This is a genomic window from Caballeronia sp. LZ033 (assembly GCF_031451265.1).
Taxonomy (GTDB): domain Bacteria; phylum Pseudomonadota; class Gammaproteobacteria; order Burkholderiales; family Burkholderiaceae; genus Caballeronia.
Window position 1 is genome coordinate 360,479 of the sequence record NZ_JARUXQ010000003.1, and the last position, 351,822, is coordinate 712,300.

Consider the following 351,822-nt stretch of genomic DNA (forward strand, 5'->3'; position numbering starts at 1 on the left):
TCACCGGCGTGATGATCGAGAGCCATCTGGAAGAGGGCCGTCAGGACCTGAAGCCGGGCGTGCCGCTCAGGCATGGCGTATCGATCACCGATGCCTGCCTCGGCTGGACGCAAAGCGAGCCGGTGCTGGAACTGCTCGCGGAGGCCGTGCGGAAGCGGCGGGCGCGCTGATGCCCGCAGGCCGGGCGATATTCCGCTAGCACCCGAGGGGAGGCGGAAGGCGGCACGATTGCCTTGCAATCACCCGCCTTCATCCGGACACCTCCCCATGCTCGTTTCCAGCGCCACCTCGGGCAGCGCCGCCTTCACGACAGAAGGTGACGATTCGTCGAACGCCGAATCGGCGGATCTCGCGCAACCGGCCGAAGGCGCTTCATCGACTTCTTCCGGTGAGGTTGACCTCCCTCGTTCGGAGATGTCGACCCAGTCGCAGATCGCTCCCGACGAATCCGCCCCGACGCGCGTCAAACGGGACGACTCCAGCGAAGACTCCGACGACGAACCGCTTGCCGCCGCCGATGCCTATGCCGACCATGTCGTGAAGCTTGGTCAGGAGCAACCACTGAGCGCGACGGAGCTGAACGAAGCGCGCTGGAGCGCGGTGCGTTCCGTGCAGGCCAGTCACAGCATGCTGGCCGATTCGCAGACCGCAGACGCCATCGGCAACACGATACTGGATGCGCTGAACCGGTCGCCGACCTTCCAGTCCATGGTGAGCTACGGTCAGCGTCATGGCGGCGAGCGGCTAGGCGACCTCGACTACCGCAACGAGTACGACTACCGTTTCGGGTTCCACGGCGAGGAACGCGCGATTCACACCATGACGGCTGATTACCTGCGAAGACAATCTTCCACGGACATGCCGCTGGAAGTCGACGTCAGCGCCCATTCACGGGACGAGTATCAGCCGCCGTGGGTCAATGTCGGCGTGGTGCCGAATGCAGGTTCTCCGCTCATGGATACCTGGCGCCTGGGGTTGATACACGAACTCGCGCATCAGTTAACCGACTCGGAAGATCCTTCGAGGGACTCGTCGGAAGACCGCATGGGTCCGACCGAGATCCTCGCCTACCGGGTGGCGGACGAGCTGGGCTGGCACCCGCCGCGGTTCGAAAGCTATGGCTCGGAGGATCGAACAAGTTGCTTCGAGCATCTCGAACGCGCCGCTCTGATCGACGCGGCAGAGCGCAACGCGCCTCACGCCCGGGCCTTCTTCGAACGGCTTGAGGTACTCAGCGAACGCAGCCATGCCAGCCCCGACTTCCATGAACTCGAAGAGCCGGCGGCAGGGGCCGCCGCGTCCGATCACACGTATTTCCAGCCGGAGCCTGCCGGCACGTCCGCGAGCAATTTGAGCGCCGTCGGGATGATTCCCGAAGCGGCGGCGCCGCACAACGTGACCCAGCCGTTGCCCGAGCAGCCGCCGAGCGAGGACCTCACCCACGTGCAGTTCTATCAGGGCGAGCCGTTTCTGTTCCGCTTCGCGCAGAGCACGCCGCTGGGCCCGCCAACAGGCTTCGCGAGCGCATGGGCAGCATCGAGCGCCAGTTGGGACACGCAGGGCCGCTTCTTTCGCTATGGCAAGCCGGTGGATGGCAATCCGCACGTGCGCCAGTTCGATTTCGACGACGGCAGCAAGGTCGTCATTTCCGCGCATCAGCCTCAACTGGCCAATAGCGACGGCACCAACTTCGAGAAGGGCGCGATAGGCGTGGGTGCGGCGGTCCTGGGCGCGGTGGCCGGCGGCGTGGCGGGCGGGCCGGCGGGGGCAGTGGCGGGTGGGTCGATCGGCGCGGCCGTGGGCGCCGCGGCGGCGGCCAAGGTTCCGTATGACCGGATCTGGCAGCCGTATGACATCAACTACTACTACAAGGGCGCCGCGAGTCCTTTCTACAGCCAGTACATGTACCCGTGGGACAGCAACCCGGATCGCGTCAAGCTGCTAACGCAGTTGGCCGACCCGAACCTTTACCCCGACTACGCCGACAGCGACCCCGACGATCAGTGGCGTTTCTGGCGGTGGCGCTCGGGTGATACGCCGCAGAGAACCTGACAGGGCGATGGCCGGAATGGGCCGAGCGTGTTTATCGAGAATGTCGAGCAGGAGTGAGTTCATGATCGTTTCCGGAGCCAGTACCAGTGCCACGTCCAGCAATGCCGCTCCTACTGCAGATGACGACCAACCGGCGTCTCCCGCTCCGGCGAACCCGCAGCCTGCCGACAACGTCGAATCGTCGGAATCGTCAGAATCGTCGCAGCGATCCCAGCCATCCCCGCCCGGCGATTCACTCGCTTCCGCCGGAGACGGCGAAGCGCCGAAGCCCCCCGGCCAGAAGGATTCCTCTTCGTCATGGGTGCCGACCCAAGCCCAACTGCCCTCCGCCGACGTGGACCTGGCGCGCGTGAAGCGCGAGGACCCCGATCCACCGGCGGCCTCGTCCGACGCCTACGCCGATTACGTGGTCGAAAAAGGCCATGCAAGCCCGTTGAGCGATGCTGAACTCAATGATGCGCGGTGGGGCGCGATACGCGCAGTGCAGAACAGCCACAGCAGGCTGATCGATACGCAGACGGCCGACATGATCGGCAACACCATGCTGGACGCTCTGGACCGGTCGGAGACATTCCGCGACATGGTGAGTTTCGGTCTGCATCAGGGCGGCGAGCGGATCGGGGACATCGGATTCCGGAACCGCTATTACCACACGCCGCAGTTCCGGGGCGATTTCCGCAACATCCGCGAGATGACGTCGATGTATCTACGGCTCAACCCCGCGACAAACATGCCGCTCTCGCTCTACACCAGTGCCCAGCCCAGAACGCCCGAGCAGCCGCCGTACGTGAACATCAGCGCCGCGCCGAATGAGAATTCGACGTACCTGGATGCGTGGCGCGTCGGCCTGGTCCATGAGATCGCCCATCTGACGACGAACTCGCGCGACCCTGACCCGGATGCGCCGCAGACGAGCCTGGGCCCGACCGAGCTGCTCGCGCAGCGGGTGGCAAGGGAGATGGGCTGGCAGACGACGAACTTCACCAGCTATGGTGACAACGCGCGCAGCTACTATCACCAGCAGGTCCAGCGCGCCGCGCTGATCGATGCCGCCGAACGCAATGGGGCGCATGCGCGGGCTTTTTTCGAACGCCTCGATGTGCTCGCCGGGAATCAGGATGCGAGTCCCGACTTTCACGAACTGGGCCAGCCGTGGCCAGGGACCGCCGTCCCGGACCACACGTACTTTCAGCCGGAGCCTGCCGGCGGATCGGCGGGCAATGCGAGTTCCGCCGGGATGATTCCCGACGCCGCGGCGCCGCACAATGTGACTCAGCCGTTACCGGAGCACCGGCCGAACGAGGACCTTTCGCGCGTGGAGTTCAGTCATGGCGAGCCGTTTCTCTTCCGCTTCGCCGATAGCGCGCCGCTGGGCCCGCCCACGGGCTATCGAAACGCATGGGCGGCATCGAGCGCCAGTTGGGACACGCAGGGCCGCTTCTTTCGCTATGGCAAGCCGGTGGACGGCAATCCGCACACACGGCAATTCGATTTTGACGACGGCAGCAAGGTCGTTATCTGGGCGTACGAGCCTCAACTGGCCGCCAGCGACGCCACCAACTTCACGAAGGGTGCGATAGGCGTTGGCGCGACGGTCGTGGGCGCCGTGGCCGGCGGATTGTCGGCCGGGCCGGTGGGGATAGGGACGGGTGGATCGATCGGCGCGGCCGTGGGCGCCGCGGCGGCGGCCAAGGTTCCTGACGACCGGATCTGGCAGCCCTACTGGATGAATTACTACTATCCGGGCGCGACCAGCCCTTTCTACCGCTCGTACATGTACGCCTGGGACAATGACTCAAAACGCGTGAACCTGCTGGCGAGGCAGGCCAACGCGAACCTTTATCCTGACTATGCGGACAGTGCTCCCGACAATAACTGGAGCTTTTGGCGATGGCGTTCGGGCAGTACGCCGCTGCGTACCTGACTTCGCTATCTCACCGCCGCCGCATTGAGCGCATTGAGCAATGCCAGCGGATCGAACGGCTTGCGCAGATGGATGGCGCCGGGCAGGGCGCGCCGTTCTTCGTCGCTGAGCGCGAGGTCGAAGCCGGTCACGAACACCACGCCGAGCGCCGGCATCTCGCGCGACGCCGCAATGGCCAGCGCCACGCCCGATTCTCCCGCGAGATCGACATCCGTCAACAGCACTTCGAAGCGCTGCGCGCGCAGCAGCGTCATCGCTTCGTCGACGCTGCCCGCTTCCATCAGGTCGAGACCAAGCGTGCGCAGCAACTCCGCGCTGCTGACGCGCACCAGTTCGTTGTCTTCGACGTACAGCACGCGCATGTGCGCGAGCGCGTCGTCGGTCGGGGCGTCCGGGACGTTTGGTACGGCGTGTCCGGCTGTCTCCGCGTGCTGTGTCTGCTCCGGCCGCTGCCCGAGCACATGGCGAACCTTGCGCGCCAACGCCTCGTGCGTATAGGGCTTGCTCAGCAGATCGATGCCTTCGTCGAGACGTCCGGCGTGCACGATGGCATTGTCCGTATAGCCCGACGTGAACAGCACCACGATCCCCGGCACACGCTCGCGCGCCTTGCGGGCCAGCTCGGTGCTGCGCAAGGGGCCGGGCATGACGACATCGGTGAACAGCAGATCCACCGGCACGCCGCTCTCGACGATCGCCAGCGCACTTTGCGCATCCTTCGCGCGCAGCACGCGATAGCCGAGGTCCGCGAGCAACTCGACGACCGTCGCGCGCACTTCCTCGTCGTCCTCGACGACGAGGATCGTCTCGCTGCCGCCCTTTGCCGGGCCGGCGTCGATGGCAGTTTCGAGATCCTCTTCCTCGCGTGCGCGCGGCAGGTAGATGCGCACCGTCGTGCCGTGTCCTTCCTCGCTGTACACCTTCACGTGGCCGCCCGACTGCTTGACGAAGCCATACACCATCGAGAGGCCGAGCCCCGTGCCCTGGCCTTCGCGCTTGGTCGTGAAGAACGGCTCGAACGCGCGCTCCTGCACTTCCGGCGACATGCCCGCGCCCGTATCCGTCACGGCGACCATCACGTACTGGCCTGGCGCGACATCGGCGTTGCGCAGCGCATAGGCTTCGTCGAGCGACGCGTTGCCCGCCTCGATCGTCAGCCTGCCGTGCGCGTTCATCGCGTCGCGTGCGTTGATCGCCAGATTGAGCAGGGCGTTCTCCACCTGGAACGGATCGACGAGCGTGTTCCACAAGCCGCCCGACACGATGGTCTCGATCTCGATGCCGTCGCCCAGCGCGCGGCGGAACATGTCGTCGAGGCCGCGCACGAAGCGTCCGAGGTTCACGACCTTCGGCGCGAGCGGCTGGCGTCGGCCGAAGGCGAGCAGTTGCGACGCCAGGTTCGCGCCGCGCGCGACGCCCGCCAGCGCGTTGCGCACGCGCTGCTCGGCCTTCTCGCGCCCGGCCACATCCTTGGTCAGCAATTGCAGATTGCCGCCGATCACCTGCAGCAAATTGTTGAAGTCATGCGCGACGCCGCCCGTCAGCTTGCCGATGGCCTCCATCTTCTGCGCCATCCGCAGCGCCTCTTCGGCGTGGCGCAGCGCGTCGGCGGTTTCGCGGTCGGCGGTGACGTCGCGTCCCACGCCATGAATGCGCCGCGTGCGCGGGTCCAGCGCGACGTTCCAGGCAATCCAGCGCCAGCCGCCGTCGTGACGCATCAGGCGGCATTCGTAACGCACGGACAGGCCCATCGAGCGCAGGCGCTCGAGTTGTACGGCGGCGGCGGCGGCATCGTCGGGATGGACGAGATCCATCACCGTGTGCGAATGCAAACGCTGCGAGTCGAAGCCGAGCAGATGCGTCCACGACGGACTCACGCGCAGCAACGCGCCTTCAAAGCTCGCGACATAGAACAGGTCTTCGCTCAGTTCCCAGAGGCGGTCGCGGTCGGCCACGGCATCGGCCACGCGGCGTTCGAGCGTTTCATTGAGATCGCGCAGCGCATCCTGCGCCTTGGTGCGTTCGCTGATCTCGTCCTGCGCGGCCTGAAAGAGGCGCGCATTGTCGATGGCGATGGCCGCCTGCGACGCGATGCCCGCCAGGATCCGCTCCGCGCGCTCGCCGAACACGCCTGCTTCCGGATGCCCGAAGAACAGGCCGCCGAGCACTTCGCCCGTGCGCGAGAGCACTGGCGCGGCCAGATAGCTGCATACGGCGAGATGACCTTTCGGCATGCCGTGATGCGGCGCGTTGTGGCCATAACGCGGGTCTTTCGTGATGTCGTCCGAACGGACGATGCCTTCGCCCCCGAAGGTCGGCCCGAAGACGGCGGTGTTGCGCGGCATCGGGAAGCGGTCGAAGCTGTCCTTCGGCACGCCCGACAGCGTGTAGAGCGTATAGCGCCCGCCCTGTTCATCGATCACGTTGTAGAAGAACGCGCCGAACGCGGCGCCGGTCAGTTCCGTCGCGGCATCGACGACGACCTGCACCGCGCGGCTCAGTTCGAGTTCGCCCGCCACCGTGTTGCCGACGCGGTTCAGGATCTCCAGCGTGCGCGATTCGTCGCGCAGCTTCTGCTCGGTCTCGTGGCGCAGCCGCGCCAGCCGCAGATTGCTCGCGACGCGCGCCAGCAGCTCGCGCGCGGAGAACGGCTTGGTCAGGTAATCGTCGGCGCCGGCTTCGAGACCGCTCACGCGCGCTTCCTCGCCGGCGCGCGCCGACAGCAGCACGACCGGTATCTCGCGCAAGCGCGCGTCCGCCCGCACGGCGCGCAGCAGGCCGAAGCCGTCGAGGCCCGGCATCATCACATCGGAGACGATGACCTCCGGCGGCGCGGCGCGGGCCATCGCGAGCGCCGCCTCGCCGTCCTGCGCGACGCTCACCTCGTGACCCGCCGCGCTCAGCATGCGGCGCATGTAGTCGCGCAGGTCGGCGTTGTCGTCGACGACCAGCACGCGGCCCGGCTCCGCGTCGGCCGGCGTCGGCTCGACGGCGCCTTCCGCGCCCAGCGGCGCGTCTTCCTCGCGCGGCACGGTGTCCGCGTCCGCGCGCTCTTCGGCGTCCGGCATCCAGCGCAGCGCGGCATCCACGTAGGAGCGCGCGCGGGCGCTGGCCTCGGCGGGCGGAGTGACGGGCCGGTCGGACTCATCGGAGTCGGCGTGAATGGCGGGCAGCCGCACCGTGAAGCGCGCGCCGTCGCCCAGCGTGCTCGCGGCCTCGATGGTGCCGCCGTGCAGCTTGACCAGCTCCTGCACCATCGCCAGGCCAATGCCGCTGCCTTCCACCGAGCGTCCCGTCGCGCCCGCGACGCGATGGAAGCGCTCGAACACGCGTCCGAGTTCGTGCTGCGGAATGCCGATGCCGGTGTCGCTCACCGTCATCTCGATGCCATGCTGCGCATGATCGCGCAGCGCGATGCGGATGACGCCGTCAAACGTGAACTTGAGCGCGTTCGACAGCAGGTTCATCACGATCTTTTCCCACATGTCGCGGTCGATGTTCGCGAGCAGCGGCGCGGCCGGCACGTCGATCTCGAGGCGCAGTCCTGCGGTTTCGATCGCCGAGCGGAACAGCGACGCCAGTTCCGCCGTGAAGCGGGCGAGGTCGGTGGGCTGACGGTGCATCTCGATGCGCCCGGCCTCGATGCGCGAGAAGTCGAGCAGGGCGTTGACGAGCTTCAGCAGCCGCAGGCCATTGCGATACATGATCTCGACGAGCCGCCGGTCCTCCACGCCGATGCGCGCCGGGCTCGCGAGCAGCTCTTCGAGCGGACCGAGCATCAGCGTGAGGGGCGTCCTGAACTCGTGGCTGATGTTCGAGAAGAAAGTTGTCTTGGCGCGGTCGATTTCCGCGAGCGCTTCGGCGCGGCGGCGTTCTTCGTCATAGGCGTGCGCATAGCCGATGGCCGCGCCGATCTGCCCGCCCACCAGGTTCAGGAACGCGCGATAGCCTTCGTCGAAGAGTCGGTAGGGATTCAGCGCGACGATCAGCACGCCCGCCCGGCCCGTCTCGCCCGAAGGCGCGATGGGCACGAGCACGGCGCGGTCCGGCGCGACGTGCCACGCGCCTGTCGGCAGTGCCGTGCCGAAACGCTGCCGCAAGTCAGTGACCACGCACGGCTGGTTGTCGCGCAGCACGCTCGCAAGCGGCCAGGCTTCCGCGCGGGCCGCCGGATGATCGGCGTCGATGCCGCACGCGCCGACCCGCTCGGCGGTCTCGCTGCCTGGTTCGGCCGCGAACAGCAGCGCGAAGGGCATGTCGCGGGATGCGCCTTGCAGCGCGGCGACCGACAGGCTGCACGCGTCGCGCCAGGTGCGGGCGTCGGCGGCGGAGGCGGCGAGTTGGCGCAACACGTGGAGCTGGCGCTCGCCGAGCACGCGCTGGGTGTCGTCGCTGTTCGCGCAGATGATGCCGCCGGTGCCCCCGCGGTCGTCGGGGATCGGGCTGTAGGAGAAGGTGTAGTAGGTTTCCTCCGGGAAGCCGTTGCGCTCCATGATGAGCAGCTTCTGTTCGACGAAGGTGCCTTCGACGCCCGAGCGCGCCGTATCCAGCAGCGGGCCGATGTCGCTCCAGACCTCGCGCCATACCACCGAGGTCGGCTGGCCGAGCGCATGCGGATGCTTGCCGCCGATGATCGACTTGTAGGCGTCGTTGTAGAAGAACAGCAGGTCCGGGCTCCAGCCCACCCAGATGGGCTGGCGCGACGTCAGCATGATGCGGATGGCGGTCTTGAGGCTCTGCGGCCAGTGCTCCGGCGAACCAAGGGCGGTCTGCGTCCAATCCGCCTGACGGATGAGGGCGCCCATTTCGCCGCCTCCCTGGAGGAAGCTCGGGTCGAGCCCGTCGCTCCTCGAATCCGCGATCAGATTGTCAGCTTTCATCGACGGTTGGTCTCCTCGCCCTGTCTCGATGTGGCGACGTGAAAGGTTCAGCGCCAGAACGCTCGTGCCGCCGCGTGTGAGCACGTCCGGATTTTCGCATGGAACGGGTTTTCAATTCAGGCGCGCGCACGCGTCAGGCCCGTCCGTCAAGGCGCTCAGGGTGCTTGCTTAGGGCACTCAGGGCGCGGCGACCGGATCGAGACCGGTGGCGCGCACCGTATCCTGCACCTGCGGCGAGGCGAGGTAACGCAACAGCGCGCGTGCTTCGTCGGGATGCTTTGCGCCCACCGGAATGCCGGCGGCGAAGCGCGTGACGGACTGCACCTCCTCGGGAATCCGGCCGACGAACTGCGCGCCCTGCACCGGCAGCAGTTCGCTCACCTGCTGCAGGCCGATCTCGTACTCGCCGTTCGCGACGACCGAGGCCACCGGGATTTTCGGCACCATCCTGGCCTTGGCCTTGACCTGATCTTCGATGCCAAGTTTCCCGAACATCTGGTTCTGGATGTAGACACCGCTTGCGCTGTCCGAATAGGCGATGGACTTCGCGTGCAGCAGCGTCTGTCTGAAAGCCTCCACGCTGCCGATGTCGGGCTTCGGCGCGCCCGCGCGCACCGAGACGCCGATACGGGAATCAGCCAGCTCGACACGCGAATCCGGGATGACCTTGCCTTGCTTGATGAGATCGTCGAGCGCGTAGCCGACCATGATCACCACGTCGGCCTGCTCGCCTCGCGCCAGACGGTTCGGGATGGCTTCGGGCGCCTTGCCCATCGACGGGCCGAGCGCGGTATCGAGGGTATTGCCGGTGGACGCCGCGAACTTCGGGCCGAGGATCTTGTAGGCGGCGGTGAAGCCGCCGGAACTCATCACGTGCAGTTCAGCCGCTTGGACAGCCGTTGCGGCCGTGGCGACGAACGTGCAGACAGCGGTGCAGACAGCAATCTTCCTGAAAAGCATTTTCATGGGCGTCGAACGTAGGGAAGGGGAAGCAGCCGCATTTGAACCCAAAGCGGCGCATCGGCGCAAGCGCCAGCGTGCACCGGCATCGGAACGCAATTTGCAGGACTCGTTCTTGCTGAAGGTGTGGTGCAGCAAAAAGCGATCAACAGACCAGCCGAATTCCCGTCGAACATGTCAAGACCGATGCCCAGGACTCAACCCTTATCAGAAGCAGGCGCGCACGAAGGCTTCGACATCTATGCGTCGTATGTCGTGAATGCGACGGGCATGCATATCGGCACGCTGAAAGTCGTGAGAAAGCGCGACAAGCGAGTGCTTTATCCCTTCGATGGTTGCGAGACCATCGGCCCGTTCGAATCGAGCGAGGATGCGCGGCACGCGGCGGAAGCGCTGGGCGTGCGCATCGTCGAGGCGGATATCGCGAATCCCGAACCCTGAAGGCACTGCACATTGACCTGCGACATCCATCGCCAAGCCGCCGACGCAGTAAGAAGCGCCGCGTCATGCGTGGCCGGGCGGCAAGTTTAGCGCGTGTGATGGGGAAAACCCCGGCGCGGCGATCGTCCTAGGACATGCGGCCTCTGCCGCATGCGTCTGTATCTTGAAGTTCAAGGCGGTGCAGGGCGCGCGAATCCGCGTGCGGCACCGGGCTACTGACGCATCGGGAGGACGACCATGAGCGAACAGCACCTCACTAAGCGGCAAGGCCATCGGGCGCAGCAGTTTCACGCGCCATCGCGCGGACCGATCCGGCGCGCGATGGCAGCCTCGGCCATCGGCAATGCAACCGAATGGTTCGACTACGGCATCTATAGCTACGGCCTCACCTATATCTCGGCGGCGCTGTTCCCCGGCAGCACGGCACAGGCCACGCTGTTCGCGCTCGCTGCTTTCGCGATCTCGTTCCTCGTGCGCCCGCTCGGCGGACTGTTCTGGGGGCCGCTCGGCGACCGGCTCGGCCGCAAGCATGTGCTGGCGCTGACCATCCTCATCATGTCGATGGCCACGCTGCTCGTCGGCCTGTTGCCTTCCTATGCGAGCGTGGGTTTGTGGGCGCCGGCGGCGCTGGTCGTGCTGCGCATGATCCAAGGGTTCTCGACCGGCGGCGAATATGGCGGCGCGGCCACTTTCATGGCCGAGTACGCGCCGGATCATCGGCGCGGCTTCTGCGGCAGCTTCCTCGAATTCGGCACGCTCGCGGGCTTCTCGCTCGGCGCATTGCTGATGCTCGGCTGCTCGGTGCTGCTCGGCAATGACGCGATGCACGCATGGGGCTGGCGTCTGCCGTTCCTGGTCGCGGCGCCGCTCGGGCTGATCGGGCTGTATCTGCGTTCGAAGATGGAAGACACGCCGGTATTCCGCGAATGCGCCGAAGCGGCGGAGCGCGAGACGCATGCGGGCTTGCCGTTGCGCGAGCTGTTCGCGCAGTACTGGCGGCCGCTGCTGCAACTGGGCGGTCTCGTGGTGGCGCTGAACGTCGTCAACTACGTGCTGCTCGCCTACATGCCGACGTTCATGAAGAAGGAACTCGGCATGAGCGACAACCTTTCGTTGCTGCTGCCCCTGCTCGGCATGCTGTCGATGATGGTGCTGCTGCCGTTTGCCGGGTTGTTGTCGGACCGGATCGGACGCAAGAAGGTGTGGTGGCTGTCGCTGGTGGGCATCTTCGTCGCCGCCGTGCCGATGTTCTCGCTGATGTCGCATGGCATCGCGGGCGCGCTGATCGGACTGGCGGTGCTGGGGCTGCTCTATGTGCCGCAATTGGCGAGCATCTCGGCGATGTTCCCCGCCATGTTCCCGACGCAGGCGCGCTATGCGGGCATGGCGATCGCCTATAACGTGTCGACCTCGCTCTTCGGCGGCACGGCGCCGATGGTCACCGACTGGCTCATCGGCCGCACCGGCAGCACGCTGGTCCCGGCGTATTACATGATGGGCGCGTGTGCGGTCGGCGCGGTGGCGTTGCTGTTCGTGACGGAGACGGTGGGATGCTCGTTGCGCGGCCGGGAGATCCCGGGGCAGGGCGAGGGGCGGCAAGAGGAGTCGATTGAAGGGTTGGGAGAGCACAGGCACGCGTGACAGGTGTGTCTGAGCTGTTGCTTCGATTGCGCGAAACGGCTCCGACGTTAGTCAACCCGTCAGAAGCCCAGAAATTCCGCGATTCTCCGCATCTGACGGCCCGTCAGTTCCGGACCCTTGCCGGTGAGATAGGTGCCCCCTTCAGACCTGTGTCCAGATCGACTTCCCAGTTGCCCTTCTCATTGATGTGCATCTTGGGTGCATTGGGCGAGCCTTCACGCCGCTTAATCTGCCAGCGATGAGCGGTGTCGTTCCAGTCCACCGGGTAGGTCTTGCCGTCCTGCTGGATTAATGCTGGCCGCCTTCGTCGCGATACAGGCCGCGGTCGTCCGGATCAGGGGTGAGCTTGCCGGAGGGTGAACGTGAATAGTCCTCGGGCACCAGTGGGATGCCTGCCGTCAAGCCTGGGCCAAGTCCACCTTTTGGCTTGGGCGCGCGCTTCGACCAAGATTTCGACAAACCCGCTAGAAGCCCGCGAATTCCGCGATCCTCTGCATCTGTCTTGCCGTCAGTTCGGGACCATTGCCGGTGAGAAAGGTGAGAATCATCTCCGGCGTGATGTCTGAATAACCTCGGGCAGTCAATTCTGCTTGCAGACTTTGTGGTGCGGGGCTGTTCCCGTCGAGCCAGGCATCGATTGAGTCGGCCTCTGCTTTACTCAGTTTTGTATGGTCTTCGGAGAATTGCTGGAGCTGCTTGCTTCCCCAGGAAGGCTCAGGTTCTGGGGGAGCAACATGTTCTGGTTGCGTGGCGCCGGCGGTTCCCGTCTGAGTCTGCCCGGTATCGCCCGGACCGGCGTCCGTGCGCTGCCGCTTCGCCGGCGGTTCGCCCGCATCTCGCACGTTGCCGGACTCATATCGTCCGGCCCCGGCTCGCATGTGTTCGATCACATCTTCCGGCACGCCGGTTTGCTCGCTGATCAGCCAGTTCGGCTCGCCTCGATCAAGGCTACGCAAGATGTCGGCGCGTTGCATTCCGGTGACGGGATAAGTGAGCTGATCGGTCGTGCCTCCCGGCTGAATTCTCCACGGTCTGTCCTGCGTTATTTTGTAAGTCGGAAGGTGTTCTTTTCTCGCATATCGCAACCCCGCGCGAAGAGCCGCGATCTCTTCACCGTCAGTAAATTTGTCGGCGACCTCCTGCAGCGGTCTGCCTTGCGTAAGCTCAGCGTATATGGCGGCGCCGCGCGCCATATAGATCTTCTCTATCTCTCCTGGGATTCGCTGAGGTATTACCTCTCCGCTGTCGCTCATATAGTGTTCCACCCAAGCCTCGGCTGTGCCTTCGCCAAGGCCGAGTCTGCGCTCGATCTCAGGAAAGGCGTAGCCGCGCTCGTAGAGTTCAAAAGCGTGTCGGTATTGATCCATGCGGCCCGCATTTGCCCCCTGCGCCTCCTGTACTGTGGAAGCAGTTGACGGGTGTTGCGCGGTCCTGCTGGTTCCCGGTTGGGGTTTGTGCGCGGTCCCGCTGGTTCCCGGTTGGGGTTCCGGTGCGGTGCCGCTGGTTTCGGGATGGGGCTGCTGGGTGCCGCCGGGTTCGACACCCGAGTGCAACTGCTGCGCCGGCGCTCCGGCCGGACCGGGCGCATTACCGGTCTGAATCCATTCGTGTGCCTGAGGAAAGTATTGCCCGTTCCTGGCCTTGATCTGCTCGACCCAGCCTGGCGGCAAGCCGGTATCCTTGCTGATTTCCTCCGTTGATTTGCCTTGCTTGATTCCCTCGTTGACTTTGGCGCTTTGCTCATCGGTCATGGGAATACGAATCTGATTTGGCGCGCGTTCCGGTTGGCTTTGCACAGGCCTGTCTTGCGCAATTCGCCAAGGCCTTTCTCGTGGAATTACATCGGTCGGAAAGTGACAGGTTTCCGCGTACCACATTGCGTTGCGATAAGCCGCCAGCGCGTCACCGTGGGTGAATTTGTTTGCGACTTCCGTCAGCGATCTGCCTCGATAGAAGTCTCTGTACATTAGCGAGGAGTGGTTTCTATAAAACGGGTCTTCCATTCCTCCAATTCGTACAGGCCCTAGATCACCGCTTTTGAGCGCATATCTTTCAATGTACCGCTTGACTGTTGCGCGGCTGACGTGGAGTGCGTCCGCGATTTCGGTCAGGTTTTGCCCGCGCTCGTAGAGATCGAAAGCCTGTTTGTAGAACGCAAGAATCCCGCTCCGAGGCACGCCGCCCTGCAATCCCGTATCGAGATTGACTTCCCAGTTGCCCTTCTCGTTGAGACGCACGTTGGGGGAATTGGGTGAGCCTTCACGGGGCTCCATTTGCCAGCTATGAGTGTTTTCGTTCCACTTCACCGGATACGTCTTGCCGTCCTGCTGAATGTAGTTCTGGCCGCCTTCGTCGCGATACAGGCCGCGGTAGTTCGGATCGGGCGTGAGCTTGCCGGAGGGTGGTCGCGCGTATTCTTGGGGCACCAGCGGGATGCCCGAGGTCGAACCGGATGTGGCGGCCGTGCTGCCCGGTACCGGCGTGGTGATTTCGGGTTTCGGGGCATTGGCGGATTCGTCTTTTGCATTGCCTTCACCGGGCTTGACCTCTTCTTTGAGCTTCGGCTCTTCACCGGGCTTGACCCCCTCAGCGGGCTTGACCGTTTCGGAAGGCTTGAACTCGGAGCCAGCCTTGCTTTCGCTGGATCCGCCGAATTTCGGGAGCTTTGCCTCGCCCAGCATGCTCCCGACCAACGCCGAAGCGAAGTCGATGCCCTGTCTGGCCCATTCGGGAAGCGATTGGGCCGGCACGATGTAGTCGACGAGCAGATTCACGCCCGGGATGAGGCCCACGAAGAAGCGGCCGAGGCCATCGTCGAGCTGCTGCCGCCAGAGCGGCAGCGGCGGGGTGTGCGCATCGAGATACGAGGTTTCAATGGGCCCGTGCTGGGATGCAGCGTGATACATATTCATGGCATCGAGAACGCTGCGGTTCTCCAGTTGATAGCGATACAGCAGATCGCCACCGAAGTTGCCCATGCGCAGGTTATCGATGTTGGTCTGCGTGGGATCGGGCGGCAGCGGCGGGAGCACGGGTGTGCGGTGGAAGGGGTCGCTTTGCAGGGCTGAGATCGCCCATTCGGCTTTTTTGGTCGCATCGGCGGACCACTCGCGCAGGGGCTTGAAGTCGTCGGGCGATTTGCTCAGGCGGTACTGGAATTCCTGCGCGTTGCGTTCGGAGTTCAGGCCATGGTTCATGAACCAGTTCAGACGCTCGAATGAACTCGTGTTGTCGAGGCCGCTCTCGGCGCTGGCGACCCACATCCCCTTGGCCTCAGCCAAGGCCTGATTGATTTCCTTATCGGCCTGTTTCCACTGCTCCTGCACGCGTGAGCGCTCCTGGTCGACGAAGGTGGCAATCTGCGCCTGCATGACATGGCGCAGGTCAGCGGCCTGTTCGAAGATGCGCGCTCGCTCTTCCGCGGTGGCGGCCTGGTTGAACTGCTGCCCCATCCGGGCGAGCAGATCGACTTGCTGCATGCCGGCGGCGCCGAGATAGACGGAGCCGAAGGGCTTGTTGAAGGCCATCTGCACGCGAGCGTTCGGATCAGCCATGGCTTGCAGATAGGCTCGGCTGATCGGATCGATGACGTCGGTGCGCACCGCATGAGCGATCTTCTCGCGCTGCTCCTGGGTAATGGCGGCGTTGTAGTAGGTGGTGCCCGCGGCGAGCGCGCCGCGATAGAAGTCGTGTTGCGGTGAGGGCAAGGCTTCCACCTCTTGATTGGCCTGAATGGCCTGCTGCTCGAAGCCGATGGCCCCGGAATCCGCGCTGCGCAGCGAGTCGCGCTGAAGTCCGGCCAGGCTGTTGGCGTTTGCGGCGTCGTCAGGGATGGAGGGGTTCTTGTCGAGACGCGAGAGCAATTGCGTCGCTTCGGTGTTCGAGAGCGTGACAGGCTTGACCGCGTTGGCGGCAGCGGCCGCCGCCGCCAGCGCGGGATCAGGCGCTGGCGGCTTGGGTCCGCCTACCGTCCCCACTGTGCTCACGGGGGATGACGATGCGGAGGCGGCGCCCTGTGTGGTTCCGTCGGAAGACGATTTCGACCTTTCGTTGGCGATGTCCGACGTGATGTTGACGGCCGACTGCATCAAGCTCGTGTCAGGGGCCAGGATCGGAAGTAGCGGCGCGGTTGGCAGGGGCTGAGTGTGGGCATCGAGATATTGCCCCTTCTCATGCGCGGGGCTCGAGGCGGCGCGAACCATTTCCTCCGCATCGAGGATGCGGCGATCTTCCTGTTGATAGCGGTACAGCATATCGGCACCGAAGTTGCCCATGCGCGAGTGCTCGGTGGTGGTTTGCGTGGGGTCGGGGGGCAGCGGCGGAAGCACGGGCGCGCGGCGGAACAAATCGCCATGCAACGCTGAAGTCGCCCAGGTGGCTTTCTCGATTGCTTCGGCGGACCAGTCGTGCAACTGCTTGAAGTCGTCGGGCGTCTGGCCCAGACGGTACTGGAACTCCTGCACGTTGCGCTCGGAGGTCAGGCCGTTGGCCATGAACAAATGCAGGCGCTCGAAGGCGCTTGTGTCCCTGTAACCGCTCCCGGCGCTGCCGAACTGCATCCCGGCGACGTAGGCCAAGGCCTTGTCGATTTCCTGATCGGCCTGTTGCCACTGACTCTCCAGCTGTGAGTGTTGCTGATTGATGAAGGAAGCAATCTGCGACTGCATGGTATGGCGCAGGCCAGCGGCTTGTCCGAAGATGCGCGCGCGTTCTTGCGATGTGGCGGCCTGATTGAACTGCCTTCTCATTTGGGCGAGCTGATCGTTTTGCAACTGGCCGGGGGTGCCGAGATAGTTCAAGCCGAAGGGATCGCTGAAAGTCTGCTGCACGCGGGCCATCGGGTCGGCCATGGCCTGCTGATAAGCGTCGTGGAGCGGCTCGAAGACTGTGGTGCGCACGGATTCCGCAATGCTCGCGCGCTCGGCTGAAGTGGCGGCGGCGTTGTAGCGAGAGGCGCCCTGGGCGAGGGCATCGCCATAGTGCGCGCGCTGATCGGAGGACAAGGATCCAAGCTGCTGGTTCGCAAGGGTGGCCTGCTGTTCGAAGCCGATCGCCGCGGGGTCCGCGCCGCGCAGTGCATCGCGCTGATAGGCGGCGAGGAGTCTGGCGTTCTGGGCGTCGTTGGGGCCGGAGGTGTCCTTGTCGAGAGGAAGGAGCAATTGCGTCGCTTCGACGTTGGTGAGTTTCGACGGGGCGGAGGTTGGTGCGTTCGTTGCCGTGTTCGTTGATGGGTTCGCAGGCTGAACGGGCGATGACGTGGACTGATTGGCGGGAGTGATCGTTGTGGTCACTTTGTTCGTCGGTTCTTTCTCCGTTATCGTGAGCTCCCCTGCGGACGCAGTGGTCTGCGTGGAGGATGCGCCATTCGAGCCGTTGCCAGTTGACGGAGCAGGCGATGCCGTCGGTTGACTGGAGGTCGTCGAGTTCGCTGCCGTGCTCGCAGACGGGGTCTGCGTGGAGGTTGCGTTACCGGTCCCGTTTCCAGATGATGGAGCAGACGATTGCGGCGGTGGGTTGGAGGTTGCCGTGTTCGTGTTCTTATCCGTGGTTGTCGTGTTCGCAGACCGCGTCTGCGACGATCCGGACTGCCCTCCGGACGTATCAGTCAGCGTGGAAGCAGCATTACCGGTTTCGTTGCCAGGTGATGGAGACGGTGTGTTGGAGGTCGTGTTCGTGCCGGCCGTGTCAGCAGGCGGAATCTGCGACAACGTGGATTGTCCTTGAGACGGATCCTTCTGCGTGGAGGAAGGGTTCTCGGCGTCGTTGCCATCGGTCTGCGGGGACTGCGTGTTATCAGTGTCGTTGCCGGTCGAAGAGGGGGGCGGGTCGCTTGTCGAGTTGTTGTTGGTGGACGTGGTGTCGTCGTTGCCGTCATACTGCTGGGTGGAACTGGACGATGATGAACTGACGTTCGATACAGCCATTTCTGTGCTCCTGACAAGAACATGAACGTCGCCCGATAAGCGCCATTTTCTTGGAGCGTTGGGGCAATGCGAGTCAATAGTGTCCCTGTCAGTCGCCTTACGCGGGTGATGCAGCAATATCTTGCAAACGCCGCCGTTCAATCTTGCCCGCGTGCTTTCATCCGGACTTCCCGCAAGCGCACACGAGCATCGTCCCTGGCGTGCATCTCGCGCCGCAATGCCGCGCGGATCGCGTGCGCTTCACGGAGGGCGGCGGCCAGACCTTCCCTCGCCGTATCCGCTTCGCGCGCCAGCACGGCCTCCCGCTGCCGATGCCGCTCACGCGCATGACGCCACATCTCCGGACCATGCGGTCCGCTCGCGCGCCAGTCCTGAAGTCCCGCCAGCTGAGCGGCGTGCAGTTCGCATTGCCCGATGGCGTGACCAAGCGCCGTCTGTGCGCTCTGCACGTCGCGTTGCGCCCGCGCAAGCTCGCCCAGCCGGCGCTGCACGCGCACGTCGCGGACCCGGCTCAGCACCGTCCAGAGCCGCAGGTGGCGCGACGCAGCAGACGAAGCGCTCATTCCCGTCAACCTTGACCTGCGCACAGCGCACGCAGTGCCGCGAGCGTGTCATCGAACGGGACGTGAGCGTTCGGGGGCTGCCGCAGGAACGTGTTGATGGCCGGATGACGTGCGATGGCAAGATCGCCGGCCGGATCGCTGCCGGCCTTGTATTCGCCGATTTGCAGCAGCAGTTCGAGATCCTGATAACGCGCGAGCCATTCGCGCACGCGCTGGGCATCGGCCTGATGCCAGTCACGCGTGACGCGCGGCATGAGACGGCTCTTGCTCCGCAGGATATCGATGGCCGGATAATGCCCGGCCGCGCCCAGCCGCGCGGCAAGCTGGATATGTCCGTCCAGCAGCGAGCGCGCTTCCTCGACGATCGGATCCGTCGCGTCCTCGTCCTCGGCCAGCACGGTGAAGAACGCGGTCACGCTGCCGCTCGCCGTGAGCCCGCTCATCTCGATGATGCGCGGCAGTTCGGCAAACACGCGCGGCGGGTAGCCGCGGCGCACCGGCGGCTCGCCCACCGCGAGTCCCACTTCGCGCAGTGCCCGCGCATAACGGGTCAGCGAATCGAACAGCAGCACCACACGCTGGCCCCGCGCGCGCAAACCGCTCGCGATTTCACAGGCGAGCTGCGACGCGCGGATACGTTCGGCAGCGGGACGATCGGACGTCGACGCCACCACGACAGACCGTTCGCGCGCGCTGCCCAGATGATCGTGCACGAACTCGGCCACCTCGCGGCCGCGTTCGCCGATCAGCGCGACCACGACGGCATCGGCGCGCGCCCCGCTCGCGATCATGCCCATCAGCGTGCTCTTGCCGCCGCCCGCCGTCGCGAAGATGCCGACGCGCTGTCCGACGCCACAGGTCAGCAGGCCGTCGATGGCGCGCACGCCGGTCACGAACGGCTCCGCGATCAGCGGGCGTTCGAGCGGATTGATGGTCGCCAGCGCTTCGTTGCGCCCGCCTGGGCGCGGGGCGACGGGCGGCATGCCGTCGAGCGGCTGGCCGAGGCCGTCGATCACGCGGCCGAGCACGCCGCGGACATCCAGCCGGTGCCACTCGAGCCCGCAGCCTTCGACGCGCGTGATGTCCGACAGCCCGTTGAGCCCGGCATAGGGCATCACCAGCGCTCCGTCCGGCGTGAAGCCGACGACTTCGCCGCTGTGCTGTTCGAACGTATCCGGCCGCACGAGGCGGACTTTTTCGCCGATGCGCAACGAAGCGCCCACCACCCGCACGACCACCCCGCGCGCTTCCACCACGCGGCCGGACAGGGTCGGAGAATCGAGCAGCGAAGGCAGCGCTTGTGCCTGGTTTGCGATGTCCCCGGCCATCACGACCTCGAGAAAGTGAAGATGTTGCGGACCTGGTAGACATCGCGCGGAATCTCTTCGATCGCGACCACCTCCATGCGGATGCCGAGCGTCTGGAACACGCGGGCCATATGCGGGCGTAAGGTCGCCGACGTGACCAGCAAATGCACCGTGCGCGCCTGCATGCCGAGCACGCGCCGCACGGTATCGAGTTGCGTGAAGTCGAGCGGACAGTACGGCTCGCCGTCCCGAGCGCGCTGGATGCTGGCTTCGAGTTCGGCTTCCCACTCAGGCTCCAGCACGCCGCCCTGGATCTCCCAGGTTTCGAGGTTCGCGTGCCCGCGCACAATCTGCGGCCCGAGTTCGATACGAACCTCCCGCACCATGCGGTCGAGTGTGTGCTCATGCGTGGGCGCGCGCAGGATCGCTTCGAGGATGCCGCGCAGATTGCGGATCGACACGTGCTGCTGCAGCAGTTGCCGGAGCACGGCGGCGAGCTGCACCGTCGTCACGCGTTGCTCGATCTGCGCCACCAGCTCGCGGAACTCGCCGCCGATGCGATCGAGCAGGAAGCGCGCTTCCTGCGTGCCCATCAGGCGCGGCGCGCAGCGCTCGAATACTTCGACCAGATGCCCGCTGAGCGCGGCCTCTGGCGTGTGCGTCGTGAACACGGCAGGATCGAGCCGGCTCGCCGCGGCGGTGGGCACCCAGACGGCTTTCTCCGCATCCAGCCGATAGCCCGCGACGCCCTCCATCGTGACGTCGGCGGCGCGGCCGCTCACCAGCAGATGATCGGGCAACAGCGTGCCGCTCGCGAAGGCGACGTCGTCCACGTCGACGAGATAGCGGTCGGGTACGAGCCGCGCATCGAGCACGCAGGACAGGCCCGGAAACGGCAAGCCGAGCCGCGCGTTCAGGTCATGACGCAGCCCCGCGAGCACGCGGTTGAGCGCCTCCGGATGCAGCGCTTCGAAGGCGCGCGCGCCCACCCGCAGGCGCAGCGCGGCGCTTGTGCCGGTCTCGGCGTCGTCGAGCAGATTCGGCACGCGCCGGCTGCCGTCGCGTGCGAGTGCGGGCATCGGCGCGAGGGCGTTGGCGTGCCCCTGTCGCGACTTGCGCGTCAGCAGCCAGCCAAGACCGCCGAACAGCGCGGCAAGCAGCGCGAACTGGAGATGCGGAAAGCCGGGAATCAGCGCGAGCGCCAGGCAGCACGCGCCGGCCATCAGCAGCGCATGCGGCTGGAGCGTCAACTGGCGATACAGATCCGCGCCGAGATTGGTCGCGCCGCTCGCGGGCGACACACGCGTCACCAGCAGGCCCGCCGACACCGACACGATCAGCGAAGGAATCTGAGAAACCAGGCCGTCACCGATGGTGAGGATCGTATAGACCTGCAAGGCCTCGCTGAACGGCAGGTTGCGCTGAAGCATGCCGACCGCGAGCCCGCCGACGATGTTCACCAGCGCCACCACGAAGCTCGCGATGGCATCGCCCTTGACGAACTTCATGGCGCCGTCCAGCGAGCCATAGAAGTAGGTCTCGCGCTCGAGTCCGGCGCGCAGTTGCGCGGCCTGCTCGGCGGTGATCTGGTTGCTGCGCAGGTCGGCGTCGATGCTCATCTGGCGGCCGGGAATGCCGTCCAGCGTGAAGCGGGCGGCCACTTCGGCGATGCGGTCGCCGCCCTTCACCACGACGATGAACTGAATGGCGCACAGCACGACGAACACCACCACGCCGACGGCCACGTTATTCCCCGCGACGAGTTCGCCGAACGCGGAGATGACGTTGCCGGCGTGCGCATGGACCAGGATCATCTTGGTCGAGGCGATGGCGAGCGCGAGCCGCAACAGCGTGGTCATCAGCAGCAGCGCGGGGAAGCCCGGCAGGTCCGCCGCGCGCGACACGTAGATGCTGGAGAACAGCATCACGAAGCTGGCGCAGAAGCTCACGCCGATGAACAGATCGAGCAGGAACGGCGGCACCGGCAGGATCAGCAGGGCGATCACGCAGATGAAGCCGGCGGCCAGCGCCACGTGGGCATAGCGCGCGAGCAGGCCGGGCAGCGCGTGCAGACGGAAGGATGTGGAAGCAGACATGTTATTGGTTCAGTTCTCGGTGAAAGGCGCGGCGGCGGTCCTTGAAGTGGCGGTCGCCGTTGTCGTCGCGTTGTTCGCGCTTGATCTCGTCCTTGTCCATGCGCAGACGGCGGATGTGCAGCACGCGCTGCAAGGCGTAGTCGGCGGCGGCGGGCGCAATTTGCAGCAACGCCGTGAGCAGCAGCAGGCGGCCGTACTCGCCCGCTGCCAGACTCATCTGCGCGCGGGGTGCGAGCGCATGCGACGCGGTGAGCATCGCCATCCAGCCGGACAGGGCCTGCCATGCCAGAAAGCCGAGCAGCACGAGCTGCACGAGCATGATTCCGATGTCGACCAACAGCCTCAGGCCGAACAGATTCTTGAATCCCTCGATCGGATTGAGGCGCTTGAAATCCGGCGAAACGCGCTTGAACGCAATCAGGCCGCGGGTTTGCGCCAGCTCGGGGATGATGACGGTCATCAGCCCCATGCCCGCCATCGCGAGCGCGGCCTGGCCCGCTTCGATGAGCGCGCCGAGCACCTCGTGGACGGTCGAATCGAACGGGCGGCTCAGGTCGATGGCGGTCACGGTCACGATCATGTTGACGAACGCCACGAACACGTTGGGCGCCTGCACCGCCAGCAACAGCCACCACAGCAGACCGCTGGCGGTCGTGGTCAGCTGCACGCTCTTGGGGATGTCGCCGTCCTTGCGCGCGCGGTGCAGGCGCCGGGGACTGGGCTTGACGGTTTTTTCGCTCATTGCGCGTTACCTCAGCACCAGGGAATGCGCGAACAGGTCGGCAAGACGGCTCAGCACAGCCGGGACGCATGACGCCGCGGCGAACGAGAGCACCATCGCCTTGATCGAGCGCGCGGTGGAGAAGGGGTTGAGGCGCTTCGCGTGACGCGCGGCCAGTCCCAACGACAGGTCCGCCAGCATCATCAGCCCGAGCAGCGGCGCCGCCAGTTGCAGGCCCTGCACGAACAGCGCGGGCAGCCGGGCAAGGGCGAGGCTTTGGTAAAGGCGCGCGACGCCATCGCCATAAGGGCCCCCAGGCGGCCAGAGCGACCAGGCATCGGCGAAGAAGCCGCACAGCATCACGAGGCCCGTGCCCGTGAAGAACGTCAGCGCGGCGAACTGCGTGAAAAGCGTCTCGAAGAGCGCGCTTTCCTGCTGGAAGTTGGGGTCGTACACGGCGGCCACCGTGTAGCCGCCTTGCTGGTCGAGGATGCCGCCCGCCGCGCCCGCCACGAAGAAGACCACGCTCATGGAGAGTCCCTGTGCGAGACCAATGAGCGCTTCCATCATGCTCGCGCCGAGCAGGTCGGCAGGCAGGCCCGCGTGCGCGGGCAGCATCGCGAACATCAGCACGAGCGGCACCCGCAGCGTGACGCCGAGGCCGCCGTCGTTGCCGAACGGAACCATGCTCAGCGCCACGGCAGGCCGGATCATGCAGAACGCGAAGCCCATGAATTGATCGAGTGTGTTCATGTTCAGCGCGTGCGCCCGGCGGCGATCATGGAGAAGACATGTCCGAGCAGCCGCGCGATCTCGTGATGCGCCCACGGCGCCGCGACGATCAGCACGAGCCCGACGCAGATGATCTTCGCGCCGTAAGGCAAGCTCTGATCCTGGATCTGCGTGACCGACTGCACGAGACCGAGCAGCAGGCCCACGGCCGTGGCGACGGCGAGCATCGGCAGGGAGAGCCAGAACACGAGCAGCAGGGCGTCGCCGGAAAGCGAGGCAAGGGATGGAAGAGGGTTCACTTGGCGTAGCTGAGAATGAGTGCATGCATGAGCTTCGGCACGCCGGATGCGGCCACCAGCACGAAGAGCTTGAGCGGGATCGAGACGGTGCTTGGCGAGAGCATCATCATCCCCATGGCGGTCAGCACGTTCGCCACGATCAGGTCGATCACCAGGAACGCGACATACAGCAGGAAGCCCGCTTCGAAGCCGCTGGAGATCTCGCTGATCAGGAACGCGGGGACGAGCAGCGAGAAGTCGGTCTCGTTGGCATCGCGCGACGGGTCGATGCGCTTCGCCGCATTGACCAGGAACGCGCGCTCGTCCGGCCGCGAATGCGCCAGCATGAAGTCGCCGAGCGGACCGCGCACCGCATCGACGAATTGCGGCAGCGGCGGCAGCCCCTGCGCCTGCGAACTCGAACCGCGGTCGTTCACGCCGAGCGCCGCGCCGATCTGATGCATGGTCGGCGCCATCACGGTCAGCGTGGCGGCCAGCGCGAGCCCGGAGATGGCGAGGTTGCCCGGCGCCTGCTGCACGCCGAGCGCCGAGCGCAGCAGCGTCAGGACGATGCTGAACTTGGTGAACGACGTCGTCATCACCACGACGAGCGGCGCCACGCTCATCAGGAAGAAGATGCCGATCAGCTGCAACTGTCCCGTCTGGCCGTCGATCATGATGTCGCGTCACCGTTCGAGGTCTGGAGCATGCTCGTGATGCGCACGGCGAGGACGTCGTCGATATCCACCAGTTCGGCATGTGCGAACGGCAGACCCTGGCACAGCAGCGTCACGGCGCGTTCGCGCACGGAAATCTGCAGCGACACGAGCGAGCCGCTGCGCAAGCGGCTCAGTTCCTCGAGCGAGATGCGCAACGAGCCGATCATCGCGTCGAAGGTGAAGGTGAGGGCGTCGATCGGGATGAACTCGCTCGTGAGCTCTGTCACGGGTTCGCGATCGTTTTCAAGCGGGCGGTCCAGCACGATTTGATCTCCAACAGTTTTAAGGCCGATGCGTTGCGTGCCGCTGCGTAGCGGCACGCGGAGGTAATAAAAGGTCTTGTCGATCACGAGGGCGTCGCCGGTGCGGATGCGGCGCATGCGCGCCACCGAGAGCGTCGGACCCGCGAGGCACACCGGCAGCGGCACGACGATGCGCCGCGCCAGCGCGCGCAGATCGGCCGGCGGATGGGAGCGGCGCCGCAGCCAGCGGTCGATCTCCTCGCACTGGAACGAGACGCTCGCCATGCGCCCGCTCTGCACGTGCGTCACGGCCAGGCCATAGGCGCCGGGATCGGGCAGTGCATCGAAGGAGACGCGGGTCACTTCGAGCGCGAAGCCGAACAGGCCTTCGAGCGCGCAGAACCAGTCCTCGCAGGCGTCCAGGATCAGCTTGCAGGCATGCGCGCCGCTCGCCTCCAGACTGCGGCGCGCGAGTTCGGGCAGCAGCGCCTGGGCATCGAGATCCAGTTGCAGCAGTTGCCCGGAGGCGTGGCCATGCAGGCGCACCGGATAGCGCGAGCGGCGCGGCTCGAACGCGATGGTGAAGCGTCGATGCCCGACGCTGACCGGCAGCGGCGCCCCGAACAGCAATGCGGCGACGTTGTGACGTTCCGCGTGATCACGGCTGAGTTTTTCGAGACCCTTGAACGGATTCATGTCGACGGTCCTCCGTGCGACAAGGCGTCGAGCGTCTTGCGCAGGTCGTCGCCGATGTCGTCGAACTGGGCCACGATGCGTTCGTCGAGCCGGGTGTATTCGTCCAGCACCGCGCCGATCGCCTGGCGCATGCCGCGTTCTAGCGCTTCGAGCTGCCGGTGCAATCCGCCGTCGACGACGCCGCCCTCGGTTTCCACCACGCACGAACGCGGCGGCAGGTCGGCATCGGCGAGCACGTTCACGAAGGCCAGCCCGAGTTCCTTTTCCAGCAGATCGACGGCATGCCTTGCTTCGGCAAAATCGCAGACGGCCACGCGCACCGACAGCAGGCGCTGTTCGGGCGCAGCCAGCAGGCTGCTGCGCAACTGGTTAGGCAGCGTCGCGCCCGAGGGCAGTTCGCCGACGAGATCGGTGACAGCCTGCATCACGAGCTGCAACAACCGGTCTTGCAGGCGTCCGAGCGCATACGCGGTTGCGGCGGCCGGCACGACGAGGCCGCGCAGCGCCGCGGCCTGACCGGCGCGCAGGCCGCGAACGAAGGCACGGCGGCGGGTACGGCGGGCGCGTTCGGCGAGACGCCTGGTTTCCTGCAGCACGTACTGGTGAATCTCCCGGCGCAGCGCACCGAGTTCCTGCAAGCGCACGAGGTCATCGCCGGATACGTAGCCGTCGGACTCGACGCGCCAGCCGGCGCTACGCCAGATCAGCATGGCTGCCTCCCCGCCTTCAGCACCTGGAGCGCATCGCCCATCAGTTCGAGCGCGGCTTGCTGCGACACGCGCGGGAGGCGCCATTGCGCGGCCGCCTCGGCGTGCGCAAGCGGCATGCGCAAGCGCGTCCAGGCCCGCTGCGCATCGCCGTGCGTCGCGCGCAGCGCGAGGGCCAGACCAGCGATGCTCAGACTGCGCCGCGCAAACCAGTCGACCGGGGCATCGAGCGGCAAGTCGCGATGCTCGCCGCGTGGATGACATTGCAGCAGCGCAAGCGGCGGCAGGCCCGTCGCGATCTGGAAGCGCGCGTGCGCTTCCGCGCTCACCACGAGGCGCAGCGAACGTGCGCACGCGAGCGCCGCGCACAGACGCATGAGGCGTGCGCAGGAGGTGCGGTCGAGCGGCCCGACGAACCACGGCAGTTGCGTGACGCCGGCGCGGGCCAGCATCGGGAAGCGGGTGAACAGATGCGCGGTGGCGCGGGCCCGCGCCCGTTCACCGCGCGCGGGCCGTTGCTGCGGCAGCCAGCTGTGATGCGCCCAGCCGGAGATATCGAGGAGGGGGCGGGAGGTCATCGACGGTCTCGTGTCGTGGAGGAAGCCGAATTGGCGTCGTTGGCGGCCGAGGTGGGTTCCTTCTTCGCGCGCTCGCTGTGGCGGCCGCGACGCCGGAAGAACGTGATGCCCGGAACGCGCAGCCTCGGAAATGCGCGGATGCCCTTGTCCCAGATCCACGCCGCGACGATCAGCACCAGGGCCATGACGCTCAGCGTGATGAGCACCCGCGTGGTGGAACCGTGCGTAGCGCGCCCGGCTGTGCACGTGCCGGTCTGCGCGCAGATTTCCGCGGGCGTGGCGACCGGCATGACCGGCACCATCGTCACGTAGACGCGATCCGGCGTGAGTCCGGTCACCGCGCCCGCGACCAGCGCGCGGATCTTGTTGCGCATGGCTTCAAGATTGGCGTCGCTGCGATAACGCAGCATCACCGAGGCGCTCGGCAGCGGCGCGGGTCCGAGCAGCGCATCGCGCGGCGGATCGACGACATGCACGCGGGCCACCAAGACGCCGTCCATCTTCTCCAGCGTCTCGGCGAGTTCCTGCGTGAGGCCGTACACGTAGCGAACCTGGTCTTCTTCGGGGCTGGAGATCAGCCCCTGACGGCTGAAGAGTTCACCGAGATTCGCGTGAGTTCCGCGCGGTAACGCGTAGGCGCCGACGAGCTCGGTCGCGTAGACGACTTCGTCTTCCTCGACCGAGATGCTCCAGGTCTTGTCGTTGTTGCGCAGCTTCGAACTGTCGATGCCGTGACGGCTCAGCACCGCGACGATCCGGTTCGCCTGGTCTTCGTCAAGACCTTCGAACAGCGAGGTCTTGCACGCGACGAGCAGCACGAGCGGCAAGAGAATGATGGCGCGGCGAATCATGTTCTTTGCGTGAGGGATTGGATCGCGCTGCCGGCGCTCTGTGCCATATGGGAGAGCGTGTTCAGCGTGACCGAGTAGTTGGTGACGGCGGATTGCAGCATCAGCATTTCGCTGGTGGTAGGGGCCTTCCGGCGTGCGGGATCCAACAGGCCGATGATGGCCGCCGAGTCGTTTTGCACGAGTTGCTGGGCTCGCTCCGCGATGCGGGTCAGCCCGTCGCTGTCGCCGACGATGCCGGCGCGGGCCGGTTCCGGAGTGGGCGGCGGCGGGACGACCGGCGGGTCGGGCTGATACAGCGTCATGTCGGCATTGGTTGAGAGCATGGACGTATCGTGAGTAGATTGAGGGTGCGCTGCTGGTGGCCCCCGCGCGGCGGTGGCTGCGAGCCGCGGCGCGGGGGAGCTTCGTGGCGATGCCGGCGTGGGGTCTTACTTCGTGTTCTGCGCCACCGCCTTGTGCGTGTCGCCCACGCCGGACATCATCGATGTGCCTTGCTGGAGCATGGTCGTGTATTCGCTGACGGCCTTTTGCATCTGCAGCATGGTGGCGCTGCCTACGCCGCCGCCTTGGGCGCCGCCCCCACCACCCGTTTGATCCGTGCCCGCACCGGCTCCATCCTGCTGCGTCTGTTGCTCGTTGATCGCGTTGATCTCCTGGGTCTTCTTTCGAAGCGCCTTCGTAATGGCGGCCGCCAGGTCTCCCAGGGAAAGCGTGCCGTCGGCGGCAATCATGCTGGGACCGCTACGGGGGTAATAGCCCGAGTACTGCGGGACATATGCGAAATCTGAAAAATCGGACATTTATAAAATTCCTTTCGAAAGAACTGGCGTGCTCGACGGAAGCAAACTCGCTCCCGACGCCTCGCACGGCACGCCGACGCGCGAAGCCGTAATGCTCGGAGGGTCAAGTGCCGCAAGGGTTGCCGCGCACCGTCAACAAGGCTTTCCGGAGGCGGTGCGCTGCGCGGTCAGGTCGTAGACGCTGCCGTCCTCGCGCACGACGCTCGCCCCGCATTCACGGATGCGTTCGATCCTGCCCATCGCGATGCGACCGCCGGCGAAGTAGCGCGTACCACCGGCATCCGCGAGCCACGCCGAATGGGGCGACGTGACGAGATTGAGGCCAAAGCTTTCGAGCGGAATGCGCACGGGACCGCTCGCGTTTTCGTGACCGGCGAAGGTCAGCGCCCGCAGGCCTTCGATCTGCGACTGCGCCGTACGGGCGACCAGCGCGTAGTCCCAGGAATCGGCCTTGAGGTGCGCGCCCGCTCCCGGCAAGGTCACGATGAACGCGCCGGGCTTCTCCACCCGCGCTTGCGCGCCGCGGTAGTACTGGTCGAGCAGATCGCTCAGCTGCTCCGCGATGTTCTGCATCACGAACACACGCACGCTCACTGACTGGTCGGCGGCGCGTGCGGCCAGCGACAGCGCCGCGAGATCCGCAGGCGTCTGGACGTAGCCTTCATAGATGCGCATGCCCGAGGTCTTGTCGGTTTCCACACGCACCTGACTGAATGCGGGCCGCTCGAGCAGCGGCGCCCGCGGAGGCACGGCGTTGCTTGCGAAAGGATTCAGGCTGAGCCAGGCAGCGAGCGCGAGCGGAGTCGCCGCCAACCCGAACCACACGAGGCGCGGAATGCGCGCGCAACGCATGCGCAGCCACGCAAGCGGTGCATGCCTCAGCAGCCAGTCGGCTTCGGCCTGTTTCGTACTCTGCTCGTCCGGATACTCGCCGCGACTGAACAGCAACGAGGTACCGCCCAGGCAAAACGTGGCGCCGTGATCCAGCAGCGTGCGCGACCCCGACTTGAGCGGGCGGGCGAATACCGTGACGCCGTCGGCCAGCGCGGACAGCACGAGTTGCGGTCCGTGCAGTTGCGCGCGCGCATGGCGCGGGGCGATGCCGTCGTCGGCGAGAATCAGATCGGCGTCGTTGTCCTTGCCGATCTCGAGGTCCTGATCCACCTTGAGCGGAAGGCTCGCGCCCGCGTGCAGTCCGCTCGTAACGAAGATGCGTGGCAAGCCGTTCATCGTGCGTCCTTGGCGGTGACAGCGCGGTCCGCGCCGGTGATGGTTGTGGCTGCGGGAAGCAGGGGCATCGCGGCTGGCGTTGCAGAGGCCATCGGGGCGTCCGCCGCGACAGGCCGGTCCGTCACGCGCTTCAACTGCGGCGTGATGAGGATGAGGCGCTCGGTACGGCCGCTCGACGTCGTTTCATTGCTGAACAGCTGGCCGATGAACGGAATGTCGCCGAGCAAGGGCACCTTCGAGCCGCCGGACTGGCTGTGCTCGTACTCGTATCCGCCTATCAAAAGGCTTTCACCATCCGGCACCACGGCCTGCGTGATGATGGAGTTGCTGCGGACGCGCGGAATGCCGTCGACGGCTTCGTCGTTGTCGAAGGTGCCGTCTTCGATCTGGACGCTCAGCAGGATGCGGCCGTTTTCGGCGCCGCTTTGTTCGACGGTCGGTGTCACCTTGAGCACCAGTCCGGTATCGACGTTGAAAAGATTGGCATCCTGATTACCCGCGACGCGCACATACATCGAATTGCGCGACGATAAGGTGGCTTCGATGTTGTTCAACGTCAGCACGCGCGGACGCGAGAGGATGCGCGCCTGCCCGTGCTGTTCGAGGGCGTGGATCTGCTGATAGAGGTAATGCGCCGAGTTGCCGAGCAGCGTGGTGAGCGTCAGGCCGCCGTCGACGGTGGCGGTGACGCCGGGCTGCACGGTTCGCGGTCCGACCGCTTCAGTGCCGAACCAGGGCGCGGCCCGTCCGCCCGTGCCGCCGCCCGCGCCCCAGCGCACGCCGAGTTCGCGCGCGGCGTCGCTCGAGACATCCATCACTACGGCGGAGATTTCCACGAGATCCTGCGGCCGGTCGAGCAAGGCGATGGCACGTTGATAGGCCGGCATCATTTCGGGGATGTCATACACCACGACAGCATTCGTGCGCGCATCCGCGACGATGTTGCGCTGCGCCGGGCTGACCGCTGTCTGCGGCAACTCATCCGGGCCGTCGCTGGTGGATGCGCTCTGTGATGTTTCATTGAGACCCGGCAGGCTCGGCAGCGGCGGGACGCCGCGCGAGCCGCCTTTGCTTCGCGCTGGATTGCGCTGGGCCGCCACGGGCAACGAACCCGCGTTCTCCATCAAGCGGCGCAGCAGGGTGGCCACGCCCGGGATGGTCTGCTTCTGACTGCCGGATTGATACGTGATGTCCTGTGCCTGTGCATAGCGCAGCGGGAATACACGGATCTGGGTCTTTTCATAGACCTGTTGCGGCGTGGTCTGCTCGCGCGCCTGGGCGATGGCGTCGGACACTGCCTCCACGAATCGCGAAGGTCCGACTACTTTCACGCTGTCCTTCGAATAGCGCAGCGGCAAATGCGGATCATCCAGCTCAAGACTGCGCAGACGGGCGGCGACTTCATCGCGGCTCAACGGCCCGAACGGCACGGTGCGGCTGCGGACATCGTCCGCGGTGGAGACGTGAATGGTCTGGCCGTCGAAATACCAGATCAATCCCCAGGCTTCGGTGAGCGCGCGAAACACGGCGGCCGGCGGCTGATTGAATTCGCCATTGACGCTGCCGTTGACGCCGCGCGCGATATCGATACGCAAGCCACTCGCGGAAGCCACATCTTTCAGCACGTCCGAAAGACGTGAGTTTCGGGCGACGTAATGCATCGAAGCGCCCTGCCATGCCGGCTCCGCCGAATGGGCCAAATGGCATTGCCACGCCAGAAGCAGCCATGCCGCACTGTGCGCGGCACGGCGCGTTCTGTTTCTGCCAATCAAAGGATGTTTTTGCATTCTGCGCCAGTTCATGATCTTTAAGATTTTTATGCGTCGAATGCTTAGGTCTCTTATGGCTCGAACCTTAACTCACTTTATTTCGTGAAGATCTGATTCGAATACCTGCGATCCCTGCGTCCTGCATGCGCCGCGTCTTAGTGATCGAACTGTATCGCGCCTCTAATTTTCAATGGTCGTATTGGCGTATTACATGTGGCAGTCCAGAAGATTCAGAATGATCGTGCGGGTGCGTACAAGAGTATGCGCCGGAGGCAAAGCTTATTAGACGGTGTATCCGCATGAAAAATCAATGGAATAAGAATCAGGATATTTCAGGTAGGTGTTTTCCCGGTGTTTCAATTGTTATGCCGGAGCCTGGCAAGTTATGTGAACGTCATCGGGCTCTGGAATCGTGAAAAGGCAAGCTTGCGAAATCAGTTCGACCTGGATCGTGCCGCGACAGCGCTCGATGAGAATCAATGGCTTTGCGACCTGCGTCCGGCTTGAAGAAGTCTACTGGCGAATCATCGAGACGCTTGCGGAACGCGAGTCGGTCACGGTGGGAAAACTGGTGTCGAAGTGGGCGCTGGAGATGGACCTGAGCGTTCACGAAGTAAAGAACTTCACGGGCTATCTGAGGGTGGTGTGCGTGGTCGAGATGATCAAGAGAATCCAGCCGTCTTCACCGGGTGAGCCCGATGATTTTCTAAAGATTCTGGGAGCCGGCACGGGCTTGTGAAGTTGTGCGCGGCCGATGCTGCGCAAAAGGAGAGATGAACGACAGGGATATCGGAATGGGAAAGCCGAAGTGCGGTGTTCCAAGGCAGCGCACGAGTAGGCATGTGTCATTAACTCAATAGGAGCTTTCTTTATGTCAGTGAGAAACGTAAGTTCGCCGGGAATGGGCATGATGCCTCTGGTCGCGGACGACGGCGGCGGTATGGCCGGTCTTTCGGGCGCGCGATCCCGCATCGATCCGGATGTGATGCAGCAAATCCAGCAAACCGTGAAGGATTCGGTGGACGGCTACCTCGGTGGGCAAGGCGGGCCTTCTTCGATTCCAACGCAGCTCGCGGCGGGTGGCAGTGCCGGCGCGGGGTCAGGCAGCCTTCCGCCGGAAGTGGAGGACAGTATCAGTCAGGCCGTGAAGGAAGCGGTCCAGGACGTGCTGCAGGGCGGTGGCGGAGCGACGCAGCAGATGCCGCCGACGACGGGACAGGCTTCTCAAGGAATGGGCGGCGGGGGTGGAGGTGGAACTCCGATGCCTGCGCCAATGCCAGTCGATGGTCCTTCGGCAGGCGAGGGCGGTGCTTTGCCTCCGGGACAGCCGACAATGGGACCGGCTCCTCAAGGGATGGACGGCGCGGGCGGGTCGGCTGGTCCGATGACGGCACGGCAGGCTGCGATGACTGGCAATCCCGCACCGCAACCCACCATGAAGGCCGCACCGCAGCCTGCGCCACAGCCGGCGCCGCAAGCCGCTCCGGTTGCAACGGGTCAAGGCGGCAAGCAGGCAGCGAACGGCCCAGCTGGCCTTGCAGACGCAATTGGCTCGCAGGTGAAAAAGGTTATCGACTCGCTGATGAACGGAGGTAATGCGGGCACGGCAGCCAGGACTGGTGTCGGCAACCCGGGCGGTGCAATGCCTAAGGCTGCCGCTGGCGGAGGTGGTGGCGGTACGGGCGGCGCGGCGCCGAAGGCCGCCGGAGGCGGAGGTGCAGGCGGCGGTACAGGTGGTGGAGGCGGTGGCCTGGGCGCAATCGGAAATGCTTTGGGAGGCATGATGCCGAAGATGGGCGGTGGAGGGGGCGGAGGCAGTGGCTCGACGGGTGGCACGCACGCGAACCCGGCCGGTCAGCAATCCCCGAGCGGCACGCCGGAACGTGGCCAGACGGAGGACAATCCGCAGGTCAACACTCCCTCTGATTCCCAGGACCCGGGCGAAGGAACCGGGATCGGCGGGGGTGATGCCGGCGGTGGCGGTGATGCAGGCGGCGGTGCCGTTGATGGCGGTGCTGATGCAGGCGGCGGCGACGGAGGCGGCGGCGACTGATCTCGCCGATTGTTGAGACGCCGCGACACGATCCGGCGTCGAAGCGCACTGCAAGTCTCTTGCAGTGCGCTTTTCATTTTCAGGCTCGCAAGCTGAGTGGCAGACTGCGCGGCGGAATCGCACAGGAAGTGCTGGCTGATGCATGGTGGGGATTGGGCCGCGCGCCGTCGGGCCGCACGAAGCGGCCGTCGGGCTATGAATGATGAAAAAGGAGACGACGGCGTCGGGCGCCGTCGTCTCCGTGCGGGTCAGTTCAGAAGGATCGAATGGACACTCAGGCGCTGAAGTCGGACGCCCTGGCCATCTGATGGCTCTGTTCGTTGACCCAGCCCGTACCCGAGCCGGTTGCCATCAGGCGCGGGCCGTCCTGCGGCAGGTTCTGCAGCTCAGCGAAACCGTTGCTCTTTTGCACGCTGAGGCCAGCGGGGTTCTTTTCGCTCAAGCCCGTGACGCTGTACGCCTGATTGCCTCGCGTGATGGTCAGGCCGTCGGCATACGAAACGCCGCCGTCGCTCGGCTGCGTGTGCACGCCGATCGTGGTGTTATCCGGCAGATCGAAGGTCATGGAACCATTGAACATGCCGCTCGTCTGGCTGTCCGAACCCGAATTGAAATCAATGTGCGGATCTCCCCACAGCCTCGTGGCGATGTTGTTGGCCTTGTCGGTGAGCAACATCGACGAATTCGACTTGTCCAGGTCGATCTTGAACTGTCCGAGATCGATCGACCCCTTGTTGTCGCTCACGCCCGTATCGGACCAGCCGCATTGCGCCGGCGGTGCGGGCGGCATCGGCGGCGTCGGCGGGCATTGATAGCTGTTCATGGACGTGCTGCGCTGAAAGTCGGAATAGCTGAAATTGCCGCCTCCGTACGATCCTTGCGGAGCCTGGCTCGAGAACATCGAATTGAACGACTGGTACGAAGACATGCTGCCCATCGGAGAATTCAGCGAATAGTAATTCTGCGAAGCCATCGATTGATAGTAACTGGATGGATCGCTATAGGTCTGTTGCGAGAAATTGTTATAGCTCGACGTCTGATAGCCGCCGCCGCCGCAGAAGGGGGGCACGGGTGCTGGCATCGGCATCGGCATCGGCGCGGGCTGGCACGCGGGCGGCGTGGCAGGCCCGTTGCAGAAGCCGCCGCCGAACCGGCCTGGAATCCGCGGCGGCAGCGGCGGAAACGAAGTTTGCATGTTGACTGCCGAATTTGCCGAAAGTGAGAAAGTCATAAGAACGTCCTGATTGAGCGAAGGTTATGGTGATCTTTCCATGCAGTCGAACAAGCGCGACACGGAGTCGCGTCGTGTTCAAAGCTGCGAACAAAGTTTATGTTTCGATAACCCGACGCGGGTGCTACATAGTTATCGCAATAACATCGGCATAACAATGCGCATTGAATCTCGCTCCGGATTTTGGTCATGACCGGATACCACCTTTGCAAAGCCGGCGTGACTATCCTCTGAAATCACTGATATCAGGCGAGCGGCGCACAGTGCGCTCCTCGCGATCGAGAAGTTATCCAGTGAGGAATGGAAAGTGACAATCAGCGTCGAAGTAAGGGAGCCGTGCCCGGTGCAGGCGGATGACAACAAGCTGGCTCGCATGGAAGGTTCGGGCGCGGCAACGATGCGCCATGCGCTGACGGGCACGGTCAGGGCATTGACGCTGATCGGCCTCGCGGGTGCGAGTTCGCTAGCCGTCGCGCAGGGCGATGTGACGGACGCGTTCTCGAGCGCGAGTGTACAAAGCGTACATGCGCCCGAGACCGTGAAGACGGTACCCGCGCAACAAGTCGAGCCCGCTCGATCGCGCCGCAAGGGACGCGTCAGCATGCGCTTTGCGAGCGATGCAACTCCTTCCGTTGCGGCGAAAGCGACGACTGTCAAAGCCGCGAAGCCTTCAAAGCGGTCCACGCCGGGCAAGCGCGCCGCGTGGCGCAAGCAGAGACTCAAGCCGCTTCCGGGCGCGGTGCGATCCTATGCGACAGAGCCGGGACAGCGAAGCAGCAAGCGTGCTCCGGCGCATCCGGCCAGCGCCATCCGCCCGCAGCCTCGGACCGAAGCAGCGCGGCCGATGGCCATCGAGAAAGTGTTTCGCGCGGTCTCGCTTGCGGAGATCCAGGAAAATGACGAGAGCGTGCTCGCCGCTGCGCCGGTCGCCGCCACGGACACGGCGGCGCCGGCGGACGCTTCGGGAACGGATGGGCATGGGCAGGCCGCCTCCCTTAACGGCATCACGGCGCACGCGCTGGTTTCACAGGCGGCCCAGGCCACAGCCGCGAATAGTCTCGCCATCGGTAACGACTCACTGGCAAGCGGCGCGCGTTCGAGCGCGGTCGGCAACGGCGCCGTGGCAAGCGCGGCCAATTCAGTGGCGCTGGGCGCGGACTCGCTTGCGGACCGCGAGAACACGGTGTCGGTCGGCAGCGCGAGACACGAGCGGCAGATCACCAACGTCGCGCCGGGAACAGCAGCCACGGACGCCGTCAATCTCGGGCAAATGAACAATGCGATAGGCGGCGTGAACAGCCGCATCGACGATGTGGACCGGGTTGCGCGGCGCGGCATCGCGTCGGCGGCGGCGCTCAATATCGTGACGCCGTATCTGCCGGGACGCACCACGGTCAACGCGGGTCTGGCGAGTTATCGCGGGCAGTCGGCGCTTGGCATCGGCTTGTCGCGCTGGAACCAGAAGGGGACGGTCAACTACAACCTGGGCGTGTCCACGGCCGGCGGCAACAGCACGATTGTGCGCGTGGGCATCGGCATCGTCCTGCGAGCGTGAGCGCCACTGGATTCATCGCGCGACGGGCGTCTCCGTCGCGACGCCGCGCTTCAGCACCCGCGCCTGCAACACGATGACGAGCAACAGGAACATGCCGCGAATCACCGACTGCCAGTACGCGGACAACGAAATATAGCCCAGCCCGTTCTCGAAGTTGAGCAGGTTGAACACGAGCCCGAGCAGCGCCACGCCGGCGATGGTCATCGCGATGGAACCCTCGCCGCCGGTCAGCCGGGTGCCGCCGAGCACCACGGCAGAGATGGCGAACAGTTCCCAGCCGACGCCTTCGTTCGGCTGGCCCGCACCGAATTGCGCGGCGAGGATCGCGCCCGCGATGCCCGCGAGCAGACCGCTGACGGCATACACGAAGACAAGCGTGCGATCCACGTTCAGCCCCATCAGACGCGACGCTTCCTCGCTTCCGCCGATAGCCAGCGCATGCCGTCCAAAGCGCGAACTGCGCAGCGCCAGCCAGCCGATCACCGCGACCACCGCGCAGACGATGCCTGGAATCGGCAGCCCGAGAAAATCTCCCTGGCCGAAGGCGGCGAAATTGGTATCGGACGAAATGGCGACCGCGTCGTTATGACCGAGCAGCAGCGCGAGTCCGTGCGCACCGAGGCTAGTCGCCAGCGTGACGATGAACGGCAGGATGCGCATGTGCGTGATGACGAGTCCGTTCAGCACGCCGACCGCGAGGCCCGCGAGCGAACCGGCAAGCACGCCGGCCACGACGCCATGTCCGCTGGCCAGCGCCGCCACGACGCTCGCCAGCGCGGCCACTGCGCCGACCGAGAGATCGATGCCGCCCGTGATGATGACGAAGGCCATGCCGATGGAGATCAGCAGGAACATCGAGTTGTAGCGCCAGAACGACGTGATGTTGTAGGCGTCGGCGAAATGCTCGTAGCGCGTGACGCCGAGCACGAGCAGCGCGGCGAGCGCGATCAGGATGGGCAAGTTCTTTTTCATGAGCGGCTCAGCCTCGCTTGCGTTGCACGTACACGGCGGCGATGATGATCGCGGCCTTCAGCACGAGCGCGGCGGCGTCCGGAATGCCGTGCGCGAGCAGCGTGTAGCGCAGCAGCTGGATGATCAGCGCGCCGATCAGCGTGCCGGTGATATAGGCCTTGCCGCCCGTGAGCGCGGTGCCGCCCACGGCGACGGCCGCAATGGCATCGAGTTCCACGCCCAGGCCCACGACGTTCGCATCCGACGACGAATTCACCGAGATCGAAATCAGCCCGGCGAGCCCCGCAAGCGCCGCGCACGCGGTATAGGCGAGCATCTTCACGCGGGTGGTCGGAATGCCCGAGAGATAGGCGGCGGCTTCGTTGCCGCCCGTCACGAGCAGGTACTTGCCGAACAGGGTCTTGCGCACGATCCACGTGAACACAGCGACGAGCACGAGCATCAGCAGGATCTGGAACGGCACGCCCGCGACCTTGCCGAGCGCGATCCACTGGAACGCGGGATTGTTGAAGGCTTGCAGGCTGCCGTCGGTGACTACTTGCGCAATGCCGCGTCCCGCGATGAACAGCACGAGCGTCGCGACGATGGGCTGCACGTTCAAGCGCGTGACGAGAAGGCCGTTGAAGACGCCGCACACGGCGGCGGCGAGCACCGGCAGCGTGAACGCGAGCACGATGCCGAGCGGGCCTGCGATGTTCGTGAAGAGCATCGGCGCGAGCGCGCCGGCAATCGCCATCGAGGCGCCCACGGAGAGGTCGATGCCGCCCGTCGCCACGACCAGCGTCATGCCGATGCCGACGATCACGATCGTCACCACCTGCGTGAGATTCACGTTGAAGGTCTGCAGCGACACGAAATGCTGCGTGAAGATCAGGTTGAAGACGATCATCGCGAGCAGCACGGCAATCTCGCGCTGGATCGCGATGCCACGTCGTTTCTTCGCCGGCGCGGCGGACGCGAGGGCGCCGGCCGGTTGGGTCTTGTCGATCATCATTCGCTTCCTCGCGCAGTCGTTTCCACGGCTTCGGCCAGCGTCGATTGTTCGCCCGCGCCGTAGGCGATGGCGTCCATGATCGCGGCCTCGTTCATCTGCGCGCCGTCCAGTTGCGCGACGGTCTCGCCGTCGCGGATCACCACGGCGCGGTCGGCGACCGCGGTCAGCTCTTCGAGTTCGGATGCCGACAGCAGCACGGCGAGCCCCGAATCGCGCAGCTCGCGCACGATCTTCGCGACATCCGCCTTCGCGCCGACATCGATGCCGCGCGTCGGTTCGTCGAGCAGCAGGAGGCGCGGCTGCGTGGCAAGCCAGCGCGCCAGCAACACCTTTTGCTGGTTGCCGCCGGACAATTCGCGGATGGGCTGGTCGGGTGAACGCAGCTTGATGCCGAGCGACTCGATGAAGCCATCGACGATCTCGCGCTGCCTTGCGACATCGACGACGCCGCGTTTCGTCAACGCGGGCAGGCAGACGAGCGTGAGGTTGTCGCGCACGGAGAGCTCCGGCACGATGCCTTCGGCCTTGCGGTCTTCCGTCAGATAAGCGACGCCGCGCGCGATCGCATCCTTCGGCGACTTGAACGCAGCGCTCTCGCCGTTCACGGCCAGCGTGCCCTTCGCGGGGCGGTCCGCGCCGAACAGCAGGCGCATGGTCTCGGTGCGGCCCGAGCCGAGCAGACCCGCGAGGCCCACTGCTTCGCCCGCGTGGACGTCGAGCGATACGTCGGTCACTTTCGCGCCTGCCGCCAGGCCTTGCGCGGCGAGCGCCACCGGGCCGCGCTTCGCGAGATTCGCTTCCTTCACCGCGCTGTCTTCGTGCACGACGGCGGCGAGCGTGCGGCCGAGCATCGTCGTGACGAGCTTGAGCTTGTCCATCTCCTGCATCGTGCTTTCGGCGACGGTCTGGCCATCGCGCATCACCGTGACGCGGTCGCATAGCGCGTACAGTTCATCGAGCCGGTGCGAGACGAAGATCACTGCGCGGCCGTCGTCGCGCAAACGGCGCACCACGCTGAACAGCAATTCGACTTCACGCTCGTCGAGCGAGGACGTGGATTCGTCCATGATGACCATCTTCGCGTCCGACGACACCGCGCGCGCCAGCGCCACCATCTGCTGGATCGCGGTGGAGTAGTCGAGCACGGGCTTCTTGACGTCGATATGCAAGCCGAACGATTCGAGCAGTTCCGACGCACGCCGCTGCACGCTCTTCCAGTCGATCAGGCCAAAGCGGCGCGGTTCGCGGCCGAGAAAGATGTTCTCGGCAACGGAGCGGAACGGCACCAGGTTGATCTCCTGATAGATCGTGCTGATGCCTGCCTCGCGCGCTTCCTTCGGCGTGCGGAAATCGACTTCGCGGCCGTCGAAGCGCACCGTGCCCGCGCTCTTGCGATAGGCGCCGGTCAGGATCTTGATGAGGGTCGATTTGCCCGCGCCGTTCTGGCCGATCAGCGCATGCACTTCGCCCGCGGCGACGGTGAGGCGCGCGTGCTTAAGCGCGGCGACGCCGCCGAAGGCGATGTCGATGTCCTGCATGTCGAGAAGGGGAGTCTGAGCCATGCCGTGAGTCCGTCGAAATGAAAAAGCGAGCGCCCGCTTTCAGGCGCCCGCAAGACACACACACTTCGCTTCAGTACCCGTACTGCATGCTCGCGTCGACGTTGCTCTTGTCGTAGAAGCGGTCGGACACCTTCACCCACGGCGGAATCGATTCGCCCTTCGCATACTTCTGCGCGACGTCGCAGGCCAGCGGGCCGAAGAACGGACTCGACTGCACGCTCGCGCCGAGTTCGCCGGCCTTGATGGCTTCGAGACCGCCCTTGGTGCCGTCGATGGTCACGATCTGGATGTCCTTGCCAGGCTGCTTGCCGGCCGCCTTGATCGCGGCGATGGCGCCGAGCGCCATTTCGTCGTTGTGCGCGTAGACGGCGGTCACGTCCGGATGTGCCTGGAGCAGCGTCTCCATGACCTGACGGCCCTTGTCGCGTGCGAAGTCGCCGCTCTGCGATGCCACGATCTTCATGCCCGGGTTCTTCGCGATGACATCGTCGAAACCCTTCTTGCGGTCGTTCGCGGCGGATGCGCCCGTCGAGCCTTCCAGTTCGATGATGGTCGCCTTGCCGTTGGTGGCCTTCACGAGCCAGTCGGCGGCGCGGTGACCCTGATCGATGAAGTCGGAGCCGATGAAGGTGATGTAGTCCTTGCCCGCCTTCGCCATCGACTGGTCGATGTTGCGATCCACAAGGATCACCGGAATGCCCGCCTTCTTGGCCTGCATGACCACCGGCACGAGCGGCTTCTCTTCACGCGGCGGAAACACCAGCAGATCCACGTGCTGCGCGATCATGCTCTGGATGTCCGACACCTGCTTCGCCGCCGAACTGTTGGCATCGGTCATGACCATCTGCCAGCCGCACTTCGCCGCGATGTCCTTGAAGCTCTTGGTTTCGGCCAGGCGCCACGGGTTGTTGCTCTCCGTCTGCGCGAAACCCACCTTCAACGGTTTCTTGTTCGGGATTTTCGGCAGGCCGTCGTCGGCGGCATGCGCCGCGCCGATACCGGCGGCGAACGTCAGGGTGGCGAGTACGGCAGCGAGCGGGCGCAGGCCCAAGCGTGATTTCTTCTCTAGCGACAGCATGTCTTCCTCCATAGGATGGTTTGCCTTTTTCTAGTGATGCCGATGCTTGTGTTGCCCGGTCTGCGTGCTGCGAGAGTGTTCTGCGTTCCTGCTGCGCGGTGGCGGTTTATTAACCGTCAATCGCTAATATTATTAATGGCGAGCTGCTTTGTTTCGCTGATGACCCTGACCGAGCCGCGCTCGATCAGCGGTCCGTCGATCTTCACGGTACGGCGCCGCACCGGCGCGCCCGCGGTGCGGTTCTCTTCCTCCTGCAACAGCGTGTCCACCGCCCAGCGGCCCAGTTCATAGTTGGGCAGCACCACCGTCGACAACGGCGGATGCGTATGCCGCGCGATTTCCTGATCGTCGTAGCCGAGGACGGAGACGTCGTCGGGCACGCGCAGGCCGAGTTGCTTGAGCGCCTCGATGGCGCCGAGCGCCATCAGGTCGTTCGCGCAGAAGATGGCGGTGGGCGGGTTCGGCTCACGCATCAGCGCAAGCGTCTGTTCGAAGCCGGTGTGCGGGCTCCAGTCGCCTTCGCGCACGAGTTCCGGCGCGAACGGCAGGTCCGCCGTGGCAAGCGCCGTGCGATAGCCCTTCAACCGGTCGCGCGCGGCGTCCTGCCAGGGCTCGCCGTTGATATAGCCGATGCGCCGGTGGCCCGCGCTCAACAGGTGATCGGTGGCGCTGTGGCCGCCCGCGACTTCGGCGGGCACCACCGAGGACACGTTCGTCTCGTTCGCATAGCAGTTGAGCAGCACCGTGGGCACGCGGGCGAGCGCGGCCGGCAGCGTCACGCGGCGCGTATAGACGGTGGCGTAGATGACGCCGAGCACGTCCGGATTGCCCAGCGTTGCATCGAGCACGCGCGCTTCAATTTCTGCATTGCCGTGTGTCGAATAGACCGCGAGCATGCGGCCATGGGCGAAGGCTGCGTCGCGCGCGCCGTCGATGCTCACGACCGGATGCGGACTCGTCGAGATTTCATCGGCGAGATAGACGATCAGGTTGCGTTCGCTTGCGTTGCCGAGCGGCTCGGCCGGCTCGCGCTGCGTCATGCGATAGCCGAGATCCTGGGCCGCGCGCAACACCTTGTCGCGCGTCGCGTCCGAGAACTTCGCGCCGCTCGCGTTGTTCAGCACGAGCGAAACCGTGGACTGCGAGACTCCGGTGAGTTTCGCGATGTCGGTCATCGTCGGGCGGCGTTGCGTCGTCTTTTTCATCGTGCAGGCCGCGTCGGGCGGCTGGATCCTTTTCTGTTGTTCGACAGGCCAGGCAGGGCGAAACTTGTCACTAATATTAGTGATGAATACTGCGGAAAGCACGTATTTCTTGGACATAGTGGCTCAGGGTTTTCACCGGTTATTACTAATAATATTGACGAATCGATTACGCGCGTGCGATTCTGCTTTGACCAACGCTCAAGGAGACGGCGCATGGGCAAGTACGACGAAGGCACGCGAGACACACTCGCCGCATCGTTCGAGCGGGACGGTTTCGTCGTGCTGCGCAATCACTTCTCGCGCGCGACGATCGAGGCTTGGCGCGACGCCTTCGCGCCGCTGCTGCAACCGCATGTGGAGCAGGCGCTCGAGGCCTCGACCAGCGGCAATCGCGGACCGGGCCGCTATTACGTGACGCTGCCGTTCGAAGGCGGCTTCGCGGACCCGGCCATCTTTTGCGACGAAGACATCGTGGGCATCGTCGAAAGAGTCGCCGGGCCGGATCCGGTGATGTGCCAGCTCGCCACGGACACGCCGGTGCTTGGCTCGGTGCATCAGGAGTGGCATCGCGACACGCCGCCGCTCTTCGACGACGCGCCCGAGACGCCTTCCTTCCAGCTCGCGGTGAACTTCCCGCTCGTCGATGTCGACGACAGCAACGGTCCGCTGGAAACCACGCGCGGCACGCATCGGCTGTCTCGCGACGAGGCGCTCGCCGGTCTGGAAGCGGGGCGGTTCCCGGCGGAGCGCGTGCCGATGCAAGTCGGCGACGTGATGATTCGCGACGTGCGCGGCTTGCATCGCGGTACGCCGAACCTGACCGGTGAGCCGCGCCCGATGGTCGTGATTGGCTACAGCCGGGCGTGGTATTTCCGGCCTGAAGTGCATATCGACGTGCCGCGCGACGTGTTTGCCGCGTTGCCCGCGCGCGCACGGCGTCTGCTGCGTTTCAATCCGCAAGTGGATGAGACTGCGCGGACCTTCGATGAAAACTACCGGCAGTTCGCATATTGAGCACGCCTGCTTCCGCACGTCTCGTCGAGTTGCGCCACGAGGGGCGGCGCGTGCTGTTGGCGCCGGACATTGGCGGCGCAATTGCCGCTTTCGACGAATTCCGCGATGGTCGGACGGTTCATTGGCTGCGTCCTGCTACGTCGGAGGCGCTGGCTGCGCGCGATCCGCTGGGCATGGCGAGTTTTCCGCTTCTGCCGTACTGCAATCGGATTCGCGATGCGCGGTTCGTTTTTCAAGGTGCGGTTGTGGATCTGTCCGGCGATGGGAACGCGTTTCCGCACGCATTGCACGGTAATGCCTGGCGCTTGCCTTGGCGGGTGGACGATTTTTCGGATAGGCGGGCGCGGCTGGCCTTGCGGCATGAGCCTTCTCCGGAAGCAGCGCACCACTGGCCATTTGCCTATGAAGCAGCGCAGGACTTCACACTCGACGCCGATAGCCTGAGCGTAACGCTGTCCATGCGCAATCTGGCCGATCGGCCTATGCCGTTTGGCATGGGGCATCATCCGTACTATCCAAGAAGCGTTAATACGCGCATTCATGCGCGCGTCAGGGCGATGTGGCACAGCACTTCTGATCTGCTGCCCACGCATGCCGGCGCGCATCCCAGCGTGGACGCAATGGCGTCGCAAGAAGGCATGTCCGCCGATGCCTTCGATCTCGACAATAACTATGCTTGCTGGTCGCGCACTGCGATTGTGGAGTGGCCCGATGAGCGTCGGTCTGTCACGCTTTCTGCCGATCCTCGCTTCGCGCATATGGTCGTGTATGCGCCTGCCGCGTATCCGGATTTGCTTTGCGTCGAGCCCGTGAGCAATGTGGCCGATTGGGTCAATCTCTTTTCTGTCGAGCACGCGTTGAAGGGTGGGGCGGTGTTGATGCCCGGGGAGTCTGCCTGCGCTTCGTTCAGGTGGATGACTCGGTTTGATTGAGTCCCTTCCCCGGGTGGGCTCTTGACCCTCGCCTGTGCTTTCATAAACTTCCCGGTTTCGCGTCGGTCTATTGGCACTGCCCCTCCCCGGGGCGGGGGTAACTTTCTTTGCGTGCTGCAAAGAAAGTCACCAAAGAAAGCAGCTTTCCTACCGCCCAGCGTCACCCCACGGCGCAGCACAGAACCACGTTTCTGGCCCGGCAATAGCGAGTGCCCTCATAATCCCCACCCGGCTTGGATCGCAGACCCACTGAGACAAACTGCCGTTTAGCAAACTGGTGCAGCCATTGATAGCGCCGGCTCAGCGCTACGCGCTGCCGCAGGGCATGCAAGGGAAACCGTCGAAGGGTCATGCAGTGCTTGGTGAGGGATGCGGCGGTGACGCCCGGTCTCCCTGGGCCGGCAGTAGCGAGTGCCCTCAAGGCCCCCCGGCTTGGATCGCGGACCCACTGAGACAAACTGCCATCTAGCAAACTGGTGCAGCCATTGAAAGCGCCGGCCCAGCGCTACGCGCTGCCGCATGCAAAGGAAACCGTCGAAGAGTCTATGCAGTGCTTCGTGAGGGATGCGGCGGTGACGCCCGGTCTACCTGGCCCGGCAGTAGCGAGTGCCCTCAAGGCCCCCCGCTTGGATCGTGGACCCACTGAGACAAACTGCCGTCTAGCAAACCGGTGCAGCCATTGAAAGCGCCGGCTCAGCGCTACGCGCCGCCGAATGGGATGCAAGGGAAACCGCGAGGGTTGGATGCGTTTGGGGCTTGGCGATACTGCCGGGCCGTTTCGGCAGTATCGCGCTGCTTTTTTTAATTGGATTTCGCTGCGCCGCCGCTCGACGTGCCCGAATCCATGCCGCTCTTCTTGTTCTTCTGCATCTTGCTCGAGCCATGTTGCGAACCCATCGTGTTCGCACCCGATGCGCCAGACGTCGTGCCCGTCACCCCCTCGCTGTTCGGCGTGCTCATGCCCGTGCCGCCCTGGCCAGCGCCGTTACCGCCCGCCGTGCCGCCCCCAGCGCCGCCTCCGGCTCCGCCGCCCGCGCCCTGCGCGAATGCCGCGCCCGACAAAGCCAGCAACATCGTGGAAACCAGCAAGCCCTTCTTCGCGCTCTTCATGATGTGTCCTCCCATTTATGGATGATTGCGCATAGGCCGTCAGGCTCGACGCCGCAGCTATGCGCCTTACATCGCGCAAGGCTCGTGCCTCGCAAACAGGAAAGACCCAACGCGTCAGGCCAGCGCCTCGTCACACCATTCAATCGCCCAAGCCCGAGCGCAGTGCAGCGCATCCGATTCGTTCGCAAATGTGTCCAGATCGCCTGAGTCGAAGATCTCCAGTTGCGCCGCCGGTTCGCCATGAGCACGGGTGATCCGTGCGTGAGCGTAAAAGCCGCCGTCCTCGTCGTGACGGGCCGTGCAGTCAATGTGGAAAGTCTTGTAGTCGAAGCGCATCACAATCTCCAGTTTCCGTTTGGGCAGGGCGAGGTTGCAGAGGCGTCTCAAAGCCTTCGCGAACCCATCGCAAACCATCGCAAACCCTCCGCAAGAGTCAAACCCATGCCATCGCGCGTTGCATCTGAGCGTTCTCGAAGGCGGGCGCGAAGGCCTCCAGATCGGCGGCGCGCATGCCGATTTCCGCCGATTGCGCCACGCGCCGCCAATCGGCAAGCGCGCTGGTGACTTGTCGAAGAATGCGCTTTGCGCTGCTGTCGGACAGTCTGAAATAAAGAGCTTCCCGCATGACGGCGTCGATGGAATCGACCGGGCCGTCCGTTTCATTGATCCATAGCTTCAGCTCGGGATCCTTGTCCGGAAAAGGGTTCAGGTCGAAGGCCGGCGCGAGTTGCCATTGGCCGTGCTCGACATGCAGGAAGCCATGGTTCTGAAGGTGATCGTCGACGTTGGTGATGAGCAGTTTGAAGACGAGCCGCCGCCACAGTTCTTCCAGGTCGCGTCGCGGATCGACGCACCGTGCGACGATCACGTCCGCAATCTCGGTGTAGGCATGATCGTCGGTGCGCGACGCCTGGAGCATCGACGCCGCCGACAAATAAGGAATGCGTCCGCCCGACGCCGCGCGGTCGAAACGCCGCACAAGGGCCACCGGGACGTCTTCCGACACGACAATGCGCGCGTGGGCCGCCCTGATGCCCGCCGCGTCGGCCAGTCTCAAGGCGAGCACTTCGCCACGCGTGACACAGCGCTCGTCCTGAACGCTGGGAAACTTGCCGATGGCAAGATGGCCGTCCTGGTCGAGCAACGTGCACTTGGGACGCATGCCACCGAGCGACGTGCCCCGGCCCCGAAGGTATTGCAGGTCCGCCTCGGTTTCCTGATTCAGCTCGACCGCACGGGAGGCGCCGATGAGTTGAGCCAGTTCGATCAAAGGCGGCGTGCCCCGGCCGCGCGGCGCATGGGGCCGCAGGAAACGGCCATTCGCGTCCGTCAGCCTGAGCGCACCAACGCGGCTCTGGTCGTCAACGCCGAGCAAGTAATCCAGCTCGGTGAGCGCCGCGCTGGACGGCGGTTCTCCGTTCAACCGCGCGGCGCGCCGCTGCTTCGCATGATCCCGTGCAATGACCCGGCACCCCCAGCCATCCGGCTCAGTATCGGCGAACGCGAAATGGAAGATCGAATCTTCACGGCTCGGCGCCCTGCGAAATTGATGGCCCTCGACCAGCGGCAAATCGGGCGAGATCTCAAAACGGTTGTCAGCCGAGAACCAGGCGTGATCATAGGCAAAGGTCGTGCTTTGACGGGCGCCGTCCTTATTGAAGGTCAGCGCACCCACCGGAATGGCACTGTCTCCCACCACGACGCGCACACTCTGGCGCACGGCAGCACCTCTCATAGCGCCCCCGATTCAGGGGTGATGCGCTTCTTTCGAATGCGCTGCGGTAACTCCTGGTTCATCAGCGTGAGGCCTATCTCGTCGGAGGCCGTGTCCAGCAGGCCATCTATCTTGTCCAGTTCGCCCAGAATCATGAATGCTCGCGCGATCAGTCCGATAGGAATGCGCGCGTCGCCATGCTCCAGGCGTCGCAAGGTGGCGACCGATGTCTGTATGCGTTCGGCCATCGACGCTTGCGTAAGACGTCGGCGCCGGCGCGCCAGCGCGAGATCGGCGCCCAGCTTTCTCAAAGCACGGGCAACGGGCGGAGGGGGCAACCCATTTTTGGCTGAACCGCTCACATGTGAGCGATTATCGTGCTTAGGCATGCACCAGTGAGCGGTTAGATGAAGGTGGAATCTTTTTAAGCATTATCGACAGGGAAGCTTCTGGAAGTCAATAAATTCGGATCAAACGCTCATGCATGAGCGATAAATCGGCTTTGACGCTCGCATATGAGCGCTTAAATAGCATTGAATAAATTTTGAAACGCCGGGCCCGCAACCTGCGGAAGTGTTGCGACAACTCCCCAGTCAACCTCCTTCTCAACCCTCACCCGACATGAGATACTGTATATAAACACAGTATCGCCCTTAAGATGGAACTCTCCGAAAAGCTCGAAATACTCGCCGACGCCGCCAAGTACGACGCGTCGTGTGCGAGCGGCGGGGCGCCCAAGCGTGAATCGCGCGGCATCGACGGCCTCGGCGCCAGCACCGGCTCCGGCATCTGCCACAGCTTCACGCCGGACGGGCGCTGTGTCTCGCTGCTCAAGATTCTGCTGACCAACTTCTGTCTGTACGACTGCCAGTATTGCGTCAACCGCCGTTCTAGCAACGTGCCGCGAGCGCGCTTCACGCCCGACGAAGTCGTGAACCTCACGCTGGACTTCTACCGCCGCAATTACATCGACGGGCTGTTTCTCAGTTCCGGCGTGATCCGCTCGTCGAACTACACAATGGACCAGCTCGTGCAGGTCGCGAAATCGCTGCGCGAGAAACATCACTTTCGCGGCTATATCCATCTGAAGACCATCCCCGACGCCGATCCGGAACTCATCGCGCTGGCCGGCCGCTATGCCGACCGGCTGAGCGTGAACATCGAGTTGCCGACGGAAATCAGCCTTGAACGCCTCGCGCCCGAAAAAAGCGGCCGCACCATCAAGCTCGCCATGGGCAACATTCGCGTCGCTCGCGAGGAGTCGGAAGCGGAGCCGCGCGCGCCGCGTTTTGCGCCGGCGGGGCAGAGCACGCAAATGATCGTCGGCGCCGATGAAACCGATGACCGCACCATCCTCGGCACCGCCGAAACGCTCTATGGTTCCTATCAGCTGAAGCGCGTGTACTACTCCGCGTTCAGCCCGATTCCCGACAGTCCGTCGGGCGTGCCGTCGAAGGCGCCGCCGCTGCTGCGCGAACACCGCCTCTATCAAGCGGATTTCCTGATGCGCGGCTATGGCTTCAACGCGGCCGAACTGCTCGGCGATGCCGGCAACCTGCCGCTCGACGTCGATCCGAAACTTGCCTGGGCGCTCGCCCATCGCGAACGCTTTCCGGTCGATCTGAACGCTGCGCCGGCGCGGATGATCGCGCGTGTGCCGGGCATCGGCATGCGCAATGCGAAGCGCATCGTCGAATTGCGGCGCGCGCGGCGAGTGCGCTACGACGACCTCGTCCGGCTGCGCTGCGCGATGGACAAGGTGAAGCCGTTCGTCGTGACGGCCGACTACAAGCCGCCGCTGGCGGACACGCCGTCGGAGAACTTGCGGCGAGCGCTTGCGACCGGACCGGTACAGCTCTTATTGATCTGATGCTGATCTGATGCGCATCATCTCCATCGACGACGATTTCGATGCCTGGCGCACCGCCGCGCTCGATGCGCTCGCGCAGGGCCTCGCGCCCGAGTCGATCGACTGGCGCACGGCGCAGGCCGAACCGGCGCTGTTCAACGAAGCCGCTCCTCAACAGGATGCACCGGATGCGCCACGGATCCGCGTGTCGCGGGAGTTGTCGGCGCTGCTGAAGGACGCCGCGCATTTCCGCGACGAGCGTCGCTGGAGCTTCCTCTACCGGGTATTGTGGCGCTGGGCGCAGGGCGACCGCTCTGCGGCCTCCGCCGCCGATGAAGACGGCGCGCGCCTCTACAAGATGGCCAAGGCGGTGCGGCGCGCCCAGCACGACATGATCGCGTACGTGCGGTTCCGCCAGCGCGATGCGGCGCTCGGCGCGCCCGAATACGTCGCGTGGTACGAGCCGGATCACGACGTCCTCGCCTGGGGCGCCGAGCATTTCGCGGCGCGCATGGGCCGCTCGACCTGGCTGATTGCAACGCCGGACGGCGCCGCGATGTTCGACGGCGCGCGCCTGCAACTCGAACGCCGCCGTGCGCTGGCGTCGGAACATGCGGTCGACACGCCCGACGCCGCCGAAGGCCTCTGGATGACCTATTACCGCAGCATCTTCAACCCCGCGCGGCTGAACGAGTCGGCGCTCGAACAGCATATGCCGGTGCGCTTCTGGAAAGGGCTGCCGGAGGGCGCGCTGATCCCGCAGATGGTCAGCGCAGCACGTGGCGGCGCGCGCCGCGTTGCGCAGGCGTCGAGCGTGGGCGCGCTCGGCGGCAAGGCCGTGCAGGTCGACGCCCACGAAGCCCAGCCCGAACGCGACGCGCCCACGTCGCTCGATAGCTGCCGCCGCTGCGATCTCTGGCGGCACGCGACGCAGGCGGTGCCGGGCGCGGGACCGTCGGGCGCGCGCATCATGCTGCTCGGCGAACAGCCCGGCGATCAGGAAGACCTGAAAGGCGAGCCGTTCGTCGGCCCGGCCGGACAGTTGCTCGACGAAGCCATGCGGCGCGCCGGCGTTCCGCGCGAGCAGGTGTATCTGACCAACGCGGTGAAACACTTCAAATGGGAGCCGCGCGGCAAGCGGCGTCTGCACAAGACGCCCGCGCAGCAGGAAGTCGACGCGTGTTCTTACTGGCTCGAACAGGAACTGCACGACGTGGGCGCGCCGGTCATCGTCGCGCTCGGTGCGACGGCGCTGGCGGCGCTGTTCGGCCGCCGCGCGACGCTCTCGGCGCATATCGGCCGCGTGGTGACGTACAAGGATCGACAGGTCGTCGCGACCTATCACCCGTCCTACGCGCTGCGCCAGAATGACGAGGCCGCGCGCGAGCGCACTGTCGCGGCCATCGTCGAAGCACTCGAAGAGGCGCGCCGCCTCAGCGGCGGCTAGCCGTCAGAACGCCGCGCGGATCACGCCGCCATCGGCACGCAAGGCTGCGCCGTTGGTTGCCGCCGAAAGTTCGGAACACACATAGGCCACCATGTTGGCGATCTCCTCGGGCGTGATGAAACGCTTGAGGATCGAAGTTGGCCGGGCTTCCTCGAAGAACTGCGTTTCGAACTCGTGGAAGCTCTTCCCGCCCGACAGCTTCTCGACGAATTCCGTCACGCCTTCCGAACTCGTCGGACCCGGCAGCACCGAATTGACCGTGACGCCGGTGCCCGCGCAGGTTTCCGCCAGCCCGCGCGCCAGCGCGATCTGCGCGGTCTTGGTCACGCCGTAATGAATCATCTCGACGGGAATCTGCACGCCGCTCTCGCTGCTGATGAACACCACGCGGCCCCAGTTCTTCTCCTTCATCTTCGGAAGATAGGCGCGTGACAGGCGCACGCCGGACATCACGTTGGCGTTGAGAAAGCGCAGCCATTCGTCGTCGCTGATGTCCTCGAAGGGCTTCGGATCGAAGATGCCCATGTTGTTCACGAGAATGTCGACATGCGGAAAGCGCGCAACCAGCGTATCGACCTGGGCGGCGTCGGAGACATCGCCGGCGAAGCCTTCGGCCTGTGCATCCGGAACCTGCTCGCGCAGTTTGGTGAGCGCGGCATCGACGGAAGCTTGCGAGCGGCCGTTCACGATCACGCGGGCGCCCTCGCGCGCGAGCGCCACCGCGATGGCGTGCCCGATGCCTTTTGTCGATCCGGACACGAGCGCGAGCTTGTTGGCGATCTTGAGATCCATCTTTCTCTCCTTGAACAGGTGTGACGGAATGCATCGCGCGGCGCGCGATGCGAAGTGATGACGTGACCGGCAGTAAACCAGAAGCCCGCCGAATCTGCATGAGCCCTGTCCCGCGCTGCATCTTTTGACTGGCCTGAAAGCCTTGCTGCGCGGGCCTTCGCGGCGGATGAAACCGCACGACATAAATGCTCGATGGCGGCATGAAAAGGCATCGTCCATAGTTGCGCCTGCGTGACCGGAACACCCTGCGGGACGTAGAACAGCAACGGAACCCACGCCGTATCACGCACAGATGACATCACGGATCAGGACAGCAGCAAGACCGCCGCATCCTCGTCGCGCGATACGAACCGTCAACGAATCCACACTTCCGGAGCCACATCATGTTCAACCCGATCAACGCCTTCTTCAGCAAAACCCTCGCCGCACTGGTCGTCGGTACGGCGCTGCTGGCAGGCTGTGCCGACAACCCCGCGCAGGCCGCGGACGCGTCCGGCGCATACGCTCAGACGACGAGCGCGTCCGTGCAGACGCTGCGTCCCGATACCCTCTACGTCTACCCGTTCGCCAGCGATGCCAGCGACGTCAAGCTCGACAATCACGGCATGCTGTCGAAGCTCGGCGCGGCGATGTCCGGCGATTCACAGGCCGACAAGCAAGCGCAGGACGCCGTCGCTGCCCGCGAGGAAGTGGCGAACGAGATCGTCGCGAAGCTCCAGTCGATGGGCCTGCGCGCCATTCGCGCCGACGTCCCGCCGCCCGACGGCCAGAACGTGCTGATGATCGAAGGCAGTTTCAATACGATCGATGCGGGCAATCGCCGCCGCCGCATGGTGATCGGCCTGGGGGCGGGCGAGAGCCGCGTCGGCGCGACGGTGCAACTGGTGCTCAAGCCGGCCTACGGCGTACCGCAAGTGCTGGAACAGTTCGACGCCAATGCCGACAGCGGCCACGCGCCGGGCATGGCGGAAATGGCCGGCGTCGGCGCGGCGGCGGGGCACGTGGCCAGTTCGCTGGCCGTGTCGGGCGGCTTGCACGCGGTCTCGGAGAAGAAGCATGCGGACGTCTCGTCTGACGAAAAACGTCTCGCGGACGCCATCGCGAAGCAGATCCAGAAACTCGGCCAGTCGCAGGGCTGGATGTCCGCGAAGAGCTGAGCAGGTAAAGACACCCGCACGCGGCCCGAAAACTGCTTCCATCGACATTCCGGACGCATGTTCGTTTCGCGAGGCCCGCGTATGCCGACGCTTGCCGTGATTGTTCTGACTGTCGTAGTGACGCTGATCGTCGTGCTCCTCATCGCCAATCTTTCGAGCGGCGAGAAGAAGATCGAACACAAGATAGAGCGCGAGTACGCCAGCGACGACCCGCAGTTCCTCCGCTCGATGGGCCTGCTGCTCGGGCCGCCCGTCATTGGCGGCAACCGCTTCGAGGTGCTCCTGAACGGCGACCAGATCTTCCCGAAGATGCTGGACGCCATCCGCGCCGCCCGCGACACGATTACCTTCGAGACCTTCATCTACTGGTCAGGCGGAATCGGCGAGGAGTTCGCCCAGACGCTCTCGGAGAAGGCGCGATCGGGCGTCTCGGTACATGTGCTGCTCGACTGGGTAGGTTCGTCGAAGATGGACAAGCGCTATCTGCACATGCTGCGCGACGCCGGCGCCGAGGTCATCCAGTATCACAAGCCGCATTGGACCGGCCTCGGCCGCATGAACGACCGTACGCATCGCAAGCTGCTGGTGATCGACGGACGCATCGGTTTCACCGGCGGCGTGGGCATCGCCGACGAGTGGACCGGACACGCGCAGGACGAAAAGCACTGGCGCGACACGCACTTCTGGGTCGAGGGTCCGGCGGTCGGCCAGATGCAGGCAGTCTTCATGGACAACTGGATCAAGGCGACCGGCAATGTCCTGCACGGTCCGCGCTATTTTCCGGAGATCGACGCGGCAGGCGACGGCCTCGCGCACATGTTCAGCAGCTCGCCCTCGGGCGGCAGCGACGACATGCAGCTCATGTATCTGATGGCGATCACCGCCGCGACGCACTCCATCCATCTGTCCAGCGCGTATTTCGTGCCGGACAAGCTGACGATCAACGCCATCGTCGAGGCGGCGAAGCGCGGCGTGCGGGTGCGCATCATCACGCCGGGCAAGCGCATCGACACGCATACGGTGCGGGAAGCGTCGCGCGCCTGCTGGGGCGACCTGCTGGCGGCGGGCGTTGAGATGTTCGAATATCAGCCTACGATGTTCCATTGCAAGCTGATCGTGGTCGACGAGTATCTGGTGTCGGTCGGCTCGACCAACTTCGACAGCCGCTCCTTCAAGCTGAACGACGAGGCCAACCTCAACATTTACGACCGCGATTTCGCGCGCCGCCAGACCGCGATTTTCGACGACGACGTGACGCACGCGAAACGCATTACGCTGGACGACTGGCGGCGCCGCCCGCTGACCGAAAAGCTGCTCGAGCGCGTCGTCGCGCTGCTCGATCCGCAGCTCTAACGTTTGCGTGAAGTGCTTTGCGAAAAATTCCGTTGGCGACCCTAAAGGTCGGATTCCGGAAGCCGATAAGACGCTCACTCAAACGAGTCTTCGGTCCATTGGCGAACATGCACGGCACCTACAATCTCTGGCTGGTCGCGGCATCGCTGGTGGTCGCGACGCTTGCTTCATTTACCGCACTCGACATTTCGGCACGCATCGCCAACCTCGCGCAGTCGCGCGGGCGGCAAATCTGGCTGGCCGGCGGCGCCGCTTCCATGGGCATCGGCATCTGGTCGATGCATTTCATCGGCGTGCTGGCCTTCCAGCTGCCAATTCCACTCGGCTATGACCTCAAGATCACCGCCGGATCGCTCGGCATCGCGGTGCTGGTGTCGTTCTTCGCGCTGCATGTGATCACGGGCAAGCGCCTCACGGCCCGACGGCTCGTCGCGAGCAGCCTGCTGATGGGCGCCGGCATCGCCGCCATGCACTACACCGGCGACGCCGCCATGCGCATGCAGCCGGCCATCACCTACGATCCGGTGCTGTATGCGGCGTCGATCGTCATCGCCGTGGTGGCGTCGGGCGCGGCGCTGTGGATCGCGCACACGCTCTCGGCCGCGAACCTGCGCAACATGATGGCGAAGCGCGTCGCGTCGGCGGTCGTGATGGGCATCGCCATCTGCGGCATGCACTACACCGGCAACGCGGCGGCGGAATTCGTGCCGGGCTCCATCTGCGGCGCGGCCAACGATGTCGATGCGCACTGGCTCGCCACCACCGTCGCGCTGTTCACGTTTGCGATCCTCATCATCACGCTGGTGCTGTCGCGCTTCGACGCGCGCACCGCCTTGCTGGCCGGCTCGGTGTCGCGGCTGAACGGCCAGATCGTCCGCATGGCCACCTTCGACACGCTCACGGATCTGCCCAACCGCCGCACGATGAACGAGCGCATCGAACGGGCGATCCGCCATGCGACGCAGCAACGCAGCCGCTTCGCGATCCTCTTCATGGACCTCGACGGCTTCAAGACCATCAACGATTCGCTCGGCCATACGATTGGCGACGAAGTGCTGAAGGCGTTCGCGCGCCGTTTGCAGGAATGCGTGCGCGGCGGCGATACGGTTGCGCGTCTGGGCGGCGACGAGTTCGTCGTGATGCTGGAAAACCTGAACGCGCCCACCGACGCCGAGAAAATGTCCGAGCGCATCCTGGACACGATGAAACAGGGGCTGATGGTGTCGAGCCATCCGTTGCAGGTGATGCCAAGCATCGGCATCGCGCTGTATCCGCAGGACGGCGACAGCGTGGAGGCGCTGCTCAAACACGCCGACATCGCGATGTACGAGGCGAAGCGCGGCGGACGCAGCACCTATCGCTTCTTCGAGGCGAGCATGAACGAGGCGGCCGTGCGCACGCTGCAGATCCAGCAGGCGCTGCACGAGGCGTTGAGCGGCGGGCATTTCTACCTGCTGTTCCAGCCGAAATTCCACGGCAAGAGCGGCGACCTGGCGGGCGCGGAGGCGTTGATCCGCCTCGACCATCCGCAGATCGGCACACTGACGCCGCTCGAATTCATTCCGATCGCCGAGCGCTCGGGGCAGATCGTGCAGATCGGTTACTGGGTGGTGCGCGAGACCTGCCGGCACTTGTCGCGCTGGCGCGCGGAGGGCCGCCCGCCGGTCAAGGTGGCGATCAACCTGTCGCCGCGGCAGATGCACGAGGCGGATCTCGTCGAAAACGTCATGCGGATCGTGCGCGAAGAGGGCGTGCCGAGCGAACAGATCATGTTCGAGATCACCGAAACGGTGGCGATGCAGGACGCGCCGCGGACCATCGAGATGATCCGCGCGTTCCAGGAGAACGGCATCGAGATCGCCATCGATGATTTCGGCACCGGTTATTCGAGTCTTGCCTATCTGCAACGCTTCCGCGCCAAGCAGTTGAAGATCGACCGCTTCTTCACCAACGGGCTCGACGAGAACGGCCAGGAAGGCCGCGCGATCGTCTCGGCGATCATCGCGCTCGCGCATTCGCTGGACATGGACGTGGTGGCGGAGGGCGTCGAGACGGGTTCGCAACTGAACCGGCTGCAGGACATGGCGTGCGACGAAATGCAGGGCTTTCTGCTCGCCATGCCCCTGTCGGCCGAGGCGTTCGGCGGGATGCTCGAAAAACGCACGGTCAGCGTCTGAGGCGCCGGTGACGGTGGCTGCGCTCAGTCCATCGCCGCGTGCGCGATGTTGTCGTCGGCCGTGCCGTTTTTGGCGGGCCGGATCAGCAACAAGAGCGGTACGACCAGCAGCGTCGCGACGAACATCAGCTTGAAGTCGTTGATATAGGCGATCATCGTCGCCTGCTGGGTAATGGTCTGGTTGAGCATCGCCATGTCCTGCATCGAGCCGTTCAGGATGGACTGCATCGCCGGATCGAACGGCGTGACATGCGCAGCCAGGTCCGCGTGCGCGATCTGCGTGTTGCGCGTCATCAGCGTCTGCACGATCGAAATACCGATACTGCTGCCGATATTGCGCGCCAGGCTGTAAGTGGCGGTGCCGTCGGCGCGCAGTTCCGGCGCCAGTGTCGAGAAGGTCAGCGCCGACAGCGGCACGAACACCAGCCCCAGCCCGAAGCCCTGGATCACACCGGGCCACACGATATCCGACGCCGACAGCACGATCGTGTAGTGCATCATCTGCCACAGCGCATACGCCGACACCAGGAAGCCCGAAAGCAGCAGCACGCGTGCATCGACGTGTTTGAGCAGCCGGCCCGCCATCAGCATCGCCAGCATGGTGCCCGCGCCGCTCGGCGCCGTGACGAGGCCCGTGGTCGCGACCGGATAGTTCATCAGGTTTTGCAGCATCGGCGGCAGCAGCGCGCGGGTCGCGTACATCACCGCGCCGATCACGAAAATGAACAGCGTGCCGGTCGCGAAATTGCCATCCTTCAACAGCTTGTACTTGAAGAAGGAGCGCGGGCCGGCCGTCGCCGTGTGCGCAATGAAGAACACGAAGCTCAACGCGGCGAGAATGGCCTCGATGCGGATTTCCATCGAGCCGAACCAGTCGAGTTGCTCGCCGCGGTCCAGCATCGCCTGGAAAGCGCCGATCGCAAGGCCCAGGGTCGCGAAGCCGAAGGCGTCGAACTTCACCGCGCGGCGCGCAACCTGGGCCGGCAGGAACGTCGTCACACCGAACAGCGCGAACGCGCCGATCGGTACGTTGATGAAGAACACCCAGCGCCAGTTGTAGCTGTCGGTGAGCCAGCCGCCGAGCGTCGGGCCGAGAATCGGGCCGACCATCACGCCCATGCCCCACACGGCCATGGCCTGGCCTTGTTTCTCGCGCGGATTGATGTCGAGCAGGATGGATTGCGACAGCGGCACCAGCGACGCCCCGAACACGCCCTGCAACAGCCGCGACGCGACGATCTGCGCCAGCGTTTCCGACAGCCCGCACAAGGCCGACGCCACCGTGAAGCCGGCAATGGAGATGCACAGCAGCTTCTTCACGCTGAGCTGGTCGGAGAGCCAGCCCGTCAGCGGCGTGGCGATGGCGGCCGCGACAATATACGAGGTCAACACCCACGTAATCTCGTCCTGCGACGCCGACAGCGCGCCCTGCATGTGCGGCAGCGCCACGTTGGCGATGGTGCTGTCGAGCGTCTGGATCAGCGTGGCGAGCATGATCGAGACGGTCAGCATGCCGCGGTTGAGAGGCGCCGCGGCGCTTGCTGTTGATGCTTCGGAGGACATGGAGGCGGCCGCGCGTGACGGCAGAGTGTAGATTGTAATCAGGGTGATGATAAGCACGCTTATTATAAGACGACGGCTGCCGCGCGCCAGTGCGGACATAAACGGTGGATGCGCGGGAGGCCGTCTGTTCCCTATAATCGCGCGATGGAAACCCAACTCGACAAACGCTTCGGCTTCCTGGTCGCGGACGTGGACCGCCTGTGCGGCAACCGTTTCGACGAACTCGCGAAGTCGTCGCTCAATCTCACGCGCGCGCAATGCCGCGTGCTCGCCTATCTCTCGCATTACGGCGAGGTCAATCAGGCGCGTCTGGCCGGCTTGCTCGAAGTCGCGCCGATTTCCGCCGGAAGGCTGCTCGATCGCATGGAAGAGGGCGGCTGGATCGAACGGCTGCTCAATCCCGACGATCGCCGTGAACGTCAGGTGCGCATGACCGCGAAGGCGGAGAAAGCGCTCGACAGCGCGCGGCGCGTCGGCGACGAAATCACCGCCGAGGCGCTCGCAGGATTCACCCGCAAGGAAAGCGAGCAGCTTGTCATGTTGCTCCAGCGCGTGCGCGGGAATCTGAGCCGGATCGTCGATCGCTGAAGCGGCGCGAGGGGTGGCGGGGATGTGGCCCGTCTATTGCTGTTGCGATGCCAGCAAGTCCACCCGTCGCCATCCCTTCCGGAGAAGACCGATCATGAACAAACGCACCGCACCGTTGGCTGTCATCGCTTTGTCCGTCGCCGCGCTCCTGACCTTGCCCGCCGCGCCCGCGCTGGCGCAGGATTCCGCGGCTTCCACGCCGAAGCAGGTCAGGAAAGCGGAGCGCAAGCAGGCGCGCGCGAAGAAGAACGCCGAGCTGAAGCAGCTGGAGCAGAACGGCTACAACCCGTCCGGCGAGCAGACCAACTATCCGCAGAACCTGCAGAACGCGCAGGCGAAGATCAACGCGAAGAAGGCCGGCCAGCCCGCACCGGCTTCGGCGCCGTAATTTCAGTGCTGCACGCGCGGGCTCGCCCCGCGCGTCAATCCAGTTGATACGACAAGGTTGCATTCACGCGCGGGCTGCGTGACGTGTTCTCGACGGGCGCATCGCCGACCGCCTTCGCCACCGACAAATCGATGCTGTAGTGCTTCGCATCGGACACGCGAAAGCCGATTCCCACCGAAGACAATCTGCGCGGATTCGCCGTGCCGCCATGCAGGTAGACGCGCGCGGCATCGAACGCCACGTACGGCGTGAAGCTCTTCAAGTACGTCATGCCGACCTCCAGCGGCCGGTTCACTTCGAACGACGCTCCCCAGCCCGAATCCCCCGACACCTCTCCCGGCTGATAGCCCAGCGCGAAACGCTGCGCGCCGAATGACACCTGTTCCGAAGTCGGCAGGGAATCGGGCGAGTATTGTCCGGTCGCGGACAGCACCGTGCCGATCTTCCACGGCCATTCGTTGCTTTGCGAGACGCTGGCGCCGGTGCGCACGAAGGTCAGCGAGACCGGATTGACGGGCGCGTAGCCGGCGATGTTCGTGTCCGCGCTCTTCGATGCCCCGAGCACGTCGAAGGCCTTCGCGACATTGAAGCTCCCGCGGCGCACAACGCCTTCGCTGATGCCGGTGTAATCGAGCTGCAACTGCGCGACCCGGACCTGCGAGCGATTGGCCAGATACGGATTGCCGGGCACGATCGTGTTCTTGAGGCGGTCCTCGTCATGCGAGGCGTACACCGTCGCCGTGCCGATCAGACTGCGCGCGTTGCTCAGCATGAACGGATAGACGCCGGAGAACGCGAGCTTGTCGTTGACCACCGTGCGTTCGATATAGGACGGCAAGCCAGGGTTGTCGACCGGATGGCCGTGATAGTGCGAGGCATCGATCTTGGCGGTGAAGCCGTCGGTGCCCACCGGCAGCGTGCCGTTCAGCGCGTAATAGGTCTGGTCGTCGCGGCCTTTCGGCAGCAGCGCGGACGCCGTCAGCGATTCGCCGAGCCCGAGCATGCCGTTCTCGGTCGCGCTCAGGATGCCCTGCACGCCCGGATGATTGAAGTCGATGCCCGTGCTGACGTTGAACGGCTTGCGTTCGACGTCGAGTTCGAGCGCCGTCGCGCCGTCGGTGGTTTGCGGCGGCGCGACGTTCACCTTCGCCTTCACGCCCGGAATCATCCCGAGCACGTTGACGTAACGTTCGAACTTCGCCTGCGTGAGCGGCCGGTCCGCCTCCAGGCGTTCGGCCACGGCGCGGATGCGCTTCCCGGCGGCGCCCGGATTGCCCTTCACGATGACCTTCGCGATATAGCCCTCGACCACCGTCATGCGCACGACGCCGTCCTGGAACGCCTGCGCCGGGATGAACGCGAAGGAGAGCGCGTAGCCGTGTTCCTTGTACATCGCGGTGATGCCGTTGGCGGCCTCGATCAGCTGGCCGACGGTCACGTCCTTGCCGACGAACGGCGTGAAGCGCGCGGCGATCGGTTCGAAGGGCAGCGACTTGACGCCTTCGATCTCGACCCTGGACGGCGTGAGGTGATGGGCGAGGAGCGCTTCGAGCGCGGGCGCAGGCGGCGCGACATTCACCGCGACGGGCGCCTTGGGCGGCGTGTTGACTTGCGGCAGGGCATCGAGCGGATTGCCGCCGACGCTGGCTCGGGGTGCGGGCGCGGTCTGCGCCTGCGCGGGGTGTGCCATGGGCGCCGTCAGTGCGGCGAGCATGAGCGCCCGTGTCCAGTCACGGATCTTCATTGTGTTGCCCTCGGTTGGTTGCGAGAACGTCGTGCGTTCGGATGACGCCGCGTTCTTCGTCGTGTGTCGTTATGGGTGCTGCGTGTCTTGCGTGTCTTGCGTGTCTTGCAATTTCACGCAGAGAGCAGGGAAGCGCAGGTTTCGTGGACCGCGCTCCCCTGCCGCGCGCCGGTTTAGCGCCGCGTGCCTCCCAACACGCCGCCTACCACGGCGCCCACCGTGCCCAAAAGGCCGCCGTTGTTGGCGGTGCCGCTGCTGGTGTTGCCGGTGGTGGTCGCGATTCCTGCGCCCGCGCCTGCGCCCGCGGAGGTAGAGGTTTGCGTGCTCGCGACGGTCACGCCGACGGCTGCACCGGTGATCGTCGTCACCGAGCCGAGCACGCCTGCATTGCCGGGCGATCCGGCGGTGCTGGCCGGTGCGCCGGTCAATGCGCCGACCAGTCCGGTGACGGGTGCGAGCAGACCTGCGCTGCCGGCGCCGCTGCCGGTCGATCCCGCGCCGGTTCCCGTGGCGCCCGCCAGCGCGCCGGTGACGCCGCCGACCAGACCCGTGACCGGTGCGAGCACGCCGCCTGCGCCTGCGCCGCTGCCCGTGCCACCGGCCGCGCCCGTCAGGCCGCCGACCAGACCCGTGACCGGTGCGAGCACACCGCCCGCGCCCGAGCCCGTTCCGCCCGCCGCGCCCGTTAAACCGCCGACCAGGCCAGTGACCGGTGCAAGCACGCCGCCCGCGCCCGTACCGGTGCCCCCTGCTGCGCCCGTCAGGCCGCCGAGCAGACCGGTGACCGGCGCGAGCGGATTGGCCGTCGAGCCGCCGTTGACGAGGCCGCCCACCGACGACACCGTTTGTCCCGTCGCCGAAACCAGGTTGCCGACGCCGGCCGTGACCGGATTCGCGCCGGTGCCCGTGACGCTCTTGCCGGCGTTGTCGAGCGTGCCGCCGAGGGTCGTCAGGAGATTGTTGACGGGCGCGCCGAGGCCGGTCACCGAGCCGACCGTCTGCGTCGTCGTGCCGACGACCGAGGTGATCGGCGTGATGGCCTGGCTGACCGTCTGCGTGAGTTGCGTGACCGGCGCGCTGGTGAGCGTGGTATCGAGCACGCCGCCGGTCTGATGGACCGCGTTGCCGACGATGCCGACGATGCTGCCCACCGGCGTCGTCACCGGGGCGAGCGGGGAGAGCGCGCCGGTGCCGAGACTCGACACCAGCGTGCCCGCGCTCGACACCGCGTCGCCCGTCTTCTGGACGACCCCGCCCACGCTGGCGACGGTGGTGCCCACAGGATTGGTGCTGGTGCCGATGGTGCCGAGGCCGGCCGACACGCCGTCGCCCAGCGTGGAGACAGCGCCGCCCACGTTCGATACGACGTCGCCCGCGGCTTTCGTGGTGCCCGGGCTGACGCCCGGCGCGGTCGTCGAGCCGATTGCCGTCCCGATGCCCGTGACCGTGTCGCCTGCCGCGGACACCACGTTGCCTGTTTTATCGACGACAGCCGCGACCGGCTGGACCGGCGTACTGCCCGTGCCGCCGCCGGTGCCGCCACCGGTTCCACCGCCGCCCGTGCCGCCGCCGCTCCCCCCACCGCTTCCACCGCCGCCATTGCCGCCATTGCTGCCGGTGGTGGTCCCCGAACCTCCGCCCGAGCCCGTTCCGGACCCGCCGCCCGAACCGCTGCCGGTTCCACCCGCACCGCCGCCGGTGCCCCCGGCATCGCCCGTGGAGATGCTTCCCGCGCCGCCCGGCGCCTTGCTCACGGACCCCGATCCGCCGCAAGCCGCGAGCGACAGCACGCCCGCAACCGCTGCCGCGATGATGGTGATCCGCAGGGTTTCGCGTCCGATGTGTCTCGTATTCATGTTGGCCCTCGATATGTTGTTTGAACGAACCGCGGGCGAATAACTGCATTAGGTGTGCCATCGCACGGACAGCGCGATCCCGATTCGACGTCGGGCTTACGCAGCGCCAATCGCTTCAAGCACTTGTGGGGGTTGTCGAGAATGATTCTCGTGTGATGACGCGTTGCACCATTTGAAGTGTTTCGGGGAAACGTAACGTTACGAGAAACGGCTCGCGTAACGGATTGGAGGGTTACACGAGACAAACCTGTCAACCCGCACTCGTCATATATCAAACACTCAATCCATGCAGCCGGAATTTAATTCCTTTTTGGACACCAGCAATCGTCGCGCTTACTTAATGGAAGTTCGAAAGGCATGCTATCAAGCGAAGCCAAGCAAAAATTGAACAAAGTTGGGTCAGACGATTATTGATTTTGGGATGGCCATGCGTTATAAATCCTCTCAGCGACACGTCACACGAAATGCTCGCCGCGAGGCGCCAGACGTGTAGACGAGAGCGCAATACAAAACAGAGTTGGATCGCCTTTCGGGGGCTGACACTTAGGGTGCAGCAGAACCGGATGGTAGATGCGGCCAGAGAGAAGCAAACCCATCCGAGGGCCATTAATAATGAAAGCAACCTTCCTGCAGTTTCTTCGCGACAGTCGGGGAATTACCGCCATTGAATACGGACTGATTGCCGGCGTGCTTGCGCTGGGCATCATGGCGGCGGTCGGTGATGTCGCGGACCAGTTGAAAAGTACCTTCCAGGCAATCAAGACAGAACTGTCGAAAACCGGAACCTGAGAGAAACCGGCTTTTCGCCGTTATACGGCAAGACTGCATGTGCGTTTAATGTTCTTCTCGCGCTGGCTCACGCCAGCGCGAGGATGTTTATCGCCTTGCGGTTTTGGAATATAAAAACATCCGGATTAATCCGGATGACGGTATTCGTTTGCCGGCGGATTTGTTTTCGACATGTTCTCGATCGGATCAGCATTATTCACGGGGTGGGCGTGCGCCGTTGCCATGTGCGACTGGCGACGCCGTTCCATCCCCAATGCGCTCGTTCTGGCGGGCGCCGCGTGCGCGCTGGCGCTTGCGGCGGCCCGCCTGTCGCCGTTCGAAACGCCGCCCGGCGCCGGGCTGATCGGACTCGGCGCAGGCTTCGCCGCGCTGCTGCCGTTCTGGCTGCTCGGCATGATGGGCGCCGCCGACGTCAAGACGTTCGCGGTGCTCGGCGCCTGGTGCGGGCCGCGCGCGCTGCTCGGCGTCTGGGTGGCGGCCAGCCTGTGCGCCGCGCTGCATGCGCTGCTGCTGTTCGCGCGCCGCCGCACTACGGTTGCGCTGGACGAGTTGTCCACCGGCATGACGCTCGCCGAACGGCGGCGCAACAGCACGCCGTACGGCGCGCTGCTCGCGGTGGCCGCGCTCTGTCATCTCGCGCTGCATGCCGCCGGAGTGCCCTCATGACGCCCGCACGTCAAACCGGCAGATCCAGCCGCCGCGCCGAACGCGGCAACATGGCAATCGAATTCGCGATCGTGTTCCCGCTGTTCTTCGTGGTGTTCTACGCAATCGTCACCTACAGCCTGATCTTCGTCGCGCAGCAGTCGCTGACGCTCGCGGCCGAGGAGGGCGCACGCGCCGCACTGCGTTTCCAGGATGGCGCGGCAACCGTCGATGACTCCCTCGCGCTGCGCAGCACCGCTGCCTGCACGGCCGCGAAGGGCCTGACGAACTGGCTCGCCGGACTGGCCGACTGCACCGCGACGCCGGCCCCGTGCACCTATGACACCTCGATGCGCTGCATCCAGGTGACGCTCGACTATCAATACGCGCAGCGTCCGCTGGTGCCGACGCTGCCGCTCTTCGGCCTTGCGCTGCCCGACTCGCTCGTGGCGCGCGCGATGGTTCAACTCGATCCGGACAACGTGCTATGAGCACGCGCCTGCTGGTCCACTCGCCCTGACACCATGGCCAATCTCACTCGCACGCTTGCCATCCTGCTGTTTTCGGTCGCGGTCATTCTCGGCATCTTCGCCGTGATGCTCGCGCGCCATCCGGCGCCTTCCCCCGAGCGTGACCGGACGCCGGCGCAGCCCGCCGCGCTCGCCACGCCGCAACGGCTCGCGCCGGTCGTGATCGCCACGCGCGATCTGGCCGCGGGCAAGCCGCTCGACGCCGACGCCCTGACCGTGCGCATGCAGGCCGAACCCGCGCCGGGCACTTTCGGCGATGCGTCCGTGATCGTCGGCCGCGTGCCGCTCGTCGCCGTGCCGAAGGGCGCGCCGCTCACCGCCGAAACGCTGTCGAGCGGCCTCGCGGACGTCGTCGCGCCCGGCGAGCGCGCGGTGGCCGTGCGCATCGACGAGACCAATGCGGTCGGCAATTTCGTGCGGCCGGGCGATTACGTCGACGTCTTCTTCACGCTGAAACGCGAAGGCGCATCGGGTGATGTGGAGATCGGCTCGACGCAGGCGCGCCTGCTCCTGTCGAAGGTGCGCGTGCTGGGCGTGGGCGACGCGTCGATCGGCCGCGCGGGCGGCAAGGAAGCGAAGGATTCCGCGCTGCGTGCAGGCAGTCCGCGCACCGCGGTGCTCTCGGTCCGCACCGCCGACGTCGATGCGCTGACGCTCGCGGAAAACGCCGGCCGTCTGGTGCTCGCGCTGCGCAATTCCGCCGATCCCGAAGCGCCGCCGCCGCACGCGTTCGCACCGCTGTTCGCCGCCGCGAAGCCCGACGACGGCGCCGCGCGCGCCGCCGCCGGCCTCTCGCTCGGCACGCTGGCGGGCGCACGCACCGCGAGTCGCGCGGTGGAACCGGCACGTGTCGCACGCGCGCCGCGCGCGGCGACGGGCGATGGCATCGAAGTGATACGCGGCGGCCGGGCGGAGCAGGTCGCGTACTGACAGTCAGGGCAAGAACGGAACGCGGACAGCGCGGCGAATCACGATGACCAGAAACCAGCAAGACGAAGGCATGAAGAAATCGACGGGATGGAAACGGGCGGCGCTCCTCGGCTGGGTGGTCGTGGTATGCGGCGGCACCGTGCAGACGGCGGCGGGGGAAACAGCGGCTACGACGGCGTCGCCCTCGCGCGGCCAGGTCATTGCGCTGTCGACGGGCGCGCAGATGTCGCTTGCGCCCGGCAAGACGGTGACGCGGGTGGCGATCGGCGATCCGGCCGTCGCCGACGTGAACGTGCTGAAGGGCGGCGGCGTGCTGCTCGTCGGCAAGGCGGCGGGCTCGACCAGCCTGATGCTGTGGCAGCGCGGCAGCGGGACGCCGCTCTCCTATACGGTCGACGTGGCCTCCGGCGCAGGCGCCGCGCTCGCCGAAAGCGACGCGCCGCAAGTCCGCGTGCTCGGCAAGACGGCGGTGCTGACCGGCAGCACGCCGAGCGTCGGCAAGCATCAGCGCGCGGCGGCGGCGGCGCGCGCGTCGGTGGGCAAGGACGGCGCGGTCGTCGATGCCTCGACCATCGCGACCCGCAGCGTCGTGCAGGTGGACGTCAAGGTGGTCGAGTTCAGCAAGTCGGTGCTCAAGGAAGCCGGCTTCAACCTGTTCTCGCAGAATCACGCGGGTTTCGCGTTCGGCACCTTCGCGCCGAGCGCGCTCAGCAACGTGTCGGGCGGCGCGACCAGTCCGCTCGCCGTCACGGCCACCTCGCCGATCGGTTCCGCATTCAACCTGCTGCTCAATTCGACCTCGCGCGGATTGTTCGCCAACCTAAGCTTGCTGGAAGGCAACAATCTGGCGCGCGTGCTGGCGCAGCCGACGCTGGTGGCGCTCTCGGGACAAAGCGCGAGCTTCCTCGCGGGCGGCGAGATTCCGGTGCCGGTGCCGCAGTCGCTCGGCACGACGACGATTGTCTACAAGCCATACGGCATCGGCCTTTCGCTGACGCCGACCGTGCTCGGCCCGGAGCGCATCGCGCTGAAGGTGGCGCCCGAGGCGAGCCAGCTCGACTTCGCGCATGCGATCACCATCGACGGCGTCTCGGTGCCCGCGCTCACCACGCGCCGCGCGGAAACGGCGGTCGAACTCGGCGACGGCGAGAGCTTCGTGATCGGCGGGCTGGTGGATCGCGAGACGGCCTCGAACGTCAACAAGGTGCCGCTGCTCGGCGACCTGCCGATCATCGGCGCGTTCTTCAAGACCTTGCAGTACTCGCAGCAGGACCGCGAACTGGTGATCATCGTGACGCCGCATCTGGTCGCGCCGATCGCCCGCAACGCTCCGTTGCCCGCGACGCCCGGCGAACAGTCCGAGCGCCGCGACGGGCCGGTATGGCGCTCGTTCATCGGCGGCGCATTGTCTGCCGAAGCCGCGCCGGGATTCTCGCGATGACGCCCGTCGAAGCTTCCGCGCTGCCGGCGCGCTTCCTGTGCGCGAGCCCCGACAGCGCGCGGCTCGACTGGCTGCAACGCGCGCTGGCGGGCGCGGGCCCGGTGGAAGCCGCGCCGTGGGACGTGGCCGGACTGACTGGGCGCATCGGCGAGCGGGCGCCGGGCGTCGTCTTCATCGACTTCGGCGCGAGCGGCGACGCCACGCAAGCGAGCCTGCTGGCGCACGCGGCGCGCGACATGTATCCGGCCGTGCCGATCGTCGCGCTGGGCACGCTGGCGACGCCGGCCCCGGCGCTCGCGGCGCTGCGGGCGGGCGTGCGCGATTTCGCCGACGTGAGCGGCGCGCCCGCCGACGTCCTCGCGATCGCGCGGCGTCTGCTGGCCGAACGGCCGGCTCCGCGCAACGAGCCGGTCAGCCGCCAGGGCAAGCTCACGGTGCTGCTCGGCGCGCGCATCGGCGTGGGCGTGAGCACGCTCGCGGCGAACCTGGCGGTGAGCCTGCAAAAACGCGCGGCGGCGGCGCAGCGCACCACGGCGCTGCTCGACCTCGGCCTGCCCGCGGCGGACAGCGCCTTGCTGCTCGACACCCGCAGCGAACTGCATTTCGTCGATGCCGTGCGCAACCTGCGCCGCTTCGACGAGACCTTCGTGAACACCGCCTTCGCGCGTCATCCGAGCGGGCTGGCGCTGACCGCGCTGCCTGCCGATCTCGGCGAGATGCGCGCGATTTCCTTCGCCTCCGCGACAAGCACGCTGAACCGCCTGCGCGCGTATTTCGATCAGCAGATCGTCGATCTGGGCGGCTTCTCGAACCTCGAATTCGTCGGGCAGGCCGTGCGTGCCGCCGACGAAGTCTGGCTCGTGTGCGATCCGAATGTCGCCTCGGCGGTTTCGGCGGTCGCCTTGCTCGACGCCTTGCGCGCGGGCGATGAAAGCGAGCCGGACGAAGCCAAACCACTCGGCCTCGTCGTCAACAAGTTCGACGCCGCGCTCAACTTCGGCGCCGACCAGCTGGCCGAGCGTCTCGACCTGCCGCTCGTCGCGGTGCTCCCGGAGCGGGCCCAGGCGCTCGGACGCGCGGTGAACCAGGGCCGGCTGCTGGCCGAGTGCGCCGAACGCGATCTGTATGTCCGCGCGCTCGCGCCGCTGGTGGCGCGCCTGCACGGTGAAGCACCGGGCGAGGCGGCCGCGCGCGACGCACAGTCGGCAGGCGGCCGTGCGTCCCTCCGCTCGGCGCTGGGCGCCGGGCAATTCCTTCCCAACTTTCTCAGACGGTCATAACGATGGTTCAGGACTTCAGCAAGGACATCGCGTTCGCGAACGATCTGGCCGAAGACGCCGTCGCGTTCGCCCAGTCGCAGCAGTTCCAGGACGTGGCCACGGCCGCGCACGAACATCTGCTGTCGCGCATCGAGGAACTCGGCGCGGAATTCGGCCGCTGGTCGCGCCAGGCGATCCAGCAGTTCGTCGATCTGGAGATGGACAGCTTCGTGCGCCTGCGCCGCATTCCGCTCAATGAGAGCGAAGTGCGGCTGGTGGCGGCGGCGCTGACCAAGGAACTCGCGGGTTTCGGCCCGATCGAGGACCTGCTCGCCGATGCCGCCGTGGAGGACATCCTCATCAACGGCTATAGCGACGTGTATGTGTCGCGGCACGGTATCCTCGAAAAGATTCCGGTGCGCTTCGCCGACAACGCGCACCTGCTGCGCATCGTACGGCGCATTCTCGCGCCGATCGGCCGGCGTCTCGACGAATCGAATCCGATGGTCGATGCGCGCCTGCCCGACGGCGGCCGCGTCAACGTGGTGATCGAGCCGCTGTCGATCGACGGGCCGGTCGTGTCGATCCGCAAGTTCCGCCGCGATCCGCTGCGTCCGGATGACCTGCTCGCGAACGGCACCTTCAATCAGGACATCGCGACGCTGTTGCAGGCGGCGGTCGAGGCGCGCTGCAACGTGCTGGTCTCGGGCGGCACGAGCTCGGGCAAGACCTCGCTGCTCAACGCGCTGGCCTTCTTCATCCCGAAGCACGAACGCGTGGTGACGATCGAGGACACGGCGGAGCTGTCGCTCAACCATCCGCACGTGGTGCGGCTCGAAAGCCGGCCGGGCGGCTTCGACGGCGCGGGTGTCGTGTCGATCCGGGACCTGTTGCGCAATACGCTGCGGATGCGTCCGGACCGCATCATCGTGGGCGAAGTGCGCGGCGGCGAAGTGCTCGAAATGCTCCAGGCGATGAATACCGGCCACGACGGCTCGATGGGCACGGTCCACGCCAGTTCGCCGCGCGAGTGTCTGTACCGGCTGGAAATGCTGGCGGGCTTCGCGGGCTTCCAGGGCACCGAGGCGAGCCTGCGGCGGCAGATTGCCAACGCCATTGATTTCATCGTGCAGATCGGGCGGCTCTCGAACGGCCGGCGCCGGATCCTCTCGGTTACCGAAGTCACCGGCCTTTCGGACAACATCATCGCGATGCAGGAGTTGTATCGCTATGAGCCGTCCGTCGACATGAACGGAGACGAACAGGACCGCTGGAACTGGCTCGGCATTCATCCGAGTTCGCCGAAGCTCGCGAAATTCCGTCAGGCGCAAGGTGTGGCGATGTCGGAAGGCTTCGGGCAGACGGGACGCTTCGGCGGCGGTTTCGGCGGGGGCTTCAGTGGCTAGGGGCGTCGCGCTCGTCGCGATGCTGGCGCTGCTGTGCGCGGCGGCGGCGCTCATGCTGTGGCGGCGCAGCGCCCTGCGGCGTGAACGGGCGCTGGCGGAACGCTTCGTCGAGCGGCAGGTGCAGACCGCAAGCGCGGCGCACGCCGCCGCTCCGCACGCGTCGCACGCGGCACAACCGCCCCGGCCCGCGCCGGGCGCGCCTGCCGCCGAGATGCAGACGGGCGTCCGGGCGCGCATCGCGCAGGTTCGCGCGTTCGTCGGCAGTCTGCTGAACCGCGCGGGCATCGAACGGCCGGGCGCGCTCGTCGCGATCACGCTCGCCGTTGCCGGCTGCGGCGCGCTGTGGGCCGGCGTGCGCGCGGGAGCGGCGATCGGCGCGGGCGTCGCGGCGTTCGTGCTGGTCGCCGTCTACGCGTGGCTGACGTGGCGCGCGCAGAAACGCTACCAGCGCATCGTGCGGCAACTGCCGCCGTTCCTCGACGGCATCGTGCGGATGATCGTCATCGGCCACAGCGTGCCGGCGGCGTTCCAGAGCGCGCTCGGCAGCGCCGAAGCGCCGCTCTCCGAATGCCTGAACCGCGCGCTGCCGATGCTGCGCACCGGCATGGAAATCGATCACGCGCTCGGCGCGGTGGCGCGCATCTACCGCGTGCGCGAACTGGAACTGGTGGGCTCGGTGCTGCGCGTGTCGGTGAAATACGGCGGCCGCTCCGACGTGATGCTCGACCGCATGGCCGCCCTGATGCGCGACCTGGAGCAGGCCGATCGCGAACTCATCGCGCTGTCGACCGAAACGCGGTTGTCGTCGTGGGTGCTCGGACTGCTGCCCATCCTGCTCGGCACGATGGTGATCCTGACCAATCCCGCGTACTTCGACGCCATGTGGACCGACACGCTCGGCAAGCGCCTCGTCTACATGGCGGTGGCGTTGCAGGCGCTCGGCGCGTGGATGCTGTACCGGCTGGCGAGGGTACGGACATGACGATCACGCCTGCCTTGCTCGGCGCGCTCGCGCTCGCCGCCGCCGCGCTGGCCGTGAGCCTGTGCGGCGTGCTGGCGTTCGGCCGCCATCTGCGCATGCAGCGTTCGGCGCGCACGCTCGATCACGCGTTGCAGGATCGTGCGGCGGCGTCGCTGTCGGCCGCCGCTGCTGCTGCGCCGGCCACGCGCCTCACGCCGCCGCCGGCGCGCGGCCTGTTCGCGGCGCTGGGACGCGCGAGCGTTGCGTGGCTCGACACGCCGTTCGGGCGCATCGCGGTGGCGCCGGAAGACCGGCGTTTGCTGGAACGCTGCGGCTATCTCGATGTCCGTGCGCGCGCCCGCTTTCTCGCGGCGCGCATTGTGGGCGCGCTCGGCGCGCCGCTCGCCGTCTTCGCCGTCGCGCATGGCGGCTTGAGCAGCGCGCGCTTCATGCTGCTGATGTTCATGGCGCTTTCGGCGGGTTTCATGGCGCCGAAGTGGTTCGTGCGGCGGCGCGCGCAGGCGCGTCAGCGCGCGGTGGAAAACGAGCTGCCGATGTTCGTCGACCTGTTGCGGCTGCTGCAGGGCGTCGGGCTGTCGCTCGATCAGAGCCTGCAGGTGATGATCCACGACTTCGGCAACGTGCTGCCCGTGCTCGCGCGCGAACTGGCGCTGGCGCAGGCGCAGTTCGTGACCGGCCGCACCCGCGAGCAATCGATGAAACGTCTCGCCACGAGCTACGAAAACGACGACCTCGCCGCCATCGTGCGGCTCATCATCCAGGTCGAGCAGCACGGCGGCGCGGTGCAGGATCCGCTCAAGCAGTTCGGCGACCGGCTGCGCGAGGCGCGCCGCGCGGCGCTGCGGGCGCGCATTGGCAAAGTCACCGTGAAGATGACCGGCGTGATGGTGCTCACGCTGCTGCCCGCGCTGCTGATCATCACGGCCGGGCCGGGTTTCATCGCGGTGGTGCACGCGCTGGCAGGACTTCATCGATAACGGAATGCTCATGACTCTCTCCACGACCCTCTTGCGCCCGCTGCTCGCGGCGCTGCTCTGCGCGACGCTCGGCGCGTGCGCGACCAAGCAGGAGAACGGCTACGGCCTGGGCATCCAGGCGGAACGCCAGGCCGCGCTCGATCAGGCGCAGCAGAAGGACGCGCCGCCTGATACGCCCGGCATGTACCTCGCGCTGATCGACCGGATGCAGGCGCAGGGCTTGTGGTACGCGTCGCTGGCGCACATCGATGCCTACGAGCAGGAATACGGCGAAGCGCCCGACACGATTCTGTTGCGCGCCGATGCGCTGCGTCAGACCGGCCAGCCCGAGGCCAGCGCGGCGGCCTACGCGCGTCTCGCCGATACCCCGCTCGCCGCGCGCGGCCTGCGCGGCCTGGGATTGCTGGCGGGTGCGAAGGGCGATTTCACGCACGCCGCCGAACGTTTCGAGGCGGCTTCGAAACGCGCGCCGACCGATGCCACGATGCTCTCTGACCTCGGTTATGCGCGCTTGCGGATGGGCGATGTCGAAGGCGCGCGCGTGCCGCTGATGAAGGCCGCTGAGCTCGCGCCGGGCAACCCGAAGATCCTGAGCAACGTCGCGCTGTATCTGCTTGCCAGCGGCCAAGCCGCGAATGCGCAAGGACTGATGGACCAGCAGAAGTTCACGGCGGATGTGCAGCAGGCGATCCGCGGCGATGCGAAGCGGGTTGCGGATGCGGCGCGGCCGCGCGTCGCGGCGCGCTGATGTCGCACGAACGAAGTTACCGAACCACGAGGCAACGATGAAACGACTCCCCCTGACGATGCTGGCCGCCGTGCTGGGCGCGGCGCCCGCCGCCGCCTTCGCGCAGGTCGCGAACCCGCCGGCGGCGAGCGAGATCGGCCACGCCACGCAGGCCTGGCTCTCGCTCCAGGCCAGCAATGCCGCTGCCGCGCCCGCGCAGCCGATGCTGGGCGCCGAGGCCAGCGCGGCCTACGACCGCTATTTGAGATCGTTCGAGACGGCGATTCCGGCGCGCTTCGGTTCGTCGCTCGAAGACGCCGGGCGGCCCGCGCTCGACGTCAACTATCACAACGCCAACTGATGCAGTTCCGCAGCCCACGTCATGAAAGCGCACCGCACCTTCCGACCGCACCTTGAGCGCCAGCGCGGCGCGGCGGCGACGCTCGCGGCGATCTGGCTCATCGTGGCGGTCGCGGCGCTGGGCGCGCTCGACATCGGCAATCTGTTTTTCGCACGGCGCGCGTTGCAGAGCGTCGTCGATCTCGCCGCCAGCGCGGGCACGCAGTCGCTGTCGAGTTCGTGCGCGCGCGCGACCTCCGCGGCGACCGGCAGCGCGCTCGTCAACGGCTTCGACGCCAACGCCGCCGGCAACAGCCTGAGCGTCACGTGCGGGCGCTGGGACACGCAGGCGAACGCCGCGCCCGACCATTTCTCGACCAGCGGCATGCCCGTCAACGCCGTCAAGGTGAGCGCGGCGCACATGGTGCCGTACTTCTTCGTCGGACCGTCGAGGCAGGTGACGGCGACGGCCATCGCCCGGGCCACGGACATCGGCTCGTTCTCGATCGGCACGACGCTCGTCAGTCTTGGCGCGGGCCAGCTGAATAGCCTGCTGAACGCGCTGCTCGGCACCAGTCTCAATCTGAACCTGGTGTCGTACCAAGGACTCGCGAACGCCCAGGTGCGCGTGGGCGATCTCGTCACGGCGGCGGGCGTCGGCACCGTGGATCAACTGCTCGGCCTGCAACTCAGCGCGGGCGATATCGCGAAACTCATGCTGAAGGCGCTGCAAACCACGTCCGTCGTGAACGCGAATCTCTCGACGGCGATCGGCGCGATGGGCGCCATCGTCAACGCGAACATTCCGGGCAACCAGACCATCGCGCTCGGCAGCAAGAACGGCTCGCCCGGGCTGCTGTCGATTGCGCTGGCGAACACGCAAAGCGCGCTCGACGCCACCATCAATCCGCTCGAAGCGCTGCTCGTCTCCGCCGAGATCGCGCAGGCGGGCAAGGCAGCCGTCATTCTGAAGCCGAGCATCGACCTGGGGCTGCTCGGTTCAGTGACGCTTTCGGTGCAGATCATCGAGCCGCCGGCGCTGGCCATCGGCGAGGCGGGGCAGGACGGCAACGGCAACTGGCGCACGCAGGCCAGCACGGCGCAAGTGCGGGCGGTCCTCGACGTGAGCCTCGTGAAGCTGCCGAACATCCCGCTCATCCCGTTGCTGAGCGGCCAGATGATTCATCTGCCGCTGTATGTGGATGCGGCGTCCGGCACCGCGTGGCTCGCCTCGACGCAATGCGCCGGTCCGCCGCTGACCCGGCGCTCGGTGATCGGCGTGCAGGGCGGCATCGCCAATGTGTGCGTCGGCGACCTGACGGCCAATGCGGCGTTCGGTGCCTGTTCCGTGCCCGCGACGATTCTCAACGTGCCCGGCGTGGCCAGCGTGAGCCTCGCCGCTGCCCTGCCCGCGACGATGCCCGCGTCGGCGGCGCCGAACATCACGTTCGACGGCGTGAGCGGCAACGCCGACGACTACCAGACCGTGCCGTCCGCGCCGGGCGCATCGCTTGCGAATGCGTTGAGCGGGCTGAACAAGAGCCTCTCGGGCACGCTGAAGATTTCTTCGCCCATCCTGCCGACCGTGCTGACCGATCTGTTGAGCGGCATCGTCACGGGCTTGCTGGGCGGCGTCGTCGCCACGCTGCCGCAACTGCTCACAGGCCTCGACACCGTGCTGCTGCCGGTGCTCCAGGCGCTCGGCGTGCAAGTGGGCGCGAGCACGATCCACGACCTGTCGCTGACCTGCGGCGAGTCGCAACTGGCCTATTGATTGATTGATCGACATGAGACAGAACACCAGAATCGACGGCCTCGACATTCACGTATGGGAGGGCAAGGCCGACATCGTCGAGCGCGTGGTGCGCGCGATGTCCGGCCAGGACGTCGACGTGCTGCGCGCCGACGGCACCGCCATCAGCGCGCCCCGCGACGCCGAGCGTCCCGCTCTCGCGATCATCAGCGTAAGCGTGATCGACCACGGCGCGTTCGTGCTGCGCGACTGGGAGGCGCGGCATACGATGCCGGTCGTGTGGGTCGGCGCGGCGCCGCGCGAGCGCGATCCGTCGGTGTTCCCCGCCGACTATTCGCACATCCTGCCGCTCGACTTCACCGGCGCGGAACTGCGCGCAATGGTCTGCAAGCTCGCGCGGCAACTGCGTGCGCATGGCGAGGATACGCAGGCGTCGGAGGATCTGATCGCGCATGCGGACTGCATGAAGGCGCTGCTGCATGAAGTCGATACCTTCGCCGATTGCGACACCAGCGTGCTGGTGCATGGCGAGACCGGCGTCGGCAAGGAACGCATCGCGCAGTTGCTGCACGAGAAGCACTCGCGCTACGGCGAAGGGCCGTTCGTGCCGGTGAATTGCGGCGCGATTCCGGACGGGCTGTTCGAGTCGCTGTTCTTCGGTCATGCGAAGGGTTCCTTCACGGGCGCGGTGATGGCGCACAAGGGCTATTTCGAACAGGCCAACGGCGGCACGCTGTTCCTCGACGAAATCGGCGATCTGCCGCTTTATCAGCAGGTCAAACTGTTGCGCGTGCTGGAAGACCAGGCGGTCACGCGACTCGGCTCGGCGACGCCGTTGCGCCTCGAATTCAGGCTGATTGCAGCGAGCAACAAGTGCCTGCCGCAGCTCGTGAAGGACGGTGTCTTTCGCGCCGACCTGTATTACCGGCTGGCGGTGATCGAGCTCAAGATTCCGTCGCTGGAGGAACGCGGCGCGCCCGACAAGATCGCGCTGTTCAAGGCGTTCGTCAGCGAAGTGATCGGCAAGGACAAGCTCGATACCTTGCCGGACCTGCCTTACTGGCTCGCGGACGCGGTCGCCGACATCTACTTCCCCGGCAACGTGCGCGAACTGCGCAACCTGGCGGAACGGGTCGGTGTCACCGTGCGACAGCTCGGCGGCTGGGACGAGTCGCGCGTGAAACGCCTGCTGGTGCTGGCGCGCAACCAGCAGCAACCGTCGGCGGGAGAAGGCGCAACCGACCTGCTCGTTGATCGCAGCAAGTGGGACATGAACGAGCGCAACCGGGTGATCGCCGCGCTCGATGCGAACGGCTGGCGCCGGCAGGATACCGCGCAGCATCTCGGCATCAGCCGCAAGGTGTTGTGGGAGAAGATGCGCAAGTTCCAGATCTTCGACGAGGAACCTGAAACCCGGCCGATGTAGCGCCGCGTCGCCGCATTCAAATTGCGGCGCACCAAAAAAAACGCCGGCGCACGCATGCGCCGGCGAAGTTCTGGCTTTACGAGGGCTGCCAGAAGCTCTTGGGAAACCGGTTCTAATTGCTGTACCTCGTTTTCATGCCGCGTTTGCAATGCGCATGGCGTGGCCAGCTTCGCGTCGTTTCGCGGGCGCTTTCGCCGTGCGCACGCCGGGCACCTGGTCGATGCCGAACGCCGGGCGCGCCAGGAAGAAGCCTTGCGCAAGCACATGCGGCCATTGCGCCAGCCACTGCGCCTGCGCGGCGGTCTCAACGCCTTCGACGACGATCGACACCTTGAGCCGCGTCAGCAGCGCGAGCACTGCCGAGAACACCGTGCAGGCATTCGGGCAGCTCGGCGCTTCGGCGAGCAGTTCCTTCGCGATCTTCACCGTGCCGAATTCGATCGGGCCGAGCGCCGCGAGACAGGCATAACCGGTGCCGAAATCGTCCATCGAAATATTGACGCCCTTGTTGCGGAAGCGGCGCACGAGCTTCTTCATGCCCGGAAAACGCGCGAGATCCTCGCTTTCCGACAGCTCCAGTTCGAGGCACTCCGGCGCGACGCCATGCGCGCGGCAGATGCTGTCCATGCGCTCGGCAAAACCGGGCAACGCCGCGATGGACGGCGGCACGTTCACTGCCACCGGATAGTGCGCGCCGCCGGCGGCGCGCCACGCGGCCATGTCGGCGGCCACGCGGTCCATCACGAACCAGGTGAGTTCGAGCATCACATCGGCGTCCTTGAACGCCGCGCAAAATGCGCCTGGCAGCTGCAGTCCGAACTCCGGATGACGCCAGCGAATCAGCGCTTCCATCTGAGCGAGTTCGCCGCTGTCCACCCGATAGATTCCCTGATAGGCGATGCAGAACTCACCAGCCCGCAGGCCCTGGAGTACGCGATGCCTCAATGCATGATCTGAGTCCGGCGCGGCGATCGCTGCGGGCGAGCCGTCTGTCGTTCTTTTCATGCTGATTCCATCCCTCCCCGTTGGTCACGCAAGGAATTGCAGGAGTCGTGCCAGACGTGCGGGCCAGAGGTGATGTCTCGCGAATTCTCCGCGTGTTACGGCTGGATAACGTTTGCGGCGGTGTTTCGTCCTACGGAAGGCCCGGTGGAGTATGAAACGGATGCTTCAGTTACGTAACGTCCCGCCCGTGTTACGCCGCTCGGGGCGGAAAACCTCGCTGGCCGGGACTTCGCGCTTTTGCCGGACCTTTTGCAAGTTGTACGAGCCATGCGTTGAACTTTTGTAATCCGGACGCGTGGCAGAGTTCAATACGTGATGGTCGCGATGATCGTATCGGTATAAGTGCCCGCGCTCGGCGTGGTTTGCGGCGGCACTCGGCCGTAGACGGTAATGGACTGATTCGAGCCCGTGCCGGTGCCGCTCGCGATGCTCGTGCCGTTCGTGCCGTCGCCCCAGGGGAACGTGAGCGCGGCATTGGTGTAGAGCTGGTAGCGGACCTGCTCGCTTCCTCCGCCTTTCGTCATGCGCCGGTCCGCGACGCTCGCGCCGCTGCCGCTGCCCGCCGAGAGTGTGATCGAGTAAGGGTCCTGGTTGGTGCACGTGACGCTCAGCGTGCCGCTCGCGGTGAGCGCGCCGTTCAGCACGCCCGCCGCGCCGAAATTGATGTTGGTCGCGGAAAGGGAGCAGTCGTTGATGACCGTCGCCGATACGGCGAACGAAAGCGGCGTGGAGTTCGCGGTGACCGTCGAGCAGCTGGGCGGCACCAGGACATACGCCTGATAGTTCATTTCCGCCTGTGCCGTGCCGCTGAACAGCGACAGATAGCTTCCTGCAACTACCGTGTTCTGTCCCGCGCCAACCCGGCCATAGATGGTGATGCTCCGGCTCACCGAGGACTGGCCGATCGGAAAGGTCAGGTCCACGGCGACCGGGTCGAAGGACGACCCGCGTGATCCCCAGACCGTGGTCAGCGCGGCATCGGTAAGAAGCTGGTACGTCAGCGTATTCGCGCCGCTGGTGAGCACGCGAGGCAAGATGGTCGAGCCGCCGCTGCCCGTGCCGAAACCGATGCACACGCGCACCGGCGGATTCAGCGCCGCCGGCGTGCAGGTCAGATTTACCGTGCCCGTCGCCCGCACGTCCGTCGAGGTGGCCGGCGTGACCGTGCCGAAGTTCACACCCGACACCGTCGCGCTGCACACCTGCGCCTGCGCCGTGGCGCTCAGCAGCAGGAACGCGAAGAACAGCACGATGCGCTTCATGGCGCCGCCGTTCCGCAGGTGAACGGGCCGAGCGTCGGCAGAGCGTGGGCTTGCGCCTCGTAGGGCACCTGTAGTTCGCAGTGCTTGCCCGCCGGCGCCGCGTCGATCGTATTCGTTTGCGCGAGGTCGTCCACGAAGGCGAGGCCGTCGTAACCCACGATGTACTGCTTGCCGGTCTCGCGATGCGTGATCTGCGTTCCCACGGGCAAGGGCTGGCCGTTCGCACTCAGAAGGAGCAGCTGCGCGCCATGGAAGCCTTGCAGCGGGAAACGCGCGAGCACGCCCGCGCGCGCCTGCGGGGCGAGATTCAGCTGCGTGGTGGCGACGGCGGTATCGGCGGGAAGGCCGAGCGGATCAATGGCGAGATGGTTCGCCTGGTAGGAAACCAGGTCCGGCACCAGCAGATGCCCCGCCGAATTGGTCCTGCCGATTTCGCGATTTTCATGCAGCACGGGCACGCCCGCCACGCCGTCCGTCGAGACGAGCGCGAAGGCGTCGTCGATACGGCGGCCCGCGAGCACGTCGCCGGCCATCAGGACGATGGAGCCGGATGCGTCCAGTTCGCCATAAGTGCGTGAATCGACATTCGCGACGGACGCCAGCACATCGCCGTATCGGCCGCGATAGGTGCCCTGCGCGAGCGACTGCTGGATGCCGTTCTGGCGCGCGGTCTGGACCTGCCAGCCGAAGCCGCCGCCATAGTCGGCCGTCTTCGACACCGCCGCGCCGAAGATCGGCTTGCCGTGATCCGTGCCGGCATTGACGCTGCCGTTCAGCGCGCCGCCGAGCACGAAACTCAGCGCCACGAAGACGCCGGTCGTGCGGGTGTCGCCGAAGTCGTGATAGACGCTCGCGGACAGCGACGCGCCGCGCGGCAGACTGGTCGTATAAGCCAGCGAGCCGATGCGCGAATCGCCGTAATACGGATCGTCCAGGCCGACGAAGCTCGCGCTCGCCGTGCTCGACGAACCGAGCGCGCGCAGCGGTGCGGCGAGCGTCGCGCGATAGGTCGCGCGCGGCACGGGCGTGCCTTCGGCGGCGGCCAGGTCGCTGTAGTGCGGCGTGGCCCGCTGCGCCTGCAAGTCGATGGAAATGGCCGGCGTGCGCCATTGCCAGCCCGCCGCGATCTGGAAGCCGCTGCCGCCGGTCGGGGCTTGCTGCGGAATTGCCGTGGCTTGCGGGGCAATCGACGAGAAGCCGTTGTAGTAGCCGGCCGGATAGACATAGCGCGGCGCCGGATTCTCGCCGCCGTTGCCCGCGCTGCCCGCCACCGCCACATTCAACACGCCCCACTGGCCGATGCCGAACAGCATGCCGACGCCCGCGTTATAGACGCCGCGCGTGATTTCGCTGTGCGCTTCGAGCGTGAATTCGTCGGTGATGCCGCGCCGCAGCGACGCCGACAGCGACGGCTCGCCGGCGTAGTCGAATGACTCGAGCGAATAGGCGCGCCGCACGAAGCCCGCTTCCACCGAAAAATCCGTGAGGCCGCGCGCGAGCAGGCGGGCGTCGATGTAGAGCGGCACCGTGGTCATCACGCTGCGCCCGAGCGTATCGCGGCTCACGATGACGGCTTCGCCCGCGCCGTTGATCGCGGGCACCGCATTGATGACGAACGGTCCCGAAGGCGCATTGCCGCTGAACTGGCGCACGTTGTTCACATACAGGTCGACCGCGCTCGGCACGGCCGCCGAGCCGGCCAGCGCGGGCACCGGATAGGTGATCAGGTCCGGCCGCAGCGAGAAGTCGCGCGACACCTGCGCGCCGCCCATGCGCACCGGCCGCGTCCACGTGAGCGAAGACGAGATGGTGTCGCCGAGACGCGTGGTCACGAGCGTGTCGGTATTCGAATGGGTCCACGAGGTATCGAGCCGCACGTAGCGATGCCGGTCCTCATACCAGTACGCAGTGCCCGTGTTGTCGAACACGCCGCCCGGATAGAAGAAGCGCTGCTCGCTGAAGAGGCCGTATTGCGTCGGCGAGTTGGTCTGCACCGTCGCGTCGTAGTTGATGACGAGGCCGGTGCCGGTGGCGGCCGTCGGCGGGCGCGCGGGCGTGTTGGCGAGCGCGGCCGGCAGACGGCGGGAATCGTTGGTTTCCAGGTTGATGCGCTGCCGCTCCGGCTGGTACGTGTAGCGCAGGCCGGGGACGAAGCCGAGTCCGACGCGGCCCTGGGCGTCGGGACGCAGGTCGTCGGTGCGCAAGCCGAGGTCGCGTAGCTCGTTGATCGTCGTGTAGATCATCGTGTCGGTGATGAAGAACTGCGCGATCTTCTGCGTCGACACGCCGTTGATGGCCACTTCGAGATACAGCTCGCCCGTGGCGCCGCCGCCCGCAACGGGGAAGCCGCCGCGCAAGGCGGCAAGCGTCGCGGGCAGGTCGCCGGCGGCGAGCGTCGCCGGCACGTCATCGGCGCGCGCCGGCACGCAGGTCGAAGTGAATACGCAGACCGGCAGCACCCAGCGCATGCGCCTGAAGGCATGCCTGCGAGTGTGGCACGAGTGCCGGTGGGGCGAGCGCATCCACGGGTCACTGATCAGGTTGCGGTCCGACGACGCTCACGGGCATCGTCACCGGTTCGCCGTTCACGAGCGCCTTGAGCGTCGCCGAGGTCACGCCCGAAGGTGCGCCCTGCACCGGCCAGCGGCGCGCCGCGTGCGGCAGGGCGTATCCAAGGAGGCCGGGGGACACCTGGGTCGAATGGCCATTGGGCCAGTCGAGGTGGACGCGGCTCAGTTGCGCATGGAGATCCGTGTGGTTCGCCGCGCGCAGCATCAGGGTGTCGTGGCCGTCCGGCGCTTCAGTGCGTTCGAGCGACAGCGCAAGTGCAGGCACCTGGTCCTCCTTGGCGCCGACGAACACCGGCACCGAATAACGCAACTGCATGCGTACGCCGGTCGAGGAGGCGGCCTGGCCGTTCGGCAATTCGTCGATCAGCAGCCGATAGGCTTCCTCGCGGACCAGCGGGGTCGTGCTGACGCGCAAGATGCGAACGGTCTGATCGCCACCCGGCGCGACATTGACGATAGGCGGACTCGCGACGATGGCAGAAGTGCGGTCCAGATGATCTGCATCGATCGTTTGCGTCCATGCGAACACACGCACCTGCGCGTAGAGCGGCACGGTGCCGTCGTTATGCAGCGTGAGGGCGGCGGCGGGTTTCTCGGCGGACAGGTCCAGCCGGATCGGCGAAACCTGAAGCGCGGCGCCCCACGCGCTGCCCAGCTGCGAGAGCGTGAGCAGCGCGAACGAGTACAGCAGCCCCCGCCTCACCCGGCGGAGGACTCGACCTGCCTTCGGATCACGCATACCTAAAACGTGATGGTCGCGGTGACCGTCGACGTATAGGTACCCGCTGCCGGAGTGGTCTGCGGCGCGACGCGGCCGTACACCGTCAGCGTCTGTGCCGCACCGTTGCCGGTGCCCGCCACCGTGTCCGTGGCGACCGTTTGCCCCCAGATCAGCGTGCGGGCGGCGTCGCGATAGAGCTGATAGGCGACGGTCGGAACCGGTGTGCCCGTTCCGCCCAGCAAGCGGGCGGGGATGGTTGAGCCGGCGACCGAGCCTGCGTCGAGCCCGACGTTATAGGCCGCGCCGTTCGAACACGTGACCGACAACGTGGTGGTCTGGTCAATGTTCGCGGCAATGACGCCCGAAGTACCGAAGTTCAGCGGATTCGCTGTGATGTTGCAGTCGTTCTGCAATGTCAGGGAGACCACGAAAGTGGTGGTCTTGGTAGCGGCTCGCGCTCCGAAGGGAATAAGGGGCCCCGTGGCTAACGCGAGTGAAATGAATGAAACCGCAATCGAGTGGCGACGCATTCTTCACCTCAGAATATTTTTTTATTGATATGTCCGTGTTCGACAACGTTTGCGCCGTTAGCGCAAAAGCGGTCTACACCTCGGTGGACGTTTCCATTCTTGTTCAATCTTCACACCGAAGACGTAACCGTTTGTAACGAAAGCAACAGATTAACGGAATGCTGCAACGCACTCTTTTAAAAGGCGATTTCTACAACGGCTCTGTTTCGTGTTTGTGTTTTGTCAGCTTCGGCGACCTGGAAATCGGCGAAGTATTGTCCGGTAAGGACGCGATATTGCCCCGCTGCCGAGCAGGCGACGGCGGGCCGACGGGCGTCGGTATCGAGGGTGCAGACTTCGTAGATGGTCAGCGAAACAGCGAGCTCGGCGCTGGTCGCGGCGAGCGTGGAGGGCGCCGCTCCGAACACGAGCAACAGGGTGAGCACCGCGGCCGACGCCGCGAGCGAGCGAATTCGAGATGCCATGGAGTTCACGAGACACGAGGTGAAGTCGGCCGCGAAGCAGGACGGCCGAGTGCGCCAGTCGGCGCGTGTTCTCGTTTACGGCAAATCCTCCATTAACTTGACGAAACGCAGCCGTTTCGGCGTGTCAGGCCGTGGCCGTCTGCGCCACCGGCCGCATGCGTTCGAGCGCGCTGCCGTCTTCGCGGAACAGATGCACGTGGCGAATGCTGAAGCCCGCGTTGAGACGCTGGCCTTCCACGGCGCTCGACTCGCCCGAGCCTTTCACCTGGATCACGAGACCGTTGGCCAGACGCAGATGCAGCAGCGTCTCGCCGCCGAGATGCTCGATCACCATGACCTCGCCGGTCAGGCCGCTGTCGATGTCGCCGCCGCATGACTCGATGAAATGTTCCGGCCGGATGCCGAGCGTCAGCGTCTCGCCTGCCTCGAGCGCGCCGGCGGCAAAGGGCAGCGTGAGCGCCTCGCCGCCCGGCAGCTCGATGGTGACGCCCAGATGGTCCGCGCGCATGACGCGCACGTCCATGAAGTTCATTTTCGGAGAGCCGATGAAGCCGGCGACGAAGCGGTTATGCGGCGTGCGATACAACTCGAGCGGCGAACCGATCTGCTCCACGCGTCCGTGATTCAGCACGACGATGCGATCCGCCATGGTCATGGCTTCGGTCTGATCGTGCGTGACGTAGATCATCGTTGCGTTCAGTTGCTTGTGCAACTTGATGAGCTCGAGGCGCATCTGCACGCGCAGCGCGGCATCAAGATTCGAGAGCGGTTCGTCGAACAGGAAGACCTTCGGCTCGCGCACGATGGAACGCCCGATCGCCACGCGCTGGCGCTGTCCACCGGACAGCGCGCGCGGCCGCCGTTCGAGCAGCTGGCCGATCTGCAGGATTTCCGCCGCGCGCTGCACGCGTTCCTTGATCTGCGCTTCGGGCAGCTTCAGCATGCGCAGCCCGAATGCGATGTTCTCGTACACCGACATGTGCGGATAGAGCGCATACGACTGGAACACCATGGCGACGCCGCGCTGCGACGGTTCGAGTTCGGTGACGTCTTCGCCGCCTATCAGGACTTGCCCGGAGTCGCAGCGTTCGAGACCGGCGATGGTGCGCAGCAAGGTGGACTTGCCGCAACCCGAAGGGCCGACGAAGACCATGAACTCCCGGTCCGTGACTTCGATCTCCACGCCCTTCAGCACGTCCACGCCGCCGAAGGTCTTGCGGATCTGCTGCAAATGAACTGCGCTCATGCGTTGTCTCCAGTGTGCTGCTGCGGCAGCGCAGCATCGGATGCATCGGCGATTTTTGTTCTTGACAACCTGTTCGGGCCAAAATATACAATTGTAAAACCGAAATTACAAGTGAAACGGAGCGTATGATCCGAAGCCGAACGAGGCTTCGTGACAGGCTCGTTGCACGCTCGTTGCACGTCTGGGAGCGCAGCAAAGAAGCACGAACGAACTGAACCCGACCGCATACCCGCTCGATAAAAACCAAGGAGACAGGCATGAAGAAGCGCTTCATCCCGGCCACGCAATTCGGCCCGATCAAACACATCGCGGCAGTGGCGCTACTGGCGGCAAGCGCTGCGTTCGCGGCATCGAATGCGCAAGCCTGGACCTTGAAGGAAGCCGCCCAGCCCTACTCGGGCACCACCATCAAGGCCATCTTCCTGGACCGTCCCGGCTACAAGGCCGCGCAACAGCTCATTCCGCAGTTCGAGAAAGAGACGGGCATCAAGGTGCGCTGGGAAGTCATTCCCTACGAGAACACGCGCGAGAAGGAAGTGTTGAACTTCGTCGGCGGCGGAGATCAGGACATCGTGCTGGTGGACGTGGTGTGGATCGGCGAATTCGCGAGCAACAAGTGGCTCGTGCCCATCAAGAAGTTCACCGACGACCCCAAGCTCGCGGATCCGAACCTGAACCTGAAGGGCTTCTTTCCCATCCTGCTCGATTCGTTCGGGTCGTGGGACAAGGTCACCTACGGCCTGCCGTTCGATAACTACTCGGGCCTGATGTTCTACAACAAGTGCATGTTGAAGGACGCGGGTTTCGACGCACCGCCCAAGACCTGGGACGAACTCCTCAACGTCTATGCGCCGAAGCTCACGAAGGGCGACAAGTTCGCCTTCGCGCTGCAATCGAGGCGTGGCGAAACGCAGTCGGCGGACAGCTTCATGCGCGTGCTGTGGCCCAACGGCGGCTCGCTGCTCGATGCGAAATTCAAGTCGAACCTGATGTCGCCGCAATCGCAGGCGGGCCTCGAATACCGGCAGAAGCTGATGAAATACATGCCGCCGGGCATCGTCGACTTCGATCACGCGGAAGCGGTGAACGCGCTTGCGCAAGGGCAGGTCGCGATGATCACCGAATGGTCCGCGTTCTATCCCACGCTGACCGATCCGAGCAAGTCGAAGCTCGGCAACTGTCTCGCCATTACCACCGAGCCGAAGGGCCCGGCGGGTCTGAAGCCCGCGCTCGGCGGCTTCTCGCTCGCGGTGAACGCGAAGTCGAACGCGAAGAAGCAGGCGGCGTCCTGGCTCTTCATCCAGTGGATCACGTCGGAAGCCATGGCGAAGCCGTATCTCGATGCGGGCGGCGTGCCGGCGCGCATGGCGGTGTACGAGGACAAGGCCGTGCAGGACAAGTATCCGTTCGTCAAGCCGATGGTCGAATCGTGGCAGGGCGGCGTGCCGGATTACCGGCCGCGTTTCCCGGAATGGCCGGCGGTGTCGGAAGTCATCGGCGAATGGGGCAGCAAGATGATGCTGGGCCAGGTGACGGTAAAGGAGGGCGCGCAAACCATCGGTCAGAAGACCGAGGACATCCTCAAGAAAGCGGGCTATTACGACGGCAAGAAGCCTTTGCTGAAGTAACCCGTTCACAGGAACCGGAGGCGATCGAATGGCATCACCCGCACTGCACGCGAGAGGACCGCGCAAGCCCGCGCGCTATTTCGGCATCCTGCCGCGTTCGCCCGCCTTCTGGTTCCTGATTCCCGCCATCGCCGCGCTGGCGATCATTGGCATCTATCCGTTGCTGCTCGCGCTGTACAACTCGTTTCATCAGTACAAGCTCGCGGATCTGGGCTCGGGCACGCCCTTCATCGGGGTCGACAACTACATCGCCACGCTCACCGATCCGTCCTTCTGGGGCGCGCTCGGGCGCACCGCGCTGTTCCTGTGCGTGACCTTGCCGATCGAAGTCGCGCTCGGGCTGTTCGCGGCGCTCATGCTGCATCGGACCGAACTGCCGTGGATGCGCGCGGCGGCCCGCGTGAGCCTCGTAATTCCGATGGCAACCACCTACGCGGTGGTCGGGCTCATCGGGCGGCTGATCTTCAATCGCCAGTTCGGCGTGGCGAACTACCTGACGGGTCTGATCGGCATTCCGCCGCAGGACTGGCTCGCCGACCCGACGCTTGCCTTCGTCTCCGTGATGATCATGGATATCTGGCAATGGACGCCGTTCTGCGCGCTGATCCTGCTCGCGGGACTCTCCATGGTGCCGAAGGAAGCGGAAGAGGCGGCGCGTCTCGAGACGCCGAAGTGGAGCATGATCCTGTGGCACTTGCAGCGGCCTTATCTGCTGCCGGGTCTCACGGCCATCCTGATCCTGCGCTCCGCCGACATGTTGAAGATGTTCGACGCCGTCTTCACGATGACGCGCGGCGGACCCGGCGCCGCGACGGAGTTCATCAGCGTGTACATCCAGCGCGTGGGCTTCCGGCTGTTCGACCAGGGCATGGCGTCCGCGCAGGCCATCATCCTGCTGGTCCTGACCATCGTGCTGTCGCGTCTTTACATTCGTTTCGTGTATCGGGAGGCTGCGTGAGTTCATCTGTCCCGCAGGCGTCGAATGGCGCCCTGTCGTCACGCGCGAAACGCGCCCGCGCCGCGCGCAGGCGCGTCACCGTATGGCATTTCCTGGGCCTTCTGGTGGTGTTCCTGTCGTCGGTCTTTCCGTTCTACTGGATGGTCACGACGAGCCTGAAAAGCCAGGCCGATGCGCTCGCCTACCCGCCGAAGTGGCTCTTCTCGCCCACCTTGCATCACTACTCGGCGGCGCTGTTCGAACATGATGTCGCGGGCAGCCTGCTGAACTCGCTGATCATCGCGAGCAGCACCACCGTGCTCGCGATCCTGCTCGGCGCCCCCGCTGCCTACGCGCTGGCACGCTATGAATTTCGCGGCAAGGAGGACCTGTGGTTCTGGTTCATCTCGAACCGCATGGTGAGCCCCGTGGTGCTGGCCGTGCCGTTCTTCCTGATTGCGACGAAGCTCGAACTGGTGGATACCCATATCGTGCTGATCCTGCTTTACCTGACGTTCTCGTTGCCGATCGTCGTCTGGATCTGCACCGATCAGTTCCGCAACATCCCCATCGAACTCGACGAAGCCGCGCGTCTCGACGGCGCTTCACCCTGGCGCGTGTTCTGGCGCATCAACCTGCCGCTCGCGATGCCGGGCATCGTCGTCTCGGCAATCTTCGCGTTCATCTTCTCGTGGAACGACCTGCTGTATGCGCTCGTGCTGACACGCAGCGACGCCATTACGTCGCCGGTGGCGGCAACGAGCTACATGAGCGGCTATGAATTGCCGTGGGGCGAGATCATGGCGACCGGCACGCTGATCGTCCTGCCGATGGTGGTGTTCGCGCTGGCCGTGTCCGGCCGGCTGGTGCAAGGGCTCACGATGGGCGCGGTCAAATAGAATCACGGCGACCATCATTGAACACTGGAGCAACATGAGCAAGAGCGCACCGACCATCGCCGTGGCGGAAACCGACGAGGCCATCGATTCTGAAGAGGAATTGCAGGCGCGCGTCGCGTGGCATTACTACGTCGGCAACCTGACGCAGCAGGAGATCGCGCAGCGCATCGGCAGCAACCGCGTGCGCGTGAACCGGCTGCTGGCCGCGAGCCGCGAATCGGGTCTCGTGCAGATCACGATCAACAGCAAGATCGCGCCGTGTGTCGCGCTGGAAGAGGCGCTCGCCAAGCGCTTCGGACTGGAGTGCGCGGTCGTCGTGCCGACCGGCGCCGACACCGAAGCCAACAATGCGGCGCTCGGCATCGGCGCGGCGAACTATTTCTCCCGGCAGATCAGCGCGGGACAGACCATCGGGCTCGGCTGGGGCCGCACCATTCGCGCGGTGCTGCGCGCCATGCCGCAGCGCTCCTATGGCGCCATTTCGGCGGTGTCGCTGCAAGGCGGGCTGTCGCATTGCCCGAGCATCAATACCTTCGACATCGTCTCCGACTTCGCCAACATCTGCCGCGCGGACAGCTATCTGTTTGCCGCGCCAATCTATGTGAGCAGCCAGAAGGCACGCGACGTGATCCTGCAGGAAGAGACCGTGCGCGAAACCTATGAACTCGCGCGCAATGCCAGCCTCGCGTTGCTCACCGCAGGCGACTTGACCGAGTCGCTGGTCGTGACCTACGGCATCGACAACCCCGAGCAGCTGCGCACGCTGCAGAAGGCTGGTGCGGTCGGCGACATGCTCGGGCACTTCATGGATGAAGACGGCGAGCTGATCGATCATCCGCTGAACCGGCGCACCGTTGCCATCACGCTGGAAGACCTGCGCAAGATCCGCCGCGTGGTGCTCGTGAGCGGCGGCAAGAAGAAGTTTCATGTGACGCGCGCGGCGTTGCGCGGACGCTATCCGTCCGTGCTCGTGACCGATGAAGAAACCGCGCAGCGCCTGTGCGAGACACCTTGATACCTGACCCATGAGCTCGACCATCGACAGGAATCGCGAGTTTGCCGGCAAGACCGTGCTCGTCACGGGCGCGGGCAAGGGCATTGGTCATGCGACCGTGCATCTGCTGACGGAGCGCGGCGCGCGCGTGATCGCGCTGAGCCGCAGCCCCGCCGATCTCGATGCGCTGCGCAACGAGACCGGCTGCGAAACCATCGCCGTGGATCTCGCCGATGCCAACGCCACGCGCGAGGCCGCACGCAGCGCGCAGCCCGTGGACCTGCTGGTCAACAACGCGGGTCTCGCGGTGCTGCAGCCGTTCCTCGAAACGAGCGTCGAAGCCTTCGACCTGACGATGAACGTCAACCTGCGGGCCGCAATGATCGTCGCGCAGGAATGCGCGAAAAACATGATCGAGCGCGGCGTCGGCGGGTCGATCGTCAACGTGTCGAGTCTCTCGGCGAACGTGGGCTTTGCGTTGCATGCCGCGTATTGCGCATCGAAGGGCGGCATGGACGCGCTGACCCGCGTGATGGCCACCGAGCTCGGACCGCACGGCATTCGCGTGAACGCGGTGCTTCCCACGGTCACGATGACGCCGATGGGCGAACGCGCCTGGAGCGATCCCGCCAAGTCCGGCCCGATGCTGGCGCGCATCCCGATGAATCGCTTCGTGCAGCCGCTCGAAGTGGCGCGCACGATCGCTTATCTGCTCGGTGAGGATTCGAGCATGGTGAGCGGCGTGAGCCTGCTTGTCGATGGCGGATTCCAGGCCTGCTGATCCCGCTTGTTCAACATCAAAGGAAAGATGATGGAAGCACTGGTTCTCGAGGAAGCAAGGCGCATCAGTCTGCGCCCGTTCAGCCTGCCGCAAGTGGTGGGACCGCGCGATGTGCGCATCAAGATTCACACCGTGGGCATCTGCGGCAGCGACATTCATTACTACCAGCATGGGCGCATCGGGCCGTTCGTCGTCAATGAACCGATGGTGCTCGGGCACGAGGCTTCAGGGACCATCGTCGAAGTGGGCGAGGAGGTCACGCACCTGAAGACGGGCGACCGGGTGTGCATGGAGCCGGGCGTGCCCGACATGGAATCGCGCGCCTCGCGCGAGGGGCTGTATAACCTCGACCCGAAGGTGCGCTTCTGGGCCACGCCGCCGGTGCATGGCTGTCTCGCGCCCTATGTCGTGCATTCGGCGGCCTTCACCTACAAGCTGCCGGACAACGTGAGCTTCGCGGAGGGCGCGATCGTCGAACCGCTCTCTATCGGACTGCAAGCCGCGAAGAAGGCCGCGATCAAGCCGGGCGACGTCGCCGTGGTGCTCGGCGCGGGCACGATCGGCATGATGTGCGCGCTGGCCGCGCTCGCGGGCGGGTGCAGCCGCGCGATCGTCTGCGATCTGGTGCAGGAGAAGCTGGATCTGATCGGCGGCGTGCAGGGCGTGACGCCGGTGAATATTCGCGAACGCCGTGCGCTCGACGTGGTCAAGGAACTGACCGATGGCTGGGGCGCTGACATCGTGTTCGAGGCGAGCGGCAACGAGAAGGCCTTCGACGGCATCGTGGACCTGCTGTGTCCGGGCGGCTGTCTCGTGCTGGTCGGCATGCCGCAGCATGCCATTCCGCTCGATGTGGTCGCGGTGCAGATCAAGGAAGCGCGGATCGAATCGGTGTTCCGCTACGCCAATATCTTCCCGCGCGCCATTCAGTTGATTGCCTCCGGCAAGCTCGATGTCAAGCCGTTCATCTCGCGCACGTTCCTGTTTGCGGAAGGCATCAAGGCATTCGAGGAAGCGGCGAGCGGCGTGCCCACTGACGTGAAGGTGCAGATCGTTCTGGAAGAGTGATTCGCGGAGCGCCCGGGTCAGAACAGCGCCTCGGCGACGTGCCACAGCACGCCGGAAGGATCGAACACGAAGCCGACCTTCATTCCCCAGCTCTGCACCGCGGGCGGACGCGCGGGATTGACTGGAAAGCTTCCGCTCAGCGCGGCAGGGTTCGTGTCGCGCCACCAGGCATCGAGATCGCGCACGAGCATCTGCAACATGAAGTTCTCGGCCAGTTCCTTCACGTAGAAGTTCTGCAGGATGAAGCTGAAGCCTTCGGACTTCAGCATCGCGATGTTCTCGTCCTGATGCGTGATGCGAAAGCCGAGTGCTTCATAGAAGCGCTTGGACAACTCGAAGTCTTTAGCGGGAACGAAAGGGCGCAGCGAAAGAAGTTGGCTCATTCGGAAGGTCGGCGAAGTCAAAACGGCAGTGTACCGCGCGCGTCACTCGGTACTATGATGTAACGGTCACCGTGGATCATCGCCGAGGCCGAATGTGAAACGCAAGGATCTGCTCTACATGCTTGTTCTGTCGATTCTTCTGTTTTTTGCGCCGGCCTTCTGCATAGCCTTCATTGCATGCGGATTCGCCGACTTCCAGCGCAGCCGGCAATTCAATCTCGCGAGCTGGCGTCGCTACTTTCTCGGCAATGGCCTGCTCACGTGGGTGCTGTCGCCCTTCAATCTTTTGGTGGATCTGATGTGCACGCGCAATCGCGGCATCTATGTGCTTGCGGATTTGCCCGAAGGGCATCAGGAAGAAATTCGTCACGTCATTGGCGCGTTCCGGAAAAACCTGCCTTATGTTCAGGCGCATCTTGCCGCGCAGATGCCCGACAAGCGCCGGGGCATGTGCTTCGCGCGTTGGTATGGCGTGCCGGTGGAAAGCTCGATCGACTTGCCTGAATTCAGCCGCAGCTTCAAGTATGTGCAGACCATCGGCATATCTGTGTTCAATGAGCGGCAAAGCACCTCGGTCCATTACGGGCCTTTGCGGCTCACGTTACGTTGCCTGTATAACCTGAATCCGGTGCAGGACGAGAACGTTTATATCAATGTGGCGGGGCATCGGCATTACTGGCATGACGAGCCGCTCTTCATCTTCGACGATACCCTCGTGCATCAATCCATCAACGATTCGGACCGCCTGCGCTATTGCATCTTTCTCGACGTGCTGCGGCCCACGCACTTCGGCCGGGTGCTGCATGCGCTCGTGATGGGCGTGCGTTTGAGCGTGATGTCGGTGCGACGCGTGTTCTATGCCAACTGGGAGATGATTCGCTGATTGAGTCACGACAGCGATACGCCGAGCAGCTTGCCCAGTCCATAGGTGCCGCCCGCCGCCACGAGTCCGATCAGCACTTGCCTTGCCGCTGAAAAAAGCGCGCTGCGTCCGTTGAACAGTGAAGTAAAGACGCCGATGCCCGCCAGACCCAGCGCGCTCAATGCCATGCATTGCGCAATGCCGTTCGTGCCGCTCGACCAGAGAAAGGGCACCGCAGGAAACATCGCGCCGATGGCGAACAACGCAAACGACGCCAGCGCGGCCGTCCACGGATTGCCGCCGAGTTCGCGTGGATCGAGACCCAGCTCTTCGCGTGTGAGGGTATCGAGCGCCTTGTCCTTGTCGAGCATGATCTGCGCGGCGATACGGCGCGCTTCCGCTGGTTCAACGCCCTTAGCCTGATAGATGAGCGCGAGTTCGTGGCGCTCGGCGTCGGGCATGTGATCGAGTTCGTCTTTCTCTTTCGCGATCTGCGTGCGCGCCAGTTCCCGTGCGTTGGTGACGGACAGCCATTCGCCGAGCGCCATCGACGTCGCGCCGGCGATCAGGCCGGCGAACGCGGTGAGCAGGACGGCCCGGCTTCCGGCGCCGGCGCCCGCGACGCCCATGATGAGACAGAAGTTCGATACGAGGCCGTCGTTCGCGCCGAGCACGGCAGCGCGCAGGTTGTTGCCGGAGGCCACGCCGCGATGCCATGTTTCGGCTGCAGCAATCGCGCTGCCCTTGTCGAGTCCCTTGTTGCGGCTCACCACGTCCTGCACGATGTCCGCGTGATGGCGTTCTTCCATCGACATCTGCGCGGCATCGGGTTGTCCGGCGTACTTGTCGCGATCGGCCATCTCGTTCGCCGCGACTGAGCGGAGCACGAAGTCAGGTCCGAACACGCTGGCCAGCGTGCGCATGATGCGCGTTTTCAGGCTCAGGCGATGCTCACGAATGGGCACGCCATTCGCCTTGAGCTTCGCCGCCCAGATACTGGCGTGACGGCGCTCGGCGTCGGCCAGTTCGGCATAGACGCGCCGTTTGTCTTCTTGCGGTTCGGCTCGCGCCAGGGTGTCGTAGAGCGCGGCGCTGTCGAGTTCATCGGCGAGATTGGCCGTGAAGCGCCTGAGTTCAGCATGCGAAGCCATGAAATCACCTTGGATGTTTCGTCTTGTACCTCTCAGGGTAATGACGAAGCCGTTCGAGGTTGCCAATAGCCCCATAAGCCACGCTAAGTGCGAATGTCTTCGCGTCTCATCAAGCTGCTCAGGAACTCAGTTGAGCATCCACGTCCACCACGATCTTTCCCTGCGCTGCACCGCTCAGAAAGGCTTCATACGCGGCTTCCGCGCCATGCAGATCGAAGCGGCGCGGGTCCACGCGCGGCGCGAGCCTGCCCGCTTCAGCGAGTCGCGCGGCTACACGCAGCATCTCACCGTGATGAGCGCGATGTTCTCCGGTCAATAGCGGATACAACGTGAACACGCCCGAATAGCTTGCTTCACGGAAGGACAGCGGAGCCAGCGCATGATTGCCCCATCCGAGTGCGCTGACGACATGGCCGAAGTGCCGGACCGCTGCGAAGGATGCGTCGAGCGAGGCGCCGCCGGCCGTGTCCACCACGATGTCGAAACCGGCGCCTTGGGTATGTTCGGCGACGTAGTGTTCGGCGCTCACAGTCTTGTAATCGATCGGTGTGGCGCCCAGGCTTTCGATAAAGGCGTGATCCTTCCGGCTGGCGGTGGCAAACACCTGTGCGCCCAGAGCCCGGGCAAGTTGCACGGCGACGTGTCCCACGCCGCCGGCACCGCCCTGGACCAGCACGGTCTGTCCGGCCTGCACGCGCGCACGGTCCACGATGCCCGCATGAGCGGTGATGAAGGCGAGCGGCAGGGCGGCCGCATCGTGCAAGGAGAGATTCGCGGGCTTGTGGGCGAGCAGCGCGGCATCGACCGAGGCGTATTGCGCGAGCGAACCCTGTATGCCGCCGACGCCGCCGGTCATGCCATACACGGCATCGCCGGGTTTGAAGGCATCGACGCCGGGTCCGACTGCTTCGACGATGCCCGCGATGTCGATGCCCAGCACGAGCGGCAGCGGATGCCGTGCATGCTCTGCGGCGCCTGCACGAATCTTGGTATCTAGCGGATTGAGGCCGCTTGCGGCAATGCGCACAAGTACTTGCCCGGGGCCGGGTTCGGGACGAAGCATGTCGACGAGTTCGAGCGGGCCGTTGTGCCGGTTCAGAACAAGTGCGTGCATGGTGGGCATCGCGAGCTCCTTGAGAGGTTGAACGCTGGTTTTGTTGCGCTCATACTCAGTCATGCAGGCAAGCATGTAAATCCACAGATTCGCACGGCGATCATACAAAAATGAATGGACCCGATCTCGACTGGAGCGACGTGCGTGTGTTCCTCGCCATCGCGCGAAGCGGCACGCTCGGCGCCGCGGCGCGCGCGACAGGCCAGACGCAGCCCACCATGGGCCGCCGCCTGCGCGCGCTGGAGGAAACGCTGGGTCATGTGCTGTTCCAGCGCACGAGCGACGGCTTCGTGCTGACCGATGAAGGCGCGGCGGTCTTGTCGCATGCCGAGCGCATGGAAGAAGAGGCGCTAAGCTTCACGCGCGCGCTGGCCGGACAGGAAGCGTCGCTTACCGGCTTGCTGCGCATCTCGTCGTCGGACTGGTTCGGGGTTCATGTGCTGACGCCGGTATTCGCGCGCTTTCTCGCCAAGCATCCGGATGTGCAGATCGAGCTCGTGACGGATGCGCGCCGCTATAACCTTGCGCGTCGCGAGGCGGACCTCGTGTTCCGCATCACGCCCTTCGATGAGCCTGATGTGGTGCAGCGCAAGCTCATGCATATCGATTACGCACTGTACGGACGCCGCGATCTCGCACAACCTTCCCTGGGCGATGGAACAGGGCAGACACTCATCAGCATGGACAGCGCCTTCGATCATTTGCCGGACGTGCTGTGGGTCAAGCGCGCGCTGCCTAACGCGAGGATCGTCTTCGGCAGCAACAATCGCGATGCCCAGGCGCGGATGTGCGCGTCCGGTGCAGGGTTCGCGGTGCTTCCCTGTCCGCTCGGCGATGCCGATGTCCGCCTGAAACGCTGCGACCTTGGCGAAACACCGCCGGGCCGCGACGTATGGATGGGTTATCACCGCGACCTCAAGCGAGTCGCGCGATTGCGCGCGCTGCTTGAGGAAACGCTGTCTGCTCTAAGCAAAGCTTAGTCATCGCATGTTATCGGCGCGGACTAATTTGCATTGCAACTAACCCTCTTTTTTGCTTGAAACCTTTGAGTTTGTTCAAAGCCAACGCTTACACAAGCCTCAAAGGAATATCGAAGAGAATAGGGCTGCGGAGATTAAGGCAAGTCGATAATGGTCGGGAGCGATTGCGCGTGCCGCCTGTCGAGCTTGTTTTAAAAAGCGAGGCTACAATCCGCTAGCTCTTTCCGCTCGATTTCACGCCGGCTGTCTCCCCGCAGCCGGCCATTTGCGCTATCCGCCATTTCTACTCTTAAGCCGGAGCCGCTCATGACCACACTTGATATCAACGGCCAGACTCATACGGTCGATGCCCCGCCCGACATGCCCGTGTTATGGGTCTTGCGCGATCTCGTCGGACTCACCGGCACCAAGTTCGGCTGCGGCATTGCGCAATGCGGCGCCTGCACGGTTCATCTCGACGGCGTCGCCGTCCGTTCCTGCGTGTTGCCGGTGGCGGCAGTCGGCGAGCGCAAGATCACGACGATCGAAGCAGTCGGCGACACGCCCGCAGGCAAGAAAGTGCAGGCGGCCTGGCGCAAGCTCGATGTCGTGCAATGCGGCTACTGTCAGTCCGGGCAGGTGATGTCCGCCACGGCCCTGCTCGCGACCGTACCCGATCCTGGCGACTCCGACATCGATGCCGCCATGGCCGGCAACATCTGCCGCTGCGGCACTTATCACCGCATTCGCGCCGCCATCAAACAGGCAGCGAAGGAGGCGTGAAATGTCGCAAGGACTGATCGAGGCGGGCCGACATGCGGCTCGTACCGGCTTCTCGCGCCGCGCATTCCTCAAGTGGGGCGTGACGGCGAGCGTGGCCGCGGGCGGCGGACTGCTGGTCGGCTTCAGCCTGCCCGCCGCGAGCCAGGATCAAGGCAAGGGCAAGTCGGTGATCGGCGGCGATGGCGTCGAGACGCCGCAGGACGGCGTGTTCGCGCCGAATGCCTTCGTGCAGATCGACAAGAGCGGCAAGGTCGTGCTCATCATGCCGAAGGTCGAGATGGGCCAGGGCGTCTATACGTCGCTGCCGATGCTGATCGCAGAGGAACTCGAGGTGCCGCTCGATCAGGTCACGATCGATCACGCGCCGCCGAATGAAAAGCTCTTTACCGACCCGCTGCTGGGCGGTCAGCTGACGGGCGGCTCCACGTCCATACGCTATGCGTGGGAGCCTATGCGCAAAGCCGGCGCGGCCGCGCGCATGATGCTCGTCGCGGCAGCCGCGCAGCAGTGGCAATGCGATGCGGCGTCGTGTCAGGCGCAGAGCGGCAAGGTGGTCGATGCATCGGGCGAGCGCAGCGCAAGCTATGGCGATCTCGCCGAAGCTGCCGCGAAGATGCCCGTGCCCACGGACATCAAGCTCAAGGATCCGAAGGACTTCAAGATCATCGGCACGCCGGTGAAGCGGCTCGACTCGCCCGAGAAAGTCGACGGCACCGCGATGTTCGGTCTCGACGTGCGCTTGCCTGACATGGTGTATGCCGCCATCGTCAACTGCCCGGTCTTCGGCGGCACGGTCGTGTCGTTCGACGACAGCGCCGCGAAGAAAGTGCCGGGCGTGCGCCAGGTCGTCAAGTTCGACAACGGCGTCGCGGTCGTCGGCGATCACACGTGGGCCGCGAAGCGCGGTGCGGCTGCGCTGAAGGTCGAATGGAACGAAGGCGCGGGCGCGAAGCTGTCCACGCGACAACTCGTCGACGACATGGCGCAGGCCTCGCAGCGCAGCGGCGCCGTCGCGCGCAAGGAGGGCGATGCCGGCAATGCATTGTCGGGTGCGAAGACGCGCGTGGATGCCGTGTACGTCCAGCCCTTGCTTGCGCATGCAACCATGGAGCCGATCAACTGCACCGTGCATGTGCGCCCGGACGGCTGCGACATCTGGCTCGGGACGCAGGTGCCCACGCGGGTTCGCGATGCCGGCATGCAGGCCACGGGCTTGCCCGCCGACAAGATCGTCGTGCACAACCATCTGCTCGGCGGCGGCTTCGGCAGACGGCTCGAATTCGACATGGCGACGCAGGCGCTCAAGATCGGCAAGGCGCTGGGCGTGCCCGTCAAGGTGACGTGGTCGCGCGAGGAAGACATCCAGCACGACATGTACCGTCCGTGCTATTACGACCAGCTTTCGGCGGGACTCGATGCCAACGGCAAGCCGGTTGCGTGGACGCATCGCATCGTCGGGTCGTCGGTGCTGGCGCGCTTCGCGCCGCCTGCCGTGAAGAATGGCGTGGATCCGGACGCCGTGGAAGTCGCGGCCGATCTCCCCTACGACCTGCCCAATCAACTGATCGATTACGTGCGGCTCGAACCGCATGATGTCCCCACTGCCTTCTGGCGCGGCGTGGGACCGACGCGCGGCACCTTCGTCGTGGAGAGTTTCATCGACGAACTCGCGGCGCAGGCCAAGGCCGATCCGGTCCAGTACCGGCGCGACCTGCTGGGCAAGTCGCCGCGCGCGCGCAACGTGCTCGATGTCGCGACGCAGGCGGCCGGCTGGGGCCAACATGCGCTGCCGCAAGGTCAGGGACGCGGCGTCTCGGTGATGCACGCCTTCGGCAGCTTCTTTTCGATCGTCGCCGATGTGAGCGTCGACAAGGAAGGCGAGGTCAAGGTAGAGCGCATCGTGTGCGCCGTGGATTGCGGCATGGCCGTGAACCCGAACACGATCGAAGCGCAAGTGCAGGGCGGCATCATCTTCGGCATCACGGCGGCGCTCTATAGCGAGATCACGATCAAGGACGGCCGCGTCGAGCAAAGCAATTTCACCGACTATCGCATCCTGCGCATTCATGAAACGCCGCCGGTGGAAGTGCATATCGTCAAGAGCACCGAAGCGCCTGGCGGTATCGGCGAACCCGGGACGGCCGCGCTCGCGCCGGCCATCACCAACGCGATCTACGCGGCAACCGGGAAGCGGCTGAGGCAGCTACCGGTCGGCAGCCAGTTGCGCAGCGCCTGAGGGAGCCCGTCCATGAAGAACGCATTCAAGCCTCTGTTCGCGGCGCTGTATGCGGCAGGCATGGCCTTCTGCCTGTCGCCCTCCGCTGCCACTGCCGCCGATACGGCGAACGACGCGCTCGTCGCACGCGGCGCCTATCTCGCGAAAGCCGGCGACTGTGTCGCGTGTCACTCGATTCCAGGCGGCAAGCCGCTCACGGGCGGCCTGAAGATGATGACGCCCGTCGGCGCCATCTATTCGACCAACATCACGCCGGACCCTGAAACCGGGATCGGCCGTTACACGGAAGAAGACTTTGCGCGCGCCTTGCGCAAGGGCGTGGCGAAGGATGGTCATAACCTCTATCCCGCGATGCCTTATCCGTCGTACGCGAAGATCAACGACGACGACATGCACGCGCTCTATGCGTACTTCATGCATGGCGTCACGCCGGTGAAGCAGGCGAATCGCGAAGCGGACATCAAGTGGCCCATGAACATGCGCTGGCCGCTCAAGTTATGGAATATGGTATTCCTTGAGAACGGCGTGTATCAGAACAAGCAGGGCAAGGATGTCGCGTGGAATCGCGGCGCTTACCTGATTCAGGGGCTGGGACATTGCGGCTCGTGTCATACGCCGCGCGGTATCGCGTTCCAGGAAAAAGCCCTCGATGAAAGCGGCAGCGCGTTCCTGACCGGCAGTCCGCTCGATAACTGGTTCGCCTCGAACCTGACCGGCGAGCACAACACGGGCATCGGCCGCTGGTCGGAACAGGATGTCGCCACGTTTCTGAAAACGGGCGCCAACGCGCATGCCTCGGCATTCGGCTCGATGACGAGCGTCATCAACAACAGTACGCAACATATGGACGATGCCGACATCACCGCCATGGCGCAGTATCTGAAATCCCTGCCGGCAGCAGGCGGCACGGGCGCGCCGGCGTATTCGTATGATCCCAGGGCGACGCGCGTTTCGCTCACGCGGCCGGCCGCTTCGGACGCGGGGGCGCGTGTTTATACGGCGTACTGCATGCATTGCCACGGCGTGGACGGACGTGGTTTCGCACCAATGCTGGCGCCGCTCGCGGGCAATCCGAATGTGCTGGAAAAGGATGCGTCGTCGCTGATCAACGTCACGCTCAACGGCACGGAAGATATCGTCCTTCAGGGCGTCCCCGCGCCTTATCCGATGCCGCGCTATGCACCGGTCCTGAATGACCGGCAGATCGCCGACGTGCTGACCTTCATTCGCGGCGCGTGGAACAACAATACGCCGGCGGTCGCGCCGGACGACGTGGCAAAGATGCGCAAGGCAACCCAGGCGGCGCGCTAGACGGATGCATGGCGTGCGCTTGAGCGGTTTGCCTCACGAAGCAAAGTCGATGACGTCGAGGTGAATGGCACTGGCCGGATGAGCAAGAAACTTCCGGTGTACCCGCGCGCTGATGCGTTCATAGCCATCGCTCAAGGCTTTCAGCAGACGCTCGTCGCTAGCGCCGGCGGGCGCCCAGAAACATTGCTCCAGCGCCTTGCGGGTGATGTTGCACTGAATGGCCTGCTCGCGGGAAAACGCAACGAAACTGACGGACGCACGGTCCGCAGAGATGCTTGCATGGATCGGGAGCTTGCTTGTCATGATCCGACAGGAGTGTCCAGGGCGCCGGTTTTATTGTGTCAGAAATCGACGCATGCGCGCACTCCGGATCGAAAGCGAAACCTGTCTGGATCGCCGGATGTTCCTTACTTCATTCAAGTGAAGAATTCCGCCTTGAGCCTGCCTGGCGGCGAACGTCCGTTCGTTCAAACGAAGTTTGCTTGAGATGGCCTGGCTTGCAAAAGCCTGAGCGCGTCGCACTTGAGTAAGCGATGGCGTTCGCGAACATGTATTTCAGGAAAAATGGAAACAAAACACGGTCCATGTGTACTACTCTAGGAACGATAATCCTAAGCGGCAGTGTCGCCCGGTTCATTGGGCGAATTCACTAGCGCGACAATCCGGCTCGGCAAGCGGAACGTGTCTCGCATTCCCGTCATCACATCGGCAACGTTCACCCGGTCGCTGTTGCGGTGCGCGTCGTCGCGAACAGGAGCGGAACATGAAGAGTCCATCGATGATGGATCCCTGGAGCCGTACCCTGGCCATGCTCGACAAATCGGGCCGGCTGTCCGAGGCAGCCGACAATCCCGCGTCCCTGACGCGAACTCTGGTGCGCAAGGTGCCGGTCAGAGGCAGCTTTGCGCCGGACAACGAGACTGGCCGCGTGAACATTCGCGTGCTCGAACGCCTGAGCGCTTCGACTCTTGCGCTGTCCTGGCACGATCCCACCTCCTTCAACTATTCCGAGCAGGTCTGGTCGCTCTGCACGGCGCGCAAGCGCGGCACGTGCGCATTGAGCGGACAGGCGATCCGGCGCGGTCAGCCGGTGTACCGGCCAAGACGGGTCGGCAGGTCGATACCCCTCAACAGCGGCGCGATGATCCTCGCCCGGGCAGTCATGGTCACGCCGCTGGAGCCGGAAGAAGAGGCGCTCGCCGTCGGATGACGAAAGTCATCTCAGGACAGGCGCGCGTCCCAACTATAGAGAAGACGTTGCACCAGGATTGCGCGTCCTGTTCATTCGTCTGATCGGCAGCTCGACATCGGGCGCTTGATAAAGACCGGATGAAGTAAGAACAGGCTGGTCTAGTGCCTCGTCAGAGCGCGATAAAGGTAATCTTTTGAGCATGAGCGCATCGCCGCGGCGTGCGCCGGATAAGATTTCCTGCAGCACAACTTCGCAGGATTGCAAGGTTATGCCGAAGTTATGGCGCAGCCTCAGACAAGCCATGGACTGTCGCTGCTTGACCGGGCCACGTGGCCGCTTCAAGTGTCGCTCTAGGTGTCGTTCCAAGGCCGCTTCATGTTTCAGGAGGAACAATGGCTACTCTGGCGCAGCTGGAAAACCAGATTCAGGAATTGCAGCGTCGCGCGGATGCCTTGCGCGAGGAAAAGTCACTGGAGGCTATCGCCAGTATCCGCGCGCTCATGCAAGAGTACGGGTTGACCATGTCGGATCTGGTCAAGGCAGGGTTGGGAAAGATGCGCGGCCGTCCTGCCGGCTCGCGGAATACATCAGCCAGGACCGGCAGAGGTCAGGGAACGAAGCTGCCGCCGAAGTATCGCGATCCTGAATCGGGCGCTACCTGGAGCGGTCATGCGCGAGCGCCCGCGTGGATCAAGAATGCGCCGGACCGCAGTGTCTATCTGATCGACGCGGCGGCGGACAAGCCTGCCTCGAGCAGAGCCGCATCGGCTTCGCGCGCCGCGGGTGCGAAGCGTGCGCGCAAGAGCGGCGCGAAGAAGGCCCCGAAGCTGTCGGACCGTGCCGAGCCCGGTACCAGTCAAAGAGCCGCGCAGCGCGCCGTGGCTTGACCCGGTCAAGTCAGCTGGTCAAGCAACGGGCTCCGTTGTGTGGCGTAGTTGCTTGCACGTTCATACGCAAGCCCAAGCCGAAGTACGTCGAGATCCTGCTGCACCGGTCCCATGATCTGCAAGCCCGCCGGTAAGCCGTCCGCATTGAAGCCGGCAGGCGCACTGAGTGCGGGAAGCGAAGCCATCGTGGCGGGGACCACCGTCTCCATCCAGCGGTGATACGAGTCCATATTGCGCCCGGCAATGGCATGAGGCCAGTCGAGTGAGGCATCGAACGGAAAGACCTGGGCCGAAGGCATCACCAGGAAGTCGAAGCGTTCGAATAGCGTATTGATCGCCTGATACCATGCGGACCGCTCGCGCACGGCGCGCGAAATGTCTTCGCTTGTCAGCTTCAGGCCGCGTTCTATCTCCCATACCGCCTCGGGCTTGAGCAGCGCTCGTTTAGCGGTGTCGCGCCAGAGCGGGCCGTTCGTTCCTGAAAACGTCAAGCTGCGCAGATCGATCCAGGCGCGCCACAGGCGTTCCGGATCGAACTCCACGCGCGCGGCTTCCACCACGCAGCCGATGGTGTCGAAATGGCGCAAGGCCGCTTCGCAGGTGGCCATCAAGCCCGGCTCGGTCGGCAAGTGTCCGTTCAGGTCGCCAAGCCAGCCGATGCGCTTGCCCCGCATGTCGCACTCCAGCGCGTGTGCGAAGTCGGCGGGTTGTTCGCTTCTGCGTGAAAGCGGCGCGCGGGCGTCGAAGCCGGCTTGCACGGACAACAGCAGGCCAAGGTCCGGTATCGAACGCGCCATCGGGCCCGCCACGCTGAATTGCTGGAAGAACACGTCGTCGCTTGGCGCATAGGGCACGCATCCGGGCGTCGTGCGAAAGCCGAATACATTGTTGAACGCGGCCGGCGTGCGCAGCGAGCCCATCATGTCCGATCCATCCGCGCAGGGCAGCATGCGCAACGCCACGGCAACAGCCGCGCCGCCGCTGCTGCCGCCGGCGGAGCGCGTCGGGTCGAATGCATTGCGCGTGGTGCCATACACCGGGTTATAGGTGTGGCCGCCCAGGCCGAATTCCGGCGAATTCGTTCGGCCCACGAAGAGCGCGCCGCCTTCGCGCATGCGCTCGAAAATCACCGCATCGGTCTGGCTGACTTCACCGGCGTAGATAGGCGAGCCCTTGCTCGTGACCATGCCCGCAACCGGCAGGATATCTTTCGGCGCTTGCGGAAAGCCGTGCAGCGGCCCGAGGCTGTTGCCCACGGCCAGTTGCGTGTCACGCTCGCCGGCTTGCCTGAGCAAGGCGTCCCTGTCCTGCAATGCCACGATGGCATTGACCACCGGATTGAACCTGTCGATTTGCGCGAGATGAGCCTGCATGACCTCGACGCATGAAACCGCGCGTGAATGAATCGCGCGCGACAGCGCAACGGCGCCGAGGGACACGATATCGTCGCTCGGCGGAAGATCGGGAGTGGCGTCGGATGCGGTCATGGTCTCGTTGAAGATAAGCCGTGGGTTCAGTGATGAAACTGCGGAAGCACGCTGGCCGCGAGTTCCTCGATGATGTCGCGCGCAGGCCGCCGCTCTGACGTCACGTTGAGCGTGACATGATGCGTGCCGTTGTCGCGCATCCGTTGCAGGATGTCGATCAGCGCGCGATGCCCGGTGCGATAGCCCAGCGCAAGCTCGTGCGCCGGTTCGGCGGGATCGTCGGCGAGTTCGAGGCGCATCGCCACACCGAAGGCGCGAAACGCACCGCCCGCCGCGCGCTCCACGGCCGCGCGCCACATGCTGTAGCGGCCGCGCTGTGCTTGCGGTTCGCGGTGATAGGTCATCCAGCCGATCGAATGGCGCGCGATCCAGTCCACGCTCTGGCCGCCCGACCCCACGGCAAGCAACGGAATGGGCGCGGCCTGGCGCGGCAGCAAATAGAACTCGGGCGCGGCATCGCTTGCGTGATCGGGGATGACGGTCGAAGGCGTGGCAACGGCCGCGGCAAGCGTGTCCCAATGCCGTCGATACAACTCGCGCCGTTCCTCCGGATCGCGGCCGAATGCGGCATATTCCGGCGGCCGGTCGCCTGAGCCCACGCCAAGCACGAAGCGTCCGCGCGACAGATCATTCACCGAGAACGCCGCCTTGGCGACATGCAGCGGATGCCGCAGCGTCAGCACGATCGCGCCGCTGATCAGCGCTGCGCGCTGTGTATTCGATGCGAGCGCACCCAACAGCACCCATGGGTCGAGGTGTCCGACGGGGTCCGGATAATCGGCGCTGTTGAGCGGCACGTCGCGCACCCAGAGCGCGCGAAAGCCCAACTGGTCCGCCAGCCGCGCGAGTTCGATCTGCTCGTTGAAGTCGACCACGCTCTGGTGGTCGCCGGTGATCGGCAAGGTCAAGCCGATGGAAAGCGCATTAGGGGCGAACACCTGGTTCGCGATGGAGGACATGACACGCAGGGCATCGGAATGGAGTCGACGTCGATGGTATCACCGCGACTCGTATCGGCGCGTGGATGAAAAAGAGCCCGGCGCCTGTGCGGGGCCGGGCTCCTTCATGCCGCTGATGTGGAATCAGGCGGCGGCGACTGCGGTGCGTCGCGTGACCAGCGACACCGCGAAGGTCACGATCACATTCACGACCAGCGCGATGATGCCGATGTACAGCGGCCAGCTGGCGTCGCCGGCATGCAGCACATAGACCGGCTTGAGTCCTTGCGAGATGGCGAGTCCGGTGCCGAGCACGATGCCGCAGAGCCACCCGAGGAACAGCCCCGGCGTCGTCAGGCGGCGCGTGAAGAGCGTGAACACGATGGCCGGGAAGATCTGCAGGATCCACACGCCACCGAGCAATTGCAGGTCGATGGCATATTGCGTCGGCAGGAACACGATGAACAGCAACGCGCCGAACTTCACGACCAGCGACACGACCTTGGCCGTCGATGCTTCCGAAGCCGGCGTCATGTCGGGCGAGACGAGCGGACGCCAGAGATTGCGCGTGAAGAGATTCGCGGCGCCGATGGACATGATGGCGGCGGGCACGAGCGCGCTGATCGCGATGGCGGCCGCCGCGAAGCCGACGAACCACGACGGAAACAGCGTGCCGAACAGCGCCGGCACCACGTCTGAAGCGGACTTCACGTGGATGCCTGCGGCAATCGCCATATAGCCGAGCAGGGCGATCAGGCCGAGCAGCAGCGTGTAGGCGGGCAGGAAGATCGCGTTCTTGCGCACGGTTGCGGCGGACGACGACGACAGCACCGCGGTCATCGTATGCGGATACATGAACGCGGCAAGCGCCGAACCCAGCGCGAGCGATGCATAGGCGGTGAACTGGCCGGGCTTGAGAATGATGCCGGTCGGACCGCCCTTCGCCTTGAAGTATTGATCGGCGGCGTCGAAGACGTGGCCATAGCCGCCCAGCTTGGCCGGAATCAGCCACACGGCGGCGATCACCACGATATAGATCATGATGTCCTTCACGAAGGCGATCATGGCCGGCGCGCGCAGGCCACTCGTGTAGGTATAGAGCGCGAGGATCACGAACGCGACGATGAGCGGCAGTTCACCCGTCACGCCGAGCCCCTTGATGACGACCTGCATGCCCACCAGTTGCAGCGCGATGTAAGGCATCGTGGCCACGATGCCGGTTATTGCCACGGCTGCTGGAAACCATTTGCCGCCATATTCGCCCTGTACGTAATCGGCGCCGGTGATGTGGTTTTTCGCATGCGCGATTTTCCATAGCTTCGGCATGACGGCGAAGACGAACGGATACACGATGATCGTATAGGGCAGCGCGAAGAAGCCGTACGCGCCTACGGAATAGACGAGCGCGGGCACGGCAATGACGGTGTAGGCCGTATAGAAATCGCCGCCGACCAGGAACCACGAGATCACCACGCCGAACTGACGGCCGCCGAGGCCCCATTCGTGCAACTGGGTGAGATCGCCGCGTTTCCAGCGCGCGGCAAAGAAGCCGACGATGGTCACGAGCGCAAAGAACGCGATGAAGATGCCCATCGCGAGCGGATCGACTGGAGTGAGATCGTTCATTTGAGGCCCCTGTACACGACGTAAAGCAGGAGCGACGTGAGCGGCACCCACAAGAACTGATACCAGTAGAAGAATGGGAATCCGCCGATTGAAGGACGGGTGTCGTTATAGAACGGCAGCCACAGCAAGGCTACGTACGGAATGAGTAGCGCAATCCACAGCCAGGGGCTGCGTGGCGCATCGTTATCGGGTTCCAAGACCTTTCTCCTCGTGAATCTGCGCTGACAAGAACGTGCCGCCGCGTCCGCGCCATTCGATTCGCCGATCGAAGCGAGGACCGCGCCGCCAACGGGTGCGCATTATCCGGGATATTCCGGAATATTGCCGGGAGCTTCAGAGAAGAGATGAACGGAAAAAGCTGTATTACTGATAGCTTTCGGTCGTGATTGACAACCGCAAAGATTACAAAACAATTTCATCGCTAACCGATGCGCGCTTGCCGACTAGCATCGCGCGCTTGCCGCCAAAGCCGCGCACCTTGCGATATTCGAAACCGTTCTGAAGCAGCGCGCGCTTGACCTGGCCCGCGCTCGTATAAGTGGCGAAGCTGGCGTCGTCGCTTGCGATGGCGGCTAGCGAGGCGAACAGTGCAGGCGTCCACATGTCCGGATTTCTGGCAGGCGCAAAGCCGTCGAGATAGATCGCGTCCGCTGTCGTGCCGTCCTGCTTCAGGCGCGGCATGACATCGATCACATCGCCGAAAGCGAGCGTGAGCGTCACTGCGCGTTGTTCCAGTTCAATCCGGTGACTGCCCGTCACGAGCACCGGCCACGCGGCCGCGAGCGTGTCGGCCAAGGGCATGACGGAGGCATCGTCGATGATTGCCGCATGCGCGCGGCGCAGGTCGGCGGCACTGAACGGATGCTTCTCCACCGAAATGAAGTGAAGAGACGCGGGACGTTGAGGATCGGTGCGCCACGCGGCCCAGGTCGCAAGAAAGTTGATGCCCATGCCGAAGCCCGTCTCCAGCACGTCGAAGCGCGGCTTGCCGCGCCATCGTTCGGGCAGGCCATTGCCGTTCAGGAACACATGGCGCGCTTGCGACAACGCCCCGGCGGCGCTGTGATAGATGTCGTCATGACGGGGCGACCAGGGCGTGCCGTCGTCGCGAAACACGAGCGGTGCCGGGACAAGCGGTTCGTGCATGAGCGCAACCCGATGGATCAGGCATCCGGCGACGGTTGATCGAGTGCAATGCCCAGTTCGCCGGCCATGCGCACGACCATTGCACGCAATTGCACGACTTCGTGAGCCAGCCGCTTCTGTTCCGACTTGAGCGCTTCGAATTCCGAAGCCGAAAAGCCTTCGCCGCCTTGCGCCTCGCGCGCAAAAGGCTCGCTTGCGCTCACGCCGATTTCGCCGCACAGCAAGTGCATCCAGCGGCTTTCGCGCTCACCGGGCACGCGCGGCAACCTGACGACACGGGGCGGTTCGTTGCCGGCCAGTTCATCGAGAAAGCTTTCCACCGACGATATGTCCGCAAACGCGTGCAGTCTGGCGCTATTCGCGCGCAGTTCGGCGGCCGTTTGCGGTCCGCGTAGAAAGAGCGTGGCGAGCAGCGCGACCGACTGGCTCGGCACGCCAAGCACGCGGTTGACGTTGTGTTCGAAGCGCGGCACACGGCTGCTGCTGCCCTCGATCACGAGGCTCAGCCGCTTGAGACCGTCGATGGTCGTCAGCACTTCGTCTTCGCTGACGTTCATCACGGGAGAACGCGCAGTCTTCTGGTTGCAACCGGAGGTCAGGGAATTCAGCGACAGCGGATACGTGTCTGGCACCGTATGCTGTTTCTCGACGAGCACGCCAAGCACGCGCGCTTCGAGCAGGGTGAGTTCGCGCAACGCGGGACGGGGAGCGGCTTCGGATGGAGTGTTCATGGCGTCGTTCGGCTTGCTGGAAGACGCCTATCATACCGGTGGGGCGCGCACTGTCTTGCGGCATGGACCCGGACGGCGCGTCGTTCTGGTGCATGAGTTGGCATCGAGTTTATCGGCTTGCGAGTTTTTACGAGGATCCAAACCGTTTTATCGATTGGCATTGAAGTTGCTTTTTTGTATTCGGCACTGGGCTGCCCACGCAAACGATGCGCGGTACGATCGACCTTGCTGAGTCGACTTACCTGCACGCATCTCGCTTCGAGGTCGCCTAACGGCGTGACCGGTATGACCGGCGCGCCGCGTCTTTCAGGCTCTTCAGGCATTGCGGGAGTGCAACCAGAAATACGAACGCCGGGGCACCGCCACCCCGGCTTGCACTTCATATGGAAGACCGGTTATGACGCAAGCATTCTTCAACGAGATGTTCGAGCGCAACGATCTCGAAGCGCGGGGCATGCCGGCAGCGGCGTTTCGCGCGGCGGGCGATCCCCGCACGCATTACCGCGACTTCATGAACTGGCTGACCGTGCAAAGCGAGCAGCAGATCGACATCAAGCGTGCGGAAGCCGATCTCAACTTCAGGCGCGTCGGCATCACCTTCGCGGTGTATGGCACCAGCGACGTGCCGGGCATCATTCCCGAGCGCACGATTCCCTTCGACGTCATCCCGCGCATCTTCCCCGCCGATGAATGGCGCGCGCTCGAACGCGGCCTGCGGCAACGCGTGAATACGCTCAATCGCTTCATTCACGACATCTATCACGAGCAGGACATCATCCGCGCGGGCATCATTCCCGAGGCGCAGATTCTCGGCAACGCGCAGTATCGGCCGCAGATGCGCGGCGTGAACGTGGCGCGCGACATCTATGCGCATATCGCCGGCATCGATATCGTGCGCGCGGGACAGGGCGAGTTCTACGTGCTGGAGGATAACCTGCGCGTGCCGTCGGGCGTGTCGTACATGCTCGAGAACCGCAAGATGATGATGCGGCTTTTTCCGGATCTCTTCGCGCGCAATCGCGTGGCGCCGGTCGCGCATTATCCGGATCTCCTGCTCGATACCTTGCGCGCCGCCGCGCCCGCCGCCGCCGGGAATCCGACCATCGTCGTGATGACGCCCGGCATGTACAACTCGGCGTATTTCGAGCATGCGTTCCTGGCCCAGCAGATGGGCGTGGAGCTGGTCGAGGGACAGGATCTGTTCGTCGATGACCATCAGGTCTTCATGCGCACCACGCAGGGACCGCAGCGGGTCGATGTCATCTATCGTCGCGTGGACGACGACTTTCTCGATCCGCTCGTCTTCCGTCAGGATTCGGCGCTCGGGGTGCCGGGTCTGATCGACGCATACCGGATGGGCAATGTATCGCTATGCAATGCAGTGGGCACCGGCATTGCCGATGACAAGTCCATTTATCCGTACGTACCGGACATGGTGCGTTTCTATCTGGGTGAAGAACCCATACTGAACAACGTGCCGACCTGGATGTGCCGCAAGCCCGACGATCTCAAGTATGTGCTCGATCATCTGCCCGAACTCGTCGTGAAGGAAACCCACGGCGCGGGCGGCTATGGGATGCTGGTGGGACCCGCGTCCACTACGGCGCAGATCGCGGAATTTCGCGCGGTGCTGGAGGCGCATCCGGAGAAGTACATTGCGCAGCCGACGCTGGCGCTGTCCACCTGCCCGACCTACGTGGACGCGGGCATTGCGCCGCGTCATATCGACCTGCGTCCGTTCGTGCTCTCGGGTACCGACGTGCGCATGGTGCCGGGCGGACTGACGCGAGTGGCGTTGCGTGAAGGATCGCTGGTGGTCAATTCGTCCCAAGGCGGCGGAACCAAGGACACGTGGGTACTGGAGCGCTAGAACATTCACTGACGAAAGCTTGAGCATGGCACGCCATGCGGTATTGAAGACAACGACAAACCACCGGGAACACCCATGCTGAGCCGTACCGCGGATCATCTCTTCTGGATGGCGCGCTATACCGAACGCGCCGAAAACACTGCCCGGATGCTCGACGCGAACTATCAGCTTTCGCTCCTGCCGCAGTCCGACGAATACGCGGAACTGGGCTGGCGCGCGATGTTGTCGATATCGGAGTTGAGCGGGATCTATTCAGCGGCGCACCATGGCATGAAGAGCCGTGACGTAATTGATTTCATGGCGGCCGACCTCTCCAATCCTTCGTCGATCATCAGTTGCCTGCGGGCCGCGCGCGAGAATGCGCGCGCCGTGCGCAGTTCCACCAACAGCGAATTGTGGGAGTCGCTCAATACGACCTGGCTCGACGGTCAGCGCATGCTCGCCGATGGCATTCTCGAACGCGAGCCTTATACCTTCTTCGAATGGGTGAAGTTCCGCTCGCATCTGTCGCGCGGCGTGCAGCTGGGCACGCTGGTGAAGGACGATGCTTTTTATTTCATGCGTCTCGGGACTTTCATCGAACGCGCGGACAATACGGCGCGGATTCTCGATGTGAAGTTCGAGATGATGGAGCAACGCGACGATACCGCCGCGCAGCCGTTCGACTATCACCACTGGGTGGCGGTGCTGGGTTCGGTGTCGGGCTTCGAGGTGTATCGGCGGGTGTATCGCGATGTCATCACGCCGGAGCGCGTTGCCGGACTGCTGATCCTGTATGGCGACTGGCCGCGTTCGCTTGCCGCGAGCATCGCCGAAGTGGAGCAGCTGATCGCGCAGGTCACGAAGGGCCGCGACACGGATGCCGGGCGACTGGCGGCGGAGTTGAGCGCGGAACTGAGGAACGGGCGGATCGGCGACATCCTGCAAGCCGGATTGCATGCCTACCTCGTCAGTTTCCTTGCGCGCGTGAATGACCTGGCGGGCCGGGTGAGCCGCGAATTCCTGTTGCCGATTGCGCCTGAGCCTGAGACTGAGCCTGAGCAGACCCAGTCCCAGTCCCAGTCCCAGTCCCAGACGCTGTCGCTGTCGCAAACCCAGACGCAATCGCAGAGCAAGGGCTGAACGCGTGCCTTGGGCTTCAGCGTTTGGCCGCCGCCGCGACGACGCGATGCACGAAGCGCAGCTTGTCGAGGACCGGAGGCGCAAGCGTGAACGGATAACCGTCCGGCATGCCGAGACTGCGATTCAGGCTATTGAGCACATAGGTCAGCGGATACCAGCGCTTCATCAGGTTATCGAAGCTGGCGTCCTCGACAGGCGTCTGGTCGGTGAGCGTCGGCTCGTCCGGCGTGTCCGGCACGAGCACGAGGCCGCAGGACACCGCCGTGTCGAGCGTGTCGACGATATGCAGGTAGTGCGCCCAGGTTTCCGCCCAGTCTTCCCAGGGATGCATCGTCGCGTAAGCGCTGATGAAGTTGTCCTCCCACTGCGCGGGCGGTCCTTCGTGATAGTGGCGGTCGAGTGCGGCGGCGTAGTCGGCCTGTTCATCGCCGAAGGCCGTACGGAACGGGTTGATGCGCCCGGTATCGGCGATCAGCCGGTCGAAGAAATAGTGTCCGGACTCGTGCCGGAAATGCCCGAGCAGCGTGCGATACGGCTCGTGCAGCGAAGCGCGCGTTTTCTCGCGATGCGCGTCGTCGGCTTCGGCGACGTTGAGCGTGATGATGCCGTTGTTGTGCCCGGTCATCACGCCGTGGCCTTGCGAATCAGCTTCGAGGAACTGGAATTCGAGGCCGCGCTCGGGGTCGGTCTGGCGCGAGACAACTTCGAGGCCGAGTTCGGCGAAGGTATAGAGCAGCCGGCGCTTGGCCGCTTCGATGCGATACCAGAAGACGCGGTTATCTGGATTCGACAGATTGGGAATCACGCTGGTGAGCTGGCAGGAGCAGCACAAGGCATCCGCGGGCGTGTCCTCATCGGTGGCAGGAACGACCCAGTTGCAGACGTTCTCGACGGCGTAGTTGTGGCACGGCCGATAAAGCTGATCATTCGCGAGCGGATGCAGACTGCGCCAGCGGCCGTCTTCGGTTTCGTCGAATGCGCTGATCTGATTGATCTCGGGAATGTAACCGAGTCGCGCGCCACACTTTTCGCAATGCGTGTTTTCGAAAAAAACAAGCTGATTGCAACGGTTGCAGTGGAAGGTTTTCATCGTGTGGCCGGTATGAGTAAAGCCGCGCGGGATGGAGATTGCGGGCGCTGGCGGCGGAGCTTTGCGCAAGCTTCGTGCCGCGCGGGCGAGAAGGCTTCCACGACTAGCACGAGCGCGCGGGCCGTCTTTTTCGGTGCGCGGCGTCATTCGATTTGAACAAAGGAGTGCGGTGTGTCCATTCGTGTCGCGTTGAACCATGTCACGCATTATCGTTACGACCGGCTCGTCGGTCTCTCGCCACAAGTCGTGCGTCTGCGGCCGGCTCCGCATTGCCGTACGCCGGTCGTGTCGTATTCGATGCGCGTTGAACCCGAAGAACATTTCATCAACTGGCAGCAGGACGCGTTCGCCAATTACCAGGCGCGGCTCGTGTTTCCCGAGAAAACGCGCGAGTTCAAGGTGACGGTCGATCTCGTCGCCGAGATGGCCGTCTACAATCCGTTCGACTTTTTTCTGGAACCGGCTGCGGAAAAATTTCCGTTCGCTTATGCGCCGGAATTGCTGCACGACCTCGCGCCGTACATGGTCAAGCGCGAGCCGACGCCGCGATTTGCGACTTTCGTCGAAAGTATCGATCGCACGCCGCAGCCGACCGTGGATTTCCTCGTTGCGCTGAACCAGCGGCTGGCGAATGAAATCCGCTATCTGATCCGCATGGAGCCCGGCGTGCAGACGCCGGAGGAAACGCTCGAAACGGCGGCGGGATCGTGTCGCGATTCCGGCTGGCTGCTGGTCGAGGCGCTGCGGCATCTCGGGCTGGCTGCGCGTTTCGTATCGGGCTACCTGCTGCAACTGGCGCCGGACACGAAATCGCTCGATGGTCCGAGCGGCACCGAAGTCGACTTCACCGATCTCCATGCCTGGTGCGAGGTGTACTTGCCGGGCGCGGGCTGGATCGGCTTCGATCCGACCTCGGGCCTGCTGGCGGGAGAGGGCCACATTCCCGTCGCCTGCACGCCCGAGCCCGACAGCGCCGCGCCCGTCTCCGGCGCGGTGGACAAGAGCGAAGTGGCGTTCGATCACACGATGTCCATCGCACGCGTGCTGGAAACGCCGCGCGTGACCAAGCCGTACAGCGAGGAAGACTGGCAGGCCGTGCTGCGCATGGGCGAGCAGGTGGACGTCAAGCTGGACGAAGGCGATGTGCGCCTGACGATGGGCGGCGAGCCGACCTATGTGTCGGTGCGCGACCGCGATGCACCGGAATGGAACACCGATGCGCTGGGTCCGACGAAGCGCGCCTACGCGGTGTCGCTGATGGACAAGTTGCGCGCGCAGTACGGTGCTCGCGGCTTTTTGCATATCGGGCAAGGCAAGTGGTACCCGGGCGAACAGCTTCCGCGCTGGGCGCTTTCCCTGTTCTGGCGCGCGGACGGCGAGCCCTGCTGGCACGATCCAGCGTTGTTCGCGGACGAGCGTCAGCCGGCGTCTTTTACCTCCGACGATGCCGGGCGTTTTATCCGGCATCTTGCATGCAAGCTTTCGCTGGATGCGAAATACGTTCAGCCCGCCTACGAGGACACGTGGTACTACCTGTGGCGCGAGCGCCGGCTGCCGGTGAACGTCGATCCGTTCGACTCGCGTCTCGATGACGAACTCGAACGCGCGCGCCTGCGCCGGGTCTTCGACGCCGGTCTGCCTTCCGTGACCGGCTATGTGCTGCCCATTTCCCGCGACGAAGGCCCCGCGTTGCAGCCCGGCGTGTGGACGAGCGGTCCGTGGTTTTTCCGCGATGAGCGCATGTATCTGATCCCCGGCGATTCGCCGATGGGCTACCGCTTGCCGCTGGAGTCGCTGCCCTGGGTTTCGCAGGCCGACTATCCGTGGCAGCACCAGCACGACCCTTTCGCTCCGCCCGTGCCGCTGCGTACGGCAACGGAATTACGCATGCAATATGCCGATCTGGATGTTGCATCAGGCATGCAAAATACCGGCTCGGCGGACGCGGTCGCTCGGGGCGAAAGCGGTGCTTCGACCAGCGGCGCGAGTGCAGGCCTTCCCCGGCGCGGTCAATCCGCCGCCGACACCCTCCGCACGGCGCTCTGCGTGGAAGCACGCGATCCGGCGCGCGCCGCCGGACCCAAAGCGGAAGCCGAGGCGTTCGAGAAACTCGGCAACGGCAACAAGCTGATCCACGTGTTCATGCCGCCGCTGACCGCGCTCGATGACTACCTGGACCTGCTGGCCGCCGTCGAATCGACCGCCGCCGATCTCGCCATGCCGGTGATCGTCGAGGGCTATCCGCCGCCGCGTGATCCGCGTCTGAAGATGCTGCAGGTCACGCCGGACCCGGGCGTGATCGAAGTGAACATTCATCCGGCGGCAAACTGGACAGAACTCGTCGAGCACACCGAGTTCCTGTACGCGGCTGCCCACGAGACCTACCTGAGCCCGGAGAAGTTCATGCTCGACGGCCGCCACACCGGCACTGGCGGCGGCAATCACTTCGTGCTCGGCGGGGCCACGCCCGGGGACAGCCCGTTCCTGCGGCGTCCTGATGTGCTCGCCAGCCTCATCGCGTACTGGCTCAATCATCCTTCGCTGTCGATGCTGTTCTCGGGTCTCTTCATCGGGCCGACCAGCCAGGCGCCGCGCGTGGACCAGGCGCGCAACGACCAGGTCTTCGAACTCGAGCTGGCGTTCGCCGAATTGCAGCATCAGTTGGACCGGCTCGGCGGGCGCGACAGTGCGGCGGTGCCGCCGTGGCTCATCGACCGCATCCTGCGCAATATCCTGATCGACGTGACGGGCAACACGCATCGCGCGGAATTCTGCATCGACAAGCTGTATTCGCCGGAGGGCGCCACCGGCAGGCTCGGGCTGCTCGAACTGCGCGGCTTTGAAATGCCGCCGCATGCGCGCATGAGTCTGGTGCAGCAACTATTGCTGCTCGCGCTGGTGGCGCGCTTCTGGGACACGCCCTACACGACGCGCCTGACGCGCTGGGGCACCGAGCTGCATGACCGCTTCATGCTCAGTACCTTCGTGCAAATGGATTTCGATGACGTACTCGCCGAGTTGCGCGAGGCCGGCTTCGCCTTCGAGCGCAGCTGGTTCGAACCGCATTTTGAATTCCGTTTCCCGCTGGTGGGTTCATACGACACCAACGGCATCGCGCTGACCATCCGCAACGCGCTCGAACCGTGGCACGTGATGGGCGAAGAGGGTTCCGCCGGCGGCACGGTGCGTTACGTGGATTCGTCCGTCGAGCGGCTGGAGGTGCGCGCGCTGGGGTTGAACGGCAACCGGCACGTCGTGACCGTGAACGGCGCAACGCTGCCGTTGCAGCCGACCGGACGCGTCGGCGATTACGTCGCGGGCGTGCGGTTTCGGGCGTGGTCGCAGGCGGCGTCGCTGCATCCGACCATCGGCGTGCATGCGCCGCTCACCTTCGATATCGTCGACACCTGGACGGGGCGCGCCATCGGCGGGTGCCAGTACCATGTCGCGCATCCCGGCGGACGCAACTACCAGACTTTCCCGGTCAACGCCTATGAAGCAGAAAGCCGCCGCCGCGCCCGCTTCTTCGCGACCGGACACACGCCCGGCACGATGTCCGTCGAAGCGCGCGAACGCAGCCTTGAATTTCCGTTCACGCTCGACCTGCGTTATCGTTGAAATGCATTCATCATTCAAAAGATAAGCGGGAAGACTTTGGCCTATCAATCGACCTTGCCCTTCGACATCGCCGCCGCCCGCGCCGATGCGCTCGCGCTGCTGCGCACGTTGCCGGGGCGGCCGGGGCACTGGGACGAGTTGCGCGCTGCCTCGGGCGCCTTGCGCGAGCCGTGGCGGCAGTTCTTCGATCTGCTGGGCGAGCAGGGCATTGCGCGCCTCGACGACGGCGTCGCCGCGGTGGCCCAGCAAGTGCGCGACAACGACATCACCTACAACGTCTATGCCGACAACGGCAAGCCGCGTGCGTGGTCGCTCGACCTGTTGCCGCTCATCATCGACGAGGCGGAGTGGGCGGGCATCGAGCGAGGCGTCGCGCAGCGCGCGCGGCTGATGGAAGCCATCGTCGCCGATGTCTATGGCCCGCAGACCTTGCTGCAGCGCGGTCTGCTGCCCGCTGCGCTCGTGTTCGGAAATCCGGGCTATCTGCGTTCGGTGAAGGGCTTCGTGCCGCCGCTCGGGCGCTTCCTGCAGATCGTCGCGGTCGATCTCGCGCGTGCGCCCTCGGGCGAGTGGACCGTGATCGCGCATCGCACCGAGGTGCCGTCGGGTCTGGGCTACGTGCTGGAGAACCGGCTGATCGTCGCGAGCCTGTTCGCCGATCCGTTCCGCGCGATGCGCGTGAGCCGGCTCGCGGCGTCCTATGCGCAGCTGATTGCGACCATCGCGCAGGCCGCGCGCGCCACGATGCGCGACGACGAAGGCGGCCGCAGCAGCGCGGACGACGTGCCGCACATCGCGTTGCTGAGTCCCGGCCCGTTCAGCGAAACCTATTTCGAACATGTGTTCCTGGCGCGCTATTTCGGCGTGACGCTCGTGGAAGGCAAGGACCTCACGGTGCGTAATGACAAGCTCTATCTGAAGACGCTGGCCGGCCTGTCGCGCGTGCATGCCGTACTGCGCCGTCTCGACGACGCCTTCTGCGACCCGGTCGAACTGCGCGCCGATTCGAGCATCGGCGTGCCCGGTCTGCTGCAGGTCATGCGCGCGGGCAACGTGATGGTGTCGAACGTGCCGGGCGCGGGCTTCACGGAATCGCCCGCATTGAACGCGTTCCTCCCGGGCATCGCGCGGGCCCTGCTCGGCGAGACGCTCGAACTGCCCACCGTGCCGACCTGGTGGTGCGGCGAGGAAGCGGCCCGTCGCGAGGCCTTCGAACGATTCGACAGCGCACTCATCGCCCCGACCTGGCCGGGTGCGCAGGCGGACCGAGCGCCGGGCATCGATGCGGGCGTGCAGGTGCTGGCGGACTGGCGCGAGCGCATCGAGCGCGCGCCGGATGTCTTCACCATTCAGGCGCATCAGCCGTTCTCGTGTGCGCCGCGCTTTCACGATGGCGCGCTGGGTTCGCGCCCCTGCGTGCTGCGCGCCTATGCGGTCGCCAATCCCGAGGGCGGCTGGAGCGTCGTGCCGGGCGGCTTCACGCGGCTGGCGGCCGACCATCGCGCGACGGTGTCGATGCAGTTCGGCGGCAGCAGCGTCGATACCTGGGTGATGTCGAGCCAGGCGGGCGGTTCGGTATCGCTGCGTCCCACGCCGATCCGGCCCGGCGATCTTCGCAAACATCGGACCGTGTCGAGCCGGGCGGCCGAGAATCTTTTCTGGGCCGGCCGTTACGGCGAACGTGCCGAAAACAATGTGCGCCTGTGCCGTCTGCTGCTCGGCATGCTCGAAGGAAGCGATGCCGAGGAACTGTTTCCGACGCTGGCCGAACTGGCCGCGCAAAGCGGCCTGATCCCGTCGGGCGATACGCTCGCGCGCGCCACGCCACAAGCATTCGAACGCGTGTTGATCGCGGGCTTGCCGGAGACGCGCATCGGCACCAGCATCGGCAGCAATCTCGCGGATCAGGCGCGCGTGGGCGGCGAGATTCGCGACCGGCTCTCGACCGATCACTGGCGCGTCATTCTCGCGTCGCGCAACGACTTTCGTGATGCGCTCGTGCGCCTCGATCTCGACGAGTCTCGCCCCGAAGGCATCCCGCGTCTCGGCCGCAGCTACGATCGCGTGTTGCTGATGAACGCGCTCGAACATCTCGCGACCCAGCTCTGCGCGATCAGCGGCGCACAGGGCGACCGCATGACGCGCGACGAAGCATGGCGCCTGCTGTTCATCGGCCGGCATATTGAACGCGTTTCGACGATGGCGACCATCCTGCGCGTGGTCGCCGAATGCGGCACGCTGGCTTCGCCCGCAGGCTTCGACCTGCTTCTGCAATTGTTCGACAGCACGCTGACCTATCGCTCGCTATATCCGGGAAGACTCGAAGTGCCGGCGTTGATCGATCTCATCGTCGTCGATCAGACGAACCCGCGCGGGCTATACGGCGTCCATGCGCGCTTGCGCGTGAAGCTCGAGGAAATCGCGGCGGCGGCAGGCGGCGCACGGCGCTTGCAAGCCACGCGCTTCGCCGATCTGCTCGCGCCTGCCGACGCCTTGCCGCCGCTCGCCACGCTGTGCGAAACGCGCGGAGCCGGCCGCCATGATGCGCTGGTTGGGTTGTGCGACAGGCTGGTTGCATCGATGAACGCCGCGTCCAACGAAGTGAGCGCGCGCTATTTCAGCCACGCGAACACGCCGGCCGCGCAGGTGTCGTCATGAACATCGGCATGCACGATACCGTGCTCGCGGTGACGCACCGCACGACCTATCGCTACTCGACGCCGGTGGAGATCGCGCAGCACCTGGCGACCATCCGGCCGTTGCACTGTCCGTGGCAACAGGTAATTTCGCATACAGAACGCATTGAACCAGTGCCATCGTATGTGCATAGCCGCGTCGATTCATTCGGCAACGACGTGCTGTACTTCTCGCTGGACGCGCCGCACGAGCGTCTTTCGATGACGAGCGAAACCACCGTGCGCCTGACGCCGCGCTGGACCGCACTGGATGCGGAGGCGACGCCGCCTTGGGAAACCGTCGCGGAACGGCTGCGCTATCACGCAGGCGAGGCGTTCCTCGCGCAGGGCGAGTTCTGTTATGCGTCACCCAATATCCCGCTGGCGCACGCGTTTCGCGAGTATGCGCAGGCGAGCTTTCCTGCGGGCAGGCCGCTCGTCGCGGGCGCAATCGATCTGATGCACCGCATCCACGCGGATTTTGAATACAAGCCTTCTTCCACGTCGGTCGATACGCCAGCTTCGCGCGCATTCGAATTGCGGCATGGCGTATGTCAGGACTTCTCGCAGGTGATGATCGGCTGCTTGCGCGCGCTGGGCTTGCCCGCGCGCTATGTGAGCGGCTACCTGCGCAACGATCCGCCGCCGGGACAGCCGCGCCTCATCGGCGCGGATGCCTCGCATGCGTGGGTGTCGGTGCATTGTCCGCAGAGCGGCTGGATCGACCTCGATCCGACCAATGACGTGCTGGCCGATCTGGATCATGTGACGCTCGCCACGGGCCGCGACTACAGCGACGTGTCGCTGTTGCGCGGCATGATACTGGGCGGTGGCGCGCATCACATGGATGTCGCGGTGAACGTGCTGGCCTTGTAACGGCCTCTTGCGTTACTCGCCTTCAGGAAAGTCCGCGCCCACGGAAACCGCTTCCCAGCTGTCGAAGTCCTTGCGCAAGGCGTCGATCTTCACGCGCGCATTCGTCACCGCGGCCTTGCCGAGCAGCAGGCGCAGTGGCGGGTCCTTGCTTTCCACGGCCTGGATGATCGCTTCGGCGGCGCGCACCGGGTCGCCCGGCTGCTTGCCGCTGTAGCCACGCATCGTATCGGTGCGCGCCTGCGCGGTGCCGGCGTAATCGGCGATCGTGCGCGGCGCCTCGTTCGCCGAGCGTCCCGCCCAATCCGTGCGGAACGGACCCGGCTCGACGATCAGCACCTTGATGCCGAGCGGCGCCAGCTCATGCGACATCGATTCCGACATGCCTTCCACCGCGAACTTCGTCGCGTGATAGAAGCTCACGCCGGGGAACGCGATGATGCCGCCAATCGACGAGACATTCACGATGGTGCCGTGCTTCTGCTTGCGCATCTGCGGCAACACCGCGCGCGTCATGTCGACCAGGCCCCAGACGTTGATGTCCACCATCTTGCGCACTTCGTTCAGGTCGCTCTCTTCGAACGAACCGAAGTAACCGATGCCCGCGTTGTTCACGAGCACGTCGATGCGCCCGAACTTGTCCGTCGCCGCCGTTACCGCGGCCTGCACCTGCTCGGGCACGGTGACGTCGAGTTGGAGCACGAGCGCGAGGTCGCCGTATTGTTTGGTGAATGCTTCGAGCGTCTTCGGATTGCGCGCGGTAACGACAGTCGGATAGCCGAGCGCGAGGGTCTTTGCGGCAAGATCGCGGCCGAAGCCGGTCGAGCAGCCGGTAATGAACCAGATGGGTTGAGCAGCGGGTGTCGTCATGGGAAGCCTCTTCAGTTCAGTCAAGGGAATGAAAGCGTTCGGCGGGATGATGCGACGCAGGGCATGTTAGCAGGGGCTGCGTATTCCAGCGCAAATGGTCCGGATGGTTCACGTGACTCTGAAACATGCCGGGCAGCGCAATTCGCTGCATTGTTATAAGGTGCGAAGTTTCGCAGCATGCGCAAGAGCATGCGCGCTCGCAGTTCCTTTCGCTTCGCAAGGAGATTTGCACGATGGATTACGTGAAACTGGGTACGACCGGCCTCGACGTCTCGCGGCTCTGTCTCGGCTGCATGACCTATGGCGTGCCGGAACGCGGCACGCATCCGTGGTCGCTCGACGAGGAGAAGAGCCGTCCGCTCATCAAGGAAGCGCTGGACGCAGGCATCAACTTCTTCGACACCGCCAATGTCTATTCCGACGGTACATCTGAGGAAATCGTGGGACGCGCACTGCGCGACTTCACGAAGCGGGACGACATCGTGATTGCGTCGAAGGTGTTCAACCGCATGCGGCCCGGCCCGAATGGCGCGGGCTTGTCGCGCAAGGCCATTTTCAACGAGATCGACAACAGTCTGCGGCGCCTGGGTACCGATTATCTCGACCTGTATCAGATCCATCGCTGGGACTATGCGACGCCGATCGAGGAAACCCTTGAAGCGCTGCACGATGTCGTGAAGGCGGGCAAGGTGCGCTATATCGGCGCGTCGTCGATGTATGCGTGGCAGTTCAGCAAGGCGCTCCATACCTCACGCGCGAACGGCTGGACCGAGTTCAGGACCATGCAGAATCACCTGAACCTGCTCTATCGCGAGGAAGAGCGCGAGATGCTTCCGCTGTGCAAGGACCAGGGCATCGGCGTCCTGCCGTGGAGCCCGCTCGCACGCGGCCGTCTCACGCGTGACTGGGACACGACCAGCGCGCGTCAGGAAACAGACACCTTCGGCAGCACGCTGTACAAGACCGACGAAGCCGATCGCGCCGTAGTCGAAGCCGTGGCGGCGCTGGCTCAGAAGCGCGGCGTGCCGCGCGCGCAGGTGGCGCTGGCATGGGTCGCGCAGAAGGCGCCGGTGAGCGCGCCGATCATCGGCGCCTCGAAGCCCGGTCATATCGGCGATGCGGTCGCGGCCTTGTCGCTGAATCTCACAGCGGAAGAGATCGCTGCGCTGGAAGCGCCGTATGTGCCGCACGCAGTGTCGGGATTCAAATGATCCATGCGCGTTGAAACGAGACCGCGCGGCTCATAGCTGCGATTCGATCGGCAGCAGCCCGAGCATCCAGATACCCGCGCGTTTCAGCTTGGACACATCGGGCTCCGTTTCAAGCACGGTTGTCGTGCCGTCGGCGGCGGTGTCGATCCATACCATGCGCTGATGGCCGGCGCCGTCGTCGCGCAGTTCGACGCGCCAGGCCAGGCGGTCGATCTGCTTGCCGATGCCGTCCGCCACTTCCGTAGCGGCCTGCGCACTCTCGCAATACACGCCGATTTCCGTGTTCAGCTGCACGGAGCGCGGATCGAGATTCATCGAGCCGATGAAGATGCGCGTCCGGTCGAACACATAGGTCTTCGCGTGGAGTGAAGCCTTGGACGAACCTAATGTGCTCTGCTTTTGCATTTTGTCTTCATTATTCGATGTGACGGGCTTGAGTTCATAAAGCGTCACGCCGGCTTCGAGCATGTCGCGGCGATAGCGCTGATAGCCCGCATGCACCGCCGCCACATCCGTGGCCGCGAGCGAATTGGTGAGCACAGTGACGTGCACGCCGCGCGCGGTCATCGAACGCAGCCATTGCACGCCTTCGCTGCGCGGCACGAAATACGGCGACACGATCAGCACGTCCTTGCCAGGCTCGAAGTCCAGCGCCTTGAATTGCGACATCAGATGCCCTTCGCTGTCGCCGGGCGCGCGGGTGATCTTCGCGGGATCGTCATAGAGCAGCGTGGCCTTGCCCCAAGAGAAGGCTTCATCGTGTGCCTGAAGCACGTCGGCCATGCGCTGCCGGACTTGCGCGACATAAGGCGAATGACGTTCCGCCAGCAGATAGGCATCCAGTTTGTCGCGATAGCTTCGCAGCGCGTCGGGATCGGCGGGACGGCCCACGAGATGTTCGATCGGATAGGCCGCCGCCGAATTCCAGTAGAGATCGAATGCCTTCGACACGTCACGCACCACGGGTCCATGCACCAGCACATCGAGATCGCCGAACGACACCGTGCTGGATGCGCCGAAGTATTCATCGCCGATGTTGCGGCCGCCGAGAATGGCCGCCTGGTTGTCGGCGACGAGCGCCTTGTTGTGCATGCGGCGATTCACGCGGAAGAATTCCATCGCCGAGCCGAGCTTCTTGAAGGTGCGGTTCGCCACCGGATTGAAGAGCCGCACCTGGATGTTCGGATGCGACGCGAGCGCGAGCAGGAAGCGGTCGTCGGCATTGGTGCCGAGGTCGTCGAGCAGGAGACGCACGCGCACGCCGCGATCCGCTGCCCGCATGATCGATGCCGCCATTTCGCGGCCGGTCAGGTCGTCGTGCCAGATGTAGTACTGCAGGTCGAGCGAACGTTCGGCGCGCTCGCTCAGGATCACACGGGCAATAAGCGCGTCCATGCCGTTGGGAAGCAGATGGAAGGCGTTGTCGCCCGGATGCGCTTGTTCGCTCGTCGAGAACGCCCGGCCCAGGGACGTGCCGGCGGTGTCGGTGAAGGCTTGCGTCTGCATGCGTCCCGCCTGCGGCGGCAGGCTGGCGCAAGCGCCCAGCAGCAGCGCCAGCGCGGCCAGCCATGCGCGCAGGCTCATCGCGGGCTCTCCGTCGCGCGATCGTGCAGCGGCGCTGTACCGGCACGCCGCCGGCTTTCGCTGAGACGCGCGCGCACGAAGCCGATGTGTTCGCGCAGTACGTAGAGTGCATCGACATGGGCGAGCGGCATCTTGAGCGTGTTGAGCGACTCCTCGATGTAGTCGAGTTCGACGAGCAGCGTACGCCTTTCGTTTTCGTCGACGAGCTTCATCGCGCCGCGTTCCACCGCGATCAGCGCGCCGTAATAACGATAGATGCGCGAACGCACGCGCCAGCGATAGAGCCAGGGCACGATGCGCAGCGCCGGAAGGATCAGCACCGCGACCGGCAGCAGCAGCACGAGCGCGCGGTCCGCGACGTTCGCAAGCCAGAACGGCAGCGTGCGATACAGGAAGCTCTTGCCCGAGCGGTAGTAGCGGCTGGCATCCTCGCTGATCGGAAACTCGTGCGCGACGGCGCGTGGAAACTGCCCGGCGGGTTGCAGCAAGCTTGCCGTGCCGTGGACCTCCTGCGCGGCTTCGATGAGCAGATCGGACAGCGCGGGATGCAGGCTCGGCCGCGCGACCAGTTCGAGCATCGGGCTCACCAGATGCACGGTCTCGGGCGGAATGAGGCGGCCCAGGTCGAGTATGCCGGGCGGCAGTTCGATGTCGTCCAGATACGGGAAGAGGCGCGTATAGGCGCGCGCTTCCGTGAAGTTCATCACGGAGACGCCGGGCACGCGCAACAGACGCAGCATGAGGTCGCGCGTGGCGGAGTCGCCGGAGAGCAGCACGGCGTCCGCTTCGTTGCTGACCAGTTGCGTGGCGGCCTCCAGGCCGTCGGTCGGGAGCAACTGCGTGCCGGCGCCCGGATAGATGCCGTTTGCTGCGAGCAGCTTGAGCGACAGCGTGCGCGTGCCGCTGCCTTCACGGCCGATGGCAATCCGCTTGCCCTCCAGTTGCGACAGCAGGCTTAGCCCCTTGCCGCGATAGAACACCACCAGCGGCACATACGACACGCTGCCGAGCGAGACCAGCTTCGACGCCTGTTCCTTCGTCGCGATGCCGCCTTGCACGAGCGCGAGATCGACATGCTGTTGCGGATCGAGCAGGCGGTCGAGGTTCTGCACGGAGCCGTCCGAAGGCAGTACGTTCAGCGTGATGCCGTTGCGCGCGAGGATGCCCGCGTATTGCTTCGAGATGACGTAGAACGAGCTGTCGGGCTGGCCCGCGCTCATCGTGATGGTGCGGGGCGGCGCGGGATCGACGAGCCAGTAGACCAGCGCGGAGATGATTGCAATGACCAGCACGACGGGGCCCGCGGTCCAGATGACGTCGTGCAGGACCCCTTTCACGTGATCGTCGGGCAGATGAGGGCGCTTCATGCGATGTCTCGTCATGAGCGCGTGCTCGTGGTTGCCTGGGCGTCGGGGAAGACATCGGGCATGGCGTGCCTCTGCCGGAAGCGGCGTTGATCCGCAGTGTAACGCCTCGTGCCGGCAAAGCGACAGGGCCGGCGCAAGGGCGTTCGAACCATGGGTTCGCGGCTGCCGGTCATGCCCAGTGCGCAGGCACCCACACCGCGCCGGCATAGTGGCCCGGAATCCAGATGGCACGGCGCGGCGCGACATAGATGACCTTGACCGGCGGCGGGGGCGGGGCTACAACCACCGTCTTGACCGGCGGCGGCGTCGTCACGACGACTGCGGGGGGCGGCGGGGGAGGCGTCGTCACGACCACGGTCGCCGGCGGCGGAGGCGGCGGCACGATCAAGGGCGCGGCAACCACGGCAGCCGACCCCGTGACGACAGCCGCGCTCGTCGTGGTGACCGTGCCGCCGCCCGATACCGTCGTGACATGCGCGCCGTTCGTAGCGGTCGCGCTGCCCGACGTGACCGCGACGCCCGGCGCCACGCTCGTCGCGCTGCCCGCATGCGTGACGGTGCCGCCGCTGGCCGTATCGACCGTTCCGGAGCGGTTGCAGGTATAGCCCGCGCATTGGGTCGATGCCGTATGTGTCGACGTGTTGCCGTTCGGACCCGTCACCGAGCCCGACGAGTTGTATTGGCCCGGCGCGGTGCGCGTGACGGTATCGGTGCCGGTCGCGGTCTTGCCGTTCGGGCCGGTCGCGCTGCCGGTGTGCGTGCAGCTGCCGCCGGCGCAGCTCGTGTCGCCGGCATGCTGGACGGAGCGGCCGTTCGGGCCGTATGCAGTGCCCGTGTTGCTGAACTGTCCCGGCGCGGTGCGTGTCACCGTGCCTGAGTTGGTGGCCGTGCGGCCCCAGGGATTTTCGACGCCGCCCGCATGCGAGCAGCCGCCGCCGCCGCAGGAACCGACATGCGCGCCCTGATACTCGCCGCGCCCGGTATAGGCGGTGCCGCCGCGTGCCCAGCCCGCGAAAGCGGAGCCGCTGCACAGCGCGAGCGCTGCGGCGGTGGCGGCAACGAGCAGGGTATGCATGCCGCGCTTCTGAAGACTTCTGTTTGATGCGAAAGTCGAACGGGTATTCACGGGATGTTCCTCTCGGTTGCCTGAGCCACGTTGTGCTTCGTGTGGCGACGGAACGGACTATAGAGGCAGCCTCGTCGAAAGTCCCGCGATGACTTGTTTCACGCGATGTCATCGGTCGCAGCGGCCCGCCGCAAGGCGTCCCGACATGATTTCGCGGCTTGCGTCACACTAGCGGCTGCCGCGGATCCGCGCATTCGTCACAACAAAATCGAAGGCTTCATCATGTCCAGTTCTTCACGCATCAAGGTCGCGGTGCTCGACGATTATCAGAACCTCGCCCGGTCGATGGCCGGCTGGTCCGCGCTCGAACCGCGCGCCGACATCACCGTCTTCAACGATCACATTGCCGAACGCGAGGCGCTGCTCGAACGACTGCAACCGTTCGATGTGATCTGCGCCATGCGCGAACGCACGCCGTTCCCGCGCGACATCATCGAGCATCTGCCTAACCTCAAGCTGATCGCATCCACCGGCTCGGCCAACGCATCGATCGATCTGGAAGCCGCGGCGAAACGCGGCGTTGAAGTGCGGCATACGGGCTATTCGTCCACGCCGACGATCGAGTTCACCTGGGCCCTGATCCTCGCCATGGTGCGCGACATTTCCGGCGAGAACCGCTCGCTGAAAGAGGGCGGGTGGCAGATCGGTCTCGGCACCGAGCTTGCCGGCAAGACGCTCGGGCTGCTCGGGCTAGGACGTGTAGGGTCCGCGGTCGGCGTGATCGGCCGCGCGTTTCGCATGAACGTGATCGCGTGGAGCCAGAATCTCACCGCCGAACGCGCGGCGGAGAAGGGTATCGAACGCGTCGACAAGGACACGCTCTTCAAGACCTCGGACGTGCTCTCGGTTCATGTGCGCCTGAGCGAACGGACGCACCATCTCGTCGGCGCGGCGGAGCTCGGTCAGATGAAGCCGACCAGCCGGATCGTCAATACATCGCGTGGGCCGATCATCGACAATGCGGCGCTGATCGATGCGCTGAAGTCGAAGCGTCTGGCGGGCGCGGCCATCGACGTGTACGACCAGGAGCCGCTCGCCGCAGACGATCCGCTGCGCTCGCTGCCCAACCTGCTCGCGACGCCGCATATCGGTTATGTGTCGGAGGAGCTGTATCGCACGTTCTATGGCGATACGGTGCGCAATATCGTCGAATGGCTCGATGCCCGCAAGGACTGAATGCCACGCCTATTGGCCCTGTGAAGGCGGTTGCGGATTGTTCGCGGGATTCGTGTCGTACTTGCGGATCTCCGTGATCGCCTCGCTTGCTAGCGCGTGGAGATCCGCTTCCAGTGCATTGGCCAGGGCCTGCTCATAGACCTCGTCGCCGTTCACGTAGAAGGTGAACGCTTCGAGGTACTTCGCCTTCTTCGCGGGATTTTCGATGGTGTCGCGCGTCCATCGATACAACGGATAGCCTTCGACGCCATCCCGCTCCGCCTGCGCCACATAGTCCGCGAAGGCGTCGTACTGGCAGATCAACGTCGCATGATGTTTCGCGAGCAGGGCGCCGAGCGGCGCAAGCTTGCCGTCGAAGCGATCCTGACGCGCCATCGCGGCGCATTCAGGCGTGAGCCTGATACGAACCTGAAACAGCAAGCTTGAGTTCATGACGTCCTTTCAGTATTGAAAGCAATGGAAGCGCTCGCGTGCGCGCGCTGCAACTCTTGCACTACACTCCCGAAGCATCGCGAAGCACGCCAGCCCACGCCAGCCATCACCGTCTCTTCATTGCAGTTCTTCATTGCAGGCGACGAACAGGAGGAGGGTAACAATGAGTCTTCGGCATTCGATGTACTGCCCATGTTGCGATACTCATCCGGCTGGCGCAAGCCGCCGCCGTTTTCTTGCGCTGGCGGGTCAGGGCGCCGCGGCGCTCGCGCTGTTCCCCCATCTCGCGTACGCCGATAACGACGTGCCGTCGATTCCCTACGACTCCGTGCCCGATCCCGTGCGCTTGCCGCGCGACATGTACTTCGGCGAATGCTCGGGCGTCGCGGTCAATTCGGCGGGTCATGTGTTCGTGCTGTCGCGCGGCAACAGCACCGGGCCGGCCTACGGCGCGGCCGCTGCGCAATTGCTGGAGTTCGACCGCAATGGACGCTTCGTGCGCGAGATCGGTCATCGTCTCTATGCGTGGTCGTTCGCGCACACCGTGAAGGTGGACCGGCAGGACAACGTCTGGGTCACGGACAAGGGCTCGGACATGATCATCAAGTTCACGCCGGAAGGGCGTGTGGCGATGGTCTTCGGCCGCAAGCAGGAAGCCGCGGACGAAGAGACCGCGCCGCTCAAGCATCCGAACCCGCCCTTGCCTTCGGAGCCGGGACGCTTCCGCCAGGTCACGGACGTCGCATGGGATACCTCGGGCAACACCTACATCAGCGACGGCTACATCAATTCGCGCGTGGCGAAAGTGGATCGCGACGGCAACTGGCTCAAGTCATGGGGCGACCGCGGCACGGGACCGGGGCAGTTTCATACGCCGCACAGCATTGCCGTCGATGCGAACAACATGGTCTATGTCGCGGACCGCAGCAATCGCCGCATCCAGGTCTTCGACGGCGAAGGCAACTTCCAGCGGCAGTTCACCATCGACGTGCCGGTGCCGCCGGATGCGCGTCCGGCCATCGGCAACATGCCCGATGAGGCGGCGCTTGCAGCAGGCACCTTCGCGCCGGGATCGCCTTGGGCCATCTGCATCTCGCCGGGTCCGAATCAGGTGCTCTATTCCGCCGATGCGTTCCCCGGCCGCATCTACAAGCTGTCGCTCGACGGCAAGCTGCTCGGCGTGCTCGGCCGCTCCGGCAAGCAGCTCAAGCAGTTCGGCTGGATTCACGAGATGGCATGTCCCGCCGAGAACACGTTGTTCGTTGCCGAGTTGCTCAACTGGCGCGTGCAGAAGCTGGTGCTGCATGCGTGATCATGGACCGCTGCGTCGCCTGGAGCCCATCGACATGATGGGCCTGGGCTGTGCGTCGCGCCGTTCTTCGCGCCATGCCCGCAGCGTGTCGAGGGCCACCGAGTTGCGCACGTAGCGATGCCAGACGAAGGCGAGATCGAAGATCAGGATGGCGAGCCACCACGCATAGAGGAAGAACAGGCCGCCGAGCACGACGGGCCACAGTGGCTTGCCCGCCAGATCGCCCCATAGCCTCACGCCGACGATGAGCACCATCATCAGCGTGCCCAGCGCGACGAGCATGCGCCGTCCCCAATGCGGTTTGCGCGGCGCTATCCAGCCGCTGAGCGCGCAGACCAGTCCGGCCAGCACGAAGACCGCTTTGCCGACGAGTGGATCCGCGACATCGCGATGCAGGATGTCAGCGAACGGGCTTGCAAGGAACGCGGCGACGCCGCTCACCAGCACGAACCAGAAGAGGAGCGCGCCGGCCGCGAATGCGGCGAGGGCGACGATGCGCCATCGCAGCCATGCGCCCGTGCGATGCGTGCCGCGTGCCTTCACGAGCCGTGGGATGCGCGCGGCGATCGTGGTGCCCATCAGCAGGCAGGCGAGGGCGAATACCGAGCGTGTGAGATAAATGAACTCGGGCGCCGTGCTGGCGGAACCCGCGCCCGAATCCGATGAGGCCGTGACGGCCTTGTAGATGAAGAACACCGCCAGAAGATGCAGGGCGAAGCTGAGCAGATAGGGAATCGCCGTGCTGACGAAGCCGCGTGCGCGCCTGTCTCCCGGAGGAGTTGCTGTCTTCTCGCCGAGCACGACGTTGTCGATGAAGTGGCCGAAGACTTCGGAGTCGGTCCAGTAATCGGTATGCGCCTTGCCGGGCAGCCAATAGCGCGAGAAGCCGATGTCGTCGGCGTGTTCGTCGAACTCGAATGCGCGGCAGCCGCGGTGATCCAGGAACGCGCGCGCCGTGTCGAGCGCGAAGCCGACGGGATCTCCGTAATCGTAATAGTTGCGCCACTTGATCGGCGCCGGCAGCGTGAGCGCTCCGCCCGGACGGTCGACCTGCGTGACCGTATCGCCCTGCACTTCGCTTCTCAGCTGCATGCCTTCCCATAGCTTGGGCCAGAGCAGGATGTGCTTGTCGATGGGCGAACCGATGGTCATGAAGCCGCGCAGGCTCTGCACCCAGTCGGTGCTGATGACCTGCTTGCCGTCCTTCGGGTCCGCCACGGTGGGCATGGACAGCGCCTGCAGGATGCCGAGAAAGCTGATGACGGTGCCTTCGCTGTGCGCGACGACATAGACCTCGGGCGCGCATTGGCAACGCTCGGTGGCGAGCGCAACGAGTCGTTCCATCACGCGATGAAAACGGAAGACGATGGTGTCGCGATGCTGCTTGAAATCCGCGACGAGCTGCACGTCGCCGACGTAGTCGCGCAGCATCGGCGCGAGATCGAACTTGAAGATGCCTGCTTTCTCCGCGACGGCAAGCAGGCTCTGCATGACTGCGACGGTCTCGACGATTTCTTCCACCACGCCCGCGGCCAGCGAGAAGTCGGCAGGCTCGAGCTTGCGTTCTTCGACGTTGAGCATGTAGGCCGCCTGCGCGCGGCTGACGATGGAAAGGCCCCAGGCCTTGCTCTCCTCGAGCGTGTCGTCCTGCTTGACCACTTCGCGCGGGATGTCGGCCCAATAGACCTCGGCGAAGCCCAGCGCCGAGTAGAAGTCGCGCTGCGCCGGCGTGTAGGGGCTGGTCGCCGGAAGATCGAGCTGGCGCACGTCCACTTCGCCGACTCCGGCGATATCGAAGTAGCCGAGGGGCATGACGGGCAGCGGCGGATCGTAGCGCGCACCGAACTGGCTGGCGACCGAGCGCACCGTGTCGCTGTGCAACTGGTTGCCGATGCCGTGAATCGCGACCACGATCTTCTGCACGCGTGGTGCGATGGGCATTTCAGCCGCAGATTCAGTAGGGGGTGAGGCGGACCATGCGTTCCCAGAGCCGGCTTGTGCGTCGAGGGATGAGGCGTTCATGTGCGTCTCCCGATGGCGTTGCGTCAGCGCTTCTTGGTGTCCCTGCGTGGTATGGCATGAATGGGCCGGTCTGGTGGGTCGCCTGCATGCCCCGGCCGCGTTCGCGATGCTCGAAGGAGATTAGTTCATTTTCAATGACAAGGGGACGACTTTGGGCGTGGGGCATTCGCGGGCTGACGCGGCGCCTTGGCATTTTGCGTGCGCAATGCTGCATGCAAGATTCAACCGCCGCGCGACTGTCCCGTGGCGATCGCCACGCCGTTCCACAGATGCATTGCCGCGTAGGCGCGCCATGGCCGCCAGCGTTCCGTGCGAGCGCGTTGCTGCGCGGGTTTGACGAGCGACGGATCCCGTCTGGCGATGGCCTGCATGAGCACGAGGTCGGCGTCGGGCCAGGCATCGGGATCACGCAACGCGCGCATCGCGACATAGCCGACCGTCCAGGGTCCGATGCCGGGCATCGCGAGAAGATCGCGCTGCAGTTGGGCGGTATCGGCGCCGGGTGTGTCGAGCGGCAGCGCGCCGGAAGCAACGGCCAGGGCGAAGTGCTGCACGGCCTGGACGCGCTTCGTCGGCATGCCGATCTTGTCGAGATCCGCTGCGGCGAGTTCGGCCGGCGTCGGAAAGCGCCACGCGGTACCCTCGTGCGGGTGCCCTTCGATAGGCCTGCCCGCACGCTGGACGATGCGGTTCATGATGGTCGAAGCGCCTTTAACGCTCACCTGCTGTCCGACGATGGTGCGCACCACCAATTCGAAGCCCGACCATGCGCCCGGCACGCGCAGGCCCGGCGCGGCTTCAACGAGCGGCGCCAGGATCGGATCGGCGGACAGGCAGCGAGCGATCTCGCGCGGGTCGGCGTGCAGGTCGAACATGCGGGATAGCGGCGTCGCGAGTTCCTGCGCATGGCGCGCCGCGGCGCCTTCCACTGTCACGACCAGACGATGTTTGCGTGCATGCGGCCGGACTTCGATCGTACCCTCGTCGCCGCGCCATTCGATCGCCCGCCGATAGACGCCGTTATCGACCGATTCCACTCCCGCCGACGCCCGCCCGCCGATGAAGCCCAACATGCGGGTCCAGTCGAACGGACGCCTGAAGGGCAGTTCGAGCGAGGCGCTCGGTGCGTCAATGGTTGAATGCATTCTGAATGCAGGATGCCGGATGGTCGAATGAACGCCGATCTTAACCCCTTCGGCCAGGCTGACCGGCCTGCACGGGAAGCGGATGAAGCAGCGGCGCACTCATTCCCTGCTAAGTCTCGGCGATGACAATGCTTCTCACAGGCAGCACAACCCGCAGCCCGATCCAGCCAACGCAAGATAAAGGAGCTTGTCATGAACGCCTTCTCGATCAGCATCGCCGCCATCCTCTTGACCGCCGCCCTTGCCGCCGTAGCGCCCGTCTCGCACTATGCGCAGCACGAAATCGCCGCGCTGCGCGCGCACGAAGCCAACACCCGCGCCCTGGTGCAGCCGGGTGCGGGAAGCGGTCTTCAGGCCTGAGAGGGCAGGTGATATAGCGAAGGTGCGTTACGGGCGGCGCGCAAGCTGCAGGGTTTGCGCGTTCACGAGCTGTTTGAACTCCGCATCCTGGGACAGCAGCTGGCGCGCACTCATGATCAGTTGCGGGCAGCGGTCCCACTGATCGGAACGCACGATGCAGCGCGACAGGACATCGGTATAGATGGGACGCATCCCTTCCCGGTCATGGCCGGCGGTGAGATGGGCGAGGCGGAATTTCTCGTCGCGCGTGAGACTGCGGCTGAGGCAGTCGACAGTCTGCCGGTCCATTGCGGCTTGCGCCGCTTCGAAATCCGGCGATCGGTAGGTAGCGAAAGCTGTGACGGCAAGCACCGCGCCGAGTGCAATGCACGCAGCTCGAAATCTGGTCAAGTTGATCCCCGATGGAAGGCTCTGACGGCCAATCGGGTCGTATCCTACCTTACATCTGACGTTATGGTGCGGACGCTACATTACTTCGTGTGGTCTGACGCGCGTTAGTCTCCAGCCGACTTTCTTTTCCTTGCCGCCGGCGCCTTCACTGTCGTCAGCGTGCGTTCGGCCAGCACCGCATCGCGCTTGGAAAGCAGGTGCCGGCGCAGGATCTCGCCCATGCGCTTGCTGTCGCGCGTCTCGAGCGCCTCGATCATGTCTTCATGATCGTGAATGGCGCTGTCCCACTTGGGCGTCTGGAAATTCGAGCGAAAGCGCAGCGCCATCAGGCGACGGTTGATCGATACGTAGGTCTGGCGCAAGGCCGTATTGCGCGCAGCTTCGTTGATCCTGTCGTGGATGGCCTGATTGCGGCTGTAATAGCCGGAGAGGTCGTTCTGCGCGCGGCAGGCGAGCATTGCATAGTGCAGCGCCTTGATTTCCGCGATTTCGAGCGGCGTGATGCGCTCGCACGCCAGTTCGCCTGAAAACGCCTCGAGCCCGCTCATCAATTCGAACATCTCGCGAATTTCCAGCTCGCTCATTTGCGATACCGACGCGCCGCGATTCGGCGAGATATCGATAAGGCCTTCGGCCGCCAGCACCTTGAGCGCCTCGCGCAAGGGGGTGCGCGAAATCCCCAGCGTCTCGCAAAGCTTGCGTTCATTGAGCTTGACGCCAGGCGCGAGCAAGCCTTCGACGATGAAGCCGCGCAAGTGATCGACAACGGTGTCGTGCAGGCGCAGACGCTCGACCCTGGGCAGCGACTGGGCGAGATGGGATGACGGTAAATCGGGATTTTGCATTCAATACCTCGAGTTTCTTTTGCGGCAATTTTAACCCAGCCCTAACGGAAAAAACCGCCAGCGGGTTATCCCTAGGCCGTTCGGCCTATGTTTTCCTTTACCCCGGCAAGTCACCGCGTTATTGTATTTTGCATGCAAAATCACATTTAAGGACGCGATTTCATGCTCAAGCTCGACTTCCATCCCGCCGGCCGTCACTTCCTTCAGATTCCCGGACCGAGCCCGGTGCCCGACCGGATCCTGCGGGCGATGAGTTATCCGACCATCGATCATCGCGGTCCGGAGTTCGGCGCGCTGGGGCTGAAGGTGCTGGAGGGCATCCGGAAAATCTTCAAGACGGACCAGCCCGTGGTGATCTATCCGGCGTCGGGGACGGGAGCATGGGAAGCGGCGCTTTGCAACACGCTGAGCCCGGGCGACACGGTGCTGATGTATGAGACCGGCCACTTCGCGACGCTGTGGAAGAAGATGGCCGAGAACCTCGGGCTCAAGCCGGAGTTTCTCGGTTTGCCGGGTATCGAAGGCTGGCGGCGTGGCGTGCAGGCGGACCAGATCGAAAAGCGTCTGCGCGAGGACACGCAGCATGCGATCAAGGCGGTCTGCGTCGTCCACAACGAAACCTCGACCGGGGTGACCTCCGACATTGCCGCGGTTCGCCGTGCCATCGATGCCGCTTCGCATCCTGCATTATTAATGGTGGATACCATTTCCGGGCTGGCCTCGGCGGATTATCGGCATGACGAGTGGGGCGTCGACGTGACTGTTTCCGGCTCGCAGAAGGGGCTCATGCTGCCGCCGGGAATCAGCTTCAACGCGGTGTCGCGGAAGGCGCGCGAGGCAGCGAAGCGCGCGACGCTGCCGCGCGCGTTCTGGGACTGGACCCACATCATCGAGATGAACCAGCAGGGCTACTGGCCCTATACGCCGAATACAAACCTGCTTTACGGGTTGTCCGAGGCGCTCGACATGATTTTCGACGAAGGGATTGACCAAGTCTTCGCCCGGCATCAGCGGCTGGCGGCCGCCTGTCGTTCGGCGGTCACGGCCTGGGGGCTCGAGATCCAGTGCGCGGATCCCGCGGTCTATTCGCCAGTGCTGACCGGCGTGATGACGCCCGAGGGCGTCGATGCCGATGCCGTGCGCAAACTCATCTACGAACACTTTGATCTTTCGCTGGGGACGGGCCTGGGCAAGGTGAAGGGCCGCATGTTCCGCATCGGGCATCTGGGCGACTGCAACGATCTCACGCTGATGGCCGCGCTCACCGGCTGCGAAATGGGCCTCAAGCTGGCGGGCGTCGCGCTGAAGGGCAGCGGCGTAACGGCCGCGATGGACTATCTGACGAGCCACGTCGCAAAGCCAGCGTTCAAGGCGGCTGCATGAGCGCCGCATTCGACGCCCACGCGCTCGCTCGGCTTTTCGTGGAAACGCGCGCGCATCGCGCGCAGCTGAATTCGCTCCCGGCGGGCTTGCGTCCCGGTCATTCCGACGAAGCCTGCGCCGCGCAGGATGCCACGTTGCGCGCGCTGGATGCGGCCATCGGCGGATGGAAGGTGGGCGCCAAGTCGGCGGACGGACCCATTCAGGGCGCGCCGCTTCCTGCCAGCGGCGTGCAGCCGTCCGGTGCGCGCCTTGCGATGTCCGCGTTCGGCCGGGCAGGTCTCGAACTCGAAGTGGCCTTCAGGCTTGGACGGCGTTTCGAGCCCGGCAGCGGGCCGTATGCAGAAGAGGAAATCCTCGCGTCGATCGAGTCGGTGCATGCCGCGATCGAGATCGTTGCGAGCCGCTTCGCCGCGTGGCCCGATGTGGACAAGCTCTGGCAACTCGCGGATCTGCAGAACCACGGCGCGCTGATCGTGGGCGACGGCGTCCCGTACGACGCTTCCTATCCATTCGTCGCGCCGGTCATGACGTTCGAATACGACGGCGCCCCCCTGTTCGACGGCACGCCCGCCAACCCGGCGGGTGATCCGCGCAGATTGCTGGCGTGGACGGTGAATCACTGCGTGTCGCGCGGACATGCGCTCGAACGCGGCACGGTGCTGACGGCGGGCTCGTACACCGGCATGGCCTTCCCGAAGGCGCCCGGCACGGCGCTGGGCAGGATCGAAGGTCTGCCGCCCGTCGAATTGCATTTCGCATAACGCATTCAGCATTCAGACAGCGACAATGCTCAACTCTCCGACCGACCGGCTCGTCAAACCTATCCATCTGATGCCCGCTTCGGCGCGCGCTCGTCCGGGGTCGTCGCCGACGCCCTTGCAGGCGCGCCTCCAGCGCGAACTGAAGGGCGACGTGCTGTTCGATCCGGCGTCGCGCGGACGTTATGCGACCGATGCGTCGATCTACCAGATCATGCCGCTCGGCGTCGCCGTGCCGAGGGATCAGGCGGACCTGCGTCTGGCGTTGCAGATTGCCGCGGATCAGGGCGCGAGCGTGCTTGCGCGCGGCGCGGGTACGAGCCAGTGCGGGCAGACGGTGGGCGAGGCGCTCGTCATCGATACGACGAAGTGGCTCAACAACATCGTTCACTTCGACAAGGAGGCGCGCACCGTCACGGTCGAGCCGGGTGTCGTGCTGGATCATCTCAATGCGTGGCTGAAACCGCACGGGCTGTGGTTTCCGGTGGATGTATCGACGAGCGCGCAATGCACGATTGGCGGGATGGCGGGCAACAACTCGTGCGGGTCCCGGTCGATGGAATACGGGATCATGGTGCACAACGTCGACGCCATCGATGCGATCCTCGCCAACGGCCATGAAACGCGCTTCGGCAAGCTCGCGGACATGCCGCAGGACGCGCGTACCCGGGATCTCGTCGAGGCCGTGCGCGGCATTGCGCTGCGCGAACGCGCTGAACTGCGTGAACGCATCCCGAAGGTGTTGCGGCGCGTGGCCGGCTACAACCTCGATCTGTTCGACTGCCAGAGCCCGCTGCCCTTCAACGATGACGGCCAGCCCAACCTGGCCAATCTGCTCGTGGGTTCGGAGGGCACGCTCGCGTTCAGCCGGCAGTTGACGTTGAAGCTTGCGCCGTTGCCTGCGCACAAGACCTTGGGCGTGGTGAACTTCCCGACCTTCTGGGCGGCGATGGACATGACGCAGCACATCGTCAAGCTCGGCCCGGTTGCGGTGGAGCTGGTGGACCGCACGATGATCGACCTGGCTATGTCCAATCCCGCCTTCCGTCCGGTGATCGGCAAGGCGCTGACTGGCAATCCCGAGGCGATATTGCTCGTCGAATTCGCAGGCGCCCACCGCGATGAGCAAGTGACCAAGCTGGCCCGGCTCGTTGAACTGATGAGCGATCTCGGCCTGCCGGGTTCCGTCGTCGAAATGCCCGAAGCGGGCCCGCAAAAGGCGCTTTGGGAAGTCCGCAAGGCCGGGCTGAACATCATGATGAGCATGAAGGGCGACGGCAAGCCGGTGTCCTTCATCGAAGACTGCGCGGTGCCGCTCGAACATCTCGCCGACTATACGGCGCGGCTGACGGAAGTGTTCCGCAAGCACGGCACGGAAGGTACGTGGTACGCGCATGCGAGCGTCGGCACGCTGCATGTGCGGCCGATCCTCGACATGCGCCGCGACGGCGCCGGCAAGATGCGCGCGATCGCGGAAGAGGCCGCGGCCATGGTGCGTGAATACAAGGGCGCGTATTCGGGCGAACACGGCGACGGGCTGTGTCGCGGCGAATGGGTGGCCTGGCAATACGGTCCGCGCATCAACGAAGCGTTTCGCGACATCAAGCAATTGTTCGATCCGGAGAACCGGCTGAGCCCGGACCGGATCGTGGCGCCGCCAAAGATGGACGATGTCGCGAATTTCCGCTTTCCGCCTTCGTATCGCGAGCGCGCGGTCGAACCGTTGCTCGACTGGTCGGCGTGGAATGTCACGCGCGATCCGCTGACGGGCGACGAAGGCGCACCGGGTTCCGGCGGCGATCGTTCCGGCGGTCTCGCGAAAGCGCTCGAAATGTGCAACAACAACGGCCATTGCCGCAAGTTCGACGCAGGCACGATGTGTCCGAGCTATCGCATCACGAAGGACGAGCAGCATGTCACGCGCGGCCGCGCCAATACGCTGCGTCTGGCTCTATCGGGGCAACTCGGCGAGGCCGGCCTGGCCAGCCAGGATGTCAAGGAAGTGCTCGACCTGTGCGTGTCATGCAAGGGCTGCAAGCGCGACTGTCCGACGGGTGTCGACATGGCGCGCATCAAGATCGAGGCGCGCGCGGCCTGGACGAAGCGGCATGGCTTGCGGCTGCGTGAAAGACTGATTGCGTATCTGCCGCGCTATGCGCCTCTTGCGAGCCGCATGCCGGCGCTTGCCAACGGGCTCGAGGCCAACATGCCGGGCGCGGCGCGCTGGCTGAAGACGAAGCTGGGCCTTGCGCCGCAGCGTGGCCTGCCGCGCTTCAGCACGCCGTTTCTCGGCGACGCAGCCGCAAAACAAGTTGCATCCGCAACCAAAGAGGTCCTGCTGTTCGTCGATACGTTCAACAACTACATCGAGCCTGAGAACGCCCGCGCTGCGCAGCGGGTGCTCGAAGCGGCGGGCTACGCCGTGCATCTGAACGTGAAGGCGGGTGAGCGGCCGTTGTGTTGCGGGCGCACGTTCCTGTCGGCGGGACTCGTCGACGAGGCGAAGGCCGAGGCGCGCCGTACGCTCGATGTATTGCTGCCGTTTGTCGAGCGCGGCGTGGCCATCGTCGGACTCGAGCCGTCGTGCCTGCTCTCGTTACGCGACGAATTCCTTGGCTACGGCTATGGCGAAGCGGCGCGCAGGCTTTCGGAGCACGCATTCCTGTTCGAGGAATTCCTGGTGCGCGAAAAAGCGCAAGGGCGATTGCATCTTGAATTCAATATGCTGGATGCAAAGAAGGCGCTGCTGCACGGACATTGCCATCAGAAGGCTTTCGACGCCGTGCGTCCGATCGAGCAAGTGCTGGGCTGGATTCCGGGCCTTAGCGTGAAAACGATCGAATCGTCGTGCTGCGGCATGGCCGGAAGCTTTGGCTACGAGGCGGAACATCATGCGGCGTCGCAAGCGATGGCGGAGTTGTCGCTCCTGCCGGCGGTGCGCGAAGCCGGCGACGCGCTGATCGTGGCGGACGGGACGAGTTGCAGGCATCAGATCGCGGAGGGCGCACAAAGAGACGCACTGCACGTGGCGCGCGTCCTTGCCATGGCATTGCATACACGGGCAACGGATTCAAGAGACTGAATACAGCTTCATCCATCGACGCACACATCGAGCACACAAGCGGGCCGTAATGAGCCGCGAAGGAGACGAGACATGACATCACTGCGCAAGCCCCGCATCCGCAAGCTGCGTCGCCGCATGCAATAGCCGCCTTAGGCCGGCTGCCAGCAATCTCATCCGACGTACCCAAAGGAAGTCCCGCATGACGTGATGACCGGAGCCCGGCCTGCGCAGGGCGCCGTGTTCACGCACGCGGCTACACAAGGAGACGATGATGTTCCGTCGAGCCACGACGCGCGTGCTGCTGCTGCTATGCGCGATGTATTTCATCACCTATATCGACCGCGTGAATGTCAGCACGGCGGCCAGCCAGTTCGGGGCTGAACTGGGTCTTTCGCATACGCAGGTCGGCTTTGTGTTTTCGGCCTTCGCGTACCCGTATCTCGTGTTCCAGATCATCGGCGGCTGGGTAGGGGACCGCTTCGGGCCGCGCCGCACCCTGACGCTGTGCGCGATCATCTGGGCCGGCGCCACCGTGCTGACCGGCCTCGCGGGCGGCTTCGCGTCGCTCATCGTGGCGCGAGTGCTGCTGGGCCTGGGCGAAGGCGCGACCTTCCCGACGGCGACGCGCGCGATGTCCAACTGGATGCCGGCCGATCAGCGCGGCTTTGCGCAAGGGACTACGCATGCCGCATCACGCATCGGCAATGCGGTTGCGCCGCCGCTCATCGTGTGGCTGATGGTGGCGACGAGCTGGCGCGGCGCGTTCCTGGTCACGGGTGTCATCAGTTTTGCGTGGGCCATCGCCTGGGTGTTCTATTTCCGCGACAACCCGCGCGACCATCCGCGCATCACGGAAACCGAATGCGCCACCCTCGCCACGTATTCCGGCGTGAAGGAGCGCGCGCCCGTGCCGTGGCGTACGCTGCTGGGCCGCATGGCGCCGGTGACGGCCGTGTACTTCTGCTACGGCTGGGTGCTCTGGCTGTTCCTTGGCTGGATTCCGCAATACTTCCTGCACAGTTATCACATGCAGCTTGGCAAGTCCGCGCTGTTCGCGTCGGGCGTGTTCTTCGCGGGCGTGCTTGGCGACTGGCTCGGCGGCTCGGTCACGGATCGCATCCTGCGCAAGAGCGGTAACGTGCGCCTCGCCCGCAACGTGATGGTCGGCGTGTGCATGTTCCTCACGCTGCTGTCGCTTGCACCGATCATGTTCGTTTCCAACATTTCGATCACACTCGCCGCCGTCTGTCTGTCCGCGGGCTTCTTCTTCAACGAGATGACGATTGGCCCGATGTGGTCCGTGCCGATGGATATTGCACCCAAGCATTCCGGTACCGCGGCCGGCATCATGAATTCAGGTTCGGCGCTGGCGGCGATCATCAGTCCGGTGGTGGGCGGCTGGCTGATCGACCGTACCGGCAACTGGAACCTGCCATTCACGGTTTCAATGATCCTGATGGCGGCGGGCATCATCCTGTCGTTCATGATGCGGCCCGACCGGGTGCTGGAGGTGCAAACGGAAGGGCAGGATGCAGCGCACGCGCGCAAGTTCGTCTAGTTGGGTGAATGCCGCGGTTCAATGCGTTTTGCATGCATTGGAGCGCGGCAAATGGAGCCTTCTTGCAGCGTTCAGACCGAGGCCGCGCAACCCGTAAACACCCGCAACGACAAAGCTGGAATTTTGCGTAATGCATTCATCATGCCGCATGCAGCGATATGATCGGAAACTGACTTCACATTGACTCCCGCCATCGCCATGACGCTTGCGCCTCCACCCGCCGCCCGATCTGGCGATCCGCTCACCTCAATTGCCACGCCGTCGCTCCTGCTCGACCTCGAAGCCTTCGAGGCCAACCTCGCCGCGATGGCGGCATTCGCCGCTCATCAGGGCGTCGCGCTACGCCCGCATGCGAAGGCGCACAAGTCCAGCGAAATCGCGAAGCGGCAGATCGAGGCCAGTGCGGTGGGCGTGTGCTGTCAGAAGCTCTCGGAGGCGTATCCGTTCGCGGCAGCGGGTATTCGGAGCATTCATGTCAGCAACGAGTTCGTCGGCGCCGACAAACTGGCGATGGCCGTCGAACTTGCATCGCACGTGCGGCTCTCCGTGTGCGTCGATGCGCTGCCGCAGGTGCAGGCCCTTGGACGTGCAGCGGCCGAGGCCGGCGTCAAGATCGACGTGCTGTCCGAAGTCGATGCAGGACAGCATCGCTGCGGCGTCACCGGTGAGGACGCCTTGCTCGAACTCGTGGACGCCATCGCGGCGCAGCATGCCCTGCGCTTCGCCGGCATCCAGGCGTATCACGGCGGCATACAGCATGTCGTCGACTGGAATGCCCGCAAGACCGCCGCTGGCCACGCGGCCGATATCGCCGCGGGCTACGTCCGGGCGCTGGACGCGCGCGGCGTGCGCTGCGGCGTCGTGACGGGCGGCGGCACCGGTACGGTCGAATTCGATGCTACGAGCGGCGTGTTCACCGAATTGCAGCCGGGCTCATACCTTTTCATGGACGGCGACTACGGCGGCATCGGCTGGGACGGGGCATTGCACTGGCGCCATAGTCTGTTCGTGCTTTCGACCGTCATGAGCGCGACCCGTCCAGGCATGGCCGTGTGCGACGTCGGCTTGAAAGGGCTTGCGGTGGATTCAGGCTTGCCGCGCAGCGCCCACTGGCTCGACGGCCGCAGCGCGCCCGTGTTGAATTACGTTGCCGCGAACGATGAACACGGCATGCTGCATGCAAAAGACCATCCCGAGAACGATTTCGGAGCGCTCGTCGGGGAACGTCTTCTGTTGCCGCCGGGTCATTGCGATCCGAGCGTCAATCTCTACGATGAGTACGTCTGCTATCGCGGTGGGCGCGTCGTCGACATCTGGCCCATCGACGCACGCGGCCTCTCACGCTAGCTCCGCGTCACTTGGGCGGATAGAGCGTGCTGATCAGCGCATCGAGATCGGCGACGATGAGACCGATGACGAATTGCGCCGCTTCCTGTGCTCCGTGAGTCGGCGCCTGCGCGGCGAGCGCCGTCTTCAACGCGCTGACTGAAGCCCGCGCCTGCTCCAGTTTGTCGCCATCCTGCTGCGGCGATGCCAGCACGCCTGCCAGCAACTCGAAGAGCGCCTGCAACGTCCGGCCCATATCGCCGAGACGCGCCGCGCAGGATTGCCGGTCCAGCCCCGCCACGGCTTTCGCGAGAAAAGTCGTGTCGCTGTGCAGGCGCTGCAGAAAGGGCGCAGCCTTGTCGATGCCATCGGAGCGGCTGTTATGTACGAGCACGATGATGTGCTCGCGCTCCGCTTCCTTCAGGGCGTCGTCGAGCGCCTTCTGTGCAGCCACGCTTTGCGCTTCGAGTTGCGATTCGCGCGCCGCGTCCTGCGCGCCGGTCAGATAGAGGCCGATGAGCTGGCCGAGACTTCTCAGCGTATCGGCGACGCTGCGATGCGCGGCCCGCAACGCGCGATTCGGCCAGAGCGCGGTCACGACAAACGCGGAGATGGCGCCAATCAGGATCTCCAGCACGCGATGCAGCGGGCGCTCGAACGGTGAACCTGAACCTGCCGGAATCAGCACGACGATCACCAGCGTCACACAGGCCAGCCGGAACGCGGGACGCTTCGCGCTGACGGCCGCAAGCGGGATCAGGGCAACAGTGAAGACCGCGAGCGGCGGCGCGCCATACTGCATCGCGACGATGCCGAGCACGCCGGCCAGCGCACCGATGCACGCGCCGATGATCTGATCCCGCGCCGTGTCCACGGCTTGCGTGAGGCTCGGCTGTGTGACGACGACGAGTGTCGTGATGAGCGCCCAATAGCCTTCGGGCAGTGCGGCGAGACGCGCGGCGCTGTAACTGATGGCGCAGCTCATCAACGTGCGCAACAGACGGCGTGCTTCGGGTGCGCCGAAGAATGCATGCAGGCGGCGCCGGGTGCGGGTGATCGCAATCATGCTTGGCATGGTGTCGACGAACGGGTCGGTGCTGCATTATGCCAAGGTGTCATGCCGCAAGCCCGCGCCATGCACAAGAAAGCAGGTGAGTCAGCGAAACGAAAGGAACACGACGCTCGCCTTCAGTCTTTTGCATTCAAGATGCCGGATGGCGTTTTGTGTCCTGCATGCAAAATCACAAGCCGGCTTTGCCCGCGGTCAACAGCAGCCGCAAGCCGAGCGCCGCAATGACGCCTGCCGCGACGCGATCGATCCACTTTTTCGCTCGCAGATAGAGGTCGCGCGGCCGCTTGCTGGAGAAACCCAGCGCGACGATGGTGTACCAGCCAGTCTCGATGGCGAACACCATCGGCGGCAGGACGAAGTAGCACCACAGCGGCGGGTGCTGCGGCAGGAGCGCCGCGAAGATGCTGCCGTACCAGATTGCGGTCTTCGGATTGCTCAGTTGCGTCGAGAGGCCGAGCCAGAACGATCTTCCGGGGCTCTGTTTGCGGGGCGAGGCATCGGTTGGAATCGACACCTGCATGGGACGGGCAGCGCCGCGCCAGATGTTCCAGGCGATGTAGACAAGGTACAGGCCGCCGGCTGCCTTCAGAGCCACATACAACCATTCGACGGCAACCAGCAGCGTGTACAGCCCGGCGAGCGCGATGCCGCCGAAGAAGATGCCGCCAACGCCCATGCCAAGCGCCGTCGCCAGTCCGTCGGCGCGCGAAACGCCGATCGAGTTGCGCGCCACGACCACGAAGCTCGGACCGGGAATCATCGCGCCCAGCAGCAGGGAAAACAGAATGGCGAGTACGGCGTTCGAAGCATGCATCGAGGCGGACATCGTATCGACTCCTTGTATGAGGCATGCAAAACGCATGATGCAATACGCGTGATGCAAAGCGCATGATGCAAAACGCACGACTGCATGCTGCATGCATGATACGCCCGGGCAACACGCACACCTCGGGCAGGACGCGTCGTGTACGACGCCCCCGGCTATTTGACGAGCCGCAGCCGCCGCGTCACGATCGACCCGTCCTTGCGGTCGACGAGCCATGCCGCCGCGACGCTGCCGTTCAATGTCGAGGTTCTGCGCGTGATGTCGGTGGGTTCTTCCTCGGAGGGGGCGCTGTGCGTGACGTCGTCCGTCAGGTAGGGCGGTTCGAGGGCGCACACGAGGACGATCGCGAAATCGCCGTCGCCGTGTTCATGCGAGAAGTTCGGCAGCAACGCCCGGCCCGTCACCGTGGTGCGCGCGCCGCCGTCCGGTTGCAGTTGAATGACGTCGAAGGTCTGCACGAACCCCTTTGCTCTGGCTTCGGCCGCGACGACGAGCTTGCGGCCGCTTTGCCCCTTGACCGTCTGCTTCAGCAGGATGGCGTTCGGGTTGCCGGGCGCCGCGAGCGACACATTGACCGTCAGAACTTTCTTCTTCGACTGATAGCGCACGCCGTATGTCACTGGAATGACGAACACAAAAGTGCGGTCTGCCTGCGTGGCGCCCGCGCCCTGCCGCTGACTGGCGCCCTGTACGCCGCGTGCAACCGATGCGCCGTGCTCCCATCTGCGGAACGGCTGTGACAGGAACGTCCGCACCCGGCTCGTGATCGAGGGCGCCTGGCCCGGCGCGGGGCGGCCGGCGAGTGCGTCCCGCACGTGCTCGGGATCGTCGCCCGCGAAACCGGGCGGCAACGACTCCACCGCAAGAATGTTTTCACTCGTCACCCCGCTCGCAGCACCGGTCGTCCGTTCCGCGTGCGCGCCATGCGTCTCCGCGGCGCGCGCGGAGGCGCAGCAGCATAACAATGCCCAGACGGCACAGGCGACAAGGCGTCTTTGTTTCGAGAAAAGCACGTACTTCTCCTGGCGCAGGACGCCGAATCCACGATATAGGCCGTATCTTAAATGGAAGCTTCTGCTTTGGCAGTCTGGCTCGCAGCGGACGCAGCCGCCGGATCACGCGAACGAGCCGCCGGCATTTTGCACACGGAATGATGCATTCAAAATGCCTTTCCCCGCGCGGCCGCGGATGGGCCAGGTCGCGGCGCTATACTGGACGTCCATTCACCGCACACTGGTCCGCGATCCCAAGCAGCGGCGCACGTTCGAAAATTGGCTGAACACGACCTCGAAAAATTAAAGATCGACCGGGGACCCTCCGCTGCGGTGCCACGGCGCCGGCGCCGCTGGCTCCGCTGGGCAATCGCCGCGCTCATCGTCCTTGCGTTGATCGCCGTCGCATTCAGGCTCACCGGGCCGCAGGCCGTGGAAACGGCCACTGTCACTTCCGCCTATCCATCGCAGAGCTATACGCTCCTGAACGCGACCGGCTATGTCGTGCCGCAGCGCAAGGCCGCAGTGGCGTCGAAGGGGCAGGGCCGCGTCGAATGGCTCGGCGTCCTCGAAGGCTCCGTGGTCAAGCAGGGCGAGGTGATTGCCCGTCTCGAAAGCGACGACGTCGCCGCATCGCTCGCACAGGCTCAGGCGCAAGTGAAGGTCGCGCAGGCCAACCTGCAACTCCAGCGCGCCGAACTCAAGAACGCCGAAGTCGATCTCATGCGCTATCGCATTCTCGTGCCGCAAGGCGCCATTCCCGCGACGCAGTACGATGCCGCGCTCGCCCGTTTCGACAAGGCGCAGGCGTCCATAAACAGCGACGAAGCCGCGATCCTCTCCGCGCGCGCCAATGCACAGGCGGCGCAAGTGGCCGTCGACCAGACCGTGATCCGCGCACCGTTCGACGGCGTCGTGCTCGAAAAGCACGCCAACGTGGGCGACAACATCACGCCGTTTTCATCGGCGTCCGACAGCAAGGGCGCGGTCGTCACCATCGCGGACATGAAGACGCTCGAAGTCGAGGCCGACGTCGCCGAGTCGAACATCGCCCGTATCGCCGTGGAGCAGCCGTGCGAGATCCAGCTCGACGCGCTGCCGGACGTGCGCTTCGCGGGCCGCGTGTCGCGCATGGTGCCCACCGTCGACCGCTCGAAGGCCACCGTGCTCGTGAAGGTGCGTTTCGTCGATCGCGACGCGCGCGTGCTGCCGGACATGTCCGCGAAGGTCGCGTTCCTGTCGAAACCGGTGCCGCCCGATCAGAAGCAGGCGGTCATCGCGGTGCAGCCATCGGCGGTCGTGACGCGCGGCGGCAAGCAGGTGGTGTATGTGATCAGCCAGGACATTGCGCACGAAATACCGGTGACGTCCGGCGCGCGCATCGGCGATCTGCTCGCCGTGCAGGGCGTCAAGCCCGGCGACGTGGTCGCGCTGTCGCCCGGCGAAACGCTCAAGGACGGCGCCCGGGTCACCGTGGCGAAGAAGTAGCGTGAGCACGCCGCCGCTCGTCCAGATCAGCCACGTCGCGAAGTCGTATCGGCGCGGCGCGCAGACCGTGCCGGTGCTGACCGACATCACGCTGTCGATTGCTGAAGGCAACTTCGTCGCGCTGATGGGGCCGTCCGGTTCCGGCAAGAGCACGCTGCTGAACCTGATCGCGGGCATCGACCGGCCCGACAGCGGCGAACTGCTCGTCGGCGGACTCGACATCACGCGTCTGCCCGAAGCCGCGCTGGCGGACTGGCGCGCGGCGAATGTCGGCTTCATCTTCCAGTTCTACAACCTGATGCCGGTGCTGTCCGCTTTCGAGAACGTCGAGCTGCCGCTGATGCTGACGCGCCTCACGCGCCACGAACGGCGCGAGCGCGTCGCGATGGTGCTCGACATGGTCAACATGGCCGACCGCATGAGCCACTATCCGTCCGAGCTGTCGGGCGGGCAGCAGCAACGCGTGGCGATTGCGCGGGCGCTGATCACGGACCCGAAGCTGATCGTCGCCGACGAACCCACCGGCGACCTCGACCGCAACTCCGCCAGCGATGTCCTTGCCATGCTGCAACGCCTGAACAGCCGGCTCGGCAAGACCATCATCATGGTCACGCACGATGCGCACGCCGCCGGCGCGGCGAAGGCGCTCGTGCATCTGGAAAAGGGAGAGCTGACCGATGGCGCCCGGCCTTGAACTGTCATGTATCTCGCCAAGCTGATCCTGCGCAACGCGCTGCGCCACCGCTTGCGCACCGCGCTGACGGTGCTCGGGCTCACCATCGCGGTGCTCGCCTACGGCCTGCTGCATACGGTCGTGGACGCGTGGTATGCGGGCGCATCGGCGGCGTCGAATGCGCGGCTCGTCACGCGCAATGCCATCTCCCTCGTGTTCCCGTTGCCGCTCGCCTACGAGAACCGCCTACGCGGCGTGGAAGGCGTCACGCTGGTCGCGCGCTCGAACTGGTTCGGCGGCGTCTATCGCGATCCGAAGAACTTCTTCGCGCAGTTTGCCGTATCGGACAACTATCTCGACCTCTATCCGGAGTTCATCGTCAGCGAAGAAGCGCGCGCCGCATTCCAGCGCGATCGCAAGGGCGTGCTGATCGGCAGGCAGCTTGCCGATCAGTTCGGCTTCAAGGTCGGCGACGTGATTCCGCTCAAGGGCACGATCTATCCGGGCACTTGGGACTTCGTCGTGCGCGGCATCATGGAAGGACGCGACGAATCCACCATCACGCGGCAACTGCTGATGCACTGGGACTATCTCAACGAGACCATCCGCAAGACGACGAAACGCAATGTCGATCAGGTCGGCGTGTATGTGGTCGGCGTGAAGGATCCGGACCAGGCCGCGGCCGTCTCGCGCAATATCGACAGCGTCTTCAAGAACTCGCTCGCCGAGACGCTCACCGAAACCGAGCAGGCCTTCCAGCTGGGCTTCGTCGCGATGTCGAACCAGATCATCGCGGCCATTCGCGTCGTGTCGTACGTGGTGATCCTCATCATCATGGCCGTGATGGCCAATGCCATGGCCATGAGCGCGCGCGAGCGCATCACCGAGTATGCAACGCTGAAGGCGCTCGGCTTCGGCGCGGGCTTTCTCTCGGTGCTGGTGTTCGGCGAATCGATCGCGATCTGCGCGATCGGTGGCGGCATCGGCATTCTCGCGACGCCGCCGCTCGCGGAAGTCTTCAAGCACGCGACGGGCGGCGTGTTCCCGGTCTTCCGGGTCTCGCACGAGACCATGCTGTTGCAGGCCGCCTGCGCGTTCGTGGTCGCGCTGGCTGCGGCGATCGTGCCGGCGGTGCAGGCCAGCCGGGTGCGCATCGTCGAAGGCCTGCGGGCCATCGGCTGAGGGCGCGCGATGGCCATTCCCGTCTCCTATGTCGCGCGCAACCTGTGGGCGCGCCGCCTCACGACGGCGCTCACGGCAGGCGGACTCGCGCTCGTCGTATTCGTGTTCTCGACGGTGCTGATGCTGGATGCGGGCCTCAAGAAGACGCTCGTCTCGACGGGCGAGGCCGACAACGTCGTCGTGATCCGCAAGGGCGCGGAGACCGAGATCCAGAGCGCAATCGATCGCGGGCAGGCGAACGTGATGGAGATGCATCCGTCCGTTGCGATGAACGGCGACGGCCAGCCGTTGGCATCGAAGGAAACGGTGGTGCTGATCTCGCTCACCAAGCTCGCCAGCAGCACGCCCGCCAATGTCGTGATTCGCGGCGTGTCGCCGATGGGGCCGCAACTGCGGCCGCAAGTGAAGCTCACGGCTGGCCGCATGTTCCGCAGCGGCTCGTCGGAGATCATCGTGGGCAGCAGCATCGCGAAGGGCTTCGGCGGCACGCGCATCGGCGATCATCTGCGTTTCGCGCAACGCGACTGGACCGTGGTCGGCCATTTCGATGCAGGCGGCAGCGGCTTCGATTCCGAGATCTGGGGCGACGTCGATCAACTGATGCAGTCCTTCCGCCGCACGAGCTTTTCGTCGATGGTCGTGCGGCTCGCGCGCAGCGACGCGTTCGAGCGCTTCAAGGCGGATATCGACGTCGATCCGCGTCTTGCACACGAAGCCAAGCGTGAAAGGATCTTCTACGGCGATCAGTCGAAGGCGCTCTCGACCTTCATCAATATCCTGGGCTTCACCCTCTCCATCATCTTCTCGATCGCGGCGATGATCGGCGCCATGATCACGATGTACGCGTCGGTGGCGAACCGCGTCGCTGAAATCGGCACGTTGCGCGCGCTCGGGTTCAAGCGGCTCGACGTGCTCGGCGCGTTCATGCTCGAAGCCTTGCTGCTCGGCCTGACCGGCGGCGTCGCGGGATTGTGCTGTGCTGCGTTGATGCAGTTCGCATCGTTCTCCACGACCAACTTCCAGACCTTCGCGGACCTGTCGTTCCGCTTCATCCTGACGCCGTCGGTTATCGTGCGGACACTGCTGTTCTCGCTCGCGATGGGCTTCGTCGGCGGCTTTCTTCCGGCGCTGCGCGCGTCACGCATGAATATCGTCGATGCGCTGCGCACGCGTTGACCGTGCCTTCTCGATCATTCGATTTTTCTGCATCGTCGCTTCCAAACTTTGCCATGTTCGCGGCGGACGCGGCGGCGTAGAGTCGCCACATCGGGCGATGCCCGCATCGCTCATCGTACTCATCGCGAAGGAGAATTCATCATGCCGCTCGTTCACATTTCGCTTCTGAAAGGCAAGCCGCGCAAGCACCTTCGCGCCATCGCCGACGGCGTTCACGAGACGCTCGTCGAGACCTTCAAGGTGCCCGCCGACGATCGCTTCCAGTTGATCCAGCAATTCGAGCGCGACGATTTCATTTACGACGACGGCTATCTCGGCGTGGACCGCAGCGACGATGTCGTGTTCATCCACATCACCGCGAGCGACTGGCGCGACACGGCTACCAAGCAGGCGTTCTACCGGGCGCTGGTCGCGAAGCTCGTCGCGTCTCCTGGCTTGCGGCCCGAGGACGTGATGATCGTGCTCGGGCCGAATCGCCGCGACGACTGGTCTTTCGGGCGCGGCATCGCGCAGTACGTCGAGAATGCCGCATGAGGCTCAGGCGCTCCACGTGAAGGTGGAAACCGGGAATGCGCCTTGCTTCTCCCCGGCACCCACAAGCCGTTCGCCTTCGATGTGACGAAGCGCAACCGCGCCCCGGCACGAACATGAAGGCGTGCGAGAAAAGCACTCACGCGGAGCGCCATCATGACCGACAAGCCGTCCAAGCCCGTCTCCATCGAACCCGATGCAATACGCCGGCGCCTGCTCGCGGCGCTCGCCAGTTCGGCGATGCTGTCCGCCTGCGGTGGCGGCGGCAACGACGACAACTCCGGCACGGTCACGCCGACGAGTCCCATCGGCACGATCCCGGCGGATCGCGCTAACCTGCCGCGCCCCGCCTTGCCGGCGCCCGCGACATCGGGCATCGATCACATCGTGCTGGTCACGATGGAAAACCGCTCCTTCGATCACATGATGGGCTGGGTTCCCGGCGTGGAAGGCACGCAAGCCGGCAGGCAGTTCACCGATGCGTTCGGCACCGTGCAAACGAGCTTCTCGCTCGCGGCCAATGCGGCGTTCGGCTTCCAGGGCTGCCAGTATGCGGACCCCGATCATCAATACGACGCGGGCCGCACGCATCTTGCGAATGGCGCGATGAACGGCTTCCTGCTGACCCCAGACACGAACGAGACGCGCGGCGACCTGTTGCCCATCGGGTACTTCACCGGCGCCGATCTCGACTTCTATCGCCAGGCCGTTGCGCAATACACGGTCTGCGACTACTACATGAGCGGGATTCTCGCGGACACGTTCCCGAACCGCGTCTACCTGCACAGCGGCGAGACCGACCGGCTCAGCGATACGCTCGATACGTCATCGCTCTCGACCATCTGGGACCGCCTCGACGCGAAGAACGTCTCATCGAAGTACTACTTCCACGACGTGCCCTTCACCGCGCTCTACGGCACGCGCTATGTGGGACGTTCGAAGCTGTTCTCCGACTTCCTCTCGGATGCGGCGGGCGGCAATTTGCCGTCGTTCTGCATGGTCGATCCCAGCTTTGCCGGCGAAGCGAACGGCACCTCGAACGACGATCACCCGCACGCCGACGTCCGCAACGGCCAGGCCTTGCTCGGTCAGATCTACGAGGCACTGCGCGCGGGGCCCAACTGGAGTTCGACGCTGATGATCGTCGTGTACGACGAGTGGGGCGGCTTCTTCGAGCACGTCGCGCCGCCAGTCAAGTCGCTCTCGGTGGCGGAGCAGAAGCTCGGCAACGATGGCCGGCTGGGCTTTCGCGTGCCTTGCATGCTGCTCGGTCCGCGCGTGCGCGCGGGCAGCGTGTCACGCTATCCGTTCGATCCGAGTTCGATCCATCAGCTGCTGGCGTGGCGCTTCGGGCTCGATCCGCTGGGCGTGCGCGCAAGCGACCCGACGACCTTCAACATGGCCTATGCGCTCGACCTGAGCGATGCGCCCCGCACCGATGCCCCTGCGTTCGTCGTGCCGCCAGGACCGTTCGGCCTCGAATGCTCGAACACGCCTTCGAGCGGATCGGGACTCGGCACCGTGGACAAGCGCGCGGGCGAGGGCGCGGCGCAAACGCTCACGCCCGGCGGCCGCTTTGCCGATCTGCGTGCGAAGGCCACGACGCTGGGCTTCCCTTCGAATTGATGCAACAGCCCGTCTGAAATACCGGTTCGACGCGAGGCGCATATGCGTGCATCATGTGCGTTCGCGTCGCGGGCGCCGTTTCGCAGGGTCCGTGGCCTGATGAAGCATGAGGCAGCTGTTCCTATCATCGACACAAGGACTCCATGGTCATGACTCGTCTGTTGCAGAAGCTCACGTGGTTCATCGCGCTTGCATGCCTCTCCACCTCGCTCGCGCTGTCATGCACACGCGTGCTCTATACGGGCGACAAGGGGCTCGTGGTCACGGGACGCTCGATGGACTGGTCCGAGGACATGCGCTCGAACTTGTGGGTGATGCCGGCGGGCATCGAGCGCGACGGCAATGCCGGGCCGCGCTCCATCAAATGGAAGTCCAAGTACGGCAGCGTGGTGGTGTCGGGCTATGAGATCGGCAGCGTGGACGGCATGAACGAGCGCGGGCTCGTCGCCAATGCGCTGTACCTTGCCGAGACCGACTACGGCAAGCCCGACCCGAAGCGCGATCCGATGTCGATCAGCCTGTGGGCGCAATACGCGCTCGACAACTTCGCGACCGTGGCGCAGGCGGTCTATGTGCTGAGCCGCGAGCCCTTTCAGATCATCGCGCCGCCCTTGCCGAACGGCAAGCCGCTGACCATCCATCTGTCGCTCTCGGATGCGCGCGGCGACTCGGCCATCCTCGAATACATCAACGGCAAGCTGGTGATCCACCAGGGCAAGAAGTACAAGGTGATGACCAATTCGCCCATCTACGACGAGCAGCTTGCCATCGATACGTATTGGAAGAGCGTCGGCGGGCTCGGCTTCCTGCCGGGCACGAATCGCGCGGCGGACCGCTATGTGCGCGCCTCCTTCCTGCTGGACGCCATTCCAAAGCAGGCCGATCCGAACTACCTCGCGGGCGTGCCGCAGCAGTCGTATGCGTTTCAGGCAGTGGCCAGCGTGATGAGCGTGGTGCGCTCGGTCAGCGTGCCGCTCGGCATCAGCACGCCGGAGCAGCCGAACCTCTCTTCGACCATCTGGCGCACGGTGGCGGATCAGCAGAACCTCGTCTATTACTTCGATTCCGCCACGCGCCCCGACACTTTCTGGGTGTCGCTCAAGAAGCTCAACCTGAGCCCTGGCGCGCCGGTGATGAAGCTGACCATCGACGGCGGGCAGGTGTTCTCCGGCGAAACGGCGGGCAGTTTCGTGGCGACGCCGGCCTTTGCCTTCATGCCGGCGAAAGCGCCCTGACAGGCGCGCGATGGCCGCATGACGGGCAAACGGGGCGAGCCACGCGCGCGGGCAGGTAAAATACCGTCCTTTTGCCTCTGGTGATCTCGTGCAAGGCCTTAAGCGCACGGCATTCAGCGGCCCGGCGCTCGTGCGCCTGCTGGCGCAATGTGCCGATCTCGAAGTCCACGAACCCGCGCAATCGCTGTCGGACCGCCTGAGCCAGTGGCTCGGCTGGACCGATGCGATCGCGCTGTCCACCGCGCTCGGCACCGATCCGCAGCCTGTCGCCAGTCCGCGATCCGCTTCCGGCGATGATGCAGCGGCAGGTGCGCAGACGCGCGCGCGCCTCGTGAGCGCCATCACGCGCGATGAAAGCGGCGAGCCGGGCCTGCATGGCCGGCGTCGGACGACGGCAGTGCAGACGCCGCCCGATGCCGTGCAGATCGACTTCGCGATCTTCCGCCAGCACTATTTGTCGTTGCAGCAGACGATGGAGTCCGACATCGGCGAGTTGCGCGGCCGGCTGCGTGCGTCTGTGGCGGCCCGTGCGGGCGGCATGACGCGTCTCGCGGTCGTCGATGCCGTCATGGAGCGTACCTTCGCGGCGCGCGAACGCACGCTGCTGGCGCAGGTGCCTGTGATCCTCGGCCGCCACTTCGAGCGGCTCAAGCGCGGCCAGATGCAGGCCGAAGCCGATACGGGCACTGCCTCCAACGCGTGGCTCACGGCGTTCCGCACGGACATGCGCAACGTCCTGCTCGCCGAACTCGAAGTTCGTTTTCAACCGGTCGAAGGCCTGCTTGCGGCGCTTCGTACTCAGTCTCAGTAACTGGCACGCTATGCCCCGAAATTTCGTCAAAGTCGCAGTCTTTCTGGTGGGCCTTGCAGCGGTGTGCGGCATCGCCATCGGCTATATCGTTTCGAATCCGCTCGCGTTCGCGGTGACCGTGTTGATCGGCGCCTGCTATGTCGTCGGCGCGCTGGAGCTGCGCCGCTTCCAGCAGACTACCGACGCCTTCGTGCAGTCCTTGGACGCGCTGCTCAATGCGCCGAAGAGCCTTGCCGTCTGGATCGATACGGTGCCACCAGGCCTGCGCAACGCAGTGCGTGCGCGCGTGGAGGGCGAACGCGCCGGTCTGCCCGGACCCGCGCTCACGCCGTATCTCGTCGGGCTGCTGGTGCTGCTGGGCATGCTCGGCACGCTGCTCGGCATGGTAGTGACGCTGCATGGCACCGGCGCCGCACTGGAAAGCGCAACGGACCTGTCCGCGATCCGTGCCTCGCTCGCCTCGCCGATCACGGGTCTGGGTTTCGCATTCGGCACCTCCATTGCGGGTGTCGCGACATCGGCGATGCTGGGTCTGTTGTCGGCGCTGTGCCGGCGAGAACGGCTGCACGCCGCGCACGCGCTCGACACGAAGATCGCCACGACGCTGCGCGCGTTCACGCAGACCCATCAGCGCGAGGAAGCATTCAAGCTGATGCAGAAGCAGGCCGATCTGATGCCCGCACTCGCCGAACATCTGCACGCGATAATGCACGCCATCGAGCAACACAGCCTCGCCGCGCACGAGCGGCAGATCGCGAGCCAGGGCGAGTTTCATGCGAAGACGGAAACGGCGTACCGCAGGCTGGCGACGTCGGTGGAACTGTCGTTGAAGCAAAGCGTCGCCGACAGCGCCCGCGCCGCCAGCGCCGCGCTCCAGCCCGTCATGCAGGCGACGATGGATGGCATCGCGCGCGAAACGGCCGCGCTGCACGTCACGGTCGAACAGGCGGTGACGCGCCAGCTCGACAGTCTGAACACGGGCTTTGAGGCATCGGCGACGAAGGTCGCAGGCATCTGGAATCAATCGCTCGATGCGCAGCGTCTTGCGAACGACGCGCTCGCGGAGAAGTTCGAGGCACGCTCGATCGTGCTGGTGGACGGCATCGCCACGCAGATGAGCGGCGTCAGGGAAGGGCTGGACAGTTTCGTCACCAGGCAGCGTGAAGCCAGCGACGCACAGACCGAGCGCATGGCCGCTTCTCTGGACCATTTCGCTGACACCTTCGAGCAGCGCTCGACGCGTCTGGTCACGGAAGTATCGACAGAGATGGCCGGCGTGAAGCAGGGCCTCGATACGCACGTCGGGCGCATGTCCGCTTCGATGGAGCAGTTTGCCTCGGCATTCGAGGCACGTTCGTCGAGTCTCGTCGACGGCATCGCGGCGCGCATGGAACAGGCCACGTCCGGCATGTCGGAAGCGTGGCAGAAGGCGCTCGCACAGCAGACCAGCAGCGGCGAACAACTCGCCGCGCAGCACGAACAGGCGCTTGCCAACGCTGCCGCGACCTTCGAAGGGCACGCGGCGTCGTTGCTGGATTCGATGAACCGGGCGCATGCAGCGTTGCGTACGGAGATCGGCACGCATCACGATGCGCGTCTCAGCGCATGGACCGATGCGCTCGGCGCGCTCGCCGCGACCTTGCGCGAGGAGTGGCAGAGCACGAGCGCGTTTGCCGCGAGCCGTCAGCAGGACATCTGCGACACGCTCGCTCGCACTGCAAGCGAGATCTCGGAGCAGAGCAAGCTGCACGCGAACGAAACCATCGCGCAGATCGGGGAGCTGGTGCAGGCGGCTTCCGAAGCGCCGAAGGCTGCGGCCGAGGTCATTGCCGAACTGCGTCAGAAGCTCTCCGATTCCATGGTCCGCGACACCGCGATGCTCGACGAGCGCGCGCGTCTGCTGGCCACGCTGGAAACGCTGCTCGATGCGGTGAATCACGCATCGACCGAACAACGCACGGCGGTCGATGCACTCGTGACCGGCTCGGCCGATCTGCTCGAACGCGTGGGCACGCAGTTTGCCGGCAAGGTCGATGCCGAGGCTGCAAAGCTGAACGATGCGGCCGCGCATGTGACGAGCGGCGTCGTCGAAGTGGCGAGTCTTGCCGATGCCTTCGGCGCGGCCGTGCAGGCCTTCGGTGAATCGAACGAGACGCTGGTCGCGCAGCTGCAACGCATCGAAGGGGCGCTGGACAAGTCGCTCGCACGCAGCGACGAGCAACTCGCGTACTACGTTGCGCAGGCACGCGAGGTCATCGATCTGTCGATGATGTCGCAGAAGCAGATCGTCGAGAACCTGCAACATCTGGCCGGCGAGCGCGGCGCACACGGAGCGAAGGCCGCATGAACGAGGAGATCGACGGCGGCGTCGAGACCGCGGCGCCCGTATGGGCGGCATTCGCCGATCTGATGTCGGTGTTGCTGGGCGCGTTCGTGCTGATACTCGTCGCCGTGCTCGGCGTGCAGCTGCAGTTGTCGACGCGGCTCGAACAGGCCATCAAGCAGCAGCAGAAAGAGACCGAGCGTCGCAAGACGCTCGAACAGGCGCTCGCGGGGCCGCTCGCCTCGGGACGCGTGACGCTGGTGAACGGCAAGATCGGCATCAGCGGCAACGTGCTGTTCGCGTTGAACTCGGATCAGCTGCAGCCGCAGGGTCGCGATGTATTGAAGAGTCTCGCGGGTCCGTTGACCGCGTATCTGGGATCGCATGAGCAGATCCTGATGGTGAGCGGTTTCGCCGATGATCAACAGGTCCACGAAGGCAACCGTCGCTTCGCGGACAACTGGGAACTGTCGGCCAAGCGCGCCCTGACCGTGATGCGCGCGCTGATCGATGCGGGCGTGCCGTCCTCGTCGGTGTTTGCTGCGGCATTCGGCTCGGAGCAACCGGTGAGCTCGAACGCCGATGACGCGGGCCGCGCGAAGAACCGGCGCGTGGAGATTTCGGCGGTGCCGCGTCCGGTCAATGCAGCGGTGCCCGCGCATGACTGACAGCGTGACGCGTGCGCGCGAGATGCTCGACGCATGGCGCGAGCGTGGCGACGCACGCGTGGGCGGCATGTCATGCCGCATCATCGAAGCGTTGACGCAGCGCGCCTCATATCATGAAGGTGATGCAAGGCGTGTGCTGGATGCGCGTCTCGCCGCGCTGCTCGACGCGCAGGGGTCTGCGGATGAACCTACCGCGGTCACGCAGGACACCCTTGACACGCCGTTCGCCGCATTGCTCGACGAGTTGAACCAGCGCGCGCAAGCCCGTCCCGCGCCCGCCGAGTATCTCGATGCATTGCGCGCCGTGTGGACCTCGGTCAGCGCGGAGAAGCGCCTGCGCGAGTCGCTTGCACAAGTGCCGAAGAATGCGGGGCCGCTCAATTCAAGCAGCCTCGTGCATCGTTCACTGGCGCTGATGGGTGAAGTGTCGCCGGATTATCTGCAACACTTTCTCGGCTATGTCGATGCGCTCTCGTGGATGGACGCACTGACGCTCGTGAGTGCCCCGGTGAAGGATGCGCCGCGCGCGGCCTCGCAGAAGAAGACCGCGCGCGGCAAGGCGCGCTGAAGCTGCCGGACTGCGCTATGCGAGCCAGCCTTTGATGGAACGTGCGATAGCGTTGGTCGAAATGCCGTAGCGTTCGTGCAGCGTCGGCAATGCGCCGGCATCGAGGAACGCATCCGGCAAGCCGATCTGCCGATACGCGCACGACACGCCTTCAGTCAGCAGCGTGGTGGCCACCGCTTCGCCCAGGCCGCCGATCACCGTATGATTCTCCGCCACCACCACGAGCCGCCCGGAACGGCGCGCTTCGCGGATGATCGTCGCCGTGTCGAGCGGCTTGATCGTGGGCACATGCAGCACCGCGACATCCACGCTGTCCTTCTGCAGCGCCTGCGCCGTTTCGAGCGCGCGCATGGTCATGATGCCGGACGAGATGATGAGCACGTCACGGCCGTCGCGCAGCAGCTTTGCGCGGCCCAGTTCGAAGTGGTAGTCGTATTCATCGAGCACGGCGGGCACGTTGCCGCGCAACAGGCGCGCATACACCGGCCCCTTGTGCGCGGCAATGGCCGGGACCATCTGCTCGATGTCGAGCGCATCGCACGGGTCGATCACGGTCATGTTGGGCATCGCGCGCATCAAGGCGAGATCCTCGGCGGCCTGGTGGCTCGGGCCGTAGCCGGTGGTGAGTCCGGGCAGCGCGCAGACGATCTTTACATCGAGATTGTCTTCCGCAATGGTCTGGTGGATGAAGTCATAGGCGCGCCGCGTGCCGAACACGGCGTAGGTCGTCACGAAGGGCTGCGCGCCTTCGTGCGCAAAGCCTGCCGCCGCGCCCATCAGCAACTGCTCGGCCATGCCCATCTGGTAATAACGCTCCGGGAACTCCTTGGCGAAGATATGCAGGTCCGTGTACTTGCCGAGATCGGCCGTCATGCCGATGACGTTCGCCTTCGTGCGAGCAAGCTCACACAACGCATGACCGAAGGGCGCCGAACGCGTGACCTGTCCTTCGCTTGCAATCGAGGCGATCATCGCGGATGTTTTCAAACGAGTGCTCATGCCTGTCTCCCTGCTTCAAGTGCTTCCAGTGCCAGCTTCCATTCGTGCGGATCGACGCGGATGAAATGGTTCTTCTCGCGCTGCTCGAGGAAGGGCACGCCGCAGCCCATCTTCGTATCGCACACGATGATGCGCGGCTTCGCCTCCTTCGAATTGCGAGCGTTGTCGAAGGCTTGCTTGACGGCGTCGATGTCGTTGCCGTTGACACGCTGCACATACCAGCCGAAGGCGTCGAGCTTCTCGACCAGCGGCTCGAAGGACATGATCTGCGTTGAGGGGCCATCGGCCTGCTGATTGTTGACGTCCACCATCGCGATCAGGTTGTCGAGCTTCCAGTGCGCCGCGGACATCAGGCCTTCCCAGATCGCGCCTTCATCGAGTTCGCCGTCCGAGAACAGCGTGTAGACGAAGGATTTCGAGCCCTTGCGTTTCAGGCCAAGGCAACGGCCCACCGCGATCGTCAGACCCTGGCCGAGCGAGCCGCCCGACATCTCCATGCCGGGCGTGTAACTCGCCATGCCGGACATCGGCAGGCGGCTGTCATCGCTGCCATAGGTTTCGAGTTCCTCCGGCGGCAGGATGCCCGCTTCGAACAACGCGGCATACAGCGCGATCGCGTAGTGACCGTTCGAGAGCAGGAAGCGGTCGCGGTCTTCCCACTCGGGATCGTCGGCGCGGTAATGCATCGCGCCGAAATACGCGACCGCCAGTACGTCGGCGATATCCAGCGCCTGGCCGATATATCCCTGGCCCTGCACCTCGCCCATCAGAAGCGCGTTGCGGCGAATGCGCCAGGCACGTTCGGCGAGGGTCGTCTCCTCGATGACGGGACTGCTCATGGTTGTGTCTCCTTTGAATAATGCATTCAGCGATTGACCGTCCGGGCCGGCACGAAGAACACCAGCACCGCGCCCACCACGACGGCCGCCGAGATGAAGATCAGGCCGGCGGTGGACTTGCCCGTGAAGTCGTTGAGCCAGCCGACGATGGCGGGCGAGAAGAAGCCGGCGAGATTGGCGAAGCAGTTCACCGCCGCGATGCCCGCCGCCGCCGACATGCCGCCCAGCACGGCGGTGGGCAGTGACCAGAACTGCGATGACGACGCGAGAATGCCGGCCGCCGCGACGCTCACGCAGACGATCGAGGCGCCCACGCTGCCGAGCATCGGCAAGGTGGCGAAGCCGGCGGCGGAGATGAGCATCGGGATCGCGAGATGCAGGCGGCGCTCGCGGCGGCGGTCGGCACTGGCGCCGATCAACGGCAGCGCGACGATCGCGCAGAGATACGGAATGGCAGTGAGGATCCCGACCCACAGCGGGTCCGCGACGCCGGTCCTGCGCACGATGGTCGGCAGCCAGAAGGTGAGCCCGTACTGGCCGAGCACGACGCAGAAGTAGATGGCCGCCATGAGCCACAGCCTGCGGTCCGCGACGAATGCGCGGATCGACACATGCTGCACTGTCTGCGCGTTGTCCTTGTCGACGTTGCGCCGGAGCAGGGCCTTCTCGTCATCCGTGAGCCACTTCGCGCCGGCGATCCCATCGTCGAGATAGAACAGGATCGCGACGCCGAGGCACAGCGAGGGCAGCGCTTCGAGCATGAAGAGCCACTTCCATCCGGCCAGCCCATGCGCGCCCTGGAATGCATGCATGATGTAACCGGACAGCGGACCGCCGACGATGCCCGCGAGCGGAATCGCCATGAAGAACAGCGAGAGCGCCTTGGCGCGGCGTGCGGCCGGGAACCAGTACGTCAGGTAGAGGATCACGCCGGGCGCGAAGCCTGCCTCGGCCACGCCGAGCAGGAAGCGCAGCGCGTAGAACTGGGTGGGCGTCTGGACGAACACGAAGCTTGCCGAGATCAGCGCCCAGGTGAGCATGATGCGTGCGAGCCACTTGCGCGCGCCTACGCGGTGCAGGATGACGTTGCTGGGCACTTCGAAGAGGAAGTAGCCGAGGAAGAAGATGCCTGCGCCGACGCCATAGATGGTCTCCGAGAAGCGCAGGTCGTTCAGCATCTGCAGCTTCGCAAAGCCGACGTTGACGCGGTCGAGATACGCGCCGAGGTAGCACAGCATCAGGAAGGGAATGAGGCGGCGTCCGACCTTGGCGTAGGTCTTCGTTTCGAGGCTGGCGGCATCGTCGGCGGAAGCGAAGCCGGCCGCGGCCACCGGTGTGGCGAGTCTGGATTTCATGAATGTCTCCTGCCATGGAGCGCCCCGGTTGTTCCGGGTGCGCTGGTGGGTGCATCTGTAGGTGCGTCTTCAGGCGCGATCGATTAGTGGATCAGCATGCCGCCGTTCACGTCGAGCGTGACGCCGGTGAGATACGACGAGAGATCGCTCGCGAGGAACAGGCAGGCGTTCGCGATGTCGGCGGCGTCGCCGAGTCGGCCGAGCGGAATGCCCTTGATGATGTCGGTGCGCATCTCGGGCGTGAGCTTGTCGCCGGTGATGTCGGTCTGGATGAGGCCCGGCGTGATCGAGTTCACGCGGATGCGGTCCGACCCGAACTCGCGCGCCATGGCTTTCGCGAGGCCCAGCACGCCGGCTTTCGCCGCGCTGTAGTGCGGTCCGCCGAAGATGCCGCCGCCACGCTGCGCCGATACCGACGACATGCACACGATGCTGCCGCGCTGCTGCTTCTTCATCTGCGGAATGACGGCCTGCGACATGTACAGCGTGCCGCGCAGGTTCACGCCGATGACGGCGTCGAAGTTGTCCGCGCCGATCTCCAGCGTCTTGATCGGCTGCGTGATGCCCGCGTTGTTGATAAGCGCGTCGATGCGGCCATAGCGCTCCGTCGTCGCTGTCGCGGCGGCGACGCAGGCGGCCTTGTCGGTGACATCGCAGGCCAGGCCGAGATGGCCTTCGCCTAGGTCGTCGGCGGCGGCTTGCGCATCGGCTTCCTTCAGGTCGAGCACGACGATGCGTGCGCCCTGTGCGGCCAGTGCCCGCGCCGTGGCCTTGCCGATGCCGCGCGGCGAGGCCGCGCCCGTGACGATCACTACCTGGTTCTCGAGCAACATCGCTGTCTCCGTTGATGGTCTGGTGTAGGCGCAGTGTCTTCGCCTTCAGCCTGACGATCAACGCAGTTTGGCTCAACTATTGCTGAGAAATTTTCAGGTATCGATATGCTGTGCCATTTGTTGATCCATCCACGCGAGGAACTTGGCGACGCGCGGCAGGCCCGCGTTCTGGCTCGGGTAAACCAGATGATGTGCGCCCACTTCGACCGCATATTCACGACCGAACACCGGCGCCAGCGTGCCGCGTGCGAGATGGCGCGAGGCCAGCATCGTGCTTTCCAGTGCGATGCCATGACCCAGCGCCGCCGCCTCGAGTGACATGTATGAGCGGTCGAACGAGAAGTCGAACGCCTTGCGCCTGACCGCCACGCCGAACTTGCCGAACCACTGCTGCCATTGCACCAGCGGCGACTCGGAGAGGATCAGGCGGCGTTCCAGCAGATCATCGGGCGAGGCGACAGGAAAGCGTTCGAGATACTCGGGCGAGGCCAGCGGCGCGATGGTTTCGTGGCGCAGGGTCCGGATCTCGACATCGCTCCAGTGCGCATAGCCGTGACGCACGGCGATGTCGTAGTAACCCGAGGTGAACGACACATCCTCGTACGAGCACGCCAGGTTCATCTGGATGTCGCCGTTCGCTTCCTGGAAGGCGGCGAGACGCGGCAGCAGCCACATCAGGCCGAAGCTCGGGCTTGAATGGATCCGCAGGATCTCGACCGAGGTTTCACTCGATGCGCGTTCGGTGGCGCGATTCAGTTCGGCGAGCGCGCCCGTCACGTCGGACAGATACTGCGTGCCGGTCGGCGTCAGCACGAGTCCGCGTCCCAGGCGCGTGAACAACGGCCGCCCGACGATGCCTTCGAGGTTCGCCAGTTGATGGCTCACCGCGGAGGGCGTGAGGCCGAGTTCGTCGGCGGCGCGGTTGACGCTCTTCGTCCGCGCCACGCTTTCGAAGGCGATGATGGCTTTCAGCGGAGGCAGGCGCATCGGCTTACTGCTTCGGCTCGCGCGGCACGCGTCCCATCAGGAAGAATTCGTCGTTGGGCCGCATCGAGATCACGTTCGCCATGCGGTTCGACAGGCCGAAGAACGCCGTGATGGCCGCGATGTCCCAGATGTCTTCGTCATTGAAACCGTGCGCGCGCAGCGTGACGAAGTCGCTGTCGTCCACGCTGCCCGACGCGCGGCAGACCTTCAGCGCGAAATCGAGCATTGCGTGCTGGCGCGGCGTGATATCCGCCTTGCGATGATTCACCGCGACCTGATCCGCCACCAGCACGTTCTTCTCGTAGATGCGCAGGATCGCGCCATGCGCGACGACGCAATACAGGCAGTCGTTCACGGCGCTCGTCGCGACGACGATCATCTCGCGCTCGCCCTTGCTCAGGCCGCCTTCCTTCAGCATCAGCGCATCGTGATAGGCGAAGAATGCACGGAACTCGGCGGGGCGGTGCGCCAGCGTGAGAAACACGTTCGGCACGAAGCCGGCCTTCTCCTGGACCTCGAGGATGCGAGTGCGGATGTCGTCGGGCCAGTCTTGCGGTTGGGGAACGGGATAGCGGCTGATGGGCGGGGTCGTCATGGCGTCGTCGTGAATGAAGGCGTTGATCGAACGCTCATTCTAGTTCGACGGCGCGCCGCGTGTGGCAGTCAGCGAACCCAGCAGCTTGAGCAGGCTCTCCACGTTCACGGGCTTGACGAAGTGATAGTCGAAGCCCGCCGACTGCGCGCGCAACCGGTCTTCCGCCTGACCGTAGCCGGTGATCGCGATCAGCAGCGGCATGGTCTCGCCCTTGCGGCGCAGGCGGCGCGCGAGTTCATAGCCATCGATATCGGGCAGGCCGATGTCGAGCAGCGCGACGTCCGGTTTCAGCAGCGGCGCCGCTTCGAGCGCTTCCGACGACGAATACGCCACCTGCGCGACATGACCTTCGGACTCGCACAGCATGGCGAGCGAATCGGCGGCGTCGCGGTTGTCATCCACCACGAGAACGCGCAAGGTCTTGCGCGCGGTGCGCGTGCCCTGATCGGCGAGCGCGAGCGCCGAGTGCCGCTCATGATGATGCAGGCGCGGCAGGCGAATCGTCACGGTCGTGCCGAGTCCCGGGCCCGGACTCTGCACGTTGATGGTTCCCTTGTGCATCTCGACCAGCTTCTTCACCAGCGAAAGCCCGATGCCGAGCCCGCCGTTCGAACGGTCGAGCGTGCGCTCGCCCTGCGAGAACAGCTCGAAGACCTTCGGCAGGAGATCCGCGGAGATGCCGGTGCCGGTGTCGGCGATGGCGATCGCCACCGCTTCCTCGTCGGCGCGCACGCTCACGGTGATGCGGCCGTTTTCGGGCGTGTACTTGCTGGCATTGTTCAGCACATTGACGAGGATCTGCGACAGACGCGTGACGTCGCCGCACACCCAGGTGGTGGCATCGGAGACATCGACGTGAATGGATTGCGCGCGCGCCTCGACCATGCCCGCGATCGCCTCGACCGAGTGATACACCGCCGTGCCGACGAGGATCGGTTCGAGCTGCAGTGCAATGCGTCCCTGCGTGATGCGCGACACTTCGAGCAGATCGTCCACGATGCGCGTCATGTGCTCGACCTGCCTGCGCATCAGATCGATCAGGTCGCGCAGATGCGGCTCGCTGTCCTTGTCCTTCTGCAGCAGCGCGATGGCGGTTCGCAACGGCGCGAGCGGATTGCGCAGTTCATGGGCGAGCATGGCGAGGAACTCGTCCTTGCGCCGTCCCGACTCGCGCAGCATCAGTTCCATGTGCTTGCGCTCGGTGATGTCGATCACGCTGCCAATGATGCGCAGCGGCTTGCCGTCCTTGCTGCGCTGGAGCAGCGCGCTGCCTTGCATCCATCGTTCGCCGTGCAGATTTCGCACGCGGAATTCAAAATGCCCGCCGGGGTTCTCGCCGGCGGCAAGACTGCGCATGTAGCGGTCGAGCGACGCGCTGTCCTCGGGATGCACGCGCGTCAGCGCCGCGTCATAGGTGAGCGTCTCGTGGATCTGGCGCTCGCCGCCGGTTTCGAGGAAGAGCGTCCAGGTGGCGAGTTCGAGCGAGGCGATGTGGATGTTCGCGGCCTGCATGGCCACCGTGAGGCGCAGGCTGCGCGCTTCGATGGCGGCCTGCGCCTCGTAGCGCGGCGTGACGTCGGTGGTCGTGCCGAACCATTCCTGCAGCTTGCCTTGATCGTCGTGGAGCGGGGCGGCGTGTGCCTGCACCATGCGATACACGCCGTCGCGCCGATACATGCGGAAGGTGAGCGTGCGCGCGGCGCCTTGCTCCAGTGCGTCGAGCCAGTCGCGCTGGGTGCGTTCGCGGTCGTCCGGATGAATGAATTCGAGCCATCCCCAGCCGGACAGCGCCTCGGGCGGGACGCCGGTGAAGCGCTCCCATTCGCCGCCCGACGGACGGATCTCGCCGTTTGCATCGGCGGACCAGACGAGCGCTCCCGTTGATTCCACCAGCGCACGATAGCGCCGCTCGGAGAGGCTCAGGCGGTCTTCGTCGGCGCGCTGCGTGCTGATGTCGAAGCTCACGCCGTAGACGCGCGTGAGCACGCCTTCGCGGTCGAACTCCGGATGCCCGCGCATGCGCAGCCAGCGGCGCGTGCCGGGATCGGGCTCGAGCACGAAATCGAATTCGAACGGACCGCCGTCGCGCAAGGCCTCGGTGAGGTTGCGCTGAAAGGGCGCGCGATATTCCGGAGCGACCCGGTCCCATACTTCCGAGAGCAGCACGGCTTCCGTGCCGGGGGGAAACGAGTAGAGCGCCGCGAGCTGCGCGGTCATGCGCACCACGCGCGTCTTCATGTCCCATTCCCACGCGCCCATGCGCGCGCCGGCAAAGGCCGCCTGAAGACGCCGCTCGCTGGCTTCGTACATGGCCCACGCATGGCGGCATTCGTGAATGTCGATGGCCACGCCCACGGTCTCGCCGATCAGCCCTTCTTCGTCGCGCCGCGCCTGCAGATGCAGCGTATGCCAGCGGAATGCGCCGTCCGCGCGCAGCAGGCGCACATCGACGTTGCGCAGCAGGGTGCCGTCGCGCATGAGCCGCAGTGCATCGAGCACCGGAGGGATGTCGTCGGAATGGACGAAGGCGTTCCAATGCCGCCCCGACAGCTCTGCAAGCGCCACGCCGAGATAGCGGCACGCCCAGGGATTTGCGTATTGGATAGTGCCGTCGCGTGCGGCGCGCCAGACGAATGACGGCAGGAAATGAGCAGGATCGTGCATGGGCGTCCTTGCTTCCGCTGACTCGTTGTCGGCGAGACGCGTCGCCGTACGCGGCATCGAACGCTGCGATAGCCTGGGGCTACCATACAACAAAAGCGCCGCCCGGGACGCTCATGGCAGGCACTCTTGCCGCTTGTCGGGTGAGTCGAAAAAATCAGGAGTAATTTCTACGCTGCAAGCAGCGAACGCTGTTGCCGAACCCGCGCCTGCCCATTGCGAAAGAGCGGGATTTGGCGTATCAGCCTGCTTCGCCCACTTCCTTCGGGTCGGGCAGCTTGCCGGACTGGCCGCCGCTTGGCCGTTCGGGTTCGTTCTTCAAGTCACGCTTTTGCTCGTCGGAAAGCCGCCGGTCAGCGACGTTCGGGTCGTCGGGTGTCTGTTTCGGCGGGGTCGGACGGTCGTTCTCGTCGGTCATGATGTGCGCTCCCTGTTCGTCATGAGATCGGAATCGTGTTCACAGGAGCGCATGTCGCGTGCCAGCGTGCGGGCCTTATGTCAGGAGATTCCACAGCACCAGCGTGAGCACCAGCCCGACCACCGAAACGATGGTCTGCAAGATCGACCACACCGCGACCGTGCGCTTCAGCGTGAGACCGAAGTATTCGCGCACCATCCAGAAGCCCGCGTCATTGACGTGGCAGAAGAACACCGAGCCCGCGCCGATGGCGAGCGCCATCAGCGAGTTGTGGGTCGCGGTGAGTCCGCTGACGACCGGCGCGACGATCCCCGCCGTGGTCGTCGTGGCGACGGTCGCCGAGCCGGTCGCCTGACGCAGCGCGACGGCGATCAGCCATGCGAGCAGGATCAGCGGCAGGTGCGTGCCGACTGCAATCTTGCCGATGGTCACGCTGATGCCCGCGTTGACCAGCATCTGCTTGAGACCGCCGCCCGCGCCGATGGTCAGCAGCAGCGCGGCGATGGGCGGCAGGCTCTTGCGCAGGATGCCGCCGACGCGTTCCCGCGCCATGCCGCGCGACCAGCCCAGCATCACGATGGCGAACAGCACGGTCAGCGCGAGCGCGACGAGCGGTTCACCGACGAAGTCGAGCATGTCGTACAGCAGCGTGTCCTTCGTGAGCGCCAGCTTGGCGACGGTGCGGCCGAGCATCATCACGACGGGCAGCAGGATGGTCACCAGCGAGATCGCGAAGCCGGGTGTGGCCGCGCCTTCGTCGCGAGTGGTGAACAGCTGGCCGATTTCCTCGGGCGCCTCGATATGCAGCCGCTTCGACAGCCAGATGCCGTAGACCGGTCCGGCGAGAACGACAGCAGGCAGCGCGACGAGCAGGCCCAGTCCGAGCGTCAGCCCGAGGTCGGCATGCAGCGCGCTCACGGCGATCAGCGGACCGGGGTGCGGCGGCAGCAGCGCATGCAGGGTGGTCATGCCGGCGAGGGCAGGAATCGCGATGCGCAGGATGGGTTGCCCGGAGCGGCGCGCCATGACGAAGATGATCGGCACCATCATCACGAGGCCGACTTCGAAGAACAGCGGCAGCCCGACGATGATCGCGACGAGCGCCATCATCCACGGCAGCCTGCGCGGTGTGGAATGGTCCAGGAGGGTGGTGACGAGCCTGTCGGCGGCGCCGGATTCGGCCATCAGCGCACCGAGCATGGCGCCGAGCGCGATGATGATGCCGACGTCGCCGAGCAGCGCGCCCGCGCCCTTGCTGAACGCCTGCGCGATGGCTTCGAGCGGCTGATGCGCGGCGAAGCCTGCCGCGAACGTGCCCACCAGGATGGAAAGGAACGGCGCGAGCTTCAGGACGCTGATGGAAACGATGATGATCGCGAGGCCGAGTGCGCAGGCGATGAGAAGCTGGGTGTCGTGTGCGGACCAGGGGGCGAGGGTTGTCGTTGGGTTCACTGTGGTCTTGAGGTGGTTCTTGAGATGACGCTTGCTCTGACGTTCGATCTGACGCGGCTGAGTGCGACGGCAATACGATTACGGTTTGCTTTCGCGGTGCGGGTCGTGCCAGCTTCCCGCGAGGCCGTGTCGTAATAGCATTTTTCGCGGCGCCGGTCAAAAAATCGGACCAATCGGCCGGCGCGCCGCTCAGTTTAAGCAGAGACGCACGCGCTTGCATTTTGCGTTTTGCACTTTGCATGCGAGATGGCATTTTGCACTTTGTATTCGAGATGCCGTCCGTCGACGAGACGAAACCGGCGTCGCGGCTGAACGAACGGGGCGGGCCGTCGTGCGTCCCGGCGCAGGCTTGCGCTACGATTCTGTATGGACCTTTTTCAGAGGCTTGAACCCGCACGGATCCGGAGCCGACACCATGGATGACGCCACGCGCGAGTTCGATCGCCTGCGCCCTCGTCTGCAGGCCATTGCTTACCGCATGCTGGGTTCGGTGGCGGAAGCCGAGGACATCGTCCAGGATGTCTGGCTGCGCTGGCATGCGGCTGCGCGCGTGGCCATCGAGAATGCGGAGGCGTGGCTGGTATCGGTCACGACGCGTCACTCGATCGACCGCCTGCGCGCCGCGAAGATCCAGCGCGAGCACTACACCGGTATCTGGCTTCCCGAACCGCACATCACCGAGCCGCCCGCGACACCTGAGGAAATGACGGAACGGGCCGACGATGTCTCCGTCGCTTTCCTGATGCTGCTCGAACGTCTGACGCCGGAGGGGCGTGCCGCCTTTCTGCTGCGCGAGGTATTCGACGCCGACTACCCCGAGGTGGCGCGCATCATCGGCAAGACGGAGGCCGCCTGCCGTCAGCTCGTGAGCCGCGCCAAGGTGCAATTGCGCGAGGAACGTCCGCGCCGCCCGGTGTCGCCCGAGCTTCATCGGCACGTGCTGCTGGCCTTCGTGAGCGCGCTCGAACACGGCGACTTCGCATCGATTCATGCGATGCTCGCCGACGAAGCCACGCTCATCGGCGACGGCGGCGGCCGCGTCCAGAGCTTCCCGGAGCCCATGCGGGGCGGCCGGCGCATCGCGCAGCTTTTCTATGCCGCATATCTGCGCTACGGAAGCGAAGTGCGCGTGGAACCGGTGATGCTGAATGGGCAATGGGCGTTGCTGCGCTTCATCGAGGGCAAGCTCGAGTCCGCGCAGTCGTTTGAAATCGAGCAGGATCGCATCGTCAACATCCAGGTGCAGCGCAACCCCGACAAACTCGAACGGATCGCGGCCTGGCTGGACAGCCAGTAGGGAAGTGGACAACGATTGATGCGCAGCAGGCAACAGCGTGCGGCCTGCCGCGGGTCTACCGTCGCCAGCCGCGCAAACCTACGATGACATCCATGCCGGGCCGCGCCCGCGGTCGGCTAACCCACCTGCATGGAGCCGTCATGTCGCAGCGCATCAACTACGTTCACCAGTCTCCCGAACTCTTCAAGAAGTTTTATGAATTCAGCAATACTGTCGCGGAATGCGCGATCGAGCAGACCGTTCGCGATCTCGTCTCGCTGCGCGCATCGCAGATGAACGGCTGCGGCTTCTGCGTCGACATGCATGTGAAGGAAGCGAAGATCCATGGCGAGCGTGAACTGCGCACGCATCATGTAGCAATCTGGCGCGAGTCCACTTTGTTCTCGCCGCGCGAACGCGCCGCGCTCGCCTGGACCGAAGTCCTGACACGTCTCCCGGAGCATGGCGTGCCCGACGAGCTGTATCAGCGCGTGCGTGAGCAATTCAACGAAAAGGAATTGTCCGACCTGACCTACGCCATCATGGCGATCAACGGCTGGAACCGCGCCAACGTCGCGTTCCAGACGGTGCCGGGTTCGTCCGACAAGGTGTTCGGCCTCGAGAAGGCAAACCTGTCCTGAAGCCTCGGGCGCCGTCCTTTTACCTGCGGAGACTCATCGTGCAGAACATCAGACGCATGGGACTGGCGCTCGCCCTCGGAAGCGCGGCGCTCTTTGCCCAAGAGGCGCGGGCGGCGCCCGAGGCCGTCGTCACCGAGTTGATGACCCGGCCGTTGCCGGACTATCCCGGCAAGGAGGCGTTGATGATCAACGTGGACTATCCGCCGGGCGCGGTGGATCCGGTGCATCGGCACGATGCGCATGCGTTCGTCTATGTCGTCGAAGGGTCGATCGTGATGCAGCTCAAAGGCGGCAAGCAAGTGACGCTGAAGCCGGGCGACACCTTCTACGAAGGTCCCGACGACATCCACACGGTCGGCCGCAACGCCAGCATGACGAAGCCCGCGAAGTTCATCGTGCTGTTGCTCAAGGACAAGGGCAAGCCTGTGCTGACGCCGGTGAAATAAAACCGGAACCAGGCGCGAAAATTTTTTTCAGCAGGCGATGTCACAAACCGGGCGGCGCAAACGTCTTGTAAGTCAGAGCCACTCCGTTTAGCGCCGCCATGCCACTGGACCTCGTTTCTCATTCCGACGATTCGCTCGCCTACAGCTTCAGCACCAGTTATGCGGGCGTCGTTTCGTTTCTGGCCGTCGCCAATGAAGGCAGCTTCGCGAAAGCGAGCGATCGCCTGGGCATCGGCCGCTCCGCCGTCAGCCGCAACGTGCAGAAACTCGAAGCACAACTCGACGCGCGCCTGTTCCTGCGCACCACGCGCAGCACGTCGCTGACGCGCGAGGGCGAACTCTTCTACAAGAATTGCCAGCCGGGCGTCGAACGCATCGTGCAGGCGCTCGAAGACATGCGCGAACTACGTAATGGACCGCCGCGCGGACACCTGCGCATCGCCTCGACATCGGGCTTCGGCCGCAAGGTCGTGGCGCCGCTGCTGCCCGGCTTCAATGCGCGCTATCCGGACATCGCGCTGGAACTGCTGCTGAACGATGCAGCATGCGACTTCACCGCGGATCGTGTGGATGTCGCGTTCCGCGATGGCCATATCGACAATTGCGAGGTCGTCGCGAAGCAACTCATACCAATGCAGATGATCGTCTGCATGTCGCCCGGCCATGCGCGCGAACATGGGCTGCCGCGCAGCATCGAACAACTGGAGCGGCATCGCTGCATCAGCTTGCGCACGTCGTCCGGCCGTATCGCTGAATGGGAATTCAAGGTCAACGGCGTGGCGCACAAGGTGATGCCTCATGCGCGGCAAATCTTCAACGATATCGATCTGATGCTGCAGGCCGTGATGGATGGACAGGGCATCGCGCAACTTCCGGCCTATCTCGTGTGCGATGCGTTGAAAGCCGGCCGGCTGGTCATGTGTCTCGCCCAGTACGCGCCGGACGATGGCGGTCATTACCTGTGCTATCTCAGCCGCAAGCATCTTCCCACGCGCGTGCGCGTGTTCGTCGACTACATGACGGAGCAGACGCGCGCGCTCGATCTGCATTGCCTGACAACCACGATCAGCAACGCAACGCGCCCATTGAGCGGCGCGGATTGATGCGTGCAGGGCAACACCGTGCGTGCGCCGACGGGACTACCGGACGCGCGCCGGCATGCATACGATGCATGCTGGACAGACGTCGGGCATGCGCATCGAAGAGACCATCATGGCATCACTCACTCCGCCTTCCACGACTCTGCTCGACAAGTACCAGGGCCAGGACACGCACACGCTGTATTCGACGACCGTGACGATCACCGGCGGCGACGCGGGCCATGGCCGCGCCTCGGGCAAGGCACGCTCCGACGACGGCAATCTCGATCTCGAACTGCGGCTTCCCGAGTCGCTGGGCGGCGCCGGCGGCGGCACGAATCCGGAACAGTTGTTCGCGGCCGCCTATGCCGCCTGCTTCCATGGCGCCCTCACGCTGCTCGCGACCCGTGTGGGCATCGAAGTCGCGCAGGCCGCCGTGTCCGTCACGGTGAACTTCGCGCGCGATCCGGTCGATGGCCTCTTCGTGCTCACCGCGCATACCGAGGTGCAGCTTCCCGGCGTCGAGCGCACCGTCGCCGAGGAACTCGTGCGCAATACGGAACGCTTCTGCCCCTACACGAAGATGGCCCGCAAGGGCATCGTGAATATCGTTGCGCTCGCGGGAAACGCGGACCAAGCGTAACGAGGGTTGCTACGCGCGATCAAGCGTTCTATGCTTCGCCGTGCTGCCGAACGAACCCATAATCAAAAGCGCTGCTTGAGCGAGACCAGTCCGGTTCAACATCCTTCGAGGGAGGGAGCATGATCGCACTGTCTTCGCACGGCGCAGGGTCTGACGCGTCATCGCGTGAATCCGCAGCGACACGACGAGCAAGCACACGCCGAATGCTCGGCGTCTGGTTCTTCCTGAGCATCGCCGCGAGTGCGGCGCATGCCGACACCACCAGCGGCTATGTGTTGCCCCTGCCGCCGAGCGAGCTTTATGGCGATCTCTTCGTCGCGGTGCAGACGCAAGGCGTCTATCCCGATCAGAAGACCTTCGTCGATGCGACCCCGAAGATGGATCCCGCGCAGATCCTGCAGGCCTATCACACGCAGATGTCCGCGCCAGGTTTCGACCTGAAGGCATTCGTCGCGCAATACTTCACGCCGCCCACGGATCAGAGCATTACCCCACCGCCGGGTCAGTCATTGCGTGATCATATCGACTGGCTCTGGCCGAAACTCACGCGCCTGACGACCGTAGCGGACGTGCCGCCGAACAGTTCGCTGATCCCGCTGCCGAAGTCGTATGTCGTGCCGGGCGGGCGTTTCCGCGAAGGTTACTACTGGGACACCTATTTCACGATGCTGGGCTTGCAGGAAGCGGGCCGCGAAGATCTGGTCGACGACATGCTCGATAACTTCGCGTATCTGATCGACACGATCGGCCACATTCCCAACGGTAATCGCACTTATTACGTGAGCCGTTCGCAGCCGCCGTTCTTCTCGTACATGGTGGAACTCGCCGCGCAGAAGGAAGGCGGGCGCGTGTATCAGAAGTATTTGCCGCAGTTGCGCCGCGAGCATGAGTACTGGATGAAAGGCGCGCGGTCCTTGCAACCGGGCGAGGCGAAACGCAATGTCGTGATGCTGCCCGACCGGACGGTGCTCAACCGCTATTGGGACGAACGTGACACGCCGCGTGACGAGTCGTATCTGGAGGACGTGACCACCGCGAAGCAGGCGAGCAGTCGTCCGCCGAATGAAGTCTATCGGGACTTGCGGGCGGCGGCCGAGAGCGGCTGGGACTTCAGCTCGCGCTGGTTCGGCGACAACATGACGCTCGCGACCATCCGCACCACCTCCATCATTCCCGTCGATCTCAACAGCCTGATGTTCCACCTGGAAACGACGATTGCAATCGGCTGCGGCGAGGTGCGCGACTTCGGATGCGTCGGCGAATACATTGGCCGCGCGGCGAAGCGGGCGATCGCCATCAACAAATATTTGTGGAACGACAACGGCTATTACGGCGATTATGACTGGCGGCTCGCACAGCCACGCAACAATCCGTCGGCCGCCATGCTTTATCCGTTGTTCGCAGGCGCCGCTTGGCCGGATCGCGCACAGAAGACGGCGAACACTGTCGCCAGGATCTTGCTCAAGCCGGGCGGTCTCACCACGACGACCTTCAATACGTCACAGCAATGGGATGCGCCGAACGGCTGGGCGCCCTTGCACTGGATAGCCGTGCAAGGGCTCAAGCGCTATGGGCGCGGTGACCTCGCGCGGCCAATCGGCACGCGCTTCCTCGCGGACGTGAACAACGTCTACTCGATGCAGCAGAAGCTTGTTGAGAAGTATGTCGTCGAAGGCGAGGGCACGGGCGGTGGAGGCGGCGGCGAATATCCGTTGCAGGACGGCTTCGGCTGGACCAACGGCGTGACGCTCAAGTTCCTCGATCTCTACGCGCCAGGGCAATGATGCGCTCGACGTGAGGCGTCAGCCCGGCCCGGCCTGCTTCTGCCGGCGATACGCCTGCACCGGCAGGCCACCCACGCCCCAGTTGTCCATGTCCACTTCCTCGATCACGACGAAGGTGGCGTCCAGCGGCTTGTTCAACACGTCGAGCAACAACTGGCTCACGCCTTGGATGAGCCGCGCCTTTTCAGCGGCGGTGACGGCGTTCGTGCCTGGCGTCGTGCCCTCGCGCGTTACTTGAATGGTTACGATCGGCATGGGTGGCTCCTTTGAACATCGGTTGTAACGGCCGTCATCAATGTCCCGCGCTCTGGCCGCCATCGACGTGAAGAATCTCGCCGGTCACGAACGACGCATTGTCGAGATACAGGACCGCCCCGGCGATGTCGCTCATTTCGCCCATGCGTCCCACCGGATGCAGTTTGCCGAGCGCTTCGTGCGTGTCAGGCGCATGCATGGGCGACTTGATGATGCCGGGCGAGACGGCATTGGCGCGAATGCCGGACTTCGCGTACTCGATGGCAAGCGACTTGGTAGCGGCATTCAGGCCGCCCTTGGTCAGCGAGGCGAGCACCGAGGGCACGCCGCTCACCGCGTGATCGACGAGGCTGGTCGTGATGTTGAGCACATGCCCGCTATGGTTTTTCTCCATCTGTTCGATGGCAAGCTGCGTGACATGGAAGAACCCATTGAGGTTCACGTTCAGCATCGCCGCATAATCCTCCAGCGTGTATTGTGTGAAGGGCTTGGCGATGAAGATGCCTGCGTTGTTGATCAGCGTATCGATGCGGCCGAAGTTTTCGATCGCCGCATCCACCACGCGCTGAGCGGTGGCGCGTTCGCCGATGTCGCCCGGCACGGCAATGATGTTCGGATCGTCGGCTTGCTGGATGGAACGCGCGGTGGCGACCACGGCATGACCCTGCGCGCGGAAGGCCGCGACGATCTCTGCGCCGATGCCTTGCGACGCACCCGTGACGATAACGACTTTTTGCGTATTGCTCATGATGAACCTCGATAAGAGAAAGGGGCCTGTTGCGGATCGGCCTGTTGGCTCCGATGGCTTGTAATCTAGGCGCTTCGAGGTTCGTTGCGTACACCCGCGGTGGACTTTCAGTCTTGCGCGGCAGGAACAAATGGTCCGGCATGACCGTTCATTCAAACCCCAGGAAGGGAGCATTCCGGTGAGCTTGTCCCAGGTAAAGGCTTTCGTTTTCGATGTGTTCGGCACGGTGGTGGACTGGCGCGGCGGCGTGACGCGCGAGGCCGATGCATTCCTGAAGCGTCACGGGCATCCCGGCGCGCGGCCCGATGTCTTCGCCGATGCCTGGCGCAGCCGTTATGTGCCTGCCATGCGCAAAGTGATCAGCGGGGAGCGGCCGTTCGTCAGGCTGGACGTGCTGCATCGCGAGAATCTGCTGGACGTGCTGCCCGAGTTCGGCATCGATGCGAGCGCGGTCCCGCCGGAAGCGCTGGATGACCTCAATCTTGCGTGGCATCGGCTCGATCCATGGCCGGATTCGGTCGCGGGCTTGCAGCGCCTGAAGGCGCGCCATATCATCGCGCCGCTTTCAAACGGCAATATCAGGCTGATGGTGGACATGGCGAAGCGCGCCGGCCTGCCGTGGGATGCGATCCTCGGTGCTGAAATCGCGCAGATCTACAAGCCGGCGCCGGAGGCCTATCTGCGTACGGCCGAAGTGCTGATGCTCGCGCCCGCCGAGGTCTGTCTTGTCGCGGCGCACAACAACGATCTTGCGGCGGCAAGGCAATGCGGGCTGAGGACGGCGTTCATTGCACGGCCGCTGGAGCACGGTCCCGGTCAGACAAGCGACCTGCAAGCCGAAAGCGATTGGGATGCTGTGGTGAATGACATGAACGAACTGGCCGATGCCGTCGGCGCATGAGCGCGACGGACATCGGCCGGATACTACGGTTCAGAGATGAATCAGGCCGCGCCTTCGACGATGCGGAAATCACGCACCACGGCGTCGCCGAGCACGCGCAGCGCTTCCTTGTAGGTGTCGCTGTTGTACGCGGCAATGGCGGCTTCGAGCGAATCGTATTCGACCACGACGGTGCGCTCGAGCGCGCCTTCGCCTTGCGCCAGGGCCGCGACGCCGCGCACCAGCGGACGGCCGCCGCCTTCCTTGATGGCCTGCGTGGCAAGCTTCGCGTATTCCGCAGCCTGCTCGGGCTTCATGATCGTCTTGTACACGCTGACCCAATAACCTTTTGCCATCTGTATCTCCGTGGTTTGAACGGCGCCCTGGCGCCTCGAGACGGACGCCATGCGTCAAGCGCGCGTGCGTCCGGTTGCGGCGGCCAGCATAGCAAATATTCGGGCGATCAATCGGCGGCGTACTTGCGGTCGAGTTCGTCGAAGAGCGGTTTGTTCACGAGCCTTTGACGCTCCGCAAATGGCGCAACGACCGCGGGATCCTCGTCGAGCCGGCCTTGCGACTTCAATGCGCCCAGCGCGTTCTGCATGCCGCGCACCGCGCCTTGCAGTGCCGCATTCGCATACAGCACGAGGCTGAAGCCGAGCTGCTGCAGGTCGGCGCGGTCCGTCACCGGCGTCTTGCCGCCAATCACGATGTTGATCAACTGCGGTGCGTCGAGCAGCTTGGGCAGCGACGCGATCTGCTCCGGCGTTTCGATCGCTTCGACGAAGAGAATGTCGGCGCCTGCTTCCACGAAGGCGCGGGCACGTTCGATGGCCGCGTCGAAGCCCTCGACCGCGCAGGCATCGGTGCGGGCAATGATCTGGAAGTTCTCGTCTTCGCGCGCATCCACCGCAGCGTGGATCTTGCCGACCATTTCGCTCGTCGACACCACCGCCTTGCCCGCGAAATGCCCGCATTTTTTCGGCATCACCTGATCTTCGAGCTGGATGGCATCGGCGCCCGCGCGTTCGAGCGTGCGCACCGTATGGCGCACGTTGAGGGCATTGCCGAAGCCGGTGTCGGCATCGACGAGCAGCGGCAGATCGACGGCATCGCGGATGCGCGCGGTATGTTCAGCAATTTCCGCGAGGCCGACAAAGCCGAGATCCGGCATGCCGAGCGACATGTTCGTGACGCCCGCGCCCGTGATGTAGATCGCTTCGAATCCCAGGTCCGCCACGACGCGCGCGCTCATGGCGTTGAAAGCGCCGGGCAGCAGCAGTCCGCGCCGTGCCTCGACCAGTTCGCGGAAGGCGGCGCGGCGGCGGGAAGAAGATGTCGTCATGGCAGAGTTCCGAAAAAAAGTGGAATAGAGCGTCTCGATGCGCCCGGCGTTTGCCATGCTAACGCGGGCGTCGCCTCAGTGCTTGCCTTCGCTCGTTCTTCGTTTCTGTTAATCGAAACGAAACAGCGTGCGCGCCGAGTCGCGGATGACCGCCGTGCGCTGCGCGGCGTCCGGAATCCAGCGGTCCAGCGCGGCGCGCGAGTCGTCGTATTCGATCAGGCTGCGATGCTGCGTATGCGGCCAGTCGCTGCCCCACACGAGCCGTTCGGGGCCGAAGGCATCGAGCAGGGCGGCGGCAAGCGTCTGGCCGAGCGCCGTGCCGTTTTCGCCCACGACATTTCGATACGCCGCCGACAGTTTCACCCACACCTTGCCGCTCGATGCCGTCGCCAGCAGATAGCGGAAGCCTGGATCGGCGGCGCCGTGCGCGGGGTCGGGACGGCCGAAATGATCGATCACCACGGTGCAGTGCTGTTCGAGCAGCGGCGTGATGAGCAGCGGCAGGTCGATGGCGTTGCGATGGATCTCGACATGCCAGCCCAATGCGTTGACGCGTTCGAACAGGCCGCGCCAGTGCGCCGCCCGCACATCCGGCAACGCCAGTCCGATAAGATTCAGACGCATGCCCACGACGCCCTGTTCCGCAAGCCGATGCAACGCGGCGTCGCTGATCGAAGGATCGATGACGGCCACGCCGCGAAAACGCTGCGGATAGCGTTGCAGGACATCGATAAAAAACGAGTTGTCCGTACCGAGAAAACTCGGCTGCACGAGCACGCCATGCGAGACGCCGTTGGCGCGCAGGTGCGCCGCGTAGTCATCGAGGTTCGCGTCATAGTCGGGTGCATGACGGCGATGCGGCGCGAGCGGCAGGCCGCGCACGAAGACATGCGCATGACTGTCGATGGCGTCGATGGGGGCGTGCGCCGCCTCGAGCCACTGCTCGTTTCTGGTGTCGAGTAATTGCGTCATGGCGTGTCAGACATGGTTGGGCGAACGTTCGCGCGCTGCGCCGGGTCCAGCATCCGTGGCGATGCGGCGGCCTCGGGTCTCCGGCAGCAGCAACGCGGCGATGACCACGAGTCCATAGGCGATGCCCGCATCGATGCCAAGCGCCTGTCCGATCGGCATTGAATTGCCCATGTGTCCGACGAGCACCGGAAACACCGCCGACACCACGCGTCCGAAGTTGTAGCAGAAGCCCACGCCCGTGCCGCGCACGCCTTGCGGATAGAGCTCGTTGAACAGAGCGCCGAGCGTGGCGGGAATGCCGGCGGAGAACAGCCCGAGCGGAAAGCTCAGGATCAGCATCGCGAGATCGCCGATGGGCAGGAACACATAGATGTTGACCGTGATGGCGCAGCAGACCGCGAAGAAGATCACGTTCCTGCGGCGGCCGATCCTGTCCTGCAGCCACGCGCTGACGAAGCAGCCGACGATGAACGCCGAGATCACTACCGCAAGATAGCCTCCGGTGCCGAGCACGGACAGATGGCGTTCCGTTTTCAGATAGGTGGGCAGCCATGTGGTGATGGCGTGATAGCCGCCATGCGCGCCCAGCCCGATCAGCCCGCCGACGATCGTCGTGCGCAGCACCGATGGATGAAAAATGCCGGCGAGGATCGCGAATGTGCCTTGAGGGCGGACGTCGCCGGCTTCGGCGGTGCGCACGGCGCGAGGCGGCTCTTCGATGTTGCGCCGCATGTAGATCACGAGCAGTGCGGGAATCAGGCCGATGGCGAACAACACGCGCCAGGCCCATTCCGGCGAGACCCACGAGAACACGATCATGTAGAGCAGCACCGCGCCCGCCCAGCCGAAGCCCCAGGCGCTCTGCACGATGCCCATCGCCTTGCCGCGATGTTCCGCGCGAATCGTCTCGCCGAGCAGGACCGCGCCGGCCGTCCATTCGCCGCCGAAGCCGAGTCCCTGCAAGGACTTGAGCACGAGCAGCTGTTCGAAGTTCTGCGCGAAGGCGCTCAGGAAAGTGAATACAGAAAACCACAGCACCGTGATTTGCAGCGCCTTGACGCGGCCGATGCGGTCCGACAGCACGCCCGCCAGCAGGCCGCCGAGCGCGCCCGCCACGAGCGTCGCGCCGCCGATCAGGCCCGCCTGGCCCTTGCCGATGCCCCAGGTCGCGATGAGCGTCGGGATGACGAGGCTGAAAACCTGCGTATCGACGCCGTCCAGCGCCCAGCCGGCGAAGCACCCCCACAGCGTGCGTTTTTCAGCTGTGGATACCTCTCGGTACCAGTTCATGTCCTGTCTCCTGCGCGGATTCACGTCCGCCTCTTGTATCGATGAATGCAGATTGCCCGTGCATTCTAAAAACCAAAATCCGCCTCGCATACTATGGATATGTTCGTTTTTCATAGCATTTTGATATGCTCGCACCATGGAGACCCGCAACCTCAAATACTTTCTTGCCGTCGCCGATGCGGGCAGCGTGACCCGCGCCGCCGAAGTGCTCGACATTGCCCAGCCCGCCTTGAGTCAGGCGTTGTCGCGCATGGAGCGGGATCTCGGCGTCAAGCTGTTCTCACGCACGCGGCGTGGCGCGCAGTTGACGCCGGCGGGTGAAGCCATCGTCGAAGATGTGCGCCTGAGCGTGGCGCGCATCGAGGCCGCTTCGCATCGCGCAAGGGAGATCGGCGCGCAGCGGGGTGGCCGCCTGACCATAGGTTTTGCTTCGGCTGCGCTGTTCAGTCTTCTGCCGCGCGCCATCGCCGCCCTGCGCGCCGAAGTGCCCAACGTCGAGTTGATGCTCAAGGAGATGAGCAACGCGGAACAGGCCAGTGCGCTGGAGCAGGGCACGATCGATATTGGTCTTTTGCATACACCGGTCGCGGTGGGCGGGCGGATGCGCGAGAAGCTGATCGTCCGCGAGCGGCTGCTCGCGGTGCTGCCGCAAACTTTCCGTACCGGCGAAGACGGCAAGGTCGGGCTCAAGGATCTCTCGGACGCGGGCCTCGTGTGGTTTCCCGGCGATCAATTACCCGTGGTGCGCGCTGGCATTTTGAGTGCATTTCGCCAGGCTGGATGCGAGGCGAATGTCGTGCAGGACGCGAACCGCTCCTTGACCGTGCTCGCTTGCGTTGCGGCGGGATGCGGTGCATCGTTGCTGCCGCAATCGGTGACGGCGCTGCAATTCGCGGGCGTGCGCTTCTGCGACGTGCGCGACGGAGCCAACCTGCCGCCCTTCGAGCTGAGTGCAATCTGGCCGATGCGTTCGCGTCCCACGCTGGCAGACCGCTTCGCCGCGCTGCTCGAAGGATGATTCCAATTCAGAAGCGATAAAGAAATGAGCGACCCGTTGATCGATCTTCCTCTCCCCGAAGGCATTCGCGCGCGCAATGTCGACAACGGCAATGGCCTGTCGATGCATGTTCTCGAAGCCGGATTCGATGCGCCGGACCGGCCGTGCATCGTCCTCTTGCATGGCTTTCCCGAACTGGCGTATAGCTGGCGCAAGATCATGCTGCCGTTGGCCGCGGCGGGTTATCACGTCATCGCGCCGGACCAGCGAGGTTATGGCCGGACCACGGGCGCCGACACTTCCTTCGATGCCGATCTCACCCCATTCGGTTTTCCGAATCTCGTGAGCGATGTGCTGGGACTGGTCTCGGCGCTGGGCTATCGCCGGGTGGCGGCGGTGGCCGGCCATGATTTCGGCTCGCCCGTGGCGGCATGGTGCGGCGTGATACGGCCGGATGTATTCGCGTCGGTCGTCATGATGAGCGCGCCGTTTGCCGGACCGCCCGCATTCGCTTTCGATACCGCGCAGGACGATCCATCGCGCGCGCGCATCGACGTGACGGCCGCCTTGATGAAGGACGCTGTCGACGGGCTCGCGTTGCTCGATCCGCCGCGCAAGCACTATCAATGGTATTACTCGGGTCCGCAGGCGGACCAGGACATGCGGCATGCGCCGCGAGGGCTCGCCGCGTTCCTGCGTGCCTATTTCCATGTGAAGAGCGCGGACTGGGCGGGCAACCGGCCGCATGCGCTCGATGGCGTCACAGCGGACCAGCTCGCCTTGCTGCCGACCTACTACGTGATGAACGCGGACGCCACCATGCCCGCGACGGTTGCCGAACATGAGCCGAGCGAAGAGCAGGCCGCTTCATGCGCGTGGCTCACGAACAGCGATCTGGAGATCTATGCGAGCGAATATGCGCGCACCGGTTTTCAAGGCGGCTTGAACTGGTATCGCTGCGGTACGGATGCGCATCGGGCAGCCGCGTTGCGGACCTGGTCGGGCGCGACCATCGACGTGCCGGCGTGTTTCATCGCGGGGAGCAGCGACTGGGGCATGTATCAGCGTCCCGGCGACTTCGATGCGATGCGCCTGCTGACGTGCCGGAATTTCCGCGCCGCGCATCTGATTGAAGGGGCGGGACATTGGGTGCAACAGGAACAGCCGGCCACCGTGGCCAGCCGTATCCTGCGTTTCCTGAGGCAAGACGCGCCCGCGTTCTAGCAGGCGTGTCCTTGCATCACTTGGCCGGCGTGCGGCCCTTCTTGATGAGACGCGCGACGCGATGTGCACCGAGCCGCCATTCGTACGGATTGGTGTAGTCGAACTCCTTGACCTTGCGATACAGGTAAGGCCAAAAGGAGCCTTGAGCGCGCCGTGATTCATGTACGCGCTGGTCGCGCGACAGTTTCCGGTTGTCGTTCCAGGGGAAGCTGCGCACTTCGCTCGATGCCCGCCGCGGCAGGCCGAACACCAGCGAGTAAGCGTAGCGCGGCGCATTGGACGGATTGGGGCCGGCAAAGTGCAGCGTGCGCCCGCCATGGATCGTGCAATCGCCGAGCTGCAACGGGCAGATCACCGCTTCATTGACTTCGAAACCCGACGTGCATTCGAGCCCGTGCGTGGTGGGATCTCCGCCGATCGGCCCATGCGGCAAGACCGGGCCCAGATGCGATCCGGGAATGAACTGCATGCAGCCATTCTCGAGCGACACCGGTTGTAGCGGGAACCAGAAGTTCACTTCACGATGTTCGATACGCGGGTCGGTGAAGGCCTCGTCCTGATGCCAGGGCGTGACGGCTTCGGTATGCGGCGGCTTGTGGAAAAAGCTGTCGCTGACGAAGCGCGCCTTGGGTCCGAGCAACTGCATCGCCACGCGCTGCGCGCGCCGTGCCAGGTCCATTTCGAGCAGGCTGCGCTCGAAATGCGAAGGGTGATGCAACTGGGCGAGCTTCGGCTTTTCCGGCCCTTCACCTTCAGGGTAGAAGTCGAAGAGCAAGCCTTCGTTGAATCCCGCCTTTTCGCGCAGCAGGCGGTCACCCACACTGCGCAAGGTCTTGAGTTCCGCGTGCGTCGCGACGTTTTCCAGACGGAGAAAGCCGTCCTTCCAGAAGCTCCCGCACTGCGATTGGGATAGCGTTGTCATCTCCCTTGTCGCCCCGCTCAAAAGATTCCTCTGCCGGTTTATAAAATCCGGTCAGTGGAACAGCACACAAATTAACGCACTGTTCGGTATCGCACAGTACGCCACCCTGGCCCCCTAAAACCCGGCATAAAAACTGCCGCTTTATTCTTCAACTTTTTTCAACGCGACAGAGGACGAAAAGCTGTAACGGACAGCTTTCAGCGGTGTCGGTAGGTATTGCCTGAAGCGTAAGACGGATACAAAAAAATTTCCGGTTTGCATCTGTTTCGTCAAGAAATCGGAAAGCTTTGCGTGCGATTGCACTAACTTCAGCAACAGTCTAACGAGAAAAGCCTACGAATAGCTTTCAAAACAGTGCCCGCTGAAATGTCGTTTGGTTGGCTAATGCACCAACGGATACTACTTTGTCGGATATTGCCGGACGACACGGCGGCATTTAACTAGAGTCTTCGTTAATTGAGCCGTCACGCATTCTTTTATTGCACGAAAAAATACGGAAAGAAGCTTTCAATTTATTAACTCATAGCATGCCGCATCGCAAAGCCAGAAGTTGTATCCATACGTGTATCAAGTTTCATCGTGTAAGAGTCTCCGGAATTGCGCTGATTTGTAGGAACTACGGCCTGTGCACCCGTGTCCACGGGCCTCGCGGCCTGTCAAGTTTTTGGAGGTCGGAACGAACCGCGAGGAGAGGAGTGATGGAGAAAGGACGTGTTGCCGCGCTCGACGCAGGACGGGCGCTCGCGATCGTCGGGGTGGTCGGCGTACACCTGTCGTTTCAGTTTCCCAATTTGCCCGGAACCGTAGCATTGATCGCGCGCATGGGGCAGTACGGCGTGCAACTGTTCTTCGTGATCAGCGCGATCACGATCTTCATGACGCTCGAAGTGGATCACGCGCGCTGCGCGGATGCGCGCCACGTCACGCTGCGCTTCTATATCAAGCGCTTCTTCCGCATCGCGCCGCTGTATTACGCGGCCATCGCCGTCTATGGGCTCATCAGCTACGGCGCGACGCGATCAGGCATCGAACGCGCGTGGATACTCGGCGCGCACGGCCCGATGGACGTCCTTCTCAATCTGGTATTCCTGCATGCGCTCTCGCCGACGGCCATCAATAACGTGGTGCCGGGAGGCTGGTCGATCGGCGTCGAAATGCTGTTCTACATGATCGCGCCGCTGCTGTTCTTCGTCGCCGTGGATCGCACGCGCCTGATGCTCGCCACGGTCGTCTTGCTGGCGATATCGCTCGGCGTGATGTCGATGAGCGAATGCCATGGGACGCTCGAGTGCAATGTCGCCAACAATACCTTCGGCTATTTCTGGCCACCGGTGCAAGGACCGTGCTTCATCGTCGGCATGTGGGCATGGTATGCGTTCCGCTCGCATCTGCTCGGCGCGTCCACGGTCACCCGGCGCGTGTGCCTGTTTTACTTTGCGCTCGCGATAATGTTTGCGCTGGTAACGGGCGCGCTTGGCGTCTGGTTCGACAAGGCGCACGCACTGGCGCCCATCGCGGCGGCGTGCAGCGCGGTGGCGTTCCTGCTGTTCGCGTGCTCGCAGCAGGCGCGCAAGCATCACGGCATGCCGCGCGCCGCCTCTCGCATGCGTTTCACGGGACTGCGGCGTTGCGCCGCCGCGCTGGGACGCGAAAGCTATGGCATTTATCTGTGGCACTTCATCTGCGTGTACCTCACCTTCCATTTCTTCGATCGCGTCTTCGGGCAGAAGAACGGCGAGACGTCCATCGCGCTGTTCGGCGCGACGCTGGTCGGCGTGCTGGCTGTGTCGTATGCGCTGTCGCGCGCGTCGGACCGGCTGATCCAGGGACGCGCGACGCGGTTGTCCCGACGCCTTCTGGCAAGCGTCGACCGGCGTTTTCACCTGACGCGCGAAGCCCGGGCATCGGCGTTGAGATAGCCCATGAAAGAAACCTGCCGCCCTCCCAGCCGAAACAACGCGATACTCGCCACCAGCGTGACAGCTTCGGTGAGCGCGACGGTCATCCAGATTCCGGGCGGGCCGAGCCATGCGGTCAACAGCCATGACATCGCCAGCAACAGCAGCCAGCTGCGCATGAGCGCCACGAGCATCGATGCGAGCGGCGCCTCGATGGCCGTCAGATAGCCGCTGATCGCCACGTTGATCGCGGCGGGCACAAATGCCAGCGCGCACCACGGCAAGGCCTGATGCAACAGCGCTTGCGCCGCGGCGTCGCCGGGCACGAAGAGGTCGCCGAGCGGCTGTGCAAACGCAAGGCAGGCGAGAGCGGCAAGCAGCGCGAAGCCGGTAGTGGTAACGAGCCCGGTGGTCAACGCGCGTGAAACGGCGTGCGCATTGCCCGCGCCGCGCTGGAAGCTCACGATCGGCTGCATGCTTTGCACCAGCGCGACCATCGTGACCGAGGCAATCATCGTCACATACTCGACGACTGCGAACGCGACCAGCCCGGTATCACCGAGCGCCCGCAATACCGCGTGATTGAAGGCGAAGATCGTGACGCTCGGCGCGATCTCGCCCAAGAATTCCGACACGCCGTTATAGGCCATGCGCCACGCATGTCCGGGCGCTGCGAAAGCGCGCGCGACAGGGCGCAAGCGACGCGCGCGGACGACGTGAAAGGCGAACATCGGCACGCACGCCAATGCCTGACTGAGTCCTGCCGCCCATGCCGCGCCGCGCATGCCCCATTGCAGATGACCGACCATCCACCAGGTCAGTGCGACATCGGCAATGCCGCTCGCGAACAGGCAGGCAAGGCCGAACTTTGCGGCGCCTTCTATACGCAGGAAGAGTTCGAGTGCATAGCACGCGGTTGGAAACAGCACGAAGGGCGCGTAGGCACGGAGGAATTGCGTCGCAAGCATGGCGAGATCGCCGCGCGCGCCGGTCAAGTGCACGAAGGTATCGGCATGGATGAGAATCGCCAGCGTGAAACCCGCGCCGCACGCGCCGAGCAGCCATAGCGCCTGCGTGAAGGCTTCGGCTGCTTCGCGTTCGCGCTGCTCGCCAAGCAGTCGCGCAACGAGCGTCGAACCGCCCACGCCGATCATCACACTGAATGCATAAGGCAAATAGAGCAGGGGAACCAGCAGGTTCAGCGCGGCAAGCGCATCGGCGCCGATGTAACGTCCGATGAAAATGCCGCTGATGACCGAATGCATGCAATAAACCCATGCAGCGAGCACCGTGGGAATGGCGAGATCAGTGAACTGCCAAAACAGGGAATCGCTTGACGAATGCATGACGACAAAACCGTGCGTGACTCGCGGGGTAGGTCAACCGGAGCACGCGACGTTTCGATCATGCGCGGCGAGGCAATGACATGGCACGGCGGACGCAGGCCGAAGCCGTTCAGGCGACAGGACTGCGCAACGCATTCTGGCGGCGCGAGATCACGCCAGCGGGCTCAACAGCAATGGGACATGCGCGGGTGGCATCTTGCATGCCGAATAATGAATGCAACTTGCATCGATGACGATGCAGGCATTCGAGCGCAGCGCGGGAGAAGAGGTTCCTGAAAACATGCGTAACCGAATCATGATTCGCATGCAGTATTCAAACGGCAAATGATGTGAAAGTCAGCTCCCCGACGCTTCCATCGGCCGGTCGGATTTGACCCGCAAGCCATACGCCGTCAGCATGCGATACAGCGTGACGCGCGAGATGCCCAGTTCGTCGGCTGCTTCGCCCAGACGTCCCCGATGGCGCAGCAAGGCGACTTCGATCGCCTGCCGCTCGGCGGCTTCGCGCGCCTGTGCGAGCGTCATTGGCGCGGCCTCCGCATACTCGCCGAGTTCGAGGTCGCTTGCCAGAATCTGACGTCCTTCCGACATGACGATGGCGCGGCGCACGCGATTGATCAGCTCGCGCACATTGCCGGGCCAGCCGTAGTTATGCAGCGCCGCGATCGCGCACGGCGAGAAGCCACGCAGACGGCGGCTCGCATCCTTGCGAAAGCGTTCGAGCATGTGGTTCGCCAGCAGTTCGATGTCCTTGCCGCGCACGCGCAACGGCGGCTCGTCGATCTGCAGCACGCACAGACGGTGATACAGGTCCGCACGAAACCGTCCTTCGATCATTGCGGCCTGCATGTCGACGTGCGTGGCCGAGATGATGCGCACGTCGACGTCCGTCGAGTCCTGTCCGCCGAGACGTTCGATCTTGCGTTCCTGCAGGAAGCGCAGCAGGCTCGCCTGGCTTTCGAGCGGCAAGTCGCCGATTTCATCAAGGAAGAGCGTGCCGCCGTCAGCCGCTTCCACCCGGCCGATCTTGCGTTGGTTCGCACCGGTGAACGCGCCGCGTTCATAGCCGAAGAGTTCGGATTGCAGCAAGTGAGGCGGAATGGCGCCGCAGTTGATCGCCACAAAAGGCTGTTCGCGGCGCACGGAACGCTCGTGGATGGCCACGGCCGTGAGTTCCTTTCCGGTGCCGGATTCGCCGGAGATGAACACGGGCGCGTCGGTCATCGCCACTTTGCGGACCGAGCGATACAAGGCCAGCATGGCGTCGCACGAGCCCACCATGCCGCCTTCCACGCAGTCGTCCTTGCGGGTGTCGCGGGACGCATTGTCGTGCAGCGACACCATGCCGTACGCGTGCCCCACTGCATCGACCAGACGGTCCGCCGCGGAGGGCACGGTCACGTAGTCGAAACAGAAGTCGCGGATGAGGCGGCAGATTTCCGGGCTGTCGACGTAATCGGCATCGACAGTCGCAACCCAGCCCACCTGATAAGTGGCGAGCATTTCGCTCAGGAGCGCGGGTTCGCTGGCGAAGCCGCGCCGGGTCAGATCGACGATGCCCGCCGCCGCCCGCTTGCCCTGCTTCGAGGATTTCGCAGGCTTGGCCGGATCGATGCGTTCGATGGTCCAGCCGCGTGCATGCAGCCGTTCGGAGAGTTCTTCCGATACCGTGCGGCCCGCGAAATAGAGTGTTCTGGTTTCCCCGTGCATGGCTGTTGTTCCCGTTCTTATATATGCAGAAGCAAGTATGCATTGGAATGCATCGTGACGACACGTCTCGCAAACGATAAGCGGAATTTGAATGTTTGCATTGGTCGGCGGATATCGATTAGCAAATGCAAGGCATTTATTGCTTTACGTTCGTTCGAAACCGGCAAGCCTTGCAGCGATTGGCTGCCGCCACGGCGAAGATATGTCGCCGCCGGCGCCGGTCGCGCATTGCCGTGCAGTGCTTGAATGAATAAAATTTGGCGGATCATGAAATATCAGATAATTCTCGGGTAGATGCGATTTGCGTTTGCAGCGTGCGCAAGTCGAGCGTAAAGTTCATCAATGTTTATCGTCTGACGAATTTCCCGCGAAACATGGACACAGCCGAAAACTCCCCTTCTGTTTCTGTATTTCAGCCGCGTTTGCTTCTCGTGGACGACGACCCGGCGATGATTCGCATCATCGGCGAGATGCTCGCGGAATGCCCCGATCAACGCTTCGCCACCACCGGCGAGGCCGCACTTGCCCTGGCGCGCGAATCCACGCCGGACCTGATCCTGCTGGATGCCAATCTGCCGACCATGACCGGCTTCGACGTCTGCGAGATCCTCAAGCATGACGCGAAGCTGTCGCGCGTGCCCGTGATCTTCGTCACGAGTCACGATGCACCGGCGCTCGAAGTCGATGCCTTCAACATGGGTGCCTCCGATTACGTCATCAAACCGCTGGTCGCCGCGCGTCTGCAGGCACGTGTGCGCGCGCAATTGCGTCTGACGGACCGCGCGCTGCACATGCGGGCCCGCTCGCATGACGCGGATGCGCAGGCATCGGCATCGGCGGGGACCGGCGTGCGGCTGCTCGGCATCCTCGGCAACGATACGGCGCTGGCGCAACGTGACGCGCTCGAGGCGCTCGGTGCGCTGGATGTCGTCACGGATCGCGAGGCCGCGCTGAATCTCATCGCGCGCGACGAGCCGGACGCCATCGTGCTCGATTCCCGTTGCAGCAACGCACCCGGCGAAACGCAAGCGCTCGAACAGACCGTCCGCGCCTTGCTCGCGCCGAATCCGCTTGTGCCGCTCATCGTGCTCGCCGATGCCTGCGACGCCGAAACCGAACGCCGCATCCTCGATGCAGGCGCGGCCGATGTCATCGCGAAACCCGCCAAGCCCGCCGTGCTGCAAGCGCGCGTGCGTGCGGCGCTCGCTTCCACCCGCCGGGCGCGTGAGGCGCTGCGAGCGGCGCTGGAGGCATCGGCGGGTGCGAATGTTCATCCGTTCCCCGTGTACGTGCGTGACCCGCGCGGCATGTGATCTTCGTTCGTCGCCGCTCGCATTGCTTGCGGCGCTACTGCGAAGCGCGCGCGTCCTGCGCGTTTCGCCTCATAGAGCGCATCGTCGGCGGCCTTGAGCAGCATGTCGGGCGTGCTGCCGCGTGCCGGCCGCACGGACGCCACGCCGACCGAAATCGTCACGCGCGTTTCCACCTCCGATGACACATGGCCGATGTCGAGCGCGCGCACGCCATCGACGATGCGTTGAGCAATGCATTGCGCGCCCGCGAGATCGGTCTTCGGCAACAGGCAGGCGAACTCCTCGCCGCCATAACGCGCAAGCTTGTCGTACGGGCGGCGCAGCGCATCCGCCAAGGCCTTTGCAATGGCCTTGAGACAGGCGTCGCCGGCCAGATGTCCGTAGTGGTCGTTGAAGCGCTTGAAGCAATCCACATCCACCATCAGCAGGGCCAGCGAAGTTTCTTCGCGCGCGCACTGGCGCCAGTCCGCGTGCAGGTCCTCATCGAACTTGCGGCGGTTGGACACGCCCGTGAGTCCGTCGAGCAAAGCACTGGCGCGCAGCAGGTCGCCCTGGAATTTGATTGTCAGATGCGTGCGCACGCGCGCTTTCGTGACGACCGGATTGATCGGCTTGCTGATGAAGTCCACGGCCCCCAGTTCGAGCGCCTTGACTTCATCGTCGGCGCGGTCCTGCGACGTGATGAAGATGACGGGCACGTCGCGCGTGAGCGGATCGGCCTTCAGGCGGCGGCAGACTTCGTGTCCGTCGAGATCATCCATTACGACATCGAGCAGGATCAGGTCCGGCGCTTCGGTACGGCATACCTGGAGCGCCTGCTCGCCGCTGGTTGCCATGAAGATATCGCACACATCGTGCAGCAACTCGTAGAGCACGCGGATGTTGAGCGGCTCGTCGTCGGCGATCAGAAGCTTGGGACGCCGGTTCACATGCAGCAGCCAGGTTTGCAGAAGCGCTTCCATGTCAGACCGGCTCCAGCATGTCGCGCGCGATCTTCGACGCACGCGCGAAGTCGAGCGCCCTGACGCGCGCGAGGAAATGCTCGAAGTCGTCGCGCTGCCCGCTGGGCGCAAGCGCCGACAGGTTCTCCGAGAGCGCGATGGCCTGCAGGTTCGATGCATCGAGCAGGTTCACGATAGTCGTGAGGCGCTCGCGCCAGTCTTGCTCATCGAGCGGATCTGGCTGTGCGGGAGCCTGTGACGGCGGGGTCGCGTGCGCGAATGCGTGCGTGAGTTGATCGACACTCGATGCGAGCAGTTGCTGCATGCGTGGCAGCCCGGCGCGGATGGAAGCAAGCGCGCGGTCGTCGTCATCGCGATGGAGCAGATCGCTTTCGAACTGGCTCGCAAGCTGCGCGAGCGCGCTGGCGCCCACTGTCCCCGCACTGCCCTTGATGGCGTGCAGCACCGAGGCGGCGCCGTTTGCGTCGTGATCGGCGAGCCGTCCGGCCAAACGGGCCAGTTGCGCTTCGGCTTGCGAGCCGAAGTCGCCGGCCACCTGATGGATCAGATCCAGATTGCCGCCGAAACGCGCGATGATCGAGCCGCGTGCCTCGATCGTCGTCAATGCTGCGCCCGGTTCGCTTGCCGTTTCAACCTGTGCCCGCGAGCGCAACACGGCAACGAGCCGCTCCACGTCGATCGGCTTGCCGACGTGATCGTTCATGCCCGCTTGCAGGCAACGCTCGCGATCCGCGCCGGATGCATTGGCGGTCATTGCGATGATCGGCAGCGCGGCGAAGCGGCTGTCGGCGCGAATCAGCCGCGTGGCTTCCAGGCCGTCGAGATCGGGCATCTGCACGTCCATCAACACGGCGTCGAAGTGCATGTCGCTCGCGCACACGCGCTCGACGCCTTGGCGTCCGCCTTCCGCCAGCGTCACGTGCGCACCCTCGGCGTGCAGCAGGCCTTCGGCGACCTGACGGTTGAGCGCGTTATCCTCGACGACCAGCAGCGTCATGCCCGCGAGACGCCGCGCGCCGGCGGCATCGCCAAGCGCTGGCGTATGGGACGACCGTGTGCCGCCCGGTCCCGGCAGTGCCGCGCGAATCGCGTTGACGAGCTGCTTCGGCGTGACGGGCTTCGTGAGGAACCCGGCGAAAGGCGCGCTGCCTTGCTCCTGCGATTCACGCAAGGTCTCGCGGCCGAACGCCGTCACGAGCAGCACCAGCGGCGCTGGAGCGCGGCCCTTCATCGTGCCGATGAGCCTGGCGGCGTTCAGCCCGTCGAGGCCCGGCATGCGCCAGTCCAGCAGTGCGATGTCATAGGGCGCGGGTCCGCGCGCGGCCTCGCCGATGCGCTCGACTGCCTCGATGCCGCTCGTGACCACGTCGGCCTGCCAGCCCAGCGCGCGCACCGTACGCGAGAGGATCTCGCGCGCGATCGCGTTGTCGTCGGCGATCAGGATACGTGCGCCATGTTCGAGGACCGGACTCTCATCAGGCACTGCTACGGGAGCGCGTTCGATACCCAGCGTGATGTCGAACCAGAAGCGGCTGCCTTCGCCGACACGGCTTTCCACTTCGATCCTGCCACCCATCATGCCGACAAGGCGCTTGCAGATGACGAGCCCAAGTCCCGAGCCGCCATAGCGCCGCGAGGTCGAGGCCTCCGCTTGCGTGAAGCCTTCGAAGATGCGTTCCAGTTGCTCTGCGCTGATGCCGATGCCGCTGTCGCTCACCGAGATGCGCACGCGCGCCGTTTCGCCGGCCGCATCGCGCGAGCTGTCGAGAAGCTGCATGCCGACGACGATCTCGCCGCTCGACGTGAACTTGAGCGCGTTGCCCGCGAGATTGATGAGCACCTGTTGCAGCCGGAAGCCGTCGCCGACCAGCACGCCGGGCACGGCCGGGTCGAGATCGAACAGCACTTCGACATCTTTCGCGCCCTGATTACCCGAAAGCACGACGCCCAGTTCCTCCAGCAGTTTCTCGGGCTCGAACGGATGAATGTCCAGTTGCAGCTTGCCTGCTTCGATCTTCGAATAATCGAGGATGTCGTTGAGCAGGTTCAGCAGCGACCGCGCCGCCATTTCTGCCTTGCCGATGTAGTCCTGCTGCCTCAGATTGAGCGCGGTGGACTGCACCAGATGCAGCATGCCGAGGACTGCGTTCATCGGCGTGCGAATTTCGTGACTCATGTTCGCGAGGAACGAGGACTTCGCCGCGCTGGCGGCATCCGCCTGTTCCTTCGCGTTGCGCAGATGGAACTCGAGTTCGTACTGGTCGGTGATGTCGTAATTCACGCCCGTCATGCTCAGGGGCTTGCCGTGCGCATCGCGTTGCACCCGCAGGCCACTCTGGATGCGGCGCGTGGTGCCGTCGGGCAGGACGATGCGGAACGGCGGCAGGGCATCGGCACTGCCCGCGGCCACGGCGCGCAGGCCGGTATCGACGCCCTCGACATCCTCGGCATGAATGCGGCGGCGCCAATGTTCGTAATGCAGGCCGTTGTCCAGCAGTTGCGGCGGGTACTGGTAGATCTCGAACATGCGCGCATTCCAGTGCAGCTTGTCGGTGGCGAGATCCCACGACCAGATGCCCAGTTCGGCGATGTCGGCGGCGAGGAGCAACTGGTCGCGCGCATCGGCGAGTTCGCCGCGTTCCTTCTTCTGCCGCGAGATATCGGTAATCACAGATACAAAATGCAAAGCACCATCAAGGCGCATGGCCCCGGTGGAGACATGCGCCGGGAACGAAGTGCCGTCCTTGCGCAATCCGGACAGCTCGCATTCGGCCGTTGCGACGCCTGACTCGCCCTTGAATTGCATTATGTATTCGTTATACGCGTCGAGATGCGGCGGCGGCACGAGCATGCGGATGTTCTGCCCGATGATCTCGCTCGCTGCGTAGCCGAACACCCGCTCGCCGGCGGAATTGAAGGAGCGGATCGCGCCGCGCTCGTCCACGGTAATGATCGGGTTGATCGCCGTGTCGAGCACAGTGCGCGTGGTCGCGAGGCTGCGGGCCAGTTCCTGCTCGACGCGCGTGCGTGCGTTGATCTGGCGCACGAGGCTCGAGCCGAAGAGGGCCAGCACCAGTGCCAGCATCCCGGTGATGGCGGCATGCCAGAGCGTGTCGCGCCACCACGGCGCGATGATCTCGTCACGCGACAGCGCCGCCGCGACGAACAGCGGATAGTCCGGCAACTCGCGGAAACTGTTGAGGCGCGTGATGTGGTCCTGCGACGAGTTGATCGTGAAAACACCCGAGCGGCCTTGTTCGAGGTGCGCGCGGAACAATGTCGTGTCGATCACGTTCTTGCCGACGAAGCGGTCCTCGAATGGGCGGCGTACGACCATCGCGCCGGAGTTCAGCACGAGCACAGCGGCGCCGTCCTCGCCAAGGTCCAGGCTTTCGTAGAAGCTCGAGAAGAAGGTGACGTTGATGGTCGCCAGCGCGACGCCCGCGAAGCTGCCATCGGGCGCGTCGATGCGGCGTGAAACCGGCACGATCCATTTTCCGGTCGAGCGGCTCTGCACCGGCACGCCGATATGCGTTCCCTGATCCGTGTGTGTGCGGTGGTATTCGAAATACTCGCGGTCGGAGTTGTTGAAGCGTTGATCCAGCACCGGCTGCGAGTTGACGATCCAGGTGCCGTTCTTGTCGTAGATGAACAGGCCGTTCAACTGCGGCAACTGCTCGACCCGCGAGACGAGCGAGCGATGCAGGCGCGCCAGCGCCTCCGGGCCAGTCCCGTCTTCCTCGACGCGTTCCACCATGCCGAGCAGCGTGACATCGGCTTGCCTGAAGGTGTCGTTGGCGTGTTGGGCCATTGCGCGCGCGAGGTTGGACGTGGCGGTGGTCATCTCGTCGAGCTGGGCGCGACGGGCGGCGAGACTGCGCCATACGTCGGTGCCGATCAGCAGCACGCAGACTGCGACGATGAACACCGTCATCCTGGAGGTGAGCGAATGACGACCGGGGCTGGGCAAGCCGTTTATCTCCGAGTGAGCGTGGCAAGGGGCAGGCCGGGGCGCAAGGACCTAAGGCTGCCGTATCTTATCGCGCCATTCGCAGGTGGCCGGCTGTCGCGCCGGCCGAGGCTTTGCGCGGCTGTTCAGGCTGTTTACGGCACCCGTGTGGGACAGCTTGATCCCTTATTTCGGGAATTTTCCCCGAACATTCGCAGTTTGAATGGGTGTAAGACACAGCGCGCACGGCCTTGGACGTGTTGGCTACGTGCTGACTTTCAGGTTTGAAAGCGTTGGCCGAGGTCCGACACGGTTCCGTGGCAGCGCGCGCCAAAGCCTTACTGGACAAGCATTTCGCGAAACTGGCACGGCCGGTGCATTGCTATCCCGACACCCGCCGCCTCAGCGACTTCCTGATCGAACCAAGCATCAGTGAACCAAAGAATGAATCGCTCTGCCGGCATTGAAACGCATGACCTGCTGCCGAAAGTGGAGCGAACCATGTTGGGAATCCTGATCGACGTGTCCAGGGAAATTCTTTTGCCCCATCTGATCTGCTGGGTCCGCGTGCTGCTCAACCGCGCCGAACACGGCCGGCGCGATGCCTGGCTGGAGTCGTGCGCCGACATCGGCGAACTCGAACGGCGCATGCGCGCATGCGATCAGACGGACGCCTGACCTCATCATCCATCCGCCCTCCACCATGTCGACGACTTCGAAGAACGATAAAGCCGCTGTTTCCGTGATCGCCCTGCATTGCTCCGGCTCGGGCGCAAACCAGTGGCGGCCCTTGCGCGAGACGCTTGCCTCAATGAGTCCTCGGCACGCGTTCTTCGCGCCTGAGCACTACGGCTGCGACGGCGTCGGTCCGTGGGGCGGCGAGCGTGCCTTCACACTGGCCGACGAAGCGGCCCGCACGGTCGATATCATCGATCGTCATCCGGGCCAGGTTCATCTGGTCGGTCATTCGTATGGCGGCGGCGTGGCGTTGCGCGCGGCGCTCGAACGCCCGCGCGACGTGGCAAGCATCACGCTGTACGAGCCCTCCGCCTTCAACTTGCTGAAGGGCATGGGCGCGGACGGCGCGCGCGAGTTCGCCGAGATCCTTGCGATCGCCTCGCGCACGGCGGAGGGCGTCGTGGCCGGCGACCTGCGCGGCGCCGCCACTGCTTTTGTCGATTACTGGGGCGGAGAGGGCGCGTTCTCGGCGTTGCGGCCTTCGGTGCAGTCAATGCTCACGCGCTGGGTGCCGAAGGCGCCGCTCGACTTTTGCGCGCTGATCCACGAACCGACACTGCCCAGCGCCTACGCGAAGCTGCGCATTCCCACCCTCGTGATGCGCGGCGAACATGCGCCCCCGCCGACGCGGCTCATCGCGGAGATCCTCAGCACGCTGATGCCTGTCGCGCAACTCATGACCGTGCCGGATGCCGGGCACATGGGGCCGCTCACGCATGCGGACAAGGTCAACGAAGCGATCGCGCGTCATATCGCGCAGTGTGGCGAAGCGCTCGAAAGCCTAGCCGAGTAGACCGTCGCGGGAAGGACCGCTCTCACCTTGGCGTTCGATGAGTCTCGCGCGAAACCAGAAGGTCCACGCCAGCAGGCCGCCGTACATCGCGTAGCTCACGACAGGCGACACGACCAGATAGCGTTCCACCGGCCAGGTCCACGCGAACCAGAAGCGCAAGGCGGTTTCGGCCGTCAGCCCGATGCCCCAGACGAGCGTCATGAGTCGCAGCGAACTGCGCAGGCCGGCGCTTTCATTCCAATAGGCTTCGAAGCGCTCGGCGCCGTTTTCCTGTTCGCGCGTGACAGTGGCGCGCGCCAGATAAAAGATCAATGGGCGGTCGAACAGGAGCGAGATGAGGAAGACGATGCCGGTGGCGCCCGCGGCGAGCGATTCGCGCACGAGCAGGATGCGGGGACTGCCGCCCAGTGCGAGCAGCACGATGGACAGCGCGATGCCGAACAGGACCAGTGCGGAGAGCGCGTCGACGCGCCTCGTGCGTGCGAACTCGGCGAGACTCCAGACGAGCGGTGGTGCAGCCGATGCATATAGCGCCCCGACATCGCCCCAATGCGGCAGCGCGAGCCGGTAAGCGAGCCACGGCAGCAGAAGATTGGCAACGAGTTCGAGCAGCAGGCCGGGCTTGATCTTTTTCATGAGCTCGCGGAAGGGAATCGCGCGGTGCGCGAGAACATCTTGACCTTGAGCCCAGTATAAAAGATCAGCCGTGCTGGAATAGGGGAGATTGGCCGCCCGCGGCGTGGGCGGCCTTTTTTAAAGCCCGGAGCGAAGTCTTACTTTCTGCCCGCCGCGGCGGCGCCATTCGCACTGTTTGCGCCATTCATGCCATTGGCCGTGCCCGCATTGGCGGCATTCGGGTTGTAGGTCGAGTTGTTGTTATAGCCGGGATTCGTCGTATTGCTGTTGGCGTTGTTCGAATACGCGTTGTTGTTCGAGCGCAGTGGCTTGGGCTGCAGCGTCTGGTTGATGATCCCCATCTGCCCCATCTTCTTCGCGGCCTGGCTGTCGGCATTGGCCGCCGATGCAAAGCACAACCCGGCCGCGCCGGCGATCAGCGCGATGTGCATGGCGCGTCGCGGCGCGCGCGTGGAAACTTTCTTCATGACCGCCTCCTGTTTGGCGCTTGTCGTGTGAGCAAGCATATGAACGCGCTAAAGCGCGTGGCAAGCACTTAAGCATATAGGGTCGTGCAAGCCGAATGCCCAGTACAGAAAGGGTTTTGCCTAGGGGATTCATCGGATGTGAGGCACGCTTCAAGCGTGTTGGGCCGCTTCCTTGAGCGCCTCGGCGAGCAGGCGTGCGTGCGGTGTGAGCGCGTCGAAGTCGCGCGCGCACAGGTGCAGGCGGCGCGTGGCCCAAGGCTCCGAGAGCGGCACGATGGCGAGCTCCGGCCGTTCGAGCATGCGCGCCGATGCCTCCGACAGGATCACGAGCCCGATGCCCGCCGCCGCGAGCATGCCGACATTGTCGACGCTGCGCATGCGGATGCGATAGTTGATCTGCCGCCCGATACGCGAGGCGCGCTCGGCCAGATGCATTTCAAGCGCGGCATCGGAGAGTCCGACGAACGCTTCTCCGACGATCTCCGCAAACGCCACCGCGCGTTCACCCGCGATGCGATGCGACCGGTGCGCCACGACGACCAGTTGATCCTGCGCGATCAGATGCGTCTGGAGCATGCCGAGATCCGTGGTATCGGAGACGACGCCGAGATCGGCGCGACCCTCGGCGATGATCTGCACGATGTCGACGCTCGGACGTTCATCGAGGTCGATGGAGAGATCGGGGTAATCGGCGAGGAAGCGTGCAAGCCGTGGCGGCAGCAGCGTGGCGAGCGCGGCGGTGTTCGAGAGCAGCTTGATGCGGCCTTTGAGGCCGGTGGCGAAGGAGCGCAACTCGCCGCGCATCTGCTCGACCTGACCGAGGATGGCGCGTGCGTGGCGCGCGAACGCTTCGCCGGCGGCGGTTGCCTGCACCCCGCGCCGGTTGCGCTCCAACAGCGGCGCACCGAGCGCCGCCTCCATGCCCGCGATGCGTTCGCTCGCGGAAGCCAGCGCGAGGTGCATGGCCTGCGCGCCCGCCGTGATGCTGCCGCGCTCGATGACGGTCAGGAACAGGCGCATGTCGGTGAGGTCGAAACGCATGACGCATGCTTCGGCGGAACCGAAGTCTCACATTGGAAATGCCAGATTGTAAGCGTGCAGTCCTGCCGATAGCATCTGTCGCATGCAATCCATTCTTCTCGTCAGCGGCGCAGGTTTTCTCGCGGGGGCCATGAACGCACTGGCCGGCGGGGGCTCGTTTGTCAGCCTGCCCGCGATGTTCGCCGCCGGCTTGCCACCGGTTCAGGCGAACGCTTCGAGCACCGTTGCATTGTTTCCCGGCGGCGTCGTGAGTGCCTGGGCGTATCGCGACGGGCTCGGGCCAGTCGGCTCGGTGCCTATCCGCTGGATGCTGGTCGTGACGTTGATCGGCGGCTTCGCAGGGGCGGCGCTGCTGCTCTCCACGTCGTCGAAGACCTTCTCCTTCGTGTTGCCCTGGTTGCTGCTGTGCGCAAGCATCACGCTTGCCTTCGGGCGCAGGCTCGGCCAAACCTTGCGGCGCCGCTGGCGTATCGGCGCGCCTGCCGTGCTGTCCATTCAATTCGTGCTTGGCGTGTATGGCGGCTACTTTGGCGGCGCGGTCGGCATCATGATGATGGCCGTCTGGGGACTGCTCGATGCACGCGATCTGAAGAGCCTCAATGCGCCGCGCACGCTGCTGGTGAGCGCGGCCAATTCGGTTGCGGTGCTCACCTTCGCGGCCGCGCACGCCGTTCGCTGGCCCGAAACCATCGCCATGCTGCTCGCGGCGATGCTCGGCGGCTACGGCGGCGCACAGCTCGGCCGGCGCGCGCCGCCGCAACTGATCCGGGCGGGCACCTTGCTCGTCAGCGCCGACATCACGATCGCGTTCTTCGTGAAGACCTACGCGCCGACGCTGTTCCACCGATAAATCCTGTCCCGATGCACGGAGGCGATCATGATTCCCGCGCTGCTTGAAACCATCGGTGTGCTGTCCCTGCTGGCAAGCGTGCTGGCGAAGATCGCCTGGCTCTGCGATGACCCTCCGCGTGATGCGAAAGTCCCACATGCTGTGCGTTTCCCGCAAAGAGCACGCGAGGTCCGACGCTCAATGCGAGCCGGGAGCCAGGCCAGGAAGGCCGAGCGCGCTGCGCGCCGCATCGTAATCGCGGATGAAGCGCGGATCGTCGTCCATTTCACGCGTCATCCAGCGCGTGAGGTCGTCGCGGCAGGCAGGATCGGCGATATCAGCGAAGCATGGCGAGTTCGCCGACATCATGCTCGCGGCCCAGTAGAAACCGAATAGCGCCTGCTTCTCGGCGGGGTCCATCGTGATCGCGTGAGGATCCTTGCCGGAGAACCAGCGATCGAGCTTCGCTGCAAGCGCTGCCTCGGTCTCATGGCTGTCGTAGGAGAACACATAGCCGCCGCCAGCCTGAGCCGTATGGAAATCGTTGAGCACGACAGCGGAAGCAAAGCGCGCGGCGCGCGTGTTCAGGGCGAATGACTGTGCATGGGCGTCGCAAGCGGCAAACCACAAGGCGAAGAGCAATGCATTTGTTTTTTGCCGTACGCCTGCACGGCATTTTTTCCGATCGCTTGCCTGAATCACGGTATATGAAAGAAAGAATTTCGCCTAAGCGCGGGGCGGCCAAGCTAAAAATCATATTAATTCTACGGAATTCCGCCGCGTGCCGTGCGAAACGGAAACCTGGCACATTGCATGAGGCAAGTCCGCACGAGCCCGGAACACAAGGCCGGCATTTCAATTCCTGGGTTACCAATGCAAAACGGCCCTTGCGGGCCGTTTCGTGCCTGAAGGCTGAACCGCCTGACTTACAGCGGCTGGATCGTCGAAGCTTGCTTGCCCTTGGGGCCTTGCTTGACTTCGAAGCTCACCTTCTGGTTCTCCTGGAGCGACTTGAAACCCTTGGATTGGATTTCGGAGAAATGTGCAAACAGGTCTTCGCCACCGTCATCCGGCGTAATGAAGCCAAAACCCTTTGCATCGTTGAACCACTTAACAGTACCCGTTGCCATTTGTCCAAACCCTTTTGAGACGTATTCGGTTGAAGATGCGCTCTGAAATTTCGAGCGGCAGAGAGTTTTACCACGCCAGAACGCGAACTTCAAATAAGCGTTTCTGCTAAGAGACGTGACATTACATCGTCATACTCGCTGCAGCCAGTCTTGTCCGCCCGAATGTTTAGTTCGGAGACGCTATGTTCGGACTTTAATCAGGGGCGTGGATATGATTATCCATGACTTTCAGCCAGCCAAAAACAAATAAACATCATGCAGAGCACAGGTTATCCCTTTGGACACGGCCGTAGTCCCGCTCTGGAACCGGGTGCCGAAGGGGGCTCATCCTCCGCGCCCGGTGAAGCGCTTTAGCAGCCCGCGCTTGCCGATGTCAGTCTGCTGCAGGAATACCGCAATCACGATGATGAGCCCCTTGAGCACCAGTTGCGTGTTGCTGTCGATATCGTTGAGCAGGAGGATATTGCTCAAGAAGCCGAATATCAGCACGCCCGCGACCGTGCCCGACACACGTCCGACCCCGCCCGCGAGACTCGTGCCGCCGATCACCACGGCGGCAATGGCGTCCAGTTCCCAGCCCATGCCCGCATCGGCCTTGCCTTGCCGGTATTGCGCTGCGTAGAGCACGCCGACCAGCGCGGACAGCAGCCCCGAAAGCGCATACGCGGCCGTCTTGTGACGCGCGACGGAAAGCCCCGAGATCAGCGCGCACTTCTCGTTTCCGCCGATGGCGTACAGGTACTTGCCGAACACCGTACGGTTCATCACGAAGCCAACCACGACCGCGATCGCCAGGAAGAACAGCGCGGGCACCGGCACCACGTTGAAGAGCAGGGCGCGCAAGGCCTCGATGTCCGTGGTGGCGTTGGTGCCGCTGTAGATCGAATAGACCGCCGTGTCCTGGCCGGCAATCAGGCGTGCCGCGCCGAGCACGCCGACCATTGCGGCCAGTGTGACGATGAAGGGCTGCATGCGTCCGCGGGTGATGATCCAGCCGTTGAGCGCGCCGACCGTGAAGCCCGCGAGCGGCACGATGCCCATGACCGCGAGAAGCGGCATGCGATGCGCGCCATGCAACGCGATGCCGGCGCAGGCCAGCAACGCCGGGACGAGCGCGATGCCTGCCTGCGGCAGCACGCTCGCGGGCCGTCGCGCGGTCTTCAGGTTTCTTGTATTCAAAATGCCGCGTGCGATGCCGGACACGGTGAAGACGATGACGAACACCGCTATCGCCACCAGCACGAGGGATGCGTGGGTCGCGCGATTCCAGCCGTCGGTGGTGAGCAGCATGGCGGTGAGCACGCTGCCGAGGCCCATGATCGCGCCCACCGAGAGATCGATGCCCGCCGTGATGATGACAAGCGTCATGCCGATGGAGATCACGCCGACGTTCGCCACCTGACGGAACACGTCCGAGATATTGGCGCTCGACAGGAAGATGTTGGCGCCGTCGGCGGCATGCGGCGACGTAAGTGCGCCGACCACCAGCAACACGATGAGCCCCAGGTAGTACTTGAGCGTCGTGAGGAAGGTGCTCAGATGTCGCTGGCGGGCGCTGGCCGCGGGCTCGGCGAGTTGATCCTGCGCATGCAGCATGATGAATGCCTCCGTGTCTTCGCCCGGCTTGATTCAGGGCGATGCCATCCTGATGAGCACGTCGCCTGAAAACTGCTCGCGTTTCAGCACGCCGCGCGCGCGTCCTTCACACATCACGAGGATGCGGTCGCACAGCAACATCAGCTCGTCGATCTCCGAGCTCGCGACGATCACCGTCACGCCGCCGCGCGCGGCCGCCAGCACTTGCCGGTAGATCTCGGCCTTGGCGGCCACGTCCACGCCGCGCGTCGGTTCATCGAGCAGCAGGATGCGCGGCCGGGTCATCAGCCACTTGCCGATGATGAGCTTCTGCTGGTTGCCGCCCGATAACGTGCTGGCGACCTGCGCGAGACTGCGATGCTTGACGTTCGACGCGCGCGCCTGCGATGCGGCCCATGCATGCATGCGTGCGCGCCGATACAGCGGAAAGCCTGGCGCGCGCGATAGCGAGGGCAACAGCAGATTCGCTTCGAGCGAGTGATCGAGCACGAGGCCGTCTTTCTTGCGGTCCTCCGTGACAAACGCGAGTCCGGCGGCGGCCGCGCGATCCGGCGAGTCGATCGCGCGCGGCTGGCCGGCAATGCGAATCTCGCCGGTGCGCCGATAAGGCGACACACCGAAGATCGCTTCGAGTATCTCGGTCTTGCCCGCACCGAGCAGTCCCGAGATGCCGAAGACCTCGCCCTGCTGCACGGCGAACGAGACCTCGGCCACCGGCGCGCGTGCTGCGCCGCCAAGCGTGAGATCGCGCACTTCGACCGCAAGCGGGCGCGCCTGAGGCGCTTCAGCTTCAGTGCGCTCGGGCGGCGCGAAGTCCTTTCCGATCATCATCGAAACGAGCGCCTGGGAGGACTCCACATGCCGCATCGGCAGCGTTGCGATGCGCCGCCCATCGCGCAACACGGTCACGCGGTCCGCGACCGCGAAGACTTCGCTCAGGCGATGACTGATCAGCACGATACCCATGCCGCGCTCCCGCAACGCGCGGGTCAGGCCGAGCAGCGCGCGCGTTTCCGTGTCCGAAAGAGCGGAGGTGGGTTCGTCCATGATGAGGACGCGCGCGTCGGCGAGCAGCGCCTTGGCGATCTCCACGAGTTGCTTCTCGCCGACGCGCAGCGTGCCGACGAGCGTCTCCGGCGCAAGGCGAAAGCCCAGTTGCGTGAGCACGTTCATGGCGGCGGCGCGCATCGCGCGGCGGTCGGGGAAGCCCATGCGCGTGCGCATCTCCTTGCCGAGGAAGATGTTATCAACGGCGGACAGCGTATCGACGAGATTCAACTCCTGATGAATGGTCGCGATGCCGGCGCGCGCGGCGTCGTTGACGCTCGACATGCGCGTGGCCTCGCCGCGCACACGGATGCTGCCTGAATCGGGCGCATACAGGCCGCCCAGTATCTTCATCAGGCTCGACTTGCCCGCGCCGTTCTCGCCGACGAGCGCATGAATCTCGCCCGCGGCGATGTCGAAGTCGACGCCCGCGAGCGCGGGACTGCCGTTGAACGATATCGACAGGCCCGCGGCCTCGACGAGCGGCGCAGTGACGGTTGCCATGACGCGTGTCCGCTCGTTCAGTGGCTCGCGATGTACTGCTTGGCGTTATCGGCGAAGATGCCCTGGGTCGGCAGCGTTACTTTCTTCGGCACCTTGTCGCCGTGCAGGACCTTGAGTGACTCGCGGATGCCTTCGGCGCCCGGCGTGGGATACATGAAAGTGCCGGCGAGCAGACCCTGTTCGACCCACGTCGCGCCTTCCTGCGGCAGGCCGTCGATGCCCACGAACTTGATGCTCTTCTCGCGGCCCGCATCCTTCGCGGCGAGATAGGCGCCATAGGCCATCGGATCATTGTGCGCGTAGACCACGTCGATCTTCGGCTGCACCCGCAGGACGGTCTTCATGTAGTCATAGGCCTTGTCCTGCTTCCAGTCGCAATCCACCCGTTCGCCCACGCGCTTGACGCCTTTCTCCTTGGCGAGCGCCTTGTCTGCGCCGTCGTGACGGTCGTGAGCGGGCTGTGCGCCGAAGCCGCCCCAGATCTCGACGAGACTGCCTTGCGCCTTGCCCGGCCCACCCATCAGCTTGACGATGAAGTTGCCCGCTTCCTCGCCGATCTGCACGTTGTCGCCGCCGATGAACTGCGTGAACTGCTCGCCGTTCACTTCGCGGTCGAGCACGAACACGGGAATGCCTGCCTTGAAGGCCTTTTCCACGACGCCGGTGAGCCCGGCCGACTCCTTCGGCGAGATGAAGATGGCATCCATCTTCTGCGCGATGAAGTTCTCCATGTCGGCGTTCTGCTTGTCAGTGCGATCGCCTGCGTCGGCGATGATGAGCTCGACCTCAGGATGCTTCGCGGCCTCGGCCTTCATGTCCTTGTTGAACTGCACGCGCCAGGGTTCGACGGTCGTGACCTGCGAGAACCCGAAGCGATATTTCTTTTGCTGTGCGAACGCGGGCTGCGAGGTGAGCGCCGCGAGCGATCCCACTGTCCCGGCCAGCGGCACGGCGATGAGACTCGCGGTGATGATGCGTCGTTTGCTGTCCATTGCGTCTCTCCTGATGGGTTGGCCAGCTTGTGCGTGGTTTTTTAACGCCGAAAAATAAAACGTTATAGTGCGCCGCTAATGATCGGCGAGCGTCGCCCGCCTGCGGCCGCGCCCGGCGTTCTGGTGCGCCGGCTGGGTCTCCGCGCTGTCTTCCTTCTCCGTTGATCTGCGAGGCGGCGCGGTGCTCTCCCGCACGCGCAAGTCCGCCCGCATGCGCAAATGCACCGGCTCCGCGGCTTCGCCCTGCAACTGCTTGTGCAGCAGTTGCCAGATCGCTCCGCCCACCGCTTCAACCGGCTGATGAATCGAGCTGATACGGGGATGCAGCACGGACATCCATGGCGCGTCGTCGAACGAGAGCAGCGAGATATCCTCAGGCAGGCGCAGCTCGGCGTCGCGGATGGCACGCAGCGCGCCGAGCGTCGCCACGTTCGCGCCCGTGAACAACGCAGTGGGGCGCTCGCGTTCCGCCAGCAGGCCGAGCGTGACCGTATGGCTCTCGGTATCGGTCATGCCGCAGACGACGATGCGCGCATGACGCGTGAGGCCCGCGCGCTTCATCGCCGCGAGATAGCCGTCCGCGCGCTCGCGGCTGTTGACCAGATCGAGCGCGTTGACGATGAACGTAATGCGCTTGTGGCCGAGCGCGATCAGATGTTCGGTGCCGTCGCGGGCGGCGCGCCGGCTGTCGGTGGTGACGGTGTTGGCGGGGAAGCTGTCGTCCACGCGGTCGGCCATGACGAGCGGGACATCGCATTCACGCAGCTCGTCGATCGCGTGGGCATAGCCGTGGCAGGGAATGATGATCATGCCGGCCACTTGCCGTGACAGCACGAAGCGGATGCGCTCCGCCTCGCGCTCGGGATCTTCCTGCGCATGCGCGAGCAACAGGCGATAGCCGCTCGCCAGCGCGTGGTCCTCGACAACACACAATAGTTCGATGAAGAACGAGTTGGTGAGGTCCGGCACGACGAAGCCGATGGACGTCGAGCGGTTGCTGCGCAGTTCCGCCGCCAGGCTGTTGCGCCGGTAGCCAAGCTGGCGGGCCGCCTCCCAGACCTGCTGGCGGCGCGCGTCGCTGACGCCGTCGGCGCCCGCCATGACCTTCGACGCGGTGCCGAGCGAAACGCCGGCCGCGTTGGCGACATCCTTGAGCGTGCTGGTGATCTTCTTTCTTGAGTCCAAGGCGCGTTGACCGTCCGTATTCTGAAACGTTTCAGAATAGTAGAAAGTGTCGTGCGAAGGCGCAAATGAGTGTTTTTACCGAGCCGGCCGCAGGGTCTATATCGCGACGTCGTGCAGACCCTTGACGACGGGCGGTCCTACTTTGAAGTCCGAGAACCGGACCTCGAGACCGCCGCGCTCGGGCGTGCAACACATGGGTCCGACGTGCCACCCCGAGCCCGAGTGTGCTGGAAAGGGCGCGAGACGCATCAGGATCCAGTGCTTCTCGTCCGCGCTGCATTGCACCTTCAGCACGTTCTCCAGCACCGTGATGCGCAAGCGGAAGCGGTTTGCGTCGGCACGCGCGCCGAGCGACCAGTCGGAGAGACCGTCGGTCAGGACCGTGCTGAAGGTGAGGGCGCCGTCGTTGTACTCGGCGCCCGCCTTGACCCAGCGCTCGGCGCTTGCGCGCACCATGAGGCCCGCCTGGTCATAGAGCGCGGAAAACGCGCCTTCGACCGTTACTTCAGCGGTAAAGTCGCCTTCGACGGTTGCGCCGAACACATGGCCGTTGTCGCGTACGAAGCCGTAATGCGTCTTGCGCCAGAAATCGGTGCTGGCGTCGGTGGTGACATGGAGCGTATCGCCGTCGAGCTTCCATTGCGCGGGCTCGTTGATCCATTGGCACTGGTCGAACATGGCGTCTCCGTCGCGTGGGTCGCGGCGCCAGTATGGCATGGCTCGTCTCACGGCAGGCGCCGGATCATGATGCGGTGCAGCGCGCGATCTGCACTAACATGAACGATGAATGCGCATGAGTCGTCCCCGTTCAAAAGGAAGAACGATGGTCAAGCTGATGATGATCCTGCTGGGCGTGGACTATCTGCGCAATCGCTGGCGCAGCCTGATGGCGATCGGCTGGCTGTTGCTCATGGTCGGCATCGGCGTGTTCATCGATGCGCTCGACGGCGCGCTGGGTTTTCCCATCGAGCTCGTGGGCTGGCTGTTGCTGATCGAGAGCGTGCTTTCGCTGGCGGTGGCATGGGCAGGCGTCGGCGGACAGCGCAGGCTGCGTCATGCGAAGGGTATCGTCTTCCTGCTCACGGCCGCGCTGATTTTCGAAGGCAATCATCATGGCCACGTCATTCTGTCGATGCTGATCGGCGTGGCCTTCGTCTTCGATGGACTGCTTCAGGCGACGTCCGCGCTCGTCGTGCGCTACCGGCGCTTTCGCGTGGCGCTCGGGTTTGCGTTCTTCGAGATCCTGCTCGGCGTCTTCATGCTGCAACCCTATCCGACGCACTACAAAGGGACCGTGCCCTATTGCGTCGGGGCATTCTTCATCTTCGCAGGGATCAATCTGATCCTGATCGCGACCCGCGTCCGCAGGTTGACGGGCAATCCCGCATTACACGAGGCAGAGGTCGCGCGTCCTCTACAGCCTGCGCGTGAATGGGACGGCCCGCCCGCCGATGACGAGCCCGCGCTCACCGTGCATGTGTGGACGCCAGTGGGATCGTCGAAGGCGGAGACACAGTGGCATCCGGTTGTGGACCGCTACATCGCGGCGGTGGACCGCAACGGCGTCATCTCGACGGGACATGCGGCGCTCGAAGCGCCTGGCGGGCTTTATGTGAGCCTGTATCCGGCGGTGGAGATCGACCGCTCGCCGGACGACTTCGCGCGCCTGTTGCGTGCCACGCGTGAGAATGACGTGCCCGGCACGTTCCAGCCGAGCTATGAGTTCGAATCGAAAGCATGGTGTCCGTCGACGGTGCGCGTGCGTATTCGCAACTACGACCCTGCGCGGCTCGATAGTTTCTGGCGCAACTATCGGCAGGACACGACGTATAACCTCACGCACCGCAATTGTTCGAGCAGTGTCGCGCGTGCATTGGACGCTGCGCTGGAAGGAGCGGCGGGGCGCCTGTATGGCACGCATGCCGGCTGGGGCGCGCTGGTTCGCATGATTCTGACGCCGGAGTTGTGGGTCGCCGCGCAGATCCGCAAGCGCGCCGTGACGATGGCGTGGACGCCCGGTCTCGCGCTCGACTATGCCCGTGCGCTCAGCATGGTCGCCGATCCGCGGCCGTATGGGTGGCTCAAGGTTGCGCGCATGGCGTTGACGAAGATGCGCGACTCGCGGCGCGCGTGGCGTGGGGAAGGACCGCTTGCAGAGAGTGGCGAACGGGATTAGGCGCGTGCGAATCCGTCAGAGGTCGAGTTCGTCCTCGGCCTTGCGTGCCCGGCGTTCTTCATTGGCGCGGCGTGCGCGCAGGCGTTGGCGCGACAGCTGGGCGATGACTTCACCCGTGCTGGCGCCCGGCGGAATTTCGTTGCGAATGACCTTCGGCACCATGGGCAGACCCATGCGTTGTCTGCGCAACGCGCGCGCGATATGGGTGCGGCACTCCTGCCCGTGACAATCCCATTCGTCACGGATTCGCTCACAGTAGGGACATTTTTCCATCCCGGCAGTTTATCGCGAATCGCCGAAAGGTCTGTAAGCCGGGCGCGCCAGAAGCACGTGCTGACAGGCGAGTCAGCGTGCGGGCGAAGGAAGCGCAATCGATGCCACTCGCCCGCACGCTGGCGCGCTCATCCGCTGAACTGGTTCGAGGCGCTCGAACGCCGCTCGCGCTGATGATGATCGAGACTGCGCCGCAAGACCTTCTTCACGAGCCCTTTAAGGAAGTGGATCGAACGATCCGCGCGCACGTTCAGATCGAAAGGCTTGAGCTCGACGACTTCGCGGCCGCTGCGTTCGGCGAGCGTCGTGCGCGTCTTGCGGTGATCGACCGCCATTGCCGACAGCGTCTCGGAGGCCTGCTTGAACGATGCGCGATCCACGCGCGCGCACACATGGCAGGCGCGATGGAACAGCTTGTCGAACACAGTGAGCCAGTAATCGTCCATCTCGCCGCCGTTGCAACGCGCGAGCGCTTCGCGGCCATTGAGATGGAGATCCTCGACATCGTTCAGCGAGGCGCATTGCGTGATGCTGCCGAAGCGCCGGCGATAACCGATGAGCGGCGTCGGGACGCGATACAGGCTGCTCGCGCGGAGATACGTGGAGGGCACCACGGCCGCATCCTCGTAATGACGTCCGACAGGGAACGGCGCTTCGTCGAACAGGGAGGTGCGATAGACCCGCGCCCACACGAAGGTGTGGAAGTCGTCGGCGAAGTGCTGCAGCGCGGCCCGGTCCATGGGCGCGCCGCCGCGCGTGTCGCCATCGACGATATTGATCTCGTCGAGTTCGCGGCCTTCGTCGTCGATGATCTTGACGTTGTATTCGACGATATCCCACTTGTTCTCGGCCAGCACCGGGATGATCGACTCGCCGAAGCCCTTGAGAAAGACGTCGTCGCCATCGAGAAAGCCGACATAGGGCGTGCGCACCGACTTGAGGCCGGTATTGCGCGCCGCACTCAGGCCGCCGTTCTCCTGATGCACGAGTTCGATATGCACGCCGCGGTCGCGCTCGACAATCGCGCGTGCTGCGGCATAGGTCTGGTCGCGAGAACCGTCATCCACCACAATGATCTTCATCGCATCGATGTACGGCTGGCTCAGGAGGGACTCGAGCGCTTCCTCGATGTAACCCTCGATGTTGTAAGCCGCGACGACGATGCTGAGCAGCGGGGTCGTGTCTCGCAAGGAGTCACTCTCAAACGGCATATATGACGCTCTCCGTCGATGATTGGGCTATGTCTCCTTGCATCGTGTGCAAGGAGCCTCGTCAATACGCGACGTGTGGCGAAACAGAGCCTTTCGCGCCAATGCGAAAAATGCTCCGCCCAACGCGCCACACGGCGAGTCATGCAGTGGTCTGTCAGTAACGGCGGGCTCGTTCACCGTGTAACGGCGGGGAGAGCCATTCGGAATGCCGATGCGGCGCAGCCAGTCACGCAGGACTTGCGACAAGCAAGCCGCATGATCGGTCTGTCGACGCTTATTGTTGGTGCATGTCGCGTCATTCGGCCGGCCCCGGAAGCCCCGGCGTGACGCACATGTCAATCGAGCCAACGCCATACAGCACGTTGTAAGGGGCGGGTTCCCCAGCGTTTTTTCACTTCACTGACGCCATTCCCGCTGTCACCGAGTTACCGTGCCTGTTCTATGCGGAACTCCCTGACAGATCAGGCTGATTGCGTGGCCTGCATGTTAGCCGCTCAAAAAAGACCAGATTGCGCGACTGGTCAAACCAGTCATCGAAGTCCTGCCTCTTTGAAGACAACAATACGAAATCGTTCACGCACTACGCGTACTTATTGCATTGCGCGTGCATCCGTTACCCTTCCTGAATCTTGCGGTGTCACTTCAGTGATAACCCTTACTATGCTCCGGGCTCAAGTTTGCCTGCTCCGTGCGGTCCGCCACATGGGAGTGACATCAAACCCTCTGATTAGTGACAAACCGTTTCATTTTGCAAGCACGTATAGCAAGCGCAGGCATATTTTTCATGACAACTCCGATCGCGCCGCAGGACGCTGAAAAATATGCTGATCACGTCCAGATGTGATGCGGGCTGGACAACCATGCAGTTCGTTACAGCAGAAGCAGTCGAGAGGCTTTAGCAAGCGTAATGCCACTGCATGTCTGCTTCGGCTTCTTGATCTGAATGGCTGCAATGAAAGGAAAATGAATGAAATCCAGGTTTCAACGATGCTTGTAGAGCGACTGTCCGAGTGCTTGCTCTGAAGGCTGGGTCAGCCATGCGTCCTGACGAGGGCTGACACCGGAGCCCGGTTCATGCATGTGCTGCGTAACAGCATAGATGACTTTTGATTGATGCAAAGGGCCATCGTGCAGCAAGCCTGACGAGGCGGGCGTTTCGGTTTGCGCATAAGTGAGCGCGGGCACTGCCATGGCGACGGCCAGCAGGGCCGCAAGAGGCATTTTCATGAGCGTCTCCTTGATCGTGTGGGAACTCACGAAGCAGGTTAGGCGCGCAGAATGAGTGCAAGCTTAGCCGCCTTCTCAGACGTTCTCCGGCGTGTAGAGCTGCGCGGGCAACGGATACTGACTCGCCAGTGCGGACTCGCCGGGGAGTGCCTGCAAGGCGCGTAACATGGCCTGCACGGCTGTTTCGGCAATGCGTTGCAGCGGCGTGTCGATCACCAGATCGATGACGCCTTCCACAAGCGCTTCGTAGCGGTCCGGCATCAGATCGCTGCACACGGTGACGATGCGTCGCTCCGAAGCCTCTTCACGCAGCGCGCGAATCACGCCGCCCACACCGCCGCCGGGAATGTAAAGGCCGGCGAGATCGGCATGGCGCGCGAGCATCGCCAGGGTAGCTTCGTAGGCGAGTTGCTTGTCTTCGAGGTTGATCTGCGTGTCCAGCACGCGCAATCCTGGTGCATGTTCGCGCAGATAGGAACGAAAACTGATCTCGCAGCTTTCCTGTCCCAGATAACGCGGTGTGCCGACGAACACGCCCACCGTCCCTTCGTTGCGATGAGCCAGCCGGCTCACGGCCCATGCGGCGGTGCGTCCGCTCTTGCGCGGATCGACGCCGATGTAGCCGGCGCGCAATGGCGCGCTCAAGTCCGATAACAGCGTAACCGTGGGCTTGCCTTGCGCGTGCAGGGTTTCGATCGCGGCTGTCACATGCGGATGATCGACAGCCACGACACCGAGCGCGTCCGCGCTATCGCCCAGTGCAAGCAGCGTGCGGGCGATCGAAGCCGGATCGAGTTCGTCCATGTATTCGATGACGGCCTTGCAGTCCTCAGGTTCGTGTCGCGCGGCGGCGTCGGTGAGGATGCGCGCAAAGCTCTGATAGAACGGATCAGCGCGTTTCTGAAGACAGAAGCCCAGTGTGTGGCGCTCGCGGCGTTCGCCGCGCTGCGCGCGCAAGCGCTCCCGCATCAATCCGGCGCCGTGATAGCCGATGCGTTCGGCGGCTTCGATGACGCGTAGCGCGGTGCCATCGCGGACGCTCAGACGCCCGTTGAACACGCGATCGACGGTTGCCGGACTCACGCCGGCCGCTTCGGCCACTGACTGAAGTGTGGGACGCTTGCTCATCGATTGATGTAAATGATGGGTTTCAAACGTGCGCAATGATGCTTAAAGATAGCAAATGCGCGCGCATATTGCGTGCGGGAAACGTCGCTCCTATTATCGATTCCAACAAGAACCCATGATGTGAATCCAATCAAAGCTTGAGGTGACATGATGGAATCGCGGCAGCCCGGGGAGACGGGCGAGCATGAGCGGCATCGCGCATACCGGCTGATCGATGGAGACGGAGAGCGGGCGAAGCTGGCCGGTCTCGTGAATGCGGAGTGGTACAAATGCGCCGTTCCGAGGCCGGTGATGAAAGGCCTGATGCAGCGAAGCGATGCTCGTGCGATACGCGACACGCTGCTGTGGTATGCGGCCATCGTCGCGAGCGGCGTGCTTGCATGGTTCGCCTGGCGCGCGCATTCGCCATGGGCGATTCCCGCGTTCTTCCTGTATGGCACGCTGTATTGCAGCCCCGCGGATTCGCGCTGGCATGAGAGCGGTCACGGCACTGCATTCAGGACGGCATGGATGAATCAGGTGCTGTATCAGATGGCATCGTTCCAGGTGTTCCGTCGGCCCACCATCTGGCGCTGGAGTCATGCGCGACACCACACCGACACCCTGGTGGTAGGCCGCGACCGCGAGATTGCCGTGCCGCTGCCCACCGACTGGCTGAGCCTCGCGCTGAACGTCTTCGCGCTGAAGCACGCGGCGGCGGAGGTACCGAAGATGATCTCGGCGGCGTTCGGCGAAATCGGCGAGGAAGAAAAGACCTTCGTACCCGAATCAGAATGGCCGAAGGTGATCCGGGAAGCACGCATTCATCTGAGCATCTACATCGCGGTGATTGCGTCGTGCTTCGTGTTCCGCTCGATCCTGCCGTTGCTTTACGTCGGTTTGCCGAGCCTGTATGGCGCGTGGCTCTATCTCTACTTCGGTCTCACGCAGCATGCGGGCATGCCCGAGAACGTGCTCGATCATCGCAAGAACTGCCGCACCGTGATGATGAATCCGGTCTTCAGGTTTCTTTACCTGAACATGAACTATCACGTCGAGCACCATATGTTTCCGATGGTCCCTTATCACGCGCTGCCGCGTCTTCACGATGCCGTCAAGGACGACATGCCGCCGCCTTATCCGAGTTCGCTCGCGGCCTATGCCGAGATCATTCCAGCGCTGATGCGGCAGACGCGCGATCCGTCGTATCACGTCGAGCGGCCCGTGCCGGCCGCCACGCAGCCCTGAGCCCCGAAGGAGACAAGAGCATGACGCAATGGATCGATGCAGCCGCGCTGGACGACATAGAAGACGAGGATGTCATGCGCTTCGACCATGACACGCGCACGTTCGCGATCTATCGCGTGAACGACGCCGTCTATGCAAGCGACGGCCTGTGTACGCATGAACAGGTTCATCTGAGCGACGGCTTCGTCATGGATCATGTGATCGAATGCCCGAAGCACAACGGCCGTTTCGATATCCGCGATGGCCGGCCCCTGTGCGCGCCAGTCTGTGAAAAGCTCAGGACCTATCCGGCGAAGGTCGAGGGCGGTCGCATCTTCATCGAGATCTGATGCCATGACCGACCAGCACGATGCCCGGGCGATGGTGATCGTCGGTGCGGGGCATGCCGGCGGGCGTGCCGCCGCTGCGCTGCGTGAGTTCGGATGGCGCGGGCGCATCGTGATGATCGGCGCGGAGCCGCATCTGCCTTATGAGCGGCCGCCTTTGTCCAAGCAAGTGCTGACCGGCGAGCGCGATGTGTTGCAGTGTGCGCTGCGCAGCTGCGATGCATGGGAGGCGGACCGGATCGAGCACAAGGTGGCCAGCGTCCGCGGCATCGTGCCGGGTTCGCGTGAAGTGATGCTCGCCGATGGCAGCCGCATCGCGTATGAAGCCTTGCTGCTGGCTACCGGAGGACATGTACGCAAGCTCTCTATCCCCGGCGCGCAGCTCGACGGCGTCATGACGCTGCGCACCCTCGACGATGCCTTGTGCATCGCGCCGCGTCTCGTCAGCGGAGCGCGCGTGCTGATCGTCGGTGGCGGGTTCATCGGGCTGGAGGTGGCGGCGTCGGCACGCATGCGGGGTTGTGAGGTCAGCGTGATCGAAGGGGCGGCGCGGCTGCTTGGACGCGCAGTGCCCGAAGGCATCGCGCACAGCGTGCAGCGTCTGCACGAGCGCAATGGTGTCGCGATACACGTGGGCGTTGCACCGGTCGAGATCGCTCGCACATCACAAGGCGTGCTGCGCGTCCGGCTGTCGGACGCGCGTTCAATCGATGCGGACATCGTGATCGTCGGCATCGGTATCGAACCCGCGGACGAACTGGCGCGGGACGCCGGTCTTGTCGTGAATCGCGGCGTCATCGTGAATGCGCAACTGGAAACGTCGGCGCCGGGCATCTTCGCTGCAGGCGATATCGCGATCCATCCCGGCCGCTTCACGGGCGCGCCCATCCGTCAGGAAACCTGGCACAACGCCGAGGCCCAGGCGCGCACAGCTGCCCGGAACATGCTCGGCGCGCAGGCCGCTCATGACGATGTGCCGTGGTTCTGGTCCGATCAGTACGACCATCAGTTGCAGGTGGCGGGCGAGCCGTTGCTCGGCACGCGCACGGTGCGGCGCGCGCCGGGAGAGTCGGCTTCGATGGACTTTCATTTCGACGCGGCGAACCGGCTCGTGGGCGTAAGCGGATTCGGCCCGGCTCACGTCATCGCGAAAGACATGAAGCTTGCGCGCATGCTCGTGGAGCGCGGTCTGTCACCGTCCGCGGATGTGCTCAGCGATGCAGGCTTCCGGCTGAAGGCACTGCTTTGAAGCGGCGCGTCAGACGCGGAAGCGGCTGACTGCTTCTTCGAGTTGCCCCGCCTGATCGCGCAGTTCGGCGGCGGAGTGTTCGGCATTGCCGACGAGCGTCGCATTCTGCTGCGTCGCTTCGCCGATCAACATGACCGCGCTGTTGACCTGCTCGATGCCGCTCGCCTGCTCACGCGAGGCCACGTCGATCTCGCCGACGATGGCGTTGACGCGCGCCACGCGTTCGAGAATGCCGTTCATCGTGCTGCTCGCTTCCTCGGCGATGCGATAGCCGTGCGAGACCCGCGCGGCCGACTCGGCGATGAGCGCTTCGATTTCCTTCACGGCGCCCGCGCTGCGTTGCGCGAGCACGCGCACTTCGGCGGCGACCACCGCGAAGCCCTTGCCATGCTCGCCTGCGCGCGCGGCCTCGACCGCGGCATTGAGCGCCAGGATGTTGGTCTGGAACGCGATGCCTTCGATGGTCGCGGTGATGTCGGCGATGCGACGCGCCGATGCATCGATATCGCCCATGGTCTGCACCACGCGCGCAACGGCGTCGCCCCCGGCGCGCGCCGCATCCGATGCCGACGACACCAGCTCGCCGGCTTGCGCGGTGTTGGCGGCGTTCTGCCGCACGGTGGACGTGAATTGCTCCATGCTCGCGGCCGTTTCCTCGACGCTCGCGGCCTGCGTGGCGATGCGCGTGGCAATGTCGCTGCTGTTCGAAGCAATCCGGCCGGTCCCTTCGTTCATGCCGGCCGACGCATGGCGCACCTGCACGACGATGCCGGCGAGACCGCGCGCGATGCCGTCGATGGCGCGCATCAGGCGGCCGATATCGTCTTCGCGCGCACTGTCGATGCGGACCGTGAGATCACCAGCGGCGATGCGTTCGGAAGCGCGCGTGATCTTGTCGATGGGATGCCCGACGAGCCGCGCGACCGCATAGAGCAGCACGGCGACCAGCATCACGACGACGATGAGCCCGATGGCAAGGAACACATTGCGGCTGTGATCCACGTCCGCGAGCAGTTCGTCGCGATAGGCAATGCCGCCGATCATCCATTGCCATTGCGGCACGCTCATGTAGACGATCTCCTTGGTGCCGCCATGCACGCGCGGATCGGCGCCGGGAATGTCGGCGCCTTCGAACACGAGCTTGCCTTCGCGTGTATCGAGCATGTGCGCGAAGGGCGCGACGCGTTCGTCCATGCTCTGGCCTTGCGCTCCGGGATGCACCAGCAGCTTGCCGCGATTCGCGCCATTCGATGCATCGACGACGAAGTGATAGCCGCTCGCGCCGATCGCCAGCTTCGCGATGGTGTCCTGCAGCGCGGCGAACTCCGCGGTGACGTCGACGCCTACGAACAGCGCGCCGATCACGCGGCCGGACGTGTCCACGACCGGCTTGTACTCGGTGATGTATTGCTTGCCGAACAGCGCCGCGATGCCGATATATGGCGCGCCGGAGAGGATCGGCGCATAGGCCGGGCCCTTGCGGTCGAGCAGCGTGCCGATGGCGCGCGTGCCGTCCTGCTTCTTCAGCGACGTCGTGACGCGGACGAAGTCGTCGCCGGTGCGGGCGAAGATCGTCGCGATGGCGCCGCTGTCCGCGAGAAACGCATCGGGAATCGTGAAGTCGTTGTTGAGGGGCTTGTCGCCGGCCAGCATGGTTGGTGTCGACGTGCCGGCGATCTCGACCGTATGCGCGGGGTCGAGCGTGAACGAAGACGGCAGGCGATGCGCGAACAAGGTCATGAAGCGTGAGACTTCGGCGCTCACGGCCTTGTCATAGAGGCCGATCATTGTGGCAATGGACCGGTTCTCGCTCTCGACACGCGCCAGCGCATGCGTGTCCACCTGTTCTCCGGCGCGCTTCGTGACAGCGAGGGTAAAGAAAGCAATGGCGATCGCCGTGAGCGCGCAGGCGAGCACGGCAAACTGGGTCCCGACGTTCATGCGGGCCAGACGAGTTCGAAACATGGGCAGTGGTTGAACGTTATATGTAGTAGTGGTCCTTATCGGCAGCCGGCGCGTGCGTCTTTAATTTTTCGCTTGGGGCAGGACACCGCAATGTGCTAGCGGCGCTGACGCATCGCGAGCGCGACGCCCGAGAGCGTCAGTGCCATCGCCATGGCTTCGCGTGCGCCGAGCGGCTCGCCCAGCGTGACGGCCGCGGCGACGATGCCCATGACCGGCACGAGCAGCATGCCGATGGCGGCGACCTCGGCGGGCAGCCGGCGCAGGGTGGCAAACCACGCCAGATAGCACGCGCCCATCGGTACGAGGCTCATGTAGACCATGACGGCCCAGCCATCGAACTTGAGCGCCGCGAACGAAGGATGCTCGATCAGCGCGCCGAGCAGGACCATCGGCGCGCAGCCGATGCCGACTTGCCAGGCGACCAGCGTGATCGGCGCGACGGGCATGGGTCCATGCGTGATGACCGTGCCAAGCGCGAACAACACTGCCGCCGCCAGCGCAAAGGCGATGCCGGCGAGCTTGCCGCCATCGAACGAAAATCCGTGCCCCGAAAGCAGGACGATCACGCCGGCCAGGCCCAGAGCGAGGGCGCAAAACCCGGCGTAGGAGGGCTTGCGCTTCGACATGGGCCACGCGAGCAGCATGGCCCAGATCGGCATGGTGTAGACGAGCAACGCGCCTTCGCTCACGGATAGCCATTTCATCGACAGCGTGGCGAAACCCATCCAGGCGAACACGTTGATCGCGGATGCGAGGAGCAGGCGCGGAACACATGCGCGCGGCACGCGAAGGTTTTCCCCGGCAAAGACCGCGATAAGGCTCAGCAGGACGGCGGCCGTCACGCCCGCGACGCCGCGGGAGAAGAGCGGCGGCCATTCGCGCAGCAGAACCTTCATGGCCGGCCAGTTGAGCGCCCAGCCGATGGCGGTGACAAGCAGATAGATGAACCCCGTGAGACGAGAAGGCATGACGCGCGCGATGCGTTGCGATGGATGAATGGGGCTCGATCTTACAGGCGCGCGTAGACGCGGTTGGAATACAAAACACCTGATGCATAAAACCGTTCGCTTCTGGGAAAAATCGTAGAAAACGATTAACTTCTCGGTTGAGGCTTGCTCGGATCCCGTCAGAATGCCTGTGGGGCCGTGCTGTTGTGCGACCTAGGGCAAACACCAGGATGGTCAGTCCGGTTCAAAACGACTATTCTTGATAAAACGTTTTCCAAAACGGCTGTATGGGTGACCTTCTGGTGCCTCCGGATGGATCCGCCCGCGGCGCTCGTCGCCCAATCCATGCAACAAAGAACGCGGCACGACGAGCGCCGCCGCGTCCGGAGACTCTTCATGAACACTGTCGTTGCCGGCGTCGTACGAACCGCCAGCCGTTATCGCTGGACCGTGTGCGCGCTGCTCTTCTTCGCCACGGTCATCAACTACATGGACCGGCAGATCCTCGGTCTGCTGGCGCCAATGCTTCAGCACGACATCGGCTGGACGCAGGTGCAGTACGGCCGCATCGTCATTGCGTTCTCGGCGTTTTATGCCATCGGCCTGCTGTGTTTCGGGCGGATCGTCGACTGGCTCGGCACACGCATCTCCTATGCGGCTGCGATGTTCATCTGGAGTATCGCGGCGATGCTGCACGCAGCCGTCGGGTCGGTGATGGGCTTCGCGATGGTTCGCGCACTGCTCGGCATCGGCGAAGGCGGTAATTTCCCGGCCGCGATCAAGACCACCGCCGAGTGGTTTCCGCGTCGCGAGCGTGCACTCGCCACTGGCATTTTTAATTCAGGTGCAAACATCGGCGCGGTCTTTGCGCCCGCGCTCATTCCGGCTCTGGCGGTGGCCTTCGGCTGGCGCGCGGCGTTCGTGCTGGTGGGCGCCGTCGGCCTCGTGTGGCTCGTCGTGTGGTTCGTGATGTATCGCCAGCCGGACGGCAGCGCGCACGACGACGAACTCGCCGATGAAGGCGACGAGGCGAAGATCGCCGACGCCGCCCATGCGAAGGCCGGCGCACCGGGCTTCAAGGAACTCATCAGGAAGCGCGAAACGTGGGCGTTCATCGTCGGCAAGTTCCTGACGGACCCGGTGTGGTGGTTCTATCTGTTCTGGCTGCCGAAGTGGCTCAATGAATCGCGTGGCATGGACATGCAGCACATCGGCCTGCCGCTCGTCGTGATCTATGCGATCACCACGGTGGGCAGTATCGGCGGCGGCTGGATCTCGTCGGCGCTGCTGCGCTCGGGCTGGACCGTGAACGCGGCGCGCAAGACTGCGATGCTGATCTGCGCCTGCGCGGTATTGCCCATCGCGTTCGTCTCGCAGGCGGAGAACCTGTGGGTCGCGGTGGCGATCGTCGGTCTCGCGGCGGCGGCGCACCAGGGCTGGTCGGCGAATCTGTTCACGACCGCATCGGACCTGTTCCCGCGCCGCGCGGTGGGTGCGGTGGTCGGTATCGGCGGCATGGCTGGTTCGATCGGCGGCGTGCTGTTCTCGGAAGTGATCGGTCAGGTATTGCAGCGCACGGGTCACTACTGGGTGCTGTTTGCGATCGGTGCGTCGGCTTATTTGATTGCATTCGCAATCATGCATGTACTGACGCCGAAGATGACGCCGGCGAAGCTTGCCGGTTGAGTTTGCGCAAGACCGGCGCGCAGGCCGCGCGCCGTGCATCATGCGTGCATCAGGTCGCGGCAGCCGTGGATTCACGCACGATAAGCCGCGGTTCGAACATGGAATTGCCCGGATCGGGATGTCCGGCGAGCGCGTCGATGAGTTTCTGCATGGCGAGTTCGCCCATCTTCTCGCTCTGGATGTCCACTGTAGTGAGGCCGGGCGCGGCATAAGCGCCGTACGGGACGTTGTCGATGCCGGTGACGGAAACGTCATGCGGCACCCGTATGCCGAGTGTCGCGGCTTCCTTCATGAAGCCGAGCGCGATCAGGTCGTTGTAGCAGATCACCGCCTGCGGCCGCTTCGGTCCAAGCATCACGCGCGAGCACGCCTGTTCGCCCGCGATGGAAGTCGGTGCATGGGCTTCATAGACATCGAGTTCGAGGCCCGCTTCGGCAAGGCAATCGCGAGCTCCGCGGATGCGCTCATCGTTGATGCGCGCATGCTCGAAGCCGAGGTAAGCGATACGCCGATGCCCCAGGTCGAGCAAGTGACGCGTCAGCATGTAGGTGGCAAGGCGGCTGTTGATGCCGACGCTCGGAATCGGCAGCTCGGCATTGCGCAGAAGCACGACCGGTTTGTCGAGTTCGAGCATCCAGTGCGCCTCTTCGTCGGGCAGGCGCGAGCTGACGAGCAAGCCGTCCACGCGTTGCGCGAGCGCTTCGATGAGGGGACGCTCACGCGCCTGGTTCTCGTCGATGTCGACGAGCAGCAGCGTGTAGTCATGACGCAGCGCGATGCGGTTGGCGCCCTTGACGACGTGAGTGAAGTGCGGATTGCTGATGTCCAGGATGGTGAGTCCGATGGTGCGGGTCTTGCCGGTGATCATCGAGCGCGCCAGCGGATTCGAACGATATCCGAGCGTCTCGATCGCCTCCTTGAGCCGTGCTTCAACGGGCGCCGAAAATCGTTGCGCGCCGTTGATGTATTTGGAAACTGTCGCGACGGATACGCCCGCTGCGGCGGCAACGTCGCGAATGGTTGAGGAATTTTTTTTCATTCGGAGGGTAACGTTTTCGCGGAATTGACGAATTGTCGCAGAAAATAGGGAAACTCGGAAAACGGATCTGCATTTTGGATGATGTGTTATGCATTCAAATCCTTTCCAGCTCTTCCGCAGACTGCGCCGTCGACGCCGAAAACGTTTTCTTCCTTTTTGCTTTCAACGCAGTGCAACGTATCTCCAAGGAGTTTCGATGAATCAGCCAACGGCAGCGGGCAAACCGTTCAAGCGTCTGCTTCTTACCGGCGCAGCCGGCAACCTGGGCCGACAGCTGCGCGGTGCACTCTCGCAGTGGGCGGACGTGGTAAGGCTCTCGGACATTGCGCCGCTCGACGATGCCGGACGTCATGAAGAGACAAGCGCCGTCGATCTCGCTGACATTGCCAAGGTGATGCAGCTTGTCGAAGGCGTGGATGCGATCGTGCACCTGGGCGGTATCTCCATCGACGCCCCGTTCGATGACCTGATCGAAGCAAACATTCGCGGTACCTACAACATCTACGAAGCGGCGCGTCGCCATGGCGTGAAGCGGGTGGTGTTTGCGAGTTCGAATCATGCGATCGGCTTTCATTCCGTGACCGACGTGCTCGACGCCGACTCGCCGCAGCGGCCCGACAGTCTCTACGGTGTGACGAAGTGCTTCGGCGAGTCGCTGTCGCGCTATTACTTCGATCGCTTCGGCATCGAGACCGTCTGCCTGCGCATCGGTTCGTCGTTCGAGGAACCGAAGAACCCGCGCATGCTGGTCACTTACCTGAGCTATCGCGACTTCATCGAACTCGTGCGCTGCTCGCTGTTCACGAATCGCGTGGGACATACGATCGTGTACGGGGCATCTGACAATCCGGTGAAGTGGTGGGACAACTCGAAAGCCGGTTTCCTGGGATTCAATCCGCAAGACAGCTCGACGCAGTTCAACGAACTGTTTCCGCCGAAGGCGCCGACCGCCGATTACGACGATCCCGCCCAACGCTTCCAGGGCGGGCAGTTTGTCATCGGCGAGCCGATGGAGCGCAAGCGATGAGCAGCGCCGAGCGCGTGGAGCGTCTCGACCCGGCGGGCGCCGCGACGGTCGGCGAATGCCCGGTCTGGCGCGCGAAAGAGGGCGCGCTGTACTGGGTCGACATTCCGGCACGGCGCATCGTCCGACTCGTGCTCGAGAGCGGACAGCGCTCCGAATGGACCTTCGCTGAACAGGTCGCATGTATCGCATTCGATGCCGCCGGACAGATCGTCGCCGGCATGGAGAGCGGCATTTTTGCCGTGACACTGCATGACGACGGTGATGCCTGCGCCGCGAAGCTCGCCGCGCCCTCGTTCGCCGCACCAGGCATGCGTTTCAACGACGGCCGCTGTGACAGGCAGGGCCGTTTCTGGGCGGGCACGATGGTGCAGGACATGTCGCTCGCGAGTGCGGCCGGCGCGCTATACCGCTTCGATGGACATGGCGTGCTGTCGGACCCGCTTGTCGAGGGTTTGATCACGCAGAACGGATTGGCCTGGTCGCCCGACGGCAAGATCATGTATCTATCGGACTCTCATCCGCAACGTCGCCTGATCTGGGCATTCGACTTCGACGTGGACAGCGGCACGCCCGGCGCACGACGTGTGTTTGCCGACCTGCATCATCACACGGGACGTCCGGACGGCGCAGCGGTCGATGCGGACGGTTGTTACTGGACATGCGCGAACGATGCCGCGCGCCTGCTGCGCTTCACGCCGCAAGGCCGACTCGACCGCGAAATCGCGTTGCCGGCCAGCAAGCCCTCCATGTGCGCGTTCGGCGGCAGCGACCTCTCGACGCTTTTCGTCACGACGATCCGCCCGTCAACGAACGCGACTGACGACGACGGTCATGTGTTCGCGCTGAACGCAGGCGTGCAAGGATTACCGGAACCGGAATACGCCGGAATGTTACCGGTCGCATGACGGGTACGAAGCGGAACGATCCGTTCACATTTTCTTCGATATATGGCGTCGCAAATGCTGGGATGCAAGTCGTTCCAGCACCGGATTGGCGCATGCCGTTCCGGTTGCCAGCCGGTCTCCGGAACCGATACCAAGGCTAAACACCAATGCTGAAGTTCCTCCTTAAAGAGTAGGCTCCGCAGGTATCCCGATTACCCGCGATCCAGCGATTCTTCTATCCGGAGGAGACATAGATGGACCTTGAAACTCGCACCATGAAGCGCGTGATGGTTCGCCTCGTGCCGTTCCTGATTTTGTGTTACTTCATAGCCTATCTGGACCGCGTCAACGTCGGCTTTGCAGCATTGCAAATGAACAAGGCGCTCGGCTTCACTGCGAGCATGTTCGGGTTCGGCGCCGGTATTTTCTTCATCGCGTATTTCTTTTTCGAGGTTCCGTCGAACCTGCTGCTCGAACGATTCGGCGCGCGCCGCTGGATTGCGCGAATCATGTTCACCTGGGGCATCCTCGCCGCCGCGATGGCATACATACCGCACATCGCGCAAGCTACGGGTCTGTCCAACGCCTACGTGTTCTACGGCTTGCGGATCCTGCTTGGCATCGCCGAAGCGGGCTTCTTCCCCGGCATCATCTTTCTGCTGACGCTGTGGTTTCCGGCCAAGTACCGGGGGCGCGTGGTCGGCTATTTCATGGCGGCGATTCCGCTCTCGACCGTGATCGGCGGCCCGATTTCCGGTGCGCTATTGCAGATGGACGGTATGGGCGGGATGCAAGGCTGGCAGTGGCTTTATTTGATCGAGGCCATTCCGGCGCTCCTGCTTGCATTCGTCGTGTATTTCTACCTCACCGACAAGCCCAAGGATGCGCACTGGCTCGCGGATGACGAGCGCAAATGGCTGGTCGACCGTCAGGCGCACGAGCGCGCGCATCGCGAATCGGTGCATGCGTTCAGCGTCAAGGAAGCGATCTTCAATCCCCGCGTGCTGGCGATCGCGCTGATCTACTTCGGCGCCAATGCCACCAACTATGGCCTGAGTTTTTTCCTGCCCCAGATCGTCAAGGCGTTCGGCCTCACCAATCTGCAGACGGGCTTCGTGACGTCGCTGCCTTACGCGGTCGGTGTCGTCAGCATGGTCTTGTGGGGACGTCATTCGGACCGCAAGCTCGAGCGTCGCTGGCATGTGGCGATTGCGTTGATGGTCGCGGCCGGCGGCATCGCTGTCTCGGCCGGACTCGACGATCCGGTCTTGAAGATGATCGCGCTGTCGATTGCGGGCTTCGGCATCTTCGGCTGCCTGCCGGTGATCTGGACCTTGCCTGCATCGTTCCTGTCGGGCGCTGCGGCTGCCGGTGGCATCGCCGCAATCAACTCGCTCGGCAATCTCGCCGGGTTCTTCGGTCCTTACGCAATGGGCTGGATCAAGGACAGCACGGGCGGTTTCGGCGCGGGGCTGCTGTGTCTCGCGGGGGCAGGCATGGTCGGCGTGGCGGCGGTTCTGCTGCTGCACCATGACTCGGCGCTGGAGACCATCTCGGGCGCCCACGACGTCAACGATGCGGAGCCCAAGCTCGCGCGCTGAGCGAGCGTGAGTGCGGGTGTTGCAAAAGACAGGGGACCGCGGAAGAACGCGGTCCCTTTGCATTTTTAATCTTGCATCATGGATTCAATCGGTCGATGTCTGTGCGCGGCGCAGGCGTTCCCGGCTGTTGATCAGATGAAGACGCATCGCCGTGCGGGCGGAGTCAGCGTCGCCGCGTTCGATTGCATCGGCGATCTGTTCGTGTTCCCGATTCACCCGTGTCAGGTATTCAGCGTGGCGTTCGGGCGCGACAGGCGTTGCGGTAAGGCGCGTGCGCGGAATCATTCGCGCGCCCAGATGCGCCATGATCTCCACGAAATAGCGGTTGCCGGTCGCCTGTGCGATTTCCATGTGGAATCGCAGGTCCGGTGCGACGGTATCGGCTTGTCGGTCGACGTTCCTCGCGAAATCGACGAGTGCGGCGCGCATGGCCTTCACGCGTGCGGCATCGCATCGCAGGGCCGCGAGTCCTGCGCTCTCGGTTTCGAGGCTGATGCGCAATTCGAGGATGGCCAGGGCGTCGAGAGAGCCGGGGACATCGGCGGGATCGATCTGCAGCAGCGGCGGTGCGGCCGGCTCGCAGATGAACGTGCCGATGCCATGGCGCGTTTCCACGAGTCCTTCCGCTTGCAGGCGCGACAGCGCTTCGCGTACCACGGTGCGGCTCACGCCGTAGTGCTGCACCATTTCTGCCTCGGTAGGAAGGCGGGCGCCGGCCTTCAGTTCGCTCGCGTCGATCTGTGCGCGCACGGCGTCCACCATGCGCAGCGTGAGGCTTCGGCGCGTGCCTGAAGCGCTGTTCGGAGCAGTCGACGATGCATGCACGGAAGAAAGGGATTCCGCGTGATTGTGAGGATCGGGCGATTGCGTCACGGCGTTCTCGTTGGAATGGGTTTTACACACATTGACAAATCGGTTGGCAAATGATGATATGCGTCATGCGGTGATATGACAACGTACAAGAAGATGCGTGCAGGGTAATCCCTAGCCGAATCTCGCAGGAGACATGATTCGATGGAACAACGAAATAACGCTTCGTCACGCGAGCACTCGGCTCGCTTCGAAAGACTGCTGCTCACCGGCGCCGCCGGAGGTATCGGGCAGGCCATCAGGCATCGGGTTGCCGAATTTGCGCACCACGTGCGCATTTCCGACCTTCCTGGCGTACTCGTCAGCGAGGCTGCGCTGCACGAGGAAATCGTGCCTTGCGACCTTGCGGACCGTGAGGCCGTTGACACGCTGGCAAGCGGGTGCGAAGCCGTCATCCATCTGGGCGGCGTATCGGTGGAGCGTCCGTTCGAGGAAGTGCTCGAAGCGAACATCAAGGGCGTGTTCAATCTCTACGAGGCAGCGCGCCGACAGGGCGTGAAGCGCATCGTGTTCGCCAGTTCGAATCACGTCACGGGTTTCTACCGCCAGGACGAGATCATCGATGCGACGGCACGCAAGCGTCCCGATGGCTACTACGGACTGTCAAAGTCCTTCGGCGAGGACATGGCGCAGTTGTACTTCGACCGCTACGGCATCGAGACCGTGAGCATCCGCATCGGTTCGGTTTTTCCGGAGCCCAAGGATCGCCGCATGATGGCGAGCTGGATGAGCCAGGACGATTTCCACGACCTGTTGCGCCGCAGTCTCTTCACGCCCGATGTCGGCCACACGATTGCCTTCGGCATGTCCGCCAATGCGCACACGTGGTGGGACAACCGCTGCGCAGCGAATCTCGGCTTCGTGCCTCGTGACTCGTCGGAACCGTTCCGCGCAAAGATCGAAGCCACACCGCCGCCCCTTCCGACCGATCCCGTCGCGGTCCTTCAGGGCGGCGCCTTCACGACTATCGGACCGTTCGACCCGGTTTAATGCATGCAAGATTCATTATCACGAATCGTAGTATGTCGTCATACATCCAGTGCAGGATCGAATCAGCGGCGTGAAAGCCGTCATAGGGTGTAGAGCGCCAACCTGACAGAGACATCGCCTCCATGTTTTCACTCGATTTTTCACCCCTGTGGCCTTATTGGCCGACGTTCCTGCTAGGGGCGTGGCTCACGCTCAAGATGACGTGCGTCGCGGTCTTCTTCGGCTTGATCGTGGGGATGCTCGTGGCATTCGCGAAGCGCGCCCGCGTACCTGTGCTGACGCGCCTCTGCATCATCTATATCGAGGCGGTGCGAAACACGCCGTTCCTCGTGCAGATCTTTCTGCTCTATTTCGGACTGGCGAGCATCGGCTTGCGCATGCCGACCTTCGCGGCCGCTGCGCTTGCGATGACGATCAACATCGGCGCCTATGCAGCCGAAATCATTCGGGCGGGTCTGGAATCCGTGCCGCGTGGACAGATCGAGGCGGCGGAATGCCTGGGCTTGCCGAAATGGCGCATCGGCTGGCATGTGATGTTGCAGCCGTCGATCGAAAAGGTTTATCCGGCGCTGACGAGCCAGTTCCTGCTGATGATGCAGGCGTCCGCCATTGCATCGCAGATCTCCGCGGAAGAACTCACTGCCGTCGCCAACACCGTGCAGTCCGATACCTTCCGTTCGCTCGAAACCTACATCGTGGTCGCGGGCCTGTATCTCGTGCTCTCGCTGATCATCAAGCTGATCGCGTGGCAGGTCGGCGAGCATCTGTTCAAGCGTCGCCGCGCGATCCGTCTGGCGGCGAAGAGGGCCGGCAAGGCGCCGCCCGATCCGCAACGGATCGATACGGTCATACCCGGGGGCGCGGCATGAGCGGCGGATTCACGGCTGCGCACCTGGCCTACCTGGTGCAATCGATCGGCTGGACCGTCGTGTTGTCGCTGCTCGCGTTCGTGCTGGGCGGCATCGGCGGCTTCGTCGTGATGCTCGCGCGCATCTCGCCGCGCGCATGGGTGTCGCGCGTCGCGCTCGTTTATATCGAAGCCATTCAGGGCATCCCGCTGCTGATCCTGCTGTTCATCGTGTATTTCGGCCTGTCCGTGTATGGCTATCAGGTGCCCGCGCTGTTCGCAGCGGGCCTTGCCCTGATGGTGTATTCGAGCGCGTATCTCGGCGATATCTGGCGCGGCTGCATCGAGGCGATGCCCAAGCCGCAATGGGAAGCCTCGGAATGCCTGTCGCTGTCGCGCTGGCAGACATTGCGGCTCGTGATCATTCCGCAGGCCATGCGCCTCGCATTGCCGCCCACGGTCGGTTTCCTCGTGCAGCTCATCAAGATGACATCGCTTGCTTCGGTAATCGGCTTCATCGAACTGACGCGCGCGGGCCAGATCATCAACAACTCGATCTTCCAGCCATTCCTCATCTTCGGCGTGGTAGGCGCGTTTTATTTCGTCCTGTGTTATCCGCTTTCGCGCTGGAGCCAATCGATGGAGAACAAGCTCAATGTCAGCAATCGTTAAGGTCGACGATATTCACAAGAGCTTCGGCTCCAATCATGTGCTCAAGGGCGTGTCGTTCGAGGTCAACAAGGGCGAGATGATTGCCGTGATCGGCGCGAGCGGCTCGGGCAAGAGCACGGCGTTGCGATGCATCGACCGGCTGGAGACCGTCGATCAAGGTCAGATCGAGGTCTGCGGCATCCGCGTCGACGACCCCAAGGTGGACCTTCATCACTTGCGCCGTGAAGTGGGTATCGTGTTCCAGAGCTATAACCTCTTTCCGCATCTGACGGTGGAAGAGAACATCATGCTTGCGTTGCGCCACGTGAAGAAAATGTCGCGCGACGAGGCACGGCGCATTGCGTTGAATGTGCTGGAGCAGGTTGGACTCGGACAGAAGGCAGACGCATATCCTGAGCAGCTGTCCGGTGGACAGCAGCAGCGAGTCGCGATTGCGCGCTCGCTGGCGATGTCGCCGAAGGTGATGCTGTTCGACGAAGTGACATCGGCGCTGGATCCGCAACTCACCGGCGAAGTCCTTCGCGTCATGGAGGATCTTGCCGCGGACGGCATGACCATGCTGCTGGTCACGCATGAAATGGCTTTTGCCAAGCGCGTGGCGGACCGCATCATCTACATGCATCAGGGGCGGGTCTGGGAAGTCGGCGACGGCAGCATGCTCGATTCGCCGCAGACGCCGGAACTGCGCGCTTTCCTCGATAACGGCCTGTGATTCCTGTTTCACGCAAGCACGCATTCGACTCACGCATCAATCCACGCAACAACCATAACGACGGAGACGTAACTTGAAAGCCAAGACTATCCTTGCACGCGCGGCCCTTGCCACGCTGATGCTGGCAGGCGCGGTGCACAGCGCCATGGCCGACCAGCTCGACGACATCAAGAAGGCCGGCGTCGTGCGCGTCGCCATTGCAATGGGCACGCCGCTGTTCAGCTATGCCGACGAGAACCTGAAGCCCGCTGGATCGGACGTGGATACTGCCGCCGCGCTCGCCAAGGATCTCGGCGTGAAACTCGAACTGGTGCAGATCACCAATGCCGCGCGCATCCCGACGCTGCAAGCCAAGCGGGCGGACCTCGTGATCGCCGACTTGTCGATCACGCCGGAACGCGCAAAGGTGGTCGACTTCTCGAATCCTTATGCGGTGATCACAATCATCGTCGGCGGCTTGAAATCCATCAAGGTGAAGGACTATGCCGATCTCGACGGCAAGACCATCGGTCTCACGCGCGCAACCGTGAACGACACGCTCACGACGCAGCAGGCAAAGGGCGCGCAGATCCAGCGTTATGAAGACGATGCAACGCTCATCACCTCGATGGTGACGGGTCAGATCGACGTGTTCTCGAGCACACCGTCGAACCTGCAGGAAATGCAGCACCGCGCGCCTCAGCGCAACATCGAGATGAAGTTCGAGCAGAAGAATTTCGATCTCGGGATTGCGATGAACAAGGATCAGCCGCGTCTGAAGGAATGGGTGAACAACTGGGTCGGCACGAACATGAAGAACGGCAACCTGAACACGATCTACAAGAAGTATCACGGCCGCGATCTGCCGGACAACGTTCGCAAGGGTGCGTGACGCATAGCACGTCGCGGTAGCCTGAAGGCCCGCCAGGGCCATGAAGGAGGGCGGATAGCGCAGGGCGACGAGCCCTGAGGCTATTCGCCCTTTTACATTTTGCATGCAGAAGGCAATCGGGCATTACGTATTCAAAATGCCCGATTTACCGCCTCTTCGGATCGTAGGGCAGGATCCGTTCACTCGCCGTGACGCGCTGCAGGCAAGGTACAAGACAATATTCACAGAGCCGGCATACACTTGCGTCTGCATTTTGCATCGTGCATTCAACGAGCCGTCGCTCGTTTGTGGCTCGTTGCGCTCCGAGTCCGCACGACTGCGCCATCTCCCGGCATCCCTTTCCACGCATGGAGCAAACATGGCCACTAAAACCATCGCCGATTACCTCGCAAGGACGCTTGCCGCAGCCGGTGTCGAGCGCATCTGGGGCGTCACGGGCGACAGCCTCAACGGACTCGCCTTCAGCCTGGATCGGGTTGGTTCGATCCGCTGGATGCATACCCGGCACGAGGAGGCCGCCGCGTTCGCTGCCGGGGCCGACGCCGCGACGACCGGCAAGCTGGCCGTCTGCGCGGGCAGTTGCGGGCCGGGCAATCTTCACCTGATCAACGGGCTCTACGACTGTCACCGCAACCATCAGCCGGTGCTCGCCATTGCCGCGCACATTCCGTCGACGGAAATTGGCCTCAACTATTTCCAGGAAACGCACCCGCAGGAATTGTTCAGGGAATGCAGTCATTTCGTCGAACTCGTGGCGAACGCATCGCAGTTTCCCCGCGTGCTCGAACGGGCGATGCGCGCGGCGCTGGATCAGCGCGGCGTCGCGGTGATCGTGCTGCCCGGCGATGTCGCGTTGAGCGAGGGCCCAGGTATCGAGCCTCGCTGGACGGCGAGCGCACCCGGCGCGATCGTTCCTTCCGACACCGAACTCGACAAGCTGGCCGGCCTCCTCAACGGCTGCGAGGCGGTGACGATCATGTGCGGCAGCGGCGTTGCAGGATCGCACGATGAAGTCGTGACGCTGGCGGACACGCTCGGTGCGCCTGTCGTGCATGCGCTGCGCGGCAAGCAGTTCATCGAGTATGAGAATCCATTCGATGTCGGCATGACGGGTCTCATCGGCTTCAGCTCCGGCTATCACGCGATGATGAATTGCGACACGCTGCTTCTGCTCGGCTGCGACTTTCCCTATCGTCCGTTCTATCCGCCGAACGCGAAGATAGTCCAGATCGACTGGCGCGGTTCGCAACTGGGGCGTCGCGCGCAGTTGGAGATGGGTGTGGTCGGCACTGTCAAGGAAACGCTCACGGCGCTGCTGCCGAAACTCACGCGCAAGGACGAACGTCGCTTTCTCGACAATGCGCTCAAGCATTATGCGAGCGCCCGCAAGGGGCTCGACGATCTCGCCACGCCTTCCGCTCCGGGCCGGCCGATTCATCCGCAGTACCTGACCAAGCTTGTCGACGACATCGCCGCCGAAGATGCGATCTTCACGGCGGATGTCGGCACGCCGACGCTGTGGGCCGCGCGCTATCTGACGATGAATGGCAAGCGCCAGTTGCATGGGTCGTTCAATCACGGCTCCATGGCCAATGCGATGCCACAGGCGCTCGGGGCGCAGGCGGCGCATCCGCAGCGTCAGGTGGTGTCCCTGTCGGGCGATGGCGGTCTCGCCATGCTGCTCGGTGATCTGCTGAGCGCCGTGCAACTCGAGTTGCCGATCAAGGTCGTCGTATTCAACAACAGCCTGCTCGGATTCGTATCGATGGAATTGAAAGCGGCGGGCTACGTCGATACGAACGTGGATCTGAGCAAGACCGATTTTTCGCAGATCGCGAAGGGAGCGGGAATCTGGTCAGTGCGCGTCGAGGAATCGGAACAACTCGAAAGCGCGCTGCGCGACGCGTTCGCGCACGCGGGGCCGGCGGTCGTGGATGTGGTGACGTCCAAGCATGAACTCTCGCTTCCGCCGACTATCGAGCTCTCGCAGGCGAAGGGGTTCAGCCTCTATATGCTGCGAGCCATCCTGAGCGGCCGCGGCGACGAGATCATCGAACTGGCGCGCACTAATCTTCGTTGAGCCTGGACGACGAGCGAAAACAAAGTGCGTGCCTGGTTCGGAACATCCGCGTGGAAACGAGCGCGACACGCGCTCAGAAGCGATACGTGACGCCAACCTTCACGATCGGGAAGAAGCGCAGCTTGTCGGCCTTGTTCTGCAGATCCTGTTTTTCCGCGTCGACGTTTGCCTGTCCTGCTTCAGCGACGATATCGGCGGGCACGTCGAAGTCGATGTGCGGGCGGCCGTACGCGACGCCGGCATCGAAGAAGGCCGAGAAGCCCTTTTGCGCAACCGGCGTGTGGCCGAAACCAATGCCGAGATAAGGACGGACTGTCGGGAAGCGCGCCTTCGCGTGAATGCTCTGCCCGAGCGTCGAATACTGCACGCCATTGATGGTGTACGTGCCGTTCATGCTGGTCGCGGTGGCATCGACGTTATCGCCGCCGACGAGCGCGCCGGCTGTGATGCGAAAACCGACAGTGTCAGGCGCCGGAAAAAAATCGAAATAAAAGCCGCCGTGATAAATGCTCGCCGTTCCGTCGTAATGCAGGCCGCCGGCATTGAAGTCATGCGAAAAACGGAATCCGTTGAACTCGGCGCGCACATTGTCGCGGGTGCCGAGCGGTTCGGAGTAGCCCAGGCCGACGCCTTCGGTGCCGATCTGACCATAGATTTCGCGAGCGTGCGCAAGCGGCGTGGCGAGCGCGGCAAGCGTGCCGGCGAGGGCCGCAAGCGCGGCCAACGAGTTCTTCATTGCAAAAATTTCCAGGGATGGATTGGACGGAAGGGGCGTCCTGGCGAAAGCGGCGGGGGATGCCGGCTGGTGCGAGAGGCCATGCGCGATGAGCTTGCATCGCGGATAGTTTCGATAACGGAAACGTTTGGCGGATTCTTTAGATGAAAAAGGGCGGCTACCAAGCCGCCCTTCTGGCAAACGGTATTTTCGACTTATTGTTTTTTCTTTGCGCTTTCCGCACGGAATGCGGCTTCGCCCGCGTCCGACACTTCGACCCATTTTCTGTCGGGCTGGGCATCCGCTGAGTAGCTGTCATGCCAGTTCCACCATTTATAGGTGGGGGTCTGCGGGTAACCTTCAGGTGAGTCTTCCCAGAGTTCCTGACGGCCCAGCGGCGTGATGTCGAGATAGTTCCAGGTATTGCCCATCTGTTCATCGCCGCGATTGTTGATGAAGTAGGTTCGGTACAGGGTGTCGCCGTCGCGGAAGAAGACATTCGTGCCGTGCCATTCGTCCACGGCGAAGTCCTTGTCGAACTGATCCGTGATGGTGACCCACGGTATGTCCCATCCCATGCGTTGCTTCAGTCTTGTGATGTCTTCCTGCGGCGCGCGCGATGCAAACACCAGCGTCGTGTCGCGCGCATTCAGGTGGGCAGGATGCGCGACCTGGTCCGCGACCATCGAACAGCCGCGGCAGGCATGATCGGGCCAGCCGAAAACGCCCGGCTCGAAGAACGCGCGATAAACGATCAACTGACGCCTTCCATCGAAGAGATCAAGCAGGCTTCGCGTGCCTTCGGGCGTTTCGAACTGGTAATCCGCTTTCACGGCCATCCATGGCATGCGGCGACGTTCAGCGGCAAGCGCGTCGCGTGCGCGAGTGTGTTCCTTTTCCTTCACGAGGAGCCGATCGCGCGCCGCCTCCCATTCAGCCGGCGAGACAACCGCCGGCGTTTGCATGGCCGGTTGCGGGCCGTTCCCTGCGTTTTCGTCCGATGCAGTCATGACGTGTGTCTCCTCCTGAACAAGACCGTGAGTGTTGCGCCAGTGTGAGGCTGTGACGCGCGGTTCGGGAGTAACAAGTTTGACGCCATTTGCATCGGACTGTCTGGAGCAACGTCGTGCGCACCATCAAGCGGCGGCCGGACGGCACGCATCGAGCCCGCGCCAGTAGGTGATGAAGCGTCCTCCGAACATGCCTGCAACGAGTCCCGATATGGCCGCATCGAGCGACGCATAGTGGACGAGCGAGGTGGCAAGCATCGTCGTGGCCATTTCAAAGCCGATCCAGAACTTGGCGATGAAGATGACGGCGATCAGCACAAGCGGAACGAAAGAGCCCGGCAGCATCACGGTGCGCGCAATCGGATCGACGATGAAACGCGAACGGCTCGCGGTGAACATGCCGCCCGCGATACCTGCTCCGACACCGATGATCCACGCCAGGACGGCGCTCCAGCCGGCGAACGGGTCCGACATCAGATGCGCGATACCCAGGCCGGCGAAGATCAGCGGCACCACGGCGAGTTTCGAAAGCGGCGCGGTGCTGGTCTGTAATGCCTTGATTCCACGATACAGAAGAAAGGCGAGCAGCACCCAGACCCAGGTCGGCGTGCCCTGAAGGATTGCGATTGGTGACATGACGATCTCCTTGTTGTGATCACCGGACGACTCATGGGGCTGGCATTCGCCCCATGAGTCTTCGTTCTTGCGCAGCATGAACGAAACGAATTAGCGCGAAATTAAAAATACGGAACGGCCCGTATCGACGCAAGCGGCGTCGGAATTAAGCGAATTCAGAATAGAACCGCGCCGACAGGTAAAATGCGGCGCCTGATGGATTTTTCTTGCCGCACCGCGCGCGATCCGCGCCTGACGGCACGGCGATCAGGCAGCCCAGGTGCCCAGGCGGCCGCCCCACGAGGGCAATCTTGCTGCGCATGGCCCCATTTGTTTCGCACGAGATCACACGATCGTTCCTGCGCAGCCGGCGCCCCCGGCGCCGCGGCAGCCACCGCGGTTCCGCCAGGAAGGCACGAAACGCTACCCATACGACTTTCGAGGATTGTTTTCATGTTTGCCCGCATCACCCGCCTTTTTCCGCTCTGGGCCGTGCTGGTTTCCATCGCTGCCTATGCCGAGCCTTCGTCCGTGACGGGCATCGCACCGCACGTCACGACGCTTCTGACCATCATCATGTTGTCGATGGGCGTCACGCTTTCCCTCGACGATTTCCGGCGCGTGTTCACGCGTCCCGCGCCCGTGATTGCCGGCATCGTTCTGCATTACCTCGTCATGCCGCTCGCCGCCTGGGTCATCGCCAAGGCGCTGCGCATGCCTCCCGACCTGACGGCCGGCATGGTGCTGGTGGGCAGCGTCGCGAGCGGTACCGCGTCGAACGTGATGATCTATCTGGCGCGCGGCGACGTGGCGCTGTCAGTCACGATCAGCGCACTGTCGACGCTGGTCGGCGTGTTCGCCACGCCGCTGCTTACGCGCCTGTACGTCGATGCATCCATCGTGGTCGATGTGCATGGCATGTTGATGAGCATCGTTCAGATCGTGGCGCTGCCGATCGTCGTCGGTCTCGTCGTCAATCATCTGTTCGGCAAGATCGTGCGCAAGATCGAATGGGTCTTGCCGCTCGTGTCGATGGTGTCGATTCTGCTGATCATCGCGGCGGTCGTCGGCGGTACGCAGAAGAGCATTGCCTCGGTCGGTCTCGTGGTGGCTCTGGGCGTGGTGCTGCACAACGGCATCGGGCTGCTGGGCGGTTACTGGGGCGGACGTCTGCTCGGTTTCGACGAGGCTGTTTGCCGCACGCTTGCCATCGAAGTCGGCATGCAGAATTCGGGTCTTGCCGCGACGCTCGGCAAGCTGTACTTCACGCCGATCGCCGCGCTTCCGGGCGCCTTGTTCTCGGTGTGGCACAACCTGTCGGGCTCGATGCTGGCCGGCTATTGGGCGGGCCGTCCCGCCAAGGGCGCGACGCGGGATGAGGATGCCGATGCCGCCGTCGCTCGACATGGCTAAGAAATAGCGGAACCACTTGTTCCAGATAGAAGGCGTGCCGCGGGCACGCCTTTTTTTCTGAACGCGCCTCGTGATCACGCTCCCAGCAGTTCCCTGATCTTCGCCTCGGTCTCCGCATAACGGCCCTCTCCATAGCGCCGGTACACGATCTTGCCGTCCTGGTCGATCAGGTAGAGTGCAGGCCAATACTGATTGCCGTAGGCGTTCCACGTCGCGTAGGCATTGTCCTGCGCAACGGGAAAGTCGATACCGTAGCGTTGAATGGCCTTCTTCAGGTTCCCGGTGTCGCGCTCGAAGCCGTACTCGGGCGTATGCACGCCCACGACCACGAGTCCCTTGTCGCGATAACGCGCATCCCAGTCCTTCACATGCGGCAGCGTATGCGCGCAGTTGATGCAGTCGAAGGTCCAGAAATCGACCAGCACGACTTTTCCGTGCATTTGCTTCAGATTCAGCGGCGCGCTGTTGAGCCAGTTGTCGATGCCGGTGAATTCCGGCGCCTGGACCGCGATCTGCCGCGCCGGATCCGGTTCGGACGAGGCCCCCGTCGATGCGAAGGCGGTCAGCGCGGCCACCGCTCCGAAGGCGGCGATCATGGCGGCAGCGAAGGCGGCGATCTTGATGCGATCGAACATGAGGTTTCTCCTTTCCGGTTGGCGTGGAGCGTATTGAAGCGCGCGGATGTATCGGGCGCTTGTCCCGGTGGACGTCCTTCGGCATCACTGTGTATCCGGGGGCCTCGCAGATACATGGGGATACATGGAGAGCGTTCGTTCCGCCTTGCCCGAGGCAGGGATTGCAATAAAAGACCGAACGTTCCACACCGGTTTTTTCCGGAACGCGGGACGAATATCGTCGGCGCAAGGACCACGTTCGTGCGCGGTTTCCGAGCCCTTAACCTCACGAAAAGTCATGCAGGACAGCCCGTCTAGGTGCATTCCCTAGCGCCGCCGCATCAAGTTCACCCCGCCAGACCCGCTTCCGCTCAAGCTCGACGCCCGCAAAGCCGCATCCACACACGCTTCCAGCGATTCACCCGCTCCCGCACCGTTTCCCTGCATCGCTGCACCACGGGAATCCATTACCAGAAGTATCGGAAAGGGCGCAGGAAATGTCGGTGGATGATCGAAATTGACCAGTTACGCTTCATTCCAACGCAACGAACGCCGGAATGTGATCGGCGCTGTCGACCCGGATCGTACTCGAAGGACGCATATGGCAGACGTCCCCAACGTTTCGGTTTTTTCGAACTTGCCAGCTGGAATGAATCGATGATTCCGAACCTGACGCTCGCACCGGGCGACCTGTCAAAGACGGTTTCCGCAGAGCCGGACAGCCTGTCTCCGGCCCGATCCGTCGCCGCTTCGCAGACCGGGATCCTTACGGTCAAGAATCTCTCGAAGATCTTTGGCGCCAAGCCCGAGCGTGCGCAGGAACTCCTGAAACAAGGCCTCGGCCGCAACGAAATCTTCGCGCAGACCGGCAACATGGTCGCGGTCGATGACGTCAGCCTCGCGGTCAACGCGGGCGAAATCTTCGTCATCATGGGTCTGTCCGGCTCGGGCAAGTCCACGCTCGTCCGCTTGCTCAATCGCCTGATCGAGCCGACTTCGGGTCAGGTGATTCTCGAAGGCCGCGACATTGCGCCAATGAACGTGAACGAATTGCGCGCGGTGCGCCGCGAAAAAATGGCAATGGTGTTCCAGTCTTTTGCGCTGCTGCCGAACCGCTCGGTCATCGACAACATCGCGTACGGACTCGAAGTCGCCGGCAAGAAAAAATCGGAACGATATGACATTGCCCGCGCTGCGTTGACGCGCGTCGGCCTGGCTTCCTACGAAAAATTGCTGCCGAGCGAACTGTCGGGCGGCATGCAGCAGCGCGTCGGACTGGCGCGAGCGCTCGCGGTGAATCCCGCGGTGCTCCTGATGGACGAAGCGTTCTCGGCGCTCGACCCGTTGATCCGCTTCGAGATGCAGAACGAACTGCTGCGCTTGCAGAAAGAAGAACAGCGCACGATCGTCTTCATCTCGCATGACATCGAGGAAGCCGTGAAGATCGGCGGGCGCATCGGCATCATGAAAGACGGCCGGCTGGTTCAGGTCGGCACGCCCGCTGAACTCATCCAATCGCCCGCCGACGATTACGTGCGCGACTTCTTCCGCAACGTCGACGTGTCGCGCTTCCTCGCGGCAGCGAGCCTGCTCACGAAGGTCGAGCGCGGCCTGATTGCCTGCGACGGCGGCGCACCATCCGAACGCTATCTGAACAGCCTGATCGACAGCGGCGCCGACTGCGGCTATGTCTGCGACGAAGCCGGACGCTATCAGGGATGCGTGACGCCCGCATCGCTGCACAAGAGCGGCGCGCGTCCGATTCGCGAAGCCTTGCTGCGCGACGTCGCCGCCGTGCCGCTCGACGCCGATCTGCACCGGCTCGCGGCCATCGCACTCAGTCAGGAACACGACGTGCCCGTCACCGACGAACAAGGCCGTCTCGCCGGCGTCGTCTCGTGCCGCACGATTCTCAAGCAGGTCATGGAGCGGAGGGAAGCATGAACGGTTCGAGCAGTTCGATTTTCGGCAAGTTCGCCGAGGACGCGGTCAATTTCTTGTTCTCACATTTTCGTGGCGGTTTCGATGCCTTTTCCGCCGCACTCGGCGCGGTCATCAAGGTGCTCGAAGATGGCCTGGGCGCGGTCTCGTTCATCGCGATGTTGGTGATCCTGATGGCGCTCGCGCTGTGGCGCAAGGGCGTCGTGTTCTCGGCATTCGTCGGCGTGGCGCTCTTCGCGATCAACTATATGGGCCTCTGGGCGCAGACGGTTTCCACGCTCGCGCTGGTGATTGCGGCGACGTTCTTCAGTCTCGTGATCGGCGTGCCGCTCGGCATCTGGGGCGCGCGCAGCAATCGCGCCGAAGTCGTGCTGCGCTCACTGCTCGACTTCATGCAGACGATGCCCGCGTTCGTCTATCTGATTCCCGCCGTGATCCTGTTCGGTCTCGGACGCGTGCCTGCCGTGATCGCGACCATCGTGTTCGCCATGCCGCCCGTCGTGCGCCTGACCACGCTCGGCATCCGCCAGGTGCGCGAAGAACTGCTCGAAGCAGGCCGCTCGTTCGGCAGCACCGATGCGCAGCTGCTGTGGAAGATCCAGCTGCCCAACGCGTTGCCGTCGATCATGGCAGGCGTGAACCAGACCATCATGATGGCGCTCTCGATGGTGGTGGTCGCATCGATGATCGGTGCGGGCGGACTCGGCGAATACGTATTGAGCGGCATCCAGCGGCTCGACATCGGCATCGGCTTCGAAGGCGGTCTCGGCGTCGTGCTGCTCGCGATCATCCTCGACCGTCTGACGGAAAGCTTCGGCGTCAAGGCAAAGAAGGCAAAGAAGGCAAAGAAGAAGAAGGTCATCTCCACGCCGGTCACGCCTTCCAAGGCGGCGCAGACCTGAAAGAAGACCGAGAGAAGAAAGGCGCCGGCAACGACCGGCGCACTAGCGAACCAGACCACACGCAGACCCACCCATCCGGAGTCGAAATGAAGAACCTGTCCATCAAGGCGGTGCTCGCAAAGGTGGTGATGCCCGCGGTCGTCGCCTTCGGCGTGGCGTCCGCTCCGGCCATGTCGGCCGAGCCTCTCAAGATCGCCGTCACCAACTGGGCCGACGTGCTGGCCGTCGCCAATGTCGCGAAGTACGTGCTCGAGACGCAACTGAAGCAGCCGGTGCAATTCGTGCAGGCGGACATCGGCATCCAGTATCAGGGCGTCGCGCGCGGCGACCTGGACATCATGGTGGGCGGCTGGCTGCCGGTCACGCACGGTCAGTATGTGGCGCGCTACAAGAACGATCTTGATGACGTCGGCATCATTTATACGGGCGGCAAGAACGGCTGGGCCGTCCCGGCGTATGTGCCCGAGTCGCAGCTGTCGTCCATCGAGGACCTGAAGAAGCCCGACGTGCAGAAGCAGCTCAACGGCGTGATCCAGGGCATCGAACCGGGCGGCGGACTGATGCAGGCATCGGAGAAGACCATCAAGGCCTACGACCTCTCTGGCTATCACCTGCAATCCGCAAGCGAGGCGGGCATGCTCGCGTCCATCCAGCGTGCCTATCAGTCGAAGCAATGGATCGTCGCAACCGTGTGGAGCCCGCACTGGCTGTTCCAGAAATGGCAGATGCGCTATCTGAACGATCCGAAGGGCACGCTCGGCGGCGAAGAACAGGTGCATGCATTCGCGTCCAAGCAGTTCGCAGGCAAGTTCCCGCGCGCCGATGTCTTCTTCAAGCATCTGAAGCTCAATCTCGCGGATGTGGAAGCGATCGAGTTCGAGGGCAACAGCACCAACGACTATGCGACGGCCGCAAAGAAGTTCGTCGATGCGCACCCCGACAAACTGAAGGCATGGCTGGCGCAGTAACGCCAACGCCCTGCCATTCGCTGCACGATCCACGCGGAGTCTTCCTGTGAACGCACATGCGCGCTTCTTTGGCGAGAGCCTGCAGAGCCACGATCCCGTCATCGCTGCGGAGATCGCGCTCGAACTGCGGCGCCAGCAGAGCCAGATCGAGTTGATCGCATCGGAGAACATCGTGTCGTCCGCCGTGCTCGAGGCGCAGGGCACGGTGCTGACGAACAAGATTGCGGAAGGCTATCCGGGCGAGCGCCATCACGGCGGCTGCGAGCACGTGGACCGGATCGAGGCGCTGGCCATCGATCGCGTCAAGGCGCTGTTCGATGCCGGCTTCGCCAACGTGCAACCGCATTCCGGCGCGCAGGCGAACACTGCGGTGCTCCTCGCGCTGCTGACGCCGGGCGAAACCGTGATGGGCATGTCGCCCGATGCGGGCGGCCATCTTACGCACGGCGCGCGTCCCGCGCTCTCGGGCAAGTGGTTCAACGCCGTGCAGTATGGCGTGAGCCCGGAGACGCTCCGCATCGATTACGACGCGGTCCGGCGTCTTGCCGAGACACATCGGCCGAAGCTGATCATCGCCGGCTCTTCTGCTTATCCGCGTGCGCTGGACTTTGCCGCGTTCCGCGACATAGCGGATCGCGTCGGCGCGATGCTGATGGTGGACATGGCGCAGTTCGCGGGCATCGTCGCGGCGGGCAAGCATGAGAACCCGTTGCCGTTCGCTGACGTGGTCACGTCGACGACCCACAAGACACTGCGCGGCCCGCGCGGCGGCTTCATCCTGACCAACCACGCCGACCTCGCGAAGAAGATCGATACAGCCGTGTTTCCGGGCGCGCAGGGCGGTTCGCTGATGCATGTGATCGCGGGCAAGGCGGTGGCCTTCGGCGAGGCGCTGCGGCCCGAATTCGGCGCTTACATCGAGCGGATGCTGCGCAACGCACAGGCGCTCGGCAAGGTGCTGCAAGCAGGCGGCCTGCGTCTCGTCACGGGCGGCACCGACAACCCTCTCTGCTCGTGGATCTGCGCAGCAAGGGCATCACCGGCACGCAGGCCGAGAAGGCGCTGGAGCGCGCCGGCGTCACCTGCAACAAGAACGGCATTCCGTTCGATATCGAGAACCCGACCGTCACCTCCGGCATTCGCCTCGGGACGCCGGCCGGCACCACGCGAGGCCTAGGCGTCGCGGAGTTCGAAGAGGTTGGAGACATGATCCTGCAAGTCATCGCGGCGCTCGTGCGCGATCGCGGCGGCGACGAGCAGGTGGAGCGTTCAGTGCGCGCGCGGGTGCGCGAACTGTGCGCGCGGTTCCCGATTTACACGCGTGCGGAAGCGCTGGTCTGACGCATCGCAAACGACGACGCACGATCCTATTTCAGAGAGACGATCATGAGCTTCGAAGGCGTACATACCCCGCTGGTCACCCCGTTCAAGGTCGACGGCGAAATCGATCACGACATGCTCGGCAAGCATGCGGCGAATCTTGCCGGCCGCGTGACCGGACTTGGTGTGGGCGGCACCACGGGCGAATACTATGCGCTGAGCTTCGACGAGCGCGTGAAGACATTCGATACCGTGGCGCAGGCGGTGGGCGGCAAGACCTGGCTCACGGCGGGCATCAATGCAACCACCACAACTGAAGTGCTGCGCCTCGGTCGCGAGGCGAAGCGCGCGGGCTATGACGCGCTGCTGGTGGCTGCGCCTTACTACGTGCAGCCGACGCAGGACGAATTGCTGACGCATCTGCTGAAGATCGACGATGCGCTCGACCTTCCGGTCATGCTCTATAACTTCCCGGCACGCACCGGCACCGCGATCGGCGATGAAGTGCTCATGAAGCTGCTCGAGCGTCCCAACTTCGCCGCGATGAAGGAGAGCACGGGCGATGTCGCGCATCTCCATCATCTCGCGACGCAACTGCCCGAGCGCTTCGTCCTCAGTTGCGGCATGGACGACCAGGCGCTCGAGTTCTTCGCGTGGGGCGTGCGGAGCTGGGTGGCGGGCGCATCGAACTTCCTGCCCGAAGCGCATACGGAACTGCTCGAAACCTGCGTGAAACAAGGCGATTTCAACGCAGGCCGCAAGCTCATGAGGCAGTTGCTGCCCGTGCTCGAACTGCTCGAACGCAGCGGCAAGTTCATTCAGTATGTGCGTTATGGCTGCGAGCTTGCGGGCACGCGTGTGGGTCATGCGCGCGCGCCGCTCGGCACCCTCGACGACGAAGAGCGCAACGCTTTCGCGAAGCTCGTTCAACCTTTGCTGCGCAACGCTCAGTGAACCTGCATGGCCTCGAAACTGGAGTTCGCGCATCTGCCTGCCCCGGATGGCGTCAACGGCTGGTGGGAAAGCCTGCCGCCCGCCGCGCCCGCGAGGACCGTGACGGGTGAACACGCTTTCGACTACGTCGTGGTGGGCGGCGGCATTACCGGGCTGTGTGCGGCGCGGCGGCTGGCCGAGCTCGCGCCGGACGCATCCGTCGCGCTCGTCGAGGCCGATCGTATCGGCCGCTCGACGGCGGGCCGCAATTCGGGCTTCTTTGTGGATCTGCCGCACGACATCAGCAGCGAGAGTTATTCGCGCAGCGTAGAGGCCGACAAGGCCGATGTCCGTCTGCAACGGCACGGTATCGACTATGTGCGTTCGATCGTGAGGCAGCATGGCATCGATTGCGACTGGCGCGACGACGGCAAGTATCACGCGTCGGTCAACAAGAAGGGACATGCGGCGCTCACGCATTTCGCGGAAGGCCTCGCACGCATCGGCGAAGCGTGCGAATGGCTCGATCAAAACGCGATCGAGAAAGTGACGGGCACGCCGTTTTACGAGAGCGCGCTGTTCACGCCGGGATGCAGTACGGTTCAGCCGGCCGCGCTGATGCGCGGTCTTGCTGCGACGCAACCCGCGAACGTGACGGTGTTCGAGCTGAGCGCGGTGAAGGGCATGGACACGCGCGGCGCAACGACGCTGCTGAAGTTCGCCGGCGGCAGCATCACGACCGCGCGCGTCGTGCTCTGCACCAACGCCTATGCAGCGACCTTCGGCGGCCATCCGAACGGCCTGCTGCCGGTCTACACGTTCGCGTCGATGTCGCGGCCGATGAATCCCGACGAGATCGCGCGGCTGGGCGGCATGCAGTCGTGGGCGCTGATTCCCGCCGATCCGATGGGCACCACCGTGCGCCGTCTCGCCAATCACCGCATCTGCATTCGCAACCACTTTGCGTTCCGGCCGAACCTGTCCGTCTCGGACGGCGATCTCGCGAAGTCGCGACAACTGCATCAACGTTCGTTCGAACGGCGCTTTCCGATGTTGAAGGACGTTGAGCTGCAATACACGTGGGGCGGGGCGCTGTGCCTGTCGGCGAACAATGGCGCGTTGTTCGGCCAGCGCGAGCAAGGCGTGTTCGAAGCGGTCGGCTGCAATGGTCTCGGGTTGAGCCGCGGTTCGGCATCGGGCAAGCTGATCGCCGAATACGCGCTCGGCGAATCCCATGCGTTGATCGATCAACTGCTGCGACAACCGCATCCGCGTTCGTTGCCGATGCGGCCGATTGCCGATGTCGCGGTGACCGCCGCGATCTGGATGAAGGAATTCTCGGCGGGCGCCGAGCTTTGAATCTGTGAGGATAGACACATGACGACGCACCAGGAATGGACAAGCAAGGCACAAGGTCTGGCGCTCGATGGCCGCGCGCTGATTGCCGGGGCACGCTGCAACGCGGCGTCGAACGAAGCCTTCGATACGCTCAATCCTTCGACGGGCAAGGCGCTCGCCGCGATTGCCAAGTGCGATGCGAAGGACGTGGACCGCGCGGTTGCAGCAGCGCGCGAGGCCTTCGAATCGGGCATCTGGTCGAAGGCCGCGCCATCGCATCGCAAGGCGGTGCTGCAGCGTCTGGCGCAACTCATCGACGACAACGCCGAAGAGCTCGCGCTGCTCGAAGCGCTCGAAGCCGGCAAGCCGATCAGCGAGTGCATGGGGCTCGACATCCCCGAGTCGGCGGCGTGCATCCGCTGGCATGCTGAAGCCACGGACAAGCGTTATGACGCGTTGTCGCCGTCTGGCGCGGGCGTCGTGAGCATGATCACGCGCGAGCCGATCGGTGTCGTCGGCGCGGTGTTGCCATGGAATTTTCCCGCGCTGATGCTGGCCTGGAAGGTCGGGCCGGCGCTCTCGGTGGGCAACAGCGTGATCGTGAAGCCAGCCGAGCAGACGTCCCTGTCTACCTTGCGCATCGCCGACCTCGCGCTCGAGGCGGGCGTCCCGTCGGGCGTGCTGAGCGTGGTCACGGGGCTGGGTGAGAGCGCCGGGCAGGCAATCGGCTGTCATGCCGACATCGACCTCGTGGCCTTCACCGGTTCGACCGAAACGGGCAAGCGTTTCCTGCGCTATTCCGCCGATACCAACCTGAAGCGCGTCGTGCTCGAATGCGGCGGCAAGAATCCGCAGGTGGTGCTGCCGGACGTCGCCAATCTCGATGCAGTCGCGGAACAGGCCGTCGCCGCCGCGTTCTGGAACATGGGCGAGAACTGCAGCGCCGGGTCGCGCATCATCGTGCATGCCAGTCACAAGGAGGCCTTGCTGCAGAAGATGCAGGCCGTGCTGGAAGGCTGGAAGACCGGCGACCCGCTCGATCCCGATGTGAAGCTCGGCTCGCTCATCGAGGAAGCGCATTACCGCAAGGTGCTGGGCCACATCGAGAAGGCGCGGGCCGAGGGCGCGCGCGTGGTGTGCGGCGGGCAGGCGACGCTTGCGGAGTCCGGCGGCTGGTTCGTCGAGCCGACCATCATCGATCAGGTCACGCCGGAGATGAGCATCGCCCGCGACGAGGTCTTTGGCCCGGTGGTGTGCTTTATCGAATATGCTGACGTCGACGAGGCCGTGCGCATCGCCAACGATACGTGCTATGGCCTCGCGGCATCGCTGTGGACCGACAATGTCAATCACGCTCACAAGGTGGCGGCGCGCATTCGCGCGGGCACCGTGACCGTCAACTGCTTCGGCGAAGGCGACCTGACGACGCCGTTCGGCGGCTTCGGGCAGTCGGGCTTCGGGGGACGCGACAAGTCGATTTACGCGCACGATCAATACTGCGAGCTGAAGACCACGTGGCTTAAGCTCGACTGACTACAGACGAGGAAGTATGCGGATTGGATTCGTCGGCACCGGCGCGATCACGCGGGCGGTCGTGACCGGGATGATCAGGTTCGAGGTTCCCTTCGAGCGTATCGCGCTGTCGCCGCGGAATGCGGACACGGCGGCAGAGCTTGCGAAACTGGATTCACGTGTCGAGGTATGCGCCAGCAATCAGGCGGTGCTCGATTCCTCGGACGTGATCTGTCTCGCGGTGAGGCCGCAGATCGCCGCCGATGTCCTGCCCGCGCTGAAGTTCGAGCCGCGCCATCATGTCATCAGCTTCATTGCCGGCAAGTCGCTTGCGCAGATGCGCGAATGGCTGGGTGACGTGGCGGCGGTGATTCGCGCCATCCCGCTGCCGGCGGTGTCGGAAGGCAAGGGCAGCACCGCGCTGTGTCCGCCGGATGCGGTCGCGCGCACGCTGTTCGCGCCGCTCGGAGCGGCCGTGGAAGTCGAAGACGAACATCAGTTCGATGCATTGTCCGCCGCCACCGCGACCATGGCGAGCTACTTTGCGTTGCTGGAAGAGCAAGCCTCGTGGCTCGTCGCGCAAGGTCTGCCGTATGCGTCGGCGCGCTCGTTCCTGTCGGGGTTCCAGGTGGGCCTCGCGCATGAAACCACCAAGGACGCCCGGCCGTACTCGGAGTTGATCGGCGAAATGTGTACGCCGGGCGGACTCAATGAACAAGTGACCAACGAGCTTGCGCAGCGGGGCACCTATCAGCATTACATCGAAGCGCTCGAGCGAATCATGAAACGCGTGCAGGGACGTTGAAGGACGCTAACGGACCGGCTGCGGGTCGCCATCACCATCAAGACAGGCAATGAAATCAATAAAATGACTCATCAGCGGCGCCGCGTGCCGGGCGCCTGCAGGTGCCCGCAAGCCCTTCGAAGGTGATCCCGATGCAGAAGAAACAGCAGTTCGCCGACCGGCTGCTCGCACAGATGCCCTCGTTGCGCGCGCTTCGGTGCTTCGTCACCGCAGCGCGCTATGAAAGCTTCACGCAAGCCGCGGAAGTACTGTGCGTGACGCAGGCCGCTGTCAGCCGGCAAATCAAGGAGCTCGAGGACACGCTTGAAGTTGCGCTGTTCGAGCGCGCCGGCCGTCATATCGCGCTGACGGACGCCGGGCGCATCCTGTACAACGCGTCTTATCTGTCGATCATGAATATCGCGGAGGCGGCGCAGGCGGTGCGGCGCGTGGATCGTCACGCGCTCACACTGTGCATCTCGCATACTTTTTCGGCGCTGTGGCTGTCGGGCAGATTCCCTGCATTCCGTCGCCGCTTTCCGGAAATCCGCCTGCACGTGATGGTCACCGACCAGTTCATGGAACTGGACGATCTCATGGAACCGGACGTCATCATCACGAAAAATCCGCCGCGCGGGGCGGAGTACGAAGTCGAGCCGCTGTTTCACGACATCGTTTATCCGGTATGCAGCGTTCCGTTTCATGAACGCCACTTCCATGGCCGCACGCTCAAGCCGCTCGATCTGCTCCAGCATCCCACTCTGAGTCTTTCGCTGCTGGGGCGGGCGCAGGTGTGCGAGCACGTCGACTGGCGCGTATGGAAGAACTGGTTCCAGCAAGGCGACGGCTCGGAGCGCCTCGATCAGAACGACAACTTCGAGAGCAACGACTACCGCTTGCTGGTGGCGCAGGCCGAGGCGGGCGAGGGCACGCTGCTCGGCTGGCATCATCTCGTGCATCGCCAGGTGGAGCAAAAGAAACTCGTGCGGCCCGTCGACGACGCGCTCGTGTTTCATGACCGTCATCATTACCTGAGCACACATCGCAATGCGCGGGCGCGGCCGGAGTACATGCAGTTCCGGCAATGGCTCGACGATGAGATCGGCGCGATGATGCAGGGCTGGCCGTCCGAGCAGCCCAAGGTCGCGCAGTGATCCGCTTCAGCCGCGCGCGTGCCGGGCAAGAAACCGGTCGAGCTGCGCGGCGAACTGCTTGCCGTCGCGCGGACTATAAGGCGGCGGTCCGCCGGTAGCGACGCCGCTGCTGCGCAACTGGTCCATCATCGAGCGGATCGAAAGACGCTCCTCGATATTTTCTTCACTGAACCATTCGCCGCGCGGGTCCAGCGCGTGCGCTGCCTTGGCGAGCACGGCTGCGGCGAGCGGAATATCGGCCGTGATGATGAGGTCCCCCGCCTGCGCCATCTCGACGATGCGCGCGTCCGCGACATCGAAACCTGCGGGCACCTGAACCGCCCGGATGAACGGCGAGGGCGGCGTGCGCAGGAACTGGTTGGCCACCAGCGTGACGGCGACTTTCACGCGCGGCCCCGCACGGAACAGGATGTCCTTGACCACGCTCGGGCAGGCGTCAGCATCGACGAGGATTTGCATGCGTCAATGGTCCGTCAGATAGTCGGGATGGCTCGCACGGATTTCGTCGAGCTGGCTGAGCGTGCCGGACAGATGCGCGCGCAGGGCGGCATCGGCGGCATCGGCATTGCCCTGCTCGATGGCGTCGACGATGGCGGTGTGGTCGCGCACCACGGCCAGCGTCTTGCCTTCCACGGGCAGATGCAGGCGCCGCAAGCGGTCTATGTGTCCGCTCAGCCGGCGCACCAGGTCCCAGAGCTGCGGCACGCCCGCGGCTTCATACATCTGCCGGTGAAACGCATGATCCAGCAATGCGAACTGCTCGACGTCCTGCGGTTCCAGATAATCCATTTGTTCCGCGATCGTCGCGCGCAGCCGCGCGACCAGTGACGCCTTGTGCGCTTGCGCGAGCGTGCGCACGATTTCGAGTTCGATCGAGCGGCGCAGAAAGTGCGCCTGCAACGCCGATGCGACGCTGATCTGGCTCACGACGGTAGCGTGCTGCGGAAAGATGTCGACGAGACCCTCTTCACCCAGCTTGATGAGCGCGTCGCGCACAGGCGTCTGGCTCAGGCCGTAGCGTGTCGCCAGTTCGCTGCGTGACAGCACCGTGCCGGGCGCCAGTTCGAGCGACAGGATCAGCTCCCGCAGGCGTTCGAATACCTGCGGCGCCGCGTGGCGCGATCGGTCCAGGCGATGGGTCGCGCGCGGAGCATCGATATTACTCATATGAATGATGAAGCGTACTGAAACATTAGTACTATAGCCTGCCTTTGCGGCCCTGCCGAGCGGCGCGAGACCTCCGTAACGCTTGGTGATTTCCCTACTGACACACTAATGTATTAGTGCTTTACCATGGCTTTATTCTCGCTTTCGTCCATTCGCAGGAAATATCGCCATGACTCGACAGATCGCCATTACTCACGTGCGCATCACGCCGATTGCCTTTCGCGACGGCCCGCTCCTCAATGCCGCGGGCATCCACGAGCCGTGGGCACTGCGCGCGATCGTCGAACTGGAAACAAATGACGGACGAGTCGGCATCTCCGAAACCTATGGCGACGAACCCATGCTGCGGGTGCTGCACCAGGCGAAGGATCTCGTCATCGGCCTCTCGCCGTTCGAACTCAACCAGATGGAAGAGCGCGTGCGCGCGACCATCACGGCCACGCCGGGCGCCGTGGAGTTCGAACTCGCACCGGGCTCGCATGCCGCGAAGAATGCGCCGAAGGTCATCAGCACGCTGGAAGTGGCGATGCTCGACCTGCAGGGGCAGATCGTCGGCGCGCCGGTGGTGGATCTCCTGGGCGGCAAGGTGCGCGACGCCGTGCCCTACAGCGCGTATCTGTTCTTCAAGTACGCGGAACACATCGACAAGCCCTACGCGCCGGATGCATGGGGCGAGGGCATCAGCCCGGAGCAGATCGTCGCGCAGGCACGCCGCATGATTGACCTGTACGGCTTCCAGAGCATCAAGCTGAAAGGCGGCGTGTTCGAGCCCGCGCATGAAATCGCCTGCATGCAGGCGCTTGCCGAGGCGTTCCCCGGCATGCCGCTGCGTCTCGATCCGAACGCGAACTGGACGCTGGAAACGAGCATCAAGGCCGCGCCCCAGCTCGACGAAATCCTCGAGTATTACGAAGACCCGTGCCCTGGCCTCGACGGCATGGCCGAACTGCAAAAGCATACGAAGCTGCCGCTTGCGACCAACATGGTCATCACGACCATGGACGACTTCCGCAAAGGTTGCGAGATGGGTTCGATCAAGGTGCTGCTCTCGGATCACCACTACTGGGGCGGACTGCGGGCCACGCAGACGCTTGCGCGCATGTGCAGGCTGTGGGGCTTCGGCATGTCGATGCATTCCAACTCGCACCTCGGCATCAGCCTGATGGCAATGACCCACGTGGCGGCGAGCGTGCCGAACCTGACCTACGCGTGCGACACGCACTACCCGTGGCAGGAAGAAGAAGTCATCAAGGGCGGCCGCGTGAAGTTCGACAACGGCGCGGTGCGCGTGCCCGTCACTCCGGGTCTCGGCGTCGAGCTGGATCGGCAGAAGCTCGGCGAATTGCATGAGCAATATTTGTCATGCGGCGTGCGCAATCGCGACGACCTCTCACAGATGCGCAAATATCAGCCGGAATTCACCGGCAAGAATCCGCGCTTCTGATTCGAATAAAAAGGCGTTCGCAGCGCTACTCCAGGAGACATCTTCATGAGCACTTCCAGCGCGCTGTCGAGCGCCGTCCGCAAGATCAAGTGGCACGTGCTGCCGCTGTTCGTCGTGATGTTCATCGTCAATTACATCGACCGGGTGAACATCGGTTTCGTGCGTCAGCATCTGAGCGCGGACCTGGGCATCGGCGCTGCGGCCTATGGGCTCGGCGCGGGTCTGTTCTTCGTCAGTTATGCCGTATTCGAAGTGCCGTCGAACATGCTGCTGCAACGCTTCGGCGCGAAGGCATGGCTCACGCGCATCATGGTCACGTGGGGGCTGGCTGCGGTCGGCATGGCCTTCGTGAAGGGCGAAACATCTTTCTATGCCATGCGTCTGCTGCTCGGCGCGGCCGAAGCGGGCTTCTTCCCGGGCGTGGTTTTCTACTTCACGCAATGGCTGCCGCGCGATCAACGCGGCCGGGCCATGGCGGTCTTCCTGAGCGGCTCGGCGCTTGCATCAGTGTTCTCCGGGCCGATTTCCGGCGGCCTGATGCTGATCGAAGGCGCGGGCCTGCATGGCTGGCAGTGGATGTTCATCATCGAAGGCATGGCCTCCGTGGTGCTCGCGGGCTTCGTGTGGTTCTGGCTGGACTCGAAGCCGCGCGACGCGAAGTGGCTCACGCGGGAGGAACAGGATGCGCTCATCGCGGAGGTGGAAGCGGAACAGCGTCAGCGCGATGCCGCGCATACCGTGAAGCCCTCGTCGTGGAGCCTGTTGCGCGATCCGCAGATCCTGATCTTCTGCCTGATCTATTTCTCCGTGTCGCTGACCATCTACGGCGCAACCTTCTGGTTGCCGAGCATCATCCGCAAGATGGGGCATCTGAACGACTTCCAGGTCGGGCTCTTCAATTCGATTCCCTGGCTGATCTCGATCGTCGCGATGTATCTGTTCGCCGCTCTTGCTGGACGCTTCAAGTTCCAGCAGGCATGGGTGGCGTGCGTGCTGTTGATCGCGGCGGCAGGCATGTATGCCGCCGGTCTGGGCAGCCCGGCGTTCTCGTTCGTCGCCATCTGTTTCGCGGCCATCGGCTTCAAGGCGGCATCGTCGTTGTTCTGGCCCATTCCGCAAGGCTATCTGGATGCGCGCATCGCGGCGCCAGTGCTCGCGCTGATCAACTCGATCGGCAATCTCGGCGGCTTCGTGGCGCCCGCAGCCTTCGGCTTCCTCGAACAGAAGACCGGCTCGATCCAGGGCGGTCTCACGGGCCTGGCGATCATGTCTGTGGTGGCCGCGGTCATCGTCTTCCTGGCGCGCATGGCCCCGCGCGAGGGTCGCACGGCGCTCGGACTTCAATCTCGCCCCACGAAATAAGTCCTGACGGCAGCGCGCATTAGCTAAGACCAAAGCCTTGGTTTGAAGGGCGCGGCACGCGTATCAGCATGAATCGCATCCGGCGGCCGTGCATGGCTATAAGCGACAGTGCTATGTGTGGTACTTGATCGCCACCGTCCGAGCGGGCGACCTCACTATGATCAATCAACAGGCTTTTGGTACGTACCGTACCGATCCGTTTTGTCGATCGTCATTGCGAGGACTACATGAAGGTTCCCAGCACGAGTCAGAGTTTTCAGCCTAACGAAGCATCAGACGCCTGGTCGAACCAGCAAGTCTGCACTGAGCCGAGTCCACAGCCGGACCAAGCTGATTTGCCAGCGTGTCCGGTAGCGGGAGATCAACCCGCCGGCCAACTTGACGGGCGTAACGCGCCTGCCACCTGTGGCCAAGGGGACGACCTCAGTGCGTCGCCAATCTCCTCCAGCGGATCTGATGTCTCGTCCGCCAATGGGCTCTTAACGGATGCCCGACATGGCGATTCCACCGGGAATGTCCTGCATGAGCAAGTTCAGCAAAAGGTGGGGCAAGCCACAGCTTGGCGATTGAGCCTCGACAAGGGTGATGCGGACGAAACCAGGCATGATGCTCTTGGCGGCTCGCTTCAATCGCTCCCTCTCCCTGTCCCGAATGCGGATCGAACACCCGCGCAGGCTGTCAAGCCATCACCGGGCATCCTCAATGATCGGCCCATCATGGTGCGCACACCGACCGCCAACCTGCTGCAGGAGGCCGCCGGTTTTTTGCCACGTTCGCATCGCCAAGCGATGCCCATAGCCAAAACGCGCAACTGGCGGATGACCACGTCATCGAGAAACGCGATAAGCCCAAAGAGAAGCGCTTTCGCGAATACCGGGGCGGTGACGCCTTGCGGGAGCGCGCGCGTTCGTATGAACGATTCGATCAGTTTGACTATCTACGCACACGCGGCGTAACGGGGCGTGGAACCTGCTTCGGACTCGACACGGAGGCGATGCGCCGGCTCGATGCAGCCTCGAACGCCCAGTTCGATCTGCAAACGGTAGTGCGATCGATGCGTGACACCGCGCAATCGAACTCACCGGAGGCCGAAAAGATGTTTGATCGAGTGGACAGCTATCAGGCGAAGCAGCGCCAGGATGGACCACCGATCCTTGGTCACTATGACAGGGAACCGACGCAGTATCTCGCATTATTGAACCTGGAGCGCAAACAACGCCTGGAGGCGCTTTACCGTTCTATCGACAACTTGCAGTCGGGCGATCACGCCTTGGTGCTGCTCGGAGTCTACTCGAAGAAAAAAGCCGATTCCGAGATTGGTGGCCACGCCATTCTTATACAAAGGCAATCGAACGGTGAGTACTCGATTTTCGATCCGAACAACGGCGTCTTCAACTACAAGACGCGCGAAGCCGCGTCAAAATCGCTTGCTCGCTACTTTAATTCGGCGTATTCGGAAGTTGGTGGCAAGCTGAATCCGGACGCAATCACTGTCTACCGTCGGGTCCCTGCATCGACTCCCAGATCTTTCCTGTCCTCGCAGAACGTTACATTTCCGCAGGCTGAGCAAGACCTCCCGCTCGAGCCGTTTCTGTACGGTGCGCACGCGGACGATGCGAATGGTCTAACAGGCGCCGCGCTGTTACCACCGTTGCTGCGGGGCATCTCGTACAGCAGCTACTGGGATGCCCTCGGTACGCATGCGATGCGTGATGTTGCAACGGGACGCGCTTCAGATCTGGCTGCTTCGACCGTGCAACTTAATGACGATCTGCACCGGGTTGGGCGCGGCATGCGAACACTCGGACAACTCAACCTGTTGCGCGACCAAAGCCGCTACATCGCGAGTCCAGACGTGCCCGACCGCGTCCGTCATGGGGGCGTGAGTCACGCCAATAGTGGAGCCACGCTGACCGTCGATCTGGCAAATCAGTTCATGCGTGGGTATCCCAGCGGTGAGGCGTCGCTACCCTTGCCCAACGACTTCGCATACATCGATTTCGAATTGGGCGAGCCCGCGAGCGGGGGCGGCGACCTCGCAGCCCGCCATCGGCCCTTGATCGTGCAACGCCTCAATCCCTCTTCGAACTACAGAAACGATCGCTACCAGATCTATGATCCTGAGCACGGCGTATTTACTTATCGAGACTACGCTCACATGGAGCGGGCCGTGAGCGACGCGTTCCACGAGGCATACCAGGATTCGGGCGGCGTCCGATCTGCCAGCGTTACCTACTACGCTGTTCCTGACGATCACGCCAGGTCCAACGCGCTAGTCTCGTCACGTCCCAGCGGTGGGATCGGCAATCAGTCGCTGTCGAGCATTCGCGAGCGTTATATTGGCGCTTCGCCTCCGGTGCCCGACTTCGCGGCTCGCCCACAGCCGCCGAGTGTGGTGTTCAGCCCGACGACCTTGCCGAATCATGACGAATTCAAGCGCGGCAGCGATCTGTCCATGGAGACAAAGCCCTACGAGCGCTTTCGTCCATCGCGTGAAACGCCGGGTTCTCTGAAGGCGCGTGGTGGCTTCGAATCCGAGGAAGTATCGCTTCAGAATGTCAGTCTCGACGTGCATGATTTCGACATGGCGTCGAACCCGCGCACGACCGATGGTGCGGGCTATCTGAGCACGTTTGCGAGCTCCGTTGCAGCCCGGCGGCGCCTTGCTGCGCAAGGGCCTAACGGTTATATCTATTCGGTGGCGCCATCGCCGAACATGGTGTCGGTCAACGGCAGTCTTGGGGAATACTCGCGCAACCCGGAGAATCAGGAAGTTGCCGCGATGGGCCGCATCGATTACGGCCAGATCAGGGGCTGGTGGCAGGTGTCCAACGGTGAGGCAGGGAGCTTCGTCGCCAATCCGGACTATCGTTCGGACATCTTCGATACAACCCGCACAGCGGGTGCCCGGCCGGATTTGGCGCGCTTCCCCAACGGCGATCCACCTTGGGGAGAGGCGCTGTGGCGTTCTTATGCCAGACCTGTCAAGCAGGGTCTTGAGACAGTCGGATGGCAGCCAGAAGGTGATCAGAATCTGACTCAAGCCAATTTCTACGCACACTCGCTGGGCAAGGTCCGGATCGCGGAGGAGCGGCAATCCTGCCATCTGGACTATCGCGGGCCGACCACACTATGGGCTGGCGATCCGCCGAGCGCTCATTCTGGCATCCTGCTTTACGTCGACGGTTCGGGCAATGTGTACGACGACTATGTTTACAGGTCGGGGCCAAACCGATCCGATAGCGTAAGCCAGTTCCGTTTCGGCGACGACGGCCGTTTCCACCTCGCGAACGACACGAACCGCGTACTGGAGGTTCGCAGCGACGGCTACGTTTATACCGGGCCGACGCCCGAAGGGACGGGTACGAACGGCGTGTTCCGCTACGAAAACGGTCATTTGATTCACGTCGAAGACGGCAAGTATCTGTCGATCGGAAGGTTCGGCTATCAGCCGTACGTGTCAGCGACCGACTTGGGACGTCTGTCGAAATGGACCTTGACCGACCCGGGACTTCATCCGGTGACGCCACCCGCTGCCAACACGTTGACATATCACGAAAGTAATGCTGGCGACTCAGCCGCGCTGCGGGAATTCGAACGCGATCCCGACACCGCGCTTCCGCCTGGGTTCAACGGGTTTGTCACTCGTGTTCCCAGCATCGATTCCAATGCCTTGGGCGGCAGCATCGAAGATTTTGTGCAGAACACGGGAGCCGTATCAGCACCGAGGATTGCGGAGTGGCTTGGCCGACGGCATGTTGCGCTGCTGTTGCGCGATGGTACCTACCTGGTGCCGACGCCATACGGCCAGCTCGAGGCTCACAGGATCGACGGCATGCCGACGTGGCGGACGACATACGATTGGACCGAGCATGCACAAAATTGGCAAATGCTTGGAGAATTCCCACCCAGCCGGTACAGCGTGCCCGACGATGTCTGGCAATCAATCCAGGCACAAGCAGCACGGCGCGACAGGATGGAGAAGGAGCTATCCGCGCCCACATGACGCGAGCCCGATATACCGGGGACCGTGCATCGGGACGGGCTCGTGTGTCCTTCCATTCACCTTCGACGCGCTCGACTGCTTCTTCGAAGCCGATCACGCCGTGGCCTATGCCGCGCGCTGGGCGCGGCTGTGGATCGATCAACGAAGGCGCGGATGAGCAGAACATACCCTTTCCGCTCGTTTCCTCATAAGCTTTTCGCGCCGCCGTGCTTTTGCATATGCGGAACGCTTGGTTCTCTTGCATGCGATGCCGTTCTATCGTGAGCGGCGCGGCAACATCATGCCGCGTCATATCCGAACGACCACGGCACACAAGAGGAACGGCAGCACATGGCAGGTTTCAATCGGCGGGAATTCCTGGTTTCATCGGGCGCGGCGCTCGCGTCCGCAAGCCTGTCTTCACTGACTTTCGCACAGGGCGCGGCGCCGAAGCGGGGCGGCACGCTCAACATGCTGATCAATCCCGAGCCGCCCGTGCTCGTCTCGATCTTCCAGACCACGGGACCCGCGCTCGTCGCCAGCTCGAAGGTGCTGGAAGGGCTGCTCGCCTATGACTTCGATCTCAAGCCGCAGCCGCAACTCGCTACCGCCTGGAAGGTCAGCCCGGACGGCCTCAGGTACACGTTCACGCTGCGGCAGAACGTCAAGTGGCACGATGGACAGCCTTTCACTTCAGCTGACGTCGCGTTTTCCATCGACCTGCTGAAGTCGATTCATCCACGCGGCCGCAGCACCTTTGCGAACGTCGTGCAGGTCACGACGCCGGACGCGCGCACTGCTGTCATCGAATTGTCGAAGCCCGCGCCTTATCTGCTGAAGGCGCTTTCGGCAGGCGAGTCGCCGATAGTCCCCAAGCATCTCTATGCCGCGGGCGATCCGTTGTCGAACCCGCATAACAATGCGCCTGTCGGCACCGGCCCGTTCCGCTTCAAGTCGTGGACGCGTGGTGCGAACATCGTGTACGAACGCAATCCGGACTACTGGGACGCAGGCAAGCCGTATATCGACGCACTCGTCTTCAAGGTCGTGCCCGATGCCGCCGCGCGTTCGGCCGCGTTCGAAACCGGCGCGCTTGATCTCGGCGGAGAGAACCCCGTGCCGTTGTCGGACTTGCCGCGTCTCACGCAATTGCCGCAACTCGCGGTGGAGACGCGTGGCTATCGCTTCCTCGAGCCGCTCTCGGAGATTGATTTCAATCTCGATCATCCGGTCCTGAAGGATCTGCGGGTGCGTCAGGCTATCGCGCATGCAGTGAATCCCCAGATCGTGCAGAAGACGATTGCGTACGGTTATGCCGATGTCTCGCCCACACCCATCACGCCTGCTTCGCCGTATCACGATGCAAAGCTTGCACCGTATGCATTCGATACAGCGAATGCGGAGAAGCTGCTGGATGCGGCCGGTTATCCGCGCAAGAACGGCGGTCCGCGCTTCCAGCTGACGCACGACTATCTTCCCTATGGCGACATGTATCGGCGTCAGGCCGACTATGTGAAGTCCGCGCTGGCGCGCGTGGGCATCGAGGTCACGGTGCGCTCGCAGGATCTGCCGTCGTTCCTCAAACGCGTGTATGCGGACCGTCAGTTCGACTTCACGAGCATCGGCGTGAATACGTTGTTCGATCCGAGTGTGGGCGTGCAGCGTTTGTACTGGTCGAAGAACATTCGTCCGGGCGTGCCATTCTCCAATGCGCCGCACTACAACAACGCGCAGGTGGATAGCCTGCTCGAAGCGGCGTCGATTGAAACCGACGAGAGCAAGCGCATTGCGTTGTATCAGCAATTCCAGCAGATCGTGTATCGCGATCTGCCGATTCTCAATCTCGTCGCGCCGCGAATGGTCACGCTCGCGAATCGCCGCGTACGCAATCACACGGTGTCCGCGCAAGGCCTGGAAGGCAATCTCGCCGATGTGTGGCTGGCTGCATGAGGAGCGATGCGATGAACCGACGCAGCCGTTTCGCCGCCATAGCGAGACGCACGGCATGGCAGGCGCTGCCGACGATGCTCGCCATCGTGATCGCCAACTTCTTCCTGCTGAAGCTGATGCCCGGCGACGCCGCCGATGTACTGGCAGGCGAGTCCGGCTCCGCCACGCTGGAAACGGTGCAGGCCTTGCGCGCGAAGTTCGGCCTGGACCAGCCGGTGCTGCATCAGCTCGGTGCGTACCTCGGGCATCTTGCGCACGGCAGCCTCGGCTATTCGCCGCGCTATGACGCGCCAGTCATGCAGCTGATTCTGTCGCGCCTTCCCAGCACATTGATCCTGATGGGCACGGCGCTCGCGCTGGCCATCGTTGCAGGGATCGTGCTGGGCGCGGTCATGGCGCACTGGGCCGGCAAGTGGCCGGACCGCGTGCTCTCGGTGCTCGCGCTGCTGCTGTATTCGACGCCGGGCTTCTGGATCGGGCTGCTGGCCATCGTCCTGTTCTCGGTGCATCTCGGCTGGCTGCCGAGCGGCGGCGATGTGACGGTGGGCGCAAACCTGCATGGCTTCGCCCATCTCGCCGATCTTGCCCGGCATGTGCTGCTGCCGGCCGCGACGCTCGGCTCCTTCTTCGTCGCCATCTACGCACGGCTGACCCGCAGCGCGATGCTCGAAGTCACGCGCCAGGACTTCGTTCGCACCGCACATGCAAAGGGGCTGCATCCTTTGCGCGTGACGGTGCGCCATGTGCTGCGCAACGCCCTCATGCCGCTCACGACGATGGTTGGCATTCACTTCGGGACGCTGCTGGGCGGAGCGGCCGTGACGGAGACGGTGTTCAGCTGGCCGGGCCTTGGCCGGCTCGCGCTCGATGCCGTCATGGCCCGCGACTTCAGCGTGTTGCTCGGCGTGCTGCTGCTGTCCTCGTTGCTGGTGATCGTCGCGAACGTCGTGGTCGATCTGCTTCAGGCGTGGCTCGATCCACGCATCGCTTGACTCACTCATTCTCACGCATGGCTACTCCTTCACCTCATTCCGCCTGGCGACGCCAGCTCGCGGGCGCGTTGTTCGGCTCGCGCCGTGCACAGCAGGCGCCGTCTTCGCATGGCTCGCGCGGTGCATGGCATGCGCTGCTGCGCAATCCTTCCGCGCTTGCGGGCCTTGCGCTGCTGGCCGCCTTCATCGCACTTGCGCTCGGCGCCCCGCATTTCTTTCCTGGCGATCCGCTCGACATGGTTGCAGCGCCTTTCGAATGGCCGGGCGCTGATCCGCTTTACCGCCTCGGGACCGATTCGCTCGGCCGCGATGTGGCGGCGGGCGTCGCGCACGGTGCGCGCGTGTCCTTGCTGATCGGTGCATCGGCGGCGGCGATCGGACTCGTGATCGGCACGCTGGTGGGCGCGATAGGCGGCTTCTTCGGCGGGCTGACCGATGACGTGCTCGTGCGCGTCACCGAATTGTTCCAGACGGTGCCTTCGTTCCTGCTGGTGATCGTGATCGTCGCGATCGGCAATCCGGGCGTGACGGTCATCGCGCTGGCAATTGGTATTGCCTCGTGGCCGACGGTCGCGCGGATCGTGCGCGCCGAGTTCCGTACCTTGCGACAGAGCGATTTCGTCCTCGCCGCGCGCAGTCAGGGCTTCAGTCATACGCGCATCATATTCGGGGAAATATTGCCTAACGCATTACCTCCGGTGATCGTGACTGCATCGGTGATGGTGGCGAGCGCGATCCTGATCGAATCGTCGCTGTCGTTTCTCGGCATGGGCGATCCGAACGTGGTGACGTGGGGCGGCATGATCGGCGCGGGCCGCGATTCGCTGCGCACCGCGTGGTATCTCACCGCGATTCCCGGCGCCGCGATCGTGCTGGCCGTGCTCGCGCTGAACCTGCTCGGCGACGGTCTCAACGACGCACTCAATCCGCGCATGCGGCCGCTTTCCTGACGAGGTGAAGGCTTGACTCAACTTCTTGAAGTGCGCGGTTTGCACGTGGATTTCGGCGCGCATCGCGCGGTGCGCGGCATCGATCTGGATATCGCGGCCGGCGAGACGCTGGCGCTCGTCGGTGAATCGGGCTGCGGCAAGTCGGCTACGGCGCTCTCGCTGATGCGGCTACTGCCCGCGCCGGGGCGGGTGACCGGAAGCGTGCGTTTCGACGGACGCGACGTGCTCGCATTGAAGCCGCGCGACATGCGTGCACTGCGTGGGCGCGACATCTCGATGATCTTCCAGGAGCCGATGACCTCGCTGAATCCGGTGTTGCCGGTCGGCGCGCAGATTGTCGAAACCTTGCGGCAGCATGAATCGCTGTCGAAGCAGGCAGCGCAGCGGCGCGCAGTGGAATTGCTCGATCTCGTGCATGTGCCCGAGCCGCAGCGGCGCGTAGCGGATTATCCGCATGAACTGTCGGGCGGGCAGCGGCAACGCGTGATGATTGCGATGGCCGTGGCATGCCGTCCGCGTCTCCTGATCGCCGATGAACCGACCACCGCGCTCGACGTCACCATCCAGGCACGCATCCTCGAACTGCTCGACGAATTGCGCCGCGAACTGTCGATGTCGCTGCTGCTCATTACGCACGATCTCGGCGTCGTTGCGCAGCATGCGGACCGTGTCGCCGTGATGCTTGCCGGCGAGAAAGTGGAGGAAGGGCCGGTGGAACAGTTGTTCACGCGGCCGCAGCATGCTTATACGCGCGGGCTGCTGGGAGCGTCGCTGAACCTGTCGAACGAGGTTCACTACCGCGAATGGAAGCTGCCGGAGATCCGGCACGCGGCTTCCGCCGACGGCAAGGCGGCCTTCAACGTGACGCCTCTGGCGCGCGTGAACACGCCTCAGGAAAAGCAGGACGAAGGCGAACCCTTGTTGTCGGTAAGCGGCCTGACCGTCGACTATGCGCATCGCCACGGCAAGGGCATGGCGCGCGCGGTGGACGGTGTGTCGTTCGACATCGGACGCGGAGAGACCGTGGGTCTGGTCGGCGAATCGGGGTGCGGGAAATCCACGCTCTCGAAAGCGATCATGCGCCTCGTGCCGGCTTCGGGCGGCGCGATCCGCCTGCGCGGCACGGACCTCGCGCCGCTCGACGAACGCGCGTTGCGGCCGCATCGGCGCCACGTGCAGATGGTGTTCCAGGATCCGTATGCGTCGCTGAATCCGCGCCGCACGGTGGGCGCGATCCTGGAGACGGTGCTGGCGGTGAACGGCGTCGGCGATGCCCGTGCGCGCCGTGCGCGTGCCGCCGCAATGCTCGATCGCGTCGGTCTGCCCAGTACGGCGCTCGCGCGCTATCCGCACGAATTTTCGGGCGGCCAGCGGCAACGCATCGGCATTGCGCGCGCGCTCATCCTCGAACCCGCGCTGCTGATCTGCGATGAACCGGTTTCCGCGCTCGATGTCTCGATCCAGGCGCAGATTCTCAATCTGCTGGTGGAGCTGAAGCGCGATCTGGGTCTGGCCTATCTTTTCATCTCGCACGATCTTTCGGTGGTCCGGTATATCGCCGACCGCGTGCATGTGATGCATGGCGGACGCATTGTCGAGAGCGGCCATCACCGCGAAATCTGGCGCTCGCCCCGGCATGCCTATACGCGCACGCTGCTCGACGCCGTGCCGGCCCTCCAATTCGACGCGCAGGCCGCCTGACGGCCGGCCGCGCGCCAATCAAAAAACTGGAATGAACCATGTCACAAGACTCTCAAGCCCGCAACGCATTGCATGACGCACTCGCCGCGTTGCCCGCGCTCGCGGAAGCCATCGGTGCGGACGCCGCCGCACGGGAAGTGCGTCGCGATCTGCCGTTCGAGGCGTTCGCCCTGTTTCGCCGCTCCGGCCTCGGCAAGTTGCGCCTGCCGGTGGAGTGGGGCGGGCTCGGCGGCTCGCTCGAAGATGTTTTCCACGTGATCTCCACGCTCGCCGCGCACGAGAGCAATGTGGCGCATGCGCTGCGCATCCATTTCGACCAGACCGAAGCGTTGTTGTTGTCGCCGCGTACGCCGTTCAACGAAGTGCAGATCCGGCGCGTGGCCGAGGGCGCGATATTCGGCGGCGCTTCGACCGAAGCCGGCACTTCGCGTCCCGGTGAGATCACTACGCAACTGCGTCGCGAGGGTAATCAATATCGCCTGAGCGGCCGAAAATATTATTCGACGGGCACGGCGTTCTCGGACTACGCGCGGCTCAATGTGCAGGACGAGCACGGCGAGTCGGTCAGCGCGATCGTGCCGGTGCAGCGCGAAGGCCTGCGCGTCCTCGACGACTGGGACGGCATGGGGCAGCGCATGACCGCCAGCGGCAGCCTGGAGTTCGACAATCTCGTCGTCCATGAGGACGAAGTCGCGCCGCGCGTGCAATCGACGCTCGTCGGACGCCACGGCAGCGCGCTGCGGCAACTGCATCTGGTGTCGGTCGCGGCGGGCATCGTGCGCAATGTCGTCGCCGACGCGAAGCGCTATGTGCTGAAGCACGGGCGTCCCGTGCTGCACAGCGCGGCGCCGACTGCGCGCGAGGACGGGTTCATCCAGCAGGTCGTCGGCGAGCTTTCGGCGCACAGTCACGCTATCGATGCGCTGATCGCCGAGAACGCGCGCGTGCTGGACCGGACGGCACGCGCCATCCGCAACGGGGCCGCCGATGCCGAAGCGCTCGTGCTGGCAGGCTCGCTCGCAACGGCGCGCACGCAGATCGTCGTCAGCAAGCTCGCGCTGCAAGCCGCGGAGCGACTGTTCGAGGCGGGCGGCGCGTCGGCGACTTCGCGCGCGCACAACTTCGACCGGCACTGGCGCAATCTGCGCACGATCTTCAGCCATAACCCGCTGTTGCATAAAGCGCGGGTGCTGGGCGACTACGAATTGAACGGCGTGACCACGCATCTGACCGAAGGCCGCGTTTTCTGAACCGGACGTTCCGAATTTTTCTGGAGTTTCATTCATGAGCGCTGCCGCTCCGCGCCAGTTGCATCTGAACATCAACGCGCTGCATTCCGGTTTTGTGCCGTCGGCATGGCGTCTCGCCGATGCCGATCCCGCCGCGTTCATCGACGTGAACCACTATGTGCGGCTGGCGCAGATCGCGGAACGCGCGTGCCTCGACGCCATCTTTCTCGCCGATAACGCCGCGATCGCCGACCAGCTCGACATGCGGCCGATCACTGCGCTCGAACCGACGCTGCTGTTGACCAGCGTGGCGGCGGCGACCGAGCATCTGGGGCTCATCGCGACCGCATCGACGAGTTATAACGAGCCGTACAACCTCGCGCGCCGTTTCGCGACGCTCGATCTCATCAGCGGCGGACGCGCGGGCTGGAACATCGTGACGACGGCGGACTTGCCGTCCGCGCGCAATTTCGGCCTTGACGCCGTGCCCGATCATGCACAGCGCTATGCACGCGCCGACGAGTTCGCGACGCTCGTGAAGACGCTGTGGAACAGCTGGGAGGATGACGCGCTGATCGCGGACAAGGCCAGTGGCCGCTTCGTCGACCTCGCGCGCGTGCATCCGGCGGCGCATCGTGGCCGCTTCTTCAGTGTGCAAGGGGCGCTCAACCTGCCGCGCTCCGCGCAGGGCCATCCGGTGCTGGTGCAGGCGGGCGCATCCGGCGATGGCCGCGAACTTGCGGCCCGTCATGCGGAAGCGGTCTTTTCGGCTTCGCAATCGTTCGATGAATCGCGCGCGTATCGCGAGGATCTGAACCTGCGCGCGGCGCGTCATGGGCGTGGACCGGACGCCGTGAAGGTGCTCGCGGGCCTGACCACGATCATCGGCGGGACCGAAGCCGAGGCGCTGCGCCGGCGCGATGAACTCGTCGACCTGATTCCGTGGCGCTACAGCCTGAACCGTCTGGCGGGCACGCTCGGCGTGCCGGCCGATAGTCTGTCGCTGGACCAGCGTTTGCCCGACGACCTTCCGCCGCCGAATAACGGCAACGGCAATCACACTTTTTTCAACGCGACACTCGCCCAGGCACGCACGCACGGCTATACGGTGCGCGAACTGGTGCGCGCGCTCGCGGGCGGCGGCGGGCATCGTGTGATCGTCGGCACGCCGGAGCAGATCGCGGACGACATCGCCCACTGGTTCGAACAGGGCGCCGCCGACGGCTTCAACCTGATGCCCGATGCGCTGCCGGGCGGACTCGAAGCATTCACGGAAGGCGTGGTGCCGATCCTGCAAAAGCGCGGCATCTTCCGCCGCGCGTATGAAGGCAAGACGTTGCGCAGTCATCTTGGGCTGAGTGTGCCCGAGGGGCGCCGTGCGGCGGAGAAGGCTGCCTGAAGCGGTCCGTGCTCGAAATCGGGGCGCTGGAATGCATTGCAGAAAAGTTTGTTTGCCGGAATTTTTGCAACGGTCTAGATTCGAGGCATTCACGCTACGCAGGAGCGCAGCCATGCAGCACATCCTGACTCGTTACTGGCAAACCCTGTCGACTTCCGTACGGGAGAGGCGCGATCGCAGCCGGATGCGCGCATTTCAGCGCGTGCGCCAGGACTGTGCGTGCGGAACAGCCTCCGGCAAGACACAGCATGACGAACCGCCGAGCCGCACCGAGCGGCTGGAAACCATCGCGCTGTACGCGCGCGCGGGCTACTTCAACATGGGCTATACGGTGGACGTGTTCCAGTCGCCCGCCGATCTTCCGCCGGAGTGATGCCGTTTTTCTGAATTGATTATGACGATTGCTCGCTTAGCGATGGCTGGACCCGTTGCTAAGATCGATGAACCCAGACGGCATCACCGATGTCATCGTTCATCGCCAGAGGAATCCTCATGTTCGTTCCGGAAAATGTGTCGCGCCGCCGTGCGCTCGTCAGGCTCGCCGCACTGGGCGCGGGTATGACGGGGGTCTTCACCGCCGGCGGCGCGAGTGCCGCTGACACGTCAAAGACCTTGCGTATCGGCTATCAGAAATATGGCAACTTCGTCGTCTTGAAGGCGCGCGGCACGCTCGACAAGCGTCTCGCGGCGCAGGGCGTCACGGTGCAATGGCTCGAGTTTCCAGCCGGGCCGCAATTGCTGGAAGGCCTCAATGCCGGCGCGGTCGATATCGGCACGGTAGGTGAGACGCCGCCCATCTTTGCGCAGGCGGCGGGCATGGATTTTGTCTATATCGCCAATGAACCGCCCGCGCCCAGGGCGGAGGCCATCGTCGTGCCGCAGCAGTCGCCGCTACGCTCGGTTGCGGACCTGCGCGGCAAGAAAGTGGCCTTGAACAAGGGGTCGAACGTTCACTATCTGCTGGTCGAGGCGCTGAAGAAGGCGGGGCTCGCCTATGCGGATATCCAACCCGTCTATCTCGCCCCCGCCGATGCACGCGCGGCCTTCGTTCAGGGAAGCATCGACGCATGGGTCATCTGGGATCCGTATCTGGCCGCCGTCGAGAAACAGGCGCATGCGCGGCAGCTCGTCGATGGCACGAACCTCGTCAGCAACGTGCAGTACTACCTCGCGACGCGCAGGATCGCGAGCACGCAAGCGCCACTCGTGCATGCGGTGCTCGATGAACTCGATCAGGTCGATCGCTGGGCGCGCGACAACGTGCCTGCGGTCGCGGCGCAACTGTCGCCGCTCGTGGGTCTCGATGCGGACATTCTCGAAACCGCGCTCAGACGCACGGCATACGGCGTGCAGCCGGTCACGAATGCCACGCTCGCGTATCAGCAGCGGATCGCGGATGTGTTCACGAATCTCAAGCTGATTCCGAAACAGCTCGACGTGAGCGCGGCGCGCTGGAACGTCGCCTGATGCGCTGACGCGCCTGCATCGATTTAAAAACGAGACGCTTACGCAAGGTTTATCGCAATGAATGTTTTCTGGTTCATCCCCACGCACGGCGACAGCCGCTATCTCGGCACCACGCAAGGCGCGCGCGCGGCGGACTACGACTATTTCAGGCAGATCGCAACCGCCGCCGATACGCTCGGCTATGAAGGCGTGCTGCTGCCCACCGGACGTTCCTGCGAGGATGCGTGGGTGGTGGCGTCGAGCCTGATTCCGGCGACGAGGCGTCTCAAGTTTCTCGTCGCGATACGTCCGGGCCTGAGTTCGCCGGGCCTGTCGGCGCGCATGGCAGCCACGTTCGACCGGCTCTCCAACGGCCGCCTGCTGATCAACGTGGTTACGGGCGGCGATCCGTCCGAGCTCGCGGGCGACGGCGTTTTCTACGACCACGATACGCGCTACGAACTCACCGATGAATTCCTGAGCATCTGGCGCGGCCTTCTGGAAAGCGCGCACGAGAACGGCAGCTTCGACTTCGAAGGCAAGCATCTGCGCTCGCAGGGCGGCAAGGTGCTGTATCCGCCGGTGCAGAAGGCACATCCGCCGCTGTGGTTCGGCGGGTCCTCGCCGGCCGCGCACGAGATCGCCGCAAAGCATGTCGATACCTATCTGACATGGGGCGAGCCGCCTGCCGAAGTCGGGAAAAAAATCACCGACATTCGCCGCCGCGCCGCCGCAGCAGGCCGCGAGATCAGGTTCGGGATCCGGTTGCATGTGATCGTCCGCGAGACGGAGCAGGAGGCGCGGGCGGACGCGGAGCGCCTGATCAGCAAGCTCGACGATGAAACCATCCGCCGTGCGCAGGCTTCGTTCGCAAAGATGGACTCGGAAGGCCAGCGGCGCATGGCCGCGCTGCACGGCGGAAACCGCGAAGCGCTCGAGGTGTATCCGCACCTGTGGGCGGGCGTGGGCCTGGTGCGAGGCGGCGCGGGCACGGCGCTCGTCGGAAATCCGGAACAAGTGGGCGGTTTGATGAAGCAATATTCGGAACTCGGCATCGACACTTTTATCCTGTCCGGTTATCCGCATCTCGAAGAGTCATATCGTTTCGCCGAACTCGTGTTCCCGCTGCTGCCGCGCGGCCAGAAGGCCACACCCACGGGTCCGTTGTCGGGGCCCTTCGGCGAAGTGATCGGCACCTCGGAACTGCCGCGTGCGGCGCAGGGCTGAACGCGCGATGGAAATCGGAAAAAACATCACCCGACATCTGTTGCCATGGGCCGTGCCCGTGCTGATCCTGATTGCCTGGGAAGGCGCGGCACGCAGCGGCGGGCTGTCGGTGCGCGTGTTGCCCGAACCGCTAGCGGTCGTGAAGGCGGCATGGACCCTGATCCTGTCCGGCGATCTGTGGGCCAACGTCAAGGTCAGTGCATGGCGGGCGCTCGCCGGTTTTGCGATGGGCGGCTCGGCTGGCTTCGTGCTCGGGCTGGCAACGGGTCTCAGCAGACCTGCGGAGATCGCGCTCGACTCGACCGTGCAGATGATCCGCAACATTCCCGCGCTCGCGTTGATTCCTCTGCTGATCCTGTGGTTCGGCATCGGCGAGGAAGCCAAGCTCGTGCTCGTTGCGCTGGGCGTGTTCTTTCCGGTCTACGTCAACACGTATCACGGCATCCGCTCGGTGGATCGTGATCTGATCGAAATGGCGAAGAGTTACGGGCTCTCCGGCGGGCCGCTGTACTGGCATGTGATCCTGCCCGGCGCATTGCCTTCGATTCTCGTCGGCGTGCGCTTCGCGCTGGGACTCATGTGGGTCATGCTGATTGTCGCGGAGACCATCTCGGCGCAATCGGGCATCGGCTACATGACGATGAACGCGCGCGAGTTCCTGCAAACCGATGTCGTGCTGGTCGGCATCCTGCTGTATGCGCTGCTCGGCAAGCTGGCGGACATGGCGGCTCGCCTGATCGAGCGCGCGACGCTGCGCTGGCATCCGTCCTGGCAGAACGAGGTGCGATCATGAGTTCAGTGAAACCGGCCGCCGGTCGGCAAGCTGACCCGCTCGGGCCAACGCCGACGCGGATGTCGCCGGTTGCGCGGCTGCCGGTCGGGCGCGACATTGCGGTCGCCCTGCGCGGCGTAGGCAAGCACTTCGGCGAACGGCGGGTACTGCATGACCTGGACCTGTCGATCGAACGAGGCAGCTTCGTCTCGATCGTCGGGCGCAGCGGTTGCGGCAAGTCCACGTTGCTGCGTCTGATCGCGGGACTGGAAGACAGCTCGACTGGCGACGTGCAACGCCACGCCGCGACGCCCGGCGACACGCTCGGCGTCCGCATCATGTTTCAGGACGCGCGGCTATTACCGTGGAAAAGCGTGCTCGACAACGTGATGCTCGGCCTGCCGCGCAGCGCACGCGAGGACGCCCGCGCGACGCTCGCCGAAGTGGGTTTGAATGGGCGCGAATGCGACTGGCCCTCGCGTCTCTCAGGCGGACAGAAGCAACGGGTGGCGCTTGCGCGGGCGCTGATGCATCGGCCGGATCTGCTGTTGCTCGACGAACCGCTCGGCGCGCTGGACGCGTTGACGCGCATCGAGATGCAGGACCTGATCGAGCGGCTGTGGCGTGAACATGGCTTCACCGCGTTGCTGGTGACGCATGACGTGCAGGAGGCGGTGTCGCTGGGAGACCGGGTCGTGTTGATCGAAGAGGGGCACATCACGCTGGATACGGAAGTGGCCCTGTCGCGGCCGCGCAGTCGCACGGCCGAACGGTTTGCCGAACTGGAGGAAGCGGTGCTGTCGCGCGTATTGCGCCGGACGTGATGACGAGTCGAGACAGGAGGCTGTCTCGACTCGCCTGAGTCAGCCTTGCACGATGCTCGCTTCGCGTTCCACCGCGTGATACGCATCGCTGTCATGTGCGCCGAAGGCCAGCGCGAAGCTCGCTGCCTGTCGGCCCACGGTGCGCAACTGCTCGACCACTTTCGGGTCCGAGCACGTATCCGCCGTGTCGAAGCGCGTTTCTAGCGTATTGACGGTGGCACCAAAGGGCGTGGGCCAGCCGCGCAACGCATGGACGATGGAACGCAGCGAGGTCAGCACCGTGCCCGCGGCCTGCCATCCATACGCTGTGACGATGCAGCCGACGGCGCGGCCGTCGAGATACGGACGTTCATCGCTGCGCAATTCCTCGAGGGTGTCGAGTGCATTCTTCACCAGCCCCGAGACGCCGCCGTGATAGCCGGGTGTGGCGATGACGAGGGCGTCGGCGCTGCGGACAGCCTCGATCAGTTCATGCTGCTCGTCGGTGAGCTGGCGTGTTTCCGGCGAGTAGTGCGGCAGGCCATGCAGGAAGGCGCCGCCGAACAGTTGCACGCGCGCGCCGGCTTCCTGTGCGCCCTTTAATGACAAGGCGAGCGCGCGCTCCGTGGACGAAGCCGGACGTGTCGTGCCGCCGATTCCAACCACGAACGGGCGGCGCGCTGAGTGTTGTCGAGTCAAGATCGATGCTCCAGATGAACGGGCGGTCCGCCACGCAGCGCATGACAGTCCCGCGGATCATTCATGATAACCAGTGGCTCCTCGCACAGGAACGCATGATTTTCGCTAAGGTTATGCATCGAACGTTTCATTCCGTTTTTTATCTACTTGAGACGCTTTGCTTGGGCAATGCAAAATTTCGGGCAGGGCGCTTGAATTTTTTAACGTAACTTTCTCATTTACAGGCCATGACGGATCGACCCGCACAAACCGACCTTCCCATCCATTCCCTGCTTGCCGAACGCTGGAGTCCGCGCGCCTATTCCGACAAGGCTGTCGCCCATGAGCAGGTTCTCGCGCTCCTCGAAGCGGCGCGCTGGGCGCCCTCGGCGTTCAATGCGCAGCCCTGGCGCTTCGTCGTGTTCGAGAAAGCGGTGGATCCGAACGCTTTCACACGCGCCTTTACCACGCTGATTCCGTTCAACCAGACGTGGAATGCGCCGGCTCAGGTGTTGATCGCCGTGCTGGCAGATACGCTGACTTCCAAGGGCACTGTGAACGCGACTGCGAGCTACGACGCCGGCGCCGCCGCCATGGCGCTGCTGCTGCAGGCCCATGCGCTTCGACTCGCGGCGCACCCGATGAGCGGTTTCGATGCTCCGGCCTTTCAACAAGCCTTCGATATTCCCGAGCGCTACGTGCCGCTCAGCATGATTTCGGTCGCGCATCACGGTGACGCCCAGGCGCTTCCCGCCCAGCTTGCGGAGCGCGAAGCCGCGCCGCGTGCCCGCCTGCCGCTCGAAAAGATCGCGCATTTCGGCGGCTGGCCGGGCGATGCCTGAACCCGGCGGGCGCTAGGTCCATGGCGGGGTTTGCGGTACCGTAGCGTATCGAGACCCTCTCACGGCCAGGAGCGCCCGACGTATGACGAGAACCAACGAACATCAGCAGCCCATCGGCGATGCGGTGAATGACTGGACCCCGCGCGAGCGGCCGGCCCGCATCGTCATTGAAGGGAAGCATTGCCGTCTCGAGCCGCTCGACGTGGACCGTCACGGCGCCGATCTCCTCGACGCCTATGGCCGCGCACAGGACGGACGCGACTGGACCTATCTGTTTGCGGGGCCTTTCACGGATGCCGACGCCTTTCGCGACTATCTGACGAAGGCCGCGGCCTCCACCGATCCGCTGCACTACAGCGTCATCGATCTTTCGAGCGGCAAGGCGGTCGGCACACTCGCGCTGATGCGCATCGAGCCTGTGCATGGTGTCATCGAAGTGGGCAGCGTGACCTTTTCGCCGCTGCTCAAGCAGACGCGCATCTCGACCGAAGCGCAATATCTGCTGATGCGTTATGCCTTCGATGACCTCGGCTACCGCCGCTATGAATGGAAGTGCGACAGCCTGAACGCGCCTTCGCGCAAGACCGCGCTGCGGCTGGGCTTTGAATTCGAAGGTATCTTCAGGCAAGCGATTGTCTATCGCGGCCGCAATCGCGATACCGCGTGGTACGCGATCATCGACCGTGACTGGCCGCGCGTGCGCCGTGGTTTCGAACGCTGGCTGGCGGACGATAACTTCGACGCAGACGGCAAGCAGCGCGCGTCGCTTGCGCAGTTGCGGGAGCATTGATTTCGGCGCGGCGTGCAATGCATTTCAGGCGCCGCGCGCTGAGCTATGCAGTTTTGCTTCGTTTGAAGGCCCTTTGCCGGGCTTGAGAATCGGGGAGCGTGACGCGGCCTGCCGTCAGGGCCGCCGTTCCGATCCATCAGGCTCTCAAGCAAGTTCTCAAGCGAAGGACGATCCCAGCATGACTCGACGAAGCGGGCATCTGCATCTTGGCGCATTCCTCTATCCCACCGGTCATCACATCGCGGCATGGCGCCACCCTCGGGCGGTGGCTGATGCAGGCAGCAACTTCGCGCACTACGCGCAACTTGCGCAGGCGGCCGAGGCCGCGAAATTCGATCTCGTGTTTCTCGCCGATGGCTCCGGCACGCGGGGCGACGACACACCGTTCCTCAGCCGCACGGCGCACAGCTACGTAGCCCAGTTCGAGCCACTTACGCTGCTTTCGGCGCTGGCAGCCGTGACGCAACGCATCGGGCTGGTCGGCACCGCGTCGACGTCGTTCAACGAGCCGTATCACATCGCACGCAAGTTCGCGTCGCTCGATCACATCAGCGGCGGACGGGCCGGATGGAATCTCGTGACGTCGTCGAGCGAACATGAAGCGCGCAATTTCGGTCATGACGAACACTTGCAGCATGCGCACCGTTACGAACGCGCCGCGGAATTCGCGGACGTCGTCGCGGGGCTGTGGGACACCTGGGACGAGGATGCCTTCCCACGCGACAAGGCCTCCGGCATCTTCTTCGATCCTGCGAAGCGCCGCGTGCTGAATCATCGCGGCGCGTTCTTCAAGGTGCGTGGACCCTTGAACGTCGCGCGCGCGCCGCAGGGACATCCGGTGCTCGTGCAGGCGGGATCGTCGGAGGCGGGCAGGACGCTGGCGGCGCGCACGGCCGAGGTCGTTTTCACGGCGCAGCAGACACTCGAAGATGCGGTCGCGTTCTATGCGGACGTGAAGGGCCGCATGGCGCACTATGGCCGGCATCCGGATTCGCTCAGGATCATGCCGGGCGTCATGCCGATCGTCGGGCGCACGGAAGCGGAAGCGCAAGAGAAGTTCGAGGAACTGCAGGCGCTCATCGATCCTGTCGTCGGCCTCGCGATGGTCTCCACGCTGACGGGCGGTGTCGATCTCTCGTCGTTCCCCCTCGACGGTCCCATCCCCGAGTTGCCTGAAACCAATGCCAGCAAGAGCCGTCAGTCCCTGATGATCGAACTTGCGCGCCGCGAGAATCTGACGATTCGCGAACTCTATCGCCGCATTGCGGGGGCGCGCGGACATTGGCAACTCGTCGGGACCGCCGCGCAGATTGCCGACGAACTGGAACAGCGCTTTCAGCATTTCGGCGCCGATGGCTTCAACGTCATGCCGGCGCTGCTGCCAGGTTCCCTGCACGATTTCATCGAAGGGGTGTTGCCGGAACTGCGACGACGCGGACTGTTCCGCAGCGAGTACGAAGGAACCACCCTGCGCGATCATCTCGGCCTGGCGAAACCGCGCGTTGCACAAAAAAACGGAATCGCAGCCTGATTTTTTCTGCATCGGCACCACGGCACGCCTAATCGACTGGAGCGCCTCCGAACTTTCCCTATGTTACGATCGTAACAAAGTTGATATAAACTGAGATCAATCTATCAAAACATGTTGTGCGTCGCACAAGACGCCGGCACACCGATCTCATGCTGGAAACTGCATCGAAGTCCATCGTCGCGTGGCCTGGAAAGGTTCAGGACCACGCTGGCACACGCAATCCCGGCGTGCCGTTCGACCTGGCGTGGCTGGACGGGCTGCGCGTCAATCAGTCAGCGGTGTCCCGCCGCGCGTCCACCCTCGGTACGCGGCGCGCGGTCAAGAAGGACGCGCAGGCGGCCTGGCTGCTGAAGGCCATCACCTGCATCGACCTGACGACGCTCAACGGCGACGACACCCACGGCCGCGTTAAACGCCTGTGCGCGAAGGCGCGCCGGCCGTTGCGCGACGACCTGCTCGACGCGCTCGGCATGCCGCCTGCGTCGATCACGACCGGCGCCGTCTGTGTCTATCACCGCTATGTGAAGACCGCCGTGGACGCGCTGCAAGGCAGCGGCATTCCGGTGGCCGCGGTGTCGACCGGTTTTCCCGCCGGCCTCAATCCGCATGAATTGAAGCTGCGCGAGATCGAGGCTTCGGTCGCCGACGGCGCAGCGGAGATCGATATCGTCGTCACGCGCGAGCACGTTCTGACAGGAAACTGGAAGGCGCTCTACGACGAGATGCGCGACTTCCGCGCCGCCTGCGGCCCGGCGCACGTCAAGGCAATTCTCGCGACGGGCGACATCCGCACGCTCTCGAATGTCGCCAAGGCGTCCATGATCTGCATGATGGCCGGCGCCGACTTCATCAAGACCTCGACGGGCAAGGAAGGCGTGAACGCCACGCTCGACGTGTCGCTCGTCATGGTGCGCATGATCCGCGACTATCTGGCGCGCACCGGCGTCCTGATCGGCTTCAAGCCGGCGGGCGGCGTCTCGACGGCCAAGTCGGTGCTCGAGTATCAGATCCTGATGAAAGAAGAACTCGGACGCGAGTGGCTCGAACCCGACCTGTTCCGCATCGGCGCATCGAGTCTGCTGGCCGATATCGAACGCCAGCTCGAACATCACGTGAGCGGACGCTATTCGGCGTTCAATCGTCATCCCGTCGCCTGATCCGCACGACTTCACATTCCAAGCCTCATGAGCGTTGCCGACTATTTCTCCTCGATGGACTACGGACCCGCACCGGAAGACGATCGCGCCGCGCGCGCCTGGCTCGATCAACATGAAGGGCGCTTCGGTCACTTCATCAACGGCGCCTGGCGCGACAGCGATGCCGCCGAGCGTTTCGATTCACGCGAACCCGCCACGGGCCACGTGCTCGCATCGGTCGCGCAGGGCGAGCAGGCCGATATCGATGCCGCCGTACAGGCCGCGCTTGCGGCGCTTGAAGGCTGGCAGGCCATCGGCGGCGCCGGGCGCGCGCGTCATCTGTATGCGCTTTCGCGCATGGTGCAGCGGCATGCGCGCCTCTTTGCGGTGCTCGAATCGCTCGATAACGGCAAGCCGATCCGCGAGTCCCGCGACATCGATATCCCCCTTGTAGCAAGGCATTTTCTGCATCATGCGGGATGGGCCCAGTTGCAGGACAAGGAGTTCCCGGACTGGGCGCCGCTCGGCGTGGTCGGCCAGATCGTGCCGTGGAATTTTCCGCTGCTGATGCTGGCATGGAAGATCGCACCCGCGCTCGCGCTCGGCAACACGGTCGTCCTGAAGCCGGCCGAGTTCACCTCGCTCACCGCGTTGTTGTTCGCCGAACTCGCGCACCGCGCGGGCTTGCCAAAGGGCGTGCTCAATGTCGTCACCGGCGACGGCCGCACCGGCGCCGCGCTCGTCGAACATCAGCGGGTCGCGAAGATCGCGTTCACCGGATCGACCGAAGTGGGCCGCCTGATTCGCGCGAGCACGGCGGGCTCGGGCAAGTCCCTGACGCTCGAACTCGGCGGCAAGTCGCCATTCATCGTCTTCGATGACGCCGACCTCGACAGCGCCGTCGAAGGCGTCGTCGATGCCATCTGGTTCAATCAGGGACAAGTGTGCTGCGCCGGTTCGCGCCTGCTCGTGCAGGAAGGCATCGAGGCGCTCTTCGTCGAGAAGCTCAAGCGCCGCATGGACACGCTGCGCGTTGGGCCGTCGCTGGACAAGGGCATCGACATGGGCGCGGTCGTCGACGACATCCAGCTCGAACGCATCCGCGCACTGGTCGCGCAGGGTGCGAGCGAAGGCTGCGAGATCCATCAGTCGACGCGTGTCGGCGTGCCGGAAGGCGGCGCGTTCTTTCCGCCGACGCTGGTTACCAAGGTCTCGCCTGCCTCGACGCTCGCACAGGAAGAAATCTTCGGTCCCGTCCTCGTGACGATGAGCTTCCGCACGCCGGAAGAAGCCGTCGCACTCGCAAACAACACGCGCTACGGGCTTGCCGCGAGCGTGTGGAGCGAGAACATCAGCCGCGCGCTGGATGTCGCGCCGCGCCTGCAATGCGGCGTCGTGTGGATCAACGCGACCAACCTCTTCGACGCGGCCGTGGGCTTCGGCGGCTATCGCGAGTCGGGCTTCGGCCGCGAGGGCGGACGCGAGGGCATCTACGAATATCTGAAGCCGCGCGCCTGGGCGAAGCTCCCGTTACGCAGCGAAGGCAAGGCCGCGCCGGCCGAGCCGGATTCATTGACCGATGTGGGCAACGTCAGCGCGCTCGATCGCACGGCGAAGCTCTTCATCGGCGGCAAGCAGGCGCGTCCGGACAGCGGCTATTCGCGCCTCGTGCGCGCGCCTTCGGGCGAGATCGTCGGCGAAGTGGGCGAGGGCAATCGCAAGGACATTCGCAACGCCGTGGCGGCCGCGCGCGGCATGACCAAGTGGACGTCGGCGAGCGCGCACAATCGCGCGCAAGTGCTGTACTACCTCGCGGAGAACCTGAGCGCGCGCGCCGATGAATTCGCACGGCAACTGGTGCAGCGCGCCGGCGCCAGCGAACGGGATGCGAAGCGCGAAGTGGAAGCATCGATCACGCGCTTCTTCACGTACGCCGCATGGACCGACAAGTTCGACGGCGCGGTGCATGCGCCGCCGCTGCATGGCGTGGCGCTGGCAATGCATGAAGCGATGGGCGTGATCGGCGTGGTGTGTCCGGACGAGGCGCCTTTGCTGGGCTTCGTGTCGCTCGTCGCGCCTGCGCTGGCACTCGGCAATCGCGTGGTGGCGGTGCCCAGTGAGACGTGTCCGCTGATGGCCACGGACTTCTATCAGGTCGTCGAGACTTCGGATGTGCCGGGCGGCGCGCTCAACATCGTCACCGGCGATGCGCGCTCGCTGGCGCAGACGCTCGCGCAGCATGATGACGTCGATGCGCTCTGGTGCTTTCATGGCGCCGCGCTCTCGGCGCTTGCCGAGCGTGAATCGGTGGGCAACCTGAAGCGCACCTTCGTCGATCAGGGCCGTGTGTTCGACTGGCACGATGCTGCAAGCGAAGGCCTGCCGTTCCTGCGCCAGGCCGTGCAAGTGAAGAACATCTGGGTGCCGTACGGAGACTGATCAAGGAATTGACCGGGCGCAGATCTCGACAAGACAGGAGACGCGCCCATGCATGGAGGAGACGCTGTGCTGAAGAACATCGATCCGCTCTTGAACGCCGATATCCTGCACGCGCTCGCCGCGATGGGTCACGGCGACGAAGTGGTGATCTGCGACGCTCATTTTCCCGCCGATTCCGTTGCGCGCAAGACCGCGCTCGGACGCGTGCTGCGCATGGACGGCGCGAGTGCGCCGCGTGCGGTGCGCGCGGTGCTGTCGGTATTGCCGCTCGATACTTTTGTCGATGACCCCGCGGGCCGCATGGAAGTGGTCGGCGACGCCGCCACGCTTCCGGCCGTACAGCGCGAGGCACAACGCGAAGTGGACGACGCCGAAGGCCGTGCGTTGCCGTTCGCATCCGTCGAGCGTTTCGCTTTTTATGAACGTGCCAGACAGGCTTTTTGTGTGATCGCGACGGGCGAAGCGCGCGGTTATGGCTGCTTCATCTTCAAGAAGGGCGTGCTGCTTGCACCCGATGTACCCGAAGCTTCGAACGGAGGCGCGCGATGAAGAGCGTCGTCATTCTCGGCATCTACGTGACGGACCTCGCGTTTCGTGCACAGCGCATGCCCTTGCTCGGCGAGACCGTCGCGGGCTCCGCGTTCAAGATGGGGCCCGGCGGCAAGGGCTCAAATCAGGCGGTGGCCGCCGCGCGCGCAGGTGCGGACGTGATCTTCTGCACGCGCATCGGCGCGGATGCATTCGGTGACATCGCGCAGGCCACCTGGGCCGCCGAAGGCATCACGTCGCGGGCCACGGTCATGCAGGATGCCGCCACGGGCGCCGCGCACATCTACGTCGATGAAAACACCGGCGGCAACGCGATCATCGTGGCAGCGGGCGCTGCGGGCACGCTCGTGCCCGAGGACGTGGAAGCTATCGAAGCAGACATCGCGGGCGCGGGCGTGTTCGTCACGCAACTGGAACAGCCGATTCCGGCCGCACGACGCGGGCTGGAACTCGCGCGCAAGCATGGCGTGATCACCGTGTTCAACCCGGCCCCGGCGCTGCCGCTGACCGACGACATCTATCCGCTGTGCGACTACATCACGCCGAACGAGACCGAAGCGGCGGCATTGACGGGAGTCGAAATCACGTCGGTCGATGACGCGCGGCGTGCCGCCGACGTGCTGCTCGACAAGGGCGCGCGTGCCGTGATTGTGACGCTGGGTGAAGCGGGCGCGCTGCTGCATACGGCGCAGGAATCGACGCTCGTGCCGGCCTTCAACTGTGGCCGCGTGGTGGAAACAGCGGGCGCGGGCGATGGCTTCACCGGCGGCTTCGCGGCAGCGCTCGCACGCGGCGACAGTCCGCTCGATGCAGTGCGTTTCGGTTGCGCGCTTGCGAGCCTTTCGGTCACGCGGCCGGGCACGGCGCCATCGATGCCGCGTCTCGACGAAATCACCGCGGTGCTCGAGCAAAGGAGCGTCACGCAATGAAAGGTGCGAAGTGGCTCGCTGACCGCCAGTTCAATTTCCTGATCGGCGTGAACATCCTGGTGGTGCTGGTGGCCACAGCGATGTCGCACGGTCAGTTTCTCGACATCGACAATCTTCAGTCGATGGGCGGACAACTGCCCGAGCTCGGCCTGCTCGCGCTCGGCATCATGCTCTCGATGGTCTCGGGCAACGGCGGCATCGACCTGTCGGGTGTGGGACTCGCGAATCTCTCGGGCATGGTCGCGGCGCTGTTGCTGCCGCACATGGTCTCCGCCGATGATTCCCCCGCGCTCTATACCGGCGTGTTCGTATGCATTGTCGTCGTCATGGGCTTGCTTGGCGGCCTGTTGAACGGCGTGGTAATCGCAAAGCTCAGGCTCACGCCGATTCTCTGCACGCTCGGCACGCAACTGCTGTTCACGGGCATTGCGGTGGTGCTGAGCAACGGGGCATCGGTGCGGGTCGAATACGTCGATCCGTTGTCGAATATCGGCAACGGCACCTTCCTGCAAGTGCCCATCGCGCTGTGGATCTTCATCGCGGCCGTGCTGGTGCTCGGCTGGGTCCTGAAGCGCACGCCTTTCGGCCTGCGTCTGTACCTGATGGGCACGAACCCGAAAGCCGCGTTCTATGCGGGCATTCCGCGCGCGCGCATGCTGATTGTCACGTATGGATTGTGCGGCGTGCTCGCTTCGCTTGCGGGACTGATCAGCGCGACGCATACGTCCAGCGCCAAGTGGGATTACGGCAACTCATATCTGCTTATCGCGATCCTGATCGCCGTGATGGGCGGCGTGAATCCGGCGGGCGGTTATGGGCGCATCGTCTGTGTGTTCCTTGCGGCGACCGTGCTGCAATTCCTGTCGAGTCTGTTCAACCTGCTCGGCGTATCGCAGTTTTTCGGCGATTGCGCATGGGGCTTTCTGCTGCTCGCATCGCTCGCCTTCGCAGGCGGTGAACGCGTGCGCGCGATCTTCGGCATCGGCGGGGCTGCACCCAAAAGCAAAGTGCCGCCGCCTGCATCGACCGGACGTTAGTGTTGCGTGTGACATATCAAAGAAGCCAATTCAATCGATACCTGAAGGAGACAACGCAATGAAGCTCAACAAACTCGCCACCGCGCTGACCGCGGTTGCACTCGCCGCAGGCGCCATCGCGGCGGCGCAGGCCGCGACCAACGAGACCATCGTGACGGTCGTCAAGGTGACCGGCATCAACTGGTTCAATCGCATGGACGAAGGCGTAAAGGAGTTCGGCAAGGACAACCCGAACATCAACGCCTATCAGACGGGACCGGGCCGCGCGGATGCCGCGCAGCAGCTCAAGATCATCGAGGATCTGATTGCGAAGAAGGTCACGGCCATTGCCGTGGTCCCCTACGATCCGCCTACGTTGGAGCCTGCGCTCAAGAAAGCGATGGACCGCGGCATCAAGGTCGTGACGCATGAAGCGGACAACGCGAAGAACACGATGGTCGACATCGAAGCCTTCGACAACACCGCGTACGGTGCGGGCCTGAACGAACGGCTCGCAAAGTGCATGGGCCAGCAGGGCAAGTGGGCGGTGCTGGTCGGCTCGCTCGGCAGCCGTTCGCAGGTGCAATGGGCTGATGGCGGCATCGGCAATGCGAAGGCCAAGTATCCGAAGATGGATCTCGTCGAGCCGAAGCTCGAAACCAACAACGACGGCGAGCGTGCCTATCAGGTCGCCAAGGAAGTCTTGCGCAAGCATCCGGACCTGACGGGCTTCCAGGGATCGTCGTCGCTGGATGTGATCGGCATCGGCCGCGCGGTGGAAGAGGCGGGCAAGGTCGGCAAGATCTGCGTGTACGGCACGGGCCTGCCGACGGAAGCCGCGAAGTTCCTCGAGAGCGGCGCGGTCAACGGCATCGCGTTCTGGGATCCGAAGCTCGCGGGACTGGCGATGAACAAGGTCGCGCAGATGCTCGTCGAGGGCAAGGAAGTTCAGAACGGCGCTGACCTCGGCATCACCGGCTACAACAAGGTAACGGTCACGAAGGGCCCGGGCAAGGGCGTGATCGTGCGCGGCACCGGCTGGGTCGATGTCGACAAGACGAACTACAAGCAATACAACTTCTGATGTGACGTGCGCGGCGCGCTTTTGCGGAAGCGCGCCGCTCGCCCCGGACAGACATGACCACCACGACACCGCTTCTCGAAGTCGTCAACATCCACAAGCGCTTTACCGGCGTGTATGCGCTGCGTGGCGTGAGCCTCGCGTTCGAACGCGGGCAGATCTATCACTTGCTGGGCGAGAACGGCTGCGGCAAGAGCACGCTCATCAAGATCATCTCGGGCGCGCAGCCGCCGGACGAAGGCGAACTCGTGATCGAGGGCGCGCGTCATAGCAAGCTCTCGCCGCTCGAATCGCTGTCGGCGGGTATCGAGACCGTCTATCAGGATCTGTCGTTGCTGCCGAACATGAGCGTCGCGGAGAACGTGGCGCTGATCGCGGAGCTTGCCACGCATCAGGGCAAGCTGGCGCGTACCTTCGACCGCCGCGCGCTCGCGCAAACCGCGGCGCGCGCGCTCGAAGCAGTGGGCCTGCCGGGCGACGCAGCGTTCCAGAAAACGCTCATCGAACAATTGCCGCTCGCGACGCGTCAGCTCGTTGCCATCGCGCGGGCCATTGCCAGCGAGGCGAAGTTCGTCATCATGGACGAGCCGACCACTTCGCTCACGCAGAAGGAAGTGGACAATCTGATTGCCGTGCTCGCGCGGCTGCGTGCGGACGGCGTGGCCGTGCTGTTCGTGAGCCACAAGCTGGATGAATGCTATGCGATCGGCGGTGAGGTGATCGTGTTGCGCGACGGCCAGAAAATGGCGCAAGGGCCGATCGAGCAATATACGAAAGCGCAGATCAGCGAACTCATGACGGGCAAGCATCTTTCGACCGAGCGATATCGCGCGGAAGGCGAGGACAGTGCGCAGCATGTGGTGCTGGACGTGCAGGCGCTCGGCCGCAAGGGCCAGTTCGCGGATGTTTCGTTCAAGCTGCACAAAGGCGAAATTCTGGGCGTGACCGGCTTGCTCGATTCGGGCCGCAATGAACTCGCGCGGGCACTGGCCGGCGTGGCGCCCGCCGATCACGGCAGCGTCACGCTCGACGGCATGCGCGTGCGCCTGCACTCTCCCGCCGACGCGAAGATGCAGCGCATCGGCTATGTGCCCGAAGATCGTCTCAACGAGGGCCTGTTCCTCGACAAGCCGATTCGCGACAACGTCGTCACTGCGATGATCGCGAGTCTGCGCGACCGTTTCGGGCAGATCGACCGCAAGCGCGCGCAGGAACTCGCGGAGCGCACGGTCAAGGACCTGCAGATAGCGACACCGGATGTGGACAAGCCGGTGCAGTCGCTTTCAGGCGGCAACCAGCAGCGCGTGCTGATCGGCCGGTGGCTGGCCATCGATCCACGCGTGCTGATCCTGCATGGCCCGACCGTGGGTGTGGACGTGGGCTCGAAGGACATCATCTATCGCATCATGCAGCGGCTCTCGAAGGAGGGCATCGGCATCATCCTGATCAGCGACGACCTGCCGGAATTGCTGCAGAACTGCGACCGCATCCTGATGATGAAGAAGGGCCGCATTGCGAGCGAATATCGCGCGGACCGGCTCGATGAAGCCGGTCTCTACCACGCGCTACTATCAGAGGCAGCATGAGCATGAGCGAATCCATCCGCCGCACGGGGAGCGAGACGATGCCGCAGCACGTGGCCGAAGTCGCACCGCGTGTGCGCAAGGGCAATCTTTACGCGCAGCTGATGCGCAATCCGGAGTGGTTCACAGTCGGGCTGATCGTAGTGACGTGTCTGGTCGTGGGCGGCCTCAACCCGCGCTTCTTCCAGTTCGCGACGCTGTTCGACATGCTGCATTCCGCCACCACCGTTTCGCTCTTCGCGCTCGGAACGCTGGTGGTGCTGGCCTCGGGCGGCATAGACGTGTCGTTTACGGCGATTGCAGCGCTCACGATGTATTCGATCACCAAGGCCGTGTTCGCCTGGTGGCCCGATTGTCCATTCGCGCTGATCCTGCTGGCGGGCGCCATTGGCGGCGTGATCCTTGGCATAGTCAATGGCATGCTCGTGCACCGGCTGAAGGCGCCGTCGCTGATCGTGACCATCGGTACGCAATATCTGTTTCGCGGCTTGTTGCTGACTTTCGTTGGCACGCAGTTCTTCATGAACATTCCGCACAGCATGGATACCTTCGGGCGTCTGCCGCTTTTCTTCTATCACACGTCCGATGGCCTGCGCGCCGTGCTGCCGGTTTCAGTGCTGGCGCTGGTGATTGCCGCGGTGGTCACGTGGTGGCTGCTGAACCGGACGATGATGGGCCGGGGTGTGTATGCAATGGGCGGCTCGCTCGCCATCGCGGAACGGCTCGGCTACAACCTGCGTGCGATCCATCTGTTCGTGTTCGGCTATACGGGTCTGCTGGCGGGCGTGGCGGGCATTCTCCACGTTTCGACCAACCGCCTCGCGAACCCGTTCGATCTCGTCGGCACGGAACTGGATGTGATCGCCGCGGTGATCCTGGGCGGTGCGCGCATTACCGGGGGCACGGGTACGGTGGCAGGCACGCTGCTCGGCGTGGTGCTGGTGACGCTCATCAATAGCGTGCTGATTCTGATCGGCGTGCCGAGCACGTGGCAGAAGGTGATCATCGGCGCGTTCATTCTGGTGGCGGGGACGTTGTTTGCGCTGGGGCGCAGGCAGTAGGTCTGCAGGCCTCTGGGGATCTTTTCACGGCTGGCGTTGAGCGACGGACTTTGAAATCCGAAATGAAAAAGGCTCGTTCAAAAACTGAACGAGCCTTTTCGATTTTTAGCGGAATGCGGCTTTCCAATTAAAAGCGGAACGTCGCTTTCGGCTTTTAATCGGAAACCGGGGTCAGGTACGCGCGCGCTGCGTCTGTCCTTCTTCCGTGATGACTGAATCGAACTCCGAAAGCTGCGAGAAGCGCACGGCCTTGACCTTGCCGAACTTGCTCGCATCGACGACAAGATGCCGCTCGACCGCGCTCGCCATGGCTGCCTGCTTGATGGCCACTTCGTGGAAATTCCAGCAGGTCACGCCGCGCGCTTCATCGACCCCGCCCGCCGACATGAACGCCTTGTTGATGCCCATGCGCCGCAAGGTTTCGACGCTTTCGTCGCTCGCGAACGATTCCGACGAAGGCACATAGACGCCGCCGAGCAGGATCATGCGCACGTTGGGCTTGCGCCGCAGGATTTCTGCGACGTTCAACGAATAACACACCACCGTGAGATGCATCTCCATCGGGATCTGCCGTGCAAGTGTGGTCAGGGTCGTGCCGCAGTCGATGAAGATGGTTTCGCTGTCGACCAGCAGCCGCGCCGCATGGTTCGATGCGATTGCCTTGGCTTGCGCGAAGTGATCTTTTTCTTCCTCGATGGTGTAGCCCGCGTTCGGCACGTCGGCCGCGCTGACAATATAGCCGCCGAGATAAGTGAACTGATGCGGATGGGCCGCGATGTCGCGGCGTACCGTCATTTCCGAGACGCCGAGCAACGCGGCCGCATCGCGCAGACGCATCACATTTTGTTTTACAAGCGCGCCGGAGAGGGTGCGCAAGCGGTCGTTTTTGGCCATCGGGGCGGCGCGACAGGGCGCAGTGAGGCGGGCGGCTATCGCACGGAGAGTGTTAGATATTGGTCGTTCGTTGAAAGGATTATAACAACGCAAGCCGCGCTTTTTGCGGCTTGCCTGCATTGGAGCGGGTAAATCCCGAGACGGTCAGCGGGCGCGTGAATAGCGCACCCAGACCACGTCACGATCCAGTTTCTCGACCGATTCCAGTTTCAGATAGGCCGGCTTCTTCCATTGCTCCATCGATACTTCGAAAGAGGACGTGTGCGCCTCGCGACCGTCGACGAGCGGAATCAGCAGCACGCTGACCTCGTCGGCGAGGCCTGCATTGACGAACGCGCCGGACACATGGCCGCCGCCTTCGACGATCAGCTTGCCGACCTTTAATTCGCGCGCGAGCGTATCGACGACCCGTTTCAGTTCGATGTCTTCCTTGCCGCCGAATACATACGACGCGCCGATCGATTGCAGATATGCGAGGTAGTCATCTTCGACGCTCTCTGCCACCACTTCGACGACGTGCGAATCCAGCGCCGTGCTGCTCTTCCACGCGACGCGTCCCTTGGGATCGATCGAAATGGCGTACTGACTCGCGTTGCGGTCGGCGAAATGATCGGTGCGGGGAATCGGACCTTTTGCCATGCCGAGCGGATAGTCGCGGTCCTTGCCGTGCGAGATTTCCTGCATCGTGACGCGGCCGCAGACCCAGGCATCCGCCTTGAAACTCGCGGCGGTTTCCTCATAAGTGGGCGATGCGTAATCGAGGTTCCAGTTGTCGGTGAGACTGCGGCCGTCAATCGACGACATCATGTGGCAGACGATGTACATGCGGTTCTCCAGTGCGTGAGAGCAGATGAACCTTGGGTGCAAGCACCGTGCCGCGTACGTTTTGTTCCGATAAAAAACGTAATGGCCGCCAGCGAATTTTGCTCAAACACGCGACAATCCCCGGCTGCCGCGATTTTTTTTCACTCTGGATTCACTTTTTCGTCATGTCAGATCTCGCCAGTTCTCTCCCACGCCGTACCGACATCGATCCGAAGCCGCTCGGCATCGCCGCGCTGCTGATCGTGCTCGGCGTGCTGTATCTCGGCCAAACCGTCGGGGCGCGTCAGGCCGCGTTGTACGCGGTCGGCGCGCTGCTCGGCGTCACGCTCTATCACGCCGCGTTCGGCTTCACGTCGGCCTGGCGCGTCTTCATCGCCGATGGTCGCGGAGCCGGACTGCGCGCGCAAATGCTGATGCTCGCGGTCGGTGTCGCACTGTTCTTCCCCGCGCTGGCAGCCGGCTCGCTGTTCGGCATGCCGGTCACGGGACTGGTGTCGCCGGCGGGGACATCGGTGGTGGTGGGCGCCTTCCTGTTCGGTATCGGCATGCAACTCGGCGGCGGCTGCGCGTCGGGCACCCTTTATACGGTCGGCGGCGGCAGCACGCGGATGATCGTGACGCTGGTCGCGTTCATCGCCGGGTCGGTCATCGGTACCGCGCACATGCCGTTCTGGACCTCGATGCCGCAACTGCAGCCCGTCTCGCTAGTCAAGACGTTGGGCGCAGGGCCTGCGCTCGCGCTCAACTGGCTCGTCTTCGCGTTGATCGCCGCGCTGACGGTGGTGATCGAGAAGCGCCGTCATGGCAGGCTCGTCGCGGCGCACGTGCAACCGGCGCACACGTCGCCGTGGCTGCATGGTCCGTGGCCGCTGATGGTGGGCGGCATTGCGCTCGCTGTGCTCAACTTTGCAACGCTGGCGCTGTCGGGACGGCCGTGGGGTATCACGTCGGCGTTTGCGCTGTGGGGCGCGAAGGCGTCGGCAATGATGGGTGTCGATACCGCCAGCTGGCCGTACTGGATGAGCAAGGCCAACGCAGCCGCCCTGGCCGCGCCGATTTCACGCGATGTGACGTCGGTGATGGACATCGGCATCGTGCTCGGCGCCATGCTTGCCGCCGCGCTCGCGGGCCGCTATGCGCCTGTGTGGCGCGTGCCGCTGCGCTCGCTGGTGGCGGCCATCGTCGGTGGCCTGTTGCTCGGCTATGGCGCGCGGCTGGCCTATGGCTGCAATATCGGCGCGTACTTCAGCGGCATCGTGTCGGGCAGCCTGCACGGCTGGTTGTGGCTCGTCGCTGCGTTCTTCGGCAACGTTCTGGGCACGCGCCTGCGCCCGATGTTCGGTCTCGAAGTGGAACGCGTGCGGCCGACTTCCTGCTGATTGTTTTCTGCAAGCGCGGCCGTTCTTGCGGTCGCGCATCTCAGTCGTCCAGCCGCGCCTGCCGGAACAGCAGATACGCGGCGATGCCCTGCATGACGACCGCGGCATAGACCAGCTTCCTGCCGAGCATGTCGGTCCACATCGAGTCGAAATATTCCGGATTGAGGGCGATGACGGCGCAGCCGGGCAGCAAGGCTAACAGCGCGGGCATCCAAGCAACTGCGCGGGGGCTGGTCGACGCTTGCTCGTCCGGTTCGAGGTCGCGCAGGCTCGACGCCATGCGATCGAGCACTCGCTCCGAGCCTCCGCCGAATTTCATCGAAACCTGCAGCACCGCGCCGATCAGTTCAAATTCCTGAACGCGATACGTGCGCGCGGCTGCCGCCAGCGCCTGATCGATGTTTGCGTCGATGCGAAATTGTGGAACGGCCCGTTCCAGGCATGCGGAAAGCGGCGCCTGCATGCTCGCGGCGGCTGCCTGGAACGCGGCCGGGATGCTGTGACCCGTATCGACCCGGCGCGTGATCCCTTCGAGGAACGCAGGCAACTGGCGCACGATATGCCGCTGGCACTGCCGCGCACGCCATGCGAGCCACGCGTAGCACGTCAGCGACGAGGCTGCGAGGGCAAGGGCCGCCGCCAAGGGCGCATCGCGCGTGATGCACAAAATGGCGACTGCCCCGGTGACGACCGCCCATAGCGCCAGCGCCAGGCCGGGATGCCGTACGTTGGAGCGGTGCATCTGATCGTCGAGTTCGCGCAACAGGCGAGCGGGCGGCGTCATGCAACGACCGAGGATGCGCTTCGCGAGCCGTGCGTCGTGCCTGAGCGCGCCACAGACCCACGTCATGACGGCGCTCGCCGCGCACAGCATGGCGAGCGTGAAGACCAACACGATTCCAGTGGGCACCGAAGCCTCCGGCCAATGAGCAGCGGCCCGCAAGCGGGCGATTTGTGTAATCGATCAGGCTGCGGTACACGTCTCCCCGAGGTCGCGCGTTTCACCGTGATGCAAGGCCTGTCGATGTGGACGATACCGGCGATCGTCTCCGCGATCTGTTTTCTCACGCTCATTTCCACGCGCCGAAATCCGGCGTTTCCCGCCAGCTCGAAAAAAAGTGGCGGGATGGCCGGGACGGGCACGCTCAATACAACTGGTACGAGAAAGTCGCATTCACGCGCGGACTACGTGACGGGCTTTCGATCGGCGCATCGCCGATGGCCCGCGCCAACGACAAATCGATGCTGTAGTGCTTCGCATCCGATACGCGAAATCCCACGCCCACCGACGAGAGCCGGCGCGGATTCGGCGTGCCGCCATGCAGGTAGACGCGTGCGGCGTCGATCGATGCATACGGCGTGAGCGTTTTCAGCCAGGTCCATTCGAGCGCGATCGGACGGTTCAGCTCGAACGATGCACCCCAGCCCGAATCGCCCGACACTTCGCCCGGCTGATAACCGAGCGCGAAACGTTGGGCGCCGAACGCAATCTGCTCGGACGTGGGCAGCGTGTCGGGCGAGAACTGACCTGTTGTCGAGATCACCGAGCCGATCTTCCACGGCCATTCATTGGTCTGCGAGAAGCTCGCGCCGGTGCGCAGGAATGTAAGCGACACCGGGTTCGTCAGCGCCAGGCCGGTGATGTTGGTTTCGGCCGATTTCGAGGCGCCGAGGATGTTCATTGCCTTCGCCACGTTCAGGCTGGCGCGGCGCGTCATGCCGGTGTCGATGCCGGTGTAGTCGAGCGACAGTTGCGCCACGCGAATCTGCGAGCGGTTCGTGAGCTGCGGATTGCTCGCCACCGCCATGTTCTTCAGGCGATCTTCGTCGTGAGTGGCATAGACGCTCGCGGTGCCGAGCACGCTGCGCTTGTTGCTCAGCACGAATGGATAGACCGCCGAGAAGGCGAGCTTGTCGTTGATGACCGTGCGCTCGATGTACGACGGCAGGCCCGGGTTGTCGACCGGATGACCGTAGTAATGCGAGGCGTCCACCTTGAACGCGAGGCCGTCGGCGCCCACGGGCACCATCGCGTTGATGCCGTAGTAAGTCTGGTCGTTGCGTCCCGGGGGCGCGAGTGCCGATGCGGTGATCGATTCGCCCAGGCCGAGCAGACCGTTCTCGGTGGCGCTGAAAATGCCCTGCACGCCTGGATGATTCACGTCGATGCCGCTCGACAGATTGAAACGCTTGCGCGTGACGTTGAGTTCGAGCGTCGTCTTGCCGTCGGTGTTCTGCGGCGGTGCGATGGTGGCGTCGATCTTCGCGCCGGGAATCATGCCGAGCAGGTTAATCGTGCGTTCGAAGGTGCTTTGACGCAGCGGGCGGTCCGTGGCGATATGCTGCGCGACCGCGCGAATCCGCTTTTCCAGGTTGCCGGGTTCGCCCTTGATCCTGATGTCGGCCACGTAGCCTTCGACGATCGTCACACGCACGACGCCGTTCTCGAAGGCCTGCGCGGGCACGAACGCGAACGACAGCGCATAGCCCCGCTCCTTGTAGAGCGCGGTGACGCCGTTGGCCGTTTCCATCAGCTGCGCGATCGTGATGTCGGTGCCGACGAGGCTCTTGAAGCGTTGCGCGACTTCCTCGAAGGGCAGGCACTTCACACCTTCGATCTGGATCGATTGTGGCGTGATGTGCCGCGCGAGCAAGTCCTGCAGTTGTTGCTGCGGCGCCTGCACCTCGACTTCGACCGCCGGCGCGCGTGCCGGCGCGTTGACCTGAGGCAGGGCTTCGAGCGGATTGCCGCCGACACTCGGGCGCGGCGCGTTCTGCGCATGCGCGGCGTGGACGAACGCAAGCGCCGCCGCGACTGCGGCCGCTTTCCAGTTGAACATTTTTTTAGCTTGGATCGTGATTGGTTTTTTTTGCAACGCACGGCCCAGGTGCCGCGCGCCGAACGCATCTTGTGGCGTCCGACGTGCGGGGAACCGGGCCGCTGTGCGCCGTTGCCTTACTTCTTGATTCCGCCGCCGCCGAGGACGCTGCCGAGCGTCGACGTCAGGCCGCCGAGCAGGCCCGTCGAGCCGCTCGTGCCACCCGAGGTGGTGCTCGCCGTGAGCGTCGTCGTCGCCGAGACGGTCGAGGTCGTGGTCGAGGTGGTGGTTGCGGTTGCCGGGACCGGCGCGGCCATCGTCATGGTTGCGGGCGCGGCCGGCGTCTTCACGCCGGTCGTGACCGTGCTGACGAGCGATGTGACCGGCGCGAGGGCGCCCGCCACTGCCGTCGAGCCGGTGACAGCCGACACCGCGCCCGTCACCGTCGATACCGCGCCATTGACAACGCCCGTGGCCGCGCTGACCACCGGCGCCGTGCCGGTTGCCGTGGTCACGCCGGACACGACACCGCTGATCGCAGAAGGCATCGAAGTCGCCGGCGTGCCGCCGACGAGCGTGCTCGCCGATGCCACCGTGGTGCCCGTCGCCGAGACGAGCGAGCCCACGCCCGTCGCAACCGGATTGCCACTGGCGGACAGTTTCTGGCCGCCGCTGACGAGGCCCGCGCCGACGTTCGACAGCAGCGTGGAGACGGGCGCGCCGAGGCCGGTCGCGGCGCCCACGGTCTGCGTCGTCGTGCTGACGAGCGAGGTGATCGGCGTGATGGTCGTGCTGACCTGTTGTGTCAACTGCTGCACGGGGGCGCTCGTGAGCGCGGTCGTCAGATTGCCGCCCAACTGGTTCACGCCCGTGCCGACGCCGCTGACCAGCGCGCCGACCGGCGTCGTCACGGCGGCGAGCGGGGCGAGCGCGCCGGTGTTCAAACTCGTCACGGCATTGCCGCCGCTCGTGACCGCGTCGCCGATGCGCTGCACGACGCCGCCGACGCTCGCCACGGTCGTGCCGACCGGATTGGTCGTCGCGCCGATCGAACCGATGCCGTTGCCGACGCCATTGCCGAGCGTCGTCACTGCCGCGCCCAGGTTCGAGACGACGCCGCCGAGGTTCTTCGTGGTGTTGTCGCCGAGACCGATCGGCTTCGTGTCGCCGAGCGCGTTGCCGCGATCCGTTACCGTGCCGCCCGCAGCCGTCACGATGTTGCTCGTCTTGTCGACGACCTGCGCGATCGGCTGTGCTGTCGGACCGTTCTTGATGACGGGCGTGCCACCGCCGTCGCCGCCGGTGTCCTTGCCGCCATTGCCACCATTGCCGCCGTTGCCGGCCGTGGTGGTGACCGGCGTTACCGGCGTGCCGGCATCGTTGCCGCCGGTGCTGGTTTCGAGCGTTGTGCCGTTGCCCTCGGTGCCGGCCATGCCGGACGAGTCACGCGCGCCGGAGGCGGAGGAACCATTGGCGCCGGTAGTGCTCGCCGTATGATTCGCCGTTCCGCCGGTCGATTTGTTGACGGAGCCCGAACCGCCGCAGGCCGACAACGCGAGGAGTGCCGCTACCGCCCCGGCCAGGGCGGTCATGCGGATGGTTTCGCTATGAAACGTAAGTGTCTTCATTTCTCAGAGATATCTGGTTATGTTTGCTGCACCGATTTTTTCCCGACATACGTTGAAAAAAAACGGCGGACTGCGTAAAAGCACGAATATCGGGACCAGTTGATCCTTAATGACGTGCTGAGATAACCGCCAGCCTGTCTGTGCTATTTCCACAGGCGAGCGCGGTCCCCCGCGACTTGTGATCGCGGTTTGCCCGAAGGCGAGTTAATTTGCGATATGCGCGTTGAAGCGAATCAAACGCCTTTTAGCGCGGTCGAGATATTCTGGAAGGTGGATTTGAGCTGATCCGCCACGTCGCCCACGGCAGTCATGATGCCAAGAGCCAGCACACCGGCAATGAGTCCGTACTCGATGGCGGTGATGCCGCGTGTGTCTGCGAGATAGCGCTTGAAGACGCGTTTCATGATGTTCCTCGGTTTTTCCAATCACCGGGCCATCGGTCAGCGGGAGGCGCGACAAGCGTATCCGGCTTGCTTGCAAGGACGGGTCCATCTTGCGGGGCGCTTCTCGCTGGCCGATGCCTGGCGTTTGCTCTCAGGTTCTGTTTTTAATCTTCCCGTGTGCCCGGGTGAGAAGCCCTGTTCCGCATTTTTCCGGAATGCGTTCCGCTAAAAATTGGAACAGGTACTTCTTAAGCATGTTATCGACGCGCCTTTGTCCGGCCTGAGCCCGGCTTTTGCAAATCTTTAATCTTTTTTTTGTACGAAGTAACTTCTTCTCCATAAGCACGGGTCAGTGCGCAGATGATCAGGGTTTTCAGGCTTGCCATTTCGCGCCTGGAAGTCTAGGAAGATGCATCGACGTTCCGGGTAAAAGCACCGGGAGACTTTCGTTGAGCAAACAGAAACCCGCTCGGCATGCCGCAAAAGAGAAACACGAACGCTTATGCGAGAATTCGGTCCATGAAAAAAATCCAGCTCCTCATCCTCTCGCTGGCGCTCGCGGCGCTCAGCCCGCTGGCTCACGCCAGCTTCGCGGAGGGCGCCCATGAATTCAAGGAAGACGTCAAATCGGCCGGGCGCCAGACGAGCCATGCAGCCCGCGACGCGGCGCACGCCATCGGTCAGGGTGCGAAAACGGCGGGACACGCCGTCGCAGACACCTTGAAACGCGGCTCTCACGCCACTAAAAAATGGCTCACGGGCGATAGTGAGTAGTCGCGTCGTCGGAACAATTCACGCCGGTTTTTAAGCGTCGCATGACAAGTCTCGACGCAGGTTAATAATAAGCGTTATCATTTACGTCACTTTGCTGGCTCATCGGGCCGGAGCCGGGCAGCGTGCGTCGTCATCACGCAGCGCGCCTGGAAAGCGGCGACATCAGCAGTTCCAGTCACGCATCCGGGCTCGATCGAAGCCCGATCATCTCACCCACAGCCTTGAAACCGCGCAGTGCGATCCGGCGTTCCGGTTCGATTCGCGTGGGCGCAGTGGCGCGAACGTATCCAAGGAACTGAGTTGAAGACACACGCCACAGCGGGCGGGACGGGACTCCCCGCAGCAATCGGCAAACACGGGCCGCTGATCTCCCGCATCGTTGCCGCAATTCTGGGCGGCTATGCGCTCGCTTCCCTCACGAGCGTCGCGGCGCTCGTTCTGCCGATGAGCAAGCCCCAAGCGGTGCTCACCGGCATGCTCGCGAGTTTCATCGTGTATGTGTGCGCGGTGATCTGGGTGTTCGCCGTGCGCAGCGCGCGGCGCGCCTGGGGCGGTCTGGTGATCGCGGCGCTGCCGTTACTGCTTGCGTCGTGGAGCGTGTGGTCCGGAGGAAGCGCATCGTGAAGGCCACGCATGACGCTCAACCGCGAGCACGCGGCATTCGCCAGACCATGTCGGACCTGCATACATGGGCGGGTCTGCTGGCCGGCTGGATTCTTTATGCGATGTTCCTGACCGGCACCGTCAGTTACTTCAAGGACGAGACCTCGCAATGGATGCGCCCCGAGCAGCCGCATCAGCGCGCCTTGCCCGATCCCGCACAGGTCGCGCAGCGCGTGACGACGACTCTCGGCTCGATCGCCGCCGGCAGTCCGCAGTGGAGCTTCGGATTGCCGGATGAGCGCACCAGTGTGATCGACTCCTTCTGGCGTGCGCCGCCCAAGGCGAACGGCAGGCGCGCATTCGAGGAGGCGAGCTTCGATCCGGCCACGGGCGAGCGCAGCAGCGCGCGCAAGACGCTCGGCGGCGAATTTTTTTATCGCTTCCATTTCCAGTTTTATTACGTGCCGGTGCTCTGGGGCCGCTGGCTCGCAGGCCTGTGCGCGATGTTCATGCTCGTCGCGATCGTGAGCGGCGTCATCACGCACAAAAAAATCTTTACCGATTTCTTCACGTTCCGCTGGGGCAAGGGCCAGCGTTCCTGGCTCGACGCGCATAACGCACTCTCGGTCTTCGGCCTGCCGTTCCACGCGATGATCACCTACACCGGTCTCGTCACGCTGATGGCGATGTATATGCCATGGGGCGCGCAGACCGCGTTCAAGACGCCGGCGGAACGGCAGGAGATGATGTCGCAGTTGAGCGCGTTCATCCAGCCCGGCAAGCCGTCCGGGCAGAAGGCCGCGCTTGCGCCCGTCGATGCCATGGTGCGCGAAGCCGAAGCGCGCTGGGGCCGCGACAAGGTCGGACGCGTGACCATCACCAATCCGGGCGACAGCACGGCGCGCGTAGCGGTTTCACGCGGCGAGGCGCAACGCGTGTCGATGAGTCCGCAGTATCTGCTTTTCGATGGCGTGAGCGGCAAGCTCATCGACGTGAAGGATCATGTCGGCGGCGCGGCTGAAACGCGCGGCGTGCTTTATGCGCTGCATCTCGGACGCTTCAGCGATCTGCAGTTGCGCTGGCTGTACTTCATCGTGAGCCTCGCGGGTACGGCAATGGTCGGCACAGGGCTGGTCATGTGGACCGTCAAGCGCCGTCAGAAGCTGCCCGATCCGGCGCGTCCTTACTTCGGCTTCCGTCTGGTCGAGCGCTTCAATATCGCGAGCATTGCGGGGCTCTCGGTTGCCATGACGAGCTTCCTGTGGGGCAACCGGCTGCTGCCGGTGGGCATCGCCGCGCGCGATGAAGCGGAGATCAACGTGTTCTTCACGGTATGGGCCGCGACCTTGCTGTACGCGATGATGCGTCCGGCCAAACGCGCGTGGATCGAACTGCTGTGGCTTGCCGCTGCAATGCTTGCGCTGCTGCCCGTGCTCAATGCGCTGACCACGGACCGTCCGCTCTGGCGCAGCATCGCGCAAGGCGACTGGGTCTTCGCGGGCTTCGATCTCATGATGCTGGCTTTCGCGCTGCTGCACGCCGCGCTGGCGCGGCGTGTCACACATCATCGTCCGCGCGTGAAGGCTTTGCGAAAGGAAGCGCCCGCGCGCGTGATGACCGCCGAGCGCGAAGAGGAGAATGCATGATGCACCTCCTGACCTTCCTGTTCTGCCTGATCGCCTTCGCGTGTCTGGCCGCTTCAATGGACCGCCACCAGCAAGCCGTATGGGGCCGCGAATGGTCGCCGCGAACGTCGCGTGGCTTGCGAATTACCGGGTGGTGCGGGCTGGTGCTCGCATTGCGCCTGATCGTCGATCAGGACGGATGGGCGCTCGGACTCGTTCGTTACAGCGGCTTGACGAGCCTGGCCGCAGGCATCGTATTCGGCTCGCTCATCATGTGGCAAAGACGCGCTGCGTCTTGACAGCCCAGGCATGCCTTCCTAGCATCAAGCGGTACTCGAGGGATCCACGCTGACACACAAGGAGACGCTTGATGAAGGATCGGGATGCGCACCGCACGATGCGTCGACGCGTGCTTGCTTCACTGGGCGCCGGCGCGCTTGCGACGCTGGGCTTCGAGCAAACGGCACATGCCGCTGCGCCCAAGCTCGAAACCGTCGCCACGTTCGACGATGACTTCCGCTTGGTCGGCATCGGTGTATCGAAGCAGGGTCGCGTGTTCGCGACCGCGCCTTCGTCCGTGAAGCGCTCGCGCTACAGCATGGTCGAGGTCGATCCGGACACCGGCGCACTCACGCCCTTTCCGGATGAAAGCTGGAACGTGTTCAAGCCGGATGAAGACGGTGCGCATCAATGGATCTCGCTTCAGGCGCTATGGGTCGACGAGCACGATCATCTCTGGGCGCTCGACTCGTCATTGCCTTCGGTGGATCAGACACGTCAGCCGCCGAAACTCGTCGAGTTTGATCTCGCCACGCGCAAGATCGTGCGTCAGTTCGATTACGGCAAGCTCGTCACGCCGAAGGATTCGCTCAACGACATACGCGTCGATCACACGCATGGCTTCGCGTACATCAGCAACGCGGCCAATCAGGGCGGCGTAGTGGCGACGAACCTCCGGAGCGGCGCTTCACGGCTGCTGCTTGCAGGCGATCGTTCGAGCGTGTCGGATCCCGCACAACATCTGATGTTCGGCGACCAGCCCGCCCGCAAGCTCGACGGCAGCGTGCTGGTGCTGCAAACCGACGGCATCGCGCTGTCGCCGGAACGCAAGTGGCTGTACTACCGGCCGTTGACGGATCATCACTACTGGCGCATCGAGACCGCCGCGCTCATCGACGACACGCTGCCCGCCGAGGCGCTGGCGCAGCGCGTGCAATATCTCGGCGATGGCGCACTGACGGGCGGCCTCATCATGAGTCCGGCGGGCGTGCTGTATGGCGGCGATCTCGAGAAACGCACGGTGGTCGGCTTCGACGTGATCGAGCGCGATGGCAAGCCCGCGCTCAGGGAGCACACGCTTGTAGGCAAGCATCGCGAGCTGTCATGGGCGGATGGCTTCGCATACTCGAAGGGCTATCTCTACATCGCGGATTCCCATCTGCACGAAACCAACTTCTCCAACGGGTATCCGCGCGAGGGCAAGTTCGCGATCTTTCGTGTGCGCTTGCCGAATCAGCCTACGCACAGCCTCGCGGGATGAAGTCCGATCATCACCAGCCGTGAAAGCGCGGCCATACGGCGGTGCTGCCATCGCTCGATAGCGCGTGGTACTCGGGATACTGGGCGCCTGTCGCACACGCGTGATTCGGCAGGATGCGCAGCTTCATGCCGATGGGAAAACGTCGCGTGAGATCCTCGCCTGAGGCGACGGCGATGATGCCGTGCTCCTGATTCGCGCCGACGACTGCGCAGCCCGGCAGCGGCGTGCCATCGAGGGCGCAGGCCAGGCCGTAGCCGAAGTCGCGTGTCTGCTTCGATGTGCCGCGGTCACGGCTCATCGCCATCCATCCCGCATCGACGATGACCCAGCCCTTGTCGGGCTGATGTCCGATGACACTCGCCAGCACGCTCAACGCAATCTCATCGGTCGTGCATGCGCCGACGTTCGCCATCACCAGATCGAAGAACACGTAGACGCCCGCGCGCACTTCATCGACGCCTTCGAGATGGGTCGCGGCGAGGGCGGTCGGCGTCGAGCCGATGCTCACGGTCCTGCAAGCAATGCCCGCTGCACGCAGACGTTCGGCCGCGTGCACGCAGCCGTCGCGTTCCTGGGCAGCGAGTGCGGCGAGCGCGTCGGGCTCGTTCAGTTCATAGCTGGAGCCGGCATGCGTCAACACGCCGCCAACGCCGATGCCGCCCTCCTGCAAGATGCGGCCGATGTCGATCAATGCGTCGTCGTCAGGTGCGAGGCCCGAGCGGTGCCCGTCCGTGTCGATCTCGAGCCAGACTTCGAACGATGCGCCTTCCGCCTTGCAATAGTCGACGATCGCGCGCGCCGCCGCGGCGTTGTCCGCGATGATTTTCAGGTCGCAGCCGCGCTGCCTGAGCGCGAATGCGCGCGGCAACTTCGCGGGCGCGATTCCGACCGCATAAAGAATATCGGCGATGCCGGCCGAGAAGAACTGTTCCGCTTCCTTGAGCGTCGATACCGTGATGCCGTGCGCGCCGGCCGCAATTTGCGCGCGCACGGCATCGAGGCATTTCGTGGTCTTCACATGCGGACGGAACTTCACGCCGAGCGCGTCCATGCGCGCCTGCATCGCGGTGATATTGCGCTGCATCCTGGCGATATCGATGATCGCCGCGGGGGTATCGAGTTGAGCGAGTTGCATGATGTGGTTGGGAGTGTCAGGCGATGGGACCTTCAGGCAGCTTGCTCTGCCACGCCACGGCGATCGCGCTGCCGACGATCAGCGCAATGCCAGCAAGCGACAGCGGCGCGATCGTTTCGCCCCACGCCAGATAGGCAAAGAGCGCGGCCCACACGATACTCGTGTAATTGAAGGGCGCGAGCGTGCCGGCGTCTGCGCTGCGAAATGCAACGGTCATCAGGACCTGGCCGGCGGTGGCAAGCGCGCCGAGCAGGGCCATCAGGAGCAGGGCGTCGAGCGTCGGCGCCTTCCAGCTGAATGGAAGGGTCGCGGCCATCACGACCGTGCCCACCGTGGTGAAGAACAGGACCGTGGTGCGGGAATCGTCACTGGCGCGAATGCGCTTGATCTGGATGATCGAAAGTGCGCCGCATAACGCGCTCATGATCAACAACGCCGGGCCGAGCCAGCTCGACTCTCCGCCGCCCGGGCGCACGACCAGCAGCACGCCGGCAAAGCCGATCATGGCCGCCACGGCCGCGCGTGGCGTGAGCCGTTCCTTGAGCAGCCAAGGCGCGAGCACGACGACCAGCAGCGTCTCCGAATACGCGATCGCCACGGCCTCGCCGAGCGGAATATAGGGCAAACCCGCAAAGAAGAAACCGGAAGCGCCGAGCAGCGTCAACGCGCGCAAGGTCTGCCCGCGCATGTCGAGCCGCCTGACGCGCTGAATGAGCGAGCGCTCGCCGATGCAGCACATCGCCACGGCCGGCACGAGACCGAACAGCATGCGGAAAAAAGTCAGTTCGTTAGCCGGATAGTGCAGCGCGACAGCCTTGGCGAGCGTATCGACGATGGCGAAGCAGAGCATCGACGCAAGGATGAAACCGATGCTCGCGAGCGGAAGGTGTCCGGCGCGGGCGGCGACAGTCGAGGGCATGACGCGTGAAGTCGTGACAGAACCCTGAATCATCGCATGACGGCGTCGCCCACGTTCCGGACCGCCCTGTTCCGGTTTTTTTCGATACGGGAAATCACTATTTTTGATCAGCTTGACTCGCCGAAAAGTCCTGCTAGCATACGTTCATCAGATTCATCAGCATACTGAACATATCGGAAGGAGCGACAGATGGCTCTCAAGTTCGCGGCGAAACTCGCCGACCTCGTGGAAGACGAGCCGCTTGGCGTGACGATCGGCGAGGAACGCATCGCGCTCTATCTGCTGGACGGCGAAGTGCATGCCACGCACAACGTCTGCACGCATCAGTTCGCGCTGTTGAGCGACGGCTATATGGAAGACGGCTGCATCGAATGTCCGCTGCATCAGGGACGTTTCGACATCCGCACGGGCGCCGCGCAGTGCGCGCCCGTGACCGAGCCGCTGCGCGTCTATGGCGTGCAGGTGGAAGGCGGCGAGATCTTCGTCGACCTTTGAAACGCGCGACGCGGAGCGGCGAATCATGACTCAGACGGTATTGATCATCGGTGCAGGACAGGCCGGCGCGCGCGCCGCCGAAGCGCTGCGCACGCACGGCTTCGACGGCCGCATCGTGCTGGTCGGCGACGAGGCGCACGCGCCCTACGAGAGGCCGCCGCTTTCGAAAGACGTGCTGACGGCTCAGTCCGATGCGGACTGTTTCAAGGGCTGGGTGCATCCGGCGCAGCTGTACGCGGATGCACGCATCGAATGGATCAGTGACCGCGTGCTGCAACTCGATCCGCAACGTCATGTCGCGGTGCTGGAGCAGGGCGGTGAACTGCGCTACGACCACTGTCTGCTGACCACAGGCGGACACGCGCGCCAGTTGCCCGGCATGCCCGAAGGCCCGCATACGTTTTATCTGCGCACGCTCGACGATGCAATGCGCCTGCGCACCCGCATTGCAGACGCGCGTTCCGTGGCGGTGATCGGCGGCGGCTTCCTGGGGCTCGAATTTGCGGCGAGCGCACGCAGCCGTGGACTCGATGTGAGCGTGTTCGAATCGGCGTCGAGCCTGTTGAGCCGCGCGCTGCCGCCGTCCATCGCAGAACGCCTGCGCCTGAAGCACGAAGATCGCGGCGTGCGCTTCTTCTTCGATGCAAAGCCGCTGTCGCTGCAGGCGCATGCCACTGGCGTGCAAGTCAACGACATGCCATTCGATTGCTGCGTGATCGCGATCGGTCAGGAACCGGACGATGCGCTTGCACGGGCCGCGGGCATCGCGACCGACAACGGCATCCGCGTGGATCGCCATTGCCGCACATCCGCGCCGGATGTCTATGCCGCCGGCGATTGTGCGAGCTTCCCTTACGGCCCGGCGGACCGTGCGGTGCGCCTCGAATCGTGGCAGAACGCGCAGGAACAGGCGCTTGTCGCGGCGCGCAACATCATGGGCGAGTCCGTCGCCTACGCTCCGACGCCATGGTTCTGGACCGATCAGTACGACTGGAACATCCAGATGCTCGGCTGGCCCGGCATCGGCGTGGAGCAATGGATCGAACGCGCGGGCGCGGACGGCAAGACCGTGCTGATGGGCTTGCGCGAGGGCGTCATGGTCCAGGCGCTCGCCATCAATCAGGGCGGCGAGTTGCGTGCGCTCCGGCGGCTCGTTGAGGACGCCATGCCGGTCGACGCAAAGCTGCTGTGCGACCCCACGGTCAAGCTGCGCCAGCTGGAGCGGCTGATTCGCTCAACACAATCGGGAGATCAAGGTGTACTCGTCTGAAACGGTCATCGGGGTTCATACGCCCCAAACAAAGAATCCGCCGATAGAAGGCCTCGCATGGCCTGAACAAGGGCTGCAGTGCATCCCCGACTGGGTGTACACGAGCGAAGCGGTCTACACGCGCGAAGTGGAACGGATCTTTCATGGACGCACCTGGAACTTCGTCGCGCTCGAAGCGGAAGTGCCGAATGCGGGCGACTACAAGCGCTCCTATGTCGGGCCCACGCCGGTGGTCGTGTCGCGTGCGGAAGACGGTTCGATCAACGTCTTCGAAAACCGCTGCGCGCATCGCGGCGCGGAGTTCTGCCGCCATAGCCGCGGCAACAACAAGGAATTCGTCTGTCCGTATCACCAATGGTCATACGATCTGAAGGGCAATCTCCAGGGCGTGCCGTTCCGGCGCGGCGTCAACAAGCTCGGCGGCATGCCGAAGGACTTTCGCACGGATGAACACGGTCTGCGCAAACTTGCCGTCGCGACCCGCAACGGCGTGGTGTTCGCATCGTTCACGCATGACATGGAGCCGCTCGAGGACTATCTCACGCCCGAGATCCTCACGGACTTCGACGCCGTGTTCAACGGCAAGAAGCTGCGCGTGCTCGGCTTCTACAAGAACGAGCTGCCGTGCAACTGGAAGATGTATCACGAGAACCTGAAGGACCCGTATCACGCGACCCTGCTGCATTCGTTCCTCGTCGTGTTCGGCCTGCTGGTGGCGGGCAACCGCTCGGCGATGGTCGCGGACAGCAAGTACGGCATTCACGGCACCATGGCCTCGGCCAAGAGCGACACGCTCTACGCGACCGTCGACGAAGACAAGAAGAAGGAGATGCGTTCGTTTCACGACGGCATGGTGTTGCAGGACGAACGTTTCCTCGAATTCGTCAAGGAGTTCGATTCCGAATGGTCCGTGACGATGCAGACCATCTGGCCCAACCTGATCGTGCAGCGCGAGATGAACACGCTGGGCGTCCGCCATATCGTGCCGAACGGCCCGAACAGCATGATCATGCTCTGGACCATGTTCGGGTATGAAGACGATACCGAAGAGATGGTGCGTCATCGTTTGCGCCAGGGCAATCTGATGGGACCGTCGGGCTTTCTCGGCCTCGAAGACAACGAAGCGATGAAGTTCGTCCAGGAAGGCGTGCGCCGCTCGGTGACGGACCGCAGCATCATCAAGCTGGACGGCGACAAGATCGGCACGGCGGACAACCTGATCTCCGAGGCGGCCATTCGCGCCATGTACAAACACTATCGTGAAGTGATGGAGTTCTAGATGTTGCCAGGATTCGAGAAGCAGCCCATTGCGCACGACAAGGCGTTGATCGCACGCGCCGCGGTGGAAGACTTTCATGCCGAGTATTGCGCGGCGCTGGATAGCGGCGACATCGAGCGCTGGCCCGAGTTCTTCACCGAGAACTGCCTGTATCGCGTGACCGAATACGAAAATGCCGCGAACGGCTTTCCGGTCGGGCTCGTGTATGCGGAAGGCCGCAACATGCTGCGCGACCGGGCCGTGGCCATCGCCCGCACGCAGATGTTCGCGCCGCGTCAGATGCTGCATTTCGTGTCGAACGTGCGCATCCTGAACGCGACCGATGAAGAAATTGTCGCGCAGAGCAACTACATGCTGTTGCAGACACTGGTGGAAGGCGCGACCACGCTGCATCAGGCGGGCAGGCTTTTTGACCGCTTCGCGCGCAATGGTAACGTGCTTCTGCTGAAAGAAAGACAGGCGGTATACGACACGGCGATGATCGCCAACGATCTGGCCTATCCGGTCTGAACGTCAGCGCTGATCCGGGAGAGTGCGCATATGAGTCACACGGAAAATACGGAAGCACCTGTCGAAACAGGCGGTGTCGGCGCGCGCGTCAGGCGTCGAGAAGACGAACGGCATCTGCAAGGCAAGGGCAAGTTCGTCGCCGACTATACGTTTCCAGATCTGCAGGAGGTCGCGTTCCTGCGCAGTCCCGTGGCGCATGCGCGCATCGTGCGTATCGGCAAGCCCGAGCGCTACGCACAACAGGTGATCCTGCGCGACGACATGCAAGGCGCGACCGATATCGTCGCCGATTCGAGCCTGCCTTCGTACAAACCCTCGTCACATCCGCCGCTGGCGTCCGGCAAGGTACGCTTCGTCGGCGAACCGGTGGCGATGTGTTTCGCGAAGACGCGCGCGCAGGCGGAAGACATCGCCGAGGAAATCGAGCTCGATCTCGATGAACTGCCGGCCTTCGCCAATGCCTTCACCGCCCGCGAGCGCACCGACGTGCGCGTACACGATCACTGGACGGACAACCTGTTCCTCGACCTCAAGGCCGACGTGAATTTCGACGAACGCGCGAAGGACGCGCCCATCGTCGTGAAACAGAAAGTGGATCTCGCGCGTCAATGCATGGTGCCGATGGAAGGCAAGGCCGTGCTCGCGTACTGGGACGATACGCACGGGCAACTCGTCGTGATTACATCGACGCAAGTGCCGCACATGATCCGCACGGTGCTGTCGCAGTGCCTGGGCATCGACCATGCGCAGGTCCGCGTCATCTCGCCCGACGTGGGGGGCGCGTTCGGCTACAAGTGCGTGTTGCAGCAGGAAGAGTTGTGCATCGCGTGGCTGGCGCTCACTTTCCGGAAACCGTTCCGTTTTATTGAAGACCGCCGCGAGCATCTGATCGCCGGCGCCAACTCGCGTCAGCACCACTACGAACTCACCGCCTACGCGGACAAGACGGGCCGCCTGCTTGCGCTCGATGCCGAACTGCTGATCGACGGAGGCGCCTATTCCGCGTGGCCCTTCACGATCGGACTGGAAACCGGCCAGGCGCTCGGCAATCTTCCGGGACCGTACGATTTCAAGGGCTATCGCTGCCGCACGCAATGCGCAGCGACCAACAAGCCGGGCTTTCTGCCGTATCGCGGCGTGGCGCGCACGGGCGTGTGCTTCGCGATCGAATTGACGATGGACGCGATTGCGCGTGCAGTCGGACGCGAAGCGTGGGAAGTGCGTCACGACAATCTCGTGCGCGGCGCGGACATGCCTTATACGAACGTCGTGAAGAAGCATTACGACAGCGGCGACTTCCAGGAAAGCCTGCGGCGCGCGGTCGAACAACTCGACGTGCCGAAGTGGCGCGCGCGGCAGAAGGCGGGCGAGAAGGATGGGCGTCTCGTCGGCGTCGGCTTTGCGACTTTCACTGAACAGTCCGCGCACGGCACGGCGGTGTTCGCGTCGTGGGGCCTGCCGGTGGTGCCGGGCTACGATCTCGCGACGGTGCGCATCACGGCCGACGGCGGCCTCGAAGTGCGCGCGGGCATTCACTCGCATGGCCAGGGCATGGAGACCACGCTCGCGCAGATCGCAAACGAAGTGCTCGGCGTGACGCTGCAAAAGATCAAGGTCGTACACGGCGATACCGCGCTGACGCCATATTCCACCGGCACCTATGCATCGCGGAGCATCGTCATGGCGGGCGGCGCGGTGGCCGCGACCTGCCGCGAGCTCGTGCCGCGTCTGTTGTTCATCGGCGCGCATCTGCTCGGCGAACCGCAGGAAGCGGTCCGCTTCGAGCGGGGCGACGTGATCGGCACGCAAGGCCGTGTGTCGATCGGGGAGATCGCGGCCGCGTGGTATCTGCGTCCCGAGCGGCTGCCCGCCGGCGTGAACCTGGCCGGTCTTGAGGCGACACAAGGCTTCAAGCCCAAGGTGGACACCGGCGCGTTCAGCTACGCGACGCACGCCGCCGCCGTGGCCGTCGATCCGAAGACGGGCGATGTCGAGATCCTCGACTACGTGATCGTCGAGGACTGCGGCCGCATGATCAATCCGATGGTGGTCGAGGGACAGACGATCGGCGGAACGGCGCAAGGCATCGGCACCGCGTTCTATGAGGAGACGCTCTACGACGACAATGCGCAGCCGCTAACCTCCACGCTCGCCGACTACATGCTGCCCGGGCCGACCGAATTGCCTCCGCTCAGGATCATTCACATGGAAACGCCGTCGCCCTATACGGAGTTCGGTGCGAAGGGCGTCGGCGAAGGCGGCGCGATTGCTCCGCCCGCCGCGCTGTTCAACGCGGTGAACGATGCGCTCATGCCGCTCGGCGCGACCGTATCGGAGACGCCGCTCACGCCGCGCCGCCTGCTGTCGGCCATCGAGGCCGCGCGAGCGAAGAGCCAGGCGCCGCGTGAAGAACTGAGCCAGGAGGTGGCGGGATGAAGGCCGCTGCGTTCGACTATGTGAGGCCGGCATCCTTGCCGGAAGCGCTCCACGAGTTGAGTGACGCGAAGCCCATCTCAGGCAGTCAGTCGATGGGTCCGATGCTGAACCTGCGCCTCGCGCGCCCGTCGCGCGTGATCGATGTGTCGCGCATCGCGGACCTGCGCAGCGTGACCGGGAGCGGCGATTTCGTGCGCGTCGGGGCAGCCGTCACGCACGCAGAGATCGAGGACGGCACGCACGAACTGCTGCGTCATCCCTATCTGCAGCACGTGGCGAGCGGCATCGCGTATCGCGCGATCCGCAATCGCGGCACGATCGGCGGCAGTCTGGCGCATGCCGATCCGGCGGCGGACTGGCCGCTCGCGCTCTCCGCGCTGGATGCACGTCTCGAAGTGGCGAAGGCCGGCGGCACGCGGCAGGTGCGCGCGAGCGGCTTCATGCTCGGCGCGTTCACGACGCTGCTCGAAGAAGGCGAAATCATCACTGCGGTGCTGCTGCCCAAGCTGGGTCCGACGCTGCGCTGGGGTTACTACAAGCTATGCCGCAAGACTGGCGAGTTCGCGCATGCCAGCGCGGCTGCTGCGTTCGATGCACGCTCGGGACTCGCACGCGTGGTGCTTGGCGCGCTCGACGGTCCGCCCGCCGCACTCGACGACCTCGCGCGCCAGATTGCTCAGCGGGGCCCGTCCGCCGTCACTGAAGACGCGCTCGCGCGAGCGGTGGCCGGGGCGATGCCCAACGCCGACAGCATCGACCGCTCGATCCATGCCGCCGCGTTGCAGCGCTGCCTGGCGCAGGCGCTCGGCGACGCCGGCACGACTCAAGCCTAGAAGAGACTGAGAGACTGCAATGTCCGTCATCGAACTCACCATCAACGACCGTTCCGTGCGCAGCGATGTGGAGTCGCGCGTGCATCTCGGCGACTTCCTCCGCGAAACGCATCATCTCACCGGCACGCACCTCGGCTGCGAGCACGGCGTGTGTGGCGCATGCACCGTGCTCGTCGACGGCGAGCCGGTCCGTTCGTGCATCACCTTCGCCGTGGCATGCGATCAACAAAAGGTGCGCACGATCGAGGGCTTCGACGACGACGAACTGATGCGCCGTCTGCGCCGTTCGTTTTCGATTCATCATGGCCTGCAATGCGGTTACTGCACGCCGGGCATGCTGATAACAGCGCGCGATATCGTGCGGCGTTTCCCCGACGCCGATGAAGCGCGCATCCGTCTCGAACTCTCGGGCAACCTGTGCCGCTGTACGGGCTACATGGGTATCGTCGCGGCGATCAAGGCGGTGCTCGCGGACCTGAAGGAGAATCCGATCGCGGATGCGCCCGTCGCACGCAAAGTGGTTAGCGATGCAACCATCGCCGCGCCCGCGTTCGAGACTTTCGCGGCGGCGCCCGCCAGCGCGCCTCAGGCTGCCGCACCCACGGCGGCGGCCGTCAGCGAACCTGCGGGCGCACAGCGCAAGGGCTGGACTGCCATCGACGACAGCTTCGTCGTGCCGTTCCCGCTCGATCAGGTCTGGACCTTCATGGGCGATCTGCCTTCCGTTGCGCGCTGCCTGCCGGGCGCGGAACTGCTGGATCACGACGGCGAGTCCCTGAAGGGCAAGATCGCAATCAAGTTCGGTCCGATGTCGGCGAACTTCGCCGGCGCCGCGCGCCTGGAACGCGATGACGCCGCGCATCGCGCGGTGATGCGCGGTGCGGGGCAGGACAACATCAGCCGCTCGCGCGCCAACGGCGACGTCACCTACGCCTTGTCCAGCGAGGCGAACGGCGCTCAGACGCGCGTGGCAGTCACGCTCGAATACATGCTGCAAGGCCCGCTCGCGCAATTCTCGCGCTCGGGGCTTGTGAAGGATTTCGTGCGACGCATGATCGCGGACTTCGGCGCGCGCATCACCGCGCAGCTCGGCGGCAGCGATGCGCCGGAGGCATCGGCTGCATCGGCTGCATCGGCGAAGTTCAATGCGGGCGGTCTCGTGTGGAGCGTCATCTGGAGCCGCATCAAGCAGCTTTTCGGCAAGCGCGACTGAACGGCGCATGACTGGCCAGGCACCCGGTTTTTCGGCCATATCGTCAGTCCACTGATTAAATAATCCATAGAGGTTTTACATGAGCAAGCGGATTCGCAAGATCGCTCTGGAAGAGCACTTCAGCACGCCGGGCTTCCAGGGCTATTCGAAGAGCTTCACGCAGCACATCGCACCCGAGGTGCTGCGCGATCTCGCGGCGCGCCTGAACGACTTCGACGAGGAGCGCATCGTCGAAATGGACCGCGCCGGGATCGACTATACGATCCTCTCGCAAACGGGTCCGAGCGTGCAGGGCGAGCCCGATGCCGCGCTCGCGATCCGCCGCGCGCGGGAAAGCAACGACTTCCTCGCCACGCAGATTGCACGTCATCCGGCGCGCTTCGGGGGCTTCGCCACCTTGCCGATGCACACGGCACACGCCGCATCGAATGAACTGACGCGCGCAGTCCGCGAACTCGGTTTCAAGGGAGCGCTTGTCAACGGCCATACGCTGGGTACCTATTACGACGACCGCGCCTACGATCCGTTCTGGGCGACGATGCAGGAACTCGATGTTCCGCTCTACCTGCATCCCACCGACGCTTTCGTGAACCCGCGCGTGCTCGACGGCCATCCGGAACTCACCGGGGCGACCTGGGGCTGGGGCGTCGAAACGGGCAGCCATGCGTTGCGTCTGCTGTTCAGCGGCGTGTTTGACCGCTTCCCGAAGCTCAAGCTCATTCTCGGTCACATGGGCGAGGGCCTGCCTTATCTGCGCTGGCGCTTCGACAGCCGCTTCGCCGTGTACTCGCATGGCTTGACGCTGGAGCGCGCGCCTTCGGAATACATCGGCACGAACATTCTCATCACGACCTCGGGCGTGTGTTCGGCGCCCGCGCTGATGGGCGCGATCGGCGAGATGGGCGCGGAGGCGGTGATGTTCTCGGTGGACTATCCATACGAGTCGACGGCCATTGCAGCGGACTTCATCGAACGCGCACCGCTCGACGACGCCACGCGCGCGCTCGTCTGTCACGGAAACGCGGAACGCCTGTTCCGCCTTTGATCGGTCGCAAGCAAGCAATCAAGCAATCAATCAAGCAGAGGGAGCAGCACATGACGAAGCCATACCGTATCGGCCAGATCGTGCCGAGTTCGAACACGACGATGGAAACCGAAATCCCCACGATGTTGCTCGCGCGCCAGTCGATCCGGCCCGAGCGCTTCACGTTCCATTCGAGCCGCATGCGCATGAAGAAGGTCGTCAAGGAAGAACTGGCGGCCATGGATGCGGAGTCGGACCGTTGCGCCGTCGAGTTGTCCGATGCACGCGTGGATGTGCTCGGCTATGCCTGCCTCGTCGCAATCATGGCGATGGGACACGGCTATCACCGCGTGTCGCAAAAGCGCCTGCACGAACGCACGGTGGAGAACGGCGGCGATGCACCGGTCATCACGAGCGCGGGCGCGCTGGTCGATGCGCTGAAGGTGATCGGCGCGAAGCGCGTCGTGGTGGTCGCGCCCTACATGAAGCCGCTGACCGATCTCGTGGTCGACTATATCCGCAACGAGGATTACGAGGTCATCGACTATCGTGCGCTGGAGATTCCGGACAATCTCGAAGTGGGCCGCCACGACCCGAGCCGCCTGCCCGAGATCGTGATGTCGATGCGCTATCAGGAAGCGGACGCCATCGTGTTGTCGGCGTGCGTGCAGATGCCTTCGCTGCCGGTCATCGCGAAGGTCGAGGCGTTGACGGGCAAGCCGGTCGTCACGGCGGCGGTCGCGACCACGTATGCGATGCTCAAGCAACTCGGCCTCGAAGCCGTGGTGCCGGGCGCGGGCGCCCTGCTGTCGGGCGCATACTGATCGAGGCGCTTATGTCCACCTTCGTCTGCGGCGCGAACCTGCACGCCAACGGTATCCGCCAGCACTACCTCCGTTACGGCGGCGAGCGCGCCGGACGCGATCCAATCATCATCGTGCCGGGCATCACGAGTCCGGCCGTGACGTGGGGATTCGTTGCGGAACATCTCGGTCAGGTCTTCGATACCTATGTGCTCGACGTGCGCGGCCGTGGCTTGTCGTCGGCGTCGGATACGCTCGACTACAGCCTCGACCCGCAAGCTGCCGATCTGATTGCGTTCGCAACTACTTTGGGCCTGCAACGCTACAGCGTTCTCGGGCATTCGATGGGGGCGCGCATCGGCATTCGCGCCGCACGGTCGGCCCCCGAGGGCATGGTGCGGCTCGCGATGATCGATCCGCCGGTATCGGGTCCGGGACGACGTCCGTATCCGTCGCAATTGCCGTGGTATGTGGATTCGATCCGCCAGTCGCGCGAAGGCATGAGCGCCGAAGCGATGCGTGCGTTCTGCCCGACGTGGACCGAGGCGCAGCTCGCGTTGCGCGCGGAATGGCTGCATACCTGCGATGAACGCGCGATTCGCGCGAGCTTTGAAGGCTTCCATACCGACGACATCCACGCCGATCTCCCGCATCTGAAGATTCCCGCACGACTGGTGACGGCGGGACGTGGCGACGTGGTGCGCGACGAAGATGTCGAAGAGATTCGCGCAAGCGTGCCTCATCTCGAACACACGCGCGTGCAGAATGCAGGCCACATGATTCCGTGGGACGACGAAGCCGGCTTCTACGCGGCGCTCGGTGAGTTCCTCGGTGCGCCGCTCATTCAAGGAGGCGATCATGCCCGTCAGTGACTATCAAATGGTCGATGCCTGGACCCGGGTTCTGAAGCTTTCGCGTCTCGAAGCCGGGCAGACGGTGACGATCCTCACGAGCGCGTCCACGCATCCGCAGACGCTCGCCACCGCGTTGATCGCGACCCAGGCGCTGGGCGCTGTCGTGAACCGCCTCGACTTGCCGCCGGTGAACGGCGAGAAGTCCTTGAGCCGCGATTCGCTCGCGTATCTCGGCACGACGCCACTCACGGGCAACCGTGCCGCCATCGCGGCGCTCAAGGAAAGCGATCTCGTCCTCGACCTGATGACGCTGCTGTTCTCTCCCGAGCAGCTGGACATTCTCAAGACCGGCACGAAGATCCTGCTTGCCGTGGAGCCGCCTGAAGTGCTCACGCGTCTGGTGCCAACCGAAGGCGACCGGACGCGCGTCCTCGCGGCGCAGGCACGCATTGCGCGTGCGAAGAAGATGCACATCGTGTCAGCGGCGGGTACGGACTTTCATTGTCCGCTGGGCGAATTCGAACCGATCGCGGAGTACGGTTTCGTCGATGAACCGGGCCGCTGGGATCACTGGCCGAGCGGCTTCGCGCTGACCTTCCCGGACGATCGCACAGCCCATGGACGCATCGTCATCGATCGCGGCGACATCCTGTTGCCGCAGAAGAGCTATGTGCAGGACCGCATCGAACTGACAGTGGAGGGCGGCTATGCGACGCGCATCGGAGGCGGCATCGACGCGCAGTTGCTGAGCGAATACATGGCCACCTTCAACGATCCCGAAGCCTACGCGATCTCGCATATCGGCTGGGGTCTGCAACCGCGTGCACACTGGTCGACGCTCGGTCTCTATGATCGTGAGGCAACCATCGGCATGGACGCGCGCGCCTTCGAAGGGAATTTCCTGTTTTCGCTCGGACCAAACAACGAAGCAGGCGGCAGCCGCACGACGACCTGTCACATCGACATCCCGCTGCGGCACTGCGACGTCTTCCTCGACGGCGAGGCTGTCGTGCGCGACGGCGTCGTGCTGGATCGATAAATCACTGAAGGCACTCCCATGTCCCACGATATCGAAACCTACCAGCGTCAGAGCTTCGGCACGGCGCTCGAACCGAAAGCGCCGTTCGGCCTGTTGATCGTCGATCTGGTGAACGGCTTCGCCGATCCCGAAGTCTTCGGCGGCGGCAATATTCCGCATGCCATCGAGAACACGGTGCCGCTGCTGGCGCACGCGCGCGCGAAGGGCTGGCCGGTGGCGCACAGCCGCATCGTATTCGCGGACGACGACGCCGATCACAACATCTTCACGATGAAAGTGCCCGGCCTGCTGACGCTGAAGGAAGCGGCCCACAACAGCGCGATCGTGCCGCAACTGACGCCGCGCGATGGTGAACTGGTCGTGCGCAAGACCGTGCCTTCCGCGTTCTTCGGCACGCCGCTCGCGGCATGGCTCACGCAGCACGGCGTGCGTACGCTGTTGATCGCGGGCGCGGTGACGAGCGGCTGCGTGCGTTCGTCGGTGGTCGATGCGATGCAGTACGGCTTCCGTCCGTTCGTATTGTCAGACTGCGTAGGCGATCGCGCGCTCGGGCCGCATGACGCGAACCTGTTCGACATGGCGCAGAAATATGCGGCCGTGATGAAGCGCGACGAAGCCCTGGCGTTGCTCAAGAACCTCTGATCGTCCGCATGGACGGCGCGCACGCCAACCGCATGGGATCGACATGGATACCTCTGTTTCCGGACAGCCGCAGCGTTCCGTCACGCGCCACGAGTTCACGCTGATCGTTGCGTCCTCGTTCGGCGCGCTGCTCGAATGGTATGACTTCTACATCTATGCGGCGCTCGCGGGCACGTTCGGCGCGTTGTTCTTCCCGAGCGGCAACGATACCGTGGCCTTCCTGGCGAGCCTCGCCACCTTCGGCGCCGGCTTTCTCGTGCGGCCGCTCGGCGCGCTGTTCTTCGGACGGCTCGGCGATCGCATCGGCCGCAAATACACCTTCATGGCGACCATCGTGCTGATGGGTGTCGCGACGGTGGGCGTCGGCTTGCTGCCTTCCTTCGAGCGCATCGGCATGCTGGCGCCGGCCTTGCTCGTCGCGTTGCGGTTGCTGCAGGGCTTCGCGCTCGGCGGCGAGACCGGTGGCGCGGCCACCTATCTCGCGGAGCATTCGCCGGCCGAACGGCGCGGCTTCTTCACGAGTTCGCTGCAAACCACGGCCACGCTCGGATTGCTGGCGTCCATCGCGGCCGTAAGCATCAGCCGCGCGGCAATGGACGAAGCCGCGTTCCGCAGCTGGGGCTGGCGCATGCCCTTCCTCGTGTCGATCGTGCTGCTCGCGGTCTCCGTGTATCTGCGCACGAAACTCGCGGAATCGCCCACTTTCCGCGACATGAAACGCGCCGGGCGGCTCTCGAAGTCACCGATCGGGGAAAGCTTCGGCACGTGGGGCAATCTGAAGTATGTGCTGATCATGCTGTTCAGCACGGCATCGGGCGTCGGCGTCGTGTTCGGCACGGGACACTTCTATTCGATGGTCTTCCTGCAGAACACGCTCAAGGTCGCGCCGAACACGGTGAACCTGTTTCTCGCCATCGCGCTGATCGGCGTGTTTCCGTGCTATCTCGTGTTCGGCTGGCTATCGGACCGGATCGGACGGAAGTGGATCATGATGCTCGCGTGCCTGCTGCTCGCCGCGACCACGCAACCGATCTTCCACGCGCTGACGCACTATGCGAACCCGGCGCTCGAAGCCTTCCAGAAGCAGGCGCCCGTGACCGTTCGCGCCGACGATTGCCGCTTCACGCTGTTCTCAGCGCCAGTGACGGAGTGCGACCGCATCCGCGCGTTCCTGAGCGCGTCGGGCGTGTCGTATGAGCAGGCGCGGCCGGCGGCGGGCGAAGGCGCATCGACGACGATCGGTGCGCGCATCGTGCAGGGCAGCGACCGGCACGCGCTGGAGCAGGCGCTGATCGCCTCCGGCTGGTCGCCCCACGCGGATCCCGCCCGCATCGACGCGCCGATGGTCATCTTCCTGATGTGGCTGCTGCTGCTCTATCTCGCGATGATCTACGGCCCGATGGCGGCCTTCATGGTCGAGCTGTTTCCCGCGCGCATCCGCTACACCTCGCTGTCGTTGCCATTTCATCTCGGCTCCGGCTGGTTCGGCGGCATGCTGCCTTTCGTGGTGTCGGCGATGGCGGTGGCGCGCGGCGACGTGTACTTCGGCCTCTGGTATCCGGTGACGATTGCGCTGGTGTCGTTCGCGGTCGGCGTGCTGTTCGTGCCCGAGACCTTCCGGCGCGACGTCACGCAGTAACGCACAGTGACGAGTACGCAAAGTCAGTCGAAGTGCTTGAGCGAAGTCCGGCCGTACTGGTTGTTCCCCTCGACGAGCTTCATCATCATGCGCACGAAATGAACGCGATCTTCGGCACTGAGCGGTTCGAGAAACTTCACCTGCGCCTGGCGCATGCTGCCGTACATCTCCTTCATCGTGCGGCGGCCCTTCGCGGTGATGTTGGCGAGCTTCAGGCGGCCGTCGTTCGGGCTCGGTTCGCGCTTGACCAGGCCGCGTTCCTCGAGCCGGCGCAACACGTCCGCCATGGTCGTGCGATCCACGCCCACCTCCGCACACAGCGACGTCTGGTCGAGACCGGGTCGTTCGCTCAAGGTGGTCAGCAAGCCGTATTGCACCGGCGTGATGGCGAAGTCCTTGCAGCACTCGAAGAAGAGCGCGATGTGAATCTGGTTGAGCCGCCGGATCAGAAAGCCCGGGCGTTGCCACAAATGTCCGGTTTCGATGCCGCTGTCGGAGACGGCCGCTTTTTTCTCGGCTGCGGTGCCCATCCTTTACCTTTTTCGAAGAAGTTTCGTCACACGGGAGTGTAGCCTTCGCGCGCGGGGTCTGTCACAGGCGCGGTCACGGAGCATGCTTTCACATGGTGCCCGATGCACCGTATCTGGGACCATGACGGCCGCGTCGATTGTAGGGGCAATCATGCTTGCGCCGCCAATTTTTTCCGGATACAAAGCTATCAATCAGCGTACTGATGAAATGCCTCGGGTTGCATTGCAGCATGTCGATGATCGATGTCGAATCACGAAGTCAATAGAAGGACGCGTCGCGCAGTGATCAGTGCGATCGGTTCATGTGCAATGTCCCGCAATGCGCATGAATGATCAGCATGCTGATTAAAAAGCGAATGCGTTGAACCTCACCTCACTCAGTGCCTTGGAGTTTCACATGAGTTCTACCCCTGTACGGACGGACGACGTCGCCATCAAAGGGCGGTCGATGTCAGGCAACGACATCAAGACGCTGATGCTGGCGTCGCTGGGCGGTGCGCTCGAATACTATGACTTCATTGTCGCGGTATTCTTCACCAAGCTGCTTGCAACGGTGTTCTTCCCGCCGCAGACGCCCGAGTGGCTCGCGCAGCTCGAAGTGTTCTGCATCTTCGCGGCGGGCTATCTGGTTCGGCCGATCGGCGGCATCTTCTTCGCGCACTTCGGCGACCGGATCGGCCGCAAGAAAATGTTCGCGCTGAGCCTGTTCCTGATGGCCGCGCCGACGCTGCTCATCGGCTTGCTGCCCAGCTACGCGATGCTCGGCATCGTCGCGCCGCTGCTGTTCCTGTTGTGCCGCGTGTTGCAGGGGCTGTCGGTCGGCGGGGAAGTGCCGGGCGCATGGATCTTCTGTTCGGAGCACGTGCGGCGCGACCGCATCGGTCTCGCGTGCGGCCTGCTGATGTCGGGGCTGTGCACCGGCATCCTGCTCGGCGCGCTGTCGGCGAAGTTCCTGATCGGCAACATGGATCCGGCCGAACTCAAGACCTGGGGCTGGCGCGTGCCGTTCATCGCGGGCGGCGTGTTCGGTCTGATCTCGGTCTATCTGCGCCGCTATCTGCAGGAGACGCCCGTGTTCGAGGCGCTGCGCGCCAAGCGTGAGGCCGATGCGCGCCTGCCGCTCGCGGTCGTGCTGAAGGAGCATCGCGGCGCGGTGATCGTCTCGCTGCTCGCCACGTGGGTGTTCTCGGGCATCTTCGTGCTGTACTTCCTCTACACGCCGACCTTCCTCCAGACGCAATTCCACTTCGCGCCGAAGGACGTCTTCACAAACAATTCGTGGTCGATCTTCGGCCTGATTCTCGGCAGCACCTTCGCCGGATGGGCCGCGGACAAGATTGGCGGAGGGCGCGCGTATGCCATCGGCAGCGTGGCGATGCTGCTCGTGACCGGCGCGTTCTACCTGAGCCTGAACGCGGGCAGCACGTCGGTCTGGGCGCTGTATATTGCCGGCGGCTTCCTGATCGGCACGATCACGCTCGGGCCGTACATCATCGTCAAGAGCTTTCCGGCCGAAGTGCGCTTCACCGGCTTCGCGCTCTCGTACAACACGGCCTATGCGATCTTCGGCGGCACCGCGCCCGCCATCGCGTCCTTCATGGTGGGACGGCAGGGCATGACGATGGCGCCCGCATGGTACATTGCCGCGTTGTGCGTGCTCGGCGTGATCATCGGCCTCATCTGGCGCGCGCCGGTGCACGCCGAAGCGGCCGTGCACTGACGCACGGCCTGGGTTCCGTCGCGGTCTTGCACGCTTTCACTGTTTCAGCGTTTCGGTGCGAGACCGCTTGCGCAAGAGCACTCTCCATGTCCGTTGGCGACACAAGCGGCGATCACGGCCTCGGCCGCTCGTGGCTTCTCTATCTCTCACTCGCGTTCGCGAGCATGAGTTTCTCCGCGACCGGCCCGGTCGCCATCATCATCGCCGCGTCGCGTGAAGGCGGCTTGAGCTTCGCGCAGACGTCGTCGTGGTTGTTCGCGTCGATCGGCATCAACGGGCTCGCGAGCATTGCGATCAGCTGGAAGACGCGCCAGCCGCTCTTGTTCCTGTGGACGATTCCCGGCGCGGTGCTCGCCGCACCGGTGATCGCGCAATACGGTTTCGGGGCGGCAGTGGGGACGTATCTCGTATGCGCGGCCGTGCTGCTCGTGCTGGGCGTGACGAACCTCGTCGGCTTGCTCGACCGCTGGGTGCCGATGCCCATCGTCATGGCGATGATCGCCGGACTCTTCATCAAATACGTGCTGGCCGTGGTGCATTCGACCGTGGCTGCGCCGCTCATCGGCGGCTGCATGCTGCTGTGCTTCTTCGGCCTGCTGTGGCTCGAACGCCGCAACGCGGCGCCCATGCCGCCGCTGATCGGCGCGATGCTGGCGGGCGCGGCGGTGCTGTTCGCGACCGGCTTCAGGCTGCCGAGCCACAGCGGCGGCGCGTGGATCGCGACGCCCGCGTTGATCGTGCCGCGCTTCGACCTTCACGCGATCTCGCAACTGCTGCTGCCGCTGCTGATCACCGTGCTGTTCGTGCAGAACGCGCAGGGTATCGCGGTGACGCGCGCGTCGGGTTATCGGACGTCGTTGCGCCTCGTGACGCTCGTCAGCGCCGCGCTCACGGCGATCACCGCGCCCTTCGGCGGCTGTCCCTCGGTGCTGGCCGGGCCGAGCAATGCGATCCTGGTGTCGGGCGGCACGCACGGACGACACTTTCTCGGCGCGTTGATGGCGGGCGTCATCTGCGTGACGATCGGCGTGTGTTCGACGGCCTATGTATTTCTTCTGACGAGCCTGCCCGGCGCGTACATCGCGATCCTCGCCGGACTGGCGATGATGGGCGTGCTCGAAAAGTCGTTCGTCAGCGCGTTCCGTTCGGCCTTGCCCTTGAGCGCGATGATCGTGTTCGTCGTCACCTTGAGCGATGTCACGCTGCTGGGCGTGGGCGCAGCCTTCTGGGGTGTGGTGGCCGGTTGCCTCGTGTATTACGCGATCGAACAGCCGCGCGGCGGGGAAACGCGCGCGTAGCCTTCGTTCACGGCGAAGCCGGCATGGTCGACGGCGCCGGCAGCCCGGGCGGCGGACCGCTGTCCGCGAGATCGAACAGCGGGACGGCGGCGGGGCAGTGAAAGGCGGTGAGCAGGTCGCTCGTCAGCGGATTGGCGAGGCTGCCGGTGCTCGCGATATCGAGCGCCGCCTTGCGCCCGTCGAAATCGAACACGACGCGCACGCGCCCCGGCGTCGCGGTCGGCACGATCTGGCCGCGTCCGAGCAGGCGCATCAGCGCCCACGGGCCGTCCACCGAGAGGGTCGAGGTGTCCGTGCGGATCCGCGGGCTCGCCGTGAGCTCGACGTGCACGCCGCCGCGCGGTCCCGGCCAGGCGATGCGCAGCGGCGTCACGGGACCGTGCTGATACAGCATGCCTTGCCCGTCGATGTCGATGGCCAGACTCAGGATCGTGGGATCGAGTTCGGGCACGCGCACGTCCGCTTTCCAGGCAATCTGCTTGCCCTGTTCGCCGAAGAAGACCTGGCGGATCGCCTGCGCGCGCTGGAAGGGCACGAGATCCGGGCCTTGCACGGGGGCCGTCGAGCCGGGCAGCGTGCGGTAGCGCCAGGGCTGTGACGACGTATCGACGAAGGGCGCCAGGTTCTTGATGAAGAAATCGTCGAACAGGCCGCCTTGCGCGAACATGCGGGTGAAATCGTCGATGCTGATGTCGCGCGCGCTGTCCCGCACGAACGGATAGTTGCCCTCGACGGCCAGGCGGCATGCATCGCCGACCACCGCCTGGGTCTGGCGCGAGAGCAGTTGTCCCACGCCCTGGTTTACGTCGCGCGAGCCTTGCAGGGCGAGCGCCTGCAACACCGCGCGAAACGGCGCGGGCATGGTGTCGGCGGCCATCTTGAGCTTCGCGGAGGCGTCGTTCGGCGGCGGCAGGCCATTGTTCGACAGCGCGGTTTCGGCGATGGTCAACGCCGTGTAGGTGTCGTTGAGCAAGGTGGCGACGCCGTCGAGTCCCGTCTGGCGTGCCTGCGCCGACGCGGATGCGGACGGTGCGCCCTGCGCCGCTCGCGCCGGTGCGTCCGGCCGGACCTGCGCCTCGCCCGTCACCATCTCGCGCAGCGCGGCGAAGCGGTCGTCGACGAGTTCGCGCTCCACGCGCTCCTGCGCACGCATGCCGAAACCTTTCGTCTTGCTGTTGAGCGCGGCGTCCGCCTGATCGAGCAGCGAACGCTTTTCATCCGTCAGGCTTCTGGTGAGCGTGGTCTCGCGCGCGGCGGCGAATGCCAGTCGCGCGAGCGGCGAATCAGGCGCCGCGAACTGCCGCATGATCTGCAGGTTGAAGCCGGCACTCGAACCGGTCACCGGACGAATGTCCGCCAGGAACGCGCTCCAGTGCTGCCGATACTCCGTCAGATACAGGCGGCGGATGGCGTCGGTCAGCGCATCGTCCCCGCCGCTGGCGGCGCTCACGAATTCAGCCGTTTTTTTTTGAGCCTCGCGTACGCCGCCGGTCCAGCCCGAGAGATACGCCCGTCCCATGACCCAGGCGTCGTCGTCGCGCGCGATCTTGAGGAATTCCGCCAGACGACGGTCGAACAGGGCGCGGTAGCCATCGAACGTGAAGAGGCCTGGCACGCCGCGCGAAAGCGGTTCTCCGCTCGCGCGCGTGAACGACATGCCCGCCTGCGGTCCCACCGCGCGCAGCAGCGTGAAGTCGTCCGGGGCGTCGTCCCGCATCGCGGCCTTCGCGCGGTCATACAGCCGTTGCGTGCCGTTGCTCTCGTCGAGAAAGCTTCGCGCGCGTTCGATCAGCGCGTCGTTGCGGATGAGCGGCGACTGCACGACGCGCTGCCCCGCGAAGAGCCGGTCCAGATGCTCCAGCATCGATGCACGGCCGCCGTAGGCCGACGCGCTGTCCGTTCTCGACCAGTCGTCCAGCACCCAGGTCTTGATTTCGCTGCCGTTGAACTTCGCGGGCTCGTACAACATCAGGTAGACGCGCAGGGCGCTGTAGGCGGCTTTTGGGTCCTGCCGTGCAATGGCCTGCGCGATGACCGCCTCGATGCGATGCACGAGCTGGGGCAGCAGCAGACTGGCTTCGAGAGCGCGATAAGTTGCGCCGCTCGCGTCGATGATGCCGGGCGCCACGTACAGACCATAACGATAGCTTGCATCGGGACGGGCGAGATCGAGGCCTGTCCGGGCGGGCAGGTGCAGGGCGTCGGTCAGGGCATCGGGCACGCTGTCGGGCCTGGGCTCGCGATAGAGTTGCGCGACCTTCGCGGAGAGCGCCTGGGTCTTGTGCGTGACGGCTTCCAGGTAGCGGCTGTTATTGCCGAAGCTTTCATGCAGGGCGACGGCCAGCCACGCGAACAGCAGCACCGCGAGCGCATGGCCGATCAGCCGCAGCAGGCGGAAGCGATATTCCCAACGCAGGTTGGGCCGCACCAGATGCGCTTCGGGCAGGATCACCTTCCGGAAGACATCGTGCAGGAAGTAGCTTCGGTTGCCGGCTGGACTGGCCGGATTTGCCGTTGCCTGACGGCCCGTGAGCGCGTGGTCGACGCCGTCAGCCAGGCGCCGGGCGATCGTCGCGGGTTCGGCCGGCAGCGGCAGGCCTTCTTGCGCGGCGCTCGTGAAGTACACGCCGCGCAGCATCGGATGATGTTCGGTGTCGTCGTAGCGCGTGCCGGTGAAAAGCCGCGCGAAACACTCCGCGAGCGGCCCGGCGAGCGCGGCGAAGGCCTCGGGAAAGGCCACGAGACGGCGGCGGCGGTCGAGGTCGAATTCGTCTTCGAGGCGCGTGTTGAGGCCGTCGGCCAGACGCGCCGCCAGCAACGCGAGCTCTTCACGGCAGCGCGCTTCGGTGGCCGGCGACGCGACCGGCAGCGTGAAGCCCCAGACCTGCGCGCGATGCTCCTCGGTCAGCGCGGCAAAGTAATCGGCAAAGCCGCTCAGGCGGTCCATCTGCGTGACGATCAGATACACCGGAAAGCGGACCCCGAGCGTGCGGCGCAGGTCCGCGAGCCGCGCGCGGAGGGCGTCGGCTTCGGCTTCGCGCAGGGTGACGTCGGCGGCGGTGAGCAGGTCGAGGCGGATCGTCAGCAGCGCGCCGTTGATCGGCGCACGCGGACGGTGGCGGCGCAGCATTCGCAGAAAACCCAGCCATTCCTGCGTGTCGGTTTCGCGCCGGTTCGGAAGGTCCGTGTGGATGCTGGGATGCAAGGGCGCGACATTCGCTGAGCGAAGGCCCGCGGCTGCGGCCTGTGTTTCGCTGGCCGAGGTCAGCGGATGGGAGGACTGGCCCGGACGCGTGTAATAGCCGGGCGTGTCGATGCACAAGGCTTCGTCGGTGAGCCACCAGTCGACGGTCGGATCGGCGGGCGCATCCGGGCGCGCCTGCCGGAGCGCGACGCTCGCGGGCACCGGCAGCCCCGCATTGAGCAGCGCGCGCGTCTTGCCCGAACCCTCCGAACCGAGCGCGATGAACCAGGGCAATTCATACAGGTGACGGGTGCGCTGGAAGAGACGGGCGAAGCCGCCCGTGCGCGTGCTCTTGAGGCTCTCCAGCATGCTCCTGAAGCGCGTTTCGAGTTGCCGGAGTTTGGGGTTCGCCAGTGATTCCGGTTTGTTGCTGTTGCCGAAAGCGAGCGCGCGGCGCAGGAACTGTTCGTCGCTGCGCATGCGGCACCAGATGCGGTACAGCAGCCAGCCCACGAAGACCGCGACGACGGCGGCGATGGCGACGATGCGCGCGTCCGTGGACGCGAACGGTTTCCTCTCGCCAAAGCTCAGCAGGGGCGCGGCATGCCAGATGAGCAGGCAGAGCAGCGCGCCGAACACGAGCGCCATCGACGCATGTCTGAGCCGGAGGAGCGCGCCGCACAGGATCAGCGCGATCACGGTCACGCGCAACGCGACGCTCTCGAGCGGCTTGAGTCCGCCGAACGCAAAGTATGGCCCGATGAACCAGACGGCCAGCACGAGCAGCAGCAGCGCGATGATCGCGAGAAACAGGCGTGAGAACAGGAACGACAACAGCTTCTTCATTCTTCGGGTCCACTTCGGGTCCAGTAGCGACGTTCGGCGTGAAGGCTTACGCGAGTGCAGGCGGTGCGGTCCGAGCCTCCGTCACGGCACGACGGCAATCTCGACGCGCCGGTTCAGCGCGCGGCCGGACGCCGTGCGGTTGTCGCCGAGGGGACTGGATGCGCCGCGGCCGACTGCCTCCAGCCTGCCCGCCGGCACGCCGGCCGCTTGCAGCTGCTGGACGACCTGTGTGGCGCGTTCGAGCGAGAGCGCGTCGTTGGAGGCGTAGCGACGGCTGCGGATGGGAAGGTTGTCGGTGTAGCCGGTGACCGTGACCCGGCCGGGAACCCGGGCCACTTCGCCGGCGATTTTCACGATCAGCGGAGTCATCGCGGCGTTCACGTCGATGCCGCCCGGCGCGAACATCGCGTCGCCGCGGAAGGTCACGGTGCTGTGGCGCGCGTCTTCATCGACGCTCACCATGTTGGCTGCGATCTCGTTTTCGAGCAGTTCGCGCAGACGCGGTACGCGCGGCGCGGGCGGCGGCGTCATGCGTCCGATCTCGATGATCCGCGTTTCGAGCAAGGCGCCTTCGCTGAGCAAGTGATACTTGAACCAGCCGAACAGGCCAAGCAACGCGAGACCGAGGACGGTGAAGCTGATCCATGCAGGGAAGTTCCACAGCGAGAGGCGTTTGCCGTGTGCGGTGGAGTCGGCGTGGGGGGAGAGGGCCAGGGGGAGGGGATTGCGGCCTTCCTGAAGCTTGTTGAACAGGAGGCGGCGGATTCCGTCATGCCTGCGCGCACCGTCCGCCAGCGTTCGATACGTGCCCATGAAACCCAGGCTGAGCACCCGATAGATGACTTCGATCAGGTCTAGGTGTTCGTGAGAATCCTCCAACAGGCGACCGATGAGATTGAAGATCTTTACGCCGCCTTTGACATCTTCATGGAACTTCGCCGCCAGAGTTTTGGTACTCCACTTGGCGCCGGGTGAATTGCGGTCCCATTCAGTTTGCATGGCCGCTTCATCAAGAGCCGTAGACAGGCAATAGCTCGCACCGAGCATGTGGTCGCGACGGATATTGGCCTGCTCGCACAAGCGCTGGAAATTGCGCACTTCGTCCTCGAGCAACTGCTGGAGCAGCTTCATACCGACTCCAGTGAGGTTATCGGGCATGTCCGCAAGCGCGCGCAGAAGCGGACGCGCCGCTTCGAGCAATGGATTACCCGCCGCGAGAATCGCACGCAGACGTGCCGCGGGGACTTCGCCCGGCGGCATGCGGCTCATAGCAGTTTTGAACGCGACTTCGGCTGCCGTTTCCGCTTGCTTGTCTTGAGCCGGTTGGGCGTGCGTCGCGTTTTGCTGCAATGCCTGTTCGGCATCCGGTGTGATATCAGCCTGTGTAATTTTCCACTCTCCCGATGCCAGCAATCAGTTCTCGACACCCGCGCCACCGCTTCATCCGCGCACACCCCACAGCTGGAGCTGCAACCCGGGAAACTCACCCGCAACGTGCAGCGCAATACCGCCATGTTTCTCGACGACACTCCAGAGCGGCCCGCCGCGCGCGATTTCGAAATAGACGAAGCCGGCGTTGAACGGAATCTGGCGCGGCGGTACCGGCAGGCTTTGCAGCGGAATGCCCGGCAGATGCGCGCGCACCAGATCCGGCAGACGCTCGGACGGTCCGACCTTGGCCTGAGACGCGAAGCGGTCCGCAAGCGCATCCATCGGCATTTCCGCGAACACGGCGAGCACCACCGAGGAGAACGAGCGCATCTCGCCCGGATCGACGACGGCATTGCTCACGCCGTAGCCCGCATCATCGAGCGGAATGCGCTGGGCGCTACGCACCAGCACCGCGTTGAGCAGCCACTGCGTGTCTTCGACGATGGGCCGCAGACACAGATGCGGCTCTTCATGCCGGTACGGCGGATGCGTGTCGAGCGGACGGCGCGTGGCCGGCCGGACATAAGTAGACAGTTCGCCGGCCATGCTCAGCAGCAGCGCGTACAGTTTCGCGGGAGAAGTAGTCGGCACGCGGCGCAGATGCTGCAACAGGGGTTCGTAACGATTGAGCGTCTGCAACAGCAAATAGTCCGAGACTTCGGCCACCGAACCCGCTTGGCCGTCGCTGCCGGTGAGCCGCTTCGCGAGCTTGTCGGCGCGCAGGTGGAGCAGATCGTGGACGTCGCCGAGCCAGGTGGTCAGCAACGCGCTCGCGCCATATCCGCAGACGGGCGGAACGAGGGATTCGTCCAGTTCGATGCTGCCGTCGGCGTGCAAGGACTTGACGCGCGCGAGCGGCAGGCCGATCCACCCGCCGGTCATCTCCTTGCGGGGCAACAGGCGCACGCGCAGATTCGACAGCTGGACAGTCTTGGGCCCCAGGCCGGTGGAGTTGGCGTCGCGCAAGTCGGTGGCGAACACGGAATGACGTGCGAGCGAATCCGCTGAATCGTCGAAGGTGGTTTCTTCGCCGTTGGGCACGCGCACCGGCACCGCGAGGCAGATCTCCTGTTCGAGGTGCTCCTGGCGGATCGTCAGCGGTGCGGGCGGCGGCGTGCTGCCGGGCATGTCGAAGGGCGTGCCGTCGGCGAACAGGCCGCTCGCCGACTTCACGATGACCTTGCCGAGCGCGAGCGCTTCGGAATCGATCGCATAGTGCGAGAAGCCGAAGAAGAATGGTGAAAGCGGCGCGGCGCGCTTGTGTGCGAAATGCTCCAGATACCGCTCCTGTTGCTGAAACAGTTGCGGACAGAGGAAAAGACCTTCGCTCCAGGTGACTTTGTTGTGCCAGCTCATGCGCTATGTGCTCATTCGTTGTGAGGCCGGTTGCCGGAGGGGTCGCCCGGTGGAGCGCCGGATAGCGCGTCGCTGATCCGGATGGCATCGGTATCGAGGTCGATGGCGAGCCGCAGCTTCGGCGCGCGCCGGTACCACGTCGCCGTGGGTGTCGCGGGCAGCAGCGTCGTCGCGCGCCACACGGCGTGGGGCAGGTCGCGATACGCCGCGATCACCCCCAGCGCCGTGCTGGCGCCGTGGGCATTGCGTGCGATGCGCCTGCTCTCGCCCGGCCGCAACATGAACTGGTCCCGCATCACGAGATCTGCGGCGAGCACGGTCTTGTCCTTGTCCTGTAGCGACTGGAAATCCGCCTCGTTGAAAGCGTCGAGACTCTTCAGTTCGTACACGCGCACGAGAATGGGCGCGGCCCTTTTCTGATCGTCGGGATTCACCGTCGATGACGCGCGAATGGCGACGTCGAGTTTCAGCGGCTCGTGTGCGGGCGGGGCGTCGGAGCTTGCGCAGGCGCCGAGTGCAAGTGCGCACACGAGCGCCGACACACGCGCTGATACGAGCGCTGATGCAAGCGAGCACACGAACGAGGCACCGGACGACCACACGGGCGCAGCGACGGAGCGAAGGGAACGAGTCGGCAGAAATCGCATGGATGGCGTTCAGGGCGCTATCCGATGCGTGCGCATCGGATAGCGCGTGAAAAGGCGTCGAGTTCGTTCAGGCTTCCTTGTTGGCTTTGATGTCGAACGTTGCCGTGACGGCTCCGCCGCTGCCGCCCTGTGCGTTCTGCACGATGTACTCCTGCTTCACCTTGGCGAACGACAGGCGCACTTCCTCGCGCACCCCGATCTCCCCGTGGGACCCTGAAGGCTGGACCTTGGTCACCATCACGTCGCTCATGGTGATCTTCAGGTATTCGAGCGGGCTCGTGCCCGCCTTGCGCACCGTGAGGACAGCCTGGTCGATGTGCTTGCCGGTCAGGCAATATTTCATCAGGTTGGGACTCGCGCGGTCCATCAGATGCTCGAAGCTGAGATCGTCGACATTCGCCTTGCCCGCGCCGCCGCCACTGCCTGAGTGCATCATCGAATCCTGCGAGACGCGCCAGCCCCAACTGGCCACTTCGATCTCGCTCTTGTGCGTGGCGTCCTGCGATTCGCCGTCGATACCGTTGATCTTGATGAAGATGTCTTGTGCCATGGTTATCTGTTCCTTGAAGTTGAGGATGTCTATTGCAATTGCGACGAGCTCGTTTCGAGCTGCCGCTGGATGTGCGCGAGCCGGTCCAGGCACGGGCCGCGCCGGACCGCGTCGCCTTCGGGCACGTCCGTTACCGCTGGAATCGTCCGGTCCAGATAGGCCTTCACCTCTCCGGGCGACGGCTCGATGAAGGGCGCGCCGCACACGGCGGAAGTGCCGAGCACGGGCCCGTCGTCGAGCACGCGCAGGACGGCCGCGGGATTCTTCGGCAGCGCCGTGGCGAGGGCGATGGTCAGGCCGATGGACGCGCTCGCGTCCGTACCCTGCGCGAGCCGGGGCGCGAGTTCGACCCACGCGGCGTTGCCGGTTGCGATGCTCTCGAGCACGGCATCGAACTGACCGTCGCGGTCGAGCGAGGCCACGGCGGGACGGGCGCCTTGCGTCTCGATCTCCCCGGCGATGCGCGCGGCGTCCGGCGCGACCTGGGCGCTGGCGCATGCCGAGGCAAGCAGCGCACAGGCGAGAGACGCAGGCAAGCTGGGTTTGAGCAACAGGAATCGCATCATTGGACGATCAATCCCCTGTCGGCGCTGCGGTTGATCTGTTCGCGGACGGGCCGCCCGAGAATCACGCAACCGGTGGACGCCGTGTGATCCTGGTTGTCGCCGTGGATCATGAAGGCGGATCGTCCGAAGGTGGCGGTGCCGACTTCTGGCGTGAGGTCCATCGAGACGGCGCCCGTGCGTACTGAATGACGCGCATTGCCGATCCGATAACTGCCTCGCGGAATCGGGCCCACGTTCTGGATGTTTTCCATGGCGGGGTTGTTGCGGCCATTTCCTGCGCCGGAATAGCCGTTTCTGGCGACGATGTTGCCGTCCGGATCGCTGAGCGTGCCGGTGGTGCGGGTATAGGTCCAGGGCATGACGGTTCCTCCAGACTGATTCAGGCGGTTTGCTTCACGGAAGGCAGGCGGGCGACGAGTCTCAGCGATACCGTGAGCCCCTCGAGCTGGAAATGCGGACGCAGGAAGAACTTCGCCTGGTAGTAGCCCGGGTTGTCCTCGAGATCCTCGACGACGACTTCGGCTGCCGCGAGCGGACGGCTGGCCTTCGTGTCCTGCGAGGAGTTGGCGGGGTCCGCGTCGACGTAATTCATGATCCAGCCGTTCAGCCACTGCTGCATTTCCTCGCGTTCGCGGAACGAGCCGATCTTGTCGCGCACGATGCACTTGAGGTAATGCGCGAAACGCGAACACGCGAACAGATACGGCAGACGGGCAGAGAGATTCGCGTTCGCGGTGGCGTCCGGGTCGTGGTATTCCGCCGGCTTCTGCAGCGACTGGGCGCCAATGAACGTGGCGTGGTCGGTGTTCTTGCGGTGGATCAGCGGAATCAGGCCGTTCTTCGAGAGTTCTGCTTCGCGGCGGTCGGAAATGGCGATCTCGGTCGGACATTTCATGTCGACGCCGCCGTCGTCGGTCGGAAAGGTATGGCAGGGCAGGCTGTCCACCGTGCCGCCGGATTCGACGCCGCGAATCAGCGAGCACCAGCCATACAGCTTGAACGAGCGGTTGATGTTCACGCCCATCGCATAGGCGGCATTGGCCCATGCGAACCGCTGATGATCCGCGCCGTCGGTTTCCTCTTCGAAGTCGAATTGGTCGACCGGATTGCTCTTGGCGCCGTAGGGCAGACGCGCGAGGAAACGCGGCATGGCAAGACCCACATAGCGCGCATCTTCGGTGGTGCGCAACGAGTTCCACGGCGCATATTCGAGGTTCTGCGCGAAGATCCGGGACAGGTCGCGCGGGTTGGCGAGTTCCTGCCACGATTCCATCTGCAGGACGGCGGGCGACGCGCCGGAAATGAACGGCGTATGCGCCGCCGCGGCGACCTTGGCGATCGACCCGAGAAGGTCCACGTCGGGCGGCGTGTGGTCAAAGTAGTAATCAGCGACGAGACAGCCGTAGGGCTGGCCGCCCAGTTGCCCGTACTCCTCCTCGTAGATCTGCTTGAACAGCGGGCTCTGGTCCCATGCCAGCCCCTTGTAGCGCTTCATCGTGCGGCGCAGGTCGTTCTTGGATACGTCCATGAAGCGGATCTTGAGGCGCTCGTCCGTTTCGGTGTTCGACACCAGATGATGCAACCCGCGCCAGGCCGATTCGAGCTGCTGGAAATCAGCGTGATGCAGGATCAGGTTGATCTGCTCGGAAAGCTTGCGATCGATCTGCGCGATGATCGCTTCGATGCTCTTGTAGGCGTCGTCGCTGATGGTGAGCGTCTGCTGCAAGGCCTGTTCGGCCAGCGTCTGCACGGCCTGTTCCACCGCTTCGCGCGCGGCCGGCGTCTTGGGGCGGAACTCCTGATTCAGCAGCGCGGAGATGTCGCCGTGGGCGAACGGGGCTGTCGGGGCGGCTGCGCTCGCCTGGACCTGGTTGACTGTCATGACGGATCTCGGTCGTGTCTCGGTCGGGTTCGGGGTGCCGGAGCCGCGCGTGCGCAAGGCGTCCGGCGGCGGATCAGTTCAGCGTGGCTTCGACGGCGTCCGGCGCGCTGTCGGCGGCGGCCTTTGGCGCAACCGTGAGGGACTTGAGCAGCGCCGGGTCGCGCAGAAGCGTATTGACGAGCGCTTCCGCGCCTGACTTGCCGTCCATGTACGTTTGCAGGTTGGCAAGCTGGGTGCGTGCCTCCAGCAACCGGCTCAGTGCGTCCACCTTGCTTGCGACCGCGGCGGGCGAGAAGTCCTCGATGCTCTCGAACGTCATGTCCACCATCAACTGGCCTTCGCCCGTGAGTGTGTTGTGGACCGGGAACGCCACCCGCGGCTTGATGGCCTTCATGCGCTCGTCGAAGTTGTCGATGTCGATTTCCAGGAAGCGCCGGTCCGCGACGGCCAGCAACGGTTCGACTGGCTTGCCGGACAGGTCCGCGAGCACGCCCATGACAAAGGGCAGTTCGACTTTCTTCTCGGAACCGTAGACCTCGACGTCGTATTCGATCTGCACGCGCGGCGGGCGGTTGCGCGCGATGAACTTCTGGGAATTGTTGGCCTGCGACATACGTGCCTCCGTGATCTGAAAAGCGGGGAATTGGTGATGAGAGAGTGAGCGCCAACTAGAGAACGACGTCTGCGGCATGCGACGGTGGCGACGGCTCGGTGAGCGCGAAGACGATGGCCGCGGCAGGGTCGAGCAGCGGATCGCCGACGTCGGCATCGATCCGCGTGATCGGCCGCTGCGCTGCCATTGCGTCAAGCCACAGCCCGGACAGACGCGGCAGCACATGTTTTTCGATGAAGCCGATGAGCACCCGCGCACCTGTTTCCTGCACCAGGCAGCGGCTGACGATGTAATCCGCCAGGCGTTCGCTGCACACGAGCGAGATGCCGTGGCCTTCCGCCATGCGGCGTACGACGCGATTCAGATGCAGCCTCACGATGACGGCAAGCGATGCCTGCGCGAGCGGGCGGTAGGGCACGACGGTCACGCGGCCGAGAAATGCGGGCGGGAAGGTCTTCAGCATTTCGGGCGTGAGCGCTGCCTGCAACGTGTCCTGATCGGGCGCAAGCGCGGGGTCCGCGCACAGGCTCGCGATGCGTTCCGCGCCGGCGTTGCTCGTGAGCAGGATGGTGGTGTTGCGGAAGTCGATATGGCGCCCGTCCGCGTCTTCCATGTAGCCCTTGTCGAACACCTGGAAGAACATCTCGTGCACGTCGCGATGCGCCTTCTCGATCTCGTCAAGCAAGAGCACCGCGTAGGGACGGCGCCGCACCGCCTCGGTCAGTACGCCGCCCTCGCCGGACCCGACATAACCCGGCGGCGCACCCTTGAGACCCGAGACGCTGTGCGCTTCCTGATACTCGCTCATGTTGATGGTGATGAGATTCTGCTCACCGCCATACAGCGCTTCGGCCAGCGCCAGCGCCGTTTCCGTCTTGCCGACGCCCGATGGCCCGGCGAGCAGGAATACGCCCACCGGCTTGTGGGGATCGGCGAGCCCGGCGCGCGCGGTCTGGATGCGTTCTCCGATCAGCGCAAGCGACGCAGGCTGACCGATCACGCGCGCCGCCAGCGTGCCGGACAACGCGCGGATGGCCATGATCTCGTCGGTGACCATGCGGCCCACGGGAATGCCGGTCCAGTCCGCAACGACGGCGGCCACGACGGCTTCGTTCACCTCCGGAAACACGAGTGGCGTTTCGCCTTGCAGTACGTGCAGGCCCTGTTCGAGCTGGCGAAGTTCGGCGGGCGTGGGACGAGACCTGGCCGCTGCAAGGTCGGGGACTGGTGTCAACGCCGCTTCGCGGGCACTGACGAGCGCTTCCGCCGCGGCGGACTGCGCCTGCCAGTGCGCCTCGAGCGCGCCTTGCTCGGTCAGCAGGGTATCGATGCGGGCGCGGGCCTCTTGCATGGCGCGTCCCGGCTCCAGGCCGATGCGCGCCTCTTGTTCGAGCAGGTCGAGTTCGACTCGCGCCGCCTGCAAGCGCTCAGTCAGTTGCAGGAGTTCACGCGGCGGCGCTTGCTGTGAGAGCGCAACGCGCACACAGGCGGTATCCAGCAGGCTGATTGCCTTGTCGGGCAGCTGGCGAGACGGGATATACCGGTGCGAAAGCCGGACCGATGCCCGGATCGCCTCGTCGCGCACGATCACGCGATGATGGCGCGCGAACATCCCGGCCAGCCCGCGCACCATCTCGATCGCCGCGGCTTCGTGCGGTTCGGCGATTTGCAGGACCTGAAAGCGCCGCGTGAGCGCCGGGTCCTTTTCGATATGACGCTTGTACTCCGCCCACGTAGTCGCGCCGATGATCCGCACCGCACCGCGCGCAAGGGCGGGCTTGAGCAGATTGGCCGCGTCGCCGGTGCCGGCCTGGCCGCCCGCGCCGACGAGCGTATGAATCTCGTCGACGAACAGGATGACCGGCGCCGGCGATTTGCTTGCCGCTTCGAGCACGCCCTTGAGGCGGGCTTCGAATTCGCCCTTCATGCTGGCGCCCGCCAGCAGCGCGCCGACGTCGAGCGACAGCAAACGGACATCGGCGAGCACCCGTGGCACGTCGCCGCTTGCGATGGCCAGCGCGAATCCTTCCACCACGGCGGTCTTGCCGACGCCGGCCTCGCCGGTCAGCAACGGATGATTTTGCCGCCGGCGCAGCAGGACATCGGTCAGCGTGCGGATTTCCTGATCGCGGCCGCTGATGGCGTCGATCTCGCCGCTGCGCGCGAGCGCCGTGAGGTCGGTGCAATATTGTTCGAGCACGCCTTCAGGCGTTGCGCTCACGGCTCGGGACGCCTCACCCGGCAGCGCCGGATCGAAGGCGCTGCCGTCGTAGGGCAGGTCGGCGGCTTCGGGCGAACCGGCAGCCCATGAGGCAAAGGTTTCGTCGAGGTTCTCGGAGGGAAGACGCATGAACTCCCGCGATACTGCCAGCAGCTCCCGTCGCAATTCCGGTGTGCCCGCGAGCGCGGCCAGCAGCCATGCGCCGCGAATGCGCCGCTCGTTGCGCCCGAGCGACGCGATCACCCAGGCGCGTTCGACTGCCATCTCGACGGGATGCGAGAAATCGCTGATGGAACTCGCGCCCCCCGGAAGTGAGCGCAGTGTGCGCACCAGATCCTGTTCCAGCGTTTCGTACTCGATGCCGGCATGCCGCACGATGCGATGCAGGTCGCTGTCGGTCAGCTGAAGCAATTGATGAATCCAGTGCGCCAGTTCCACATAGGGATTGCCGCGCAACTTGCAGAACGTGGCCGCGGACTCAATGCCGCGAAACAGCGTCACGCCCAACTTTCCGAATAACGTCTGGCGAGAAATCATTTTCGTACGCGCGCCTGATTCACGCCCATGAATATGCATTCAGGGGGTGCGTTGAGTTTGTGTTTTATTCCGGGCCCGAATGAAAGCAGATGCTGATGCAATCCTCTTTTCTTTTTCGGAATCGATGTTATGAAGCCAATCATGGATTTCGATTCTCTAAACGTCAAGCGGGCTTCGTGACTCTACTTATCCCAGATATTCAAATGTCAAAAGGCAGTAGATTCGCCGGAAAAGCCATTTTCAGATACATTTAATATTTAAAATCAATGTGGTATTTATGTACTGCCATGCTGCGCGCAGGCCCTGCCCAGAGGCGAAGGCGGCCAGGCTTGCTTGAGTAAAATCCTAATCCGCAGATTTTCCTATTACTAAATCGTACAAAAAATCACAATCGAACGTAGCCGAAGATTCTGATTACGCTGAATCAAGGTGTGAAGGTATGGACAGGCATAATCAATTCATGCGCTAATTCCCTCAATCAGGATCAGGCTGGATTAAAAGCCTGTTCAGGCTAGTTTTAACCCGCGGTATTTTCGCGGGCATCGAGGCGCGCCACTCTGGCGGCGAACGTGTGAGGGTTATCGAATGCTGTTTGAATCAATCTTCAAGCGTCGTTTTTCCATGCGCGAATGCGTGGAGCCGACGTTATCCGCCGCGCCTTCGTCTTCATTCCTTCGGGTGGACGCAGGCCCTTTCGTCCCGATTCGCAAGGACGCCGACCTCAACGCGGCGCGCCAGGGCGCACGCGCGAGTCCCACACCTTCCGCGAGTCTTGATGCAGACGCACTGATCGCCGCCTTGCACACGGGCTATTACGAGGCACTCCACTCGGCCGGTAGTCAGGCGGGCAGCGCATGGGAGGCGGCGGAGTCAGTGGCTGATCGCGATGATCAGGAAGGCGCGTCGTCCGAAAGCAGCAGCGCAGACGAAGGGATCGGTTCGGAATCAATCAGTGTGTTTCTGGGTGAGGCGCAGCGCGTCGAAGACGCTTTTGGCCCCTTGGGCGACAGCCTCGCGTCAGGCGGCGTGGACATGAGCATTCCGCCCACGCCAGAAATCCTGCGGCTCTTCGCGCCGGCCGAGCATCCGGCCGACCCCGCCGGCCATGCTCAAACGCCGCCGCGCCGCTTCACGGCGCCGCCCGCGCTTGCGCGCCGCGAGCATCATGCACTCGCCCTCGACAGCTGGTTGCCCGACCTTCACGCCGGGACGGAGCGGGATACCGCGCGCACCGTCAGCGAAGCCGGCGCGCGCACGCCGGACCTGAATGGCGAGCATCCGGCATGAGCGAAGTCAGGTTGCCGCGTCGGGCGGAAAGCCATCTGCTGCCCACGCTGATCGATCGCCTGCGCGACGACGCGCCGCAACGTCAGAAAGAGGTGCCTGGCGAATACACGGTGACGCGCGCGCAACTCCGCGACATTATCCAGCGCGACCTTGCCTACCTGCTGAACGCGACCAGCGCCGGGCCGTTGATCGACGCCGTGCGGCATCCGCATGTCGCGGCCTCCACGGTCAATTTCGGCGTGCCGCCGCTGGCGGGCGCGTACGTCGCGTCGGGTCGATGGGCGGAGATCGAGAAGGCGGTCAGTCTGGCCATCGTGCGCTTCGAACCGCGCCTGATACCCGAGTCGCTGCGCATCGTGCCGCGTGTGCAGGGTGAGCGTCTTGCACGGCATGGCGAAGTCGCCTTCGAGATTCATGGTCTGGTGCGGGCCGAGCCGTATCCGCTCGAATTCATGGTGCAGAGTTCGCTTTGCCTGGAATCGAGCCGCCTGCTGGCCTGCCCGAAGCAAGCCTGAGACTGCCCCGGACCGCATCGAACCGAACCGACCGAACCAGCACCGAACGCCGCATGGACCCGCGACTCCTCGATTACTACAACCAGGAACTGATCTACCTGCGTGAGAGCGCAGGGGAATTCGCGCAGGCTCATCCGAAGATCGCGCGGCGCCTCGGGCTGCAATCCGGCGAAATGACCGATCCTTACGTGGAGCGCCTGATCGAGTCCTTCTGCTTCATGTCCGCGCGCATGCGCCTCAAGCTCGACGCGGAATTCCCCCGCTTTACCCAGCGCCTGCTCGAGGTCATCTACCCGAACTATGTGTCGCCAACACCGTCGATGGCTGTCGTGCAGATCCATCCGTCCGATACCGCCGGCGCTCTGAACGACGGACCTGTATTACCTCGCGGCACGACGTTGAAGACCCGCGAGGCTGATGGAGAAGCCACGTGCTGTACGTTCCGCACGAGCCAGGACGTGGCCCTGTATCCGCTGGAGATCGTGGATGCGCGGCTGACCGGCGTTCCGCCCGATATCCCGCGGCTCGACCGGTTCGTGCCCGGCCAGGCGCAGATTCGCGGCGCGCTGCGTCTGCGCCTCCGCACCACGGACCAATCGAACATCGCTACTCTGACCAAGCTGGACCGCCTGCCGGTCTACCTGGCGGGCGACGAAACCGTGGCGTCGCATCTGTTCGAACTCGTGCACGCGGCGGGCATCGTGTCGATCGTCGGCGAACCGGGACACTTCGGCGACGCGAGCCAGCCATTCGCCGCAGTTCAGACGAACGCCGTGGTGCACGAAGGACTCGGACTCGATCAGGGACTGCTGCCGCTCACGTGGTCGAAATTTCATGGCCATAACCTCCTGCACGAATACTTCGCGTGCCCCAGTCGCTTCCTGTCCTTCACGCTGACCGGCCTGACGGAAGGGCTCGCCCGGACGCGCGGACAGGAAGCCGAAATCGTCGTGCTGCTCGACCGGGCATTCGACCAGTTGAACAATCTCGTCGACGCGGCGCGCTTCGCGCTCTTCTGCACGCCCGTCGTCAATCTGTTCCTCGACAGGCTTGACCGCGTCGACATCTCGGCGGCCAACACCGAAATCCATCTGGTGCCGAAGCGGCAAGCCCCGCTCGACTACGAGGTCCATTCCGTCGAGCGCGTTTATGGGCGTCCGCCGGAGTCTTCAACCCGGTTCGAATTCCGGCCGCTCTATCAGACGCTCAACCACGACGAAGGCAATCACGGACGCTATTTTTCCGTGCGCCGCGAACGGCGCCTGCTGTCGGACCGGACCCGGCGCTATGGCACGCGCACGTCCTATATCGGCAGCGAGACCTTCGTTTCGCTCGTGGATCAGCAGGAGGCGCCCTACCACGAAAACCTGCGGATTCTCGAAGCCGACGCCTGGCTCACCAACCGTGACCTGCCCCTGCTCATACCGCGCAACGGCGTCAACGACTTCACGCCGCTCGAGGACGGCAGTGCGCCGGTCAAGAGCATCGGCCTGATCCGGCGGCCCAGCGCGCCGCGTCCGCCTTGCGCGGAAGGCGAGATCGCCTGGCGGCTGATCCGCCAGTTGAACTTCAATTACCTGCCGCTCGAGGAAATCGATCACCGGCCGGGAGGGCAAGGCCTGCGCGACATGCTCAGGCTCTTTCTGGGCAGCCACGACGTCGAACAGCACCGGCAGGTGGAGAGTCTCATCGGCGTGAAGACGAACGCCGTCACGCGCAAGCTGCCCGGCAGCGGACCGCTCGTATTCGGACGCGGCATCGAATGTTGTCTGACGGTGGACGAAAGCGGGTTTTCCGGAGCCAGTCCTTATCTGTTCGGCCTGATCCTCGAGCACTACCTCGCGCGTCACGTGTCCATCAACTCGTTCACGCAAACGGAGCTGGTGTCGATGCAGCGCGGCCGCATCATGCGCTGGCCGGTCCGCATGGGCACGCGCGGGGTGGCGTGATGGAGCGCAGACCGTCCACGATGCTGTTGCGCGAATCGGCCCTGTCGGCGGCGCTGCTCGAACGCCTTCAGAACGAGCCTTGGCGCTTCGGCTTTCTCGCGCTGGTGCGCCGGATCAGCGCGGACGCGCGCATTCATCCGGTCGGCACCGCGGCGCGTCCGGGCGCCGAGCCGTTCCGGCTGGGACAGCAGCCCAGCCTGGCGTTCGCACCGCGCGAGATCGCGAGCGTCGGTGAAATCGACGGCCGCCTGCATCTCCGTCTGTTCGGACTCGGCATGCTCGGGCCGAACGGACCGTTACCCATTCATGTCACCGAGATCGCGCGTGAACGCGAAGAAGCCCGGCGCGACTCCACCCTGAGCCGGTTCCTCGACATCTTTCACCATCGCTATCTGACGCTGCTGTATCGCGCGTGGAGCACGGCGCAGGCAGCGGCCGGGCTGGATCGCGCGGACGACGAAAGCTTCTCGTTCTATGTGGCGTGCCTGACCGGACAGGCGCGCGGCGAGATTGCCGGGCGACGCTGGCCCGCGCACGCGCAACTGGCCGCTTCCGCCAATCTGGTGCGGGAGGCGCGCAACCCCGACGGACTGCGCATGACAATCGAACATTACTTCGGCGTGCCGGTGAGTCTCGACGAATACGTGTTCCACTGGGTCAAGGTCGCGCGCGAGGAGCAGACCCGGCTGGGCCTGCCGGGCCCCGCGTCGGTGATGGGTGACGGCGCCATGCTCGGCGAACAGGCGCCAGACCGGCAGTTCCGCTTCCGCATCGTGATCGGGCCGGTGGGGATCGATGAATATCTGCGCTTCACCCCGCGCGGCGCGGCCTTGCCGGAACTCGTCGATATCGTGCGCAGCTTCGTGGGCCGGGAGTTCCAGTGGGAACTCGTGCTGCGCATCAGGGCGGACAGTGCGCCCTGCGCGCAAATTGGCGGGACCGAGCAACTGGGCTGGTCGGGCTGGCTCGGTTCCTCGGCGGACGGTACGCCCGTCACCGGGATGCGCTTCGATCCCGAAGACTATGCCGGTCAGACCGAGCCGAACATCGCGGCTAAGCACGATGAGTCAGTGCGGAGCGGTTCGGCGATCGGGAGAAGATCATGAGCAAGAAGCGCGGCTCGACGCCGCAGCCGGACACGCAAGATGACTGGATGACGCCGCTCGACCCCGCCGCGCCGTGTGGCGTGGACCTCGAATACGACCCCGAATGCGTCGTGCTGTTCGCTCAGGCGGTGGCGCGCGCCGATGCCCAGTACGGCGACTTCGTCGGCACGGCGGATCCCGTGAACTGGAGCGAGGTCGAACGCGATTGCCGCCGGCTCATGCAGCGCAGCAAGGATATCCGTCTGGCCATCCTGTTCACGCGTTGCCGCACGCGGCTCGCGGGCGGGCAGGGACTGGCGGACGGACTGGGTGTGCTGTCGGCGTGGCTGTCATCGTATGCCGACACGATTCATCCGCAACAGGGCGTGGATGAAGACCGGGACGCCGCGCAGGAGATCCGCATGAACGCGTTGCAAACGCTGACCGATACGAACGGTCTGCTTGCCGATGTGCGGAATATCGCGTTGATGCGCTCGTCGGCGGCGCGTCTGCAGGTACGCGACGTCGAGCGCGCCTTTGCGCAGCCGAGACCGAATGACGCGTTGTCGGCGCAGTCCGTGAAGCAACAATTGCGCGACCTGCGCATCCGGCAGCCCGAAACGCTCGCGGGTTTCGATCTGGCGCTCCACAGTCTTGGCCTCATCGATGCCTGGAACCGCGAGCAACTGGGCGCATTCGCAGCCGATCTCGTGCCCTTGAAACGCGTGCTCGAACGCGTCGTGGGCGAGGGGCCAGTGGAGCGGGCGGTGGTGGAACTCGAAGAACCTGAGGAAGCGGAAAAACTTGAGCAGGCGTCAAGCCCGGCAAACTCGTCGCCACTACCCGACGACCCGCACGTTGAAAGCACCTTGCCCGGACGCGACGCCGCGCTGCACGCCATTCGCGACGCCCGTCACTGGTTCGAAGCGCATGAGCCCAGCAGCCCGATCCCCGTGTTGTTGCGCCGCGCGGAACGGTTCGTCGGCAAGCGCTATGGGGAAGCCGTCAAGGCTATCCCCGCTGCCGTGCTTGCGGAGTGGGAGGCTGAGCCGTGACCCGATCGGCATCAGCGCCCAACCGGTCCTCAGCAAGCCGCGCGGAAGCGGTCGGCGGTCAGCGCGCCGCTCGACAAGCCCATCAGCAGCATCTCGGTCTGCGTCACGGAAACGCCCGCCTTCTCGACGAACCGGTTCTGCCGCATGTCACCGCTGACCGACGCCGCCACGGCGGAGCGGAGCGCGGCATCGCCGGCATCGCCCGACTGGGTTCCGAGCGAGGCGAGCAGGGTCTTGGCGGCGGGCGCGAGCGGCTCCCATTGCAGCTCGGCCGTCCATTCCGGCACGGATGCGATGTTCTGTTTGGCGAAGGTCACGAGCCGGTCGATCGACGCGCCTTGCGCGCTCGAACATGATCCGGCCTCGTTGCGGCACGCGGCAAGCGACAGACCGAGAGCCGGCAGTACGGCAATGAAGCGACGGCGAGAGATCATATTTGCTTTTGCTGGGAGGCGAGGTGGTCGCCCAGGCGGATCGCCAGGGCAACGATGGTGTAGGTCGGATTGGCGAAACCGCCGGTCGGGAACACGGAGCTGCCGGCCATGAAGACGTTGTCGACGCCGAACACGCGGCAGTCCGCATCGACCACGCCCTTGTCCGGCGTTTGCGCCATGCGCGTGGTGCCGTGCAGGTGGCCCACCGCGACGATCGACGCCTCCGTGGTCGGCGAAACCCACGCGTGCGCGCCGTTTGCCATCAGCCACGTCTTCGCGGCATCGACAATCTTCTTCTGCGCAGTCAGGTCGAGCGTCAGGTGACCGTCGTTCTTGCGCTTGAGCGTGTCGTCGTCGAGCACCGAAAAGTCTTTCGAATGCACCGTCTGCTCCATGCCGAGCGTGGCAATGTAGACGGCCGGCTCGACGCCGTAGATCGCCTTGTAGTTCCTGGCGATCGCCGCTTCACGGCTGTCGAGCTTGTCCGCCGGGACCGCCGAGAGCTGGAAGTTGAAATCAGTGAGCTTGTTCTTGACGAGGAAGTCCGCTGTGGGCATCAGCGAGATGAACGACGACGACTGGTATTGCTTCTTCGTCAGTTCCTGCGCCAGTTCCGGCGCGAACAGGATTTTCGCGAGCGAATAGCAATGCGGATGCTCGAAGAAGTACCTGCCGACATTCGCGGACGTGGCATCGGACACGCCCAGTTCGGCGGCTGAGCGCGCCAGCAGCCGCGCGTTGCCCACCGCGCCCGCAGCCAGCACGATGGCCTTGCCGCACTTGAGCGTGCGCGCTTCGCCGCCCACCGACAGTTCCAGCGCTTCCGCGTGGCCGTGGCGGCCCTTGATCGACAGCACCGTCACGCCTTGCACCAGCGTGATCTTCGGCGACTTCTCGATGTGCTCGCTGAAGTCCTTGCCGTAGCGCACCGGCGGCGAGAACCGGAAGGCCTTGACGTTCAGCTGATCGAAGCCGCTCACCGGAATGGCGTCGACGAGCGAGGCCTCGTAGTCGGGAATCTTGAGCCACGTGCCCGCGCGGCCATAGAACGGCGTGAGGTCCGCGCGCTTCAGCGGCCACTGGGGATAGTCCGCGATGTCCGTGCGCGACATCGACATCTCGCGCATGGTCGTGCACCAGCCACCCCAAACGTTTGATCCGCCGCCCAGTTGACGGCGAATGTGCAGCTGGGCATAGGAGTCGGCGACACCGTAGTCCGCGCCCTTGAAGCCGTCCGTCAGGACGTTCCATTGTTCCGTCTTGCTGGCCTCGCCCGATTCGAGCAGGACGCTCGGAACACCACGCTCTTCCAGCGCGTAGGCCACGGCGAGCGCGGCGGGGCCGGAGCCGACAATCACGACTTGAGACTGCAATGCACCAGAGCTGGCCAATTCCGTAAAGGCAGTGAGCACGTTTGATTCCGTTGATGTGACGGCTTGTTTCGAGCAGACTCGCTGCGTTCTACGAAACGAGCAAGTCGAAATCACCGCCGAGGAAAAAAGTGCGCACATTCTGCCATAACGATTCCGCTACCCGAATAACCGATCCTTGCCGAACCCGTTAATCGGTTCAGGTCAGGGTCGTGCGGACGGCACGGGCCAACACCTCTGCCCATGAACAAGGTAGCGGGTGGAGTGCGGCACACGACTCACGTATATTACGGGCAGCCGTGTTTGAGTTCGTGACCCGCTGGACGGCAACACGCTCCTATAGAATGAAGTAAGAACAAGTTACTCATAATTGTTGTTTTTGTTACCGAAATGCAGGCCATGCGGTAACAATAGCCACATCGAAACTGAAGGATGAATCGCCACACATGAGCGTCACTTATCGACATGACGGCCGCGATGAAGGTCGCAAGCGCGCGCACTTCAGCACTTTGTTTGCCGTGCCATGGCGAAATCGCCGGCTGATCTATGAATTGACCAAGCGGGACATTCTGGGCCGCTATCGCGGCTCCGTGATGGGCCTCGCATGGTCCATCGTGCAGCCGCTTATCATGCTCGCCATGTACACGGTGGTTTTCGGCACGCTGCTGAAGTCGCGCTGGCCCGGAACCACGGACAGTTTTCAATTCGCCGTCATTTTGTTTTCGGGGCTCATGCTGTTCAACTTCTTCGCGGAATGTCTGAATCGGGCGCCGACCATCATTACGTCGAATCCCAACTATGTGACGAAACTGATTTTCCCGCTCGAAATCCTGCCGTGGATTTCCGTGGCGTCCGCTGCGTTTCATCTGCTGATGAGCATCGTCGTGTGGGTCGCGTTCGCGTTGTATGTGTATGGCCGCATTCACTGGACCATCGTATTTCTTCCGGTGGTTTTCATCCCGCTCGCGATAGTAAGCGCAGGCGTAGGCTGGTTGTTTGCCGCCACCGGCGTGTATATCCGCGACCTTACTTATGTGACCGGTCTGCTTTCGTCGATGCTGATGTTTCTTTCGCCCATTTTCTATTCGCTGGATAATCTCTCGCCTGCTTTCCGCACGCTGATTCTCGCCAATCCGCTGACGTTCATCGTCGAGCAGACGCGGGTCGTGCTGGTGAAGGGCGACCTGCCGGATTTCATGGGCATCGGCCTGTATCTGGTGGGAAGCGTCGTCTTCGCCTGGCTGTGCCTGGCCTGGTTCCAGAAAGCGCGCGAAGGTTTCGCGGACGTCCTCTAGTCTGTCATCACATTCAACACCTGGTTTTTACGGAATCGTCGTGAACAAACGCAAGATCTTAGTCACTGTCGGGACGCGTCCCGAAGCCGTCAAGATGGCGCCGCTCATCGGGCGGCTGCAGAAGGAAGACTGGGCCGAGTGCCGCGTGCTCGCCACCGCCCAGCATCGCGGCATGCTGGACCAGGTGCTCGACCTGTTCAAGATCCACGCCGATGTGGATCTCGACATCATGCAGCCCAACCAGTCGCTGCCCGAACTGACTTCGCGGCTCATCACGCGGCTCGACCAGGTTCTCGAAGTGGAAAAGCCGGACGTCCTGCTGGCGCAAGGCGACACCACGACCGTGCTCACGGCCGCGCTCGCGTGCTTCTACCGGCGCATTCCGTTCGGCCACGTCGAAGCGGGACTGCGCACCGGCGACCTGGACAATCCGTTCCCGGAAGAGATGAACCGCGTCGTCGCGAGCCGGCTGGCGCGCTGGCATTTCGCGCCGACGCAAAGCTCGCGCCAGAATCTGCTGCGCGAGGGCGTGGACGACGCCTCGATCTTCGTGACCGGCAACACCGTGATCGACGCGCTGCTCGACGTGGCCAGCCGCTGCGACGGCGAGGCGCCTTATCAGGGCGAGCGCCGCCTGATCCTGGTGACGTCGCATCGCCGCGAGAATTTCGGTGAAGGCTTCCGGAACATCCTGCGCGCGATCAAGGCGGTCGCGGATGCCAACGAGGACACACACATCCTCTATCCGGTGCATCCGAATCCCAACGTGCGCGATCCGGCGTACGAACACCTCGGCGGCCATCCGCGCATCACGCTGTGCGAGCCGCTGTCGTACCTGCCGTTCGTCGCGGCGATGAAGCAGGCTTACCTGATCCTGACCGACTCGGGCGGCGTGCAGGAAGAAGCGCCCGCGCTGGGCAAGCCGGTGCTGGTCATGCGCCGCGAGACCGAGCGTCCGGAAGCCGTCGAGCATGAAGTGGTGAAGCTGGTGGGTACGGACTATGACGAGATCGTCTCGAGCGTGCAGCGCCTGCTCGACGACCCGGCCGAGTACAAGCGCATGGCGCGCGGCGTGTCGCCTTATGGCGACGGGCTGGCGTCGGGGCGTATCGTCGATGTCCTCAAGCAGTATTTCGGAGCGTAAGCGCATGGCAGACGTATCCGGGTGGTTTGGCAGGGCGAAGGCGGCCGTGCGTCTGGACGTTCGCCGCGCGGCGCGTCACGACGCTGACGGCTCGCCGGCAGGACATGCTTTCATCCTGCGCGGCGGCTGTGTGCCTGCCGCGCGTTCGACACGGAATGGCGATGTTTTCTGATCCGGGCATGAATCGCCCCCATCCTGACAGGCAGGACGAGATCGCCATTCGTGTCGAGAGCCTTTCCAAGCGTTTCGCCGTCTACGAGACGCCGCTCGAACGGCTGAAGCATCTCGTCATGCCGAAGCGCAAGAAAGGCTGGAGCGAATTCTGGGCGCTGGACAATGTCGACCTGAAGATCGGGCGGGGCGATACGGTCGCCATCATCGGCCGCAATGGTTCGGGCAAATCCACGCTGCTGCAGATCTTGTGTGGCACGCTCACCGGCACGTCCGGCAGCGTAGAGGTGAATGGCCGCATTGCGGCGCTGCTCGAACTGGGCGCGGGGTTCAACATCGAGTTCACCGGCCGCGAGAACGTCTATGTGAACGGCGCGGTGCTCGGGCTGTCGCGTGAGCAGATCGATACGCGTTTTGCGGATATCGAGGCATTCGCCGAAATCGGCGAGTTCATCGACCAGCCGGTCAAGACCTATTCCAGCGGCATGTACGTGCGGCTTGCTTTCGCCGTGGCCATTCACGTCGATCCGCAGATCCTGATCGTGGACGAAGCGCTGGCCGTCGGCGATTCGCGCTTCCAGGCCAAGTGTCTGAACCGCATCAAGGCGATGCAGAAGGACGGCGTCACCATCCTGTTCGTCTCGCATGACGTCGGCGCGGTGCGCACGCTCTGCGAGCACGCGCTGTGGCTGGATCACGGCAAGGTGCGCATGTACGGCGACGCGTTCTCGGTCACGGCGCAGTACAACCAGTTCCTGTTCGAGAAGGACGACGAGGAGACGCCGACGCCGAAGCTGACGCACGAGGCGCCCGCCGGCGAGCCCGAGGCTGAAGGCGAAGCCGAGGCCACTGCGGCAGCGGACGGCACGCCTGCTCAAGCAGAAGCCGACGCACAAGCCGAAACGCAAGCCACCGAGCCCGAACCCGAACCCGAACCCGAGCAGGACAGCGCAGTCGGGCTGATGGCCAAGCATCGGCCGATCAACCATTGGGGCAGTCATGTCGGCTGCATTACCGGCGTGGGCATGTACCACGCGAACGGCGAGCGGCTCTCCACGGTCAACGCGCTCGACGAGATGGAGATTCGCGTGCGCGTGACGCCGCCCGCGACGGCGGACCGCTCGACCATGAGCGTCGCGTTCTCGCTGAAGGACCTGCGCGGCACGGACCTGATCGTTTCCACCACGTGGGACCAGGGCTCGATGGACTTCACGCAGGCCGGCGAGACGGTGCTGGTGCGCTTCAAGCTGACCAACCGGCTCAACGCAGGCAATTACCTGCTGGCGGTGGCGCTCGAAGATCGCGCCAGCGTCCTGCCGCAATACTACGAATACATAGAAGGCGCGCATTACTTCACGTCGATGACCGAGCACAGGGTGTATGGCACCTTCGTCGCCGACGTCGAACAGGTCATGGAAGCGCAATCCGGACGGCGAGTCTACGCATGAGCGATCAAAACGGCATCAACAGCAACGAGTACTGGGACAAGCGTTTCGAAACCGACTGGGACAAGCTCGGCGGCCGCGAGCAGAGCCGCTTTTTCGCGCGCGTCGCGGTAGAGGCGCTGCCTGCCTGGTTCGTGCAGAAGGTCCGGCACGAGAAGCTGCGCGTATGCGATTTCGGTTGCGCGGAAGGCGACGGCACGGACGTGCTCGCGCAGGTGCTGGCGTGGGACATGACGGGCATCGACTTCTCGCAGCCCGCCATCGAGAGCGCGAACACGATGTACCACAGTGCGCGTTTCTCGCACGAGAACCTGCTGGATCGCCCGGATCGTCCGGCGTTCGACGTCATGTTCTCGTCGAATACGCTCGAGCACTTCGCGCGTCCCTGGGACGTGTTCGACGCCATTTCGAACTACGCGACGAAGTATGTCGTGCTGCTGCTGCCTTACCGTGAGTTCGACCGTCATTCCGAGCACGAAGTGACGTTCGATGCGCCGAACATTCCGCTCGCGCCGAAGGCCGGCTGGACGCTCGTGTACGAGTCGGTCGCGGATACGCGTCTGCACGAGCCGAGCTTCTGGCCGGGCTTCCAGATCCTGCTGATCTATGCGCGCAACGAGGAGGTCGCCGCGCTGCAGATGACGATGTCCGATGCGCGCATCAACGGCTCGGCCAGCGCGGACCATACCCTTGCCGAACTGCGCGCGGAACAGCAGCGCATGCGCGAGGTCGAGGCGCAGTCCGCCGCCGACAAGGCCCGCGCGGAGGAAGCGGTGGCGCAGCTGGACGCCGTGAAAGCCGAGGCGCGCGATGCACAGCTTGGCGTGGCGCATGCGGCGACGCATCTGGCCACGCTCACGCAGCGCTGCGACGTGCTGCGCGAGCGGCTTCAGACGGCTACCGAAGAACACGGGGCCCAGATCGGCGCTTTCGAGCGCATGCATCGGGACAACCTGAAGGAGCTGGATGCCGCCGCTCAGCGCGCGGCCACGGTCGCGAACGAGCTGACCGACTACATTCACTATCTGCGGCAACGCGAGCACACGCTGCAGAGCGAACTGAACCTGATCCACAAGAGCCGTAGCTGGCGCTGGACTTCATTGGCGCGTCAGGTGCAGGTGTGGCTGCGCCGCCGCATGAGCGACGTCAATTACGCCTACACGCACGGCGGCGTGCTGGACACGGCGCAGCGCATGTTCGCCTATGTGCCGAAGCATCTGCGGCGGCGTGCCGGTGCGGACGCGGCGCCTGCGCCGGTTGCATCGGCCGCGCCGGTTGAAGCCGCTGCTCCGGTGGTCGCGGAAGCCGTGACGCCGGTCACCGTGATTCCGCCGAAGCTGCCGAGACAACGTCCCGACGCCCAGGCCGACGTCTTCGTCTTCAGCATCATCGACTGGCACTTCCGGATTCAGCGCCCGCAGCATCTGTCGCGCGAACTCGCGCAGGCGGGCCATCGGGTGTTCTTCTTCACGAACTATTTCGAGGATGCGGACGAGCCGGGTTTCTCGGTCGAACGGCTGGACGAAGCCTTGCCGCTCTTCCAGATCAAGCTGAAGGTCAAGGGCGCGCCGCAGATCTACTTCTCGCCGCCCGACGAAGACGCGCTCAACCAGATGCGCACGGGCATGCGGCTGTTCACGGAGTGGACCGGCACCGATCATTCGTGGTCGATCATCCAGCATGCCTTCTGGTATCCGCTCGCGACGAGCCTGCAATCCGACGACCTGCTGTACGACTGCATGGATCACCATGAAGGCTTCGGCAATGTCTCGCCGGAACTGATCGAGGTCGAGAACCGGCTGATGCACAACGCGGACCTGCTGATCGCCACCTCGTCGTTCCTGGAGAAGGAAGCGCGCGAACGCAATCCGCGCGTGGCGGTAATCCGCAATGCCTGCCAGTACAGCGACTTCTGCAACGCGCCCGCCGAACGCTTCGTCGATCCCCAAGGCCGGCGGATCATCGGCTACTACGGTGCGATCGCCGACTGGTTCGACGCGGATCTGGTCGCGCAAGTCGCCGAGTCCTTCCCGGATGCACTCGTCCTGCTGGTCGGCGCGGACACGGCTGGCGTGCGCGAGCGTCTCGCGGGCTACGACAACGTGCAGATGACGGGCGAGGTGCGTTATACCGAGCTGCCGTACTACCTGTACGCCTTCGATGTCTGCATGATGCCGTTCCAGGTGATCCCGCTCACGCTGGCGACCAACCCCGTCAAGATCTACGAATACCTGGCGGCAGGGCGGCCGGTGGTGTCGGTGGATCTGCCGGAAATGGCGCAGTTCGGCGAACTGGTGCGCACGGCGACTACCTACGACGGTTTCGTCGATCAGCTGCGCGCCGCGCTGGCGGCGTTGCCTGATTCGAAGGCGGTCGTCGCGCGCCGCAAGGCCTTCTCCGCGGGACAGACCTGGGCGCATCGCGTCAACGACATCCGCCGCGCCGTGGAAACCCTGCCGCGCCCCACGGTGAGCGCCATCGTGCTGACCTACAACAACATCCATCTGACGATGGACTGTCTCGAGAGTCTGGTGCGCAACACGGCCGGCGTGGATCTGGAGATCGTCGCGGTCGACAACGCCTCCAGCGACGGCTCGCGCGCCTACCTGACCGCGTGGGCCGCGGCGCACTCGAACGTCAAGCTGATCCTGAACGACAAGAACCTCGGCTTCGCGGGCGGCAACAACGTCGGGCTGGCCGCGGCGACGGGCGACTACCTCACGATCCTGAACAACGATACGGTCGTCACGCGCGGCTGGGCACGGCGGCTCGTCAATCATCTGCGCCACCATCCGGAGATCGGGATCATCGGGCCGGTGACCAACAATATCGGCAACGAGGCGCGCCTGACGACGCACTATCGCGGCATCGACGAGATGCACATCGAAGCCCGTTCGCTCACGGAGCCTTACCGGGGCGAGTGGTTCGAACTGAGCGTGGCCGCGTTCTTCTGCGTGATGATGCCGCGCAGCACGTATGAGCGTTGCGGGCCGATCAGCGAGGACTACGGCATCGGCTTTTATGAAGACGACGACTATTGCCGGCTGGTGGAATCGGCGGGGCTGCGTGTGGCCTGCGCGGAAGACGTGTTCGTGCATCACTATCTCTCCGCGTCCTTCAACAAGCTCGGCGAGGAGCGAAAGCTCGCCTTGCTCGCGACGAACCGCGCGGTCTATGAGGCGAAGTGGGGCACGTGGATGCCGCACAAGTCGCGCGAGCGGTCCAGGGTCGAGGGGGCGGCGGTCTGATCGCGCATAGCGCGGGTTCGAGGCGGCTCGGCCGCTTGTGCAACCTGCCGGAGGCCGGCACCGCGCGCGCCGGCCTGGCGCTTGATTCATGTCTTTCGCGGGCGTTCAGCCATTCCTTTTTCGGGAACGGCGCACGCCCGCGCACATCCGGCGCGCGCTGACGCGCCAGTCATCAGAACGGAGTTTTAAACATGCAGGTCTGGTCCCGCACGGCCTCGGGAGAAGGGCGCGTCAACTTGCCCTTGATGATCGCCGTCGCGTTCGTTGCTTTCTTCATGACGGCGTTCTATGTGTCATACGCACACGCCGCCTGGTTCTTCCAGGACGACTTTGGCTTCCTCGAGCGTTATGCAGCAGTGGTCAAGCTCCCGGAGATGTGGCGCTTCACCAACTTCGGCCGCTTCATCACGCGCAACGTCTACTGGCACTACGGCCAGCAGCTCTTCGCACTGGACGCGCTGTATTTCTATCTCTTCAATCTCTTCTGCATCGGCGTGACCAGCGTGCTGGCCGGGCTGATCGTCACGCGCGGTCATGACCGGTTCGCGGGCGTCGTCGCGGGCCTGTTCTACTACGCATTGCCCGCGACCGCCGCTTCTTACGTGTGGCTGTCGAACTCGCAGCATCTGATCGGCCATCTGTTCGTGATGCTGTTCGTCTACCTGTTCATCAGCCATACGCCGTCCGCCGATGGCCGCACGCGCTTCGGCACCGTCCTCGCGCTGCTGGTCGTCCTGATGCTTGGCTACATGTCGAACATCTTCATGTGCATGGCGGTCAGCCTGCCCGTCTGGATGCTCGCCACGGATGCGAAGCACCGGCGGGACTGGCGCAACTATGTGGTGCCGCTGGTGGGCATCGCATTGTTCGTCGTGTTCTTTCTGAAGCTGAAGGCGCAGCAGTCGGATGTGTATGCCACGTCGTACAAGCTTTCGGTTCTCTGGGAGAACGCCGCCTACTATTTCTACGGCAACGCGTCGCGCGTCGTGTGGGTGATCGTGGTGGTCGCGGGTGCGGCGAGTTCATGGGCCAAAGGCAGGCTGCTCACGGCATGGCTGTTCCTGGCCTCGTTCGCGTTCTTCCTGCCTTTCGCGTTCCTGGTTCACCAGCACTACACGCAGTACGGCGAACTCGCGCAACTGTTCTTCCTGATGGCCGTCCTGTGCGCGCTGCACGAGCTGCTGCCGGCGCGGGGTGTGAATCTTGCACGCTGGATCGGGGTGGCGGCGCTGCTGTTCATCTTCGGCGCGGCGTTCCGCGAACCGATCGCCTATTTCAGCCGCGAGCCTTATGGCGCGACCGTGCGTGCGGACGTCGAAGCGCTGCGCAACTACGACCGCGCTCATCCGCAAGTCTCGGTGTATTGCTTCCGTCCGAGCCAGGCGACGGTCAATACATCGGGCGTAAAGACCTGGGATATTCCAGGCGAATGGTGGTTCTCGGGCTTCGGCACGGCCTATACCGTGTTCGTGAATCACAACAAGATCTTCAGGCTCGCGTCCGGGCCGGAAGCGCCCGCATGCGACGTTACGCTGGTGCTCGAGAACGGACACGTGCAGATTCCCGCGAACTGATGCTGCGCGGACCAGGACAAGCGTCCGTCGCACGGTGCGCGGTAACATATAATCCAGCGCGCCAGAACGGTGCTCCGCTAGGCGGAAAGCGCAAGGCGTGCATGGCATGGCAGTTCAAACAGAAGCTAGTGGAAGAAGAGAGGGCATCATGATTCTGGTCACGGGCGGCGCGGGATTCATCGGCGCCAATTTCGTTGTCGACTGGCTCGCGCAGACGGATGAGCCCGTGCTGAACGTCGACAAGCTGACGTACGCCGGCAATCTCAAGACGCTCGAATCCCTCTGGAACGACACCCGTCACGTGTTCGCGCGCGCGGATATCTGCGATCGCGCGGCCATCGACGAGCTGCTGGCCCGGCACACGCCGCGCGCCATCCTGCATTTCGCGGCGGAGAGTCACGTGGATCGCTCGATTCACGGGCCCGCCGATTTCGTGCAGACCAATGTGGTCGGCACCTTCACCTTGCTCGAAGCGGCGCGCCTGTACTGGAGCAAGCTGCCCGAAGCCGACAAGCAGGCCTTCCGTTTCCTGCACGTCTCGACCGACGAAGTCTTCGGTTCGCTCTCGGCCACGGACCCGCAGTTCTCCGAGACCACGCCGTATGCGCCGAACAGTCCGTACTCGGCCACGAAGGCGGGGTCGGACCATCTGGTGCGCGCGTATCATCACACCTACGGCCTGCCGGTGCTCACGACCAACTGCTCGAACAACTACGGTCCGTTCCAGTTCCCCGAGAAGCTGATTCCGTTGATGATCGCCAATGCGCTCGGCGGCAAGCCGTTGCCGGTGTATGGCGACGGCCAGAACGTGCGCGATTGGCTGTACGTGGGCGACCACTGCGCGGCGATCCGTGAAGTGCTTGCGCGCGGCGTGCCGGGCGAAACGTATAACGTCGGCGGCTGGAACGAGAAGAAGAATCTCGATGTCGTGCATACGCTGTGCGACCTGCTCGACCGGGCGCGGCCCAAGTCGGGCGGTTCGTATCGCGACCAGATCACCTATGTGAAGGATCGCCCGGGCCATGACCGGCGCTATGCCATCGACGCGCGCAAGCTCGAACGCGAACTCGGCTGGAAGCCTGCGGAGACCTTCGAGACCGGCCTCGCGAAGACGGTGCAGTGGTATCTGGACAACCAGGTGTGGTCCGACGAAGTCGCTTCCGGCGAGTACCGGAAATGGGTGGAAACCAACTACGCGCAGCGCGCGTGAGGGAACTGACGATGGCGCGCAAAGGCATCATTCTCGCGGGCGGATCGGGCACCCGGCTCTATCCGATCACGCACGTCGTCTCGAAGCAGCTGCTGCCCGTGTACGACAAGCCGATGATCTACTACCCGCTGTCGACGCTGATGATCGCGGGCATCCGGGACGTGCTGATCATCTCCACGCCACAGGACACGTCGCGTTTCGAGACGATGCTCGGCGACGGCAGCCAGTGGGGCATGAACATCCAGTACGCGGTGCAGCCTTCGCCCGACGGGCTGGCGCAGGCGTTCCTGATCGGCCGCGAGTTCATCGGCAACGATCCCTGCGCGCTGATCCTCGGCGACAACATCTTCTACGGGCACGATCTCGCCAAGCTGCTGGAAAGCGCGAATGCGCGCACGGAAGGCGCCACGGTGTTCGCCTATCACGTGCATGATCCCGAACGTTACGGCGTGGTGGAATTCGATCGCGAGTTCCGCGCGCTGTCGATCGAAGAAAAGCCCGAAAAGCCGCGCTCCAACTATGCGGTGACGGGCCTGTACTTCTACGACAACAGCGTGTGCAACATCGCGGCGGACATCAAGCCTTCGGCGCGCGGCGAACTCGAAATCACCGACGTCAACTCGTGCTACTTGAACGACGGCAAGCTCACCGTGCAGATCATGGGGCGCGGCCACGCCTGGCTCGACACCGGCACGCATGATTCGCTGATCGAAGCCGCCACGTTCATCGCCACGTTGCAGAAGCGGCAGGCGCTGGTGGTGGCATGTCCGGAAGAGATTGCCTTCCGTCGCCGCTGGATTGACGAGGAAGCCTTGCTCGCACTCGCCCGGCCGCTCGCGAAGAACGCGTACGGACAATATCTGCTCAACCTACCGAAGGACCAAGTCGCATGGCCATCAGCGTAACCGCCACGGCATTGCCCGAAGTCAAGATCATCGAGCCGAAGGTCTTCGGTGACGCACGCGGCTTCTTCTACGAAAGCTTCAACGCCCGCGAATTTGGCGAGCTCGTGGCGCCCGGCGTCGAGTTCGTGCAGGACAATCACTCGCGCTCGGCTCGCGGCGTGCTGCGCGGCCTGCATTATCAGATCGAGCACGCGCAGGGCAAGCTCGTGCGCGTGGTGGAAGGCGAAGTGTTCGATGTCGCCGTCGATATCCGCAAGCATTCGCCGAATTTCGGCAAATGGGTGGGCGTGACGCTCTCGGAAGCGAACCATCGGCAATTGTGGGTGCCGCCGGGGTTTGCGCATGGTTTCGTGGTGCTGTCGGAGTCGGCCCAGTTTCTCTACAAGACCACCGACTACTGGTATCCGGAACACGAGCGCAGCCTCGTCTGGAACGACGAGACCATCGGCATCGAATGGCCCATCGACTTCGAGCCGATGCTCGCCGCGAAAGACCGCGACGGCAAGCGCCTCGCCGAAGCGGATTGCTACGCATGAGCGCGCCCGCCTTGCCCGCCATCCTGCTGACCGGCGTGAACGGTCAGGTCGGGTTTGAACTCGCGCGGACCTTGCAGGGTTTGGGACGCGTGGTGGCGCTGGATCGCCAGGCGCTCGACCTGCGCGATCTCGAGCGCGTGCGCAGCGTGCTGCGCGAGCTGCGGCCGGCGGTCGTCGTGAATCCCGCGGCCTATACGGCGGTGGATCGCGCGGAAGACGAGCGCGACGAAGCCCACCATCTCAATGCGGCCTTGCCCGCGACGCTCGCCGAGGAATGCGCCCGCACGAATGCCTGGCTCGTGCATTACTCGACGGACTACGTTTTCGACGGCGCGAAGGACACGCCCTATGTGGAATCCGACGCTGTCGCTCCGCTCAACGTCTATGGCGAAACCAAGCTCGCCGGGGAACAGGCGATTGCGGCAAGCGGCTGCCGGTATCTGATCCTGCGCACGAGCTGGGTCTATGGCGCACGCGGCGCGAACTTCATGCGCACCATCCTGCGGCTGGCGGAGCAGCGCCCGGAACTGACGATCGTCGCGGACCAGTTCGGCGCGCCGACCTGGAGCCGGACCATCGCCGAACTCAGCGCCGGCATGCTGAGCCAGATTGGCTACGCGGAACGCACCCGGCCCGGCTCGGCCGATGCGCTCAGCGGCCTCTATCACCTCACCAACGGCGGGCGCACGTCCTGGTGCGAGTTCGCCGGCGAGATCCTGCGCGTGTGGGGCAAGACGGAGCAGACGCGCGTGACGCCGATTCCGGCCAGCGCCTATCCGGTGAAAGCACCCCGTCCGGTCAACTCTTGTTTGTCCAACGCGAAGCTCGCGGCGGCCTTTGGCCTCGCCGCGCCCGACTGGCGGCACGCGCTCGAACTGTGCGCGCAGCAGACCTGATTCACGCCTGCATCGTCATCCAGTAACATGGCCGCACGGCGCACAGGGCGGCCGGTTCAGGCGCGGGCATGACCTCGTCGCGCGCCGCATCAGGAGCGAGATCAGGGTGGGAAGAAAAGGAGCGACTCAGGCGACCTCGATGAAAGACGTCGCGCGTCTCGCCGGCGTATCGACAATGACCGTCTCGCGCGCCATGCGCTCGCCGGGCAGCGTCTCGCCACACGTGCTGGAGAGCGTGCGCGCGGCCATCGAGGCGAGCGGCTATGTGCCGAACCGCATCGCGGGCAGCCTGTCGTCGAATCGCTCCACCGTGGTCGCGCTCGTCGTGCCGAGCCTGCGCAATGCGCTCTATGCCGAGACCATCAAGGGCATCTCCGAAGTGCTCACGCGCAACGGGCTGCATCTGATGATCTCGGACAGCGGACTCGATCTCGACGAAGAAGAGAAGCTCGTCGCCGAATACATCGCGATGCGTGTCTGCGGCGTGATCCTGCACAACACGAAGCACACGCCGCGCACCGTCACCATGCTGCGCAACAACGGCATCCCCTGCGTGGAGACCGGCAATCTCAGCGGCGACCCCATCGACATGGTGGTCAGCTACTCGAATCATGCCGCGGGCAAGGCCATGGCGCGGCATCTGCTCGAACTGGGCTATCGGCGTTTTGCGTTCGCGAGTCTCGCGGTGGCGGGCAGCGACCGGCTGCGTCAGCGACGCAACGGCTTTCTCGCGGAACTCAAGCGTGCGGGCGCCGGCATTGCGCCGGGGCTCGTGCTGGAAGTGGAGCCGGGACTGGAAAGCGGTTCACGCGCGCTGGCGCGTATCGTTGAACAGGAGCCTTCGGTGCAGGCCGTGTTCTTCGCCGGCGACGTGCTCGCCGCCGGCGCCGTGTTCGAATGTCAGCGGCGCGGCATCGCGGTGCCGGGACGTATCGCGGTGGCCGCATCCGATGACAACGAGCTGATGCAGAACATCGTGCCGCCCATCACCACGGTTGCATTTCCGCGCTATGAGATCGGCGTGCGCAGCGCGAGCATGATTGTCGCGCGGACCAAGGGGGTGACGCTGCCGGTGTCGAGCGTCGATGTCGGCTTCGAAGTGATCCAGCGCGGCAGTACCTGAGCGCGGTTGCTTTAACCGAGGCCGCTTTCGTCCATCGCTTTCAAGGCCGCGATCAACGCAAAGCGCGACTGCTCGACCGCCTCGTTCGGATTGCTGCAACGCGTGTTGTAGTAGAGATCGCGGCCAAGACTCACGATGTCGCGATTCCATTGCGCCGTGCAGCCCGCCAGTTCCACGGCATGCTCCAGCACGCTGTCCGCCGGCACGATCTCGTTGACGAGATGGAACTGCTGCGCCTCCGCCGCGCTCAGCAGCCGCGCGCGATACACCATGTCCCACAGCACCTTCTTCGGCAGACTGTCCTTCACGATGGCCAGCGCGAGAAACGGAAACAGTCCGTGCGCGATTTCCGGCAGACCGAAGGTCGCGCCTTCGTGCGTGACCGCGAGATCGCACGCGGTGAGCAGGCTGAAGCCGCCCGCATGCGTGTGGCCGTTGTTCGCGCAGACCAGCGGCTTGCCGACGCGCGTCATCGCCCGTTCCATGTCGCTGAACGCGCGCGCGAAGCCGAGCCGGCCTTCGCTCGTGCCGCCCGCGCTCATGTAGTCGCCGCCGGTGCAGAAGACTTCGCCGTGGCCTGTGAGCACGACGCCGCTCACCGACTTGTCGATGCGCGCCGCCTCGAACGCGCGCACGGCCTGCTCGGCCATGGCTTGCGTGACGCGATTGTTCTTGTCCGGCCTGCACATCGTGAGGATGCGGACGCTGCCGCGGTTTTCGATTTCGATCGTGCCTTGCTGCGCTGCATTCATGGCGGGTTTCCGTTTGAGTGGTCGATGAGAAGAGTCAGCCGCGCGCCTCGCGAAGCGCCTGCGCGGCGTCCTGCGTGTTCATATCCCGGCGATAGTGCCGGCTGACGACCGCAAGAATCAGCCACGCGATCACGCCATACGCGCCGATGGCCTGCAATCCGCCCGCCGTGCTGCCGGTCGCATCCTTGATGACGCCCACCACGTAGGGCGCGGCGAAGCCCGACAGGTTGCCGAGCGAGTTGATCGCCGCGAAGCCGATGGCCGCGACCGCCGGCCCGAGCAAGCCGGGCAGCAGCGCCCAGAAGACCGGCAATGCCGAGAACACGCCGAACGAAGCGAGGCACAGCAAGGCCAGCTTCAGCGCGGGCACGGCGACGAGCGTCGAGCCGACGAGCCCGATAATGCCGAGCGCCATCGGCAGCAAGACATGGAAGCGGCGTTCGCCATGACGGTCCGAGCGCCGGCTCCACCACATCATGCCGAATGCGCCGACGGCAAACGGAATCGCGGCGACGATGCCTACCTGCATCAGACTCAGATGGAACTCGCGCACGATCTGCGGCAGGAAGAAGCTCAGCCCGAAGTTGATGCCGACAATGCCGAAGTAAGCGGCCGCCAGCATCAGCACGAGCGGCCGTTTCACGATGTTGAGGAAGCCGTGCTCGTTGAACGCGACGCTGCGCGTGCGTTCCGCATTGAGCGTGGCATCGAGCCAGGCGCGTTCGTCGTCGGCGAGCCATTCGGCTTGCGCGGGGGAATCGCGCAGCACCTTCAGCACGACGGCCGCGAGCACGAGTGAAGGCAGTGCTTCGGCGATGAACATCAGTTGCCAGCCCTTCAGGCCGAAGACGCCGTCATGGCTCAGCAGCCATCCGGACAAAGGTGCGCCGAACACGCTGGCGAACGGCATCGCGGCCATGAACACGCCCACCACGCGGCCGCGATGACGCTCCGGCACCCAGTAGGTCAGGAACAGGATGACGCCCGGGAAGAAGCCCGCTTCGGCGGCACCGAGCAGCACGCGCACGATGTAGTAGCTCCATGGCCCGGTAATGAACGCCGTGGCCCCTGACAGGATGCCCCACGTGAGCATGATGCGCGCGATCCAGCGGCGCGCGCCCACGCGTTCGAGCGCGAGATTCGACGGCACCTCGAAGAAGAAGTAGCCGATGAAGAACAGTCCTGCACCCAGGCCAAACACGGTGGAGGAAAACTTGAGATCCGCACTCATGGTCAGCGCGGCGAAACCGACGTTGACGCGATCGAGGAATGAGATCACGAAACAGATGATGAGCAAGGGCACGAAGCGGCGCGTGACCCGGCGCATGGTTCGCGATTCGATGTCGGACATGGGTGTGTCTCCTGGAGCGGCCGGGTGGTTTTGGTCCTGGTCTGTGCATGCATTATCTTGAGCGAGCAGGGCTTGCGAGGAATAGGGGAATACCCTTCGCGCTGGTCTCAGGCATCCCGATTTGAGCCTTCAAACTATTGATAATTAACGATAAAACAAGATTCGTGCTGATGTGATATCGATATCAAATAATCACCTTGAGGCCTTGCTTCCTGTGATGAGTTATCGATATCATGAAACCTCGTCATTCACGCAAGCAGGGGAGAAGACCTTGAACCGTTCCGCCCAATTCCGCGAGTTGCTCAAATCCCCGCCGTTCGTGTGCCTGGGCGCACACGACGCCGTCACCGCCATGCTGGCCGAACAGGCCGGCGCGAAGGCCATCTATGTGAGCGGCTTCGCGGCGTCCGCCATCGTCGCCGGGCAGCCCGACGTGGGCCAGCTCACGCAGACGGAAATGTTCGATCACATCCGCCGCATCTGCCGCGTGACCAAGGTGCCGGTCTTCGCCGATGCCGACACCGGTTACGGCGGCGTGCTCGACTGCCAGCGCACCATCAAGCTGTGGGAAGAAGCAGGTGCGTCGGTGCTGCATCTGGAAGATCAGGCGGTGCCGAAGAAGTGCGGTCACTTCGCGGGCAAGCAGCTGGTGCCGAAGGAAGAGATGCAGCAGAAGCTCGCCGCGATGCTGGCCGCGCGCACGGATCCGAATTTCTTCATCGTCGCGCGCACCGATGCGATCGCGGTGACGGGTCTGAACGACGCCATCGAGCGGCTCGAATCGTATGCCGCGATCGGCGCGGACGGCCTGTATGCCGATGCGCCTGAAAGCATCGACCAGATGCGCGAACTGATCCGCCGCCTGAAGCCGCTCGGCAAGCCGATCCTGTTCAACATGGCGCGTTCGGGCAAGAGCCCGTACCTGTCGTTAAAGGAAGTGCACGAGATCGGTTTCGACTACGCGCTGTGCCCGATCGAACCCATGTTCGCGATGCACAAGGCCGTGAAGGAAATGATGGAGATCTTCATGCGCGAAGGATCCACCAATGCGGTGGCGGATCGCCTGACCTCGTTCGAGGATTTCAACAAGTTTGTCGGCCTCGACAAGGCCGTCGCGGAAGAGGCGCGCTACGCGAACATCGGCCGCTGAGCTTGCGGCGATGCCGGGCGCAGCCATGTCCTGCCAAGCCTGGAGGAGACATGCACATCAAGGACCGCATCAGGCATTTTGCCGCGCAGGGCGGGACCTGGAACGCCTCGCTCGATGCGCTCGCGGACGCCGCGCCCGAGTTCATCGACGCGTGGCTCGACTTCGCGGGCAAGCCGCTGCGGCACGGGCCGCTTGCGCCGAAGACCAAGGCGCTGATCGGTCTCGCGCTCAATGCGGCGATGACGCATCTGCACGAGGACGGCATCCGCGAACACTTGCGCCGGGCGCTGGACCATGGCGCGACGCGCGAGGAACTGGTGGAGGTGCTGCAACTGGTCAGCGTGATGGCCGTGCATGCGTGCACGCTCGGCGTGCCGATCCTCGCCGAATGCCTGGCGCTCGATCCGCATCAGGCCGACGAACTGCAACGCAGCGACGCACGCCGCGACGCGTTGCGTGCGGAGTTCGAGGCCAAGCGCGGCTACTGGAATCCGCTGTGGGAAACGCTGCTTGCGCTCGATCCGGAGTACTTCAAGGCTTTCATCGATTTTTCGGCGGCGCCGTGGTTGTCGGGCGCGCTGGAGCCGAAGGTCAAGGAGTTCGTGTATATCGCGGTGGCGGTATCGGCGACGCATCAGTTCGCGCCGGGTACGCGCATCCACATGAAGAACGCACTGGGGTATGGCGCAAGCGCGGCTGAACTGCTGGAAGTGATGCAGCTGGCCAGCGCGATGGGCATTCAGAGCTTCACGGTGGCGTGGCCCTTGCTCGACGAAGCCATCGCGGAGCATGCGGCGGCGGGGGACGCGCTCAGACCTGATCGAGGCGAAAGTCCCTGAGCGTGGCGAGCTGCTTCTGCACGCCGCGCGCGCGGTGTTCGCGAAACAGGCGTTGCGCGGTATCGGCATCGGCGCGGGCGAGCGCTGCAACGATCTCGCGATGTTCGCCCGCCGATGCATGCGGTTTCGGCCCGAGCTTCAGCGTGATGAAACGCACGCGATGAATCTGGTCCCAGTACTTGCGCACGATCTGCTCGAGCCGCGCGTTGCCGCACAGCTTGAGGAGATGAAGGTGGAAGGCTTCGTCGGCGGCGGCCCAGGCTTCGAGGTCGTCCTTCGCGAGCGCGCGGTCCATGGCGACGCACGCGCGTTCGAGCGCTTGCAGATCCTTCGCGGCGGGCTTGCTCACGGCGACGAGTTCCGCGGCGGTCGCTTCGAGGCTGGTGAGGATCTGATAGATCTCGCGCATGTCCGCGACCGACACCGGCAACACGCGCATGCCGCGACGCGGAACGAGTTCGACGAGGCCTTCGTCTCGCAGACGCACCATCGCCTCGCGAACCGGCGTGCGGCTCACGCCGAAGGCTTCGGCGAGCTCCTGTTCGGTGGCGTAGGCGCCGGGGCGCAGCGCGTTGTCGAGAATGCGCGCGCGGATCTGCGTGAAGACGGTATCGGAAGAGGTGGTGCGTGAAGAAGGGACGGCGGTCTCGTTCGCTGGAGTCTTCGGCATGGAGGTCGCTCGATGATGATGCGCGCTGTCGCGGGCGTGCCAGGCTGAACGCATTATAGCCAGCGTGTTCACGCTGCATGACGATGTTCAAGGAGACCTGCATGGATGAACTCGAAGTCCGCACCATGCGCCGGGTGCTGCGGCGTTATGTGCCGCTGTTGATCGTGTGCTTCGTCGTGTCGTTTCTCGACCGCGTGAACATCGGCTTCGCCGCGCTGACGATGAATCGTGCGCTCGGCTTTTCGGCGACGACCTTCGGCATCGGCGCGGGCCTGTTCTTCATCGGCTATGTGATTTTCGAGGTGCCGTCGAACCTGATTCTCGAACGGGTCGGTGCGCGCCGCTGGATTGCGCGGATCATGCTGACCTGGGGCGTGCTGTCGGCCTGCATGGCCTTCGTGCAGGGACCGGCGAGCTTCTTCACGCTGCGCGTGCTGCTCGGCATCGCCGAGGCGGGCTTCTTTCCCGGCATCATGCTGTACTTCACGTACTGGATTCCGGGCGCGTGGCGCGCGCGGGTCGTGAGCGTCTTCATGGCCGCGATGCCGTTCGCCAATGTGTTCGGCTCGCTGTTGTCGGGCTGGCTGCTCGGACTCGACGGCGTGTTCGGCCTGCACGGCTGGCAACTGATGTTCATCGCGGAGGGCTTGCCCGCCGTGCTGCTCGCGTTCGCCGTGCTCGCCGTGTTGCGCGATACGCCCGCGCAGGCGCAGTGGCTCGCGCCGGACGAACGCGCGTGGCTCGCGAACACCATCGCCGCCGAACGCGCCCGCGTGCCCGCCGCGCGACACGGCGGCTGGAGCGCGGTGCGCAACCCGGTGATCGTGGCGCTGGCGCTGGCCTACTTCGGCATCAATCTGTCGATCTTCGGACTGAGCTTCTTCCTGCCGCAGATCGTCCGCGAGTTTCATCTGAGCCTGAGCATGGTCGGCGTGGTTGCGGCCATCCCGTTCTTCATCGCCGGCTTCGGCATGATGTGGTGGGGCAGACGTTCCGACCGTCACGACGAACGCCGCTTCCACGTGCTGCTGCCGATGGCGCTCGCCGTCATCGGACTGGGCGGCTCGACGCTTGCAGCCGCTCCGGTTCTCAAGCTTGGCTTTCTCTGTCTTGCTGCGTTCGGCACCTTCTCGGCGGTGGCGATCTTCTGGTCCACCTTGCCGTTGCTGCTCGGACCTGCGGTCGCGGCCATCGGCTTCGGCGCGATCAACTCGTTCGGCAATCTCGCGGGCTTCACCGCGCCCTATGCGATCGGCGTCGTGAAGGACGCCACCGGTCATTTCGACGCGGGCATCCAGTTGATCGCGCTATACGGCTGCTTTGCGCTTGCGGCGCTGGCGTGGGCCATGCGCGGCCGGCACGGCCGGACCGGAAACGATGCGAACGAACTCGCCGCCACCGAGCGTCCCTGATCCACGAACCTCAATGACATCGATGAACATCGTCTTTCTCGACCGCGCCACCCTCGCTCCACAGACCCGCCTGCGCCGGCCGGATTTTGCGCACACATGGCGCGAGTATCCGGCGACGGCCGCGCACGAAGTGGCCGAACGCATTCGCGATGCGGACATCGTCATCACGAACAAGGCGCCGATCAGCGCGGCCGCGCTCGAACACGCGCCGCGCGTGAAGCTGGTGGCGGTGGCGGCGACCGGCACGAACGTCATCGACCTGGAGGCGTGCAAGGCGCGCGGCATCGCCGTCTCGAACATTCGCGACTATGCGCGGCATACGGTGCCCGAACATACCTTCGCGCTGATCTTCGCGTTGCGGCGCAGTCTGGTTGCGTATCGCGAGTCGGTGCGCGCGGGCCGCTGGGAAGCGAGCGGCCAGTTCTGTTTCTTCGATCATCCGATCCGCGACCTCGCCGGTTCGACGCTCGGCGTCATCGGCGACGGCGCGCTCGGTCGCGCGGTGGCCGCGCTGGGGCAAGCGCTCGGAATGCGCGTGCTGATGTCGGCGCACAAGGGCCGCGAGGGCATGGGTTCGCTGTACACGCCGTTCGACACGGTGCTGCGCACGAGCGATGTCATCACGCTGCACTGCCCGCTCACGCCCGCGACGCGCAACCTGATCGACACGCCTGAGTTCGCCGCGATGGAGCGCCGCCCGCTGCTCATCAACACGGCGCGCGGCGGGCTCGTCAACGAGCATGCGCTGGGGCCGGCGCTGCGGGACGGGCGGATTGCCGGCGCCGGCTTTGACGTCGCGACGTCCGAGCCGCTCGCCGCCGATCACCCGTTCCGCGCCTTGCTCGACCTGCCGAACTTCATCCTGACGCCGCACGTTGCGTGGGCCAGCGAGGAGGCCGTGCAGGCGCTGGCGGACCAGTTGACCGGCAACCTCGAAGCGTTCGCGCGCGGTGCGCCGCGCAACCTCGTCATCGTCTGACCATCGTCTGACAAACATCGTTTCCGGAGACCGACATGCAGGCTGACACCCGTATCGGCGCACGCCTCGACAGCGTGCCGCTGTCCCGCTATCACTGGAAGTTGCTCGCGTTGATTGCAGCGGGCATGTATTTCGATTCGTTCGATATCTACATTGCCGGCACTGTGCTCGCCGCGATGATCAAGAGCGGCGAGTCCACGCTGCAACTCAACGCGACCTTCGTCTCGGTGACCTTCATCGGCATGATGGCGGGCGCGTGGCTGTCCGGCGTGATGGGCGACCGCTACGGACGACGCTTCTGCTATCAGTTCAATCTGCTGATCTACGGTCTTGCTTCCATTGCGGCGGCGCTCGCGCCCTCGATGACCTGGCTGATCTTCTTCCGGCTCGTGATGGGTATCGGGATGGGCGCGGAGATCGTGGTTGGCTACGGCACGCTGAGCGAGTTCATTCCGCCTGCGTGGCGCGGCCGCTTCGGCACCATCGTCAATCTCATCATCAACTCGTCGCTGTTTCTCTCGACGCTGCTCGGCTGGATGATCGTGCCGCATTACGGCTGGCGCTGGATGTTCGCGATTGCCGGCGTGGGCGCGCTGGTCGCGTGGTTCCTGCGCAAGCGGATGCCGGAATCACCGCGCTGGCTGGCGTCGAAAGGGCGTGAGCGCGAGGCGCTGGCGGTGGTCGAGTCGATCGAGGCTGCTTGCGGGGTGACGTCTTCTGTGTCGCCTTCTGTGTCGTCTCCGGTTGCGCGCGAGAGCGTGCCTGAGGCGAGCAGCCGTCTCCGCGACCTGTTCGCGCCCGGCATGCGTGCGCGCACCATCAGCGCGATCACCGTACTCGTGGTGCAGTTCGTCGCGCAGTTCGCGTTTGTCAGCTGGATCCCGACTTTTCTCGTCAAGGAAGGCCACACGATTTCCAGTTCGCTCGGGCTGACGGCCATCATGTTCGCGGGCGGACCGGTTGGATCGCTCATTGCCTTTCTGCTGACGGAGCGCATCGGGCGCAAGTGGGGCATCGTCGCGTTCTCGCTGATCTGCGCGGCGCTCGGCGTCGGCTATCCGTTCGCGCAATCCGAATTCGTGATCGCCGTGCTGGGGTTTGCGATTACCGCGTGTCTTTATGTGTTGTCGTCGTTCACGATCGCCAGCTATGTGCCGGAGCTGTTTCCCACTGCTTTGCGGCTGCGTGGCACGGGGCTCGCGAATACCATCGGGCGCGCGGTCAGCATCGCGTTGCCTTATGCCGTGGCGGCGGCGTATGCGGGCACGGGCATCGCGGGCGTGCTGACGCTGATCGTCGGGACGCTGCTGGCGCAGGCGTTGATCGTCGGGATGTTCGGGCCGGAGACGAAGAACCGGTCGCTCGAGGCTATCTCGGTGGGGACGGAGGAAGGGGCGCGGGAGCGTGGGGAGGGGGTGGGCGCGTTTGAGCGGGGGAGGTGAGGGGCTGGGAGTTTTCAGACTTTAATCATTCCGTTGCAGGGCTGGATGCAGCAGGCTCGATAGCTTCGATCAACGAGGCTTCGAGCGCATGATGCGGACAGGGCACCTTATCCTTCTGGTTGACCATTACCGGATCGATCTCAAGCTGAACATGGCGGAAATCCATGTTCAGCAGCCAATCGGCAGGGAAGAAGCCTGATGGGCATGCTGGCGGTCACGCACCTGACGCCCGTCGTCGGCGTGGACGTGCATCTGATTCAGACGCCTGCGGGCGTCGTCATGCCCCTGCCGCATCCGCATGTGGGCTTCGTGCTCGATCCGATGGAATACCTGTCGACGCTGCCGGAAGGTGTCGGCAGCATGGTGTCGATGGGCATGGTGGCGATGAGTGCGGGAGCCATCGTCAAGCTTGGGATGCGCAGTGTGAGCGCGGCGGCAGTCGCGGCCGGTGCGATGGGTGTTGCGGTGACCGCCGGCGGTGGGGGTGGTCCGATCTGGATCAATGGCCTGATGCGCTCGACCGCCGGCACGCAGACCATGCATATGCCCGGCCTGCATTTTCCAATTGGCGGCGTGTTCACCGGGTCCGATGCGCCCAAGCCCGCGGGTAACGGCGAAGCCGTCCTCGGCAGCATGACCGTGCAGGCCAATGGCGATCCGATGGCCTATGCGGTGCTGCCGGCGTTGACGTGCTGGTTCGCAGGGATGCTCTCGTTGTCGCACAACAGCGAGCACACGCGGCGTGGAAGCATATCGTTGCCGACTTCCGTGATGCTGCCGATTCCGGCATCCCGCCCCGTACTCGTCGGTGGACCGCCCGTGCCCAGCATCGCGGCGCTCGCGGGCATGGCGATGCGTGCAGCCTTCTCCCATGGCCTGTCCAAACCTTCGCGTGCCTGCCACGTGTCCAGGGCGATTCAGGATCGCGTGGGCAACGGACGATGGGGCAACTTCGTCAGTCTGGTCGCCAGATGGGTCTTTGGCGAACCGGTCAACGGCATCACGGGTGAGGTCGTGGTGCAGCAGCACGATTTCACCGTGCCGGGACGGCTGCCGCTCGTGTGGAACCG

Annotated in this window: 303 protein-coding genes and 3 pseudogenes (1 of these 306 running past the window's edge); 174 read left to right on the forward strand and 132 right to left on the reverse strand. The window is 64.3% G+C overall.

Annotated elements, in window-relative coordinates; genetic code table 11:
- The 3 genes from QCE62_RS22900 to QCE62_RS22910 form a co-directional block, all read left to right on the forward strand.
- Positions 1-170 carry the end of a 3-deoxy-7-phosphoheptulonate synthase gene (locus QCE62_RS22900; protein ID WP_309923489.1) on the forward strand. The gene continues 949 nt to the left of window position 1, outside the view, so 170 of the gene's 1,119 nt are visible here — the last part of the coding sequence; its start codon lies beyond the left edge, outside the window; it ends in the stop codon at positions 168-170.
- 97 nt (positions 171-267) lie between these two features.
- Positions 268-2,052, forward strand: a complete 1,785-nt coding sequence (locus QCE62_RS22905) for a M85 family metallopeptidase (protein ID WP_309923491.1) — start codon at positions 268-270, stop codon at positions 2,050-2,052.
- Between the two features lie 61 nt (positions 2,053-2,113).
- Positions 2,114-3,976 (forward strand): M85 family metallopeptidase, encoded by a 1,863-nt coding sequence (locus QCE62_RS22910; RefSeq protein WP_309923493.1) that lies wholly within the window; start codon positions 2,114-2,116, stop codon positions 3,974-3,976.
- 5 nt (positions 3,977-3,981) lie between these two features.
- On the opposite strand, the gene QCE62_RS22915 is transcribed toward QCE62_RS22910, so the two are convergent.
- Both QCE62_RS22915 and QCE62_RS22920 read right to left on the reverse strand, forming a co-directional pair.
- Positions 3,982-8,856 carry a response regulator gene (locus tag QCE62_RS22915; RefSeq protein ID WP_309923495.1) on the reverse strand — a complete coding sequence of 1,625 codons (4,875 nt, stop codon included), beginning with the start codon at positions 8,854-8,856 and terminating at the stop codon, positions 3,982-3,984.
- Between the two features lie 177 nt (positions 8,857-9,033).
- A complete protein-coding gene (locus QCE62_RS22920) occupies positions 9,034-9,822 on the reverse strand; it encodes a substrate-binding domain-containing protein (protein ID WP_309923497.1) in 789 nt (262 codons plus the stop codon).
- A 180-nt stretch (positions 9,823-10,002) separates the two neighbouring features.
- On the opposite strand from QCE62_RS22920, the gene QCE62_RS22925 reads away from it, so the two are divergent.
- Together QCE62_RS22925 and QCE62_RS22930 are read left to right on the forward strand one after the other, a co-directional pair.
- Entirely contained in the window at positions 10,003-10,257 is a 255-nt protein-coding gene (locus QCE62_RS22925; protein ID WP_309818671.1) for a DUF6723 family protein, read from the forward strand.
- A 237-nt stretch (positions 10,258-10,494) separates the two neighbouring features.
- Positions 10,495-11,898 (forward strand): MFS transporter, encoded by a 1,404-nt coding sequence (locus tag QCE62_RS22930; protein ID WP_309923499.1) that lies wholly within the window; start codon positions 10,495-10,497, stop codon positions 11,896-11,898.
- 464 nt (positions 11,899-12,362) lie between these two features.
- On the opposite strand, the gene QCE62_RS22935 is transcribed toward QCE62_RS22930, so the two are convergent.
- From QCE62_RS22935 to sctC, 16 genes are all read right to left on the reverse strand, one after another.
- Positions 12,363-17,822, reverse strand: coding sequence for a helix-turn-helix domain-containing protein (locus tag QCE62_RS22935; RefSeq protein ID WP_309923501.1), 5,460 nt, complete (start codon positions 17,820-17,822; stop codon positions 12,363-12,365).
- Between the two features lie 137 nt (positions 17,823-17,959).
- Entirely contained in the window at positions 17,960-18,385 is a 426-nt protein-coding gene (locus QCE62_RS22940) for a hypothetical protein (RefSeq protein ID WP_309923503.1), read from the reverse strand.
- A 5-nt stretch (positions 18,386-18,390) separates the two neighbouring features.
- Positions 18,391-19,713 (reverse strand): FliI/YscN family ATPase, encoded by a 1,323-nt coding sequence (locus QCE62_RS22945; protein ID WP_309923505.1) that lies wholly within the window; start codon positions 19,711-19,713, stop codon positions 18,391-18,393.
- Complete coding sequence (locus QCE62_RS22950) at positions 19,713-21,788, reverse strand: flagellar biosynthesis protein FlhA (protein WP_309923507.1); 2,076 nt, start codon at positions 21,786-21,788, stop codon at positions 19,713-19,715. Before QCE62_RS22950 ends, QCE62_RS22945 begins: the two co-directional genes overlap by 1 nt.
- Position 21,789: 1 nt before the next feature.
- A complete protein-coding gene (locus QCE62_RS22955; RefSeq protein ID WP_309923509.1) occupies positions 21,790-22,530 on the reverse strand; it encodes an EscU/YscU/HrcU family type III secretion system export apparatus switch protein in 741 nt (246 codons plus the stop codon).
- A 6-nt stretch (positions 22,531-22,536) separates the two neighbouring features.
- Entirely contained in the window at positions 22,537-23,262 is a 726-nt protein-coding gene (locus QCE62_RS22960) for a flagellar biosynthetic protein FliR (RefSeq protein WP_309923511.1), read from the reverse strand.
- A gap of 2 nt (positions 23,263-23,264) precedes the next feature.
- Positions 23,265-23,540, reverse strand: coding sequence for a type III secretion system export apparatus subunit SctS (gene sctS / locus QCE62_RS22965; RefSeq protein ID WP_309815595.1), 276 nt, complete (start codon positions 23,538-23,540; stop codon positions 23,265-23,267).
- Positions 23,537-24,196, reverse strand: a complete 660-nt coding sequence (locus QCE62_RS22970) for an EscR/YscR/HrcR family type III secretion system export apparatus protein (protein ID WP_309923513.1) — start codon at positions 24,194-24,196, stop codon at positions 23,537-23,539. Before QCE62_RS22970 ends, sctS begins: the two co-directional genes overlap by 4 nt.
- Positions 24,193-25,176 (reverse strand): FliM/FliN family flagellar motor switch protein, encoded by a 984-nt coding sequence (locus QCE62_RS22975; RefSeq protein WP_309923515.1) that lies wholly within the window; start codon positions 25,174-25,176, stop codon positions 24,193-24,195. Before QCE62_RS22975 ends, QCE62_RS22970 begins: the two co-directional genes overlap by 4 nt.
- Entirely contained in the window at positions 25,173-25,886 is a 714-nt protein-coding gene (locus QCE62_RS22980; RefSeq protein WP_309923517.1) for a FliH/SctL family protein, read from the reverse strand. Before QCE62_RS22980 ends, QCE62_RS22975 begins: the two co-directional genes overlap by 4 nt.
- The gene (locus tag QCE62_RS22985) at positions 25,880-26,461 is read right to left on the reverse strand and encodes a hypothetical protein (RefSeq protein ID WP_309923519.1); all 582 of its coding nucleotides are present in this window, start codon (positions 26,459-26,461) and stop codon (positions 25,880-25,882) included. The genes QCE62_RS22980 and QCE62_RS22985 overlap by 7 nt, the downstream gene beginning before the upstream one ends.
- The gene (sctJ, locus tag QCE62_RS22990; protein ID WP_309923521.1) at positions 26,458-27,312 is read right to left on the reverse strand and encodes a type III secretion system inner membrane ring lipoprotein SctJ; all 855 of its coding nucleotides are present in this window, start codon (positions 27,310-27,312) and stop codon (positions 26,458-26,460) included. The genes QCE62_RS22985 and sctJ overlap by 4 nt, the downstream gene beginning before the upstream one ends.
- Positions 27,309-27,635 (reverse strand): hypothetical protein, encoded by a 327-nt coding sequence (locus tag QCE62_RS22995; protein ID WP_309923523.1) that lies wholly within the window; start codon positions 27,633-27,635, stop codon positions 27,309-27,311. Before QCE62_RS22995 ends, sctJ begins: the two co-directional genes overlap by 4 nt.
- A 105-nt stretch (positions 27,636-27,740) precedes the next feature.
- Positions 27,741-28,112 (reverse strand): hypothetical protein, encoded by a 372-nt coding sequence (locus QCE62_RS23000; protein WP_309923525.1) that lies wholly within the window; start codon positions 28,110-28,112, stop codon positions 27,741-27,743.
- Positions 28,113-28,244: 132 nt separating this feature from the next.
- Complete coding sequence (locus tag QCE62_RS23005; protein ID WP_309923528.1) at positions 28,245-29,342, reverse strand: FHA domain-containing protein; 1,098 nt, start codon at positions 29,340-29,342, stop codon at positions 28,245-28,247.
- Positions 29,339-31,144, reverse strand: coding sequence for a type III secretion system outer membrane ring subunit SctC (gene sctC / locus QCE62_RS23010; protein ID WP_409017900.1), 1,806 nt, complete (start codon positions 31,142-31,144; stop codon positions 29,339-29,341). Before sctC ends, QCE62_RS23005 begins: the two co-directional genes overlap by 4 nt.
- A gap of 379 nt (positions 31,145-31,523) precedes the next feature.
- Between sctC and QCE62_RS23015 the strand changes: the two genes are divergently transcribed.
- Positions 31,524-31,850, forward strand: coding sequence for a ribbon-helix-helix domain-containing protein (locus tag QCE62_RS23015; RefSeq protein ID WP_309923532.1), 327 nt, complete (start codon positions 31,524-31,526; stop codon positions 31,848-31,850).
- A gap of 168 nt (positions 31,851-32,018) precedes the next feature.
- Positions 32,019-33,164 carry a hypothetical protein gene (locus QCE62_RS23020; protein ID WP_309923534.1) on the forward strand — a complete coding sequence of 382 codons (1,146 nt, stop codon included), beginning with the start codon at positions 32,019-32,021 and terminating at the stop codon, positions 33,162-33,164.
- A gap of 274 nt (positions 33,165-33,438) precedes the next feature.
- On the opposite strand, the gene QCE62_RS23025 is transcribed toward QCE62_RS23020, so the two are convergent.
- Entirely contained in the window at positions 33,439-34,359 is a 921-nt protein-coding gene (locus QCE62_RS23025; RefSeq protein WP_309923536.1) for a DUF1521 domain-containing protein, read from the reverse strand.
- Between the two features lie 343 nt (positions 34,360-34,702).
- Here QCE62_RS23025 and QCE62_RS23030 point away from each other — a divergent pair, with 343 nt between their 5' ends.
- Positions 34,703-35,950, forward strand: a complete 1,248-nt coding sequence (locus QCE62_RS23030) for a YadA-like family protein (protein WP_309923538.1) — start codon at positions 34,703-34,705, stop codon at positions 35,948-35,950.
- A 12-nt stretch (positions 35,951-35,962) separates the two neighbouring features.
- On the opposite strand, the gene QCE62_RS23035 is transcribed toward QCE62_RS23030, so the two are convergent.
- From QCE62_RS23035 to QCE62_RS23055, 5 genes are all read right to left on the reverse strand, one after another.
- On the reverse strand, positions 35,963-36,922 hold the full coding sequence (locus tag QCE62_RS23035) for an ABC transporter permease (protein WP_309923540.1): 960 nt from the start codon (positions 36,920-36,922) through the stop codon (positions 35,963-35,965).
- Between the two features lie 7 nt (positions 36,923-36,929).
- Positions 36,930-37,913 (reverse strand): ABC transporter permease, encoded by a 984-nt coding sequence (locus tag QCE62_RS23040; protein WP_409017920.1) that lies wholly within the window; start codon positions 37,911-37,913, stop codon positions 36,930-36,932.
- Positions 37,913-39,478, reverse strand: coding sequence for a sugar ABC transporter ATP-binding protein (locus tag QCE62_RS23045; protein WP_309923544.1), 1,566 nt, complete (start codon positions 39,476-39,478; stop codon positions 37,913-37,915). The genes QCE62_RS23040 and QCE62_RS23045 overlap by 1 nt, the downstream gene beginning before the upstream one ends.
- Positions 39,479-39,548: 70 nt before the next feature.
- Positions 39,549-40,556 carry an ABC transporter substrate-binding protein gene (locus QCE62_RS23050; RefSeq protein WP_309923546.1) on the reverse strand — a complete coding sequence of 336 codons (1,008 nt, stop codon included), beginning with the start codon at positions 40,554-40,556 and terminating at the stop codon, positions 39,549-39,551.
- Positions 40,557-40,672: 116 nt separating this feature from the next.
- Positions 40,673-41,761, reverse strand: coding sequence for a LacI family DNA-binding transcriptional regulator (locus QCE62_RS23055; RefSeq protein ID WP_309923548.1), 1,089 nt, complete (start codon positions 41,759-41,761; stop codon positions 40,673-40,675).
- A gap of 213 nt (positions 41,762-41,974) precedes the next feature.
- Here QCE62_RS23055 and QCE62_RS23060 point away from each other — a divergent pair, with 213 nt between their 5' ends.
- Together QCE62_RS23060 and QCE62_RS23065 are read left to right on the forward strand one after the other, a co-directional pair.
- Positions 41,975-42,775, forward strand: coding sequence for a phytanoyl-CoA dioxygenase family protein (locus QCE62_RS23060; RefSeq protein ID WP_309923549.1), 801 nt, complete (start codon positions 41,975-41,977; stop codon positions 42,773-42,775).
- Positions 42,772-43,707: an aldose 1-epimerase gene (locus QCE62_RS23065; protein WP_309923551.1), complete on the forward strand. Its 936-nt coding sequence runs from the start codon at positions 42,772-42,774 to the stop codon at positions 43,705-43,707. The genes QCE62_RS23060 and QCE62_RS23065 overlap by 4 nt, the downstream gene beginning before the upstream one ends.
- An 801-nt stretch (positions 43,708-44,508) precedes the next feature.
- Here the strand turns inward: QCE62_RS23065 and QCE62_RS23070 are convergent.
- The 4 genes from QCE62_RS23070 to QCE62_RS23085 form a co-directional block, all read right to left on the reverse strand.
- Positions 44,509-44,817 carry a hypothetical protein gene (locus tag QCE62_RS23070; RefSeq protein WP_309923554.1) on the reverse strand — a complete coding sequence of 103 codons (309 nt, stop codon included), beginning with the start codon at positions 44,815-44,817 and terminating at the stop codon, positions 44,509-44,511.
- 114 nt (positions 44,818-44,931) lie between these two features.
- Positions 44,932-45,153, reverse strand: a complete 222-nt coding sequence (locus QCE62_RS23075; protein WP_309923555.1) for a hypothetical protein — start codon at positions 45,151-45,153, stop codon at positions 44,932-44,934.
- 97 nt (positions 45,154-45,250) lie between these two features.
- On the reverse strand, positions 45,251-46,552 hold the full coding sequence (locus QCE62_RS23080) for a type II toxin-antitoxin system HipA family toxin (protein ID WP_409017901.1): 1,302 nt from the start codon (positions 46,550-46,552) through the stop codon (positions 45,251-45,253).
- Positions 46,549-46,920 carry a helix-turn-helix domain-containing protein gene (locus QCE62_RS23085; RefSeq protein WP_309923559.1) on the reverse strand — a complete coding sequence of 124 codons (372 nt, stop codon included), beginning with the start codon at positions 46,918-46,920 and terminating at the stop codon, positions 46,549-46,551. Before QCE62_RS23085 ends, QCE62_RS23080 begins: the two co-directional genes overlap by 4 nt.
- A gap of 269 nt (positions 46,921-47,189) precedes the next feature.
- On the opposite strand from QCE62_RS23085, the gene QCE62_RS23090 reads away from it, so the two are divergent.
- Together QCE62_RS23090 and QCE62_RS23095 are read left to right on the forward strand one after the other, a co-directional pair.
- The gene (locus QCE62_RS23090; protein WP_309923561.1) at positions 47,190-48,401 is read left to right on the forward strand and encodes a putative DNA modification/repair radical SAM protein; all 1,212 of its coding nucleotides are present in this window, start codon (positions 47,190-47,192) and stop codon (positions 48,399-48,401) included.
- A gap of 10 nt (positions 48,402-48,411) precedes the next feature.
- Positions 48,412-49,827, forward strand: a complete 1,416-nt coding sequence (locus QCE62_RS23095) for a UdgX family uracil-DNA binding protein (RefSeq protein ID WP_309923563.1) — start codon at positions 48,412-48,414, stop codon at positions 49,825-49,827.
- Positions 49,828-49,830: 3 nt separating this feature from the next.
- On the opposite strand, the gene QCE62_RS23100 is transcribed toward QCE62_RS23095, so the two are convergent.
- Positions 49,831-50,619: an SDR family oxidoreductase gene (locus tag QCE62_RS23100; RefSeq protein ID WP_309923565.1), complete on the reverse strand. Its 789-nt coding sequence runs from the start codon at positions 50,617-50,619 to the stop codon at positions 49,831-49,833.
- 383 nt (positions 50,620-51,002) lie between these two features.
- Between QCE62_RS23100 and QCE62_RS23105 the strand changes: the two genes are divergently transcribed.
- The 3 genes from QCE62_RS23105 (at position 51,003) to QCE62_RS23115 (ending at position 55,306) form a co-directional block, all read left to right on the forward strand.
- Positions 51,003-51,776, forward strand: coding sequence for a DUF4410 domain-containing protein (locus tag QCE62_RS23105; protein WP_309923567.1), 774 nt, complete (start codon positions 51,003-51,005; stop codon positions 51,774-51,776).
- Between the two features lie 81 nt (positions 51,777-51,857).
- On the forward strand, positions 51,858-53,129 hold the full coding sequence (gene cls / locus QCE62_RS23110) for a cardiolipin synthase (RefSeq protein ID WP_309923569.1): 1,272 nt from the start codon (positions 51,858-51,860) through the stop codon (positions 53,127-53,129).
- Positions 53,130-53,236: 107 nt separating this feature from the next.
- Positions 53,237-55,306, forward strand: a complete 2,070-nt coding sequence (locus QCE62_RS23115; protein ID WP_309925257.1) for an EAL domain-containing protein — start codon at positions 53,237-53,239, stop codon at positions 55,304-55,306.
- A gap of 23 nt (positions 55,307-55,329) precedes the next feature.
- Here QCE62_RS23115 and QCE62_RS23120 read toward each other — a convergent pair whose 3' ends face one another.
- A complete protein-coding gene (locus QCE62_RS23120) occupies positions 55,330-56,868 on the reverse strand; it encodes a DHA2 family efflux MFS transporter permease subunit (RefSeq protein ID WP_309923571.1) in 1,539 nt (512 codons plus the stop codon).
- Positions 56,869-57,012: 144 nt separating this feature from the next.
- Between QCE62_RS23120 and QCE62_RS23125 the strand changes: the two genes are divergently transcribed.
- Both QCE62_RS23125 and QCE62_RS23130 read left to right on the forward strand, forming a co-directional pair.
- Positions 57,013-57,456 carry a MarR family transcriptional regulator gene (locus tag QCE62_RS23125; protein ID WP_309923573.1) on the forward strand — a complete coding sequence of 148 codons (444 nt, stop codon included), beginning with the start codon at positions 57,013-57,015 and terminating at the stop codon, positions 57,454-57,456.
- Between the two features lie 94 nt (positions 57,457-57,550).
- The gene (locus QCE62_RS23130; RefSeq protein ID WP_309923574.1) at positions 57,551-57,844 is read left to right on the forward strand and encodes a DUF4148 domain-containing protein; all 294 of its coding nucleotides are present in this window, start codon (positions 57,551-57,553) and stop codon (positions 57,842-57,844) included.
- A gap of 34 nt (positions 57,845-57,878) precedes the next feature.
- Here QCE62_RS23130 and QCE62_RS23135 read toward each other — a convergent pair whose 3' ends face one another.
- Together QCE62_RS23135 and QCE62_RS23140 are read right to left on the reverse strand one after the other, a co-directional pair.
- Positions 57,879-59,588, reverse strand: a complete 1,710-nt coding sequence (locus QCE62_RS23135) for a POTRA domain-containing protein (RefSeq protein ID WP_309923577.1) — start codon at positions 59,586-59,588, stop codon at positions 57,879-57,881.
- A 173-nt stretch (positions 59,589-59,761) separates the two neighbouring features.
- Positions 59,762-61,444, reverse strand: coding sequence for a collagen-like triple helix repeat-containing protein (locus QCE62_RS23140; protein ID WP_309923579.1), 1,683 nt, complete (start codon positions 61,442-61,444; stop codon positions 59,762-59,764).
- 612 nt (positions 61,445-62,056) lie between these two features.
- Between QCE62_RS23140 and QCE62_RS23145 the strand changes: the two genes are divergently transcribed.
- From QCE62_RS23145 to QCE62_RS23205, 13 genes are all read left to right on the forward strand, one after another.
- Positions 62,057-62,233: a Flp family type IVb pilin gene (locus tag QCE62_RS23145; protein WP_309815697.1), complete on the forward strand. Its 177-nt coding sequence runs from the start codon at positions 62,057-62,059 to the stop codon at positions 62,231-62,233.
- A 171-nt stretch (positions 62,234-62,404) separates the two neighbouring features.
- Positions 62,405-62,899 carry an A24 family peptidase gene (locus QCE62_RS23150; RefSeq protein ID WP_309923581.1) on the forward strand — a complete coding sequence of 165 codons (495 nt, stop codon included), beginning with the start codon at positions 62,405-62,407 and terminating at the stop codon, positions 62,897-62,899.
- Positions 62,896-63,369, forward strand: a complete 474-nt coding sequence (locus QCE62_RS23155) for a pilus assembly protein (protein WP_309923584.1) — start codon at positions 62,896-62,898, stop codon at positions 63,367-63,369. The genes QCE62_RS23150 and QCE62_RS23155 overlap by 4 nt, the downstream gene beginning before the upstream one ends.
- A 33-nt stretch (positions 63,370-63,402) precedes the next feature.
- A complete protein-coding gene (gene cpaB, locus QCE62_RS23160) occupies positions 63,403-64,338 on the forward strand; it encodes a Flp pilus assembly protein CpaB (protein WP_309923585.1) in 936 nt (311 codons plus the stop codon).
- 43 nt (positions 64,339-64,381) lie between these two features.
- Complete coding sequence (locus tag QCE62_RS23165; protein WP_309923588.1) at positions 64,382-65,779, forward strand: type II and III secretion system protein family protein; 1,398 nt, start codon at positions 64,382-64,384, stop codon at positions 65,777-65,779.
- Positions 65,776-67,059 (forward strand): fimbrial protein, encoded by a 1,284-nt coding sequence (locus tag QCE62_RS23170; protein ID WP_309923591.1) that lies wholly within the window; start codon positions 65,776-65,778, stop codon positions 67,057-67,059. The genes QCE62_RS23165 and QCE62_RS23170 overlap by 4 nt, the downstream gene beginning before the upstream one ends.
- Positions 67,060-67,061: 2 nt before the next feature.
- Positions 67,062-68,444 carry a CpaF family protein gene (locus QCE62_RS23175; RefSeq protein ID WP_309815713.1) on the forward strand — a complete coding sequence of 461 codons (1,383 nt, stop codon included), beginning with the start codon at positions 67,062-67,064 and terminating at the stop codon, positions 68,442-68,444.
- On the forward strand, positions 68,437-69,426 hold the full coding sequence (locus tag QCE62_RS23180) for a type II secretion system F family protein (RefSeq protein WP_409017902.1): 990 nt from the start codon (positions 68,437-68,439) through the stop codon (positions 69,424-69,426). Before QCE62_RS23175 ends, QCE62_RS23180 begins: the two co-directional genes overlap by 8 nt.
- Complete coding sequence (locus QCE62_RS23185; RefSeq protein WP_309923593.1) at positions 69,423-70,403, forward strand: type II secretion system F family protein; 981 nt, start codon at positions 69,423-69,425, stop codon at positions 70,401-70,403. The genes QCE62_RS23180 and QCE62_RS23185 overlap by 4 nt, the downstream gene beginning before the upstream one ends.
- Before the next feature lie 10 nt (positions 70,404-70,413).
- Positions 70,414-71,151, forward strand: coding sequence for a tetratricopeptide repeat protein (locus tag QCE62_RS23190; protein WP_309923596.1), 738 nt, complete (start codon positions 70,414-70,416; stop codon positions 71,149-71,151).
- Between the two features lie 37 nt (positions 71,152-71,188).
- Positions 71,189-71,491, forward strand: coding sequence for a DUF3613 domain-containing protein (locus QCE62_RS23195; RefSeq protein WP_404987426.1), 303 nt, complete (start codon positions 71,189-71,191; stop codon positions 71,489-71,491).
- 21 nt (positions 71,492-71,512) lie between these two features.
- Positions 71,513-73,243, forward strand: coding sequence for a TadG family pilus assembly protein (locus QCE62_RS23200; protein WP_309923597.1), 1,731 nt, complete (start codon positions 71,513-71,515; stop codon positions 73,241-73,243).
- Between the two features lie 13 nt (positions 73,244-73,256).
- Positions 73,257-74,648 carry a sigma-54 dependent transcriptional regulator gene (locus tag QCE62_RS23205; protein WP_309923599.1) on the forward strand — a complete coding sequence of 464 codons (1,392 nt, stop codon included), beginning with the start codon at positions 73,257-73,259 and terminating at the stop codon, positions 74,646-74,648.
- Between the two features lie 132 nt (positions 74,649-74,780).
- Here the strand turns inward: QCE62_RS23205 and QCE62_RS23210 are convergent, their stop codons facing one another.
- The 7 genes from QCE62_RS23210 to QCE62_RS23240 all read right to left on the reverse strand — a co-directional run bounded on the left by QCE62_RS23210 (position 74,781) and on the right by QCE62_RS23240 (position 82,446).
- A complete protein-coding gene (locus QCE62_RS23210) occupies positions 74,781-75,653 on the reverse strand; it encodes an EAL domain-containing protein (protein WP_309923601.1) in 873 nt (290 codons plus the stop codon).
- Positions 75,654-75,958: 305 nt separating this feature from the next.
- Positions 75,959-76,915 (reverse strand): spore coat protein U domain-containing protein, encoded by a 957-nt coding sequence (locus QCE62_RS23215; protein WP_309923603.1) that lies wholly within the window; start codon positions 76,913-76,915, stop codon positions 75,959-75,961.
- The gene (locus tag QCE62_RS23220; protein WP_309923605.1) at positions 76,912-79,383 is read right to left on the reverse strand and encodes a fimbria/pilus outer membrane usher protein; all 2,472 of its coding nucleotides are present in this window, start codon (positions 79,381-79,383) and stop codon (positions 76,912-76,914) included. The genes QCE62_RS23215 and QCE62_RS23220 overlap by 4 nt, the downstream gene beginning before the upstream one ends.
- 61 nt (positions 79,384-79,444) lie before the next feature.
- On the reverse strand, positions 79,445-80,188 hold the full coding sequence (locus QCE62_RS23225) for a molecular chaperone (protein WP_309923607.1): 744 nt from the start codon (positions 80,186-80,188) through the stop codon (positions 79,445-79,447).
- 38 nt (positions 80,189-80,226) lie between these two features.
- Complete coding sequence (locus tag QCE62_RS23230; RefSeq protein ID WP_309815740.1) at positions 80,227-80,736, reverse strand: spore coat U domain-containing protein; 510 nt, start codon at positions 80,734-80,736, stop codon at positions 80,227-80,229.
- A 176-nt stretch (positions 80,737-80,912) separates the two neighbouring features.
- Positions 80,913-81,200 carry a hypothetical protein gene (locus QCE62_RS23235; RefSeq protein ID WP_309923609.1) on the reverse strand — a complete coding sequence of 96 codons (288 nt, stop codon included), beginning with the start codon at positions 81,198-81,200 and terminating at the stop codon, positions 80,913-80,915.
- 124 nt (positions 81,201-81,324) lie between these two features.
- On the reverse strand, positions 81,325-82,446 hold the full coding sequence (locus QCE62_RS23240; protein WP_309923611.1) for a sn-glycerol-3-phosphate ABC transporter ATP-binding protein UgpC: 1,122 nt from the start codon (positions 82,444-82,446) through the stop codon (positions 81,325-81,327).
- Positions 82,447-82,703: 257 nt separating this feature from the next.
- Here QCE62_RS23240 and QCE62_RS23245 point away from each other — a divergent pair, with 257 nt between their 5' ends.
- The 6 genes from QCE62_RS23245 to QCE62_RS23270 are packed head-to-tail and all read left to right on the forward strand — an operon-like array spanning position 82,704 to position 88,753.
- The gene (locus QCE62_RS23245; RefSeq protein WP_309923613.1) at positions 82,704-84,074 is read left to right on the forward strand and encodes a sugar ABC transporter substrate-binding protein; all 1,371 of its coding nucleotides are present in this window, start codon (positions 82,704-82,706) and stop codon (positions 84,072-84,074) included.
- 28 nt (positions 84,075-84,102) lie between these two features.
- Positions 84,103-85,032, forward strand: coding sequence for a sugar ABC transporter permease (locus QCE62_RS23250; RefSeq protein WP_309923615.1), 930 nt, complete (start codon positions 84,103-84,105; stop codon positions 85,030-85,032).
- Positions 85,029-85,910 carry a carbohydrate ABC transporter permease gene (locus tag QCE62_RS23255; protein ID WP_309923618.1) on the forward strand — a complete coding sequence of 294 codons (882 nt, stop codon included), beginning with the start codon at positions 85,029-85,031 and terminating at the stop codon, positions 85,908-85,910. The genes QCE62_RS23250 and QCE62_RS23255 overlap by 4 nt, the downstream gene beginning before the upstream one ends.
- Before the next feature lie 34 nt (positions 85,911-85,944).
- Positions 85,945-86,925 (forward strand): sugar-binding transcriptional regulator, encoded by a 981-nt coding sequence (locus tag QCE62_RS23260; RefSeq protein WP_309815754.1) that lies wholly within the window; start codon positions 85,945-85,947, stop codon positions 86,923-86,925.
- Positions 86,926-86,935: 10 nt separating this feature from the next.
- The gene (locus tag QCE62_RS23265; protein ID WP_309923620.1) at positions 86,936-87,685 is read left to right on the forward strand and encodes an SDR family oxidoreductase; all 750 of its coding nucleotides are present in this window, start codon (positions 86,936-86,938) and stop codon (positions 87,683-87,685) included.
- Positions 87,686-87,715: 30 nt separating this feature from the next.
- Complete coding sequence (locus tag QCE62_RS23270; RefSeq protein ID WP_309923622.1) at positions 87,716-88,753, forward strand: NAD(P)-dependent alcohol dehydrogenase; 1,038 nt, start codon at positions 87,716-87,718, stop codon at positions 88,751-88,753.
- 17 nt (positions 88,754-88,770) lie between these two features.
- Here the strand turns inward: QCE62_RS23270 and QCE62_RS23275 are convergent, their stop codons facing one another.
- Positions 88,771-89,136, reverse strand: coding sequence for a VOC family protein (locus QCE62_RS23275; RefSeq protein ID WP_309923624.1), 366 nt, complete (start codon positions 89,134-89,136; stop codon positions 88,771-88,773).
- Positions 89,137-89,230: 94 nt separating this feature from the next.
- Between QCE62_RS23275 and QCE62_RS23280 the strand changes: the two genes are divergently transcribed.
- Positions 89,231-90,019: an aspartyl/asparaginyl beta-hydroxylase domain-containing protein gene (locus QCE62_RS23280; protein WP_309923626.1), complete on the forward strand. Its 789-nt coding sequence runs from the start codon at positions 89,231-89,233 to the stop codon at positions 90,017-90,019.
- Positions 90,020-90,024: 5 nt separating this feature from the next.
- Here QCE62_RS23280 and QCE62_RS23285 read toward each other — a convergent pair whose 3' ends face one another.
- Positions 90,025-91,149, reverse strand: a complete 1,125-nt coding sequence (locus tag QCE62_RS23285) for a VIT1/CCC1 family protein (RefSeq protein WP_309923629.1) — start codon at positions 91,147-91,149, stop codon at positions 90,025-90,027.
- Between the two features lie 118 nt (positions 91,150-91,267).
- The gene (locus tag QCE62_RS23290; RefSeq protein WP_309923631.1) at positions 91,268-92,272 is read right to left on the reverse strand and encodes a zinc-dependent alcohol dehydrogenase family protein; all 1,005 of its coding nucleotides are present in this window, start codon (positions 92,270-92,272) and stop codon (positions 91,268-91,270) included.
- A gap of 101 nt (positions 92,273-92,373) precedes the next feature.
- Here QCE62_RS23290 and QCE62_RS23295 point away from each other — a divergent pair, with 101 nt between their 5' ends.
- The 4 genes from QCE62_RS23295 (at position 92,374) to QCE62_RS23310 (ending at position 97,552) form a co-directional block, all read left to right on the forward strand.
- Positions 92,374-93,243 (forward strand): LysR family transcriptional regulator, encoded by an 870-nt coding sequence (locus tag QCE62_RS23295; RefSeq protein ID WP_309923632.1) that lies wholly within the window; start codon positions 92,374-92,376, stop codon positions 93,241-93,243.
- 306 nt (positions 93,244-93,549) lie between these two features.
- A complete protein-coding gene (locus QCE62_RS23300; protein ID WP_309815769.1) occupies positions 93,550-94,005 on the forward strand; it encodes a 2Fe-2S iron-sulfur cluster-binding protein in 456 nt (151 codons plus the stop codon).
- A gap of 1 nt (position 94,006) precedes the next feature.
- Entirely contained in the window at positions 94,007-96,241 is a 2,235-nt protein-coding gene (locus QCE62_RS23305; RefSeq protein WP_309923635.1) for a xanthine dehydrogenase family protein molybdopterin-binding subunit, read from the forward strand.
- Positions 96,242-96,253: 12 nt separating this feature from the next.
- Positions 96,254-97,552: a c-type cytochrome gene (locus QCE62_RS23310; RefSeq protein ID WP_409017903.1), complete on the forward strand. Its 1,299-nt coding sequence runs from the start codon at positions 96,254-96,256 to the stop codon at positions 97,550-97,552.
- Positions 97,553-97,585: 33 nt separating this feature from the next.
- Here QCE62_RS23310 and QCE62_RS23315 read toward each other — a convergent pair whose 3' ends face one another.
- Positions 97,586-97,855 carry a DUF1488 family protein gene (locus tag QCE62_RS23315; RefSeq protein WP_309923637.1) on the reverse strand — a complete coding sequence of 90 codons (270 nt, stop codon included), beginning with the start codon at positions 97,853-97,855 and terminating at the stop codon, positions 97,586-97,588.
- 460 nt (positions 97,856-98,315) lie between these two features.
- Here QCE62_RS23315 and QCE62_RS23320 point away from each other — a divergent pair, with 460 nt between their 5' ends.
- Both QCE62_RS23320 and QCE62_RS23325 read left to right on the forward strand, forming a co-directional pair.
- Entirely contained in the window at positions 98,316-98,762 is a 447-nt protein-coding gene (locus QCE62_RS23320) for a DUF3331 domain-containing protein (protein WP_309923638.1), read from the forward strand.
- 374 nt (positions 98,763-99,136) lie between these two features.
- Positions 99,137-99,631 (forward strand): H-NS histone family protein, encoded by a 495-nt coding sequence (locus tag QCE62_RS23325; RefSeq protein ID WP_309923640.1) that lies wholly within the window; start codon positions 99,137-99,139, stop codon positions 99,629-99,631.
- Positions 99,632-99,636: 5 nt separating this feature from the next.
- Here the strand turns inward: QCE62_RS23325 and QCE62_RS23330 are convergent, their stop codons facing one another.
- The 6 genes from QCE62_RS23330 to QCE62_RS23355 form a co-directional block, all read right to left on the reverse strand.
- Positions 99,637-101,118: an amidase gene (locus tag QCE62_RS23330; RefSeq protein WP_309923642.1), complete on the reverse strand. Its 1,482-nt coding sequence runs from the start codon at positions 101,116-101,118 to the stop codon at positions 99,637-99,639.
- Between the two features lie 26 nt (positions 101,119-101,144).
- Positions 101,145-102,077 carry an LLM class oxidoreductase gene (locus QCE62_RS23335; RefSeq protein WP_309923644.1) on the reverse strand — a complete coding sequence of 311 codons (933 nt, stop codon included), beginning with the start codon at positions 102,075-102,077 and terminating at the stop codon, positions 101,145-101,147.
- A gap of 123 nt (positions 102,078-102,200) precedes the next feature.
- Positions 102,201-103,682 carry a monocarboxylate uptake permease MctP gene (gene mctP / locus QCE62_RS23340; protein ID WP_309923647.1) on the reverse strand — a complete coding sequence of 494 codons (1,482 nt, stop codon included), beginning with the start codon at positions 103,680-103,682 and terminating at the stop codon, positions 102,201-102,203.
- Entirely contained in the window at positions 103,679-103,879 is a 201-nt protein-coding gene (locus QCE62_RS23345) for a DUF3311 domain-containing protein (RefSeq protein ID WP_309923649.1), read from the reverse strand. The genes mctP and QCE62_RS23345 overlap by 4 nt, the downstream gene beginning before the upstream one ends.
- A gap of 205 nt (positions 103,880-104,084) precedes the next feature.
- Complete coding sequence (mnmD, locus tag QCE62_RS23350) at positions 104,085-104,828, reverse strand: tRNA (5-methylaminomethyl-2-thiouridine)(34)-methyltransferase MnmD (protein ID WP_309923651.1); 744 nt, start codon at positions 104,826-104,828, stop codon at positions 104,085-104,087.
- Between the two features lie 17 nt (positions 104,829-104,845).
- The gene (locus QCE62_RS23355) at positions 104,846-105,559 is read right to left on the reverse strand and encodes a YceH family protein (protein ID WP_309923653.1); all 714 of its coding nucleotides are present in this window, start codon (positions 105,557-105,559) and stop codon (positions 104,846-104,848) included.
- Positions 105,560-105,956: 397 nt separating this feature from the next.
- Between QCE62_RS23355 and QCE62_RS23360 the strand changes: the two genes are divergently transcribed.
- Together QCE62_RS23360 and QCE62_RS23365 are read left to right on the forward strand one after the other, a co-directional pair.
- Positions 105,957-107,429, forward strand: a complete 1,473-nt coding sequence (locus QCE62_RS23360) for a circularly permuted type 2 ATP-grasp protein (RefSeq protein ID WP_309923655.1) — start codon at positions 105,957-105,959, stop codon at positions 107,427-107,429.
- Positions 107,430-107,504: 75 nt separating this feature from the next.
- Entirely contained in the window at positions 107,505-108,551 is a 1,047-nt protein-coding gene (locus QCE62_RS23365) for an alpha-E domain-containing protein (protein WP_309923657.1), read from the forward strand.
- 16 nt (positions 108,552-108,567) lie between these two features.
- On the opposite strand, the gene QCE62_RS23370 is transcribed toward QCE62_RS23365, so the two are convergent.
- Positions 108,568-109,641, reverse strand: a complete 1,074-nt coding sequence (locus tag QCE62_RS23370) for a putative zinc-binding metallopeptidase (RefSeq protein ID WP_309923659.1) — start codon at positions 109,639-109,641, stop codon at positions 108,568-108,570.
- Between the two features lie 171 nt (positions 109,642-109,812).
- Between QCE62_RS23370 and QCE62_RS23375 the strand changes: the two genes are divergently transcribed.
- Genes QCE62_RS23375 through QCE62_RS23385 form a run of 3 tightly spaced genes read left to right on the forward strand, consistent with a single transcriptional unit; the run spans position 109,813 to position 116,810 of the window.
- Complete coding sequence (locus QCE62_RS23375; protein WP_309923660.1) at positions 109,813-113,259, forward strand: transglutaminase family protein; 3,447 nt, start codon at positions 109,813-109,815, stop codon at positions 113,257-113,259.
- 36 nt (positions 113,260-113,295) lie between these two features.
- Complete coding sequence (locus tag QCE62_RS23380; RefSeq protein WP_309923662.1) at positions 113,296-115,917, forward strand: circularly permuted type 2 ATP-grasp protein; 2,622 nt, start codon at positions 113,296-113,298, stop codon at positions 115,915-115,917.
- On the forward strand, positions 115,914-116,810 hold the full coding sequence (locus tag QCE62_RS23385; protein WP_309923663.1) for a transglutaminase family protein: 897 nt from the start codon (positions 115,914-115,916) through the stop codon (positions 116,808-116,810). Before QCE62_RS23380 ends, QCE62_RS23385 begins: the two co-directional genes overlap by 4 nt.
- A 12-nt stretch (positions 116,811-116,822) precedes the next feature.
- Here the strand turns inward: QCE62_RS23385 and QCE62_RS23390 are convergent, their stop codons facing one another.
- Complete coding sequence (locus QCE62_RS23390) at positions 116,823-117,677, reverse strand: oxidoreductase (protein ID WP_309923665.1); 855 nt, start codon at positions 117,675-117,677, stop codon at positions 116,823-116,825.
- A 233-nt stretch (positions 117,678-117,910) separates the two neighbouring features.
- On the opposite strand from QCE62_RS23390, the gene QCE62_RS23395 reads away from it, so the two are divergent.
- Positions 117,911-118,888 (forward strand): aldo/keto reductase, encoded by a 978-nt coding sequence (locus tag QCE62_RS23395; RefSeq protein WP_309923667.1) that lies wholly within the window; start codon positions 117,911-117,913, stop codon positions 118,886-118,888.
- A gap of 30 nt (positions 118,889-118,918) precedes the next feature.
- On the opposite strand, the gene QCE62_RS23400 is transcribed toward QCE62_RS23395, so the two are convergent.
- From QCE62_RS23400 to QCE62_RS23410, 3 genes are all read right to left on the reverse strand, one after another.
- Positions 118,919-120,472 (reverse strand): phospholipase D family protein, encoded by a 1,554-nt coding sequence (locus tag QCE62_RS23400; protein WP_309923669.1) that lies wholly within the window; start codon positions 120,470-120,472, stop codon positions 118,919-118,921.
- Positions 120,469-121,839, reverse strand: coding sequence for a TAXI family TRAP transporter solute-binding subunit (locus tag QCE62_RS23405; RefSeq protein ID WP_309923671.1), 1,371 nt, complete (start codon positions 121,837-121,839; stop codon positions 120,469-120,471). Before QCE62_RS23405 ends, QCE62_RS23400 begins: the two co-directional genes overlap by 4 nt.
- Before the next feature lie 169 nt (positions 121,840-122,008).
- Positions 122,009-122,914, reverse strand: coding sequence for a hypothetical protein (locus tag QCE62_RS23410; RefSeq protein ID WP_309923673.1), 906 nt, complete (start codon positions 122,912-122,914; stop codon positions 122,009-122,011).
- A gap of 273 nt (positions 122,915-123,187) precedes the next feature.
- Here QCE62_RS23410 and QCE62_RS23415 point away from each other — a divergent pair, with 273 nt between their 5' ends.
- Entirely contained in the window at positions 123,188-124,141 is a 954-nt protein-coding gene (locus tag QCE62_RS23415) for a D-2-hydroxyacid dehydrogenase family protein (protein WP_309923675.1), read from the forward strand.
- 9 nt (positions 124,142-124,150) lie between these two features.
- Here the strand turns inward: QCE62_RS23415 and QCE62_RS23420 are convergent, their stop codons facing one another.
- Positions 124,151-124,573, reverse strand: a complete 423-nt coding sequence (locus QCE62_RS23420; RefSeq protein ID WP_309923677.1) for a hypothetical protein — start codon at positions 124,571-124,573, stop codon at positions 124,151-124,153.
- A 163-nt stretch (positions 124,574-124,736) separates the two neighbouring features.
- Here QCE62_RS23420 and QCE62_RS23425 point away from each other — a divergent pair, with 163 nt between their 5' ends.
- Complete coding sequence (locus QCE62_RS23425; protein ID WP_309923679.1) at positions 124,737-125,885, forward strand: peptidyl-alpha-hydroxyglycine alpha-amidating lyase family protein; 1,149 nt, start codon at positions 124,737-124,739, stop codon at positions 125,883-125,885.
- On the opposite strand, the gene QCE62_RS23430 is transcribed toward QCE62_RS23425, so the two are convergent.
- Together QCE62_RS23430 and QCE62_RS23435 are read right to left on the reverse strand one after the other, a co-directional pair.
- Complete coding sequence (locus QCE62_RS23430) at positions 125,886-127,826, reverse strand: MFS transporter (protein ID WP_309923681.1); 1,941 nt, start codon at positions 127,824-127,826, stop codon at positions 125,886-125,888.
- A 302-nt stretch (positions 127,827-128,128) separates the two neighbouring features.
- Positions 128,129-129,052 carry an AlkA N-terminal domain-containing protein gene (locus tag QCE62_RS23435; protein WP_309923683.1) on the reverse strand — a complete coding sequence of 308 codons (924 nt, stop codon included), beginning with the start codon at positions 129,050-129,052 and terminating at the stop codon, positions 128,129-128,131.
- A 192-nt stretch (positions 129,053-129,244) separates the two neighbouring features.
- On the opposite strand from QCE62_RS23435, the gene QCE62_RS23440 reads away from it, so the two are divergent.
- The gene (locus QCE62_RS23440; RefSeq protein WP_309923685.1) at positions 129,245-129,412 is read left to right on the forward strand and encodes a hypothetical protein; all 168 of its coding nucleotides are present in this window, start codon (positions 129,245-129,247) and stop codon (positions 129,410-129,412) included.
- 27 nt (positions 129,413-129,439) lie between these two features.
- Here the strand turns inward: QCE62_RS23440 and QCE62_RS23445 are convergent, their stop codons facing one another.
- Together QCE62_RS23445 and QCE62_RS23450 are read right to left on the reverse strand one after the other, a co-directional pair.
- Positions 129,440-129,700 carry a hypothetical protein gene (locus QCE62_RS23445; protein WP_309923687.1) on the reverse strand — a complete coding sequence of 87 codons (261 nt, stop codon included), beginning with the start codon at positions 129,698-129,700 and terminating at the stop codon, positions 129,440-129,442.
- 206 nt (positions 129,701-129,906) lie between these two features.
- Complete coding sequence (locus tag QCE62_RS23450; RefSeq protein WP_309923690.1) at positions 129,907-130,647, reverse strand: GntR family transcriptional regulator; 741 nt, start codon at positions 130,645-130,647, stop codon at positions 129,907-129,909.
- Between the two features lie 162 nt (positions 130,648-130,809).
- Between QCE62_RS23450 and QCE62_RS23455 the strand changes: the two genes are divergently transcribed.
- The 5 genes from QCE62_RS23455 to QCE62_RS23475 all read left to right on the forward strand — a co-directional run bounded on the left by QCE62_RS23455 (position 130,810) and on the right by QCE62_RS23475 (position 138,757).
- Positions 130,810-132,030 (forward strand): aminotransferase class V-fold PLP-dependent enzyme, encoded by a 1,221-nt coding sequence (locus QCE62_RS23455; RefSeq protein WP_309923692.1) that lies wholly within the window; start codon positions 130,810-130,812, stop codon positions 132,028-132,030.
- Positions 132,027-132,791 (forward strand): 2-keto-4-pentenoate hydratase, encoded by a 765-nt coding sequence (locus tag QCE62_RS23460; RefSeq protein ID WP_309923694.1) that lies wholly within the window; start codon positions 132,027-132,029, stop codon positions 132,789-132,791. Before QCE62_RS23455 ends, QCE62_RS23460 begins: the two co-directional genes overlap by 4 nt.
- Positions 132,792-132,816: 25 nt before the next feature.
- The gene (locus QCE62_RS23465; protein ID WP_309923696.1) at positions 132,817-135,870 is read left to right on the forward strand and encodes an FAD-linked oxidase C-terminal domain-containing protein; all 3,054 of its coding nucleotides are present in this window, start codon (positions 132,817-132,819) and stop codon (positions 135,868-135,870) included.
- A 250-nt stretch (positions 135,871-136,120) separates the two neighbouring features.
- Positions 136,121-137,410 (forward strand): MFS transporter, encoded by a 1,290-nt coding sequence (locus QCE62_RS23470; protein WP_309923699.1) that lies wholly within the window; start codon positions 136,121-136,123, stop codon positions 137,408-137,410.
- Between the two features lie 198 nt (positions 137,411-137,608).
- The gene (locus QCE62_RS23475) at positions 137,609-138,757 is read left to right on the forward strand and encodes a DSD1 family PLP-dependent enzyme (protein ID WP_309925263.1); all 1,149 of its coding nucleotides are present in this window, start codon (positions 137,609-137,611) and stop codon (positions 138,755-138,757) included.
- Between the two features lie 7 nt (positions 138,758-138,764).
- Here the strand turns inward: QCE62_RS23475 and QCE62_RS23480 are convergent, their stop codons facing one another.
- The 3 genes from QCE62_RS23480 to QCE62_RS23490 all read right to left on the reverse strand — a co-directional run bounded on the left by QCE62_RS23480 (position 138,765) and on the right by QCE62_RS23490 (position 141,518).
- Complete coding sequence (locus tag QCE62_RS23480; RefSeq protein WP_309923701.1) at positions 138,765-139,802, reverse strand: FUSC family protein; 1,038 nt, start codon at positions 139,800-139,802, stop codon at positions 138,765-138,767.
- Between the two features lie 175 nt (positions 139,803-139,977).
- Entirely contained in the window at positions 139,978-140,622 is a 645-nt protein-coding gene (locus QCE62_RS23485; protein ID WP_309925265.1) for a LysE family transporter, read from the reverse strand.
- Between the two features lie 167 nt (positions 140,623-140,789).
- Positions 140,790-141,518 carry a hypothetical protein gene (locus tag QCE62_RS23490; protein WP_309923704.1) on the reverse strand — a complete coding sequence of 243 codons (729 nt, stop codon included), beginning with the start codon at positions 141,516-141,518 and terminating at the stop codon, positions 140,790-140,792.
- 387 nt (positions 141,519-141,905) lie between these two features.
- Between QCE62_RS23490 and QCE62_RS23495 the strand changes: the two genes are divergently transcribed.
- The 11 genes from QCE62_RS23495 to QCE62_RS23545 all read left to right on the forward strand — a co-directional run bounded on the left by QCE62_RS23495 (position 141,906) and on the right by QCE62_RS23545 (position 153,907).
- Entirely contained in the window at positions 141,906-143,114 is a 1,209-nt protein-coding gene (locus QCE62_RS23495; protein WP_309923707.1) for an efflux RND transporter periplasmic adaptor subunit, read from the forward strand.
- A 1-nt stretch (position 143,115) separates the two neighbouring features.
- Positions 143,116-143,808, forward strand: a complete 693-nt coding sequence (locus QCE62_RS23500; RefSeq protein ID WP_309923709.1) for an ABC transporter ATP-binding protein — start codon at positions 143,116-143,118, stop codon at positions 143,806-143,808.
- A 6-nt stretch (positions 143,809-143,814) separates the two neighbouring features.
- Positions 143,815-144,969, forward strand: coding sequence for an ABC transporter permease (locus QCE62_RS23505; RefSeq protein WP_309923712.1), 1,155 nt, complete (start codon positions 143,815-143,817; stop codon positions 144,967-144,969).
- A gap of 9 nt (positions 144,970-144,978) precedes the next feature.
- Positions 144,979-146,145, forward strand: coding sequence for an ABC transporter permease (locus QCE62_RS23510; RefSeq protein ID WP_309923714.1), 1,167 nt, complete (start codon positions 144,979-144,981; stop codon positions 146,143-146,145).
- A gap of 141 nt (positions 146,146-146,286) precedes the next feature.
- Positions 146,287-146,679, forward strand: coding sequence for a tautomerase family protein (locus QCE62_RS23515; protein ID WP_309923717.1), 393 nt, complete (start codon positions 146,287-146,289; stop codon positions 146,677-146,679).
- A gap of 153 nt (positions 146,680-146,832) precedes the next feature.
- Positions 146,833-148,302 (forward strand): alkaline phosphatase family protein, encoded by a 1,470-nt coding sequence (locus QCE62_RS23520; protein WP_309923719.1) that lies wholly within the window; start codon positions 146,833-146,835, stop codon positions 148,300-148,302.
- Between the two features lie 149 nt (positions 148,303-148,451).
- Complete coding sequence (locus tag QCE62_RS23525) at positions 148,452-149,537, forward strand: linear amide C-N hydrolase (RefSeq protein WP_309923721.1); 1,086 nt, start codon at positions 148,452-148,454, stop codon at positions 149,535-149,537.
- A gap of 88 nt (positions 149,538-149,625) precedes the next feature.
- On the forward strand, positions 149,626-150,348 hold the full coding sequence (locus QCE62_RS23530) for a DUF3348 domain-containing protein (protein WP_309923723.1): 723 nt from the start codon (positions 149,626-149,628) through the stop codon (positions 150,346-150,348).
- A 10-nt stretch (positions 150,349-150,358) separates the two neighbouring features.
- A complete protein-coding gene (locus QCE62_RS23535; RefSeq protein WP_309923725.1) occupies positions 150,359-152,695 on the forward strand; it encodes a DUF802 domain-containing protein in 2,337 nt (778 codons plus the stop codon).
- Positions 152,692-153,339 carry an OmpA family protein gene (locus tag QCE62_RS23540; RefSeq protein ID WP_309815917.1) on the forward strand — a complete coding sequence of 216 codons (648 nt, stop codon included), beginning with the start codon at positions 152,692-152,694 and terminating at the stop codon, positions 153,337-153,339. Before QCE62_RS23535 ends, QCE62_RS23540 begins: the two co-directional genes overlap by 4 nt.
- Entirely contained in the window at positions 153,332-153,907 is a 576-nt protein-coding gene (locus QCE62_RS23545; protein WP_309923728.1) for a DUF2894 domain-containing protein, read from the forward strand. The genes QCE62_RS23540 and QCE62_RS23545 overlap by 8 nt, the downstream gene beginning before the upstream one ends.
- A 15-nt stretch (positions 153,908-153,922) precedes the next feature.
- Here the strand turns inward: QCE62_RS23545 and QCE62_RS23550 are convergent, their stop codons facing one another.
- From QCE62_RS23550 to QCE62_RS23590, 9 genes are all read right to left on the reverse strand, one after another.
- Positions 153,923-154,906 carry a transketolase family protein gene (locus QCE62_RS23550; protein WP_309923729.1) on the reverse strand — a complete coding sequence of 328 codons (984 nt, stop codon included), beginning with the start codon at positions 154,904-154,906 and terminating at the stop codon, positions 153,923-153,925.
- Positions 154,903-155,745, reverse strand: a complete 843-nt coding sequence (locus QCE62_RS23555; protein WP_309923731.1) for a transketolase — start codon at positions 155,743-155,745, stop codon at positions 154,903-154,905. The genes QCE62_RS23550 and QCE62_RS23555 overlap by 4 nt, the downstream gene beginning before the upstream one ends.
- A 26-nt stretch (positions 155,746-155,771) precedes the next feature.
- Positions 155,772-157,100 (reverse strand): MFS transporter, encoded by a 1,329-nt coding sequence (locus tag QCE62_RS23560; protein ID WP_309923734.1) that lies wholly within the window; start codon positions 157,098-157,100, stop codon positions 155,772-155,774.
- Between the two features lie 83 nt (positions 157,101-157,183).
- The gene (locus tag QCE62_RS23565; protein WP_309923736.1) at positions 157,184-157,933 is read right to left on the reverse strand and encodes an SDR family NAD(P)-dependent oxidoreductase; all 750 of its coding nucleotides are present in this window, start codon (positions 157,931-157,933) and stop codon (positions 157,184-157,186) included.
- A gap of 93 nt (positions 157,934-158,026) precedes the next feature.
- On the reverse strand, positions 158,027-158,920 hold the full coding sequence (locus QCE62_RS23570; protein ID WP_309923739.1) for a LysR substrate-binding domain-containing protein: 894 nt from the start codon (positions 158,918-158,920) through the stop codon (positions 158,027-158,029).
- A gap of 4 nt (positions 158,921-158,924) precedes the next feature.
- Positions 158,925-159,515 (reverse strand): peroxidase-related enzyme, encoded by a 591-nt coding sequence (locus QCE62_RS23575; protein ID WP_309815937.1) that lies wholly within the window; start codon positions 159,513-159,515, stop codon positions 158,925-158,927.
- A 39-nt stretch (positions 159,516-159,554) separates the two neighbouring features.
- Entirely contained in the window at positions 159,555-162,179 is a 2,625-nt protein-coding gene (locus QCE62_RS23580) for a PAS domain-containing protein (protein WP_309923741.1), read from the reverse strand.
- Positions 162,180-162,417: 238 nt separating this feature from the next.
- Positions 162,418-162,594 carry a hypothetical protein gene (locus QCE62_RS23585; RefSeq protein WP_309923743.1) on the reverse strand — a complete coding sequence of 59 codons (177 nt, stop codon included), beginning with the start codon at positions 162,592-162,594 and terminating at the stop codon, positions 162,418-162,420.
- A 75-nt stretch (positions 162,595-162,669) separates the two neighbouring features.
- Positions 162,670-164,046, reverse strand: coding sequence for a gluconate:H+ symporter (locus tag QCE62_RS23590; RefSeq protein ID WP_309923745.1), 1,377 nt, complete (start codon positions 164,044-164,046; stop codon positions 162,670-162,672).
- 415 nt (positions 164,047-164,461) lie between these two features.
- Here QCE62_RS23590 and QCE62_RS23595 point away from each other — a divergent pair, with 415 nt between their 5' ends.
- The 6 genes from QCE62_RS23595 to treA all read left to right on the forward strand — a co-directional run bounded on the left by QCE62_RS23595 (position 164,462) and on the right by treA (position 169,915).
- A complete protein-coding gene (locus tag QCE62_RS23595; protein ID WP_309923747.1) occupies positions 164,462-165,343 on the forward strand; it encodes an RNA polymerase sigma-70 factor in 882 nt (293 codons plus the stop codon).
- Between the two features lie 140 nt (positions 165,344-165,483).
- Complete coding sequence (locus QCE62_RS23600) at positions 165,484-165,963, forward strand: carboxymuconolactone decarboxylase family protein (protein WP_309923748.1); 480 nt, start codon at positions 165,484-165,486, stop codon at positions 165,961-165,963.
- Between the two features lie 56 nt (positions 165,964-166,019).
- Positions 166,020-166,409, forward strand: coding sequence for a cupin domain-containing protein (locus QCE62_RS23605; RefSeq protein ID WP_309925267.1), 390 nt, complete (start codon positions 166,020-166,022; stop codon positions 166,407-166,409).
- 98 nt (positions 166,410-166,507) lie between these two features.
- Entirely contained in the window at positions 166,508-167,512 is a 1,005-nt protein-coding gene (locus QCE62_RS23610) for a LysR family transcriptional regulator (RefSeq protein WP_309923750.1), read from the forward strand.
- Positions 167,513-167,621: 109 nt separating this feature from the next.
- Positions 167,622-168,131, forward strand: a complete 510-nt coding sequence (locus tag QCE62_RS23615; protein WP_309923752.1) for an Ohr family peroxiredoxin — start codon at positions 167,622-167,624, stop codon at positions 168,129-168,131.
- Between the two features lie 203 nt (positions 168,132-168,334).
- Entirely contained in the window at positions 168,335-169,915 is a 1,581-nt protein-coding gene (gene treA, locus QCE62_RS23620; RefSeq protein ID WP_309923756.1) for an alpha,alpha-trehalase TreA, read from the forward strand.
- Between the two features lie 18 nt (positions 169,916-169,933).
- Here treA and QCE62_RS23625 read toward each other — a convergent pair whose 3' ends face one another.
- Complete coding sequence (locus QCE62_RS23625) at positions 169,934-170,170, reverse strand: 4-oxalocrotonate tautomerase family protein (RefSeq protein WP_309815964.1); 237 nt, start codon at positions 170,168-170,170, stop codon at positions 169,934-169,936.
- Between the two features lie 37 nt (positions 170,171-170,207).
- Positions 170,208-170,918 (reverse strand): SDR family oxidoreductase, encoded by a 711-nt coding sequence (locus QCE62_RS23630; RefSeq protein ID WP_309923758.1) that lies wholly within the window; start codon positions 170,916-170,918, stop codon positions 170,208-170,210.
- A gap of 178 nt (positions 170,919-171,096) precedes the next feature.
- Between QCE62_RS23630 and QCE62_RS23635 the strand changes: the two genes are divergently transcribed.
- On the forward strand, positions 171,097-171,819 hold the full coding sequence (locus tag QCE62_RS23635) for a haloacid dehalogenase type II (RefSeq protein ID WP_309923760.1): 723 nt from the start codon (positions 171,097-171,099) through the stop codon (positions 171,817-171,819).
- A 41-nt stretch (positions 171,820-171,860) separates the two neighbouring features.
- Here QCE62_RS23635 and QCE62_RS23640 read toward each other — a convergent pair whose 3' ends face one another.
- The 4 genes from QCE62_RS23640 to QCE62_RS23655 all read right to left on the reverse strand — a co-directional run bounded on the left by QCE62_RS23640 (position 171,861) and on the right by QCE62_RS23655 (position 175,405).
- Positions 171,861-172,154, reverse strand: a complete 294-nt coding sequence (locus QCE62_RS23640) for a DUF1330 domain-containing protein (RefSeq protein WP_309923763.1) — start codon at positions 172,152-172,154, stop codon at positions 171,861-171,863.
- 107 nt (positions 172,155-172,261) lie between these two features.
- Complete coding sequence (locus QCE62_RS23645; RefSeq protein WP_309923766.1) at positions 172,262-173,143, reverse strand: oxaloacetate decarboxylase; 882 nt, start codon at positions 173,141-173,143, stop codon at positions 172,262-172,264.
- A gap of 108 nt (positions 173,144-173,251) precedes the next feature.
- Positions 173,252-174,115: an amidohydrolase family protein gene (locus QCE62_RS23650; protein WP_309923767.1), complete on the reverse strand. Its 864-nt coding sequence runs from the start codon at positions 174,113-174,115 to the stop codon at positions 173,252-173,254.
- A gap of 6 nt (positions 174,116-174,121) precedes the next feature.
- On the reverse strand, positions 174,122-175,405 hold the full coding sequence (locus QCE62_RS23655; RefSeq protein ID WP_309923769.1) for an MFS transporter: 1,284 nt from the start codon (positions 175,403-175,405) through the stop codon (positions 174,122-174,124).
- A gap of 136 nt (positions 175,406-175,541) precedes the next feature.
- On the opposite strand from QCE62_RS23655, the gene QCE62_RS23660 reads away from it, so the two are divergent.
- Complete coding sequence (locus QCE62_RS23660; RefSeq protein ID WP_309923770.1) at positions 175,542-176,423, forward strand: LysR family transcriptional regulator; 882 nt, start codon at positions 175,542-175,544, stop codon at positions 176,421-176,423.
- A 24-nt stretch (positions 176,424-176,447) separates the two neighbouring features.
- Positions 176,448-177,626, forward strand: a complete 1,179-nt coding sequence (locus QCE62_RS23665; RefSeq protein WP_309923773.1) for an alpha/beta fold hydrolase — start codon at positions 176,448-176,450, stop codon at positions 177,624-177,626.
- 16 nt (positions 177,627-177,642) lie between these two features.
- On the opposite strand, the gene QCE62_RS23670 is transcribed toward QCE62_RS23665, so the two are convergent.
- Complete coding sequence (locus QCE62_RS23670) at positions 177,643-178,548, reverse strand: phytanoyl-CoA dioxygenase family protein (RefSeq protein WP_309923775.1); 906 nt, start codon at positions 178,546-178,548, stop codon at positions 177,643-177,645.
- A gap of 698 nt (positions 178,549-179,246) precedes the next feature.
- Here QCE62_RS23670 and QCE62_RS23675 point away from each other — a divergent pair.
- The gene (locus QCE62_RS23675) at positions 179,247-180,467 is read left to right on the forward strand and encodes an acyltransferase (protein WP_309923777.1); all 1,221 of its coding nucleotides are present in this window, start codon (positions 179,247-179,249) and stop codon (positions 180,465-180,467) included.
- Here QCE62_RS23675 and QCE62_RS23680 read toward each other — a convergent pair.
- Together QCE62_RS23680 and QCE62_RS23685 are read right to left on the reverse strand one after the other, a co-directional pair.
- Complete coding sequence (locus QCE62_RS23680) at positions 180,428-181,792, reverse strand: MATE family efflux transporter (protein ID WP_309923779.1); 1,365 nt, start codon at positions 181,790-181,792, stop codon at positions 180,428-180,430. The genes QCE62_RS23675 and QCE62_RS23680 overlap by 40 nt on opposite strands.
- A gap of 336 nt (positions 181,793-182,128) precedes the next feature.
- A complete protein-coding gene (locus QCE62_RS23685) occupies positions 182,129-183,502 on the reverse strand; it encodes a sigma 54-interacting transcriptional regulator (RefSeq protein WP_309923783.1) in 1,374 nt (457 codons plus the stop codon).
- A 449-nt stretch (positions 183,503-183,951) separates the two neighbouring features.
- Here QCE62_RS23685 and QCE62_RS23690 point away from each other — a divergent pair, with 449 nt between their 5' ends.
- Positions 183,952-184,815: a response regulator gene (locus QCE62_RS23690; RefSeq protein WP_409017905.1), complete on the forward strand. Its 864-nt coding sequence runs from the start codon at positions 183,952-183,954 to the stop codon at positions 184,813-184,815.
- Here QCE62_RS23690 and QCE62_RS23695 read toward each other — a convergent pair.
- Both QCE62_RS23695 and QCE62_RS23700 read right to left on the reverse strand, forming a co-directional pair.
- A complete protein-coding gene (locus tag QCE62_RS23695) occupies positions 184,773-185,777 on the reverse strand; it encodes a diguanylate cyclase domain-containing protein (RefSeq protein ID WP_309923788.1) in 1,005 nt (334 codons plus the stop codon). The genes QCE62_RS23690 and QCE62_RS23695 overlap by 43 nt on opposite strands.
- Before the next feature lies 1 nt (position 185,778).
- Positions 185,779-189,747 (reverse strand): response regulator, encoded by a 3,969-nt coding sequence (locus QCE62_RS23700; RefSeq protein ID WP_309923789.1) that lies wholly within the window; start codon positions 189,745-189,747, stop codon positions 185,779-185,781.
- Between the two features lie 480 nt (positions 189,748-190,227).
- Here QCE62_RS23700 and QCE62_RS23705 point away from each other — a divergent pair, with 480 nt between their 5' ends.
- On the forward strand, positions 190,228-190,404 hold the full coding sequence (locus tag QCE62_RS23705; RefSeq protein ID WP_309923793.1) for a DUF3563 family protein: 177 nt from the start codon (positions 190,228-190,230) through the stop codon (positions 190,402-190,404).
- Between the two features lie 25 nt (positions 190,405-190,429).
- Positions 190,430-191,257 (forward strand): alpha/beta hydrolase, encoded by an 828-nt coding sequence (locus tag QCE62_RS23710; RefSeq protein ID WP_309923796.1) that lies wholly within the window; start codon positions 190,430-190,432, stop codon positions 191,255-191,257.
- Here QCE62_RS23710 and QCE62_RS23715 read toward each other — a convergent pair.
- From QCE62_RS23715 to QCE62_RS23725, 3 genes are all read right to left on the reverse strand, one after another.
- The gene (locus tag QCE62_RS23715; RefSeq protein ID WP_309923799.1) at positions 191,246-191,893 is read right to left on the reverse strand and encodes a VC0807 family protein; all 648 of its coding nucleotides are present in this window, start codon (positions 191,891-191,893) and stop codon (positions 191,246-191,248) included. The genes QCE62_RS23710 and QCE62_RS23715 overlap by 12 nt on opposite strands.
- Positions 191,894-192,030: 137 nt before the next feature.
- Positions 192,031-192,360, reverse strand: coding sequence for a hypothetical protein (locus QCE62_RS23720; protein WP_309923801.1), 330 nt, complete (start codon positions 192,358-192,360; stop codon positions 192,031-192,033).
- Between the two features lie 150 nt (positions 192,361-192,510).
- Positions 192,511-193,401: a LysR substrate-binding domain-containing protein gene (locus tag QCE62_RS23725; RefSeq protein WP_309923803.1), complete on the reverse strand. Its 891-nt coding sequence runs from the start codon at positions 193,399-193,401 to the stop codon at positions 192,511-192,513.
- Positions 193,402-193,483: 82 nt separating this feature from the next.
- Here QCE62_RS23725 and QCE62_RS23730 point away from each other — a divergent pair, with 82 nt between their 5' ends.
- Positions 193,484-194,251 carry a sulfite exporter TauE/SafE family protein gene (locus tag QCE62_RS23730; RefSeq protein WP_309923806.1) on the forward strand — a complete coding sequence of 256 codons (768 nt, stop codon included), beginning with the start codon at positions 193,484-193,486 and terminating at the stop codon, positions 194,249-194,251.
- A gap of 177 nt (positions 194,252-194,428) precedes the next feature.
- Here the strand turns inward: QCE62_RS23730 and QCE62_RS23735 are convergent, their stop codons facing one another.
- From QCE62_RS23735 to QCE62_RS23765, 7 genes are all read right to left on the reverse strand, one after another.
- Entirely contained in the window at positions 194,429-194,872 is a 444-nt protein-coding gene (locus tag QCE62_RS23735; protein ID WP_309923808.1) for a hypothetical protein, read from the reverse strand.
- Between the two features lie 284 nt (positions 194,873-195,156).
- Positions 195,157-195,360: a cold-shock protein gene (locus QCE62_RS23740; protein WP_008347993.1), complete on the reverse strand. Its 204-nt coding sequence runs from the start codon at positions 195,358-195,360 to the stop codon at positions 195,157-195,159.
- 324 nt (positions 195,361-195,684) lie between these two features.
- Positions 195,685-196,956, reverse strand: a complete 1,272-nt coding sequence (locus QCE62_RS23745; RefSeq protein ID WP_309923810.1) for an ABC transporter permease — start codon at positions 196,954-196,956, stop codon at positions 195,685-195,687.
- A 33-nt stretch (positions 196,957-196,989) separates the two neighbouring features.
- The gene (locus QCE62_RS23750) at positions 196,990-198,507 is read right to left on the reverse strand and encodes a sugar ABC transporter ATP-binding protein (RefSeq protein WP_309923811.1); all 1,518 of its coding nucleotides are present in this window, start codon (positions 198,505-198,507) and stop codon (positions 196,990-196,992) included.
- 17 nt (positions 198,508-198,524) lie between these two features.
- The gene (locus QCE62_RS23755) at positions 198,525-199,499 is read right to left on the reverse strand and encodes a substrate-binding domain-containing protein (protein WP_309923812.1); all 975 of its coding nucleotides are present in this window, start codon (positions 199,497-199,499) and stop codon (positions 198,525-198,527) included.
- A gap of 75 nt (positions 199,500-199,574) precedes the next feature.
- The gene (locus tag QCE62_RS23760) at positions 199,575-200,684 is read right to left on the reverse strand and encodes a LacI family DNA-binding transcriptional regulator (RefSeq protein WP_309923813.1); all 1,110 of its coding nucleotides are present in this window, start codon (positions 200,682-200,684) and stop codon (positions 199,575-199,577) included.
- A 96-nt stretch (positions 200,685-200,780) separates the two neighbouring features.
- The gene (locus QCE62_RS23765) at positions 200,781-201,362 is read right to left on the reverse strand and encodes a DUF1349 domain-containing protein (protein ID WP_309923815.1); all 582 of its coding nucleotides are present in this window, start codon (positions 201,360-201,362) and stop codon (positions 200,781-200,783) included.
- Between the two features lie 145 nt (positions 201,363-201,507).
- Here QCE62_RS23765 and QCE62_RS23770 point away from each other — a divergent pair, with 145 nt between their 5' ends.
- Positions 201,508-202,860 (forward strand): DUF308 domain-containing protein, encoded by a 1,353-nt coding sequence (locus QCE62_RS23770; RefSeq protein ID WP_309923817.1) that lies wholly within the window; start codon positions 201,508-201,510, stop codon positions 202,858-202,860.
- Positions 202,861-202,875: 15 nt separating this feature from the next.
- Here QCE62_RS23770 and QCE62_RS23775 read toward each other — a convergent pair whose 3' ends face one another.
- The 4 genes from QCE62_RS23775 to QCE62_RS23790 form a co-directional block, all read right to left on the reverse strand.
- Positions 202,876-203,133 (reverse strand): hypothetical protein, encoded by a 258-nt coding sequence (locus QCE62_RS23775; protein WP_309816050.1) that lies wholly within the window; start codon positions 203,131-203,133, stop codon positions 202,876-202,878.
- Positions 203,134-203,261: 128 nt separating this feature from the next.
- A complete protein-coding gene (locus tag QCE62_RS23780) occupies positions 203,262-204,323 on the reverse strand; it encodes a glycosyltransferase family 2 protein (RefSeq protein WP_309923818.1) in 1,062 nt (353 codons plus the stop codon).
- Between the two features lie 1,002 nt (positions 204,324-205,325).
- Entirely contained in the window at positions 205,326-205,571 is a 246-nt protein-coding gene (locus QCE62_RS23785) for a hypothetical protein (RefSeq protein WP_309923820.1), read from the reverse strand.
- A gap of 75 nt (positions 205,572-205,646) precedes the next feature.
- The gene (locus QCE62_RS23790) at positions 205,647-206,699 is read right to left on the reverse strand and encodes a LacI family DNA-binding transcriptional regulator (RefSeq protein ID WP_309923823.1); all 1,053 of its coding nucleotides are present in this window, start codon (positions 206,697-206,699) and stop codon (positions 205,647-205,649) included.
- A 147-nt stretch (positions 206,700-206,846) separates the two neighbouring features.
- On the opposite strand from QCE62_RS23790, the gene QCE62_RS23795 reads away from it, so the two are divergent.
- Genes QCE62_RS23795 through QCE62_RS23805 form a run of 3 tightly spaced genes read left to right on the forward strand, consistent with a single transcriptional unit; the run spans position 206,847 to position 209,501 of the window.
- Complete coding sequence (locus QCE62_RS23795) at positions 206,847-207,926, forward strand: fatty acid desaturase family protein (protein ID WP_309923825.1); 1,080 nt, start codon at positions 206,847-206,849, stop codon at positions 207,924-207,926.
- A gap of 20 nt (positions 207,927-207,946) precedes the next feature.
- Positions 207,947-208,255, forward strand: a complete 309-nt coding sequence (locus tag QCE62_RS23800) for a non-heme iron oxygenase ferredoxin subunit (protein ID WP_309816061.1) — start codon at positions 207,947-207,949, stop codon at positions 208,253-208,255.
- 4 nt (positions 208,256-208,259) lie between these two features.
- Positions 208,260-209,501, forward strand: a complete 1,242-nt coding sequence (locus QCE62_RS23805; protein WP_309923827.1) for an FAD-dependent oxidoreductase — start codon at positions 208,260-208,262, stop codon at positions 209,499-209,501.
- A gap of 9 nt (positions 209,502-209,510) precedes the next feature.
- Here the strand turns inward: QCE62_RS23805 and QCE62_RS23810 are convergent, their stop codons facing one another.
- A complete protein-coding gene (locus tag QCE62_RS23810) occupies positions 209,511-211,466 on the reverse strand; it encodes a Cache 3/Cache 2 fusion domain-containing protein (RefSeq protein WP_309923829.1) in 1,956 nt (651 codons plus the stop codon).
- Positions 211,467-211,561: 95 nt separating this feature from the next.
- On the reverse strand, positions 211,562-212,434 hold the full coding sequence (locus QCE62_RS23815) for a DMT family transporter (RefSeq protein ID WP_309923831.1): 873 nt from the start codon (positions 212,432-212,434) through the stop codon (positions 211,562-211,564).
- Between the two features lie 375 nt (positions 212,435-212,809).
- On the opposite strand from QCE62_RS23815, the gene QCE62_RS23820 reads away from it, so the two are divergent.
- Positions 212,810-214,099 (forward strand): MFS transporter, encoded by a 1,290-nt coding sequence (locus QCE62_RS23820; RefSeq protein WP_309923833.1) that lies wholly within the window; start codon positions 212,810-212,812, stop codon positions 214,097-214,099.
- Positions 214,100-214,148: 49 nt separating this feature from the next.
- Here the strand turns inward: QCE62_RS23820 and QCE62_RS23825 are convergent.
- Positions 214,149-215,159, reverse strand: a pseudogene (locus QCE62_RS23825) (LacI family DNA-binding transcriptional regulator); the annotation flags it as partial.
- A gap of 175 nt (positions 215,160-215,334) precedes the next feature.
- Between QCE62_RS23825 and QCE62_RS23830 the strand changes: the two are divergent.
- The 3 genes from QCE62_RS23830 (at position 215,335) to QCE62_RS23840 (ending at position 218,650) form a co-directional block, all read left to right on the forward strand.
- On the forward strand, positions 215,335-216,165 hold the full coding sequence (locus QCE62_RS23830; RefSeq protein WP_309923836.1) for an NAD(P)-dependent oxidoreductase: 831 nt from the start codon (positions 215,335-215,337) through the stop codon (positions 216,163-216,165).
- Positions 216,162-217,070, forward strand: a complete 909-nt coding sequence (locus QCE62_RS23835) for an SMP-30/gluconolactonase/LRE family protein (RefSeq protein WP_309923838.1) — start codon at positions 216,162-216,164, stop codon at positions 217,068-217,070. The genes QCE62_RS23830 and QCE62_RS23835 overlap by 4 nt, the downstream gene beginning before the upstream one ends.
- A 233-nt stretch (positions 217,071-217,303) precedes the next feature.
- Complete coding sequence (locus QCE62_RS23840; RefSeq protein WP_309923840.1) at positions 217,304-218,650, forward strand: MFS transporter; 1,347 nt, start codon at positions 217,304-217,306, stop codon at positions 218,648-218,650.
- 84 nt (positions 218,651-218,734) lie between these two features.
- Here QCE62_RS23840 and QCE62_RS23845 read toward each other — a convergent pair whose 3' ends face one another.
- On the reverse strand, positions 218,735-219,523 hold the full coding sequence (locus QCE62_RS23845) for a FadR/GntR family transcriptional regulator (RefSeq protein WP_309923842.1): 789 nt from the start codon (positions 219,521-219,523) through the stop codon (positions 218,735-218,737).
- Positions 219,524-219,664: 141 nt separating this feature from the next.
- Between QCE62_RS23845 and QCE62_RS23850 the strand changes: the two genes are divergently transcribed.
- From QCE62_RS23850 to poxB, 6 genes are all read left to right on the forward strand, one after another.
- The gene (locus tag QCE62_RS23850; RefSeq protein ID WP_309923844.1) at positions 219,665-220,510 is read left to right on the forward strand and encodes an NAD(P)-dependent oxidoreductase; all 846 of its coding nucleotides are present in this window, start codon (positions 219,665-219,667) and stop codon (positions 220,508-220,510) included.
- A 122-nt stretch (positions 220,511-220,632) separates the two neighbouring features.
- Positions 220,633-221,379, forward strand: coding sequence for an amino acid ABC transporter permease (locus tag QCE62_RS23855; RefSeq protein WP_309923846.1), 747 nt, complete (start codon positions 220,633-220,635; stop codon positions 221,377-221,379).
- Positions 221,376-222,029: an amino acid ABC transporter permease gene (locus tag QCE62_RS23860; RefSeq protein WP_309923848.1), complete on the forward strand. Its 654-nt coding sequence runs from the start codon at positions 221,376-221,378 to the stop codon at positions 222,027-222,029. Before QCE62_RS23855 ends, QCE62_RS23860 begins: the two co-directional genes overlap by 4 nt.
- The gene (locus QCE62_RS23865) at positions 222,013-222,741 is read left to right on the forward strand and encodes an amino acid ABC transporter ATP-binding protein (RefSeq protein ID WP_309923850.1); all 729 of its coding nucleotides are present in this window, start codon (positions 222,013-222,015) and stop codon (positions 222,739-222,741) included. The genes QCE62_RS23860 and QCE62_RS23865 overlap by 17 nt, the downstream gene beginning before the upstream one ends.
- A 73-nt stretch (positions 222,742-222,814) precedes the next feature.
- Positions 222,815-223,612 carry a transporter substrate-binding domain-containing protein gene (locus QCE62_RS23870; RefSeq protein ID WP_309923852.1) on the forward strand — a complete coding sequence of 266 codons (798 nt, stop codon included), beginning with the start codon at positions 222,815-222,817 and terminating at the stop codon, positions 223,610-223,612.
- Positions 223,613-223,970: 358 nt separating this feature from the next.
- A complete protein-coding gene (poxB, locus tag QCE62_RS23875) occupies positions 223,971-225,692 on the forward strand; it encodes a ubiquinone-dependent pyruvate dehydrogenase (RefSeq protein WP_309923854.1) in 1,722 nt (573 codons plus the stop codon).
- A 73-nt stretch (positions 225,693-225,765) separates the two neighbouring features.
- Here poxB and QCE62_RS23880 read toward each other — a convergent pair whose 3' ends face one another.
- The 3 genes from QCE62_RS23880 to QCE62_RS23890 form a co-directional block, all read right to left on the reverse strand.
- Complete coding sequence (locus QCE62_RS23880) at positions 225,766-226,689, reverse strand: hypothetical protein (protein WP_309923856.1); 924 nt, start codon at positions 226,687-226,689, stop codon at positions 225,766-225,768.
- On the reverse strand, positions 226,623-227,417 hold the full coding sequence (locus tag QCE62_RS23885; protein ID WP_309923859.1) for a DUF899 domain-containing protein: 795 nt from the start codon (positions 227,415-227,417) through the stop codon (positions 226,623-226,625). Before QCE62_RS23885 ends, QCE62_RS23880 begins: the two co-directional genes overlap by 67 nt.
- 126 nt (positions 227,418-227,543) lie before the next feature.
- Entirely contained in the window at positions 227,544-228,053 is a 510-nt protein-coding gene (locus QCE62_RS23890) for a DUF6622 family protein (RefSeq protein ID WP_309923861.1), read from the reverse strand.
- A gap of 432 nt (positions 228,054-228,485) precedes the next feature.
- Between QCE62_RS23890 and QCE62_RS23895 the strand changes: the two genes are divergently transcribed.
- A complete protein-coding gene (locus tag QCE62_RS23895; protein WP_309923863.1) occupies positions 228,486-229,445 on the forward strand; it encodes a bile acid:sodium symporter family protein in 960 nt (319 codons plus the stop codon).
- A gap of 74 nt (positions 229,446-229,519) precedes the next feature.
- Here the strand turns inward: QCE62_RS23895 and QCE62_RS23900 are convergent, their stop codons facing one another.
- Positions 229,520-230,080 (reverse strand): thioredoxin family protein, encoded by a 561-nt coding sequence (locus QCE62_RS23900; RefSeq protein ID WP_309923866.1) that lies wholly within the window; start codon positions 230,078-230,080, stop codon positions 229,520-229,522.
- A gap of 636 nt (positions 230,081-230,716) precedes the next feature.
- Here QCE62_RS23900 and QCE62_RS23905 point away from each other — a divergent pair.
- The 9 genes and pseudogenes from QCE62_RS23905 to QCE62_RS23945 all read left to right on the forward strand — a co-directional run bounded on the left by QCE62_RS23905 (position 230,717) and on the right by QCE62_RS23945 (position 240,911).
- Entirely contained in the window at positions 230,717-232,003 is a 1,287-nt protein-coding gene (locus QCE62_RS23905; RefSeq protein WP_309923868.1) for a glycine betaine/L-proline ABC transporter ATP-binding protein, read from the forward strand.
- Positions 232,000-232,902, forward strand: a complete 903-nt coding sequence (locus tag QCE62_RS23910) for a proline/glycine betaine ABC transporter permease (RefSeq protein WP_309923870.1) — start codon at positions 232,000-232,002, stop codon at positions 232,900-232,902. The genes QCE62_RS23905 and QCE62_RS23910 overlap by 4 nt, the downstream gene beginning before the upstream one ends.
- An 86-nt stretch (positions 232,903-232,988) precedes the next feature.
- Positions 232,989-233,870: a glycine betaine ABC transporter substrate-binding protein gene (locus QCE62_RS23915; RefSeq protein WP_309923872.1), complete on the forward strand. Its 882-nt coding sequence runs from the start codon at positions 232,989-232,991 to the stop codon at positions 233,868-233,870.
- A 46-nt stretch (positions 233,871-233,916) separates the two neighbouring features.
- Positions 233,917-235,211 (forward strand): annotated as a pseudogene (gene glyA / locus QCE62_RS23920) (serine hydroxymethyltransferase).
- A gap of 45 nt (positions 235,212-235,256) precedes the next feature.
- Complete coding sequence (locus tag QCE62_RS23925) at positions 235,257-236,144, forward strand: dihydrodipicolinate synthase family protein (protein ID WP_309923874.1); 888 nt, start codon at positions 235,257-235,259, stop codon at positions 236,142-236,144.
- Positions 236,145-236,150: 6 nt separating this feature from the next.
- Positions 236,151-237,482 (forward strand): FAD-binding oxidoreductase, encoded by a 1,332-nt coding sequence (locus QCE62_RS23930; protein WP_309923876.1) that lies wholly within the window; start codon positions 236,151-236,153, stop codon positions 237,480-237,482.
- Between the two features lie 18 nt (positions 237,483-237,500).
- Positions 237,501-238,994 carry an aldehyde dehydrogenase gene (locus QCE62_RS23935; RefSeq protein WP_309923879.1) on the forward strand — a complete coding sequence of 498 codons (1,494 nt, stop codon included), beginning with the start codon at positions 237,501-237,503 and terminating at the stop codon, positions 238,992-238,994.
- 16 nt (positions 238,995-239,010) lie between these two features.
- Positions 239,011-239,778 (forward strand): pyrroline-5-carboxylate reductase, encoded by a 768-nt coding sequence (locus QCE62_RS23940; protein WP_309923881.1) that lies wholly within the window; start codon positions 239,011-239,013, stop codon positions 239,776-239,778.
- A 131-nt stretch (positions 239,779-239,909) separates the two neighbouring features.
- A complete protein-coding gene (locus QCE62_RS23945; RefSeq protein WP_309923883.1) occupies positions 239,910-240,911 on the forward strand; it encodes a LysR substrate-binding domain-containing protein in 1,002 nt (333 codons plus the stop codon).
- Between the two features lie 6 nt (positions 240,912-240,917).
- Here QCE62_RS23945 and QCE62_RS23950 read toward each other — a convergent pair whose 3' ends face one another.
- A complete protein-coding gene (locus tag QCE62_RS23950) occupies positions 240,918-241,370 on the reverse strand; it encodes a YaiI/YqxD family protein (RefSeq protein ID WP_309923885.1) in 453 nt (150 codons plus the stop codon).
- 3 nt (positions 241,371-241,373) lie between these two features.
- Entirely contained in the window at positions 241,374-242,078 is a 705-nt protein-coding gene (locus QCE62_RS23955) for a GntR family transcriptional regulator (RefSeq protein ID WP_309923887.1), read from the reverse strand.
- Positions 242,079-242,247: 169 nt separating this feature from the next.
- Here QCE62_RS23955 and QCE62_RS23960 point away from each other — a divergent pair, with 169 nt between their 5' ends.
- The 15 genes from QCE62_RS23960 to QCE62_RS24030 all read left to right on the forward strand — a co-directional run bounded on the left by QCE62_RS23960 (position 242,248) and on the right by QCE62_RS24030 (position 261,359).
- The gene (locus QCE62_RS23960; RefSeq protein WP_309923890.1) at positions 242,248-243,522 is read left to right on the forward strand and encodes a glucarate dehydratase family protein; all 1,275 of its coding nucleotides are present in this window, start codon (positions 242,248-242,250) and stop codon (positions 243,520-243,522) included.
- A gap of 45 nt (positions 243,523-243,567) precedes the next feature.
- Complete coding sequence (locus tag QCE62_RS23965; protein WP_309923892.1) at positions 243,568-244,884, forward strand: MFS transporter; 1,317 nt, start codon at positions 243,568-243,570, stop codon at positions 244,882-244,884.
- 566 nt (positions 244,885-245,450) lie between these two features.
- Positions 245,451-245,840, forward strand: a complete 390-nt coding sequence (locus QCE62_RS23970) for a hypothetical protein (RefSeq protein WP_309923894.1) — start codon at positions 245,451-245,453, stop codon at positions 245,838-245,840.
- 38 nt (positions 245,841-245,878) lie between these two features.
- Positions 245,879-248,890, forward strand: a complete 3,012-nt coding sequence (locus tag QCE62_RS23975; protein WP_309923896.1) for an enterotoxin A family protein — start codon at positions 245,879-245,881, stop codon at positions 248,888-248,890.
- A 330-nt stretch (positions 248,891-249,220) separates the two neighbouring features.
- Positions 249,221-250,819: an ABC transporter substrate-binding protein gene (locus QCE62_RS23980; RefSeq protein WP_309923898.1), complete on the forward strand. Its 1,599-nt coding sequence runs from the start codon at positions 249,221-249,223 to the stop codon at positions 250,817-250,819.
- Between the two features lie 11 nt (positions 250,820-250,830).
- On the forward strand, positions 250,831-251,811 hold the full coding sequence (locus tag QCE62_RS23985; RefSeq protein WP_309923900.1) for an ABC transporter permease: 981 nt from the start codon (positions 250,831-250,833) through the stop codon (positions 251,809-251,811).
- Between the two features lie 17 nt (positions 251,812-251,828).
- Complete coding sequence (locus QCE62_RS23990) at positions 251,829-252,761, forward strand: ABC transporter permease (RefSeq protein WP_309923902.1); 933 nt, start codon at positions 251,829-251,831, stop codon at positions 252,759-252,761.
- A 12-nt stretch (positions 252,762-252,773) separates the two neighbouring features.
- Positions 252,774-254,462, forward strand: coding sequence for an ABC transporter ATP-binding protein (locus tag QCE62_RS23995; RefSeq protein ID WP_309923904.1), 1,689 nt, complete (start codon positions 252,774-252,776; stop codon positions 254,460-254,462).
- A 38-nt stretch (positions 254,463-254,500) separates the two neighbouring features.
- Entirely contained in the window at positions 254,501-255,712 is a 1,212-nt protein-coding gene (locus tag QCE62_RS24000) for an acyl-CoA dehydrogenase family protein (RefSeq protein ID WP_309923907.1), read from the forward strand.
- 34 nt (positions 255,713-255,746) lie between these two features.
- Entirely contained in the window at positions 255,747-257,090 is a 1,344-nt protein-coding gene (locus tag QCE62_RS24005; protein WP_309923910.1) for an LLM class flavin-dependent oxidoreductase, read from the forward strand.
- Positions 257,091-257,202: 112 nt separating this feature from the next.
- On the forward strand, positions 257,203-257,463 hold the full coding sequence (locus QCE62_RS24010; protein ID WP_309923913.1) for a hypothetical protein: 261 nt from the start codon (positions 257,203-257,205) through the stop codon (positions 257,461-257,463).
- A gap of 119 nt (positions 257,464-257,582) precedes the next feature.
- On the forward strand, positions 257,583-258,557 hold the full coding sequence (locus QCE62_RS24015) for a sulfonate ABC transporter substrate-binding protein (protein ID WP_309923917.1): 975 nt from the start codon (positions 257,583-257,585) through the stop codon (positions 258,555-258,557).
- 57 nt (positions 258,558-258,614) lie between these two features.
- Positions 258,615-259,763 (forward strand): FMNH2-dependent alkanesulfonate monooxygenase, encoded by a 1,149-nt coding sequence (ssuD, locus tag QCE62_RS24020; RefSeq protein WP_309923919.1) that lies wholly within the window; start codon positions 258,615-258,617, stop codon positions 259,761-259,763.
- 7 nt (positions 259,764-259,770) lie between these two features.
- Positions 259,771-260,556 (forward strand): aliphatic sulfonate ABC transporter permease SsuC, encoded by a 786-nt coding sequence (ssuC, locus tag QCE62_RS24025; RefSeq protein WP_309923922.1) that lies wholly within the window; start codon positions 259,771-259,773, stop codon positions 260,554-260,556.
- A gap of 59 nt (positions 260,557-260,615) precedes the next feature.
- Entirely contained in the window at positions 260,616-261,359 is a 744-nt protein-coding gene (locus tag QCE62_RS24030; RefSeq protein WP_309925269.1) for an ATP-binding cassette domain-containing protein, read from the forward strand.
- A 39-nt stretch (positions 261,360-261,398) separates the two neighbouring features.
- On the opposite strand, the gene QCE62_RS24035 is transcribed toward QCE62_RS24030, so the two are convergent.
- Entirely contained in the window at positions 261,399-262,037 is a 639-nt protein-coding gene (locus QCE62_RS24035; RefSeq protein ID WP_309923925.1) for an NAD(P)H-dependent oxidoreductase, read from the reverse strand.
- A gap of 227 nt (positions 262,038-262,264) precedes the next feature.
- Between QCE62_RS24035 and QCE62_RS24040 the strand changes: the two genes are divergently transcribed.
- The 11 genes and pseudogenes from QCE62_RS24040 (at position 262,265) to QCE62_RS24090 (ending at position 274,973) form a co-directional block, all read left to right on the forward strand.
- Entirely contained in the window at positions 262,265-262,858 is a 594-nt protein-coding gene (locus tag QCE62_RS24040) for a nitroreductase family protein (protein ID WP_309923928.1), read from the forward strand.
- Between the two features lie 82 nt (positions 262,859-262,940).
- Positions 262,941-263,639, forward strand: a pseudogene (locus QCE62_RS24045) (GNAT family N-acetyltransferase); the annotation flags it as partial.
- A 187-nt stretch (positions 263,640-263,826) separates the two neighbouring features.
- A complete protein-coding gene (locus QCE62_RS24050) occupies positions 263,827-265,179 on the forward strand; it encodes an LLM class flavin-dependent oxidoreductase (protein WP_309923930.1) in 1,353 nt (450 codons plus the stop codon).
- A gap of 149 nt (positions 265,180-265,328) precedes the next feature.
- Positions 265,329-266,336: a deoxyribose-phosphate aldolase gene (deoC, locus tag QCE62_RS24055; protein ID WP_309923932.1), complete on the forward strand. Its 1,008-nt coding sequence runs from the start codon at positions 265,329-265,331 to the stop codon at positions 266,334-266,336.
- A 27-nt stretch (positions 266,337-266,363) separates the two neighbouring features.
- Positions 266,364-268,754 carry an aldehyde dehydrogenase family protein gene (locus QCE62_RS24060; RefSeq protein ID WP_309923934.1) on the forward strand — a complete coding sequence of 797 codons (2,391 nt, stop codon included), beginning with the start codon at positions 266,364-266,366 and terminating at the stop codon, positions 268,752-268,754.
- A 66-nt stretch (positions 268,755-268,820) separates the two neighbouring features.
- A complete protein-coding gene (locus QCE62_RS24065) occupies positions 268,821-269,303 on the forward strand; it encodes an RbsD/FucU family protein (protein ID WP_309925271.1) in 483 nt (160 codons plus the stop codon).
- Positions 269,300-270,232 carry a ribokinase gene (gene rbsK, locus QCE62_RS24070; RefSeq protein ID WP_309923937.1) on the forward strand — a complete coding sequence of 311 codons (933 nt, stop codon included), beginning with the start codon at positions 269,300-269,302 and terminating at the stop codon, positions 270,230-270,232. The genes QCE62_RS24065 and rbsK overlap by 4 nt, the downstream gene beginning before the upstream one ends.
- Entirely contained in the window at positions 270,229-271,269 is a 1,041-nt protein-coding gene (locus QCE62_RS24075; RefSeq protein WP_309923940.1) for an ABC transporter permease, read from the forward strand. Before rbsK ends, QCE62_RS24075 begins: the two co-directional genes overlap by 4 nt.
- 58 nt (positions 271,270-271,327) lie before the next feature.
- Entirely contained in the window at positions 271,328-272,332 is a 1,005-nt protein-coding gene (locus QCE62_RS24080) for a substrate-binding domain-containing protein (protein ID WP_309816209.1), read from the forward strand.
- Positions 272,333-272,385: 53 nt separating this feature from the next.
- The gene (locus QCE62_RS24085; protein ID WP_309923942.1) at positions 272,386-273,915 is read left to right on the forward strand and encodes a sugar ABC transporter ATP-binding protein; all 1,530 of its coding nucleotides are present in this window, start codon (positions 272,386-272,388) and stop codon (positions 273,913-273,915) included.
- The gene (locus QCE62_RS24090) at positions 273,912-274,973 is read left to right on the forward strand and encodes an ABC transporter permease (RefSeq protein ID WP_309923944.1); all 1,062 of its coding nucleotides are present in this window, start codon (positions 273,912-273,914) and stop codon (positions 274,971-274,973) included. Before QCE62_RS24085 ends, QCE62_RS24090 begins: the two co-directional genes overlap by 4 nt.
- A gap of 171 nt (positions 274,974-275,144) precedes the next feature.
- On the opposite strand, the gene QCE62_RS24095 is transcribed toward QCE62_RS24090, so the two are convergent.
- Together QCE62_RS24095 and QCE62_RS24100 are read right to left on the reverse strand one after the other, a co-directional pair.
- The gene (locus tag QCE62_RS24095; protein WP_309925273.1) at positions 275,145-275,867 is read right to left on the reverse strand and encodes a DeoR/GlpR family DNA-binding transcription regulator; all 723 of its coding nucleotides are present in this window, start codon (positions 275,865-275,867) and stop codon (positions 275,145-275,147) included.
- A gap of 144 nt (positions 275,868-276,011) precedes the next feature.
- Positions 276,012-276,692, reverse strand: a complete 681-nt coding sequence (locus QCE62_RS24100) for a dihydrofolate reductase family protein (protein WP_309923945.1) — start codon at positions 276,690-276,692, stop codon at positions 276,012-276,014.
- Between the two features lie 164 nt (positions 276,693-276,856).
- Between QCE62_RS24100 and QCE62_RS24105 the strand changes: the two genes are divergently transcribed.
- Positions 276,857-278,071: a YeeE/YedE family protein gene (locus QCE62_RS24105; RefSeq protein WP_309923947.1), complete on the forward strand. Its 1,215-nt coding sequence runs from the start codon at positions 276,857-276,859 to the stop codon at positions 278,069-278,071.
- A 40-nt stretch (positions 278,072-278,111) separates the two neighbouring features.
- Here QCE62_RS24105 and QCE62_RS24110 read toward each other — a convergent pair whose 3' ends face one another.
- The 4 genes from QCE62_RS24110 to QCE62_RS24125 form a co-directional block, all read right to left on the reverse strand.
- Positions 278,112-278,966 (reverse strand): type II secretion system F family protein, encoded by an 855-nt coding sequence (locus QCE62_RS24110; protein WP_409017921.1) that lies wholly within the window; start codon positions 278,964-278,966, stop codon positions 278,112-278,114.
- Between the two features lie 250 nt (positions 278,967-279,216).
- Positions 279,217-280,911 (reverse strand): POTRA domain-containing protein, encoded by a 1,695-nt coding sequence (locus QCE62_RS24115; RefSeq protein WP_309923951.1) that lies wholly within the window; start codon positions 280,909-280,911, stop codon positions 279,217-279,219.
- Positions 280,912-281,027: 116 nt separating this feature from the next.
- Entirely contained in the window at positions 281,028-282,518 is a 1,491-nt protein-coding gene (locus tag QCE62_RS24120) for a collagen-like triple helix repeat-containing protein (protein ID WP_309923954.1), read from the reverse strand.
- 233 nt (positions 282,519-282,751) lie between these two features.
- On the reverse strand, positions 282,752-282,922 hold the full coding sequence (locus QCE62_RS24125) for a Flp family type IVb pilin (protein WP_309923955.1): 171 nt from the start codon (positions 282,920-282,922) through the stop codon (positions 282,752-282,754).
- Positions 282,923-283,420: 498 nt separating this feature from the next.
- Here QCE62_RS24125 and QCE62_RS24130 point away from each other — a divergent pair, with 498 nt between their 5' ends.
- From QCE62_RS24130 to QCE62_RS24150, 5 genes are all read left to right on the forward strand, one after another.
- Positions 283,421-283,675 (forward strand): hypothetical protein, encoded by a 255-nt coding sequence (locus QCE62_RS24130; RefSeq protein ID WP_309923957.1) that lies wholly within the window; start codon positions 283,421-283,423, stop codon positions 283,673-283,675.
- A 300-nt stretch (positions 283,676-283,975) separates the two neighbouring features.
- Positions 283,976-284,299: a DUF3649 domain-containing protein gene (locus QCE62_RS24135; protein ID WP_309923959.1), complete on the forward strand. Its 324-nt coding sequence runs from the start codon at positions 283,976-283,978 to the stop codon at positions 284,297-284,299.
- A 47-nt stretch (positions 284,300-284,346) separates the two neighbouring features.
- Positions 284,347-285,924 carry a PepSY-associated TM helix domain-containing protein gene (locus QCE62_RS24140; protein WP_309925274.1) on the forward strand — a complete coding sequence of 526 codons (1,578 nt, stop codon included), beginning with the start codon at positions 284,347-284,349 and terminating at the stop codon, positions 285,922-285,924.
- Positions 285,921-286,202, forward strand: a complete 282-nt coding sequence (locus tag QCE62_RS24145) for a DUF3325 domain-containing protein (RefSeq protein ID WP_309923962.1) — start codon at positions 285,921-285,923, stop codon at positions 286,200-286,202. Before QCE62_RS24140 ends, QCE62_RS24145 begins: the two co-directional genes overlap by 4 nt.
- A 71-nt stretch (positions 286,203-286,273) precedes the next feature.
- Positions 286,274-287,443, forward strand: coding sequence for an L-dopachrome tautomerase-related protein (locus QCE62_RS24150; RefSeq protein WP_309923964.1), 1,170 nt, complete (start codon positions 286,274-286,276; stop codon positions 287,441-287,443).
- 10 nt (positions 287,444-287,453) lie between these two features.
- Here the strand turns inward: QCE62_RS24150 and QCE62_RS24155 are convergent, their stop codons facing one another.
- Positions 287,454-288,578 carry an alanine racemase gene (locus QCE62_RS24155; RefSeq protein WP_309923967.1) on the reverse strand — a complete coding sequence of 375 codons (1,125 nt, stop codon included), beginning with the start codon at positions 288,576-288,578 and terminating at the stop codon, positions 287,454-287,456.
- Positions 288,579-288,594: 16 nt separating this feature from the next.
- Positions 288,595-289,497 carry a DMT family transporter gene (locus tag QCE62_RS24160; RefSeq protein WP_309923970.1) on the reverse strand — a complete coding sequence of 301 codons (903 nt, stop codon included), beginning with the start codon at positions 289,495-289,497 and terminating at the stop codon, positions 288,595-288,597.
- A 189-nt stretch (positions 289,498-289,686) separates the two neighbouring features.
- On the opposite strand from QCE62_RS24160, the gene QCE62_RS24165 reads away from it, so the two are divergent.
- The 13 genes from QCE62_RS24165 to QCE62_RS24225 all read left to right on the forward strand — a co-directional run bounded on the left by QCE62_RS24165 (position 289,687) and on the right by QCE62_RS24225 (position 303,534).
- Positions 289,687-289,992: a non-heme iron oxygenase ferredoxin subunit gene (locus QCE62_RS24165; protein WP_309923972.1), complete on the forward strand. Its 306-nt coding sequence runs from the start codon at positions 289,687-289,689 to the stop codon at positions 289,990-289,992.
- A gap of 25 nt (positions 289,993-290,017) precedes the next feature.
- Positions 290,018-291,262: an FAD-dependent oxidoreductase gene (locus QCE62_RS24170; protein WP_309923975.1), complete on the forward strand. Its 1,245-nt coding sequence runs from the start codon at positions 290,018-290,020 to the stop codon at positions 291,260-291,262.
- Positions 291,249-292,541, forward strand: coding sequence for an aromatic ring-hydroxylating dioxygenase subunit alpha (locus tag QCE62_RS24175; protein WP_309923977.1), 1,293 nt, complete (start codon positions 291,249-291,251; stop codon positions 292,539-292,541). The genes QCE62_RS24170 and QCE62_RS24175 overlap by 14 nt, the downstream gene beginning before the upstream one ends.
- Positions 292,542-293,051, forward strand: coding sequence for an aromatic-ring-hydroxylating dioxygenase subunit beta (locus QCE62_RS24180; protein ID WP_309923980.1), 510 nt, complete (start codon positions 292,542-292,544; stop codon positions 293,049-293,051).
- A gap of 30 nt (positions 293,052-293,081) precedes the next feature.
- Entirely contained in the window at positions 293,082-295,487 is a 2,406-nt protein-coding gene (locus QCE62_RS24185) for a xanthine dehydrogenase family protein molybdopterin-binding subunit (RefSeq protein WP_309923982.1), read from the forward strand.
- On the forward strand, positions 295,484-296,320 hold the full coding sequence (locus QCE62_RS24190) for an FAD binding domain-containing protein (RefSeq protein WP_309923984.1): 837 nt from the start codon (positions 295,484-295,486) through the stop codon (positions 296,318-296,320). The genes QCE62_RS24185 and QCE62_RS24190 overlap by 4 nt, the downstream gene beginning before the upstream one ends.
- Before the next feature lie 19 nt (positions 296,321-296,339).
- The gene (locus QCE62_RS24195; protein WP_309923986.1) at positions 296,340-297,533 is read left to right on the forward strand and encodes a 2Fe-2S iron-sulfur cluster-binding protein; all 1,194 of its coding nucleotides are present in this window, start codon (positions 296,340-296,342) and stop codon (positions 297,531-297,533) included.
- A 79-nt stretch (positions 297,534-297,612) separates the two neighbouring features.
- A complete protein-coding gene (locus QCE62_RS24200; protein ID WP_309923988.1) occupies positions 297,613-298,578 on the forward strand; it encodes an amidohydrolase family protein in 966 nt (321 codons plus the stop codon).
- A 50-nt stretch (positions 298,579-298,628) separates the two neighbouring features.
- Positions 298,629-299,381 carry an Asp/Glu racemase gene (locus tag QCE62_RS24205; protein ID WP_309923990.1) on the forward strand — a complete coding sequence of 251 codons (753 nt, stop codon included), beginning with the start codon at positions 298,629-298,631 and terminating at the stop codon, positions 299,379-299,381.
- Between the two features lie 11 nt (positions 299,382-299,392).
- Positions 299,393-300,232, forward strand: coding sequence for an alpha/beta hydrolase (locus QCE62_RS24210; RefSeq protein ID WP_309923992.1), 840 nt, complete (start codon positions 299,393-299,395; stop codon positions 300,230-300,232).
- Complete coding sequence (locus tag QCE62_RS24215) at positions 300,219-301,253, forward strand: 2,5-dihydroxypyridine 5,6-dioxygenase (RefSeq protein WP_309923995.1); 1,035 nt, start codon at positions 300,219-300,221, stop codon at positions 301,251-301,253. The genes QCE62_RS24210 and QCE62_RS24215 overlap by 14 nt, the downstream gene beginning before the upstream one ends.
- 18 nt (positions 301,254-301,271) lie before the next feature.
- On the forward strand, positions 301,272-301,895 hold the full coding sequence (locus tag QCE62_RS24220; protein WP_309923997.1) for an N-carbamoylsarcosine amidohydrolase: 624 nt from the start codon (positions 301,272-301,274) through the stop codon (positions 301,893-301,895).
- A gap of 43 nt (positions 301,896-301,938) precedes the next feature.
- The gene (locus tag QCE62_RS24225; RefSeq protein ID WP_309923998.1) at positions 301,939-303,534 is read left to right on the forward strand and encodes an MFS transporter; all 1,596 of its coding nucleotides are present in this window, start codon (positions 301,939-301,941) and stop codon (positions 303,532-303,534) included.
- Between the two features lie 23 nt (positions 303,535-303,557).
- On the opposite strand, the gene QCE62_RS24230 is transcribed toward QCE62_RS24225, so the two are convergent.
- Positions 303,558-304,064, reverse strand: a complete 507-nt coding sequence (locus tag QCE62_RS24230; protein WP_309924000.1) for a MarR family winged helix-turn-helix transcriptional regulator — start codon at positions 304,062-304,064, stop codon at positions 303,558-303,560.
- Between the two features lie 397 nt (positions 304,065-304,461).
- On the opposite strand from QCE62_RS24230, the gene QCE62_RS24235 reads away from it, so the two are divergent.
- Together QCE62_RS24235 and QCE62_RS24240 are read left to right on the forward strand one after the other, a co-directional pair.
- Positions 304,462-305,784: an MFS transporter gene (locus tag QCE62_RS24235; protein WP_309924002.1), complete on the forward strand. Its 1,323-nt coding sequence runs from the start codon at positions 304,462-304,464 to the stop codon at positions 305,782-305,784.
- 86 nt (positions 305,785-305,870) lie between these two features.
- A complete protein-coding gene (locus QCE62_RS24240) occupies positions 305,871-307,082 on the forward strand; it encodes a benzoate/H(+) symporter BenE family transporter (protein ID WP_309924004.1) in 1,212 nt (403 codons plus the stop codon).
- A 7-nt stretch (positions 307,083-307,089) separates the two neighbouring features.
- On the opposite strand, the gene tssM is transcribed toward QCE62_RS24240, so the two are convergent.
- From tssM to tssH, 10 genes are all read right to left on the reverse strand, one after another.
- The gene (tssM, locus tag QCE62_RS24245; RefSeq protein ID WP_309924006.1) at positions 307,090-311,112 is read right to left on the reverse strand and encodes a type VI secretion system membrane subunit TssM; all 4,023 of its coding nucleotides are present in this window, start codon (positions 311,110-311,112) and stop codon (positions 307,090-307,092) included.
- Between the two features lie 81 nt (positions 311,113-311,193).
- The gene (gene tssL, locus QCE62_RS24250; protein WP_409017922.1) at positions 311,194-312,522 is read right to left on the reverse strand and encodes a type VI secretion system protein TssL, long form; all 1,329 of its coding nucleotides are present in this window, start codon (positions 312,520-312,522) and stop codon (positions 311,194-311,196) included.
- A gap of 30 nt (positions 312,523-312,552) precedes the next feature.
- Entirely contained in the window at positions 312,553-313,899 is a 1,347-nt protein-coding gene (gene tssK, locus QCE62_RS24255; RefSeq protein ID WP_309924009.1) for a type VI secretion system baseplate subunit TssK, read from the reverse strand.
- Positions 313,900-313,910: 11 nt separating this feature from the next.
- Entirely contained in the window at positions 313,911-314,501 is a 591-nt protein-coding gene (tssJ, locus tag QCE62_RS24260; RefSeq protein ID WP_309924010.1) for a type VI secretion system lipoprotein TssJ, read from the reverse strand.
- A gap of 112 nt (positions 314,502-314,613) precedes the next feature.
- Positions 314,614-315,096, reverse strand: coding sequence for a type VI secretion system tube protein Hcp (locus tag QCE62_RS24265; protein WP_309924012.1), 483 nt, complete (start codon positions 315,094-315,096; stop codon positions 314,614-314,616).
- A gap of 29 nt (positions 315,097-315,125) precedes the next feature.
- Positions 315,126-315,662, reverse strand: coding sequence for a hypothetical protein (locus QCE62_RS24270; protein WP_309924014.1), 537 nt, complete (start codon positions 315,660-315,662; stop codon positions 315,126-315,128).
- Complete coding sequence (locus QCE62_RS24275; protein ID WP_309924016.1) at positions 315,659-316,021, reverse strand: tlde1 domain-containing protein; 363 nt, start codon at positions 316,019-316,021, stop codon at positions 315,659-315,661. Before QCE62_RS24275 ends, QCE62_RS24270 begins: the two co-directional genes overlap by 4 nt.
- 20 nt (positions 316,022-316,041) lie before the next feature.
- Positions 316,042-317,544, reverse strand: a complete 1,503-nt coding sequence (gene tssC, locus QCE62_RS24280; protein WP_309924019.1) for a type VI secretion system contractile sheath large subunit — start codon at positions 317,542-317,544, stop codon at positions 316,042-316,044.
- Positions 317,545-317,617: 73 nt separating this feature from the next.
- Positions 317,618-318,157, reverse strand: a complete 540-nt coding sequence (tssB, locus tag QCE62_RS24285) for a type VI secretion system contractile sheath small subunit (RefSeq protein WP_309924021.1) — start codon at positions 318,155-318,157, stop codon at positions 317,618-317,620.
- Between the two features lie 55 nt (positions 318,158-318,212).
- Complete coding sequence (gene tssH, locus QCE62_RS24290) at positions 318,213-320,915, reverse strand: type VI secretion system ATPase TssH (RefSeq protein ID WP_309924023.1); 2,703 nt, start codon at positions 320,913-320,915, stop codon at positions 318,213-318,215.
- Between the two features lie 798 nt (positions 320,916-321,713).
- Between tssH and QCE62_RS24295 the strand changes: the two genes are divergently transcribed.
- From QCE62_RS24295 to QCE62_RS24315, 5 genes are read left to right on the forward strand one after another with little or no spacing between them, the layout of a single operon-like run.
- Positions 321,714-322,202: a TagK domain-containing protein gene (locus QCE62_RS24295; protein ID WP_309924025.1), complete on the forward strand. Its 489-nt coding sequence runs from the start codon at positions 321,714-321,716 to the stop codon at positions 322,200-322,202.
- Positions 322,199-322,717 (forward strand): type VI secretion system baseplate subunit TssE, encoded by a 519-nt coding sequence (gene tssE, locus QCE62_RS24300; RefSeq protein WP_309924027.1) that lies wholly within the window; start codon positions 322,199-322,201, stop codon positions 322,715-322,717. The genes QCE62_RS24295 and tssE overlap by 4 nt, the downstream gene beginning before the upstream one ends.
- A 53-nt stretch (positions 322,718-322,770) precedes the next feature.
- Complete coding sequence (tssF, locus tag QCE62_RS24305) at positions 322,771-324,666, forward strand: type VI secretion system baseplate subunit TssF (protein ID WP_309924029.1); 1,896 nt, start codon at positions 322,771-322,773, stop codon at positions 324,664-324,666.
- Positions 324,666-325,772: a type VI secretion system baseplate subunit TssG gene (tssG, locus tag QCE62_RS24310; protein ID WP_309924031.1), complete on the forward strand. Its 1,107-nt coding sequence runs from the start codon at positions 324,666-324,668 to the stop codon at positions 325,770-325,772. The genes tssF and tssG overlap by 1 nt, the downstream gene beginning before the upstream one ends.
- A complete protein-coding gene (locus tag QCE62_RS24315) occupies positions 325,769-326,806 on the forward strand; it encodes a type VI secretion system ImpA family N-terminal domain-containing protein (protein ID WP_309924034.1) in 1,038 nt (345 codons plus the stop codon). The genes tssG and QCE62_RS24315 overlap by 4 nt, the downstream gene beginning before the upstream one ends.
- Positions 326,807-326,835: 29 nt before the next feature.
- Here QCE62_RS24315 and QCE62_RS24320 read toward each other — a convergent pair whose 3' ends face one another.
- Together QCE62_RS24320 and QCE62_RS24325 are read right to left on the reverse strand one after the other, a co-directional pair.
- Positions 326,836-327,240, reverse strand: a complete 405-nt coding sequence (locus QCE62_RS24320; protein ID WP_309924036.1) for a hypothetical protein — start codon at positions 327,238-327,240, stop codon at positions 326,836-326,838.
- Entirely contained in the window at positions 327,237-328,652 is a 1,416-nt protein-coding gene (locus QCE62_RS24325; protein WP_309924037.1) for a GMC oxidoreductase, read from the reverse strand. Before QCE62_RS24325 ends, QCE62_RS24320 begins: the two co-directional genes overlap by 4 nt.
- Before the next feature lie 404 nt (positions 328,653-329,056).
- Between QCE62_RS24325 and QCE62_RS24330 the strand changes: the two genes are divergently transcribed.
- From QCE62_RS24330 to QCE62_RS24375, 10 genes are all read left to right on the forward strand, one after another.
- Entirely contained in the window at positions 329,057-329,905 is an 849-nt protein-coding gene (locus QCE62_RS24330; RefSeq protein WP_309924039.1) for an ABC transporter permease, read from the forward strand.
- 40 nt (positions 329,906-329,945) lie between these two features.
- A complete protein-coding gene (gene wecB, locus QCE62_RS24335) occupies positions 329,946-331,049 on the forward strand; it encodes a non-hydrolyzing UDP-N-acetylglucosamine 2-epimerase (RefSeq protein ID WP_309816352.1) in 1,104 nt (367 codons plus the stop codon).
- Between the two features lie 179 nt (positions 331,050-331,228).
- Positions 331,229-332,668: an ABC transporter ATP-binding protein gene (locus QCE62_RS24340; protein WP_309924041.1), complete on the forward strand. Its 1,440-nt coding sequence runs from the start codon at positions 331,229-331,231 to the stop codon at positions 332,666-332,668.
- Positions 332,665-335,913: a glycosyltransferase gene (locus QCE62_RS24345; protein WP_309924043.1), complete on the forward strand. Its 3,249-nt coding sequence runs from the start codon at positions 332,665-332,667 to the stop codon at positions 335,911-335,913. The genes QCE62_RS24340 and QCE62_RS24345 overlap by 4 nt, the downstream gene beginning before the upstream one ends.
- Positions 335,914-336,104: 191 nt before the next feature.
- Positions 336,105-337,487: a hypothetical protein gene (locus QCE62_RS24350; protein WP_309924045.1), complete on the forward strand. Its 1,383-nt coding sequence runs from the start codon at positions 336,105-336,107 to the stop codon at positions 337,485-337,487.
- 148 nt (positions 337,488-337,635) lie between these two features.
- Positions 337,636-338,697, forward strand: a complete 1,062-nt coding sequence (rfbB, locus tag QCE62_RS24355) for a dTDP-glucose 4,6-dehydratase (RefSeq protein ID WP_309924048.1) — start codon at positions 337,636-337,638, stop codon at positions 338,695-338,697.
- 11 nt (positions 338,698-338,708) lie between these two features.
- On the forward strand, positions 338,709-339,602 hold the full coding sequence (gene rfbA, locus QCE62_RS24360) for a glucose-1-phosphate thymidylyltransferase RfbA (RefSeq protein WP_309924050.1): 894 nt from the start codon (positions 338,709-338,711) through the stop codon (positions 339,600-339,602).
- Positions 339,587-340,138, forward strand: a complete 552-nt coding sequence (gene rfbC, locus QCE62_RS24365; RefSeq protein WP_309816372.1) for a dTDP-4-dehydrorhamnose 3,5-epimerase — start codon at positions 339,587-339,589, stop codon at positions 340,136-340,138. Before rfbA ends, rfbC begins: the two co-directional genes overlap by 16 nt.
- Positions 340,135-341,034, forward strand: coding sequence for a dTDP-4-dehydrorhamnose reductase (gene rfbD, locus QCE62_RS24370; RefSeq protein ID WP_309924052.1), 900 nt, complete (start codon positions 340,135-340,137; stop codon positions 341,032-341,034). Before rfbC ends, rfbD begins: the two co-directional genes overlap by 4 nt.
- A 139-nt stretch (positions 341,035-341,173) precedes the next feature.
- Positions 341,174-342,157 carry a LacI family DNA-binding transcriptional regulator gene (locus QCE62_RS24375; protein ID WP_309924055.1) on the forward strand — a complete coding sequence of 328 codons (984 nt, stop codon included), beginning with the start codon at positions 341,174-341,176 and terminating at the stop codon, positions 342,155-342,157.
- An 11-nt stretch (positions 342,158-342,168) separates the two neighbouring features.
- On the opposite strand, the gene QCE62_RS24380 is transcribed toward QCE62_RS24375, so the two are convergent.
- A complete protein-coding gene (locus QCE62_RS24380) occupies positions 342,169-342,909 on the reverse strand; it encodes an enoyl-CoA hydratase/isomerase family protein (RefSeq protein ID WP_309924057.1) in 741 nt (246 codons plus the stop codon).
- A gap of 34 nt (positions 342,910-342,943) precedes the next feature.
- Positions 342,944-344,260 carry an MFS transporter gene (locus tag QCE62_RS24385; protein ID WP_309924059.1) on the reverse strand — a complete coding sequence of 439 codons (1,317 nt, stop codon included), beginning with the start codon at positions 344,258-344,260 and terminating at the stop codon, positions 342,944-342,946.
- A gap of 271 nt (positions 344,261-344,531) precedes the next feature.
- Here QCE62_RS24385 and QCE62_RS24390 point away from each other — a divergent pair, with 271 nt between their 5' ends.
- Positions 344,532-345,410, forward strand: a complete 879-nt coding sequence (locus QCE62_RS24390; RefSeq protein WP_309836317.1) for an isocitrate lyase/PEP mutase family protein — start codon at positions 344,532-344,534, stop codon at positions 345,408-345,410.
- Positions 345,411-345,460: 50 nt separating this feature from the next.
- A complete protein-coding gene (locus QCE62_RS24395) occupies positions 345,461-346,249 on the forward strand; it encodes a carboxymuconolactone decarboxylase family protein (protein WP_309924060.1) in 789 nt (262 codons plus the stop codon).
- On the opposite strand, the gene QCE62_RS24400 is transcribed toward QCE62_RS24395, so the two are convergent.
- Positions 346,221-346,919 carry a GntR family transcriptional regulator gene (locus QCE62_RS24400; protein ID WP_309924062.1) on the reverse strand — a complete coding sequence of 233 codons (699 nt, stop codon included), beginning with the start codon at positions 346,917-346,919 and terminating at the stop codon, positions 346,221-346,223. The genes QCE62_RS24395 and QCE62_RS24400 overlap by 29 nt on opposite strands.
- Positions 346,920-347,020: 101 nt before the next feature.
- Here QCE62_RS24400 and QCE62_RS24405 point away from each other — a divergent pair, with 101 nt between their 5' ends.
- From QCE62_RS24405 to QCE62_RS24415, 3 genes are read left to right on the forward strand one after another with little or no spacing between them, the layout of a single operon-like run.
- Positions 347,021-348,331, forward strand: a complete 1,311-nt coding sequence (locus QCE62_RS24405) for an MFS transporter (RefSeq protein WP_309924064.1) — start codon at positions 347,021-347,023, stop codon at positions 348,329-348,331.
- Between the two features lie 22 nt (positions 348,332-348,353).
- Positions 348,354-349,310: a D-2-hydroxyacid dehydrogenase gene (locus tag QCE62_RS24410; protein ID WP_309925276.1), complete on the forward strand. Its 957-nt coding sequence runs from the start codon at positions 348,354-348,356 to the stop codon at positions 349,308-349,310.
- A gap of 35 nt (positions 349,311-349,345) precedes the next feature.
- Positions 349,346-350,752: an MFS transporter gene (locus QCE62_RS24415; RefSeq protein WP_309924066.1), complete on the forward strand. Its 1,407-nt coding sequence runs from the start codon at positions 349,346-349,348 to the stop codon at positions 350,750-350,752.
- Between the two features lie 25 nt (positions 350,753-350,777).
- Here the strand turns inward: QCE62_RS24415 and QCE62_RS24420 are convergent, their stop codons facing one another.
- On the reverse strand, positions 350,778-350,918 hold the full coding sequence (locus QCE62_RS24420) for a hypothetical protein (RefSeq protein ID WP_309924069.1): 141 nt from the start codon (positions 350,916-350,918) through the stop codon (positions 350,778-350,780).
- Positions 350,919-350,950: 32 nt separating this feature from the next.
- On the opposite strand from QCE62_RS24420, the gene QCE62_RS24425 reads away from it, so the two are divergent.
- Positions 350,951-351,822 (forward strand): DUF6531 domain-containing protein (locus QCE62_RS24425; protein WP_309924071.1); only part of this gene is annotated, 872 nt, incomplete at its 3' end.

What these genes read in the sequence shown, in the direction of transcription:
- QCE62_RS23960 (WP_309923890.1), top strand. Translation starts at nt 242,248, where the DNA reads ATGACTCGACAGATCGCCATTACTCACGTGCGCATCACGCCGATTGCC.
- QCE62_RS23085 (WP_309923559.1), bottom strand. Translation starts at nt 46,920, where the DNA reads ATGCCTAAGCACGATAATCGCTCACATGTGAGCGGTTCAGCCAAAAAT.
- QCE62_RS23445 (WP_309923687.1), bottom strand. Translation starts at nt 129,700, where the DNA reads ATGGACCGGCAGACTGTCGACTGCCTCAGCCGCAGTCTCACGCGCGAC.
- QCE62_RS24220 (WP_309923997.1), top strand. Translation starts at nt 301,272, where the DNA reads ATGTCCCACGATATCGAAACCTACCAGCGTCAGAGCTTCGGCACGGCG.
- QCE62_RS24080 (WP_309816209.1), top strand. Translation starts at nt 271,328, where the DNA reads ATGAAGCTCAACAAACTCGCCACCGCGCTGACCGCGGTTGCACTCGCC.
- QCE62_RS23080 (WP_409017901.1), bottom strand. Translation starts at nt 46,552, where the DNA reads ATGAGAGGTGCTGCCGTGCGCCAGAGTGTGCGCGTCGTGGTGGGAGAC.
- QCE62_RS23550 (WP_309923729.1), bottom strand. Translation starts at nt 154,906, where the DNA reads ATGAGCACTCGTTTGAAAACATCCGCGATGATCGCCTCGATTGCAAGC.
- QCE62_RS23210 (WP_309923601.1), bottom strand. Translation starts at nt 75,653, where the DNA reads ATGAAAAGAACGACAGACGGCTCGCCCGCAGCGATCGCCGCGCCGGAC.
- QCE62_RS23410 (WP_309923673.1), bottom strand. Translation starts at nt 122,914, where the DNA reads ATGCATACCCTGCTCGTTGCCGCCACCGCCGCAGCGCTCGCGCTGTGC.
- QCE62_RS23910 (WP_309923870.1), top strand. Translation starts at nt 232,000, where the DNA reads ATGAACGGTTCGAGCAGTTCGATTTTCGGCAAGTTCGCCGAGGACGCG.
- QCE62_RS23200 (WP_309923597.1), top strand. Translation starts at nt 71,513, where the DNA reads ATGAAAGCGCACCGCACCTTCCGACCGCACCTTGAGCGCCAGCGCGGC.
- QCE62_RS23175 (WP_309815713.1), top strand. Translation starts at nt 67,062, where the DNA reads ATGGTTCAGGACTTCAGCAAGGACATCGCGTTCGCGAACGATCTGGCC.
- QCE62_RS23890 (WP_309923861.1), bottom strand. Translation starts at nt 228,053, where the DNA reads ATGTCACCAATCGCAATCCTTCAGGGCACGCCGACCTGGGTCTGGGTG.
- QCE62_RS23720 (WP_309923801.1), bottom strand. Translation starts at nt 192,360, where the DNA reads ATGAAGAAAGTTTCCACGCGCGCGCCGCGACGCGCCATGCACATCGCG.
- QCE62_RS23285 (WP_309923629.1), bottom strand. Translation starts at nt 91,149, where the DNA reads ATGGCTTCGCATGCTGAACTCAGGCGCTTCACGGCCAATCTCGCCGAT.
- QCE62_RS23795 (WP_309923825.1), top strand. Translation starts at nt 206,847, where the DNA reads ATGATGGAATCGCGGCAGCCCGGGGAGACGGGCGAGCATGAGCGGCAT.
- QCE62_RS23755 (WP_309923812.1), bottom strand. Translation starts at nt 199,499, where the DNA reads ATGGACAGCAAACGACGCATCATCACCGCGAGTCTCATCGCCGTGCCG.
- QCE62_RS23840 (WP_309923840.1), top strand. Translation starts at nt 217,304, where the DNA reads ATGGACCTTGAAACTCGCACCATGAAGCGCGTGATGGTTCGCCTCGTG.
- QCE62_RS24075 (WP_309923940.1), top strand. Translation starts at nt 270,229, where the DNA reads ATGAAAGGTGCGAAGTGGCTCGCTGACCGCCAGTTCAATTTCCTGATC.
- QCE62_RS24225 (WP_309923998.1), top strand. Translation starts at nt 301,939, where the DNA reads ATGGATACCTCTGTTTCCGGACAGCCGCAGCGTTCCGTCACGCGCCAC.
- treA (WP_309923756.1), top strand. Translation starts at nt 168,335, where the DNA reads ATGCTCGGCGTCTGGTTCTTCCTGAGCATCGCCGCGAGTGCGGCGCAT.
- cpaB (WP_309923585.1), top strand. Translation starts at nt 63,403, where the DNA reads ATGGCCAATCTCACTCGCACGCTTGCCATCCTGCTGTTTTCGGTCGCG.
- QCE62_RS23025 (WP_309923536.1), bottom strand. Translation starts at nt 34,359, where the DNA reads ATGCAAACTTCGTTTCCGCCGCTGCCGCCGCGGATTCCAGGCCGGTTC.
- cls (WP_309923569.1), top strand. Translation starts at nt 51,858, where the DNA reads ATGCCGACGCTTGCCGTGATTGTTCTGACTGTCGTAGTGACGCTGATC.
- QCE62_RS23240 (WP_309923611.1), bottom strand. Translation starts at nt 82,446, where the DNA reads ATGAGCGCAGTTCATTTGCAGCAGATCCGCAAGACCTTCGGCGGCGTG.
- QCE62_RS24090 (WP_309923944.1), top strand. Translation starts at nt 273,912, where the DNA reads ATGAGCATGAGCGAATCCATCCGCCGCACGGGGAGCGAGACGATGCCG.
- QCE62_RS22925 (WP_309818671.1), top strand. Translation starts at nt 10,003, where the DNA reads ATGCCCAGGACTCAACCCTTATCAGAAGCAGGCGCGCACGAAGGCTTC.
- QCE62_RS23485 (WP_309925265.1), bottom strand. Translation starts at nt 140,622, where the DNA reads ATGCATGCTTCGAACGCCGTACTCGCCATTCTGTTTTCCCTGCTGCTG.
- QCE62_RS23600 (WP_309923748.1), top strand. Translation starts at nt 165,484, where the DNA reads ATGTCGCAGCGCATCAACTACGTTCACCAGTCTCCCGAACTCTTCAAG.
- QCE62_RS23695 (WP_309923788.1), bottom strand. Translation starts at nt 185,777, where the DNA reads ATGGAAGCGCTTCTGCAAACCTGGCTGCTGCATGTGAACCGGCGTCCC.
- QCE62_RS23135 (WP_309923577.1), bottom strand. Translation starts at nt 59,588, where the DNA reads ATGAAGATCCGTGACTGGACACGGGCGCTCATGCTCGCCGCACTGACG.
- QCE62_RS23880 (WP_309923856.1), bottom strand. Translation starts at nt 226,689, where the DNA reads ATGGGTCGAAGTGTCGGACGCGGGCGAAGCCGCATTCCGTGCGGAAAG.
- QCE62_RS23565 (WP_309923736.1), bottom strand. Translation starts at nt 157,933, where the DNA reads ATGTTGCTCGAGAACCAGGTAGTGATCGTCACGGGCGCGGCCTCGCCG.
- QCE62_RS24405 (WP_309924064.1), top strand. Translation starts at nt 347,021, where the DNA reads ATGGATGAACTCGAAGTCCGCACCATGCGCCGGGTGCTGCGGCGTTAT.
- QCE62_RS23235 (WP_309923609.1), bottom strand. Translation starts at nt 81,200, where the DNA reads ATGGCATCTCGAATTCGCTCGCTCGCGGCGTCGGCCGCGGTGCTCACC.
- QCE62_RS23715 (WP_309923799.1), bottom strand. Translation starts at nt 191,893, where the DNA reads ATGAAAAAGATCAAGCCCGGCCTGCTGCTCGAACTCGTTGCCAATCTT.
- QCE62_RS23355 (WP_309923653.1), bottom strand. Translation starts at nt 105,559, where the DNA reads ATGAACACTCCATCCGAAGCCGCTCCCCGTCCCGCGTTGCGCGAACTC.
- QCE62_RS23585 (WP_309923743.1), bottom strand. Translation starts at nt 162,594, where the DNA reads ATGACCGACGAGAACGACCGTCCGACCCCGCCGAAACAGACACCCGAC.
- QCE62_RS24340 (WP_309924041.1), top strand. Translation starts at nt 331,229, where the DNA reads ATGAATCGCCCCCATCCTGACAGGCAGGACGAGATCGCCATTCGTGTC.
- QCE62_RS23290 (WP_309923631.1), bottom strand. Translation starts at nt 92,272, where the DNA reads ATGCCCACCATGCACGCACTTGTTCTGAACCGGCACAACGGCCCGCTC.
- QCE62_RS23935 (WP_309923879.1), top strand. Translation starts at nt 237,501, where the DNA reads ATGACGACGCACCAGGAATGGACAAGCAAGGCACAAGGTCTGGCGCTC.
- sctC (WP_409017900.1), bottom strand. Translation starts at nt 31,144, where the DNA reads ATGAACTGGCGCAGAATGCAAAAACATCCTTTGATTGGCAGAAACAGA.
- QCE62_RS22910 (WP_309923493.1), top strand. Translation starts at nt 2,114, where the DNA reads ATGATCGTTTCCGGAGCCAGTACCAGTGCCACGTCCAGCAATGCCGCT.
- QCE62_RS23385 (WP_309923663.1), top strand. Translation starts at nt 115,914, where the DNA reads ATGAACATCGGCATGCACGATACCGTGCTCGCGGTGACGCACCGCACG.
- QCE62_RS23955 (WP_309923887.1), bottom strand. Translation starts at nt 242,078, where the DNA reads ATGAGTAATATCGATGCTCCGCGCGCGACCCATCGCCTGGACCGATCG.
- QCE62_RS24170 (WP_309923975.1), top strand. Translation starts at nt 290,018, where the DNA reads ATGACTCAGACGGTATTGATCATCGGTGCAGGACAGGCCGGCGCGCGC.
- QCE62_RS24125 (WP_309923955.1), bottom strand. Translation starts at nt 282,922, where the DNA reads ATGAAACGCGTCTTCAAGCGCTATCTCGCAGACACACGCGGCATCACC.
- QCE62_RS24040 (WP_309923928.1), top strand. Translation starts at nt 262,265, where the DNA reads ATGACGGATCGACCCGCACAAACCGACCTTCCCATCCATTCCCTGCTT.
- QCE62_RS23770 (WP_309923817.1), top strand. Translation starts at nt 201,508, where the DNA reads ATGGTCAAGCTGATGATGATCCTGCTGGGCGTGGACTATCTGCGCAAT.
- QCE62_RS24410 (WP_309925276.1), top strand. Translation starts at nt 348,354, where the DNA reads ATGAACATCGTCTTTCTCGACCGCGCCACCCTCGCTCCACAGACCCGC.
- QCE62_RS23730 (WP_309923806.1), top strand. Translation starts at nt 193,484, where the DNA reads ATGCAATCCATTCTTCTCGTCAGCGGCGCAGGTTTTCTCGCGGGGGCC.
- QCE62_RS23835 (WP_309923838.1), top strand. Translation starts at nt 216,162, where the DNA reads ATGAGCAGCGCCGAGCGCGTGGAGCGTCTCGACCCGGCGGGCGCCGCG.
- QCE62_RS23105 (WP_309923567.1), top strand. Translation starts at nt 51,003, where the DNA reads ATGTTCAACCCGATCAACGCCTTCTTCAGCAAAACCCTCGCCGCACTG.
- QCE62_RS24060 (WP_309923934.1), top strand. Translation starts at nt 266,364, where the DNA reads ATGAGCGTTGCCGACTATTTCTCCTCGATGGACTACGGACCCGCACCG.
- QCE62_RS24195 (WP_309923986.1), top strand. Translation starts at nt 296,340, where the DNA reads ATGTCCGTCATCGAACTCACCATCAACGACCGTTCCGTGCGCAGCGAT.
- QCE62_RS23805 (WP_309923827.1), top strand. Translation starts at nt 208,260, where the DNA reads ATGACCGACCAGCACGATGCCCGGGCGATGGTGATCGTCGGTGCGGGG.
- QCE62_RS23130 (WP_309923574.1), top strand. Translation starts at nt 57,551, where the DNA reads ATGAACAAACGCACCGCACCGTTGGCTGTCATCGCTTTGTCCGTCGCC.
- rbsK (WP_309923937.1), top strand. Translation starts at nt 269,300, where the DNA reads ATGAAGAGCGTCGTCATTCTCGGCATCTACGTGACGGACCTCGCGTTT.
- QCE62_RS23155 (WP_309923584.1), top strand. Translation starts at nt 62,896, where the DNA reads ATGACGCCCGCACGTCAAACCGGCAGATCCAGCCGCCGCGCCGAACGC.
- QCE62_RS23145 (WP_309815697.1), top strand. Translation starts at nt 62,057, where the DNA reads ATGAAAGCAACCTTCCTGCAGTTTCTTCGCGACAGTCGGGGAATTACC.
- QCE62_RS23815 (WP_309923831.1), bottom strand. Translation starts at nt 212,434, where the DNA reads ATGCCTTCTCGTCTCACGGGGTTCATCTATCTGCTTGTCACCGCCATC.
- QCE62_RS23040 (WP_409017920.1), bottom strand. Translation starts at nt 37,913, where the DNA reads ATGATCGACAAGACCCAACCGGCCGGCGCCCTCGCGTCCGCCGCGCCG.
- QCE62_RS23115 (WP_309925257.1), top strand. Translation starts at nt 53,237, where the DNA reads ATGCACGGCACCTACAATCTCTGGCTGGTCGCGGCATCGCTGGTGGTC.
- QCE62_RS23605 (WP_309925267.1), top strand. Translation starts at nt 166,020, where the DNA reads ATGGGACTGGCGCTCGCCCTCGGAAGCGCGGCGCTCTTTGCCCAAGAG.
- QCE62_RS24095 (WP_309925273.1), bottom strand. Translation starts at nt 275,867, where the DNA reads ATGGCCAAAAACGACCGCTTGCGCACCCTCTCCGGCGCGCTTGTAAAA.
- QCE62_RS23615 (WP_309923752.1), top strand. Translation starts at nt 167,622, where the DNA reads ATGGCATCACTCACTCCGCCTTCCACGACTCTGCTCGACAAGTACCAG.
- QCE62_RS23360 (WP_309923655.1), top strand. Translation starts at nt 105,957, where the DNA reads ATGACGCAAGCATTCTTCAACGAGATGTTCGAGCGCAACGATCTCGAA.
- QCE62_RS23305 (WP_309923635.1), top strand. Translation starts at nt 94,007, where the DNA reads ATGTCGCAAGGACTGATCGAGGCGGGCCGACATGCGGCTCGTACCGGC.
- QCE62_RS23750 (WP_309923811.1), bottom strand. Translation starts at nt 198,507, where the DNA reads ATGGCAACCGTCACTGCGCCGCTCGTCGAGGCCGCGGGCCTGTCGATA.
- QCE62_RS23050 (WP_309923546.1), bottom strand. Translation starts at nt 40,556, where the DNA reads ATGCTGTCGCTAGAGAAGAAATCACGCTTGGGCCTGCGCCCGCTCGCT.
- tssE (WP_309924027.1), top strand. Translation starts at nt 322,199, where the DNA reads ATGAGCGAAGTCAGGTTGCCGCGTCGGGCGGAAAGCCATCTGCTGCCC.
- rfbC (WP_309816372.1), top strand. Translation starts at nt 339,587, where the DNA reads ATGGCCATCAGCGTAACCGCCACGGCATTGCCCGAAGTCAAGATCATC.
- QCE62_RS23195 (WP_404987426.1), top strand. Translation starts at nt 71,189, where the DNA reads ATGAAACGACTCCCCCTGACGATGCTGGCCGCCGTGCTGGGCGCGGCG.
- QCE62_RS22975 (WP_309923515.1), bottom strand. Translation starts at nt 25,176, where the DNA reads ATGAATCCGTTCAAGGGTCTCGAAAAACTCAGCCGTGATCACGCGGAA.
- QCE62_RS24100 (WP_309923945.1), bottom strand. Translation starts at nt 276,692, where the DNA reads ATGTACATCGTCTGCCACATGATGTCGTCGATTGACGGCCGCAGTCTC.
- QCE62_RS23980 (WP_309923898.1), top strand. Translation starts at nt 249,221, where the DNA reads ATGGCAGGTTTCAATCGGCGGGAATTCCTGGTTTCATCGGGCGCGGCG.
- QCE62_RS24320 (WP_309924036.1), bottom strand. Translation starts at nt 327,240, where the DNA reads ATGATCTCTCGCCGTCGCTTCATTGCCGTACTGCCGGCTCTCGGTCTG.
- QCE62_RS23090 (WP_309923561.1), top strand. Translation starts at nt 47,190, where the DNA reads ATGGAACTCTCCGAAAAGCTCGAAATACTCGCCGACGCCGCCAAGTAC.
- QCE62_RS24010 (WP_309923913.1), top strand. Translation starts at nt 257,203, where the DNA reads ATGCAGCACATCCTGACTCGTTACTGGCAAACCCTGTCGACTTCCGTA.
- QCE62_RS22995 (WP_309923523.1), bottom strand. Translation starts at nt 27,635, where the DNA reads ATGCTCTCAACCAATGCCGACATGACGCTGTATCAGCCCGACCCGCCG.
- QCE62_RS23725 (WP_309923803.1), bottom strand. Translation starts at nt 193,401, where the DNA reads ATGCGTTTCGACCTCACCGACATGCGCCTGTTCCTGACCGTCATCGAG.
- QCE62_RS24215 (WP_309923995.1), top strand. Translation starts at nt 300,219, where the DNA reads ATGCCCGTCAGTGACTATCAAATGGTCGATGCCTGGACCCGGGTTCTG.
- QCE62_RS24315 (WP_309924034.1), top strand. Translation starts at nt 325,769, where the DNA reads ATGAGCAAGAAGCGCGGCTCGACGCCGCAGCCGGACACGCAAGATGAC.
- QCE62_RS24265 (WP_309924012.1), bottom strand. Translation starts at nt 315,096, where the DNA reads ATGGCACAAGACATCTTCATCAAGATCAACGGTATCGACGGCGAATCG.
- QCE62_RS23860 (WP_309923848.1), top strand. Translation starts at nt 221,376, where the DNA reads ATGAGCGGCGGATTCACGGCTGCGCACCTGGCCTACCTGGTGCAATCG.
- mctP (WP_309923647.1), bottom strand. Translation starts at nt 103,682, where the DNA reads ATGAACGATCTCACTCCAGTCGATCCGCTCGCGATGGGCATCTTCATC.
- QCE62_RS23645 (WP_309923766.1), bottom strand. Translation starts at nt 173,143, where the DNA reads ATGACGACATCTTCTTCCCGCCGCCGCGCCGCCTTCCGCGAACTGGTC.
- QCE62_RS23675 (WP_309923777.1), top strand. Translation starts at nt 179,247, where the DNA reads ATGGAGAAAGGACGTGTTGCCGCGCTCGACGCAGGACGGGCGCTCGCG.
- QCE62_RS22930 (WP_309923499.1), top strand. Translation starts at nt 10,495, where the DNA reads ATGAGCGAACAGCACCTCACTAAGCGGCAAGGCCATCGGGCGCAGCAG.
- QCE62_RS23480 (WP_309923701.1), bottom strand. Translation starts at nt 139,802, where the DNA reads ATGATTGCGATCACCCGCACCCGGCGCCGCCTGCATGCATTCTTCGGC.
- QCE62_RS23505 (WP_309923712.1), top strand. Translation starts at nt 143,815, where the DNA reads ATGTATCTCGCCAAGCTGATCCTGCGCAACGCGCTGCGCCACCGCTTG.
- QCE62_RS23975 (WP_309923896.1), top strand. Translation starts at nt 245,879, where the DNA reads ATGCGCCGGCTCGATGCAGCCTCGAACGCCCAGTTCGATCTGCAAACG.
- QCE62_RS23390 (WP_309923665.1), bottom strand. Translation starts at nt 117,677, where the DNA reads ATGACGACACCCGCTGCTCAACCCATCTGGTTCATTACCGGCTGCTCG.
- QCE62_RS23455 (WP_309923692.1), top strand. Translation starts at nt 130,810, where the DNA reads ATGCTCAAGCTCGACTTCCATCCCGCCGGCCGTCACTTCCTTCAGATT.
- QCE62_RS22970 (WP_309923513.1), bottom strand. Translation starts at nt 24,196, where the DNA reads ATGATCGACGGCCAGACGGGACAGTTGCAGCTGATCGGCATCTTCTTC.
- QCE62_RS22935 (WP_309923501.1), bottom strand. Translation starts at nt 17,822, where the DNA reads ATGGCTGTATCGAACGTCAGTTCATCATCGTCCAGTTCCACCCAGCAG.
- QCE62_RS24140 (WP_309925274.1), top strand. Translation starts at nt 284,347, where the DNA reads ATGTCGGACCTGCATACATGGGCGGGTCTGCTGGCCGGCTGGATTCTT.
- QCE62_RS23940 (WP_309923881.1), top strand. Translation starts at nt 239,011, where the DNA reads ATGCGGATTGGATTCGTCGGCACCGGCGCGATCACGCGGGCGGTCGTG.
- QCE62_RS23785 (WP_309923820.1), bottom strand. Translation starts at nt 205,571, where the DNA reads ATGAAAATGCCTCTTGCGGCCCTGCTGGCCGTCGCCATGGCAGTGCCC.
- QCE62_RS23250 (WP_309923615.1), top strand. Translation starts at nt 84,103, where the DNA reads ATGGCATCACCCGCACTGCACGCGAGAGGACCGCGCAAGCCCGCGCGC.
- QCE62_RS24420 (WP_309924069.1), bottom strand. Translation starts at nt 350,918, where the DNA reads ATGGATTTCCGCCATGTTCAGCTTGAGATCGATCCGGTAATGGTCAAC.
- QCE62_RS23300 (WP_309815769.1), top strand. Translation starts at nt 93,550, where the DNA reads ATGACCACACTTGATATCAACGGCCAGACTCATACGGTCGATGCCCCG.
- QCE62_RS23705 (WP_309923793.1), top strand. Translation starts at nt 190,228, where the DNA reads ATGTTGGGAATCCTGATCGACGTGTCCAGGGAAATTCTTTTGCCCCAT.
- QCE62_RS23470 (WP_309923699.1), top strand. Translation starts at nt 136,121, where the DNA reads ATGATGTTCCGTCGAGCCACGACGCGCGTGCTGCTGCTGCTATGCGCG.
- QCE62_RS23900 (WP_309923866.1), bottom strand. Translation starts at nt 230,080, where the DNA reads ATGTTCGATCGCATCAAGATCGCCGCCTTCGCTGCCGCCATGATCGCC.
- QCE62_RS23790 (WP_309923823.1), bottom strand. Translation starts at nt 206,699, where the DNA reads ATGAGCAAGCGTCCCACACTTCAGTCAGTGGCCGAAGCGGCCGGCGTG.
- tssG (WP_309924031.1), top strand. Translation starts at nt 324,666, where the DNA reads ATGGAGCGCAGACCGTCCACGATGCTGTTGCGCGAATCGGCCCTGTCG.
- QCE62_RS24270 (WP_309924014.1), bottom strand. Translation starts at nt 315,662, where the DNA reads ATGATGCGATTCCTGTTGCTCAAACCCAGCTTGCCTGCGTCTCTCGCC.
- QCE62_RS23335 (WP_309923644.1), bottom strand. Translation starts at nt 102,077, where the DNA reads ATGTCCTCCATCGCGAACCAGGTGTTCGCCCCTAATGCGCTTTCCATC.
- QCE62_RS23555 (WP_309923731.1), bottom strand. Translation starts at nt 155,745, where the DNA reads ATGAGCAGTCCCGTCATCGAGGAGACGACCCTCGCCGAACGTGCCTGG.
- poxB (WP_309923854.1), top strand. Translation starts at nt 223,971, where the DNA reads ATGGCCACTAAAACCATCGCCGATTACCTCGCAAGGACGCTTGCCGCA.
- QCE62_RS23830 (WP_309923836.1), top strand. Translation starts at nt 215,335, where the DNA reads ATGAATCAGCCAACGGCAGCGGGCAAACCGTTCAAGCGTCTGCTTCTT.
- QCE62_RS23020 (WP_309923534.1), top strand. Translation starts at nt 32,019, where the DNA reads ATGATGCCTCTGGTCGCGGACGACGGCGGCGGTATGGCCGGTCTTTCG.
- QCE62_RS23395 (WP_309923667.1), top strand. Translation starts at nt 117,911, where the DNA reads ATGGATTACGTGAAACTGGGTACGACCGGCCTCGACGTCTCGCGGCTC.
- QCE62_RS23950 (WP_309923885.1), bottom strand. Translation starts at nt 241,370, where the DNA reads ATGCAAATCCTCGTCGATGCTGACGCCTGCCCGAGCGTGGTCAAGGAC.
- QCE62_RS23440 (WP_309923685.1), top strand. Translation starts at nt 129,245, where the DNA reads ATGAACGCCTTCTCGATCAGCATCGCCGCCATCCTCTTGACCGCCGCC.
- QCE62_RS24050 (WP_309923930.1), top strand. Translation starts at nt 263,827, where the DNA reads ATGACTCGACGAAGCGGGCATCTGCATCTTGGCGCATTCCTCTATCCC.
- QCE62_RS24180 (WP_309923980.1), top strand. Translation starts at nt 292,542, where the DNA reads ATGTTGCCAGGATTCGAGAAGCAGCCCATTGCGCACGACAAGGCGTTG.
- QCE62_RS23865 (WP_309923850.1), top strand. Translation starts at nt 222,013, where the DNA reads ATGTCAGCAATCGTTAAGGTCGACGATATTCACAAGAGCTTCGGCTCC.
- QCE62_RS22945 (WP_309923505.1), bottom strand. Translation starts at nt 19,713, where the DNA reads ATGGCCGGGGACATCGCAAACCAGGCACAAGCGCTGCCTTCGCTGCTC.
- QCE62_RS24395 (WP_309924060.1), top strand. Translation starts at nt 345,461, where the DNA reads ATGCACATCAAGGACCGCATCAGGCATTTTGCCGCGCAGGGCGGGACC.
- QCE62_RS24185 (WP_309923982.1), top strand. Translation starts at nt 293,082, where the DNA reads ATGAGTCACACGGAAAATACGGAAGCACCTGTCGAAACAGGCGGTGTC.
- QCE62_RS24115 (WP_309923951.1), bottom strand. Translation starts at nt 280,911, where the DNA reads ATGTTCAACTGGAAAGCGGCCGCAGTCGCGGCGGCGCTTGCGTTCGTC.
- QCE62_RS24205 (WP_309923990.1), top strand. Translation starts at nt 298,629, where the DNA reads ATGACGAAGCCATACCGTATCGGCCAGATCGTGCCGAGTTCGAACACG.
- QCE62_RS23885 (WP_309923859.1), bottom strand. Translation starts at nt 227,417, where the DNA reads ATGACTGCATCGGACGAAAACGCAGGGAACGGCCCGCAACCGGCCATG.
- QCE62_RS23035 (WP_309923540.1), bottom strand. Translation starts at nt 36,922, where the DNA reads ATGAAAAAGAACTTGCCCATCCTGATCGCGCTCGCCGCGCTGCTCGTG.
- QCE62_RS23575 (WP_309815937.1), bottom strand. Translation starts at nt 159,515, where the DNA reads ATGACGACCCCGCCCATCAGCCGCTATCCCGTTCCCCAACCGCAAGAC.
- QCE62_RS23630 (WP_309923758.1), bottom strand. Translation starts at nt 170,918, where the DNA reads ATGAGCAATACGCAAAAAGTCGTTATCGTCACGGGTGCGTCGCAAGGC.
- QCE62_RS22905 (WP_309923491.1), top strand. Translation starts at nt 268, where the DNA reads ATGCTCGTTTCCAGCGCCACCTCGGGCAGCGCCGCCTTCACGACAGAA.
- QCE62_RS23220 (WP_309923605.1), bottom strand. Translation starts at nt 79,383, where the DNA reads ATGCGCTGGGTGCTGCCGGTCTGCGTATTCACTTCGACCTGCGTGCCG.
- QCE62_RS24105 (WP_309923947.1), top strand. Translation starts at nt 276,857, where the DNA reads ATGTCAGATCTCGCCAGTTCTCTCCCACGCCGTACCGACATCGATCCG.
- QCE62_RS23640 (WP_309923763.1), bottom strand. Translation starts at nt 172,154, where the DNA reads ATGGCAAAAGGTTATTGGGTCAGCGTGTACAAGACGATCATGAAGCCC.
- QCE62_RS23275 (WP_309923624.1), bottom strand. Translation starts at nt 89,136, where the DNA reads ATGAGCCAACTTCTTTCGCTGCGCCCTTTCGTTCCCGCTAAAGACTTC.
- QCE62_RS23685 (WP_309923783.1), bottom strand. Translation starts at nt 183,502, where the DNA reads ATGCACGGGGAAACCAGAACACTCTATTTCGCGGGCCGCACGGTATCG.
- mnmD (WP_309923651.1), bottom strand. Translation starts at nt 104,828, where the DNA reads ATGCACGAACCGCTTGTCCCGGCACCGCTCGTGTTTCGCGACGACGGC.
- QCE62_RS23330 (WP_309923642.1), bottom strand. Translation starts at nt 101,118, where the DNA reads ATGACCGCATCCGACGCCACTCCCGATCTTCCGCCGAGCGACGATATC.
- QCE62_RS23520 (WP_309923719.1), top strand. Translation starts at nt 146,833, where the DNA reads ATGACCGACAAGCCGTCCAAGCCCGTCTCCATCGAACCCGATGCAATA.
- QCE62_RS23005 (WP_309923528.1), bottom strand. Translation starts at nt 29,342, where the DNA reads ATGAACGGCTTGCCACGCATCTTCGTTACGAGCGGACTGCACGCGGGC.
- QCE62_RS23915 (WP_309923872.1), top strand. Translation starts at nt 232,989, where the DNA reads ATGAAGAACCTGTCCATCAAGGCGGTGCTCGCAAAGGTGGTGATGCCC.
- QCE62_RS23140 (WP_309923579.1), bottom strand. Translation starts at nt 61,444, where the DNA reads ATGAATACGAGACACATCGGACGCGAAACCCTGCGGATCACCATCATC.
- QCE62_RS23745 (WP_309923810.1), bottom strand. Translation starts at nt 196,956, where the DNA reads ATGCTGCATGCGCAGGATCAACTCGCCGAGCCCGCGGCCAGCGCCCGC.
- QCE62_RS24130 (WP_309923957.1), top strand. Translation starts at nt 283,421, where the DNA reads ATGAAAAAAATCCAGCTCCTCATCCTCTCGCTGGCGCTCGCGGCGCTC.
- QCE62_RS23270 (WP_309923622.1), top strand. Translation starts at nt 87,716, where the DNA reads ATGGAAGCACTGGTTCTCGAGGAAGCAAGGCGCATCAGTCTGCGCCCG.
- QCE62_RS23000 (WP_309923525.1), bottom strand. Translation starts at nt 28,112, where the DNA reads ATGTCCGATTTTTCAGATTTCGCATATGTCCCGCAGTACTCGGGCTAT.
- rfbA (WP_309924050.1), top strand. Translation starts at nt 338,709, where the DNA reads ATGGCGCGCAAAGGCATCATTCTCGCGGGCGGATCGGGCACCCGGCTC.
- QCE62_RS23515 (WP_309923717.1), top strand. Translation starts at nt 146,287, where the DNA reads ATGCCGCTCGTTCACATTTCGCTTCTGAAAGGCAAGCCGCGCAAGCAC.
- QCE62_RS23205 (WP_309923599.1), top strand. Translation starts at nt 73,257, where the DNA reads ATGAGACAGAACACCAGAATCGACGGCCTCGACATTCACGTATGGGAG.
- QCE62_RS24275 (WP_309924016.1), bottom strand. Translation starts at nt 316,021, where the DNA reads ATGCCCTGGACCTATACCCGCACCACCGGCACGCTCAGCGATCCGGAC.
- QCE62_RS23120 (WP_309923571.1), bottom strand. Translation starts at nt 56,868, where the DNA reads ATGTCCTCCGAAGCATCAACAGCAAGCGCCGCGGCGCCTCTCAACCGC.
- QCE62_RS23060 (WP_309923549.1), top strand. Translation starts at nt 41,975, where the DNA reads ATGGGCAAGTACGACGAAGGCACGCGAGACACACTCGCCGCATCGTTC.
- QCE62_RS23315 (WP_309923637.1), bottom strand. Translation starts at nt 97,855, where the DNA reads ATGACAAGCAAGCTCCCGATCCATGCAAGCATCTCTGCGGACCGTGCG.
- QCE62_RS23660 (WP_309923770.1), top strand. Translation starts at nt 175,542, where the DNA reads ATGGAGACCCGCAACCTCAAATACTTTCTTGCCGTCGCCGATGCGGGC.
- QCE62_RS23370 (WP_309923659.1), bottom strand. Translation starts at nt 109,641, where the DNA reads ATGAAAACCTTCCACTGCAACCGTTGCAATCAGCTTGTTTTTTTCGAA.
- QCE62_RS22920 (WP_309923497.1), bottom strand. Translation starts at nt 9,822, where the DNA reads ATGAAAATGCTTTTCAGGAAGATTGCTGTCTGCACCGCTGTCTGCACG.
- QCE62_RS23365 (WP_309923657.1), top strand. Translation starts at nt 107,505, where the DNA reads ATGCTGAGCCGTACCGCGGATCATCTCTTCTGGATGGCGCGCTATACC.
- QCE62_RS23855 (WP_309923846.1), top strand. Translation starts at nt 220,633, where the DNA reads ATGTTTTCACTCGATTTTTCACCCCTGTGGCCTTATTGGCCGACGTTC.
- QCE62_RS24145 (WP_309923962.1), top strand. Translation starts at nt 285,921, where the DNA reads ATGATGCACCTCCTGACCTTCCTGTTCTGCCTGATCGCCTTCGCGTGT.
- QCE62_RS24190 (WP_309923984.1), top strand. Translation starts at nt 295,484, where the DNA reads ATGAAGGCCGCTGCGTTCGACTATGTGAGGCCGGCATCCTTGCCGGAA.
- QCE62_RS22960 (WP_309923511.1), bottom strand. Translation starts at nt 23,262, where the DNA reads ATGAACACACTCGATCAATTCATGGGCTTCGCGTTCTGCATGATCCGG.
- QCE62_RS24200 (WP_309923988.1), top strand. Translation starts at nt 297,613, where the DNA reads ATGAGCAAGCGGATTCGCAAGATCGCTCTGGAAGAGCACTTCAGCACG.
- QCE62_RS23895 (WP_309923863.1), top strand. Translation starts at nt 228,486, where the DNA reads ATGTTTGCCCGCATCACCCGCCTTTTTCCGCTCTGGGCCGTGCTGGTT.
- QCE62_RS24230 (WP_309924000.1), bottom strand. Translation starts at nt 304,064, where the DNA reads ATGGGCACCGCAGCCGAGAAAAAAGCGGCCGTCTCCGACAGCGGCATC.
- QCE62_RS23595 (WP_309923747.1), top strand. Translation starts at nt 164,462, where the DNA reads ATGGATGACGCCACGCGCGAGTTCGATCGCCTGCGCCCTCGTCTGCAG.
- rfbD (WP_309924052.1), top strand. Translation starts at nt 340,135, where the DNA reads ATGAGCGCGCCCGCCTTGCCCGCCATCCTGCTGACCGGCGTGAACGGT.
- QCE62_RS23475 (WP_309925263.1), top strand. Translation starts at nt 137,609, where the DNA reads ATGACGCTTGCGCCTCCACCCGCCGCCCGATCTGGCGATCCGCTCACC.
- QCE62_RS23295 (WP_309923632.1), top strand. Translation starts at nt 92,374, where the DNA reads ATGAATGGACCCGATCTCGACTGGAGCGACGTGCGTGTGTTCCTCGCC.
- QCE62_RS23400 (WP_309923669.1), bottom strand. Translation starts at nt 120,472, where the DNA reads ATGAGCCTGCGCGCATGGCTGGCCGCGCTGGCGCTGCTGCTGGGCGCT.
- QCE62_RS23095 (WP_309923563.1), top strand. Translation starts at nt 48,412, where the DNA reads ATGCGCATCATCTCCATCGACGACGATTTCGATGCCTGGCGCACCGCC.
- QCE62_RS24030 (WP_309925269.1), top strand. Translation starts at nt 260,616, where the DNA reads ATGTCGCCGGTTGCGCGGCTGCCGGTCGGGCGCGACATTGCGGTCGCC.
- sctJ (WP_309923521.1), bottom strand. Translation starts at nt 27,312, where the DNA reads ATGATTCGCCGCGCCATCATTCTCTTGCCGCTCGTGCTGCTCGTCGCG.
- QCE62_RS23215 (WP_309923603.1), bottom strand. Translation starts at nt 76,915, where the DNA reads ATGAAGCGCATCGTGCTGTTCTTCGCGTTCCTGCTGCTGAGCGCCACG.
- tssM (WP_309924006.1), bottom strand. Translation starts at nt 311,112, where the DNA reads ATGAAGAAGCTGTTGTCGTTCCTGTTCTCACGCCTGTTTCTCGCGATC.
- QCE62_RS23075 (WP_309923555.1), bottom strand. Translation starts at nt 45,153, where the DNA reads ATGCGCTTCGACTACAAGACTTTCCACATTGACTGCACGGCCCGTCAC.
- QCE62_RS23625 (WP_309815964.1), bottom strand. Translation starts at nt 170,170, where the DNA reads ATGCCGATCGTAACCATTCAAGTAACGCGCGAGGGCACGACGCCAGGC.
- QCE62_RS23420 (WP_309923677.1), bottom strand. Translation starts at nt 124,573, where the DNA reads ATGAACTCAAGCTTGCTGTTTCAGGTTCGTATCAGGCTCACGCCTGAA.
- QCE62_RS23510 (WP_309923714.1), top strand. Translation starts at nt 144,979, where the DNA reads ATGGCCATTCCCGTCTCCTATGTCGCGCGCAACCTGTGGGCGCGCCGC.
- QCE62_RS23710 (WP_309923796.1), top strand. Translation starts at nt 190,430, where the DNA reads ATGTCGACGACTTCGAAGAACGATAAAGCCGCTGTTTCCGTGATCGCC.
- QCE62_RS22980 (WP_309923517.1), bottom strand. Translation starts at nt 25,886, where the DNA reads ATGCTGATCTGGCGTAGCGCCGGCTGGCGCGTCGAGTCCGACGGCTAC.
- QCE62_RS24345 (WP_309924043.1), top strand. Translation starts at nt 332,665, where the DNA reads ATGAGCGATCAAAACGGCATCAACAGCAACGAGTACTGGGACAAGCGT.
- QCE62_RS22940 (WP_309923503.1), bottom strand. Translation starts at nt 18,385, where the DNA reads ATGAGCGCTTCGTCTGCTGCGTCGCGCCACCTGCGGCTCTGGACGGTG.
- QCE62_RS24015 (WP_309923917.1), top strand. Translation starts at nt 257,583, where the DNA reads ATGTTCGTTCCGGAAAATGTGTCGCGCCGCCGTGCGCTCGTCAGGCTC.
- QCE62_RS23190 (WP_309923596.1), top strand. Translation starts at nt 70,414, where the DNA reads ATGACTCTCTCCACGACCCTCTTGCGCCCGCTGCTCGCGGCGCTGCTC.
- QCE62_RS23320 (WP_309923638.1), top strand. Translation starts at nt 98,316, where the DNA reads ATGAAGAGTCCATCGATGATGGATCCCTGGAGCCGTACCCTGGCCATG.
- QCE62_RS23925 (WP_309923874.1), top strand. Translation starts at nt 235,257, where the DNA reads ATGAGCTTCGAAGGCGTACATACCCCGCTGGTCACCCCGTTCAAGGTC.
- QCE62_RS23560 (WP_309923734.1), bottom strand. Translation starts at nt 157,100, where the DNA reads ATGAAATCCAGACTCGCCACACCGGTGGCCGCGGCCGGCTTCGCTTCC.
- QCE62_RS22985 (WP_309923519.1), bottom strand. Translation starts at nt 26,461, where the DNA reads ATGACCTCCCGCCCCCTCCTCGATATCTCCGGCTGGGCGCATCACAGC.
- QCE62_RS22955 (WP_309923509.1), bottom strand. Translation starts at nt 22,530, where the DNA reads ATGAGCGAAAAAACCGTCAAGCCCAGTCCCCGGCGCCTGCACCGCGCG.
- QCE62_RS24155 (WP_309923967.1), bottom strand. Translation starts at nt 288,578, where the DNA reads ATGCAACTCGCTCAACTCGATACCCCCGCGGCGATCATCGATATCGCC.
- QCE62_RS23055 (WP_309923548.1), bottom strand. Translation starts at nt 41,761, where the DNA reads ATGAAAAAGACGACGCAACGCCGCCCGACGATGACCGACATCGCGAAA.
- QCE62_RS24400 (WP_309924062.1), bottom strand. Translation starts at nt 346,919, where the DNA reads ATGCCGAAGACTCCAGCGAACGAGACCGCCGTCCCTTCTTCACGCACC.
- QCE62_RS23820 (WP_309923833.1), top strand. Translation starts at nt 212,810, where the DNA reads ATGAACACTGTCGTTGCCGGCGTCGTACGAACCGCCAGCCGTTATCGC.
- QCE62_RS24415 (WP_309924066.1), top strand. Translation starts at nt 349,346, where the DNA reads ATGCAGGCTGACACCCGTATCGGCGCACGCCTCGACAGCGTGCCGCTG.
- QCE62_RS23985 (WP_309923900.1), top strand. Translation starts at nt 250,831, where the DNA reads ATGAACCGACGCAGCCGTTTCGCCGCCATAGCGAGACGCACGGCATGG.
- tssB (WP_309924021.1), bottom strand. Translation starts at nt 318,157, where the DNA reads ATGTCGCAGGCCAACAATTCCCAGAAGTTCATCGCGCGCAACCGCCCG.
- QCE62_RS23465 (WP_309923696.1), top strand. Translation starts at nt 132,817, where the DNA reads ATGCTCAACTCTCCGACCGACCGGCTCGTCAAACCTATCCATCTGATG.
- tssH (WP_309924023.1), bottom strand. Translation starts at nt 320,915, where the DNA reads ATGATTTCTCGCCAGACGTTATTCGGAAAGTTGGGCGTGACGCTGTTT.
- tssK (WP_309924009.1), bottom strand. Translation starts at nt 313,899, where the DNA reads ATGAGCTGGCACAACAAAGTCACCTGGAGCGAAGGTCTTTTCCTCTGT.
- QCE62_RS22950 (WP_309923507.1), bottom strand. Translation starts at nt 21,788, where the DNA reads ATGTCTGCTTCCACATCCTTCCGTCTGCACGCGCTGCCCGGCCTGCTC.
- ssuD (WP_309923919.1), top strand. Translation starts at nt 258,615, where the DNA reads ATGAATGTTTTCTGGTTCATCCCCACGCACGGCGACAGCCGCTATCTC.
- deoC (WP_309923932.1), top strand. Translation starts at nt 265,329, where the DNA reads ATGCTGGAAACTGCATCGAAGTCCATCGTCGCGTGGCCTGGAAAGGTT.
- QCE62_RS23245 (WP_309923613.1), top strand. Translation starts at nt 82,704, where the DNA reads ATGAAGAAGCGCTTCATCCCGGCCACGCAATTCGGCCCGATCAAACAC.
- QCE62_RS24375 (WP_309924055.1), top strand. Translation starts at nt 341,174, where the DNA reads ATGAAAGACGTCGCGCGTCTCGCCGGCGTATCGACAATGACCGTCTCG.
- QCE62_RS23185 (WP_309923593.1), top strand. Translation starts at nt 69,423, where the DNA reads ATGACGATCACGCCTGCCTTGCTCGGCGCGCTCGCGCTCGCCGCCGCC.
- QCE62_RS24150 (WP_309923964.1), top strand. Translation starts at nt 286,274, where the DNA reads ATGAAGGATCGGGATGCGCACCGCACGATGCGTCGACGCGTGCTTGCT.
- QCE62_RS23045 (WP_309923544.1), bottom strand. Translation starts at nt 39,478, where the DNA reads ATGGCTCAGACTCCCCTTCTCGACATGCAGGACATCGACATCGCCTTC.
- QCE62_RS23070 (WP_309923554.1), bottom strand. Translation starts at nt 44,817, where the DNA reads ATGAAGAGCGCGAAGAAGGGCTTGCTGGTTTCCACGATGTTGCTGGCT.
- QCE62_RS23165 (WP_309923588.1), top strand. Translation starts at nt 64,382, where the DNA reads ATGACCAGAAACCAGCAAGACGAAGGCATGAAGAAATCGACGGGATGG.
- tssC (WP_309924019.1), bottom strand. Translation starts at nt 317,544, where the DNA reads ATGACAGTCAACCAGGTCCAGGCGAGCGCAGCCGCCCCGACAGCCCCG.
- QCE62_RS23665 (WP_309923773.1), top strand. Translation starts at nt 176,448, where the DNA reads ATGAGCGACCCGTTGATCGATCTTCCTCTCCCCGAAGGCATTCGCGCG.
- QCE62_RS23810 (WP_309923829.1), bottom strand. Translation starts at nt 211,466, where the DNA reads ATGTTTCGAACTCGTCTGGCCCGCATGAACGTCGGGACCCAGTTTGCC.
- QCE62_RS24160 (WP_309923970.1), bottom strand. Translation starts at nt 289,497, where the DNA reads ATGCCCTCGACTGTCGCCGCCCGCGCCGGACACCTTCCGCTCGCGAGC.
- QCE62_RS23425 (WP_309923679.1), top strand. Translation starts at nt 124,737, where the DNA reads ATGAGTCTTCGGCATTCGATGTACTGCCCATGTTGCGATACTCATCCG.
- QCE62_RS23670 (WP_309923775.1), bottom strand. Translation starts at nt 178,548, where the DNA reads ATGACAACGCTATCCCAATCGCAGTGCGGGAGCTTCTGGAAGGACGGC.
- QCE62_RS23930 (WP_309923876.1), top strand. Translation starts at nt 236,151, where the DNA reads ATGGCCTCGAAACTGGAGTTCGCGCATCTGCCTGCCCCGGATGGCGTC.
- QCE62_RS24120 (WP_309923954.1), bottom strand. Translation starts at nt 282,518, where the DNA reads ATGAAGACACTTACGTTTCATAGCGAAACCATCCGCATGACCGCCCTG.
- QCE62_RS24330 (WP_309924039.1), top strand. Translation starts at nt 329,057, where the DNA reads ATGAGCGTCACTTATCGACATGACGGCCGCGATGAAGGTCGCAAGCGC.
- QCE62_RS23580 (WP_309923741.1), bottom strand. Translation starts at nt 162,179, where the DNA reads ATGCACGATCCTGCTCATTTCCTGCCGTCATTCGTCTGGCGCGCCGCA.
- QCE62_RS23310 (WP_409017903.1), top strand. Translation starts at nt 96,254, where the DNA reads ATGAAGAACGCATTCAAGCCTCTGTTCGCGGCGCTGTATGCGGCAGGC.
- QCE62_RS23610 (WP_309923750.1), top strand. Translation starts at nt 166,508, where the DNA reads ATGCCACTGGACCTCGTTTCTCATTCCGACGATTCGCTCGCCTACAGC.
- ssuC (WP_309923922.1), top strand. Translation starts at nt 259,771, where the DNA reads ATGGAAATCGGAAAAAACATCACCCGACATCTGTTGCCATGGGCCGTG.
- QCE62_RS23170 (WP_309923591.1), top strand. Translation starts at nt 65,776, where the DNA reads ATGACGCCCGTCGAAGCTTCCGCGCTGCCGGCGCGCTTCCTGTGCGCG.
- QCE62_RS23850 (WP_309923844.1), top strand. Translation starts at nt 219,665, where the DNA reads ATGGAACAACGAAATAACGCTTCGTCACGCGAGCACTCGGCTCGCTTC.
- QCE62_RS24210 (WP_309923992.1), top strand. Translation starts at nt 299,393, where the DNA reads ATGTCCACCTTCGTCTGCGGCGCGAACCTGCACGCCAACGGTATCCGC.
- QCE62_RS23535 (WP_309923725.1), top strand. Translation starts at nt 150,359, where the DNA reads ATGCCCCGAAATTTCGTCAAAGTCGCAGTCTTTCTGGTGGGCCTTGCA.
- QCE62_RS23415 (WP_309923675.1), top strand. Translation starts at nt 123,188, where the DNA reads ATGTCCAGTTCTTCACGCATCAAGGTCGCGGTGCTCGACGATTATCAG.
- QCE62_RS23260 (WP_309815754.1), top strand. Translation starts at nt 85,945, where the DNA reads ATGAGCAAGAGCGCACCGACCATCGCCGTGGCGGAAACCGACGAGGCC.
- QCE62_RS23905 (WP_309923868.1), top strand. Translation starts at nt 230,717, where the DNA reads ATGATTCCGAACCTGACGCTCGCACCGGGCGACCTGTCAAAGACGGTT.
- QCE62_RS24235 (WP_309924002.1), top strand. Translation starts at nt 304,462, where the DNA reads ATGAGTTCTACCCCTGTACGGACGGACGACGTCGCCATCAAAGGGCGG.
- QCE62_RS23570 (WP_309923739.1), bottom strand. Translation starts at nt 158,920, where the DNA reads ATGCGCCTGCCTCCGCTGAAAGCCATCATCGCCTTCGAAAGCGTGGCG.
- QCE62_RS23775 (WP_309816050.1), bottom strand. Translation starts at nt 203,133, where the DNA reads ATGGAAAAATGTCCCTACTGTGAGCGAATCCGTGACGAATGGGATTGT.
- QCE62_RS24085 (WP_309923942.1), top strand. Translation starts at nt 272,386, where the DNA reads ATGACCACCACGACACCGCTTCTCGAAGTCGTCAACATCCACAAGCGC.
- QCE62_RS23230 (WP_309815740.1), bottom strand. Translation starts at nt 80,736, where the DNA reads ATGCGTCGCCACTCGATTGCGGTTTCATTCATTTCACTCGCGTTAGCC.
- QCE62_RS23680 (WP_309923779.1), bottom strand. Translation starts at nt 181,792, where the DNA reads ATGCATTCGTCAAGCGATTCCCTGTTTTGGCAGTTCACTGATCTCGCC.
- QCE62_RS23540 (WP_309815917.1), top strand. Translation starts at nt 152,692, where the DNA reads ATGAACGAGGAGATCGACGGCGGCGTCGAGACCGCGGCGCCCGTATGG.
- QCE62_RS24240 (WP_309924004.1), top strand. Translation starts at nt 305,871, where the DNA reads ATGTCCGTTGGCGACACAAGCGGCGATCACGGCCTCGGCCGCTCGTGG.
- QCE62_RS23100 (WP_309923565.1), bottom strand. Translation starts at nt 50,619, where the DNA reads ATGGATCTCAAGATCGCCAACAAGCTCGCGCTCGTGTCCGGATCGACA.
- QCE62_RS24350 (WP_309924045.1), top strand. Translation starts at nt 336,105, where the DNA reads ATGCAGGTCTGGTCCCGCACGGCCTCGGGAGAAGGGCGCGTCAACTTG.
- QCE62_RS22915 (WP_309923495.1), bottom strand. Translation starts at nt 8,856, where the DNA reads ATGAAAGCTGACAATCTGATCGCGGATTCGAGGAGCGACGGGCTCGAC.
- QCE62_RS23430 (WP_309923681.1), bottom strand. Translation starts at nt 127,826, where the DNA reads ATGCCCATCGCACCACGCGTGCAGAAGATCGTGGTCGCGATTCACGGC.
- QCE62_RS23405 (WP_309923671.1), bottom strand. Translation starts at nt 121,839, where the DNA reads ATGAAGCGCCCTCATCTGCCCGACGATCACGTGAAAGGGGTCCTGCAC.
- QCE62_RS23150 (WP_309923581.1), top strand. Translation starts at nt 62,405, where the DNA reads ATGTTCTCGATCGGATCAGCATTATTCACGGGGTGGGCGTGCGCCGTT.
- QCE62_RS23525 (WP_309923721.1), top strand. Translation starts at nt 148,452, where the DNA reads ATGACTCGTCTGTTGCAGAAGCTCACGTGGTTCATCGCGCTTGCATGC.
- QCE62_RS23740 (WP_008347993.1), bottom strand. Translation starts at nt 195,360, where the DNA reads ATGGCAACGGGTACTGTTAAGTGGTTCAACGATGCAAAGGGTTTTGGC.
- QCE62_RS23945 (WP_309923883.1), top strand. Translation starts at nt 239,910, where the DNA reads ATGCAGAAGAAACAGCAGTTCGCCGACCGGCTGCTCGCACAGATGCCC.
- QCE62_RS24385 (WP_309924059.1), bottom strand. Translation starts at nt 344,260, where the DNA reads ATGTCCGACATCGAATCGCGAACCATGCGCCGGGTCACGCGCCGCTTC.
- QCE62_RS23965 (WP_309923892.1), top strand. Translation starts at nt 243,568, where the DNA reads ATGAGCACTTCCAGCGCGCTGTCGAGCGCCGTCCGCAAGATCAAGTGG.
- QCE62_RS23765 (WP_309923815.1), bottom strand. Translation starts at nt 201,362, where the DNA reads ATGTTCGACCAGTGCCAATGGATCAACGAGCCCGCGCAATGGAAGCTC.
- QCE62_RS23650 (WP_309923767.1), bottom strand. Translation starts at nt 174,115, where the DNA reads ATGACGCAATTACTCGACACCAGAAACGAGCAGTGGCTCGAGGCGGCG.
- QCE62_RS23435 (WP_309923683.1), bottom strand. Translation starts at nt 129,052, where the DNA reads ATGCATTCAACCATTGACGCACCGAGCGCCTCGCTCGAACTGCCCTTC.
- QCE62_RS24165 (WP_309923972.1), top strand. Translation starts at nt 289,687, where the DNA reads ATGGCTCTCAAGTTCGCGGCGAAACTCGCCGACCTCGTGGAAGACGAG.
- QCE62_RS24380 (WP_309924057.1), bottom strand. Translation starts at nt 342,909, where the DNA reads ATGAATGCAGCGCAGCAAGGCACGATCGAAATCGAAAACCGCGGCAGC.
- QCE62_RS23325 (WP_309923640.1), top strand. Translation starts at nt 99,137, where the DNA reads ATGGCTACTCTGGCGCAGCTGGAAAACCAGATTCAGGAATTGCAGCGT.
- QCE62_RS23800 (WP_309816061.1), top strand. Translation starts at nt 207,947, where the DNA reads ATGACGCAATGGATCGATGCAGCCGCGCTGGACGACATAGAAGACGAG.
- QCE62_RS23460 (WP_309923694.1), top strand. Translation starts at nt 132,027, where the DNA reads ATGAGCGCCGCATTCGACGCCCACGCGCTCGCTCGGCTTTTCGTGGAA.
- QCE62_RS23690 (WP_409017905.1), top strand. Translation starts at nt 183,952, where the DNA reads ATGATTCGCATCATCGGCGAGATGCTCGCGGAATGCCCCGATCAACGC.
- tssF (WP_309924029.1), top strand. Translation starts at nt 322,771, where the DNA reads ATGGACCCGCGACTCCTCGATTACTACAACCAGGAACTGATCTACCTG.
- rfbB (WP_309924048.1), top strand. Translation starts at nt 337,636, where the DNA reads ATGATTCTGGTCACGGGCGGCGCGGGATTCATCGGCGCCAATTTCGTT.
- QCE62_RS24000 (WP_309923907.1), top strand. Translation starts at nt 254,501, where the DNA reads ATGTCACAAGACTCTCAAGCCCGCAACGCATTGCATGACGCACTCGCC.
- QCE62_RS23990 (WP_309923902.1), top strand. Translation starts at nt 251,829, where the DNA reads ATGGCTACTCCTTCACCTCATTCCGCCTGGCGACGCCAGCTCGCGGGC.
- QCE62_RS23450 (WP_309923690.1), bottom strand. Translation starts at nt 130,647, where the DNA reads ATGCAAAATCCCGATTTACCGTCATCCCATCTCGCCCAGTCGCTGCCC.
- QCE62_RS23125 (WP_309923573.1), top strand. Translation starts at nt 57,013, where the DNA reads ATGGAAACCCAACTCGACAAACGCTTCGGCTTCCTGGTCGCGGACGTG.
- QCE62_RS23545 (WP_309923728.1), top strand. Translation starts at nt 153,332, where the DNA reads ATGACTGACAGCGTGACGCGTGCGCGCGAGATGCTCGACGCATGGCGC.
- QCE62_RS23655 (WP_309923769.1), bottom strand. Translation starts at nt 175,405, where the DNA reads ATGAACTGGTACCGAGAGGTATCCACAGCTGAAAAACGCACGCTGTGG.
- QCE62_RS23265 (WP_309923620.1), top strand. Translation starts at nt 86,936, where the DNA reads ATGAGCTCGACCATCGACAGGAATCGCGAGTTTGCCGGCAAGACCGTG.
- QCE62_RS24005 (WP_309923910.1), top strand. Translation starts at nt 255,747, where the DNA reads ATGAGCGCTGCCGCTCCGCGCCAGTTGCATCTGAACATCAACGCGCTG.